Origin of the sequence: Sphingobium fluminis, from assembly GCF_037723805.1 — a bacterium.
Classification (GTDB): Bacteria; Pseudomonadota; Alphaproteobacteria; order Sphingomonadales; family Sphingomonadaceae; genus Sphingobium.
In genome coordinates, this window is sequence record NZ_JBBJUK010000002.1 from 56,374 (window position 1) to 512,068 (window position 455,695).

At 62.9% G+C, this 455,695-nt stretch carries 436 protein-coding genes, 5 tRNA genes, 12 pseudogenes, 1 riboswitch and 1 other annotated feature (2 of these 455 running past the window's edge); of the genes and pseudogenes, 198 read left to right on the forward strand and 255 right to left on the reverse strand.

Annotated elements, in window-relative coordinates:
- The 7 genes from WG907_RS06400 to WG907_RS06430 all read left to right on the forward strand — a co-directional run.
- Positions 1-363, forward strand: the end of a protein-coding gene (locus WG907_RS06400) for a glycosyltransferase (protein ID WP_340231914.1). The gene continues 852 nt to the left of window position 1, outside the view; the window shows 363 of its 1,215 coding nt (coding positions 853-1,215); its start codon lies beyond the left edge, outside the window; it ends in the stop codon at positions 361-363.
- A 13-nt stretch (positions 364-376) separates the two neighbouring features.
- Positions 377-1,330: a hypothetical protein gene (locus tag WG907_RS06405; protein WP_340231915.1), complete on the forward strand. Its 954-nt coding sequence runs from the start codon at positions 377-379 to the stop codon at positions 1,328-1,330.
- On the forward strand, positions 1,330-1,836 hold the full coding sequence (locus WG907_RS06410) for a DUF2141 domain-containing protein (RefSeq protein ID WP_340231917.1): 507 nt from the start codon (positions 1,330-1,332) through the stop codon (positions 1,834-1,836). The genes WG907_RS06405 and WG907_RS06410 overlap by 1 nt, the downstream gene beginning before the upstream one ends.
- Positions 1,836-3,005 (forward strand): glycosyltransferase, encoded by a 1,170-nt coding sequence (locus WG907_RS06415; protein ID WP_340232464.1) that lies wholly within the window; start codon positions 1,836-1,838, stop codon positions 3,003-3,005. Before WG907_RS06410 ends, WG907_RS06415 begins: the two co-directional genes overlap by 1 nt.
- A 252-nt stretch (positions 3,006-3,257) precedes the next feature.
- The gene (locus WG907_RS06420) at positions 3,258-4,622 is read left to right on the forward strand and encodes a TolC family protein (protein WP_340231918.1); all 1,365 of its coding nucleotides are present in this window, start codon (positions 3,258-3,260) and stop codon (positions 4,620-4,622) included.
- Complete coding sequence (locus WG907_RS06425) at positions 4,619-5,632, forward strand: efflux RND transporter periplasmic adaptor subunit (protein ID WP_340231919.1); 1,014 nt, start codon at positions 4,619-4,621, stop codon at positions 5,630-5,632. Before WG907_RS06420 ends, WG907_RS06425 begins: the two co-directional genes overlap by 4 nt.
- A complete protein-coding gene (locus tag WG907_RS06430) occupies positions 5,629-8,652 on the forward strand; it encodes an efflux RND transporter permease subunit (RefSeq protein ID WP_340231920.1) in 3,024 nt (1,007 codons plus the stop codon). The genes WG907_RS06425 and WG907_RS06430 overlap by 4 nt, the downstream gene beginning before the upstream one ends.
- Here the strand turns inward: WG907_RS06430 and WG907_RS06435 are convergent, their stop codons facing one another.
- Positions 8,653-9,369 (reverse strand): phosphatase PAP2 family protein, encoded by a 717-nt coding sequence (locus WG907_RS06435; RefSeq protein WP_340231921.1) that lies wholly within the window; start codon positions 9,367-9,369, stop codon positions 8,653-8,655.
- Positions 9,370-9,484: 115 nt separating this feature from the next.
- Here WG907_RS06435 and WG907_RS06440 point away from each other — a divergent pair, with 115 nt between their 5' ends.
- The gene (locus WG907_RS06440; protein ID WP_340231923.1) at positions 9,485-10,378 is read left to right on the forward strand and encodes a glucosamine inositolphosphorylceramide transferase family protein; all 894 of its coding nucleotides are present in this window, start codon (positions 9,485-9,487) and stop codon (positions 10,376-10,378) included.
- On the opposite strand, the gene WG907_RS06445 is transcribed toward WG907_RS06440, so the two are convergent.
- Genes WG907_RS06445 through WG907_RS06465 form a run of 5 tightly spaced genes read right to left on the reverse strand, consistent with a single transcriptional unit; the run spans position 10,350 to position 15,066 of the window.
- The gene (locus WG907_RS06445) at positions 10,350-11,438 is read right to left on the reverse strand and encodes a glycosyltransferase (RefSeq protein ID WP_340232465.1); all 1,089 of its coding nucleotides are present in this window, start codon (positions 11,436-11,438) and stop codon (positions 10,350-10,352) included. The genes WG907_RS06440 and WG907_RS06445 overlap by 29 nt on opposite strands.
- Positions 11,439-11,443: 5 nt before the next feature.
- A complete protein-coding gene (locus WG907_RS06450; protein WP_340231924.1) occupies positions 11,444-12,745 on the reverse strand; it encodes a lipopolysaccharide biosynthesis protein in 1,302 nt (433 codons plus the stop codon).
- Entirely contained in the window at positions 12,742-13,533 is a 792-nt protein-coding gene (locus tag WG907_RS06455; RefSeq protein ID WP_340231925.1) for a glycosyltransferase family A protein, read from the reverse strand. Before WG907_RS06455 ends, WG907_RS06450 begins: the two co-directional genes overlap by 4 nt.
- Positions 13,530-14,723: a CDP-glycerol glycerophosphotransferase family protein gene (locus tag WG907_RS06460; protein WP_340231927.1), complete on the reverse strand. Its 1,194-nt coding sequence runs from the start codon at positions 14,721-14,723 to the stop codon at positions 13,530-13,532. Before WG907_RS06460 ends, WG907_RS06455 begins: the two co-directional genes overlap by 4 nt.
- Before the next feature lie 31 nt (positions 14,724-14,754).
- Complete coding sequence (locus tag WG907_RS06465; protein ID WP_340231928.1) at positions 14,755-15,066, reverse strand: hypothetical protein; 312 nt, start codon at positions 15,064-15,066, stop codon at positions 14,755-14,757.
- 439 nt (positions 15,067-15,505) lie between these two features.
- On the opposite strand from WG907_RS06465, the gene WG907_RS06470 reads away from it, so the two are divergent.
- Positions 15,506-15,796 (forward strand): hypothetical protein, encoded by a 291-nt coding sequence (locus WG907_RS06470; protein ID WP_340231930.1) that lies wholly within the window; start codon positions 15,506-15,508, stop codon positions 15,794-15,796.
- Between the two features lie 268 nt (positions 15,797-16,064).
- Positions 16,065-19,148, forward strand: coding sequence for a TonB-dependent receptor domain-containing protein (locus tag WG907_RS06475; protein ID WP_340231931.1), 3,084 nt, complete (start codon positions 16,065-16,067; stop codon positions 19,146-19,148).
- A 376-nt stretch (positions 19,149-19,524) separates the two neighbouring features.
- Here WG907_RS06475 and WG907_RS06480 read toward each other — a convergent pair.
- Positions 19,525-20,895 (reverse strand): annotated as a pseudogene (locus WG907_RS06480) (ATP-binding protein).
- A 135-nt stretch (positions 20,896-21,030) separates the two neighbouring features.
- On the opposite strand from WG907_RS06480, the gene WG907_RS06485 reads away from it, so the two are divergent.
- The 3 genes from WG907_RS06485 (at position 21,031) to WG907_RS06495 (ending at position 23,051) form a co-directional block, all read left to right on the forward strand.
- On the forward strand, positions 21,031-21,252 hold the full coding sequence (locus WG907_RS06485) for a hypothetical protein (protein WP_340231932.1): 222 nt from the start codon (positions 21,031-21,033) through the stop codon (positions 21,250-21,252).
- Between the two features lie 35 nt (positions 21,253-21,287).
- Complete coding sequence (locus tag WG907_RS06490; RefSeq protein ID WP_340231933.1) at positions 21,288-21,905, forward strand: TonB-dependent receptor domain-containing protein; 618 nt, start codon at positions 21,288-21,290, stop codon at positions 21,903-21,905.
- 147 nt (positions 21,906-22,052) lie between these two features.
- A complete protein-coding gene (locus WG907_RS06495) occupies positions 22,053-23,051 on the forward strand; it encodes a MarR family transcriptional regulator (RefSeq protein WP_340231934.1) in 999 nt (332 codons plus the stop codon).
- Between the two features lie 120 nt (positions 23,052-23,171).
- Here WG907_RS06495 and WG907_RS06500 read toward each other — a convergent pair whose 3' ends face one another.
- The 6 genes from WG907_RS06500 to WG907_RS06525 all read right to left on the reverse strand — a co-directional run bounded on the left by WG907_RS06500 (position 23,172) and on the right by WG907_RS06525 (position 28,198).
- Positions 23,172-23,837, reverse strand: coding sequence for a S24 family peptidase (locus WG907_RS06500; RefSeq protein WP_340231935.1), 666 nt, complete (start codon positions 23,835-23,837; stop codon positions 23,172-23,174).
- Positions 23,838-24,038: 201 nt separating this feature from the next.
- Positions 24,039-24,365: a JAB domain-containing protein gene (locus tag WG907_RS06505; protein ID WP_340231936.1), complete on the reverse strand. Its 327-nt coding sequence runs from the start codon at positions 24,363-24,365 to the stop codon at positions 24,039-24,041.
- 17 nt (positions 24,366-24,382) lie between these two features.
- Positions 24,383-24,823, reverse strand: a complete 441-nt coding sequence (locus WG907_RS06510) for a hypothetical protein (RefSeq protein ID WP_340231937.1) — start codon at positions 24,821-24,823, stop codon at positions 24,383-24,385.
- Positions 24,824-24,878: 55 nt separating this feature from the next.
- The gene (locus WG907_RS06515; protein WP_340231938.1) at positions 24,879-25,223 is read right to left on the reverse strand and encodes a hypothetical protein; all 345 of its coding nucleotides are present in this window, start codon (positions 25,221-25,223) and stop codon (positions 24,879-24,881) included.
- A 68-nt stretch (positions 25,224-25,291) separates the two neighbouring features.
- Positions 25,292-25,750 (reverse strand): helix-turn-helix domain-containing protein, encoded by a 459-nt coding sequence (locus WG907_RS06520; RefSeq protein ID WP_340231939.1) that lies wholly within the window; start codon positions 25,748-25,750, stop codon positions 25,292-25,294.
- Positions 25,751-25,933: 183 nt separating this feature from the next.
- Positions 25,934-28,198 (reverse strand): TonB-dependent receptor, encoded by a 2,265-nt coding sequence (locus WG907_RS06525; protein WP_340231940.1) that lies wholly within the window; start codon positions 28,196-28,198, stop codon positions 25,934-25,936.
- Positions 28,199-28,467: 269 nt separating this feature from the next.
- Between WG907_RS06525 and WG907_RS06530 the strand changes: the two genes are divergently transcribed.
- The gene (locus WG907_RS06530; RefSeq protein WP_340231941.1) at positions 28,468-28,668 is read left to right on the forward strand and encodes a DUF5818 domain-containing protein; all 201 of its coding nucleotides are present in this window, start codon (positions 28,468-28,470) and stop codon (positions 28,666-28,668) included.
- Between the two features lie 13 nt (positions 28,669-28,681).
- Here WG907_RS06530 and WG907_RS06535 read toward each other — a convergent pair whose 3' ends face one another.
- The gene (locus WG907_RS06535; RefSeq protein WP_340231942.1) at positions 28,682-29,137 is read right to left on the reverse strand and encodes a hypothetical protein; all 456 of its coding nucleotides are present in this window, start codon (positions 29,135-29,137) and stop codon (positions 28,682-28,684) included.
- Positions 29,138-29,287: 150 nt separating this feature from the next.
- Between WG907_RS06535 and WG907_RS06540 the strand changes: the two are divergent.
- The 5 genes and pseudogenes from WG907_RS06540 to WG907_RS06560 all read left to right on the forward strand — a co-directional run bounded on the left by WG907_RS06540 (position 29,288) and on the right by WG907_RS06560 (position 33,475).
- A pseudogene (locus tag WG907_RS06540) lies at positions 29,288-30,555 on the forward strand (tyrosine-type recombinase/integrase).
- A 51-nt stretch (positions 30,556-30,606) separates the two neighbouring features.
- A complete protein-coding gene (locus tag WG907_RS06545; protein WP_340231943.1) occupies positions 30,607-30,945 on the forward strand; it encodes a type II toxin-antitoxin system RelE/ParE family toxin in 339 nt (112 codons plus the stop codon).
- 49 nt (positions 30,946-30,994) lie between these two features.
- Positions 30,995-31,273 (forward strand): helix-turn-helix domain-containing transcriptional regulator, encoded by a 279-nt coding sequence (locus tag WG907_RS06550; RefSeq protein ID WP_340231944.1) that lies wholly within the window; start codon positions 30,995-30,997, stop codon positions 31,271-31,273.
- A 316-nt stretch (positions 31,274-31,589) separates the two neighbouring features.
- Positions 31,590-32,885, forward strand: a complete 1,296-nt coding sequence (locus WG907_RS06555; RefSeq protein WP_340231945.1) for an epoxide hydrolase family protein — start codon at positions 31,590-31,592, stop codon at positions 32,883-32,885.
- A gap of 146 nt (positions 32,886-33,031) precedes the next feature.
- Entirely contained in the window at positions 33,032-33,475 is a 444-nt protein-coding gene (locus WG907_RS06560; protein ID WP_340231946.1) for an LLM class flavin-dependent oxidoreductase, read from the forward strand.
- Here the strand turns inward: WG907_RS06560 and WG907_RS06565 are convergent.
- The 8 genes from WG907_RS06565 to WG907_RS06600 form a co-directional block, all read right to left on the reverse strand.
- Positions 33,458-34,222: an SDR family oxidoreductase gene (locus WG907_RS06565; RefSeq protein WP_340231947.1), complete on the reverse strand. Its 765-nt coding sequence runs from the start codon at positions 34,220-34,222 to the stop codon at positions 33,458-33,460. The two genes, WG907_RS06560 and WG907_RS06565, sit on opposite strands and share 18 nt — an antisense overlap.
- 151 nt (positions 34,223-34,373) lie before the next feature.
- Positions 34,374-35,225, reverse strand: a complete 852-nt coding sequence (gene yghU / locus WG907_RS06570; protein ID WP_340231948.1) for a glutathione-dependent disulfide-bond oxidoreductase — start codon at positions 35,223-35,225, stop codon at positions 34,374-34,376.
- A gap of 331 nt (positions 35,226-35,556) precedes the next feature.
- Positions 35,557-36,543, reverse strand: coding sequence for a helix-turn-helix transcriptional regulator (locus WG907_RS06575; protein WP_340231949.1), 987 nt, complete (start codon positions 36,541-36,543; stop codon positions 35,557-35,559).
- A gap of 231 nt (positions 36,544-36,774) precedes the next feature.
- Complete coding sequence (locus tag WG907_RS06580; RefSeq protein ID WP_340231950.1) at positions 36,775-38,958, reverse strand: molybdopterin-containing oxidoreductase family protein; 2,184 nt, start codon at positions 38,956-38,958, stop codon at positions 36,775-36,777.
- A gap of 168 nt (positions 38,959-39,126) precedes the next feature.
- Positions 39,127-40,128, reverse strand: coding sequence for a sulfotransferase family protein (locus WG907_RS06585; protein ID WP_340231951.1), 1,002 nt, complete (start codon positions 40,126-40,128; stop codon positions 39,127-39,129).
- Between the two features lie 338 nt (positions 40,129-40,466).
- Entirely contained in the window at positions 40,467-41,447 is a 981-nt protein-coding gene (locus WG907_RS06590; protein WP_340231952.1) for a DUF6473 family protein, read from the reverse strand.
- A 116-nt stretch (positions 41,448-41,563) separates the two neighbouring features.
- Positions 41,564-42,382, reverse strand: a complete 819-nt coding sequence (locus WG907_RS06595; RefSeq protein ID WP_340231953.1) for a glutathione S-transferase family protein — start codon at positions 42,380-42,382, stop codon at positions 41,564-41,566.
- 39 nt (positions 42,383-42,421) lie between these two features.
- The gene (locus tag WG907_RS06600; protein WP_340231954.1) at positions 42,422-44,668 is read right to left on the reverse strand and encodes a TonB-dependent receptor; all 2,247 of its coding nucleotides are present in this window, start codon (positions 44,666-44,668) and stop codon (positions 42,422-42,424) included.
- Positions 44,669-45,282: 614 nt separating this feature from the next.
- On the opposite strand from WG907_RS06600, the gene WG907_RS06605 reads away from it, so the two are divergent.
- The 5 genes from WG907_RS06605 (at position 45,283) to WG907_RS06625 (ending at position 50,301) form a co-directional block, all read left to right on the forward strand.
- Entirely contained in the window at positions 45,283-45,636 is a 354-nt protein-coding gene (locus WG907_RS06605; protein ID WP_340231956.1) for an EthD domain-containing protein, read from the forward strand.
- A gap of 110 nt (positions 45,637-45,746) precedes the next feature.
- Complete coding sequence (locus WG907_RS06610) at positions 45,747-47,093, forward strand: serine hydrolase domain-containing protein (RefSeq protein ID WP_340231957.1); 1,347 nt, start codon at positions 45,747-45,749, stop codon at positions 47,091-47,093.
- 220 nt (positions 47,094-47,313) lie between these two features.
- Positions 47,314-48,060, forward strand: coding sequence for an NADPH-dependent F420 reductase (locus WG907_RS06615; protein ID WP_340231959.1), 747 nt, complete (start codon positions 47,314-47,316; stop codon positions 48,058-48,060).
- 11 nt (positions 48,061-48,071) lie between these two features.
- Positions 48,072-48,977 carry a DMT family transporter gene (locus tag WG907_RS06620; RefSeq protein WP_340231960.1) on the forward strand — a complete coding sequence of 302 codons (906 nt, stop codon included), beginning with the start codon at positions 48,072-48,074 and terminating at the stop codon, positions 48,975-48,977.
- Positions 48,978-49,110: 133 nt separating this feature from the next.
- Positions 49,111-50,301 carry an MFS transporter gene (locus tag WG907_RS06625; RefSeq protein ID WP_340231961.1) on the forward strand — a complete coding sequence of 397 codons (1,191 nt, stop codon included), beginning with the start codon at positions 49,111-49,113 and terminating at the stop codon, positions 50,299-50,301.
- 165 nt (positions 50,302-50,466) lie between these two features.
- Here the strand turns inward: WG907_RS06625 and WG907_RS06630 are convergent, their stop codons facing one another.
- Complete coding sequence (locus WG907_RS06630; RefSeq protein ID WP_340231962.1) at positions 50,467-50,733, reverse strand: hypothetical protein; 267 nt, start codon at positions 50,731-50,733, stop codon at positions 50,467-50,469.
- Between the two features lie 511 nt (positions 50,734-51,244).
- Between WG907_RS06630 and WG907_RS06635 the strand changes: the two are divergent.
- A pseudogene (locus tag WG907_RS06635) lies at positions 51,245-52,281 on the forward strand (ArdC family protein).
- A 292-nt stretch (positions 52,282-52,573) separates the two neighbouring features.
- Here the strand turns inward: WG907_RS06635 and WG907_RS06640 are convergent.
- Together WG907_RS06640 and WG907_RS06645 are read right to left on the reverse strand one after the other, a co-directional pair.
- Positions 52,574-54,004 carry a CYTH and CHAD domain-containing protein gene (locus WG907_RS06640; protein WP_340231963.1) on the reverse strand — a complete coding sequence of 477 codons (1,431 nt, stop codon included), beginning with the start codon at positions 54,002-54,004 and terminating at the stop codon, positions 52,574-52,576.
- A gap of 66 nt (positions 54,005-54,070) precedes the next feature.
- Complete coding sequence (locus tag WG907_RS06645; RefSeq protein ID WP_340231964.1) at positions 54,071-55,396, reverse strand: methyl-accepting chemotaxis protein; 1,326 nt, start codon at positions 55,394-55,396, stop codon at positions 54,071-54,073.
- 257 nt (positions 55,397-55,653) lie between these two features.
- Here WG907_RS06645 and WG907_RS06650 point away from each other — a divergent pair, with 257 nt between their 5' ends.
- From WG907_RS06650 to WG907_RS06660, 3 genes are all read left to right on the forward strand, one after another.
- Positions 55,654-58,203, forward strand: coding sequence for a TonB-dependent receptor (locus WG907_RS06650; protein WP_340231965.1), 2,550 nt, complete (start codon positions 55,654-55,656; stop codon positions 58,201-58,203).
- A gap of 874 nt (positions 58,204-59,077) precedes the next feature.
- A complete protein-coding gene (locus WG907_RS06655; RefSeq protein WP_340231966.1) occupies positions 59,078-61,360 on the forward strand; it encodes a TonB-dependent receptor in 2,283 nt (760 codons plus the stop codon).
- A gap of 104 nt (positions 61,361-61,464) precedes the next feature.
- Positions 61,465-62,823, forward strand: a complete 1,359-nt coding sequence (locus WG907_RS06660) for an alkaline phosphatase family protein (RefSeq protein ID WP_340231968.1) — start codon at positions 61,465-61,467, stop codon at positions 62,821-62,823.
- Positions 62,824-62,881: 58 nt separating this feature from the next.
- On the opposite strand, the pseudogene WG907_RS06665 reads toward WG907_RS06660, so the two are convergent.
- Positions 62,882-63,047, reverse strand: a pseudogene (locus tag WG907_RS06665) (IS3 family transposase); the annotation flags it as partial.
- Positions 63,048-63,618: 571 nt separating this feature from the next.
- Positions 63,619-64,371, reverse strand: a complete 753-nt coding sequence (locus WG907_RS06670) for an SDR family NAD(P)-dependent oxidoreductase (protein ID WP_340231969.1) — start codon at positions 64,369-64,371, stop codon at positions 63,619-63,621.
- 115 nt (positions 64,372-64,486) lie between these two features.
- Between WG907_RS06670 and WG907_RS06675 the strand changes: the two genes are divergently transcribed.
- Complete coding sequence (locus tag WG907_RS06675) at positions 64,487-65,389, forward strand: LysR family transcriptional regulator (RefSeq protein ID WP_340231970.1); 903 nt, start codon at positions 64,487-64,489, stop codon at positions 65,387-65,389.
- Between the two features lie 154 nt (positions 65,390-65,543).
- Here WG907_RS06675 and WG907_RS06680 read toward each other — a convergent pair whose 3' ends face one another.
- Both WG907_RS06680 and WG907_RS06685 read right to left on the reverse strand, forming a co-directional pair.
- Positions 65,544-65,864, reverse strand: a complete 321-nt coding sequence (locus WG907_RS06680; protein ID WP_340231971.1) for a hypothetical protein — start codon at positions 65,862-65,864, stop codon at positions 65,544-65,546.
- Between the two features lie 57 nt (positions 65,865-65,921).
- On the reverse strand, positions 65,922-66,752 hold the full coding sequence (locus WG907_RS06685; protein WP_340231973.1) for a 23S rRNA (adenine(2030)-N(6))-methyltransferase RlmJ: 831 nt from the start codon (positions 66,750-66,752) through the stop codon (positions 65,922-65,924).
- A 393-nt stretch (positions 66,753-67,145) separates the two neighbouring features.
- Here WG907_RS06685 and WG907_RS06690 point away from each other — a divergent pair, with 393 nt between their 5' ends.
- Positions 67,146-68,240 (forward strand): glycosyltransferase family 4 protein, encoded by a 1,095-nt coding sequence (locus WG907_RS06690; protein ID WP_340231974.1) that lies wholly within the window; start codon positions 67,146-67,148, stop codon positions 68,238-68,240.
- A gap of 8 nt (positions 68,241-68,248) precedes the next feature.
- Positions 68,249-70,465: an amylo-alpha-1,6-glucosidase gene (locus WG907_RS06695; protein WP_340231976.1), complete on the forward strand. Its 2,217-nt coding sequence runs from the start codon at positions 68,249-68,251 to the stop codon at positions 70,463-70,465.
- Between the two features lie 240 nt (positions 70,466-70,705).
- Here WG907_RS06695 and WG907_RS06700 read toward each other — a convergent pair whose 3' ends face one another.
- Positions 70,706-71,368 carry a hypothetical protein gene (locus tag WG907_RS06700; protein ID WP_340231977.1) on the reverse strand — a complete coding sequence of 221 codons (663 nt, stop codon included), beginning with the start codon at positions 71,366-71,368 and terminating at the stop codon, positions 70,706-70,708.
- A 523-nt stretch (positions 71,369-71,891) separates the two neighbouring features.
- A complete protein-coding gene (locus WG907_RS06705; RefSeq protein ID WP_340231979.1) occupies positions 71,892-72,524 on the reverse strand; it encodes a tyrosine-type recombinase/integrase in 633 nt (210 codons plus the stop codon).
- A 208-nt stretch (positions 72,525-72,732) separates the two neighbouring features.
- Here WG907_RS06705 and WG907_RS06710 point away from each other — a divergent pair, with 208 nt between their 5' ends.
- The 3 genes from WG907_RS06710 (at position 72,733) to WG907_RS06720 (ending at position 75,787) form a co-directional block, all read left to right on the forward strand.
- Positions 72,733-73,365: a DUF1326 domain-containing protein gene (locus WG907_RS06710; protein WP_340231980.1), complete on the forward strand. Its 633-nt coding sequence runs from the start codon at positions 72,733-72,735 to the stop codon at positions 73,363-73,365.
- A 7-nt stretch (positions 73,366-73,372) separates the two neighbouring features.
- Entirely contained in the window at positions 73,373-74,218 is an 846-nt protein-coding gene (locus tag WG907_RS06715; protein ID WP_340231981.1) for a DUF2182 domain-containing protein, read from the forward strand.
- Positions 74,219-74,749: 531 nt separating this feature from the next.
- Positions 74,750-75,787, forward strand: a complete 1,038-nt coding sequence (locus tag WG907_RS06720) for an extracellular catalytic domain type 1 short-chain-length polyhydroxyalkanoate depolymerase (RefSeq protein ID WP_340231982.1) — start codon at positions 74,750-74,752, stop codon at positions 75,785-75,787.
- A 293-nt stretch (positions 75,788-76,080) separates the two neighbouring features.
- Here the strand turns inward: WG907_RS06720 and WG907_RS06725 are convergent, their stop codons facing one another.
- Positions 76,081-76,869, reverse strand: a complete 789-nt coding sequence (locus tag WG907_RS06725; RefSeq protein ID WP_340231984.1) for a nuclear transport factor 2 family protein — start codon at positions 76,867-76,869, stop codon at positions 76,081-76,083.
- Positions 76,866-77,336 carry a cupin domain-containing protein gene (locus WG907_RS06730; RefSeq protein ID WP_340231985.1) on the reverse strand — a complete coding sequence of 157 codons (471 nt, stop codon included), beginning with the start codon at positions 77,334-77,336 and terminating at the stop codon, positions 76,866-76,868. The genes WG907_RS06725 and WG907_RS06730 overlap by 4 nt, the downstream gene beginning before the upstream one ends.
- A 93-nt stretch (positions 77,337-77,429) precedes the next feature.
- Between WG907_RS06730 and WG907_RS06735 the strand changes: the two genes are divergently transcribed.
- The 5 genes from WG907_RS06735 (at position 77,430) to WG907_RS06755 (ending at position 83,576) form a co-directional block, all read left to right on the forward strand.
- Positions 77,430-78,578, forward strand: a complete 1,149-nt coding sequence (locus WG907_RS06735) for a citrate synthase (RefSeq protein WP_340231986.1) — start codon at positions 77,430-77,432, stop codon at positions 78,576-78,578.
- Positions 78,579-78,766: 188 nt separating this feature from the next.
- A complete protein-coding gene (locus WG907_RS06740; RefSeq protein ID WP_340231987.1) occupies positions 78,767-79,105 on the forward strand; it encodes a hypothetical protein in 339 nt (112 codons plus the stop codon).
- 107 nt (positions 79,106-79,212) lie between these two features.
- Positions 79,213-81,099 (forward strand): molecular chaperone HtpG, encoded by a 1,887-nt coding sequence (gene htpG / locus WG907_RS06745; RefSeq protein WP_340231988.1) that lies wholly within the window; start codon positions 79,213-79,215, stop codon positions 81,097-81,099.
- A 373-nt stretch (positions 81,100-81,472) separates the two neighbouring features.
- The gene (locus WG907_RS06750; RefSeq protein WP_340231989.1) at positions 81,473-82,378 is read left to right on the forward strand and encodes a tyrosine-type recombinase/integrase; all 906 of its coding nucleotides are present in this window, start codon (positions 81,473-81,475) and stop codon (positions 82,376-82,378) included.
- Between the two features lie 4 nt (positions 82,379-82,382).
- Positions 82,383-83,576 carry an IS91 family transposase gene (locus tag WG907_RS06755; protein ID WP_445326775.1) on the forward strand — a complete coding sequence of 398 codons (1,194 nt, stop codon included), beginning with the start codon at positions 82,383-82,385 and terminating at the stop codon, positions 83,574-83,576.
- Between the two features lie 379 nt (positions 83,577-83,955).
- Here WG907_RS06755 and WG907_RS06760 read toward each other — a convergent pair whose 3' ends face one another.
- The gene (locus WG907_RS06760; protein ID WP_340231990.1) at positions 83,956-84,225 is read right to left on the reverse strand and encodes a hypothetical protein; all 270 of its coding nucleotides are present in this window, start codon (positions 84,223-84,225) and stop codon (positions 83,956-83,958) included.
- 162 nt (positions 84,226-84,387) lie between these two features.
- On the opposite strand from WG907_RS06760, the gene WG907_RS06765 reads away from it, so the two are divergent.
- Positions 84,388-84,600, forward strand: a complete 213-nt coding sequence (locus WG907_RS06765; RefSeq protein ID WP_340231991.1) for a hypothetical protein — start codon at positions 84,388-84,390, stop codon at positions 84,598-84,600.
- A gap of 44 nt (positions 84,601-84,644) precedes the next feature.
- Positions 84,645-84,863: a hypothetical protein gene (locus WG907_RS06770; protein WP_340231992.1), complete on the forward strand. Its 219-nt coding sequence runs from the start codon at positions 84,645-84,647 to the stop codon at positions 84,861-84,863.
- A 35-nt stretch (positions 84,864-84,898) separates the two neighbouring features.
- Here the strand turns inward: WG907_RS06770 and WG907_RS06775 are convergent, their stop codons facing one another.
- A complete protein-coding gene (locus WG907_RS06775) occupies positions 84,899-85,354 on the reverse strand; it encodes a DUF1810 domain-containing protein (RefSeq protein WP_340232467.1) in 456 nt (151 codons plus the stop codon).
- Positions 85,355-85,383: 29 nt separating this feature from the next.
- Positions 85,384-85,899 (reverse strand): glycine zipper 2TM domain-containing protein, encoded by a 516-nt coding sequence (locus WG907_RS06780; RefSeq protein WP_340231993.1) that lies wholly within the window; start codon positions 85,897-85,899, stop codon positions 85,384-85,386.
- Between the two features lie 756 nt (positions 85,900-86,655).
- Between WG907_RS06780 and WG907_RS06785 the strand changes: the two are divergent.
- Positions 86,656-87,110 (forward strand): annotated as a pseudogene (locus WG907_RS06785) (transposase); the annotation flags it as partial.
- A 40-nt stretch (positions 87,111-87,150) separates the two neighbouring features.
- Here WG907_RS06785 and WG907_RS06790 read toward each other — a convergent pair.
- Complete coding sequence (locus WG907_RS06790) at positions 87,151-88,374, reverse strand: IS256 family transposase (RefSeq protein ID WP_340231994.1); 1,224 nt, start codon at positions 88,372-88,374, stop codon at positions 87,151-87,153.
- 57 nt (positions 88,375-88,431) lie between these two features.
- Between WG907_RS06790 and WG907_RS06795 the strand changes: the two are divergent.
- Positions 88,432-89,157, forward strand: a pseudogene (locus WG907_RS06795) (IS3 family transposase); the annotation flags it as partial.
- Positions 89,158-89,178: 21 nt separating this feature from the next.
- Positions 89,179-89,490, forward strand: a pseudogene (locus WG907_RS06800) (pirin family protein); the annotation flags it as partial.
- A gap of 202 nt (positions 89,491-89,692) precedes the next feature.
- On the opposite strand, the gene WG907_RS06805 reads toward WG907_RS06800, so the two are convergent.
- Together WG907_RS06805 and WG907_RS06810 are read right to left on the reverse strand one after the other, a co-directional pair.
- The gene (locus WG907_RS06805) at positions 89,693-93,337 is read right to left on the reverse strand and encodes a tetratricopeptide repeat protein (RefSeq protein WP_340231996.1); all 3,645 of its coding nucleotides are present in this window, start codon (positions 93,335-93,337) and stop codon (positions 89,693-89,695) included.
- Between the two features lie 129 nt (positions 93,338-93,466).
- Positions 93,467-93,703: pseudogene (locus WG907_RS06810) on the reverse strand (tyrosine-type recombinase/integrase); the annotation flags it as partial.
- Between the two features lie 90 nt (positions 93,704-93,793).
- Here WG907_RS06810 and WG907_RS06815 point away from each other — a divergent pair.
- From WG907_RS06815 to WG907_RS06895, 17 genes are all read left to right on the forward strand, one after another.
- The gene (locus WG907_RS06815) at positions 93,794-94,129 is read left to right on the forward strand and encodes a hypothetical protein (RefSeq protein ID WP_340231997.1); all 336 of its coding nucleotides are present in this window, start codon (positions 93,794-93,796) and stop codon (positions 94,127-94,129) included.
- Between the two features lies 1 nt (position 94,130).
- The gene (locus WG907_RS06820; RefSeq protein WP_340231998.1) at positions 94,131-94,460 is read left to right on the forward strand and encodes a hypothetical protein; all 330 of its coding nucleotides are present in this window, start codon (positions 94,131-94,133) and stop codon (positions 94,458-94,460) included.
- A 113-nt stretch (positions 94,461-94,573) separates the two neighbouring features.
- Positions 94,574-94,840 (forward strand): hypothetical protein, encoded by a 267-nt coding sequence (locus WG907_RS06825; RefSeq protein ID WP_340231999.1) that lies wholly within the window; start codon positions 94,574-94,576, stop codon positions 94,838-94,840.
- A 9-nt stretch (positions 94,841-94,849) separates the two neighbouring features.
- On the forward strand, positions 94,850-95,485 hold the full coding sequence (locus tag WG907_RS06830) for a TraE/TraK family type IV conjugative transfer system protein (protein ID WP_340232000.1): 636 nt from the start codon (positions 94,850-94,852) through the stop codon (positions 95,483-95,485).
- Positions 95,469-96,236: a type-F conjugative transfer system secretin TraK gene (locus WG907_RS06835; protein WP_445326776.1), complete on the forward strand. Its 768-nt coding sequence runs from the start codon at positions 95,469-95,471 to the stop codon at positions 96,234-96,236. Before WG907_RS06830 ends, WG907_RS06835 begins: the two co-directional genes overlap by 17 nt.
- Positions 96,233-97,564 (forward strand): TraB/VirB10 family protein, encoded by a 1,332-nt coding sequence (locus WG907_RS06840; RefSeq protein WP_340232001.1) that lies wholly within the window; start codon positions 96,233-96,235, stop codon positions 97,562-97,564. The genes WG907_RS06835 and WG907_RS06840 overlap by 4 nt, the downstream gene beginning before the upstream one ends.
- A 29-nt stretch (positions 97,565-97,593) precedes the next feature.
- Positions 97,594-98,211: a TraV family lipoprotein gene (locus WG907_RS06845; RefSeq protein ID WP_340232002.1), complete on the forward strand. Its 618-nt coding sequence runs from the start codon at positions 97,594-97,596 to the stop codon at positions 98,209-98,211.
- Complete coding sequence (locus tag WG907_RS06850) at positions 98,208-100,730, forward strand: TraC family protein (RefSeq protein WP_340232003.1); 2,523 nt, start codon at positions 98,208-98,210, stop codon at positions 100,728-100,730. Before WG907_RS06845 ends, WG907_RS06850 begins: the two co-directional genes overlap by 4 nt.
- Positions 100,731-100,733: 3 nt before the next feature.
- A complete protein-coding gene (locus WG907_RS06855) occupies positions 100,734-101,063 on the forward strand; it encodes a hypothetical protein (RefSeq protein WP_340232004.1) in 330 nt (109 codons plus the stop codon).
- Positions 101,060-101,299: a hypothetical protein gene (locus tag WG907_RS06860; RefSeq protein ID WP_340232005.1), complete on the forward strand. Its 240-nt coding sequence runs from the start codon at positions 101,060-101,062 to the stop codon at positions 101,297-101,299. Before WG907_RS06855 ends, WG907_RS06860 begins: the two co-directional genes overlap by 4 nt.
- Positions 101,289-101,912, forward strand: coding sequence for a conjugal transfer protein TraW (locus tag WG907_RS06865; RefSeq protein ID WP_340232006.1), 624 nt, complete (start codon positions 101,289-101,291; stop codon positions 101,910-101,912). The genes WG907_RS06860 and WG907_RS06865 overlap by 11 nt, the downstream gene beginning before the upstream one ends.
- Entirely contained in the window at positions 101,909-102,928 is a 1,020-nt protein-coding gene (locus tag WG907_RS06870) for a TraU family protein (protein ID WP_340232007.1), read from the forward strand. The genes WG907_RS06865 and WG907_RS06870 overlap by 4 nt, the downstream gene beginning before the upstream one ends.
- A gap of 431 nt (positions 102,929-103,359) precedes the next feature.
- A complete protein-coding gene (locus WG907_RS06875) occupies positions 103,360-105,216 on the forward strand; it encodes a hypothetical protein (RefSeq protein WP_340232008.1) in 1,857 nt (618 codons plus the stop codon).
- Positions 105,213-106,298, forward strand: coding sequence for a conjugal transfer protein TraN (gene traN / locus WG907_RS06880; protein WP_340232009.1), 1,086 nt, complete (start codon positions 105,213-105,215; stop codon positions 106,296-106,298). Before WG907_RS06875 ends, traN begins: the two co-directional genes overlap by 4 nt.
- Before the next feature lie 34 nt (positions 106,299-106,332).
- Positions 106,333-107,184 (forward strand): type-F conjugative transfer system pilin assembly protein TrbC, encoded by an 852-nt coding sequence (locus WG907_RS06885; RefSeq protein WP_340232010.1) that lies wholly within the window; start codon positions 106,333-106,335, stop codon positions 107,182-107,184.
- Entirely contained in the window at positions 107,156-107,755 is a 600-nt protein-coding gene (locus tag WG907_RS06890) for a S26 family signal peptidase (RefSeq protein ID WP_340232011.1), read from the forward strand. Before WG907_RS06885 ends, WG907_RS06890 begins: the two co-directional genes overlap by 29 nt.
- Positions 107,756-107,784: 29 nt before the next feature.
- Positions 107,785-108,624 (forward strand): conjugal transfer protein TraF, encoded by an 840-nt coding sequence (locus WG907_RS06895; protein ID WP_340232469.1) that lies wholly within the window; start codon positions 107,785-107,787, stop codon positions 108,622-108,624.
- Positions 108,625-108,671: 47 nt separating this feature from the next.
- Here the strand turns inward: WG907_RS06895 and WG907_RS06900 are convergent, their stop codons facing one another.
- Together WG907_RS06900 and WG907_RS18200 are read right to left on the reverse strand one after the other, a co-directional pair.
- Positions 108,672-109,085, reverse strand: a complete 414-nt coding sequence (locus WG907_RS06900) for a type II toxin-antitoxin system VapC family toxin (protein WP_445326777.1) — start codon at positions 109,083-109,085, stop codon at positions 108,672-108,674.
- The gene (locus tag WG907_RS18200) at positions 109,067-109,519 is read right to left on the reverse strand and encodes an AbrB/MazE/SpoVT family DNA-binding domain-containing protein (RefSeq protein WP_445326778.1); all 453 of its coding nucleotides are present in this window, start codon (positions 109,517-109,519) and stop codon (positions 109,067-109,069) included. The genes WG907_RS06900 and WG907_RS18200 overlap by 19 nt, the downstream gene beginning before the upstream one ends.
- Between WG907_RS18200 and WG907_RS18205 the strand changes: the two genes are divergently transcribed.
- The 3 genes from WG907_RS18205 to WG907_RS06915 all read left to right on the forward strand — a co-directional run bounded on the left by WG907_RS18205 (position 109,518) and on the right by WG907_RS06915 (position 115,159).
- Positions 109,518-109,952 (forward strand): thioredoxin domain-containing protein, encoded by a 435-nt coding sequence (locus WG907_RS18205; RefSeq protein ID WP_445326779.1) that lies wholly within the window; start codon positions 109,518-109,520, stop codon positions 109,950-109,952. The genes WG907_RS18200 and WG907_RS18205 overlap by 2 nt on opposite strands.
- A 46-nt stretch (positions 109,953-109,998) precedes the next feature.
- Positions 109,999-111,420 carry a conjugal transfer protein TraH gene (locus WG907_RS06910; protein WP_340232014.1) on the forward strand — a complete coding sequence of 474 codons (1,422 nt, stop codon included), beginning with the start codon at positions 109,999-110,001 and terminating at the stop codon, positions 111,418-111,420.
- Between the two features lie 61 nt (positions 111,421-111,481).
- Positions 111,482-115,159 carry a conjugal transfer protein TraG N-terminal domain-containing protein gene (locus WG907_RS06915; protein ID WP_340232015.1) on the forward strand — a complete coding sequence of 1,226 codons (3,678 nt, stop codon included), beginning with the start codon at positions 111,482-111,484 and terminating at the stop codon, positions 115,157-115,159.
- Here WG907_RS06915 and WG907_RS06920 read toward each other — a convergent pair.
- The 3 genes from WG907_RS06920 to WG907_RS06930 form a co-directional block, all read right to left on the reverse strand.
- Complete coding sequence (locus WG907_RS06920) at positions 115,143-115,604, reverse strand: hypothetical protein (protein ID WP_340232016.1); 462 nt, start codon at positions 115,602-115,604, stop codon at positions 115,143-115,145. The genes WG907_RS06915 and WG907_RS06920 overlap by 17 nt on opposite strands.
- 294 nt (positions 115,605-115,898) lie before the next feature.
- Positions 115,899-116,102, reverse strand: coding sequence for a hypothetical protein (locus tag WG907_RS06925; RefSeq protein ID WP_340232017.1), 204 nt, complete (start codon positions 116,100-116,102; stop codon positions 115,899-115,901).
- A 475-nt stretch (positions 116,103-116,577) separates the two neighbouring features.
- Positions 116,578-116,904, reverse strand: a complete 327-nt coding sequence (locus tag WG907_RS06930) for an HU family DNA-binding protein (RefSeq protein ID WP_340232018.1) — start codon at positions 116,902-116,904, stop codon at positions 116,578-116,580.
- Positions 116,905-116,988: 84 nt separating this feature from the next.
- Here WG907_RS06930 and WG907_RS06935 point away from each other — a divergent pair, with 84 nt between their 5' ends.
- From WG907_RS06935 to WG907_RS06945, 3 genes are read left to right on the forward strand one after another with little or no spacing between them, the layout of a single operon-like run.
- Positions 116,989-117,195 carry a hypothetical protein gene (locus tag WG907_RS06935; protein WP_340232019.1) on the forward strand — a complete coding sequence of 69 codons (207 nt, stop codon included), beginning with the start codon at positions 116,989-116,991 and terminating at the stop codon, positions 117,193-117,195.
- A gap of 43 nt (positions 117,196-117,238) precedes the next feature.
- Positions 117,239-117,478, forward strand: coding sequence for a transposase (locus WG907_RS06940; protein WP_445326788.1), 240 nt, complete (start codon positions 117,239-117,241; stop codon positions 117,476-117,478).
- Positions 117,468-117,992, forward strand: coding sequence for a LysR substrate-binding domain-containing protein (locus tag WG907_RS06945; RefSeq protein ID WP_340232020.1), 525 nt, complete (start codon positions 117,468-117,470; stop codon positions 117,990-117,992). Before WG907_RS06940 ends, WG907_RS06945 begins: the two co-directional genes overlap by 11 nt.
- A gap of 184 nt (positions 117,993-118,176) precedes the next feature.
- Here WG907_RS06945 and WG907_RS06950 read toward each other — a convergent pair whose 3' ends face one another.
- The 4 genes and pseudogenes from WG907_RS06950 to WG907_RS06965 form a co-directional block, all read right to left on the reverse strand.
- Entirely contained in the window at positions 118,177-118,509 is a 333-nt protein-coding gene (locus tag WG907_RS06950; protein WP_340232022.1) for a hypothetical protein, read from the reverse strand.
- A 153-nt stretch (positions 118,510-118,662) separates the two neighbouring features.
- Positions 118,663-118,869: an LLM class oxidoreductase gene (locus WG907_RS06955; protein ID WP_340232505.1), complete on the reverse strand. Its 207-nt coding sequence runs from the start codon at positions 118,867-118,869 to the stop codon at positions 118,663-118,665.
- Positions 118,849-119,303: pseudogene (locus WG907_RS06960) on the reverse strand (tyrosine-type recombinase/integrase); the annotation flags it as partial. The gene WG907_RS06955 and the pseudogene WG907_RS06960, both read right to left, overlap by 21 nt.
- Positions 119,304-119,434: 131 nt before the next feature.
- Entirely contained in the window at positions 119,435-120,019 is a 585-nt protein-coding gene (locus WG907_RS06965) for a TetR/AcrR family transcriptional regulator (protein ID WP_340232024.1), read from the reverse strand.
- A 145-nt stretch (positions 120,020-120,164) separates the two neighbouring features.
- Between WG907_RS06965 and WG907_RS06970 the strand changes: the two genes are divergently transcribed.
- The gene (locus WG907_RS06970; RefSeq protein ID WP_340232025.1) at positions 120,165-120,683 is read left to right on the forward strand and encodes a VOC family protein; all 519 of its coding nucleotides are present in this window, start codon (positions 120,165-120,167) and stop codon (positions 120,681-120,683) included.
- A gap of 442 nt (positions 120,684-121,125) precedes the next feature.
- Complete coding sequence (locus WG907_RS06975; RefSeq protein WP_340232026.1) at positions 121,126-121,974, forward strand: SDR family NAD(P)-dependent oxidoreductase; 849 nt, start codon at positions 121,126-121,128, stop codon at positions 121,972-121,974.
- Here the strand turns inward: WG907_RS06975 and WG907_RS06980 are convergent.
- The 3 genes and pseudogenes from WG907_RS06980 to WG907_RS06990 all read right to left on the reverse strand — a co-directional run.
- Positions 121,919-122,327: pseudogene (locus WG907_RS06980) on the reverse strand (IS3 family transposase); the annotation flags it as partial. The gene WG907_RS06975 and the pseudogene WG907_RS06980 overlap by 56 nt on opposite strands.
- 227 nt (positions 122,328-122,554) lie before the next feature.
- The gene (locus WG907_RS06985; protein WP_340232027.1) at positions 122,555-123,121 is read right to left on the reverse strand and encodes a VOC family protein; all 567 of its coding nucleotides are present in this window, start codon (positions 123,119-123,121) and stop codon (positions 122,555-122,557) included.
- A 219-nt stretch (positions 123,122-123,340) separates the two neighbouring features.
- Positions 123,341-124,069: an SDR family NAD(P)-dependent oxidoreductase gene (locus tag WG907_RS06990; protein WP_340232028.1), complete on the reverse strand. Its 729-nt coding sequence runs from the start codon at positions 124,067-124,069 to the stop codon at positions 123,341-123,343.
- A 509-nt stretch (positions 124,070-124,578) separates the two neighbouring features.
- Between WG907_RS06990 and WG907_RS06995 the strand changes: the two genes are divergently transcribed.
- On the forward strand, positions 124,579-124,770 hold the full coding sequence (locus WG907_RS06995; protein WP_340232470.1) for a peptidoglycan-binding protein: 192 nt from the start codon (positions 124,579-124,581) through the stop codon (positions 124,768-124,770).
- Between the two features lie 623 nt (positions 124,771-125,393).
- Here the strand turns inward: WG907_RS06995 and WG907_RS07000 are convergent.
- Positions 125,394-126,577, reverse strand: a protein-coding gene (locus tag WG907_RS07000) for an IS3 family transposase (RefSeq protein ID WP_445326789.1) whose coding sequence is annotated in 2 segments (ribosomal slippage) — positions 125,394-126,334 and positions 126,334-126,577 — 1,185 coding nt in all. Because the reading frame shifts where the segments join, the coding sequence is not laid out codon by codon here.
- Positions 126,225-126,341, reverse strand: a sequence feature (AL1L pseudoknot). It overlaps the preceding gene by 117 nt.
- Here WG907_RS07000 and WG907_RS18210 point away from each other — a divergent pair.
- Complete coding sequence (locus WG907_RS18210; protein ID WP_445326780.1) at positions 126,576-126,722, forward strand: alpha/beta hydrolase domain-containing protein; 147 nt, start codon at positions 126,576-126,578, stop codon at positions 126,720-126,722. The genes WG907_RS07000 and WG907_RS18210 overlap by 2 nt on opposite strands.
- 604 nt (positions 126,723-127,326) lie before the next feature.
- On the opposite strand, the gene WG907_RS07005 is transcribed toward WG907_RS18210, so the two are convergent.
- Positions 127,327-128,673, reverse strand: a complete 1,347-nt coding sequence (locus WG907_RS07005; protein ID WP_340232029.1) for a serine hydrolase domain-containing protein — start codon at positions 128,671-128,673, stop codon at positions 127,327-127,329.
- Between the two features lie 259 nt (positions 128,674-128,932).
- Here WG907_RS07005 and WG907_RS07010 point away from each other — a divergent pair, with 259 nt between their 5' ends.
- From WG907_RS07010 to WG907_RS07025, 4 genes are read left to right on the forward strand one after another with little or no spacing between them, the layout of a single operon-like run.
- Complete coding sequence (locus WG907_RS07010; protein WP_340232030.1) at positions 128,933-130,912, forward strand: Tad domain-containing protein; 1,980 nt, start codon at positions 128,933-128,935, stop codon at positions 130,910-130,912.
- Positions 130,909-131,526, forward strand: a complete 618-nt coding sequence (locus WG907_RS07015) for a TadE/TadG family type IV pilus assembly protein (protein ID WP_340232031.1) — start codon at positions 130,909-130,911, stop codon at positions 131,524-131,526. Before WG907_RS07010 ends, WG907_RS07015 begins: the two co-directional genes overlap by 4 nt.
- Complete coding sequence (locus WG907_RS07020) at positions 131,523-132,173, forward strand: TadE/TadG family type IV pilus assembly protein (RefSeq protein ID WP_340232032.1); 651 nt, start codon at positions 131,523-131,525, stop codon at positions 132,171-132,173. Before WG907_RS07015 ends, WG907_RS07020 begins: the two co-directional genes overlap by 4 nt.
- A gap of 15 nt (positions 132,174-132,188) precedes the next feature.
- A complete protein-coding gene (locus WG907_RS07025; RefSeq protein WP_340232033.1) occupies positions 132,189-132,491 on the forward strand; it encodes a hypothetical protein in 303 nt (100 codons plus the stop codon).
- 446 nt (positions 132,492-132,937) lie between these two features.
- Here the strand turns inward: WG907_RS07025 and WG907_RS07030 are convergent, their stop codons facing one another.
- From WG907_RS07030 to WG907_RS07150, 25 genes are all read right to left on the reverse strand, one after another.
- Positions 132,938-133,582: a DUF938 domain-containing protein gene (locus WG907_RS07030; RefSeq protein WP_340232034.1), complete on the reverse strand. Its 645-nt coding sequence runs from the start codon at positions 133,580-133,582 to the stop codon at positions 132,938-132,940.
- Positions 133,579-135,156, reverse strand: a complete 1,578-nt coding sequence (gene gcvPB, locus WG907_RS07035; RefSeq protein ID WP_340232035.1) for an aminomethyl-transferring glycine dehydrogenase subunit GcvPB — start codon at positions 135,154-135,156, stop codon at positions 133,579-133,581. Before gcvPB ends, WG907_RS07030 begins: the two co-directional genes overlap by 4 nt.
- Entirely contained in the window at positions 135,153-136,511 is a 1,359-nt protein-coding gene (gene gcvPA, locus WG907_RS07040) for an aminomethyl-transferring glycine dehydrogenase subunit GcvPA (RefSeq protein WP_340232036.1), read from the reverse strand. The genes gcvPB and gcvPA overlap by 4 nt, the downstream gene beginning before the upstream one ends.
- Positions 136,512-136,558: 47 nt before the next feature.
- On the reverse strand, positions 136,559-136,930 hold the full coding sequence (gcvH, locus tag WG907_RS07045) for a glycine cleavage system protein GcvH (protein ID WP_340232037.1): 372 nt from the start codon (positions 136,928-136,930) through the stop codon (positions 136,559-136,561).
- A gap of 25 nt (positions 136,931-136,955) precedes the next feature.
- On the reverse strand, positions 136,956-138,104 hold the full coding sequence (gene gcvT / locus WG907_RS07050; protein WP_340232038.1) for a glycine cleavage system aminomethyltransferase GcvT: 1,149 nt from the start codon (positions 138,102-138,104) through the stop codon (positions 136,956-136,958).
- 172 nt (positions 138,105-138,276) lie between these two features.
- Positions 138,277-138,377, reverse strand: a riboswitch (glycine riboswitch).
- Between the two features lie 127 nt (positions 138,378-138,504).
- Complete coding sequence (locus WG907_RS07055) at positions 138,505-139,671, reverse strand: deoxyguanosinetriphosphate triphosphohydrolase (protein ID WP_340232039.1); 1,167 nt, start codon at positions 139,669-139,671, stop codon at positions 138,505-138,507.
- 9 nt (positions 139,672-139,680) lie between these two features.
- The gene (locus WG907_RS07060) at positions 139,681-141,666 is read right to left on the reverse strand and encodes a tetratricopeptide repeat protein (protein WP_340232040.1); all 1,986 of its coding nucleotides are present in this window, start codon (positions 141,664-141,666) and stop codon (positions 139,681-139,683) included.
- A 112-nt stretch (positions 141,667-141,778) separates the two neighbouring features.
- Positions 141,779-143,212: a cell division protein FtsZ gene (gene ftsZ, locus WG907_RS07065; protein WP_340232041.1), complete on the reverse strand. Its 1,434-nt coding sequence runs from the start codon at positions 143,210-143,212 to the stop codon at positions 141,779-141,781.
- Positions 143,213-143,321: 109 nt separating this feature from the next.
- Positions 143,322-144,608 carry a cell division protein FtsA gene (ftsA, locus tag WG907_RS07070; RefSeq protein ID WP_340232042.1) on the reverse strand — a complete coding sequence of 429 codons (1,287 nt, stop codon included), beginning with the start codon at positions 144,606-144,608 and terminating at the stop codon, positions 143,322-143,324.
- Between the two features lie 3 nt (positions 144,609-144,611).
- Positions 144,612-145,556, reverse strand: coding sequence for a cell division protein FtsQ/DivIB (locus WG907_RS07075; RefSeq protein WP_340232043.1), 945 nt, complete (start codon positions 145,554-145,556; stop codon positions 144,612-144,614).
- On the reverse strand, positions 145,549-146,508 hold the full coding sequence (locus tag WG907_RS07080; RefSeq protein ID WP_340232044.1) for a D-alanine--D-alanine ligase: 960 nt from the start codon (positions 146,506-146,508) through the stop codon (positions 145,549-145,551). The genes WG907_RS07075 and WG907_RS07080 overlap by 8 nt, the downstream gene beginning before the upstream one ends.
- Before the next feature lie 124 nt (positions 146,509-146,632).
- Positions 146,633-147,511, reverse strand: coding sequence for a UDP-N-acetylmuramate dehydrogenase (murB, locus tag WG907_RS07085; RefSeq protein WP_340232472.1), 879 nt, complete (start codon positions 147,509-147,511; stop codon positions 146,633-146,635).
- 29 nt (positions 147,512-147,540) lie between these two features.
- Positions 147,541-148,968, reverse strand: coding sequence for a UDP-N-acetylmuramate--L-alanine ligase (murC, locus tag WG907_RS07090; protein WP_340232045.1), 1,428 nt, complete (start codon positions 148,966-148,968; stop codon positions 147,541-147,543).
- The gene (gene murG, locus WG907_RS07095) at positions 148,965-150,131 is read right to left on the reverse strand and encodes an undecaprenyldiphospho-muramoylpentapeptide beta-N-acetylglucosaminyltransferase (protein ID WP_340232046.1); all 1,167 of its coding nucleotides are present in this window, start codon (positions 150,129-150,131) and stop codon (positions 148,965-148,967) included. Before murG ends, murC begins: the two co-directional genes overlap by 4 nt.
- Entirely contained in the window at positions 150,128-151,330 is a 1,203-nt protein-coding gene (locus WG907_RS07100) for an FtsW/RodA/SpoVE family cell cycle protein (RefSeq protein ID WP_340232047.1), read from the reverse strand. The genes murG and WG907_RS07100 overlap by 4 nt, the downstream gene beginning before the upstream one ends.
- A 41-nt stretch (positions 151,331-151,371) precedes the next feature.
- Positions 151,372-152,685 carry a UDP-N-acetylmuramoyl-L-alanine--D-glutamate ligase gene (gene murD / locus WG907_RS07105; protein WP_340232048.1) on the reverse strand — a complete coding sequence of 438 codons (1,314 nt, stop codon included), beginning with the start codon at positions 152,683-152,685 and terminating at the stop codon, positions 151,372-151,374.
- Complete coding sequence (gene mraY, locus WG907_RS07110; protein WP_340232049.1) at positions 152,682-153,755, reverse strand: phospho-N-acetylmuramoyl-pentapeptide-transferase; 1,074 nt, start codon at positions 153,753-153,755, stop codon at positions 152,682-152,684. Before mraY ends, murD begins: the two co-directional genes overlap by 4 nt.
- The gene (locus WG907_RS07115) at positions 153,755-155,161 is read right to left on the reverse strand and encodes a UDP-N-acetylmuramoyl-tripeptide--D-alanyl-D-alanine ligase (RefSeq protein ID WP_340232050.1); all 1,407 of its coding nucleotides are present in this window, start codon (positions 155,159-155,161) and stop codon (positions 153,755-153,757) included. Before WG907_RS07115 ends, mraY begins: the two co-directional genes overlap by 1 nt.
- Positions 155,158-156,600 (reverse strand): UDP-N-acetylmuramoyl-L-alanyl-D-glutamate--2,6-diaminopimelate ligase, encoded by a 1,443-nt coding sequence (locus WG907_RS07120; protein ID WP_340232473.1) that lies wholly within the window; start codon positions 156,598-156,600, stop codon positions 155,158-155,160. The genes WG907_RS07115 and WG907_RS07120 overlap by 4 nt, the downstream gene beginning before the upstream one ends.
- Positions 156,600-158,312 (reverse strand): peptidoglycan D,D-transpeptidase FtsI family protein, encoded by a 1,713-nt coding sequence (locus WG907_RS07125; protein ID WP_340232051.1) that lies wholly within the window; start codon positions 158,310-158,312, stop codon positions 156,600-156,602. Before WG907_RS07125 ends, WG907_RS07120 begins: the two co-directional genes overlap by 1 nt.
- Positions 158,312-158,962, reverse strand: a complete 651-nt coding sequence (locus WG907_RS07130; protein ID WP_340232052.1) for a colicin transporter — start codon at positions 158,960-158,962, stop codon at positions 158,312-158,314. The genes WG907_RS07125 and WG907_RS07130 overlap by 1 nt, the downstream gene beginning before the upstream one ends.
- Complete coding sequence (rsmH, locus tag WG907_RS07135; protein WP_340232053.1) at positions 158,959-159,936, reverse strand: 16S rRNA (cytosine(1402)-N(4))-methyltransferase RsmH; 978 nt, start codon at positions 159,934-159,936, stop codon at positions 158,959-158,961. Before rsmH ends, WG907_RS07130 begins: the two co-directional genes overlap by 4 nt.
- Entirely contained in the window at positions 159,933-160,430 is a 498-nt protein-coding gene (locus WG907_RS07140; RefSeq protein ID WP_340232054.1) for a division/cell wall cluster transcriptional repressor MraZ, read from the reverse strand. The genes rsmH and WG907_RS07140 overlap by 4 nt, the downstream gene beginning before the upstream one ends.
- A 596-nt stretch (positions 160,431-161,026) precedes the next feature.
- Positions 161,027-161,311 carry a hypothetical protein gene (locus tag WG907_RS07145; protein ID WP_340232055.1) on the reverse strand — a complete coding sequence of 95 codons (285 nt, stop codon included), beginning with the start codon at positions 161,309-161,311 and terminating at the stop codon, positions 161,027-161,029.
- Between the two features lie 41 nt (positions 161,312-161,352).
- A complete protein-coding gene (locus WG907_RS07150) occupies positions 161,353-162,348 on the reverse strand; it encodes a cysteine synthase A (protein ID WP_340232056.1) in 996 nt (331 codons plus the stop codon).
- A 231-nt stretch (positions 162,349-162,579) separates the two neighbouring features.
- On the opposite strand from WG907_RS07150, the gene WG907_RS07155 reads away from it, so the two are divergent.
- Complete coding sequence (locus tag WG907_RS07155; RefSeq protein ID WP_340232057.1) at positions 162,580-163,533, forward strand: cell wall hydrolase; 954 nt, start codon at positions 162,580-162,582, stop codon at positions 163,531-163,533.
- Between the two features lie 337 nt (positions 163,534-163,870).
- The gene (locus tag WG907_RS07160) at positions 163,871-163,999 is read left to right on the forward strand and encodes an entericidin A/B family lipoprotein (protein ID WP_340232058.1); all 129 of its coding nucleotides are present in this window, start codon (positions 163,871-163,873) and stop codon (positions 163,997-163,999) included.
- A 70-nt stretch (positions 164,000-164,069) separates the two neighbouring features.
- Here WG907_RS07160 and tatC read toward each other — a convergent pair whose 3' ends face one another.
- The 9 genes from tatC to WG907_RS07205 all read right to left on the reverse strand — a co-directional run bounded on the left by tatC (position 164,070) and on the right by WG907_RS07205 (position 171,179).
- The gene (gene tatC / locus WG907_RS07165) at positions 164,070-164,846 is read right to left on the reverse strand and encodes a twin-arginine translocase subunit TatC (RefSeq protein ID WP_340232060.1); all 777 of its coding nucleotides are present in this window, start codon (positions 164,844-164,846) and stop codon (positions 164,070-164,072) included.
- On the reverse strand, positions 164,843-165,214 hold the full coding sequence (gene tatB, locus WG907_RS07170) for a Sec-independent protein translocase protein TatB (RefSeq protein WP_340232061.1): 372 nt from the start codon (positions 165,212-165,214) through the stop codon (positions 164,843-164,845). Before tatB ends, tatC begins: the two co-directional genes overlap by 4 nt.
- A gap of 24 nt (positions 165,215-165,238) precedes the next feature.
- Positions 165,239-165,478 (reverse strand): twin-arginine translocase TatA/TatE family subunit, encoded by a 240-nt coding sequence (locus tag WG907_RS07175; protein WP_340232062.1) that lies wholly within the window; start codon positions 165,476-165,478, stop codon positions 165,239-165,241.
- Between the two features lie 27 nt (positions 165,479-165,505).
- Positions 165,506-166,099 carry an SMC-Scp complex subunit ScpB gene (gene scpB / locus WG907_RS07180; RefSeq protein WP_340232063.1) on the reverse strand — a complete coding sequence of 198 codons (594 nt, stop codon included), beginning with the start codon at positions 166,097-166,099 and terminating at the stop codon, positions 165,506-165,508.
- The gene (locus WG907_RS07185; protein WP_340232064.1) at positions 166,096-166,866 is read right to left on the reverse strand and encodes a segregation and condensation protein A; all 771 of its coding nucleotides are present in this window, start codon (positions 166,864-166,866) and stop codon (positions 166,096-166,098) included. Before WG907_RS07185 ends, scpB begins: the two co-directional genes overlap by 4 nt.
- Before the next feature lie 5 nt (positions 166,867-166,871).
- A complete protein-coding gene (nagZ, locus tag WG907_RS07190; RefSeq protein WP_340232065.1) occupies positions 166,872-167,885 on the reverse strand; it encodes a beta-N-acetylhexosaminidase in 1,014 nt (337 codons plus the stop codon).
- Between the two features lie 71 nt (positions 167,886-167,956).
- On the reverse strand, positions 167,957-168,688 hold the full coding sequence (locus WG907_RS07195; protein ID WP_340232066.1) for an SPOR domain-containing protein: 732 nt from the start codon (positions 168,686-168,688) through the stop codon (positions 167,957-167,959).
- A gap of 20 nt (positions 168,689-168,708) precedes the next feature.
- Entirely contained in the window at positions 168,709-170,436 is a 1,728-nt protein-coding gene (gene argS / locus WG907_RS07200) for an arginine--tRNA ligase (protein ID WP_340232067.1), read from the reverse strand.
- 134 nt (positions 170,437-170,570) lie between these two features.
- Positions 170,571-171,179 carry a hypothetical protein gene (locus tag WG907_RS07205; RefSeq protein ID WP_340232474.1) on the reverse strand — a complete coding sequence of 203 codons (609 nt, stop codon included), beginning with the start codon at positions 171,177-171,179 and terminating at the stop codon, positions 170,571-170,573.
- A gap of 185 nt (positions 171,180-171,364) precedes the next feature.
- Between WG907_RS07205 and ispH the strand changes: the two genes are divergently transcribed.
- The 5 genes from ispH (at position 171,365) to WG907_RS07230 (ending at position 180,892) form a co-directional block, all read left to right on the forward strand.
- The gene (ispH, locus tag WG907_RS07210; protein ID WP_340232068.1) at positions 171,365-172,324 is read left to right on the forward strand and encodes a 4-hydroxy-3-methylbut-2-enyl diphosphate reductase; all 960 of its coding nucleotides are present in this window, start codon (positions 171,365-171,367) and stop codon (positions 172,322-172,324) included.
- Positions 172,325-172,328: 4 nt separating this feature from the next.
- On the forward strand, positions 172,329-173,306 hold the full coding sequence (gene thrB / locus WG907_RS07215) for a homoserine kinase (RefSeq protein ID WP_340232069.1): 978 nt from the start codon (positions 172,329-172,331) through the stop codon (positions 173,304-173,306).
- Positions 173,303-173,749 carry a ribonuclease HI gene (rnhA, locus tag WG907_RS07220; protein ID WP_340232070.1) on the forward strand — a complete coding sequence of 149 codons (447 nt, stop codon included), beginning with the start codon at positions 173,303-173,305 and terminating at the stop codon, positions 173,747-173,749. Before thrB ends, rnhA begins: the two co-directional genes overlap by 4 nt.
- 214 nt (positions 173,750-173,963) lie before the next feature.
- Entirely contained in the window at positions 173,964-175,394 is a 1,431-nt protein-coding gene (locus tag WG907_RS07225; RefSeq protein ID WP_340232071.1) for a tetratricopeptide repeat protein, read from the forward strand.
- A gap of 182 nt (positions 175,395-175,576) precedes the next feature.
- Complete coding sequence (locus WG907_RS07230) at positions 175,577-180,892, forward strand: autotransporter domain-containing protein (RefSeq protein WP_340232072.1); 5,316 nt, start codon at positions 175,577-175,579, stop codon at positions 180,890-180,892.
- Between the two features lie 154 nt (positions 180,893-181,046).
- On the opposite strand, the gene WG907_RS07235 is transcribed toward WG907_RS07230, so the two are convergent.
- Positions 181,047-181,122 (reverse strand) — tRNA-Ala (locus tag WG907_RS07235).
- Between the two features lie 221 nt (positions 181,123-181,343).
- On the opposite strand from WG907_RS07235, the gene WG907_RS07240 reads away from it, so the two are divergent.
- The gene (locus WG907_RS07240) at positions 181,344-182,321 is read left to right on the forward strand and encodes a DUF2171 domain-containing protein (RefSeq protein ID WP_340232074.1); all 978 of its coding nucleotides are present in this window, start codon (positions 181,344-181,346) and stop codon (positions 182,319-182,321) included.
- Between the two features lie 434 nt (positions 182,322-182,755).
- Positions 182,756-183,094: a DMT family protein gene (locus tag WG907_RS07245; protein WP_340232076.1), complete on the forward strand. Its 339-nt coding sequence runs from the start codon at positions 182,756-182,758 to the stop codon at positions 183,092-183,094.
- A 3-nt stretch (positions 183,095-183,097) separates the two neighbouring features.
- Here the strand turns inward: WG907_RS07245 and queA are convergent, their stop codons facing one another.
- From queA to WG907_RS07270, 5 genes are all read right to left on the reverse strand, one after another.
- Positions 183,098-184,126, reverse strand: coding sequence for a tRNA preQ1(34) S-adenosylmethionine ribosyltransferase-isomerase QueA (gene queA / locus WG907_RS07250; RefSeq protein WP_340232077.1), 1,029 nt, complete (start codon positions 184,124-184,126; stop codon positions 183,098-183,100).
- A gap of 21 nt (positions 184,127-184,147) precedes the next feature.
- Entirely contained in the window at positions 184,148-184,906 is a 759-nt protein-coding gene (locus tag WG907_RS07255) for a peptidylprolyl isomerase (protein ID WP_340232078.1), read from the reverse strand.
- Positions 184,907-184,999: 93 nt separating this feature from the next.
- Complete coding sequence (coaD, locus tag WG907_RS07260) at positions 185,000-185,512, reverse strand: pantetheine-phosphate adenylyltransferase (RefSeq protein ID WP_340232079.1); 513 nt, start codon at positions 185,510-185,512, stop codon at positions 185,000-185,002.
- A gap of 1 nt (position 185,513) precedes the next feature.
- A complete protein-coding gene (locus WG907_RS07265) occupies positions 185,514-186,371 on the reverse strand; it encodes a polyprenyl synthetase family protein (protein ID WP_445326790.1) in 858 nt (285 codons plus the stop codon).
- Between the two features lie 61 nt (positions 186,372-186,432).
- A complete protein-coding gene (locus tag WG907_RS07270) occupies positions 186,433-186,693 on the reverse strand; it encodes an exodeoxyribonuclease VII small subunit (RefSeq protein ID WP_340232081.1) in 261 nt (86 codons plus the stop codon).
- 169 nt (positions 186,694-186,862) lie between these two features.
- Between WG907_RS07270 and WG907_RS07275 the strand changes: the two genes are divergently transcribed.
- The 4 genes and pseudogenes from WG907_RS07275 to WG907_RS07290 all read left to right on the forward strand — a co-directional run bounded on the left by WG907_RS07275 (position 186,863) and on the right by WG907_RS07290 (position 190,504).
- On the forward strand, positions 186,863-187,246 hold the full coding sequence (locus WG907_RS07275) for a hypothetical protein (RefSeq protein WP_340232083.1): 384 nt from the start codon (positions 186,863-186,865) through the stop codon (positions 187,244-187,246).
- A 114-nt stretch (positions 187,247-187,360) separates the two neighbouring features.
- Entirely contained in the window at positions 187,361-187,654 is a 294-nt protein-coding gene (locus WG907_RS07280) for a hypothetical protein (RefSeq protein ID WP_340232084.1), read from the forward strand.
- A gap of 60 nt (positions 187,655-187,714) precedes the next feature.
- Positions 187,715-189,955, forward strand: a complete 2,241-nt coding sequence (purL, locus tag WG907_RS07285) for a phosphoribosylformylglycinamidine synthase subunit PurL (protein WP_340232085.1) — start codon at positions 187,715-187,717, stop codon at positions 189,953-189,955.
- 233 nt (positions 189,956-190,188) lie between these two features.
- A pseudogene (locus WG907_RS07290) lies at positions 190,189-190,504 on the forward strand (GIY-YIG nuclease family protein).
- A 202-nt stretch (positions 190,505-190,706) separates the two neighbouring features.
- Here the strand turns inward: WG907_RS07290 and WG907_RS07295 are convergent.
- Complete coding sequence (locus tag WG907_RS07295; protein ID WP_340232086.1) at positions 190,707-191,477, reverse strand: methyltransferase domain-containing protein; 771 nt, start codon at positions 191,475-191,477, stop codon at positions 190,707-190,709.
- Between the two features lie 63 nt (positions 191,478-191,540).
- Here WG907_RS07295 and WG907_RS07300 point away from each other — a divergent pair, with 63 nt between their 5' ends.
- The 3 genes from WG907_RS07300 to bfr all read left to right on the forward strand — a co-directional run bounded on the left by WG907_RS07300 (position 191,541) and on the right by bfr (position 193,652).
- Positions 191,541-192,785, forward strand: a complete 1,245-nt coding sequence (locus tag WG907_RS07300) for a DUF418 domain-containing protein (RefSeq protein WP_340232088.1) — start codon at positions 191,541-191,543, stop codon at positions 192,783-192,785.
- 55 nt (positions 192,786-192,840) lie between these two features.
- Entirely contained in the window at positions 192,841-193,011 is a 171-nt protein-coding gene (locus tag WG907_RS07305; protein WP_340232090.1) for a (2Fe-2S)-binding protein, read from the forward strand.
- 161 nt (positions 193,012-193,172) lie between these two features.
- Positions 193,173-193,652 (forward strand): bacterioferritin, encoded by a 480-nt coding sequence (gene bfr / locus WG907_RS07310; protein WP_340232091.1) that lies wholly within the window; start codon positions 193,173-193,175, stop codon positions 193,650-193,652.
- A 45-nt stretch (positions 193,653-193,697) separates the two neighbouring features.
- On the opposite strand, the gene WG907_RS07315 is transcribed toward bfr, so the two are convergent.
- On the reverse strand, positions 193,698-194,105 hold the full coding sequence (locus tag WG907_RS07315) for a (deoxy)nucleoside triphosphate pyrophosphohydrolase (RefSeq protein WP_340232092.1): 408 nt from the start codon (positions 194,103-194,105) through the stop codon (positions 193,698-193,700).
- A gap of 78 nt (positions 194,106-194,183) precedes the next feature.
- Between WG907_RS07315 and WG907_RS07320 the strand changes: the two genes are divergently transcribed.
- Positions 194,184-194,369, forward strand: a complete 186-nt coding sequence (locus WG907_RS07320; RefSeq protein ID WP_340232093.1) for a Flp family type IVb pilin — start codon at positions 194,184-194,186, stop codon at positions 194,367-194,369.
- A gap of 138 nt (positions 194,370-194,507) precedes the next feature.
- Positions 194,508-194,669, forward strand: coding sequence for a Flp family type IVb pilin (locus WG907_RS07325; RefSeq protein WP_006954731.1), 162 nt, complete (start codon positions 194,508-194,510; stop codon positions 194,667-194,669).
- A gap of 90 nt (positions 194,670-194,759) precedes the next feature.
- On the opposite strand, the gene WG907_RS07330 is transcribed toward WG907_RS07325, so the two are convergent.
- The 4 genes from WG907_RS07330 to WG907_RS07345 are packed head-to-tail and all read right to left on the reverse strand — an operon-like array spanning position 194,760 to position 198,634.
- Positions 194,760-195,704: an acetyl-CoA carboxylase carboxyltransferase subunit alpha gene (locus tag WG907_RS07330; RefSeq protein WP_340232094.1), complete on the reverse strand. Its 945-nt coding sequence runs from the start codon at positions 195,702-195,704 to the stop codon at positions 194,760-194,762.
- Positions 195,705-195,714: 10 nt separating this feature from the next.
- Positions 195,715-196,644 carry a tyrosine recombinase gene (locus WG907_RS07335; protein ID WP_340232095.1) on the reverse strand — a complete coding sequence of 310 codons (930 nt, stop codon included), beginning with the start codon at positions 196,642-196,644 and terminating at the stop codon, positions 195,715-195,717.
- A gap of 2 nt (positions 196,645-196,646) precedes the next feature.
- A complete protein-coding gene (locus WG907_RS07340; RefSeq protein WP_340232097.1) occupies positions 196,647-198,443 on the reverse strand; it encodes a hypothetical protein in 1,797 nt (598 codons plus the stop codon).
- A gap of 5 nt (positions 198,444-198,448) precedes the next feature.
- Complete coding sequence (locus WG907_RS07345; protein ID WP_340232098.1) at positions 198,449-198,634, reverse strand: hypothetical protein; 186 nt, start codon at positions 198,632-198,634, stop codon at positions 198,449-198,451.
- Positions 198,635-198,713: 79 nt separating this feature from the next.
- Between WG907_RS07345 and WG907_RS07350 the strand changes: the two genes are divergently transcribed.
- Both WG907_RS07350 and aroB read left to right on the forward strand, forming a co-directional pair.
- Complete coding sequence (locus tag WG907_RS07350; protein WP_340232475.1) at positions 198,714-199,256, forward strand: shikimate kinase; 543 nt, start codon at positions 198,714-198,716, stop codon at positions 199,254-199,256.
- Positions 199,253-200,371, forward strand: a complete 1,119-nt coding sequence (gene aroB / locus WG907_RS07355; protein WP_340232100.1) for a 3-dehydroquinate synthase — start codon at positions 199,253-199,255, stop codon at positions 200,369-200,371. Before WG907_RS07350 ends, aroB begins: the two co-directional genes overlap by 4 nt.
- Positions 200,372-200,418: 47 nt before the next feature.
- Here the strand turns inward: aroB and rpmE are convergent, their stop codons facing one another.
- The 13 genes from rpmE to rpsB form a co-directional block, all read right to left on the reverse strand.
- Complete coding sequence (gene rpmE, locus WG907_RS07360) at positions 200,419-200,643, reverse strand: 50S ribosomal protein L31 (protein ID WP_340232101.1); 225 nt, start codon at positions 200,641-200,643, stop codon at positions 200,419-200,421.
- 232 nt (positions 200,644-200,875) lie between these two features.
- Positions 200,876-201,367 (reverse strand): 3-hydroxyacyl-ACP dehydratase FabZ, encoded by a 492-nt coding sequence (fabZ, locus tag WG907_RS07365; RefSeq protein WP_340232102.1) that lies wholly within the window; start codon positions 201,365-201,367, stop codon positions 200,876-200,878.
- 8 nt (positions 201,368-201,375) lie between these two features.
- Positions 201,376-202,029, reverse strand: a complete 654-nt coding sequence (locus WG907_RS07370) for an OmpH/Skp family outer membrane protein (RefSeq protein ID WP_340232103.1) — start codon at positions 202,027-202,029, stop codon at positions 201,376-201,378.
- Positions 202,029-204,707 (reverse strand): outer membrane protein assembly factor BamA, encoded by a 2,679-nt coding sequence (gene bamA / locus WG907_RS07375; protein ID WP_340232104.1) that lies wholly within the window; start codon positions 204,705-204,707, stop codon positions 202,029-202,031. Before bamA ends, WG907_RS07370 begins: the two co-directional genes overlap by 1 nt.
- An 80-nt stretch (positions 204,708-204,787) precedes the next feature.
- Positions 204,788-205,921 carry an RIP metalloprotease RseP gene (gene rseP, locus WG907_RS07380; RefSeq protein WP_340232105.1) on the reverse strand — a complete coding sequence of 378 codons (1,134 nt, stop codon included), beginning with the start codon at positions 205,919-205,921 and terminating at the stop codon, positions 204,788-204,790.
- Entirely contained in the window at positions 205,918-207,078 is a 1,161-nt protein-coding gene (locus WG907_RS07385; protein WP_340232106.1) for a 1-deoxy-D-xylulose-5-phosphate reductoisomerase, read from the reverse strand. Before WG907_RS07385 ends, rseP begins: the two co-directional genes overlap by 4 nt.
- Positions 207,075-207,851, reverse strand: coding sequence for a phosphatidate cytidylyltransferase (locus WG907_RS07390; protein ID WP_340232107.1), 777 nt, complete (start codon positions 207,849-207,851; stop codon positions 207,075-207,077). The genes WG907_RS07385 and WG907_RS07390 overlap by 4 nt, the downstream gene beginning before the upstream one ends.
- Positions 207,852-207,856: 5 nt before the next feature.
- Positions 207,857-208,636, reverse strand: a complete 780-nt coding sequence (locus WG907_RS07395; RefSeq protein ID WP_340232108.1) for an isoprenyl transferase — start codon at positions 208,634-208,636, stop codon at positions 207,857-207,859.
- A gap of 46 nt (positions 208,637-208,682) precedes the next feature.
- Positions 208,683-209,240, reverse strand: coding sequence for a ribosome recycling factor (frr, locus tag WG907_RS07400; protein WP_340232109.1), 558 nt, complete (start codon positions 209,238-209,240; stop codon positions 208,683-208,685).
- Between the two features lie 3 nt (positions 209,241-209,243).
- Positions 209,244-209,969, reverse strand: coding sequence for a UMP kinase (gene pyrH, locus WG907_RS07405; protein WP_340232110.1), 726 nt, complete (start codon positions 209,967-209,969; stop codon positions 209,244-209,246).
- A 319-nt stretch (positions 209,970-210,288) separates the two neighbouring features.
- Positions 210,289-210,735 carry a ferritin-like domain-containing protein gene (locus WG907_RS07410; RefSeq protein WP_340232111.1) on the reverse strand — a complete coding sequence of 149 codons (447 nt, stop codon included), beginning with the start codon at positions 210,733-210,735 and terminating at the stop codon, positions 210,289-210,291.
- A 282-nt stretch (positions 210,736-211,017) separates the two neighbouring features.
- Complete coding sequence (tsf, locus tag WG907_RS07415) at positions 211,018-211,962, reverse strand: translation elongation factor Ts (RefSeq protein WP_340232112.1); 945 nt, start codon at positions 211,960-211,962, stop codon at positions 211,018-211,020.
- A 221-nt stretch (positions 211,963-212,183) separates the two neighbouring features.
- Complete coding sequence (rpsB, locus tag WG907_RS07420) at positions 212,184-212,942, reverse strand: 30S ribosomal protein S2 (protein WP_340232113.1); 759 nt, start codon at positions 212,940-212,942, stop codon at positions 212,184-212,186.
- 252 nt (positions 212,943-213,194) lie between these two features.
- Between rpsB and WG907_RS07425 the strand changes: the two genes are divergently transcribed.
- Entirely contained in the window at positions 213,195-213,422 is a 228-nt protein-coding gene (locus tag WG907_RS07425) for a hypothetical protein (protein ID WP_340232114.1), read from the forward strand.
- On the opposite strand, the gene WG907_RS07430 is transcribed toward WG907_RS07425, so the two are convergent.
- Together WG907_RS07430 and WG907_RS07435 are read right to left on the reverse strand one after the other, a co-directional pair.
- Positions 213,423-214,154, reverse strand: coding sequence for a CDP-alcohol phosphatidyltransferase family protein (locus WG907_RS07430; protein WP_340232476.1), 732 nt, complete (start codon positions 214,152-214,154; stop codon positions 213,423-213,425).
- Positions 214,155-214,254: 100 nt separating this feature from the next.
- Positions 214,255-214,989 (reverse strand): phosphatidylserine decarboxylase, encoded by a 735-nt coding sequence (locus WG907_RS07435; RefSeq protein ID WP_340232115.1) that lies wholly within the window; start codon positions 214,987-214,989, stop codon positions 214,255-214,257.
- Positions 214,990-215,159: 170 nt separating this feature from the next.
- Here WG907_RS07435 and WG907_RS07440 point away from each other — a divergent pair, with 170 nt between their 5' ends.
- Both WG907_RS07440 and WG907_RS07445 read left to right on the forward strand, forming a co-directional pair.
- Entirely contained in the window at positions 215,160-216,380 is a 1,221-nt protein-coding gene (locus tag WG907_RS07440; protein WP_340232116.1) for an NADP-dependent isocitrate dehydrogenase, read from the forward strand.
- 225 nt (positions 216,381-216,605) lie between these two features.
- Positions 216,606-218,219, forward strand: coding sequence for a GNAT family N-acetyltransferase (locus WG907_RS07445; protein ID WP_340232117.1), 1,614 nt, complete (start codon positions 216,606-216,608; stop codon positions 218,217-218,219).
- Positions 218,220-218,422: 203 nt separating this feature from the next.
- On the opposite strand, the gene WG907_RS07450 is transcribed toward WG907_RS07445, so the two are convergent.
- The 4 genes from WG907_RS07450 to glmU all read right to left on the reverse strand — a co-directional run bounded on the left by WG907_RS07450 (position 218,423) and on the right by glmU (position 223,557).
- Positions 218,423-218,971 (reverse strand): hypothetical protein, encoded by a 549-nt coding sequence (locus tag WG907_RS07450; protein WP_340232118.1) that lies wholly within the window; start codon positions 218,969-218,971, stop codon positions 218,423-218,425.
- Between the two features lie 405 nt (positions 218,972-219,376).
- Complete coding sequence (gene glmS, locus WG907_RS07455) at positions 219,377-221,200, reverse strand: glutamine--fructose-6-phosphate transaminase (isomerizing) (protein ID WP_340232477.1); 1,824 nt, start codon at positions 221,198-221,200, stop codon at positions 219,377-219,379.
- Between the two features lie 126 nt (positions 221,201-221,326).
- Complete coding sequence (locus WG907_RS07460; protein WP_340232119.1) at positions 221,327-222,190, reverse strand: metallophosphoesterase; 864 nt, start codon at positions 222,188-222,190, stop codon at positions 221,327-221,329.
- Positions 222,187-223,557 carry a bifunctional UDP-N-acetylglucosamine diphosphorylase/glucosamine-1-phosphate N-acetyltransferase GlmU gene (gene glmU, locus WG907_RS07465; protein WP_445326781.1) on the reverse strand — a complete coding sequence of 457 codons (1,371 nt, stop codon included), beginning with the start codon at positions 223,555-223,557 and terminating at the stop codon, positions 222,187-222,189. The genes WG907_RS07460 and glmU overlap by 4 nt, the downstream gene beginning before the upstream one ends.
- A 94-nt stretch (positions 223,558-223,651) precedes the next feature.
- Between glmU and WG907_RS07470 the strand changes: the two genes are divergently transcribed.
- Entirely contained in the window at positions 223,652-224,320 is a 669-nt protein-coding gene (locus WG907_RS07470) for an HAD family hydrolase (protein WP_340232120.1), read from the forward strand.
- A 136-nt stretch (positions 224,321-224,456) separates the two neighbouring features.
- On the forward strand, positions 224,457-225,608 hold the full coding sequence (locus tag WG907_RS07475; RefSeq protein ID WP_340232121.1) for a GGDEF domain-containing protein: 1,152 nt from the start codon (positions 224,457-224,459) through the stop codon (positions 225,606-225,608).
- 36 nt (positions 225,609-225,644) lie between these two features.
- Here the strand turns inward: WG907_RS07475 and lpdA are convergent, their stop codons facing one another.
- From lpdA to WG907_RS07525, 10 genes and pseudogenes are all read right to left on the reverse strand, one after another.
- A complete protein-coding gene (gene lpdA / locus WG907_RS07480) occupies positions 225,645-227,060 on the reverse strand; it encodes a dihydrolipoyl dehydrogenase (RefSeq protein ID WP_340232122.1) in 1,416 nt (471 codons plus the stop codon).
- 49 nt (positions 227,061-227,109) lie between these two features.
- Positions 227,110-227,382: pseudogene (locus WG907_RS07485) on the reverse strand (GIY-YIG nuclease family protein); the annotation flags it as partial.
- Between the two features lie 65 nt (positions 227,383-227,447).
- Positions 227,448-228,689 (reverse strand): 2-oxoglutarate dehydrogenase complex dihydrolipoyllysine-residue succinyltransferase, encoded by a 1,242-nt coding sequence (odhB, locus tag WG907_RS07490; protein WP_340232123.1) that lies wholly within the window; start codon positions 228,687-228,689, stop codon positions 227,448-227,450.
- Positions 228,690-228,697: 8 nt separating this feature from the next.
- Positions 228,698-231,508, reverse strand: coding sequence for a 2-oxoglutarate dehydrogenase E1 component (locus tag WG907_RS07495; RefSeq protein WP_340232124.1), 2,811 nt, complete (start codon positions 231,506-231,508; stop codon positions 228,698-228,700).
- An 88-nt stretch (positions 231,509-231,596) separates the two neighbouring features.
- Positions 231,597-232,481 carry a succinate--CoA ligase subunit alpha gene (gene sucD / locus WG907_RS07500; protein ID WP_340232125.1) on the reverse strand — a complete coding sequence of 295 codons (885 nt, stop codon included), beginning with the start codon at positions 232,479-232,481 and terminating at the stop codon, positions 231,597-231,599.
- Positions 232,465-232,866, reverse strand: a complete 402-nt coding sequence (locus WG907_RS07505) for a GIY-YIG nuclease family protein (RefSeq protein ID WP_445326792.1) — start codon at positions 232,864-232,866, stop codon at positions 232,465-232,467. The genes sucD and WG907_RS07505 overlap by 17 nt, the downstream gene beginning before the upstream one ends.
- A 25-nt stretch (positions 232,867-232,891) precedes the next feature.
- Positions 232,892-233,854, reverse strand: coding sequence for a malate dehydrogenase (gene mdh, locus WG907_RS07510; RefSeq protein ID WP_340232126.1), 963 nt, complete (start codon positions 233,852-233,854; stop codon positions 232,892-232,894).
- 291 nt (positions 233,855-234,145) lie between these two features.
- On the reverse strand, positions 234,146-235,258 hold the full coding sequence (zapE, locus tag WG907_RS07515; protein ID WP_340232128.1) for a cell division protein ZapE: 1,113 nt from the start codon (positions 235,256-235,258) through the stop codon (positions 234,146-234,148).
- Positions 235,255-235,638: a PaaI family thioesterase gene (locus WG907_RS07520; RefSeq protein ID WP_340232129.1), complete on the reverse strand. Its 384-nt coding sequence runs from the start codon at positions 235,636-235,638 to the stop codon at positions 235,255-235,257. The genes zapE and WG907_RS07520 overlap by 4 nt, the downstream gene beginning before the upstream one ends.
- An 80-nt stretch (positions 235,639-235,718) precedes the next feature.
- Positions 235,719-236,507, reverse strand: coding sequence for a succinate dehydrogenase iron-sulfur subunit (locus WG907_RS07525; RefSeq protein WP_340232130.1), 789 nt, complete (start codon positions 236,505-236,507; stop codon positions 235,719-235,721).
- A gap of 190 nt (positions 236,508-236,697) precedes the next feature.
- Here WG907_RS07525 and WG907_RS07530 point away from each other — a divergent pair, with 190 nt between their 5' ends.
- From WG907_RS07530 to WG907_RS07540, 3 genes are all read left to right on the forward strand, one after another.
- Positions 236,698-237,816, forward strand: coding sequence for a glycosyltransferase (locus tag WG907_RS07530; protein ID WP_340232131.1), 1,119 nt, complete (start codon positions 236,698-236,700; stop codon positions 237,814-237,816).
- Positions 237,817-237,895: 79 nt separating this feature from the next.
- Entirely contained in the window at positions 237,896-238,996 is a 1,101-nt protein-coding gene (locus tag WG907_RS07535; RefSeq protein WP_340232132.1) for a CDP-alcohol phosphatidyltransferase family protein, read from the forward strand.
- Positions 238,996-239,424 carry an HIT family protein gene (locus tag WG907_RS07540; RefSeq protein ID WP_340232133.1) on the forward strand — a complete coding sequence of 143 codons (429 nt, stop codon included), beginning with the start codon at positions 238,996-238,998 and terminating at the stop codon, positions 239,422-239,424. Before WG907_RS07535 ends, WG907_RS07540 begins: the two co-directional genes overlap by 1 nt.
- Here WG907_RS07540 and WG907_RS07545 read toward each other — a convergent pair.
- Positions 239,412-240,179: a phosphocholine cytidylyltransferase family protein gene (locus tag WG907_RS07545; protein ID WP_340232134.1), complete on the reverse strand. Its 768-nt coding sequence runs from the start codon at positions 240,177-240,179 to the stop codon at positions 239,412-239,414. The genes WG907_RS07540 and WG907_RS07545 overlap by 13 nt on opposite strands.
- 135 nt (positions 240,180-240,314) lie before the next feature.
- Between WG907_RS07545 and WG907_RS07550 the strand changes: the two genes are divergently transcribed.
- On the forward strand, positions 240,315-241,667 hold the full coding sequence (locus WG907_RS07550) for a lipopolysaccharide biosynthesis protein (protein ID WP_340232135.1): 1,353 nt from the start codon (positions 240,315-240,317) through the stop codon (positions 241,665-241,667).
- A 29-nt stretch (positions 241,668-241,696) separates the two neighbouring features.
- On the opposite strand, the gene WG907_RS07555 is transcribed toward WG907_RS07550, so the two are convergent.
- The 9 genes from WG907_RS07555 to WG907_RS07595 form a co-directional block, all read right to left on the reverse strand.
- A complete protein-coding gene (locus tag WG907_RS07555) occupies positions 241,697-242,200 on the reverse strand; it encodes an asparaginase domain-containing protein (RefSeq protein WP_340232136.1) in 504 nt (167 codons plus the stop codon).
- A gap of 47 nt (positions 242,201-242,247) precedes the next feature.
- Positions 242,248-243,060: a pyrroline-5-carboxylate reductase family protein gene (locus tag WG907_RS07560; protein ID WP_340232137.1), complete on the reverse strand. Its 813-nt coding sequence runs from the start codon at positions 243,058-243,060 to the stop codon at positions 242,248-242,250.
- 11 nt (positions 243,061-243,071) lie between these two features.
- Positions 243,072-243,578: a type III secretion system chaperone family protein gene (locus tag WG907_RS07565; protein WP_340232138.1), complete on the reverse strand. Its 507-nt coding sequence runs from the start codon at positions 243,576-243,578 to the stop codon at positions 243,072-243,074.
- 63 nt (positions 243,579-243,641) lie between these two features.
- Positions 243,642-243,938 carry an accessory factor UbiK family protein gene (locus WG907_RS07570; RefSeq protein ID WP_340232139.1) on the reverse strand — a complete coding sequence of 99 codons (297 nt, stop codon included), beginning with the start codon at positions 243,936-243,938 and terminating at the stop codon, positions 243,642-243,644.
- Positions 243,939-243,976: 38 nt separating this feature from the next.
- Positions 243,977-244,525, reverse strand: a complete 549-nt coding sequence (locus WG907_RS07575) for a TspO/MBR family protein (RefSeq protein ID WP_340232141.1) — start codon at positions 244,523-244,525, stop codon at positions 243,977-243,979.
- Positions 244,526-244,549: 24 nt separating this feature from the next.
- Complete coding sequence (locus WG907_RS07580; protein ID WP_340232142.1) at positions 244,550-247,654, reverse strand: efflux RND transporter permease subunit; 3,105 nt, start codon at positions 247,652-247,654, stop codon at positions 244,550-244,552.
- Between the two features lie 4 nt (positions 247,655-247,658).
- Positions 247,659-248,711, reverse strand: a complete 1,053-nt coding sequence (locus tag WG907_RS07585) for an efflux RND transporter periplasmic adaptor subunit (protein ID WP_340232144.1) — start codon at positions 248,709-248,711, stop codon at positions 247,659-247,661.
- An 85-nt stretch (positions 248,712-248,796) separates the two neighbouring features.
- A complete protein-coding gene (locus WG907_RS07590) occupies positions 248,797-249,537 on the reverse strand; it encodes a TlyA family RNA methyltransferase (protein WP_340232146.1) in 741 nt (246 codons plus the stop codon).
- Positions 249,537-251,555 (reverse strand): protein-disulfide reductase DsbD family protein, encoded by a 2,019-nt coding sequence (locus tag WG907_RS07595; protein ID WP_340232148.1) that lies wholly within the window; start codon positions 251,553-251,555, stop codon positions 249,537-249,539. The genes WG907_RS07590 and WG907_RS07595 overlap by 1 nt, the downstream gene beginning before the upstream one ends.
- 78 nt (positions 251,556-251,633) lie before the next feature.
- On the opposite strand from WG907_RS07595, the gene WG907_RS07600 reads away from it, so the two are divergent.
- Positions 251,634-253,289 carry an alkaline phosphatase family protein gene (locus WG907_RS07600; protein WP_340232150.1) on the forward strand — a complete coding sequence of 552 codons (1,656 nt, stop codon included), beginning with the start codon at positions 251,634-251,636 and terminating at the stop codon, positions 253,287-253,289.
- A 21-nt stretch (positions 253,290-253,310) separates the two neighbouring features.
- Here the strand turns inward: WG907_RS07600 and epsC are convergent, their stop codons facing one another.
- The 9 genes from epsC to WG907_RS07645 all read right to left on the reverse strand — a co-directional run bounded on the left by epsC (position 253,311) and on the right by WG907_RS07645 (position 261,853).
- Positions 253,311-254,321 (reverse strand): serine O-acetyltransferase EpsC, encoded by a 1,011-nt coding sequence (epsC, locus tag WG907_RS07605; RefSeq protein WP_340232151.1) that lies wholly within the window; start codon positions 254,319-254,321, stop codon positions 253,311-253,313.
- Between the two features lie 100 nt (positions 254,322-254,421).
- The gene (locus WG907_RS07610) at positions 254,422-255,753 is read right to left on the reverse strand and encodes an ATP-binding protein (protein WP_340232152.1); all 1,332 of its coding nucleotides are present in this window, start codon (positions 255,751-255,753) and stop codon (positions 254,422-254,424) included.
- Positions 255,750-256,460: a response regulator gene (locus tag WG907_RS07615; protein WP_340232154.1), complete on the reverse strand. Its 711-nt coding sequence runs from the start codon at positions 256,458-256,460 to the stop codon at positions 255,750-255,752. The genes WG907_RS07610 and WG907_RS07615 overlap by 4 nt, the downstream gene beginning before the upstream one ends.
- 162 nt (positions 256,461-256,622) lie before the next feature.
- Positions 256,623-257,468 (reverse strand): TorF family putative porin, encoded by an 846-nt coding sequence (locus WG907_RS07620; protein WP_340232155.1) that lies wholly within the window; start codon positions 257,466-257,468, stop codon positions 256,623-256,625.
- Between the two features lie 234 nt (positions 257,469-257,702).
- Positions 257,703-259,202, reverse strand: a complete 1,500-nt coding sequence (locus WG907_RS07625; RefSeq protein ID WP_340232157.1) for a SulP family inorganic anion transporter — start codon at positions 259,200-259,202, stop codon at positions 257,703-257,705.
- Positions 259,203-259,207: 5 nt separating this feature from the next.
- Positions 259,208-259,906 carry a carbonic anhydrase gene (locus WG907_RS07630; RefSeq protein WP_340232159.1) on the reverse strand — a complete coding sequence of 233 codons (699 nt, stop codon included), beginning with the start codon at positions 259,904-259,906 and terminating at the stop codon, positions 259,208-259,210.
- A gap of 112 nt (positions 259,907-260,018) precedes the next feature.
- The gene (locus WG907_RS07635) at positions 260,019-260,729 is read right to left on the reverse strand and encodes a response regulator (RefSeq protein ID WP_340232161.1); all 711 of its coding nucleotides are present in this window, start codon (positions 260,727-260,729) and stop codon (positions 260,019-260,021) included.
- Positions 260,726-261,166 (reverse strand): hypothetical protein, encoded by a 441-nt coding sequence (locus WG907_RS07640; RefSeq protein WP_340232163.1) that lies wholly within the window; start codon positions 261,164-261,166, stop codon positions 260,726-260,728. Before WG907_RS07640 ends, WG907_RS07635 begins: the two co-directional genes overlap by 4 nt.
- A 132-nt stretch (positions 261,167-261,298) precedes the next feature.
- Positions 261,299-261,853, reverse strand: a complete 555-nt coding sequence (locus tag WG907_RS07645; RefSeq protein ID WP_340232164.1) for a hypothetical protein — start codon at positions 261,851-261,853, stop codon at positions 261,299-261,301.
- A gap of 246 nt (positions 261,854-262,099) precedes the next feature.
- Between WG907_RS07645 and WG907_RS07650 the strand changes: the two genes are divergently transcribed.
- Entirely contained in the window at positions 262,100-263,188 is a 1,089-nt protein-coding gene (locus WG907_RS07650; RefSeq protein ID WP_340232166.1) for a tyrosine-protein phosphatase, read from the forward strand.
- Positions 263,189-263,240: 52 nt separating this feature from the next.
- On the opposite strand, the gene WG907_RS07655 is transcribed toward WG907_RS07650, so the two are convergent.
- The 3 genes from WG907_RS07655 to WG907_RS07665 form a co-directional block, all read right to left on the reverse strand.
- Positions 263,241-265,505, reverse strand: coding sequence for a TonB-dependent receptor (locus WG907_RS07655; protein WP_340232167.1), 2,265 nt, complete (start codon positions 265,503-265,505; stop codon positions 263,241-263,243).
- 141 nt (positions 265,506-265,646) lie between these two features.
- Positions 265,647-266,057, reverse strand: a complete 411-nt coding sequence (locus WG907_RS07660; RefSeq protein ID WP_340232169.1) for a DUF2946 family protein — start codon at positions 266,055-266,057, stop codon at positions 265,647-265,649.
- A gap of 66 nt (positions 266,058-266,123) precedes the next feature.
- Entirely contained in the window at positions 266,124-267,125 is a 1,002-nt protein-coding gene (locus WG907_RS07665) for a sensor histidine kinase (RefSeq protein ID WP_340232170.1), read from the reverse strand.
- Between the two features lie 228 nt (positions 267,126-267,353).
- Here WG907_RS07665 and WG907_RS07670 point away from each other — a divergent pair, with 228 nt between their 5' ends.
- The gene (locus WG907_RS07670) at positions 267,354-267,650 is read left to right on the forward strand and encodes a hypothetical protein (RefSeq protein WP_340232172.1); all 297 of its coding nucleotides are present in this window, start codon (positions 267,354-267,356) and stop codon (positions 267,648-267,650) included.
- 429 nt (positions 267,651-268,079) lie between these two features.
- Here the strand turns inward: WG907_RS07670 and WG907_RS07675 are convergent.
- The 5 genes from WG907_RS07675 to WG907_RS07695 all read right to left on the reverse strand — a co-directional run bounded on the left by WG907_RS07675 (position 268,080) and on the right by WG907_RS07695 (position 270,558).
- Positions 268,080-268,156, reverse strand: a tRNA-Arg gene (locus tag WG907_RS07675).
- 33 nt (positions 268,157-268,189) lie between these two features.
- Positions 268,190-268,666 (reverse strand): DUF1178 family protein, encoded by a 477-nt coding sequence (locus tag WG907_RS07680; protein WP_340232173.1) that lies wholly within the window; start codon positions 268,664-268,666, stop codon positions 268,190-268,192.
- Entirely contained in the window at positions 268,663-269,493 is an 831-nt protein-coding gene (locus tag WG907_RS07685) for a carbon-nitrogen hydrolase family protein (RefSeq protein ID WP_340232175.1), read from the reverse strand. The genes WG907_RS07680 and WG907_RS07685 overlap by 4 nt, the downstream gene beginning before the upstream one ends.
- 5 nt (positions 269,494-269,498) lie before the next feature.
- Positions 269,499-269,756, reverse strand: a complete 258-nt coding sequence (grxC, locus tag WG907_RS07690; RefSeq protein ID WP_340232176.1) for a glutaredoxin 3 — start codon at positions 269,754-269,756, stop codon at positions 269,499-269,501.
- A gap of 16 nt (positions 269,757-269,772) precedes the next feature.
- Positions 269,773-270,558 carry a double zinc ribbon domain-containing protein gene (locus WG907_RS07695; protein WP_445326782.1) on the reverse strand — a complete coding sequence of 262 codons (786 nt, stop codon included), beginning with the start codon at positions 270,556-270,558 and terminating at the stop codon, positions 269,773-269,775.
- A gap of 48 nt (positions 270,559-270,606) precedes the next feature.
- Between WG907_RS07695 and WG907_RS07700 the strand changes: the two genes are divergently transcribed.
- Positions 270,607-271,479, forward strand: a complete 873-nt coding sequence (locus WG907_RS07700; RefSeq protein ID WP_340232177.1) for a class I SAM-dependent methyltransferase — start codon at positions 270,607-270,609, stop codon at positions 271,477-271,479.
- Between the two features lie 6 nt (positions 271,480-271,485).
- On the opposite strand, the gene WG907_RS07705 is transcribed toward WG907_RS07700, so the two are convergent.
- Both WG907_RS07705 and WG907_RS07710 read right to left on the reverse strand, forming a co-directional pair.
- The gene (locus WG907_RS07705; RefSeq protein ID WP_340232178.1) at positions 271,486-272,454 is read right to left on the reverse strand and encodes a diacylglycerol/lipid kinase family protein; all 969 of its coding nucleotides are present in this window, start codon (positions 272,452-272,454) and stop codon (positions 271,486-271,488) included.
- A 9-nt stretch (positions 272,455-272,463) separates the two neighbouring features.
- Positions 272,464-272,958 carry a DUF2141 domain-containing protein gene (locus WG907_RS07710; RefSeq protein ID WP_340232179.1) on the reverse strand — a complete coding sequence of 165 codons (495 nt, stop codon included), beginning with the start codon at positions 272,956-272,958 and terminating at the stop codon, positions 272,464-272,466.
- Between the two features lie 130 nt (positions 272,959-273,088).
- Between WG907_RS07710 and lptF the strand changes: the two genes are divergently transcribed.
- Both lptF and lptG read left to right on the forward strand, forming a co-directional pair.
- Positions 273,089-274,297, forward strand: coding sequence for an LPS export ABC transporter permease LptF (gene lptF, locus WG907_RS07715; RefSeq protein WP_340232180.1), 1,209 nt, complete (start codon positions 273,089-273,091; stop codon positions 274,295-274,297).
- A 4-nt stretch (positions 274,298-274,301) separates the two neighbouring features.
- The gene (gene lptG / locus WG907_RS07720) at positions 274,302-275,402 is read left to right on the forward strand and encodes an LPS export ABC transporter permease LptG (protein ID WP_340232181.1); all 1,101 of its coding nucleotides are present in this window, start codon (positions 274,302-274,304) and stop codon (positions 275,400-275,402) included.
- A gap of 2 nt (positions 275,403-275,404) precedes the next feature.
- Here lptG and WG907_RS07725 read toward each other — a convergent pair whose 3' ends face one another.
- Positions 275,405-276,472: a fatty acid desaturase family protein gene (locus WG907_RS07725; protein ID WP_340232182.1), complete on the reverse strand. Its 1,068-nt coding sequence runs from the start codon at positions 276,470-276,472 to the stop codon at positions 275,405-275,407.
- A 154-nt stretch (positions 276,473-276,626) separates the two neighbouring features.
- Here WG907_RS07725 and WG907_RS07730 point away from each other — a divergent pair, with 154 nt between their 5' ends.
- Positions 276,627-277,784 (forward strand): N-acetyltransferase, encoded by a 1,158-nt coding sequence (locus tag WG907_RS07730; protein ID WP_340232183.1) that lies wholly within the window; start codon positions 276,627-276,629, stop codon positions 277,782-277,784.
- Between the two features lie 3 nt (positions 277,785-277,787).
- Here WG907_RS07730 and WG907_RS07735 read toward each other — a convergent pair whose 3' ends face one another.
- Positions 277,788-278,570 carry a nucleotidyltransferase family protein gene (locus WG907_RS07735; RefSeq protein WP_340232184.1) on the reverse strand — a complete coding sequence of 261 codons (783 nt, stop codon included), beginning with the start codon at positions 278,568-278,570 and terminating at the stop codon, positions 277,788-277,790.
- Between the two features lie 41 nt (positions 278,571-278,611).
- Complete coding sequence (locus tag WG907_RS07740; RefSeq protein WP_340232185.1) at positions 278,612-280,141, reverse strand: M23 family metallopeptidase; 1,530 nt, start codon at positions 280,139-280,141, stop codon at positions 278,612-278,614.
- Positions 280,142-280,339: 198 nt separating this feature from the next.
- Here WG907_RS07740 and WG907_RS07745 point away from each other — a divergent pair, with 198 nt between their 5' ends.
- The 4 genes from WG907_RS07745 (at position 280,340) to WG907_RS07760 (ending at position 284,463) form a co-directional block, all read left to right on the forward strand.
- Entirely contained in the window at positions 280,340-282,967 is a 2,628-nt protein-coding gene (locus tag WG907_RS07745) for a helicase-related protein (RefSeq protein ID WP_340232186.1), read from the forward strand.
- Positions 282,960-283,256, forward strand: coding sequence for an RNA-binding S4 domain-containing protein (locus WG907_RS07750; protein ID WP_340232187.1), 297 nt, complete (start codon positions 282,960-282,962; stop codon positions 283,254-283,256). Before WG907_RS07745 ends, WG907_RS07750 begins: the two co-directional genes overlap by 8 nt.
- A gap of 92 nt (positions 283,257-283,348) precedes the next feature.
- Entirely contained in the window at positions 283,349-283,687 is a 339-nt protein-coding gene (gene fdxA / locus WG907_RS07755) for a ferredoxin FdxA (RefSeq protein ID WP_340232188.1), read from the forward strand.
- A 248-nt stretch (positions 283,688-283,935) separates the two neighbouring features.
- Positions 283,936-284,463 (forward strand): CarD family transcriptional regulator, encoded by a 528-nt coding sequence (locus WG907_RS07760; RefSeq protein WP_340232189.1) that lies wholly within the window; start codon positions 283,936-283,938, stop codon positions 284,461-284,463.
- A 90-nt stretch (positions 284,464-284,553) separates the two neighbouring features.
- Here WG907_RS07760 and xth read toward each other — a convergent pair whose 3' ends face one another.
- The 7 genes from xth to ypfJ form a co-directional block, all read right to left on the reverse strand.
- Positions 284,554-285,327, reverse strand: a complete 774-nt coding sequence (xth, locus tag WG907_RS07765) for an exodeoxyribonuclease III (protein ID WP_340232190.1) — start codon at positions 285,325-285,327, stop codon at positions 284,554-284,556.
- Between the two features lie 68 nt (positions 285,328-285,395).
- Positions 285,396-285,722 carry an iron-sulfur cluster insertion protein ErpA gene (gene erpA, locus WG907_RS07770; RefSeq protein WP_340232191.1) on the reverse strand — a complete coding sequence of 109 codons (327 nt, stop codon included), beginning with the start codon at positions 285,720-285,722 and terminating at the stop codon, positions 285,396-285,398.
- A gap of 77 nt (positions 285,723-285,799) precedes the next feature.
- Positions 285,800-286,528 (reverse strand): M23 family metallopeptidase, encoded by a 729-nt coding sequence (locus WG907_RS07775; protein ID WP_340232192.1) that lies wholly within the window; start codon positions 286,526-286,528, stop codon positions 285,800-285,802.
- Between the two features lie 105 nt (positions 286,529-286,633).
- Positions 286,634-287,443, reverse strand: coding sequence for a ferritin-like domain-containing protein (locus tag WG907_RS07780; protein ID WP_340232193.1), 810 nt, complete (start codon positions 287,441-287,443; stop codon positions 286,634-286,636).
- A complete protein-coding gene (gene bcp / locus WG907_RS07785; protein WP_340232194.1) occupies positions 287,440-287,901 on the reverse strand; it encodes a thioredoxin-dependent thiol peroxidase in 462 nt (153 codons plus the stop codon). Before bcp ends, WG907_RS07780 begins: the two co-directional genes overlap by 4 nt.
- The gene (locus tag WG907_RS07790; protein WP_340232195.1) at positions 287,895-290,591 is read right to left on the reverse strand and encodes a bifunctional [glutamine synthetase] adenylyltransferase/[glutamine synthetase]-adenylyl-L-tyrosine phosphorylase; all 2,697 of its coding nucleotides are present in this window, start codon (positions 290,589-290,591) and stop codon (positions 287,895-287,897) included. The genes bcp and WG907_RS07790 overlap by 7 nt, the downstream gene beginning before the upstream one ends.
- Positions 290,592-291,298: 707 nt before the next feature.
- Positions 291,299-292,171, reverse strand: coding sequence for a KPN_02809 family neutral zinc metallopeptidase (ypfJ, locus tag WG907_RS07795; RefSeq protein ID WP_340232196.1), 873 nt, complete (start codon positions 292,169-292,171; stop codon positions 291,299-291,301).
- A gap of 146 nt (positions 292,172-292,317) precedes the next feature.
- Between ypfJ and WG907_RS07800 the strand changes: the two genes are divergently transcribed.
- Together WG907_RS07800 and WG907_RS07805 are read left to right on the forward strand one after the other, a co-directional pair.
- A complete protein-coding gene (locus WG907_RS07800) occupies positions 292,318-293,496 on the forward strand; it encodes a DUF3734 domain-containing protein (protein WP_340232197.1) in 1,179 nt (392 codons plus the stop codon).
- Positions 293,493-294,284, forward strand: a complete 792-nt coding sequence (locus WG907_RS07805) for a 3-hydroxybutyrate dehydrogenase (protein WP_340232198.1) — start codon at positions 293,493-293,495, stop codon at positions 294,282-294,284. Before WG907_RS07800 ends, WG907_RS07805 begins: the two co-directional genes overlap by 4 nt.
- Positions 294,285-294,288: 4 nt before the next feature.
- Here WG907_RS07805 and WG907_RS07810 read toward each other — a convergent pair whose 3' ends face one another.
- Complete coding sequence (locus WG907_RS07810) at positions 294,289-294,870, reverse strand: septal ring lytic transglycosylase RlpA family protein (protein ID WP_340232199.1); 582 nt, start codon at positions 294,868-294,870, stop codon at positions 294,289-294,291.
- Between the two features lie 105 nt (positions 294,871-294,975).
- Here WG907_RS07810 and WG907_RS07815 point away from each other — a divergent pair, with 105 nt between their 5' ends.
- Positions 294,976-296,301 (forward strand): amidohydrolase, encoded by a 1,326-nt coding sequence (locus WG907_RS07815; RefSeq protein ID WP_340232200.1) that lies wholly within the window; start codon positions 294,976-294,978, stop codon positions 296,299-296,301.
- Between the two features lie 12 nt (positions 296,302-296,313).
- Here the strand turns inward: WG907_RS07815 and WG907_RS07820 are convergent, their stop codons facing one another.
- Genes WG907_RS07820 through WG907_RS07835 form a run of 4 tightly spaced genes read right to left on the reverse strand, consistent with a single transcriptional unit; the run spans position 296,314 to position 298,910 of the window.
- The gene (locus WG907_RS07820; RefSeq protein WP_340232201.1) at positions 296,314-297,309 is read right to left on the reverse strand and encodes a nucleotidyltransferase domain-containing protein; all 996 of its coding nucleotides are present in this window, start codon (positions 297,307-297,309) and stop codon (positions 296,314-296,316) included.
- Positions 297,306-298,169: an HprK-related kinase A gene (locus WG907_RS07825; RefSeq protein ID WP_340232202.1), complete on the reverse strand. Its 864-nt coding sequence runs from the start codon at positions 298,167-298,169 to the stop codon at positions 297,306-297,308. The genes WG907_RS07820 and WG907_RS07825 overlap by 4 nt, the downstream gene beginning before the upstream one ends.
- Positions 298,166-298,450: an HPr-rel-A system PqqD family peptide chaperone gene (locus WG907_RS07830; RefSeq protein WP_340232203.1), complete on the reverse strand. Its 285-nt coding sequence runs from the start codon at positions 298,448-298,450 to the stop codon at positions 298,166-298,168. The genes WG907_RS07825 and WG907_RS07830 overlap by 4 nt, the downstream gene beginning before the upstream one ends.
- Before the next feature lie 31 nt (positions 298,451-298,481).
- Positions 298,482-298,910, reverse strand: a complete 429-nt coding sequence (locus tag WG907_RS07835) for a hypothetical protein (protein WP_445326793.1) — start codon at positions 298,908-298,910, stop codon at positions 298,482-298,484.
- Positions 298,911-299,021: 111 nt separating this feature from the next.
- Between WG907_RS07835 and WG907_RS07840 the strand changes: the two genes are divergently transcribed.
- The 7 genes from WG907_RS07840 (at position 299,022) to phoB (ending at position 306,416) form a co-directional block, all read left to right on the forward strand.
- The gene (locus tag WG907_RS07840; RefSeq protein ID WP_340232204.1) at positions 299,022-300,260 is read left to right on the forward strand and encodes a sensor histidine kinase; all 1,239 of its coding nucleotides are present in this window, start codon (positions 299,022-299,024) and stop codon (positions 300,258-300,260) included.
- Positions 300,261-300,413: 153 nt separating this feature from the next.
- Positions 300,414-301,466 (forward strand): substrate-binding domain-containing protein, encoded by a 1,053-nt coding sequence (locus WG907_RS07845; RefSeq protein ID WP_340232205.1) that lies wholly within the window; start codon positions 300,414-300,416, stop codon positions 301,464-301,466.
- A gap of 9 nt (positions 301,467-301,475) precedes the next feature.
- The gene (gene pstC, locus WG907_RS07850) at positions 301,476-302,870 is read left to right on the forward strand and encodes a phosphate ABC transporter permease subunit PstC (RefSeq protein WP_340232206.1); all 1,395 of its coding nucleotides are present in this window, start codon (positions 301,476-301,478) and stop codon (positions 302,868-302,870) included.
- Between the two features lie 96 nt (positions 302,871-302,966).
- Entirely contained in the window at positions 302,967-304,208 is a 1,242-nt protein-coding gene (gene pstA, locus WG907_RS07855; RefSeq protein WP_340232207.1) for a phosphate ABC transporter permease PstA, read from the forward strand.
- 8 nt (positions 304,209-304,216) lie between these two features.
- Positions 304,217-305,005, forward strand: coding sequence for a phosphate ABC transporter ATP-binding protein PstB (gene pstB, locus WG907_RS07860; RefSeq protein WP_340232208.1), 789 nt, complete (start codon positions 304,217-304,219; stop codon positions 305,003-305,005).
- Positions 305,006-305,022: 17 nt separating this feature from the next.
- On the forward strand, positions 305,023-305,715 hold the full coding sequence (gene phoU / locus WG907_RS07865; protein ID WP_340232209.1) for a phosphate signaling complex protein PhoU: 693 nt from the start codon (positions 305,023-305,025) through the stop codon (positions 305,713-305,715).
- A 2-nt stretch (positions 305,716-305,717) separates the two neighbouring features.
- Positions 305,718-306,416, forward strand: a complete 699-nt coding sequence (gene phoB, locus WG907_RS07870; protein WP_340232481.1) for a phosphate regulon transcriptional regulator PhoB — start codon at positions 305,718-305,720, stop codon at positions 306,414-306,416.
- Positions 306,417-306,522: 106 nt separating this feature from the next.
- On the opposite strand, the gene WG907_RS07875 is transcribed toward phoB, so the two are convergent.
- The 3 genes from WG907_RS07875 to recR all read right to left on the reverse strand — a co-directional run bounded on the left by WG907_RS07875 (position 306,523) and on the right by recR (position 308,122).
- Positions 306,523-306,888, reverse strand: coding sequence for a DUF4214 domain-containing protein (locus tag WG907_RS07875; protein ID WP_340232210.1), 366 nt, complete (start codon positions 306,886-306,888; stop codon positions 306,523-306,525).
- A gap of 45 nt (positions 306,889-306,933) precedes the next feature.
- The gene (def, locus tag WG907_RS07880) at positions 306,934-307,464 is read right to left on the reverse strand and encodes a peptide deformylase (protein ID WP_340232211.1); all 531 of its coding nucleotides are present in this window, start codon (positions 307,462-307,464) and stop codon (positions 306,934-306,936) included.
- 64 nt (positions 307,465-307,528) lie between these two features.
- A complete protein-coding gene (gene recR, locus WG907_RS07885; protein WP_340232212.1) occupies positions 307,529-308,122 on the reverse strand; it encodes a recombination mediator RecR in 594 nt (197 codons plus the stop codon).
- A gap of 52 nt (positions 308,123-308,174) precedes the next feature.
- Between recR and fmt the strand changes: the two genes are divergently transcribed.
- Positions 308,175-309,083 carry a methionyl-tRNA formyltransferase gene (fmt, locus tag WG907_RS07890; protein ID WP_340232213.1) on the forward strand — a complete coding sequence of 303 codons (909 nt, stop codon included), beginning with the start codon at positions 308,175-308,177 and terminating at the stop codon, positions 309,081-309,083.
- Entirely contained in the window at positions 309,076-309,846 is a 771-nt protein-coding gene (truA, locus tag WG907_RS07895) for a tRNA pseudouridine(38-40) synthase TruA (protein WP_340232214.1), read from the forward strand. Before fmt ends, truA begins: the two co-directional genes overlap by 8 nt.
- Positions 309,847-309,866: 20 nt before the next feature.
- On the opposite strand, the gene WG907_RS07900 is transcribed toward truA, so the two are convergent.
- Positions 309,867-310,607, reverse strand: a complete 741-nt coding sequence (locus tag WG907_RS07900) for a queuosine precursor transporter (RefSeq protein ID WP_340232215.1) — start codon at positions 310,605-310,607, stop codon at positions 309,867-309,869.
- 84 nt (positions 310,608-310,691) lie between these two features.
- Here WG907_RS07900 and WG907_RS07905 point away from each other — a divergent pair.
- Positions 310,692-310,768, forward strand: a tRNA-Arg gene (locus WG907_RS07905).
- A gap of 4 nt (positions 310,769-310,772) precedes the next feature.
- Here the strand turns inward: WG907_RS07905 and WG907_RS07910 are convergent.
- Entirely contained in the window at positions 310,773-311,102 is a 330-nt protein-coding gene (locus WG907_RS07910; RefSeq protein ID WP_340232216.1) for an antibiotic biosynthesis monooxygenase family protein, read from the reverse strand.
- Positions 311,103-311,159: 57 nt separating this feature from the next.
- Complete coding sequence (gene fsa / locus WG907_RS07915; RefSeq protein WP_340232217.1) at positions 311,160-311,813, reverse strand: fructose-6-phosphate aldolase; 654 nt, start codon at positions 311,811-311,813, stop codon at positions 311,160-311,162.
- Between the two features lie 76 nt (positions 311,814-311,889).
- On the opposite strand from fsa, the gene WG907_RS07920 reads away from it, so the two are divergent.
- Both WG907_RS07920 and WG907_RS07925 read left to right on the forward strand, forming a co-directional pair.
- Positions 311,890-314,058, forward strand: a complete 2,169-nt coding sequence (locus WG907_RS07920) for a primosomal protein N' (RefSeq protein WP_340232218.1) — start codon at positions 311,890-311,892, stop codon at positions 314,056-314,058.
- Complete coding sequence (locus WG907_RS07925; protein WP_340232219.1) at positions 314,055-314,222, forward strand: DUF1289 domain-containing protein; 168 nt, start codon at positions 314,055-314,057, stop codon at positions 314,220-314,222. Before WG907_RS07920 ends, WG907_RS07925 begins: the two co-directional genes overlap by 4 nt.
- Here the strand turns inward: WG907_RS07925 and ada are convergent.
- Positions 314,203-315,252, reverse strand: a complete 1,050-nt coding sequence (ada, locus tag WG907_RS07930; RefSeq protein WP_340232220.1) for a bifunctional DNA-binding transcriptional regulator/O6-methylguanine-DNA methyltransferase Ada — start codon at positions 315,250-315,252, stop codon at positions 314,203-314,205. The two genes, WG907_RS07925 and ada, sit on opposite strands and share 20 nt — an antisense overlap.
- Positions 315,253-315,377: 125 nt before the next feature.
- Between ada and WG907_RS07935 the strand changes: the two genes are divergently transcribed.
- The 8 genes from WG907_RS07935 (at position 315,378) to WG907_RS07970 (ending at position 324,570) form a co-directional block, all read left to right on the forward strand.
- Positions 315,378-316,928, forward strand: a complete 1,551-nt coding sequence (locus WG907_RS07935) for a S1C family serine protease (protein WP_340232221.1) — start codon at positions 315,378-315,380, stop codon at positions 316,926-316,928.
- Between the two features lie 175 nt (positions 316,929-317,103).
- Positions 317,104-317,658: a F0F1 ATP synthase subunit delta gene (locus tag WG907_RS07940; protein WP_340232222.1), complete on the forward strand. Its 555-nt coding sequence runs from the start codon at positions 317,104-317,106 to the stop codon at positions 317,656-317,658.
- Between the two features lie 50 nt (positions 317,659-317,708).
- On the forward strand, positions 317,709-319,238 hold the full coding sequence (atpA, locus tag WG907_RS07945; protein ID WP_340232223.1) for a F0F1 ATP synthase subunit alpha: 1,530 nt from the start codon (positions 317,709-317,711) through the stop codon (positions 319,236-319,238).
- Positions 319,239-319,244: 6 nt separating this feature from the next.
- Complete coding sequence (locus tag WG907_RS07950; RefSeq protein ID WP_340232224.1) at positions 319,245-319,868, forward strand: LysE family translocator; 624 nt, start codon at positions 319,245-319,247, stop codon at positions 319,866-319,868.
- A gap of 3 nt (positions 319,869-319,871) precedes the next feature.
- Positions 319,872-320,756: a F0F1 ATP synthase subunit gamma gene (locus WG907_RS07955; RefSeq protein WP_340232225.1), complete on the forward strand. Its 885-nt coding sequence runs from the start codon at positions 319,872-319,874 to the stop codon at positions 320,754-320,756.
- Positions 320,757-320,779: 23 nt separating this feature from the next.
- Complete coding sequence (atpD, locus tag WG907_RS07960) at positions 320,780-322,225, forward strand: F0F1 ATP synthase subunit beta (protein WP_340232226.1); 1,446 nt, start codon at positions 320,780-320,782, stop codon at positions 322,223-322,225.
- Between the two features lie 47 nt (positions 322,226-322,272).
- Entirely contained in the window at positions 322,273-322,527 is a 255-nt protein-coding gene (locus WG907_RS07965) for an ATP synthase F1 subunit epsilon (protein WP_340232227.1), read from the forward strand.
- A gap of 501 nt (positions 322,528-323,028) precedes the next feature.
- Positions 323,029-324,570 (forward strand): hypothetical protein, encoded by a 1,542-nt coding sequence (locus tag WG907_RS07970; protein WP_340232228.1) that lies wholly within the window; start codon positions 323,029-323,031, stop codon positions 324,568-324,570.
- Here the strand turns inward: WG907_RS07970 and WG907_RS07975 are convergent.
- Together WG907_RS07975 and WG907_RS07980 are read right to left on the reverse strand one after the other, a co-directional pair.
- Positions 324,559-325,284, reverse strand: a complete 726-nt coding sequence (locus WG907_RS07975; protein ID WP_340232229.1) for a class I SAM-dependent methyltransferase — start codon at positions 325,282-325,284, stop codon at positions 324,559-324,561. The genes WG907_RS07970 and WG907_RS07975 overlap by 12 nt on opposite strands.
- The gene (locus WG907_RS07980) at positions 325,257-326,270 is read right to left on the reverse strand and encodes a glycosyltransferase family 2 protein (protein WP_340232230.1); all 1,014 of its coding nucleotides are present in this window, start codon (positions 326,268-326,270) and stop codon (positions 325,257-325,259) included. The genes WG907_RS07975 and WG907_RS07980 overlap by 28 nt, the downstream gene beginning before the upstream one ends.
- A 127-nt stretch (positions 326,271-326,397) precedes the next feature.
- On the opposite strand from WG907_RS07980, the gene WG907_RS07985 reads away from it, so the two are divergent.
- The 4 genes from WG907_RS07985 (at position 326,398) to WG907_RS08000 (ending at position 331,402) form a co-directional block, all read left to right on the forward strand.
- Positions 326,398-327,969 (forward strand): putative glycosyltransferase family protein, encoded by a 1,572-nt coding sequence (locus WG907_RS07985; protein ID WP_340232231.1) that lies wholly within the window; start codon positions 326,398-326,400, stop codon positions 327,967-327,969.
- Complete coding sequence (locus WG907_RS07990; RefSeq protein WP_340232232.1) at positions 327,966-329,495, forward strand: TadA family conjugal transfer-associated ATPase; 1,530 nt, start codon at positions 327,966-327,968, stop codon at positions 329,493-329,495. The genes WG907_RS07985 and WG907_RS07990 overlap by 4 nt, the downstream gene beginning before the upstream one ends.
- Positions 329,496-329,569: 74 nt before the next feature.
- Entirely contained in the window at positions 329,570-330,382 is an 813-nt protein-coding gene (locus WG907_RS07995; RefSeq protein WP_340232233.1) for a class I SAM-dependent methyltransferase, read from the forward strand.
- 63 nt (positions 330,383-330,445) lie between these two features.
- Positions 330,446-331,402 carry a DMT family transporter gene (locus WG907_RS08000; protein WP_340232234.1) on the forward strand — a complete coding sequence of 319 codons (957 nt, stop codon included), beginning with the start codon at positions 330,446-330,448 and terminating at the stop codon, positions 331,400-331,402.
- Here WG907_RS08000 and WG907_RS08005 read toward each other — a convergent pair.
- A complete protein-coding gene (locus WG907_RS08005) occupies positions 331,374-331,805 on the reverse strand; it encodes an OsmC family protein (protein ID WP_340232235.1) in 432 nt (143 codons plus the stop codon). The genes WG907_RS08000 and WG907_RS08005 overlap by 29 nt on opposite strands.
- 87 nt (positions 331,806-331,892) lie before the next feature.
- Here WG907_RS08005 and WG907_RS08010 point away from each other — a divergent pair, with 87 nt between their 5' ends.
- The 11 genes from WG907_RS08010 to WG907_RS08060 all read left to right on the forward strand — a co-directional run bounded on the left by WG907_RS08010 (position 331,893) and on the right by WG907_RS08060 (position 342,265).
- Positions 331,893-332,258 carry a PRC-barrel domain-containing protein gene (locus tag WG907_RS08010; RefSeq protein ID WP_340232236.1) on the forward strand — a complete coding sequence of 122 codons (366 nt, stop codon included), beginning with the start codon at positions 331,893-331,895 and terminating at the stop codon, positions 332,256-332,258.
- A gap of 146 nt (positions 332,259-332,404) precedes the next feature.
- Complete coding sequence (locus tag WG907_RS08015; protein ID WP_340232482.1) at positions 332,405-333,076, forward strand: RBBP9/YdeN family alpha/beta hydrolase; 672 nt, start codon at positions 332,405-332,407, stop codon at positions 333,074-333,076.
- Positions 333,077-333,183: 107 nt separating this feature from the next.
- A complete protein-coding gene (locus tag WG907_RS08020; protein WP_340232237.1) occupies positions 333,184-333,369 on the forward strand; it encodes a YezD family protein in 186 nt (61 codons plus the stop codon).
- Positions 333,370-333,448: 79 nt separating this feature from the next.
- Positions 333,449-335,935 carry a TonB-dependent receptor gene (locus tag WG907_RS08025; protein WP_340232238.1) on the forward strand — a complete coding sequence of 829 codons (2,487 nt, stop codon included), beginning with the start codon at positions 333,449-333,451 and terminating at the stop codon, positions 335,933-335,935.
- 101 nt (positions 335,936-336,036) lie between these two features.
- A complete protein-coding gene (panB, locus tag WG907_RS08030) occupies positions 336,037-336,909 on the forward strand; it encodes a 3-methyl-2-oxobutanoate hydroxymethyltransferase (RefSeq protein WP_340232239.1) in 873 nt (290 codons plus the stop codon).
- A gap of 72 nt (positions 336,910-336,981) precedes the next feature.
- A complete protein-coding gene (locus WG907_RS08035) occupies positions 336,982-337,680 on the forward strand; it encodes a tetratricopeptide repeat protein (RefSeq protein WP_340232240.1) in 699 nt (232 codons plus the stop codon).
- A gap of 14 nt (positions 337,681-337,694) precedes the next feature.
- Entirely contained in the window at positions 337,695-339,038 is a 1,344-nt protein-coding gene (locus WG907_RS08040; RefSeq protein WP_445326783.1) for a BamB-related PQQ repeat family beta-propellar protein, read from the forward strand.
- 33 nt (positions 339,039-339,071) lie between these two features.
- On the forward strand, positions 339,072-340,436 hold the full coding sequence (gene der, locus WG907_RS08045; RefSeq protein WP_340232242.1) for a ribosome biogenesis GTPase Der: 1,365 nt from the start codon (positions 339,072-339,074) through the stop codon (positions 340,434-340,436).
- A 13-nt stretch (positions 340,437-340,449) separates the two neighbouring features.
- Positions 340,450-340,677, forward strand: a complete 228-nt coding sequence (locus tag WG907_RS08050) for a sulfurtransferase TusA family protein (protein WP_445326784.1) — start codon at positions 340,450-340,452, stop codon at positions 340,675-340,677.
- An 81-nt stretch (positions 340,678-340,758) separates the two neighbouring features.
- Positions 340,759-341,205 carry an Hpt domain-containing protein gene (locus WG907_RS08055; protein WP_340232244.1) on the forward strand — a complete coding sequence of 149 codons (447 nt, stop codon included), beginning with the start codon at positions 340,759-340,761 and terminating at the stop codon, positions 341,203-341,205.
- 49 nt (positions 341,206-341,254) lie between these two features.
- Positions 341,255-342,265: an LLM class flavin-dependent oxidoreductase gene (locus WG907_RS08060; protein WP_340232483.1), complete on the forward strand. Its 1,011-nt coding sequence runs from the start codon at positions 341,255-341,257 to the stop codon at positions 342,263-342,265.
- 19 nt (positions 342,266-342,284) lie between these two features.
- Here WG907_RS08060 and WG907_RS08065 read toward each other — a convergent pair whose 3' ends face one another.
- Positions 342,285-343,355: an acyltransferase family protein gene (locus WG907_RS08065; RefSeq protein WP_340232484.1), complete on the reverse strand. Its 1,071-nt coding sequence runs from the start codon at positions 343,353-343,355 to the stop codon at positions 342,285-342,287.
- A 242-nt stretch (positions 343,356-343,597) separates the two neighbouring features.
- On the opposite strand from WG907_RS08065, the gene WG907_RS08070 reads away from it, so the two are divergent.
- Positions 343,598-345,256 (forward strand): ATP-binding protein, encoded by a 1,659-nt coding sequence (locus tag WG907_RS08070; RefSeq protein ID WP_340232245.1) that lies wholly within the window; start codon positions 343,598-343,600, stop codon positions 345,254-345,256.
- 65 nt (positions 345,257-345,321) lie between these two features.
- Here WG907_RS08070 and WG907_RS08075 read toward each other — a convergent pair whose 3' ends face one another.
- The 5 genes from WG907_RS08075 to WG907_RS08095 all read right to left on the reverse strand — a co-directional run bounded on the left by WG907_RS08075 (position 345,322) and on the right by WG907_RS08095 (position 352,312).
- Positions 345,322-346,785: an MATE family efflux transporter gene (locus WG907_RS08075; RefSeq protein ID WP_340232246.1), complete on the reverse strand. Its 1,464-nt coding sequence runs from the start codon at positions 346,783-346,785 to the stop codon at positions 345,322-345,324.
- Positions 346,786-346,827: 42 nt separating this feature from the next.
- On the reverse strand, positions 346,828-349,527 hold the full coding sequence (locus WG907_RS08080; RefSeq protein ID WP_340232247.1) for a valine--tRNA ligase: 2,700 nt from the start codon (positions 349,525-349,527) through the stop codon (positions 346,828-346,830).
- A gap of 95 nt (positions 349,528-349,622) precedes the next feature.
- The gene (locus WG907_RS08085; protein ID WP_340232248.1) at positions 349,623-350,138 is read right to left on the reverse strand and encodes a DUF2497 domain-containing protein; all 516 of its coding nucleotides are present in this window, start codon (positions 350,136-350,138) and stop codon (positions 349,623-349,625) included.
- 73 nt (positions 350,139-350,211) lie between these two features.
- Complete coding sequence (locus WG907_RS08090; RefSeq protein WP_340232249.1) at positions 350,212-351,669, reverse strand: TolC family outer membrane protein; 1,458 nt, start codon at positions 351,667-351,669, stop codon at positions 350,212-350,214.
- A 10-nt stretch (positions 351,670-351,679) separates the two neighbouring features.
- A complete protein-coding gene (locus WG907_RS08095; RefSeq protein ID WP_340232250.1) occupies positions 351,680-352,312 on the reverse strand; it encodes a protein-L-isoaspartate O-methyltransferase family protein in 633 nt (210 codons plus the stop codon).
- 202 nt (positions 352,313-352,514) lie between these two features.
- Here WG907_RS08095 and WG907_RS08100 point away from each other — a divergent pair.
- Positions 352,515-352,588 (forward strand) — tRNA-Cys (locus tag WG907_RS08100).
- A gap of 208 nt (positions 352,589-352,796) precedes the next feature.
- Here the strand turns inward: WG907_RS08100 and WG907_RS08105 are convergent.
- From WG907_RS08105 to WG907_RS08135, 7 genes are all read right to left on the reverse strand, one after another.
- Positions 352,797-352,973: an Arm DNA-binding domain-containing protein gene (locus WG907_RS08105; RefSeq protein ID WP_340232485.1), complete on the reverse strand. Its 177-nt coding sequence runs from the start codon at positions 352,971-352,973 to the stop codon at positions 352,797-352,799.
- Between the two features lie 328 nt (positions 352,974-353,301).
- A tRNA-Phe gene (locus tag WG907_RS08110) sits at positions 353,302-353,377 on the reverse strand.
- 52 nt (positions 353,378-353,429) lie between these two features.
- On the reverse strand, positions 353,430-353,624 hold the full coding sequence (locus WG907_RS08115; protein ID WP_340232251.1) for a DNA gyrase inhibitor YacG: 195 nt from the start codon (positions 353,622-353,624) through the stop codon (positions 353,430-353,432).
- Complete coding sequence (locus WG907_RS08120; protein ID WP_340232252.1) at positions 353,614-354,603, reverse strand: ribonuclease; 990 nt, start codon at positions 354,601-354,603, stop codon at positions 353,614-353,616. The genes WG907_RS08115 and WG907_RS08120 overlap by 11 nt, the downstream gene beginning before the upstream one ends.
- The gene (locus WG907_RS08125; protein ID WP_340232253.1) at positions 354,596-355,165 is read right to left on the reverse strand and encodes a Maf family protein; all 570 of its coding nucleotides are present in this window, start codon (positions 355,163-355,165) and stop codon (positions 354,596-354,598) included. The genes WG907_RS08120 and WG907_RS08125 overlap by 8 nt, the downstream gene beginning before the upstream one ends.
- Positions 355,166-355,181: 16 nt before the next feature.
- The gene (gene infA / locus WG907_RS08130) at positions 355,182-355,400 is read right to left on the reverse strand and encodes a translation initiation factor IF-1 (protein ID WP_107967729.1); all 219 of its coding nucleotides are present in this window, start codon (positions 355,398-355,400) and stop codon (positions 355,182-355,184) included.
- 59 nt (positions 355,401-355,459) lie between these two features.
- Positions 355,460-356,755: an adenosylmethionine--8-amino-7-oxononanoate transaminase gene (locus tag WG907_RS08135; RefSeq protein ID WP_340232254.1), complete on the reverse strand. Its 1,296-nt coding sequence runs from the start codon at positions 356,753-356,755 to the stop codon at positions 355,460-355,462.
- A 171-nt stretch (positions 356,756-356,926) separates the two neighbouring features.
- Here WG907_RS08135 and WG907_RS08140 point away from each other — a divergent pair, with 171 nt between their 5' ends.
- From WG907_RS08140 to WG907_RS08150, 3 genes are read left to right on the forward strand one after another with little or no spacing between them, the layout of a single operon-like run.
- Positions 356,927-357,640 carry a hypothetical protein gene (locus WG907_RS08140; RefSeq protein ID WP_340232486.1) on the forward strand — a complete coding sequence of 238 codons (714 nt, stop codon included), beginning with the start codon at positions 356,927-356,929 and terminating at the stop codon, positions 357,638-357,640.
- Positions 357,637-358,800, forward strand: coding sequence for a M48 family metalloprotease (locus tag WG907_RS08145; RefSeq protein ID WP_340232255.1), 1,164 nt, complete (start codon positions 357,637-357,639; stop codon positions 358,798-358,800). Before WG907_RS08140 ends, WG907_RS08145 begins: the two co-directional genes overlap by 4 nt.
- A 12-nt stretch (positions 358,801-358,812) precedes the next feature.
- Positions 358,813-359,424 carry a hypothetical protein gene (locus WG907_RS08150; RefSeq protein ID WP_340232256.1) on the forward strand — a complete coding sequence of 204 codons (612 nt, stop codon included), beginning with the start codon at positions 358,813-358,815 and terminating at the stop codon, positions 359,422-359,424.
- Here the strand turns inward: WG907_RS08150 and WG907_RS08155 are convergent.
- From WG907_RS08155 to mnmA, 10 genes are all read right to left on the reverse strand, one after another.
- Positions 359,411-361,450, reverse strand: coding sequence for a M13 family metallopeptidase (locus tag WG907_RS08155; RefSeq protein WP_340232257.1), 2,040 nt, complete (start codon positions 361,448-361,450; stop codon positions 359,411-359,413). The two genes, WG907_RS08150 and WG907_RS08155, sit on opposite strands and share 14 nt — an antisense overlap.
- A 110-nt stretch (positions 361,451-361,560) precedes the next feature.
- The gene (gene bioD / locus WG907_RS08160) at positions 361,561-362,181 is read right to left on the reverse strand and encodes a dethiobiotin synthase (RefSeq protein WP_340232258.1); all 621 of its coding nucleotides are present in this window, start codon (positions 362,179-362,181) and stop codon (positions 361,561-361,563) included.
- Positions 362,178-363,302, reverse strand: a complete 1,125-nt coding sequence (locus tag WG907_RS08165; RefSeq protein WP_340232259.1) for an 8-amino-7-oxononanoate synthase — start codon at positions 363,300-363,302, stop codon at positions 362,178-362,180. The genes bioD and WG907_RS08165 overlap by 4 nt, the downstream gene beginning before the upstream one ends.
- 68 nt (positions 363,303-363,370) lie before the next feature.
- The gene (locus tag WG907_RS08170) at positions 363,371-364,051 is read right to left on the reverse strand and encodes a DUF2490 domain-containing protein (protein ID WP_340232487.1); all 681 of its coding nucleotides are present in this window, start codon (positions 364,049-364,051) and stop codon (positions 363,371-363,373) included.
- Positions 364,052-364,198: 147 nt separating this feature from the next.
- Positions 364,199-366,322 carry a sodium-translocating pyrophosphatase gene (locus tag WG907_RS08175; RefSeq protein WP_340232260.1) on the reverse strand — a complete coding sequence of 708 codons (2,124 nt, stop codon included), beginning with the start codon at positions 366,320-366,322 and terminating at the stop codon, positions 364,199-364,201.
- A gap of 253 nt (positions 366,323-366,575) precedes the next feature.
- On the reverse strand, positions 366,576-367,490 hold the full coding sequence (thiL, locus tag WG907_RS08180; RefSeq protein WP_340232261.1) for a thiamine-phosphate kinase: 915 nt from the start codon (positions 367,488-367,490) through the stop codon (positions 366,576-366,578).
- 46 nt (positions 367,491-367,536) lie between these two features.
- Entirely contained in the window at positions 367,537-367,983 is a 447-nt protein-coding gene (gene nusB / locus WG907_RS08185) for a transcription antitermination factor NusB (protein WP_340232262.1), read from the reverse strand.
- Between the two features lie 21 nt (positions 367,984-368,004).
- Complete coding sequence (gene hisD / locus WG907_RS08190; RefSeq protein ID WP_340232263.1) at positions 368,005-369,294, reverse strand: histidinol dehydrogenase; 1,290 nt, start codon at positions 369,292-369,294, stop codon at positions 368,005-368,007.
- Positions 369,284-369,946 (reverse strand): ATP phosphoribosyltransferase, encoded by a 663-nt coding sequence (hisG, locus tag WG907_RS08195; protein WP_340232264.1) that lies wholly within the window; start codon positions 369,944-369,946, stop codon positions 369,284-369,286. The genes hisD and hisG overlap by 11 nt, the downstream gene beginning before the upstream one ends.
- Positions 369,947-370,006: 60 nt before the next feature.
- Positions 370,007-371,113, reverse strand: a complete 1,107-nt coding sequence (gene mnmA, locus WG907_RS08200; protein WP_340232265.1) for a tRNA 2-thiouridine(34) synthase MnmA — start codon at positions 371,111-371,113, stop codon at positions 370,007-370,009.
- 82 nt (positions 371,114-371,195) lie between these two features.
- Here mnmA and WG907_RS08205 point away from each other — a divergent pair, with 82 nt between their 5' ends.
- From WG907_RS08205 to WG907_RS08215, 3 genes are all read left to right on the forward strand, one after another.
- Positions 371,196-371,531 (forward strand): hypothetical protein, encoded by a 336-nt coding sequence (locus WG907_RS08205; RefSeq protein WP_340232488.1) that lies wholly within the window; start codon positions 371,196-371,198, stop codon positions 371,529-371,531.
- 104 nt (positions 371,532-371,635) lie between these two features.
- Complete coding sequence (gene sciP / locus WG907_RS08210) at positions 371,636-371,935, forward strand: CtrA inhibitor SciP (protein ID WP_340232266.1); 300 nt, start codon at positions 371,636-371,638, stop codon at positions 371,933-371,935.
- Positions 371,936-372,107: 172 nt separating this feature from the next.
- Positions 372,108-372,365, forward strand: coding sequence for a GlsB/YeaQ/YmgE family stress response membrane protein (locus WG907_RS08215; protein WP_340232267.1), 258 nt, complete (start codon positions 372,108-372,110; stop codon positions 372,363-372,365).
- A 68-nt stretch (positions 372,366-372,433) separates the two neighbouring features.
- Here WG907_RS08215 and WG907_RS08220 read toward each other — a convergent pair whose 3' ends face one another.
- On the reverse strand, positions 372,434-372,682 hold the full coding sequence (locus tag WG907_RS08220) for a GlsB/YeaQ/YmgE family stress response membrane protein (RefSeq protein ID WP_340232268.1): 249 nt from the start codon (positions 372,680-372,682) through the stop codon (positions 372,434-372,436).
- Positions 372,683-372,867: 185 nt separating this feature from the next.
- On the opposite strand from WG907_RS08220, the gene WG907_RS08225 reads away from it, so the two are divergent.
- The 9 genes from WG907_RS08225 (at position 372,868) to ribH (ending at position 383,499) form a co-directional block, all read left to right on the forward strand.
- On the forward strand, positions 372,868-374,034 hold the full coding sequence (locus WG907_RS08225) for an efflux RND transporter periplasmic adaptor subunit (RefSeq protein WP_340232269.1): 1,167 nt from the start codon (positions 372,868-372,870) through the stop codon (positions 374,032-374,034).
- Positions 374,031-377,195 (forward strand): efflux RND transporter permease subunit, encoded by a 3,165-nt coding sequence (locus tag WG907_RS08230; RefSeq protein ID WP_340232270.1) that lies wholly within the window; start codon positions 374,031-374,033, stop codon positions 377,193-377,195. Before WG907_RS08225 ends, WG907_RS08230 begins: the two co-directional genes overlap by 4 nt.
- A 59-nt stretch (positions 377,196-377,254) precedes the next feature.
- Positions 377,255-378,520, forward strand: a complete 1,266-nt coding sequence (locus WG907_RS08235; protein WP_340232271.1) for a DUF445 domain-containing protein — start codon at positions 377,255-377,257, stop codon at positions 378,518-378,520.
- A gap of 342 nt (positions 378,521-378,862) precedes the next feature.
- Positions 378,863-379,543, forward strand: coding sequence for an energy transducer TonB (locus WG907_RS08240; protein WP_340232272.1), 681 nt, complete (start codon positions 378,863-378,865; stop codon positions 379,541-379,543).
- Positions 379,544-379,616: 73 nt separating this feature from the next.
- Positions 379,617-380,081, forward strand: a complete 465-nt coding sequence (locus tag WG907_RS08245; protein WP_340232273.1) for a hypothetical protein — start codon at positions 379,617-379,619, stop codon at positions 380,079-380,081.
- Between the two features lie 32 nt (positions 380,082-380,113).
- The gene (gene ribD / locus WG907_RS08250) at positions 380,114-381,067 is read left to right on the forward strand and encodes a bifunctional diaminohydroxyphosphoribosylaminopyrimidine deaminase/5-amino-6-(5-phosphoribosylamino)uracil reductase RibD (RefSeq protein WP_340232489.1); all 954 of its coding nucleotides are present in this window, start codon (positions 380,114-380,116) and stop codon (positions 381,065-381,067) included.
- A 36-nt stretch (positions 381,068-381,103) separates the two neighbouring features.
- Positions 381,104-381,712, forward strand: a complete 609-nt coding sequence (locus WG907_RS08255; protein ID WP_340232274.1) for a riboflavin synthase — start codon at positions 381,104-381,106, stop codon at positions 381,710-381,712.
- A gap of 70 nt (positions 381,713-381,782) precedes the next feature.
- Entirely contained in the window at positions 381,783-383,063 is a 1,281-nt protein-coding gene (ribB, locus tag WG907_RS08260) for a 3,4-dihydroxy-2-butanone-4-phosphate synthase (RefSeq protein WP_340232275.1), read from the forward strand.
- Between the two features lie 13 nt (positions 383,064-383,076).
- Positions 383,077-383,499: a 6,7-dimethyl-8-ribityllumazine synthase gene (ribH, locus tag WG907_RS08265; protein WP_340232276.1), complete on the forward strand. Its 423-nt coding sequence runs from the start codon at positions 383,077-383,079 to the stop codon at positions 383,497-383,499.
- A gap of 29 nt (positions 383,500-383,528) precedes the next feature.
- Here ribH and WG907_RS08270 read toward each other — a convergent pair whose 3' ends face one another.
- Complete coding sequence (locus WG907_RS08270; protein ID WP_340232490.1) at positions 383,529-384,611, reverse strand: alkene reductase; 1,083 nt, start codon at positions 384,609-384,611, stop codon at positions 383,529-383,531.
- Positions 384,612-384,680: 69 nt separating this feature from the next.
- On the opposite strand from WG907_RS08270, the gene WG907_RS08275 reads away from it, so the two are divergent.
- The 5 genes from WG907_RS08275 to ssb all read left to right on the forward strand — a co-directional run bounded on the left by WG907_RS08275 (position 384,681) and on the right by ssb (position 389,061).
- Positions 384,681-385,562: a DMT family transporter gene (locus WG907_RS08275; protein ID WP_340232277.1), complete on the forward strand. Its 882-nt coding sequence runs from the start codon at positions 384,681-384,683 to the stop codon at positions 385,560-385,562.
- A 48-nt stretch (positions 385,563-385,610) separates the two neighbouring features.
- Complete coding sequence (locus WG907_RS08280; protein ID WP_340232278.1) at positions 385,611-386,249, forward strand: COQ9 family protein; 639 nt, start codon at positions 385,611-385,613, stop codon at positions 386,247-386,249.
- A gap of 75 nt (positions 386,250-386,324) precedes the next feature.
- Positions 386,325-386,582, forward strand: coding sequence for a FeoA family protein (locus tag WG907_RS08285; protein WP_340232279.1), 258 nt, complete (start codon positions 386,325-386,327; stop codon positions 386,580-386,582).
- The gene (gene feoB, locus WG907_RS08290; RefSeq protein WP_340232280.1) at positions 386,579-388,435 is read left to right on the forward strand and encodes a ferrous iron transporter B; all 1,857 of its coding nucleotides are present in this window, start codon (positions 386,579-386,581) and stop codon (positions 388,433-388,435) included. The genes WG907_RS08285 and feoB overlap by 4 nt, the downstream gene beginning before the upstream one ends.
- A gap of 59 nt (positions 388,436-388,494) precedes the next feature.
- On the forward strand, positions 388,495-389,061 hold the full coding sequence (ssb, locus tag WG907_RS08295) for a single-stranded DNA-binding protein (protein WP_340232281.1): 567 nt from the start codon (positions 388,495-388,497) through the stop codon (positions 389,059-389,061).
- A 75-nt stretch (positions 389,062-389,136) separates the two neighbouring features.
- Here ssb and WG907_RS08300 read toward each other — a convergent pair whose 3' ends face one another.
- The 3 genes from WG907_RS08300 to WG907_RS08310 all read right to left on the reverse strand — a co-directional run bounded on the left by WG907_RS08300 (position 389,137) and on the right by WG907_RS08310 (position 390,871).
- Positions 389,137-390,015, reverse strand: a complete 879-nt coding sequence (locus WG907_RS08300) for a UTP--glucose-1-phosphate uridylyltransferase (RefSeq protein WP_340232282.1) — start codon at positions 390,013-390,015, stop codon at positions 389,137-389,139.
- 72 nt (positions 390,016-390,087) lie between these two features.
- A complete protein-coding gene (locus WG907_RS08305; RefSeq protein ID WP_340232283.1) occupies positions 390,088-390,567 on the reverse strand; it encodes a hypothetical protein in 480 nt (159 codons plus the stop codon).
- Positions 390,568-390,697: 130 nt separating this feature from the next.
- Entirely contained in the window at positions 390,698-390,871 is a 174-nt protein-coding gene (locus WG907_RS08310) for a DUF1674 domain-containing protein (RefSeq protein WP_340232284.1), read from the reverse strand.
- Between the two features lie 166 nt (positions 390,872-391,037).
- On the opposite strand from WG907_RS08310, the gene WG907_RS08315 reads away from it, so the two are divergent.
- From WG907_RS08315 to WG907_RS08355, 9 genes are all read left to right on the forward strand, one after another.
- Positions 391,038-392,330, forward strand: a complete 1,293-nt coding sequence (locus WG907_RS08315) for an RsmB/NOP family class I SAM-dependent RNA methyltransferase (protein WP_340232285.1) — start codon at positions 391,038-391,040, stop codon at positions 392,328-392,330.
- A 56-nt stretch (positions 392,331-392,386) separates the two neighbouring features.
- Positions 392,387-392,872: a diguanylate cyclase gene (locus tag WG907_RS08320; RefSeq protein WP_340232286.1), complete on the forward strand. Its 486-nt coding sequence runs from the start codon at positions 392,387-392,389 to the stop codon at positions 392,870-392,872.
- A 94-nt stretch (positions 392,873-392,966) separates the two neighbouring features.
- Positions 392,967-393,629, forward strand: coding sequence for a ribulose-phosphate 3-epimerase (rpe, locus tag WG907_RS08325; RefSeq protein WP_340232287.1), 663 nt, complete (start codon positions 392,967-392,969; stop codon positions 393,627-393,629).
- The gene (locus WG907_RS08330; protein ID WP_340232288.1) at positions 393,626-395,395 is read left to right on the forward strand and encodes a heparinase II/III family protein; all 1,770 of its coding nucleotides are present in this window, start codon (positions 393,626-393,628) and stop codon (positions 395,393-395,395) included. Before rpe ends, WG907_RS08330 begins: the two co-directional genes overlap by 4 nt.
- Before the next feature lie 75 nt (positions 395,396-395,470).
- Positions 395,471-397,060, forward strand: a complete 1,590-nt coding sequence (purH, locus tag WG907_RS08335; protein ID WP_340232289.1) for a bifunctional phosphoribosylaminoimidazolecarboxamide formyltransferase/IMP cyclohydrolase — start codon at positions 395,471-395,473, stop codon at positions 397,058-397,060.
- 174 nt (positions 397,061-397,234) lie between these two features.
- Positions 397,235-397,567, forward strand: coding sequence for a UrcA family protein (locus WG907_RS08340; protein ID WP_340232290.1), 333 nt, complete (start codon positions 397,235-397,237; stop codon positions 397,565-397,567).
- 149 nt (positions 397,568-397,716) lie between these two features.
- Positions 397,717-399,243 carry an NAD(P)/FAD-dependent oxidoreductase gene (locus tag WG907_RS08345; protein ID WP_340232291.1) on the forward strand — a complete coding sequence of 509 codons (1,527 nt, stop codon included), beginning with the start codon at positions 397,717-397,719 and terminating at the stop codon, positions 399,241-399,243.
- A 4-nt stretch (positions 399,244-399,247) separates the two neighbouring features.
- The gene (locus tag WG907_RS08350; RefSeq protein WP_340232292.1) at positions 399,248-399,655 is read left to right on the forward strand and encodes a GtrA family protein; all 408 of its coding nucleotides are present in this window, start codon (positions 399,248-399,250) and stop codon (positions 399,653-399,655) included.
- The gene (locus tag WG907_RS08355) at positions 399,633-401,477 is read left to right on the forward strand and encodes a hypothetical protein (protein ID WP_340232293.1); all 1,845 of its coding nucleotides are present in this window, start codon (positions 399,633-399,635) and stop codon (positions 401,475-401,477) included. The genes WG907_RS08350 and WG907_RS08355 overlap by 23 nt, the downstream gene beginning before the upstream one ends.
- Here WG907_RS08355 and msrB read toward each other — a convergent pair.
- The 3 genes from msrB to WG907_RS08370 are packed head-to-tail and all read right to left on the reverse strand — an operon-like array spanning position 401,435 to position 404,095.
- Complete coding sequence (gene msrB, locus WG907_RS08360) at positions 401,435-401,911, reverse strand: peptide-methionine (R)-S-oxide reductase MsrB (protein ID WP_340232294.1); 477 nt, start codon at positions 401,909-401,911, stop codon at positions 401,435-401,437. The two genes, WG907_RS08355 and msrB, sit on opposite strands and share 43 nt — an antisense overlap.
- A gap of 19 nt (positions 401,912-401,930) precedes the next feature.
- Positions 401,931-403,121: an ABC transporter permease gene (locus tag WG907_RS08365; protein WP_340232295.1), complete on the reverse strand. Its 1,191-nt coding sequence runs from the start codon at positions 403,119-403,121 to the stop codon at positions 401,931-401,933.
- A complete protein-coding gene (locus tag WG907_RS08370; protein ID WP_340232491.1) occupies positions 403,118-404,095 on the reverse strand; it encodes an ABC transporter ATP-binding protein in 978 nt (325 codons plus the stop codon). The genes WG907_RS08365 and WG907_RS08370 overlap by 4 nt, the downstream gene beginning before the upstream one ends.
- A gap of 22 nt (positions 404,096-404,117) precedes the next feature.
- Here WG907_RS08370 and queG point away from each other — a divergent pair, with 22 nt between their 5' ends.
- A complete protein-coding gene (gene queG, locus WG907_RS08375) occupies positions 404,118-405,164 on the forward strand; it encodes a tRNA epoxyqueuosine(34) reductase QueG (RefSeq protein WP_340232296.1) in 1,047 nt (348 codons plus the stop codon).
- Here the strand turns inward: queG and WG907_RS08380 are convergent.
- The gene (locus WG907_RS08380; protein ID WP_340232297.1) at positions 405,161-405,532 is read right to left on the reverse strand and encodes a hypothetical protein; all 372 of its coding nucleotides are present in this window, start codon (positions 405,530-405,532) and stop codon (positions 405,161-405,163) included. The genes queG and WG907_RS08380 overlap by 4 nt on opposite strands.
- A complete protein-coding gene (locus tag WG907_RS08385; RefSeq protein WP_340232298.1) occupies positions 405,529-406,200 on the reverse strand; it encodes an EI24 domain-containing protein in 672 nt (223 codons plus the stop codon). Before WG907_RS08385 ends, WG907_RS08380 begins: the two co-directional genes overlap by 4 nt.
- A gap of 109 nt (positions 406,201-406,309) precedes the next feature.
- Between WG907_RS08385 and WG907_RS08390 the strand changes: the two genes are divergently transcribed.
- Positions 406,310-407,311, forward strand: coding sequence for an adenosine kinase (locus tag WG907_RS08390; RefSeq protein WP_340232299.1), 1,002 nt, complete (start codon positions 406,310-406,312; stop codon positions 407,309-407,311).
- Positions 407,312-407,323: 12 nt separating this feature from the next.
- Here the strand turns inward: WG907_RS08390 and WG907_RS08395 are convergent, their stop codons facing one another.
- From WG907_RS08395 to tsaD, 3 genes are all read right to left on the reverse strand, one after another.
- The gene (locus WG907_RS08395) at positions 407,324-408,823 is read right to left on the reverse strand and encodes a lipopolysaccharide biosynthesis protein (protein ID WP_340232300.1); all 1,500 of its coding nucleotides are present in this window, start codon (positions 408,821-408,823) and stop codon (positions 407,324-407,326) included.
- A 66-nt stretch (positions 408,824-408,889) separates the two neighbouring features.
- A complete protein-coding gene (locus WG907_RS08400; RefSeq protein WP_340232301.1) occupies positions 408,890-409,861 on the reverse strand; it encodes an NAD(P)H-dependent glycerol-3-phosphate dehydrogenase in 972 nt (323 codons plus the stop codon).
- Positions 409,858-410,892, reverse strand: a complete 1,035-nt coding sequence (gene tsaD, locus WG907_RS08405) for a tRNA (adenosine(37)-N6)-threonylcarbamoyltransferase complex transferase subunit TsaD (RefSeq protein WP_340232302.1) — start codon at positions 410,890-410,892, stop codon at positions 409,858-409,860. The genes WG907_RS08400 and tsaD overlap by 4 nt, the downstream gene beginning before the upstream one ends.
- Before the next feature lie 44 nt (positions 410,893-410,936).
- On the opposite strand from tsaD, the gene hemC reads away from it, so the two are divergent.
- The 4 genes from hemC to WG907_RS08425 all read left to right on the forward strand — a co-directional run bounded on the left by hemC (position 410,937) and on the right by WG907_RS08425 (position 414,295).
- A complete protein-coding gene (gene hemC / locus WG907_RS08410; protein WP_340232303.1) occupies positions 410,937-411,863 on the forward strand; it encodes a hydroxymethylbilane synthase in 927 nt (308 codons plus the stop codon).
- Positions 411,860-412,531: a uroporphyrinogen-III synthase gene (locus WG907_RS08415; RefSeq protein WP_340232304.1), complete on the forward strand. Its 672-nt coding sequence runs from the start codon at positions 411,860-411,862 to the stop codon at positions 412,529-412,531. Before hemC ends, WG907_RS08415 begins: the two co-directional genes overlap by 4 nt.
- A 10-nt stretch (positions 412,532-412,541) precedes the next feature.
- A complete protein-coding gene (locus WG907_RS08420) occupies positions 412,542-413,438 on the forward strand; it encodes a hypothetical protein (RefSeq protein ID WP_340232305.1) in 897 nt (298 codons plus the stop codon).
- 110 nt (positions 413,439-413,548) lie between these two features.
- Complete coding sequence (locus WG907_RS08425) at positions 413,549-414,295, forward strand: esterase/lipase family protein (protein WP_340232306.1); 747 nt, start codon at positions 413,549-413,551, stop codon at positions 414,293-414,295.
- Positions 414,296-414,347: 52 nt separating this feature from the next.
- On the opposite strand, the gene WG907_RS08430 is transcribed toward WG907_RS08425, so the two are convergent.
- Both WG907_RS08430 and WG907_RS08435 read right to left on the reverse strand, forming a co-directional pair.
- Positions 414,348-414,533, reverse strand: coding sequence for a hypothetical protein (locus WG907_RS08430; protein WP_340232307.1), 186 nt, complete (start codon positions 414,531-414,533; stop codon positions 414,348-414,350).
- A 90-nt stretch (positions 414,534-414,623) separates the two neighbouring features.
- The gene (locus WG907_RS08435) at positions 414,624-415,418 is read right to left on the reverse strand and encodes a polyphosphate kinase 2 family protein (protein ID WP_340232308.1); all 795 of its coding nucleotides are present in this window, start codon (positions 415,416-415,418) and stop codon (positions 414,624-414,626) included.
- A 125-nt stretch (positions 415,419-415,543) separates the two neighbouring features.
- Between WG907_RS08435 and WG907_RS08440 the strand changes: the two genes are divergently transcribed.
- Positions 415,544-416,305, forward strand: a complete 762-nt coding sequence (locus tag WG907_RS08440; RefSeq protein WP_340232309.1) for an SDR family NAD(P)-dependent oxidoreductase — start codon at positions 415,544-415,546, stop codon at positions 416,303-416,305.
- 56 nt (positions 416,306-416,361) lie between these two features.
- On the opposite strand, the gene aspS is transcribed toward WG907_RS08440, so the two are convergent.
- On the reverse strand, positions 416,362-418,146 hold the full coding sequence (gene aspS / locus WG907_RS08445; protein WP_340232310.1) for an aspartate--tRNA ligase: 1,785 nt from the start codon (positions 418,144-418,146) through the stop codon (positions 416,362-416,364).
- A 127-nt stretch (positions 418,147-418,273) separates the two neighbouring features.
- On the opposite strand from aspS, the gene rnd reads away from it, so the two are divergent.
- On the forward strand, positions 418,274-419,440 hold the full coding sequence (gene rnd / locus WG907_RS08450) for a ribonuclease D (protein WP_340232311.1): 1,167 nt from the start codon (positions 418,274-418,276) through the stop codon (positions 419,438-419,440).
- 12 nt (positions 419,441-419,452) lie between these two features.
- Here the strand turns inward: rnd and WG907_RS08455 are convergent, their stop codons facing one another.
- The 3 genes from WG907_RS08455 to lepA all read right to left on the reverse strand — a co-directional run bounded on the left by WG907_RS08455 (position 419,453) and on the right by lepA (position 422,573).
- Positions 419,453-420,136, reverse strand: coding sequence for a hypothetical protein (locus tag WG907_RS08455; RefSeq protein ID WP_340232492.1), 684 nt, complete (start codon positions 420,134-420,136; stop codon positions 419,453-419,455).
- A gap of 140 nt (positions 420,137-420,276) precedes the next feature.
- Entirely contained in the window at positions 420,277-420,690 is a 414-nt protein-coding gene (locus WG907_RS08460; protein WP_340232312.1) for a PH domain-containing protein, read from the reverse strand.
- Between the two features lie 74 nt (positions 420,691-420,764).
- A complete protein-coding gene (gene lepA / locus WG907_RS08465) occupies positions 420,765-422,573 on the reverse strand; it encodes a translation elongation factor 4 (protein WP_340232313.1) in 1,809 nt (602 codons plus the stop codon).
- 156 nt (positions 422,574-422,729) lie between these two features.
- Between lepA and WG907_RS08470 the strand changes: the two genes are divergently transcribed.
- Positions 422,730-423,503 (forward strand): CsgG/HfaB family protein, encoded by a 774-nt coding sequence (locus WG907_RS08470; protein ID WP_445326785.1) that lies wholly within the window; start codon positions 422,730-422,732, stop codon positions 423,501-423,503.
- Between the two features lie 47 nt (positions 423,504-423,550).
- On the opposite strand, the gene WG907_RS08475 is transcribed toward WG907_RS08470, so the two are convergent.
- The 28 genes from WG907_RS08475 to rpsL form a co-directional block, all read right to left on the reverse strand.
- Positions 423,551-424,594, reverse strand: coding sequence for an acyltransferase family protein (locus WG907_RS08475; RefSeq protein ID WP_340232314.1), 1,044 nt, complete (start codon positions 424,592-424,594; stop codon positions 423,551-423,553).
- A 234-nt stretch (positions 424,595-424,828) separates the two neighbouring features.
- The gene (locus WG907_RS08480; RefSeq protein ID WP_340232315.1) at positions 424,829-425,482 is read right to left on the reverse strand and encodes an adenylate kinase; all 654 of its coding nucleotides are present in this window, start codon (positions 425,480-425,482) and stop codon (positions 424,829-424,831) included.
- Positions 425,483-425,527: 45 nt separating this feature from the next.
- Positions 425,528-426,892 carry a preprotein translocase subunit SecY gene (secY, locus tag WG907_RS08485; RefSeq protein ID WP_340232316.1) on the reverse strand — a complete coding sequence of 455 codons (1,365 nt, stop codon included), beginning with the start codon at positions 426,890-426,892 and terminating at the stop codon, positions 425,528-425,530.
- 189 nt (positions 426,893-427,081) lie between these two features.
- The gene (rplO, locus tag WG907_RS08490; RefSeq protein ID WP_340232317.1) at positions 427,082-427,621 is read right to left on the reverse strand and encodes a 50S ribosomal protein L15; all 540 of its coding nucleotides are present in this window, start codon (positions 427,619-427,621) and stop codon (positions 427,082-427,084) included.
- Between the two features lie 134 nt (positions 427,622-427,755).
- On the reverse strand, positions 427,756-427,935 hold the full coding sequence (gene rpmD / locus WG907_RS08495) for a 50S ribosomal protein L30 (RefSeq protein WP_066560520.1): 180 nt from the start codon (positions 427,933-427,935) through the stop codon (positions 427,756-427,758).
- 5 nt (positions 427,936-427,940) lie between these two features.
- Positions 427,941-428,696, reverse strand: a complete 756-nt coding sequence (rpsE, locus tag WG907_RS08500) for a 30S ribosomal protein S5 (protein ID WP_340232318.1) — start codon at positions 428,694-428,696, stop codon at positions 427,941-427,943.
- 2 nt (positions 428,697-428,698) lie between these two features.
- Positions 428,699-429,070, reverse strand: coding sequence for a 50S ribosomal protein L18 (gene rplR, locus WG907_RS08505; RefSeq protein WP_340232319.1), 372 nt, complete (start codon positions 429,068-429,070; stop codon positions 428,699-428,701).
- 1 nt (position 429,071) lies between these two features.
- Positions 429,072-429,605 (reverse strand): 50S ribosomal protein L6, encoded by a 534-nt coding sequence (gene rplF, locus WG907_RS08510; RefSeq protein ID WP_340232320.1) that lies wholly within the window; start codon positions 429,603-429,605, stop codon positions 429,072-429,074.
- Positions 429,605-430,000 (reverse strand): 30S ribosomal protein S8, encoded by a 396-nt coding sequence (gene rpsH, locus WG907_RS08515; RefSeq protein WP_340232321.1) that lies wholly within the window; start codon positions 429,998-430,000, stop codon positions 429,605-429,607. The genes rplF and rpsH overlap by 1 nt, the downstream gene beginning before the upstream one ends.
- Before the next feature lie 12 nt (positions 430,001-430,012).
- Positions 430,013-430,318, reverse strand: a complete 306-nt coding sequence (gene rpsN, locus WG907_RS08520) for a 30S ribosomal protein S14 (protein ID WP_340232322.1) — start codon at positions 430,316-430,318, stop codon at positions 430,013-430,015.
- A gap of 52 nt (positions 430,319-430,370) precedes the next feature.
- Entirely contained in the window at positions 430,371-430,946 is a 576-nt protein-coding gene (gene rplE, locus WG907_RS08525) for a 50S ribosomal protein L5 (RefSeq protein ID WP_340232323.1), read from the reverse strand.
- Complete coding sequence (rplX, locus tag WG907_RS08530) at positions 430,946-431,257, reverse strand: 50S ribosomal protein L24 (RefSeq protein WP_340232324.1); 312 nt, start codon at positions 431,255-431,257, stop codon at positions 430,946-430,948. Before rplX ends, rplE begins: the two co-directional genes overlap by 1 nt.
- Complete coding sequence (gene rplN / locus WG907_RS08535) at positions 431,257-431,625, reverse strand: 50S ribosomal protein L14 (protein ID WP_183956278.1); 369 nt, start codon at positions 431,623-431,625, stop codon at positions 431,257-431,259. The genes rplX and rplN overlap by 1 nt, the downstream gene beginning before the upstream one ends.
- 167 nt (positions 431,626-431,792) lie before the next feature.
- Positions 431,793-432,056, reverse strand: coding sequence for a 30S ribosomal protein S17 (gene rpsQ / locus WG907_RS08540; protein ID WP_340232325.1), 264 nt, complete (start codon positions 432,054-432,056; stop codon positions 431,793-431,795).
- A 12-nt stretch (positions 432,057-432,068) separates the two neighbouring features.
- Positions 432,069-432,272 carry a 50S ribosomal protein L29 gene (gene rpmC / locus WG907_RS08545; RefSeq protein WP_340232326.1) on the reverse strand — a complete coding sequence of 68 codons (204 nt, stop codon included), beginning with the start codon at positions 432,270-432,272 and terminating at the stop codon, positions 432,069-432,071.
- Positions 432,273-432,274: 2 nt separating this feature from the next.
- Positions 432,275-432,706: a 50S ribosomal protein L16 gene (rplP, locus tag WG907_RS08550; RefSeq protein WP_340232327.1), complete on the reverse strand. Its 432-nt coding sequence runs from the start codon at positions 432,704-432,706 to the stop codon at positions 432,275-432,277.
- Between the two features lie 21 nt (positions 432,707-432,727).
- Entirely contained in the window at positions 432,728-433,423 is a 696-nt protein-coding gene (gene rpsC / locus WG907_RS08555) for a 30S ribosomal protein S3 (protein WP_340232328.1), read from the reverse strand.
- 4 nt (positions 433,424-433,427) lie between these two features.
- Positions 433,428-433,814 carry a 50S ribosomal protein L22 gene (rplV, locus tag WG907_RS08560; RefSeq protein ID WP_340232329.1) on the reverse strand — a complete coding sequence of 129 codons (387 nt, stop codon included), beginning with the start codon at positions 433,812-433,814 and terminating at the stop codon, positions 433,428-433,430.
- The gene (rpsS, locus tag WG907_RS08565) at positions 433,814-434,089 is read right to left on the reverse strand and encodes a 30S ribosomal protein S19 (RefSeq protein WP_007707899.1); all 276 of its coding nucleotides are present in this window, start codon (positions 434,087-434,089) and stop codon (positions 433,814-433,816) included. The genes rplV and rpsS overlap by 1 nt, the downstream gene beginning before the upstream one ends.
- Positions 434,090-434,095: 6 nt before the next feature.
- Entirely contained in the window at positions 434,096-434,932 is an 837-nt protein-coding gene (gene rplB, locus WG907_RS08570; protein ID WP_340232330.1) for a 50S ribosomal protein L2, read from the reverse strand.
- Between the two features lies 1 nt (position 434,933).
- Positions 434,934-435,251 carry a 50S ribosomal protein L23 gene (locus tag WG907_RS08575; protein WP_340232331.1) on the reverse strand — a complete coding sequence of 106 codons (318 nt, stop codon included), beginning with the start codon at positions 435,249-435,251 and terminating at the stop codon, positions 434,934-434,936.
- The gene (gene rplD / locus WG907_RS08580; protein ID WP_340232332.1) at positions 435,244-435,867 is read right to left on the reverse strand and encodes a 50S ribosomal protein L4; all 624 of its coding nucleotides are present in this window, start codon (positions 435,865-435,867) and stop codon (positions 435,244-435,246) included. The genes WG907_RS08575 and rplD overlap by 8 nt, the downstream gene beginning before the upstream one ends.
- A gap of 3 nt (positions 435,868-435,870) precedes the next feature.
- The gene (gene rplC / locus WG907_RS08585) at positions 435,871-436,755 is read right to left on the reverse strand and encodes a 50S ribosomal protein L3 (protein WP_340232494.1); all 885 of its coding nucleotides are present in this window, start codon (positions 436,753-436,755) and stop codon (positions 435,871-435,873) included.
- A gap of 297 nt (positions 436,756-437,052) precedes the next feature.
- Positions 437,053-437,361, reverse strand: coding sequence for a 30S ribosomal protein S10 (gene rpsJ, locus WG907_RS08590; protein WP_007686587.1), 309 nt, complete (start codon positions 437,359-437,361; stop codon positions 437,053-437,055).
- Positions 437,362-437,556: 195 nt separating this feature from the next.
- On the reverse strand, positions 437,557-438,747 hold the full coding sequence (gene tuf, locus WG907_RS08595; RefSeq protein ID WP_340232333.1) for an elongation factor Tu: 1,191 nt from the start codon (positions 438,745-438,747) through the stop codon (positions 437,557-437,559).
- 131 nt (positions 438,748-438,878) lie between these two features.
- On the reverse strand, positions 438,879-440,951 hold the full coding sequence (fusA, locus tag WG907_RS08600) for an elongation factor G (protein WP_340232334.1): 2,073 nt from the start codon (positions 440,949-440,951) through the stop codon (positions 438,879-438,881).
- Between the two features lie 160 nt (positions 440,952-441,111).
- Positions 441,112-441,582: a 30S ribosomal protein S7 gene (gene rpsG / locus WG907_RS08605; RefSeq protein WP_340232335.1), complete on the reverse strand. Its 471-nt coding sequence runs from the start codon at positions 441,580-441,582 to the stop codon at positions 441,112-441,114.
- Positions 441,583-441,596: 14 nt separating this feature from the next.
- Positions 441,597-441,968: a 30S ribosomal protein S12 gene (gene rpsL / locus WG907_RS08610; protein WP_056692058.1), complete on the reverse strand. Its 372-nt coding sequence runs from the start codon at positions 441,966-441,968 to the stop codon at positions 441,597-441,599.
- 373 nt (positions 441,969-442,341) lie between these two features.
- Here rpsL and WG907_RS08615 point away from each other — a divergent pair, with 373 nt between their 5' ends.
- The 3 genes from WG907_RS08615 (at position 442,342) to uvrB (ending at position 448,205) form a co-directional block, all read left to right on the forward strand.
- Positions 442,342-444,618 carry a putative bifunctional diguanylate cyclase/phosphodiesterase gene (locus tag WG907_RS08615; protein WP_340232336.1) on the forward strand — a complete coding sequence of 759 codons (2,277 nt, stop codon included), beginning with the start codon at positions 442,342-442,344 and terminating at the stop codon, positions 444,616-444,618.
- Positions 444,619-444,760: 142 nt separating this feature from the next.
- The gene (locus WG907_RS08620) at positions 444,761-445,957 is read left to right on the forward strand and encodes a M23 family metallopeptidase (RefSeq protein WP_340232337.1); all 1,197 of its coding nucleotides are present in this window, start codon (positions 444,761-444,763) and stop codon (positions 445,955-445,957) included.
- Between the two features lie 64 nt (positions 445,958-446,021).
- The gene (gene uvrB / locus WG907_RS08625) at positions 446,022-448,205 is read left to right on the forward strand and encodes an excinuclease ABC subunit UvrB (protein ID WP_340232338.1); all 2,184 of its coding nucleotides are present in this window, start codon (positions 446,022-446,024) and stop codon (positions 448,203-448,205) included.
- Positions 448,206-448,254: 49 nt separating this feature from the next.
- On the opposite strand, the gene WG907_RS08630 is transcribed toward uvrB, so the two are convergent.
- On the reverse strand, positions 448,255-450,063 hold the full coding sequence (locus WG907_RS08630) for an aspartyl protease family protein (protein WP_340232339.1): 1,809 nt from the start codon (positions 450,061-450,063) through the stop codon (positions 448,255-448,257).
- Between the two features lie 171 nt (positions 450,064-450,234).
- Between WG907_RS08630 and WG907_RS08635 the strand changes: the two genes are divergently transcribed.
- Both WG907_RS08635 and WG907_RS08640 read left to right on the forward strand, forming a co-directional pair.
- Positions 450,235-453,048 carry a TonB-dependent receptor gene (locus tag WG907_RS08635; protein WP_340232340.1) on the forward strand — a complete coding sequence of 938 codons (2,814 nt, stop codon included), beginning with the start codon at positions 450,235-450,237 and terminating at the stop codon, positions 453,046-453,048.
- A 103-nt stretch (positions 453,049-453,151) separates the two neighbouring features.
- On the forward strand, positions 453,152-453,571 hold the full coding sequence (locus WG907_RS08640; protein ID WP_340232341.1) for a response regulator: 420 nt from the start codon (positions 453,152-453,154) through the stop codon (positions 453,569-453,571).
- Between the two features lie 391 nt (positions 453,572-453,962).
- Here WG907_RS08640 and WG907_RS08645 read toward each other — a convergent pair whose 3' ends face one another.
- Entirely contained in the window at positions 453,963-454,628 is a 666-nt protein-coding gene (locus WG907_RS08645) for a cation diffusion facilitator family transporter (RefSeq protein ID WP_340232342.1), read from the reverse strand.
- Between the two features lie 21 nt (positions 454,629-454,649).
- Positions 454,650-455,695, reverse strand: partial view of an EAL domain-containing protein gene (locus WG907_RS08650; RefSeq protein WP_340232343.1) — the final stretch only. It continues 1,558 nt past the right edge of the window; only the last 1,046 of its 2,604 coding nucleotides appear in the window; the start codon falls outside the window, past its right edge; the stop codon is at positions 454,650-454,652.

Sequence of the window (455,695 nt, forward strand, 5' to 3'; positions counted from 1 at the left end):
CCCGACTTCGACGTCTTCCTGTTGTCGTCCGATTACGAAGGCGTTCCTGCCGTCCTGCTGGAAGCGCTCGCCGCTAATCGGCCGATCATCACTACTCAATGTAGCTGTAGCATTCGCGCAATGATGGGCGAAGGTACGCTGGCTCATATCGTGCCGGCTGGCGACGAAGCGGCTTTTACCCGCGCGATTGGCAGTGCGCGCGATCTGAAGCAGGATATGGCCGCCAGCTTAAGGCAGGCGCGGCGCTTTACCGTCGAAGACGCAGCGGGCGCTTATCTCGCCGCCTTTGGTGCCACGCAGAAAAATTCAAAGCCCCGACTGAGGGAAGATCGGGAATGTGTCGTCTCAGCGCCGACACCATAGCGAAGAGCAGTTTATGACCGGCATGACCCCTTCCGGCACCTTCCTTCCATCCCTCAACAACCCCATTGAAAACGCCTCGTTCACCATAATCGACCCCGAGCCGCTGGTCCGTTCGGGGCGCAATTGGACCCGCTGGGCCGGGCCGCTTGTGTCCCTGCTGATCCTCGTGGTCGCGCTCGATCAGTTTCGCGGACTCGAATTCGCACATCTCTGGACGATGATGCCTACCGCTACCGCTTTCTGGGTGGTGTTTCTGCTCTACTATACCGCAGCACCCATATCCGAATGGCTGATCTTCCGCCGATTATGGAACATCCCGGTGGACGGGTTCGGCGCCCTGTTGCGCAAGCTTGTCAGCAACGAGATCCTGCTCGGCTATATGGGCGAGGTCTATTTTTACGCCTGGGCGCGCCGAAACGCGCAGATTACCACGGCGCCCTTCGGGGCGCTCAAGGATGTGACGATCCTTTCGGCACTTGCCGGCAATGTCGTGACCCTATTGATGGTCGCGGTCGCAATTCCAGTGTTCAACGCGCTGACCATCGGAGCTGGACGCTGGGACATCATCGGTTCGGTGCTGTTCGTGCTCGGCACGTCGCTGGTGGCAATGGTGCTGGGCAAACGGCTGTTTACGCTGCCACGCGCGGAATTGTGGCGCGTCACGGCCATCCATCTGCTGCGCATCATCGCCACCACCATCCTCGCCGCCGCGATGTGGCACCTGCTGCTACCCTCTGTGGACCTGAGCTGGTGGCTGCTGCTTGGCACGCTGCGCCAGCTCGTGTCCCGCCTGCCCTTCCTGCCGAATAAAGACGTGGTGTTCGCCGGGATGACCGCTTTCCTGATCGGTCCGGGCAATGCGATCGCTTCGGTCATGGCGTTGATGGCGTCGCTTATCCTTGCGGCGCATCTCCTGGTCGGGATCGTGCTGGGCGCGATGGAACTTGCACAGGAGGGCCGCGCCTGATGGGACCGCTTTTCCTGTTCGCGGCGGTTGTGACCCCGTCCTCGCCAGATCTTGGCAAGGCAGAAGGTAAGTGCCGGCCGGGCGAACATGGTCCGGCCTTCCTGGTCGAGGTCAAGGGATTGAAGGACCGCCAGGGCCGGCTGAAGCTGGAACTCTACCCGTCGAACGACAGTGATTTTCTGGCTGACGACAATGTCCTGCTTTCGGCCGGCAAAATTTTCCGCCGGGTCGAAATATCGGTTCCCTCCGCTGGCCCGGTGTCGCTCTGCATTCGGGCGCCGGCACCGGGCACTTACGCGCTCGGCCTGCTACACGATCGCAATGGCGACCGGAAATTTACCATATCGGCCGATGGCATCGGCTTCGCTGCCAATCCCAGACTTGGCCTTTCCAAGCCCAAGGCCGCGGTTGCAAGCGCTACGGTCGGTGCCAGCCCGGTCCGGATTTCTATCACGCTGAACTACCGCAAGGGGCTGCTCTCCTTCGGTCCGCTGGAGCAACAATGATGCGAATCGTCGACGTCTGCGCCTTTTACGCCCCTCAGGGCGGAGGCGTGAAAACCTATGTCGAGCAAAAGCTGCGCGCCGGGGCGGCCGCGGGGCATGACATCGTCATCCTTGCCCCCGCAAGCAATGCCGACGTGGTCGAACGCAATGGCGGGCGGATCGTCAACCTGCCGGCACGCCGCTTCCCGCTTGACCGGCGCTATCATTATTTCGACGACGAAGCCTCGCTCCATGGAATGTTGGACCGGCTAAAGCCTGATCTTGTCGAGGCGTCCTCGCCCTGGTCCAGCGCCGCGATGGTCGCTCGCTGGCCCGGCGATGTACCGCGCACGCTCATCATGCATGCGGATCCGCTTTCGGCCTACGCCTACCGCTGGTTCGGATCGGTCGCTCCGCGTGAGATGATCGACCGGGGCTTCGACTGGTACTGGCGCCATCTGCGCAGGCTGGACCAGGGGTTCGATCTGGTCGTGAGCGCCAGCGAAAGTCTCACCCGCCGCCTGGCGGCCGGCGGGCTGACGCGCGTGGAGACACTGCCCATGGGCGTGGAACCCGGCTTCTTCTCACCGGCGCGTCGCAACGAAACGCTCCGCGCCCGCATGCTCGAGCGTTGTGGACTGCCGATCCATGCGACGCTGCTGATCGGCGTCGGCCGCCATGCGCCGGAAAAACGCTGGCCGCAGGTCATCGAAGCCGTGACGTCCGCCGGCTATCATCAGCCTTTGGGGTTGGTTCTTGTCGGAGACGGGCGAGACAAAGCAAAAGTCGGCCGCGCGGCAATGCACAACCCGCATATCCAGCTGCTCGCTCCCACGCGGGACCGGACCGCGCTTGGCGCCCTACTCGCCAGCGCCGACGCACTTGTTCATGGATGCGAGGCGGAGACCTTCTGCATGGTCGCTGCCGAAGCGCGCGCGAGCGGCTTGCCGGTCATCGTGCCCGATGAAGGCGGCGCATCGGATCAGGCAGACCGGGACGCCGGCCTCCACTACCGGGCCCGCCAGCCGGACAGTCTGGCGAAGGCGATCAGCAAATTCGTTGCCGGGCGGAGCGACTATCGCACGCGCGCGATCATCGCCGCGCCATCCGTCATGACGATGGAAGATCATTTCAGCCGCCTGTTCGACGTCTACGACCGCTTTGGCCGGGAGCAACGTCATGCAGCCTGATCATCTATTGTCCAGGACCCCTTGGCCGGGATTGACGGCACGTGGTCGGCAGTTCGCGGTTCGCCGCCGCACCCTCCGCATCCATCCCGACCGCCCGGGCTTCCATCGCAGCTTTTCATGCAGCTGCTGGCCGATGATGGTCCGCATCATCTGGTGGGCCTTGCGGACACCCGACTAAGGTCGTGCAAGACACCCTGGAGTAATGGTAAGTGGTCAAGCCGCTCCGCGCTCTACAGATATCAGGCAGCAACATTGACAGGCTTCATCGGCCCCCGCTACTCTTTCGTCGTTTCCGGTCCAGCGCTCGTTCTCGCAGCATCGGCCCTCGGCGGCTGTGTGCATTATGCGCCCGATCCCTTGTCCGCTGTAATGAAAGCCGCCCCTTTGCCGTCCGACCCGATTTTCGTTCGCGGATATGGGGGTGCGGGCGACAGCAAGCTGGCTATCGACCTCGGCGCGCCGCTCAGCGAAGCCGCCATCGCCTCGCTCGCCGTTATAACGAACCCAGACCTCAAGGCGCAGCGCGCCAGGGCCGGGATCAGCAACGCGCAGGTCTTTGCCGCAGGACTGATGCCCGATCCCACCATTTCGGTCGGCATCGACCATCTCCTGTCGGGCGCGGACCCGGTCGATGCGCTGACGGGCGCTCTTGGGCTAAACCTCAACTCGTTACGCACGCGCGCGGTTGTGCGGCAGAAGGCACAGGCGGAGCTGCGGCAGGTCCATAGCGACCTGCTCTGGGCGGAATGGCAGACGGCTGGCCAGGCGCGATTGCAGGCGGTCCGCATCGATGCACTGCAGCGCCGCTTCGCGCTGGCGGAAGAGGGCCGGAAAGCGGCTGACCGCCTGCTTGCCCACTATGCCGCTGCGGCCGGACGGGGGGACGTCGCAGCGGATCCGCTGCAGACCGCCCGGATCGCGGCGTCTGGCGCAGCAGATGTCGCGCGGCAGACGGAAAAGGATCTGGCGACCGCCCGCCTCCAGCTCAACCGGCTTCTGGGCCTGCCTCCCGAGACGATACTCACGGTCGCGCCCATGATCAGAGCCGAGGCACTGCCAGACGCCGATCGCCTGTTCGCCATCGCGCAGAGCGAACGTGCCGATCTGCGCGCTCTGCGCGACGGATATGCCGCACAGGAGGCGGCGATGCGCAAGGCTGTGCTCGATCAGTTCCCGACGCTCGATCTGACGATCAACGGCGGCCGCGATACCGGCAGAAATGTGACCCTGGGCCCTGCTATTGGCTTCACACTGCCGCTGTGGAACCGCAACCGGGGCGGAATCGCCGTGGAGAAGGCAACACGCGAGGCGCTGAAGGCCGAATATGAAGCGCGCCTGTTCCAGACCCGCGCAGACATTGCCGACGCGGTCAGCGCCCTGGCAATCGCGCGGGGCCAATATGCCGCGCAGCAGGCCAGCCTGATCAGCGCGACCCATTTCGCCGCGACCAGTCGCAACGCGGCCTCGCGTGGCGACCTGTCCGATGCATCGGCGCAAGCGGCCGAACAGGTTGCGCGCGATCGGCGGTTGCTGAGCGAGCAATCGGCGCAGGATATGTCGGAACAGGTGATCGCGCTGGAATTGCTGACTGGGGTGCCACGGGAGCGATGGGAATGAAGACGACATGGATCGGCCTTGCAGGCCTGACCCTGCTGTGCGCCTGCTCGGCCCCTTCAAACGAAGACACGCCCGAACCGGTCGCGCTGGTGACTGTCGCGACGGCCGTGCCGCAGACCGTCGGCGAAACGGTGAAACTTTATGGCATCGCCGATTCCGGCCCGGGCGGGCAGGCAAGCCTGGTCGCACCGATCGAGGCGCGGCTTGTGGCGATCGACACGTCTATCGGAACGGCGGTGGGACAAGGTCAGGCCGTCCTGCGCCTGATCCCCGGCCCGACAGCGACCCTAGAGATCGCCAAGGCGCGCAGTGATGTGCAGGCCGCCACTGCCGCCTACGCCCGCGCGCAGCGCCTGCGCGCCGACGGCCTGATGAGCGACGCGGACGTCGAGACGGCGCGCGCCGCAAAAGCGACGGCCAGCGCCACGATCCAGAGCCTGACGGGTCGCAGCCTGACTCTGCGCGCGCCGATGGCGGGACATGTCGAAGGTATCACGGCCCGGCCCGGCGATATCATCGCGGCGGGTACGAGTATCGCGTCGATCAGCGGCAACGGCCCCGCACGCGCGCGCTTCGGCGTCGATCCAGGGCTGGTTCGCTCCATACGGGCCGGCGCGGCCGTTACGCTTGCGCGGGCCGGAGCCCTTGACCGATTCCCCTCCCATATCGAGTCGGTCGACCCGCTGGTCGATCCCCAGACAAGGCTGGCATCGGTCTACGCGATTCTGCCCGCCGCCTCGCAGGTGCGGACGGGCGAGGCACTGACCGGTGAGGTAGTGATGAGCGGTGGTGGGAGTGCGCTGGTCATTCCCTATCGCGCGCTGCTGGACGATGCCGGCCAGCCCTTTGTGTTCGTCGTGGCAAAGGGGGTGGCCAACCGGCGCGACATCGCAACGGGCGCAAACGACGGCACCCATGTCGCCGTGCTGCGCGGTCTCAAGATGGGCGACCAAGTGGTGATTGACGGCGGCACCGCGCTGCAAGACGGCATGAAGGTGCGCCTCAGATGATCCCCCAGTTGGAGCGGCATGCTCGCTCGATCTGGCTGGCCGTGATATTGCTGACGATCGGCGGGCTGCTCGCCGCGCGGGGCATGCCGGTCAGCCTTTTCCCGCATATCGATTACCCGCGCGTCGTCGTGACGATCGACGCGGGCGATCGCGACGCCGCGCAGATGGCGGCAGAGATCAGCCGGCCGGTAGAGATCGCACTGCGTGCCGTCCCCGGCGTCACCCGCATTCGATCGACCACCAGCCGGGGTGCGGCCGATGTCGCACTGAACTTCGTCTGGGGCGAGGATATGGTGACGGCAACGCTCGCGACTCAGGGTGCGCTCACGACCCTGTTGCCGGACCTGCCTGCAGGCACGCGCTTCGATGTGCGGCGGTCCGACCCGACGATATTTCCGGTGCTGGGGATCGCTCTGACCTCTAACAGCCTCGACCAGCAGGCCTTGAGGCAGATCGCGGAACTCAAAGTTCGGCCGGCGCTGACCGCCGTGCAAGGCGTTGCTGCGGTGGACATATTGGGCGGAACCCCGCGCGAACTCGCCGTCGATGTCGACCCAGCCCGTTTGCAGACCTTTGGCCTAGGCATATCGGACGTGACGGCGGCGATCGGCAAGTCCAATGACATTCGCGGTGCCGGCAAAGTGGAGGACAGGCACCGGCTTTACCTAGTGCTGGTGCAGAGCCAGCTGACGTCCGCCGCCGACCTGCTCGCAACACCGATCAGGAGCGGCGCTGCCGTCGTAACATTGCGGCAGGTGGCGACCGTGCGACCCGCGGCTCAGCCGGATTATATCCGCGTGTCGTCCGATGGCCGCAGCGCGGTGCTGATCAATGTGCGGCAGGCGCTCACCGGCGATACGGTCGCGATCGTCGCGGCGGTAGATGCCCGGCTGAAGTCGCTCGGGCTTCCGTCGACCGTCGCGGTTACGCCCTTTTACGACCAATCGGAACTCGTGACCGGCGCAGCCAATGCCGTGCGCGATGCCATCCTGCTCGGTGCAGTGCTCGCCGGCATCATTTTGTTCGTCTTCCTGCGGTCGGGACGACTGATGCTGATCACGGGGCTCATGCTGCCTGCCGTGCTCGCCGGCACATGCCTCGCTCTCCGTGCGTTCGGCATGAGCTTCAATATGATGACCCTGGGCGGCATGGCGGCAGCCGTGGGCCTGGTGGTCGACGACGCGGTCGTCATGCTCGAACATATGATGCGCAGGATGCAGGAGGGTACGGCGTCGGACATGCGGGGCCGGCTGGCGGCCGCAGCGGAGACGGGGCGGCCGCTGGTCGGCTCGACTTTGGCGACCATAATGGTGTTCCTCCCCTTGAGCTTCATCAGCGGCGTCAGCGGAGGCTTTTTCAAGGCGTTGGCAGTTACGATCGTGACCGCGCTGATCCTGTCGCTGCTCTACGCTCGCTTCGCGATCCCGTTACTCGCCGCAAGCTGGTTGCGCGACAAGGATGCCGAGGCGGCGAAGAAGGCCGACGGGTTCATGAGCCGGCTCGACCGGGGCTATGCCCGGATCGGGGATCGGGTGTTCGCGCGGCCCGCCCTGGCGGCCGGAATTATCGGACTGATCTTTGCCGCGATCGGTTTCGTCTCCTGGTATCAGCTGCCTTCGGGTTTCATGCCGGCGATGGACGAAGGCGGCTTCGTCCTCGACTATACCGCGCAACCGGGCGCGGCGCTGGCCGATACCGACCGACTGGTAAAGCAGGTCGAAGCGATCATTTCCGCAACGCCGGAGGTCGCCAGCTACTCCAAACGCCTGGGCGTCCAGCTGGGCGGTGGCCTCACCGAAGCGGACGAAGGCGATTTCTTCATACGCCTGAAAGGCGGATCGCGCCGCCCGATCGAAGCCGTCATGAGCGACGTTCGCCAGCAGGTCGACGCCAAGGTGCCGGGCCTTCAGATCGAGCTGATTCAGCTCATGGAGGACCTGATCGGCGACCTCACCGCCGTACCGCAGCCGATCGAGGTCAAGCTGTTCGGCGACGATCCGGCGGTGGTGGCGGAAGCCGCCACGCGCGTCGGCAAGGCACTGCGCCAAGTCCAGGGGGTTGTCGAAATCGTCGATGGGCTGCGGGTCGCAGGTGATGCCGTGGCGGTGAAAGTCGATGCCGGTCTCGCCGCACAGCAGGGGATCGGCCCTGACATAGTCGCCAGCCAGATCGAGACATTCGTGGGCGGCACCGTCGCCACCAAAATCCGCATGGGTGAGCAGTTGGTGGGCGTGCGTGTGCGCGGATATGAGGATATACGGAGCCGAGTGGCGCAGATCGTCGCGCTGCCGATCGCGACACCCGATGGCCGGTCGGTGCGCCTCGGATCGATCGCTCATGTCGAGATCGCAAGCGGTCAGAAACAGCTCAACCGCGAGGACTTGTCACCGCTGATCGCCGTCACCGCGCGGCTGGAAGAACGGGACCTCGGCTCGGCGATGCAGGAAGTGCAGGCGAAGGTGAGTGGCCTCCGTCTGCCCTCCTCCATCCGCGTCGACTATGGCGGCCTCTATGCCGAGCAGCGCAGGAGCTTCGCCGACATGGCAATGGTGTTTGGTGCCGCCCTGCTGCTGAGCGCGCTCTTGCTAACCTACCTGTTCGAGAATATTGCCTGGACCTTCTTCGCCATCATCACAGTGCTGCTGTCGGCAGGCGCGGTTCTAGCGGGCCTGTGGATAACGAGCACCGAACTCAATATATCGGCGCTGATGGGGCTGACTATGGTTGTGGGCATGGTGACCGAACTGGTGATCTTCTTCCTCGCCGAGATTGAGGGAGGCGCGCGGGCCGGCTTGGAGGCCTTGCGCAAGGCGGGCAGCAATAGGTTGCGCCCGATTCTGATGTCCGCGCTGATCGCGATGCTGACTTTAGCGCCACTGGCGCTCGGCATCAGTCGCGGTGCCGGACTTCAGCAACCGCTGGCGATCGCGATCATATTCGGGCTAATGGCTGCGGTGCCGCTGGTGCTGCTGTTCCTGCCGGCCGCGATCGTTGCAATGCAGCCTAAGGCGGCGCGATGATCAGTGCTTTTCGGTCGGCTGCTCGATCGTGCGCGACCGCTGCAAGGCGCGAGCGGCGAGCGAGCAGAGAGCGGCCCAGCAGGCGCCGACGCACCAGCCCGCGACCACGTCGCTCGGCCAATGAACGCCCAGATAGACGCGCGACATGCCGATCGTCAGCGTCAACCCGATGGCGACGCTCATCAGGAAGATGCGGACTCGCCGGTCCGTTTCCGACCGCGCGAGCAGCACGCCCAGCGTCAGATAAGTGATCGCCGAATTCATCGCGTGGCCGCTGGGGAAGCTCGTCGAGTGCACCTCCACCAGATGCGGGACCAGCTCGGGCCGAGGGCGGGCATAACCAGCTTTGAGGATGCTGCTCACGATTGCTCCGCCCGCGATCGCGGCGATCAGGAACAGCGCCGTTCCGGCCTTACGCGATGCCAGTAGATAAGCTGCTGTCAGTGCGGTCAGAAGAGTGAGTATGGTGACGCCGCCCAGCGCGGTGATGTCCCTCATCGCCTGCTCCACCCAATATGGGCCGATGGGGATGGCGCGGTCGGCGCTGGTCCGCAGTCCCTCCAGCACCACCCGATCGATGGCGAAGCTCTCTCCCTCCATGATTTCAGACCCCAGCCTCAGGGACAGAAAAGCACTGGCCGCTGTGGCGAGGAAGAAGATCAGGATGCGGCTGTCGGTGCGATGCCCCCGAAACAGACGGTCGAAGATGGCAGGCATGGAGCAACTTTCAGGGAGAGATGGACACAGGACGCAAGAAACGCGTGAACAGGATAATCTACCCCGTTTGCGCGGAATATTTGCGTTGTCCGGTTGGAATAGGGTAGCGGGCGTCATGCCTCGACGAAAGGATATCTGGCGATGCGGACTGGTCGCCCGCCCCATTGAAGCCGTCCTTGCCGATGCCGGCATCCTTGGGGCCGTGACCTGGCTGCCACAAGAGCCGTCATTCCAGTTCCTCGCCGACCCGTTCGGCTGGCGCGATGTGGACGGTAGATTGCATATCTTCGCCGAACATTATGACTATCGCCACCGGCACGGGACGATCGTTTCGCTGGTCTACGACGATGCCTTGGAGCTGATCGACCGCCGACCGTGCCTCAGCGAGCCGTGGCACCTTTCCTACCCGCAGGTTTTTGCCGGAGAAGGCGCCGTCTGGATGGTGCCCGAGGCGCACCGATCCGGCGGGCTGACTCTGTATCGCGCGCATGACGGTCTTGCCGACTGGCGCGCGGAATGCCGGATCGAGCTGGATTGCGTGCCGGTGGACGCGAGCATTATGCGTCATAGCGATCGCTGGTGGCTATTCTATGCGCCCGCCGACAGCAGGACGACGAAACTGTCGCATCTGCATGTTTCATCCGCCGAACGGCTATGTGGGCCATGGACACCGCATCCCAACAATCCCGTGCGGATCGATCCGCGCTCGGCCCGGCCCGGTGGCGCGCCTGTGATCATCCATGACAAGATCATGCTGCCGGTGCAGGACAACAGCACAACCTATGGCGGCGCGGTACGACCGCTCTGGATCGATCGGCTCGACGAGGGGCATTTCCAGGCGCAGGCGGGCGAGACGCTGGCGCTTGCCGATGCTCAGGGCGCCTACGGGCAAGGGATGCATACGCTGTCTGCCTGCGGCGACATAACGCTGTTCGACGTGAAGCGGATCGACGCCTCGCTGCGCGGCATGGTGCTCGACATCAGGCGGATGCTTGCCGGATATGGCTGATGATCGCGTTGCCTGTTGCGGCGAAACGATCCCAGGAAAATCGCTCCAGCATGTCCGCACGCGCAGCATCGCCCATCGCTCGCAACGAAGCGGGGTCGACGAGCATATCCCGCAACGCCGCCGCCAACGCATCAGCATCCCCCGGCGGCACCGTGCACCCGGTGACGCCCTGCCGCACGGACCAGGCCAATTCCCCGACGGCCGACGCGACAACTGGCAGTCCCGCGGACAATGCCTCATGCGCGGCGATGCAGAAGCCTTCGGATCGCGAGGGCTGCACATAGAGATGCAAATCGGCCAGAAAGCCGCGTGGATCGTCGGTAAAGCCGGAAAACTGCGTGCCAACGAGGCCCGCATTCCGGATTTGTGCCTCCAGCCCTGCCCTCTGGGCACCCTCGCCCGCGATCCGCACTTCGATCGGCGCTGGCGGCACGAACCCATCGGCCTTCAGCCGGGCGAGTGCGGTGATCAGGACATCATAACCCTTTACCGGGTGGAGGCGCCCCAGGCTGCCGATACGCAGCGCCTCCCCAGGCTCCCAATGCTTTGTCTGGGGCATGGTTGGATCGGCGGCGAAGATCGGCCAGCATGTCAGTCGAGCGGTCGGTACGCCCAACCGCTGCGCCGTCAGCTCCGTCACCGAACGCGAATCCCCGACCCACAGGACAGCGCGAGATTGCAGCAGGCGCATCAGACGCCGGTTCCATGGTTTGAGGAAAGCAGCGTGCTGCCAGCAAATGACGGGCAGGCCCAGCCGAGGGCCGATCAGCAGACCTAGGATCGTCGCCCGGCTGAGCGAGGTCCAGACATGGGTTGCACCCCAATCGCGGACCTGCCGCCGCAGCCATAAGGCGGCCGCAATATGATCGCTGCCGCCGCCCTCCCGCACGATGGGGTCGAGCCCAGCCGCTACCATCGCAGGCAAACCCCTGCGGTCGCGCGGCGTCAGGGCAAAGACGCGTACCTCGGCGCCAGCCTCACGCAACACGCGGGCGATTGCCGGAACCGGCTGGGATGCACCGCCGCCCTCGATGGAATTGATGACATAGGCGATCCGCATGCCGCTCAATGTTTGAGGCTCGCGCGCCACACCAGCCCTGCAAGCAGACCACTGGCCAGCAGTGCCTGGCCCACGGACTGGACGCCGGCGCCCATGAGTCCGGCATGATGCAGTAGCCATGGCAGGACCGGCAGGAAAACAAGGCTGGCGAAAAGATTAGCGCTCATCGACACGGCTGGATGGCCCATGGCAGACAGCGCCGAGCTGCAGGGTGGCCCCACCACCGCGATCATGCGCGCGCCGACCAACACCACCATCAGGCCGCCGGCCGCCTTGAACGCCGACCCGGCGAGCAAGGTGACGATCGGCGTCGGGAACAGGGCGACGAGTATAACGACCGGTGCGGCAGCAATCAGCGCAATGCCCACGACGCGGCCCAGCGTCCGACGCAGCGGCGCGCCACCTTCGCCTGCCGCGACCATCCGTGCCAGCTCGGCATAGGCGGTGTTACCCAATATCTGCGCCGGCTGGGCGATAATGACGGTGGCGCGCTGGGCCACAGCGAAAAAGCCCGCCATGGTCGGCCCCAGCACCCAGCCGACCATCAGGGGGGCGATGCGCCCCGCGAGTTCGCTCAACGTCACGTCGGCGTTGCTGGCAACCAGAAAGCGCCAGATGCCTGGATTTTCCTCAATCGCACGACCTCGATCTGGACGAAGCAGCACCGGTCCAAGCCGCCGCAATGCGCACCAGGCACCCATTGCCCACAGCACCGCAAACTCCGCCAGGGCTGCTGCAAGCCAAGCAACGAGGAAGCCTTTCAGTCCCCATCCAAACAGCAAAGCGAGCGTCGCTCCGCTCAGGCGCACCAGTGGCTGCACCAGATTATGCAACCCAATCAGATCGAAGCGACCAATCAACTGCAAATAGCCCGCTGGCGCAGATCGAACCGACCCGAGCACCGCTAAACTGTACGGAACGGCGAAGGCGACAGTCTCGGGTGGCCAGCCCAGATGCGGACCGACGAGCGGCGCAAGCAGCATAGCGGCAAGGATAGCGACAATACCCCCAGCCAGTTCCACGAGCGTCCCGAAGCGCAGCAGCCGCGCCAGTCTATGCGGCGCGTCCTGCGCGCTCGCCTCCGCGCCATAGCGCACGATCGCTTGCCAGGCGGGGAATTCGACGATGCCGCAGACGGCGGTCACATAGCCATGCACCAGCACCAACAGGCCATAGTCGCGTGGCCCCAATGCCCGAGCCGCCATGACGAGATAGACAAGGCTTATCAGTCCGGCGCCGGCCTTGCCGCCCAACACCAGCCCCAGGCCTTTGAAGATGCGTCCCGTTTTCCCTGCGCGGTCGATCATGCGATGGCGGAAGACCAGTCTTTCTCGCGTAACGCAACGCCGAAACTGTTGCGCGTGGCGAGATGACGCCCAAGAAACCGGTAGAAATACCAGTTCATCGCGCAGCTGGGAAGATAGCGGTAGAGCAGCCGCTCTCCGCGCGTCCAGCTCACCGCCTTGCGCGACGCACGTCGGTCTGACGGAAAGCAGACATGGTCGGGATCATAGACTGTCGGGCCATAGGGTTGCAGCCGGTGCATGATTTCGTGATCTTCCAGCACATAAGGCCAGCGCGCTATGTCGAACCCGCCTGCCGCGCGCAACCAGCCCGTTCGGAAGGCCTGCGCATAGCCGCCGGCATGACATTTTTTCGAATGGCGGCGGCTCTTGCTCATAATCCGCTCGATCCGCCGCAGGGACGCCGAATGGGTTATCGGCGCATAGAGGTCAATCGCCATCACCGCGGCGGCGCTCGAATTCGCAGCGAACAAATGCCGGATGATCGCGACATAATCGGGCGGATACCAGGTGTCGGCATCACAGATCGCGACCAGTGGCGTCTTTACCAGGGCGAGGCCGACGGCCATCGCCGGAATCTTGCCAGCGGTCGGGCAATGCACAATCGCAGCGCGATCCCCCATTGCGGCGGCATGGTCGGCCGCCTCGCGGGCACCTGTGTCCGTGGAGCCATTGTCGACGAGTAGCAGGCGAAATGAGGTATCGCTCTGTGCGGCAAGACTCGCCACGGTGCGGGCAATCCAGCCTTCTTCGTTGAAGAAGGGCAGGATGATCGTGAGAGTTTCACTCATGCGGCAGCGACGACCCTGGACCCGGCACTGCCACGGCGTCCGTCGGCGAGCGCGGCAAGGACCGCAGCCGCGCGCTCGGACGATGGACGACCGTCGAGATCGAAGCTTTCCGCGAACATCCTTTCCTGGACGACACGGTACTGCTCCTCATGAAGCGCCGGCGCACGGGACAGCGCAGCACCCAGTTGCGCCGGGTCGCTGATGACCTCGCCCGCCTGCCAGTGTGCGAAATTCGGATTGCCCTGCCAATCCAGGCCATGGCTGTTGAGGAAGATGCACGGGCGCGGCTTCAGCAGGAATTCATAAACCTGGCTGCTGGCGTCGCCCAGATAGATGTCGGCCGCCATAGTGTAGCTCATGTCGGTCGAGGCGCGACTGCCGAGGTCGATATGGATATTGTCGCCGTGCAGATAGCGGTTGTCGATCGTCCCTGCCCGGTCGATCGTCAGCTTGTCGATGGTGAAGACGAACGGCCTTTCGAACAGCATTACATGCGGGGCAAAGATCAGTGCCTGATCCTCATGCCTGCGGAAGACGTCGAGTACGTCCCTCCCATGCCGATACCAGGACGAGAGATGCGGTGAAAGATGCGGGTTATAAAGTGTCACCGGCCGGTCGCGCGCGATATGATGGCTGCGGCCCGACTGGCGGACCATGTCGAACTTGGGGTAGCCGACGATGCTGATGGAAGCTGGCGCCACCCCCGCATCGGATATCAGGCGTTGACGGATCTTTCTGCCCGAACAAAGCACATGATCGAACCCCGCGCTGGCCTTGTCGAAGCCGATGGCCCGGTCGCCCGCACCATGGCGCGTGTGGACCATGAACAGGTCCGAAAGCCCGTAGCGCGTTTTCAGCAGCAACGATGTCTTTTCCGCGACGACCAGCATGTCGAGGCTACGGAAAAAGTCCAGATTGTCGCGATAGACGAGCAGCTTCCCGGCCGGCACGAACTGTCCCAATAGCCTGGAAAGACGCTTCGCGCGGGGCGACATCGCCAAGGGCAAATGCTGGATGCCCGACCCGATGAGGGTTCCGGCGACCCTGCGAACCTCGTTGGCCAGCCGGTCGTTCGTTGTGGCAACGATGACCTCCCCCTGAAAGCCGCCCTCGACAAGGGCCACCGCAATGGGAAGACTATGGGCGACCTGATGAATTTGGTCGTGATTGAACAGAAACCCGATGCGCATTGCGGCAAGACGTCACGCCCCTGCACGCGCCTCAGTCCGAGTTTACAAGGATCAGAAAAAAACGTGCGCCTAGCCCAGCGAACGTGGCTGCGTAATCACCCACGGGCTTCCGCCAATCGGGATGCGGATTGGTCTCATAGAAGCTGCCATCCTCGAAATCATCGCGCCATCCGAACGGGCGCGTGAGCCGTTTGCCGAGCCAGCCCTGGCACCGGAACGGGGACAGGATCTTGGCATCAATCCGCACGATAAGCGCCGCTTCCTCGTCCAAATCGGTAATGCCGTCGCGCATCGACACGCGAGGAACCGTTGGCGCGCCAAACAGATCGAGCACGCCATTCATCGCCCCCGGCCCTGGCCGCCTTCGGCGCCGCCGCAGATAGCCGAGTGGTCTTCCAGCCAAGGTGCAGTAATCGATCACGCGGTCATCTGTGCCCTGGCGCTCGAGATTGCATCCCGCCCGCTGTCCTCGATTTGATCCGGCACGGCATCATCGGGCCCCAACCATTGGCCATTCGGCATCGTCCCTTCTCCTTGCCAAGATAGGGATTGCGGGGGATTTTCATCATCTTGCTGCCTTGGGTTTGTTCAATGGAAGTCATGGCTACGGTTGCGCAGCGTCTCGTCCTGCTCGCCCGCCGTCCAGATCGGCAGCGAGCGAGCGTCCGCCCGTGCGGAAAGGCCGGACTTCGTGGGTCTGGGCCGCCGTCGCTGGTCGCACCGTCGCCACGACCCGGAGCGACGGTGAAATCCATACGCCCGATCGACCGCAGCATGTCGTCATGGTCGGTGATTTGGTCGCAGATGATATGGATGATCTCGCCCTCTTTCTGAAGGCGGCACGCATCGCGATCATCGACGCGAACAACGACAATTTGGGATCTAATATTTGCTACGGTTTACGTCCCGATACGAGACGAATCGCCACGAACAGGTGTAAAAAGGGGTTTGTGAGCCCGCCGCATATGGCGATTACCTTCTGCGACCATTCCGTATTTACGAAAGCAAAAAATGCGCTTTGGAAAGGCACGGTTTCAAAGCAGTGGCGCCGCAAGCTTGCATCACGTATCTGAACTACGGCAGTGCCCAGTAAGCAGCCGAATTATTGCGCGCTTAGCGCAAGGCGACAATATGCCTAAGGTCACGTGTCCGCTGGTGATCGCGGACATCGGTGCCGCCCGTGGCTAAGTTTCAAATGGCCCCCTTCTTCGCGGTGTGGCGCAAACGCCACACAACACGAAAATCATTCTTTGCTTCTCAGCGTAACGGACCAGCAACAATGCGGGTGCGTTCCAAGGATGTCGGCGCTCAAGCCGATCAGGGCAACAGGGGTTCTGGATCATGTTGAAGTGCAGATTGTTCAGTGCGTCCGCTTGTATTGCGTTAGCTGGCTCGGCTCAGGCGGCACTTGCTCAAACTGCCTCGACGCGCGAAGCGATCCCAAATCCGAACGACATCATCATTGTAACGGGATCAAGAATTGCTCGGCCGAGCGTCGATAATCCGCAGCCAACGTCCACGATCAATGCGGAAACTTTTGAGAATCGTGGCTACACCAATGTGGGCCAGGCCCTGCAGGATCTTCCTGGCTTTGCTCTTCCCGACAGTTCTCAGTTTGGCACGCAAGCCAATGGCTTCAATGTCGGTCAGCAGTTCGTAAATCTCTACAACCTGGGTTCGCAGCGCACCCTCACGCTCGTCAACGGCCGCCGTTTCGTCGGCGCTAACGCGCCTTCAATCTTCTCCGCTGCGGAAGGCGGATCGCAGGTCGATCTCAACACTATTCCGACCAAGCTGATCGAAAGAATAGAGACCGTCTCCATCGGTGGCGCACCGATTTATGGATCAGATGCCATAGCCGGCACCGTCAATATCATCCTCAAGCGCGACTTCCAGGGCGTTAGCCTAGACGGGCAGACCGGCGTCAGCCAGCGGGGTGACATGTTCAACTGGCGCGTACGCGGCTTGGTAGGACAGAAGTTCGCAGGGGGCCGCGGCAACATCACGGTCAATGCCGAATATTCGAAAGACGAGGGGTTGCTCGGCACCCAGCGTAGCTCGGTCCGGCGTCAGCGGCAGTTCGTCCAGCCGTCCGATCCAGACTCGCCTTACTCACTGGTGCTGGCTGATAATGTGCGCACCTTCCTGGGCACTGCGGGAGGCATTCCTTATTTTAGAGACTTAGGCGCGATCGATCCGACCCGGCCCACTCCGCGCAATATCCGCAACGCTGCCGGCCAGCTTGTTCAGTTCGGGCCAAGGGGGACGCTCATCCCCTATGATGCAGGACAGATCACGCCTGACGCGACGACTTTCATTGGCGGCGACGCTCTAAACTTCGCCGAGATCGACAATCTTCGCGTCAATTCAAACCGCTTCAATGCCGCTGCCCAGCTCAGCTATGAACTGAGCGACGCTGTCCGCTTCTTCGGCGAGGCTTGGTATTCCCGCACACGTGCCACCAATTTGCGCGATCAGCCGGTCTATAATACCGCGTTCTTCAGCGTGTCGCCTGAAGGCAGTTTCGACGTTAATGGCAATTACATCGTACGCCTTAATAACCCCTATTTAAGCGCGGCCGACAGGGAGACAATCCGCGCCAGCCTGATCGCTAACGGCCGGCCCGCGACGGACGAGAAAGGCGTTTTTTATCTCGGACGCGCCAACACCGACCTCAGCTCGGGCAAGTCGCAGCTAAAGCAGGACCTATATCGTTTCGTAGGTGGTTTCGAAGGCGATTTCGACGCGCTTGGCCATAAGTGGACCTGGAACGTGTCGGGCAATTACGGCCGAACAAAGAGCATCTCGCTCATCCCCTCGCTCGTCGAGCCTAATCTGCGTCGTGCCCTCAATGTCACTACCGACGCCACCGGAAATATTGTTTGCGCACCCTTCAATCCCGATCAGACTGATCCGACGCAGCCGCCCGTCCCTCGTACCGACCCCAATACGCCCCCCTATGAAACGGCCTACACCGGCACGATTTCACAGACCTGTGCGCCGCTCAACATATTCGGCTCTGGATCGCCCAGCCAGTCAGCCAGAGATTATGTGACGACTATTGCCCGGACCAAGGCTGTAACCACGCAGCGGGACTTCGTCGCCACCTTGAGTGGCGCGGTAGCCAAGCTGCCCGGTGGCGATCTCGCTGTCGTTGTTGGATATGAGAACCGGCGGGAGTCATCCTCGTTCGCGCCCGACGCTTACTACACCACCCCATTGGGGCGTTCGATCCCCATTCTGGGGCTTAAAGGCCATTATACCACGAATGAGTTATTCGGAGAATTCCGCGCGCCGCTTATCGGCGACGAGCAGGATATCCCTTTGATCCACGAGTTGGAGATCAACGGAGCGGCCCGCTTTGTCCGTAACTCGGTCACGGGCAAGGCGTTCACCTGGACGGCCGGAGGGCGTTGGGCACCTGTCGATGGCGTAGTGATCCGGGGAAATTTCACCCGGGCCATTCGGGCTCCGGCGGTTAGCGAGTTGTTCGTACCAAACCAGCCCGCTTTTGACGGCGGCTATGACCCGTGCGACGTTTCCAACTTGCAAAGCGGCCCCAGCCCAGCCACCCGGCAGGCAAACTGCGCCGCAGCCGGACTACCGGCGGACTTTGTCTCCAATATCAACTCGATCACCGTCCCGATCACCGTTGTCGGCAATCCCGGCCTGAAGGAAGAATATTCGAACAGCTGGACCGTCGGCACCGTGTTGACGCCTCGGTTCCTGCGGGGCTTCAGCCTGGCCGTTGACTATATCAACATCGATATTCGTGATGCGATCGCCTCTTCCAGCGCGCAGGATGTGCTGACGGCCTGCTACGACGCCACCGATTACCCTAACAATCCATTTTGCGGCCTCATTACCCGCAGCGCCAATCCCGATCCTGAAATTTTCGGTCAGGTGGAGACCCTGTCCGAACCATATATCAACCAGGGTCGGCAGGTGTTCCGCGCGGTCGAGGTTGCTGGCTCCTATATGCTGCCGCTCGGCGACGACAGCCGCCTGACCTTTGGTGTGAACTATCAGCACACGCTCAAGGAATTTACACAGATCGCGAGCGACGGACCGATTACAAACCGTCGGAACCAGATCGGGAACAGCAAGGATATCGCGGCACTGGAGGTAACCTACGAGAGGGGCCCACTTACCTGGTATAATCAGGTTCGTTATGTCGGCCCGGCCCGGTTCGACGCGACCGAGCCTGTCGACACCCGCGAGGTCGACAAGGTGGATGCGTGGACCGTTTGGAACACGTCGCTCAGCATCGAGGTCAACAAGCAGTTCCGCCTGCGGCTCAACGTGGATAATGTGCTCGACGTTGGTGTGCCCGATCCTGGCACGACCGGCAATGCGGTGCGTAATACTTACTACCAGGGCATATTCGGCCGCAGCTTCCTGGTGGGGGCCGAAGTCAATTTTTAGTGCTATCGTCCATCGAACCCAGCGGCCATTGCTGCCGCTGGCTTCGGCAGGCGCCCAGAGAATATGGAAACAAAACTACGCGCCGGGCGAACTGCGTCCGTTGAGGTAAGCTAATGGATCGCGCCATCCTCATTGCACCAGCGGCGCGAACATTAGCTCATATGGAAGCGCATTGCCGTTTAAGAAAAGCAAATTGATGTCGGAAGATTACGCCTGCGGGCAACGTGACGGTCTTCGATTAGCCCTTGATATTTTAAGGACTGAAGAAGCTAAATGGGCTGCATTGCTTGGCGGCAGCGCTTCATGGCGGACAAATGGAATACGGTTGGTGCGTCACAAGACCATCCAGATCTTGCAGAAGCGTTTGCAGACAGCTTTAAACCGCTTGATATCCAAGGATAAGGAAGCTGCGTTTTTGGAACTGGAATCGGCGCTTGATAAGATTGGGCTTTAGCGCGCCAGTCCAATTCCTTTTTATCGACGCTGTTGCACTGGATTGCGCAGTTTTGTTCGCCATTGCGCGCACGGTACAGCCCCATCGTCGCAACGCGCGCGCAATCAGCCGCTCCAGACGCTCGGCGAACGCGCGGGGATCGGCAGGGTGCTCGCCCTCCGCGATGCGAGCTTCGTCGAGCAGCAGGAAGGCAATGTCCAGCCGGTCCTCATCCCCGGCCGCTTCTGCGAGCTTGGCAATAAGGGTGTGTCCCGCAATTAATTCCAGCACGGGTTTGGCACGCTCAGGCGCACGGCCTGCAGCGGCCAGCATTTTCTCGAGTTGGAGGTCCATGGCGTTGTCGGGCGCAACCACGCACACCGCACTCGTGGTCAACCGCTCGGAGGCTCTAACGTCCGATACCTCGCCGGCTGCACCTCTGATGAACGCTTCCACCTTGTCGCTGCTCGCGGCCTTGGCGGGCTGCTCGCCCTCGGACAACGGAATGAGGCCGAGGTCGGCGGCACCTTGAGTAACGGACTTGACGGGCTTGCCGTCATGATCGATGCCCATAGTCGTCCAGAAGCTGTCCACCTGATCGGGCAGCAGCAGCACTTCGATCCCACGGGCGTGGAAGCCTTCGAGATGGGGCGACTGCTCCAGCCGCTCCAGGTCGGAGCCGGCGGCGTAGTAAATCGCGGTCTGGTTCTCCTTGGTTGAGGCCGCATCGGCGTAGGTCCTGGCCTCGTCCAACAGATGGAGGATCACGCGGGTTCAGCGCGCCGGTGCATCGGCCGTGTCGGCTGGCGCTATGGTGTAGGTGCCCAGGCTATCGGACGTCCAGCTTGCCGCCGCTTCCGCGCGGGTGCGACGGGAAATGACCTCCCCCTTGTCCGCCACCATGAACGCCGAATAGAAGCCGACGCCAAACTGACCGATTAGCTGCTGTCCCTCGCCGCCCTTGTCGGCTGCGAGTCTGTCCATAAACGCCTTGGTGCCTGAGCGCGCGATCGTGCCCAGGGTCTAGGCCATGTCGGCGGAAGTCATGCCGATGCCGTTATCCTCAATGACGAGGCGACCAGCTTCCTTGTCCAGCGTGAGCGTGATGCGCGGCTGTGGATCGTCGCCCAGAAGAGCGGGGGCGGCCAGTGCCTCATACCGCAACTTCTCGCTGGCGTCGGCAGCGTTGAAGATCAGTTCGCGCAGGAATACATCTTTATCGGAATAAACCGAGTGCGCCATCATCTGCAGGAGCCGCGAAACATCGGCTTCAAAGGCGTCAGTCTGAGGGGCGGTCGCTGTGTCGGTCGTCATGCTGTCACTCTCGCTTGGAATTTTGCGACAGATGGGTCAGACGCGACACTGATTCCAGGCACTTAGCGCTGTAAACCATCTGCCATAGCCTGACCGGCGGCGGCTTCCTTAGCGTCATCGTCAATTAATGCGATCGTGCTGACGACGGTGAAAGTCACGGATTGGGACAGGATAAATAAACCCACCTATTGGGCGGCGCTTTCCTATGCATTCACGCGGGAGGTCCGCGCCTATATTTACCATAGCCGCAGTTATAGGCCCGCCTCCTCCACGCTCGATGCCTACGAGATCGAGCTGAAATTCGAGCTATTCGATCGCCGGTTGCGGCTGAACCCGCCGCTTTCTGGTATGATGTGAAGAACCCTCAGGCCCAGTTGCTGAAGGGGGCAAGCGTGACCATCCAATGCCGGCGCTCACGGGTGAAGGGTATCGAGTTTGAGGGCACGCTGCTTGTCGTTCCCGGCCTCCCGTTCAATTTCGGCGCGACCTATCTTAATGCCACATATCGCGATTACCGTAACGCGCCGAGCGGGCCTGTGCAGACGGCTCCACCCTATGACGCGCCACCCTTGCTGCTCAGTGTCGATGCGTCGGGCAAAGGCCTGCCACTCGCACCGCGAGTTACCGCCGCACTTGCTGTCCAATATACGGTCAATACGAAAATCGGCAACTGGACGTTCGCAACCGCCTACCACCATAATAGCGGCTTTTCTTGGGAGCCCGACAACCTTTTTCGCCAGCAGTTCTATGATCTGTTCAGTCGCCAGATATCCTACCGACCCAATGAGCGTTTCAGTATCTCCATCTGGAGCAAGAATTTGACGGACAAGATAAATGCCGCCGTCGCGACGACTCGAGCTGGTCCCGCCGGCTATCCGTTCATTGCCGCTCCGACCAGAACATATGGTTTGCCAGCAGGTTTCGAATCTAGTTCGAACCTCGAGAGAGACGCTTCAGCCCGTGGGGGGGGCCGATGCATTCTGCCACCTTTTCCTAAAGGCGAGGGCTGACGGCTAACAGATAACGATTTCCGCCACTCATTAATGAGTGCAGGCAAAACGATCCATATCAACACCATTATGGATCTATCTGAGTCTGGGCCGAGTCAGCCTTTTCCGACACAAGCATTGTAGCAAGTCGCAGGAGACGTGATGTTAATGAACGAGGTTCGCCCTAACCCCGCCACAGGATTTGGTCTGTTTAGCAACGCTACCTCTACTCTCCTGATCATATCGGACGAGCCGGACCCGGACTGGCTGATTGCAGCTGCCGCTGCTACGCCATTACGGCTGGTTGGCGTCATCCCGATGGAAAAAGCACCCGAGCGTTTGTCCATCCAAGTTGGATGCGATATCATTCTACTGGTCTGCGGGCAGGATCGGGCCGATTTCGAGCGGCGGCTTTCAGCAATCGAGTTGCACACCGTCCAAAATCAGATCGAGCTCATCATCATAGCGAGCATTGATAGGCTGGACCAGGTCTTTGCCTCCAGTCATAGCCCCAGAACGCAGATATTATGCGCACCTGAAGATGCTGATTTGGCGAATGCTCTTTTGCTCGCCGTCGCCCAAAGTACGCCCCGCCTTTTCCATGATGTAGCTCGTGAGAACGATGAAACAAAGTTCGGGCGACTGAGTGAGGAAGTAAGTCGTCTTGCAAGCACCATTGAGACGCTGGTGAGCGGCAGGGGGCAAGCTAATCCGTCATTTTTTTCCGTACGACAGATTTCCGATAAGCCAAGCGACTATATTGGCTTGCCGGCGCGGTCGCACCAAACAGCTCAAACATGGCAACCTCATCACTCCCGCGTTAGTGCGACGCAGGTGAGATCCTTGTTGCGTGCAAGGCGATTAAGAGATGATTTTCTTCCAGGCGACCTTTTTTCAGATCCCGCCTGGGACATTTTGCTCGATCTGCTGGCGGCCCACCTGGAGCAAGCCCGGGTTTCTGTCTCGAGCCTTTGTATAGCCTCATGCGTCCCTCCGACGACAGCGCTACGTTGTATCCGAATCCTGACCGACAAAGGACTGATTGTCCGTCAGCCTGATTTACATGATAATCGACGCGTTTTCGTGGCAATCACTGCTGAAACCGCTGACAGACTGGTAAGCTGGTTCGATGCCAGTCATATCTTCTCAAAGTCTGGTGATGCGTAATTTGCTGACATGATGATGGTCTGCCCGAGTGATCGAAGCCCGGCGTTGGGGCAGTTTCCACCAGACACGTGGCTTGGAAGCACTGCTCCCCGCGCGGCGCTGCTGCACAATCAGGACGCCTTATTGGAGGGCGCGGCCTGTCCAGACGACCCTGCCCAGGATCTCAACAAGCTCGGGCTCGATGTCAGACCAGTCGGGATAATGGGGATTGTCGCTCAGTACGCTGAATTTATTTCGTCGCGGTCCTATAGCGATCCGCTTGACCATAAGGACCCCGTCCAACCGCAGGACGTAAATGCCATCGCGCAGCCTTGCAGCGTCGTCATGAGGATCGACCATGATCTCGTCGCCATCTGCCAGCGTCGGCGCCATGGATTCTCCCTCGACCTGGACTATGGACAGGTCGGAGGGATGAGGACTCAGGCCGCGCAGCCATTGCGCATCGAAGGCTAAGGCGCCTGCGGGCCGCTCATCTTCATCCAGCGTCCCCGCGCCGGCCGATACGCCCAGCGCGAGGCGCGGCACGCGTATAATCTTGGGCGCGCGCGGGGGAGACGAAGCGGGCTCATCGACCGAAGAAACTCCCCTCAGGAGATGTTCGGAGATGCCGAAATATCTGGCGATGATCTCTCGATCCTGTTCATCCAGCTTCCGGGGCGTTCCGCGTTTGATGAACTGCTGGATGTAGGCGGCGTTTCTACCAATCAGCCTTGAAATATCCGCATAGCTGTTGCCCCGCTGAGTTATCAATTCATCCAGAAGCCGCCGTGCACGCTCTTTCGCCATAGTGCCCTACGATGCATATATCAGGCCAATCCTTTGCCCATGACTATCTTCTCAGATGGCCAGAACGAACGCAACTGCGAGGACGTAAAGCTTGAGCATTTCCTGTCCCGATATGCGATATCGTCTGGCCGTTTCAGCGGCCGGATTGACGGAGTATCACGACTTGAAAGTTCTCCGAAGGCGGTTCTCTGCTACTGGCGACTACATAATGCCCATTTCACGGAAGCTGCATGTGTCGGCGGCGGCAATGACAATATGGTCGAGAACCGTAATTTCCAAGGCTTTACAGACCGAGACAATAGAGCGCGTGAAGTGGACGTCCTGGGTACTTGGCTGTGGGTTTCCTGATGGATGATTATGAGCGAGCAGGATCGCCGAAGAGTCCAGCGAAAAGGCATGTCGAACGAGATCCTTGCAATGCATGCTCACTTCCGACGCCGTGCCTGAAATGACTGTCTCGCCCAAAATGCCGTCGCGCTTGTCGTTGAAGAAGATTATGCGCAATTCCTCATTGCGAAGTTCGGCCATGTGCGTGCGCAAATGGGTCAGAAGGCTGGCCTTGCTTCCGTCAAAATATTCGCCCGCCGATAGCGAACGTCGAGGACGATCCCCCGCACCATGAAGAATTGCATCAGTAGGGACCAAATGTCCTTGAGCCCCTGATAGATCATCGGCGCAAAGCCGATCTGGGCTATCGATGCCAGATGGACACACACTGCCGCGAGCGCACAGCCTGTCGTCCAGAGTGGCCAAAGGTGAGTGCTGCGTAATGCGATCACGACAAACAGGACCAGGCAGGCCGAGTCGATGAACAGGAGCGGGTAAGCCGTGCGCGCCCAGGACTGATCCATCAGAGCAGCACAAAAGCCCAGAATCGTCTTGCACAATATCACTGCAGCGCCTGCACGACCCGTCGCGCCGCCCGCAATGGCGGCATAGAGGCAGCAACATAATGTCATTACCCAATACATGATGAGAAGGGACATCGCGCTTTGGCCGCCTTAGAAATTGGAAGAGGCGGCCAAAGCACTGAAACGGCGATTAGGCAACCGCGCGAAGGTCTGCCGCTGGCTCGATCCACGGACAAATGGGGCCGGGCTCGCAGCCGATTTCGACACTGCGCAGATTGGAGGACATTTTGAGATCTATGAGCTGGCGGTGGACATCGACGAAGGCGCGCCGTCCAGCGACGATGGTATTGAAGCCCTCGGCCAGGCCTTCGAGCGTCGGTTGGGTCGCTGCATCGCTGACCTGCGCTTCGGCAAAAGCCTCCAGCACGTCGGTCGCCAGCGTCGTAAGCTTCTTGAGTGCGCCGTCGATAGCGTTTTGGGTACGACCGATGTCGGTGACGACGCGACGAGCAAGAAGCGGATTATACTGGGACATAGGTTCTCCTTCGCGCAACCGCTCCCGGCCGGCGCTGTTTGCGTATGAATGTTGGGATCCGGCCCCCGTCAGGAAAGAACGATGAAAGCCGCTTTAATAAGGATGATCATGCCAAGCATGACGATCATCAGAAACAGAGCGATCTTACCGATCGCGATCAGCCTGTGATGGGAGCTCAGGTCATTGGGTTGGCCTCCTCTGGGGGGAAGGCCGAGCAGTTTTGGCGGTGACCCCGACTGCTCGGCCGGTGCCTCAGAAATGGCCGAAAACGGTGGCTTGGCAATGTCGCACGACTTTAATTCAAGTCTCTTGAACGCTACTATGCTCTCGATTTCCGTGAAAATACGCGCCGCTTCCCGGCGATTATCCGCGCCCAATATGACCCTGGCTCGATGCAGATACTGATCGACGGTGTTATGGCTTAGGCCCAGCATCGGGCCGATTTCCTTCGAGCTCCGCCCCTCAGCGGCGAGCCGAAGGCATTGCCTCTGCATATCGGACAGCTGACTGATCCGATCGTCCACCATGCGCCTTCCACGTGATTGTCCCATTAACCATGTGAGTGACGGAAAACTCCTAGGCTGGGTAGCCCAAAAGTGAGGAAAATGACGATATGGTGAGGGAAATCGTGATCGAGCCGCAGGAGGCGGGAATGCGTTTCTGGCGGCAACCTATTATCGCTTAGAACTTGGCCGACGGGTCAGAGCGGCTCAAAGCCTGCCTTCAAGCATGAGGCCGAAAATCCTCGGGTCGTTGAGAGTACCCCGTCGGCGGCCGTCCACATCATCGAAAAACTGGTTGGGCTTTTGAACATTGAAGATATTTCTGGCGGTGAAAAACGCGCCGAGATGCCTACCCTGCCAGCCAATCTTAGCATGCGCCAAAAGTCGGCCGGGAATGTCTCGTTCGCGCTGGGTGATCACGCTCTGGTAGTAGGCGCTTCGCCAATTGAGATTGAGGTTCGCGGTCCATCCTGCGGGGTGAACGAAATGCACGCCAGCAGAGCCCGTCCATCTGGGCGCGCGCGAGAATTCATGGCCCTGGATATTCTGGACGAGTGATTTTGAAGCGGCGAAATCCCGAAATTTCGTATGGCTGTAGCCCAGGCCGGCATAAGCGCTTAACCAATGCGATATCCGGCCCTGGGCCTCGACTTCCAGACCATATAGGCGGGATCTGCCGATATTTCCCACCTGCGTATCGAAGGCCGATCCGGGTGTCAGCTCAATCAGCACCTGCTGGTCCTGCCAGTCCGTCCGATAGACGTTCGCATTGATAGTGATGCGCTTGTTCAACCATTCTGAGCGCAGTCCCAGCTCATAGTTCGTCGTATATTCGGGTCCGAAGTCATAGGCCGTGGCGCGTTGCTGGTTGAGTCCTGAGCCGCCAGCTCGATATCCACGCTGTATCATGAGGCTCACCGCCGTCCCTGACGCGACATCATAGGTTACCCCAAGCTTGGGGAGCAGGGCTCCATAGGACACTTTCCGGCGAGGACTGACGTTGTTCGCGCCCGATACGAGGCCTCGAAGCAAGCCATTCAGTTGGTTTACAATGGGCACCAGCGACGCGAAAGGAATGGTCGTTGCGTCGGGTAGCGACCGGTAGATGGAGGCCGTTTGGATGGCATCCAGTCGCTGGGCCTCACGGTCATAGCGTAGCGCCGCACGAACGCTCAGCCGATCACCCAGCCTGTAGGTGACGTCTGCAAAAGCTGCATAATTTTCTGTTCGTGTGAATTGGGTGAGGCCGTTTCTGACAGGAACCACGCCGCCATAAAGCCCCAATACCGAATCGATGGCTGCTTGCGGCAGGCCAAGACGCCTTAATTGTCCATCGACACCCAAACGCACCAAGCCAAGGTTCTGATCGGCCTGAAAATTATAATCGCGTCGTTCATTCAGGTAAAAGAGCCCGGCAACAGCATCGAGCCGTTCTTTCGTGACGTTGAACCGGAATTCTTGCTGAAAATTCCGGGTTCTGTCGCGGATGTGGCTGACTTGCCCGATCTGGGCGCTTCGATCGGCGTCCGAGACGGAGCGAAACAGAATGTCGCCATAGCTGCTGATGCTGTTGAGGGTGATCCCGCTTGCGACATCCTGACGGATAGCCAGGCTGGCAATTTTGGTGGACACATGTTTTTTGTCGGCAACGTCGGCCGTCGAAATCCGATCGCCGGGCGTGAACGGCGGATCGAATTCAGTGTAGAATGTCCCCTGGCGATGATCGTCATGCATGAAATTTGCGACGATATGGAGGCCTGGCACCGCGCGCGGCGTCACCAACAGCTTGCCGCGAAGCGTTTGCGAAGCGCGCGGGTCCGCGCTTCGCCCCGTGGTGACGTTACGGATGAAACCATCAGCTCGCGAAAGCTCGCCGGCGAGACGAAATGCGACCTCCTGATCGATCAGGGGGCCACCGAGCGCCGCTCCAGCACGACGTCCCTCATCTTCGCCCGTCATCATGACGCGCGCTCGCCCTGTCCAATCATAGGTCGGGTCTGCGGTCCGAATGATCACGGCGCCAGCCAGGGCATTGCGCCCCTGCACCGTCGACTGAGGCCCGCGGAATATTTCCACCTGGGCGATGTCGTAGAGGTCCAGCGGCCCCGTCGACAAGGCCAGACGCGGCAGTGCCGCGCCATCAAGATACACCGTTGCCAGCGCGCCATCTCCTGCGCCCGACACGTTGAACGCATCAATACCCCGGATCGAAAATGTCGTCCGGTTCCCGTCTGCAACCAGATTCGGTGTCCGATCGACTATGTCGAAGAGCGTGGTCATGCCTTGATCCGAGATGGACTGATCGGTCGTCACCGCAACGCTGGAGGGGGTCGCATGGACGGAACGATCGATCTTCTCGCCCGTCACGATGATGGTCTGATATGCATTCGGAGCGGCCAACGCCATAGTGAACTGGCAGGTAAGCAGGGAGAAAAAAAGCAGGTACATCACAGCGCGAAAGCTGGGCTTCATAGTATATCCTCGAACTCCGGTGCCCCCAGATTAGCGCGAAACACTCTATATAAAAGTCTTTTTGAAAATACGCGCCGTGGTCGCCATCATAAAGCCTGAATCAAGGGACATTCAGCATTTCGGCCGGCATTTTGTTTAGGTTGTCACGCTGATTCTGCCTGTCGCCATTCGATTTTAATGGGGATCAGCGCTAGTATGAGATGCTATATAATTGCAAACCCGTCTCGATCTCCTGAGCTATCGTGACAGAGTAACAAGGCCTGCCCAACATGCCCCGCGAACGCCCCATCACCCTGGAAGGCCTGCTCCTCCTCGAGGGCCGCCAGCTTGTTCTTCAGATGCCGGGCGGGGGCCAGTGGCGATTGCTGGCCCTTGGCCGGCACGAGCGTCTGCTGGGCAGCAAAGTGCGTGTCGAGGGTGTTCGGGAAGGGCACGACGTGATCGGCGTCGACAAGATCGAGCCGGCGTGACTTTGACGGAGGATCATGTGCCTTGGGGCGCAGCGTCGATGCTGATGCGCAGGCACGGCGTAAGGGCTGGCGCGGTGGCCGCGACGCGCATTGAAGCGCCGCGACCGGTCATACCCGGTGCCTTTACCCGGCACATCCAGGTGGGCTTCTTGTAATCCCCACGCAGGAGCAGGTAGATACCTCCATCCCGGAAACTCTTGGATTTTAGTATGTTTTTGCCCGTCACCGACTTTTCGTCAGGGGAATCGGACAGAGAATCCATGGCTTCGGTAGCCTGTGATTTTTCCAAAATCCGTTCCTGATATCGGGTATCCGTATGCGATCCGTATATCGCGGATTTCCGATTGTCAGAAAACTGTCGATTTTCAAAACCGCAGATTTCTGCGGATTTTGGAGCGGGCGAAGGGATTCGAACCCTCGCCCCCAACCTTGGCAACCCGATCTGAGCCGTTACGCCAGAATGCGCCATTCGACAATCTTATACGCCTTTTCAATTGGATATTTCCATCAAAGCTACGACGCAGTAACCTCTGACCTGCCACGAAACGACCGATTTTTATTACGTCCTTATTACTTTTCGGTTTTTCAGGACTCGCGTAATAAAATGGAGGAGGCGCGCATGGCGCAGGACAAGCTCAACAAGCGAACGGTCGATGCTCTCACCCCGCCCACGGCGGGTCAGGCGTTCATCTGGGATACTGAGATCAAAGGGTTCGGGGTCCGCATCGGACAGACCGGCACCAAAACCTTCGTCATCCAATTTATGAACAAGGAAGGCCGCATCAGGCGCGTCAAGATCGGTCGCTTCGGCGTCATTACGGTGGATCAAGCGCGCGATCTGGCGAAGATCAAGCTTGGCGAGGTTGCTTCCGGCGAAGACCCTACGGAAGATGCGCGCCATGCGCCCAAGGAGATGACCGTCACTGAACTGTGCGATTGGTATCTGACGGAGGCCCGGGCGGGCAGGATTCTCGGCCGCAAAAACCGTCCGATCAAGGAATCGTCGCTGGCGATGGATGAAAGCCGGATCAAGACGCATATCAAGCCCCTGATCGGCAAGCGCATAGCGCGGCATCTGACAATCGCCGACGTTGAGGCAATACAGGACGACGTCAAAATCACAAGACGCAGAAGAGCCGCAACGGCGGGCGCGGTGGTAAGGCGACCGGTGGTCCCGGCGTTGCTGCGCGCTGCCTCGGAACGATCCAGGCGATCCTGGGCCATGCCAGGCATAAGGGGGTGCTTTTCGAACACCCCACCAAAGGCGCGAAGAAGCTGGCGGGCAATAAGAAGACCCGTCGGCTCAGCGTTGCAGAGATCGAAACGCTGGGCAAGGCGATGGCCTATGCCGAGCAGCAGGGCGTTAGTCCGACCGGGATTTCAGTGATCAAATTGTTGCTGCTGACTGGATATCGCCGTGAAGAAGGCCAAGCCATGGAGCGCGCATGGGTGAAACCGATGGGCGGTTTTGTCGCCTTCCCCGATACCAAAACCGGCGGACAAATCCGGGCGATCGGACCGGAAGCAATCAAGGTGATCGTGGCGCAGCCACAGTTTGCAGGCAATCCCCATGTTTTCCCGGCCACGACAGGCGACGGCTCCTTCACGGCGGCCAGTGCCTGCCTGCAACGTATCTGCGGATTTGCAGGCATAGTGGGCGTTACGCCCCACACCTTGCGGCACACTTTCGCCAGCATTGCTGCCGAACTTGGTTTCTCCGAACTGACGATCCGCGCGATGTTGGGTCACGCATCACAGAATGTGACGCAGGATTACATTCACGTCGATGAAGCCCTGAAACTGGCCGTGCGACGCACATCAGATGAAATCGCCAAGCTGCTGGCACAAGGTGCCGCCAAGCTTGACCGCCTGCGATTGGTCGCCTGATGGCCGGCCCTAGACATATGGTAACGTATATGTTACTCGAAAGGCGATGAGTTGATAGTTCAGGAATATATCCGCGAGGACGGTTCCTGTCCGTTCCGATCATGGTTCGACGGTCTGGATTCACAGGCCGCCGCTAAGGTGGCGACAGCCATAGTGCGGTTGGAGTTGGGTAACGTCTCGAATGTCAAATGGATCGGCGGCGGCCTTGGAGAATATCGGATCGACTGGGGACCAGGCTATCGACTCTATCTCGCCAAGGAAGGGGATGAACTCGTCATCATGTTCGTAGGTGGGACGAAGAAGCGGCAGCAATCAGACATCGATCAGGCTAGGGTGCTGCTGAATGAATATAAGGTCCGCAAGGCGACCGACAAAAAAGGCAGGAAGTAGCAATATGACGCTGAACCGAGATTTCAAGGAAACGGTGAAGGAACGCGCCATGCGCGACCCAGCCTTTTCCAAGGCCATGCTTGATGAAGCGGCGACCGCTTTCCTTAATGGCGAACCGCATGTCGCGCGGCTCATCCTGCGCGATCTGGTCAACGCCTCGGTTGGCTTTGAGGCGCTGGCAGAGGAGACTAGACATCCGAGCAAAAGCCTACATCGGATGCTGTCCGAAAAAGGTAACCCTAGTATGGACAATCTTGCCGCTATCTTCGCCTCTGTCCGTCGGCGTCTCGGTGTCACGATCGAAGCCCATACAGTAGAGGCGGCGTAATCCAGACCGGAAGCGATAAGAGGAGAGAGCCTACCCGACGGTAACGCGCACGGACCCGATTATCGCACCGACCTTTCTCTCGGCAACCTCGGTGCCGTGCTGGATACGGCGGAGCGAGACAAACTGCCCAGGCGGTGCGACCTCGGTGTGGCCGTGATCCAGGAGCATCTGCGCGTCGGCACGACCGATCCCGATGAGGATTGGGGCATCCGGTTGGTCCGCGCCATCAATATTAATCTCATGATCTGCGTCGTTCATCCCGTCGAACGACGCAGCGAAGGGCGCTTGCAGGAGCGTCCGCTTTGGAGGGCAATTCATGCTTCGTCGGCAATTCATGCTTCGTCGGCAATTCATCCTGTCGGGTTGCGCAGCCGTGGGCGCTGCGCTGCTTTCCTCGACCGTTCGGGTCTCCCGCATGCTGGCAGACGACGCGTTGCCGCAAAATACGGCAGCCGCTTCTAACGGCAGTGTGCGGCCGTTCACCCTTGCAATTCCTCGTGCACGATTGGTCGATCTTCAGGACCGACTCGCGCGAACCCGCTGGCCGGACAAGGAAACCGTCGAAGATAGTCGACAGGGGACACCGCTCGCCGACATCCGTCGTTTGGCCGAGCGTTGGCAGAACGGCTATGACTGGCGCTCGTGCGAAAGGTTTCTCAACAGTCTGAATCAGCACGTCACCCGGATCGACGGGATCGACATCCATTTCCTACATGTGCACTCGAAGGAACGCGGCGCCCTGCCGCTACTTCTGACGCATGGCTGGCCGGGTTCGGTGCTGGAGTTCCGCCATGTCATCGCCCCGCTTACCGATCCTATGGCGCATGGCGGCAAGGCATCGGACGCCTTCGACGTCATAATACCGTCGCTGCCGGGACATGGCTTTTCCGGCAAGCCCACTACGGCCGGATGGAATAATGAGCGCATCGCCAAGGCCTGGATCGTCCTGATGGAACGTCTGGGCCATACGCGATGGGCAGCTCAGGGCGGCGATCGTGGCGCACAGATCACCACCCGCCTTGGCTATATGCAGCCGCGCGGACTGGTCGGCATCCACCTCAACCTCGTTGAGTATATGCCGAGCGAGGCCGAACGCGCGACCGCCTCGCCGGCGGAGCGGAAGATCCTCGCCGACATGCAATATTATGTCGACAATCTGTCGGGCTATAGCGCCATCAACAGCAAGCATCCGCAATCGATCGCCTATGGCATCGCCGACTCTCCGGTCGCGCAGGCCGCCTGGATCTACCAGATGTTGCAGGACGTTTCCGATAGCGGCGGACACCCGGAGCGGGTGTTCAAACTCGATGAGATGATCGACGATATCATGCTTTACTGGCTACCCAACACGGGACCAAGCTCGGCGCGCCTCTACTGGGAAACGGCGCAAGAAAAGCCTCGTCCGGTGACCATCGAGGAACCAATGCCAGTGCCGGCAGGCGTCAGCATGTTCCCCGGCGAAATGGCCCGCATTTCACGTCGCTGGGCTGAACCCCGCTTCGCCAACCTTCTCCACTTCAACGACCTGCCTAAGGGCGGCCACTTCGCAGCATGGGAGCAACCTGCCGCGTTCGTCAACGAATTGCGCGCCACCTTCCGCAGCGTGCGTTAATGGGCATGAGGGACAAGGCCTTTCCGCCGAAGCAAATGCTAACAGGCATGCAGCCCGGCAATCGCCATGGCCCCCAGCCCGGCGCATGGCGCGCGTGCCCGGCGTGGATCCGACGAGCTATGTCAGCCTCGAAGCCAAGATCAGGCATGGCAAGGCAACAGAGGGCGGCAAGCTTCGGTTCGTGCTCCTGCCGGGTCGGGGAGATCGAATACGAACCGCTCTATTGCAGCATCGGCGTGATGCCGATGCTGGCCGTGCTTGCACTTGAGGCGAACCGGATCGGCCTCTTAGCCACCGGCTCGACCACGTTCAACGATCCTTGCGCCCTCGCCCGGCAATTCAAGGCGCTCAAAGTCATGAGCCATGGTTGTGCCAGCTGGGATGCCGTCACGTCGAGCGGCGCCGATGTAGCTGCGAACTACGGCAAACAAATCCCGTCGAGCCCCGACCGCTACGGTCGAGCGCATGAGGCTTTCCAGTTGCTCTGGGGCAGTTGGGGCAAGGAAGTATGGGGCCACGATCAGGCCAGCGGCCAGTTCGCCAAGGCGGACGAGATTCAGCTCATCAATCTGTCAGCAGCCCGCGCCTGAAAATGCAATGACCTGCCCACTGACGAAGCCAGCCTCTCCCGAGGCGAGAAGCCTGATCAGGGGTGCGATCTCCTCCCAGCGGCCAACGCGTTGCGCAGGAACGACTGAATTGACGATCGCCTGCACCTGAGGATCGTCTGCGCCCAGTGGTTCAGGAAATCCGTTCCGGCTATAGATAAAAAATGGCGCGATAGCGTTCACTTGGATGCCGAGCGGCGCAAGTTCGACAGCTAAGCTTTTTACCATCGCATTCGCACCCGCGCGTCCGGCGAGGTAACCATGCGGCAGGCGAATAGCCGGGCTGCGCAGCGGCGCGCCGGAAGTAATCAAAATTATGCTGCCGCCCCCGACGGTCTTCATGGCCGGAACCACCGACCTTAGGAGGCGAATTGGCGACGCCAGGAGTGAATCAATAAACGCTTCTGCATCCAGAAGAAGATCGTTCACCTCGCTCAAAGTAGCGATGTTCATGGAATAAGAGATGTTTTTCGGAATTTCGTTGCTGATAAAGCAATCGATCTTACCGAAACGCTTGAGGCCCTCTTCAATAAACTCCGCCGAGCCGCTGCATTCGGCTGCGAAATGACCTGGATTAGCTCGTTCAAAATGATCACGCTTTTCCCAAGATGAGAAACTATCGTCCTGACAGAATATAGTCCATCCATCTGATGCGAGGGATAGAATAGCGGCAGGCCCGACATACTCCAAAGCATTTGTCAGAAACGCAACTTTCGTGTGGCCGCCCATTTCTCTTTCCTATTAGCTGCTTTGGACTCTATGCCGGCTCACCGCCTATAGATCCTCTTGCTGACGGCAATATGCTTCCGTACATTCCGCTCTGGTCTGCCCTGTTCTGCGCTGAGCTGAGCTGAGCCCCTTCTGATTGCACCCGCCTATCCTAGGATATTCTGTCGAAATCGCTGGCATCATGACGCTCTCGCAACTGTGTGGCGGGGTCGCCGAATGTGCGATTGACCATGATGCCGCGACGAACCGCCGGTCGTTCTCCAACGGTCTTCGTCCAACGTTGAACGTGCCGATATTCATCTAAGCCGAGAAATTTTACAGCGTCGTAGAACTGCCCCGTTGCGACACCGCCGTACCAGGGCCAGATTGCCATATCTGCTATGGTGTAATCCGGCCCAGCAGTAAATTCATTGTCTGCCAGTCGGCGATCAAGAACGTCCATCTGCCGTTTGACCTCCAAGGCATAACGATCGATCGCGTATCGGATTTTGGTAGGCGCGGACGTGTAGAAATGGCCAAAGCCTCCGCCAAGGAGAGGCGTGCTGCCAACCTGCCAAAACAGCCAGGACAGGCATTGCGCCCGAGCAGCTCCTGCTTCAGGAAGAAAAGCGCCGAACTTTTCCGCAAGATACATCAGGATCGCGCCGGATTCGAAGATGTGAACCGGCTGACTTCCACTGCGATCGACCATGGCTGGGATTTTCGAGTTGGGATTGACCTCAACAAATCCACTGGTGAATTGGTCCCCTTGCATGATTTCGATCAACCATGCATCATATTCGGCACCCTCTATGCCTCGTGCAAGCAACTCCTCGAGGAGGATTGTGATCTTCTGCCCATTGGGCGACCCGATCGAATAGAGTTGAATTGGGTGGCGGCCGATGGGCAACGGCTTCTCGCTGGTCGCTCCGGAGACGGGGCGGTTCAGACTGGCAAAAGCGCCGCCGCTATCCTTGTTCCATACCCATATTTCGGCGGGAACATAGTTATTTTCGTCGTTCATCATTGATGTCCTGCCCGTTGCAATGGGTATTTTGTCTAACGGCTAAAACCATTCCGTTGATGCTGCCGTCACTTCCCTGTCATCCGAGACGCTATGGTTAGGCCGCCGGGACTGTCCTCACCCCCCTGTATCGGTCTGCGTCACCCTTTGGTTACTCGGCAGAAACGCAAAATGGTGAGCGGCTAACCGTATTGCCGGTGTCGTCGGGATCGTCCGAACACCGCTACAAGCCGGGTGAAAGTGCATTGCGAACCGAGAAACGACCAACGGAGATTGAAGGTGTAATATCGCGACTATGGTATCCACAGTTCCAAAGGCGAGTAATTGGAGTCTAAATTACATTTCGCGAGGCCATGATTGATCCCTCGATAGAGCGGCGCATTTCACGCGGCGTTGTGCCAAATTCGTTGCGGTAAGCATTGCTGAAGTAAGATGCGTTAGGAAAGCCGGACATATAGGCAATATCAACAATGTTGAAACGTACAAATTCCGGATCATTTAGCCACTGTCTGGCTTGATTCAGGCGCTTAGTTCTAAGATAGGCTGCAAAGCCTATATCCATGCTACGCATTAGATAGTGGAATGAGCGCAGAGACAGATTACAATCGTGTGCCACCTGTTCCGCTGTCAGACCCTGCTTCGTAAAGTTCTGATCAATGTACCGCATCACTCGCTCAAAAGAACCGCTGCGGTGGTTACTGCCGCCGTGCGGTGCCTGGCCATTGACGCGAACCGCGTCCCGTACCGCGTTTAGCGCAGCCTCGCCGAGACTGGCCAGCGTATCAGGGGGGCAATGATCGGCCTGGTCAAGAAGCTGACCAAAAAGGTTCGCGCCGATCGAGCCTGGTCCTTGGCCGCCAGAGAATTTACGCCCGCATAAATCATCGATTTCAGGAATAGTTGATCTCATGACATGAGCCGGCACCCAAACAAATAGCTGCGTACACGGATCCCCTCCTCCAGAGGTACTTCTCGCATAATGCGGTCTATTTCCGTAGGTTACAAAAAAATCTCCGCGCTCGATCATGCTCTCACGCTCTTGATCTTGCGTAATGATCACGTGACCATTTTGAGGAAACCACAACAGGTAAGACTCGCGCGGCTTTTGCCGAATGTGGTGCCAAGTTCGTCGCGTGGCGCTATCCGGGCCAGAATATCGCTCAACGTCCATCATGCCAGCTTCTACGCTAGCCAATGAAAAGTCGACGTCATTAGCGCCTGAAGATGTGATCAACTCAGTGTCGGAGATATAACAATGATCGTTAATTATGCGCCGCCAGGCATCCAGGCGCGTGGCACCGATGATCGTTAGAGCCATAGCATCGTCATCCTCTTTCGGCGGTTGCCGCCGCTTCCAGCGTATGAGCCATACTGACCTCATACTTCATTTTCGGACTGCAAAATAGCGGGGGGGCGACTATCGTATCAAGAATCGATTCATATCAGAGAGCGCCCCGTTGCGCGCAACGACCGAATCGGTTTCGAGCCCGTTCTTCGGACACGTCGATCCCTCGGCTTCGATCTGGGTGGCAGAGTGATGCAGCCACGTTCAACCTGCCAGCGCCTGCACCTCTGGTTCAAACAGTTGCGCCTGCACGGGCACCGAACTTTGCCTCGGCATGAAATTGATGGTTTCAAGGTCCATGTCCAGTGCCACGAGGCGGCCTGAGAAAGAATCCTCATCTTCCTCGCCCGACACTTCCGGATTGCCCCAGGCGTGACACATGGAGATCACGCCTGCGCGCAGCCCGTTGTCTTTGCGCGCCTTGCCGATGACGACTCCGCCGGTGCGGGACGTCAGCTTGATCATGCCGCCATCGGGAACGCCAAGCTGAGCCATGTCGTCCGGGTTCATGTAGATCGGGTTAGTACCATAGCGACGACGTGTCTGCGTCGCCTCCGTGAATGCGCTGTTCAGTACTTCCACGAGCCGCCGTGGTACTAAGCGGAAAGGATAGCCGGCGACATCGTCCTCCGTCGCGCGGACCACGCGAATATGCGCCTCGACATCGGGCGGACACAGATCGAGCCTGGCACCGTCATCTTCACCCGCAGGCTGGACGACGCCGACAGTGTCGTCGAAATAGATCCCGTGGGGGTTGGACTTCAACGTGTCGAAGTCGCTGCGACCGACGCTCGCAACCCAGCCCACGACGTCGGCGCTGGTCATTTCGTCGGTGATGGCCAGTTCCGGGCCACCAATGTCCCGATAGGCGACAGCGAATATGGGTTTGCGCAACATCAAAGTCTTGCCCATCCTCCCCGCAAGGCCGCGAAAGAACTGCCAATCCTCGATAACGCCAGGCGGCGGCTGCATGAAAGGTTCGGCGACCTGGGCAAAGGTGCCGGGGAACATATATTCGAACACGACATTGAAATCATGCCGTTCATAATGGTTCGCGGTCGCGATCTGATAGTCGGCAATGCGTCCCGTGACCGTCTGCCGCAGATCCAGTGTCACCAACAGATCCAACCCTTGCAGGATCGGAATGGTCTTCTGCGGCTCAGGCAAGGCTTTGAGCACATTGCCCCCGACCTGGATGAGGGCACGGATCTTGCCTTTTTCATTGCCCTGGATTTCAAGCGGCAGGCGTGACGTCGGAAATTCGCCGCCGATCTGGCCGATGTCCACTGTTCGCATCCTGGGGCCCGATTCCCAGCTACGGCTCGGCGGCGCGACCGCTTCGCGAATATCGCCACCGCCGGACGAAGCCAGCGTGGCGCCGCCGAAATATCCCATATTGTGAACGATGTCGCCAGCCGAACGATAACCGCCACAGATCGCGTTGAAGGCTTCGATCAAATGCTCTGCGAGGTTGGAATCGCGCGCCATGTTGGGGCCGGTGCCGGACATCGCCGACTTCTTGTTCGCCGTGGCGAACATGCGCGCCGCCTCGTAGAGCGTCGCGACATCGACTCCGGTACGCTGGGCGACATAGTCGGGCGTGAAGGAATGCACCGCATCGCGAAGCCGGCCGAAGGATGTCGTGAACCGTTCACAGAAGGTCTTGTCATACAATTCTTCCTCGATGACGATCCGGATGAGTCCCGCAAAGAGCGCCGGGTCTTCGCCCGGACGCACCGGCACATGCAGGTCGGCCGAACGAGCCAGTTCCGTGGCGCGCGGATCAACCACGATGAATTTCGTGCCCTTGGCCCGGGCCGAGCGTACATGCTTGATGGGATTGGGCGATGGCAGGCCGTAGGTGCCGTGTGATGCGGCCGGATTCGAGCCAACGATCATGATCAGGTCGGCGCTGTCGAGCCTGTGCTTGCCGGGCAGGAAAGACCCCATGCGCCCCGCCGTGATGAATTTCGCGGACTGATCGACGGTCATGCTGGAAAAGATGAAAGGCGACCCGATCATGTGCATCCAAGCTTTCGCCGCTGCACTGCTTAGCACGTTGCTGTTAGCGCCAGTGCCGTAATAAAGCGCCACCGACTCCGGGCCATGTTCGGCGATGATCCGGCTCAGCCGCTCGTAGATATCGTCCATAGCCGTTTCGGCTTCCACCGGCTGGAACGATCCGTCTTCCGTGCGGCGAAGGCTAGCCGCCAGCCTGTCGTCGCCATTGTGGAAATCTCGGGTCGCCATGCCCTTGATGCAGAAATAACCCTGCGAGACCGGATGCTCCTTGACACCGCGAATATTCGAAATCCGGTCCCCCTCCGTAGTTACCTCTATACCACAGGCGGCGGAACAGTTGCGGCAGTAGGTGATATGTGCGGTCATTTCGCGGTCCTCGTGAGGATGGAGGTATAATCAATCTTTGGAACCCGCATGGCCTGCAACGCTCACTTCCAATATCGCATAGTATCGGCGATGTGGCTGCTGCTCACCAAAACCGGGGACGAACGGTCCCAAGGACGCATTCGGTGCTCATATTCGTCACAGGCACTCTTAGTCAGCCTCCCTAGCGATGCCGAAACGATCGACATATTCGCGGAACATGGTGTTCATGCCCACCCGCGACAGACCATAATCACACAGATTGTAGACATGGGGACCATGAACCTTACGCGAAGCGTTTTGCTCGTCGACCTCTTGTTGCATTCGAGCTTCCACGGCAGGGCTAAGGTGCTCACCCAGAAAGTCATATATGCTGCGAATGGCGCGGATCGGGTCGGCCACCAGTGCCTTATAATGCAGATCGTGAAACGGCACATGCGGATTCGCGTCGCGCGTGCGCATCATGTTTTCTGCCATTCGAGCGACCAGTGTGGAGGTTTCATAACCAATATAGTTGGGGTCGATCCCGTCATTATTGAATGCCTGAGCGTGCCGCACTGCGCTACAGGTCGATCCAATCGGCTTAACCGGATCGCGATGCGTCACCACGAAGCGAGCATCGGGATAGACTTTGAGCAGGGCGTCGGTCCAAGCCGCATGGGTCGGCCATTTGAGCGTCCAGTTGCCAGGCGCATTCGTCTGCATGAGCTGGAGCGAACGGCGGTGATGGCGGTAGGCCGCTTCCATGTCGGCTTCGTTAAGCAACCATTCGAAATATTTGGGAACCTGGGTGGTGACCAGCCAAATGTAAGACTTGAAGTCCCTTGCCATAGGGAACACGCATTCCGCAGGCTCGTCTCCCTGCTCCACATGATGACGGCGGTCGAGAAATCCGCACTCGAGAGCGGAGTCGATCTCCGCTATGCGCATCGCGATCCTCGGGTCACTTTGCAACTCACCGCCCATCGCGGGCGGGATCTCGTGATTGGCCTCCCAGTTCCAGTAGACCCGGCGGGCCGGATCATGCCTCAGAATATTCAGGAGCATGGTCGTGCCTGCGCGCGGCATGCCGATGATGAACAGGGGCCTGTAAATCGGCTTCGCTAAGGCTTCGGGATGTTGGTCGAGCCAGCGGTCGATCTCGAAACGCGACCTCAGCGTATCGACGATCATGGCGTGTGTCGCTGCGCGCCCGGAGGGCGTCGTGAGCCGAGATCGATTATAGTCCGCTACAAATTCGGTCAGCCCAGCGCGATAGGATGTCTCTTCTGCAGTGCCCGAGCCAGCGATCGCAGCCGCAGCCTCGATCAGTTCCTCGACATCCATCCTGTCCTTACAGTGCATTCTCTCGCTCACTTCTGCCAAATCAAGTCGACAATGCGCCGCACGATGCCGCAGCTGACACTTGGGTGTCCGTCCCCGATTAAGTTCTTTCTTGGAGGCAGGCCCGGTGCCGGATCGAAATCATGACCGCCGCCGGGGATGCACCCACGCATCTGCGTCACGGGTCGTTACTTGCTCGCTGTCGTGTCCTGCATAATCTTGCGGGCTACAGGCAGCAGCGCCGCTGCCGCATCTTCATGCATCTCGGGCGAGGGATAGTAACGGTTCATCCCGTCGATCCGTCCTGTCAATTCGGGTCGGGCAGCGGCTTCCTCCTGCGTAACACCCGCGATTGGTTCACCGGTAAATTGGCTGACGATCGGTTTGCCCATGCCTCGGCTCGATATGCACTCGGCGCGGCCGTCGCACAGGGCGGCCACGGCTTCGGCCGTCCACTCGTCGATGAAATGCGGAAACTCGCCGGCCAGCGCATTGACATGATAATTTTCGTCGGTGCCGTCTGCCATCGCGCGGATCTGCTCTTCAAAGGCCGCGCGGTCAAAGCCATAGGCCATTTCCCGCTCCGTGAACCACAGGAAAATCACCGGCACGGTCAGTCGCTCGACCAGTTTGCGGATGGTTTCGATCCAGCTCAGCCGCGTTTCCGCGACATAGCGCAACGCATTCGACGAGTCTTCTTCGACGATGCGTTTCCAGGCCAGCCCGGAATTGAGGCTTTCGCCGGTGGTCCGGTCTTTCACAAACTCGACATGACCGTCAGTATCGAAACGAGAGTTCGCCTCCTGGCGAGCCGCCATGCACTGAAGCACCACGAAACGGCCCCGATTCATGGCCTCTATCAAGCTATCATACTGGCCATAGAATCCGGGCCCGGTGCCGCCGACGCCAAGATTAAGGACCGGCATGCCCAATTCCTTCGACAGCAGCGTCGGATATGGACTGGGGAAATATGGACCATAAGTATGCGCAGAACCGATGCAGCTGAAGAAGGAGCCTTGCTCCGCTTCGAAGGGATTGAACCCCGGACCTCTAAATTTGACGTCGCATCCTGGAATGAGAAATTCGTCATAATGGATGATGTCCGAGTCCCGATCCTGGTAGTCGGGATACCACCGTTGCTTATGAGCGCCCTTTAAATCGTCAACCATTTCAGCTATCCAGTCCTGCTATGTCGGGTTATGGTCAGTAGGTGAATGACAAAATAATACTTCGCATCATCAAAGGGCGTCATAGTTATATATAGTCAAATACCCGAAAAACTAGGTTACAGAGCTATGGGAATATTGAAGTATTTACCGACAATATAATCCCGATGATCAAACAATATTTGTGGCAACGGATCCTTGAGGTGCTTCTGCAAAATTGGTCCAAGACCACGGTATGAATCTGGCATCTCACAAATGTCTGACATCATCGGCGAGACTATGTTGCTGAATGCGGTCCAATATATATCAGCAGCTGTCAGACTATCCCCTATGAAATAGCGACTACCCAGCGCAGCCTGGTTATCCAGCCTCGCCGCCAGTGCTCGGATTATCGACAGTACACGATCGCGCGCGTGACTATTCGTTACCGGAGATCTATATTTGTCCCGAAGTGGGTTATCGCCCGGTTCTTCTTGCGAATCCGGATCGCCAGACAGGAGCAAAAGCCGGTTATTCCATCCCAGGCCGTCCTCGCTACAGATTTCATGGCACAATCCAAGCATTGTGATACGGTCATTTTCGTCGGCCGGAATTAGACGCGGCTCCGGCTTCAGCTGTTCTGCAAGCGCCAGCATTTCCGACCAGTGCGGGCGCGGTCGGTCATCGTTGAACATCGCCACCGGCGCCGACGTCTGGCCTGTCCAGTCTTTCAGGGGCTCATTTGCTTCACCTGGCTCCTGGGCTACAGGAATATAGTCTATCCCCTTGATGTCGAGGATCGCCTTAATGGCAACGCTCCAGGTTCCCGGCACGCCGCGGGTGAAGGCGACGCGCAGACCAGGCATTTTTCTGGCATCTTCGATAGGCACGTAGTTAGGAGCATAGGAAGCAGGCACGATGTCCCTTTCAGGCTTGTGGCGCCGGAAGACGTCGATCAAATGGCAGACCGACGGATTCCGACGCCGTGGTTATCCGACTTAGAAGCGATATTCGGCACGGAGGCCATAGGTCCTGGGCGGTGCGGCCGCGTAACCCAGGCCGTACGGCTGATTGGTCACCCGCGAGAAGGTGTACTTCTTGCCGAACGCGTTATCGAGGTAGAAGCCAACCCGGATATTGCCCCCCGGAGGACTGACATAGCCGGATATGTTCGAAACGACATAGCCTTCCTGCTGATCCCACTGAAGATCGTAGCCACCCGCATTGACGACATAGTCGAAGGAGGAGCGGTATGAAACGAGGCCCGCCAGGTTGCCGGTCCATGCGCCGATCGGGAAGTCATAGCTTCCATGCAGTGACAACTGCCATTTAGGCGCATTTGGCGCGCGAACGCCGTTCAGGTTCGTCTTGGGACCGATCGGGCAGGGAAACAGTGCGGCCCCGGTCGTGACGGTGGGGTCATAGCAAGTCTGCGAGGCATTTGCATAGTCGAAGAATTCGGTATGGAGATAGCTCACCGCGCCGCCCAGATTAAGGCCGGCTACCGGCTGCGTATTAAGCTCGAATTCGGCGCCATATCCCTTTACGCCACCCGCATTTTCAAGACGGGAGCCGCCACCGGTCGGGTCGATGATCTGCGTTTGAAGATCCTTGTTCTTGTAATAGAACACCGACATGCTGGTCTGCACCTTATTTTCCATGAACGAGTTCTTCATACCCACTTCGTGGCTGAAGATTTTTTCAGGCTTGACCGTGCCGATGCCGAAGATCGCCGGGGTGTTGATGCCGCCCGCCTTGAAGCCCCGCGTGTAGCTGTAATAGAGGTTCATAGGGCCATTGTCCCACGCCAGAACGAACCGTGGCGTGAAGGCACTGAACGACTTTTCGCCACTCGCGGTCGCCGGAGCGCCAAAGCCGATGAACCCGCTGCTGTTTCTGAGCGACGCGGAGCGCTGATCCTGTGTGTAACGACCACCAGCAGTGATCTTCACTTGGTCGGTGATCTTGTAGCTGCCCTCCAGGAAGCCCGAAAGGGATTTGGTGAGGACCTTGCTGGTATTTTGCGGGAACGATCCGAACGCGTTCACAGCGAACTGATAATCGGTGCCACGCAGCGCGATAATACCCTTGCCGTTGTCATGGAGATATTCGACGCCGCCGACGAAATCAAACGGACCATCCAGTTTCGAGACGATCTGGAACGCCTGAGAGAAAGTCTCTCCGCCCATCTGGTCGACATCGAAGTAGAAAGACGGCGACGTGGTATAGTCGGTATCGGACGACTGCACGTTGCGATCGCGGAAATAGGTGGTGACGCTCGAAAAGTCGAATTGCCCAATCGTGACGTTGGCACGCATGAACGCCCGGAACATCCGGTTGGTCCAAGGGTCGGGATCGTTCTGGCGGGTCTGGTAGAAGCCGGAAGCCGGCTGCTGACCGGTGGTCTGGCAAACGAGGCAGATCGGCGCGCCGACAGCCATTTGTGAAATGGCCCGTCGGTTCTTCGCCTTGTTATACTCCACTCCGGCGACGACGTCGACATCGTCGCTCGGCTGCCACCGGATCTGTCCGCGCGCGACATAATTATTGCCGCCCATCAGGTGCCTGCCCGTAGCCAGATTCTTGATATAGCCATCGTCATGCTGGTAGCGGCCGGAGAACCGCACGCTCAACGTATTCGAAATCGGCACGTTCAGCATGCCGTCAAGCTGCTGGTGATTGAAGCGGCCATATTCTGCAGCGACGCGGCCCTCGAACTTCGACGTCGGTTCGGCGGAAGCAAGCAGGAGGACGCCGCCGGTGGCGTTGCGCCCGTACAGCGTGCCCTGCGGTCCGCGCAGGACCTGCACCGTTCCGGGGTCCACGAGGTTGAGCAGCGACTGAGTGCCATGGGAACGCGGGAGATAAGTGCCATCGATATAGACAGCTACCGACCCTTCGATCCCGGGATTCTGATATTGTGATCCAATGCCGCGAATATAGAAGGACATGACACCCGGAGTATCGGCAAAGTTGACGCCTGGCGCTATCAGGTTCAGATCCCTCGTGCGCCGCAGGCCGAGCTGCTGGGCCACGGTGGCATCGACGGCTGTAATGGCCACCGGCACGTCCTGCAGACGTTCCGAACGGCGTTGGGCTGTCACGATGATGTCACCAGGAGCGACTTGGCCGCTATTACCTTTTTCCGGAAGGGTCTGCGCGCCAGCTATGCCTGGCTGTACCAGCACCGCAACCATCGCCGAGCCACTTAGAATAATTGATCTACCCAAAGAAATTCTGCTCATGTTTTATCCCCTCCACTTAAACTCTATATCTTTTTCGAAGACATTAAAGTAATACTATATAGTAACTAGAGTTACTCAGGTTCTATCTAATATTTTATTATTTTATGATTTGAGAAAGCGCAGCTTTTATAATGCATGCCTTTGGTATTTTCCATAGCTTTTAGTATATCCCGTCTGCATTCCACATCCTTTATTGATGCGTTAAAGGCGCGAGTTATCGGTGCGCAGAGGGATGTGGGATGTCAAGACTTGGCAGGCGATCAGGCACCGGGAGCGGCAAACTTGCATGATTGCGCAATTTCTTTGCACTAAATCGGTATTCACTCATGGGCGCAAGCACGCCGAAACAGTGTATTTCAAATCCGTGAGGCTATCTCGAAACGACCGATTCGAGCCTCGGTACAAAGATTTGACGTGACTGAGGATGACGACCGTCTGCACCGAGGTTGCAGCAGATTACAGGTGACCAGGCGGACGCGGCTTTGCGTGCAATGAGGGGTCAATATTCAGATTATGCATGAGGTGAGGCGTAAGGTCGCCGCGCGTAATAGATGGTTTAGTGGAATATCTAGGAATAACGGGAAGGGATTGATGTGTTTAAAGTAATGTGGCTCATGAAGGGTAAAGAAGGAATATCGAAAGATGACCTTATCTCATATTATGAGAACCATCATTCCCTGCTGGGAAAGAAGATTTTTCAAGACAATGGCTTTGCCCCTATCAAATATATGCGGAAGTATTTTCATTCCATATCGGACATCCTCCCCTTCGCTGACACTCTAGCGGGATCTGAATTTGACCTTGCAATGGAAATGTGGTTCGAATCCCGCGAGCATTTCGAAAAAATGATAGAGATCTCCAGTCCGGAAGAGGTATGGAAGATTATTATTGAGGATGAGAATAGATTTCTCGATCCATATAAACGAGCAATATTTATCCTTGAAGAGCATGAAACAAAATTCGACTGACATATTCTGTCGTCAGATAGAAATTCTGGACAATGTGATTTCCGTTGACGGACATAATTTGCGCATAGCAGACACAGCGCTGCAGGCTCGCTAATCGAAGAGGATTATAAATGGACCTGAAAATTTCCCGGCGCCAGATGGTTGGCGCAACTGCCACCTTGCCGTTCACAGCGGCTTTGCCGGCTTTGGCAACGCCCGCTAAATCCGCTCTGGACAAGACGAGGCTCGACAGAATTCCCGCTGCATTACAGGCTTATGTCGACCAGGGTGTACTTGCCGGCATTGTCACGATGGTCTGTCATCGTGGCGAAATTGTGCATGTCGATGCGCTTGGCTGGCGCGATATCGAGACGCGATCCCCGATGCAGCGCGACACCCTGTTCCGCCTCGCCTCCATGACCAAGCCGGTCACATCGGTCGGCGCTCTGATGCTGCTGGAAGAGGGCAAGATCAAACTCTCCGATCCCATCCGGAAATGGATCCCCGAGCTCGCCAACTGCCGCGTGCTCCGCAAGGCCGACGGACCGCTGGACGACACTGTCCCTGCCGCACGCGACATCACGGTGGAGGATCTGCTGACGCACAGATCTGGTCTGGCGCTGCCAGGCATTATCACCGGGCCGATCGCGCAGGCTTATGATGCCGCAATCGGTTGGGGGATATCGACGCCATGGACGACGGACACCTGGCTCGCAGCGGTAGGCAGGCTGCCGCTGGTCTATCAGCCGGGCGAGCGGATGCAATATGGCATCTCGACCGACGTCCTCGGCTTCCTGATCGAGCGCGTCGATCGCAAGACGCTGCAAGCCTCCCTGAAGGATCGCATCTTCGCGCCGCTCGGGATGAAGGACACCGATTTCTGGGTCCCGCCGGCAAAGATCGACCGGCTTGCCTCGCTTTATCAGTTCGATGAGGCCAAGGGCGCGCTGACGAAGGCGTCCGACTTCATCACCAAGGATATAGATAAGACGCCGTCCATCTTCATGGGCGCCAGCAGCCTGATCTCCTGCGCCGACGACTATATGCTGTTTGCGCAGATGCTTCAGAATGGCGGCCGGTCGGGCCGGGCGCGGATATTGAGACCCGAAACCGTGCGCCTGATGCGGACCAACCGGCTGACCGCCGCACAGCGGCAGCATCCGTTCATCGGTCAGCCGCTCTTCTGGAAAGGCATGGGCTTTGGCCTGGGGGTCGCCGTCGTTCAGGAGCGGACGGCCAGCAACATCTCGAACGGCAGCGTGGGTTCCTATGGCTGGCCCGGCCTGTGGGGCACCTGGTGGGAAAATGACCCGGTCGAGGATCTGACGCTCATCTACCTGATTCAGCAGGCCGCACCGATCACGCCCAATTCCGGCGCGGTGATCGCCGGTGGTCGCGGCGTCAAGAGCCGCGAGGCACTGCCGCTGTTCGAACGCATGGCTTATGAAGCGGTCGGCTCACCGCCGCCATTGGGCTGATCGGTCGGGAGCTTCCTGCTCTACACTAGGCCCGGTAGCGATTGGCTATGGCGAGCGTGCGAACGCGGCGCTGGGGCTGAAGTAGACCGTGTAGATCGCCATCGCTTCGGCGTCGGTCGAGGCATGGCACCTCACGCTCTGCCCTGACCACGCACTACCCCGAAGCAACCCAAGGGCACCGCGCGCCACGCGCCGCCGCATTAGATCGAAGGAGAAGTAGATGAAAATCGGCATTTTAGGCACCGGCAATATTGGGAAGACGCTGGTCCGGGAGCTGAGTGAGGCTGGGCATGAGGTAAAGGTGGCGAACTCACGCGGCCCCGAGACGATCGAGCGTGAGTTGCTGTCCTCCGGGGCCCGCGCCGTGACCACAGCCGAGGCGCTCGCCGACGTGGAGGTGGTCATACTTTCCATCCCGCTAAATCGGATTCCTGACGTCGCGGCGCAGGTCGTCGCTTTGCCGGAAGATACGGTGGTGATCGACACATCAAACTATTATCCGTTCCGCGACGACAGGATCGAAGCAATCGAAAGCGGGCAGGTCGAAAGCCTTTGGGTGGCCGAGCAACTCGGCCGTCCAATTGCCAAGGCGTGGAACGCGATCGGCTCTGCCTCGCTGGCCAAGAAAGGCAAGCCTGCGGGCACAGCTGGACGAATCGCTATCCCGATAGCTGCAGATCGGGCCCGGGACCGTGAGGTTACGATGGCGCTCGTCAACGACACGGGAGTGGATGCCTTCGACGCCGGCACGCTCGCGGACTCATGGCGCCAGCAACCTGGTGCCCCGGTCTATTGTACAGATCTGACGTTTAAAGAGGTAGGTCCCGCCTTGCAGTCGGCCGAACGGTATCGGCTGGCAAAACGCCGCGATCTGAGCGTTGCAATCATACAGGAACGTCTCGGGGACGGCACTACCAATCCCGATGAAGACTGGGGCGTTCGCCTGGTGCGCGCGATCAACATGTAGAAAGTTGGAACATGAGCAGAGAGAACACGCGCAACGGGCGCCATCTGATCCACGATGTCGGAACGCCCGCGCTGTTCGTATTGTTGTGGAGCACCGGCTTCATCGGTGCCCGGCTCGGGCTTCCCCGCGCCGGCCCGCTGACATTCCTGTCGCTGCGATACGGTCTCGCCGCAGGGCTGCTGGTGCTGATATCGCTAGCCAGCCGGGCGCCGTGGCCCACCCGGTTGACCGAAATCGGACATGCTGCAGTTGCAGGACTGCTCGTGCATGGTGTCTTCCTAGGCGGCGTATTCCTGGGCATCTCGATGGGAGTGGAGGCCGGCGTTTCGGCGTTGATCGTCGGGCTGCAGCCGCTGCTTACCGCCGCACTTGCGGGCATGCTGCTGGGCGAGCGCGTGATACCGCGTCAATGGCTGGGGCTTGCGCTTGGTCTTTCCGGTGTGACGCTCGTGCTGGCAGGTAAGATAGTCCAAGCGCGCGGCAGCCTGTTGGGAGATATCGCGTGCGTTGCAGCACTGATCGGCATCACGGTAGGTACACTTTATCAGAAGCGGTTTTGCATGAGCATGGATTTGCGCACTGGCAACTTGGTCCAGTTCGCAGCCGCAGGCCTAGCGACTGCCCCGTTCGCCTTCTGGTTCGAGGACATGCATGTCGAGTGGCATGCCGAGTTCGTTTTTGCGCTCCTGTGGCTGGTCTTTGTGCTATCTCTTGGCGCCATATCCTTGCTCTATCTGCTGATCCGGCGAGGCGGTGCATCGCAGGTAGCAAGCCTTTTCTTCCTCGTACCGCCTTGCACGGCCTTGATTGCATGGCCCCTGTTCGGTGAGACGTTGGGACTGTCAGCGGTCGCCGGCATAGCGATCACGGCAGTTGGGGTTTCGCTGGCCGCAAGGCGGGAGAGCGTCAGAGCCTGATCATCCGGATCGAGCCGGGGTACCCGTGCTACCGGCCCGATACAGGTTCACCGCTGAGCTGGCTTCAGATGTCGCGCACGCGCCTCACCGAGCAAGTGATACAAGATGTTTCATGATTTTAAGGAGATGGATATTGGCCGCGGCACCCGTTCGAGCACCCTTGAAACTTGCGCCCTACATTTCGCTCGTGGGGGCTGGCGTCCTGATCTTCACAGGCTTGTTTTCGCTCGCGCCCAGTTTGCCGGCACTGCGCCAGCACTTCATCGCGCTGCCCAATATCGATGTGTTGGTCCAGATTGTGGGTGCGGGCGCGGCTTTCACCTTTGCCATCGGCTGCCTGCTGAGCGGGCGGCTAATCGAACGCGCAGGCTATCGGTCGATCTATGTCGGATCGCTTCTAACGATGGGCGTGGCCGGGACGTCAGCGGCGCTGATCGACAATATCTACCTCATCATCCTGACCCGGGCGATCGTTGGCTTTGCGGTTGCGGGGATCGTCAACAGCGTTCTCGTCGCGATCAACCGGCTGCTCAACGAACAGGCCGAAGCCCGTGCGCTCGGCCTTCAGGGCGCGATCGGCAGCGTTATGGCGATCGGGCTCTTCCCAATCATGGGGTTCCTTACCAGCGTTGACTGGCGGCTGGCCTTCTCCGCGCATCTGATCGCCTTCCTGTTTCTTCCCCTGGCGCTGATGCTGCCCGTAGCCGCCAGTGGCGAGGAGCATGGCGAACCGGGCGATTTCGCGTCCGCCGTCAGGAATGTCGGCGCTCTCGTCGGTGCTTCGGCGGTTTTCAGCGGCATAGTGATCTTCGCCCTGGCAATGTTCGGCCCGCTTTTTGTCCTTTCACTTGGCGTCACAGACCCTCAGATGCAGTCCCTGCCGCCGACCGCTACGGTAATCGGATCTGCCCTTGGATCCTGGCTCACCATCCCGCTGCGCGCGCGCTTCACCCTGTCCCGGCTGCTCGCGCTCACGCTGTTTGTGGAATTCATGGGGCTTGCCGTCATTGCGCTAAGCTTTTCCTTCCCGGGGGTGATCGCCGGAACGCTGTTGGGTGGGCTGGGCACCGGGCTGGTGGCGCCTATCCTCTACGCCTGCGTCATCAAGGCTTCGACCGGGAACCCGGCCTCGGGCCTTGGCCTGATGAACGCGCTTATCTATGGCGCTATGATCCTGTTTCCGCTCGTCGCCATGCCGCTCGCCCAGCTGGTCGGCAGTCCCCGCCTGATGCTGATGACGCTGGTAGGATGTGGCTTGCTGCTTATGATCCTGTTGCTCCTGCGGACATGGCACTCGGGACTGCCCGGCCGTCCCGTCGAATAGCAAGATCTGAGAACATCGGTGGTCGGTCGGCGGCATGACTTACCAGGCCTGACCGACGCTGATTCCGGTGCCGGGTCGACCTACACTGTCTGCACCAACTCAATCGTCGCGTTTCGAACGCTCACAGCCGCCTTGTGATCATTAGCGAGCCCGCGTCCCATCCCTTCACTCGCGGATACAGCCGTTATTGCGATCGTCCCATGGACTGGCAGACGCGGCTTGTCGACACAGTGGCAGTCGCGGCGTGAAGTCGAGCCGGATGAGTGCACGAATCAGATTGCGCAGGCGACCGAATTCTGCGGGATTGAACATTTTGTCGGTATCCCGGCCGCAAACGCCGTATACCCCGTCGGACAGGTCGCTTTCTACAAGAGAGCAGATTCCGGACGCTTCGCGCACGTCAGGCGCAGGCTGACCGTATCGGCTGGCCATCTCGTTTCGTCATCGATCATATCTGGGTTCTGCCTCTGCACGGTGCCACGACAAAATGTCGATGCCATCGAATCGTCGGGATAGGAATCGAGGATAAGGGCGCCCGACCTGGGCCGAACGCGCTCTATGCCCCCTCGCATCGCTCGGCGGCACCCAGCCCCTCGTGGGTCTGGTCAATTCGGTAACGATCGCGGGCGCTTGCGTCTGTGCCCTGTGGCCCAGACCAATGGACGCCGCGCGGGCCGCGCGGCGACGCTTTTGTAGTGAGCCTCTCCCATCAAGCGGGAGCAGGCGGCGCTCCCTCTTAGGCCCTTCGCGGTTGTCGGCAACCCGCGGCGCTGCGCTTGCGGGTGCTTCACTGACGTTGCGCCTTTTGGTGCCGACACCCGTCGGAGCGGGCCTTCCAGTCGCGTTTCGCCGCCCGCCCCCGCTTTGCGGGAGGCTCATGTTTTTTGGGCGGAAGGAGGACAGGACATGGCTATAAACGGAAACCGTCGCGCAACAGGCCGTCATCGTGGGCAAGCGGATCAACCTTTACGACGAAGTGACCGCCAAGATCATAGGTCAGCTTGAGGAAGGGCGCGTTTCATGGGTCCAGCCTTGGGCATCGTCCGGCGACGCTCTAGCCAGCGGGGCGCTGGCCCCCGGCCTTCCGCGCAACGCGCTGACGACGCGAACCTATTCGGGCGTGAACATATTGATCCTTTGGGGCGCCGCCATAGAAAAGGGCTATCCCGCACAAGGCTGGCTTACCTTCCGTCAGGCGCTCACCGCAGGCGGCTGCGTTCGCAAGGGAGAGCAAGGGACGACGGTCGTCTATGCCGACCGCTTCACCCCCGAAGCGGAGAACGAGAAAGCGCGCGCAACCGGGGGCGATGCCAAGTCGGTCGCTTTCCTCAAACGCTTTACCGTTTTCAACGTCTCACAATGCGAAGGTTTGAGCGGCGGTTCGGCAGTCCGCGGGACTGACGGGTCGCTCAAACGCCCCGGCCTTGCAGCAGAACCCGCCCCCTTGCCCGAACGGCAAATCGTCCCCGTCGCCGAAGCACTGATCGCCGCCAGCGGCGTCGATTTCCGCACAGGTGGCGACAAAGCCTATTATGTGCCGAGCCAGGACTTTGTGCAGGTGCCGCCGCAACCGGCCTTTTCCAGCAGATCAATTTTTACCGGACCTGCCTGCGCGAATTGACCCACGCGACAGGGCACGCTTCGCGTCTCGACCGCAATCTCACCAACAACTTCGGCAGCAAGGATTATGCCCGCGAGGAAATGATCGCCGAAATGGGATCGGCTTTCCTCTGCGCCGCGCTTGGTATCGTCCCCACCGTGCGCCACGCCGATTATATCGGCGCATGGCTCGACGTGCTCCTCGAGGATAACCGGGCGATTTTCCGCGCGGCAGGCGCGGCCAGCAAGGCGTCCGAATGGCTCCTTTCGCGCCACCGCGAGGCGGAGCAAAGCCGCAGCCCGATGAGCGACGCGGATAACGCGCCGACCGCACTGCCAGCCCCGGCTGCAATCGACGCGCAGGCACGGAGGGCGGCATGATCCTCCTCACCCCCGATATTCGCTATGCGCTACGCGCTAATGCTTGTTGCAGCGCCGCCGCAATGGCGCAGGGTAAGAGACCTCGCCGTCGCATTTGGCGCAGGCCGTAGCACCGTTTCCATACCCCAAAGATTTTCATTGGGCCGCGTAAGCGATGGATCCGCGCACAGCGCGCCTAGCATCGTAACTGATCTGCGATGCTGGCCGATGGTGGAATCTCCATCTAGCCTAGCGTTTCGCAATGTCCGTTAGCACTGAGCGTTTCGCCCACCGCGGCGCGAACCGGCGGTTATCAGCGCCAGAATTTCCCCGCCTTAACCAAGTCTGCATGCGACCGAGCTGCGGCCGCCAGCAGTTTTAATTTGCGATCTGTCGGCACGAGGGCGGTAGGCGCGCTGTCTCCCAAGATGCCGACCTGGCGCAGGATATCGGGGCCAGACACTAGGTCGTTGATCGCGCCTAACTTGCTTTGTAACCGCTCGAGCGCCGCGAGAAAGTCCCGGCGGCGGCGCACTTGTCGCTTTCGAACGTACAGCGATCCAAAGAACTCGGCAGCATAGCGAAGCTTTTTCGCATCCTTGCGAACGGTGTGGCGTGTCTCGTCGTCCAGGCGGTCAAGGTGACGGCCGCGCTTTTTGACGCGCCTGCGCAGGCGGTGCAATGCCGCCGTGGCCAACGGAATGACAGCCACTTCGCTCGCCGTGGGGGGTATCGCGAGCCACTGCACCATATCCTGTACCAAGGCACGGACCCGTTCGGAGGTCAATGCCGCCTCCACATGCGAATAGGCTTCGTCACGCGCCGCTTCCAGCCGATGCTGCATCGTCTCCGCCGGGCGCTCCAACAGCACATCCAGATCCCGGGCCGTCCCCATCACTCTGGCCAACCATCGCAATTCGGTGCTCCACTGCATCGTCGGCGCGTCGATCAATGTAGTCCTGAATATCGACAGGGCCGAACGGAGGCGACGAATGGCTACCCGCGCCTGATGCAGCGCATCGACATCGCGGCTTTCCAGAAGCAGGCTTTCATTCAGCCGATAGTGGCGCAGACAGTTGTGCGCGATGCTCCGGAACGCCGCCGCTGCCGACAAGTCACCGGTCAGTTCAACAGGCTCGGCCTTATATCCTTTCCTCGCGGCGTCCAGCAGCAGATATCCGCGCTCGCACTTGCTCAACATCGCGGGACGTACCGGCACGATGGCATCGATCTTTCGCGCAAGAGCAAACAACGCCGCCCGATCGCCGGATTTCAGCTCCAGCTCCACCTCGCATATCTCGGTACGGCGATCGCCTGCTATCGCGGCTCCCCGGTCCAGTGCGAGTTCGATCTGCGAGCCCTGTTCCATCAACATCCAGCTGCGTCGATCGATGCGCACCGCAAACTGGGGCGAAATGCCAGTCATATATTCGCCCAGCAGGGGTTCGAGCGGCGTACCGGGCGTGCAAACGGGGATGTCGCTCGACACCGGCTGTTCCCATTCCCGGCGGCTGATCAGCCCGCCATGTCCTCCTCCGTTCGATTTGACGGTCTGAATTCGTTTGCGTCCGGTCTGGCGGATGCGGAGCGACACGCCGTGACGTAGCAAGGTCCGGTCCGGCGTATCGAAATACACGGCCCGTTGATCCACCTTGGTCATGGGCCCCGACAGCAGCGATGAAGCCTCGAGAAACGTGGCTGCGTCCGGCGATAATTCCAGCTTGAGTTCGACCTCCTCGTTCATGCCTCGCCTTTCAGTACGCCTTGTGGCTGTCGCTCACCTCTACACCCTGGGATGCTCGGCTGCCATTCATAGCGCGCGGATGACCTCCAGAAAGCCGGATAGCCGCGTTCGCATCGTTTGGGCGCGCACCGAAAGTACCTGCGCGAGGCCTTGCACATTCGCCGCGCCGGAGGCGGCAGCCATGGCGTTATGATGAATATCATCCGCATTGAGATGGATATGGTCGGTGGCGGCACTCGCGTCTTCGACATTGCGCGCGATGCCGAGTGTGGCGGCGCCCTGTTCGACCACCGCTGAGACGACCGAGGCGGATAGCGCCTCTGCGACCGCTATCGACTGACTGATCCGGCCATGACCTTGGAATACCGCTTCCGTTGCACCACCTATTTTTCTGACGCGCTCGGCAATTTCGGCGGCGGCGGCGCGGGTTTGGCTCGCGAGCGACTTGACTTCGGCCGCCACGACGGCAAATCCCTTTCCAGCCTCGCCCGCCCGCGCCGCTTCGATTGTCGCATTCAGGGCCAAGGTCGTCGTCGTGCGTCCGAGGCCATCGATCAGAAGGATCACTTCGCCGATCTCCTGCGCGGCGGTGTTGAGAAGCCGCGTCTGGCTTTCGTTGCCTGCGGCCTGGTCGGCAGCGTCGCGGATCGCCGCGCGGGCGTGCGCCACTTCCTGTTCAATGCCTTGCAGACTGTGCGCAAGCCCGCCCCCACGCTCGGCGACTTGAGCCATATTGGTAGCGGCCCGCGATGCGGCCGCCGCGACGGCACCAGACCGATCGCCATTCTCGGAAGCGCGATGCGCCATGTCCTGCGCTCCGTGGGACAATTCCCCGGCGATAGCGATCAGAGCGGACGCCAGCTCGTCTGCCTCCATACGGAATTGCTCACTCTCTGTTTCGATCTGTTGAATGCGGCGCGCCTTTTGGGTCGCGATCTCCACGTCGCGATGCGCCGCCAGTCGCAGCAGCACGGCATTGTCGACGACGCCTGAATAACGCCCCTGGCTTGTTACGATGAGCCCCTCGCTGTCCACGTCGCTGGCCGCATGGGCATCCAGTAGCGCCTCTGTCGACGCAGCGGCATCGACCGTTGTGCAAGGGCGAACATGTGTGCCCAGATAAGCACCATAGCTCGGGTTTTTGAGTAATGCATGTCCATAGGGGTTAAACAGGATCAGCCGCATGTCGCGTTCAAATATCGCGCCGATCGGCCGGGCTTCGTCATCCAAAACCGGCAACAGCCGCATCTGTGGATGGGCCTGAAACAACTCCAGCGCCTGCGCCAGTTGCGCGGCATGGGATATGCTGTGTCGATAGCTGATCGGAATGCTGGCTTGCACAGCCGAAGGCGTGACAAGCGGAACCATGATGTGACGGACAGAATGAGGCATGATATCTCCGCAGGCCGCGATAGATGCCAATAGTAAACGTCTCGTTAGGGATTTTTTACACTTTGGTTACAATGGTACTTCGAAATTCGTATCAAGACGCCGCGCGGGCTTTGACAATAAGAAAATGGGGATGCCCTTTCCCTGACCCGCTCAACCCATGTCATAGCAACGTAACGGAAACGTCGCCGAAACGGCATCATGCATCGACATAGCCACCCTGCTGCATTGCAATAAAAACATGCATTTTGGGGGCAAACATGATTCGACTGAACACGAGCCTGTTCGCGCTGACCGCTGCGCTGCTGGCTTCCGATGCCGCATCTGCGCAAGTCGCGGAAACCGACGCGAACGACGTGTCGGCAACCGGCGTTTCGGCGATCATCGTCACCGCCAAAACGACGCGCTCGGCCACCGCCTTGCCACAGAGCGAAATGCAGAAGATCCTGCCTGGCGTATCACCGCTCAAGGCGATCCAGACGCTGCCCGGCGTGCTCTATATAACGGCCGATCCCTGGGGCTATAACGAGCAGAATGCCCAGATTTTCATCCATGGCTTTGCCGGCAATCAGCTTGGCTACACGATGGACGGCATTCCGTTGGGCGACCAGAGCTACGGCAACTATAACGGCCTGTCTCCGCAGCGCGCGGTGATATCCGAAAATGTGGGCCGCGTCGTCGTTTCGACCGGCGCGGGCGATCTCGCCACGGCATCGAACAGCAATCTGGGCGGCACGGTCGAGACCTATTCGGCGGACCCGTTGGACACGCTGGGCATTCAGGCCGCGCAGACCGTTGGCAGCTACGGCACGTCGCGCACCTTTGTGCGCGTCGACAGCGGCAAGTTCGGCCCGAAGGGCGACAATTCAGCCTATATCTCCGGCGCCCGTCAGCGCGCCCGCGCCTGGGATTTCGACGGCATCCAGGGCGGATGGCAGGCCAATGCCAAGTTCGTGCATGACAGCGACATCGGCAAGATCACCGCCTATTTCGACTATAACGACATGACGCAGCCGAACGAGGACGCAACTGTGTTCTTCAAGCCCGCGGCCGGCGGCAGCGCCACCGCGATCCAGCTCTACACTCCCTACACCAAGCCGTTCTTCTATCCCGATTTCATCGCGTACCGGGCCGGCTATCTGACTCCGGCCGGCAATTCGCCGACGGCAGAGGGCAGCAATTACCGCAACTATTATTCGGACGCGCAGCGGACCGATTATCTGGGCTATCTTCGGTACGACGCGCCCCTGTCGGACAACATCCGCTGGTCGACCACCGCCTATTATCACCATAATGACGGTGCCGGCGTCGTCGCCGGCCCACTCGGCCAGTCGATCACGACCGCGCAGGCCTATCTCGATCCCGCTTATGCCACCCTGCCCGCAAACTGCCGCTTCACCGGTAACAACAACGGTAACAAGCCGGCTGCGTGTACTGCGCTGACCGCTGAGCAGGCCGCAGCGTCAGGCGCCGCGCTGGTCGCCGCCACCGGCGGTTCGGGCCTGATTACCCGCACCACCGAATATCGCATCGACCGCAAGGGCGTGACCTCGGCGCTCAACATCGACTTGGGTCCACACAAGATCGTGCTGGGCGGCTGGTTTGAACATAACAGCACGACGCAGTGGCGCCGCTGGTATGGCGTAGACGTCACTGATCCGCGATCGAGCACGCCCTATATCCGCCCTCTCGAGGTCGCTGACCCGCTGTTCACCCAATATCAGGGTGAAGCGAAGATCAACAACCTGCAACTTCATCTCCAGGACACTTGGCAGGTGACGCAGAAGCTGCTCGTCCAGGCCGGCTTCAAGACCAGCGCGCAGTGGGCGGACGGCCGCTTTCCGGTACAGCCGCGGGTTGGCTCGCTCGGCGGCACCACGGCGCTGCCGGAAGGCAAGATCAACACCAAGCGCTGGTTCCTGCCCGCCATCGGCGCGACCTACGACTTCAACGGCCACGAGCAGATCTATTTCAACGTCCAGAAGAATCTGCGGCAGTATCAAGCCTATCTGGCCGGCGGCGGCGGCCCCTGGTTCACCGGCAGTCAGGCGGCGTTCGACGCCTTCGCCGACGAAGGCAAGCCCGAGAGCAGCTGGACCTACGAGGCGGGCCTGCGCACGCGCCGCAGCTTCGGCAACGGCATCGGCTTGGACGCGCAGATCAACTATTATCATGTCGAGTTCAAGAACCGCCTGCTCGCCATACCGACCAACCCGGGCGGCATCGCCGGCAGCGGCATCACAGGGGGCACATCGACTCTGGTCAATGTTGGCAATGTCAAGACAGACGGCGTCGATGCGGCTTTCACCCTTCGCTTCGGACGCACATTCTCGCTCTACAACGCAGCGTCCTATAACCTGTCCAAATATCAGAACGACTATACGTCGACGGCGCTGGGCATCGGCGCGGCCAGCGACACCTGTATCGGCGGCTATCTTGTCGTCGGCGGTATCGTGCCGACGTGCGGCAAGCAGCTGCCCGGCACACCCAAATGGATGAACAAGACGATCGCGACATTGTCGGTCGGTCCGTTCGAGCTGCAGGGGATCGGCGATTTCGTCGGCCGCCGTTTCGCCACCTTCACCAACGACGCCAGCGTCAAATCCTATTTCCTGACCTCGCTGCGGGTCGCCGCAAGGGTTCTGGACGGCGTCCTGCCGCTGCGCAAGGTGGAGGTGTCGCTCAATGTGACGAATCTGACTGACAAGAAGGGCGTATCCACCCTGTCGATCGGATCGGCGACCAACAGCTATTCGGCCTATCCCATTGCGCCGCGTCAATGGTTCCTGACTTTGTCGGTCGCCTATTGAGCCCGTGATTTAGCGCGGTGGGGCAGCTGCAGCAAAAATTTTCGCCAGAAATTCCACGATTTGAGTAATTTATGCGAATTTGGCGGTCACCATGCAGAACAATTGATCCGTCTCCAGCTACGCCAGTCGCGCCGGAGAGCCGAGACATACGCACCATTCCAGTGGTGGGGCGTATGGCCCGAAAAAAATCTCGTGACCTTACTGTGGTCGCGTTGACCGACCCGGACGATGATCGTCGGCTCATCATCCTGGGCGCCAGCCGCAGCATGCTGATCGCGCAGGCCCGGATGATTGGCATCGCGGATCGGTCGATCTGCCAGGCTAAGTCGGAAATTTCTTTCCCTTTGTGGACATGCCGATCTGTCCATTCTCCCCTACTCTGGGAGAGGGCATCCAACGTCCTGTTGGAAGCAATGCGGCGCGCGTTACAGTCGCCCATCGCGCACGGCGGGCAACGCCTGCGCCCCGCTCAACGAGGGCAAATATGGCGCGTTGTTCGACCCTGCGGATCCGGACGACATGGTTCAGGCCGTGAGGGCGCAGCTAGACTCCACTACCAAGCGCCCCCCGAGGAGGGCATTGCCCGAGACATGATCTTGCCCGAAACCTTGAAGCCTGACGCATATCATTCGGACCAGTCTCGATGCACAGCGGAGCGCATCAGCCGCTCCAGATTGGCAAAGGCTGATTAATTACTGTCGTCGGTATCGCTTCATATGCGCAGCCACGACGCTCTTTTCATTCGCACGCGCTTAGAGGCCTCGTACTTCGAAACTGTCACGATCAAGTCTCCGTTTGGACACCGAAGTTACGCTGCGGCGCAACAATCACCGACTAACAGCCCGCTTGATCCAAAACGGACATGGGGGTTCCGATGCGTCTTTCCACTGCTATGTTGCTCGCTTCGACGGTGCTGGCCCCTTCGCCAGCCCTGGCTCAGTCGCCTGTTGCTGAAAGCGTCGGTGCGGCCGAGGCGGAAGCCGACATCGTCGTCTTCGGCCGGGGTGAAACCCGTCAGGTGCAGGAGATTACCGCCAAGGACATCATCACGCTGACACCCGGCTCTAGCCCGAACAAGGCAATCGAGAAACTGCCGAGCGTCAACGTCCAGGCATCGGATCCGTTCGGCAACTATGAATGGTCGACCCGCGTCACCATCCGCAGCTTCAGCCAGAGCCAGCTCGGTTTCAACTTCGACGGCATACCGCTTGGCGACATGAGCTATGGCAACCATAACGGCCTGCATGTCAGCCGCGCGATCAGCTCCGAGAATATCGGGACTGTTCGCGTGTCTCAGGGCGCGGGCGCGATCGACACGCAATCGACCAACAATCTGGGCGGCACGGTCGAATATTTCTCGATGGACCCGCTCGATCATTTCGACGTTCAGGCGAACGCGACCTACGGCAGCGACGACACGAAGCGCGGTTTCGTGCGCCTGAACGTCGGCAGCCCGAACGGTTTTCGCGGCTATGTCTCATACGGATACGGCTCGACCGACAAATATAGGGGCCATGGCAAGCAGGACCAGCATATGGTGAATGCCAAGGGCGTGCTGCCCGTTGGCGACGGCCAGATCGACGGCTGGTTCAGCTATTCCGACCGGCGCGAGCAGGACTATCAGGACATGTCGCTCGATATGCTCAAGCGCCTGGGTTACAAGTCGGATAACACCTATGGCGATTATGCGCTGGCGGTGCTGCTGGCCGATATTGGCAACAACCGTGGCGACACCGGGGCACCTGTCTCCAACGCGGCGGCGGGAACGGTCTATCCGGGCAATTACAAGTCGGTAGACGACGCCTATTATGACGCTTCGGGCCTTCGCAAGGACACGCTCGCTTCGCTCGGCTACAAGACGCCGATCGGCGAGAATGCCCATGTCGCGATCAAGGGCTATTATCATCATAATAAGGGCATGGGGCTGTGGGGCACGCCATACGTCCCCAGCCCGACCGGAGCGCCGATCTCCATCCGCACGACCGAATATGACATCGGCCGCTATGGCCTATTCGGTTTGGTCGATTTCAAGGCGGGCTTCAATACATTCACCGTGACCGGCTGGTACGAGCATAACAAGTTCAATCAGGCCCGCCGCTTTTACGCGCTGACCAGCCGCACTGATCCCGGCCGGTCTTTCCGCGACTATCCCAAAAACCCCTTCGCGACCCAGTGGAACTTCGACTATTTCACCAACACGCTGGAATATTCGGTGCGGGACGACATCGATCTGGGCCGGATAAAGATCAATGTCGGCTGGAAGGGCTATCAGGTCAAGAACCGGGCCGAAGCGATCATCAAATATGTCTATCCCGAAGGCCGATACAAGACCGAAGACTGGTTCCAGCCAAGCGTAGGCGCGGCCTTTAAGGCTAATGAAAACGCCGAGCTTTTCGCCAGCTTCAGCCAGGCCACCCGCGCCTTCCCGACGGTCAATGGTAGCATCTGGGGCACGACGCAGGCGGGCTTCGACGGCATCAAGGACAAGATCAAGCCGGAAACGTCGGATACCTATGAGATCGGCGCTCGTTACAATAAGCCTGATTTCAACGGTGTGCTGGGCGCTTATCTGGTGAACTTCCACGACCGGCTCCTGGGCGTTGCGAGTGGCCCGGGCATATTGGGCAATCCTTCGGTGCTGCAAAATGTCGGCGCGGTCCGCTCGATCGGTGTTGAAGCGGCCGCCGACTGGAAGATCACGCGGGAATTCGGCGTCTATCTATCCTACACTTATACCGACGCCACCTATCGCGACGATGTGTTCGACGGAGCGAACAAGCTGGTCGCCGCGATCAAAGGCCGGTCGGTGGTCGATACGCCCAAGCACATGATCCGCGGCGAATTAAACTATGACAATGACAAGCTATTCGGGCGGATCGGCGTGAACTATATGTCCAAGCGCTTTTTCACCTATACGAACGATCTGCTTGTTGTCGGTGATGGCAAGGGGTCGGTTCCTGGTCGCGCTATCGTGGATGCGACGCTCGGCTATCGTTTCACCGACAAGATCGAGGTTCAGCTCAACGCAAGCAACCTGTTCGACAAGCAGTATATCGGAACGATCAATTCGAACGGATACGGCAATATGGGCGATAACCAGACCCTGCTTGTCGGCGCGCCACAGCAGTTCTTCGCCACGCTGAAGGCCGGGTTCTGATCGGAACCAAGCCCCCCCATAGTGGGGCGGGCCGAGACCCGCCCCATCAGATGGCCGTGTTCCCGTGTCGAAGGGTAAGGTCTGCGCCGATCCGGAGGAATACTATGACCTTGAAAACCGCTCTGCTCACTGCCGCCGTCATTCTGGCCCCGGTCCCCGCCCTCGCTGAACCCGTCCTCTTCATCTCGATCGACGGACTGCGACCCGGCGATGTTCTGGAGGCAGACAAGCGCGGACTCAAAATCCCGAATCTGCGTCGCTTTCTGAAGGAAGGCGCTTACGCCTCGGCCGTCGTCGGCGTCCTTCCCACAGTCACCTATCCCAGTCACACGACGTTGATGACGGGCGCGTCGCCGGCTAGGCATGGTATCCTGTCCAACAACACGTTCGATCCGAAGCAGATTAATCAGGGCGGCTGGTATTGGTACGCCACCGACGTCAAGGTTCCGATGCTCTGGGAGGCTGCGAGCAAAGCGGGCCTGACCACGGGCAACATCCATTGGCCGGTCAGCGTTGCCGCCAGGGGCGTCACCTGGAACCTGCCGCAATATTGGCGTACCGGGCATGCCGACGACGTCAAACTGCTCGACGCCCTATCCACGCCTGGCCTGCGGGTTGAACTTGAGCAGGCGGTTGGGGAACCCTATGCTCAGGGCATCGATGAAACGGTGGAGAGCGACCAGAACCGGGGTAAATTCGCCGTAGCGCTGATTGACGCCCATCGGCCGGATTTTCTGACCGTTTACCTGACCGGGCTGGACCACGAACAGCATGCGAAGGGACCCGGTACCCCCGAGGCGCATGCCGTGTTGGAGAAGATCGACGCGATCGTCGGCGACCTGATGGCAGCGGAGACCAAGGCCCATCCTGACGCGGTGATCGCGCTGGCGAGCGATCACGGATTCGAGACGGTCGATCATTTCCTCAGTCTGCCCACAGCATTCATCGACGCCGGCCTGATTACGCTCGGCAAGGACGGTAAGGCGATCGCCAGTTGGGACGCGTTCCCCTGGTCGGCCGGGGCCTCCTCAGCGATCATCCTTGCCAGACCTGACGATATGGCTCTTGCAGCAAGGGTGAAGGCGCTACTCGAAAGGCTATCCACCGAACCCGTCAACGGCATCGACCGCGTCATCGGCAAAGCGGAGATTGCGAAAATGGGCGGCAATCCCGATGCGGCATTTTACGTCAATATGAAGCCCGGTTTTGTCACGGACATATTCCGCGGGGCGGGCGCGCCGCTGAATGGCCCGACGCCCGGCACCACCAAAGGCATGCACGGCTATTTCCCCGGAGCGCCGAACTTACGTTCGACCTTCCTGATCATGGGCAGGGGCGTGAAGGCGGGCAAGGACCTCGGCCTCATCGACATGCGTGCAATTGCACCGACGCTGGCCAAGATAATGGACACCAGACTGCTGCTGGACGCGGAACTGCCCGCATTGAATGTTAGTGACAAATAGGCGGGGCCGATGTCGTTGCAAAACCGGCGAGCGCGTACCGACTGATCTCTGCGAAGAAATTCAAAGCCCGGCCCCTCACCAGCGCTACGCATTCGCGCGTGTGGTCGTCGACCACGCACAGGTGCGGAGAAAGAGTCCAGCGACCAGCGCTGGTTCGGCCCATCCGGCAGTACCATCGGCACCCGCGTGCCCAGAGCCCGCTTTCGGCCGCCGCGGCGACGGACACGAGGCCGCACACGCTTGACTACGAGCTCGTCGCTAAGAGGCTGAAGCTCAAGCCGCACAACTGGGACACACGCCTTTGGTGGCTGCGGGCGGCGTATCGGGCGCTGCACGCCGAAGTGCCCGCTGATCTGGCGTAGGCTGGCGCTAAGCCGGGATATCCGTTTCCCGCAGTGCGACGTAACATGCAGGTTCACCCGCGAGTTTCAGAATCCACCAAAGTCCAACATGCCCGTTTCGGTATCGTTCTTGGCACGGTCGCGAGAGGTCGCTGGCCCTGGTTTCCCATCCGGAGCCTGCCGTCCTCCAGGCTGCCTGTCTTGCAGATACAAAGACACGATTATGCTTGGCGCGGAATGACAGCTCCCGATCGAATCGGCGGTTACGCGAAGCCTTTGCGGAGGGCCGCTTTGTCCCAAGCCCTGCCCATCACAGCCGACCCATCCCGGACGTCCAGCGAGCGATTTATCATTCCCAGCTGCGGTCAGTCCGGTTTCCCATTTCCCGCTGAGTTAATTGAGAGCCGGATAGCCTGCTGCGCGGTGCATACCATCCGGCCCGAGATATCGGCGTTCAGATCTGGGCCTGCCCGCCATCGACAAACAACTCGACGCCGTTGACGAAGCTGGCGTCATCCGAGGCGAGGAAAAGCACCGCCTTCGCAATTTCCTCTGGCTGGCCGATTCGGCCGGCGGGGATCAGGCTGGCCAGATAATCCTTCGTGCCCTTGGCCTGATCGCCGCTGCCGAACAGATGGTCGAGGCCTGCAGTATCCGTCACGCCAGGACTAATCGCATTCACCCGAATATGACGGTCCTTGAGATCGAGGATCCAGTTGCGCGCGAAGTTGCGGACCGCCGCTTTTGTCGCCGAATAGACGCTAAACGCAGGCGTGCCCGAAATGCTGGTGGTCGAGCTCGTCAGGATTACCGAGGCACCGTCCTTGAGGAGCGGCAGCGCCTTCTGCACCGTGAAGAGGACGCCCTTCACATTGGTGTCGAAAGTGGCCTGATAATGCTCCTCGGTGATCGAACCCAGGGGCGCCATTTCGCCGCCGCCCGCATTGGCGAAGACCACGTCGATCTGGCTGTGCTGCTGCTGGACGGCATCGTAGAGCCGGTCGATGTCGGCCAGTTGCGCCATGTCGCCGCGCACGCCCGTCACCCGGCCGCCGATCTGCTTGACCGCCGCATCCAACGCGTCCTGGCGTCGGCCGGTGATGAACACCAATGCGCCTTCCCCCGCGAAGGCCTTTGCGGTGGCGAGGCCGATGCCGCTGGTGCCGCCCGTCACCACTACGACCTTGTTGTCGAATTTGATCGTCATCGTCTGTCTCCTTTGAGGTTCCGGCGAAATGCCGGTGCCACTCGTAAATGCAGCGAGAACGATGATGCGGGTAGATGGCATATATGGCACTTAGCGTTCCATAGGAGGAACGACGATGCCGACAGATCTCAACGACTTCGCCTACTTTGCGGAGGTGGTCGCGCATGGCGGCTTTGCTGCGGCAGGCCGTGCCCTGCGCGAACCCAAGTCGAAACTCAGCCGACGCATCGCGGGACTAGAGGAGCGCCTGGGCCTGCGGCTGATCGAGCGATCCAGTCGGCGTTTTCGCGTGACCGACACCGGTCAGGCCTTTTACGAGCGATGCCGCGCCATGCTGGCGGAGGCGGAGCAGGCGGAGGCGCTGGTGATGCAGGCGCGGTCCGAGCCACATGGCCGCATCCGCTTCAGCTGCCCGACGGGCATGATCGAGGCCATATCCGGCCTGATGTCTTCCTTCCTCACCCGTTATCCCAAGGTGAGGCTCCAACTCGTGGCGACGGATCGCGCCGTCGACCTGATCGAGGAACGGATCGACCTTGCCCTGCGCGTGCGCGCCAGCCTTACCAGCGACGCCGCGCTCACGATGCGGTCGCTGGGGACATCGACCCGCATCCTCGTCGCCAGCCCCCAGATAGCGAACCAGGTGAGCAGCATCGATCAACTGGCCTCCCTCCCCGCACTGGCAACCCATGACGCGGGGGATGATCTCGAATGGCATCTGGAGGCGCAGGACGGGCGCAAGCATGTCGTCCGGATCGAACCCCGCATAGGCTGCACCGACATGGCCGCCGTGCGCAACGCCGCTATTGACGGTCTGGGAATTGCGATCTTACCCGATCATGTCTGTCGCGAGGCCCTACTTGCCGGCAGGCTTATCCATATCCTGCCCGACTGGCGGGGGCTGCAAGGGATAGTGCATCTCGTCTTCACAACACGCAGGGGCCTGCCGCCAGCCGTCCGTGCGCTGATCGATCATCTGGCGGCGGGTTTCCCGCGCGATATGGGAGCGCAACTTTGACGATGGCGGCCGGCGAGCAACTCCGACCCCTTGCAGTGGCTCGACACCAAAAGGTGGGATTGACTGATTCCCGGGCGCATCAGCGAATGAATGGTACGATGCCGACCGGCTCCCTTCTTATCTGTATGGCGGAGGATGCCCGATTTTCGTCCCTTCAGTCGCCGTTGGCATCAACCATGAAAACGGTGGTTTTACCTCGCGACATCGGATCCCATCCTGCTGACAATGCTGCCCGCACGCCTCGCGAAGCAATCGCGTCGTTGATATGCAGACGGCCTTTCGGCAATCCTTTCATCAGGCGCTTTGGCGCTGGAAATTCCAGTACTGCTTCACGTGGCATATCTTTCTGACGCAGGGAAACTGTCATGCCCTTCCAGCCATCGGAAGAGGACAATTGGGGTTCGGTGAGGAGTTCCCATTCATATTTAAACCCATCGATTTCAACGGTGCCGCTGCGGCCGGGTGCTTGAAACATGACATGCCTTTAGCATGCTGGTGGCCGCACTCCACCCGTCAAATGTGGGGGCTTATCTTAATCGCCCAGCCAACCGGATAGTATCTCGCCCTGATGCCCTTCTGGCGCCAACGCCGCGCGCAAAGCGTCCAACAGTGGCGGCAGTGCCTGCGTGAAAGCATAGGGCGGATTGACGATATAAAGGCCCGCGCCGTTATAGATGCCGGGTTGCTCGCTATCGTATAGCCAATGCTCCACCAGCAGCAATTTCGGGATGCCGATCTTGCGCAACTGCGCCTTCCACTGCGAATGCGTGGCGCGGTCTTTCAGCGGAAACCAGATAACCTGCACGCCATGCGCCCATTTGCGGTGAGCGGCGGCGAGGGCCGCGGTGATGCGCGCGCGTTCGTCCGGCTGCTCGTAGGGCGGATCGATTACCACCACGCCCCGCGCGGTGCGGGGCGGCACCATAGCCAGCCAAAATTCGTAGGCGTCGCGTTCATGCACGGCCGCGCTAGTGCCCCGCATGACGCCGCGCAGGGCGTAAGCGTCTTCCGGGTGCTTTTCGTTGAGGATCAGGAAATCCTGCGGGCGCAAAAGCTGCGCCAGAATCTGGGGCGAGCCGGGGTAAAGATGCGGTTCGCTACCCACATTCACCGCCTGCACGGCGGCCCGGTATTCCTCCAGCAAGGGCTGCGGGTCGGCGAAGACCCGCAGCACGCCACGTATGGCCTCGCCGGTGCGGTTGGCTTCATCGCCGCGAAGGTCGTAAAGCCCGCAGCCGGCATGGGTGTCGATCAGAGTCAGTGCGCCCTGCTTGTGCTGCAAAGCTCGCACCAAGGCAATCAGGAGGCTGTGCTTCACGACATCGGCGCTATTGCCAGCGTGAAAGGAATGGCGATAATTCATTGTGACTCAAAATTCTGAAAATTGGCCTTTACACGAGCGGCTAGGCCTTCTGCAAAGCGAAGCTATGGCCGCGCCGTTATCGCGGGGCGCGGAAGCCGAACGCGACGCGAAGCAATAAATCTGGTGCTGATATAGAGCCGGAAATGAACGGACCCAAATTGGCCGCTTAGCCGTTGATTGCCGTTCCTCAAGTGCAGACCAGCCGCTTCGCGTTCCAGCGGGAGCAAATGGCGGCTTGCCCGGCCGTTTACAATTATCCCCCAAGAAAGGTGACGAAAAACTGGGACAGAATATTTTCGTTCATGAAACTGCCCCGCGTTTGAATGCTTGTAGCGGTGCAGCCTGCCGCGGATGGGGGAACGGAGGCTCCACTCGTTCGAAAGGAGCGCCTGGATGAAGATTGCGCAAATCGCCCCGTTAGCTGAAAGCGTGCCACCAAAGCTTTATGGCGGCACCGAGCGTATTGTGTCTTATCTGACCGAAGAACTGGTTCGCCAGGGTCACGACGTCACCCTGTTCGCCAGCGGCGATTCACAGACCAGCGCCAAGTTGGTGCCGATCACGGACATGGCGCTGCGCCTCAACCCCGCTGTGGTCGACACCATCCCCTATCATATGATGATGCTCGAGCAGGTCCGGCGCCGCGCCAACGAATTCGACGCGCTGCATTTCCATATCGACATGTTGCACCTGCCGATGGTGCAGGATTTCATTGGGCGTACCCTGACCACACTGCACGGTCGCCTTGATCTGCCCGACCTGCCGCCATTCTACCGCACCTTTGCCGACCACAGCCTGGTTTCGATCTCCGACCATCAGCGCCTCCCCATGCCGCCGGTCAATTGGGGCGGAACCATCTATCATGGCCTGCCCGCCGACTTGCTGGCGCCGCGCTTGGGGGCGGGCGAGGATTATCTCGCTTTTCTCGGGCGTATCTCGCCGGAGAAGCGGCCGGATCGCGCGATCCGCATCGCCGCACGCGCGGGCCTAAAGCTCAAGATCGCCGCCAAGATCGATACCGTCGATCGCGGCTATTGGGAGCGCGAAATCGCGCCGCTGGTGGACCATTATCCAAATGTGGAATTCATCGGGGAGATCAACGAGCAGCAGAAGGCCCATTTCCTGGGCGAGGCGGCGGCGTTGCTGTTCCCCATTGACTGGCCCGAACCATTCGGCCTGGTAATGATCGAGGCGATGGCGTGCGCCACGCCGGTGATCGCCTTCCGCTGCGGATCGGTGCCCGAAGTGATCGAGCATGGCGTGTCCGGCTTCATCGTCGACAGCGAGGACGAGGCCGTAGCCGCCGTCGCGGCACTGCCGAATCTTGACCGGCGGCGGGTACGTGGCGCGTTCGACGCACGTTTCACGGCGCAGCGGATGGCGGCGGACTATGTCACCTTGTATCATGATCTGCCGGGCGCCCGTACCGACGCGGCCCGGCTGCGGCGCCAGCGGGGCTTGGAATCCGAATTGCAGATAGTCGCATAGGAGACGCCATGACCCTGAGCCAGCCCCAGCCCGACCTACCGGGTATTGCCGGAGGGCAAGTGCTATCCCAGGCGCAAACCCAATTCTTCATCCCGGCGACGGCCTCGCTCCACGAGCGCAGGCCGCGCACGCTCAAGCATGGCGACAGTTTCGCCGTGTTCGATCATAGCGGCGACGCGATTTCCGGACCCGGCAGTCCGGAGGGGCTCTATCATCGTGATACCCGTCATCTCTCCCACCTCTATCTCACCGTCAATGCGATGCGGCCGATCCTGCTCAGTTCCGCGCTGCGCGACGACAATGCGATGCTGACCTGCGATCTCGCCAATCCCGATTTCTTCGGGGACGACGGCCGGGTGGCGGTGGAACATGACCTTATCCACCTGCGTCGTACCCGTTTCCTGTGGAAAGACGCTTTGTATGAGCGCGTCACCATCCGCAACTTCGACACGGAAACGCGCCAAGTCAGCATCGACCTCAGCTTCGCGGCGGACTTCGCCGATCTGTTCGAAATACGCGGCATGACACGCCTGCGCCGCGGCACGATGCGCGACCCGCAGGTCGGTTCGTCTGATGTCCTGCTCGGCTATGTGGGACGCGACGATCACGAACGGCAGACGCATCTGCACTTCGACCCGATGCCCGATGAACTGACCGACAGCCATGCGCGGTTCGACGTGACCGTGCCGCCGGGCCAGCGCTGCGCATTGTTTACCCGCATCTGCTGCGAACGGTCCGAGGCAGCGGCGGCGCTCCCAAAGCAGTTCCTCAAGTCCCTGCGCGAGGCGATGGAGGCGCTGCGGGCGGCGCGCAGGCGCGGCGCGACGCTGCATTCGTCCAACGACCTGTTCAACGAGGTCGTCCGCCGGTCGGTCGCGGACATTTCGATGCTGTCGACCGACACCGAATATGGTCCCTATCCTTATGCGGGCATTCCCTGGTTCAGCACGGTGTTCGGGCGCGACGCCATCATCACCGCGCTCGAAACCCTCTGGATGGATCCAGCCATCAGTCGCGGCGTGCTCGGCTATCTTGCCGCGCATCAGGCCACCAGCTTCGACCCGGCGGCCGACGCCGAACCTGGCAAGATATTGCACGAGGTGCGCCATGGCGAAATGGCGGAACTGGGCGAGGTGCCGTTCCGCCATTATTATGGCAGCGTCGATTCCACGCCTCTGTTCGTGATGCTGGCGGGCGCCTACCTGGAGCGGACCGACGACGCCGCCTTCCTGACGACCATATTGCCACATATCGAAGCGGCGCTCGCCTGGATCGACACCCATGGCGATCGTGATGGCGATGGCTTCGTCGAATATGGTCGCCTGACCGACAAGGGCCTGCAAAATCAGGGCTGGAAGGACAGCCATGATTCCATCTTCCACGCCGACGGCACGCTCGCCCGGGGGCCGATCGCCCTCGCTGAGGTGCAGGCCTATGTTTATGGCGCATGGCAGGCGGCCGAAGCGCTGTTCGGTGCGATCGGCGACCATGCGCGCGCGGCCGACTATCGGGATCGCGCGGCACGGCTGCGCGATCGGTTCGATGCCGCCTTCTTCGACGCGGCGCTGGGCACCTATGTCCTCGCGCTCGATGGCGACAAACGGCCCTGCCGGGTGCGGTCCTCCAATGCGGGTCATGTCCTCTATACCGGCCTCGCGCGCGAGGAGCGGGTAGAGGCCGTCGTCCGCGCGCTGATGTCGCCCGCTTCCTTCTCCGGCTGGGGGGTGCGCACCATCGCCTCGACAGAGGCGCGCTATAATCCGATGAGCTATCATAATGGCTCCATCTGGCCCCACGACAATGCGCTGATCGCCGGCGGCTTCGCGCGTTATGGCTACCAGCGGGAGGCTGCGCAGATATTCGAGGGGCTGTTCGCCGCCGCCACCTATGTCGACATGATGCGCCTGCCCGAACTGTTCTGCGGCTTTCCCCGCCGTCGGTCGCAGGGACCGACCTTCTACCCGGTGGCTTGCAGTCCGCAGGCATGGTCGGCGGCCGCGCCGCTTGCGCTGATCCAGTCGAGCCTGGGGCTAAGATTCGATGTTGCGGCGGCGCAGATATCCTTTCACCAACCGAAGCTGCCGCATTTCCTCGAGAGCCTCATCATCAGCGATCTGCGCATCGGTTCGGACAAAGTTGATATCATGTTCGATCGCCTGGGCGATCAGGTCGTGGTCAAACCTATGAAGCATAGTGGCCGCGCTCGGATAATGACGATTGCTTGATGTATTACAAAAGCTGGCGACGAGCTGAAGCAGTCTGTATTGACAGCAGCCTTGCTGCACATACGACCCTTTGTGGCCGTTCAGGCGCGCATTTCCAATCCTCAAGTGCGGACCAGCCGGTTCCTTACCTCATAGCGGACTGGCAGCTGATGGGCAGGCCGCGCCGGTCGATGGCGCGGATGACGAACTTGGGTGGGAAGCGGACCGGCAGGTTTCAACACCTCAATATGCGAAAGCGGACTATCCGGCGTAAGCAAAATAAACCTTTCCTCGCGCAGGATCGACAATAGTTACACTTCCTCCACGCCCATATGAATAAAACGATCCCGCCTCCCGAATTGCGTGATTGGCCTCATCATCTCGCCCCGTCTCAACTGGGATGGAAAATCCATACGTATCGAGATATTCCCGGATAGTGACCGGGTGGCGATGTCGTTCTGCTTCGCTGTCATAATGGTGCCAGCGGTTTCGTGACCCCGTTTCGTCAACCGGCGTGGCATGCCAACTCGCTCTTCCGCCCGGTAACGCCTCACCCAGACGCGATCCCCTACTGCGCGCCCACTGAGCAGTGCCCTCAGTAAGACGATAGACAACAAAGCCCGTTTCGTTGTCTCCCGGCATGCCAATCCCACCGAACGAGTCTTCTAGGCGATATTCGATCCATGCGACATGCAAAGGGCTTGGAACCCTCGCTAGAACAAAGTGGAGCTCGTAGGCTTTGAACATCAGATAAGGCGACGCTATGACAGCTATACCGGCCAAAACTATCGCTATCCGCTTCGCGCGGTCTTCGTGTTGCGTGGCACGGAACTTACTACGAAGCAGAACCAAAAGTGCGCCAATTAAAATAAGTGGCGTCAACAGGATCAAAATAATCCCGAAAAAAATGGCGAAACCGGTCATAGACCGACTGTAGCTTTATACTCTTACCGAATTATTCCATTGAAAAATGATGTTTTAATCGATGCTCAATATGTCACCGAACATAATCAGCCACAGGACGTTCAATCTGGGGTGGCAGCTATGAACGGCCGCTTCTGAGTTCCTCCGAAAAGCCCTCATATGTAATAAAATGGTCATTTTGTGCGTGCTTCATATGACTACGATCGTGTTCAACACGCAAAACGTCGCTATGAAACCCATGATTGCAATCGCCAGAAGGCAGCCGCATGAGGTTGGGCGGGGGCTTGTTTTGTCGGACACGCCGCAGACTGAAAGAATGTCTGCTTTTCAGCAAGCGCATAGATGCCAGTGATGACCACAAATGGTCGACGGCCGACCGTCTGCTTTTCCATCGCGGGAATGAACACCTGAACCTGAACGATGATCGATTCCGGGAATTAAAAATGAGCCGCTGGCGGCGACAAAGGGCAAAATCTGTCACTTAGGCGGTCCTGGCTCCCCGCAACGTGAGGAGCAAGCCGATTTAGATTTCGGTGCCTTCTGCCAACGTTAAGGCATCCTCCACATCCACGCCGAGATATCGAACCGTACTTTCGATCTTCTTGTGCCCGAGCAGGATCTGGACGGCGCGCAGATTGCCGGTCGCCTTGTATATGATCGAGGCCTTCGTCCGCCGCAGCGAATGAGTACCGTAATCTTCGCTAGGCAAGCCAATTCCAGTGACCCATTCATCGACCAAGCGGGCGTATTGTCGGGTGCTTATGTGGGCCAAATGGCCTGTGCGGCTCGGAAAGGCATAATCTTCGAGAGAGCCGCCGCGCTGTTCAAGCCATTTGAGCAGGCTGGCGCGAGCATCGTCCATCAGCTCAAACTGGACTGGGCGGCCAGTCTTTTGCTGTACAACGGTGGCCCTGGTCCGAATTTTTCGATCACAACCAATGTCGCTGATCCGGATTTTTACCAGGTCACAGCCACGCAGTTTGCTGTCGATAGCCAAATCGAAAAGCGCTCGATCTCGAAGCCGCCCGTGCTGATCCAGAAAGAAACGGACTGCCCAGATCTGTCGGGGCTTGAGCGCCCGCTTCGCGCCAACTTTTCGTCCCGCGTTCCACGAAACTCGCTCGCGAGCGGCGGGATCGAATTCTGATAATCCCATAACACTTCTCCTACGGCCATGATGGCCAACGGAAAAACGCTTTAAAGGAAGGCCGACCCTTTGCCGTCACTCAGCCGCCAAAATTTGGATCTCAGGAACGGACAGTCCGCTCACTGCCTGACGTCCTCGCTAAGAAGGCTAGTCGTGCACTATTCCGTGCCAGTCGACGCTAAGCTATGCTGCCGACTTGCGTAGATGGAGTCGTGCGATGACGTCCTGGGAAATCAAAGGCCGTGAGCTCGTCAATTGCAGCTGCGACTATGGCTGCAACTGCCAGTTTACTGGACTTCCGGACAAGGGGCATTGCCATGCTGTCGCCGGCATTCAAATCGACGAAGGCTATCATGGCAACACGCGGCTCGACGGCCTGAAGGTCGCGGCTATCTTCAAATGGCCCGCTGCGATCCATGAAGGCAATGGCGAGGCGATCGCCTTTGTGGACGAGAGCGCGGATGCAGACCAGCGCAATGCTCTGCTGCGGATCATGACCGGCGCCGATACAGATCCGTTCGCGACCATGTTCGCGGTCTATGCCTCGACGGTTACCACAATGCATGCACCGGTGTTCACGCGGATAGGGTTGGACCTCGATATCGAGGGTCGCACCGGCCGGATCTGCGTCGACGACTATATCGACACGGTCGGCGAACCGCTGCGCGACAAGGTAAGCGGTGAGCCTACGCGTGCGCAGATCGTGCTGCCGGACGGGTTTGAATTTCTGATGGCAGACATCGGAAGTGCGTCCACCACCACCATGGGGCCGGTACGATTTGAAACCAAAGATACCTATGGCCAGTTCGCTCATCTCCATCTTAACCAGCACGGCACAATAAAGAGTTGACCGACGCTTGATCAAAAGGTCAGCCATCGAAAGCCTGCTGGCACGCGACCGAGCGATCGTGCTCACAGCGATCACCATCCTGTGTGTCCTCGCCTGGATCTATATCCTCAACGGTGCGAGCCTGGGAATAAGCGCCTGGGGCATGACAGAACTGGCACTGTTCCCGCACCGCTCCGCGTCAGCAATGGCAGGCATGGCAGGCATGCCCGTGACACCGCCGGACTTCAGGTGGAGTGCTGGTGATTGGGCGCTGATGATCGCTATGTGGTGGATGATGATGATCGCAATGATGACGCCGAGTGCGACACCAGCAATCCTCCTCTATGGCCGTGTTACGAGCCACGCGGCAACATCTGATCGAATCCGATCGCAGCTTGCCTCGACCGGCACGTTCGCGGCAGGATATCTACTCGTGTGGCTGGCCTTCTCTTTCGCTGCCGCTGCGGTCTACTGGTTCCTCCTTCGGGCGGGTAGCGTCTCGGCGGCGATAATGGGTTTGCAAAGCCGCTGGCTCTCTGCTGGCGTGTTGACTCTCGCTGGCGCGTATCAATTGTCGACCTTCAAGAGCGCCTGCCTTTCGCATTGTCGCTCGCCTGCAGATTTTCTGTCGCGGTACTGGCGCCCCGGGCTAAGCGGTGCGCTCAGGCTCGGTGTCCTCCACGGCGCCTATTGCGTAGGCTGCTGCTGGGCGTTGATGACGCTCTTGTTCGTCGGCGGAGTGATGAATCTCGCCTGGATCGCTGCGCTCAGCCTGATAGTGTTGGCCGAGAAGTTGCTTCCGGGTGGTCGTTGGCTGGGTCATGCCATGGGCGTTTTGCTGATCGCCTGGGGTATGACGACGCTCGCCTTCTAATGCGTGAAGGAAAGACCTGCGCCAGCCTTGACTCGTGAACAACGACCCATTGGGTCATTAAGCGCGCAGTTTCGGCTCCTCAGCAGCGGATGGTCTGCTAAGGCATGCGCCAGTCGCGCGCGCTGACCGCTGCGACCCGCATTCCCAGGTCGCCTGGAAGATACGACGAGGGCCTGATAGCTGCGCTGTGTTCCCGCGACCCCGGCAATGTCGACCATGGCGTCGAATGTTCGCAGCGGGCAAGCGGAATAGCCGGCTGTCGAAGCGCTGCCTCGCGTACTTCGGCCAATGCGGCCGGCCCCAGCTAAGCCCATTTTTCAGGCGGATCGCCGGTATCGCCTCACATTTCGGGTCGCTGGTCGATCCGGATTGCGCATTGGAAATCAGCCAAAGTCGTTCCACTGTCACAGTCGAGCCTCCGCCAGGTGACTCGAGTCCCCTGACCGTTCAGCCTTCCTAACAAGGCAGTATCGAAAGGATCGATACGGACCGCCGGTCGTTTGCGCTGGGAAACCGGCGGGCAGGAGAAGCATGGCCAATCTCGTGAGATCGTTCATAAAGGCCACACGCCTGGCACGAAAGGGCCGCCCCCTGTCCGCCGCATTCGCGCTAGGAGACGCCATGACCTCGGCTGACCATGCTGCACGAAAGGAAGCTGCTAAACCCAAACGCAGCCGATCTCAAAAATCCATCGTCCTCCCTCCACGGTCCAAGCCGGGTAGCTTCATCGCGGGCGATTTCCGCTGTTCAAAGGGCCAGCTCAGCTACAAGCTTTACACGCCGATTGGGTCGGCCCGTCGACGCATGCCGCTCGTCGTGATGCTACATGGCTGCTCACAGTCGGCAACGGACTTTGCTGCTGGCACGGGCATGAACGGCCTGGCCGACGAACTGGGTTTTCTGGTACTATATCCGCAGCAATCCCAAAGCGCGAACCTCGCTCGGTGCTGGAACTGGCACGCCCCCGCGAATCAAGCGCGAGGCAGCGGAGAGCCTGCAGTCATCGCCGCGCTCACCCGCCATGCGCTGGCGCTCGGGCGCGCCAATCCGGCGCGCGTTTATATCGCAGGGCTATCCGCTGGAGGGGCTGCCGCAGCCATCATCAGCGCGGCCTATCCTGATATATTCGTCGCCGTCGGCGTCCATTCCGGCGTTGCTCACGGCAATATTCGTTCCATGGGAGCGGCCATGTCGGCCATGCGAGGCGAGGCTCGTTCCACATCGACGGGGAAGGTGCGGCGCCCCCTTCCTATGATCGTCTTTCATGGGGATCATGACCGCGTCATCCATCCGTCCAATGCTAGCGTGTTCCTGCACAATCTGGAACGCTCCTTGCCCGGCCCGCTGGTCTCGCAATCGGTTTCTGGCAGGTCCGACAAAGGTCGTGACTTCACGCGAAAAATCTACAGGTCCAAATTCGGAAACATCGTCCTTGAAGACTGGACGGTGCATGGCAGCGGCCATGCCTGGTCCGGCGGACGCGTAACGGGATCCTACACTGACCCTGCCGGGCCGGACGCGTCGAGAGAGATGCTACGCTTTTTCCTCTCCCGAAGACGGCAAGCTTAGCAAAATCGACCCTTATACGACATACAGGCGCGGATTTTTGATTCCCGATTGCGGAACGTCCGGTTTCTGGCGGCTTTCCACCAATTTACGTCGTTTGCGCACAAGTGGAAAGCGATCGACTTTGCCGCTTTCACACTCTTGGGCGGGCCGCTTCCGCCCGACAAAGATCAGCACTCTTGCAAAGAAGAACCTATGCGCGACATCTGAACTCCGTCCCGATGTGTCGCTTCAAAACACGCTTCGTTTTCACGCGATCAGGGGCGCATCGGGCTGCGTCCAAGTGATCGCAGCAGTCATTGCCAGCATGCATACAACGCCTCCCCGCTGATCTTGCGTCCATCGATTAGGCGGAACAGTTCGCAGGCGCGTGTGGTCCTGCCGTTCAACTCGGCGAGATAGACTACCGCCATGCTCTGACGGGCCTCGTCGCATAGAACCTCCAGCAGCGTGAACTGCAGCGTTTCGATGCCGGCAATCGCGCGCATCCAGTAGTCGCGCAGCGCATCTACACCTACGATCTCCGCTGAACCGGTCGTCTTCTCCGCTACGGGACTGCGGAAACGTGCATTCGGGTGAAAGCTGGAGAGCACGGCCCCGACATCGCGACGGTTCCAGGCGGCGATCCACGCCCGCGCGCTTTCGATCATGGCCGTTTGCGACAGCGCGACCTCAGCCGGGACAAGGTCGCCTTTATGACAGACCACACCGATTTTGTTGCCGTCAAGGTCGCGGAAATAAGCTCCGTAGTAGTGCGGATGGTAATGGGGACGCAGCCCCGCCGGCCCCTCGCAGCCTCCGCCCAGCGAGAGTGCAAGATCGTAGGCCGCATCCACCGTATTCCGGTCGGGTGCGGTCAATGCCACCATTGCGCCGTTGCCGACCGAGTGGGGTGCACCGTCGAAGGGTTGCATGACGCCGAACAGCGGTCGCGCACCGGTCGGCGGCTGCCATAGCAGCTTGTCGGGCGAACCCTCGCTAAAGCGGCGACGCCACCCGAGCATCGCCAGGACCGGCGTGTAGAAGCTCTCGGCCTTCGCCATCCGATTGGTGCCTAGCACAATATGGGACAGCGCGGCGCTCACCAGGGTGTTCCGTCACGATGGACGAAGCGCCAACCGCCCTCATTCCACTCGGCAACCAGATCGTCATCGGGATAGCTGGCGCCATCCTCGGGATCACGGTCGCCCATCTCGAGGTAGCGGACGGGCGCGTCGGAGCGATTGACGAGGCAATGCGCCGGTCCAGTCGGAAGGAAGCCCACACACATGCCAGGCTCCAGCACACGCTCGTCCTTGTTCAGGAGTAGCACAGGCCGTCCCGTCAGCACGAACACGAACTCCTGTTGCTGGTTGTGCCGGTGCAGCAAGGCGGAACGCGCGCCAGGCGCCAGTTCAACCAGATTGACGCCGAAGCGCGTCAGTCCGAACGCCTCGCCCAACTGGCGCTTGGTCCGTCCCACCATGCGTGCGGCGAAGACTGGTGGGTAGTTCGACAGCTTCGCTCTGGGCGGGATGTCGAGTGCGGATAGAGGTTCACTCATGTGGGTCATATCTAAGGTCCGTGAAAGGAAACTCTGCCATAGCAGCAGGTGCGATAGACCGCTCTGGACCGCCCCAGGTCAATCTTGATAAAGATAATCAACATGAAGGATGACGACTGGATCAACGCTGCGGAAGCGTGCTGCCTGCTGGGGGTTCGCGCTCAGACGCTCTATGCCTATGCGAGCCGGAAACTGGTGCGAGCGGTTGCAGATCCTGCCGATGCGCGCCGTAGCCTCTACCGTCGCATGGACGTCGATGCGCTGGCCACACGGCAGGGGCGCAGCCGCAAGCTGGCTGACGTCGCGGTCGCTGCGATCGCCTGGGGAGAGCCTGTGCTCCAATCGGCGATCACAACCGTGCGCGACGGGCGCTTCTACTATCGTGGGCTCGATGCCGTGGAACTATCTGAAGGCGTCACTCTTGAGGGGGTGGCGAGTATCCTCATCGGAGCTGATCTGACGAAATTGAGGAGAGTCGTGCCACTGCCTCTCCCAACGGGTGCTACCCTGAACGAGCGCCTGTTCCAGACGCTGGCAATCCGAACGGCCGAGGCACCCATGGCCAGGGGCGCAACCGTTTCGGCGCTAGCGGAGGAGGCAGGGCAGCTCCTCAATCTCGTTGCCGATGCCATTGTCGGTGAGAGCGGTCATCGGCCGATCCACCTGCGCTTGGCCAAGGCTTGGGGCGTGGAGCGAGCCAACCCGGCGTGTGACGTCATCCGCCGGATTCTGGTACTTCTGGCCGACCATGAGTTGAACGCCTCCACTTTCGCGGCGCGGGTGACGGCGTCGACCGGCGCATCGCTGGCCGCCGCTCTCTTGTCGGGACTCGCCGCGCTATCCGGGCCGCGGCATGGCGGCATGGGTAAAGAGGTCAGAAACCTGCTCGAGGACTCAGAGAAAAGCGGGCCTTCTGCCACAGTCGCGTTGCGCTTGGCTGATGGCGGGACGTTACCGGGCTTTGGCCATCCCCTTTACCCTCAAGGAGACATACGGGCGGACGCCGTTCTGGGTCGGATCGACATACCTGACGCTCTCCGGCAGATTAAGGAGGTGGCCTGGGATCAGGCTGGTCTAGCGCCAAATATCGACTTTGCTCTGACGGCCGCAGGCATTGCCTGCGGACTGCCTAGTGATGCACCCTTTGCGCTGTTCGCCGCCGCCCGGTCCGCGGGATGGCTCGCCCATGCCATAGAGCAAAATGCAAGCGGCCAGCTTATACGCCCACGTGCCCGTTACATCAGACCGTGACGGCCCCGCCATTCATCCAATCAGCAGGTTGCACAACGTCCCACCCCTAAGGGCGGACTTACCAAAGCATGATGAGCATCGGCCGCTGGCGACCCTTACCGGCCGTTCAGCCAGAAGTTTTTGATCCCCAGCTGCGGTCGGTCCGATTTTTTTGCGTTTCCCCTCCGTGAGATGGCGCAACGCGGCTGATGGCGATCTGGGAAGCGCCTGGCGCACGCCATGGTTTGAGGAAAGAGACGGAATATCTGATTGTAACGGACAGCACAGACGTGGCCGATATCGCAATCTCGACATGGACCACGATGGCGGATCGCTTCTCCACCATCGCCAACACCTTGGTCGAGGCAGCGCCGCACATCGCGTCCATGTCGAGGCGGTTGCAAAGTAAGCCTGCCCTGGCGCGACTGAATAAGGCGTCAATCAAGGAACAAGGCGATGCTTATTGTGGCGGTGAGATCGAGAAATCCCTGCGCAGGGTTGCTGTGAAACAAAGGTTGCGACGAAATTCTGTTTGGCACCGCTTTTGACAGGCAGGGCTAAGAAGGGCGGTGCTTTCAAGCTCACCTCTTGAATGGAAATCGCATTCGATCCATCTGACCGTCGCACAGTCTGCCATATGAGAGAGCGAAGACCCATGACGACCGACACCGTGAGCGCCCCTGAAACGCATGCCTTCGAGGCGGATGTTTCCAAGTTGCTGCACATGATGGTGCACTCGGTTTATTCCGACAAGGACGTGTTCCTGCGCGAACTGATCTCCAACGCCGCCGACGCGTGCGAGAAACTGCGCTATGAGGCAATTTCCGATCCGGCCCTGTTCGGCGACGATCCGCAGCCGCGCATCACGCTGGCGCTCGACAAGGAAGCTGGGACAATCGTCGTCGAGGACAATGGTATCGGCATGAGCGCCGCCGACATGGGGGAGACGCTGGGCACCATCGCGCGGTCGGGTACCAAGGCCTTTATGGAGAAGCTGACCGCTGACAAGAATGGTGAGGGCCAGCAATTGATCGGCCAGTTCGGCGTCGGCTTCTATTCCGCTTTCATGGTGGCGGGGAATGTCGATGTCGTGTCGCGGCGTGCGGGAACTGATGAGGCCGCCAGATGGTCGTCGGATGGCCTCGGAACATACACGATCGCGCCAGTCGACACCGCGGAGGCGCCAGCGCGCGGCACCCGGGTGACTCTCCATCTGCTGGATGATGCAAAGACCTATGCCGAGCGTTACACGGTCGAGCGGATCGTGAAGGCGCAGTCGGGCCATGTCCCCGTGCCCATCTTCATCAGAGAGGTGGGCAGCGAGGAGGAAGAGCGCCAGGTCGCTGATGGGGCGGCGCTCTGGACCAAGGCGAAATCGGATATCAGCGAAGAGGATTATGCCGACTTCTACCGCAGCGTCGCGGGCCAATTCGACAAGCCGGCGCTGACGCTCCACTATCGCGCGGAGGGGCGCCACGAATATTCTGTGCTGACCTTCATCCCCGAAACCAAGCCGTTCGACCTGTTCGACCCCGACCGCAAGGGTCGGATCAAGCTCTATGTCCGCCGCGTCTTCATCACCGACGAGGCGGAAATCCTGCCTCGCTACCTGCGCTTCGTGCGGGGTCTTGTGGACTCCGCCGACCTGCCGCTCAACATGTCGCGTGAGATGATCCAGGACAGCCCGGTCTTGTCCGCTATCCAGAAGGGCGTGAGCAACCGTATCCTGTCGGAACTGGAAAAGATCGCAACCAGCGATGCCGAATGCTATGTTGCGATCTGGGAGAATTTTGGGGCGGTGCTCAAGGAAGGCCTCTATGAGGATTTCGAGCGGCGCACGCAGTTGCTGGGCCTTGCCCGGTTCAAGACCAGCACGTCGAACGGCGAGTGGCGCTCGCTCAAGGACTATGCGACTTCCCTCAAGGACAACCAGACCGCGATCTATTATGCGACCGGGACCGATCTCGATCGCATCGCTCAATCGCCGCAGCTCGAGGGTTTCAAGGCGCGTGGGATCGAGGTTCTGTTGCTTCCCGACCAGGTCGACAGCTTCTGGACGACCGTTGGTGTGGATTATGACGGCAAGCCATTCAAGTCGGTGACCCAAGGCGCGACCGACCTCAGCCTGATCCCTCTGGCTGAAGGCAGCGCAGCGACGGACGCGCCAAGCGAGGATGTGAGCAGCTTCATCAGCTTTGCCAAGGAAGCCCTGGCCGAACAGGTGTCCGATGTCCGGGTTTCCGACCGGTTGACGACCAGCGCCGTCTGCATCGTCGCGTCGGAGAGCGCGATGGACCTGCAACTCGAACGGATGCTGGCAGCGGCCGGACAGGCGCCCGAGCGGGCGAAGCCGGTGCTGGAAGTCAATGCCGTCCATGCGCTGATCGCCAAGCTCGGCCAGACCCGAGCGAGCGATGAGGAGCGAGCTGACCTTGCCTTCCTGCTGCTTGACGAAGCGCGTATCGCAGAAGGTCAGCCACCCGCTGATCCTCGCGCTTTTGCTGAGCGGCTGGAGCGGTTAATGGCGAAATCGCTGAACTAACGCATAATGTCCCGACAGCGAGGTTAATACTTATCCAAGTCCAGGCCGTGAGCGCTCGGCCTGAAGCGGAAATAAGGGTGCCGATCGTTTGGCCCGTTAATGGGAACGGTCGGCACCGGCAGTCATGGCAGCGTCAAATGCCAGACCTGACCTTTTAAGATGCCTTCCTGTGATCGATCCTAATCAGACGCCCAGCGGCCAATTTGCGCTCCCTAGGGGCAGACCGTCAGCTATTCCAGCGGCTGTCGACCAGAGCACGAACCCGCTCCGCGGGAGAGTCGCTTGGGGTGAGGTAGCGTAGTATTGTTCAGGCTTTGCGGGCGGCTATGTCGCCTTGCGACCGTGGAGTTCCTTCAACGGAGAGGAACTCACCATGGATACTATGACGACCGCGATCCCAACCCATTCGCTGCGTGAGCGGATGTTGCAGGACATGAAGATGCGTGGCTTCGGGACGCACACGCAGAATGACTATATCCGACATGTCCGGAACTTCGCCGCGTTTCTCGGCCGCCCCCCGGACACGGCTACGGTGGAAGACCTCCGGCGTTATCAGGTCGACCAGCACGAGCGCGCCGTGGGGCCGGCCACGATCAATGGGGCCGTGTCGGCACTGCGGTTCCTCTTCGGGATAACCCTCAGGCGGCCGGAGATGGCGCTAGGGCTGGTCGTCGTTCGCTTCACACCCAAGCTGCGGGTGGTTTTGAGCGTCGAGGAGACAGCGCGGCTGCTCGAGGCGGCGCCAGGCATAAAGTACAAGGCAGCCCTCAGCGTGGCCTATGGCGCGGGCCTGCGGGTCTCGGAGGTCGCCCACCTCAAGGTCGATGATATCGATAGCACCCGGATGCTTATCCGCGTCGAACAGGGCAAGGGACGCAAGGATCGCAATGCCATGCTCTCACCGCATCTGCTGGACTTGCTCCGTCAATGGTGGCGCGAAGGCAAGCGGCGCGGGACGATGTTGCCCCATGGCTGGTTGTTCCCTGGGCGCAGCGGCACGGATCCGGTCTCAGCGCGCCAGTTGCATCGCGTCGTGCAGGAAGCGGCCGAGCGCGCCGAGATCCACAAGCGGGTAAGCCCGCACACGTTGCGGCATTCGTTCGCCACTCACCTGCTCGAACAGGGCGTCGATATCCGGGTTATCCAGGTCCTGCTGGGACATGTGAACATCAACACGACCGGCATCTATACCCAGGTCTCCAGCAAGACGATGCGGGCGGTGGCCAGCCCGCTCGACCAGATCGTGGCCGTGATGGAAGGCAGGGCACCTCCCGGTTGAGCCGGTGCGTATCTCACTCGAGGTCGCCGATATCTTCCGGAGCAGTGGGCCGGCCTATCGCACGGCCCATGCCGGGCATCTGAGCCTTGGCCAGCTCAAGGTCATGACGGCCATCGAGAACTGCCGCACCGCCGCGTTGGGCGGTCACGTCGAGGCCTGTGACGACTGCGGGCACTGGCGTATCGCCTACAACTCGTGCCGCAACCGGCACTGCCCCAAGTGTCAGGGCGCCGCCGCGCGCACCTGGCTGGCCGCGCGCGAGGCCGACCTGTTGCCGATCGGCTACTTCCACGTCGTGTTTACCGTGCCCGCCGAGATCGCGGATATCGCGTGGCAGAACAAAGCGGTGGTCTATGATCTGCTGTTCCGCACAGCTGCGGATACCATGCTGACCATCGCCGCCGATCCCAAGCACCTCGGCGCGCGGATCGGGATCACCGCCGTGCTGCACACGTGGGGATCGGCACTGACCCACCACCCGCATGTGCACATGATCGTACCCGGCGGTGGCATCGCGCTCGACGGCACGCATTGGGTCTCATCTCGCCCTGCCTTCCTGTTACCAGTGCGCGTGTTGGGCGCGCTGTTCCGCCGGCTGTTCCTCACACGCCTGCTGGCGTTGTTCGACGCTGGCAGGCTGGCTTTCTTCAACGCCTTGGCCGACCTGGACTCGCGTAAGGCCTTCCTGCGGCATCTGTCGCCGATCCGGAAGAAGCGCTGGGTGGTCTACGCCAAGCCACCCTTTGCCGGACCGCAGGCAGTGCTGGCCTATCTCTCGCGCTACACCCACCGCGTTGCCATCTCGAACCGGCGCCTCATCGGCTTCGACGAGGCCGGAGTGACATTCCGGTACAAGGATTATCGCCGCGATAGTGCTGAACGCCAGCAGGTCATGACGCTGGCGACCGACGAGTTCATCCGCCGCTTCCTGATCCACGTCCTGCCGCGCGGCTTCCACCGCATCCGGCATTACGGCCTGCTCGCCAGTTCGACGCACAAGGAGGCCATGGCGCTCGCCCGCAGGCTACTGGGCGTTGCTGCGCCGATCGAGGAACCCGAACCCGACGAGTTGCCCGATCATCGCCCGCCATGCCCATGTTGCGGCGGGCATATGACTATCGTCGAAACCTTCGTCCGCTGGTATCAACCGCGCGCACCACCAACGCCAGCCTCACACGCCCGGAGACATGCGCCATGATCCGGCATGGCTCGCCCTACATGACGGTCGCGCCCATGGTGTCCTGGCCGATGACCCAGTGCATGCCCATCACAGAATTACGCCGGGCCCAGGGCACACCGGCCAGCAACACAAACGCACCTAGCAATCTGACGCCGCACGAAATCACGTTGATCGGACCAGCAGCGGCACTTCTGGATCAACAGCGCTTACCCGCCAGGACCATCCCAAAGCCTTTTTACCCATAGACCGGCACGTGGGGCCCGCGGGTTCCTGCACTGGAGGCTTTCGTACGCAAGCGCCCGAAACCCTTCACAAACCAAGCCAAAGTGGTTTGATAATCCTGACCAAGGCTGCTCGATCGAGAGCGCTCGGCGAGCAGCTTGGACTACCCGCCCCTTCAGGTCCCAATTTCTCCCTCCTCCCACGACAGCGCGTCAATGCCCAGCTGGTGCATCTGTTTTACGGCCTCGAACGACCACAGCCGGTCGCTGTGCAGCCTTAGGCCAAGCCAGCGCGTGTCGCGGTGCCAGCTGATCTCGATCAGCTGCTGGCCGGTGTCGGGATCGCTGGCGGTGATGCGGTCGTATCCGTCCGGGTTGCCGCAGACGCGGTCGGCGTCGAGGGTGATACCGTCGAAGGTGAGGGTTGTGGTGGGTGCATTGGTCATGCCGGGCACCATATTGTGATCGTTGGATGTGGACCAGTGATCGCGTGTCCAACTGGCCAGATCGTGAGCTAGAATTACCTGCCGAACCTACCATCATGTCTTGAACGTGGAACAGGCGCTTCCTTCCGCCGTTGGCCCATATATCCCGATCAGGAGAGCGTCATGGAAGAGAAGCGGTTAGGGCAAAACCCGGAAGCTGAGGAGCGGCCCGCTGAGCCCGGCGTATACGAGCGCGCTGCGCCGGGACCGCATGACGCGGCGCCAACGGGCAAGGAGCGAGACCTGATCGACGCGGCGCAGCGCCGCGCCAAACGCGACCGCGAGGCGCTTCGTGCCACCGGACATGGGGATCATCAGGGCGAAGAAGGCTTTTAGCGCGGGCCGCGCTATCGCGGCCCTATCATGAGCGGAGACACACTATGCCTAGCAAAGAAAACGGCTTCGACCCGACAGCCGGTCAGAACGACGAAATGCCCAGGCGCGGGCCAGCGGGCGGCGTGCAGCCGAACGCAGACGATCTCGATCCGCGCACGCGCGGCGGCAATCCGCAGGAGGACGTGGATGACAGACCGAACGTGGGCACCGTAAAGCCGGAGGATTATCCCGCGAAGGACCGGGCCGACTCCCGCCCTGATTGATCCTATCTACCGGGCGGGCATGCGGGATGGGGTTACTATTGACCAACGGTCGGCTTCGCAGGCCCTCGTGACAGCAGGCGCAGGGTCGCTTCGTCCCGCATGCCGCCAAACCACCGCTCCAACGCCGCGCTGAACAAGGTGCGGCCGCCCGCCGCCTCGAATAGGGTCAGCGACGACCGCAGCTTCATGGCGTCGGTATCGCCGAGCACGCCAACCGCGCTGTTGCACTGCGGGAGTTCCTGCAGCGCCTGGACGGATTCGTACAGGCGGCTACCTAGTGTCGGGTGCGCGAGATAGGCGCGGGCCTCGTCCAGCGACGTGATTGCATAATGCTGCGCTGTCGGGCTGCGGCCTAGGCCGGCGATCTGCGGAAAGACGAACCACATCCAGTGGCTGCATTTCCGCCCCCGGCGAAGCTCGTCGAGGGCGGTGGCGTAGGTGCTCTTCTGTGCGTCGAGGAAGCGCTGGAGGTCATGCGGATCGGCATGCATCATTGCAGACTCTTGCGTATAGGTAACGATCAGCGGCAGCGTATCTCTTTGTTTTGCTGTTCGATCGCTCGGCCTGCCAAAGCTCCCGCAGCCGCGCCCAGCAGCGTGCCGACAGTTCGACTGCGGCCGCCATCTATCACGTTGCCAAGGACGCCGCCGGCCGCGCCTCCCACGATCAAGCCTGTGGTGCCATCGTTGCGCTTGCAATAGTATCGGCCATCCATTCCGCGATACACGCGGTCGTCGTTCGACAACACCCTTTCCCGATAGTTGGGGTTTGCCCGATAATAGCGAGCCGCATCATATCCATTCTCGTCGCGCTCGTCATCGTAATATGCACCACGGCCGCTACGCACGGGCCCGCCGCGCGAACGGGCGTCTTGGTAACGGCGATACTCGTCCTGAAATACTTGAAGCTCCCGGTCGAAGCGTGCCTGAGCATCATCGAACCTGCGTTCGTCCGCAGCGGTCTGCGCCATCAGCGGTGCGTGCCCGCAGGTTACCGCTGTGGCAAGCAGCGCGGCGATGTGAAAAACCCGTTTCATGTCCATCCTCCTGATTATGCGCGCACAACGCACGAGCAGGGGAAATGTCGCATGGCGGTGGCTGGTCAGGCGACGGACGGTATTTGGCGAAACATCAGCCTAAACGTCCGATACTCGGTCGGGTTCGGCCAGCCCGCAATTTTGCGACATGCCCCACTGGGTGGTAGGCGGCAGTCCGTTTATAACAAAAGATCGCTTAAGCAGACGGGAAGGCGGTCACATTATAATAACGCTACCGCTAGATAATCGTGCCCGAATTACGGAGCGAAGTTTATGCGTCGAACAACGGTCACCGCACTGGTGTGTGTCTTCGCATCGCAGGCGTGGGCAGAACCAGTTACCGTCCACAGGAGTGGGCGGCCCCCTCAAGTGCTTTTCAGCGAAAAGCGATCGTCTTGTATGGCGCATGAGGGACGACGGTGCGTAAGGATCAGAGCTTGTCCACCGCCAATTTTCTCTTCAAGCACAACGATGGATGAGAGACGACATCGGATGAGAGAATGGGTCCGCAAGAACCCCTCGCTCGCATCCTGCTATAACTCATATTTCAACTGAATGCGGATCAATGACGCTTTGAGTTGGAAATCCGAAAAGCCGCTCCCAGGTCACGAGTTGCCTGTCCGCTTCTGGTCAAGCTGCTTTACAGTCGACCGGTCCGCAAATGATCGACGGTTGGCATTGCATCGATGCATTTGATCTGCCCCCCGCTGAGTGGCCCAGAGACTATGATAGTCTGGACCACGAAAGGGACGACGAATGCCGAGCAAGAAGCACAAGCCGGAAGAGATTATCGGCAAGCTGCGTGAAGTTGAGATTGTGCTGGCACAGGGATCGAGCACGGCCGAATCTTGCCGCCGGATCGCGGTTAGCGAACAGACCTACTATCGCTGGCGGAAGGAGTATGGCGGCCTGAAGACCAACCAAGCGCGGCGGATGAAGGATCTGGAGAAGGAGAACCAGCGGCTTCGCCGTGCGATTTCCGATCTGACCCTGGATAAGCTGATCCTCCAGGAGGCGGCAAAGGGAAACTTCTAAGCCCCGCGCGGCGGCGACGCTGCATTGATCATGTGCGACGAGAGTTTCCGGTATCCGAGCGACGGATATGCCGGGTGCTGGGTCAGCATCGATCGACACAGCGCAAGGTCCCGCGCGGGGCAGATGAAGAACAGGCGCTAACCGAGGACATCATCGCACTGGCAAAGCAATATGGGGGACTGTCAGGATTTCCGTGTGTGGGCGGGCGGTTGAACATTATGCCGCCATGGCTCGGATGAAGCGTTCACCGAAGATTACGGCGAACTGGGCTTTTGCCATGGACCACTCACGTGGCGGCATTTTCCACTCTTTCTCCGACCTATTCAAGATCAGATAGAGCAGCTTGGTTGCGGCCTCATCGCTTGGGAAGTGGCCTCTGGCCCTGACGGCGCGGCGCAGCTTGGAGTTCAGGGCCTCGATTGCGTTTGTGGTGTAGATGATCCGGCGGACCTCGTCAGGGAACGCAAAAAACGGGATCACCTCTGCCCAGGCGCGCCGCCAGCTCTGGCCGATGGCGGGGTAGCGCGTGCCCCAGGGGCCAGCCTCGAACGCGGTCAGCGCCTGTTCGGCCGCATCGGCGCTGGGTGCGCGGTAAATCTCCTTGAGCGCTGTCGCCAGGCCCTTGCGGTCCTTCCATGAGACAAAGTCCATGGAGTTGCGTAGTAAATGGACGATGCATGTCTGCACGATCGCTTCAGGGAACACGGCGGTGATCGCCTCCGGGAAGCCCTTGAGGCCATCGACAACGGCGAGCAGGATATCCTCCGTGCCGCGGTTCCTGAGCTCGTTCATCACCCGCAGCCAGAACTTGGCGCCTTCATTCTGCTCGAGCCACAGGCCCAGCACCTCCTTGGCGCCATCGGCGCGAACGCCCAGGGCGATGTGGATGGCTTTGTTGCGGATCATCCCCTCATCTCGGATCTTGACCCGGAGAGCATCGAAGAAGACCAGCGGATAGATCGCATCCAGAGGCCGCTGCTGCCAGGTGGCCACCTCGTCGAGCACGGCGTCGGTCACCGTGCTGATCAGGTCTGGCGATACGTCGATACCATACAGATCGCGCAGATGCCCGGTGATCTCGCGGGTACTCATGCCCCGCGCATACATCGAAATGATCTTGTCATCGAAGCCGGGGAAGCGCCGTTGATACTTGGCGATCAGCTGAGGGTCGAAGCTCGACTGACGGTCGCGCGGGACATTGATCTCCAGCTTGCCGGTCTGGGTCATCACGGTCTTCCGGCCATAGCCGTTGCGCGTGTTACCTGTACTGTCCTCGCCAGCAAGATGGTGATCCATCTCGGCGTTCAACGCCCGCTCGGTCAACGCCTTCTTGAGCGAATCCAGCAGACCACCCTGATCAAAAGCGGCGCTGGCAGCTCCGCCCGCCAAAAGCTGATCGAGCAACTCGTTCGGTATTACGGGTTCTTTGCGTCGGGACATAGTGGGACTCCTTTTTACCCATTATGCCCGCCCGCACACGGAAATCCTGATACTCCCCAATATGGTGGATACGGCTACCGCCGGGTGACGGCGTTGCTGTGCCATGCGGGTTGGACGGTGAACCATAAGCGGGTCGAACGGATCTGGCGGCGTGAGGGGCTGAAGGTTCCGCAGCGCCAGCCAAAGCGCGGGCGTCTATGGCTCAATGACGGATCCTGCTTCCGCCTGCGGCCGGAATATCCGGGACATGTATGGGCCTACGACTTCGTCGAAGGGCGCACGCATGATGGCCGCAAGTTCCGCATCCTGACCATCATCGACGAGGCCAGCCGGGAGTGCCTAGCGCTCGTCGTGGCGCGTCAGCTCAAGCACGAGGATGTTCTGGCGGCCTTAGCCGACCTGTTCATCTCGCGCGGCCCTCCGGCACATATACGGTCCGATAATGGCAGCGAATTTATCGCGACCGCCGTCCAGCAATGGCTGGGACAGATCGGCGTGAAGACGCTCTACATCACACCGGGATCACCATGGGAGAATGGCTATAACGAAAGCTTCAACAGGTCGCTTCGCGACGAGCTACTAAATGGTGAGATCTTCTACAGCCTCGCCGAGGCCAAGGTGCTCATCGAAGCGTGGCGGCGGCATTACAACACCGTCCGCCCGCACAGCAGCCTTGGCTACCGACCACCGGCACCTGAAACGGCCTCACCGCCATATCCGGCCTCCGGTTCCGCTTCGCTCCACCTCCACCCGGATATGGCGGCGGCGAGCATAATCCACTAACAAACCAACCGGTCCACTCGGTGGGGGCAGATCATTCCGAAGGGCGAGCGCACCGGCCATTTCGTGACGCTGGCGTCGGGCTATGAGAATGACAATGACGCCCTGCCGATCCGTACCGATGCCCGCATCGTCGCGGCGACGCTGAAGGCAGGCGAAAGCGCCGAATATCCGGTCGGCCGCGACCGCAAGGCCTATCTGGTGCCCGCCACCGGCGCGATCCAGATCGACGATGTCCGCGTCAACGCCCGCGATGGCGCCGCGATCAGCGACCTCGACGTGATCCGCGTCACCGCGATCGAGGATAGCGAGATCGTGCTGGTCGACGCGGCCTGATCACATAGGAGGAGTTGGTGCGGAGCAATCCGCGCCAATTCTCAAGCCCATTTCGACCCTTATAGGACATTCAGTCGCAGATTTTTGATGCTCAGGTCCTGACCGACCGCTTTTAAATGTACCGCCTGCAAAACTGGCCGGCTTCAAACCGCCAACCCACGACAACAGAGATCGGCTCCGATATGACTAAAAGCTCACGCTATCATGGTACAACACCATATCGTTCAAAATCCGCCTTGATCTCAGGAGCATTCTTCAGCGCTGCATCCTCATCGACTCTCGCTTTTGACGGATTCCCCTTCCGAGCCCAGACAATTGACCGTCCCATCAGGGAAGAAGGAATATTTGAATTTTTCGCCAGCGCACGATCGTAATCGGCAAGTGCCTCCTCGTTGCGCCCCAACCGGAGCAGAACAAGTCCGCGACTATCAAGGAAGCTCGCCTCGTCCGGTCGTCCCTTTAATGCTTCGTTACAATCAGACAGCCCAGACTCGAGGGAAACGCCAGCCGTCGCCTTGGACCAGCACATATTATTGAAAATTACTGGATCAGATGCATTTTTCCTAGCATCGGAAAAGTCAACCTCCGCGCGCTTGGTATCCCCTGAACGTGCATAGGTAATGCCACGGCTGACAAGCAATGAGCTATCCTTTGGCGAATTGGCTAACGCATCTGTATAAGTCTCGATTGCTCCACTGAGATTGTTTTCCTCCTGCTGCAATTGCGCTTTTGCTGACAGCGTTTCAGCATGTCTGGGATCAAGTTTCAGCGCAGCATCGATGTCGGCGTGCCTTCCCGCCAAATCCTTTTTTGGACGACGAAGACTGCGGTTTAGGTAGATATAGGCCTCAGGCTTGATGGCAATGGCGCGGTCAAACGCCTTCATCGCGTCCGCATCCCTGTTGGTGGCGCTGTATATGTTCGCCGCCACCACATAGGCCTGCGCATCTTTTGGATTATTCGAGATGGCCCGATCTGCTTCCAGTGCGGTGGCTGTGAGGTCCCCTCGCCGACGATAAATGTTGGCGCGCAGTAGGTAGAGGTCAGTCCAGTCAGGCTGCAACTTGAGAGCTTCGGCCGCATCGGTCAGGGCGGCATCCTGGTTGCCAGCCATCATGTTCGCTTGTGCTCGATGCCCCAGGGCGAAACCGCTTTCTGGTTCCGCTTTCAGAGATTCCGAAAAGGCACTGATCGCGGCTGGCGCATCGCCCTTTTGCTGCGCCAGCAGGCCGCGCGCGCGCAATATGAGAGGATTTTGAGGATTGATCTTGGCTGCCGCCTCCAAATCCTTCATCGCTGCGTCACGATCCTGTTTCCAGACATGTGCCATTGCACGGTTGGCCATGGCCCATTCATTGGTGGGATCGATAGCGCTGGCTCGATTGAAATCCGCTATGGCCTCATCATACCGTTGAATGTCGAGATAGTAATTCCCCCGAGTGACATAACCACCGGCGTCCTCTTTGTCTTTTTCAATGGCCGTGGAAAAATCGGCCAGCGCTTTGTCGGCGTTGCCAACAGCTTGATAAGCGCGGGCGCGATGCTCAAGCGCATAGTCATTGTCGGGTTCTTTCGCCAACGCCCTTGTGTAAGCGTCAATGGCCGCATCGGGATGCTTTTCTGCATCAGCAAGCATGCCCTGTCCGATAAAATTCTGAACAAACTCGGGATCGATGGCTTCTGACTTCACAAGATCGGCCCTAGCGCCGACGAGGTCACCTACCTGAATGCGAGTGATGCCCCGGTTAGACCATGCGTAGACATTACCTGGATCAAGTTCGACGGCCTTATCATAATCAAGAAGGGCTTCTTTGCGCATGCCGCGGTTGATGAATGCCTTTGCGCGGCTCACATAGCCTGACGAGGTTGTGGGAACTTCGGCGCGAACTGCGGCTACATCCTTACCAGTGTAAGCATAGCTGGCAGGCATGCGTAAGGTTGCATTCTTGTCCGCCAGGGTACGTAGCGCGGCTTGCTCTGCCTGAGCATCCTTGGCTGGAAATTCTGGAATGACGCTGCGTTCGGTCTTCTCGATCACAAATATGCCATTTTCAATCGTGGCGTGCCGTCGATACTCTATTCCTCCGGCCTTCTGATCGACTTCCATGTTTGTACCGAGCTTGAAGTCACCAACTGCTTTTGGAAGTATGATCGTTTCGCGCACCCGCGTGAAATACGGGTAAGGAACGGCAAAAGGCGCGTCCTTGTCTGTTCCAGGGTCACGGGTGAAATCGGCGCGATAGCCTACATTCGTGCCATCGGTCTGATAGTTGCCATTCGCCCAGTCGAGTTTGGCGGTGCCTTCCATGGTCAGGCGCTGCTCTCCGGTACTCGCATCGAAGCGGGCGCTCGACGATTTGACCTCAATGAAGTCGTACTGATTTTTCCAATAGGCCTTCAGCGCTTGATCACGCGCAGCGGTCGCTAGATTGGCGAGTCCTGTATTGATCGAAATGGCTTCATCACCACGCACGATCGTTTCAATAGTCGTTGGAGCTGGAGCAGATATTCCCGCGCTTGCATCGATGCGGATGGATGTATCGCGGGTCGGCGTACTCAACGGGTCGGGCAGCATCCGGGTGAGTGCCGCTCCCTTGGCAACCAGCGGCAACCCCCAGCCAAAACTCGGCACCTCAAGCCTGTCTAAAGCGGTATCCCCGATCCTGGTTCCATCCATCCAATATGCCTGACCGGCTACTGTTGCCCGGACGATGACATGATTGAATAGTCCGACGATGGGCAATCGCGCATCGAGTCCATCTCCGAAAGTAGTGCTGACGGCGACAGGCTCAGCGGGGATATCCAGGGCATGCAGCAGGGCGAGAAGGAGAGCCGTCTTCCCTTTGCAATCACCATATCGGCGAGACCATGTCGTTTCTGCATTTGCCGGTACATAGCCACCAGCGCCCATGGTCAGAGCAACATACCGTACCCGATCTTGAACGAGAGCAAGTGCGGCTTGCGCGCGAATTTTGGGGTCGGTAGACAGGTTTTTAATACGATCCAGTTCGGTACGTAATGATCCTTCGGCAGAAAGAGTGGCGGCTTTGTCGTATAATGGAGCCATGAGATTGCCGATGTCGGCCCACGAGGCATAGTCTGTTGCCTCTACCAAGCGGCCGATCTGATACCGAAGCGGGGCACCTTTGGGGGGAATGACCGGCTCCACCTTGTCCAGCAAAAGTTCTGCTATCGAGGTGTCGCCAGATTTCCTCACTTTAAGCTCTGGAAGCGATCCGGTCGACCGTAGCCGCACCGGGAGGGATGCGGGCCACTGAATCTTAAGATGCGCTCGATCGACAGCCAAGCCGTTCCAGTTTCCCGCGATCTGTTCGACATGGCCCTGCAATGTCGGGTCACTCGATGACAGAGACATCGCAAACTCGATGATGTCGCCCACCTGCAGGCCTTCCGGCTGGATGTTCGCTGTCAGTACGCCGTCGAGCGTGGCGCTTTCAAGATTTTGTTCGCGTCGGACCACTGTGAAGGTCTGGCCTGCCGCGAGGACATCAATGACCTCACTGCCGCGGCGGATGTGTAACTTGTGTACAGTCAGGACATCGGTGTCCGGACGCCAAGGAAAGGACAGGTTGCCAGCCGCCAGCCCCTGAGGCGTCTGAATTTTTATGGCGATGTTGGAATAAACGATCTCCTTGCCGCGTTCTAAGTGAATTTGCTGGTCGGACAGCAATATGCGAATCGGAGATTGGTCATCCGAATCCGGTGAGGCGGGCACGGATGTCGGCTTCACCCAGGAAGGCGGGGGAGCAATAATCGGCTTGTCCTCAGCGGACGCAATGCACGAAAACGCGCTCGCTGCGAAAAGAGCAGCAACAAAGGCCTTCATATATCCCCCAACGAACATCAGCGTTGCAGCATAGCGGCCACACAGCCAAATTCTACGTCTACCTCGCCGGAAGAAACCGCTTCGCACTTAAATGACTGGCTCCTCGTCGGCGCGAGGAGCCAGCCGGCCTTAAATCTCTGTCCCTTCTGCTAAAGTTAAGGCATCCTCCACATCAACTCCAAGGTATCGCACCGTGCTTTCTATTTTCGTGTGCCCGAGCAAGATTTGGACAGCGCGAAGATTGCCGGTCGCCTTGTATATGATCGATGCCTTGGTCCGCCGCAGGGAATGGGTTCCATAGTCCTCGCTAGGTAAGCCAATTCCAGTGACCCATTCATCGACCAAGCGGGCGTATTGGCGTTCGCTCGCTGAATCCTCGATCTCGTCAGACACCCGCCACCTCGCTCAAAGAGCGGCAATCATCCCGGCGAATGGGCACCGCGCAAGGCGGCCCTCATGACCCGGCTGGATAACCAATCCTTTGAGACTAGCTTTTATGGCGATGTCGTTTTCGCCAGCCCCCATGAGATCCTGGAAGGCCCGGACGGCAAAATCATCCGGATGCTGAAGACGGGACATCGTCGCGACGAGGACGCCGACAGTCTTGATGCGCGTACGATTGGGGTAGCAGCCGACCAGGCGACGGCGCGATCGGCACATCCTCGACACCCCGAAATGCCGATGGCCTGGCTCTTTCTGGAGCCATCCGGTCAGGCCGTGGGCCGACAGCGATCCCTCGTCGATGCCGGCAAGTATCCATTTGGACGGCTCCCCATCCCCTGGAGTATCTAACATGCGCTATCTCCACATTCCCCAACGGATCAGAAAATATGGTTTCGCGGCCGGCGACGCGCTCGTCGCGCTGCTCCTCGCCACGCTGGTCACGAGCGCCGCCCACGCCTTCAAGGCGCCGGTCGCAACCGATCTTGGTTTCGATATCTACGACATCGTCGTCAACAAGGGCGTGAAGGGCCCGCTCGGCTTCGTGGGCGGCGTCGCCGCCTTCCTGTTCGGGGTCTCGCGCCTCTTCTCCAACATCATGATCGGCATCCCGACGATCGTCGCCGCAGTCTGCCTCATCAAAGCGGACTCGATCCTCAAGACCTTCGGCATGCTGATCTGAACCATCTGAACATGAGATCCGGCGGCTATTTTTAGGTGGGCCGCCCGGACGGAAGGGCGATCGTGCCCTTCCATTTTTGGACGCCTGATCAGTATGAAGCAAGGGAGAAGGACGTGGACGAGAGACTTCCGCAATTCCTGCACAAGCCGGTCCAGATCCTCTGGTTCGACGCCCAGGAATTCATCGTCGTGGTATCGACCATATTCGTCGCCGTGATCCTGGGCGGCCTTGGCGGTTGGTGCCTGGTCGGCGCCCTTCTCCTCTTCATACCCTGGAAGCGGACCAAGCCAAGGGGGTTCATCCCGCACCTTGCGTGGCGCTGGGGGCTTCTTCGCCTGCCCCATTATCCCGGGCCGACCCAGACCCGCTTTTACGAGTGAGGCCGCCCCATGTTCCGCCGCGCCGAACCCTCCGACACCGCAGACCCGTTGCTGGGCAAACCGCCAAGCTTTGGCATTCACCGGTATCTCCAGGGGTCTTCGAACCTCTTCGAAGAAAACAGGCTGCTCAAATTCGCGATCGCAGGCCTCTTCGGCATCAGCTGCGTCCTTGGGGTCGTCACCTACTCGTCGAGCCAGAACCAGCGCACGGTCGTCGTGCCCTTCGGCGCGGGCGGTGATCTCTACGTGACCGGTACGAAGCCGTCCGAGACTTATCTTCGCACCATGACGCGGCACATCGTCGCGCTCTCGGGCACCTATTCTCCTTACTCGGCCGACAGGCAGTTCCAGGAATTGCTGAGCATCGTCCACCCCTCCGCCTACAATGCCGTGCGCGACAGTTTGAACCGCATCCTGGACGAGCTTGAGCAGAACCCGACCCTCTCGATTGCGACCTTCATCCGCCAGGATCAGCCCGTCGCCTGGTCCGACCGCGAGATCCTCGTGCCCGTGGAGAAGGTCCGCGTGATCGGCGGCGTGGTCCGCAAGTTCCACGGTAATTTGCGCATCGGCTTTGCCGTCGATGCCGGCCGCTTCTGGCTCACCCAGCTTTCAGAGGAGAATTTCGATGGCGAAGTTCAGTAAAGCCCGCCGCGCGGCCATGCTGGCCTGTGGCCTTGTCCTGACCGGCACGGCATCCGCCCAGACGATCACCGTCCTTCCAGAGCAGACTGCCACGATCCGGCTCTCGAACCGCGACGTCAATCATCTCATCTGCGACGGCGGCGAGATAGAGGATGTCCGCTTTTCCGCCGAGAAGGGCCTCGCCGTCGAGCGCGGAGGCGCCGACGCGTGGATCAAGTTCCTGGTGAAGGAGACCGACGATCTGGGCGCCGTCACCCGCAGCTATGTGACGACGCCATCGGAATTCTTCGTCACCTGCAACGGCGCCATCTACCCGCTCTACGCCGAACCCACCGACATCCCCGCCCAGACCGTGAGGCTCGCTCCCGGCAAGAGCCAGCGCGCCCGGGCGAATGAAAGCCTGCTCGGGCCTCTGGTCGAGGAAGAACGCGCCGTTTCGGTGAGCCTCGCGCTCCTGCAAGACCGTGTTCCCGCAAGTTTCACCGAGCGCGCCCCTGCGGCAGATCCCATCATCCTTGGTGCAGCGCCTGGCCTTCGCATCTCCGAGCGCCGTCACATCTTGATCGAGGGTGCCGCGCTCTCGGCCTCGGAATATCTGGTTCAGAGCGACGCGACGGTCACTCTTGATGAACGCCTGTTCCTCGACGCGGCCTTCGGCACGCGCATCTTCGGTCTCACGATCGATCGCCTCGACCTTCGATCGGGCGAGACCGCAAGGCTGATCGTGGTCCGGCAGGCGGACAGGCTGTGAGCGGCGACGATCAGGAGCCCGCAGCTGGCGGCGAGCAGAAGGGCCGGGGCCGCAGCCGTGCCGGACACCCCCATGGGCAAGATGCACGCAGGCCTCACGGGACACAGGTCCGTGGCCCCGCCCTTCTCGCCTTCAAGGCGCGCTGGGAAGCCCTCGATCCGAGGCACCAGCTGCGCCTCAAGCAGGCGGCGGTCGCGCTCAGCATCGCAGCGCTCGGGGGTGGCATCTATGCCGCTTCGAGCAGTGCCGATCAGGACGAGACACCGCAGGCCCCCGCCGCGAGCCTGGACATGGGCGCTGGCCTTCGCGGCGACAGTCTCGAATTCAAGATGCGCGGCGACCTTCAGAAGATATTGGAAGGCCAGACGCTTCTCAACGACCGCGTGACCGCCATGGAGGAAGGACGGCTCGCGCCCGGCGCAGGCGCCCCCGCCGCGGACAGAGAAGGCGCGCTTCCGCAGGCGCTTCCGGGCAGCATCCCCGATTTCCCCGAACCGCCCTCGCCCAGCGATATCGCCGGCGCCGACGGGAGCCTGCCGCCGCCACCGGCCGCGCCTGTCCCTGCAGCGCCGCCGGCTCCGCCGGTCGAACGCCAGGTCGGCGCCATCGGCAGCGCTTCGACCATAGCCCTGCCGGCCGATGGGCCGGGGTCCGCCGCTGGAGATGGCTCTAAAAAAAAGTCGAGGACGATCTATTTGCCGCCTGGTTTCATGAAGGCGCGGCTTTTGACCGGAATCGACGCGCTCGCGAGCCGGGACGCGACGAGCAACCCCGAACCGCTGATCGCGCGGGTCCAGGCGCCGGCGGTCCTGCCCAATGACGTCAAGGCGAACCTCTCGGGTTGCTTCGTCATCGGCAACGCGACCGGCAGCCTCGCCAAGGAGCGGGTCGAAGTGCAACTGGTCTCCCTCTCCTGCGTCGATTTCAAGGAGCGGTCGGTGGTCGATCAGCCAATCAAGGGCTTCTTCGTCGACACCGACGGCAAGAAGGGCCTGTCCGGCAAGGTCGTCACCCGGGCCGGCGCGGCGCTGGCACGCAGCTTCATCGCCGGCACCGTGAGCGGAATGTCCCAATCGGTCGAGACGACATTCGGTGAGACCTCGACGTCCGCGCTCGGCTCGGTCCGCTCGTTCGATCCGGCCGATGCCGCCAAGTCCGGCATCGCGGGCGGAATTTCCAAATCGTCGGAGAAACTCACCGACTTCTATCTCGATCTCGCGCGCCAGGCAGGTCCGATCGTCGAGGTGGGCGCCGCCAAGGATGTGGTCGTCGTGATCCAGGAGGGCGTCGCCCTCGAGATCAAGCCCACCGCCGCCACCCAGTTCTGAAGCCCTTTATCCAGCGGAGACATGAAGCGATGCCCCCTTCCCTTCATCCCAAGACAGCGCGACGCCTCGCATCCACCCTATGCCTCCTGGCCGTCCTGCCCGGCTGCACGGCGATCGGATCGGCGCTCTCGCCTTACCCCGAGAAATTCAGCTGCAAGAACAGCGATCATGGCCAGTGCATCCATCCCGAGCAGGCCTATGCCGATGCCCAGGCGGGCCGACCCTCGCGATCGGACCCGGCGCTCACCAATGACAAGAAGATGCTCGATGGCGGGCAGCACGCCGGCCCATCGCGGTCCCGCGCACGACGGGGCGCATCACCCCAAGAAACCCCCTATCTTGGCTATCGCGACAGCGTCTATCGCGAGCTCAAGGGCCTCATCGACGCCCCCGTGACCCCGATGCTGCGGCCCGGTCGCAGCGTGCGCACATTGATCCTGCCCTATGCCGACCGCGAGCGACCCGACCGGCTCTACATGCCGCGCTATGTCTATTCCATGGTCGACACGCCGCGCTGGGTGGTGGCCGACTATCTGGTGACCCCTCTCGACCCTGGGGCCCGCGTACCGGTCCTCGAACAGAGCAAGGACCCGGTCGACAGATCCGACGCCGGCGTAGCGCCGGTCGATCAGGCGGTCCGGCCATGACCCATATGGCCACCGGCAACCGTGGCGGGATGACGCTCAGCCATCTTCGCCGCACGGTCTCACGCGACGCCTATTCCGACTTTCTGCCCATGGTCGCCTGGGTGCCGCAGGAAGAGGCGTTTCTCTGCATCGACGATGGCTGGGGCCAGGCCTGGGAGCTCATACCCTCGGCCTATCTCTTCGCCCATGTGCACCAGGCCCTCATCGGTCTCCTCAACATCCATTTCGAGCCTGGCACCGTTATTCAGCTGCATTGCTTCGCCGATCCGCTCATTGATGACGCGCTCGACGCCTTTCTCGATCTCAAGACCCGGCCCGATCCGCTGATCCAAGCGTCGGCCCGCCGCACGCGCGATTATCTGCGCGACGGGATCAATGGCCTTGCCGCCCTGCACGGCATCCCCATGCGCAATTTTCGCCTGCTGCTCTCGATCAAGACACGAAAGCCCTTGGGAGCCGATCTGCGGCGGCAGATCGAGGAGCAGCTCGCAAAGCTCGGCATCCAAAGGCTCGCCCCCCAAGCGCTCGTCGCCTTCTATCGGCGCATCTTCAACGGCGTCTTTGCGCCTGCACCGGGCATTTTCGCCGGCCAGGACGGCGAAATCGGGGCGCGTCCGGTCCGTAAGCAGATCATCGATGCCGGCCCCGACCTCGTCTTCGAGGGACCCGAACTCTATCTCGGCAATCAGGTCGCGCGCTGCCTGACGCCAAAGTCGCCGGCACGGCGGGTCACTGCCGAGCGGTGCAACCGTCTGCTGGGCGGTATGCGGGGGAGCGCGGAGGATAGCGACCAGATCGGCGGCCCCTTCCTCTACTCCTTGAGCATCCTCTTCGATCACAGCATCTTCGAGATGCACAAGCGCGCGCAGATATTGTCGGCGCAAAAGGCCGCCGGCAGCTTTGCGATCGAGGTCGGCAAGCAGATCGAGGAGATCAGCTGGGTGCTGGACGAAGCTGGAAACAGCCGGTTCGTGTCCGTCATCCCGACCATCTGGGTCTTTGGCCGCGACAGCGCGCATGCCCGCGACATGGCCGCCCGCGCCAAGCGCCTCTGGGAAAGCGAACCGCTCCCCTGGATGATGCAGGAAGAGAGCTATTTGAACCCCATTGTCCTGCCGATTAGCCTGCCGTTTGGCCTCTATCCCGATCGGCCGACGATGCGGATGCTCGATCGGCATCTGCCCATGCCCACAAAGGCAGCCGTGCTCATGGCGCCCGTCCAGACCGATTTTCGCGGCGGTGGCCGCCCGGCGCTGCTCTATGCGGGCCGCAAGGGACAGCTCGTGACGCTCGATCTCTTCGATCCTCGCATCAACAATTATAATTTCATCGTCTCGGCTGAGTCAGGCGCGGGCAAGAGCTTCCTCCTCAACAATCTTTGCCAGCAATATTATGCGCAGGGCGCGCTCGTGCGGATCATCGATATTGGCGGCAGCTATCGCAAGCTCTGCACCCTCTGCTCGGGCCGCTATATCGACATCGGCGAGGAAGAACTCGTCCTCAATCCCTTCGACATGGGCCTGGCGCTCGACGGCGACGACCGGCAGTCGGCGATCGGCATGGCGGTCGCGATCGTTGCTGAAATGGCCAACGCCTCGACCCGGCGCGGCGTCTCGACCTCGGAATGGAACCTCATCAAGTCCGCGGTCCAGTGGACGATCGAGACGGGCCGCGCGGTCCAGGGGATAGACGCCGTGCGCGAATGGCTCGGCAGCTATCCGGCGGACGCCGCCAGCGATCTCGACAAGGTCGATCATCTGATACCGACAGCGCGCGAGCTCGCCTTCAACCTGCGCGATTTCGCGAGCGAGGGGATCTACGGGCAGTATTTCAACGGGCCCTCCACCTTCGACATCTCGGCCGACGAGTTCGTCGTCCTCGAGCTCGAGCGCCTCAAATCCATTCCCGACCTCTTCAACGTCATCGTCATGGTCGTGGTGAACGCGGTGACGCAGGAGCTCTACCTCTCCGCCCGCGACAAGCCGCGTTTCGTGCTGTGCGACGAGGCGGCGCAGTTCATGACCCGGCAAGAGGGCCAGGACCTTTCGCGCCTCGCCGAAGTGTTCAGCCAGGGCTATCGCCGCGCGCGCAAATATCATGGCAGCTTCGGCATCATCCTCCAGTCCATGAACGATCTGCTGCTCTTTGGCGGGACGGGCCAGGTCATCCTCGAAAATGCGGCGACGCGATTTCTGCTGCAGGGTTCCACCTATGACCGCGCGGTCGAGAATAAGATCCTCGACTATTCGGGGTTCGTCCTCGACCTCCTGAAATCGGTCCGCAACAACAAGCCCTTCTATTCCGAGGTCTTCATCGACTCGCCGCTGGGGCTCGGCATCGCCCGCCTCGTCGTCGATCCCTTCTCCTACTGGATCAATACTTCCGCGCCGCAGGAAGTGGCGGCCTTCGAGGCCAAGTTGCGCGCAGGCCGCACGCCGCTCGAGGCGGTCTGCGATCTTGCCGGGGTCGATCCCGCGACGCTGCTGGGCGCGCCGGCACCCTCGCCGGGGGAGCGCTGAGCCATGGTCGCCACGCCCCCGGAAAAGGTCACGAACCTGCTCGACCGGCTCCGCGAGGAAGAGTTTGAACGGCTGGTCGACGAACGGGTCGCGCAGCGCGCGTCCCGAGATGCCATGCTATGGCGGATGAGGCTCATCACGATCGAAGCGATCATGATGTCCGGCCTCATCCTTGCCGCCGGCCTCCTGCTCGGAAAGCCGATGGCCGTGGTGGCGAAGGCCGCGCTCGGCGTGGGCGCCGCCTGCTTTGCCAGCGGCATGCTGTTGATCGGCCTTTCGGGCCTCGGGGGCCACTGCCTGCGCCGCCTGCGCGGCTGGATTTCCAGGTCATGACCGGACTACTCTCCTCCGCCCCGGGCACTGCGTCCATTCGCCTCTTGATGGGCAGCCAGTTGCTGCTGGTCGTTCAGGCCGGGCTCGTCGTGCGCGCGCAAGGCGCCGTCAGCGACACGCTCTGGGCGATCTCGCTCGCCGCACTTCTCATGGGCCTTGCATGCCTTGCAAGCGCCGTCCGCGGCGAACGACCCGACGCTTCTATTCCAGTCGGGAGGCCCACCCATGGACGCTGATTGTGGCGGACGCGCACGCCATGCGCTGATCGGCGCCTTGATGCTGGCGACGGTAAGCGGACCGGCTTTTGCGGCCTCCTCGACGATCGGAAGGACCTGGCCGATCGCCGAGCCCGACGCGATGACCGAGATCGAGGCCCGCGCTGCGCGGCAGCCCTCGCTTGGCGAGCGCCTGGGCCCCAGAGCGGGCTGGTCGGCGATGAAGGCGGCATCGCTCGATATCGCCCAGGCGACGCGCATCCGCACGCTCGTGCCCTTCTACACGGTCGAAGCCGATATCGCGCTGCCCGACGGGCGCATACTCTATCCCAAAGGCTTCACCTTCAATCCGCTGGACTATGTGTCGCTGCCCCAGCGACTTGTGATCGTGCATCCGCGCGACCTGCGCTGGGCGCTCGGGCTAGCCCGCCCGACAGACTTCATTCTCCTGACTGCGGGCGACGCGATCACGCTTTCGGAAAAGACCGGTCGCCCGCTCTTCATCCTCGAAGAGCGGGTGAAGGCGCGGCTCGGCCTCACCGTCGCGCCCGTCATCGTGTCCCAGGTCGGCAAGCGCCTGGAGCTGCGGGAATATCGCCCGGAGCGGCGAGAGCCGGCGGGAGCGCGTTTATGAACCGGCATGTCAGACGATGGCTCCGCGGGGCCCTCTGCGCGGCAGCGCTGGCCTGCACGGGCAGCGCCGCGCCGGCGCTCGCCTCGAAATGCGAAGCCGGCACGATCTTCAATCCGCTGACCAAGGTCCGCTGGAACTGTATCTTTCCCATCACCATCGGCGGCGTTCGGGTCGGGTCCTTCGACAAGCTCGACAAGGAACTCGATGCCCAGTCCGCCTCCAAGCCGCTTTGTGCCTGCCGCAAGGGCGCGACCTTCTGGTTCGGCGTCAAGGTGAGCTTCTGGTCGCCCAACCGCATGATCGACGTGGTGACCGAGCCGGGCTGCATGATGGCGCTCGGCGCCGATCTCCTTCCCACCGGCGGCAAGCTCCAGGGCAGCCAGAGCTCGCTCGCTGATGGCACGAATACGCGCAAGATGTTCGCCCAGATGCATTATTATATCGCCCCGGTCTGGAAAATGCTCGACATGTTCACCGACCTGCCCTGCATCGAGGATGACGGGTTCGACGTCGCGATGATCACCGAGATACTGCCGACCTGGCAGTCGGGGACGCTGGGCGCCATCATCCAGCCCGAAGGCATCTTGTTCGGCAACCCGGCCGCAGGGCTTGCCTGCATGGCCGACAGCGCGGCCGCCGCGGCCGGCAAGGTCATCGACCCGCTCTTCTGGTGCATGGGGTCATGGGGCGCCACCTATCCGATCGCGGGCGACATTCATTTCGGCGACAGCGTCGAGGCCTGGGCGGGGCTTGCCGCACGCGGCACTTTCATGATGGGACGCCTGGGCGCGCTCACCATTTCCTCGGCCGACGGATGCTCGTTCAAGCGGCAGCCGATCTGGACCAAGAGCCGGTACAAGCTCCAGATCATGGAGCCAGTCAAGGGCGGCAAATGCGTCAATATCGGCCGGCCAGGCGCCCTCTGGTCGTCGGGCAAGCATGCGCCGGGCAAGGACAATGCCCAGTTCATGCTATTTGAAAAAGTGATCTGTTGCGCGGGCGTGTCGACGCCATGACGCAGGTTCTTACCCCATGTCCCGCAACGGTCCTCAGCCTTTGGAGGCCTGCCCGCCAAGGCCTTGAAGGTAGGTCCCGCCGTTGCGTGGCAGGAGCGGCGCTGTCCCCCCGCAGCGTCGCTCCACTCCGCCATTCCCTGGAGAGCCCAGCCTGTACGGCGGGCCTTCGGGGAACGGTCAGTACGGTCGCGCCCTCCCCCGGCCGGGAAGGCGTTCCCCCTCTCGCTCCCATCCCGGCAGCGGCCGTGCTGACCACCCGAACAGGCTCGAGAGCATATGGCGACCGCGGAGCCAATCTGCGTTCCATTCTCGCAACCGGTCATATCCGGTCGATCTTGGCAAAGAATGTCAGCGCAAGGACGCGATGGCCGCTTCCTCTCGTTGCGATGGTCGCCGGGGCGCTCGCACCTGCCTCAGCGCAGCAACCGGACATGGAGGCCAGAGCGCGCAATGCCGCAACGGCGTCTCGCGCCAAGTCGGCGGACAGCGACAGGCTTCTCGACAATTATTTGACTCCGGGCCTTGCCGGGCAGCCGATTTCGACGATCGACAACAGCCGCCGCTTTTCCACCAATCTTGCCTGCGCCAAGAGCGCCACCATGCTAGAGCTGATGGTTCAGCCCGGCGCCACGGGCGACATCATGCGGTTCAGCATCGCGCGCGACGCCGATCTCGACGGCACGCTCGAGAGCAATCTGACCCTGCCCGTACCGGTATCGGGTGTTTGCGCGAACGGGATCATCTCGTGCCGGCCCGGTAGCTGGGATGCGTGCCAGCCGTTCAAATGGAGTATCGACCAGACCAGTTCGATCGGCATCAGCCCGACGGCGCTGACGGAGCTTGCAGGCTGCTACTGCCTCAACAATAGCTGCGGCGCCGACCTCGCCTGGGGCAATATGGCCGGTATCCTCAAGGACCTAGGCGGCGGCGTCGTCGGCGCCCTGACCACGGCCGATCCCCGCATAGGGGTGGCGCAGGTGCAGATCGATGGCCCTGTCATCCGCTACACTGGCGCGCAAACGACCGCCTGCACGACACACCCCACGCTCGATCAGACCCGCTACAAGGCTGCGCCGGCACTTCTTGCGGGCGATGCAGAGACGGCGTCCGCCGCGAGTTCGCTGTTCAAGGCGGTGAAGGCGTCGCCGGCAGGGCTTGGCAAGGCGCAGCAGGTGACGGCCTGCACGATCAGTCGCGAGATCACTTTCGATGCAAGCGACTTCGACGATATTCTGGGGGTAAGCGGCCCGATTGCAGCGATGTCCGACTGCGGCGAAGGTTGCAGGCGTTACCGGCTGCAGGGCGACGGCTCGTGCAGCATCGTGCCGCCCGTCTATTCGGCAATATTGACGTTGCACAAGCCCGAGCGGCTGGTGAGCGCGCAAATCGTTGGCATGGGCGCGAACGACTGGGTCCAGGGCCGGGTCAACGGCGTAGTTGTCGGTTCGGCGGGCAAGCGGCCCTGGCTCGGCGACGGCATTCCGTCGGGCGATTGCTCGACGGACGGCGAGTTCTCCTATCCCTCGATCATCGACTTCACGCCGCAGCTGCGGGCCGGACCCGTGCGGATCGACGCCCGCGTCCGGGGTGGCAACGCAGGGCGCTCAGGCTATGTCGACCTCGAACTGCGCGTCGATACCAGTTGCTCGCCCAAGGAGCGGGTCGTTGACCTGTGCGCCGGCTATGCCGGGCAGAGCCAGTGCCGGCTGAAGGACGAGACGGTCGACGATGTCGATACGGTCCGCAACGGCATCGTAACAGGGCTTTCGCCGCTCCCCCAGAGACGGTCGATCGGCACCGGTCGTTGCGAGACGCAGATCACGCGCAGCTTTTTCCTGCGTGAGCGTCGCTATGCCTGCGCCATCGATACCGCCGCCCTGCCCCCGCCCGACCTCAGCCGGGGCGCCTATATCATAGACCGGTCCACTGAAACACGGCTGGCCGACCAGACCCGAAGCGACGGCGGGGCGGTGACGCAAACGACCCGCGCCTTCAGCCTTCCAGCGCGTCCCTCCGTCGCCGCGTGCGAGCCTATCTGCAAGACGCGGGCCGCCACCGCCAACAGCGGCGTCGCGAGCGAGACGAACGTTGCAGCCCAGCAGAACCTGCCCACAGGCTGGGACTTCCATTATCATAGCTGCGAGGCAAGGAACGTCTGCCCTGCAGGCCCTGGCGAAGAGATCGTCTCGCCCTGCGGATGCCTCGACGATTTTCCCGAGGCCGTGGTCATGATGCAGACTGTCCGCCTCGCCGGCGCGGACCTTGCCTGCACGGCGGTCGCACGATGAGACGGCGGATCGCTCCCTTTCTTGTCCTGGTACTCGCCTGCCTCGCACCGCCGGGTCAGGCGATGACCGCCGAGATCTGCGCCGTCGACCGCAACGGCAATGGCGACGCCGCCGATGAAGGGGAGATCGCGGCCTGTGCGCTCATGGCGCAGGGCGCGGTTCAATGCCCTATCGAGCAGGCCGCCTGTGTCGCCGGCCCCGAAGGGGAATATGCCTGCCCGCTCGGCGCCGCTTATGCCTGCCTTGCGCCAGTTTCGGGCAGCGTTCCGACCTGCTCGCCCCATGCATGCATCGACACCGTCAAAAACCCGATCGATAATGAACTGGTTATCGATAACCCCGGCGCGCTGGCAGACGGCGCGATCGACGGTCGAGGCGATTGCGCAGGTACGCTGGAGATATTCGCCGGCCGAGGCCTTCGGTGCCGGCCGCCCGGCGCTTCCGTCACCTTCCAGGACTGCTGCAAGGACAAAGGCAAGATCATCAAGGACGGGATGGGCGGCTCCATCTCGTCGATCGGCACCAAGATCGCGATCGCCAAAGGCGTCTTCACCGGTATGAAAGCGGCCTACACGGCCTTCAAGGCAGGCGCCACGGCGAGCCAGGCCGCAAGCGCGGGCGCGAACGCCATCATCGTGGGCATTGACCCCACCTCGATCGCGATCAGCCTCGCCATCAATTTCATGATGGAGGTGCTGCTGCAAGGCTGCGACCAACAGGACATGGAGACCGGCATGCTCCGGGGTTCCGGCATGTGCCACGAGATCGGCAGCTATTGTTCGTCCAGGATCTTGGGCATCTGCATCCAGAAGGCGCGCGGTCACTGCTGCTTCAACACCAAACTCGGCCGCATCATCCAGGAGCAGGGCCGCCCGCAGCTCAAGGCCTTCAACGGCATTGGCTGGGGCACGGCGAAGAAGCCCTATTGCCGGGGCTTCACGCCCGAGGAGTTCCAGGCGCTCGATTTCAGCCGGATGGACCTCTCGGAATATTATGCCGAGGTCGAGGCCCGCGCCCAGTCCAGCATCCAGACCGACATGAAGGATAGTGTCGATGCCTATATGCGCATCATCAACCCCTGACGCCGCCTTGGCACGACGAGCCATGCTCTTCGGAATGACAGCCATTTTGGCTGCGCTCGCGGCGCCTGCGCTGGGCCAGAGCTCGGCGCAAGCTCCGACGTCGGGGTCGCAAGAAGCTGGCCCAGCCGCGCCAGACCAGCCCATGGAGCGGCTCAAACAGGCCATGGCAAAGCGCAAGGCAACGGCGGTTAACGGCCCTTCCAAGCTGCCGGCACTGCCGCAGGATCTGCGCCGCCGCGCCTTTGAGGGGCTGAACGGACGCCTTCCATCCCGTGAAATGGATCAACGCGCGAGGGCTGCGCGCGACGCCGCGGCACGTCGGCTGGACGTCGAGCAGGCGGCGATGAACGCGAAAATCTACAAGGCCCTGGGGCTTGCTCTCCCCGGCACTGATCCCGAGCAGAATGCCGCAGCGGTAACTGGCTCGTCGGCACCGGCGTCCTGGGTCCCGGTCCTTTTCGTATCCTCGTCCATGCCCGTCGAAACGCTTCGAACCTACGCTGGTCAGCTCGAGCGCGCGCGCGGAGTCCTCGCCTTTCGCGGCGTACCGGGCGGGCTCGGCAGGATCGGGCCCATGGCCGAACTCTCCGCCCGAATCCTGCGGCGGGATCCCGGTTGCGAGGGGCCCGCCTGCGCGATGCGGGACGTCCAGCTCATCGTCGATCCGATCCTGTTCCGCCAACACGGCGTCGCGCGCGTGCCGGCCCTGGCGATGGTGCCGGGCGATCCCACCAAACCCTATTGCGAGCGCGAGGACGAGGCATCCCCGCCTGGGGCGCATCTCGTTTTTGGGGATGCGGCCCTTTCCGGGCTTCTCGAGGAATATGGCCGCATCGGAGGGGACAAGGAGGTGAAGGATGCTCAGGCTCGGCTTCGTCATCGCTAATGCGGCTTCCGCCCGCATCGCGCGTCTTCCGCGCGAAGCAGCACTGGCCCTAGGCGGCGCAGTCGGCGACCGGGACGCAGCGCCACGGCGCCTCTGGATCGCCATGGCGATCATCCTGCCCATCGCCTTCTTGGTCTGGACGGCGCTGCACAGCGTCACTCTGGTCATGAGCCCCTCGATCGATGCCTGGATGGTCCGGCGGGCGCCAGGCCCCGTCGGGAAGGGCGACCTCGTATCCTTCACCCTCGTTCATCCGCTTGCTGGCCCCGACCCGGTCAATGTGACCAAGCGGGTCATGTGCATACCCGGCGAAATACTCCGCCAGGTCGAGATACAGCGGGGCCCCGCGCGCCGTTATGGACGCAGCGCCTATCTGTGCGCCGGAAAGCTGATCGGCATCACCCGGCCTTTCGGGCGGAACGGTCAGCCTCTTGCCCCCTTCCCTTGGGGAGCCCGCCCGATCCCGGCTGGCTACGTTTATGTAGGATCGGACCACCCTGATGGGTTCGACAGCCGCTATTATGGTCCGGTGAAGATCGAGCGGTTGACGCGCATGGAGCGCGTGCTGTGAGGGCCTCCGCACTCGCCTCGCTTCTTGTCATGTGCACCCTCGTCGCACTGGCGCCGACGGCGGCCGCGGCCGATGGCGTGCAGCGAGGCTATTGGTGGTACGAAAGGCCAGCGCAGGAAGAGACGCCGCCGGAGGAGGAAGCGCCTCTGGTGAAGCCTGTCATCCCGCCGATGGCAGAGCTGGCAGCCTGGACGCCGCCGCGCATCGCCAAGCTCATCGTCGCACAGCGAGACTATGCCGCGACCGTGCTGACAGTCGAGGCGGTGTCGGACTTTTGGCGTTTGCAGGATTTCGCGCGGCGCAAGGCGCGCGCTTTTGCTGGCGTCACCCAGCTTACGATGCTCGTTCATCCCGAGCTCAATGCCAAGTCCGCCAACCCCATGGTGGGCGACGCTCGCGCCGCGCTCCGAGCGCAAAAGGAGGCTGTGCGCAAAGCCTATCTGCGGCAACAGGCCCCGCACTATGCGCTCGTCATGTTCAGCAGGGGAAGCTGCGGCTATTGCCGGGTCCAGTGGCCCATCGTCCAGCGTTTCCAGGAAGATTTTGGCTGGCAGGTTATCCGTCAGGATCTTGACGTCCATCCCGAACTCGGGGCCCGGTTCGGGGTCGATGTGACGCCGACAACCATGATCATTCGGCGAGGCAGTGTCCAGCACATGGTGATAGCGAGCGGGGTCGAGGCTTATCCCAACCTCGCGCAGATGGCCTACCAGGCCGTGCGTCTCCTCAATGGCGATATTCGCCCCGAGCAGTTCATGACCGGTGCTGGCGAGGAAGGCGGCTTCTTCGATGCTCTGGCAAACGGTCCGGTTGCGGCGAACTCACCTCCGGACCAAAGGGGCAGCCCCCGGCAGTCTGAGCAGCCATGAGCGCGAACTTTGTGCCATTGGGCGAACCAGGACGCCGAGCGCCGAGTTCAGGCCGGGGTTTGCGCTTTGTGTCCGGCCCTGCGCAACAGCTTCACCGCTCGCTTGTCGAAGCTGAAGAAGGTTTCTCCGCCAAGCCACTGGCCGTCATGGGCAATCACGCCGTCAGCAAAATCGCCACCGGCATCGAGGAGCCCGAGGCCGGCTTCCGCTGCCGCGCGATCCATGACCACGTTGCTGGAGTTGAGAAGCAATCGGAGGGCTGCGGATATTTGAGGCGGCGTAAACTTATAGGCGCCTTTGAGCACCCAGCACAGTTCACAGAGCGCGGGAATGGTGACCGCCAGCAATTCGGCGTTCGTGACGAGCCGGCGCGCGAGAGGGCCTTGCAAAGGATCATCCTGCGTTACCGCGCGGACCAATATATTCGTGTCGGCGGTCGCCTTCACAGCTCGCCGGCCCATCCCTTGGCGATGACCTCATTCATCTCCTCGATCGAAATTGGCCGCTGGCCTTCCCTTTTTAGGAACCCGCAAAAATCCGAGATCGACCCGACGGGTTTTTCGGCGCGTATCCGAATCTCGCCGCCCGGCATCTTCTCGATGCTGATCCTGTCGCCAGGGTGTATCCCCAGATGCGACAAAAAATCCTTCTTGAGCGTGATCTGTCCCTTGGCGGTGACGGTAAGCGCGTTCATCCCAGCGTTCCTTTCACAGCTATTTGTAAGCAAGAATCGCATTACATTCAAGAGCTGGATGATGGGCTTTGCCGTGGTATGTCTTGCTGTCACTGTCCCATCAACCGCCCGCGTCGTTAGCGCTGACGGCAGAATGCGCGCGGCTGTCCACCCAGTGTCGACGACGACAGAGCTGCAGACCTGGCTCACCCGCGTCCCCATGACCCGCACATTTCCGTCCGATCTCGACGACACGCTAAAAGCGCATGCCGATCTGACGATTGAAATGACGACGGCGCCCGGCTGCCTTCCTTGCGGCGACCTTTGGACAAGGCTGATCCGCTTTTCGAGTACCTATGGCTGGCGCGTCCGCATTATCTCCAGGGACGAGGGCTTGCTTCGGTCCGGACGATTAGGACTGCCGTGGGTAGGCCACCCCGTCCTCTGGGTTCGCCCGACAAGGGACGAGAGCCGCACCATCCCCGTTGCGATCGGGACCGATCATGACGTCAATCTGCGCCGCAACATCTACCTCGCGGCCAAGATGTTCGACGGCGTCCGTCCAGCCGTGGGCCTGCGGGCCATGTCCAAATTCACCGGGATCGTCGCGCCGGGGGGCGCGCGAACCATCATCTCGAAACCTGAAGGACACTGACCATGGCGGGTCTCAGTCCCCTCTCCCTTCACACAAGGACACCGCCATGGCCAACGAAGCGCCAAAAATCCTGGGCCTCATCATCGCTTTTGGCATAGTCGCCACTGCGCCCGCCGCGCAGGCGCAAGGATGGGCGGAAAGCTGGTTCGACAATGTCACCTATACCAGCCCGGGCAGCTTCGAGGACCAGACCCGCGGCTATATGACGGCGGGCGGCATGTCCGGCCGGGTCGACGTTCATAACGACTATCTGATGTCCCTGACGCTCCCCAAGGTGAAGGCGGGCTGCGGGGGCATCGACATGTTCCTTGGCGGCATGTCCTTCCTCGATCCCGACTATCTCGTCCAGAAGCTCGAAAGCATTCTCCAGGCGGCGCCCGCGGTCGCATTCCAGTATCTCCTCGAGACGCTCGACGAGAAGATGGGGAATATCATCTCCAAGATGGAAGCAGCCACCAACTTCCTCAATTCGATCCAGGTGAACGACTGCCGGCTCGCCAACCGTATGGTCCAGGTCGCCAAAGGCGACGACAATATGTCGGGCATCATCGAGGAGATGACCGGCTACAGGTCGGTCAAACAGGGCTTTGCCAAAAGCTATCAGCAAAGTCGCGAGAAGATCGAGGCAAACGCCAACAATCCGACCGAGGACTTGAAGGACGCGCTTGCCAACTGTCCTTCGGAGGTCACCGATATCTTCCGCACCGGCTCGCTCCTGGCACACGCGGCCGCGCGGGTAGGAGCCGGAGCCTGGGCGAACGTCATGCGGGCCCGGGTGGGCGACGTCTATATGCGCTGGGACGAGAAGGACAAGGTGCCGCTCTTCTCCGCAATTCCCGCCTGCCCCGCCCAGGACAATCTGTCCGCGGACGATTTCCTGACCGGCAAGGTCCAGCGCCGGGCTCTCAACATCCCGCCCAGCGCCACGGACTGCACGGCCGACGGTGCCGGAAAGGGCGCGCTCGCCCTTTCGCGCGAGAGGCTAGAGGCGATCGCCGGCAAAATCAGGACGAAGGCAGCGCTGACCGCCGACGAACGGCAATTCGTCGCCAATGTGCGGACGCTCCCTGTCTATCGCATGCTCGAATGGGGGGTGCGTCAGGGCGTGGTGGACTCGGTCATTGCCGACACCGATGAACTGGTCGCGCTCACCCTCGCCTATCAGATGCTGAATGATCTCTCCCGCTCGCTCGACTATGCGCTGAGCAATGCCGAGCGGGGGGCGAGCGCCGCGGGCGCTGCCGACGGGACAAGCAACAACATCTGCCAGACGCGCATATTGACGAAGGGCCTGGAGCAGCTGCGGGACCTGCGGGAGGAAGTCCTGCGACAACGCGCGCAGACGCGGCAATCCTATCTCGCCGCGCTCGGCTCAGCCAATCTATCCGCCAACTATGCCGGCCTCCTGCGGCAGCGCGACGTCGATGCGCGCAATGCCGCCGGTACCGCCACCACGCGTAACCGGTGAGGATCGGATGCCTAGTCATATTTCCGTACATAGAGCCCTCCTCTTGGGCTTTGGAGCCGCCATGGCGGCGCTTCCCTTGCCGGCGCTGGCGCTGGAGGCGAGTTATCACAGCTATGACGGCTTCGAGGAGACGGTCGATGCCTTCCGCCTTGTCTCGCTGATCTTCGCCGATCCGCGGTATGAGACCCTCGTTCTCATCATGGCGGTCGCCGGCATAGCGCTCGGCGCCGTGCGCGCCAGCATCAGAGGCCAAGGCATGGGGCTTGTTGCGTTCGGCTTTCAGATTCTCATGGGCGTCGGCCTCTTCGTCGGCTTCGTCGCAACGACGGGGACGGTCCATGTCTATGATCGCGTCCGCAACGCCTATCAGCCCGTCGGCGATGTCCCGAACCTCCTCGTCCTGGTCGCGGGCACGACCAACCTCATCGAACGCGCGCTGGCCGAGACGATCGACGACAATACGCTAGATCCCAACGCCAAACTCGAATTTGGCGCCGGCGGGCATGCCTTCAGCCTCTTCTCCAACGCCGCGGCGCCGCGCGGCCCGATGACGGACAGTTTCCTCGAAGCGACGGTGAAGGACTATGTGCGCCAATGCTATCCGGTCGCACGGGTCTCGCCGGCCTATGGCGTCGACGATGACAGCCTCTTCCGGACCACGACCGATCTTCCCGCCGCTTTCGCCGCAATGGCCGGGCCGGCGACGTTCTCTACCGTCTACACGGCGGCGGACAAGGGCGGCGTCACCATGAGCTGCGACGACGCCTGGGACCATATCTCGACCCGGCTCGCTGAACCGGGCCTGTTCGATGCCTATGTTCGCCAGGCCTGCATCCGGACCGGCTTCGACGTCGGCAACGCCGCGCAACTTGCCCGTTGCAAGAGCCAGCTCGGCGAGATGGGGCAGATGATGATGGGAACGCCGCTCTCGATGCAAGCGTTTCTCACCGACGTGATGCTGGGCACGAGCGTCGGCGACGTACTCTTCGAGGATTCGCCGGCCACCGCAGCGCGCGTCATGGCAAACCGGGCCGTCATCTCGAACGGCCTGGCGACGATGTCCGCAGCGAATGAGTGGATGCCGACGATCCGCGCCACGGTTTTTGGCATCATGCTCTTCATGGTGCCGGTCGCGCTCCTTTTCGTGCTGACCCCTATCAACCTCCGCGTCCTGAGCTATGCGCTCGGGCTCTTCGTGTTCGTGGCGCTCTGGGGCGTGATCGACGCGGGCATCTATCAGCTGACCCTCGGCCGCGCGATGGATGTGCTGGGGGAAATGCGCGCCAATCATGTGGCGGCCAATGCCTGGATGCTGGCCCCTTCTTCGGCGATGAAAGCGCTGGGCGTCTTCGGCACCTACAGGCTCGCTGCTGCCGGCCTCGCAGGCGCCTTCGTCTTCACCGTGTTCCGTTTCTCGGGCAATGTCTTCAGTGCGCTGACCGGCGCCTCGACAGGCATCCACGCGCAGGCGTCGGGCGCTGCCGCGCCCTTGGCAACGAGCGAGGGCTACGCCTCTGCGCTCGAGGCACAAGGCGCGGCACTCGGGACCACCCAGCGCAGGGCCGTCTCGTCACGCTTCGCCGATTTCGGTGAGCGGACCAGCTTTGCGGCATCCCGCTCGTTCGGGGAGGCCGATACCATCCTCGGCGAAGGCGGCGGGATGCCGGGGCAAGCCGGCCTGTCCCTCGGCGCTCTCGATGGCGAGCGCTCGCTCGGCGCCGTTGCCCCTGCCCTAGCGGCGGGGCCGCTTGGCAGCCCGCAGGCGGCCAAGGCCGTCCGCGCGAACGCCACGACAGCGGCGATCCATCAGTTCGCCGAAAAAGCTGCGCTGCGCAGCCTTGGAACCCGCTATTTCGGGGAAGGTCAACGCGGTGAACAGGCCTTTGCCGCCTTTGCCCAGACAATGGTCCAATGGAAGGCGTTCGGCGACGAACGCGCCTATGCCATGATGCAGCAGAGTGCGGCGCGCCATTTCGAGCGCGGCGGTTACAACGGCCAGGATGCTGAACTCAAGGCTGCCAGCGTGATCGCAGAGGCGTCGGTCGATCCGACCTTCGCCAAGCTTATCGCAAACGCCTGGGATCAGGAGCAGATGCTCCGCAACGACCTCACCGGCGCGCAGGTCCAGGTCGGCGCGATGGAAGGACGGCGTGACTTTGCCGGCGCGGATGTCGCGGGGATCGAGCGCCGCAATGTTTCTACCGAGCAAGCCTACAGAACCGGGGCCAACGAGGGTCAGCGTAACGCCGCCGATATGCTTGGGATCCCGCTCCAGGAAGCCAGCCGCCGCATCGCCTTCATCAACACCCTCTCGGGCGAAGCCAGATCCTCGGCCATCACCCAGCTCGCCCGCGCCACAGGCCGCAACGAGGCTCAGGTGGAAAGCGCCTTGGCGATCTACTCCGCCTCGACCCAGCTCGGCACCGCCGACGGCGCAACCGCTGAGGCAGCGAGAGAGCGCACAAGCGTCTATGGTCGCGCCAGGGAGACAGCCGGCTATGATTTTGCAGAAAGAGCGGGAAAGCTCGATGCGCAACGCGAGGTGGGCCTCGACGGGACGCGCGGTGCCGCTCGCATCGGCGAGCAACGCCGTCAATCCGACAATTTCGGCTTCGCTGAGGGCGCCACCGCCGCTGGCGTATCGACTAGGGAGGCCGCCCGGCTCGACAGTTTCATCCGGACCTTGGCGGACACGTCCGGCAACCAAGTGGACATGACCGAAGGCGGTGCAGCCGGCATTGCCGACCGCGCCCGCAATGCGCGTCTGACCTCGATCGTCGATAAGGAGCGCCTGTCCCGGATGCAGGGGCTCCTTCGGGCAAACGGTATTGAACTTTCGAAGCGCCAGATTGCCATGGATCAGAATGGCGATTTCGGGCTCAACCTCACGTCACAGACGGCGGCGCAGATGTGGAAGGCCGGGCTTCTCAACGAAAGCCAGCTCGGGGCGGTCGCCAATGGCGGTCACGCCCGCTTCAGCCTGGCGCACAACGACCTTCTCGTCTCGAGCAGCGCAGGCTTCGAGAGGTCAGCCCGTAACGATACCAGCACGCGCTTCGAGGCGGGCAAGCAGGCGGGTCCCGACACGATCGAACATTTCATGGGCGGAGGGGCAGAAGGCCAGGCAGCCTTGGCCAACTGGCTCCGTGGAGGATTCGAAATTGACCGGAAGGGCCACTGGCGCCTTAAACCGCAGGTTGCTGATACGCTTCAGCGTGATGTCCAGGCCGTGATGGCGCAGACGGGATGGCAGCGCACGGTCGCTCGGAACGCGCAGGATCAAAACGTCTTCACGGTATCGGTTCAAGGGCAAATTGCGGGGTCAAGTGAACAAGTCAGGGGACAGCAGAAAGGGAAGCAGGGCCAGTCGACGGGGAGAGTCGCTGGTTCCCTTTCGTTGGCCAGCGCGGAGAGCGGCACAACGACTGAGTCTGCGACCTCTTCGCTCGATGCCGTGAACTTTGATATCCGCCAGGCAATAGCTAATGCTGAACGCACTTCAGCTAGCTCGACCTCGCCACATCATGCATTCTCGAGGGAGCTCTCCGAACAAATTCTAGGTAAAGACGGTTTGCGCAACCGCTACATCCGTGATGCAGATAACGGTCGCGGCACCTTCGATATCAATGCCCCAGTCACATCGTTTGAACAGTCATCGGTCCTTTCCAAGGGACGATTGTCCAACGATCCCGCTGGAGGTTCCTCCGATGGTGACGGATCGTTTAAGACCCGCGATTGATATAGCTCGCATTTAATGGATTAAGTGGATTTCCAATCCATAGGGCACCCGATCGAGGGTGAAGGGGATCAATATCTATAGGAAGGCCGGATGGCCCCCGTCTTTGATCAAAAAGGTCGAAATGGCCGATATCTGCTTCAGTGTCTTCAGTTGGAAGGCCATTGGCGGCAGCAGCATTCATTCGGGCCCTTAAGACTCCGAAAGCCAAAATGAATAGCATCAAGGGTGGGAAAAACGCGACCACGAAATAGCCCGCAAAACCAGCCTCGTTCATCCAGCTCAAGGCATCTACCTTGTAGGACAGCCCTCGCAAGAGCCAATATAGCAGTGCCAGGCCCCACCAGGCCTTCGCATACCAGGGCGTCCAAGCCCAATGCCGTACACCTGCGGGTCTCTTCTCGTCACCAGCGGGGTGGTCAGATCGATCCTCGATCATATCAACCATCTCAGCCTCCAAACACCGAAATTCAGCGTTCTTCAGTCAGTCTTCCTAGCTTTTACTCAACTCATCATCTCCCCTCCACCTAAATCGTCGAAACATCACCGGAATTGGCCTGTAGCGGCAAGGAAGTATAGGTTCCGAGTTACTTTCGCTCGGCCGCTCGACGTTTCGCTGAACGCACCATAGCGGGGTCGAGTTGCGGCCGGTTCCACCGGCTTGCCGCGTTAATCACCAACAGATCTTCGACATGGGTCAGAAATGTGAAAACCCTGTTCGTCACCTCGATCATCAATGCCTTCATTTCGTCATCGGAATCCGGGAGACACGGTTCCAGGGAATTTCTCCACGAGGCGTCACGACCTTCACGTCGCTGAAAACGCCTGTCATGCTGCCTGGCGACATGCCCGCATGGAGATCTTCAAGACTTGTATTCCGAACGCATTGTTCGACGAGCGCCAGGGTGAAAAAGACCTTCTCGTCGTCCGTCGTCTCATCGGACATGATGATCCCTCGGCATGCTTCTGCACTCGACGACCATTCGCCAGTCTGGGTGCGGCAGACACGTAATGCTAGGAGATAGCACTGCTCTTCGACAGCCTCATCCGATCCAATGGCTGAGCCTAAAGCGCGACACTTGCCGCGAACGCCTGCTCGATCACCTCGATGTTGACAGATGGCGGAGGCGAGCGACAGAAATCCTGGAAATCGATATAGCCAAGGTCGCGAAGCGCTCCGCAATCAGATAGCGGGTATCGTCGACCCGAGCCGAATTCATCAGACTTCTAAGGGAAAGCAGTCGTTCCTCGAAGGTCATCAGCCATTCTCCCGATGCGAATTGTGCGCGAACGCATCATCATCGCGAACGCGCAACTGTCCTACAAACGGGCCGTTCGATGCTCCAACGACGGATGGATCAGCGCCGATGGACCTTATATTATGCGAGATCGACCCCACCCGAACGCGGGGCCGATGACCTTCATCCGTTCAGTTGATCCTTCACTGCCTTCGCGGGCGAGAAGCCAAGCTTTTTCGAAGCTGCGATCTGGATCGTCGCACCGGTCGAGGGATTGCGGCCCTCGCGCGCTGCGCTTTCCTTGACCTTGAACTTGCCAAAGCCGTTGAGCGATACTTCATCGCCCTTCGCCGCCGCCGCTGCGATGGTCGCGAAGACCGTATCGACGGCTTTGCGGGCGTCGGCCTTGGTAAGGCCAAGTTCGCCGGCGACGGCGTCAGCGAGACCACTGTTGTTCATGAGATGCCTTTCAACAAACGAGGACGCACCTTTAGCCGCAGCTTGCGTCACTGAACAAGCGGTGAGGGTGTGATGATATGATCGCTAACCATCCATCGCTGGACAAGACTGTTCCCCGATCGCTATCGCGCCGCGATGAGCATCGTTGCAACCATCATGAATACCGCTACGGGCCAGCCTATCCGGAAAATGACGTTCGGACGGATGCCTAAGCCCTGGATTACGTTCAATCTCGAAACCGGCGAGCGAGTAACCGCCGATCGGGTCCATGTCGGAAAGCCTGCGCCCGGCAAATTTGTCGCGCCGGTTGAGGTTTGGGTGACGCCCAAAGCCGGCGGCTGACAAAAGCACCGACGAATTCTAGCCATCATGAGGTGAAGGTGGGATCCGGGAAGCGATTACAGCACGCCGCGCGCAGATCTTCAACCTGCCGTCCTACAGTCCCGACATGAACCCGATCGAGATGGCATTTTCCAAGTTCAAGGCGCTCCTGCGGCAGGAGCCCGCCCGAACCGTCGATGCACTCATGGAACGTATCGGCAATCTGCTCGATCGCTTCCACCCAGACGAATGCGCCAACTTCTTCCACGCCGCCGGCTATCACTCACCCAAATGTGAGCCTTGAGCTGGAGACGGGCTGGGTGCCGGCGCTACTCGGCTGGCTCGACGCTGGAGATATCGAGATGTCTTTCATAATGGGGGTTGTCGAACCTGCCCATTATGAGGGAATCTTGCTAAAGCGATACGGAGTCGCACTCACCCTCGGCCGGGAGCACCCGCTGGCAGCGGCGACTTCGATGTCGCCGGAGGACGTAGCGCGCTACCCTATTGAGGCCTACCCCCGAGCCCTCTACCCCAAATTGTGGGATGCGCTCTATGCACCGCTGATCAACGCCGGCGCCCAATTCGTCGAAGTGCCGGAAATAGCCGACCACACTCGATCACCGGACGCGATCGCCGCCTTTTTCGACTTTGGAGCAGACGATCCGGGTTCCGTCATAGGGGTCCGCGTGCCGCTAGCGGCACCGGCAACCGTTCCTTTCCAGCTGCTCCGCCGCAGGGCTGAGCTTTCGGCGGCCGGAGAGGAGTTCTGGGAACTCGCCAAGTGTTCAATCGCGGCCCCTCAAGCAGCGCGTTGAGCGTGGATCGATTCGGCTCGTTTTTGGGCCATGAAACCGCTCCCTGTAAAAGATTGAACAGGATCCCAGAGAGCGCTACCCTGCGATGGCCACTCTCGCCTCTATGACGCTCACTGAAGGTAGTCACGCTGCGTGTCGCCTGCCGTTTCGTTAAGGCAGCAGCTCCTCCGCACACCGCAGCTATTCAGAGGATATTAGCAACACCGACAAGTATGCATGCAGTAACCAACGTCGCGAGCTTGGCCAGTGACGCGGACTCGCCATAGGCGAAGATGCCTACCGCGATTGCTCCCAGCGGTACCGTCGCCGCAATAATTGGAGCTAGAGCGCTCAGATCAACTCCCGCATGGGCAATACGTGCCATCAGGCCCACACCGATCAATATGGCTACTGCCATAGCGAGGGTAAAAAGAGGATGGCTCAGCCCGCGCGTCATCGGCATCAGGGAAATGGCCAATATTTGAGCTGCCACAGAAACGATCAGCATTGCTACAGTGTTAAATGAAAAACCAGCCATTTCTTCTCCATCTCTTATCCAGGTGCTATCGATAATTCGTCGCGCTCATTGCAATAGCTGTTCCGTCCGCGCCAGGTGGTCAGCTTGGTGCACCGCGATGGAAACCGGAACGATCAGAATTCCCGCCTGCTCGTCGCACGTGAACTCGGGCTGTCATCCCGCCTGGTGTGCTAGGCGCTCAAGCACCCGGAAGTCGGTGCTTCCGTCTGGCGCGAGCGCCTTGATGCAAACTTGGCTGGCGCCAGCGTGCAAGTGGGCGTCGATGCGCATACGCAAGGCACTTTCGTCGCCCCAGGCGACGATTGCATCGATGAAACGGTCAGACCCGCCATCCTCGAAATCCTCATCGTCGAACCCCATGGTACGCCATGAGTGGGAGCGCACCGTATTCTCGATCTTGCTATGCCCGAGAAGGATCTGGACGGCACATAGATTGCCGGTTGCCCTATAGATGATCGACGCCTTGGTTCGCCGAAGTGAATGGTGCCATATTCGCTTCGCATCAAGCCCACGCCGGTGACCCATTCATCGACGAGCCGGGCGTACTGACGGGTGCTAAGATGCCCGTTATGGTCAACCCGGCTGGGAAAGACATATTCGTCCACCGTGCCACCCCGGCGATTGAGCCAGGCCAGCAGGCTAGCCCGAGCGTCGGGGAGCAGTTCGAACTGAACGGGTCGATCTGTTTGCTCCTGCATGACGATCGCACGCGTTCGGATCTGCCCGCCGCTGACGATGTCGCCGATCTTCATCTGCACCAGGTCACAACCCCGAAGTGTATTTGCGTCGACCGCATCGCCGTGCCCGTTGCCGTATTCTGATTATTCGGCCAAGCCCAGCTTAGCATTCCAGGAGAGACGGAGCCCGACCAAGTGCTGGCAATGCTCGGCGCCGCTTTCGTCAGCGCCTTGCCCCGGAATTGTAATTACCCGACCGCGAGAAGTTTGGCCAAGCCGCTCTGCAGGTCTGCAATCTGTTCGTCAGCCGGCCAGTACGTCTCGCTGATAGCGGCTTGCGTAGCAATACCCGCATGTAACGCCAGAATCTGGCGGATCAGACTTTCCAGGTCCATGCCTTCGAACCGGGAAAACAGGGGGTCCTGGGCCATTATGCGCCGAACATTCGCTTTGCTGCGCTCCAGCATCTCGCTATGGATCGATCCCAGTGCGGGATCAATTCCGACCCTGCCCCAGAATGAGAAATATACTCGCCAATACTGCCTCATGTCAGTGTCCGTAGGAAGAACTTCCCTCAGGCATGCACACAGGTCGCCCCCCCCAGCCTCGACTGTTTTCCAGCGCGTAAAGGTTCGCTCGGAGGCAAGGCGATAAACAGCGGACAGGAGATCCTGCCTGTCTGCGAAATAGTGACTCACGATTGCCGTGCTGCACCCCTTTGCCTTTGCAACCGCACGGATAGTGAGCATATCAAGGCCTTGGGTTGCTACGATGTCGTATGCTGCCTCCGCTACCTCTCTCCGACGCAGGTTTCGATCGACGGGAAGAGACATCAGTTGTAATTCCTACTTGTAACAAGTGTTATACGGCGTATGGTCTTTGCATAACAGATGCGTTGGCCGGGCAACAGGACCTGACGCCTGTGGCTAAAGCATAGCTTCTAGGTCGCGGGGTAATCCGGGAATAGGAGAGCGGAAGATGTATAAGACAAAAGAGGTGATGCAGGCAGCCTATGTGGTCGATGATCTCGATGCTGCAATCGAAGGCTGGCTGAAGATGGAGCAGACCGGCCCATTTTTCGTCATCCGCAACGCCGCGCCTGAGAATTTCCGATATCGCGGCGAGGCCGCCGAGATCGTGATGGACATTGCATTCTGCCAGGCCGGTCCGATCCAGGTCGAATTGATCCAGCCGAAAAGCACAGGTCCCAACGTCTACCGCGACACGGCGCCTGCCGAAACGCAAATCTACCACCACCAATGCTACATCACGGACGATCTCGAAGCTGAGCGCAAGCGATTCGCCGCGATGGGCATTGAGGTTGCCCAGGAAGCGGATACCGGAGGGGTCCAATTTGCCTACTTCGATACGCGCCATCTGATCGGCTGCATGACGGAGGTGGTGCAGCGCGGCGAGGCGATGGACGGCCTGTGCAAGATGATCGCGGACGCTGCGGTGGATTGGGATGGGTCGAACCCAATCCGAATGCTGGGATGATAGGGGCCTGAAGGCTTCACGGCGAGAATGCCATGATCAGGGCGGCTCATAAGCGGTCATCGATGTGGCCAGTATTGCCTCTTCCAGCGCCATGTGGCTCGTATGCAGCACGCGACGACACACGAGTGGAATCCGGCCTGCTGGAAGGCAACTAGGGCGGCGGCTGGCTGTTGGAAGACCTATGGCCAACAACGTTACGGCCCGTCAAGCGAGATAGATGCAAATCCTGTCCGCTCGGCGCCTTCCGTCGATTTTTCGTCAGTCAGCCCACCCGGACGATCAGCCGAAACCGCAGATCTTCGAATGAACGATCAGGCGCGCCGCGAAGCTCTTTTCAGGTTCCTGACGATCGACGGCACCAACCGGCTCCTGCATTTTCAGCCATGAGAAATGTACCACTGGGACCCGTACTGGTCTTCAATTGAGGATAAGGGAGAAGGAAATGCTCGCTAACAAGGTCATCATAGTAACAGGCGCGGGCTCGGGTATCGGACGTGCGACATCGCTGGTCCTCGCCAGGGCGGGCGCGAAAGTCTTCGCCACAGGACGCACGCTACAATCGGTCGACGAGACGGCGGATCTTATCCGCGCGGAAGGCGGTGTGGTCGAAACCATGCAGGTTGACGTGTCGGTCGAAGCTGACGTCAAAGCCATGACGCAAACCGCTGTCGCCACATTCGGACGGATAGACGGAGCGTTCAACAATGCCGGCGTGCATTTGCAGTTCCAAGCCGTGCAGGACCTCACCGAAGAGGCCTGGGACCGCGCCAACAGCGTGTTCCTTAAAGGCGTCTTTCTGTGCATGAAGCATCAGATCGTTGCCATGCGCCAGACGGGGGGCTCGATCGTCAACAACTCCTCGACTCAGGGCGTGATCGGCAGCTCCCATGCGATCGAATATGCAGCTACCAAACATGGCGTTCTTGGAGCGACCCACGCCGCGGCCTGTGAGGCGGGATTTACCGGTGTGCGTGTCAATGCAGTGTTACCAGGAATGATTGTAACGCCAATGGTCGCGGGCTTTCTGGAAAGCGATGAGGCCGTGGAGCAAAGGGCCGCAGTCCTGGCACGACACCCGATCGGGCGGTTCGGTCAGCCCGAAGAGGTCGGCTTTGCCGTGAATGGCTGCTGTCGGATGAAGCGGCATTCGTCAACGGCGCGGCGATCGCCGTCGACGGTGGCTTTACCGCATGTTGAAGGTATAGCGACGGATACGGCGGCCGCCAATCGGGCCCGGACGGCTTACCGCCTTGGCCGCCCGGCCGACGCTTGTAGCCGATCTGCGCCTTGATACCCGCCAGCCTGGTCAACCGGGCGACACGGTCAGGGCAGCAGATCTCGCCCTGATCCAACAGGTCGTCATGCAACTTGCGGTAGCCATAGACCTTGCCACTCTCGTTCCTGGCCTGCCGGATCAACTCCGTCTGCCGAGCATCTTCCTGGGCCCGTTGGCTCAGCGGACTCTTCTGCCAGGCATAGAAACCGCTGGGCTGGATGCGCAGGCACCGACACATCGATCGAACCTCGAACTGGTCACGATGCTCGGCAACAAATGCGTATCTCACTTTGCATCCCTGGCGGAACGATGTGACCACAGGTCAAATAGGCGGTGGCTTTTTTTAGGCTGTCGCGCTCCTCGGTTAGCGGACATACCATTGATGGTCCCTGACCTGATGCCGCATCAGGAACAGGCGATCCACAAATAGGGCTCAAACGCCTCTCAGCGCTCATTTGGCAGCAATAAGTATAGGTTGAAGAAATATGGCATGAGGACACGAATAAGTCTTACAGGGGCATTCGGTCGATCCAGACACATCATGCGGGTCCTTGAATGTCACTTGATGATGCCGCTGGAAGCTCTCAAAATGTCGTTAGGTCGCCAGCGGCCGAAAACTGGGGGGCAGCAGGTCGAAGAGCGGGCGAACCGGATTTGTGCCGTCCCATTCGGCCGCAGCGGACTGAGCTTCCTTGAAAAACCCGCCGAACAGGCTCTCGACGATCAACTGCGACAGGATCGCATCGGGGCGATTTTTCGGTTCAAGGTAGATTTCCATCAGGCTGCCATCGGCCGTGTAAAGTTCCATGATGGTGTCAAAATCCCCGCCGCGTGACTTGGCCTGGGCAAGGACATCATCGTAATCGTCGCAGAAATAGGCGAGGTGATGCATGCCGCCTTCGTGATGGTTCACCAGGAAATCGCTGTATGGAGACGGCGTATCGTCAAGCGGTTCGATATATTCGTACATCATCGATCCCGAATAGGCGATTGCGATGGAAACCTGAACTTCGCGACGCTCGCCGCGATAGCGCATTCGCAGGGTTAGATTCGGATCAACAAAGAAGGGCCCGATGCCGACCTCAACGCAGCGATCGATCTTTTCGTCGATATTGTGGACAACGAAGGCCGTTTGCATTGCGGAGCCGAAAAACCTGCTCATGGCTTCCTCTCTCTACGGTTCACGTTTTCTTTTAGGGCACAATTAGTCGGGAAGCTGCGCGCAATTGTCCACAGGCGCCACACGGCCGAAGGGAAGTCACTGCACGATTCCGCCCTGCCTCGAAGGCCAGATCGTCTGCGAGAGCCTCAATCATCTGCATGGGGCGTCCGCGGCCCCGATGCGCTCCACATGAGGTGCGGATGAGGTCACGCTGGCCTGTCACGTGCATAGGAAACCGCCGTCTACCACCAGCATTGAGCCTGTATTATGGCCCGCGCCCCTGCCGGCGAAATAGAGCACCGCGCTCGCTACGTCGTCAGGGTCCGCAGGGCCGCCCAACGGCACCTTTTCTTTGACGATCGCGGCGATTTTCGGATCGTCGTAGATCCATTCGGTGTTGGTGGTCCGCAGCGGACCCGGAAGCACCGCATTGACCAGGATCTTGTGTGGAGCTAGCTCGACCGCAACCGAGCGGGTGAACTGCAGTAGCGCCGCCTTCGCCGAATTGTAGGCTGACATCAAATCGTCGGGGCGGAACGCCGCGGTCGACCCGATCACCACGATGCTGCCCGGCCTGCCGGTTGCCACCAGCCGCTTCGCCACGGCCTGGGTCATGAAGTAGGTGCCTTTGACATTGCGCTCCATCGTCGCCTGCCATGTCGCCTCGTCGAACTCCAGGAACGGCATGAAGGGGTGCATCCCGCCAGCGACATTGGCCAGGATGTCCACGCCGCCGAAAGCCCCGGTCGCCTTGTCGAGCGCGGGGCCGATCTGTGACAGGTCCGTCACGTCGTTGATGACGGAGATCGCCTTCCCGCCGGCGGCGCGTATTTCGTCCGCCACCGCCTCTCCGGGCTCTGGCCGGCGGGTCGAGACCACGATGTTCGCACCTGCATCCGCGAGCCGCAGCGCGACCGCGCGTCCCAGACCCTGCCCGGCGGCGGTCACCAGCGCGGTTTTTCCGGAAAGGTCCAGTAAACTGGCCGTCGGTCCATTAGGAAGCTGTGACATGTGTGGCCTTTCCGGTATTCTAGCATCCTCGGAGCCATTTCGATCGATTTCAATTCGCCGTCGAAGTCGCCAACCCCTGTTCCTGCGGCTTTTCATGATCGCGGTAGAGCTTCATCGAAGAACATCATAAACTATAAAACGCGTGTTACAAGTTCACGAATGCGTTGAGTGAGCATTTTCGGCGGGTCGGATGGGCGCGTTGGAGAACCGCATCCTGATGGAAAACTGAGGGAAATTCTTCCTGCCGTGTGGCCTCAAAGCCCAGATGAGGCGTTCTGACTGAGGTGGTGCCAGATATTTGGACAGGGTGTTAAGCTAATCCCGACCTGAGGAATGGGATGGGCATGAAGACGACGGGAAAGCGGTATTCGGCGGAGTTCAAGGCGAAGGTGGCATTGGAGGCAATCCGTGGCGATCTAACGCTGGCGGAGCTGGGCGCCACCGCGATCGTTCGTCGTGTTCAGATCGGTCTCCTCGGGCATGGGAGCTATTGGGGGACGATTGACGGCCACGTGGGGCCGGAAACCCGTGCGGCGCTGCGAGAGTTCCAAAAATTACACGACCTGAAGGTTACCGGCACAATCACGCCACAAGCGCGCGATGCTCTGAAAATCGCTATTAAAAAAGTTCGGTTATAAACCAAATCCACCGATTAGTATGACCTAGGCGGCGTGGACAAAATAGTTTGCGGATCAGGGCATTGCCGTTGATCGATTGCACTGCCCTGCGTATTCGATAGAGTGGGTTGCGATGAATATCGTTCACGCCTCTCTTTTTCTCCCTGTTTTGGTGGCTTGTGCACCAAGTAACTCCAGTGGCGATGCGGTCAGTTTGCTTGCGACGAAGCTGTCGGAGGAAGGTGGGCGCAGGATGGCGCTTGATGATCGCGAAAGATATCTTGCCTGTGGCACGACAGCACTTTCGAGGGTGCCGACGGAAAGAGTCATCGCGGCTCTAAATGCTACGGACGCTCCATCACGATGGACTATACTCGGAACCGACGTGCTTGATAACTATGTGCGTGAATGCCGGAAGGTCGATCTCCAGCGCACTTCGACTCGGAAACCGTAGTTGACGAGGCTTTCGTCGGTTGATTCAAGGCTGCTTTTTGGAGGCAGGCTTGAGCAGAGGCGATCTCACTGAGACAGAATGGCGTGTTCTGAAGGACTTGTTGCCCATTGAGCCTGAGAACCGTAGTCGAGGCAGGCCGCCTGAGCAGAACTGAACCGCACCGGGTCTGCCGGAGGCGTTGGGTTGTGAGTCACGCCACCATATCGAGATTGCTCGCGGCAGCATAATATTGATCTTCGGCTTCGGCAGGCGGGATGTTGCCGATAGGCTCCAGCAGCCGACGATGGTTGAACCAGTCGACCCATTCGAGCGTGGCATATTCGACGGCTTCGAAGCTGCGCCACGGTCCACGCCTGTGGATTACCTCGGCCTTGTAAAGGCCGTTGATCGTCTCGGCCAAAGCGTTGTCGTAGCTGTCGCCGACGCTGCCAACCGAGGGTTCGATCCCGGCTTCGGCGAGGCGCTCGGTGTACTTGATGGACACGTATTGCGACCCACGGTCGCTATGATGGATGAGGCCGCCCCGATGGGTCGGCCGGCGATCATGAAGCGCCTGTTCCAGGGCATCGAGGACGAAGCTGGCATGGGCCGTCCTGCTGGCCCGCCAGCCCACGATCCGCCTGGCATAGGTATCGATGACGAAGGCGACGTAGACGAACCCAGCCCAGGTCGCGACGTAGGTGAAGTCCGACACCCACAGCATGTTCGGCGCTGGTGCATAGAACCGGCGGTTGACGTGATCGAGCGGGCATGGTGCCGCCTTGTCGCTGATGGTGGTGCGCACCGGCTTGCTCCGGATCACCCCTGCCAAGCCCATCTCGCGCATCAGCCGAGCGACCGTACAGCGGGCGACGGACACACCCTCCCGCATCATCTGACGCCAAACCTTGCGCACACCGTAGACCGCGAAGTTCTCGGCGAACACGCGCGCGATCTCCGGCTTGAGGGCCGCATCCTGCCGCGCTCGTGCCGACAGGCGTGTCGGATCCTGTCGCTGCGCGACGCGCTCGTGGTAAGTGGATGGGGCGATCGGCAGGACGCGGCAGATCGGCTCGACCCCATAGGCATCGCGGTGATCGTCGATGAAGGCGATCATCGCCGGAACGGGCGGTCGAGCTCCGCCTGCGCAAAATATGCCGACGCTTTGCGGAGAATCTCGTTGGCCTGCCGCAGCTCGCGGACCTCGCGCTCCAGCGCCTTCACCTTGTCGGCGACCTCGGTCGGGACGCCAGCGCGCTTGCCGCTATTGACCTCTGCCTTCTTTACCCACTCGTGCAGCGTGTAGGCCGAGCAGCCGACCTTACCCGAGATCGACACCACCGCCGCCCATCGTGACGGGTGATCCCGCTCGTGGTCGAATACCCCAGACCAAATGTGCCAGCGCTATGGGTCGCCACAGAATTACGTAGCAAAGGTCACGGCGGTCACGCGCTTGGCGCAGTCCAATGGATTCCTGATCGCGTCCGACGCTGATAGGACCATAGCTGATGCCAAGCGGCTGAACTTCGCCTGCCACTAGGAAGCAGCTGCACCACAGAGAGACAACGGTAAACCTCGTATCACTTACGACGTGCCTCCACTATTGCGGGCACGTCGTAGGATTCTTGACCTTGTCATTCGCCGGACGTTGCTCTTCCTAAGCGATACCAGCTAAAGCCGTCCTTTTTGAAGATGCCTCCTTTACACATTGGAGCAAGTTAAGAACGGTGAACGCCAATGTTGGTAAGATCCCTCGTTCTGATATCGCCTCGCACTCGAGCTAGAGCGACAGCACGTTTCCGACCAAAAAACTTGGGTGAGTTTTGGGTGAAATAGCGTTCATTCGCGACCAAAAACATGATTTTTCCGAATCTGACTGACAAAAAACCGCAGAATTGCGCCATTTTTCTGTTCTGCGGTTCGTTGACATCGCAGGGGTCGCAAGTTCAATCCTTGCCACGCCCACCATCGAAAAGCCCGTTAGGTCGCAATGACTTAGCGGGCTTTTTGTTGGCCTCGCAAGACCATGTGCAAACGGCATGGAGCCCTTTTCGACAAGCTTGTCTGCGGAAGACGGTGTATTCATGAGGTCACTGATGTGGGTGGCAACCCGATCCTGTGTCGATCGAGATGCTCCCGACCGGTCAGCCCAATGGCGGCGGTGAGCCGACCGCTTCATAAGCCATGCGTTCGAACAGCGGCAGTGCCTCGCGGCTCTTGACGCCGCGACCACCGGCGATCACCGCGCCGGCATTGGGCGTGATCGGTGCGGCCTGCTGAATCAGGTAGATGAGCGTCAGATCCTCGACCGGGTCATTTTCCCACCAGGTGCCCCACAGGCCGGGCCAGCCATAGGAACCCGCACTGCCGTTCGAGATGTTGCTGGCCGTCCGCTCCTGAACGACGGCGACCCCCAGGCCAAAGCCCATGCCTTTCCAGAAGAGCGGCTGACCGATGAACGGATGCTGCCGCTGTGCGGCCGTCAGTCTGTTGGTCCGCATCAAGCGCACGGTTTCGGGCCTCAATATCCGCGCCCGGCCCGAACGGCCGCCATTCTGAAGCATCTGCGCAAACAGCATATAGTCGTCGGCGCAGGAGATCAGGCTGCTGGCGCCCATGAAAATCGGCGGCGTCTTGCCTATATCCTTGGTGATGAAGTCGGACGCCTTCGTCAGCGCGCCCTTGGCCTCATCGAACTGATAAAGCGAGGCAAGCCGGTCGATCTTTGCTGGCGGGACCCAGAAGTCGGTGTCCTTCATCCCGAGCGGCGCGAAGATGCGATCCTTCAGGGAGGCTTGCAGCGTCTTGCGATCGACGCGCTCGATCAGGAAGCCGAGGACGTCGGTCGAGATGCCATATTGCATCCGCTCGCCCGGCTGATAGACCAGCGGCAGCTTGCCTACCGCTGCGAGCCAGGTGTCCGTCGTCCATGGCGTCGATATCCCCCAGCCGATTGCACTGTCATAAGCCTGCGCGATCGGCCCGGTGATAATGCCTGGCAGCGCCAGACCAGATCTGTGCGTCAGCAGATCCTCCACCGTGATGTCGCGTGCGGCAGGGACAGTGTCGTCCAGCGGTCCGTCGGCCTTGCGGAGCACGCGGCGGTTGGCGAGCTCGGGGATCCATTTCCGGATGGGATCGGAGAGTTTGATCTTGCCCTCTTCCAGCAGCATCAGAGCGCCGACCGATGTGACCGGCTTGGTCATGGAGGCGAGGCGGAACAGGGTGTCGCGCTGCATCGGGGATCGCGTCTCGATATCGCGCCAGCCAAGCGCATCGACATGCACAATTTCGCCACGATGACAGACCATCGTGACAATGCCGGCAAGTACGCCCTGGTCGATATAAGCCTGTAATGCAGCGGGAATTCTGTCGAGCCTCGTCTTGTCCAGAGCGGATTTAGCGGGCGTTGCCAAGGCCGGCAAAGCCGCCGTGAAAGGCAAGGCGGCAGTTGCGCCAACCATCTGGCGCCGCGACATTTTCAGGTCCATTCCTATTGCTCCTAATATTATATGGCGCGCGCATTGATCAGGTGCGAGCGCCTTATGCCTTGATTTCAGATCCTGCCGCCCGATGACCCAGCAATCAACATCTAATGAAATGAGGCATAACTCAGGCAGCATGCGCGATGGCTTCCGTCGGATCAGCGACCGGCGCCGGCAAACTAATCTATATTAATTTCGTAAAATCAGCTAGTTAATCACAATTAAACTCTAATCCGATACGGACGCTTCTCTGGAGGAGCGTGTTGTGGGTTTTCTCGGTCGATTGCAAAGCAACCAAGCTGGCAATGTGCTCGTGCTCGTAGCGGCCGGGTTTCTGCCGCTGCTCGGCTTTATCGGCGGCGGGGTCGACATGGCCCGCATCTACCTCGTCAAAACCCGGCTTCAGCATGCATGCGACGCCGGCGCTCTGGCCGGGCGCAAGCAGATGGGCGGCGGTGCCTGGAGCGCGACCAACTACAAGGCGCGCACTACGGCGGAGGGCATCTTCAACATCAACTATGTCAGCGGGTCTTACGGCTCCAGCGGCCTGACCAAAAGCTTCGTCGAAAGTCAGGGCAAGGTGAGCGGCACGGCATCGGTCGTCCTTCCCATGACGATCATGGTTATATTCGGCCAGAGCTCCAAGACCATCAGCGTGGTCTGCGATGCCGAAATGCGCATTCCCAACACCGATGTGATGTTCGTGCTGGACACCACGGGATCGATGGCGTCGACCAATCCGGGCGACAGCGATACGAAGATCAACGGCCTCAAGACCGCGGTGAAATGTTTTTACGAGGCGCTGGCAAAGATCGATACATCCGCCAACTGCGGCACCGATCCCGTCGCAAGCCGCAATAACAGCGTGCAGTTGCGCTTCGGCTTCGTTCCCTATTCCTCCAATGTCAATGTGGGCCGACTGCTCCTCAACGAATGGATGGTCGATGCCGCCGACTATCAGTCGCGGCAGGCGAAAACCACAGGCGGCGGCAATGCCGACGGATATAAGGAAGGCAAGGAGCAGGTCGTTTCGACCCAGCAGGTTCCTTACAGCATGACCTACAGCGCGTGGGAAAATTTCGGGAGTCCGGGCGGCAGTAGCTGCACCGGCAAGATTCCGGCCGATAATATCGAAATGACCGGTACAGAAGGCGCGCCCTATGATCAAACGACCACCGCCAGCGGCGCGGACCGGGTCGTCGGATGGTCCACCAATCAGGATGGTCGGGCCTATAATTATCAGGGTGTGATGGTCAGCGGCAAATGCCAGATCCAGCGCCGGTACATCAGCGGCTATCTCAAGCGCCTATATCAGCGCACCGACTCCTCCACCTTCAAGGAGTGGGAATATGACCAGCATAGCTTCGACGTCAGCGGCCTGAAGGCGGGCGGCGGCAATTGGAACGCGGGAATCATGGCCGATGTCGGGCCCTATGGCAAAAATGCGACGATCGCGTGGGACGGCTGTATCGAGGAACGGCAGACGTTCCAGAACATGGACGACAATCCGGTTGGCGAGTTCAGTCCCGTGCCGGCCAGCGCCTATGACATGAACATCGATATGCTGCCCACCAGCGCAGACGCCACCAGATGGCGGCCCCTATTGCCCGACCTCGTTTGGGGTCGCTATGACAAGAACGGGAACTGGACAACGGCAAAGGTCAAGACGACGAGCGACCTCAGCCGCAACTACACCTATGCCTGCCCCGCGCCCGCGAGCAAGCTGCAAACCTATTCAGGCGCGAGCGCCTTCGAAACCTATGTGAACTCGCTTTATCCCAACGGGAACACCTATCATGATATCGGGCTGCTCTGGGGCGCGCGGCTCTTGTCGCCGACCGGACTTTTCGCGTCCGAAAACGCCTTCACCCCTGCCGGCGGAGAGATTGAACGTCATATCGTCTTCATGACGGACGGCGACACCGTCACCAATGCTCAGGGCTACACGGCACATGGCGTCGCCTGGTGGGACCGGCGGCAGACGCGCAGCAATGCAGCACCCAGCGATACCCTCCTCACCGCCGTCGTCAATGAACGCACCAAGGCGCTCTGTTCGGCGATCAAGGCAAAGAACATCACGCTCTGGGTCGTTTCCTTCGGCACGGGTGTGAGTTCGGGCGCACAGGCGCTGCTGCAATCCTGCGCATCCCCCAATCGCTTCTATACGGCCGCGAACAGCGCGACGCTCACCTCGAATTTCCAGCAGATCGCGGACGAAATTTCGCAGCTCAGGCTCACCAAATGAGCCGCAGATCCACCCGCTTGCACGCTCTCGCCACGGACGAGCGCGGCGCTACCTTGATCGAGTTCGGATTGATCTCGACGCTGCTGGTGACGACTTTGCTGGGGTTCATGGACCTGGGCCACAGTCTGTACATGCAGTCCGTGCTGCAAGGCGCGGTCCAGAAAAGCGCCCGCGACGCTACGCTGGAAAGCGGCAAGGCCGAAGCACAACAATCGGCGCTGGACGACACGGTGCGCGACAAGGTCAGGCATCTGGCGGCCAATTCCACTGTCGACATTTCCCGTCGCTATTTCCGCGATTTTACCAAGGCGGCACAGGCCACCGCCGAACCTTATCAGGACATCAACGCCAATGGCCGTTGTGACGCCGCCGAGCCTTTTCAGGATAACAACCGGAACACCGTCTGGGATGCCGATGGCGGCGATAATGGCCAGGGTGGTGCAAAGGATGACGTCGTCTACACAGTGCGGATCACCTATCCCCGACTGTTTCCGATCGCCAAACTGGTGGGCCTGCCCGCCAATGTGACGGTGGAGGCGCGGACAGTGCTCGAAAACCAGCCCTTCGGCGAACAGGGCTCGAACGGTGCACCCATCGTAGGGAATTGTTCATGACCAGCGCCCGGTTTATTCGCGCGCTCTTCACCAGTGCTCGCGCCGTGGCGGCCGTCGAATTCGGACTGACTCTTCCATTGATGACTGCCGTCGCCTTCACGGGTGCCGAGCTTACCAGCTATGTGACGACCAAAATGCGCGTCAGCCAGCTGGCGCTGCATGTCGCCGACAACGCCGCACGGATCGGATCGGGCACGGTGCTGGCGAACAAGCAGATTACCGAAGCGCAGATCAACGACCTGCTGACAGGCGCCGGGTTGCAAGGCGGACGGCTAGACCTGTACGGCAACGGCCGGGTCATCCTGAGCAGCCTCGAGCCAGTGGCCAATCCCAATCCCACCAATCGCTACCGTATTCGCTGGCAGCGATGCCGGGGTGCGAAAATCTGGCCATCGAGCTATGGCCGGGGCGGAGACACCAATCTGACCGGCATCACGGTCAGCGGCCAACTGGCGACCGCGCCTGACGACGGCGCGCTGATGTTCGTCGAAATTTCGTACAACTATCAACCTCTTATCGCCAGGCTGTTCATTCCCCAGTCTCAAATCACGGCCATCGCCGCCATGACGGTGCGGGATCAGCGCGATTATGGCGGAGGCACCAACGGCATCTATAATAATGAAAATGTCGTGCCGTCGACATGTTGAGGGGAAGCGGTCGTCATGGATAAGCTGATCTGCGTTGCGCTTGGTCTGGCATTGATCGTCGCTGCGCTAGGCGAGAGGACCATGACAGCGCCAGACGACGGGCAGCCAACAGGCGGGGCGATGATGTCCGCCGGGCAACGGCCCGCCTCCACTTTTACACAGGGGGACGGGGAACCGGGCCGTTATGCGGCGCTGGCCCCGGCCGCCGCGGACGCAGGCATCCCGCTAGTCAATCCCATTCCGGCTGCAAGCATGTTATCGGGCAGAGTCATCACCGATCGATTCCAGCCCGATCCCGCGTCCGGCACGCAACCGTGAAAATTGGCGATAGCAACAGCGCCGGCTGATCAAATATAGAACTTCCATGGTAGTTGGCCGTTACGCTTGACGGTTTCGACGGCGCGCCCCGGGTCGGGCGAAAAGGTCAATCATGTCTTCATCATAACGCCATGGGAGCGGATCAAAGTGGCTCTGAAGCCCGGCATCTGGCGGAAAATTGAAGTGACCCTTCCTCCGCTGGTCACCACAACCACGGTGGACATCGAGATCGTGACCTTCGAACACTGGTTCCCGGCCGAAGAATGTGGCAGCACCGATCATCGTTGCCTGGGCATATTAGTGATGGAATCGGGAGCGGCGAACGATCATATTGCGCCTTGGCGAGAAAATGTCCCGCTGGATAAAGCAGACGAGGCGCGGCTGGCGGATTCCGCTATCGGGCGCCCGCACCGTTGGTCGACTGGTAGCTCGGCGTCGGGCCTTACTTACATAGGACGAAAAGACAGCGTCAGATTATTGGCTGGCATGTCGTGGACGGTTGCCAGGACGAACCCCGTCGATCGGGCCAGTTCGCTGACATTTTCCAGCGAGCGGATTCCCCACTGGGCGTTCCGCGCCCGCAAACTCTCGTCAAATGCCAGATTGCTGGGCGCGGTCGGATAACCCTTGCGAAAATAGGGTCCGTAAAGGATCAGCGGCGCGCCCTTCTGAAGGAGCTTCGCGCTCTGCACGAACAGCCCGACCGTCGCTTCCCACTGGCTGATATGCACCATGTTGATACACAGGATCGCGTCAGCGCTCGCCACTGGCCAGGTGTCGCCTGTGGCATCGAGCAGGATCGGCTGCCGCAAATTGGGCAGCTTTGCCTCTTCCTGCCAGGCGGCGATCGACGCCAGCGCATCCGGATCGGGATCGCTTGGTTGCCAGGTAAGGCCGGGTAGCGCCCGCGCAAAGGCGACGGCATGTTCGCCACTCCCGCTTGCCACCTCCAGCACCAGCCCCGACGGCGGCAGCACGTCGCGCAAGACAGCGAGGATCGCGTCGCGGTTGCGCCTGGTGGCCGGCGCATGCCGCTTATCGTCCGAACCTGGGCCAGCAGAAGATAACCAGGGTTTAGAGGCTTGCGTCACTCCGCAGCCTGCGCGAGCGCCGGCTGGGTCCAGGTCAGCACGGGCTTCCGCGCCGCCAGGGTCTCGTCAAGTCGCCGCCGTGGCGCATGATAGGGCGCACCCTTGAGCGCCTCGTCCCCGGCCTTGGCCCGCTCGGCGAGGCTGCGCAGCGCCATGATGAACTGGTCGAGCGCCGCCTTGCTCTCGGTCTCGGTCGGTTCGACCAGCATCGCGCCATGGACGACCAGCGGAAAATACATGGTCATCGGGTGAAAACCCTCGTCGATCAGCCCCTTGGCGATGTCGAGCGTGGTGAAGCCTTCCGCCAGCCCCTTGTCGCTGAACAGCGCCTCATGCATGCACGGGCCGCTCGTCCCGAACGGCGCGTCCAGCACATCGTCCAGGCTGCGCAGGATATAGTTCGCGTTCAGCACCGCATCGCCCGCGACCTGCCGCAGCCCGTCCGCACCGTGGCTCAGGATATAGGCGAGCGCGCGCGTGAACATGCCCATCTGGCCATGGAAGGCGACCATGCGGCCGAACGTGCCGGCATGATGATCGCCGGCCGTTTCCTCCTCGATCAGGACGAACTGGTCACCCTGCTTCTCGACGAAAGGCAATGGCGCGAACGGGGCCAGCGCCTCGCTCAGCACCACCGGGCCGGATCCGGGCCCGCCGCCGCCATGGGGGGTCGAAAAAGTCTTGTGCAGATTGATGTGCATCGCATCGACGCCAAGGTCGCCCGGACGCACGCGCCCCACGATGGCGTTGAAATTCGCCCCGTCGCAATAAACCAGCGCGCCAGCCGCATGCACGGCGTCCGCGATCTTCTTCATGTCGCGCTCGAACAGGCCGCAGGTATTGGGGTTGGTGATCATCACCGCTGCGACGTCGGGACCAAGCCGGGCCTCCAGCGCCGCGAGATCGACGCGCCCTTCAGGCGTCGCTGGAATATCCTCCACCTTATAGCCGCAAAAGGCAGCCGTGGCCGGGTTCGTGCCATGGGCACTTTCGGGCACCAGCACCACCGAGCGCGCATCGCCGCGCGCCTCCAGCGCGGCGCGGATCGCGAGCAGACCGCACAGTTCGCCATGCGCCCCCGCCTTGGGACTCATCGCAACGCTGTGCATGCCGGTCAGGGTGATCAGCCACTGCGCCAATTCATGAATGACCGCGAGCGCGCCCTGCGTGGTGGATTGGGGGGCGAGCGGGTGCAGGTCGGCAAAGCCCGGCATCCGCGCGACCTTCTCGTTCAGGCGCGGATTATGCTTCATCGTGCAGGACCCTAGCGGAAACAGGCCGAGGTCGATCGCATAATTCTGGCGGGACAGCCGGGTATAGTGACGCACCGTTTCCTGTTCTGACAGGCCGGGCAAACCGATCGGCGCCCGGCGCGCGAGGCCGCCCAAGCGACTGGCGACCTGCGGCGCATCGGCAAAATCGACCCCGGTGGTTTCAACCGAGCCGATCTCGAAGATCAGCGCTTCTTCCAGCATCAGCGCACGGTTGCCCGTCGCCGTGGCGGGAGCCATATGTGCTTGACCAACAGGCATGGGGGCGGGTGCGGTCGGACGACCTTCCTTCAGCATGGTCATGCCAGTTCCTCCTCAAGCGCTATCGCAAAGGCTTCGACATCTTCCGGCGTCACCATCTCCGTGACCGCCACGACCAGCCCGTTGCCGATCGCGGGCGCATCGGGGAACAGCCGCCCCAGGGACACCCCGCCCAGCACCTGTCTATCGGCCAGGTTGCGCACCACGTCGCGCGCATCTTTGCTCAGCACCAGCGTGAACTCGTTGAAGAAACCATCGTTCATCACGGTCACGCCGGGCACCTTGGCCAGCCGCTCCGCAGCCTGCACCGCATAGCCATGATTCAGCGCGGCGAGGTTACGTAAACCAGCCTCGCCCAGCAGGGTCATGTGAATGCTGAACGCCAGTGCACACAGGCCCGAATTGGTGCAAATGTTCGATGTCGCCTTTTCGCGGCGGATATGCTGCTCACGGGTCGAGAGCGTCAGCACGAAGCCACGCTTGCCAGCCGCGTCGACCGTCTCGCCGCACAGCCGGCCTGGCATCTGGCGGACATATTTCTGCTTGCACGCGAACAGGCCGAGATATGGCCCGCCAAACTGCAGGCCTACGCCGATCGATTGCCCCTCGCCCACGACGATGTCCGCGCCCATCTCTCCCGGCGGGATCAGCGCGCCCAGCGCCACCGGCTCGGTCACCACCGCGACCAGCAGCGCGCCCGCCGCATGGGCCGCCTCGGCCAACGGAGTCAGGTCGGATATCCGCCCCAATATATCGGGATATTGCACGACGACGCAGCTCGTTTCCTTGTCGATCCCCGCGATCAGCGCGTCGATATCGCTGGCGGCCTCCAGCGTGGGCGCTTCATGCGTCAAACTGTCGCCGGTGAACTTAGCCATCGTCCTGGCCACCGACACATAATGCGGGTGCAGGCCCGACGACAGGATCGCCTTGGTCCGCTTCGTGATCCGCCGCGCCATGCCGATCGCTTCCCAGCAGGCGGTCGACCCATCGTACATCGAGGCATTGGCGACATCGCAGCCGAGCAGCCGTGCCACCTGGGTCTGGAACTCGAACAGGACCTGCAACGTGCCCTGCGCGATTTCCGGCTGATAGGGCGTATAGGCGGTCAGAAACTCGCCGCGCTGGATCAGATGATCCACGCTCGCGGGCACATGGTGACGATAGGCACCGGCCCCCAGAAAGAAGGGCGCTTCCCCCGCCGACAGGTTCTTGCGCGCCAGCGCCGCCATATGACGTTCGACCGCCAGCTCGCTGGCATGGTCGGGCAGGCCCGCAATCTGTTCACCAAGCCGCGCTTCGACGGGCACATCGATGAACAGATCGTCGATCGACGCCGCGCTGATGACGGACAGCATGTCCTGCCGGTCGCTGTCGGTAAGAGGTAGGTAGCGCATATTCCAATGTCTCCCCCCTCCCCCGTCAAGGGAGGGGCCATGCTAACTTAAAGCGCAGCCACGAATTTCTTGTAGGCGGCCTCGGTCATCAATCCTTCCAGCTCGGACGGATCGGCGATGCGCAGCTTGAAGAACCAGCCATCCTCTTCGGGATCGCTATTGACCAGGGCGGGCTCGTCTTCGAGCGCGCCATTGGCCTCTACGACTTCGCCCGAAATCGGCGCATAGACGTCGGACGCGGCTTTTACCGATTCCACTACGGCAGCGTCGTCGCCCTTGTCGAAATTCGCGCCTTCGGCCGGCAGTTCGACGAACACGATGTCTCCCAATTGCTCCTGCGCGTAATCGGTGATGCCGACGGTGGCGATCTCGCCCTCGACATCGATCCATTCATGTTCGTCGGTGAAAAAACGGCTCATGACATTACCCCTCGTTTCCAATGACTCATTTGCGACGATAGCGATGCGGCACGAACGGCATGGCCGCGACCTTGGCGGCGATACGCTTGCCCCGCACCTCGATGTGCAGCGGCGTGCCGGTGGCGGCATGAGGGGTGCTGACCCATCCCATGGCGATCGGCGCACCCACGCTCGGGGCGAAACCGCCCGATGTGACTTCGCCGACCAGCACGTCGCCAGCGTAGATGAGCGCGCCCTCGCGCGCGGGCAACCGCCCTTCGATACTCAGCCCCACGCGCTTTGCGCCGGGCCCTTCGGCCAGTTCGCGCGTGACGCGGGCATGGCCGATGAAACCGCCCTCCTCGCGCCGCCGTTTGCCGACCGCGAAGCCCAGGTCCGCGCCGATGGCGCTGACCGACGGCATGATATCGTGGCCGTACAGCGGCAGCCCCGCCTCCAGCCGTAGCGAATCGCGCGCGCCCAGCCCGACCGGCCTGACCTGCGGCAGGGCGCACAGGGCGTCGGCCAGCGCCTCGGCGGCGTCGCCGGGGATGCTGATTTCAAACCCGTCCTCGCCGGTATAACCCGAACGGCTGATCCACAGGCTGACACCCTGCCATTCGAACAGGCCGCATTGCATGAACAGTAGATCGGCAGTGCCGGGAACCAGCATCGCCAGCGCCTCGCCCGCTTCCGGCCCTTGCAATGCCAACAGCGCCTGATCGGCCATATGGTTCATCACGACCGCGTCGGGCAGATGTTCGATCATCCAGACGATATCGTCATATTTGGTCGCGCCGTTGACGACCATATAGATGGCTGCGTCGTCGAACGCGCCATCCCCCGGTCGCGCCAGCATCAGATCGTCGAGGATTCCGCCTTCTTCGTCCAGCAGCATCGAGTAGCGCTGACGGAAAGGCTTCAACCCCTTGATATCGGCCGGGAGCAAATGTTCGAGCGCCTCGTCCACCCCTTCACCGGAAAAGCTCAGCTGGCCCATATGGCTGACGTCGAACAAGCCCGCATGTTCGCGGGTCCAGCTATGTTCAGCCATGATGCCCTCATACTGGATCGGCATATGATAGCCTGCAAAGCCGACCATGCGGGCGCCCTTCGCGCGATGCCACGCGTCGAGCGGCAGATGTTCGAGCGGCAATGTCTCTTCGAGGGTAGCGATGTCGTCAGCGCCGGTCATGGGACGGCCTTTCCGTGAGAGTGTGCAGCAACGACGTCCGGCCTTGTTCAAGGCCGCCTGTTCGTCACCCCCTCTGTCACGGGAACCTGAGAGCTTTGACCAGCGGCAAATGACGCCGCATGGCTTACCCCTTCGGTGGGACGGCTTTTGCCGTCCGCTTTCCAGAGTGCCTACGCGCGATGCGGTCCTTGGGCCTGAGAGATTCCGGGGCGGTTGCTCCTTCGGCGACGGGCTTGGCCTCAAAGGCCGCCCATGCTCTCCCGCATCGTGCCCGACACCGAATCCTCGGCGCCGGAGACGGTTCGTGCATCGCCCAATCGACACGCGGCGTCAATCATGGAGTAGTCATCGCATGCATGGCCAGTTCCCGGCGGGCGAACGCCATGACCCCGATGATGCGTCATTCCATCCAGGCCGGCACTGCCGCCCCGTAAATCTCTGCATGCCGTTTTTCCGCGTAACGATCGGTCATCCCCGCGATGAAGTCGGCGATATGGCGGCTACGGCGCGGCTCGTCCAGCGCGCAGTCGTCCTGCCATTCGCCTGGCATCAGTTGCGGCTCCACTCGATAGGCCCGGAACAGATCGGTCACGACCACGCGCGCCCGGTCCGCGGCCGCGAGCTGGATGGGATGATGATAAAGGGACGCATACATGAAGCGCTTGAGGTCGCGTTCCTGCGCGGCAAGCTCGGGCGAGAATCCCACCAACGGCCTGCCAAGCGCGCGCACATCCGCCACGCTTTCCACCCGCGACGCCGCGATATTGGCCGAAGTCGCGCGCAACAGGTCGTTGGCCATCACACCGATCTGCTCGCGCACCAGCTCGCGCAGCAGCCGGTCCTGCGGCACATCGGGGTAGCGCAGGCGCACTCGGTCCCAGCAGGCCGCGACAAGCGGCAGTTCCAGCAACTGCTCCAGTGTCAGCAACCCTGCGCGCAGCCCGTCGTCGATGTCGTGATTATCATAGGCGATATCGTCGGAAATCGCCGCCAGCTGTGCCTCCAGCGATGCATGGCTGCGCAGATCGAGCGGGAAGAGCGCGTCGATCTCCCGCATCGCCCAGCTTGGCCGCTCGATCGGCCCATTATGCTTGGCCAGCCCCTCCAGCATTTCCCAGCTGAGGTTGAGCCCCCGGAACAGCGGATAGGGGCTTTCCAGCAGCATCAGCGTCCGCAGCGTATGGGCGTTGTGATCGAAGCCGCCCTGTTCTTCCAGCGCAGCCTCCAGCGCATCCTCGCCCGCATGGCCGAACGGCGGATGGCCGATATCATGCGCCAGGCACAGCGCTTCGGTCAGATCTTCGTTGAGACCCAGAGTGCGCGCCATCGTTCGCCCGATCTGCGCGACTTCAAGGCTGTGAGTCAGGCGGACGCGATAATGATCGCCATCGGGCGACACGAACACCTGCGTCTTGTGCCGCAACCGGCGAAAGGCGATCGAATGGATGATCCGATCCCGGTCGCGCTGGAAAATGTCACGCGGCCCACGCTCTTCGCCGCCCGGTTCGGCATGGAGGCGACCGCGGCTGCGGTCGGGATGGCAGGCGTAGGAAGCGAGGCTGGTCATGCCCGCCTCTTACTGACCACCGAGCCTTTCGACCACCTCTCCTGCATCGCTTTGCCAGGCAAAAACATCCGCCCCGGCATCCTTGAGCTTGGCCTCCAGCGTCCTTGCGCGCGCGAAGCTGGTAAACGGGCCGACCAAAAGCCGATTGGTCCGGCCCCAACTCGCCATCCAGCCATCCTGCGGCGCGATCGACTCATATTTGCGCCGCATCGTCTTCAGCGTGAAACCAAGCGCGCCGCGATTGGCCCCCGTACCGATCTGGAGCCAGCTTCGCGCGGGATTGGCGGCGAGCCTGGCTTTTTCCTCAGCCAGCTTTTTGGCCTTGGCATCTGCTTCGGCCTTGGCCTTCGCGGCAGCCGCTTTTTTTATCCGGTCGGCCGCTACCTGACGACCGGTGCGGCGCGCCGCCTGCAACGCGTCCAGTTCGGCCAGATCGACCGCGCCGGCACTTGGCTGACGCTCCGCTTCGGGGACGTCGATGGCGCGGATAATATCGGCCAGGCTGCGAGTCGCGGCGGGATTGGGCTGGGGTGTGGACGAGATGACAGCCGACGCTGCCGGCCCGGTCGCCGGCGCCGAAATCGACCCAGTGACCGGCGACGCGACCGGCCCGGCGACGGGCGGCGCGACCGATACGGGTTGCACGGGCGCTACGGGCGTCGGCACGGGCGCGGATGCCTGGGCGAGCGTGATCGCATTGATCTGGCTCGCGGCGGAAGGCGGCGTTCCCTGCTGAGCTGGCAACGGCGCGGCAGCTGTTTCGACCGATTCGAAACCGGGCGCTGGCGGGCCTTGCATCGGTCGGACCTGCGGCTCGGCGCGCACCGGAGCGGACGCCCGCTCGACCGGCGCCGACGGCGGGGATATCGCTACGGGCTGCGCCGGAGCGGGGGACGGGCGCGGGATCGCAGAGGCTGTATAACCGGCTGCCGAAGGCGATGTCTGAGCCGGGACCGGCGTTACGATTGGCTGGCGTATGGGGGCGGCGGGCGGCACAGGCACAGCTGGCGCTACACGCGGCTGCACGGGCGCGGGCCGTACCGGGGGACTGGCCGCCGCAAGCCGGGTCGCCGCGCGCGCGGCTGCCTTCGCTTCTCTCGCCTGTCGCTGTTCCTCGCGGCGCGTCCGCCAGTCGCTGCGGGCCGTGGCCTTCGGCGTCGCCTGCGCAACCTGCGTCGGGCGTATCTCGATTGCTGGCGCTCCCGGCGCGGCCGGTGTCGGCGTTATCGCAGCGATGGTCGTGCCGATAGTCGCCGGAAAATGCCCGAAATGCACCGCCGCCGCTTTCTGTCCCGCCGTCAGATACGGCATTTTCTGCATATAGGGCGTAATCGCCGCCGCCAGTTGTGCCGGCATGGTCTGCTCGGCGATCTTCTTGGCCTCGACCTGCTTGTTGTTCATCGCCAGGATGAAGGCGCGATATCGCCAGGCCGCCCGATCGCTTTTGTACAGCAATGGCTGCAGCAAGCGCTCCGCCGCATCGACCTGACCGGATATGCCGAGCGAAGCGGCATAACGGCGAACCAGTTCGGCATCGTTGGGCCGCGACCGTAACGCGGCCACATAATCGCGCTGCGCCCCTGCCTGATCACCCGCCATGTCGCGCGCCAGCCCACGGTCGGACAGGATGGTTGCGTCGGGATAACCAAGCCGCCCCGCCTGATCGAACAGGCGAAGCGCTTCAGCCGGGTTCTGCATTTGCAGCATGACCCGCCCCAGCCCCGCCTTGATCCGGCCGTTGCCGCTCTCGATCGCATCCGCCCGTGCGAAAAAGCCGGCGGCGGCGCGCGGATCGTCCAGCGCCAGCGCCGCTTCTCCCGCGCCGATGAGCGCGCTCACATCGCGAGGATTGGCCGCCAGCCGGGCGAGATGGACGTTAAGATCCGTCGCCCCGGACGGCAGAACGAGCTGCGCCTGATCGGACTGCGCCTGAGCACCGCCGCTGGCCAGCAGCAGGGAAGCCAGCATCCATAAGGGAAAGCGTTTCACGACCATGGTTTAGCGGATCATGCCATGAGCATGCAATGAACGGTCCAACGAAGCGCGACCGTCCGCCTGCCTGAGCAGACGAGCCGCCGCGATCGTCGATCCATGGATGCGCGCGTTTCTACTGGTTGTTCTGGCGATTGAGAAAACGCGGGATGTCGAGACCGGGCGCGCCATCGTCAGGTGCCCCGCCCTTTTCCGTTCCCCGGGTCAGGCCGGCCATCCGCTCGAACAGCGTCCCCCCGGTGGCGACACGGGGCGCAGGCGCTGCCGGAACAGGCTGCTCTTCCGCGCTGTCGGAACCCAGAACCAGTTCATCCTGCGAGGGGTCCTCGTCCGAAAAAACGGCTGCCGGGGCTGGCGCGGCAAAGGGAGCCGGCGTCGGTGCCGGAACGGGCGCAGCCGCTTCGACCGGGGCAGGCGCCGGCGCAGCGGGCACGTCGAGTTCCAGCGCTTCGGCCTGCGCCACGGGCGCAGGTTCCGCTGCCGGCGCTGGCGCCGGCCGGGGGGTTGCGGCGGATGGAACTGCAACCGCTGGCCGGTTGGCGAAGCTGAACGGCTGGGTCAGCGGCGCGGCATTGCCGCCCGCATCGCTATCGATCCCGGTGGCGACCACGGACACCCGGATCTTGCCATTAAGGCCATCATTGAACGCGCTGCCCCAGATGATGTTCGCATCGGGATCGACCAGCTCGCGAATATGATTCGCCGCCTCGTCCACTTCCATCAGGCGCATGTCGTCGCCGCCGACGATCGAAACGATCACGCCCTTCGCCCCGCGCATCGACACGCCGTCGAGCAGCGGGTTGGCGATCGCCTTTTCCGCCGCCTGGAGCGCACGGCCATCGCCTTCTGCCTCGCCCGTGCCCATCATCGCCTTGCCCATTTCGCCCATCACCGAACGCACGTCGGCAAAGTCGAGATTGATGAGGCCCGGCATGACCATCAGGTCGGTGATGCCGCGAACGCCCTGCTGCAACACCTCGTCCGCCATCTGGAAGGCTTCCTTGAAGGTAGTGTTGGGGTTCGCGATCAGGAACAGATTCTGGTTCGGGATGACGATCAGCGTATCGACATGCTTTTGCAGCTCTTCGATGCCCGTCTCCGCCGACTTCATGCGACGATTGCCCTCAAAGGTGAAGGGTTTGGTCACGACGCCGACGGTCAGGATGCCGCGATCCCGCGCCGCCTTGGCGATGACGGGCGCCGCGCCCGTGCCCGTGCCGCCGCCCATACCGGCCGCGATGAAGCACATATGCGCGCCTTCCAGCGCCTGTTCGACGGACGCGATGGTCTCTTCCGCCGCCGCCTTGCCGATTTCAGGCCGCGATCCCGCGCCGAGCCCTTCTGTGATCTGCGGGCCCAGCTGGATGCGCCGTTCGGCGGGCGAGGCGTTGAGCGCCTGCGCGTCGGTGTTGGCGACGATGAAGTCCACGCCCTCGACATGGGCGGCGATCATGTTCGCGATGGCGTTTCCGCCTGCACCGCCCACGCCGATGACCGCAATCCGTGGCTTTAGTTCATCCACATGCGGCGGGCTGATCTCGATGCTCATATATTCTTGCTCCCTCCAGCTTCGGCTATGTGAAGCGAAACTGTCATTGAAAGTTAATGCAACAGAAAATGGGGTAATTCACCTACTAATTTCGTTCATAACGCTTCGGTCAGTAGTTTGTTCGCATCGCACGCATCATCCGCTGCCACCAGAGCGGCGCGCCGATACGATGCACCGTTTGCGGCGACGGTGCCATCGCCCGGAGATCAACCGGATTGGATGCGCCATAAAGCGCCAGCCCGGCCAGCGTCGCGAAAGCCGGCCCGCTATGCGCTTCGGGCATGGCCGACAGGCCGCGCGGCCGGCCGATCCGCACGGCGCGGCCCAGCGCACCCTGCGCATAGTCGGCAATCCCCTTGAGTTCCGCACCGCCGCCGGTCAGCACCACCTGCCGCCCGGTCGGCGTGTTGAATCCCATGCCGGCCAGCGCCGCGTTGATTTCCGACATGATCTGGTTGAGCCGCTCGCTGATCACACCCACCAGCGCCGCGCGGGTGATCTTGCCGCCTTCCGCATTGGGGCCGGCCGCCTGTCCCGGTACGGCGACGTCGCCATGGGGCGCGGCGATCTCGATCATCTCGCGAAAATCGCGCCGGTTCTGCATGGCTGATCCGTAGAAACATTTGATCCGCTCGGCCTGGCTGCGGCGAATGCCGAAGGCCGAAGCGATATCGTCGGTAATATCCGAAGCGCCGACGGGAATGGAATGCAACCCGACCAGCATACCGCCGGCGTAAAGCGAGACATTGGTTACACCTGCGCCCAGTTCGACCAGAGCGACGCCCAGATCGCGCTCCTCCTCGGAGAGGCAGGCGAGGCCGGTCGCGATGGGCGAGGCCACGATTGAATTGACGTTGAGATAGGCGCCACGCACGCACAGGTCGAGATTGGCGAGTGGCGCGCCATCGGCCAGCACGACATGAATGTCGACGCCGAGCAGATCGGCATGCATGCCGAGCGGCTTCTTCACCGGCACCCGGCCATTGATCGTGAAGCAGGTCGGCTGGGCATGAAGCACGACGCGTCCGTCCGGATCGATGCCCTGCTGGCCCGTCGTCAGCAGATCGTCGATATCGGCCTGCTCGATGCGATAACCGCTCATGTCGCGCTCGACGGTGACGACATCGCTCACCAGGCTGCCGCCCGAAAAGCTGACCCATACATCCTCGATATTGGTGCCGGCTACCCGCTCCGCCTGCTCCACCGTTTCGCGCACGGCGAGTTCGGTCCGCTCCATATCGGCGATGAAACCGCGCCGCACCCCCCGGCTTTCGCGCTGCCCGGTGCCAAGGATCGCCAGCTCGCCCGTGTCGGTGCGGCCCGCGATCAGCGCGGACACTTTCCACGACCCGATGTCGATCGCGGTGATCAGCTTCTCGACCTTGGGTTGCGCCATCTTTCAGCCGTCCTCGCCCGATGCCACCGATGTGCTGGCGCTTTTGTCGTCGCCGGCAGGCTTATCCTTGGCTTGTCCCTCGGGCAGGCGCAACACGAACCGGTCGGGATCACGCATATCGAACTTGACGATCCCGCGCCCCAGCAATCGATTGACCCCGTCCATCCGGGCGAAGTTCACCAGCGCGGTCGCCGAATCCCTGTCACCTTCCGGCAGCGACAGCGTCTCGCCCGACTGGAACCGCAAGTCCCAGCGCCGATTGCCGACCCAGGTCGCACCGGCCAGCATCGGTTGGAGCGCGGGCGCATTTTCCATCAGCCGGTTGAGCCCGGCGGTCTGGCGGTTGGCATAGGGCCCGACCACCAGCGGCAGATCCGGCATGGCGCTGGCCGATACCGACTGAAGCACCGTTCCCTGCACGTCGATCAGGTGCAGCTGGCCCTCATGCTGCCATACCGCGACCGGCTCGCGTTCCACGATATCAACCACCAGCGTATCGGGCAGACGGCGCGAGATACGCGCATCCTTGACCCAGCCCAGTTGCAGCATCTGCGTCCGGACCTTGGGCAGATCGAGCGCCAGCATCGATCGGTCCACCTGGCCCAGCGCGATATTGTAGACGGGCATTTCATCCATGCGCTCGACACCGCGCACCTCAACCTTCTGGACCTCGAATCCGGCCCGCGCGGCGAGCTGTGCCGCTTCCTGTCTCGCCATGGCCGGAACGCCGAAAAACGCGGCAAAGCCGATCAGGATAGCGCCGACGATGCCGACGATCAGCCAGGTCGCCATCCGCTGCACCGTTGCCTCGCTGACGGGAAGCGCTTCGATCAGGCGGTCGAGCCAGGACTGGCGCTTGAGCGCGCGACCGCGTCCCTGCCCGGCCCGGACCTTCGCCTTGGGCGCGATGCGCGCGGTGCCTCCCCGCCGGATTCGTGCTTCAGCCATGTCCGTTCCCCCCGGAATTGCGTCCTGCCGTCAAGGCATCCTCGACGATCCGCTCGACCAGTTCGGCATAGTCGATGCCCAGCTTCGCCGCCTGCTCGGGCACCAGGCTTAGCGGGGTCATCCCCGGCTGGGTATTGACCTCCAGCAGGAACAGTCCCTCGACACCCTGGCTATCGTCCCAGCGGAAATCGGATCGCGACGCGCCCCTGCATCCCAGCAACTGGTGCGCCCGCAGCGCGATTGCCTTGCAGGCCTGCGTGATCTCGTCGGGAATGTCCGCCGGGCAGACATGTTCGGTCATGCCGTCGGTATATTTGGCGTCGAAATCATAGAAACCGCTTTTGGGCCGCAGTTCCGTCACCAGCAGCGCTTCGTCGCCGAGTACGGCCGTGGTGAGTTCGCGCCCGCGAATATAGGGTTCGGCCAGCAGTTCGGAAAAATCATGCCACGGTCCTGCGACATCACGGCCGATCGGCGAGCCATAATTGCCCTCCTCGGTCACGATCGCGACGCCGACAGAACTGCCCTCATTGACCGGCTTGAGCACATAGGGGCGTGGCAACGGATCGTCCGCATACAGGCTCTCGCTCGCGACGATCCGCCCGCCGGGCATAGGAATGCCGTGCGGCACAAGCGCCTGCTTGGTCAATTGCTTGTCGATCGCGATCACCGATGTGGCGAGCCCCGAATGGGTATAGGTCAACCCCATCAGGTCCATCATGCCCTGAACGGTCCCGTCCTCGCCCGGCACGCCGTGCAGCGCATTGAACACGATGTCCGCCTTCGCCTCCAGCAACCGCGCCGCGACATCGCGATCCATGTCGATCCGCGTCACGCGATGCCCGCGCGATTCCAGCGCCTTGGCCACGCCTTCGCCCGAAGAGAGCGACACCGGCCGCTCCGCCGACCAGCCGCCCATCAGCACGGCGACATGCCAGGGGCCGCGCGTCATGCGGAACGCTCCAGAATGAAGATCGTCATCCCAGCGAAAGCTGGGATCTCGCTGCCTTCGTGGACGAGGGCCGAAGAAAAGTGGGATACCAGCCTTCGCTGGCATGACGTGAAGGGGGCGGAGTTCATTTCAACCCCACCCGCTGGATTTCCCACTCAAGCTCCACGCCGCTCCCGTCCTTCACCCGCCGCCGCACTTCCTCACCCAGCGCCTCGATATCGGAACTGGTCGCGCTGCCTGTGTTCAACAGGAAATTGGTGTGCTTCTCGCTGACCTGCGCGCCGCCCATTTGCATGCCGCGACAGCCCGCCTCGTCCACCAGCGCCCACGCCTTATGTCCGTCCGGATTCTTGAAGGTCGACCCGCCGGTCTTGCTGCGCAGCGGCTGACTTTCCTCACGCGCGGCGGCGATGCGATCCATCTCCGCCTGGATCGCGGCCGGATCGCCCGGTTCGCCGCGAAAGGTCGCGCTTACGACTATCGCGCCATCGGTCAGGGCGGAGTGGCGATAGCTGTAGCCAAGATCGGCGTCGGTCAGCGTCACCTGTTCGCCCGACCGCAGCACGACTTCGCACTCGATCAATATGTCGCTGGTTTCGCGCCCATAAGCCCCGCCGTTCATCCGCACGAAGCCGCCGACCGTGCCGGGGATCGAACGCAGAAACTCCAGACCCGCAATGCCACTGTCGCGCGCGGTCGATGACACGAGAATACCACTCGCCCCGCCGCCGCAGCGCAGCGAGACGTCATCGACCGCCTCCACCCTTGCAAAAGCCTTGCCAAGCCGCACGACGACGCCGGGCACGCCGCCGTCACGGACGATGAGGTTGGACCCCAGCCCCAGCGCCATTACCGGCACCGCCGGATCGATCGCCGCAAAAAAGTCCGACAGATCGTCAGCGTCGGCCGGTTCGAACAGCCATTGCGCCGCACCGCCGCTCTTGAACCAGACGAGCGGCGCGAGTGGCGCATCGGCCGTCAGCTTGCCGCGCACGGACGGCATCGCATTATCGAGATAGGGCGCCGTCCTGCTCACGCCGTTTCTTTCGCCTTGGCTATCACCGCCGTCGCCAGCCCGGCCGCCCATTTCGTGATATCGCCAGCGCCCAGGCAGATGATCATGTCATCGGCATGGACATCGGCGGCCAGCGCCGTGGCAAGCGCCTCTGGCCCTTCTATCGTCGCCGCATGGCGATGGCCGCGACGCTTCAATCCCGCGACCAGCGCCGCGCTGTCGACACCCTCGATCGGTTGTTCGCCCGCGGTGTAGACAGGCGCAGCGAACACGACGTCGGCATCGTTGAACGCCTGCTGGAAATCATCCATCAGGTCGCGCAAGCGGGTGAAGCGATGGGGCTGCACTACGGCGATGACTCGCCCCCGCGCGCCTTCCCGTGCGGCGGCCAGCACCGCCTTGATCTCGACTGGATGATGGCCATAATCGTCGATCACCGTCGCGATACCCGCACCAGCCGGTATCTCGCCGACCTTGGTGAAGCGCCGCTTGACCCCCCCGAACTTTGCGAAGCCCGTCTGGATCGTCGCATCCTCGATGCCCATGTGCAGCGCCACCCCGATCGCCGCCATCGCGTTCAGCACATTATGCCGGCCGGGCATCGGCATCTCGATCCCCTCGATCCGCCGGGTCGACCCGTCGCGCTCGCGGATCTGCACGTCGAAGCGGTTGCCGCCGGGGAAGCTGACTACATTTTCGCCACGAATATCGGCCTGCGCGGAAAAACCATAGGTCACGATCCGCCGGTCCTGCACGCGCGGCAGGATCGCCTGCACCTCCGGATGGTCGAGGCACAGCAAGGCCGCGCCGTAAAAGGGCACATTGCCGACGAACTCGACGAACGCGTCTTTCACCCTGTCGAACGATCCATAATGATCGAGATGCTCGGGATCGATGTTGGTGACGACCGCGATCGTGCCGTCGAGTCGCAGGAAACTACCGTCGCTTTCGTCGGCCTCCACCACCATCCAATCGCTATTGCCGAGCCGCGCGTTGGACCCATAGCTGTTGATGATGCCGCCGTTGATGACGGTCGGATCGACCCCGCCCGCATCCAGCAGCGCCGCGACCATCGACGTCGTCGTGGTCTTGCCGTGAGTGCCCGCGATCGCGACGGTGGATTTAAGCCGCATCAGTTCCGCCAGCATCTCCGCCCGGCGGATCACGGGCACACGGTTCTCCAGCGCCAGCTCGACTTCGGGATTGCCGCGCTTGATCGCTGTCGACGTTACGACCACGGCGGCGTCGCCCAGATTTTCCGCCCTGTGGCCGATCATCACCGCGATGCCTTTGGCGCGCAGACCTTCGACGACATAACCTTCCGCGACGTCTGACCCTTGCACCTTGTAGCCCAGATTATGCATCACCTCGGCGATGCCGGACATGCCGATGCCGCCAATGCCAATGAAATGGATCGTGCCGATGTCGGTGCCGACACCCTTCATGCGGGAACTCCCTGAAGATTGAGGGTGACAGGCGTCGGTCCGACCCGCACCGGATCATTGACGATCGGCGCGTGGCCGATGCTTTCGAGCAGGTCCGCCATGTCGCGCGCGGCGTTGGGCCGGCCGCAGGCGCGCGCGCGCTTCGCGGCATTCTGGAGCGCGCCCGGCTCCATGGCCATCTTCTGCATCTGCTTGGCCAGTTCGACCGCCGTAAAGCGCGCCTGCGTGATGGTACGCGCCCCGCCCGCTTCGGTCATCTCGCGCGCATTGGCTGTCTGGTGGTCATCCATCGCGCTCGGCAACGGGACAAGGATGGCGGGCCTACCCGCGCAGGTCAGTTCCGCAAGCGTCGATGCCCCCGCCCGGGCGATCACCAGATGGGACCAGCCAAGTTTTTCGGGCACATCGTTGAAATAGGTCGCGAGGTCCGCCGGGATCTCAAGGCTGGCGTAAAGGCCGCGCACCCGCTCGATATCCGCTGCACGGCACTGCTGCGTTACCTGCAAACGGCGGCGCAGGCTGAGCGGCAGCATAGCAAGGCCGTCGGGCACGACCGATGAGAGGATGCTCGCCCCCTGGCTGCCGCCGATGACGAGCAGGCGAAACACGCTCTCGTCGGTCAGCGGCGGGAACTCCTCGTCGCGCAGCGCCTTGACTTCCTCGCGCACGGGATTGCCGATCAGGTGGACTTTAGAGGCATATTTGTCCTTCAGCCGCTCGATCACCGGATAGGCGGTCACGATCGCGTCCACACGCCGCGCCGCCAGCCGGTTGACGCGGCCCAGTACCGCATTCTGCTCATGGATCGCGGTGGGCACGCCATCGGCCAGCGCGGCCAGCAAGGTCGGAACGGTCGGATAGCCGCCGAAGCCCACGACGGCGGTAGGACGAAAGGTTTCGTTGAGCCGCCGCGCCATCGCTCGTCCGGCAAGGATCGCCTTGATTGCCGGCGCCCAGCTGGCCGGATTGCCCGTCATGCGACCAGCGGGCAGCACATGGACCTGCGCCCGCTCGAAAATGCCGGGGATCTTCGCGCCACGCTCATCCGTCACCAGTGCGACATGGTGGCCGCGCGCCATCAACTCTTCCGCTACGGCATGGGCCGGGATCATATGACCCCCGGTCCCACCGGCGGCGAGCACGAAATGACGGGAAATGCTCATCGGCCGCTCCATTTGACCACGGTATGCCGGCCCATGAAGGGATTGCGCCGCGTAAACGCCAGCAGCAGGCCGATACCGATGCTGAGCGCCAGCATAGAGGAGCCGCCATAGCTGATAAAGGGCAGCGTCATGCCCTTGGATGGAAATATCTGCGCGTTGACGCCCATGTTGATGATCGCCTGAAGCCCGAATTCCGTGGTCAGACCCGCGGCGGCGAGGATGGTGAAATTATCCTCCTCGTCCAGCAGCCGCAGCAGCACCCGCACGATGATGGCGAGATAGACGAGCGCGATGGCGATGCAGGCAAGCAGGCCGAACTCCTCGCCGATCACCGAAAAAATATAGTCGGTATGGGCTTCGGGCAGGCGAAACTTGTTCTGCCCGCCGCCCGGTCCTACCCCGGTAAAGCCGCCATGCGTGATCGTGCGAAAGGCGAGATCGGTCTGGTCCGGCCCGGTATCGAGGCTGACGCCGATGCCAAGGAAGTCGTTGATCCGCTGCCGCCCATTTTCATAGAACATATAGACCAGCACCAGCAGCGCGATGCCCGCCGCGCCCAACGCGCCGATCCAGCGCATCGCAACGCCCGACAGCAGCAGCAATGCGGCCCAGCAGGCGCTAAAAATCACCGTCTGGCCGAAATCGGGTTGCCGCATCAGCAACAACGCGATCAGCGCGGTCAGCACGAAGGTCAGCCGCATGACGGGCAAGGTCGCGTCCTTGCCGCGCAGGGAAAGCAGCCAGGCGACCGCGACGACATAGGTCGGCTTGAGGAACTCCGATGGCTGAAACCGGAAGCCGGGCAGGTCGATCCAGCGCTTTGCACCGTTCACCGTGCTGCCCAGCAAGGGAACACAGGCCAGCATGACGAGAAAAAACGCGCCCATGAACAGGGCGAAGCGCCGCGCCTGGGGCCGGGGCAGCATGGAGATGACGAGCATGACCGGCAGGCCGATGAGCACCCAGATGAGCTGACGATAGAAATAAATGAGCGGGTTGACCGCGACCGCGCTGGTCGACCGGTCGATCGCCGCCACCGGGGACGCGGCCGCGACAGCGACGAGGCCGATCGCCATCAGCGCGACGATCAGCGACAAGAGAACGCGGTCGATCTCCCAGAACCAGATGGCCAGCGCCGTCCGCTCGCGCGGCACGGTGCGGCCCCTGAAGCCCTTCACCAGCTCGCCCGGTCTAAACATGCGCGTCGCCCCTTCCCCGTTCATGACGTGCCCGACATCCGCTATTCCAGCGCCGCGACGGCGGCGACGAAGGCATCGCCACGCGCCTCGAAATCGCGAAACTGGTCGAAACTCGCGCAGGCCGGCGACAGCAGCACGACATCGCCCGGCTGCGCCACCCGCGCCGCCCGGCGGACAGCAGCCGATAGCATCTCACTATCGTCCACCGCCATATGCGGGCGCAGCAGATCGGCGAACATATGCCCCGCTTCGCCAATCGTATAGGCGTGCGCGACATTGCCGAACTGCGAGGCGCATTCGTCCAGATTGTCGGTCTTGGCAAGCCCGCCGACGATCCAGTGGATGCGGGCCTTGCCATCAACCGGCGGCCAGGCGGCGAGCGCCGGCGCGGTCGAGGCGGCATTGGTCGCCTTGCTGTCATTGACATAGAGGACGCCATTCAGTTCGCGCACCGCCTGCATCCGGTGGGGCAGGCTGGCATAGCTGGCCAGCGCGGGAAAAATATCGTCGTCCGAAATATCAATTGCGCGCGCCACGGCAATGGCGACAGCCGCGTTCTGAGCGTTGTGCGGCCCCTGCAAGGCCGGCCACTCACATTGACCGGCCGGATTGATATCACCGGACGCAACCGGGACGACAATATTCCCCAAGCCTTGCAGGATCGTCCGGCTCGGCTCATCTTCTGTCGCAATCACCGCCACGTGCTCCGCAGACTGCATCGCGAACAGCCGCGCCTTCGACGCCACATAGCCCTCGAACCCGTTATAGCGATCGAGATGGTCCGGCGTGATGTTCAGCAGCACGGCAACATCGCAATCGAGGCTCTGGGTCAGGTCGATCTGATAGCTGGACAGCTCCAGCACATAGACACCCACGCCATGCAGGTTCGGCTCCAGCGGCTCCTGCCCCAATATCGGCAGGCCGATATTGCCGCCCATGCGGACAGGGAAACCCGCCTGCCCGACGATATGGTGGATCAGCGCGGTGGTGGTCGACTTGCCGTTGGTGCCGGTGATGCCGATCACCTTGTGGGGCGGCAGGGTCGGCCGGGCGAGCGCGAACAATTCGATGTCGCCGATGATCGGCACGCCCGCGATCGCCGCGCGCATGGTGATGGGATGCTTGTTGAGCGGCACGCCCGGCGACACGACGATGCCGTCGAAACCGGCGAGGTCGATCTCCATCGGATCGCCGATCTCCGCCTTGTCCGCGACCTGATCGCGCGCCGCCTCCTGGCTGTCCCATGCGACGACCCGCGCGCCGCTCGTGACCAGCGTCTCGACGGTCGCAAGGCCGGACCGCGCCAGCCCCAACACTGCATAGGTCTTGCCGGCAAAGGCGCTGCTGACGATCATCGCAGCTTCAACGTTGCAAGACCGGCCAGCGCCAGCACGAAGGAGATGATCCAGAAACGGATCACGACGGTCGGTTCGGCCCAGCCGAGCTGTTCGAAATGATGATGGATCGGCGCCATCTTGAATACGCGCCGGCCGGTGCGCTTGTAGAAAAAGACCTGGATGATGACGCTCATCGCTTCGACCACGAACAGCCCGCCGATGATGCCCAGCACGATCTCATGATGCGCCGTCACCGCGATCACGCCCAGCGTACCGCCCAGCGCCAGGCTGCCGGTATCGCCCATGAATACGGCGGCCGGCGGGGCGTTGAACCACAGGAAGGCAAGACCGGACCCGATGATCGCACCGCACAATATGGTCAGGTTGCCCGCGCCCGGCACATGGGGGATGCCCAGATAATGGGCGAAATCCGCGCGCCCCACGAGGTAGACGATCAACAGGAAAGCGAGGCTGCAAATGATGACCGGCATCGACGCCAGGCCGTCCAGCCCGTCGGTCAGGTTCACCGCATTGCCGAACGCGACGATGACGAAGGCGGCGAAGAGAAAGTAGAATGGCCCCAGCTCGATCGCCGGGCCATTGTAGAAAGGCACATAAAGCGCCGTATTGCCATGCTGATTCACGATCAGCCAGGCGGCGAAACCCGCGATCAGGAACTCCGCCACCAGCCGCGCCTTGCCCGACAGCCCCTTGTGGCTGGCCTTGGTCACCTTGTCATAATCGTCCATGAACCCGATCGCGCCGAACCCCAGCGTCACGAACAGGCACGCCCAGATATAGATGGAGCTAAGGTCCATCCACAACAGCACCGAAGACACCATCGACGTCAGGATCATCAGGCCGCCCATGGTCGGCGTGCCCCTCTTGGCGAGGTGAGTCTGCGGCCCATCGTCGCGAATCGGCTGCCCCTTGCCCTGCCGCACGCGCAGCCAGCCGATGAAGCCCGGCCCGATCAGCAGGCCGATCACGAGCGCGGTCGCGATCGCCGCGCCGGCGCGAAAGCTCAGATAGCGGATGAGGTTGAACACCCCGGCAAAATCCATGGTCTGGGCGAGCCAGTACAGCATCAGTCCGTGTCTTTCCCTGTCGCGGCGGGCCACGACATAGTTTGTTGGAACGTTGCAACCAGCCGCGAAAGGCCGATCCCGTTCGATCCCTTGATCAATATCGCATCGCCCGCGCGGACCTGCGCCTGCAACAGCGTGATCGCGGCCTCTGCATCCGCCACATGGTCGAAAGCGACGACGCCGTCCAGCCTGCGCGCGAGCGGGGTCATCTCATCCCCCACCAGAATCGCATAATCGACCCGCCCCGCCGTCAGCGGCCCGACCAGTCCTTCATGCAGTTCCACGCTGCGCTCGCCCAGTTCGCGCATGCCGCCCAGCACCGCGATGCGCCGCTCCGCCTGTTCCCGGCCCAGCTGCTTGAGCGTCGCGGCCATGCTGAGCGGATTGGCGTTATAGCTTTCGTCGATCAGCAACGCTTCACCGCCGCCGGCCGGCACGCGTCGACGCTCGCCGCGCCCCGGCAGGCCCGGTAGCTCCGCCAGCGCCAGCCCCGCGATTCCAAGGTCGCCGCCCACTGCCTCCACCGCCGCCAATATGGCGAGCGCGTTCGACACCCAATGTTCGCCCGGCGCGCTGATGGTGAAACAGATTTCCGCGCCCGGCAGCGCGGCCGTGACCAGCGTCCCGCCTCCCGGTGCCGGCACCGCTTCGCAGGCGCGCACGTCGGCGCCTGCTCCAAGACCGAAGGTCAGGATGCGTCCCGCATAGCGTTCCGCCTTGTTGTAAAGCGTCGCCACATGCGGGCTGTCATAGGGAATGATCGCGGTCCCGCCCGGCTCCAGCCCTTCGAAAATCTCGCCCTTCGCCTCGGCGATCGCGGCTTCCGTACCGAAAAATTCGATATGGGCGGGGGCAATGGCGGTGACGATCGCGGCATGCGGCCGCACGAGCCGGGTCAGCGCCGATAACTCCCCGGCATGGTTCATGCCCATTTCGAACACGCCGAAATCGCAGTCCCTTGGCATCCGCGAAAGGCTGAGCGGTACGCCGACATGGTTGTTATAGCTTTTGACCGACCGATGCACCGACCCCGGCGTCGCCCGATCGAGCGCGTGGAACAGCGCCTCTTTGGTGCCGGTCTTGCCGACTGATCCGGTAACGCCGATCACTTTGCCGGCCATGCGTTTGCGCGACGCACGGCCCAGCGCTTCGAGCGCGGCGGCGCTGTCTTTCACCAGCACATGCGGCCGGTCGACCGGCTGGCTGGTGATCGCCCCGGCCGCACCCTGATCGAACGCCTTGTCGAGGAACCGATGGCCATCGGTCGCTTCCCCCTTCATGGCCACGAACAGGTCGCCACCCGTCACTTCGCGGCTGTCAAAGGCGACGCCGGATACGGTGAAGGGCGCCGACGCCGTTCCGCCGGTGGCGGTGGCGATTTCTTCGGACGTCCACAGGTCGCTCAACCGGCGCACTCCCGCGCCACGGCCACGTCATCGAACGGCAGCACGCGATCGCCGATGATCTGGCCCTGCTCATGCCCCTTGCCCGCGAGCAGCACGATATCGTCGGCACCCGCCAGCCCGATGGCGGCGGCAATCGCGGCGCGGCGACCGCCGATCTCCTGCGCACGAGGTGCGCCCGCCATTACGGCCGCTCGGATGGCCGATGGCTCCTCGCCCCGTGGATTGTCGTCGGTGACGATGACATGGTCGGCGAGGTCCGCCGCAACCTGCCCCATCAGCGGCCGCTTGCCCGTATCGCGATCCCCGCCCGCGCCGAACAGCGCGATCAGCTTGCCCCGCGTATGCGGCCGCAACGCCTCGATCGCGGCGCGCAGCCCGTCGGGCGTATGGGCGTAGTCGACATAGACCGGCGCGCCCGCCTTGCTGATAACCGCCCGCTCCAGCCGACCGCGCACCGGCTGCACCCGCGCGAGCAAGTCCATCACTTTCGCCCCATCGCCGCCCGTCGCGATGATCAGACCAGCGGCCACCAGCGCATTGGCCGCCTGATAAGCGCCGATCAGCGGCAGGTTGACCTTATAAAGCTTGCCATCGGCGTCGATCTCCAACGTCTGACCCAACTGGGTCGGGGTGCGGTTGGCAAGACGCAATGCCTGCCCCTTCACCCCGACGCTCAGCACACGAAGCCCCCGCTTCGTAGCGCGTTGGATGGCTTTGTCCGACCATATGTCATCGGCCCAGATCACCGCCGCCCCGCCGGGCGCGACGACCTCGTCGAACAGCCGCATCTTGGCTTCGAAATAGCGGTCCATATCGCCATGATAGTCGAGATGGTCGCGCGACAAATTGGTGAACGCCCCCGCCTGCACCGGCAGGCCTTCGGTGCGATATTGATCGAGGCCATGGCTCGACGCCTCGAACGCGGCATGGGTGACGCCTTCGCGCTTCAGGCCCGACATATTGGACAGAAAGGTCACGATGTCGGGCGTCGTGAGGCCGGTCGACACCTGATCGACCGACGTGGTGACGCCCAGCGTGCCGATCGAGGCGGACGCCTCGCCCATCATGCGCCACAATTGCCGCACCAGTTCGACCGTGGAGGTCTTGCCGTTGGTGCCGGTCACGGCGACCGTCACATCGGGAAAGGGCGCGAAATAGCGCGCTGCCAACTGCGCGAACAGCCGGCGCGGATTGGCATGGGCTATGTGTATAGCGCCGGTGACGCTTGCTTCAGGCCGCGCCACCACCGCGATCGCCCCCGCGCGGATCGCATCGGCGATATAATCCTCGCCATTGACGCGCTGCCCCTGGAACGCGCCGAACACCGTGCCCGGCGCGACCTTGCGATTGTCGATGGCAAAGCCCGTCACCGGCGTCTCGATGTCGCCTCCCGTCCCTGCCGCCGCGTCCAGCCCGTCGATCAGCGCAGCCAGCCGCATCATTCCTCTCCCTTGGCTTTCCAAAGGAGCGGCATCAGATCCGAAATATCCACGTCGCGGCGCTCGTCCGGCATGATGCCCAGCATCGGTCCGATCCGCTCCACGACGCGCTTGACCACCGGCGCGGCCGTCCAGGCGGCGGTGCGCAGGCCGAACGTCTGCGCATTGCCCTTGGGCTCGTCCATCATCGTCAGCACGACATAGCGCGGATTATCCATCGGGAATGCGGATGCGAACGTCGTCACCAGCGAACTCTTGTTATAGCCGCCCTCCTGGGGCTTTTCGGCCGAACCCGTCTTGCCGCCCACGCGATAGCCCTTGGCGTCGGCGCTGCGACCCGTACCCGCCGATACGATCATGCGCAATAATTGCCGCATCCGCGCGCTGGTCGCGGCGGAAAAGACCCGATGCCCCTTGGCGACTTCGCCCGGCTTGATCTTGCGCAAGGTCGCTGGGCGCCAGATGCCGCCATTGACGAGCGCGGCATAGGCGCTCGCCAGATGCAGCGGCGTAACCGCGATGCCATGCCCATAGGCGACGGTCATGGTGGTCGCCCGGCCCCAGCTCGAAGGCCAGATACCCGCCGCCCGCTCCTTCAATTCAATGGGGGCACGCTGGTCGAAGCCCAGGCTGCGAAACAATTGTTGCAGCGGCTGGGGGCCCATCTCGTCGGCGATGCGGGCGGTGACGATGTTCGAACTATGCACCAGAGTCTCGGGCACGTTGAGCCAGCGGTGCATCGGGTGATCGTCCTTGATGCGAAAACCGCCGACCTCAATCGGCGCGGTCGCATCATAGCGCTTGCTCATCGACGTGACGACGCCCTGGTCCATCGCCTTGCCGATCGACAGCGGCTTGAACGTCGAACCCAACTCATAGCGCGCCTGCACCATCTGGTTGCACAGCGGCGACTGGCTGCATGTCTTGCCCGCATAATTGGCCAGCTTGTTGGGATCGAACACGGGGATGGACGCCATCGCGATCACTTCGCCGCTATTGGCATCGAGGATCACGCCGCCCGCGCCCTTGGCGTTTTGCGCGATCATCTGCGCGTAAAGCTCGCTTTCCAGCGCACCCTGTACCCGGCTGTCGATCGATATCGCGAAGGGTTCGCCGCGCAGCGCGGGATCGGTCAGGCGCTCGTTGAACGCCGCCTCCACACCCATGCCACCCACGCCTTCGGGCGTCGGCGCGAAGCCCAGCACATGCGCCGCAAGCGTGCGCTGCGGATAAAGCCGCTCTTTTTCGCGCGGGAATTCGATGCCGATCTCACCCAGCGCGTTCACCGCCGCCACCTGTTCGGGCAGAGCGCGCCGGCGCAGATAGGCCCAGGGCTTGCCGGTCAGCTTCTTGTAGAGAACGGCTTCCTTTTCGTCGGGGAAAATCTCGTGCAGCTTTCGCGCCAGTTCGGCCGGGTCGCCGATCAGCTTGGAGGGGCGCACCGCCACCGAATAAGCGTCCATCGTCCGCGCCAGCGGCACGCCGTTGCGATCGACGATATCCGCGCGGGCGGGCAGAAAGGCCGACACCGCGTCGTCGCCATGCGCGCCATTGGCAAAAATGCCGACCCACAGGAGCCGGCCGACGAGCAAGGCGGTGATGCCCAAAAACAGGATCAGCAACAGCATCAGCCGATTGTGGGCGATCGCCGTCAGATTGACCCGCTGGCGACCGGCCCGCGCCCCGCCGGGCTGGACGATGATCGTCGCCATCAGCGCGCATCCCTGCGGCGTTCGCGCGCCGCCTTGGCGCTGATATCGCCCAATGTGCTGTCATCCAGCAGCTTGGCGTCCAGCATCGCCATCCGCTCGGCGCGGCGGGCAACCGGATTGGGCTTCGATACATCCGCGTCCGCCTTCGCCTTTTCCCGCTCGGTGCGCGGCGCGGGCTTCGCGATCTTGTCGACATCATCCTCGGCATGGGCCGCGCGGATGATCTGGATATCGCTGCGGATCTGGGTGGCGGCGGGGCTTGCCGGCGCCGCCTGCGGCGCGGACGGCAGGTCGGCTGGCGTTTCCACCATCGCCACCATCACCGGGGCAGCGACATAATCCGGTCCGTTCGGCTGAATGCCCTCAAGATGCGCCAGTGCGCGCTCGCCGCCCAGATATTGCGCCGATCCCGGCGTCGCATAAAGGAAATCCTCGGCATTCCATCGTTCCAGCTGACGCATGCTGGACCGCGCGCTGAATTCCGTCTCCAGATAGCGGATGTCGCCCCGCGTCCGTGCGATCTGCGCCCGCACCCGCATCAGCTCGTTGCGCTCGGTCGCCACTTTGAGCGACACCAGATAGGCGCCCAGCGCACCCAGCGCGACCAGCAATACCCAGAACAGGCTTTGCAACCTCTTCACCGCGATCATGGGCGCGCACTCCGGTTGGACGAATGGGGGCCAGTTGAAACGGGCAAAGGCGCGGCGGTGCGGACGGCGCTGCGCAACGTGGCGGACCGGGCGCGGGGATTGCGCGCCAGTTCGGCCGCTCCGGGTCGTACGGCCTTGGCGGGCCGCTCGAATGTGGGCAGATCAGCCGCCTGACGCTCGGGCAAATGACGCGATCCTGCGCTCTCGCCGCCGCTGCGCTGGCGCAGAAACTGTTTGACGATCCGGTCCTCGAGGCTGTGGAAGGTCACGATCGCGAGCCGGCCGCCCGCCATGAGCACCGCCTCCGCCGCTTCCAGTCCACGCTCCAGTTCTTCAAGCTCACGGTTCACATGAATCCGGATCGCCTGAAAAGCACGCGTGGCCGGGTCCTTCTTGTCATGGGGTTTGTGACCGAGCGCACGGCGCACGATGTGGGCAAGCTGCGCTGTTCGCTCCAGCGGACGCGCTTCGACTATGGCGCGCGCGACGCGGCGCGAGCGCGGCTCTTCGCCATAGCGATACAGGACATTGGCGATATCCTCCTCTGACGCGGTGTTGAGGAAATCGGCGGCGCTCGTCCCGCTTTGGCTCATCGTCATGAGCAGCGGACCATCGGACTGGAAGGAAAAGCCGCGATCGGCACGGTCGAGCTGCATCGATGACACGCCGATGTCGAGCGTGACGCCGGACACGGCGGTGACGCCATGCTCGGCGAGCAATTCCTCCATGCGCGAAAATTCGCCTTCGATCAGGGCGATGCCTTTTTCGTCGGCCAGGACGCGCCCTTCACGAATCGCATCGGGGTCGCGGTCGAAGGCGATGACCCGCGCACCCCTTGCCGCCATCGCCCGACTATAGCCGCCAGCGCCGAACGTGCCGTCGACATGAATTTCGTCAGGCGCGATGGCCAGTGCATCGAGCACTTCGTCCATCAGGACGGGGATATGACGATCGGAATCGACGGGCGCGCTCACTTGCCGCCCTCCGCATCGCGCTGGTCGAGCCAGCGGCGCACCTTGTTGCGGATCAGTTCGGGACGATCCTTGCTGTCGACCAGCGTCTCTGGCTTCCACAACTGGATGTAGCGACCGACGCCGTAAAAGAAGAGCGAGTCGGTGACGCCATATTCGTCCTTGATGTCGGGATGCAGGAAGAAGCGGCCGCCATCGTCGAAATTAACGGGCTCGATCGTGCCGAGCCGGCGCTCCAACTCGATATCGGCATCATAGGCGCGGCCCGCGGCGCGGGCCTCGCGCGCCAGATCCTCGACCTCTTCGAACAGGAAACGCCGGTGCGAATCGCCAAAGCCGACGGCGCAGGGATTATCGCCGTGGACGGAGAGATAAAGCGTGGTCTCGCCGCCGCTCGAAAGCTTCACCTGACGGCGCATCTCGAGGGGCAGAACGAACCGGCCCTTGCCGTCCGCTGCGCTGAACGCGTTGCCCGTATAGAGAATGACGTCCGCCACGCGATCGACCCAGCGCCCCCTTAGTCCACGGGGCGCAAGCGTCGGCCCGCTGAATCACGCATGCGATCCAGTGCGCAGGACAAGCCAAGCCTTTCACGACCCCAATGGAAACCCAGATACCAAGCGCCATCGATCATGAAAAGGGAAATTTCGGGACGATTTGGGAAATCCTGTTTTGTTCTGTTTTTTATTTGGTTAATATGGCGAATGGTCGGGAATGCGTGTTGGAAATGGCTGGCTCTCCGTCCATTCGCGCTGGAATGTGGGTGTCGTACGCAAAATGTGAGCCGTTCGCCCTGAGCGAAGTCGGAGCCTGTCCTGAGCGCCTGCCGCAGGCTGGCAGTCGAAGGGGGTCGTGCTGAGCGGAGGCGAAGCGGACTTCATTGCGTTCAGGGAAGTCTGCGACGGAGTCTCATCCCGAATTCATGCCGTTCCCCGGGCGAAGGCAGGGGCTCAGAAATCAAAGCCTGGAAATCAAGGCAAAACTTCAGCCCCCGGACCCGGACTTGGCCGCGAACGCCTGCAAGAGATGGATCGCCGGCCGGACCATTTCGACCCGACTCCCATTTCACCTGCGCCGCTACCGGCCCTCCGCCTCAGCGGTCCATCGGCCTTCTGAGCTTGGGGTCGGGTTGCAAGTCAGGCACGATGGGGGCCTGTTCCGGCGCAGGCTGGACGCCCAGTTCCGCAAGCGGCTCCTTAGGCATGGCGGCGTTACCCGTCAGCGTCGGCACGGCGGCCGGCGGCGCGCTCGGGTCGGCAATGCGCGCCTTGTCGATCACGATATTGGCGAGGCCTACGAGCAGGACGACGCCCGCCAATCCGGTCAGGCCGATCTGGACTCGCTGCAACCCTTCCTGTCGGCGGGGATTTTCAGCCATGCGTGCGCTCATTCCATGTCCGTCGCCGGCAAAGGCCGCGATCAGCTATCTTGCGCCAGCCAGGGGAAGACCGTCAACCCCTTGGATTCCAGCCATTGCCGGTTGTAGAGGGTCGACAGATAGCGGAATCCGGTGTCGCACAGGATGGTGACGATCCGCTTGCCCGGCCCCAATTGCCTGGCCAAAGCCACCGCGCCCGCCACATTGATGCCGGACGACAAGCCCAGGCATAGCCCCTCTTCGCTCAGCAGGCGGCGGACCCATTCCAGCCCCTCCTCGTCGGAGACGCGGAACTGCGTATCGATCGGCGCGCCTTCCAGATTGGCGGTGATCCGCCCCTGTCCGATGCCCTCGGCCACGGAACTGCCCTCGGCCTTCAGTTCGCCATGGGCGTAATAGTTGAACAGCGCCGCGCCATGGGGGTCGGCCAGGGCGATCGTGATCCCCTCATCATGCGCCTTGAGGCCAAGGCCCACGCCCGCGATCGTCCCCCCTGTCCCGGCGGCGCAGACGAAACCGTCGACCTGCCCTTCCATCTGGGTCCATATCTCTTCGGCGGTGCCCACGATATGCGCCTTGCGATTGGCGATATTGTCGAACTGGTTCGCCCAGATCGCATTGTCCGTCTCTTCCGCGATCCGGCGCGACGTGTGCACGAAATGCCCCGGATTGGAATAGGCAGCTGCCGGCACCAATACCAGTTCGGCGCCCAGCGCGCGCAGCGTATCCATCTTTTCGCGGCTCTGCGTTTCGGGCATGACGATGATGGTCTTATAGCCTTTGGCGCTGGCGACAAGCGCGAGGCCGATACCGGTATTACCCGCCGTCCCTTCCACGATCGTCCCGCCGGGCTGGAGCAGCCCCCGCTCTTCGGCATCGTTGACGATGAACAGGGCGGCACGATCCTTGACTGAAGCTCCGGGATTGGCGAATTCGCATTTGGCATAGATGTCGCAGCCGGTCGCCAGCGACGGACCGGCAAGGCGCACCATCGGCGTGTTGCCGATAAGGGCGAGACTATCATTCTGAAGCAGCATGGACCACGCATAGCGGAGCGCGCCCGCCTTTGCCAAGCAAGGGAATGAAGCCACGTTCAAATAGGATATTTGCAGCGTGGAGTGGAGGGAATGGTTTTAAGCTTTGTGACGGTTAACGTCCCGTTGCGGCACAGGCCGAAATCCGGGGAAGAAGTGGAAAGGAAATTCGCGTAAGGGCAACGCTTCGGGCGATGTGCCCATCGAAGGTCCCGGATGCTGGCGCAGCGACATATGAGAGAGTGGATCAAGCGAGGCGCATGGGCCGTACTGGCCCTGCTTGCCCTGGCCGCGCCGCGCTTTCTGACCGCAGCGCCACTCGACATGCTGGATGCGGCACGGACGCGCGCCATCGATCCTGCCGAAGACTCGGGCCTCAACTTTCCCGGCTCCGCCTTTTTCTTTGCCGAAGGGGCATTCGATCCCGCCCCCGGCGCGCTCACCATCCAGAGCGAACATGTTCTGGGGCTGGCCGACGTCCAGACTGCGCCTGCGACCATGTTTCGCGGCCTGACCGGGGTCGACAGCTACCGCGCGCTCAACTGCCTGACCTCCGCCATCTATTATGAAGCGGCCAGCGAACCTGATGAAGGCCAGCGCGCCGTGGCGCAGGTCGTGCTCAACCGGGTACGCAGCCCGCTCTGGCCCAACAGCGTCTGCGGCGTCGTCTATCAGGGGTCGGAACGAACCGATTTCCGGTGCCAGTTCACCTTCAGCTGCGATGGGTCCATGGCCCGCCTGCCGAGCGCCGCCGGCTGGGCAAGGGCGCGGCGGATCGCGCAGGATGCGCTTTCGGGTCTAGCCTACAAGCCGGTCGGCCTGGCTACCCATTATCACACGCTGGCGGTGCGGCCGGCATGGTCGGGCACGCTGCAACCGGTTGCCGTGATCGGGGCGCATATCTTCTATCGCAACCCCGGCTTCAACGGCACCCCGGCCGCCTTCCGCGTCGCTTATCTCGGCCGGGAAACCCAGTCGGGCCCGGCGCTGCGCGTCTGGCCGGTCAAGCCCGTCACGCCGGTCGAGGATCTGGCGGCGCCCTATGCGGGCGTCCCCGTGCGAATTGCGCCGTTCGGCGCGCCGGCTGCGCCTCAGGCGTGGCGCCCCGCTTCGCCCCCGGTCGATGACGGGCTCCCGCAATCGACCATCCGGGAAGAATATCGCAACACTGGCCGCCCGCTTATCTGATTTTTTTCGGTTAGCGTCCAATTAACGGCCCAAATAGCTGAATTTTCTACTCAATATATCGCTGACTTTTTTCGCGGCGCGGGGAACCGATCCGGACGATGGCGGTTTTATATTCCGGACAGCAAATCTTTTGCCCCCCGCTCTTGCTGTCCACAAACATGGGCCCGGAACGCTTCTCTCCCCCCGATGCGTTCCGGGCTCAAATTTTTTTGGCGCGGAAAAATCCCCAAATACCAAATCTTTTCGCAAGCGGAACGCTTTTCCCGCTGGCGGGTTTTCTTTCAGGCCATCGGCGTGGGAAACCGCCCGACCGCACGATTTCATCAGGAGACCCAATATGACGAAGAAGATTGTCGCCGCCCTGCTCCTCACCGGTTCGCTGATGGTGGCAGCATGCAACACCGTCGAGGGCGCGGGCAAGGATGTGCAGAGCGCGGGCAAAGCCGTCGAAAAGGCTGCTGACTGACGCTCGATCCTCTTTCGGGCGCCTATGCGCCCGGCATGAAAGGCTCGCCCGTTGGCGGGCCTTTTTCATGTCAGGCCATCAGGTCGCGCTCGGCCTCCCGCGCCTGCTTCCGGTCGGTGAACCAGATCGCGACGATGGTGATTTCATAAAGCAGCAGCAAGGGGATGGCGAGCATCAGCTGCGACACGACATCGGGCGGCGTCAGCACGGCCGCGAGAATGAAGGCGCCGACGATCATATAGCGCCGCATGGCGATCAGTTGCGCGCGGCTTACGAAGCCGGCGCGATTGAGCAGCATCAGCAGCACCGGCATCAAAAAGCTGATGCCGAATGCCAGGATGAACTGCATCACCAGCCCCAGATAAGCGTCCGCGCTCGGCAGCGCCTCGACCTGAAGGCCGCTGCTATTCCCTTGAAATTCCAGGAAGAAATGGAAAGCCGTGGGCATGACCACGAAATAAGCGAGGCTCGCGCCCATCGCGAACAGAAAGGGCGTGGCGAGGATGAAGGGCAGCAATGCCTTCTTTTCCTTGGCATATAATCCCGGCGCGACGAACGCCCAAAGCTGGTTGGCGATGATCGGAAATGACAGCACGAACGCGCCGAACACCGCGATCTTCACCTGCACGAAAAATGCCTCGTACAGCTTGGTATAGACCAGCCGCCCGCCCGCACTGCCAAACGCCTCCTTGAGCGGGTGGACGAGAATGGCGAAGAGCGTATCGGAAAAATAAAAGGACACCGCGCCGGTCAGGAACAGCGCGTAAACGCATTTGAGCAAGCGCCCGCGCAACTCGATCAGATGATCGAGCAGCGGCGCCTTGCTGTCATCGATGTCGCCGATCATGCCGCCGCATCACCCCTGGGCGACGGGGCCGGCTCGCTCCGGGACGCGTCCGCCAGATAGGGTGGCTTGTCGTCCGGCGCAGACGCATCGGCGATCGGTGAAGGCAAAGCCTCCATCACCGGCTCGGCCTCGGGTGGATGCTCCGCCATGATGCGCTGGTTCTGCGACGCCCATTTCTTTTCGAGCTCTTCCATCTCGACTTCGCGTACCATGGCGTCGATGCCAGTGCGAAAGTGGCGGGCCATGCCCTGCGCCTTGCCGACGATCTGACCCACTTTGTACAGCGCGCGCGGCAAATCCTTCGGGCCGATCACGATCACCGCGACGATCACGATCAGCAACAGCTCGGATGAATCGATTCCAAACATAAGTGGCTTTACCCGGCCCCGAAATCAGGCCTTGGTCTTTTCTTCCGTTGCGCTGGGGGAGTCCTGCTCGGGCACGCGATGTCCTTCGATCCGCGAGGCCGGCTTTGCCGACGCGACGTCGTCATCATCCTCGGCCATGCCCTTTTTGAAGCTTTTGATCCCCTTGGCGACGTCACCCATCAGGCCCGATATGCGCCCACCACCGAATAGCAGCATGACGACCAGGAGCACGATCACCCAGTGCATCAACGAAAAAGAACCCATGTCTCAATACTCCCGCAAGACGCTTGTTTAGGCGTCTTCGTCATCATTTTCCACAACGGATTGGCCGCCCGGACCCTCCAGCGCCAAATCTACCGGATCGAGCAGGCCCGCCGCACGCAGATCTTCGATGCCGGGCAGGTCGCGGCGGCTGCCAAGGCCGAAATGCGACAGGAAATCCGCGGTCGTCGCATAGATCAGGGGCCGTCCCGGCACCTCGCGCCGCCCGGCGGGCCTCACCCACCCCGCTTCCATCAGCACGTCGATCGTGCCTTTGGCCACCTGAACCCCGCGAATCGCCTCGATCTCCGCGCGGCTCACCGGTTCATGATAGGCGATGATCGCGAGCGTCTCCATCGCCGCACGGGACAGCTTGCGAGTCTCGTCCTTCTCCCGCCGCAAAATATGGGCGAGGTCGGCGGCGGTCTGGAAATGCCAGCGCCCGCCGCGCTCGACCAGATTGACGCCGCGCCCGGCATAGTCATCGGCCAGCCGCGCCAGAATGGCGGCAAGATCGCCGCCCTTCCCGACATGCAGGCGCAAATCCGCGATCGTCAGCGGCGCTTCGGCCACGAACAGCGCCGCCTCCACCGCGCGCTGGAAATCGTCCGGTTCCCCGTTCATGCCGGGACCGCCGCCCGCAGGAAAATAGGCGCGAAAATCGCCTCCTGCCGGATCTCCAGCCTGCCCTGCCGCGCCAGTTCCAGCGCCGCGACGAAACTGCTGGCGAGCGCCGAGCGGCCAAGCGCGCCTCCGTGACCGGCGGGCAGGAAAGATTCAAGCGCGGTCCATTCGATCGCCGTACCGAGCAGCGCCGCGACTCGCTGGATCGCTTCGTCCAGCGTCATTACGGGCCGCGTCGCGACATGATGGACCGCCGGCTGGCTCCGCGCGCGAAGCTGGCCATAGGATTGGATCAGGTCAAAGAGGCCCGCCTGCCAGCGCGCCCTGCGCACCAGCCGCAGTCCTTCAGGGGCGGGGCGGACGAAGACGTCACGACCGACCCGGTCGCGCGCCATCAGCCGTGCCCCTGCTTCCCGCATCGCATGCAGGCGCTGGAGCCGCAGCGCGAGCCGCAGCGCCAGATCCTCCGGGCTGGGATCGGGCTGCGCCTCGCGCGGGAGCAGCAGCCCGGATTTGAGAAAGGCGAGCCAGGCCGCCATCACCAGATAATCGGCCGCCAACTCTAACTTCACCTGTCGCGCGCCCTCGATGAAATCGAGATATTGCTCGGTCAGCGCAAGGATCGAAATTTCCCGCAAATCGACCTTTTGCGACCGCGCCAACGCCAGCAGCAGGTCGAGCGGCCCTTCCCAGCTCTCGAAACTCACGGTCAGAATATCCGGCGAAGGCGCTGGCGGATCGAAAAACAGATCGTCTGCCACCGCCATGCCCGTCACGCCGGAACCAGCGCCAGCAGCGCGTCACGGGTCGCGAGCAACTGATCGAACGGCGCATCGTCCACCGGCGCTTTGACCGAGGCCATCGCCCGGTCGAGCCGGCTTTTCGCCAGCGGCGTGATCTCGGGCAGCAGGTCGGCGATACCGACCATATCGTCCATCCGCGCCCAACAATTGAGCGCCAGATCGCAACCCGCCGCGACAACGCCCGCCGCCAGTTGCGGAATACCGCCCTTGAGCGCCTTCATGTCGAGATCGTCCGACATCAGCAGCCCGTCGAAGCCGATCCGCTCCCGGATGATCTTCTCGATCACGGTTGGTGACAGGCTGGCCGGCAGGGCCGGGTCCCAGGCCGTATAGATGACATGCGCGGTCATGCCGATCGCCGCGTTTTTCAGGGTCTTAAACGGCGCGATATCGATCGCGAGCGCCGCCTCGTCGTCGGTGACGACAGGCAGTTCCAGATGGCTGTCGACCAGCGCCCGCCCGTGACCGGGCATATGCTTGACGATCCCCACGATGCCGCCATCCGCCAGCCCCTCCAGCGTGGCACGGCCGAGCGCCGCGACTCGCATCGGCTCGCTTCCCAGCGTGCGGTCGCCCATGATGTCGCTCGCGCCCTCGCGCCGCACGTCGAGCAGCGGCAGAGCATTGACGGTGATGCCGACCTCATACAGCGTTGCGGCGATAGCGCGGGCATTGGCTCTGGCGGCGGCGATCGCGCTGGCCGGCGCGATGTCGTACAGCGCATCGAACACCGCGCCGGGTGGAAAGGCCGGCCAGACGGGCGGCTGCATCCGCGCGACCCGGCCACCTTCCTGATCGATCATGACGAGCAGGTCGTCACGGCCATGCAGCGCCCTCAGGTCATCGGTCAGCGCGCGTAACTGAGCCCGATCCGCGATGTTGCGCCGGAACAGGATATAGCCCGCCGGCTCCGCCTCGCCAAAGAAGCGGCGCTCGTCCGCGCTCAACATTTCGCCGGCAATACCGAAGATGACTGGTTTCATGGGGCCTTATGCTAACCGCTCGGAACCGTCCTGTCGAAGGGGAGTTCGCCGCGACCGGCCACGCCCTCCTTTCAGTTGACGACGATACAGCTTTCGCCCGCGACCTTCAGCTTGCCGCACATCGTCCCCGCCTGCGAACCCGCCGTCGCCCGCAGGCGATAGACGGTGCCGCCGCCGACTTCGGCCGGCTCCACGGACATGCCGAGCGGTGCGAGATAGGCGAAGCGTTTCGACAATTTCGTCCAGGCGTCCTTCGCGCCCGACTGGCTGCCATAGGCGCCCAACTGGATCATCGCGCCACCGCTCGCGGGCCTGGGCGCGGCGCTGACTACCTTGGGATGGGTTTCGTCCTCCACCGGCGTGCTGAACCTCTGCGATGGCCTGGATGCGACCGCCGGCTTCGTGCCGCTGGTCGGCGCAGGCGTGGTCTTGGTGATCGGCGCTTCGGGCACGCGGCTGGGATCGATGCGGCCTTCGCGCACGACGCCCTCGCTCGCGGCATAGCTGGCATCGCCCTCGCCATCGAACTTCTTGGCGTCCGCTTCGTTTGCAGCGATCTTGTAGCCGGACGCCGGCGCAGCGATCAGCTTGCCCTCGCCGGCCGCGCCGCTGGTCGAGCCGCGATTTTGCAGCCACCACACACCGGCGACCACCGCGCCGATCAGCGCGAGCCCGACGATGATCAGGCCCAGCAGCCGCAGCGGCGAAATGCGCTCTTCATCATCTCCGTCGACGGCAGGCTCCAGCCAGGGCAGCCGGTCCTCATCGTCAAAATCGAGTTCGCCACGCGCATAATCGCCCATCGCTCAGCACTCCGTCCGCATCACTGCATTTCCGTCAGGGCGGCCACACCCATCAAAGCGAGGCCATTGCGGATTATCTGCCCTATTCCGCGACTTAAGAAAAGCCGCGCTGATGTGGTGGCGGGATCGTCGGCCAGGATCACGCGCGCCTCGGGGCGGTCGTTCCCAACATTCCACCAGCCATGGAACGCCGATGCCAAGTCGTTGAGATAGAATGCAATTCTATGCGGCTCACGCGTCAGCGCCGCCCCCTCTACCACGCGCGGGAACTGGGCGGCGAGCTTGACGAGGGCCAATTCCTCCGTCCCAAGCCGGGACAGGTCGGGAACGGGCAGTTCGATTCCCGCCTCCGCCGCCCGCCGGTCGAGCGAGGAAATGCGCGCATGGGCATATTGCACGTAGAAAACCGGATTGTCCTTCGACGCTTCCACCACCTTGGCAAAATCGAAATCCATCTGGGCATCGGCCTTGCGCGTCAGCATGGTGAAGCGGACCACATCCTTGCCCACTTCGCCGACCACGTCGGCCAGCGTCACGAAATTGCCCGCGCGCTTGGACATCTTCACCGGCTCGCCGTCGCGCAACAGGCGCACCATCTGGATCAGCTTTACGTCGAAGCGTGCCTTGCCTTCCGTCAGCGCCGCGACCGCCGCCTGAATGCGCTTGACGGTGCCGGCATGGTCCGCGCCCCAGATATCGATCAGCTGATCTGCAACCTGCGCCTTCTGGAAATGATAAGCCATGTCCGCGCCGAAATAGGTCCAGGCGCCGCTGGATTTTTTGATCGGCCGGTCCTGATCGTCGCCGAACTGCGTCGAACGGAACAGCGGAAGCTTAACCGGCTCCCAATCGTCGGGCAACTCGCCCTTGGGCGCTTCCAGAACGCCGTCATAGACGAGGTCGTGCGCGCGCAGCCAAGCCTCCGCCTCGTCGGGCTTCCCCGCCGCCTGCAACGCGGCTTCGGACGCGAACACGTCATGATGGATGCCGAGCAGAGCGAGATCGTCGCGGATCATGTCCATCATCCGGGCAACGGCGAAGGTACGAAACGCGACCAGCCATTCCGCTTCCGGCGCGCCCACGAACCTGTCGCCATGCTCGGTCGCCAGCGCCTGCCCCACCGGCACCAGATAGTCGCCGGGATACAGACCTTCGGGGATCGCGCCCACATCCTCGCCCAGAGCCTCGCGGTAACGCAGATGCGCAGACCGGGCTAGCACGTCGACCTGCCCGCCCGCATCGTTGATATAATATTCGCGGATCACCTTGTGCCCGACATATTCGAGCAGCGTCGCGAGCGCATCGCCCACCACCGCGCCCCGGCAATGTCCCATATGCATGGGTCCAGTCGGATTGGCCGAGACATATTCGACATTGACGGTCACGCCCTGTCCTATGTCCGATCGGCCATAGGCGTCGCCCTCCGCGTGCAGAGCGGACAGCTCGGTCCGCCAGACCGCCTCGGTCAGCGTCATGTTGATGAAACCGGGGCCGGCAATGGCGGTGCTCTGGACTTCGTCGAGCGCGGCAAGCTGCGCCACGATCTTTTCCGCCAGCGCGCGCGGATTGGTCCCGGCGGGTTTGGCCAGAACCATGGCCGCGTTGGTGGCGAGGTCGCCATGGCTCGCGTCGCGCGGCGGCTCGACCGTCACCGCCTTGCGATTGAGGCCGGCGGGCAACGTGCCATCGGCCTCCAGCGCATCCAGCACAGCATCGAGATGGGTAGTGAAACGGGTGTAGAGGGACATGACAGGAATCCTGCATACCCCGTTCGCCCTGAGCTTGTCGAAGGGCCCGGCAAAGCCGAAGGCGAAGCCCTTCGCTTCGCTCGGTGCAGGCTTCGACTTACGCTCAGCCCGAACGGGGAAAGTTCGAAAAAGACTTAGCGCGTCGCGTTATACTGAAGCTGGTCCGGCGTCAGGTTGAACCCGACGAGCAGCTCGAAGCTGGTTCGCAGCAACGCCGCCTTGACGTCGGGTTGGGCGAAGGGATCGATCGCCGCGTCCGCGTCGCCTGCCTTGCGCTTCTGCGTGATCTTGTCGCTGATCTCGGTCGGCAGCGTCGCCGACGCCTTGTCGACAAAGGAACCCGCCTTCGCGCTCGTGCTGGCGCGATAGTCGCCGGCCGCGAAATTCAGCGTCACCTGCCCCACCCGCTTGGCGACCACGGCATTGCCGCCGCGCACAACCGTGGCGAAAAAGGGCAGAGTCACCTGCCGCGCCGCGCTTGCTTCGCTGCGGCGGGCGTTCACGACGAAATTCGCTTCGGTATAAAGCTGCGCGCCATCCGCGCAGGTCGAGCGCAGATCGGTGATGTTGGCGACCACGTCGATCGCCGAAGCATCGCGGCTTTGGGCGGGGCTGAACAGCGTCACGTCCCCGGTATAGGCCGGGATCGCCGCCGCCGGGCAGGCGGACCGCACCGCGACGACGCCGCCTGTGGCGTCGATTTCGCCCCGCCGCGAACACCCCGCGAGCGAGAGGGCGAGCATTCCGGTCAGCGCGATACGAGACAAAGTTACAGGCTGGGTCACAGGCAGAAATTCCTTGCAGCACGCCCGCAGGCAATGGCCTTCCGGGCCACAGGCATGAGCGCTTCCTTATCCATCCCCCGCCGCCCGCGCAACCGAAACGAAGCCGCTTTTCTCTTGGGCGACATTGTCCTAAGCCGCTCGCCATGACCCAGCCTCCGGCCACCCTTCCACCGATCAAGCTGCTGATCGCCGCGCCGCGCGGTTTCTGCGCCGGCGTGGATCGCGCCATCATCATCGTCGAAAAGGCGATCGAGAAATATGGCGCGCCCGTCTATGTCCGGCACGAAATCGTCCATAATAAATATGTGGTGGACAATCTGCGCGCCAAGGGCGCGATCTTCGTGGAGGAACTGGACGCCGTGCCCGATGGCAAGCCGGTGGTGTTTTCCGCCCATGGCGTGCCCAAATCGGTGCCCGAGCGCGCGGGCGAGCGCGCCTTGCCCTATCTCGACGCCACCTGCCCGCTGGTCAGCAAGGTGCACAGGCAGGCCGAGCGGCAGGTCGAACTGGGCCGCCATATCCTCTTCATCGGGCATAAGGGCCATCCCGAAGTCATCGGCACGTTCGGCCAGGTGCCCGAAGGCGCGATGACCCTTGTCGAGACCGTCGAGGATGCCGAGGCGCTGATGGTCATCGATCCCGACAAACTCGCCTTCCTGACGCAGACCACCCTCTCGGTCGACGACACCGCCGCCATCGTGGCCGTGCTCACCCATCGCTTCCCCACGATCGAGGCCCCGCGTGGCGAGGATATCTGCTACGCCACGTCGAACCGGCAGGCAGCGGTCAAGGCGATCGCGGATGAATGCGACGCAATTCTGGTGATCGGCGCCCCCAACAGCTCCAACTCCCTGCGCCTCGTCGAAGTCGCCGAACGCGCCGGCACGCCGGCTCGGCTGATCCAGCGCGCGACCGAAATCGATTTCGCCTGGCTCGACGGGGTACGTACACTCGGGCTGACCGCCGGCGCATCTGCCCCGGAAATATTGGTGCGCGAAGTGGTAACGCATATCGGCGCGCGCTTCGCCATCACCGAGGAACAGGTCGAAACGGCACGCGAACGCATCGCGTTCAAGCTGCCGCGCGGGCTGGAGGCGGCATAAACATATGGCCGTCTACACCCATGTTCCGGCGGAGGAGATCGACGCCTTTCTGACCCGCTACGACGCCGGGTCGCTCGTGTCCGCCAAGGGCATCGCCGAGGGGGTCGAAAACAGCAATTATCTGCTGGAGACCAGCGGGCCGGACGGTGCGGGCCACCGCTATATCCTGACCCTCTACGAAAAGCGCGTGGACGAAGCGGACCTGCCCTTTTTCATGGACCTGCTCGATCATCTGGGCGCGCGCGGCTGCCTCGTCCCGCGCTTCATCGCCGACCGCGAGGGCCGGCGGTTGCAGCAATTGTCCGGACGGCCCGCCTGCCTCATCGAATTTCTCACCGGCATCTCGGTGACCGAACCGACGGCCGCGCAAACGCGTGCGGCGGGCGCGGCGCTCGGAAAACTGCATCGCGCGGCGGAAGGTTTTGCGGGCGCCCGCCGCAATTCGCTCGACATCGCCGGCTGGCATGATCTTGCGCGCAAATGCAACGGAGATTTCGACAGGATCGCGCCCGGCCTTGGCGCGCGCGTCACGCAGGAACTCGCTTTCCTCGACGCGCACTGGCCCACCGACCTGCCCCACAGCGTCATCCACGCCGATCTTTTCCCCGACAATGTGCTGATGCTCGGCGACAGCGTCACCGGCCTGATCGACTTCTATTTCAGCTGCACCGATATCCGCGCCTACGACCTCGCCGTCACCCACAGCGCCTGGTGCTTCAGCCATGATGGCGCGACCTGGTTCCCTAAGCGCGGTGCGGCGCTGGGCGCGGGCTATGCGGAAGGTTTCGGGCTATCCCAAGCGGAACAGGCCGCGTTCCCGATCCTGTGCCGGGGCGCGGCGCTGCGTTTCCTGCTGACCCGGGCCTATGACTGGATCAACACGCCCGCAGATGCGCTGGTCACGCGCAAGGACCCGCTCGCCTTCCTGCGACGGCTGGATTTCTATGCAGCCTCCGACCCGCTGGAGCTGCTCGGCGCATGAGCGAGCTGACAAGCGTCGAAATCTTCACCGACGGCGCATGCAAGGGCAATCCGGGGCCCGGCGGCTGGGGCGCGATCATCCGGTCGGGTTCCAACGAAAAGGAAATATCGGGCGGCGAAGCGCAAACCACCAACAACCGGATGGAGATGATGGCGGCGGTCGAGGCGCTGAACGCGCTCACGCGTCCCTGCGCCGTCACGCTCTTCACCGACAGCAAATATGTGATGGACGGCATCACCAAATGGATTTTCGGCTGGCAGAAGAACGGGTGGAAGACCGCAGACCGCAAGCCGGTCAAGAATGCCGAGCTGTGGCAGGCGCTGATTGCCGCGACCGCGCGTCATCAGGTGTCGTGGAAATGGGTCAAGGGCCATGCCGGCCATCCCGAAAATGAACGCGCCGACCAGTTGGCCTGCGCCGCGGCGGAATCGTTTCGGCGATAGAGCAATATCAGCTCAGGCCAATCATAGCGCGCGGCGCTCATGATCTGAGGCCGTGCAGTCGCAGCTGGGCCCGGCCAAAATGCGAAGATAAAAATAATCGGAGTATGATCCGCCTTTATTTAAAGTGGATCATACTCCCGGCCAGAGCCTGCTTGCGATTTTTTTCTGAGCCAGTAAGTATCTAATTCATAACAACTTAAATGACGGTTGAAACATGGGAGCGGGCGGAAGACTGGACGGATGGAAGGCGATTGCCGCCTTTTTCGGCAAGGACCGGACCACCGTGGCCCGATGGGCGCGGGAGCGTAACCTGCCCGTCCATCAGATTCCGGGCGGAAAGCAAAAGTCGGTATTCGCCTTCGAGGACGAACTGGCCGCATGGGCGCGCGCCAATGTGGAACCGGGCGCCGGACTCCCCGCCCAGGCCATATTGCCGGACGCGGACAGGCCCGCGCCCGCTGTCGACCTGGACGAAGCAAGGCCGGACGAACCCGCTGCGGGCATCCCGCCGACGCCCGTCATTTCCGTCCCGCCGCCGCGCCTTTCCCGCTGGCGAGCCACGGCGATCTGGGGCGTCGCCACGATCCTGTGCATCGGCATTGCCGCATGGATGGCCAACTCTCGCGTCGACGCCGCGCGCGACGACCACCGGACGATGCCGCGCTCACCCAGTGTGGCAGCCGACTATGTCGCGGCCAGAGACGCCTGGGGCCAGCGCACCGCGCCCGACCTGCAACGCGCGATCCGGCTGTACGGCCGCGTTATCCAGCAGGAACCCGATTTCGCGCCGGCCCGCGCTGGCCTTGCCGAAGCCTGGCTCATCATCCGCGAATATGGCGACGTCGGCGACGCACGCGCGTTCGGCGCGGCGCGAATAGCCGCCCAGCGCGCCATCGACCTCGACCCCGACCTTGGCAGCGGCCATCGCGCGCTCGGCTTCGTAAACTATTGGTGGGATAATGACCCGACGAGCGCGCTGCGCGAATATAAGAGGGCGCTGAAGCTCGACGGCACCGATGCCCAGACGCATTTCTGGTATGCCAACATCCTTGCCGACATGGGCGCGAGCGCAGCCGCCGAACGCCATTACGCACGCGCCAAGCTGCTCGATCCGGGGTCGCAGTCGATCGCGATCGAATATGCCTGCGCCCAATGGCAGGCCGGGCGGGACCGCCTCGCGCTCAAGCTGCTGACCGAGCTGCGCCGTCGCTATCCGTCGGACGCGACCATCGAGAATTGCCTGACCTGGGTCTATATCGGCCTTGGTGACATGGCCGGAGCATCACGCGCCTATGACAATCTGGCGGCTTTGCGCAAAGAACCCCAACTGGTCAGCCTTGCAAAGCGGTTGCGGGCAGGGGTTGCGGCAGATCCGGCGACCGCGCATCGCACGCTGATCGCCGACGCCCAGCGGGAAATCGCGCTCGGCACGCGGCGCATCCGGGAAGTTCCGGCTTTTTACGCGTCCGCCATGGGGGACCGGATCGCCCTTCTGGGCCTGATGCAGCAGGCCGTCGTGCAGGGCGAGAAATGGTATTCTCCCAGCATCACCAGGAGGATCGCCGCCAGGTGGCATAAGGATGCGGAAATCATGCGACTGCTCCATCATGTCCGAATGCCGCCGCCCGCCTTCGAGAGCCTCTAAAGCCCGCGCCGCCATTCGCAGCAATTCGCATCAATTTGCTGCATGCCTAAAATTTCCTTTTTCTCCTAACAGGTTGGACCGTTCCTTTCGGCCCGGCAGCGCTGCCGCACACGGCATGAACAGCCGGCCGGAATGCAGCGGCAGGTCGCAGGACCTGACATGAATACAGTGGGGAGAGAATCGTGAAGTCCAGTCTCAATCATGCGCGCAACAGCATATTCGTAGGCGCAAGCCTCTACGCGCTGGCCGCCGCCAACCCCTCCTTTGCACAGGCCTGCCCCGGCACGCTCGCCGCCCCCTGCGACGTCGCCGTCACGACCGATGGCCAGACCATCGTCGCGCAAGGGCCCACGCAAATCGTCAATACCGCGTCCAACACCGTGATCCGCCAAAATGGCACCAGCTATCTGCTGGTCGACAACCGCGCCGGAGCAAGCATTGCCTCGCTGACGCTCAGCCCGCCGACCCCCAACCCGGTCCAGCCCGGCGCCGTGCTGCGCCCGCACGTCAACAGCGCCATCGTCAATGCCGGCGCGATCAATGGCAATGTCGCATTCATCTCCGGTGGTATTTACGTTAACGCGGGCGGAACCGTCAGCGGCAACGTCGGCCCGGCGAATCTGCAAGGCTTCTCGAACGAGATTTTCATCAATCGGGGTGGCCCCAACCTGGGTGTCGCCGGCACGATCGACCCCGGTAACGGCGCCGACACCTTCATCCAGTCTTTCAACGCTTCGAACATCTTCGCCATCCCGTCCACCTTGCCCCTGCATTTCGAGGTCGGTGGCGTCGAAGCGCTCGGCGCGGGTACAATGGTCACCGTGACCAATGAAGCCGGATCGACAACTGCAAATGGCCTCGCCGTCTGGGGCGACGGCGCGATCGTCAACCAGGCGACCATCAACGACATTTCGCTCGACGGCTCGAACCTCCCCCCGGCCACACTTGCCAACACCCGGACCCGCGCGGTCAACTATGCCGGCAGTGTCGGACAAAGTGGCCAGCTGGTCATCACCCAGCCGGGCGCCAACGGTCAGCCGTTCCAGAATATCTTCACGACCGGCAGCGCGCTGCAATCCTTCACGAACCAGGGCATCGTCAACGGCGATCTGGCGATCAACGCCGCCGCCTTCGTCAACAGCGGCGCCATCAACATCCGTTCCAGCCAGCCCGGCACGATCATTCAGGGCGCGGCCGGCAAGGCCTTCAGCTTCGTCAATAGCGGCAGCGTCATCATGACCGATGCCGGCACGCGCCAGCCCGGCAATATCCTCGATTCCGCCATCACCCTCGTCACGGCCGTCGAAGCGACCGCCGCAGCGCCGGTCAGCATCCTCAACGACAGCAGCGGCATCATATCGGGCGGCCTGGCCTTTGCCGGACGCCCAAGCGATTTCCGCTTTGAGAATAAGGGCGCGATTTCGATCGGGGCCAATCCCAACGGCATCGACCGCGCCGCAGAACTCTCATGGGATGGCATTGACGCCGGGCTCCCCGAGGACGATTCCTTCGCCGCGACCAGCGTAACCCTGCTCAATAGCGGGACCCTGGAGGGCGGCATCGACGCGAGTGGCGCGACCCGCAGCTTCAGTTTCACCAACAGCGGGACGATCACGACCGACCCCAACGATCCGGACGCCGAAGCCGTCCAACTGGAGGCCAATGACTTCGCCGCTGTTGGGGGCGATGACGATATCATCGACGGCGACAACTTCACCTTCCTCAATACGGGGTCCATTGCCGGCACGACGTCCCTGTTTGCCGAGGCGACCACCGTCACGGTCACTAACAGCGGCCAGATGGCGCGGGCGGTCACGCCCAACCAGAAGGCTTATCCCGCTCGCTATTCGGGCCTCGATATCGAGCAGGAAACCAATCTCGACGGCATTCTCAACTTCACCAACAGCGGCACGATCGAAACCGCCGACCATGGCGGCGGCGCGGTGCTGATTTCCGTCGAGGCCGGGGATATCGGAAGCGGTCTGCCCGCCGCGGCCACGGCAAACGCTATGGTCACTATCGTCAACAGCGGCACCATCCGCACCACCGGCAGCAATTTCCTGACGCCGGGCCAATTTTACGGCCTGCCGCAGAACCGCCTCGTTAGCCAGCCCACGATCGCGCTGGGCGTTGCGCTGGATGCTGAAGGCCAATCCAGCCTGTCGATCACCAACGCCGCGGGCGGCCAGATCCTGTCGCAAGCCAATAGCCTGCTGTTCGGTGCGCCCAATGGCGCGATCACACTGCCTAACCAGGCGACGGGCAACGGCATCGTCGCTACTGCCGACACCATCACCATCGTCAATGACGGCCTGATCCGCACCACGCCCGGCGGCGGCACGTTCCTGAGCGCTGTCAATACGCCCACCTCCACGCTTGCCTTCTCCTATGCCGATGGCAACATCATGGACGACGCCACGATGGAAGGCGTGATCGGCGGCGGCATCGACACTTTCAATTCCGTCGATCTAGTCACCAATGGCGCGACCGGCGTTATCGAAGGCGGCATCGCCCTGCGTCAGGGCGACGACACGCTCACCAATATGGGTCGGATTAACGGCAATATCTTCGCCGGCTCGGGCAACGACCGGATCTTCAATACGGGATCAATGACCGGCAATGTCGCGATGGGCGCGGGCAATGACGTCTTCGTCACGCTGCTCAAGGATTATGCGACTCATCTCAGCGGCACCGCCGATGGCGGCGAGGGCCTGGGCGACAGCTTCATCTTCAATGTCAGCCAGGGCGGCTCCTTGCAGGACATGGCGCTGGCGCAGAAGAGCGGATTTGAATATGTCGCCCTCGCCGGCGATGGAGAGGTCACCAGCAGCGGCGACGTGGCCCTGGCGCCGATCCAGCTCGCGACCGGTGCGATCACGCTCGCGCAGGGCAGCACCGTCACAGCCGCCAGCGGCTTCGCGTTCCGGGGCGACGCCGCGCTGGACCAGGATTTCACCAATCGGGGCACGATCAACGGCTCGGTCGCGCTCGGCACCGGCAATGATCGCTTCGCCAATTATGGCGCGCTGAACGGCAATCTCGACCTCGGCGACGGCGACGACAGCTTCGTTCAGGGGATCAACGCCACTCTGAACGGCACGGCCGATGGCGGCGCGGGTACGGACAGCTTCGTGATCGACATCACAGGCGGCGGCAAGCTCGACCAGTCCCTCTACACCCAGCTCGTCAATTTCGAATCGCTCGGCCTTACCGGGTCCGGCGCGATCGAATCGGACGCGCCCCTGCCCGTCCAGACCGTTCAGCTCGACAGCGGCGCGCCGATCACGTTCGGCCAGAACGCGGTGATCCAGACGCAGGGCGACACCGCCGTCACCGGATCGGACAGCGGCGATGACCTTACCAATCAGGGCACGATCATCGGCGACGTCGCACTGGGCGGCGGCGACGACGCCTTCGCCAATGCCGGCACGACCACCGGCAATGTCGACACCGGCGACGGCGCGGATCAGGTCGGCAACAGCGGCACCGTTACCGGCGACGTCGATACCGGCAGCGGCGACGACAGCCTGACCAACAGCGGCTCGATCAGCGGCGACGTCAATCTGGACGGCGGCTCGACACCTCCCCCGCCCGTGGAAGAAACGAGCCAGCTCGCTCAGGCCCGTTTCGCAAGCGCCTTCGCGGTGACCGCCCTTGCCCTTCCCACCGACGGTAACGACGAGTTCGCCAACAGCGGCACCGTTTCGGGCAGCGTCTTCGCCGGCGGCGGCAATGACCGCTTCACCCTGACCGGCTCGGTCGGGGGCGATGTCGATCTTGGCAGCGGCGACGATGAACTGATCCTTCAGGGCGCATGGGCGATCGGCGGCACCACCGCCGGCGGCGATGGCACCGATGTGGCGCGCGCCAGCTTCACCGGCACCGGGGCAGCGCCACAGGAGGTCAACCTGTCCGGCTTCTCCGCCTTCGAACAATTACAGGTCGAATCCGGCACCGGCGCGATCAACGGAACGGCGAGCTTCGGATCGATCGCGGTCGATGGCGGCCGCCTGATCGGCCGGACGGGGTCGACGATCAATGGCAATGTCACCGTCGCGTCGGCCGGCACCTTCGGCAGCGCGGGCACGGTCAACGGGTCGGTTAATGTCAGTGGCACCCTGTCGCCCGGCGCTTCGCCCGGCACGATGACGGTCAATGGCAATGTCCTGCTCAACGCGGGGTCGAACAGCCTGTTCGAATTCACTCCCGCCGCCAGCGACGCCCTCGTCATCAACGGATCGCTGACCATCGCAAATGGCGCGTCGCTGACGCTCACGGGCAATCGTCCGCTCACGCCCGGCATCTATAATCTTGTCACCGCAACCGGCGGCGTCAACGGCACCTTCGGCACCAATGTCACCCGCGACGCAACTGTGCTGGGCGTGCTCAGCTATGCGCCCAATGCGATCCAGTTGCTCAGCATGTTCCAACTGCGCGCCGGTGCGAACGCGCAAGCGACGCTGACGAACGCCTATCTCAACCGCCTCCTGCTGGGCGGCGCGCCATCCGGCATCCTCGCCGCCTTCCCCGTCCTGGTCGGTGCGGACGGCTTCGCCAGCGCCGCCGCGCTTTCGACGCTCAGCCCCGAACCCTACGCCTCGGTGGTGCAGGTCGGCATCGAGAACGGCCTTGCCATCACCCAGGCGTTGCGATCGGTTCGCCTGGCCGGGATCAGCGATGAAAGCGGCCTGTTCGTGTTCGGTCAGGCCTATGGCAACCGCCGCGACCTGTCGGGCGATGCGCGCGGCGTAGCGAAGGCCGATATCGACAGCAGCGGCTTTCTGGGCGGCGTCGGCTATGGCAACTCCACGCTCGGCGCGACCCTGTTCGTGGGCCGCAGCGACTCTCGCCAGCGCCTGCGTGGCATCGGTGCGCGCAACGATGCGGACGGCCTGTTCTTCGGCGGACGGCTGCATTATGCGGCCGGCGGCTTCTCGGCCGGCGCGACATTGCTGTTCGATCGCGCCAACGCCGACACGCTCCGCAATCCGGCGACGGGCGGCACGGCGCGCAGCCATTACAGCCTGCGCGGCACCAGCATCGACGCCTTTGTCGGCTATGGCTTCCCGGTCGGCGACGGCTGGCAGATTGGACCGGAAGTCGGCGTGACCCACATCTCGGTCAAACGCGGCGCGGCGGTGGAAAGCGGCGGCGGGGCCTTCGCGCTCACTGTCGCCAAACAAAAATATGACGCCACCTTCCTGACCGCCGACCTCAAATTGTCGGCGCCGGGCGCTGGCGCCGTGCGGCCCTGGATCGCTGGCGGCGTGCGGCATCGGGCCAGCGGCGACGCGATCACCGCCACCGGCGCCTTTGCCGGTGCCTCGGTCGGCTACACTGTCGCCGGCGCGGAACGCGACCGCACGCTGGCCCATGCCGGCGCTGGTCTGGATATCGCTGTCAGTTCGAGCGTCTCGCTGTTCCTGGAAGGCGACGCCGAATTTAGCGGCCAAAGCGCGTCGCGTCACATCAACGGCGGCATCACCTTACGCTTCTGACGCTCGAATCGGGCGCTTAAAAAAGGGGCATGGCCGATCGTCCGGCCATGCCCCTTTTGCTATCCGGCCGATCGATGCTGTTATACACAGCCGCCGGCCCGTGATCCGCCCGACCAGGCAAATCACCCGCAATTTCAAGTGTCGTGAAAATCCTTGGTGGAGCCTAGCGGGATCGAACCGCTGACCTCGTCATTGCGAACGACGCGCTCTCCCAGCTGAGCTAAGGCCCCAAGGAGCGCTGCCTATAGGCGAGCCTTTTGCCCCATGCAACGGTCTTTTGGGACCTGGCCGAAATAGCGAAGGTCATCCCACCCACGCTCTGCGAGTCGATAAACCGGTGCAAAGCCCGGACATTACTCTTGCGTAATGCGTGGAACAGCCAAGCCCTTCCCACATTGTTCCCGCAGCGGCGCTTTCGGTGCGTCGACACGCAAGCATGAGGAGAAGGACGATGGGTTACCAGAGCGGACGCCGCTACGGTGGCGATGATCGCTATCCGGGCGATCGGTACTCCAGCGACTGGGATCGCGGCTCTGATCGGCATCGCGGGAGCGAGCGGGGCCACCGCGAGGAACAGGGCTATCGTTATGGCACGCGCGGCCAATTTGGCGGGCCCGACCCGCTTTACGGACGGAATGATCCCGATCCGCGCCGCAATCCGAATGATTATGACCCCGAAGATCGCGGCTTTTTCGACCGGGCAGGCGACGAAATCCGTAGCTGGTTCGGCGATGAGGAAGCCGAGCGCCGGCGCGAATATGACGATTATTACAACCGCCCCTATGGCGATCCGCGCGATCAGAGCAGCCGCATGGGATATGCCTCCGCCTCGGGCAGCCGCTACCTCCCTAATCGCGGCTATGCCCCCTTCGCCGGAGAGCGCAGCGGCTTTGGCAATGAAGATAATGGCAACCGGGTGCGCGCCTATGGGCCGCAGCAAAATTATGGCGCGCAATATCGCGGCGGCCACGACAGCAATTATCATGACTGGCGCAATCAGCGGATCGAGGAACTCGACCGCGACTATGCCGAATATCAGAACGAGCATCGCGAACGCTTCCACAATGAATTCACGAGTTGGCGCTCGCGCCGTGGCGAGCAGCGTCAGGCGATTCAGCAGGTTCGCGAGCATATGGACGTCGTCGGCAGCGATGGTGCCCATGTCGGCAAGGTCGACAAGCAACGCGGCGACCGCATCATCCTGACGAAAAACGACAGCGACGCGAACGGCGTGCATCATTCGATCCCGTCCTCATGGATCAAATCGGTGGATGCGCAGAAAGTGACGCTCGAAAAGACCGCCGACGAGGCGCATCATGCCTGGCGGGCCGAGCGCGAGAACCAGGCTATGTTCAACGATCGCGACGATCGCCATCGGCAGGACCGATCGCCAGCGGAAAACGGCCCCCGTCGCGGCGTAACCGGATAAGGACCGCGACTTTTGTTCTTGGGCGTCGTGCGTAAAATGTGATCCGTTCGCCCTGAGCGAAGTCGAAGCCTGTCCTGAGCGCCTGCTGCAAGCAGGCAGTCGAAGGGGACCCTGCTGAGCGGAGGCGAAGCTCACTTCCCCCGGATCAAGTCCGGGGTCAGTGGAAGGCTTCGACTTCGCTCAGCCCGAACGGAGAAAAAGCGATCTCGATTTCAGGCGCGATGCGCTGACGTCACACAAAATGGGTCCGGCCGCTGGTCGGGCCCTTTTCCTTGTTCCGACCCCTTTTCCTTAATCGCATATGCCATGCCGAATTGTTCCCCGGCGAACGCCGGCGCCCAGGAGGCACAAGGAACGACGCTTCATCACTGGACCCGGCGCATGCCGGGGACCAAGATCAACCTGATCTCATCACTTCAGCTGCTAAGGCTCCCATGCCCACCATCCTGCTGCTCATCCTGTCCAATCTGTTCATGACCACGGCTTGGTACTGGCACCTCAAGGGCGGCATGGGAAAGCCGCTGCTGATCGTCATCCTCATCAGCTGGGGCATCGCCTTTATCGAATATTGCTTCGCCGTGCCCGCCAACCGGATCGGATTCGCGCACGGCTGGAGCGCCAGCCAGCTCAAGGTCGCGCAAGAGGCCATCGCCCTTATCATCTTCGGCGGTTTCATGGTGACCGTGCTGGGCGAGCCGCTGCACTGGCGGCACGCCGCCGCCTTCCTCTGCATCATGGCGGCCGTCGGCTTCCTGTTCGCTGGCCGGAACTAAGTCTCAGGGCAGCAGCAGCGAACTGTCACCATAGCTGTAGAAGCGATAGCCCCGCCCGATCGCCGCCGCATAGACGTCCTGCATCCGTTCCCGGCCCATCAGCGCCGAAACCAGCATGAACAGGGTCGATTTGGGCAGATGAAAATTGGTCATCAGGCCGTCGACCGCGCGGAAGCGATAACCGGGCGTGATGAAGATGCGGGTCTCGTCCGCGAACGGCCGAATAAGGCCATCCTCCTGCGCGGCGCTTTCCAGCAGACGCAGGCTCGTCGTGCCGACCGCGATCAGCCGCCCCCCCGCCGCCCGCGCGGCATTCAGCCGGTCGGCGGTCGCGGCGTCGATCCGCCCCCACTCGGCATGCATGCGATGATCGCTGGTATCCTCCGCCTTGACCGGCAGGAACGTACCCGCGCCGACATGCAGGGTCAGCGCCTCCGTGGCGACCCCTGCCTGCCCCAGCGCCGTCATCAGGTCCGGCGTGAAATGCAGCGCCGCCGTGGGCGCGGCCACGGCGCCATCCTCGCGCGCGAACATCGTCTGGTAATCGCTGCGGTCGCGGTCGTCGGTCGGGCGCTTCGTAGCAATATAGGGCGGCAGCGGCATCCGCCCCGCCCGCTCCAGCAGCACCTCCACCGGCTCGTCGCCCTCGAAACGCAGCGTAACGCCGCCATCTTCGTCCCGCGGGCCGGCGATGGCCGCGACCCCCGCGCCGAAATCGATCCGGTCGCCGTCCCTCACCCGCTTGGCGTTGCGCAGGAACGCCTGCCACTGCCGAAGCCCCAATCGCTTGTGGAGCGTCGCGCCGATCCGCGCCTGCCCGCGCACGCCTTCAAGCTGGGCGGGAATGACGCGGGTATCGTTGAACACCAGCACATCGCCAGCGCGCAGCAACGACGGCAGGTCGCGCACGACCCGATCCTCGAACGCGGCATCGCCCGCCACCAGCATCAGCCGCGCGCTATCGCGCGGCGAAGCCGGCCGCAGCGCGATCCGTTCGGGCGGCAGGTCGAAATCGAACAGGTCTACGCGCATGAAGCTGGCCGGATAGGCGCCTTACTTCTTCTTGGCGGGCGAAGGCTTTTTGGACACCGCCTTGGGCTTGGCCGGTGCGACGATCGAAGGTTCAGGCGCGGCGGGCGCGATCGGCGCGACCACGGGCGGTTTGCCGTCGCTGTCTATCGACGCCTGGAGAATGACGGTCGGGTTGGCCGGCGGCTCGCCTTGCGCGATCGCGTCGACATATTGGATGCCGTCGATCACGCGGCCGAATACGGTATATTTCTTGTCGAGCTGCATGCGGGGCAGCAGGACGATGAAGAACTGGCTGTTGGCGCTATCGTCGCTTTGCGCGCGCGCCATCGACACCGTGCCGCGCAAATGGGGCATGGGGTTGAATTCGGCCTTGAGGTCGGGAAGCGTCGATCCGCCCGTGCCGTCGCCCTTGGGATCGCCGCCCTGCGCCATGAAGCCGGGGATCACGCGATGGAATTTCAGGCCATTATAGAAGCCCTGCCGCGTCAGCTCCTTGATGCGCTCGACATGGGCCGGGGCGATGTCCGGGCGCAACTGGATGCGCACGCGCCCGCCGCTCGACAGGTCGAGGTCCCACACATTCTGCGGATCGACCGGCACCACCGCCGGGGGCAGCTTGACGACTTCCAGCCCCAGCGCCTTGGCGGTTTCCTCGGCGCGCACCGCCGATTGTTCCTTCTTCATCGCGTCGCCCTTGCCGCCCTGGGCGAGCGCGGCGCCGCTGGATGCGAACAGGGCGAAGCCGATTGCCGCAGTCGTGAACGCCCGAGTGAATCGCATGGATGATGCTTTCCTGATCTTATAAGCCGGATGGCGGAGCTGCCCTGATAGCGCGCTCATCGCGATTGGCAACTGAACGCAGTCTTAGCAAATTCAGCCGTCGCCTTTACGCCCGATCGCCGCGACCCTGGCCTCGACCTCGCCACGCACCGCCGGACTGACGAATTTGTGGATCGGGCCGCCATAAAGCGCGATTTCCTTGACCAGACGGGACGCGATCGGCTGAAGGCAGACATCCGCCATCAGGAACACCGTCTCGACCCGGTCGTTGATCTGCTGGTTCATGCCCGCCATCTGATATTCATATTCGAAGTCCGCCACCGCGCGCAGCCCCCGGATGATGACGCTCGCGCCCTGCGATTCGGCAAAATCCATCAGCAGCGAATTAAAGCCGCTCACGACGATCTCCGAACCGATGTCCGCGCATTCGCGCCGCACCATCTCCAGCCGCTCCTCGTCGGAAAACATCGGCGATTTGGCGATGTTGGTGGTGACCCCGATCACCAGCCTGTCGACCAGCTTCGCGCCGCGGCGGATAATGTCCATATGGCCGAGCGTGACCGGATCGAATGTGCCGGGATAGACGCCAATTCGCTGCCTGCTCATGCTATCGGTCCCTCTCCACGATATAGTCCGCGATCGCGCGCAGCAGGTCGGCCTCCGCGCCAGCCCCGTGCAGATGCGCCTTGGCCTGATCGACGAGCAGCCGCGACTGTTCCCGCGCCCTTTCGACCCCCAGCAGCGAGACGAAGGTTTCCTTGCCCGCCTCCGCATCCTTGCCCAGCGCCTTGCCGGCAAGGTCAGCGTCGCCCTCGACATCCAGCAGGTCGTCGGCGATCTGGAACGCCAGCCCGATGTCGCGCGCATAGCCGCGAAGGCCGATTCGTCCCTCGGGCGGGACGCGCGCCAATATTGCCCCCGCCTCGACGCAAAAGCCGATAAGCGCACCGGTCTTGAGTTGCTGAAGCCGCGTGACCGTTGGCAGGTCAAAGCCGAACCGCCCCGCCTCCAGGTCCATCATCTGGCCGCCCGCCATGCCGGCAGGCCCGCTCGCCAGCGCCAACGCGCGCACCAGCTCGATCCGCACGAACGGATCGGCATGGGTCGCCTCGTCGCTCAATATCTCAAAGGCGATGTCGTGCAGGCAATCGCCCGCCAGGATCGCCGTCGCCTCGTCGAACGCCTTGTGCACCGTGGGCTTGCCCCGACGCAGATCGTCATCGTCCATGGCCGGCAGGTCATCATGAATGAGCGAATAGACATGGATACATTCGACCGCGAGGCCGACTCGCAACGCGGAGTCGCGCGCAATATGGAACAGGTCGCAGGTCGCCTCAACCAGCAGCGGCCGCAGCCGCTTGCCGCCGCCGATCGCGGCATGGCGCATCGCCTCGTACAACCTGCTCCGCGCATCGTCGGGCACAGCGAGCACATGGTCGAAAGCCGCGTCGATCGCAGCCGCCATCGCCGCCGATCGCTCGGCGATCAGCACAGCGGCTGAGCCCCCTTTCACCACGCGACCGCCGTCAATCCGCGCCAAAGGGCTGAGCGCCGGTCACGGCGCCGCTCGCGTCGAGCGTCAGCTTCTGGATGCGCGCCTCGGCCGCCTGCAACCGTTCCGTGCAACGCTTCCGCAACGCTTCGCCCTGCGTATAGAGCGAAATCGATTCATCGAGCGGCACATCCCCGCTTTCCAGCCGGCGGACGATCGCTTCGAGCGCACGCAGTGCGTCTTCGAACGACAATATCGACGGGTCGACGGGCTGGTTCATGCTGTCCTCTGCCATGTTTCTGCATTGGCCCGCACCGCCATCGCGGTCAAGCCTGTGCCGCGGTTAACCGTGGATCGTGATGCACCCGTTCGCAAATTGTTACGCCCTTGCACAACAGCGCTAGCGGAATTCGGGCAATTTTGCGTTGACGCATCATGTTGCGCTCGCACATAAAAGGATCGCTATGAAATATTATCTCCCCCTTCTCGCCGTTGCCGCCCTCAGTTCGCTGTCCGCCTGCAACAAAAATGATGAACCCCAAGTCGTGGGCGGCCCGGCCGATCCCATGGCGGAAAAGCTGGCCAACGCCGCGCCGGTCGAACTGCCGCCGATGGTCAAGGTCAGCCGTCAATATCGCTGCAAGGGCAACAGCCTCGTGTTCGTCGACTTTATGAGCGACGACAAGACCGCGATCCTGCGCACCACGAAGGACGGCTCGCCCACCACCCTGACCGCCGCCGAAGCCGGCAAACCCTTCACCGCCGAGGGCGGTTATGAAGTCAGCGGATCGGGCAAGGACATCACCGCCAATGTCGCGGGCAAGGGCGCGCTCAGCTGCAAGGCTTGAGCCTGACAATCTCTTCGACTGCCAGGCCGGATTTCTCTCGTGGAAGTCCGGCCTTCATTTTGCGCTGGGCCGGATCGCGACGTCGATCATAATGGGGCGAAAGGATCGAATTTGGTGTTTCTGACGAGGCCTCATGTCCCAGCGCCCTATCCTGCGTGGCGGCCGATCCTGTGGGCCATCATCGCCACCCTGCTTATCACCCCCGCGGTCGCAATGCGGTTCACAAGCGAGGTCCGCTGGGGCGTGGAGGATTTTGCCGCCGCCGCCTTATTGCTCGGTGCTGTCGGCACGAGTGTCGAACTGACGATGCGTTTCGTCGCCCGCCCCTTCGTCCGGCTTCTGATCTGCGCGATCGTTTCGGGCGCGGTCCTCTCTATCTGGGCTGATGCGGCTGTCGGCATTTTCTGACGGCGGGGGCAAGCGCCCTTCTGGTTGTGCTTCGCCCGCGCGCTCGCTAAAGGCGCGTGCATGTCCAGCACCGCCAGCCAGATCACCCCGGAAATCGTCGCCGAACATGGCCTCTCCCCGGAAGAATATGACCGCGTCTTAAAAGCCATCGGCCGCGAGCCGAACCTTACCGAACTCGGCATCTTCTCGGTCATGTGGTCGGAACATTGCAGCTATAAGAGCTCCAAAATCCACTTGATGAAGCTGCCGACCACCGGCCCGCAGGTCATTTGCGGCCCCGGCGAGAATGCCGGCGTGGTGGATATCGGCGACGGTCAGGCGGCGATCTTCAAGATGGAGAGCCACAACCATCCGAGCTACATCGAACCCTATCAGGGCGCAGCGACGGGCGTGGGCGGCATATTGCGCGATGTGTTCACCATGGGCGCGCGCCCGATCGCGAACATGAACGCGCTGCGCTTCGGCCGGCCTGACCATCCCAAGATGCGCCACCTCATCAGCGGCGTCGTGCGCGGCATCGGCGGCTACGGCAATTGCGTGGGCGTGCCGACCGTGGGCGGCGAGGTGAATTTCCACCCCGCCTATGACGGCAATATCCTGGTCAACGCGATGACGGTCGGCATCGCCGACACCGACAAGATTTTCTACAGCGCCGCCTCGGGCGTCGGCAATTCGATCGTCTATGTCGGCTCCAAGACCGGCCGTGACGGCATCCATGGCGCGACCATGGCCAGCGCCGATTTCGGCGAGGACAGCGAGGCCAAGCGCCCGACCGTGCAGGTCGGCGATCCCTTCACCGAAAAGCTGCTGATCGAGGCCTGCCTCGAACTCATGTCATCCGACGCGATCGTCGCGATTCAGGATATGGGCGCGGCGGGCCTCACCTCCTCCTCGGTCGAAATGGCGAGCAAGGGCGGAGTCGGCCTGCTGCTCAACATGGATGCCGTGCCCCAGCGCGAAACCGGCATGACCGCCTATGAAATGATGCTCTCCGAATCGCAGGAGCGCATGTTGATGGTCTTGAAGCCCGGCCGCGAAGCCTTCGCCGAAGCCATCTTCCACAAATGGGAACTGGACTTCGCGGTCATCGGCGAAGTCACCGACACCGGCCGCATGGTCCTTATCCACCATGGGGAGACGGTGTGCGACATTCCGCTTGGGCCCCTCGCCGACGACGCCCCGCTCTACGACCGGCCCGCCGCCAGCAAGGAAGAGTATAAGGCGTGGGCCAATGTCCAGCCGCTCGGCGACATACCGCAATCGACGGATATCGGCGCGGACCTGTTGAAGCTCATGGCCTCCCCCGATATCGCCAGCCGCCGCTGGATATGGGAGCAGTATGACCATATGGTCGGCGCGGACACGGTGCAGCGCCCCGGCGGCGACGCCGCAGTGGTGCGCGTCCATGGCTCGACCAAGGGCATCGCGATCAGCACCGATTGCACACCGCGCTATTGCTATGCCGACCCCTATGAAGGCGGCAAGCAGGCGATCGCCGAATGCTATCGCAATCTGAGCGCGGTCGGCGCGACCCCGCTCGCCGTCACCAACTGCCTCAATTTCGCCAACCCGCAACGGCCCGAGATCATGGCCCAGCTGACCGGCTGCCTCGAAGGCATGGGCGACGCCTGCCGCGCGCTCGACTTCCCGATCGTGAGCGGCAACGTCTCGCTCTATAACGAAAGCAAGGCCACCGGCGGCGGCAGCGCGATCCTGCCGACCCCCGCGATCGGCGGCATCGGCCTGCTGGCGGATGTCGACAGGATGGCGACGATTGCGTTCAAGGATGAAGGGGAGGATATTTACCTCATCGGACATTCTGTTGGCCATCTCGGCCAGTCGCTCTGGCTGCGCGAAGTCCATGGCCAAGAGGCTGGTTCTCCCCCGCCGGTCAATCTTGTAGATGAACGGAAGGCCGCCGACTTCGTCCGTCTCCTGATCGCCGAAATGGGTGCGACGGCCGTTCACGATTGCTCTGACGGCGGCCTGTTGGTCACGGTCGCGGAAATGGCGCTCGCTTCGGGTATCGGCGCCAATCTTGTTGGCCAAGGCCCTCTCAACAAGGGGCGTGTAGGCGATTTGCCAGTGGCAGCGTGGGCCTTTGGCGAAGATCAAGCCCGATATGTCGTAACCGTGCCCAAAGGCACCTTGGACGACGTTCTTGTCGCTCCGGTAGCTGTTGACAAAATCGGTACAACGGGAGGTGCGGCATTGTCATTCGGCACCTCGCAAATCCCCCTCGCCGACCTGCGCCCCGCCCATGAAGGCTTCTTCCCCAAACTGATGGACGCCGAACTCTAACCCCGCCCCCTCTCGTCATCCCCGCGGACGCGGGGACCCATCTCTCCCCACACGACGAGGGCCTGGTCGAGAGGTACAGCGACAAAGCGTCGTCCTATGGGTCTCCATCCGCATCGCTATCGGATTCTTTGCTTCACCATCGAAGGCTCGAAACGGCCCATGGGTCCCCGCGTCCGCGGGGATGACGAAGGGGATTTTGCGTAACTGGTGTATCGGCTAAAACCCTTGCGCATATGTTCCGCACCCGCAAGCCCTGCGTCTACATCCTCGCCAGCAAACGCAACGGCACGCTCTATATCGGCGTCACGTCGGACCTGATCCAGCGCCTCAACCAGCATCGCACCGGAGCCATCCCCGGCTTCACTCACGATTATGGCGTCAACCGCCTGATGTGGTTCGAACAGCACGCCACGATGGACGAAGCGATCCTTCCGCGAAAAACGTCTCAAAAAATGGAACCGCGCCTGGAAGATCGCGCTGACCGAGGAACGCAACCCCCACTGGGACGACCTCGCGATCGGCCTCGGCTTCGAACGCCTGCCCGACTAACCCCCTCCGTCGTTCCCGCGAAAGCGGGGACCCAACTCACCCCACAGGGCCGACCCGCCCGTAACCCCTGTCCTATCCCCATCCACCCGCGCTATACCAAACCCCGGCTCCTTCTCACCGTCTACCTCCCATCACCGGCAGACGCTCGAATAGGATCAAGCCCGCGCAACAAACGCAAACGATGTGCGGGAAATATGCGAAGTTAAGCCCCGGATCGGGTCACGCGGCCGAACAGCAGCTGATAGCCATCACCGCCACCCGCCGCATCGAAAGCGCGCATCACCCGGCGTAATTCCCCCGCTCCGAGCGGCTGCCGCGCGCCCACCGGCACGACCGCGCCGATCCCTTTGAGATGCGCGATCAGCCCCCGCCCCCCGTCGCAGTCCAACGCAATATCCTCGTCGAACGCGAACGCATCGTCATAGCCGTTCAGCATCGCCCGCAGATCATCGAGCGACGGATAGACAGCGATGCCCGCCTCCTGCCCACACGCCGCATGCGCCGCGCGCCACCCGGCGAAACTTCCCGCCCCCATGGTCGAGAAAATCAGGCTTCCGCCCGGCCGCAGCAGCCCGACCAACCGCGCGATCGCCCCCTCCAGATCGTCGAACCACTGGAAGGCGAGGCTGGACAGGATGAGGTCGAACCATTCGCCCTCGAACGCCGGCGCTTCCCCGTCCATCGGCAGAAAGGTGCCCGCGATCAACCCGCCGGTCGCCGCCCGCGCCAGCATCGCCGGCGACAGGTCCGTGACCACGAGGTCGACGCCCGGCCAGCGCGCCTGAATATCCCGCGTCAGAAATCCCGTGCCGCAGCCGATTTCCAGGATTCGCTCCACCCCCGCGGGCTTCTGGCGCTGGGCGAGGTCCGCGACCAGCGCCGCCGCCAGCCGCTGCGGCCCGGCATGATCGTCATAGCGCGCCGCCGCCGCGCCGAATGCATCGCTTATCCGTTGCTTGCGACCGCCGTTCATGGCTAGTCGCATGGCAGAGCCCCGCTCGATTTGCCAGCCCCCAACCCGTTCCAAGGACGATCATTGACCGACCACGCCCCCCGCATACCCGCCATGGACGTGCTGCGCGGCTGTGCCGTCATGGGCATATTGTGGATGAACGTCACCGCCTTCGCCTTTCCTGAGGCCGCCTATTCCAATCCGGTGGCGGCGGGGCCGCTCTCGACCGGCGACATCCTCTTCTGGGCGACCGGCTTCATCCTGTTCGACGGCAAGATGCGGGGGCTTTTCTCGCTCCTGTTCGGCGCGTCCATGCTGCTGCTGATCGATCGTGAGGAAATGGCGGGCCGCGATGGCCGTCGCTCGCATCAGGTCCGCATGGGCTGGCTCTTCGCATTCGGCCTGACCCATTATCTGCTGCTCTGGGCAGGCGACATATTGATGACCTATGCCGTGGTCGGCGTCGCCGCGCTCGCCTTCGTCCGGCTGGAGCCGCTGGCGCTCGTCAAACGCGCCTTTCTCGCCTTCGCCGCCCATTTTCTCCTCTGCGCGATCTTCGTCGCCAGCCTCTATATCTGGGCGCATTCAGCGAGCGCGCCGGACGCTTCGTCCGCAACGAAAGCAGCCTTCATGCACTTCATCGCAGGGATGACCGATCCGGCCAGTCCCGCCGCGCTCGCCGAAACGGCCATCTATCGCGGCGAATTTGCCGGTGTCGTCCTTCACCATCTGTCCGGCTTTCCCGGCCAGTGGCTATGGACGCTGATGTTCAGCGCGCTCGATTCGCTGGGCTTCATGCTGCTCGGCATGGCGATGCTCAAGGCGGGCTTCCTCACCGGCCGATGGGATGCGGCGCAATATTGGCGAACGGCGCGACATTGCTTCCTCATCGGCCTGCCGCCGATGGCCGCGCTGGCGGTATGGACGATTATCAGCGGATTCGCGCCGCTCACGACGATCGGCATCGTCCTGGCATGGTCCTTTCCGCTCCGTATCCCGCTCACCGTAGGCTGGGCGGCCCTCATCCTTTGGCTGATCGCGCGCCATCGAGGTTCGCCACTGGTAACGCGCCTTGCCGCGACCGGGCGGCTGGCGCTCAGCAACTATCTGGGCACGAGCCTCGCCCTGGCCGCTCTTTTCTACGGCTGGTGCCTGGGCTGGTTCGGAACGGTTCGGCTGGCGCAACTCCCCCTGATCATCGCCGCTGGCTGGACTACGATGCTGATCTGGTCGCCTATGTGGCAGCGCAATTTCGCCATGGGTCCCGTCGAATGGCTGTGGCGCAGCCTGGCTGCGGGCCAAACGCAAAAGATTCGCAAGAACAGATGAAAATCTATTGCGACCCATTATCATCTGGGCTACCTCGAAGGTCAGGAGAGTCTGAATGGTCGTTTGCATCTGTAATGCCATCCGCGAAAAAGATCTCAAGGAAGCCGCACGCGACGGCGCCAACACGCCTTGCGCGGCCTATGCCCGTTTTGGCCGTCGGCCCAAATGTGGCCAGTGCGTGCCTTTTGCCCGCACCATCATCGCAGCGGAGCGCGCCTCGGCCTGAGGGACATTGACAATCAGCCGCAGGAACAGCCTGCGATAAAGCCGCAATCCGGACGCAATAGCGCGTCGAAAAATGGCTAGTTTCCTTGGGTTTTCGGCTTAACAATTGCGCTGCTCATCTCTATGATCGCCGGCATATCGATTTAGCCGGAGCACAAGATCATGAAGGGCGACCTCAAGGTCATCGAATATTTGAACGAGGTGCTCAAGAACGAGCTGACCGCGATCAACCAATATTTCCTGCATTATCGTATGCTCGACCATTGGGGCGTCGAAAAGCTCGCCAAATTCGAATATTCCGAATCGATCGACGAGATGAAGCACGCCGACAAAGTGGCGGAACGCATTCTGTTTCTCGACGGCCTGCCCAATTTCCAGCTTCTGGGCCGGCTCAAGATCGGCGAAACGGTCGAGGAAGTGCTCAAGTCCGATCTCGAACTGGAATATGAGGCGCTTCCCGCGCTCAAGGACGGCATCGTCCATTGCGAATCGGTGCGCGACTTCGTGACCCGCGACCTGTTCCGCGAGATTCTGGCGAGCGAGGAAGAGCATATCGATACGCTGGAGACCCAGTTCGAAATGATCAGCCGCATGGGCATCCAAAATTATATCCAGCTTCAGAGCAAGGCGGCGGAAGAGTGAGATCGGGGCGGGGCCGCTCCTGAAACCGCGTCCCCGCCCTTTTCCTCAGATCAGCGCATCGAGCAATCCGATCAGCGGCAAATCCGCCGGCGGCATTTCCAGCGCATACATCTGCGCCGGACGCACCCATTGCAGCGCGGTCGCATGCCGGGCCTCGGCGATGCCCTGCCATTTGCGACAGATATAGAGCAGCAACAGCAAATGCCTGCCTGCCAGCGGTTCGCTGGCGAAGGCGGCAGGGGCAAGACAGCTTGCATGCGTCTCGATCCCGAGTTCTTCCGCCAGTTCGCGGACGAGCGCGGCTTCGGGCGTCTCCCCCGCCTCCACTTTGCCGCCCGGAAACTCCCATAGGCCGGGCAAGGACTTACCCAGCGGCCGCTTTTGCAGCAGCACCCGCCCATCGGCATCCACCAGCGCAACCGCGACGACGAGCAATGGCGAAGAAGGGTCCATAATCATCCGATAAAAGCGGTTTGTTAACCGTGACGGTTTTACAAGGCAACGGAGGCTGTCTTAATCACTGGAAATCGCATGCGAGCGCTTATCGACATCATCGCCCGCCGGGGATTGGCGCGCTGCGAACGCGGCGCGACTGCTGTCGAATATGCGCTGATCCTCGCGATGGTCGTGCTCGCCATGATCACCGCCCTTAGCACCGTCGCAAACAAGACAACGGGCATGTGGGGCAACGTCTCAAACAGGGTTCTCGAAAATTAACCATCAATATTTGACACAAGCGATCGTGCATTAAACCTTTTTCAACCCAGTCAACCTAAACGTGTCGTTGCTGACTTCCAAGTTTCGATGTGGGGCGGCCGGGTAGTTAAACGTCACTGACCTTCAAGGAGACACAACATGCAGTTCATCCGTAAGATGCTGAAGAACGACAAGGGCGCGACCGCCATCGAATATGGCTTGATCGCCGCACTGATTGCCGTCGCCGCCATTGGCGCGATGACCAGCCTGGGCACCAAGCTCGGCAGCACCTTCAACAATGTTTCGGGTAACCTGAAGTAAGGTTCGAAATATTGACTGGCGAAAGGGCGGCGGAAGCAATTCCGCTGCCCTTTTCTTTTGGGCTGCCTCGATCAGTCATTACTCGCCCATTCAGGCACCGATAGCGAGAAACTTGTCGGCCCGGTCGGTCCGCAGCGCATCGGCGCTCAATCCCGTCATATCGTCCAGCTCTTCACCGATGGCCGCGCCCAGGCTGGCGATCGCCTGCACCGGCTCGCGATGCGCGCCGCCGACCGGTTCGGACACGATCCGGTCGATCACGCCGAGCGCCTTGAGATGCTGCGCTGTAACCTGCATCGCGGTCGCGGCGTCGCTCGCCTTATCGGCGGTCCGCCAGAGAATGGAGGCGCAGCCTTCCGGCGAGATCACCGAATAGACCGCATGTTCGAACATGAGCACGCGATTGGCGGCAGCAAGCGCCACCGCGCCGCCCGAGCCGCCTTCGCCGACGACTGCCGCGACCATCGGCACGCCAAGCGCCAGACATTGCTCGGTCGAGCGCGCGATCGCCTCGGCCTGGCCGCGCTCTTCAGCCTGGACACCGGGGAATGCCCCCGACGTGTCGACCAGCGTCACGACCGGCAGTCCGAAACGATCGGCCAGCTGCATCAGGCGGATCGCCTTGCGATAGCCTTCGGGCTTGGCCATGCCGAAATTATGGCGAACGCGGCTGGCGGTATCGTCGCCCTTCTCATGACCGATAACGACGACGCGTCGTTCGCCCAACGTGGCGAACCCGCCAAGGATCGCCTGATCGTCGGAAAAGGCGCGGTCTCCCGCGAGCGGCATGAAATTATCGAACATGCCCGCGACATAGTCCTTGAAATGCGGGCGCTCGGGGTGCCGGGCCACCTGCGTCTTTTGCCAGGGCGTCAGCTTCGCATAGGTTTCGCTGAGCATTCGCGTCGCGCGCTGTTCCAGCTTGTCGATTTCACCGTCAATGTCGATATCGCCCACGCCAGCCGTCGCGCGCAGTTCGATGATGCGCGCTTCCAACTCGGCGATCGGCTTTTCAAATTCCAGAAAGCTTGCCATGCGCCACGCGTTAGGACGCGGACGCCGCGTCGTCAACGCGTCGATTCGGCTTATGGAGGGCCATGGACGCCAGCGGATGCCGGCTGTTGACCAGTTCGACGAGGCGACGACTGTCGACATGGGTGTAGATCTGGGTCGTGCCGATATCCGCATGGCCGAGCATGGATTGCAGCGCGCGCAAGTCCGCGCCCCCTTCAAGCAGGTGCGTGGCGAAAGCATGGCGCAACACATGCGGGCTGACCCGTTCGGGCGCGATGCCGGCGGCGGCAGCCAGCGCCTTCACCAGCTGATACAGGCGAATGCGGCTGAGATAGGTTTTGCCGGACGGAAAAAGCCAGGGGCTGTCCGCCGCCACATGACTCAGCCAGGCCGAAACGGCGGCGCGGGCCCGGTCCGAAATCGGCACCAGCCGCTCGCGACCGCCCTTGCCGCGCAGGATAAGGAAAGGCCGGTCGGCGGCCAGCGCCCGACGCGGCAGCGACATTAATTCGGTCGCCCGCAGGCCCGATCCATAGAGAAGTTCGATCAGCGCGGCGAGACGGAGATCGGCGGGCGCGGGGTGGGCGACCGCCACCCGTTCCTCGATCAGCGCGAACAGCCGGTCGACCTCCTGCGTCGAGAGAACCTTGGGCAGCGGACGACGCGTTACCGGGCGGGGCAGGACGGATGCGGGATTATCGTCGCGCATCCCTTCCTCCTGAAGAAAGGCATAAAAGGCGCGCAGCGCCGAGGCCTTGCGCGCGACCGACGATGCGGCGAGCGTGGCCCAGGCGGCAGACAAAGCGCCGAGCGCCCCCTGCGTCGCGTCCGACAATCCACCGACGATCGTCGCCGCGCCCTGAAGATCCGCGCGATAGGCCAGCAGCGTGTTGCGCGAAGCGCCGCGTTCGGCCGCCATCATCTCCAGGAAACGATCGATGAGGGAGGCGTCCATATTCATGACTAGAGCCGCATGATCGCCTCCGCAGCGATCATGCGCGCTTCGGGATCGAGGCCGACGCGGTGGAGCGCCGCGACGACGTGGTAAAGATGCGCGGGCGGCAAACGGTCCCAGCTGGCCGTCTGCATTCCCACGGCAGCAAGCAACGCCACCGTGCCCTGCTCGCCACGCTGCGCGGCTGCGCCGATCGCGCGCGCCCAGCGGCTATTGGCGGCGAGAACCAAGCCCTTGTCCTGTGCCAGTGACGACGCATCGCCCGGCGAAAGCCGCGACAGCCCCGCCAGCGCCGCCAACAGCATACGGCCTTTCGCCGGCCCCGCCTCATCGACATAGGCCGCAACGCGACTGCTACCCAGGTCCACGGCGGGAACGGGCGCGCCCACGGCCAGCAGCGCCCAGAAATCCGACGCACCGTCGCCATCGAGTTGACCAAGCGCGCGCGCCCAGCGCGCCGCGTTGCGATCATAGCCCGCGCTCAGCATCGCCGCGACCAGATTGGCGGCATCGCGTGCGCCCGCCTCTGCCACCGGCAGCGCGGCCGCAGCCCGCGCGGTTGCGATCAGGCCCACATAATCTGGCTTTGCTTCATCCTGCCACAGGGTCCGCATGGCCTGAATCCGGTCCCCCACGGTCTGGCCAGCATAGGCCGTGCGCAGCGCGTCGACCCGATCGGCCATGTCGGCGGGCACATCGCCATCGGTCCGAAGCTGGCCGTAGAAGCTGACCAGCGCCTCGCTGGAAAATACGCCGAGCCGGGCGGCGACCTGCGTTCCCGGCAATCGACGGACGGCGGACAGCGCGGGCGCGCGGGCCTCCCATGCGCGGACATGCGGGCCGACCGTCCCGTACAGCGCATCGGGAATTTCCACATTCAGCGCGGTCGCAAGGCCAAAGCGCCAGGCCGTCAGCCGGTCGACGCCGCCCCATTCGATCTTGACTGACCGGCGCGCGTTGAACCCCGCGCCCACCACTTTTTCGGCAAGGCGATAATCCACGCCGCGCACCGTGCCATGCCGTTGCGCCTGGTTGAGCGCGCCGCTCGCCGACCCCTGATCACCCGAAAGCGCCGGACAGATGGCGCGGGTCATGCCCCAGCCCGGCTCCTTGCTGAACCGCAGCGCGCCCTCCGACAACGGGCAAAGCCCTGCCGGGTCCGCCGTCGCCAGATAAGTTTGCATGGCGATGGCGTAGAGGCGCGGACTGTAGCGGTCCGGATCGACGCCCTGGATCATCAGCCGCGCGTTATCGGCTTCGCCCATCCGCAGCAGCAGCCAGGCCCGTTCCGCGGCGAAGTCCGCGCCGTCTATGTCGCGGGGCGTATCGATTGCGCTCAGTAGCACGCGGCGGAGCAGGATCGATGCCCATCGCGATACGATCGGCGCATGCGTCTCGCGCATCAGCGTCGCGAGAAACTTGCCGGACTGACCGCCAAAGGCGTTGGCCTCGAAGCCGAGCGAATCCGGCGTCAGGGGTCCGATGCGATCCAGCGACCGGCGGGCCGTATCGGGAAGGTCATATTTCGCCTTTTCCGCCGCGATTTCCTCGGGCGTCATTGCCGCTTCGGCGACATTGGCGGCTTCGGCGGGCGGCATCGGCTCTAACGAGGGCGCGGCAGTCACGCCACCGGGCAAGGCCGGGGGCGACGAACGCGGCGCGGCGGACGGCGCCGACGGTTCGGCCGTGTCGCCAAATCCCGGCGGCAACAGCGATTCGGGCGTCTCCTGCGCGATCACAGGCAAGGCAAGCGCCAGGGCAAGCGTCCCCACCGCCCATTTCGCGTTCCCCCGCTGCCATCGCATCGGCGTTATTTGCCCAGCTTTTCGGCGGGAATGACCTTTTCCACCCGCTGCTGCGGCTTCTCGCCACCCCGCGACCAGGCATAGGCAAGCGCCCCGACCAGAGCGAGCAGGAGAATGATCGGGATGATCGGCAGGCGCGAGCGACGGCGCGAACTGCCTTCGAAACTACTATAGGAACGACTATTCTTCATAGGACCTTCTATGGTCTGGCAGATGGCGGAAAAGTTGCGATTTGCCTCTGTGACGGCTGGCTGTATAGCCCCGGTCGCCATGCAGCGAAACAGCAAATCCACCGCTGGTACATCCAAGCGCGGGCCCATCGTCCTGGTGGGCATGATGGGCGTCGGAAAATCCACGGTCGGCCGCCGCCTCGCCGCGCGACTGGGCCTCGCTTTCGTCGATGCGGACGAAGAGATCGAACAGGCCGCTGGCATGACGATCAGCGAAATGTTCGCCCGCTATGGCGAAGCCCATTTCCGCGATGGCGAGCGGCGGGTGATCGCTCGCCTGATGGACGGCGCGCCCAAGATCATCGCCACCGGCGGCGGCGCGTTCATGCAGGATGACACGCGCGCGCTGATCCTCGATCATGCCACCGCCATTTGGCTGGACGCCGACATCGACATATTGGTGGACCGGGTGTCGCGACGCGAGGGACGCCCGCTGCTCAAGGGCAAGGACCCGCGCACCGTGCTGACCGGGCTGGCCGCCCAGCGCAATCCCGTCTACGCGCTGGCACCTATTCATGTAAAAAGCGCCGCTGGTCCCCACGAGGTGACGGTCGACCGCATCGTGGAGCAACTCAAGACATGACCATAATCCGGGTCGCGCTGGAACAGCGCAGCTACGACATCGTGATCGAGGAGGGCGCACTCGACCGGGCCGGCGATCATCTCGTGCGCCATGCCCGCAACGGCAGGCTTGTCGTCGTCACCGATAGCAATGTCGCGGCCGCTCAGCTCCCCCGGCTGGAAGCCAGCCTGCGCGCTGCCGATGTCGCGATAGAAGCGATCATCCTGCCGCCCGGCGAACAAACCAAAAGCTGGCGGCCGCTGGAATGCCTGCTCGACGCCCTGCTCGCGCTCGAGATCGAACGGGGCGATCATATCGTGGCGCTTGGCGGCGGCGTGATCGGCGATCTGGTCGGCTTCGCCGCCTCGATCCTCAAGCGCGGCTGCCATTTCATTCAGCTTCCGACGACGCTTCTGGCGCAGGTCGACAGTTCGGTCGGGGGCAAGACCGCGATCAACACCGGTGCGGGTAAGAATCTGGTCGGCAGCTTCCACCAGCCTTCGCTCGTCCTCATCGATCCGTCGACACTCGATTCGCTGCCGCCGCGCGAAGTCCGGGCCGGCTATGCCGAAGTCGTCAAATATGGGCTGATCGACGATGCCGCCTTCTTCGGCTGGTGCGAGCGCGAGGGCCATCGCCTGCTCGCCGGCGAATCCGAAGCGCGCGAATACGCGATCGCCCGCAGCGTCGCGGCCAAGGCGGCGATCGTCGCCGACGACGAGCGCGAAACAACAGGCCGCCGGGCGTTGCTCAATCTGGGCCACACATTCGGCCACGCGCTTGAGGCGGATACCGGTTTCTCCGACCGGCTGCTGCACGGCGAGGGCGTGGCGGCGGGGATGGCGCTCGCCTTCCGCTATTCGGCGCGTCTTGGCCTTTGTCCGGCGGACGACGCCGCACGCGTGACCGCGCACGTCAAAGCTGTTGGCCTGCCGCACGATCTGGCGAGCGCGCGGGTGGAAGCGGACGGTGCTGGCCTGGTGGCGCATATGCTGCACGACAAAAAGATGGCGGGCGGCACCCTGCCCTTCCTGCTGGCCCGCGGGATCGGCAAGACATTCCTGTCGAAGGATGTCGCGCTGGCGGATGTGGCGGCGTTCCTGGACGAAGATCGCGCGAAGGCCGTTCCCGCATAAAAAGGGCGCCCGCAGGCGCCCTTTTCCAAATATCGCGCGAAGAAGACTTACTTCTTCAGCGTCAGGCCGCCAAAGCGCTTGTTGAAGCGCGCAACCTGGCCACCCTGATCCAACTGACGCTGGCCGCCGATCCATGCCGGATGCGACTTGGGATCGATATCGAGCGCCATCGTGTCGCCTTCCTTGCCCCAGGTGGAACGCGTCTGGAACGTGGTGCCGTCCGTCATCTGGACAGTGATGAAATGATAGTCGGGGTGAATTTCGGCCTTCATGCGTCTGCTCCGTCTAAAGGCCGGTTCCGACCGGCCAGGGATGCTCAAATATGCGAAGGCGCGCGGTTACATGGGATTGGGTGGGATGGCAAGAGGGCGATAGGAGCCTGATCCTCAACCCATTCGGGATGAGGAAGTCACAAGCCCTTCGCCGGGCAAGCCAGTCGGCTTCCACTTCGCCCGCCCTCACCCTTCGACACGCTCCGCGCGAACCGCCTATTATGAAACGCGCTCAACCCTCCGGTGGATCGGCGATCATCGCGACGAAATTGGCTTCGGCGCATAATTTGCCCTCGACCGATGCCTTGCCGGTGAATTTGCACACCCGCCCGCGAATCTGGTTCAGCTCCACATGCAGGTCGAGCAGGCAGCCCGGCTCGACCGGTGCGCGGAATTTCGCGCCGTCGATCGACATGAAGTAAACCAGCTTGCCCGATCCGCGCAGCCCGAGCGTTTCGACCGTCAGCACGCCCGCCGCCTGCGCCATCGCCTCGACGATCAGAACGCCGGGCATGATCGGCCGCCCGGGGAAATGGCCCTGAAAGAACCCTTCGTTGATCGAGACCGCCTTGACCGCGTGGATCGACGCGTGCGGTGTCAGCGACAACACGCGGTCGACCAGCAGCATCGGATAGCGATGCGGCAACGCCGCCATGATCCCTCTTATGTCGATAGGACCAATGGCGGCGGCCTGTTCGCCAGTATTTTCAGGCGTTTGCGTCATAGAGCCTGTCAGCGCGAAGCCGGCTGCTGCGACGGGTTGGCAGGCGCGGCTGCGGCCGGCTGCTGACCCTGACGGCCGGGCTGCCAGCCGGCAGGCGGCGTGATGCCGACGCTGGGCACGAGCGCGTTGAGTTCCGTGATCACCTCGTCGGTCAGGTCGACGGTCGGCTGATAGGAGACGGTGGCGTCGGGCGCGAGGATGAGGTCGACCTTCGCCTTGGTCATCGCCGCCTTCAGCGCGTCCGACAGCTTGGCGCCGATCTGCTCTTCGACATAGGCGTTGGCGAGCTGGATCGGCTGGCCGATGCGCTGCAATTCGGCCTGGCCGTTCTGCTGTGCTTTCTGGGCCGCTTCATATTGCGCCTGCAATGCCGGGGTGGGCTTGCCGCCCGCCGCCTTCATCGCCGTGTCGAGCGCTGTGCCCTTGGCGCGCAGATCGGCGTCGATCGCGTTCTTGCGCGTGGTGAAATTGTCGATCTGCGCCTTGTAGGTCGTCTGAATCTGGGTGCGCGCGGTCGAATAGGCGGCGCTGGTGCCGACGGCGCGCTGCACGTCGACGACAGCAATGCCCAGCTTCGACTGAGCGAGCGCCGGTACGCTGGTCAGCGCGATGGCGGTCATGGGCGCGAGTCCGAGCGCCAGTGCCTTGATCATGGTCTTCATCAGAATTGAGTCCCTACGTTGAAGGTAATGAGTTTGGTATCGTCCCCTGGTTCTTTTAGCAGCGCCTTGGCGATGTCGATCCGGAAGGGCCCGAAGGGCGAGTTCCAATTGACGCCAAAACCCACCGACAGGCGCGGCTTGAGCGAATCGCCCAGATATCGTTCCTGGAAACCACCCTGAACCGTGTCGTAGCCGGTTGGGCATACGGGGCTGGCGGCTGATCCCGCCGCTTTCACGACCGGCGCAGAACTGTTGTTGGAGTTCGAGCAGAAGCCGCCAAAGCTGCCATCGCCGTTGACGAGTCCTGGATTTTTGAGACCTGACACCGCACCCGCGTCGACGAACACGGACGGACGCAAGCCCATTTCGCGCGCACCCGAACCCAAAGGAATTTCGACCTCTCCTCGCGCCATATAATAGATCTTGCCGCCAAGCGCGTCGTCCGACTCATTATTGTTGCCCGTGGTTTCCGTGCCGACGAAAGGCACCGTTTTTCCGCCATCTCCCGAAGTCGTATAATAGCGGCGAATAACGCGTGGCCCGATGCCTCGAATGTTGAAACCGCGCATCTGCGGCTCGCCCAGGAAGAAACGATCCGTGAGGCGGATCTTGTCGATTTCCTGACCCGTGGTCGGATCTCTCCGCGTCTTTTCAAGACCATGAATATAGCCGCCCTCGCCCGAAAGAGAGAAGATGAATCCACCGCCCAGCGGCCAGTATTTCGCTGCATTAAGACGGGTGCGGACATATTTCACGTCGCCCCCCAACCCAGCGAAATCCTGGCTCAACACCACATTATTCCCGCGCGTCGGCCGTATGCGGTTGTCGCGGGTATCGTAGATCAGCGAGTAGCCAAGCGACGAGGTCGTACGCTTGCCGATCGCTTCACAAAGATAGCGGCCCGAGCGGATCGGGTCGCACGTATCGTTGGGGCCGTTGCCCAAAATACCGTCATTATTATTATCGGTATAATAGGTCTCTTTATCCAGCGTCACATTGTCGAGATTGAGGCTGTAGCGCAGCGCCAGCGACATATATTCGGTGATGGGAACGCCCGCGCGCAGCTGAAAACCGGTCGTCGTCTGCTGATAGGTGCGGTTGCGGTCATTACTGTTGATATAATTAAAGCTGTTCAGATCGCGCCGATAGATATCGCCACCCAGCGCGATATTCTTGTCCATGAAATAAGGCTCAGTGAAGCCTAGCTCGACTGATTTGGAATAGCTCGAATAATTGACACTGGTGCGCAATTCCTGCCCCTTGCCGCGGAAATTGCGCTGGGTGATCGACGCCGAAACGAGGAATTTTTCCAGGCTGGAAAAACCAGCCGAAAGCGACAATTCGCCGGTCGATTTTTCCTGGACGTTGGTTTCCAGCACGATGCGGTCGGGGGCAGAGCCGGGCTTCTGTTCGATATCCAGCTTTTCCTGGAAGAAACCGAGCGAATTGATCCGGTCCTTCGATCGCTTGACGAGGAAGCTGTTGAAGGCGTCGCCTTCGGCGAGGCGAAACTCGCGGCGGACGACCTTGTCCTGCGTCAGCGTATTGCCGTTGATGTCGACCCGCTCGACATAGACGCGCGGCGCATTGGCGATCTTGAAATTGATCCCCATCGTCAGCGTGTCTTTGTCACGGTTGAAATCGGGCGACACGTCGGCAAAGGCATAGCCGAACAGGCCGGCGGTCTCGCTCAGCGTATCGACCGTATCCTCGACCTGCTTGGCATTATACCACTGCCCCTTCTTCATTGGCAGCCGCTGCGTCAGCGAATCACCCGACAGGTCGCGAATGTCGCTTTCGACCTTCACGTCGCCAAATTTGTAGCGCTGCCCTTCTTCCACCACATAGGTGATGATGAAATCCTGCTTGTCGGGCGTCAGTTCGGCCACGGCGGAAATGACCCGGAAATCGGCATAGCCTTCCGTCAGGTAGAATTGACGCAGCTTCTGCTGGTCATAGGCCAGGCGATCGGGATCATAGCTGGTGCCCGAGGAAAAGAGGCGAAAGAAGCGCGCCTGTTTCGTCACCATCTGACTGCGCAGTTCGCCATCGCCGAACTTGTCGTTGCCGATGATATTGATCTGGCGGACCTTGGATTTGGGCCCCTCGCTGATTTCGAACACGATATCGACGCGGTTCTGCTCCAGCCGCACCATCTTGGGCTCGACGGTCGCGGCGAAGCGACCCTGGCGGCGATACAGCTCGATGATGCGCGCGACGTCGGCGCGGACCTTGGACCTTGTATAAATCTGACGCGGCGCGAGCTTGATCTCGGGCTTGATCTTATCCTCCTTGAGCCGCTTGTTGCCTTCAAGGACGATGCGGTTGATGACCGGATTTTCCTTGATCTCGATCGTCAGCGCACCGCCATCGTTGCGGATCTGGACGTCGGCGAACAATTCGGTCTCATATAGGTCGCGCAGCGCCTGATCGAGCGACTCCTGCGTGAAGGTCTGGCCAACGCGCAGCTTGGTATAGGACAGGACCGTGTCGGGCTCGAGCCGCTGCTGGCCCGTCACCGCGATGCTGCGGACCGTGCCGGCGGGCGCGACGCTCGGGGCTGGCGCAGCCAGTGCCGGCGCAGTCTGGGCGAACGCTGGCGTGGCCGACAGCCCGGCGAACATTGTGGTCGCCAACAGGGCTGCCACGACCGGGCGCTGCCTCTTGCTGCTCTTCATCGCTGTCACCCGCTATACCCTTACAAAAAACTCATGCGCTGAAAGACGCCGCTAAATCGCGCCTCCCTGCCCGATGCGGCTCAGCCAATCAAGCCGGACAGGCGAGTCCATAGCCCGAAAGACGACAAATCGTTGAATGTCACGAGGATCATCATCGCGAGCAACGCGGCGAGCCCCGATTTATAGGCCCATTCCTGCACCCGCTCGCTCACCGGCCTTCGCTGAATTGCCTCCACCCCGTAGAATAACAGATGCCCGCCATCCAGCATGGGAATTGGCAACAGGTTGATGAACCCCAAATTAATCGAAATGAGGGCCATGAAGAAGACGAAGCTTTCCAGACCCAGCGTTGCCGCCTGGCCCGATACTTCCGCTATTTTCAGCGGCCCGCCCAATTCCTTCACCGATCGTCCGCCCCCCAGAATCTGACCCATCGTCTCGACCATCGTGCGCACGATCTCGCCAGTGCGCTGGATGGCGACGACCGGCGCGCGCCACAGGCTGACCGGCTCGATCACCGGCTTGCCGGGGGCAAGGCCGAGGCGGCCGATGCGAAACTTGTTGCCGAACCCATCGCCTTCCTCGACGCTGCCGATGCGGCCCTGCATGGCGAATTGACGGCCGTCGCGCTCGATCACCATGGCGACGGGCTCGCCCGGCCGAATCTGGGCATAGAGGCGGATATCGTCGAACGTCGTCATCTCACGCCCGTTCAGCGACCGGATGCGGTCGCCGGCACGGATGCCAGCCGCCGCCGCTGCGCTGCCAGGCTGAACCTGTCCAGCGACCGCTGGCGTGCGGCTTTCGCCATGGGCAAAGGCGAACGCGGCGAGGATCGCGATCGCGAACAGGAAATTGATCGCCGGGCCGGCGGCGACGATCACCGCGCGCTGCCACAATGGTTTGGCCGGGAAGCTCTGCGCGCGCTCTTCGGCCGGCATCAGCAGCCAGGCGGGATCGGCCATGCTGGCTGCGTTCATGTCGCCCTTGAAGCGGACATAGCCGCCCAGCGGAAAGGCGGCCAGCCGCCAGCGCGTGCCTCTTCGATCCACCCAGGCGGCGATTTCAGGACCGAAGCCGATCGAAAAGGCCTCCGCCTTCACGCCGCACCAGCGCCCGACCAGATAGTGACCCAGTTCATGCACAAAAACGAGCGGCCCGATGACCGCCACGAAGGCGAGGATGGTCAACATAAAGCCGGGGCTGTGGATCAAACGGTCAATCTTTCCATTATCTGGCCCGCCATCGCGCGCGCTTCCGCATCCGCGGCGAAAATCTCATCCAGGCGTTGCGGCTCAGGCGCGCTATAGCGGTTCAACACATCCTCTACAATCATGGCGATATCAAGGAAGCCGATGCGGCCTTCAAGGAAAGCGGCCACGGCGACTTCGTTCGCCGCGTTGAGGATGGCGGGCGTCGCGCCGCCCGCCTCCGCCGCGCTCCGCGCAAGACGCAGCGCCGGAAAGCGTACATCGTCGGGCGCTTCGAAATCCAGGCGGCCGATACGCGCCAGATCGAGTGGCTGGCATGGCGTTGCGATCCGCCGCGGCCAGGCCAGCGCATGAGCGATCGGGATGCGCATGTCGGGCGACCCGAGCTGGGCCAACGTCGATCGATCGCGATATTCGACCATCGAATGGATCACCGACTGCGGATGAACGAGGATCTCGATCCGGTCGAGGCCGACGGGGAACAGATGCGCCGCCTCGATCAGTTCCAGTCCTTTGTTCATCATCGTCGCGCTGTCGACGCTGATCTTCGCACCCATAGACCAGTTCGGATGGGCGACCGCCTGCGCGGGCGTGATGTCGCGCATGTCCTCGCGTGAGCGAGTGCGAAACGGCCCGCCGCTCGCGGTCAGCGTGATCCGCGCGACGTCCTCGATCCGGCCACCGGCAAGGCACTGGAATATTGCATTATGCTCGCTATCCACCGGCAGCAGGATCGCACCCGACGCCGTGGCGGCGTCCATCATCAATGCCCCTGCCGACACCAGCGATTCCTTGTTGGCAAGCGCCACGGTGCCGCCCGTCGCGAGCGCTGCGATAGTGGGCCGCAGGCCGGCGCAACCGACTATCGCCGCCATCGTCCAGTCCACGTCCAGGCCCGCCGCCTCGACCAGCGCGTCCTCGCCCGCCGCCGCCTCGATCCCGGACCCCGCCAGCGCCTCACGCAACGCGTCATAGCGCGCCGGGTCGCCGATAACGGCGATGCGCGCGCTGCTTTCCCGTGCCGCGCTGGCAAGGCCCTGCACATCGCTATGCGCCGTCAGCGCTATGACCTCATAGGCTTGCGGGTCACGGCGGATAAGGTCCAGCGTCGACGACCCGACCGATCCGGTCGCGCCGAATATGGAGATGCGCCGCTTCACGCCGCCACCAGCAACAGATAGAGCAGCGCGGCGAGCGGCGCGGCGGCGATGACGCCGTCGAGCCGGTCCATCACGCCGCCATGACCGGGCAGCAGCTTGCCGCTATCCTTGACGCCCGCGCGCCGCTTCATCATGCTTTCCAGCAAGTCACCCAGTTGCGCTGCGACCGCCAGCAGGCCGCTTGCCGCCGCGAGCTGGATCGGCAAGCCTGCAAAGCGGTACAGCAAAAAGCCCGTCATCAGCGCCGCCAGCACGCCGCCGGCCAGACCCGACCAGGTTTTCGAAGGGCTGATGCGCGGCGCGAGCTTGGGACCGCCGATCGAACGGCCAGCGAAATAAGCGCCGATATCGGTCGCCCAGACCAGCGCCAGCGCCCAGAAGGCGAGCAGCAGGCCGAACCGGGCCGGCTCCTGCCCACGCAGGAACAGCAGCGCCATGACCGGTATGCAGATGTAGAGGATGCCGAGAGCCAGCTTGAGCGACCGCGCCGTCAGCAATATGAAAAAGAACGCCGCCATCATCAGCCCGAAGGCGAGCCAGGACACACCCGCCGCGACCGGGCAGAGGATGGCCAGCGGCACCGATACGGCGAACATCCCCGACTTGCGACCCTCCACGCTCGCGCCGGTCAGGTCGCCCCACTCCCCCTGCATCAATACGCCCGCGATCACGAGCAGCAGCCAGAACAGAAATCCGCCCGCGAGCAGGGCGCCGGTCGCCACGGCGATCAGCGCTACGCCGACGATGCTGCGGGTGCGGAGTTCGCTTGCCATCGCCGTCAAAGGCCGCCGAAGCGGCGATCCCGGAGCCTGAAGGCGTCGATCGCCTCGACCAGCGCCTCGCGTCCGAAATCGGGCCACAGCCGGTCGGTGAAATACAGCTCCGCATAGGCGGCCTGCCACAGCATGAAATTGCTCAGCCGCAATTCGCCCGAGGTGCGGATGAGCAGGTCCAGCGGCGGGAGGTCGGCGGTGTCGAGCGCGGCGTCGACATGTTCGATCCCGATATCGTCCGCCGCCATCTCACCGGCCGCGACGCGCCGGGCCAGATTTTGCGCCATGCGCACGATCTCGTCCTGCGCGCCATAGTTGAGCGCAATGGCGATGATCGGCCCGCTATTGTCGGCGGTGCGCGCGACCGCGCCGTCGATCATCTTGACCAGCGAGGGTTCGAGCGCGCGATGATTGCCGACCACGCGCAACCGCACCCCATTGGCATGAAGTTCGTCGAGGTCCGACTGGAGGAAATGGCGCAGCAGCCCCATCAGGTCCGCCACCTCGCTCACTGGCCGCTTCCAGTTTTCGGACGAAAAAGCGTAGAGCGTCAGGCATTCGAGACCCAGTTCCTGCGCCGCCCGGGCGACCCGCCGCACGGCTTCCACCCCCGCGCGATGCCCGGCGATGCGGGGTAGCAGGCGCTTTTTGGCCCAGCGACCATTGCCATCCATGATGATGGCGACGTGGCGTGGCCCGGCGCACCCGGCGAGGGCGCCATCTACGGAACGCGCGCCGGATTGCGACGCGTCGCTGGGCAGACCGGGCTGGATCTGGCTGGCCATCAGGCGGGTCGGGCGCGCGCTTTGGTCATGGCGGAGGGTCCCGGCCTTACTGGCCGAGAATTTCCTTTTCCTTCGACTGGGTGAGGGTATCGATATCGGCGATGGTGGCGTCGGTCAGTTTCTGGACTTCCGCCTCCTTGCGCTTGCGCTCATCCTCGCTGATCTCGCCCTTCTTTTCGTCGGTCTTGAGATTATCCATGCCGTCGCGACGGACGTTGCGGACGGCGACGCGCGCGCCTTCGGCATATTTACCGGCCAGCTTGGCCAGTTCCTTGCGGCGGTCTTCGGTCAGGTCCGGGATCGGCAGGCGCAGCGTCTGGCCGTCCGTGATCGGGTTGAGGCCAAGCCCTGCCGAGCGGATCGCCTTGTCGACCGGGCCGACATTGGTCTTGTCCCATACCTGCACCGACAACATGCGCGGTTCGGGCGCAGCGACCGTTGCGACCTGATTGAGCGGCATGGGCGAACCATAGACCGTCACCATCACGGGATCGAGCAGCTGGACGTTGGCGCGGCCCGTGCGAAGCCCGCTCAGATCGCCCCTCAGCGCCTCGATCGCGCCCGCCATGCGGCGTTCCAGGTCGGACTTGTCATAAACGGCCATTGGTCAGCTCTCCTGATTCTGTACTATCGTCGCAACGCCCTGCCCGGCCAGCACTGTCGCCAGATTACCGGTTTCGCGGATGTTGAACACGACGATAGGAATATGATTTTCACGGCACAGCGCAATCGCGCTCGCATCCATGACTTTAAGGTTATCGGTCAATACGCGGTCGAAGCTGATCTCGTCATAACGGACCGCATCGGGCACCTGTTTGGGATCGGCATCATAGACGCCGTCGACGCTGGTGCCCTTGAACAGCGCATCGCAGTTCATTTCGGCGGCGCGCAGGGCGGCGGTGGTGTCGGTCGTGAAAAAGGGATTGCCGGTGCCGGCCGCGAAGATGACGATCCGGCCCTTTTCCATATGCCGCACGGCCTTGCGCCGGATATAGGGTTCGCACACCGACGCCATGGGGATCGCCGACTGGACGCGGGTGTCGCAGCCGATTTTTTCGAGCGCGTTCTGGACCGCGAGCGCGTTCATGACGGTCGCCAGCATGCCCATATAATCGGCGCTGGTGCGGTCGAACCCCTTGGCCGCGCCGGCGAGGCCCCGGAAGATATTGCCACCGCCGACGACGACGCACAGTTCAAAGCCGGCTTCCTTGGCGGCCACGATCTCGCCCGCGACGCGGTCCACCGTTTCGGGATCGATGCCGAATTGGCCCGGCCCCATCAATACCTCGCCCGATAGTTTCAGCAGGATTCGCTTGAAGGCTGGCCGAGTCATGTGGGGCAAAATCATCCTGAGATCAGTGCGGGGGAGCGGCCGGGACATTAGGCGGGCAAGGCCCGAATGCCAAGGGGGCGTTTACAGCGAATGATGCGGCCGATTCCGCCTTAACTTCGCATATTTCCCGCATAATTCGCCCATTTATTGCGTGGGCGTGATCCTATCGGAAAGTCGAGGAGAATTTGCATGCACGATGGGAAAGAGCCGCAGCGGCGGATTTACCATGAACGGGAGGATATAGGACAGGGGTCTGATAAACCAGCCCCCGATCGCGGGGAGTAAACGGGGCCGCCCCTTTGGAAGCGGCCCCGTTCCTTCATGCCAGACTATGCTTGAGCGCGCTGGCGCGGTCGTGACCGGCCTTCACGGACTGGAAAGCCTGCTCGACGACGGAGCGGGAGGACACGTCCAGATCGCTGGCCGACAGAGCGGCCTCATATTTGGCCTTGATATAATCTTCGCCGCGCTCGACCTCCTGAATGATCGCCTTGTCGTCCTTGCCGGTAAAGGCCTGCTTCAAGTCGAGGAACGTGCGGTGAGCGGCAGCGAGGAAGCTGCTGTCGTCTTCGGGATTGCCGCCAAGACGCCGTACTTCGGCCTGAAGCGCTGATGCCGCCGCGCTGCGTTCGCGCGCAAAATCAGCGAACATCGACGCAAATTGCGTGCTTTCCGCATCCTTGGCCGCGTCCTGAAAGCCCTTCATACTGTCGAGCGTCGTCTTGATGAGACTGTTGAGAGTCGAGATCGTGCTGTCGGTGCTCATGGCATGCTCCTTATGGGGTCCGCTCTGAACGAGCGTGCCGCGCCAAAGCTCCGCATCCGTATGAAAACTGGTCAAATATGCGACGGACGCCGGGGTGGGCGCGATGAAGCCAGTTCGACCGAACATCGACACCGGACGATATCATGATGCAGGCGCATCGAAGCGCCCCGCAACGACAAAGGGGGAGCGCCCTTTCAGGCGTCCCCCTTCAGCTTCATCACGCGGGAGGCGAGCCTCCTTATGCCGTAGCTTGCTCATTCTCCCCCAACAGGAAGGACAAAATCACACGCCAGCGGCAGCGGCGACCTCGGCGGCGAAGTCGCTGACTTCCTTTTCGATGCCTTCGCCGAGCTGGAAGCGGATATAGCTCTTCAAGCTGATCGACTTGCCGGAGTCCTTCGCGGCCTTGGCCACGACGTCCGCGATCGGCGTCTTGTTGTCGATCACGAACAACTGGCTGAGCAGCGCCTGTTCCTTGGCGAACTTGGCGACCGAACCTTCGACACGCTTGGCGAGGATATCGGCCGGGATCTGCTTGCCGGTCTTGGCCGCTTCCTCGGTCGCTTTTTCACCGGCGATGGCGCGTTCGCGCTCCAGCAGGGCGGGATCGATATCCGCTGCCGACAGCGCCAGCGGGAACGCGGCGGCGATGTGCATCGCGATCTGCTTGCCAAGCGGCTCCAGCACGTCGGCGGGCGCATCCCCTTCGAGCGCGACCAGCACGCCGATCTTGCCAAGGCCCGGCGCGGCGGCGTTGTGGACATAGGGGACGATGACGCCCTGGCTCACTTCGATATGCGACACGCGGCGCAGATTCTGGTTTTCGCCGATGGTCGCGATGTTGGCGACCAGCTTTTCCGACACCGTCCCGCCCGAGGGGTAGGCCTGCGCCGACAGCGCTTCGGCATCGGCCGCGCCGCTGCTGAGCGCGATGGTCGCGACGGAGCGGACGAAATCCTGAAACTGGTCGTTCTTGGCGACAAAATCGGTTTCGCTGTTCACTTCGACGGCAACGCCCTTCGTTCCCGCGACGGCGACGCCGACCAGACCTTCGGCAGCGGTACGGCTCGACTTCTTCTGTGCGGCGGCGAGGCCCTTGGCGCGCAGCCAGTCGGTGGCGGCTTCGATGTCGCCACCGGCTTCGGTGAGCGCCTTCTTGCAATCCATCATGCCCGCGCCCGAACGGTCGCGCAGTTCCTTGACGGCGGCAGCGGTAATTTCGGCCATATTCGGCTCCTAATTTGAATGTTTCTAATATGCAGGAGGGCGCGTCCCCGAAGAGCGCGCCCTAGCCTGTCATTCTTGCAGTTTGGGGACTGGTCCATCCCCGTTCGTCCTGAGCGAAGTCGAAGGGCTCGACCGACCGTTAGGAGGTCACTTCGCTTCGCTCAGTAAAAGGCTTCGACACGCTCAGCCCGAACGGAGATGGGGAGCATCCCCCAAAATGCTTATGCCTGCGCAACGACCTCTTCGGCTTCCGGCTCGTCGAGCGCGCCGATGTCCACGCCCGATGCCTGCTGCGCACCACGGTTGCCCTTGGTCGCTGCGGCCGCGATGGCGTCGCAATAGAGGCGGATCGCACGGCTGGCGTCATCGTTCGCCGGAACCGGGAACGCGATGCCATCGGGCGAGACGTTCGAATCGAGCACCGCCACGACCGGGATGCCGAGCGTGTTGGCTTCCTTGATCGCCAGCTCTTCCTTGTTGGCGTCGATCACGAACATGATGTCGGGAATGCCGTTCATGTCGCGAATGCCGCCGAGCGACGCTTCCAGCTTCTCGCGTTCGCGAGTCATCTGGAGCACTTCCTTCTTGGTGAAGCCGTGGGTGTCGCCGGAAAGCTTTTCCTCAAGGGTCTTGAGACGCTTGATCGAACCGGAAATCGTCTTCCAGTTGGTGAGCATGCCGCCCAGCCAGCGATGGTTGACGAAATGCTGGCCGGACCGGCGCGCGGCTTCGGCGATGGGGTCCTGCGCCTGGCGCTTGGTGCCGACGAACAGCACCTTGCCGCCGCTGGCGACGCTGGCCGACACGAAGTCGAGCGCGCGGGCGAACAGCGGGACGGTCTGGCTGAGGTCGAGAATGTGGATGCCGTTGCGCTCGCCGAAGATATACGGCTTCATGCGCGGGTTCCAGCGGTGGGTCTGGTGGCCGAAATGGGCGCCAGCCTCAATCAATTGATGCATCGTGACGACTGGTGCCGCCATGGTCTTTCTCCTTCCGGTTGCTGCCTCTGGGGATCAGGAACCTTGGAAAGCCTTAAAGACTTCGCCGGCACCGGATATGTCGATCCCCATGTGGAATGGGCGCGGACCTAGCGGCTTAAAAAAGCAATTGCAAGGGTTGACGTGGCGTTCCATAGAACATACCATGAACAAATGGAACGAATAGGGTTAATGCCCGTTTATAACTCCATAGTGAGCCAAGCCGTGCAAATGGCAAGATAGAAAGTGGGCAATATGTTCGCCATCATCGCCGCAATCACATTTTCCGGGGCTTTCGTCCTTGCTGTCGGGACGATCGCATGGATGTTCGCCCAATATCATGAGAAGATGGCGGCGGCTTTGCTGTTCCGTCCGATACCCGATGCGCCCCCGGTCTATAATGTGCGGATCAGCCGGCCTCGTGGGGGACGCGCAACACCGGAACGCGTAAGCGTCACCTGTAATGGAGCGCTTGCCGCCTGATCATTCGGGCGTGGCGACGACGGCGTTCGCTTGCCGCCGGACCCGCGCATAGGCGATCATGCCGAACGGCATCAGCGCCAGATAGATCGCGCATATCAGCAGCAATGTGAGCCAGGGATCGGTGATCAGCAGTGCGGCGAGCAAGCCCGCCAGCGCGATCGCTTCCAGCCGGATTCGCTTGCGCAGGCGCAGCGCCGACCAGGTGTAGGTCGCGACGCTGGAGATCATGAGGAACGCGATGAAGGCGGTCCATGGCGCCACGACATACCAGGCGCGGAAGATCGGTTCACCCGTCACCAGCCAGAGATAGATGGGCACGAAGGTCAGGCCTGCGCCTGCCGGAGCCGGGACGCCGGTGAGGAAGCCGGCGGATTTGTGCGGCTGAATGTCCGCGTCGATATTGGCGTTGAAGCGCGCCAGACGCAGCGCGCAGGACAGCGCATGGGCCAGCGCGAAGATCCAGCCGAATTTGGGCATGGCCTGGAGCGACCAGAGATAGAGTATGAGCGCCGGCGCGACCCCGAACGCGATTGAATCGGACAGCGAATCCAGTTCCGCCCCGAACCGGCTCTCGCCGCGCAACAGCCGCGCGATCCGGCCATCCAGCCCGTCGAGCACGCCCGCGATCAGGATCGCCAGGACGGCGCGTTCCCATTCGCCCGAAATGCCATAACGCACGCCGGTCAGCCCAAAGCACATCGCCATGGCGGTGACGGCGTTGGGCGCGACCATGCGCAAGGTGATGCCCCGGCGCAGGCCGCGCGGGATCGGGCGGCGCTGGCGGGTCATGATTCCCCCGGCTCGATCTGCGCCGATATCATCCGAGCGCCGGTCACTGCTGAATACCCGCAACCACGCGCCGGTCGCCCATCTGGCCAAGGATCGTCTCGCCCGCCACGGTGCGCTGGCCGAGCACGACGCGCGGCGAGGTGCCGGCGGGAAGATATATATCGACCCGGCTGCCGAAGCGGATCAGGCCGATGCGCTGGCCGGCGGCGACCATGTCACCGGGCTTGACGAACGGCACGATGCGACGCGCCACCAGCCCGGCGATCTGGGTGAAGCCGATGCGCACGCCGTCATGGCGTTCGACCAGGATGTGCTGGCGCTCATTATCCTCGCTCGCCTTGTCGAGATCGGCGTTGAGGAACTTGCCGGAAATATAGACGACCGCCTTGATCGTCCCGCCGATCGGGGTGCGGTTGATGTGGACGTCGAACACGCTCATGAAGATCGAGACGCGGATCATCGGCGCATCGCCAAGGCCATCGACACCGGCCATCTCGCGCGGCGGCGGCACGCGCTGGATCAGGGTGATGAGGCCGTCCGCCGGCGCGATGATCGCATTATCGTCCTGCGGCACCGCACGCACCGGATCGCGGAAGAAGGTCAGCACCCAGCCGGTGACGATCAGCATCAGCCAGCCGAGCACGCTCCAGCCGAGGAGAAAGAAAACGCCGGTGATCGCGGCGGCGATGAGGCCGAACTTTACGCCTTCGGGATGAACGGACGGGAAGCGCCATTTGATGGTGCCGCCCGCGGCGATCGTGATCTCATTATTTTCCATGGGCACCGTCTTTAGGGAGAGACATGTGCCGTGACAACGATCGATGCCTGCCGGGGGTCCCGCGCGCGCCGCAGAACCAGATATTCCGCTCTTCCATGGTTGAACATTGGCGGCGCTTTGCCTAGGGCAATGCCCATATTTCACCCAAGCGAAGAAAGCGAAGCAGGCGCATGGCGAAGATCAAGGTCAAAAATCCGATCGTGGAGATCGATGGCGACGAAATGACGCGGATCATCTGGCAGTGGATTCGCGAGCGCCTGATTCTTCCCTATCTCGACGTCGACCTTAAATATTATGATCTCTCCGTCGAGAATCGCGATGCGACCGAGGACCAGGTGACGATCGACTGCGCCAATGCGATCAAGCAATATGGCGTCGGCGTGAAGTGCGCGACCATCACCCCTGACGAGGCGCGCGTCGAGGAATTCGGCCTCAAGAAGATGTGGAAGTCGCCCAACGGCACGATCCGCAACATCCTGGGCGGCGTCGTGTTCCGCGAACCCATCGTCATCAAGAACGTGCCCCGCCTCGTGCCCGGCTGGACCGACCCGATCGTCATCGGCCGCCACGCGTTCGGCGACCAGTATAAGGCGACCGATTTCAAAATCCCCGGCGCCGGCAAGCTGACCATGAAATGGACCGGCACGAACGGCGAAGAGCTGGAATATGAAGTGTTCGACTTCCCGGCCGCCGGTGTCGCCATGGGCATGTATAATCTGGACGAATCGATCCGCGATTTCGCCAAGGCGAGCTTCAACTACGGCCTCAACCGTGGCTGGCCGGTCTATCTGTCGACCAAGAACACCATCCTCAAGGCCTATGACGGCCGCTTCAAGGATCTGTTCCAGGAAGTGTTCGACGCCGATTTCGCGGACAAGTTCAAGGCCGCCGGCATCGTCTACGAACATCGTCTGATCGACGACATGGTCGCCTCCGCGCTCAAGTGGAACGGCAATTTCGTATGGGCGTGCAAAAATTATGACGGCGACGTGCAGTCCGACACCGTCGCGCAGGGCTTCGGTTCGCTCGGCCTGATGACGTCCGTGCTGCTGTCGCCCGACGGCAAGACCGTGGAAGCCGAAGCCGCGCATGGCACCGTCACGCGCCACTATCGCATGCACCAGCAGGGCAAGGCGACATCGACCAACCCGGTCGCGTCGATCTTCGCCTGGACGCAGGGCCTCGTCTATCGTGGCCAGTTCGACGGGACGCCCGAAGTCACGAAGTTCGCCGAGACGCTGGAACGCGTCTGCGTCGAGACGGTTGAAAGCGGCGCGATGACCAAGGATCTGGCGTTGCTGATCGGTCCCGATCAGGCATGGATGACGACGGAGCAGTTCTTCGAACAGATCCGCGTCAACCTGGAAACCGAAATGGCCAAGGCGGCGTAAGGAACGCGGAACCTATGGGGCGACCCATGGTTTCAATTCGCTAACGGAATGAGGGCGGTGCCGGTATCCGGCGTCGCCCTTTTCCGTAGCAGAACTCACCGTTCGTCCTGAGTAGCCACTGAGCGTGTCGAAATGGCGTATCGAAGGATATGGTTAGAATAGATGCTTCGATACGGGTCTTCGACTTCGCTCAGCCCCTACTCAGCACGAACGGAGTGTTTTTGAATGACCACGACCGCGAAAAAACGCCTCGAAGTCCGCACCGCCGTGCCGTCCGACGTGCGGGCGGTGCTGCGCCTGATCGCGCGCGTCTATCCCGGCATGCCCAATTATTCGGCGGCGACCATGCGCGGCCAGATCAACAATTTTCCCGACGGCTGTTTCGTGGCGCTCTACGACAATAAGGTCGTCGGCTATTGCGCCACCATGCGGGTCAGCAAGGGCATGGCCTTTGCCTATCATGACTGGGAGGAGATCACCGCCAACGGCTTTGGCACGCGCCACAGCGCGGCGGGCGAGTGGCTCTACGGCTATGAAATGGCGGTCGATCCCAAGCTGCGCGGGCTGCGCATCGGCCAGCGCCTCTATGACGAGCGCAAGGAACTGGCCGAACAGCTCGACCTGCACGGCATCGTCATCGCCGGTCGCATGCCCGGCTATCTGCGCGCCAAGCGCAAGGTCGACGGGCCAAAGGATTATCTCGACAAGGTCGTCCAGGGCAAGATCCGCGATCAGGTCGTCAGCTTCCAGCTCAAAAACCAGTTCGAACCGCTGGGCATCCTCGAAAACTACCTGCCCGAAGACAAGCAGTCGGACGGGCACGCCGCCCATCTGGTCTGGCGCAATCCCTATGTCGATCCCGACGAAGCGCCCGAAATGCGGGTGCCGCGCGGTGTCGAAAGCGTCCGCCTCGCCACCTGCCAGCTTCAGGCGCGCGCGGTCGCGGATTTCGACGCCTTCATCCGCAACATCGAATATTTCGTCGATGTCGCGTCCGATTATCGCTCGGACTTCATCGTTTTCCCCGAACTGTTCACCCTGCCGCTGCTCTCGTTCGAAACGAACAAGCTGACCCCGATCGAGGCGATCGACAAGCTGACCGAATATACGCCGCGCCTGACCAAGGAACTGACGCGGATGGCGCTGGAATATAATATCAACATCATCGGTGGATCGCATCCGACCCGGGCGGAAGATGGCGATACCCAGAATATCGCCTATGTCGCGTTGCGCGACGGCTCGGTCCATACGCAAGAGAAGATCCACCCCACCCCCAACGAAGCCTTTTGGTGGAACATCAAGGGCGGCGATTCGCTCGACGTGATCCAGACCGACTGCGGCCCGATCGGCGTGCTGATCTGCTACGACAGCGAGTTTCCCGAACTTGCGCGCCGGCTGGTGGATCAGGGCGCGCGCATCATCTTCGTGCCCTTCTGCACCGATTCGCGGCTGGGCTATATGCGCGTGCGCTATTGCTCGCAGGCCCGCGCGATCGAGAATCAATGCTATGTCGTGATGTCGGGCAATGTCGGGAACCTGCCCAATGTCGACAATATGGACATTCAATATGCCCAAAGCGCGATCCTGACGCCCTGCGACCTGCCCTTCGCGCGCGACGGCATCGCGGCGGAATCGACCGAGAATGTCGAGACGCTGACGATGGCGGACGTAAACCTCGCCGACCTGAGCTGGGCGCGCGCGGAAGGCACGGTCCGCAACCTGCGCGACCGGCGCTTCGATCTCTATCATATCGAATGGGACAGCAACCCCGACCACGCCCATGCCCCGAGCGGCGGGCCGGTGCCGGCCGGCGGGCATAATTCGCCGGGGGGTGGGTGAGAGGCAGATAAGGGTGGAAGAGGACCGGCGGGTTTCCCACGGAAAATTGGCTAGAGTGAAACTTCAAGCCTCCCTGCGGCATTCGGCGCGGGTCAACGATTCTGATTTCAGATCGTATTCAATATCGATGTAGTTACAAATTCCATCATGCTGGCCCGCGCCAGCTCGCGGACATGCGGGGATATGTAAGAGGCTGGAGCTTGTTATGGTCTGGCACCCGAACAGGCGGCCTTGAACTTAGACCACAAATTCCGGTCGGCGGATGGAGCTATATCTGCATCAACCGGAACATCGTCGAATCGGAAAGCACGGATGCGGACGCGGTTTGCTGTTCGCAGTCGCTCGAATGCCTGCCCGCTCAACTTCGAACTTTGGAACGACGCTAGATATTGGCCGGGGTAATTCCCGACCAAATTCCATGCTTCGTCTTCATCGAATTTTACGAACAGGGATTGGAGATGCAGTGCCTGCCCAAGGTACTCGTGCGATACGAAAGTCGCAAATATTTTAGGCTTTTTTGACGTGGGCTGGTCGCACCGGAAGGTCAGTGCTCCATTGGTTCCATAGATAACGCCGACCGTCAGATTTCGAATGCCTAACATAGGATCTGCTTCGTCCACATAGAACCAATTCCCTTCCGAGAGACGAGAGGCCGGAATTGATACCGATGCAGGTGCCACTGCCGCTAAGGACAATACAGAGATAACCGACCAGTTGATCATATAGCCTCTTATAACATCCTTATCGAGCACCAGATTTCCGTTAGTATCCGCTTCTGAGCGTGGCTCAAAGCCAGTTAATAGATCGATTTTGGCCGCTAGCGGCCATCATTCTGTCCGGCGCGCCGCTTCCAAAATAGGATTTCATCTGATCTATCCTTTCCGGTGAAACAGCACCGCTATTCCCACGGCTTGTGCCTCCCTCTCCGCCGCATCACGCGCCAAGCGCCATGTCAGCGCATACACGCCGCGCCCCAGCCGCATCTGCCGTCGCGCATAGGTGATCCAGCCGAAGCACCCTTGCCGCGTCGGCGTAACCCGCCCGGCGCATCGGTGTCGCTTTACGGGCGCTTCACCGCAACTATTGACCTAAATAGGCCCCACGACACTGTGAACTTCGTCATCGGGATGGCTTCCAACGCCCGGCATAACGCTATTCTATTCCACCGTCACCGACTTCGCCAGATTACGCGGCTGGTCCACGTCCGTCCCCTTGAGCACCGCGACATGATAGGCCAGCAACTGCACCGGCACCGCGTACACCATCGGCGCGATCAGGGGGTGGACCTTGGGCATGGTAATGGTGGCGAGGCAGCCCTCGCCCGCCGCCTGCACGCCGTCATAGTCGGAGATCAGGATCACCTGGCCGCCGCGTGCCTGCACTTCCTGCATATTGCTGACGGTCTTTTCGAACAAAGGCCCGCTCGGCGCGATGACGATCACCGGGACCAGTTCGTCGATCAGCGCGATGGGGCCGTGCTTCATCTCGCCGGCGGCATAGCCTTCGGCATGGATATAGCTGATTTCCTTGAGCTTGAGCGCGCCTTCCAGCGCCAGCGGATAGTCGGTGCCGCGCCCCAGATACAGCACGTCGCGCGCCGGCGCGATATGGTGGGCCATCGCCTCGATCGCTTCGTCATAGGCGAGCGCGCCGTTGATCGCGGCGGGCGCTTCGGCGAGGTGGCGGACGATCTCGCGCTCCGCTTTCGCATCCAGCCTGCCCTTGGCGCGAGCGAGATTGGCGGCGAGCGCGGCCAGAACGGCCAACTGACAGGTGAAGGCCTTGGTCGAGGCGACGCCGATCTCCGGCCCGGCATGGGTGGGGAGCAACAGGTCGGCCTCGCGCGCCATCGAACTGGTCGGCACGTTGACGACGACGGCGATCTTCTGCCCCTGCGCCTTGGCATAGCGCAGCGCGGCCAGCGTATCGGCGGTCTCGCCCGACTGGCTGATGAAGAGGGCGAGGCCGCCCTCCTCCATCACCGGCTCGCGATAGCGGAATTCGGACGCGAAATCGAGATCGACGGGCACGCGGGCGAATTGTTCGAACCAGTAGCGCGCGACCATGCCGGCGTAGAAGCTGGTGCCGCAGGCGACGATGGTGACGCGGCGGATCGCCGACAGGTCGAAATCGGGGATCGGCAGCGACACGCGATCCTCCATCCGCTGCAGATAGGCTTTGAGCGTCTGGGCGACGACGACCGGCTGCTCGTAGATTTCCTTGAGCATGAAATGGCGGAAATTGCCCTTGTCGATCATCGCGCCGGACACGCCGGAGATGGTGACCGGGCGTTCGACGGGGTTGTTGTCCTTGTCGAAAATCTCCGCGCCTTGTTTGGTGATGACGACCCAGTCGCCCTCCTCCAGATAGGCGATGCGCTGGGTCAGCGGCGCGAGCGCCAGCGCGTCGGAACCGAGATAGGTCTCGCCATCGCCATAGCCGACCACCAGCGGCGAGCCGAGCCGCGCGCCGATCAAAAGGTCGGGATGGCTGCGGAACAGGATGGCGAGCGCGAAGGCGCCATGCAGGCGGGGGAGGACGGCGGCGACCGCCTCTTTGGGCGACGCGCCCTGTTCGACCAGTTCGCTCACCAGATGGGCGACGACTTCGGTGTCGGTCTGGCTGTCGAAGGTACGTCCGCGCGCGATCAGCTCGTCGCGCAGCGGCTTGAAATTTTCGATGATGCCATTGTGGACCAGCGCGACTTCGCGCGTCGCATGGGGGTGGGCGTTTGTGGTAGTCGGCGCGCCGTGCGTCGCCCAGCGGGTATGGGCGATGCCGGTCGATCCGGGCAGCGGTTCGTCGCGCAGCTCCGTCACCAGATTGGAAAGCTTGCCCTCCGCCCGGCGGCGCTCGATCGCGCCGTCATGGACCGTGGCGACGCCCGCGCTGTCATAGCCGCGATATTCCAGCCGCTTGAGGCCGTCGACCAGCCGCTCGGCGACATCCTGATTGCCGATGATTCCGATGATTCCGCACATTCTGGACAAGCCCCGTCGCAGCCGATTGTACGCGCCGCCATAGCGCGCAGTTGTGGCCATGCCATTAATGCCGGTCCCGCAACAGGGGCATGGCCGGCGCATGACGAAGATTTCATCGCGCCCGGACTACCGGGGACGGATGGTGACCAGCCAGATGTCGGGCGGGGCCAGCATGCGAAACGGATAGCCGCTGGTGCCGACGCCGCCCGACACGATCATCGTTTTCGCGCCCTCGCGATAGACGCCGCAGGCGTAGCGCACGCCATAGCGCGAGGGGACGTAAACTATGCCCAGAAAGGGGAGCGCGATCTGGCCACAATGGGTGTGGCCGGCCAAGGTCAGCGACGGCTGGTCGGGCAATAGCGGAAAGGGATCGGGGCCGTGGGTGAGGATAACGGGAACCCCGCCTGCCCGCTGCATCGTTGCCAGTGTCGCGGGAATGTTCGGCCTGGCGGTGTAGATATCGCGCAGGCCGCCGACGGCCAGCGGGCCGCGCCGCACCGCCTCATCTTCGAGCAGCGTGATGCCCAGCCGGGCGAACGCCGCACGCCAGCCGGGTCGGGAGAGAGCAACTCGGTTCTTCCTGCTGCGGCTGTCATGATTGCCGAGGACCGCGATGACGCCGAGCGGCGCGCGCAATGCCGCGAAGGGCGCGATACTCTGCGCCGCGTCATAGGTCGCGCCGCCCTTCGCATCGCCGATATAGTCGCCGCCGAGCAGGATGAGGTCCGGCCTCAGGCTGTTCATCAGCGCCACGATCCGCGCCATGCGATCCGGGCTGTTGTCCGGGCCGGACAGATGCGAATCGGTGAGCAGCGCGACGGTGACCGGGCGGCGGGGCGCATCGGCGGGAAAGGGCAAGACAATGTCCATCCGCCGCACGACCGGCATCGCGCGCGCCTTGGACAGGAGCCAAAGCGCAGATCCCCCGGCCACGGTCAGCAGAAGGAGCAGCGCCGTCAGCCAGCGATGACGCCGGAAAAAGCTCATTTGGCGGCTTTACGCGCCTTCATTCTGGCACGGAAGGCGGCGGCCCAGCCGGGTTTCGCCTCATGCGGCGGCCGGACGAGGCACAGGGCGTCGGCCTCCACGTCGCGCGTCACCACGCTGCCAGCGCCGACGATCGCGCCCGCGCCGATGCTGACCGGGGCGACCAGCGCGCTGTTGGAACCTATGAAAGCGCCCTCCCCGATCTGCGTGCGATATTTGAAGAAGCCGTCATAATTGCAGGTGATCGTGCCCGCGCCGATATTCGCGCCCGCGCCCACGCTGGCGTCGCCGATATAGGACAGGTGATTGGCCTTCGCGCCCTCGCCCAGAACCGATTTCTTGATCTCGACGAAATTGCCGACCTTGGCTTTCGCGCCGATCTGCGCGCCGGGGCGCAGCCGGGCATAGGGGCCGATTGCCGCGCCTTCGCCGATGGTCGCGCCTTCCAGATGCGAAAAGGCGTGGATGGTCACATGGTCCGCGACGGTGACGCCCGGCGCGAACACGACATGCGGTTCGATCACGACATCGCGGCCCAGCACCGTATCGTGGCTGAAGAATATGGTTTCCGGCGCGATCAGCGTCGCGCCGTCCTGCATCACCGCCAGCCGCCGCCGCGCCTGCCAGGCTGCCTCCACCCCCGCCAGCTCGACCCGGCTGTTGACGCCGGCGACTTCCCAGGCAGATGCTTCGATCACGGCGCTTTGAGCGCCGGGCAGCATGACGATATCGGGCAGATAATATTCGCCAGCCGCATTGTCGTTGCCGATCCGATCCAGCAGCACGAACAGATCGGTCGAGCGCACCGCCATCAGGCCGGAATTGCACAGGGTGACCGCGCGTTCGGCCTCGCTCGCATCCTTATATTCGACCATCTTGCCGATGACGCCCTGACCGTCGGCGATGATACGGCCATAGGCCGCGGTGTCTTCGGGCCGGAAACCGAGCACGACCGCGCGCGGCTCGTCGCCCCGGCCCAGCCGGTCGAGCATCGCCCGCATCGTCGCAATCGTCACCAGCGGCACGTCGCCATACAGGATCAGCACGTCGCCCGCGAAGCCGGCCAGCGCGTCATGCGCTTGGGCGACCGCATGGCCGGTCCCAAGTTGCCTGTCCTGCACGGCAATGACCGCGCCGGTGCCGGCAACCGCCGCCTCCACCTGATCGCGGCCCGCGCCGACGACGACCACCTGCCGCTCAGGCTCCAGCGCGGCGACGCTCGCCAGCAGATGCAGCAGCATCGGCCGCCCGGCGACCGGGTGCAGCACCTTGTGCAGCGACGATTTCATCCGGGTTCCCTGCCCGGCGGCGAGGATGATGACGGCGAGCGAGCGGTCAGTCGGGCGGCCGGAAGCAGGGCTGGTCACGGGTCGAAATGTCCTTGGACGGGGGCGGCAAATCTCCGCCTGCTGTGCCATGTTTGGCTTGCCTTTGCCACCGCGCAGACGGCATGGGCGGGCGATGACCATCAAGAATTTCGACATTGTCGGTTTCGACCTGGACGGTACGCTGATCGACACCAGCGGCGATCTGGCCGCGGCGGTCAATCATGCCATCGGCACGATCGGCCGCGCCCATTTCCCGGTGAGCGCGATCAAGCCGTTCGTCGGCAAGGGCGCGCGCGTGATGCTCGAACGGGCGCTGGCCGCATCGGGCGGCGGCGACGCGGCGTTGCTCGAACGGCTGCTGCCGATTTTGCTCGATTATTATGAACAGAATCTGGCGATCCATTCGCGGCCTTATCCCGGCCTGATCACGGCGATGGATGCGCTGGCGGCGGCGGGCGTGAAACTCGCCATCTGCACTAACAAGGCGGAACGCTTCACGATTCCGCTGATGCATCAGATCGGCCTGTCGGATCGCTTCGCCAGCATCATCGGCGGCGACACGGTAGGCGTCGCCAAGCCCGATCCCGCGCCGATCCATGAAATGATAGCGCGGGCGGGCGGCGGCCGCGCTATCTTCGTGGGCGATACGATCAACGACATCGCCGGCGCGCGCAATGCGGGCATCCCGTCGATCGCTGTCAGCTTTGGCTTCCTCGATGGACCGGTGGAAGATTTGAACGCCGACGCCGTAATCGGGCATTTCGACGAATTGTCGCCCTTGCTGGAGCGCTGGCCCGGCTAAGCGTGGCGCCGACCGTTTGCTCCACATCGGACCGACATGCGGCTCTTGCCATGCTTTCTTAACCTGGCGCAGGGTAGCGCCAGATCGGTCAGGAGCGACCGTCGCTTCGATTGATATAAGAGACCGGACCGCCGCCGTGGGTCAGAATTTCGCCTTCTTCCTGCCCATCATGATGGCGAGCTTCGGCATTGCGTTCGTGATCGTCTGGGGCTGGGGCGCACGCGGTGCAGGCTACTGGAGCGCGGCCTTTTTCTGCGTGGGTGGCGGCTTCGTCATTCCCGCCGCCGCCCGGGCCCTGCCGATGCCCGGCTGGAGCCTGATTGCCGATCTGCTGTTCGCGAGCGGTTTCCTGCTCTTCAGCCAGGCATTGCTCGATCGCTGGCGGCCCGGCTGGCTGTTGCCGACGCGGGTCGCGATCTGGGCGCTGTCGGGCGCGCTCTGCGGCCTGGGGCTGGTTACCGGCACGCTGCCGCTCGAACTGGTGGCCTCGGATTTCGCCTGTTTCCTGCTGATCGCCATACCGCTGGTCGCGGCCCGACCCGCGACCCGGTCGTGGCCCGACCGGCTGCTGTTCGCGGCGGCGACGTTCGTCGCGCTCGACAATCTGGTTCGCGGAGCCACGGTGCCGCTGACGCTGTCGGCCGACGAAAGGTTTCTGGCGAGCGACTATGCCTTCCTGATGCAGGCCATGGCATGCGTTTTCGGGTTGTTTTTGGCGCTGGCGGCGCTGGCGGCGAGCGTGTCCGACATCCTTGCCCGCTACCGGGACGAGGCCCATCGCGATCCGTTATCTGCCCTGCTCAACCGGCGCGGCTTCGAGGACCGGATCGAGCGGCTCGACCGCCATCCGTGGAGCGGCAGCGTCATCCTGTGCGATATCGATCATTTCAAGGCGGTCAATGACGGCTTTGGCCATGCCGCCGGCGATCGGGTGATCGCAGCGCTGGCAGACATATTGCGCGCCCTCTCGCCTTCAGATGCCGTGGTGGCCCGTTTCGGCGGCGAGGAATTCGTGATGGTCCTGCCGGACAGGGACGCCGCGCGCGCGGCCGGGATCGCCGAAGATGTCCGGCAATGCTTTGCGACGGAGGTTGCCGCGCGAATGGGTATGGACCGGCCGCTGACGGCAAGCTTCGGCCTGTCGGTCCGCAAGGCGGACGATCATTCGATCCACGATGCGATCGCGCGTGCCGATAGCGCACTCTATGACGCCAAGACGCTCGGTCGTAACCGGGTTTGCGTACAGCGAGCGCTGACGACCACGAACAGGGCGGCGCGGCGGGCCTGAGGCTTTAACAGCCGAGCAGACCGCGGCCGCCATCGGTCAGATGTGGATGGGCTTGCCCGTCACCGCCATCGCGGCTTCCTTGATCGCTTCGCTGTGCGTCGGATGAGCGTGGCAGGTGTAGGCGATATCCTCGCTCGACGCGCCGAATTCCATCGCCTGCGCCGCCTGCGCGATCATCGTGCCGGCGACCGACGCGATGATCCATACGCCAAGCACCTTGTCGGTCTCCGCATCGGCGATCACCTTCACGAAGCCATCCGGCTCATGATTGGTCTTGGCGCGGCTGTTGCCGAGCATCGGGAACTTGCCGACCTTGATCGGACCCTTTTCCTTGGCGGCTTCTTCGGTCAGGCCGACGCCGGCGATCTCGGGCGCGGTATAGACGACGCTCGGGATCACGTCATGGTTCACGATGCCGGTCAGGCCAGCGATATTTTCCGCAACCGCAATGCCTTCATCCTCCGCCTTGTGCGCGAGCATGGGGCCGGGGATGACATCACCGATCGCCCAGACGCCGGGCACCTTGGTGGCGAAGTCATGATCGGTCTCGATCTGTCCGCGCTGGTTCAGCTCAAGGCCGATCTTGTCGAGGCCGAGGCCATCGGTGTTGGGGCGACGGCCGATCGACACCAGCACGACATCCGCCTCGATCGTTTCCGCCCCCGATTCAGAATTTGCGCCGCCGGCGGCCGACTCGACCGTCAGGGTCACGCCCTTCTTGCCGGCAACCGCCTTCGTCACCTTGGTGCCGAGCTTAAACTCAATCCCCTGCTTACGGAAGATCTTGTTCGCTTCCTTGCGAACGTCGCCGTCCATGCCGGGCAGGATCTGGTCGAGAAATTCGACGCAGGTGACCTTCGCGCCGACCCGACGCCACACCGAACCCAGTTCGAGACCGATGACGCCGCCACCGATGACGACGAGATGGTCCGGCACTTTCGTCAGCTCTAGCGCGCCGGTCGAATCGACGATCCGCCCGCCTTCATTGTCCACCTCTACGCCGGGCAGCGGGGTGACGGACGATCCGGTAGCGATGATGATGTTCTTGGCGGTGACCGATTTGCCGTCGACCTCGACCGTGTTCGCCCCGGTGAAGCTGGCGCGGCCCTTGAGCCAGTCGATCTTGTTTTTCTTGAACAGATATTCGATGCCGCCGGTCAGGCCGGTCACCGCGTCGATCCGCTGCGCCTGCATGGTTGGCAGGTCGAGGCTCATCTTGTCGATCTTGACGCCCAGCTTGGCGAGCGTGCCGCCAGCGGCCGCCTCAAAAAGCTCGGACGCATGCAGCAGCGCTTTTGACGGAATGCATCCGACATTGAGGCAGGTGCCGCCCAGCGTCGCACGGCTTTCCGCGCAGGCGGTCTTGAGACCCAGCTGCGCCGCGCGGATCGCCGCGACATAACCGCCGGGGCCGGAACCGATCACAAGGACGTCATAGTCGAATTCGGACATCACTCACTCCATTTCCGTGTTCCTGCGCACGCAGGAACCCAGGGCGTCGTCAGAACAGCGTCTCAAACAAATCCCGCCATCGGGGGTTATCACGTTCGATCAGATCGATCTTCCAGGCGCGTTTCCATTTCTTCATTTGCAGTTCGCGCTGCCGCGCTTCCTGCAAATCATCATGTGTCTCAAACCACACCAACATGGTGCAGCCATGATCTTTCGTAAAGCCATCGGCGAGACCATTGCGATGCTGATATGCCCGACCCGCCAGATCGCTTGTCACGCCCAGATAGAGCGTGCCATTGCGCTGGCTGGCCATAAGGTAAACATATCCCGCTTTCGTTACACATCTCCGCCCTGGACTCCTGCTTTCGCAGGAGCACTATGACTGGTTCAAAGGTCGATCAGCAGCCGGGTCGGATCCTCGATCGCATTCTTCACCGCGACCAGGAACGTCACCGCTTCGCGACCGTCGATCATGCGATGGTCGTAGCTGAGCGCCAGATACATCATCGGGCGGACGACGATCTGGCCGTTGACGACGACCGGGCGGTCCTCGATCCGATGCAGGCCGAGTACCGCCGACTGGGGCGGGTTGATGATCGGGGTCGACATCAGCGATCCGAACACGCCGCCATTGGAGATGGTGAAGGTGCCGCCCTTCATATCTTCCATGGTCAACAGGCCGTCCTTGGCCTTCTTGCCATACATGCCGATCGTCTTTTCGATCTCGGCGACGCTCATGCTTTCGGCGTTGCGGATCACTGGCACGACGAGGCCGTTGGGCGCGGAGACCGCGACCGAGATATCGGCGAAATTATTATAGACGATCTCGTCGCCCTCGATCTGCGCATTGACCGCCGGAATGTCCTTGAGCGCCATCGTCACCGCCTTGGTGAAGAAGCCCATGAAGCCAAGCCGCACGCCATGCTTCTTTTCGAACAGGTCCTTATATTTGGCCCGCGCCTCGATAACGGCGCTCATGTCGACATCGTTGAAGGTGGTCAGCAGCGCAGCGGTTTCCTGCGCGCTCTTCAGGCGCTTGGCGACCGTCTGACGCAGACGGGTCATCTTCACCCGCTCCTGCGAGCGACCCGGCCCGGCCGCGGGCACCGCGACGGGCGCGGCGGTGGCCGGCGCCGCGGCGGCCGCCTTGGCGGTGCCGGTCGCAACGGCGGCCTGCACATCATCCTTGGTCAGACGGCCGTCCTTGCCGGTGCCCTTGATCTTGCTCGGGTCGAGCCCATGTTCCAGCACCAGACGGCGCACGGCCGGCGACAGGGTCAGGCTGCCGCCATCTTCCTCGTCCGCGACGGGGGCTGGCGCGGATGCCGTCGGGGCGGGTGCGGCGGCTTCGGCCTTCGCGGCGGGCGCTGGTGCAGCGGCCCCGGCAGAAGCGCCTTCGTTGATCATCGCCAGCAGCGCGCCGACATTCACGGTGTCGCCTTCCTTGGCGATGATGTCGCCCAGCGTTCCGGCGACCGGCGCGGGCACATCGACCGCGACCTTGTCGGTTTCGAGGCTGACGATCGCCTCATCGGCCTTCACCGCCTCGCCGGGCTTCTTGAGCCATTGGCCCACGGTTGCTTCGGTAACGGATTCGCCCAGTGTCGGGACTTTGACTTCGGTAGCCATGAGCTGGTTCAGCCTTTCTTCTGGCGACGGATTTCTTCACGGACGCTGTGACCCAGCGCATCGGCGACGAGTGCGCCCTGTTCGGCGACGTGGCGTTTGGCAAGGCCGGTGGCGGGCGATGCCGACGCCTTGCGGCCCGCGTAACGGGCGCGCATCGGCGCCTTGTCGGCAAGGCCAAGCGCCTCTTCGATATAGGGTTCGACGTGGAACCAGCCGCCATTATTGCGCGGCTCTTCCTGACACCACACCACTTCCTCAAGCTTCGGCATCCGCCGGATGCGGGCGGCAAGCGCATCGGTCGGGAAGGGGTAGAGTTGTTCGATTCGCACGATCTGGATGCCCTGATCGCTGGCCGCGTCCCGCGCCTCGATCAGGTCATAGGCGACCTTGCCGGAACACAGCACCAGCCGCTTCGTGTCCGCATCCGGGGCCGGATTGGTGTCCGACAGGATGCGCATGAAATGGCTGTCGCCCAGAAAGTCCTCGGTCTTGCTGACGGCCAGCTTGTGCCGCAGCAGCGACTTGGGCGTCATCATGATGAGCGGCTTGCGGAACGGACGCAGCATCTGGCGGCGCAGGATGTGGAAATAATTGGCAGGCGTCGTACAGTTGGCGACCTGGATATTCCCTTCAGCGCACAGCTGAAGGAAGCGTTCGAGGCGCGCCGAACTATGTTCCGGCCCCTGCCCTTCATAGCCGTGCGGCAACAGGCATACGAGGCCGTTCGCGCGCAGCCATTTGCTTTCCGACGACGCGATATACTGGTCGAAGATGATCTGCGCGCCATTGGCGAAATCGCCGAACTGGGCTTCCCACAGCACCAGGCTTTTGGGGTCCGCCAGCGCATAGCCATATTCGAAGCCAAGTACGCCATATTCACTCAAGGGGCTGTCCAGCACCTCGAAGCGGCCATGGGGCACGGTGGAAAGCGGGATATATTTATTCTCCGAATCCTGATCGACCCAGACCGAATGGCGTTGGCTGAAAGTACCGCGGCCCGAATCCTGGCCCGACAGCCGCACGCCATAGCCTTCGGACAGCAGTGAGCCGAAGGCCAGCGCCTCGCCGGTCGCCCAGTCGAAATTGACGCCGGTCTTGAACATCTCCGCCTTGGCGTCGAGCACGCGGCGCAACGTCTTGTGGATGTTGACGCCCTCGGGCACCGTGGTCAGCGTTTTGCCCAGGCTGTCGAACAATTTGGCGCTGATCGCGGATTCGACGCTCTGGCGCGTGGTCTCTGCGTCGGCGGGCTTGTGCAGGCCCGACCAGCGGCCGGCGAACCAGTCGGCCTTGTTGGCCTTGTAGCTTTTCGCCGCCTCGAACTCATCCTCCAGATGATTGACGAAGTCGCCGGTCGCCTTGGCGACGAAATCATCGTCCACCACGCCTTGCGCCTTCAGTCGTGCGGAATAGACGTCGCTGACCGGCGGATGCTGGCGGATCTTCGCGTACATCAGCGGCTGGGTGAAGCTGGGCTCGTCGCCTTCATTATGACCGAAGCGGCGATAGCACCACATGTCGATCACGATGTCGCGGTGGAAGGTCTGGCGATATTCGATCGCCAGCTTGCAGGCGAAGGTCACGGCTTCCGGGTCGTCGCCGTTCACATGCAGGATCGGCGCCTGCACGCCCTTGGCGACATCGCTAGGATAAGGCGAGGAGCGCGCGAATTGCGGGCTGGTGGTGAAGCCCACCTGGTTGTTGACGATGAAGTGGATGCAGCCGCCGGTATTATAGCCGCGAATCCCCGAGAAGCCGAGGCATTCCCACACGATCCCCTGCCCGGCGAACGCCGCATCGCCGTGAATCAGGACGGGCAGGACCTGCTCATGCTTCACCAGATCGTCGCGGAACACCTGTTGCGCGCGCACCTTGCCGAGCACAACCGGATCGACGGTTTCGAGATGCGACGGGTTCGGGACGAGGCTCATATGCACCTTGATGCCGTCGAATTCGCGGTCAGTGCTGGTGCCAAGATGATATTTGACGTCGCCCGATCCGCCGACATCTTCGGGGTTGGCGGTGCCACCCGAAAATTCGTGGAAGATGACGCGAAAGCCCTTGGCCATCACATTGGCGAGCACGTTGAGGCGACCGCGATGCGCCATGCCGAACACGATCTCGCGCACATTGAGCGCGCCGCCATATTTGATGATCGCTTCGAGCGCGGGGATCATGGACTCGCCGCCGTCGAGGCCGAAGCGCTTGGTGCCGACATATTTGCGGCCCAAGAATTTTTCGTACTGCTCGGCCTGGATCACCTTGGAAAGGATCGCCTTCTTGCCTTCGGGCGTGAACTGGATTTCCTTGTCCTTGCCCTCCAGCCGGTCCTGCAGGAACACGCGTTCCTCGACATCGGCGATGTGCATATATTCAAGGCCGACATTGCCGCAATAATTGGCCTGGAGGATGGCGACGATCTCGCGCACCGTCGCATAGTCCAGGCCCAGCGTACCGCCCAGGAACACTTTCTTGTCGAGGTTGGTCAGGCCATGATATTCGGGCGTCAGATCGGCAGGCAGCTTGCGCGCGGAGAGACCGAGCGGGTCGAGATTGGCGGCCAGATGCCCGCGCACACGATAGGTGCGGATCAGCAATTGCGCGCGGATGGCGTCTTCGGCCGCCTGTGCGACATCGGCGTCGGAGGCGGGCTTGCCCTGCGCCTTGGCAGCGGCCTTGACCGCAACCTGCATCTGCATGGGATCGAGCGCGCCGGTCAGATCGTCGGTGTCGATCGGCGGCCAGTTGGACTTCGCCCAGCTAGGCCCCTGTTCGGCCTCGCCCGATGGCAGAGGAAAGTCCTGATTCTCGTAACCCATGTCTTTTCGCATCCCATCCGTGCCCCGCGCAGTCCGGGGCGGGAAAAGAGGCGGCCAGGGTGAAGCCCGGCCGCCTTATCGGGGCCTTTTAGCCCTTGAGCACGTCCAGCAGGGTCGTGCCGAGTTCCGACGGGCTGGCGGCGACCTTGATGCCGGCCGCTTCCATCGCCGCGATCTTGCTTTCCGCGTCGCCCTTGCCGCCCGACACGATCGCGCCGGCATGACCCATGCGACGACCCGGAGGCGCCGTGCGACCGGCGATGAAGCCGGCCATGGGCTTCTTGCGGCCCTTCTTGGCCTCGTCGATCAGGAACTGGGCGGCCTGCTCCTCGGCGTCCCCGCCGATTTCGCCGATCATGATGATCGACTGGGTCGCCTCGTCGGCAAGGAACAGTTCGAGCACGTCGATGAAGTTGGTGCCGTTGACCGGATCGCCGCCGATGCCGACGGCCGTGGTCTGGCCAAGGCCCGCGTTGCTGGTCTGGAACACCGCTTCATAGGTCAGCGTGCCCGAGCGCGACACGACGCCGACGCTGCCCTGCTTGAAAATGCTGCCGGGCATGATGCCGATCTTGCATTCATTGGGCGTCAGGACGCCGGGGCAGTTCGGACCGATCAGGCGCGACTTGCTGCCAGACAATGCGCGCTTCACCTTCACCATGTCCAGCACCGGAATGCCTTCGGTGATGCAGACGATCAGTTCGATTTCGGCGTCGATCGCTTCCAGGATCGAATCGGCCGCGAATGGTGGCGGCACATAGATGACCGAAGCGGTCGCACCGGTCGCATGCTTGGCTTCGGCGACGGTGTCGAAATTGGGCAGGCCGATATGGGTCGATCCGCCCTTGCCGGGCGTCACGCCGCCGACCATCTGCGTGCCATAGGCCAGCGCCTGTTCGGTGTGGAAAGTGCCCGTGGCGCCGGTCATCCCCTGAGTGATGACCTTGGTGTTCTTGTTAATGAGGATGCTCATTGACCGCCTCTATCCCTTCAAATTCCACCCCGGCGAAGGCCGGGGCCCAGTTTCGAACCCGATCATGGTCGCGCAATCCGCTCGTAGAGGTCCGCCCATCCGGGGCTTCCTCCCTCAATCTCCCGCAGCTTCCAGGCGCGCTCCATTCCTTCATCTGCCGCTCGCGAAGACGGGCGGCTTCCCAACTGTCATGCACCTCGCACCAGACGAGAAGATGACAGCCATATCGCTTCGTGAACCCTGGAACGACGCTGTTGCGATGTTCCCAGACCCGTTTCGGGAGGTCGATCGCCGAGCCGAGAATATCGTCCCGTTGCGCCGACTTGCCATGATGCAGACGAAAGCCTGGCTTTCCATCACGGGCGTCATCCCGACTGGGCCCCAGCCTGCGCCGGGGTGGTTCATCCTTCTTATTTCAGCGTTTCGTCGATCGCCTTGCAGGCTTCCAGCAGCTCCTTCACAGCGTCGACCGACACCTGAAGATTGCCCTTGGCTTCCTCGTCCAGCTTGATCTCGACGATCTGTTCGACGCCGTCCTTGCCGATGATGACGGGCACGCCGACATAAAGGCCATCGAGGCCATATTTGCCCTCGACATAGGCGGCGCAGGGCAGAAGGCGCTTCTTGTCGTACAGATAGGCTTCGGCCATCGCTATGCCGCTGGTGGCAGGCGCGTAGTAGGCGGATCCGGTCTTGAGCAGGCCGACGATCTCGCCGCCGCCCGAACGGGTGCGCGCGACGATGGCGTCGATGCGCTCCTTGGTGGAACGGCCCTGCTCGATCAGGTCGGGAACGGGGATGCCCGAAACGGTCGAATATTGCACGACCGGGACCATCGTGTCGCCATGGCCGCCCAGCACGAACGTGTTCACGTCCTTGACCGAAACGTCGAATTCCTCGGCGATGAAATGGCTGAAGCGCGCCGAGTCCAGCACGCCGGCCATGCCGACGACCTTGTTGTGCGGGAGGCCCGAAAATTCGCGCAGCGCCCACACCATCGCGTCGAGCGGGTTGGTGATGCAGATGACGAAGGCGTCGGGGGCATTGTTCTTAATGCCCTCTCCAACGGCCTTCATGACCTTGAGGTTGATGCCGAGCAGATCGTCGCGGCTCATGCCGGGCTTGCGGGCAACGCCGGCGGTGACGATGATGACATCCGCGCCGGCAATGTCGGCATAATCGTTGGTGCCGGTGATCTTGCTGTCGAACCCTTCGACCGGGCCGCATTGCGACAGGTCGAGCGCCTTGCCCTGGGGAACGCCTTCCACGACATCGAACAGCACGATATCGCCGAGGCCCTTCAGCGCCGCGAGATGCGCGAGCGTGCCGCCGATATTACCAGCGCCGATGAGCGCGATCTTCTTACGGGCCATATGCAGTCATCCTCCAGGCGGATTTTGGAATTGCCCGACCGCTTAGGCCGATATGGAAAAGGTTTCAACCGCCCAAAACGCCTCTTCGCCAATTATCTTTGCACATCATTCGCAATTGCATTAATGATCGAATCAGCCCTGTCGCCATGCGCCCTTACCCTGACGCATCGCTTCCCGCAGCGGCACCCTGCCGGATGCTTTCACCATAAGGGTGAAAGCATCCGGGCTATTTCGCGCATAATATCGTGAAAATGACGGCAGTCATGTCCCGTCTTACATCATTTCGGTCCACTATTTGGGACCATGTCCCAGCACCAGATAGGCGTCCGACTGCATTTCCATCAGACGTGAGACCGTGCGCTCAAATTCGAACGCGCCATCGCCGGTGGGATAAAGACGCGCTGGGTCGGCGTCGGCCGAAGCCAGCAGCTTGACCTTATATTCGTAGAGCGCGTCGATGAGCGTCACGAAGCGTGCCGCCTCGTTGCGCTTTTCCGGCCCCAGCACCGGTATGCCGACCAGGATGATGGTATGAAACCGCCTCGCGATCGCCAGATAATCTGGGGCGCCCCGCGCCTCGGCGCACAGCCGCTTGAAGGAGAATACCGCAACGCCCTTGAGGCTCTTGGGCACATGCAGGCTGCGCCCGCCCTGCACCGGAATATCCTCCGCCGGCACTTTCGCGCGATCTTCGACCGCATGGTCGGTGAGGCGGAAAAAGGCCGCGCTGAGCGCCGCCGTGGCGACCGGCCCATTGGGGGCATGCCACAGAGCGGCGTCGCCGAGCCGGTCGCGCCTGTAATCGATCGGCCCGTCCAGTGTCATCACGTCGAGCTTGACCTTGATCAGTTCGATGAAGGGCAGGAAAAGCTGGCGGTTGAGGCCGTTTTTATAGAGTTCGTCCGGCGCGCGGTTCGACGTGGTCACGATCGTCACGCGCCGCTCCAGCAACCCGGTGAAGAGACGCGACATGATCGCGGCATCCGCCATATTATTGACGACCATCTCGTCGAAACAGAAGAGCCGGGCCTCGTCGGCCAGCGAATCGACCACCGGCGGGATGGGATCGCCGGTTTCCGATTTTCGCGCTTCGGCCAGCCGGGCGTGCACGTCGAGCATGAATTCGTGGAAGTGCGCGCGCTTTTTGCGCGCAATCTGAACCGAGTCGAAGAAGAGGTCCATCAGCATCGATTTGCCGCGGCCGACCCCGCCCCACATATAAAGGCCCCTCGGCGCGTCGGGCACCTTGCGCAACAATTTCCACAGGGTCGAGCCGCGCGCTGGCACCGCTTCCAATTCGCGTTGCAACAAATCTAATCGCGCCGCCCCTGCTTCCTGATCGGGGTCAGCCCTCAATTCGCCCGCCGCCACCAGCGCACGATAGCGGTCGATCACATGGCTCATCGCGCGCGAGACGGTTTGCGCAACGTACCGGCGGCCGCCGCGACGGGCCGGCCCGCCTGGACCAGCGTCATGCGCATGAACAGCAGCCGCCCGGTTTCGGCGATCAGTTCGACCTCCGCCCGCAGCGGCTCGCCGAAGCTGCCGGCCGCCATATATTGGATCGAAAGATCGACCGTGACGGAATCCGTCATCGCTTCGTGGCCCATCGCCACCAGCCCTGAAAAAAGGGCGTGATCGGCAAAGCCCGCGATGAAACCGCCATGCAGCGCGCCCGCACGGTTACGATGTTCGGGTCGCGGCTCCAGTTCCACGATTGCCCGCCTTTCGCCATCGGGCCGCGAATAGACTGGCCCCAGCAGCGCAAGGAAGGTGTCCGCCACGGGTTCGACCCATATCAGCCACCCGGCACGCGGCCCCTTTGTGACGCGTTCCGCCCTTGCTTTCTCGCGCTCCACCGGTGTCAGAGCTGCCGCTCTACCATCATCTTCTTGGTCTCGGCGATCGCCTTGGCGGGCGAAAGTCCCTTGGGGCATACATTGGCGCAGTTCATGATGGTGTGACAGCGATAGAGACGGAACGGATCTTCCAGCTCGTCAAGGCGCTCGCCGGTATATTCATCGCGGCTGTCCGCCAGCCAGCGATAGGCCTGGAGCAGGATCGCCGGCCCCAGGAATTTGTCCGAGTTCCACCAGTAGGATGGGCAACTGGTCGAGCAGCAGGCGCACAGGATGCACTCATAAAGGCCGTCGAGTTTTTCGCGTTCGGCGGGCGATTGCAACCGCTCCTTGCCCGACGGCGGCGGCGATACGGTCTTCAGCCAGGGCTGGATCGAATTATATTGCGCATAGAAATGGGTGAAGTCGGGCACCAGATCCTTGATCACGTCCATATGCGGCAGCGGCGTGATGCGGACATCCTTGCCCGAACATTCCTCGATCGCGGTGGTGCAGGCCAAGCCGTTGCGGCCGTTCATGTTCATCGAGCAGGAACCGCAAATCCCCTCCCGGCAGGAACGGCGGAAGGTCAGCGTCGGATCATATTCATTCTTTATCTTGATCAACGCGTCCAGAACCATCGGGCCGCAGCTGTCGAGGTCGATCTCGTACGAATCGTAACGCGGGTTCTGCCCGGAATCCGGATCGTAGCGATAGACCTTGAAATTGCGCACGCGCGTCGCGCCCGAGGGCGCGGGGTGGTTGACGCCCTTACCGGTGATCTTGCTGTTCTTGGGCAGAGAAAATTCGGCCATCTTGTCGCTTCCCTCGTCTGATAGGCGCGCGATAGCCAAAGGAAGCCCTCACGAAAAGACCAATATGTCACCTTTTTCATGATTCCTCGCTGCGTCGCCCTGCTAAAGGGCTTTGCCGGCGGCGGCTGGCGTCGCTAATAGGGCCCCCGATGCCCCATCCATCTGTTCGCATATCGTTCAAAAACCGGCCATGATCGCCATTGCCAATTATGATTTCCGGGCCAGCGGAACGGTCGCGAAATCGATCGAGATCGCGATTGCACTGCAAAATGCGGGCGTTCCGGTGGAATTATGGGTCGTTCGTGCCCAGGGGCCCTTGCGCGATCGCGTTCCTCAGGGGCTACCCGTGATCGAAACCGGCTCGGGCCTGAGGCTAAGATGGCGCGCCGTCGACCTGATCGCCAACATCGTCGGTCTGGCTGTCGCGATCCGCCGGCGCCGGCCCAGCCTGTTCCTGTGCGGCGGCAACCATCTGCTGCTGCCCAGCCGGATAAGCAGCTGGCTGAGCGGCCGCCGAAGGCAGATGCTGTGCGGCGCGCGCGCCAGCAATTCGAGCCAGCGCGCCGGCCGATCCCGGCAGGCAATCCATCGCGAGATCCGACTGAAGTTCGGCAGCCGCGACTTCGTCGTCGCCGTATCGCAGGAGCTGGCCGACGAACTGCAGGCGGCGCGGCTGAAATGCCGGATCGCGGTGATTCCCAATGGCGTCGACCTCGATCGGATCGACCGGCTGGCCGCCGCGCCCTGCGATCACCCCTATTTTCAGCAACCCGGCGGGCCCGTCCTGGCCGCCATGGGCCGGATCACGCACCAAAAGGGTTTCGATACGATCATCGACGCCCTTGCGCTACTGCCGGTCGAGACGGGCGCGCGGCTCATCATCATCGGCGCCGGCACCCACCGCGAGGTGCGAACGCTCTACAAACAGGCGGCGCGGCTGGGCGTCGCCGACCGGGTGAGTTTCGCCGGATATCGGGACAATCCGTTCGCTTTCCTGGCGCGCTGCGACCTGTTCGTCAGCGGATCGCGCTGGGAGGGCGCGAGCAACGCGCTCATCGAAGCGCTTGCGTGCGGCCTGCCCCTCGCGGTCACGGATTGTCCGACCGGAAACAGGGAGGTCGTGCTGCGCGGCCCCTATGGGACCTTGGCCGAGATAGACGATGCCGCCAGCCTCGCAGCCGCGATCACCACCGAGCTGGACAAGCGGCGGCCCCGGTCCGGTCAGTCGGCAGGCGCTCGGCATTGGGCGATCGAACACTGCCTCGCGCAATGGGTGGCGACATTGCGGCAGGAACGGCCGCTCGCCTGAATTGCTTGACGTCCGTCCCCTTCCCCTAAAGTCGGCGACCCGTCTTTCCTTTGCGCCATGGCCCCCTTACGGATGCATGATGACCAGTCTTTCTTCCCAGCATCTTTCCACCCCCATCGGCCCGGTCGCGCTGCTGGGCGCATGCGACACGCGTATCTGGGGCATGTCGACGGCCGAACGCTATCGGCGCATGATAAAAGAAGCGGCCGGCCGGGGCGACCGGCTGGCCGACGGCCATGTCCTGGCGATCAGCCTGGAGCATGTGTTCGATCCGCTGCTGCTCCGCGAAGCGCTCAAGACGCCGGGAACGGCCTTCACCCTGGACGGCGAACTGCTGGTGGGGCAGGTTCGGGCGGGCGATGAGGATCGCATCGTTGACGCCATCGAACTGTCGGACGGTCGCCTGATCTACAATCCGCAGTTGCGCAAGCTGGAAACCCCGTTCGCGCAGAGACTGACGCGGCAAAGCCGCCCGGCGATCGAACGGCGCAGCTATTTCGGCGCCTATAAGGGCGTGACCGACCTGTTGACCAAATATCTGTGGCCCGAACTCGCCTTCGTGCTGACGCGCGGCGCAGCGCGAATCGGCATGACACCCAATATGGTGACGGCGATCGGCGCGCTGTGCTGCGTGGCGGCGACCCTGTTGTTCGCGCAGGGGCTCTACTGGACCGGGTTTCTGGCGGGGTTCATCTTCATGGTGCTCGATACGGTCGACGGGAAGCTGGCGCGCTGCACGATCACGTCGTCGAAATGGGGTGATTTCTTCGACCATGGCATCGACCTCGTCCACCCGCCCTTCTGGTGGTATGCCTGGGGCATCGGTCTGTCGGCCTGGGGGCTGGCGCTCGATGCTGACAGCTTCTGGCTGGTGATGGCGGTGATCCTGGGCGGCTATGTGCTGCAACGCGTGATCGAGGGTATTTTCATGCGCGCCTTTGGCATGCATATCCATGTGTGGCGGCGGTTCGACACATGGTTCCGGCTGATCACGGCGCGCCGCAATCCCAATATGGTGATCCTGTTCGTCGCGCTGCTGTTTGGACGGCCCGATACCGGACTGATCGCGGTGGCCTGGTGGACCGCGATCTCGCTGCTGGTCCATGGCGTCCAATTGGTACAGGCCTATATCGCCCGCGCACAGGGGGAGCCGATCAGAAGCTGGCTGGAGACCGCTTGATGAACGCTACGATCCGCAAATTCGGTTATCCAGCGACGCTGATCGCGACATTCGACCATTGGGTTGTGTTGCTGCGCCCCGCGCAGCCGACTTTGGGATCGCTGGTGCTGGCGGCGCGATCGGATGCGACCGCCTTCGGCGATCTGCCGGCGGAGGCGCATGCGGAGTTGAAGACGGTGACGGCGGCGATCGAGGCCGCGCTGTCGGGCGCTGTCGATTATGCGAAGATCAACTATATCATGTTGATGATGGTGGACCCGCATGTCCATTTCCACGTCATCCCCCGCTATGAGGGGGAGCGCAGCGCACACGGCCTCACCATCGGCGATGCCGGCTGGCCAGCGCAGCCCGATCTCGGAAAGGCAGTGAAGCTCGACGAGGCGCAGATCGCTGCGCTTGGCGGCTGGCTCAAGCCCTATTTCGCGTAGCGGCCTTCGGCGACCCAGCGCGCGGTAAGCGCCGTCGCGGCTTCGACATCCTGCGGGAAGTCTACCTCCTGCCACTCCATGCCCTCGATCGAGACCGTGCCGACCCGGTTGCCCTTGGCGATCAGGTCGATGGCGCGCAGATACCAGCGCTCGACCCCCTCGGGCGTGCGCATCATCTGATCGATCTGGCCGCGGAAGATCGCCGGGCCTTCACCGGTAAAGGCGAGCATACCGATCGATTCGGCGTTGGTGTCAGGCGGCAACAGCCGCTTGCCGATGGCGTGAAGGCGGCCGCTTTCGTCGCGGCTGACCTTCATATCGTCATCGTCATACTCGCCGCTCTTGACGTCGACCGTGACGGTGATCGCATCCTGCGCCCCCGCGATCAGCCTGGCCACGATTTCCTGAGAGACGATGGTGTCGCCGTTGAGGATGATGAAGTCGCGATCCATCTCTTCCCGCGCGATCCAGCAGGTGCCCAGATTATCCGCGACCTGAAAGAAGGGGTTGAACAGCGTCCTGATCCGCGCGCCGGTGTCGCGATAAAGCTGGAGCGCATGATCTTCCACCCGCTCGGTCCGAAAGCCGGTGACGACGACGATGTCGGTCACACCGTTGGCCGCAAGCGCCGCGACCTGCCAGCTGATGAGGGTGCGCCCGTTGAAGTCGATCATGCATTTGGGCACGTCGCGGGTCAGTGGCAGAAGGCGCGATCCTTGCCCGGCGGACAGGATGATGGCTTTACTGATGCTCATGACCCGGCCCTATCGCGCTTTTGCCCGTTTTGGAAGCGGGCTGCTTGACAGCCGATTTGGCCATTTGCCCTCCGTCGCTGCCCGTCCTAGATAGGCGCGCGTCGCACGGGCGCGATCGAAAGGCCGGCTGGAGCAGTGAAAAAGAAGCGCGGATCGGGCGGTGCGCAGGAGGGGTTCGCCCGCATCCTTGCCAATACCGGCTGGCTGCTGGGCGGCAAGGGCGTCGGCGCGGTGCTGAGCCTTGCCTATCTCGCCATCGTTACGCGAACGCTGGGGGTCGCCGATTATGGCCGCTTCGCGCTGGTGCTGAGCGCGGCGCAGGTCATCAGGACGCTGGTCAGCTTCGACAGCTGGCAGATCGTCGTGCGTTACGGCCAGCCGCATCTGGCGGCCGGGAATGGCGATGCGCTCAACCGGGTGCTGCGTTTCTGCATCCTGATCGATCTCGCCTCGGCGCTCGTCGGCGGCGTGGTGGCGGGGGGGATCGTGCTGCTGTTCGGCGGATTGCTGGAGCTGGCGCCCGGCATGGGCTTGCAGGCCTGGCTGTTCTGCATCGTGATGATGGTGACGATCCGGTCGAGCCCCACCGGCGTGCTGCGCCTGCTGGATCGCTTCGATTCGGCCGCGATCGCCGAAACCATGGTGCCGGTCGGCCGGATGATCGGCGCGGCGCTGGCGCTGGCGTTCCTCCCCACCATCACCGGCTTTCTTATCAGCTGGGCGGCGGCCGAACTGCTGTGCGCCGCGACCTATTGGGGATTGGCGCTGCGCATCGGGCGCGGGCGGATCGGTCACTGGCGGGCCGGTCGGACGCTGGACGCGCGACGGGAAAACCCCGGCATCGTCGGCTTTTTGACCGCGACCAACCTCCAGACCACCTTGTCGTCCATGGGCCAGCAGGTCGCCGTCCTGATCGTCGGGCTCTTCGTGGGGCCTGTCGGCGCGGGACTGTATCGCCTCGCCAACCAGCTTGCCCAGTCGCTCACCAAGATTTCGACCTTGCTCTCGCGCAGCATCTTCGTCGAGTTGACCCGCACCCATGCGAGCCAGGGTGCCGAAGCGCTGCGGACATTGTTCGTCCGAACCAACCGGCTGGCGATGATCGCCGGTGCGGTCATCATCGCGCTGATCCTCTCGATCGGTCATCCGCTGCTGGGGCTGATCGCCGGCAAGGCGTTCCTGCCCGCCTACCCGCTGCTGCTGCTGCTCGGTATATCCGCATGCATCGACTTGGTCGGGGTAAGTTATCGCCCGCTGCTGATGGCGACCGACAGGTCGGGACTGTCATTGCGGCTGACCTTTGTTTCGACCGCTTTGCTGCTCGGCATGCAGGCAGCGCTGCTGCCGATTTACGGCACGATAGGCGCGGCGGTGGCGAACATCATCGCGTCGGTCGCGGGTTTCCTGATGATGGGGCTGGCCAGCCGCCGGGCGGTTCGTGGCCGGATCGTTACAGCGGATATGCCAGACATGAAGGACCTTGCCTGACGAGAGCGGCCTGACGAGAGCGGGCCTGATCAGCGCGGGATAGGAACGAAAGCGCCCTTTTCGCGATCCTTGACGACCTGATCGGCACGGAACACCGATCCGCTCATGGTGATATAGACGCCGGGCGCGGCGACCTGTGCCGTCGCGAAGGCCATGCCGAGGTTGAAGCTGGCGTCGCTCTCGCCAAAGCGCGCGGGTGCGAGCGCGCCGACCAGCACGATTGTCTTGCCGATGATGTCGGTGAGGCGTTTAGCGGTGTCCGTTATGGTATCGGTGCCATGCGTGATGACGATATGATGTTCCGGCGCGGCCAGCACGCGCTCGCGCAGCGTATCGCGGTCGGCCTCCGTAAGCTCCAGACTGTCCTTGCGCACGACTTCCTCGATGCGGAAGGGGCGCTTGACGCGGGCGACCTCCAGCAATTTCGCCATCACCGTTTCGCCGACTTGATAGTCGGACAAAGCGTCGAAATAGACTTTGTCGATCGTGCCGCCGGTGGTCAGGATGAGGACGGGTCGGTCGGGGTCAAGCATGAGCGAGCCTCAAATGATCGAGGAAGAATGGGGATATCCCGTGGAGATTATTCGCCGCGCGCCATGGCCTCGCCCCGCGCCTTCGCCGCGACGAGCGTATCGGTCAACAGATGCAGCAGCCGGTCGTCGGCGTCGAGTATATCCAGTCCCTTGCGCGTCATGCCGCCAGGGCTGGCGACCTGATCGGCGAGCGTCGCCGGACTGTCCGACGCGCGGGCGGCCATGGTGGCGGCCCCCTGCACCGTGCCCAGCGCCATCCGCGCCGCCTGATCGGCCGGGATACCGATCGCCTGCGCCGCGCGCGACAGCGCATCGACGAATCGGAAGAGAAAGGCGGGGCCGCAGCCCGACAGCGCCGTGACCGCATTGAACAGCGCCTCGTCTGCGATCCATTCGACAAGGCCGAGCGGTGCAATCAGACTTTGCGCCATGCTCTTCGCCTCCGCCGATGTCAGCGCATCGACGTGCAGCGCCGTGACGCCCTGACCGATCCCGACCGGCAGGTTCGGCATGGCCCGCACGATATCATACACCATCGGAAAGCGCGCGCGAAGTTCGGCGAGCGGGGTGCCGGCGAGGATCGAAAGGATCGGCGTATCGGCGCGACAGTGGGGGCCAAGCGCCTGCGCCACCTCGCCAATCTGATAGGGCTTCATGCCAAGCAGGATCACCGTGCCGGCGGGAAGCGCGGCGGGATAGTCGGTGACGACCATAACGCCGTCCGCCACGGCACGGCCGCTTGGACGCAGCACCATGACCCGCGCGGGATCAAGGCCGCAGGCAAGCCAGCGGGACAGCATCTGCCCCGCCATATTGCCGCAGCCTACGAGAAACAGATGGGAAGGCCAGTCGATTGTCATCGGATAGCGGCTCAGGCTTCGCCGCGCGTTTCGATGAGGCTGGCGGAGATCGCTTCGGACGGGCTTTTCCCCCCCCACAGGACGAACTGGAAGACCGGATAGAAGCGCTCGCATTCGTCGATCGCCGTTTCCACCAGCAGTTGCGCCTGATCGAGCGTCAGCGTGCCGCCCGGCCCCAGCAGCGCGCCGTGGCGGAAAAGGATGATCCCACTCGACGACCATAGTTCGAAATGGCCGAGCCAAAGCTGCTCGTTGATCAGGCCCAGCGTCTCGTAGATCGCGGCACGCTTTTCGTCGCTGACCCGGATGTCGGGCAGCGCCAGCAGTTGCAGCACCTGATCCTCGTCGCGCCAGATGCCGCGCAACTCATATTGCGCCCAGGATCCTTGCGTATTGGCAACGATCTCGTCCTCGCCGACCTGATCGAAGGTCCAGTCATGCGCTTCGAAATAGGCCGCCAGCATGTCGATCGGCGCGGCTTCCTGTCCCGAATGTTCAAATTCGTCGCTGTCCATCATCCGCGCGCCTTAGCACCGCGAAATCGGAAAGGACAGGCAGGAAGACCGGGCCGCCTCAACAGGCTATTCCGCTACAGAATCCTTGCCCTTGCCGCGCACGGTCTTGGTCACGACTTCGGTAGTGCGGCCCTCGAGCGCATCGATCCGCGCCTTGAGCAATTCCACTTCCTCGCGCGCGCCCGCCGCCAGCGTTTTGACCGCGTCGAACTCCTCGCGCGACACGAAATCCGCGCCGCCGATCCATTCCTTCGCCTTTTCGCGCGCATTGCTCTCGAACTCGCGCGTCATGCCTGCGACCGTGCCGGCCGCGCCATTCACCAGCTTGGCTAGATCATCGAAAATACGGTTCTCGCTCTGCATGGGTCATTTCCTCTTTACGCGCCGCCCGGCGCTATAGCCTATATCTGGGTCCGCAGAGCGGGCGCCACAAGGGTCGCGGCGTCGGGATTGAGCCGGCCGATCTCATAATTGAGGTAGGAAGCGAAAGCGAGCCAGGCAAGGTAAGGCAATAGCAGGAGCCCCGCTCCCTTGCGCACCCGCCAGAACAGGACCGCCGTCATCGCGACCATGACAATCAGCACGAGGATCAGCATCAGCGCGGTGCCGACCTGATGCGCGCGGAAGAAAAGGGGTGACCAAAGGAGATTAAGCAGGAACTGCCCCAGGAACAGCGTGATCGCGAAGCCCCGACCCCGCGCGCCGCGCGCGTGCAGGACCATCGCGAAGGCAAGCGCCATCAATATATACAGGATCGTCCAGGCCACGCCGAACAGCCAGCCGGGGGGCATCAAAGCGGGCTTTTCCAGTGCCGCGAACCAGCGATTTTCATAGCCGCTGTTGGCGAAACGGCCCGACAGGAAGCCAAGGAATACCAGGATGGGGATGGTGAACAACGCCCAGCGCAGATAGGCCAAGCGCAATTGCCCCGGTGACGCGATTTCGTTCATCCGTAACGCTGCTCCCTGACAGCTTTATTCGGCGGCGTTGGGCGAATTCCCGAGCCCCGAATCCAGCCGGCGCCCCACGGTTTGCGGGGAAACTGTGCGCCCCGCAACCCGCGAATAAAGAATCGGGATCAGGAACAGGGTGATGAGCGTCGCGAGTGAAACGCCGAACACGATAACGACGCCGATACTGTGACGCGATGCCGCGCCAGCGCCGCCCCGCACGACGAGCGGCACGGCGCCGATCACCGTCGCTATCGAGGTCATGAGGATCGGGCGTAACCGGCGCTGGGCGGCCTGGCGAATGGCGTGCGCGACCTCCAGCCCCTCGTCGCGCAACTGGTTGGCGAATTCGACGATCAGGATGCCGTTCTTAGCCGCCAGCCCGACGAGCATGACGATGCCGATCTGGCTGTAGAGATTGATGGTCCCCGCCGTGATCGCCAGCCCAATGACGCCACCAGCAACGGCCAGCGGCACGGTGGCGATGATGACGCCGGGATGGATGAAGCTTTCGAACTGGGCGGCGAGCAACAGATAGACGAGCAGGATCGTGAGCGCAAAAACCAGCCAGATCGATCCGCCCGTTTCGCGCAACGACTGGCTTTCGCCGCGATAGCCGATCGCCAGCACTTCGGGCGACTGCCGTGCCAGCCCTTCCAGATAGGTCAGCGCTTCGCCGAGCGAATAGCCAGGCGCAAGCGCGGCGGTCAGCGTGATCGCGCGCAGTTTGTTGAAACGGTTGAGCTGGCGCGGCCCCGCGACCTCGCGCACGGTGACAACTGCCGATAGCGGCACCAGTTCGCCGGTCCGGGTACGCACCTGGATGCGTTCAAGATCGGCCAGCGTCCGACGCTCGCTGTCTTCCGCTTGCACCAGCACGCGATATTCCTCGCCGCGATCGACATAGGTTGTCACCCGCCTGGAGCCGAGCAGGCTCTGCAACGCCTGGCTGACATCGTTGACCGAGACGCCAAGATCGCCCGCGCGCTGCTGGTTCACCTCGATCCGCATTTGCGGCTTGGTTTCCTTATAATCGCTATCGACGTTGATGAGGCCGGGATTGGCAGCGGCGGCAGATATTATCCGATCTCGCGCGGCGACCAGCCCTTCATAGGTGGAGCCGGCAAGCACGAGATTGACAGGTAGCCCCCTGCCCCGTCCAAGTCCCGATCGCGGCGCGGCGTTGCCGCGCACGCCGGGCTGGTCGGCGATGATCTTGTTGATCGCATCGGCGACTTGCGCTGTGGTGATCGAGCGGTCTTCCCAGGGCTGGAGAAAGGCAATGACGTTGCCGCTGTTGAAATCATCGGTCGTGCCAAAGCCGCCGGGGGCGCGGGCGATCAGCACCCGCACCGAACCATCCTTGCGCAGGGGCTCCAGATCATGTTCGAGCCGCTTCAAATAGACTAGCATGCGGGCAAAGCCCGTGCCTTCGGGCGCGCTGATCTGTCCGTCGACGACGCCGGTATCTTCGGCCGGCGCCAGTTCGTTCGGCAGGATGACGAAGGCTGCGGCGGCCAGCCCGAGGAATAACAGGACAGCCAGCAGCGGGCGCAGCGGCCGGAGCAGAACGCGGTCGAGGCTGCGCGCATAGGCTGCTTCCACACTTTTGAAGCGATCGTCCACCCAACGCGACAGCCGGCCACGTTCGGCGTTCCTGAGCAGCTTGGAACAGAGCATCGGCGCGAGGCTGAGCGATATGAAACCGGAAAAGGCGATCGCCGCGATCATCGCGATCGCCAATTCGCGGAACAACAGGCCGGTCTGGCCCGCAAGGAACATCACGGGCACGAAAACGGCGCAGACCACCAGCGTGGTCGAGATGATCGCGAAGCCGACCTGCCGCGTGCCAAGATAAGCGGCGACCAGCGGATCATCGCCCTGCTCCACCCGATGATAGACATTTTCGAGTACGACGATGGCGTCATCGACGACCAGTCCGATCGCCAGCACGAAGGCGAGGAGGGTCAGGAGATTGATCGACAGGCCCAGCATCCACATCACCGCGCAGGTCGCGAGCAGGCAGATCGGCACCGTGACGGCGGGCACCAGCGTCGCCCGCACCGATCCCAGAAACAGAAAGATGACGAGGATGACGAGCAGCGCCGCTTCCACCAGCGTGTCGTACACATTGTCGATGGCGCGGCTGATGAACAGCGAATCGTCCGTTCCGATCCGCGCCTTCATGCCGGGCGGCAGGGTCGGCTCCAGCTGCTTGACGAGCGCCTTCGCGCGATCTGCGACCTCGAGCGTATTGGCCCCGGACTGGCGGATGATGCCGAGGCCGATAGATGTGCCGCCGTTGGCGCGAAAGGCGGAATAGGGATTTTCCGCGCCTTGCTCGATCCGCGCCACATCGCCAAGCTTGACCTGATAGCCGCCGGCGCCGCGCGCCACGACAAGTTGCGCGAACTGGTCGGGCGTCGAAAAGGATCGATCGACGCGCAACGTCTGATTCTGGTCTTTCGATTCGAAACGGCCGGCGGGCAGTTCGACATTCTGCGCCCGCAGAGCATTTTCGATGTCGGCCGGCGTGAGCCCGAACGCGGCGAGTTTGCCGGAGTCCAGCCAGATGCGCGTCGATGAGCGCGCTTCGCCAGCCATGAATACGCGCGCGACGCCATCGATCGCGGAAAAACGGTCATTCACATTCCGGTCGAGATAATCGGTGATCTGGATCGGCGTCCACCGGGGGTGAGCGAAGGAAATGAACAGGATGGGCCGGGCGTCGGCATCGACCTTGCGGATCTCGGGGGCGAGCGCGTCTTCGGGCAAGTCCTGTATCGCAGCGCCAACCCGGTCACGCACATCATTCGCGGCCGAATCGATATCCCGCGAGGAATTGAATTCAACATTGATATCGGACGTGCCATCCTGCGACGTCGAGGTGATCGTTTGGATGCCCTGGATGCCGGCGAGCGAATCCTCGAGGATCTGGGTGATGCGCGTTTCGACCACCGACGCCGCAGCGCCGGTATAGGTCGTCTCGACCGACACGACCGGCGGATCGGTATCGGGATATTCGCGCACCGACAGGCTGCGATAGCCGATGATCCCGACGATGCAGAGCAACAGCGCGATAACCGCGGAAAAAACAGGGCGGCGGACGGAAAGGTCGGAAAGCTGCATCGACCTAGCCGCCCGCTTTGGCCGGTTCGCCACCCTTGGGCTTTTCCCCCGGCAATCGCACCGGAACGCCGTCCGAGAGTTTGACGACTCCCTCGGTCACGATCGCCTGACCGGGTTTAACCCCGTCCAGTATCTCGACCAGCCCGTTCTGGCGGATGCCGGTCTTCACCGGAACGCGGCGAGCCTTATGGTCTTCCACGACATAGAGAAAGCGATTGTCGCCGTCGCCCACCACAGCCAGTTCCGGTGCGGCGAGCGACTGCCGCTGGCGCGACAGGACGCCGACGGTCAGCAGCATGCCCGGTTTTAGCGCTCGATCGGGATTGGGCAGGATGGCGCGAACCTTGACGGCACGCGTCGCCGGATCGATCACCGGGTCGATCGTGGCGATGGTCCCTTGGAAAGGCCTGTCCGGCCAGGCGGCGGACACGGCCCGGATCGGCTGCCCTTCGCGGATCGCCGACAGGCGGGTCTCGGGGATGGTGAAATCCAGCTTTATGCGCGAAATATCGCTGACCGTGGCGATCGGCGTGCCAGCCGTGACGACTGTGCCCGCCGACACGGTGCGCAGGCTCGCCCAGCCCGAAAAGGGCGCACGGATGACACGATCGCCGATCGAGGCGCGGGCAAGCTGCGCATTGGCCCGGGCGGCGCTGGCCAGCGCGACCTGTTGATCCAGGCTGGCGGAGGTGGCGAAACCGCGCGTCTTGAGCGCCTGAATGCGGCTTAGCTGCTGCATCGCCTGCATCGCCTGCGCGCTGGCGGCGGCGAGTTCCGCCGTCTCCTGCCCTTGCGCCAGCGTCGCGATCACCTGCCCCCGCGCGACATAGCCGCCATCGGCGAAATGGATCGCGGTGATCCGCTCCGTCACCGGTGCGGACAATATCACCTGCTCGTTGGCCAGCGCCGTACCGACCGCATCGAGCGAGTCGGTGAAGGTCGCCCGCGATAGGGGGGCAACCTCCACCAGCGCGGTCGGGCGTGGCTTCTGCGGCTTGCCCGCGCCGCAGCCGGACAGGGATATAAACAGGATGGCAATGGTGAGGGAAGATCGCATGGGAACGCGCTGACGGGCCTTTCAGGAGCGACGCAGCGGCAGCGTGTGTCGCAACATTGTTCTCAATCGGGAAACGAATGGCGTGTCAGTTTCCGCCAAGCCGGGCGTGGATCAGGAACTCGACATTGCCCTGTGGCCCGGTGATGGGGCTGGAGACGATGCCTTGCACCACCCAATGTTCCGCCTCGACCCAATGCCGCACATCGGCGCAGACGCGGTCGTGGACGGCGGGGTCGCGCACGACGCCGCCCTTGCCGACCTCGTCGCGGCCCGCCTCGAACTGCGGCTTGATGAGCGCGACCAGCAAGGCGCCGGGCCGGGCGAAGCGCATCGGCCGCTCCAGCACTTTGGACAGCGCGATGAAGCTCGCGTCGCAAACGATGATGTCGATCGGCTCGGGCACATGGTCGGCGGTCAGGATGCGCGCGCTCGTCTGTTCATGGACGATGACGCGCGGGTCGGAGCGTAGTTTCCAGGCGAGCTGGTTCGTCCCGCTGTCCACCGCATAGACGCGCACCGCGCCATTGGTCAGCAGCACGTCGGTAAAGCCGCCGGTAGAACTGCCGACATCCATCGCAACCATGCCGGTGACGTCCAGCGCGAAATGATCGAGCGCATGGGCGAGCTTGATACCACCGCGCGACACCCACGGATGGTCGCGGCCGCGCACGTCGAGCATGGCGTCGTCGGCGACCTGCTGCCCCGGCTTGTCAATCTTGCGTTCGCCAAGATAGACGAGCCCCGCGAAGATCAGCGCCTGCGCGCGCGCCCGGCTTTCAGCGAGGCCCCGGTCGACGAGCAACTGGTCGGCGCGCGCCTTCGCCATCAGCGCACCAGCGCCGTGAGCGTCGCCGGGGTGAGGAGTTGCGGCAGGGTCAGCGCAGCCTTGCCCGGCGCATACCAGAGGTAAAGCGGGACGCCCGAGCGGCCCTGCGCCTCAAGGAAGCGGCTGATCGCTGGATCGGCGTTGGTCCAGTCGCCGGCCATGACCGTGACGCCCGCTTTTTCAAACGCCGCGCGGGTTTCGGCGCGGTCGATGGCCGCGGCTTCGTTCGCCTTGCAGGTCAGGCACCAGTCGGCGGTGAAGTAGAGGAAAACGGGCTTGTTCGCGGCGCGCAGACCGGCAAGCCGGGCTTCGTCGAAGGGGATGGAAGTGGTTTCGCCGATTGCAGATGCGGGTGCGCGGTGCGGAAGAAGCGCGATCGTCCCCGCCAGCAGGGCGAGCGCCAAAATCCCGACCGCCGGCCAGCCGCACTTGCCCGCGCGCTGGCGACCGCCCAGCCACCAGAGCAGCAAGGCGACGCCCAGCGCCGCGCCAAGGCCGATCGTCATGCCGGCCACGCCGCGCTGTTGCCCCAGCAACCAGGCAAGCCCGAGCGCGGTCAGCAACATCGGGACGGCAAGTATCTTCTGAAGGCGGCTCATCCACGCGCCCGGCCTTGGCAGGCGGGTCCGTAACGCCGGGAGATAGGCGAGCAGCATGAAGGGCAGCGCAAGGCCCAGCCCCAGCCCGGCGAACACCGCCAGCGCGCCGGCGACCGGCAGCACGAGCGCCGCGCCCATGGCCGCGCCCATGAACGGGCCGGTGCAGGGCGTCGCCACGAACGCGACCAGTGCGCCGGTCCAGAATGCGCCCGCCACGCCACCGCGTGCGGCTAGACGGCCACCGCCACCGAACGCGGGAAGCTCGAACAGCCCGGCGAGATTGAAGGCGATGGCGGTCACCAGCAGCAGCAGCGTCAGGATGATACGCGGGTCCTGCAACTGGAACGCCCAGCCGACGGCCGCGCCCGCCGCGCGCAAGGCGAGCAGCAGGCCGCCCAGCGCCAGACAGGTCGCGATCACCCCCGCGCCATAGGCGAGCGCCTCGCGGCGCACCTCCCGTTCGTCGCCGCCAGTGCGAGCGAGACTGAGCAGCTTGAGACCGAGAATCGGAAAGACGCAGGGCATGACATTGAGCAGCAGGCCACCCAGTATCGCGCCTCCAAGAGCGAGTAGCGCTGTAATCATTGTCCCGTTGGCGGGCGATGCGACTTCACCCGGTCTCGCCGTCAGGAGGAACCCGACATGATCGCCGGTTCGCAATACGGCTTGCACCATGTCCCTGCCGCCACCCTGCCCAGCTTCGGTCTCGATCAGCAGGCGGTCGCCGTCGCGGCGGATCGACTGCGGCGCGGCGTAACGCGTCAGGCCTTCGGCGAGAGGAAAGAGGTGGATGTCGTTCGCCTGTGCGCTGGCGGGAAAGGGCACCGACAGGCGAAGCTTGCCGCCCGCGACCGCATAGCGCGCCTCTGCGCCCAAAGGCCGCGGCAGATGCGCGCGCCAGCCATCAAATTGCGCGCGGGCGGCCGGTGCGATCAAGCCGTGGCCCACGACCAGATCGAGCGCCATCTGTCCGCTTTGCGGCACGCAGATCTTGTCGGTGCAGGCGAGCCAGTCAGCCTTTACGCGCACTGGCAGGCGGGTCCCGGGCATGACATTCGGCGCGACGGTCAGGCTCGCCAATATGGCATAGGGGCCTTCATAGACATGATTCATGAGCCCTGAAATCAACAGCGTCTCCGGCACCGGATAGCGCAGCGCGCCGACCGTGACCCCCTTGGGCAACCTCCAATGCACGGTCATGCCAAGGCCCGCATCGCCCGGATTTTCCCAATAGCCATGCCAGCCCCGCTGCGGCGTCATGGCAAAGGCGATGGTCGTCGCCTGACCCGGCGCGGGGGAGGCGCTTTCCGCAACCAGCCGCGCGGCGATATGAGACTCTCCGCCAAATGCGCCCTGCGCGCTGGCGGGTGCCGCGAACATCAGCGCCAATGTCATCAGAAGGACATGAAAAATCCGCATCGGGCCTCTGGTTTGGTGCAAGTCAGCGGGCTAGGTCCGGGGGGGCTGCCCGTCAAGGCAAGAGAAGGTGTTAGCCCCATGAAGAAAAGCGTCGCCGCCCTGCTGATCGCGACCGCCGCTCCGGCGATGGCGCAGCCTGCTCCGCCCCCTGCCTCGGTTGCTGCCCCCACACAACCGCCCAGGCTGATCGTCGCCATCGCGGTCGACCAGTTTTCGGGCGACCTGTTCAACGAATATCGCCAATATTATAGCGGCGGCCTCAAGCGGTTGACGCAAGGAGCCGTATTCCCGCGCGGTTATCAGAGCCATGCCGCCACAGAGACCTGCCCCGGCCATTCGACCATATTGACCGGCAGTCGCCCCTCGCGCACCGGGATTATCGCCAATAGCTGGTTCGACCTGTCCACCGCGCGGGCCGACAAGGCGATCTATTGCGCCGAGGATGAGAACCAGCCCGGCACGACCAGCGATAATTATATCGCCTCGCCGGTCCATCTCAAGGTGCCGACACTGGGCGGGCGCATGAAGATCGCGAATCCGGCGACGCGCGTCGTTTCGATCGCCGGCAAGGATCGCGCCGCGATCATGATGGCGGGGCCGACCGCCGATCAGGTCTGGTGGCTCAGCCCCAAAGGCTATGTGAGCTATAAGGGCGTGCCCACCCCGCCGCTGGTCGCGAAGGTCAATGAGGCGCTGGCGCAACGGCTCGGCCAGCCCAACCCCGGTTTCGAACTGCCGCCGCAATGCGCAGCCAAGGATTTTCCGGTCGCCGTGAGCGCCGCCAAAACGGTCGGCACAGGCCGGTTTGCGCGTGACGCCGGCGACTTCGCCAAGTTTCGTGGCTCGCCCGAGCAAGATGCGATGACGCTGGTGCTGGCAGCCGGCGCGATCGAGGCGATGGGGCTTGGCCGACAGGCACAGACCGACATCATTTCGATCGGCCTGTCGGCTACGGACGTGATCGGCCATGCCTATGGCACGGAGGGCGCGGAAAGCTGTATTCAGGTAGACCGGCTGGACCGGGAACTGGGTGCGTTCTTCGATCGGCTCGACAAGGATGGCATCGACTATGTCGTCGTGCTGACCGCCGACCATGGCGGCCATGACCTGCCCGAGCGGCATCGGCAAAATGCCATGCCGATGGAAAGTCGCGTCGACCCGGCGCTCAGCCCCAGGGCGCTGAACGCGGCCATCGGCGAAAAGACCGGGCTTGCCGGCAAGACGCTGATCTGGGGCGACGGCCCGGCAGGCGATCTTTATTTCGACAAGGGCCTGACGCCTGCCCAACGCAAGACGGTCGAGGCGGAGACGCTCAAGCTGCTGCGCGCCAATCCGCAGGTGCAGGTGGTTTTCACGCATGCAGAGATCGCGGCATCGCCAGCCCCGTCCGGCCCGCCGGAAAGCTGGAGCTTGTTGCAGGAAGCGCGTGCGAGCTTCGACGCACAGCGTTCGGGCGATCTGCTGCTGCTGCTCAAACCGCGCGTGACGTCGATCCCCGATGGAACCAAGGGGGCCGTGGCCACCCATGGCAGTCCATGGGACGTCGACCGGCGCGTGCCAATCCTGTTCTGGCGCAGGGGCATGCGGCATTTCGAACAGCCGCTCGGTGTGGAGACGGTTGACATCATGCCGAGCCTCGCCGCGTTGATCGGCTTGCCCGTGCCCACGGTGGAGATCGACGGCCGCTGTCTCGACCTGATCGCGGGCAGCGGCGACAGTTGCGCGCGGCGGTAATCCTCCCTGCGCAGGAAAAAATTAGATATTCTGTGCGATCCCGTCGCCGCCATCCGCCACAAGGGCGTGGACGCGATGGGGCGCAGTGGCTTCGGCCCTGCTCGTCACTTCATAATGCGCCCGCGCCTGCCGCACCTGGCTGTCGGCGGGCAGGCTTTCGGTCAGCCAGACATTGCCGCCGATGACCGAGCGGCTGCCGATGATGATGCGGCCAAGGATGGTTGCGCCGGCGTAGATGACGACATCGTCCTCGATGATCGGATGGCGCGGAATCGCCTTTTCGAGCGCACCCTTCTCGTCGGCCGGGAAGCTGCGCGCGCCCAGCGTCACGCCCTGATACAGCCGCACCCGATCGCCGACGATGGCGGTTTCGCCGATGACGACGCCGGTGCCATGATCGATGAAGAAACTGCGGCCGATGGTCGCCCCGGGATGAATGTCTATGCCGGTGCGCGAATGGGCGATTTCGGAAATGATCCGCGCCACGAGCGGCGCGCCGAGATCATACAGCCGGTGCGCGAGCCGGTGATGGATGATCGCGAGCATGCTCGGATAGCAGATCAGCACCTCATCGACGCTGCGCGCGGCGGGATCGCCCAGAAAGGCCGCGTCGACATCGGTGTCGAGCAATATGCGCAGGGCCGGCAAACTCTGGGCAAAGCCGCTGATGATGCGGGCGGCTTCGCGATCGACGACCGTAGCCGGCTCGCCCTTGAGGGCGTAGATCAGTTCCAGCCGGATCTGACCGTACAGGCGACTGAGCACCGTCTGGAGCGTTTCCGCCACGAAGGCGTCCTCGTTATGCAGCCGCACGAAGCTGGGGCCGAGGCGCAGCGGGAACAGCGCCCCGCAGAGCGACAGCATGATCTTGGTGAGGTTAGCGCGCGACGGGAATCCCTCCGCCCCATATTCGGCGTGATGCTGTTGCTCCTGCCGCCAGCGTGTGCGCGCCGCACCAAGATCGGCTACCAGCCGGTCGATATCCCAATAGCCTTCGAGGATGCGGTCCCCGTCTTCGATGCCTGCCGTCATGGGCGCCTCTTTGTGAACAGACCTGTCGATTAGCGGGCCAGCGACGCAAGGGTAAATGAGTTTTGCTTGTCCAGACCGAGTTTGTGTTTGTGCGCCTCGCTCAGGCGGTAATGGACGTAAGATTGCGCATCAGGCGGATTTCGGCCCGCAGTCCCGCGTCGGGCCGGTTGATCAGCGCCAACTCTCCGCCTTCGCGCGCGACAGCGCGATCGACGATGGCGAGACCCAGGCCCAGCCCGTGCGTGTTCCGGCTGCGCGCGGTGTCGAGCCGCAGGAAGGGCGTCAGCACGTCGGCCAGTCGGTCTTCGGGGATGCCGGGGCCGTCATCATCGACCCTGACCACGGCCCGGTCGCCATCGGCCATCAGCGAGACCCGCGCACGCTCGCCATAATGAAGCGCGTTTTCCACGAGATTGACGATCGCACGGCGCAGCGCATGAGGACGCGCAACCAGTTCCAGATGATCGGGGCCTTCATAGGTGACGTCCCGGTCCTGATCCTGATACTCATCGACGATGGTCGCCAGCGTCACGGCAAGGTCGGTGCGGGCAGGCAGTTCCGGGTCCTTCTCTCCCCCCAGAAAGGCAAGCAGCGATTCGATCATCTCGCCCATTTCGGCAAGGTCTTCGCCCATCGCGTTGCGCAAGTCGGCGTCGGGCACATCGTCCAGCCGCAATTGCAGTCGCGCGAGCGGCGTACGCAGGTCATGGCCGACCGCCGCCAGCGTTTCGGTCCGCTCGGCAATCAGGCGGTGAATGCGCTCCTGCATCGCGTTGAAGGCGCGGATGAGGTTGCGCACGTCATTGGCCCCCGCTTCCTGCACCTCGACCTGTTCGCTCAGGCCAATCCGCTCGGTCGCGCGGGTCAGGTCGCGCAGCGGCGCGAGCGTCCGCCGGATCATGATGCCGCCGACGACGAGCAGAGCCACGACCGGAATGAGCGCCAGCCCCATGCGCCCGATCGTGAATTCCCAGCGTCCCCCGGCATGTCGCATGCCGAAATGCAGCCAGCTGCCGTCGGCCAGTTGCATGCCACCGCTGATTTCCGACATTCGCCCCGGGGAAGTCAGCCGCAGGCGCAAGCCCGCCTGTTCGAGCGAAGGCTCCCACGCGACGATCTGCCGCCGCATCCGCTCCAGCTCGGGCGCGAGCGGCGGCGCGGGCGGGGACGTGGGCGTCCAGTGAATGTCGTAGCGATCGGTGGTGAGCTGAATCGCGAGCGTGCGCCGGTCCTCGGGCGGCTGTTCTGCGATCAGCTTGCGCGCGATGACGAGATGTTCGGCCAGCCGGCGGGCGTCATCATCCTGCAGGGACAATTGGCTGGCGCGCTCATAGATCAGCGTGCCGACGGCGAATTCCAGCGTCAGCGTCAGCAGCAGGATCGCGAACAATCGGCCGACAAGGCCGAGCGACCGGCTGACATGCCGCCTCAAGCGCGGCTGACCTCGGCATTGAACATATAACCGACGCCGCGAACGGTGGTGATCGGCGCACCTTGTTCCTGCGTCGACAGCTTGCGGCGCAACCGGCTGACCAGCACGTCGATGCTGCGGTCCGAACTGTCGCCCATGCGGGTGCGGGACAGTTCGATCAGGCGCTCGCGCGCGATGACCCGCTGCGGGTGGCTGAGGAAGCTGACCAGCAGATCGAATTCCGCGCCCGTGAGGTCGACGATCCCGCCGGTCGGGGATCGAAGCTCGCGCCGCGGGAAGTTGACGCTCCAGCCATCGAAGCGTGCTTCGGTTTCGCGATGATCGTCCGGCCCGCGCTCGACGCCGACGCGGCGCAGGATCGCGCGGATGCGGGCGATCAGTTCGCGGGTGCCGAAAGGCTTGGGGAGATAATCGTCGGCGCCCAGTTCCAGCCCGACGATCCTGTCGGTCTCGCTGCCCTTGGCGCTGATGAAGATGATCGGCACGTCGCTCTTGCGGCGCAACTGGCGGCACAGGTCGATGCCGTTGGTGCCTGGCAACATGACGTCGAGAACGACGAGATCGGCTGGTCCTGCTTCAAGCGCGATCCACATTTCCGGGCCGGAGGATGCGGGCCGCACTTCATAGCCATGCTCCTGAAGCGCCCGTGCCGTCAGGGTGCGCAGCGGCGGATCGTCTTCGACCAGAATGATGGACGGCGCGGTCATGAAGGCTGGCAAAGTAAAGGGTTCATGCTGTTGCGAGATAGGGGTCGACCTATCGAGGGTCAACCAGACCTGGCTGCCGAAACGGGGCGCTGAAGGCGCAGCAACAATTTGTCATGCTTAGGAAATTATGCCGGACCCGGCGAACCGGGTCCGGCACGGGCATCAGAAAGCAGCGGTTACCGAAAAGACCACCTGGCCGCTCGAAATCGACTTGCCGTTCCCTTTGCTGTTTTCCAGAACCTCGAAGGCCCCCGCCAGATAGGCGCGGTCGGACTTCGAAATGTCCGTGTCGACATAAGCGATACCGACCGTCAGTGGCGTCCCCGGAATGGCGGCATCGGCGCCGACCATCCAGTCGAGATATTTGCCGGTCGGCGCGATCGAGGTGCCACGCGGACCAAGGCCCGGATTGCCGTCGGAATAGCCCAGATGCGCCTTCAGCGTTACCGGCGTGTTCGGGATCGCACCGCTCACATCACCCCAGATATAGAGGTTGTCGCCCTTGTCGCCCGGATCGAAGATCGTACACGCGGAGTCGCTGCAAACCGTTCCCAAAGCCTTCTGCTTGGGCGCGTAGGCGACGCCGAGCAGGCCCTTGACCGGTCCCATCTGCGACGACAGCTTGATATAGGGCTCAGCGAAGTCAGTCGTGTCGGCGCCCGACGGATACATATACCATGTCAGACCGACGTCGAGGGTCGCGCCGCCCAGCGGAATGGCATAGCCCGCGAACAGGTCGAGTTCCATATTGGAACCGCCGAACCGGCCCCAGCCGCCGAGGTTCGAACCCCAGGTGCCGGCATAAAGGCCGCTTTCATGCGTGACCGTAAGGCCACCCTGAACGGCCATGCCCTTGTCGGACTGCGAAACGCCCCGGAAGCGATAATCTGACACCAGGCCCACGCTGCCCGTGACGGTGATTGGCTTTGCTGGCTCTTCCTGGGCAAAGGCCGGCGCGCTGGACATAAGCGCCAGTGCGGCACAGGCGATTTGATATTTCATGAACATTCCCCTTTGGAAAAGAAATGTTCCTTCCTGCGTCCGCCCATTCCATCGATCTGTGAATATTGCCGTGAATATGAGCGACGCATTCATTGTTATTGTGCAGTGCGGCATGAATAAAGAGGTTTTGACGACCTATATTCTGTTATTATGCGCGCGTGATATTTACGGCACTGTTATTTTCTGTTGAATGTCCAAATGTTTCTAATTGGTTTCTATATAGTGGCGGAATATGAAATGTCATTGAACGACCAGCCGACGCATCTTTTCACTCGCGCCGAACAATTGGACCTCTGCACCGGTCCCGCGCCGGCGATCCACCCATTCCTTTAGCATTTCCGCGCTGGTGTGATCGATATGCGCCAGTCGCTCCAGATTGAGGACCACCAGCGCCCGCGCGGGCATCGCCTCCAGCCGCGCCGACAGCTTGGGCAGGGTGAGGAAGGTCGCCGATCCGCTGAACGCCATTTCATGCGCATCGCCCCGGCTGCCCTCATCCAGCCTGAGGCCGAGCTTTCGCATGTGCGGCACGAGTTCCACCAGCGAAAGCGCGAGGCCGACCAGCACGCCCGTCAGCAAATCGGTCGCCACGACCATGATCAGCGTCGCCGCCCACACGATCGCGGGCAGCGGTCCATATTGATGCATCAGATGCCGGACATGATCGAAGCTGACGAGCCGGACGCCCGTCACCACCAATATGCCCGCCAGCGCCGCCATCGGGATTTCCCGCAGCAGCCAGGGCAGCAAGGCGACGAAGCCCAATATCCACGCGCCATGCAATATGGTGGACAGCCGAGTCATGGCCCCGGCCTGAACATTCGCGGAACTGCGTACGATCACGCCGGTCATCGGCAGCGCGCCGGCAAAGCCGCACAGCAGGTTGCCGACACCCTGTGCGCGCAATTCCTTGTTGTAATCGGTGCGCGGACCGTCGTGCATCCGGTCCACTGCCGCCGCGGACAGCAGCGTCTCCGCGCTCGCGATGAAAGCGATAGCGAGCGCCGTCGTGAGGATCGCAGGGTTCAAAAGTTGCGCCAGCAGTCCCTGCTCGGGCAGGCTGATGGCGGCGACGATGGATTCGGGCACCGTGACGCGGGCGACGGAAAGGCCAAGAGCGAAGGCCGCGATCGTCGCTACCAAAACGCCGACCAGGGCGCCGGGCACCAGCTTCATCGAGGCCGGCCGGAATTTCTCCCATCCCAGCATTGAGCCGATCGTGAGCAGGCCGACGGCAAAGGCCGTGGCCATATCCTGATCGCCAAGGCCCAGAAGCTTGCCGGGCATCGCAACCAGATTGGCCAAGCCGCTCGGCAAGGGCTTGTGATCGAACAGAACATGGAACTGCCCGACGACGATCAGCACGCCGATGCCCGCGAGCATGCCATGAACGACCGCCGGGGATATGGCGCGAAACCAGCCGCCGACGCGCAGGATGCCGGCGACGACCTGAATCGCGCCGGCAAGGATCAGGATGGGTCCAAGTGCGGACAGACCGTGATCGCGCACGATTTCGAACACGATGACGGCAAGGCCCGCGGCCGGGCCGCTGACCTGAAGCGGCGATCCCGCGAGAAGACCGACGACGAGACCGCCGATGATGCCGGTGATCAGGCCCTTTTCCGGGGGTACGCCGGACGCTATGGCGATGCCCATGCACAGTGGCATCGCCACCAGGAACACGACGATGGACGCGGTGAAGTCACGGCTGAAACTGCCGCCGGAAAGAGCCTTGATCATGGGGGTTACTCCGCCGCCTGGGCGTAATCGAAGCCGGCCGCAAGACGGCGTGCATGCGGCAGCGCTACTGGCAGGGGCATGTCTTCGCGCAGCGGCATGAACCGGCCGGTATCGCCATCAAGGCCGAGCACCTGCCCGGCATGGATATCGACATACCAGCCATGCAGCGCGATCTCTCCGCGAGCGATGCCCGATGCGATCGACGGATGGGTGCGCAGATGCGACAGCTGCACCACCACATTTTCCAGCGCCATGTTGCGCAGCTTTTCCGCGTCATCGATATCGCTGGGGTAACTTTCCCGACACAGTTTTTGCGCTGCATGGGAATGGCGCAGCCAGGCGGCGACATTAGGCATGGCCGTCAGATCGGCGTCGGTCGCAAGCGCCTTCATCGCGCCGCAATCGCTATGGCCGCATACGATGACGTCGCGCACGCCCAAAACCATGACGGCATATTCGACCGTGGCCGTCACGCCGCCGAGCTGGCTTGCATGGGGCGGGACGATGTTGCCGGCGTTCCGGCAAACGAACAGGTCGCCGGGGTTCGCCTGCATGATATGTTCAGGCACGATACGGGAGTCGGCGCAAGAAATCATGAGCGCCTTGGGGCTCTGTCCATCGCTGGCGAGCCGGTTGTAGAGCGCGCTCTGATCCGGGAAGACCCGCTTCTCGAAATCGAACACGCGACCGATGAGCTCGTTCATAAATCCATCCTTTGGCTGAACCGGTCAGGGGGCGGACCGGCTGCTGATCATAGGATAGGGAACGGGCTTTGCTGCGGCGCAGCGGCTTTGTTAAAAATCATGTCTGCGCCATTCAGCGCCATTGAACAGTTGCGCTGAACATGTAGCCGGCGCCGCGCACGGTAACGATCGGGGCGCTGCTGTGCTGATAGGTCAGCTTGCGTCGCAAGCGGCTGATGAGCACGTCGATGCTCCGGTCGGACGACGGCGCGGCGCGAACTCCCGCCATTTCCATGAGCCTTGCCCGCGCAATCACCCGCTGCGGATGATCAAGTATCGCCGCCAGCAGCGAAAATTCCGCCGCCGTCAACTCGACGATGGCACCGCCCGGATCGCGGATTTCACGACGCGCGAAGTCGACGATCCAGCCATCGAAATGCGCCTCGGTCTGACGATGCGTGCCCACCGCCTCCCCTCGCCTGCGGCGGCGCAGCACGGCGCGCAGCCGCGCCGCCAGTTCGCGCGTCGAATAGGGTTTGGCGAGATAGTCGTCGGCGCCAAGCTCCAGCCCGACCACCCGGTCGACCTCGCTGCTGTGCGCCCCGACCAGGATGATCGGCACGTCGCTGCGTTCGCGGACATCGCGGCACAAATCCATGCCATCGGGTCCGCGCAGATCGGTGTCGAGCACCACCGCACCGACGATCATCTCATCCATGGCGCGCCAGATATCGGCCGCCGAGGCGGCAGGCAGAGCGCGAAACCCGCTCTGCTCCAAGGACTGACGCACCTCAAGGCGCGCGTCTCTCTGCCGCTCGGCAATCAGGATCAGCGGTGGGCTCATCCGCCCTTGACGGTCAGCGCATGGATGCCGTCCAGTTCACCGACCAGCACGGTCCGGTCCTGCTGGGCGATGGCAGCCGCTTCAGCGGCGCGCGCTTGCGAATGGCGCGCGATAGCGGCTTCGATCTGGGGGCGAGCACTGGCGCAGCCGCCGGCATAGGTGCCGGCCAGCGGGGCGAAGTTATGGATCGGCTTGCTCAGCGCGGCGAGGGATGCGCCCTGCCCCTGCACCGCGCGATGGACGACGAGATCTGCCTTCCAGCGGCAGCGCGGCTGGGCCTCGCGCATCGGGTGAACAGCGTTGACCTGTTCGAGATGCAGCGTCGATTGCGTTTGATAAGCGGCGGTATAGGCGGTCGACGCATGGTCGATCCGGGCATTATGGACGGGGTTCGACAGCGTCGCGAGCGCGATGCCCGATGCGAGGGTCAGGAACATGGGGAATTCTCCTTTGCGACCGAAAACATCCGGCAATCTGCCGGGCGGTCACGCAGGATTTAGGCGTCGTGATTGTCTCTGGAATTTGTCGACCGTAACAAATCATTGCTGGCGGCCATCAATGGCCCGGCTTCAGCAAAGCGATTCCACCATGTAAAGTCGTGGTGCGGGCGCGGCTTCCGGCGTTTCCCGCAGCGCGTGGGAAACCACCGCTTGCAGCCATTGCGCATCGCAGGCCGCGCGGTGTCGCGCGGGATGGTGCGCGTCGGCATAGGCGACCGCCGCCATGATGCCGGCCTCATCGATCTGCCGTTCGTCGAGCAGCTGGGCGACATGATCGATCGCAAAGGGCGCAGTGGTTCTCGCAGCAATGGCGAGCGTTTCAAGCCAATATTGATCGAGCACGCTGTCGGCGACGACGCAGAAACCGTCAACGAGCGCCGCGAGTTCGCGCAGCACCATGTCCACTGACTGGCCTTCGCGCGCGATCCGTTCGCGGCTGAGCCCGTGCAGCGCTTCCGCCTCCGCCGTCCAGTCCCAGCCAAACCAGTCGTCGCTCGGGCGGATCAGCCAGCTTCGCACCATCGCCGGGCCGGCCAGACCGACTTCGATCGGGAAGGAGCGCCCATGCCGGGGCAGGCACGACGCTTCGAAATCGATCGTGAGGATGGTCAAGTCACTCTCCATCGTCGGCGAACCCAGCCCCCATTCTGTGTCCGCGGGTCTAGCTGTTCAAGCGCCCTATCGCGTTCAACTATGTCAGGGTGAAGTCATTTTCCATCAAGTTTTCCGCGAAAGACACGGAGCGACCTTGAGCAACGGTCAACCGTGCGGCACGACAGTGGCCAGGCCCGGCGCGTCGGAACCACCGCCCGTCATGCAACCGACATAGGCTGTGACTATGGCGCTCATATGAGCGGGAAAGGAAACAGGATGACGGATTTTGCAAAAGCAGTGGCGATCCTGGCGCTGCCGCTGGCCGCGACGATGGCGCCGGCACTGGCCGGAACGATCACCACGCCCACGGTCGAGCGTATAGCGCCCGATCGCCTGGAAATTCGCTGGAAGGATGCTGATCCCGTCGACGTCCTGCAGGCCGATCGCGCCGATGCGCCGGCAGCATCGGTCAAGCTGATTTCGTCGAGGGATGCGGATGGCGTCCATGTCGTGACGCTGGCGGACGGGAGCCGCCCCTATTTCCTTTTGCGCGACGCCCGCACCAAAGCATTGGTGCGCGTCGCCGAGCGGGTGCTGCCGCTCCAGCAAGGCTCCAACTTGCGTGACATCGGCGGCTATCCGGCGGCCGGCGGCAAGCATGTGCGCTGGGGCATGATCTATCGTTCGGGCGGACAGCCGATGTTTACGGAGACCGACGTGCAGCAGGTCAAGGGCCTGGGCATCGCCAATCTCGTAGACCTGCGATCCGATGAAGAGCGCGTTTTCGCGCCGACGAAGCTCGACGGCATTCCCTATAATGCGGTCGGCTATTCGATGGCGGGCATATTCAAAAGCATGTCGCTCAACGCGACCGAGCCCAGCCAGGCTTCGGCCGGCATGACGAATGGCTATCGGGCTTTCCCGATCCAGCTGGCGCCGCAAATGCGACTGGTGTTTCGCAAACTGCTCTCGCAGGAAGGGCCGGTACTTTACAATTGTTCAGCCGGTCAGGACCGTACGGGCTTCACCACTGCGATCATCCTGAGCGCGCTGGGCGTCCCGCGCGAGACCATCTACGCCGACTATCTGCTTTCGACGCCGTCGCGCCGCCCGCAATGGGAATTATCGCCGATCAGCGAGGCGATGGCGCAGACCAACCCGGTCGCTGGTTACTTCGCCCGGATGCAGAAAGACCCGGCATTCGCCACGGCCAAGCCGCTGACGACGACGGACGGCACGCCGTTCCTGACCTTTGCCTTTCAGGCGATCGACCAGCGCTGGGGATCGGTCGACGCCTATCTGCAACAGGAGATCGGCTTGAGCCGGGTCGATCTGGCCGCCCTGCGCGCGCACTATCTGGAATGAGGATGGGTTGGCCCCGCCCGACCGGAATTCGGCAGGCGGGGCGCTCCTTGCCCTATAACTTCCAGTTCACTTCGGCCGTGAACGAGCGTTGCGGGAAGGGGTGGAACAGGAAATATTTCCGGTTGCCCAGATTGTCGACGCCTAACGCAAAGTTGAACTGGTCGGTGACGCGGAACTGTGCGCGGGCATCCACCACGAAATATTTATAGAAGCCTTGATAAGTGTTCCCAACGCTATCGCTATTGTCCAGCGTCGCATAGTTACGGCTGGCATAGCGCGCAGCGGTCGTCAGCGAAAATTCCTTACTCGGCCGCCAGGTTACGACCGCCGTCGCTTTCCAGTGCGGCACGCTTGGCAGCAACTTGCCTTCAGCCGCCGGGAATACGCTGTTGCGGCTCGTCACGGCGTCGGCATAGGTGACGCTGCCTTGCAGATCGAAATGCGGCACGATATCGCGCCGGTCGATCGCCAGTTCCACGCCACGGGCGCGCGTGCGATCGACATTCTGCACGAATGTCGCGCTGATCCCGGTGCCGCCGACGATGCCGGTCTGAGAAATCAGCGCGTCATCGATAATCTCGTTGAACAGCGACAGCCGCACCGAGCCGCGATCATCATGATGGTCGATCGCCAGTTCGGCCGACCGGGCGCGCTCGGGACGCAAATTGGGGTTGGGATTGGTGAGCAGCACCCCGACGCTGGTCGCCTGATAAAGTTCGCCGACCGTCGGCAGGCGCCACGCCTGACCCAGCGACAGGCGCGCGCTCCATTGGGAGGCGGGCCGCCATTCCAGCGACGCCTTGGGCGAGATACCCGAAAAGCGCCGCTCGGGCTGAATGACGGATGCGCCGGACGCGACCTGATTGAAGCCGCCCCAGGCGCGCCACCATTCGTGCCGCGCGCCCAGGGTCAGCGACAACTGAGGCGCGAGCCCGATGACATCCTGCGCCCAGAGCGCGAGCGTGCGGGTTCGGCCGCGCGAGGTCGTGCTGAGCGCGCCTTCCGTCGCGTCGTCCAGCCAGTTGGACGCCAGATAGGTTGCCGCCCGCAGCGTATTGCGATCAGCATGCCCCCCTATGCTCAGAATATGCGCATCGTCCGGCCCCAGATGCAGGGCCGCTTTAGCATCCAGTGTCAGCCAGCCGGTGCCGTCCTGCCGCTGGATCGTGCCGGGGCCGCCGGCAAAGGCGACGGGCAGCCGGTTGACCGTCGCCCCGCTCGTCGCCGTCGAAGGATTGCTTTGCCGGTCGCGGGCGTAGTCATAAGACGTGCCGATCACCTGCCAGTCGAGCCGGGGCGAATCGCCCTGAAGCGAGACCGCGTGAGATAAATGACGCGCGTCGCGCCGGTAGACGGCCGAGTTGAACCCGGCGGTCGTGCCAATATTAGCCGTGGCGAAAGAGGGTGCGCCGGTCGCGCTGCGCAGATAGGTGTCGACGGTGCCCCGGGTATCGTCGGTCCACAGGCCAAGCACATATCGCAGGCTGACGCCCGCACCGAGATCGAGCGCGGCCTTCAGCTTCCATGTATCCTGCACATGATGTTCGAGGCCGCCCGCACCCAATATACGGATCGGCGCACCGATGCGGCTGACATCCGCATAACCGCCGGTCGTGCCGGCCGGATCGGCGGTTCCGCCGATGGATATGAAGCTGACCGGCTGGCTGTTCGCAATCGTCCGCGTGACGCTGCCAAACAGCGAAAGGGGCCCGAAGCGGTCGCCGATGGAGCCGGAAAACTGCCGCGTCGGCAGCGTCCGGTTCGTTCCGTAAAGACTATATTGCTGGACATTGACGAGCGCCGTGGCGCGCGCCTCCAGCTTTTCCGGCAGGCGGGTCGTGATGTTGACTACCGTACCGATGCTGTTGCCCGAATAAGCGGCCGAAAACGGCCCGTAGAGGATGTCGATCCGCTCGATCTCTTCGGGCGTCACCAGCGACCATCTCGGGCTGCCATTGCCATTATTATTGGCGATGAGCGCCGATAGCAGCGCGCCGTCGGCATAGATGAGGCTGCGTGCCGAAGCGCCAAGACCCGACGTACGCGTCGCGATGGGCGCGAAATTGTCGCCGATATGGCGTTTGCGAATGACGAGGCTGGGCAGATATTTGATCATATCCTCGACGCTGACGGCGTTGACCTTGCGGGCGATCTCCTCCTGCGTGACGGCGACATGCGTCGAGGGTGCCTGTTCGATGCTGGCGTTGTGGCGCTGGCCTGTGACGATGATCGGGTCTCGCGACGCTTCGGAGTCTTCAGCGAAAGCCGGCGTCGCGACCAGACTGGCCGCCGCAAGGGCGATGATGGATGAGCGCATGGGAATAGTCCCTGTTCGTGATTTTTTTGGACGAGTGGCGGCTGTCCGGGCCATCCGGCCGCCGCGAACATGGCAGAAGAAACGACCGGCTCGCACGAGCGATCGGCCGAAAAAGCAGCAGCCGTCAGCGCGACCGCAGCGTCAGATCAGCGCCGGCGGACCACGCAAGGGAGGGCGAAGATAGGGAACCCGCCATGCCCCGCTTTGCCGCACGGGCGCAATGCCAAGCGCCAGGATCAGTGCGATCGCAACCGCCAGCAGCACTGCGTCGACACTGGCGAGAGACAGCATCGACAGCGCGGAATAAGGACAGACGTCCTCGCCTTTGCCATGATCGCGCTGTTGCCCGCCGGCCTTGCGCTCCATCGGAATGGCGATCTGCGTCGTCATGATCTGGCCGGTCGCATCGGCGCAGATCTGGACCGTCAGGATCCTGGCGTCCTGCACGACCATATAGCCTGTCGGGACCAGTGCCTTGAGGCACAGCACCGCTGCCATCAGCATGATGCAAAGCGCGCGATGGCGGATAAAGGCGGTGCGGATCGACTGCATCGGCGCGGGTGCATAGGGGCTCGCGGCGATCGAGTCACGCCAATAAGGTTGAGCAGTGATCGCGCTTCAGGATGACAGTCGGCCCCGGTTCATCCGCAGCGTGACGATCAGCCCGCCTTCCGACCATTCATAGTCGATCGATCCGCCAAGTTGCCCCGAGACGCTGCGGCGCACGAGTTTGCTGCCGAATCCTTCGGCGCCATCGGGAGCCTCGACGGGAGGCCCCCCTCTTTCGAGCCATTTGAGGACGACATTCTCGCCCTCCGCCGTACTCGACACGTCGAGCGTGCCGGTCGGCACCGACAATGCGCCATATTTCATGGAATTGGTGGCGAGTTCATGGACAACGAGCGCAAGGCCGGTCGCGGCGGCCTCCCCCACTCCCATACGTTCGACGGCGACGCGAATGCGGCCTTTGAACGCGCCCATATCGTCGTACGGGGCCAAAAGAACCGAGAGCAGGTCCCCGAGCAGGGCCGCGTTGCCCTGCCCGTTGGGGAGCGGCCGGACGAGATCGTGGGCGCGACCAAGGGCATGAAGCCGTTCGGTGAGTTCGCGGGCCATTTCCTGCGTATTATGGGCCGAACGGGAGGTGATCGCGGTGAGCCCCGCCGCGATCGTAAGGATGTTCTTGACCCGGTGGCTCATCTCGCCGGCGAGCAGTTCACTGCCTTCTTCGGCCTGTTTGCGACCGGTCACGTCAAGGAATATCCCGAACATCGTCCGCCCGACGATCCCCACATCCTCGCCCTGCCCGCGCGCCGAAATCCAGCGGACCTCCTCGCCGATCATGATGCGGAAGTCGGTTTCGTAGCGGCCAAGCACCGCGCGCGTCGCGGCGAAGGCCGATCGAACCCGGTCACGATCGGCGGGGTGGATATGCGCGGACAACTGCTCGAAGGTGACTGTTTCCCGCCACGGCAGGCCCCATAGCTCAAAGCCGCGCTCATCCATCGTAAACGCATCCGAATCGACGTTCCAGGCCCACAGCGCCACTCCGGCCGCCGTCACCGCCAGACGCAGATGCTCGGAATGCCACATATGGACTTTGGGAATTTCAGCTACCAAGTCGGCATTCCTTTTAGCGATGAGCGGCTCCGATATGTAGCGGCCAGTAGGCGCAAGTCCTAATTGGCGCGTCGCTGCGCTCAAATAATCTCGCTCAAGGCCGGTTTCGTCCAGGGCGCCGCGACCTTCCCAGCTTGCCGTTCGGAAAGGTTCCTTTTATCGTCGGCCGAAGCCAATCTCGTGCGTCGCGCGTTGATCGACACTATCACGTCCGTGCAAGGAATTACCATGTATTTGAAAACCTGTAGCGCTTGGGCCGACGCGGCCATGGAGACATGGGCACTGGGCGTAGAAGCGTCGACCGTCATCGGACTGCGCATCGCCAAGGTGGCGGCGGGCGGCACGGCCGCCAATGACGAAATCATGCTGATGATTTCCGAAAAGATGAAATCTGCGGCAAAATTGCAAACGGACGCGGCGTTCGGTCAGTTGGGCGGCACGCCTTTGGCGAGCGTGCAGAAAGTCATTCGCCATTATCGGACCAAAGTGACGGCCAATAGCCGCCGCCTGTCCAAACCCGCCTGATTCTTCGCGCTTACCTGCTGGTGGCGAACATTTTGCTTCCCGCTCGCAAGTGCCCGATTGAGGCAGAGCGCTCGCCAGGCTTTGCGCATATATCGTGCGGCTTGCTAGGAAGCTGTCACCGTCAAGGCCGGGACCGGCAAATCTTGTCCTCTTACGGATGATGAGATTCTAATCGGTAAGGAGCCGGACAATGGCCGGCATATGCCTCCGCCAGGCACCGACCAGTCCGCAATGGCGGGCCACATGATCCGCCCAACCGCGTGCTGCCTGTGCGGCGATATCGCGCGACACCGCCCCAAGGCCGAACTATCGCTTCCTACATCTGGCGACCATCCTAAGCCCTTGGACATTAGACATAACACACTGCTATTGTTTAATAAATCCTATACGGGCCCCAATCTTGGTATCAGGTACGACACGGTAAAAGAGTGGTGCACCCGACGGGATTCGAACCCATGGCCCTCAGATTAGGAATCTGATGCTCTATCCTGCTGAGCTACGGGTGCCCGGCGCTGCTCTATTATGCGCGGGGGCGGCGGTCAATTCTTCGCTTCGGGGGGGATGACCGGAAACGGCAGCGGAGCGACTTCCACGCCTTCTGCGATCAGCGCCTTGGCTTCCTGGGGCGCGACTTCGCCATGGATGCCCTGGCGCGGCTGTTCGCCATAATGCATGGCACGTGCCTGCTCGGCAAATCCGCGGCCGACCCAGGTCGATCCTTCCAGCGCCTTCTTCTGCGCCTGCGCCAGTCCTTCCATGAGCGCCCGCAGACGCGATTCATCGCCCCCCGTCGCCACGGCGGTTGCCGGCTCTTGGGAAGGCGCGGGCTTGGCCGCGCGACTATTGCCCTTGGCGCTGACGGCTGGCGCCATCACCGCCTTGCTCACGTCCACATCGCCACATAATGGACAAAGCAGCAGCCCGCGCGCCTTCTGGTCCTCGAAATCGGCGCTGGAACCGAACCAGCCTTCGAAGATATGATTATGGGACTGGCATTTGAGGTCGAACACGATCACGTCAGTAAAATGTCCCTGGGAATAGCGCGCCGGTTTGCGATGGCAGGCACACGGCTTCGCACATCCTCTACGCGCGACAGGTCGAGATCGGCAAGCGCAAGTCCTGCTGTGCGCCCCATGTCGAGCAGCACCTCGCCCCACGGATCGACGATCAGGCTGTGCCCATAGGTCTCGCGCCCGTCGGCATGGGTGCCCACCTGCGCGGCGGCTAGGACGAAACAACCCGCCTCGATCGCCCGCGCGCGCAACAGGACATGCCAATGCGCCTGCCCGGTCGGCACGGTGAAAGCCGCAGGGGCCAGCAAAATGGTCGCGCCCGCATTGGTCAGTGCGCGATAAAGGTCGGGGAAACGCATGTCGTAACATATGGACAGGCCCATACGCACCCAGGGCGTGTCGACCACGACCACCTGTTCGCCGGGCCCATAGACTGAGGACTCGCGCCAGCTTTCACCCGTCGCCAGGTCCACGTCGAACAAATGGATCTTGTCATAGCGGGCGCGGATTTCACCGCTGTCGTCGATCATGAAGCTGCGATTGGCCCAGCGCCCATCGCTGCGTTCATCCTTGAGCGGCAGTGATCCGATATGCACCCACAAGCCTTGCCTGGCCGCAGCGTCGCGCACGACGGCCAGAACCGGATCGTCCTGCTCGTTTCGCAACGTCGCTGCTGCCCGCTTACGGTCACGGTCGAGATAGCCGGCCATTTCGGGCGTGAAGAGCATGTCCGCGCCCTCCCCCTTTGCGCGCGCCGCCATTTCCGCAATGGCGGCGGCGTTGGCGACCGGATCGATCCCGCTCGTCATCTGGAAGAGAGCCGCACGCATGGCGGTCAGAGGCCCAGCAGCGGGTCCAGCTGCCCCTTTCGGTCGAGTGCCGCCATGTCGTCGCTGCCGCCGATATGCCGCCCGTCAATGAAGATTTGCGGCACGGTGCTGCCACCGCTGGCGCGATCCAGCATCTCGGCGCGTTTGGGGCCGCCCATGCCGATGTCATATTCCTCGAATGCGACGCCCTTGCCATTCAGCAATGCTTTCGCCCGCGCGCAATAGCCACAAAACGCCTTGGTATAGATTTCGACCTTCGCCATGTGATGCCGTCACCTCCTATATGTCAGCGAAATTGGGGCTTGGAGCCACTTTGTCAATCGCCGCGTCGCTCAGCGGCAGGACGCGCGCCCAGCAGAGCAGATGTACGCTGGCCGCCCCGCCCCGCTTGAGCGTCCGGGCGCAGGCAGCCGCAGTCGCGCCGCTGGTGTGGATATCGTCGATCAGCAGGATCGAGCGGCCTTTGAAATCATGACCGGGCTCGAGCGCAAAGGCGCCCTTCACCGCGTTCGCCCGCATCTTCGGGTTCATGCCACGCAGGGGCTGCGTCCGCCGGATACGGCTCAGCGCCAGCTTGTCCACCGGCAGGCCCGACAGCCGGGACAGATGATCCGCGATCAGCGCAGACTGGTTGAACCCGCGCCACCACAATCGCCAGCGATGCAGCGGCACCGGTACGATCAGCGCGCGCTCGCCGGCGTCGAGGGGGATATGGCGCGCCATATGCCGCGCGATCAACCGCGCCAGCCCCAGCCGCCGCCCATATTTCAGCCGCAGCGCTACCGTGCGCGCGACATCGCCATAGGCCAGCACCGCCCGTGCGCTATCGAAAGGCGGGGGGTCCGCGAGGCACGCGCCGCACAAGGCGTCTGCCCCCATGTCGTGATCGAACGGCACGCCGCATCGGGCACAGCAGGGGAGGCCCAGAAAGCGCATACCGGACCAGCAGGTGAGGCAGAAGGCGTCGTCCGCCGCGACGATCGCGCCGCATCCGGGGCAGCGCGGCGGCAGCGCGTAATCGATCGCTGGAGCGAGGGCGGAGCGGAGGAGCCGAACGAGCATCATGATCGGCTCTTGTTCCTGCTTCTCCCGCCATGCACAAGGCCCGCCATGATGAGTGGCGATACAGACGGGACCGACATTTTCGATCGCAGGCTGCGCACCTTGCGTCGGGATCGCATGGTAGCGGGGTTTTCGGATCACGACTTTCTTTACATCGCCATGCTGCATGAATTGCTCGATCGACTGGCGGATGTGCGGCGAGACCTGCCGCGGGCATTGGTGATCGGCTGCCCGGACGGCAGCGCCAAGGCGGCCCTGGAGGCGATGGGCAAGCAGGTTTTCTGCGTCGATCCGGGCTATGCTGCGGCGCGGGCGGCAGGCGGCGTGCAGGCGGATGAGGATGCCCTGCCCTTTGCCGACGACAGTTTCGATCTGGTGATGGCCTGCGGGACGCTCGACAGCGTCAACGATCTGCCCGGTGCGCTGATCCTGATGCGCCGCGTGCTGAAACCCGATGGCCTGATGCTGGCCGCCTTCACCGGGGCGGGCACGCTCCCCCGGCTGCGTGCTGCGCTGATGGCAGGAGAAGGCGACCGGGCGGCCCCGCATATTCATCCACAGGTGGATATTCGCTCGGCCGGAGACTTATTGACTCGCGCCGGTTTCGCCATGCCCGTGGCGGATGGGGAAACGCTGACCGTGCGCTATGGCGACATTTTGGCATTGATGCACGATCTGCGCGGCATGGGTGCGGGCAATATACTGGCGGCGCGACCGGCGATGATCGGGCGCGAGGCGATGATGGCTGCGGCGAGCCATTTTTCTGCGGCGGCGGACCCTGACGGGCGCACCGCCGAGCAAATGGCGATCGTCTATCTTAGCGGATGGAAGCCGGATGCGAGCCAGACAAAGCCCGCGCGACGCGGCAGTGCGACGATCTCGCTGGCGCAGGCGCTCAAGGGCGGGAAACCGCCCCGCGCCTGATCGGCCTCAGGCGGCGAGGCGCAGGAAAGGCACCGGCTCGGTAGAGCGAAGCACAATCGGCCTGCCTTCCGCTGCCTGGAACAGTTCGCCATCCAGGATCACGCTGCTGCGATCGCCCTCGATACGAATAGTATCGCCCTGTTCCAGATGGATGCCCTGCATCTTGCCCTTCCCCATGCGGCGGAACAGGCTGGCCCAGAACAGGCGAAGCAGGGCAGGTCCGGTCTGATCCACCGCCATCAGTTTCATATTGCCGCGCTGGCTTTCCCCGGGGCGCGAGCCAAGCAGCAGCCGTTCCAATGTGGTGACGATCAACACTGAAAAGCGCCCGACCAGTTGCCCTTCGCGAATGAGCGAAATTCGCACCGGGCGGGTCGAGGGGGGCAGGAAGCGAGCGCGAAGCCCGAACATAACCGAAGCCAGCACCGCCAGCGCAGTCAGGAAATGGCTGAGCCCATTGGACAGACCCAGTGGATAGATCTGATTGCGGCAATAAAGGATATAATCTGCGAGACCCGCCCCACCCAGGAACATGCCCAGCACCGGTCGCGAACCCACCTGGCCATCGGACAGCGCGATCAGTTCGCGCGCCACGACATGATCGCCGACGCCGGCCTTGGCGATCTCCACGATCCGCGCCAGCGCCTTGATCGGGTCGCCATGAATGCCAAGGTCGAGCGCGATCAGGTTGGTCTTGCCATTGGGAAGCACGGCGATGGGCGGCACGCGCCCGTGAAAATGCTCGCCCTGATAGAGTTCGGTCAGCGCCGCCTGAACCGTGCCGTCGCCACCATTGATGACGATAACGGCGGGATCGACCCGCGCGATCGTCTGGAGCGCGCGGCCGATCTGGTCGACATGCTCCACCTCATAATGGAAGATGTCGGGATTGCTGGCGCAATAGCTGCGCACACGCGGAAGGGTCTGGCGGTTACCGGTCGATTTCGGATTGGACAGAAGCGCGACACAGACCATTTTATGAGATCACATATATTTGAGGGTGATAGTAATTTTGGTTACGCCCGGTCCCGCATAAAATGTGGCTTTGTCGACCGATGGCTTGCCCAGATTGAAGATGCTGAGCGCCGGATTGTTCGAAAACCCCCCGCCGTCGCGCGCGATGTCGGTCTTGCCGTCGCCGTCGCGATCATGCCGTACGGCGATGCCGTAGCGTCCCGCCTCAGGCACCGGCATACAAAAGCGCATGGCGCCGTTGCTCGGCCGCACAGCCGAATCGATCCGGTTCAGCCAACCTCCCTTGGCCAGCCAGGCCGCCCGCGTGGCGGGGTAGGATTGCACGCGGACCGAACCGGTGGCGGCCGCAAAGCCGCGCACGTCCACCAGCACAGCCGGACCTCTGGCCGAGGCGCCGCAACGATCGAGATCATTGGCGATTTCCTGACCATGAGCCAGTGCCGGCGTGGCGGCGAACAAGGCCCCCAATGACATCAGGCCCAACGCAACTTTCAACATGACCATCCCATCCCGTGAAGCTATAGCCGCCCGAGCCAATCGGACGGCGAGCCCCTGTTCGCCCCGCAACTTTACCTCACTCTCCTATGGGCGGGGTTTGCGGCCAAAACATGGTGATGGAACGACCACATATAGAATGCTGACCGCCACCGACCGATATCTCGCCCGACTGATCGCCGTGCCCATGCTCGGAACGCTGCTGATCGCCGCGATGCTGCTTGTGCTCGACAAGATGCTCAGCCTGTTCGATTTCGTGGCGGCCGAAGGCGGGCCCGTCAGCGTGGTCTGGCGCATGCTCGCCAACATGCTGCCCGAATATCTGTCGCTTGGCATTCCGATCGGCCTGATGCTCGGCATCCTGCTCGCCTTCCGCAAGATCGCCTTGTCTTCTGAACTCGATGTTATGCGCGCCGTTGGCCTGTCTTACGGCCGCTTGCTGCGCGTACCCTATATGTATGCGATCGCGCTCGCGCTGCTCAACTTCGGCATCGTCGGCTTCGTCCAGCCGCTGTCGCGCCATGCCTATGAAGCGCTGCGGTTCGAACTGCGTTCGGGCGCGCTGGGTGCGTCGATCAAGGTCGGCGAATTCACCAGCCTCGGCAAACGGATGACGATGCGGATCGAACGCAGCTTGGATGAGGGCCGCAACCTTCAGGGCATCTTCGTGCGCGCTGTCGGCAAGGATGGCCAGACGCTCGCCGTGACGGCCGCGCGGGGCGAATTTCTCGCCACCGACGATCCGGACACCATCATCTTTCGCCTGCGCGACGGCGTGCTGGTGAATGACGCGCCCAAATATAAGACCCCTCGCATCCTCTCCTTCTCCAGCCACGACCTGCCGATCGACCTGCCGCAGATCGAAAATTTCCGGGGTCGCGACGTCGACAGGGAAAAGACCATCCCCGAACTGTTCGCCATGGGCCGAGACCCCGCCACGACGCCCAAGCTTCGCCTCGAAATCCGCGCCAATTTCCATTTCCGCATGGTGGAGGTGGTTATGATGATGCTGTTGCCGCTCGCCGCGCTCGCCTTCGCCATTCCGCCCAAACGGTCCACCTCAGCGCTCGGCGTCTTTCTCTCGATCGTGTTCATCGTTACCTACCACAAAATCAACCAATATGGTGAGAGCGTCGGCGCGTTGGGCAAAGTCGATCCGGTGATCGCTTTGTGGGCGCCGTTCATTCTGGTTTCGGGCCTGATCTTCTGGATGTACCATGTCGTCGCCCACCGACCGGGCGGCCAGCCGATCGGTGCGCTCGAAATTGCGTTCGCCAAGCTCGGCAAGCAGGCGGGGCGCATGCTGCGCCTGTTGCGGCCCGGCACGCGCGCCGAAGGAGCGGCCTGAAACCATGCAGTTCGACTTTTTCCCCTCGCGCCAGATGAGCTGGTACATGGCTCGCTTGTTCCTCACCCGCACCTTTGCAGTGCTGGCGATGCTGGTGATCATTCTCCAAACGCTCGACCTGCTCGGCAATTCGGGCGACATACTGGCCTATCCCGGAAATGGCGACGCGCAATTATGGCATTATGTGGGCCTGCGCGCGCCCCAGATCATCGCCCGCTTCCTGCCTTTTTCGGTGCTGCTGGGCACGCTCATCATGCTGGCGTCGCTGAACCAGAATAGCGAGATCATCTCGATGAAGGCGGCGGGCCTTTCCGCGCATCAGATCCTCGCGCCGCTGGTGGCAGCGGCGCTGGGCGTCGCGCTGATCAGCTATGCATTCAACGAGCGCGTCGTGGCGCGATCCACCGCGTCGCTGAGCGCCTGGGAGGCGGTGGACTATGGCCCGATTCCGCGCGATAGCGGGATCAAGACCAACCCCTGGGTGCGCGACGGCAATAATCTCGTGACTGCGGCGATCGTCGCGGGGCGTGGCACCAATGTCCAGTTGCGCAAGGTCGAGATTTTCAACCGGGTCGGCAACAGCCTGACCACCATCGTCCAGGCCCCGCGCGGTCGCTATGAGGCCTTGACGAAAAGCTGGGTGCTGGAAGGCGCGCGCCAGTTCGATGTCGCGCGCGGCACTGAACGCAATCTGGGCACGATCCGCTTCGGTCGCGATATCCGGCCTGACCAGTTCACTCTGGCGAAGGTCGATCCCGATGCGCTCACCTTCAAGGAGCTTAAGGCGGCGATCTCGGACCTGCACGACGCCGGCCGGCCCACGGCCGAACTGGAGGCGAGCCTGTGGCATAAATTGTCCAGCCCGCTTTCGGCGCTGCTAATGCCTATATTGGGGTCGGTCGCGGCATTCGGGCTTGCACGCTCGGGCCAGCTCTTCATCCGCGCGGTCATGGGCATGGCGCTTGGATTTGCCTATTTCGTCGCGGATAATTTCTCGCTCGCCATGGGCAATCTGGGCGCCTACCCGCCCTTCCTGGCGGCCTGGGCGCCGTTTTTCCTGTTCCTGCTGCTTGGCGAAACGGTGCTGTTCAGGACCGAGGAATAGGCTCAGCGCCGCACCATCGTGCTCCGCGCGATCTTGCCGACCAGCGGCAGCATCCCTGTATAATTGCCATGATGATAGGGCGAGACTGCGTCCAGTGTCGCGATGAGCTGCGCATGTGCCGCGCCGAGATTATGATAGGGCACGCTCGGCAACAAATGATGCAGCGCATGATAGCGCAGACCGACCGGTGCCCATAATTCGGGCAGCGATCCGGGCGGCGGCACGTTGACCGAATCGAGATATTGCGCCGTCACGGACATGGCTTCGCCCTCATTCTCCCACAGATGCGCAACCAGCGTGCGCAGCTGGTTGGTGACCGTCATCGCCGAATGCACCGCCATATAGACGAGCAGCGGCTTCCAGCCGAAAGCGAATACGCTGGCCACGAGCGTCAGCGCGACGAGACAGGCGCCCGCTTCCTGCCAGAACCACATACGCGCAAAATCGCCCTCCGGCGCGCGACGGCGATAGGCGGGGTTGATCGACAGCGCCGACAATTGCTCGCGTACGACCCTTCTTAAGGGCGGCGCGATGACCGACAAGGGCGTCAGAACGCCAAAGCGCAGGATGAGACCTATCGGCGCGAGCGACGCGACGACGATGAACAGCGGCAGCGACCATGGTTTCATCAGCGCCAGCGGCAGATATTCGGGATCCTCGGCCGTGCCATAGCGCGTGCGCGCATGATGCTGGGTATGCACCCCTTCATACATGAAGGATGGGATCATCAGGGGGACGCCGACCAGCAGGTTCCAGGCGAAACGGAAGCCACGCAGCGCACCCTTCCGGATGTGCGTCAATTCGTGAATGAAGCTCGCGGCCCGATACAGCGCCAGCATCGCGACCAGCGCGCTTGCCAGCGCTACAAGCACGCTGGTCGCGATCAGCGCTACTGCCAGAGCCATCCATCCCACAATCGCGGAACCCAGCATATCGGGCCAGTAGATGGCGGGATTGGCGGCGGAAAGCGCGCGCGTGAGGTCTGCAGCGGCCCGCAGCAACGCTCCATCATCGGGGATGGCGGATCGCGTGCGACTGGCGGCGGCGAGGATGGGATCGTGAACGGTCATGCGCGCCTGTCTAGTAAGGAAATGCGCTGCAATCGTGGCAGCAATGGGACATGTTTATCGACTGCCCCGCCACCGGTCGGCCCGGATTGACATTCATCGGCCAAGCGTCGAACGCGTGACCCAAATCCTATCTTTCCGAGCAAAGGCGGCGGCTGTGGCCCATAATGATCTGGTGATTACCCCCGTAACTTCCAAGACCGACAGGAAGGCCTTCGTCGATCTGCCCTGGCGGCTCTATGCAAATGACAAAAATTGGGTCGCCCCGCTCAAGGCCGAGGCCCGCGACCTCATTACGCCGGGCAAGAATCCGTTTTTCGGCCATGCCGAGGCAGAATATTTCCTCGCCCGGCGCCGGGGCAAGGTCGTCGGCCGCATCTCCGCCCATATCGACCATCTCGCGCTCGCCCAGCCGGTCGAACAGGGCATGGGCCCCGGGACAGGCAATTTCGGCCTGTTCGAGGCGGAGGATGCGCTGGCCGGCGCGGCGCTGATCGCGGCGGCTGAGCAGTGGTTGCGCGGCAAGGGCATGACCCGCGTGCTCGGGCCCATTTCTCTTTCGATCTGGGAAGAGCCTGGCCTGCTGGTCAGTGGACATGACCACCCGCCCACGGTGATGATGGGTCATGACGATCCGGCCTATCAGGCGATGATCGAGGGTGCGGGCTATCATCCGGTCAAGCGGCTCAATTGTTATGACCTGGGCATCGTCGAGCCCTTTCCCCCTCTGATCCAGCGCATCGTCGCATCGGGCGAGAAAAATCCGCGCATCCGCATCCGCAAGGTGGACAAGAACCGTTTCGATGAGGAGGCGGCGCTCATCCTGTCCATCCTCAACGACGCCTGGGGCCGCAACTGGGGGTTCGTGCCGATCACGGACGAAGAAATCGCTTTCACCGGCAAGAAATTGAAGCCGATCGTGTTCGAGGACCTCATCATGGTCGCCGAACTGGATGGCGAGCCGGTGGCCTTCATGATGACCCTGCCCGACCTCAACGAGGCGCTCAAGCCGCTCAACGGGTCGCTCCTTCCCTTTGGCTGGGCGAAACTGCTCTGGTGGCTGCGCAAACCGCAGGTGCGCACGATGCGCGTGCCGCTGATGGGCGTGGTGCAGCGATTGCAGGCCTCAAGGCTTGCCAGCCAGCTTGCCTTCATGATGATCGAAACGATCCGTCAGGCCGCAGTGAAGCATTATGGCGCGACAAGGGGCGAGATCGGCTGGGTGCTGGAGGATAATCAGGGAATGAACGCCATCGCAGAGGCGCTGCGGGGCAAGGTGAACAAAGTCTATCAGGTCTACGAAAAGCCGCTCTGACATCTATTTCTGATTGAGGATCGCTTCGATCAGCGTGACATCGGCGGGCTTGTCGGCGTCGATGCAGGCTTCGGGCTGCGTCATCGCGACCAACCGCGCCGACAGCCCGAATCGCTTGCCAACTCGCGCGATGCTACCGCGCAACGTCGATATCCGCAGCAGCGCTCCCAAGAGGGGCAAGGGTCCGAAAGCGGCCAGGATCTTCCACCCCTTTTTGCGATCCTGCTCGACCTCCCGCCACAATGTCACGATGTCGCGGGCCTTTGCGCTGCCGAACCAGAAAATGTTCGCGCCCGACCACCAGCCATCGCGAAATTTGAGCCAGGTGCGGCGGGAGTCGGGGTAACGGGCTAGCAGCGTCCCCCGCTCCACCATGGCGACTGCTACGTCGGCCCCGGCGGCTTCGGCCACGAACTGGTCGAGCATCGCGCCATCCAGCAGCACATGATCGGCTGTCGTCACCAGCAGCGGAAAACCGGTGTCCGGCCGCTCCATATAGGCAAGCAGCGAGGACGCAATGCCGCCGCCACTATGTTCGAAACTTACCTGGGGATGATCCATCAGCCATGCCGTCGCGGGATCGGCAGCGAACAGATCGGGCGACTGGGTCAGAATGACGACCTGTCCGACCGCCGGATGGGCCAGCAGCGCGCGTGCGGGCCAGTTGATCATGGGCTGTCCGCCGACGGGGACGAGCGGCTTGATCGCAACGCCGGCGGCAACGGCCAGCGGATCGGCCTTGGGCCGCGCGCCGGCCAGCAATAACGCAGTGATCGGGGGGGTCATGCTGCTCGCGTTAGCGGAGCGCGAGGGATGCGAAAAGCCGCTTATTGCCCGACAGCGACCGATGCGGCGGCCGCCAACTTAGCTCGCCTCTCCTGTAGTCCGGCTGGAAGCCCCTTGAGCTCCGCGAGTCGCGCGCGGAAGGCGATCAGGTCGTGCCCGGCCAGTTGCGCGGTGCTCGTAAAGGTCACCGACAGCGGATTGATCGTCTGGCCGCCGCGATACATTTCATAGTGAAGATGCGGCCCGGTCGACAGGCCGGTGGATCCGACATAACCGATCACCTGGCCGCGCCGCACATGCTCTCCCGGCATAGCGGCGATGCGGCTCATATGCGCATAGCCGGTGGCGATGCCGCCGCCATGTTCGAGCCTGACATAATTGCCGTGCCCGCCGTGACGGCCGGCAAAGGAAACGACGCCGTCAGTAACGGCATAGATCGGCGATCCATAACGCGCCGCGAAATCTACGCCGGCATGCATGCGGGTATAGCCCAAAATCGGATGGCGGCGGATGCCGAAGCCCGACGAGATATGACCGGCGACAGGCGCGGACAGAACGCCGCGCCGTTCGCCGACGCCCGATGCCTCATACCATTCGCTATGATCGCCGCTGGTCCATTTGAGCATGTCGATCGCCTTGCCGCGCAGGCGGCGCAAACCGGCATAGAGCAACTCTCCCACTTCGACATCGCCAGTTGCCGCTCGGCGGTATCCGGTGACGATATCGTAGCGGTCGCCAGCGCCAATCGACCCCAGATCGACCTGCTGTGCGATCACGCGCAGGAAAGCCTGGATCGCCTTGGGCGGCGCACCCGCCGCGCGGGCAGAGCGATAGATGCTGTCACCGACCACGCCCTGTATCCGCAGGGGCGTCGAATCGACGCGGATGGCGGTGCGCTTGACTTGCAGCGCGCCGCCCACCCGGTTCAGCTCAAGGCCAAGATCGAGGCGCGCGCGAAAGGCCAGACGATCGAGCGGGCGGGGCCGGTCGCGACTGGTCCTGCGCCCCAGAATGATGTCGAGCGGCGTGCCCGGCCTCACCCCGGCGGCGATGTCGCCTCCCACAAGAGCGTTGATCGTCGCGATGTCATCGCCGCTCACCCCGGCGCGGGATAACGCCCGGCCGAGCGAATCGCTGCTGCCGATCTGGGCGCTCAACTCGATCTGCGGTCGTTCGGGGGTTTCGCGCAGCGGTTCGACGGCGTCTGTCGATCCCATCCGCCGGCCGCTGTCGGCGCCCAGCGCGAGCGGCGTGATCATCTGGCTGCGCACCTCGTCATATTGCGCGTCGCTCATCAGCCGCGCGGGCGCACCCGGCAAAGGATGAAATCCGGGCGAGAGCGAAAGCGCGGCGGCGCACAGGCCGAAGCAGGTGAAAAAGCCGCGAAACCAGGTGAGGCTGCCGACATTCTGACCAAGATCGGGGACGAGGTCGACATTCAGCGCCCAATTTTCCAGCCGGAATCGCCAGTCGCGCTTGCGGGCCGGAACATCGCGCCGCAGCGAATCGGCCATCCACAGCGAGGCGGTCGCGCCCCCTTGCTGAACGTCGAACTGGCTTTCGTGAAACAAACGAACGTCCCCCGGGGCAGTCTTTTCATCGCCTCACGCGAAGCTCACCGCGCCGCGCGTCGAGCAGACCCGTTGTGAAGGCATAGGGTTAAAACCGAATAAATATACGGCTCGCCCGCCAGTCCCACCCGTTGGCGGATTTTCCTTGTTGCAAAGGCCCTTGTCCTTATCGCTCCCATGCCCGACATAGACGGGACCATGGCCCAGTTCGCCCGCTCGTCCGTTACCGCCGTGCTGGGGCCGACCAACACCGGCAAAACCCACCTCGCGGTAGAGCGTATGTGCGGCCATTCGAGCGGCATGATGGGGTTCCCCCTGCGGCTGCTCGCCCGTGAGGTTTATGATCGGGTTGTCGCTATCAAGGGCGCGGAACAGGTCGCGCTGATCACCGGTGAGGAAAAAATCGTGCCGCCGCATGCGCGCTATTTTCTTTGCACGGCCGAATCCATGCCCCTCGGCGCAGGCCGGCGGGCCGGAGCGGCCATCAACAGCGCGGGGGACTATGCGTTCGTGGCGCTCGATGAAGCGCAGATCGGCGCGGACCCGGAACGCGGCCATGTCTTCACCGACCGGCTGTTGCGTGCGCGCGGCCGGGAGGAAACGATGATCCTTGGTTCGGCCAGCATCGGCCGCGTCGTCAAGGCGCTGGTGCCCGATGTCGACATTATCGGCCGCCCGCGCTTTTCCACCCTGTCCTATGCCGGTGCGAAGAAACTCTCCCGCCTGCCCCGCCGCTCCGTGATCGTCGCCTTTTCCGCCGAGGAGGTTTACGCCGTAGCCGAGATGCTGCGCCGCTTTCGCGGTGGCGCGGCGGTGGTGATGGGCGCGCTCAGCCCTCGCACCCGCAACGCGCAGGTGCAGATGTTCCTCAACGGCGAGGTCGATTATCTGGTCGCGACCGACGCGATCGGCATGGGCCTCAATCTTGACGTCGCCCATGTCGCCTTCGCTTCGCTGCGCAAATATGACGGGAGGCGCTCGCGGCGGCTGACGGTTGCCGAGATGGCGCAGATCGCCGGGCGCGCCGGGCGGCATCATAAGGACGGCACGTTCGGCAGCCTGGGCGGCGAAGAGGGCGAACCCGCCTTTCGCCCCGAAGAGATTGAGGCGATCGAGGCGCATCGCTTCCCGCCGATCGAGCAGCTTTACTGGCGCGATGGCGCGCCGCGCTTCGATTCGCTGGACGTGCTGATCGGCGATCTGGAGGAGCGACCCGACCGCCCCGAGCTGCGCGCCGCGCCCGAGGCGGTCGACCTTGCGGTGCTCAAGCGGCTTGCCGACGATCCCCTCGTTATCGATCGCGTGCGCGACCCCCGGCAGGTGGAGCGCCTCTGGGCCGCCTGCGGCTTGCCCGACTTTCAAAAGCTGGGGGCCGAACATCATGCCCGCACGGTCAGCCGGATCTGGCGCTTTCTGTCCGAAGAGAACGGCCATATCCCGCGCGACTGGTTCGCGCAGGCTGTCGCCCGGCTCGATTCGGTGCAGGGCGATATCGACACGCTGTCGGGCCGGATCGCCGCCGCGCGGACCTGGGCCTATATCGCCCATCGCGCCGACTGGCTCGCGCATCCCGCCGAAATGGCCGAACGGACGCGCGCGCTGGAGGAGAAGCTGTCCGACGCGCTGCATGCCGCGCTGATGCAGCGATTCGTCGACCGGCGCACCGCCGTGCTGCTGCGCGATATCGGCCAGAATGCCGACAGCCTGCCGGTATCCGTCGAAGCCGATGGCGCGGTCTGTGTCGATGGCGAGTCGATCGGGCGACTTGACGGATTTCGATTCTCGGTCGATCCCGCTACGCGGGGGCAGGATCGGAAGATGCTGCTGGCAGCGGCGGAAAGGCGCCTTGGAAGGATATTGCGAGTGAAGGCTGAGGAATTGCTGGCTGCGGAAGACAAGGATTTCGCGCTGTTGGATGCGGCGGGATCAGCGCCCGGCATAAGCTGGCAGGGTAATATTGTCGCCGGACTGCTCGCCGGGCCGACATTGCTGACACCCGATATCCGGCAGGATCGCGCCCTGCTGACGCTCGGACCCGATGTCCAGAAGCAGATCGCGGTGCGTCTGGCCGCCTGGGTAGAGGCGCAAAAGGAAAAGCATCTTCTGCCGCTGCTCAAAATGGCCGCCAGCGCCGCCGATCCGCAGGTCCCCGCCGTGGTGCGCGCCGTATTCGCTCAGTTGGCCGATGCCGGTGGCGTCATCGCGCGGACCGAGCTTGATTCGGCGCTCGGCCATCTCGACAAGGACCAGCGCCATTTGCTGCGCCGCGCCGGCATCGATATCGGCGTGCTCGACATTTATCATCCCGGCCTGCTGAAGCCCGGCAGTGCGCGCTGGCGCTCGGCTCTCCTTGCCGCACGGATAGCCAAACCCTGCCTACCGCTGCCGCAACCGGGCCTGACACTGATTCCGGCGGGCGACGGGAAAGAGCAGATGGGCGCGCGCATCGCCGGCTTCCGGGGCTTTGGCCCACAGATGCTCCGCATCGACATGGCCGAACGCATGGCCCGCACAGCACATGAAGCCATCGCCAGGGGCGAAGCCTTCACCGCGCTCAGCCCGCAGATCGTATCGCTCGGTCTTGCCGAACCCGCCTTTCTACAACTGATGCGCGCGGCCGGTTTCCGTCCGCTCGAAGCCGGCAACGAGGGCGGCGTCAACTGGGCCTTCAAGGGGCGTCAAAAGGCGCGACCCTCGCAGGCGGCACCACCACGACGGGGCGCTCCGGTTCCCCGCGCCCCTGTCGCAAGCCCGGCTTCCCAAAGGCCGACCCCTGCAAACAACGCCTTCGCCGGCCTTGCCGATCTGCTCGGGCGCAATGGCTGAGCGGCCCGGCGCCACCGCACAGGCGCTGCGCATCGACAAATATCTCTGGTTTGCGCGGCTGGCGAAAAGCCGGTCGAGCGCGCAGAAACTTGCGGAGGAAGGCCATATTCGCGTCAACGGGCGACGGATCGACCGGTCGCACGCGCCGGTGCGGCCAGGCGACCTCATCACATTTCCCCAAATGGCCTCCGTCCGCGTGGTGCGGGTCATCGCGCTGCCATTACGGCGCGGCCCCGTGCCTGAAGCACAGGCCTGTTACGAGGAACTTACCCTTGGCGCGCCAAGCTGAGGCTTTCGATCGCCAACAATATCCTCATTGACGCGCGCGCGGGCGCGGCATAGCAGGGCCGCCGCTGTCGCAACCTTTCGAGTGCCCTGACAATGACCTATGTCGTTACCGACAATTGCATCCGCTGCAAATATATGGATTGCGTCGAGGTCTGTCCCGTGGACTGTTTCTACGAAGGCGAAAATATGCTGGTGATCAATCCCAGCGAATGCATCGATTGCGGTGTGTGCGAACCGGAATGCCCGGCCGAAGCCATTTTGCCCGATACCGAGAACGGGCTTGAGAAATGGCTTGAACTGAACACGAAATTTTCCGCCGAATGGCCCAACATCACGGTCAAAGGCGAAGCGCCAGCCGACGCCGAAGAGATGAAGGGCGTGGAAAACAAGCTGGAGAAATTCTTTTCGCCCGAGCCGGGTTCGGGGGACTGATTCCGCGATTTGCGAATATGGTCGATCCGTTCTGCTACGCTCCATATCCGGCATATTTTCGGTCCCTGTGACCGGGGTTGGCAATTTTATTACGAATCTGCTATAGGCTTGCCAAGCAGACGGGCATTATCGCGCCCGTCCTGGAGAATTTGCCTGATGTCCTGACGGTGCTGCTGCGGATACCCCGGCATGCGATCTTCGCATGTGCCCCGCATCGCCCGCTCCCCGGTTGATTGGAAAGGTTTCAAATGGCTGCCAAGGCGCTGTCCTTTGACGTTGGTGATTATGTCGTTTACCCGAAACACGGCGTTGGCCGCGTGGTCGAGCTGCAGAAAGAGCAGATCGCCGGCATGGAGTTGGAGTTGTATGTGCTCCGCTTCGAAAAGGAGCGGATGACGCTCCGCGTTCCCACGAATAAAGCCGAAGGCGTCGGCATGCGCAAGCTGTCCTCCAACAAGACGCTGGAGGAGTCGATGGAAACGCTCAAGGGCAAGCCGAAGGTGAAGCGCACCATGTGGTCGCGCCGCGCGCAGGAATATGAAGCCAAGATCAATTCGGGCGATCTGGTGTCGATCGCCGAAGTGACCCGCGATCTGTTCCGTGCCGACGACCAGCCCGAACAGAGCTATTCCGAGCGTCAGATCTTCGAAGCGGCATCCAGCCGTCTCGCCCGCGAACTGGCTGCGATGGAAGAAACCGACGAGCCGACCGCGCTGCAAAAGATCCTGCGCATCCTGAACGAGGCCGCGCCGAAATATGCTAAGGTCGAAGGCTGAAGCCTTTAGGCTCACCTCGGCAAAAAAAGGGCGTCCTTACAGGGACGCCCTTTTTATTTGATTACATCCCGCCGTCGTCGGGCGCCTCACTCACGCGCGCAATTCCACCCAGGTCGGCGCGTGGTCGCTGGCCTTTTCACGCCCCCGGAACGCCTTGTCGACCTGCGCATCCATCAGGCGATCGGCGGCAGCGGGACTGAGCAGCAGATGGTCGATGCGGAACCCCGCGTCGCGCGGCCATGCATTCATCTGATAGTCCCAATAGGTCCACACGCCGCCGGCAGGATGACGGCTAAGCAGTGCATCGGTCCATCCGTCGCTTAGCAGCCGGCGATACGCCGCCCGGCTTTCCGGTTGCATGAGCGCGTCGTCCTGCATTGCCTTGACGGAATAGACGTCCTTGTCGCGCGGGATGACATTATAGTCCCCCGCCAGCACCGCAGGCACTTCTTCCGCCCATATTTCCGCCGCACGTTCGCGCAGCCGCTTCATCCAGCGCAGTTTATAATCGAATTTGGGACCGGGCTGTGGATTGCCGTTGGGGAGGTAGATGCTGGCGACCCGCACGCCCTTCACGTCGGCTTCCAGATAGCGGCTGTGCTCGTCCTCCGGCTCCCCTTCCAGACCGCGACGGACCTCCACCGGGGTCTCGCCTCGCGCGAGGATGGCAACGCCGTTAAAGCCCTTCTGCCCGTGCCAGACCACGCCATAGCCCGCATCCTCGATGTCCTTCACCGGAAAGGTTTCGTCGGATGTCTTGATTTCCTGGAGGCACGCGACATCGGGTTGGGTTTCGCCGAGCCATTCCAGCAGGCGCGGCAGCCGCGCCTTGATGCCATTGATGTTGAATGTGGCGATGCGCATTGAACAGTCTCCTCACATTACCCCTAAAGAGGAGAGGCGCGCCGCGAAAAGCGGAACAGGCGAAAAGTTTAAACCGAAAAGCTCGACCCGCAGCCACAGCCTGCCGTCGCGTTGGGATTGGTCACCTTGAACGCAGCGCCACCCAGATCGGACACGAAATCGACGGCCGATCCCCGCACGAGATCAAGGCTGACATCGTCCACGACCAGCGTCACGCCATCGCGCTCCACCGCGACATCGTCGGTTTCGACGGTTTCGGCGAGGCCGAAGCGATACTGGAAACCAGAGCAGCCGCCCCCTTCTACCGCCAATCGCAGGATCGCGGGCTTTCCCTGCTTGGCGGCGATCGTCGCCACGCGGGCGGCGGCGGACGGGGTGAGATCGATATCGGTCATGGCCCCTAGATAGGGATAAGCAAAAGGCCCGGCAAGCTATGCTTCCGGGCCTTCATGCAATCGGAGGGTGCCGACGGTCAGTCGGCGGCCTTTTCCTGCGCCTTGGTCGGGCCGCCCATGGCGATCGGCGGCTTGGTATTGATCGCGATCAGATAGTCGGGTCCGGCAACGAACGGGATCGGATTGATCGCGGCGCCTTCGACACGCACTTCATAGTGGAGATGGCTGCCGGTCGAACGGCCGGTGGAGCCCATCAGGCCGATGACCTGGCCACGATGCACATAGCTGTTCGGGGCGACCAGCAGCTTAGACATGTGGCCATAGCGCGTTTCCATGCCATTGCCGTGCGATATCTGCACGAGATTGCCATAACCGCTGGCCCAGCCGGCGCGGTTGACGATGCCATCGGCGGTCGCGTGGATCGGCGTGCCGACCGGACCTGGAATGTCGATGCCCTTGTGCATCCGCGCGCCACCGTTGAACGGGTCGGAACGGACGCCGAAGTTAGACGTCAGGACCAGCTTTTCGACCGGACGGCCCGAGGGGATATAAGCGGAAGAACGGGGCGCGCCATCGAGCCGCTGAAGGCTGGTGAAAAGGGTGGAGAAACCGACATCGGCCGGCCCGAGCGGGCTGGTGTTGATTTCGGATGCGTCGCCATAGGGATCGTCACGGTCCGAAGCCTGGGCCGGTGCAGCGGCGCACAGCCCCGCAATAAACCCTGCCGCCCCGATAATTTTTACCGACTTCACGACGGACTGGAACCAATTAAACTCAAGACCATTCACCCAACGAAGAATTTGCATGCCGACCCCGACTGTCCGCCCAAGGCTTGATGCCTCGTGGCGCTTCCCCGATTATGACTAAAGCGATGTGAACCGCCCCCGGACGCTTAAACTGCAAATCTGGCATCATGTTGCAAGCGCGTCGTAGAAATCGCGGGTCAAACCGGCCTGTCGACGCGCTGAGTCGTTGAATGGCGGCTTTAACCCGCTGCAAAAATGACGTTCAACCAACATTCTGTAGTGTGTTACAGGATTAATACACTTTCGGTTCGCCCCATGGCGGAACCATTTAGTGCCGGCGGCGACATGGCAAATCTCGTCTGCCATGATGCGCCGCAAAATACGGGCGGAGACCAGATCGCCAGCTTCTTCGAAGCGAGCGGCGGTCGCAGGCGTGATGTCGAGGGCACGCGCCTCCAGCACCATCGGGACGATCGCCAGCCGGGCAAGCGGGTCATGGGCCGTATCACCCGCTGCCTGCCACAGTCCGTCATGTGCCGGCAGCGCGCCATAATAGCTGCCGGCCTGCCTTAAGCGGCGATCGAGCATTGCGAAATGCATCGCTTCTTCGCTGCCCACCTGCATCCAGTCGTCGACGAATGAAGCCGGGAATGCCTCCCCGAACCGGCCGATCAGGTCGAAGGCGAGATCGATCGCCACGAATTCGATATGTGCCAGTGCATGAAGCATGGCGATGCGCCCGCGTTCCGATCCTATCCTGCCACGACGGGGCATCCCGTTGGGCGGCAGCAGTTCGGGCACGTCTGGCCGAGCCGGCCTGTCCGGCATCGCGACGTCGAAACGGAACACCAGCCGCCCGAGCCGCCAGCCGCGCGCGGCGGCGCGCGCCGCCATCAGCTTGGCGCGCGGATCGGCGGTGGTCAGCACCCTACGGCACGCGGCGCCGACCGATCCCATGTCATCCGGCAAGGTCAAAGCGCTTTTGCAGCCTCCAGCACCTCGGCGGCATGACCCTTGACCTTCACCTTGGGCCAGAAGCGCGCGATCACGCCTTCCGCATCGATCAGGAAGGTCGCCCGCGCGATGCCCATATAGTGCCGACCGTACAGGCTTTTTTCGACCCAGGTGCCGAACGCCTCGCATATCGTACCCGGCTCATCGGACGCAAGCGTTACTGCCAGCCCATATTTGTCGGCGAATTTCTTGAGCTTTGCCGGTTTGTCCTTCGAAATGCCGACAACCGGTATGTCCAGCGCGGCGAAGTCGGGCGCAAGCGCGGTAAAATCCTTCGCCTCGCTGGTGCAGCCGGGGGTATCCGCCTTGGGATAGAAATAGATGATGACGGGCTTGCCGCGATAACGGGCGAGCGCGAAATCCTGCGCATCCATGTCCTTGAGAGTCCCGTCGGGCGCCTTGTCTCCAGCAGTCAGCATGCCTTGGTCTCCTCATAGGGCGCGGCCAGCGCGCGCCAGGCGTCGCCGATGCTGTGCCGGGCGCTGGCGTAGCTTTCAAGCAGGGAGTTCCAATCCTCCACACCGCAGGCCCGCGCGACCAGCGGTCGGGTGGCCAAAGGGGGTTCGGTCGATCTGGGGGACACCAGCCGCGATACGATGAGGAAGCGGGTCACAAGATCATGCGCCGCGATGAGCGATGCGGGCAGATGACCCGCATCCACCAAAGCGACCAGTGCCGCGCGCAAATCCGGGTCGAACGCTATGCCGTGCCGGAACTGGGTGACGTGGATCAGAAATTCGAGATCGACCAGACCGCCTGGGATCAGCTTGACGTCCAGCGCGCCGGCCGGCGGTTTGTGCCGGGCAATGTCACCGCGCATCGCAACCGCGTGGCGCGCGAGCAGATCGAAATCGCGGGGCCGCTCCAGCGTCTGCATCAGGATCGTGTCCAACGCCGCGCGCGCCGCTCCCGATCCGAACACCGATCTGGCGCGGGTCAGCGCCAGATGCTCCCATGTCCATGCTTCCTCGCGCTGATAGCGCGCGAAACTGTCCAAACTGACCGCAAGCAATCCTTGCCCACCAGACGGGCGCAGGCGCGTGTCGACCTCATATAATGGTCCGGCAGCGGTCGGCACCGACAGGGCATTGGTGATCCGCTGTCCCAGCCGGTTGAAATATTGGGTCGCGCCCAACGGCCGCATGCCTTCGGATTCAGCCTGGAAATCGCCGGTGAACAGGAAAACCAGATCCAGATCGGACGCATGGGTCAACACGCCGCCGCCAAGCCGCCCGAGCGCAAGAATGACGAGTTCGCCGCCCGGCACCTTGCCATGCACCGTTTCGAACGCAGCGACTGTAGCGGCTGCCAGCGCTTCTATCGCGCCCTCGGCCACCCGCGCATAGCCGCGCCCGGCTTCCAACGGGTCGCCGCCACGGATGATCTGCGCGCCCAGCGCAAAACGGCGATCCCCCACCCGTTGCCGCACCCGGTCGAGCAGCGCCTGATAATCTTCGCCCGCTTCCAGCATCGCGAACTGCGCGGCGAGCGTCTCGACCGATGGCGGCGAGTCGAAGGCGCTCGCGTCGATCAGCCCCTCGATCAGTTCGGCGCGCCGGGCGAGCGCATCTGCCAGGATGGGCGCATGGCTCAATATTTCGGCGAGCAAATCGACCAGCGCCGGCCGCGCGGCGAGCAGCTTGAAGAAATTGATCGCGCTCGGTAGCCGCGCGATCATGTCGTCCAGCCGGTTGAGCGCGCGATCGGGGTCGGGCGCCTTTGCCAGCGTGCGCATCAGGCCGGGCAACAGATCCTCCAGCGCCGCGCGCGACGGCGCGCTGCGCAATGCGCGGATCGTGCCTTCACGCCAGCGAGCGATGCGCGCGAGCGGCGTGTCGGGGTCGGCAAAGCCGAGCGCAATGAGCTGCGCCCTCAGCAGATCTTCGTCATGCGAGAGTGACGCATCATCCTTTTCCGGCGTCAGCCGGTCGTAATTGCGCCCGACCCACTCCACGTCGGGGCGCAGGAACGCCAGCAGTTCGCCGCCGTCCGCCAGGCCGTGCAGCCGCGCTACATTGTCCAGGGATTCGGGCTTTTTGGGCAGTTCGTGGGTCTGAAGGTCCTCGACCATCTGCAACCGATGTTCGATCGTGCGGAACCGGACATAGGCGGCGTCGAGACGAGCGGCGACCTCGCCTTCGATGATCCCCGCCTGCGCAAGTGTGGCGAGCGCTTCCCGCGTGTCGCCCAATCGCAGTTCCGGCCTGCGCCCGCCATGGATCAACTGATGGACCTGAGCGAAAAATTCGACCTCGCGAATGCCACCCCGCCCGCGTTTAAGATCAAAGCCGGGCCCAAAGACCTGCCCTTGCGCATAATGATCCCGGATGCGGCGCGAAATATCGACGATCGCGTCGATCGCGCCGAAATCCAAATTGCGCCGCCAGACGAACGGCCGCACCGATTGGAGAAAATATTCGCCCAGCGCCAGATCGCCCGCAGCCGGCCGCGCGCGAATGAATGCCGCCTGCTCCCACCCGAGCGCGGTCGATTCATAATAGCCGATCGCCGCTTCCACCGGCAGGGCGATCGGGGTCGCCTCCGGTGAGGGGCGCAGGCGCAGGTCGACGCGAAACACATAACCGTCTGCATCGCGCGCGCTCAGCAGTTCGCTCATCCGGCGGCCGATGCGCACGGCCGCTTCCGCCGGATCTTCCTTTTCACGGCGCGGAACCGTCTCCGGATCATAGAGCAATATCGGGTCGATATCCGACGAGTAATTCAGTTCGCGACTGCCATGTTTGCCGAGCGCGAGGACGACGAAGCCGCCCGGCGGCACATCGGGATAACGCTCCGTCATGGCGGCGGCGAGCGCTTCCTCCACCGCCTCGTCGGCGAAGTCGGACAGGGTGCGCGTGACCCGGCCGAGGTCCCAGGCCCCCGCGAGATCCGCAGCCGCCGTCACCAGCGCCAGCGCACCCCGACGGCGGCGCAGGGACCGGGCGACGTCATCCTGCGGCGTCGCGATCGACCGGGCGACGGCAAGAGCTGCTTCGAAATCCTCGGTCGCCAGCGCGTCGGTCACGGCGGGGAAACGATCCAGCGACCGTGTCAGAAACGGCGAATGCGCTCTGATTCGCGCTTGCAGGCTCAACCAACCCGATGTCATCCGCTTTCCCTCTCCGCGCTATCGCACCCGTCGGTGGCAAACGCCGGGTCTTAAGCCAGAAACTTTTACGAGGCACGACCGTTCTGGTAGTGATGGACATACGGAAACATGCCGGCCGAACGGCCAAAGGGCGGGAAGGCGGCGAAAATCCTATGCTGAACGTCGGGTTGCCGCTGGCCTATGATGGCGTCGGCAACGCGCTGCGACGGTCTTTTCGTACGAGTCGCCATGACCTGCCGGACGATATGCTGAGTTTGCTGGCCAAACTGGATTAGACGTCGAGGCGCTACAGGCTGTGCTGTCAGTCTTTTGTTTATCAATAGCCGGTACAGGCGTTTGATCGCTCATCTGTCCAAGCGGGGATCATGTACAAGGCCTTCGCCATCGCCGTGTTGATTGCCGCGCCATTAGCTGTGCTGGCAGTGCAGTCATTACTGCCGCCATCGATTCAGGGCAGGGAGGCACAGGAAGTCTCAGCCTCGGCGACATCGACAGCCACGCTTCCCCCGGTCATAATGCCGGTGGCCCCTCCATCGCCCGCGAACACTGCCCCGGCATCCAGCGTGCCGGACCCGGGCAGTTTTTCCCAACCCTTCGCCCCCGCCGGCGCGCCTGCCTTGCCGGCCGAGGCCACGCCGGCCGTACAAGCACCACCGCCGGCTTCAGGGCCACTACCGGTCCTCAGATAGCTACCGGCTATCGAGCGATCAGCCGGCTGCCGCAAACGTGTCGCACTGCGCCGGATCACCTGCCGCCAGCCCCTGGCGCAGCCATTCCATGCGTTGTGCACTGGTGCCGTGGGTGAAGCTTTCAGGCACCGGCCGGCGCCCGGCGGATTGTTGCAAAGTGTCGTCGCCGATCGCCTGCGCCGCCGCCATGCCTTCTTCCAGATCGCCCTGCTCCATCAGGCCGGTCCGCTTCGCCCAGACCCCGGCGTAGCAGTCCGCCTGCAATTCGATCCGCACCTGAAGCGCATTGCCTTCCTGTTCGCTCACGGCGCGCTGGCGCTTGTTGACCTCGCCCAGCGTGCCTTCAAGGTCCTGAACGTGATGGCCGACCTCATGGGCGATCACATAGGCCTGCGCGAAATCGCCCGGCGCGCCAAAACGCTGGCGCAGCTCGGTGAAGAAATCGGTGTCGAGATAGACCTTCTTGTCGGTCGGGCAATAAAAGGGCCCCATCGCGCTTTGCGCCGCGCCGCAGCCGGATGTGCCGCTCTGATTATAGAAGGACAGGATCGTCGGCTCATATTGCCGACCTTGCTCCTTGAAGACCTGTCCCCAGACCCGCTCGGTCGATCCCAGCACCTTGAGCGACCAATGCTGTATCTCGGTCAATTGTTTGGGGTCGCGACCAGCGGGCGCCGACTGCTGGGTCGGCGATGGCCCGCCGATCCCGAACATGCTCAACGGGTTGATACCCATCACGGCCGCGATGATCAGCACGATGAAGATGCCGCCACAGCCAAAGCGGCTGCCGACAAACGGCAGCAGCATACCAAGGCCGCCGCCGAAACCGCCACCCCCGCGCCCATCTTGAACCTCGAAATTGCCGCTTTCCTGTTCGCCGTCCAGCCGCATGGCGCCCTCCCTGGTCCTGACCGTTGCCTACGCGATTTGATTCCCGCAGGGAACCGCCCGCCTCGCCATATAGTTGCGTCCTAACCGAAATTGTTACACGACATTAAGTTGGAAAGCGGTAACCAAAGCCTATATTGCACTGCGACATGGCCGATACCGAACCCCAGGCGCGCCGCCGCGCCACCACCCCCCTCCCCCTTCCCCGACAGGTAGCATTGCTGCTTCAGGGCGGCGGCGCGCTGGGATCGTTTCAGGCGGGCGTCTATGAGCGGCTGGACGAGCTGGCCATCGACATTACCTGGGTCGCGGGCATTTCGATCGGGGCGGTCAACGCAGCGATCATCGCGGGCAATCCGCCGCACAAGCGCCTTAGCCGCCTGAAGAAATTCTGGCGCACGGTATCGGGTGGCATGCCCAATGTCCTCCTGCCCGAAATTACCCAAGTCCGCGAAGCCATGCACCTTGCGGCGGCTGGCGCGGTCGCGACCTTCGGCGTACCCGGCATGTTCCGCCCACGGCTCTGGCCGGCGCCATTCATGCCCGCCGGCACCACCGGCGCCATCAGCTTCTATGACAGCGCGCCGTTGCAGGACACGCTCAACGCCGTGGTCGACTGGGACCTGCTCAATGACGGCCCGGTCAGGATTTCAGTCGGCGCGGTCGACGTCGAAAGCGGCAATTTCGCCTATTGGGACACGCGCGGCCCGGGCGGCAATACCCGGATCGACGCGCGTCACATCATGGCGTCGGGCGCACTGCCGCCGGGCCTGCCGCCGGTCGAGATCGATGGCCGTCATTATTGGGACGGCGGCCTCGTCTCCAACACGCCACTTGCCCATGTGCTCGAACATCAATCGGGCGACATGCTGGTTTTTCAGGTCGACCTGTTTCCGGCGGAAGGGCCGATGCCGCGACAAATGACCGATGTCTATTCCCGCGCCAAGGACATTCAATATTCGAGCCGCACCCGGCAGGTGACGGACCAGTATCTGCGCCTGCGCCGCGAGCATAAGGCGATTCGGGCGATCCTCGATAAATTGCCCGCCGACATGCAAAACGGCCCCGAAGCCGAGCGGCTGCGCCAGTTGCTCGACACCGGCTCGCTCAACATCGTGCATCTGATCTATCGCAGCCGCGCCTGGGAAAGCGGGGCGAAGGATTTCGAATTTTCCCGTTCGACCATGCTCGACCACTGGTCGCAGGGGCGCGAGTCGGTGGGGGAAGTCATGCACAAGGGCGATCTGATCGCCCGCAACATCATCGACGGAAAGAGCGCGACCTTCGACCTCGATCGTCCCGATCATCTCAAGGAGAAAATGGCATGAGCACGTCCCTGGCAGGCAAGACCGCACTGATCACCGGCTCCACCTCCGGCATCGGCCTTGCTTATGCCAAGCTGCTCGCCGGCGAAGGGGCGAACATCGTCATCAACGGTTTCGGCGACGCGCAGGCGATCGAGAAGGAGCGGCTCGGGCTTGAAGCGGCGAGCGGCGCGGGAGCGCTATATTCGGGCCACGACCTGACCAAGGTCGAGGAGATCGAGGCGATGATGAAGGAGGCAGCCGACAGGTTCGGTGGCGTCGACATCCTCATCAATAATGCCGGCATGCAGCATGTCGCCCCGGTCGAGGAGTTCCCCATCGACAAGTGGAACCTCATCATCGCGCTCAACCTTAACAGCGCCTTTCACACGTCGCGGCTCGCCATCCCTTATATGAAGTCGAAAAAATGGGGCCGCATCATCCAGACGGCCAGCGCACATTCGCTCACCGCCTCGCCGTTCAAAAGCGCCTATGTCACGGCCAAACATGGCCTGGCCGGCTTCACCAAGACGCTGGCGCTGGAGCTGGCGACCTTCGGCATCACCGCCAACTGTATTTCGCCCGGCTATGTCTGGACCCCGCTGGTGGAGGCGCAGATTCCGGACACGATGAAAGCGCGCAACATGACCCGCGATCAGGTGATGAACGATGTGCTGCTCGCCGGGCAACCGACCAAGCAGTTCGTCACCGTGGAGCAGGTCGCGGCCGTTGCCCTTTTCCTGTGCGGCGATGCCGCAGCGAACATCACCGGATCGAACATCACCGTGGACGGCGGCTGGACCGCACAATAATCTCTCATCGGCCTTGGCGCGCCTGGCTCGCCGCGAGTTGGGCGCGCAGATTTTGCAGCGTCTGTTGGCCGAGCGGCGGCAAATCCTGCGCCGCCTTGCCCTCGCGCAGCCGCTCGCGATCCTTTTGGCCAGGCTCGACCCGCCGCACGCGCACCGGGGCCTGCCCCTTCGCCCGGATGCCGAGCGCATCCGCTGCGCCGCGTGACAGGTCGATAATCCGCGCGGTGCGGGCGAAGGGTCCGCGATCGTTGATCCGCACGATGATCCGCCGCCCTGTGTCAAGCGACGTCACCTCGACATAGGTAGGCAGCGGCAAAGTGGTATGCGCTGCCGTCACCCAGTCGGCGCGAAACCGCTCGCCATTGGCGGTGCGGTTGCCAGATTCATTGCCATACCAGCTGGCATAGCCCAACATGTCGTAACCGGGGTCGGGGGCCGGAACATAGGTCGCGCCGCCGACCCTGTAGGGCGGGCCGATCCGTACCGGCAGATCGCTGACCGGCCGGAACTGCCGGCCTCCGCAGGCAGACAGCATCAGCAATGCGGCAATGGCGGCAAATGCTCGCCCGTCCAGTGAGTGCCTCATGATCGCGCTATAACCAGCATCGGGCGATTAGCGAAGCGCGATCCGCGCTTGATGCCGTACCGATCCCGCTTATGGTCGCGCGCAGTTTCAAGGAGATCGCCGTCCATGCGTTTCGCGCTCGCTCTGACCGCCGCCTGCCTTTCCTCCGTAGCCAGCGCGCAAACGCCGCCTGCGCCGAGCGAGATCGGCGCGGCTATCGCGGCCGACATGGACGCAGTGATGACATTGTATCGCGATCTCCACGCCAGTCCCGAACTGTCGGGGCAGGAAGTGAACACGGCGGCCAAGCTGGCGAAGCGACTGAAGGCGCTGAAGTTCGACGTCACCGAAAAGGTCGGCGGCACCGGCGTCGTCGCGGTGATGAAGAATGGCTCTGGCCCCGTGCTGCTGATCCGCGCGGACATGGATGGCCTGCCGGTGGTCGAGCAGACTGGCCTCGACTTCGCTTCGAAAGTCCGCACCAAAACGCCGGAGGGGATCGAGACCGGGGTCATGCATGCCTGCGGCCATGACACGCATATGACCGCCTTTATCGAGACCGCCAGGCTGCTGGCAGCACGGAAAGACAGCTGGAAGGGCACGCTGGTCATGATCCTCCAGCCCGCCGAAGAAGTGGGCAAGGGCGCGCGCGCTATGCTGGAGGACGGCCTCTATACCCGCTTCCCCCGCCCGACCCACGCGATCGCCTTCCATGATGCCGCCAACCTGCCCGCCGGGACGATCGGCTACACGCCGGGCTATGCGCTCGCCAATGTCGACAGCGTCGACATAGTGGTGAAGGGCGTGGGCGGCCACGGGGCCTACCCGCAGGCAACGAAGGACCCGATCGTGCTGGGCGCGCGCATCGTCACGACGCTCCAGACGCTGGTCAGCCGCGAACAGGACCCGCTCGACCCGGCGGTCGTGACCGTGGGCAGCTTCATCGGCGGCGCCAAGCATAACGTCATCCCCGACGAAGCGAAGCTGCTGCTGACCGTGCGCAGCTATTCCGACGAGACACGCGCAAAGCTCATCAAGGGGATCGAGCGGATCGCGAACGGCGAAGCGATCGCCGCCGGCTTCCCCGACGATCGCATGCCCACCGTAACGGTGCAGGACGAATTCACCCCCTCCACCTACAACCCGCCGGAATTCTCGCAAAAGATGGCTGGCATCCTGACCGCGCATTTCCCGGCGGGACGCGTCGAGCAGGTGAGGGCATCAATGGGCGGGGAGGACTTCGGCCGCTATTATCGCGCCGACAAGACAATCAACAGCTTCATCTTCTGGGTCGGCGGCGTGCCGGCGGACCAATATGCCAAAGAGCAGAAGGGCGAGATCAGCCTCCCGTCGCTGCATAGTCCGTTCTGGGCGCCTAAGGCCGATGCGGTCATTGGCACGGCGAGCGAGGCACTGACGGTGCTGGCGCTGGACATATTGAAACGGGATTGACGCTCCGCGGCGTCAGGCTGGCCGATGGCCCTTGCGCCATTTGGTAAAGAGATGCCGCGCCAGCATCAGCGGTGGCATGCGCAGCCAGTGCGACCGCACGAAAAAGGCGAAGACCAATCCCTTGCGCCGTTCGCGCCCCCAACCGTCGCGGGCGAGCAGGCGGGCGGCCATCAGCCGGTCCCAGAGCGTTAGCCGCGAGGCATTGCCATATAGCGCATCCGCCAGCCGCCGCGCCTGCCGGACTTGCGCGCCCAATCCATGGTGAGCGGCGCGCTCGTCCAAAACCGCCGGGTCAGCCACCTCTGCCAGCAGGCATTGGATGTCCCACAGGTTTCGCAAGCCCCCCTGCAAATCGCCATCGGCCAGCATGTGGGCAGCGGCGTGGCAGACCCGATCGGCTGGCGACAGAATATATAACCCATCGCCTATGGAAACCGCGTCGGCGATCATCGCGCCGGCATCCGGCGTCGGCCGCGCGGTCAGCGGCAGGATCGTATGATGCACGTCGATCATACGGTCGCGCGTCCCGTGGATCATCGGCGGCAGTTCATGCATCCACTGCCGGTAATAGGCGTCGTCATAGGGGTCGGGCTTGGCCCATTCCCAGCCCGCCGCGAACAGCGCCGCCTCCACCGCATCCAGCGCATCGCGCGGCACCAATATGTCGAGGTCGCCGATAAAGCGCCCCTCGCCCGCCTTCAGTCCCGCCGCCGCATAGGCCGTGCCCTTGAGCAATAGGACGGGCACATCCAGCCCTCCCAAAGCCGCCACCGCCCGATCAGCCTCCCACAAAGCCTGCTGCGCCTCCCGCGCCGCATCCGACCGCGCGTCGGCAAGAATGGGCCGTACCGCATCAGGCACGTCGCGTCCCGCCAACCGAACCGCCAGCGTCCCGATCAGCCGCTCGGCGCGCGCCATGGCGACAAGCGCGTTCCAGTCGTCTGTCGACAGGGCATTGACGCTAGCGGGATCGCGCAACGCGGTGAGGAGGAGGCGGGCGTCCCTCATCCCCTCTCAGCCCATAATCGCTCGACCAGCGCAATCGCCTCGTCCCCCGACGGGAAGTCGATCGCCGCCGCCGGGACGGTCGTCACGAAGCGGGTCAGCGCTTCGAACCCCGCCTCGCCCAGCGCGACATAATTGGTCGACGCCTGCGTCAGCCGCATGAAAACCTCGCCTTGCCCTACCGGACGGACATCGACGGCATGGCCGAAACGGGGAAAGAGCAGCAGCGCCGGCATCCCGCCTTCGTCCATGCGCGCCACGGCGTCGGCGCGCGGGACCAGATGGCGGATATCGCCCTTCGCCGTCGCCGCCAGCAGCGGCCCCATCCGCGCCACAGGCACGTCGCTCGCCATCACGTCGATGGCGCGATTCTTGAGCGAGACGAGCCGGGGGAAGGGCAAAATCTGCCCCGCCACCAGGTCGAGCAATGCGAACTCATCGCCCATCAGCCGCCAGCCGCGCTCGCCCAGTTGTGCCGCAAGCGTCGATTTGCCCGATCCCGATTCACCGGTCATCACCAGCACGCGCCCGTCCTTCTCGACGCTGGACGCATGCAGCAGCAGATGCCGTCGCCACCCAAGCGCCATTTGCAGGTTCATTCCCATTTCCGCCGCCAGCAGCCCATGGGCAAGGCTCATCGGCGCGGCGTCGGCAAGGCCATGGTCGCCAGTGATGAAAATGGACGGCCGGATCCAGCGACGCACCAGACTCGTCGGCTCCAGCCGGACGGTGAAATCGGCGATCCTGCCGGTAGCGTCGGGATAGGTGGCATACAGACGCTGCAACTCCCGCAAAGGCTGCGGCCATGCCGACCCGATGCGGAATGTCGCCGGGCCGATACGAAGCGTGAGATTATGCCTCATGACGGCCGGATCAGCCCGAGCGCCAGCAGTTCGACGAGGTGCGCCTCGATCCGCTCCCCTGTCTCGTCGATCGGACCAAGGTCAAAGTCGCGTGACAGCCGCTCCAACAGGTCGGCCGCAGTCGCCGGCCCGCCTTCGCGCAGCGCGTCGAGCAATTCGGGCACCGGGCTGACTACAATATGCGTCTGGCCGGACGGGCGATGAAACAGAAGGACGATATCGTCCAGCACGCGCGTCAGGATCACGTCGCCCTCATGCCGGTAATGGATCGGCGCGGTCATCGGACAGGCCTTGGCGGCAAGCCGGGCCGTTTCAGCGCGGCATCTGCAACGAAGCGAAACAGGTGAAACCGCTCGTGCCCGACTGGAGCCGGCGGATATAATTCAGATAGGCCTGATTCTGGTCATAGCTGGTGCCGGGCAGTTTCCGACCGCGCAATGCCTGCTTCACCTGTTCGCCGGTGAAGGTCCGGCCCGTGCCGGGAAAGGCCCCCGGCGTCCCCGCCGGCACGACCTGGCCGTTGGGGGCGATGGCTCCCCCTGCCCGCCCCTGATCGGGCACGGGTATCGTACAGTTGAGGACGGACGCCGCCGTGTTGGCGAGCGCCGGGCGAATGGAGACGATCGCCGATGCCGCAACCGCGCCGCCCATCAGCAGTTGGCGGCGCGAAGGCACCGCGAGGTTCAGCCCTTCGCGGCCCTGGTCCGCGTCCTGCCCTCCGGCGGATTGATCTTCGGGCATATGCTCGCTCATCTCGTCCTGATCCGCTATTGCACTTGTCAAACTGTAAAGAACATTCGCTAGTCGAGACGAACATCGCAGCAAAGTCGCGAATAATCCAGTGCGGTAACCATGAATCGATTGAGCATTTCCCAGATCACCGCTTCCTTCGCGGTCCTGCTGCTGGGGGCGGGGGCGGCACTGTTGACCGGAGCGTCGCCGCTGATGCTCCTGTTTCCGGTGATTGCCGGGCTGATCGTGGTGCTGATCCTGTCTCATGGAGACGCGGCGGCGGACAGCAGGCAGGCCGCGCCGGTCGAGCCACAAGACCTGCTCGATCATGAGGACTTCGCCGCCGTGCTGGAAGCGATTTCCGACCCGCTGATGCTGGTGGAAAAGGGGCGGATCGTGCGCGCCAATCGCGCCGCGCACCGGCTGCTGGGCGCGCATATCGATGGGGAGGACGCCCGGATAGCGATCCGTCATCCCGCCGCTGCGGAGCGACTGGCGAGCAGTGCACCGATTCCCGAACCGATCATGATCGAACTGGTCGGCATCGGCGCGCGCGAACAGCGCTGGCATATGCATGTCGCGCCGGTCGGGGCGGTCGAGGCGGTACGCCGGCTGGTCCATCTGGTCGATCGCAGCGGCACTTACGCCGCCGAAAAGATGCGTGTCGATTTCGTCGCGAATGCCAGCCACGAATTGCGCACCCCGCTCGCCGGCATATTGGGATTCATCGAGACGCTCGCCGATCCGGAACTGGGCAAGGATGACGAGACCCGCTTGCGGTTTCTGGGCATCATGGATCGCGAGGCGCGGCGCATGCAGCGGCTGGTCGACGATCTGATGTCGCTTTCGCGGATCGAGGCGGAAAAATATCGCCTGCCCGACAGCAGTGTGGACCTGTCCGAACTGGTGGCCGAAGTCGTGGCGGTTTTCCGCGCGAGCCATGGCGAACGTGGCCGGGAGGTCGAAATGGAAATCCACCCTGACCTCCCCGCCGTGCAGGGCGACCGGGCACAGCTGTCGCAACTGCTCCACAACCTGATCGGCAATTCCGCCAAATATGGCCGGGCAGGCACGCCGATTGCGGTGCGGCTCGCGGCAGGACCCGGCGGCATGGCCCGCCTGACCGTGGCCGACGAAGGGGAAGGCATTGGTCCCGACCATCTGCCCCGGCTGACCGAGCGTTTCTATCGCGTCGATTCCGGGCGCAGCCGCGCGATCGGCGGCACCGGACTCGGCCTCGCCATCGTCAAGCATATCGTCGAGCGGCATCGCGGCCGGCTCGACATTGCGAGCACTCTGGGCCGGGGCACGACAATCACGGTGCTTATCCCCGGCGCTCTGGCGGAGGAGGGCGGATAACGCATTGCCAGCGGCCCGTTTCTTCCGCAAAAAGCTGTTGTCATCAAACTGCAACATCAATGTCACAAAGCCGCGATGAAGCATGGCTACCGCGCTGTCCAAGGGGGGCGGCGGACAGCGAATCGCAGCCAGGCACCTGATGGAGGTTTTCCCGTGAAGCAACTCGCACTCCTTGCCGCGTCGGTGGCGGTCCTTTCCCTTTCCGCCTGTGGCGATCAGGCCGGCGGCGGCGCTGGCGGCGCGCGCGACCAGATCCGCGCGGTGGGTTCCTCGACCGTCTATCCTTTTGCCACCGCCGTTGCGGAACTGTTTGTGGCAGGCAATGCCGGCATGAAATCACCGATCGTCGAATCGACCGGCACCGGGGGCGGCATGAAACTTTTCTGCGCGGGCGTAGGCGCCCAATATCCCGACATTGAAAATGCCTCGCGCCGGATCAAGAAATCCGAATTCGAAGATTGCCAGAAGAATGGCGTCAAGGACATCATCGAGATTCAGATCGGCGTCGACGGCCTCGCCTTCGCGGAATCGACCAAAGGTCCCGGCATCAAGCTTACACCCAAGATCGTTTACGAGGCGCTGGCCGCCAATCCCTATGGCAAGGGCCCCAACAAGGCGCAGACCTGGAAAGATGTCGACCCGAGCCTGCCTGCTACGGCGATCTCGGTCTTCGGTCCGCCTTCGACAAGCGGAACGCGCGATTCGCTCGCCGAACTGATCCTGACCAAGGGCTGCGAATCCGACCCGGCGATGAAGGCGCTCAAGGAAAAAAGCGAGGACGAATTCAAGGCGACTTGCACTCGCGTCCGCGAAGACGGCAAATATGTGGACTCGGGCGAGAACGACAATCTGATCGTCCAGAAGCTCGCCGCCAATCCCGACGCGGTCGGCGTGTTCGGCTACAGCTTCCTCGAAGAGAATAAGGATAAGCTCAAGGATGTGTCGATCAACGGCATCCAGGCGACCTACGAGACCGTTTCGACTGGCCAGTATCCCGGCGCTCGCCCGCTTTATATCTATGTGAAGAAGGCGCACCTGACCGCGATCCCCGGCCTTCAGGCCTATCTCAACAGCTTCGCCGCCAACTGGGACCCCAATGGCGCGCTGACGAAGCGCGGCATGGTCGCTGCCCCGGACGATGTCCGCAAGGCGAGCGCGGCGACGGTCAAGTCGCTGGCGGTGCTTGACGGCGCGGCGCTGAAATAAGCGCGACGGATGACCGGACCAGCCATCCTTCTGTTACTCGCTGGCCTGGGCGCAATCGCCTGGGTCAGCGCGCGCGCCCGCGCACTGCGCATGCAGGTCCAGGCGCGCGCATCGGGCCGGCGCGACGCCGTGCACAGCCTGCCGGGCTATCATGGCTGGTATGTCGCGCTGTGGACGCTGGTGCCGGCGGCGCTCTTTCTTGCGGTCTGGGCCAATGTGTCGCCGGCGCTCGTCACGCAATCGGTGCTGGGCGATCCGGCGGCCCAAAGCCTGCCTGTCGATGCCTTTTCGCGCGGCGCGATATTGAGCGAGGCGCGCGCCATCGCGACCGGGGCACAGAACGGCGCCTTCAACCCGCTCGCGCAGGCGCTGGTCGAACCTTATCGTATCGCGCTCGATCATTATGGCCTCGGCGGCGCGGCGCTCGCGCTGCTGCTCGCCTTTGCCGGCGGCGCTTACGCCTTTACCCGTATCCGGCCCGATTTCCGGGCGCGCACCCGGGTCGAGCGGCTGGTCATGACCTTGCTGATGCTCGCATCATTGATCGCCATCATCACCACGGTCGGCATCGTCGCGTCGCTGCTGTGGGAAAGCTTCCGCTTTTTTTCGATGGTCAGCCCGATCGACTTCCTGTTCGGCACCAAATGGAGCCCGCAGTCCGCCGCCATGGGCTATGGCAATGAGGACGCGTTCGGCGCGGTGCCATTATTCTGGGGCACGATCTTCATCGGCGCGATCATCGCGATGATCGTCGCCATCCCTCTCGGCCTGATGAGCGCCATTTACCTCACCCAATATGCCCGGCCCGTCGTACGCAAATGGATGAAGCCGCTGCTGGAGATTCTCGCCGGCGTGCCGACTGTCGTCTACGGCTATTTCGCCGCACTGACGATTGCGCCTGCGCTACGCGACTTCGCAGTTTCGATCGGCATTCACAGCGCGTCATCCGAAAGCGCTCTCGCCGCCGGCCTCGTCATGGGCGTGATGATCATTCCCTTCGTCTCCTCCATGGCCGACGACAGCATCGCCGCCGTACCGCAGTCGATGCGCGACGGCAGCCTGGCGATGGGCGCGACCACCAGCGAGACGATCCGCCGCGTGCTGATCCCGGCGGCCCTGCCCGGCGTCGTCGGCGGCGTTCTGCTGGCCGTCAGCCGCGCGATCGGCGAGACCATGATCGTGGTGATGGCGGCGGGCCTGTCCGCCAACCTGACGCTCAACCCCTTCGCCAGCGTGACCACGGTCACGACCCAGATCGTGCAGTTGCTAACCGGCGATCAGGAATTCGACAGCGCGAAAACGCTCGCTGCCTTTGCCCTTGGGCTAGTGCTGTTCGTCGTCACTTTGCTGCTCAACATAGTGGCCCTGCGGGTCGTGAAGAAATATCGCGAGGCTTACGAATGACATTTGCTCAAAAGGACCCGTTCGGGCGGAGCTTGTCGAAGCCCTCCGCTCAGCGTCACCCTTCGACTTCGCTCAGGGCGAACGGAAGTTCGCCCCATGTCTGAGCGTAACCCCACCGACTGGAAGTCGGAAGCGATGCGCAAGCGGATCGCGGGCCGCTATGCCGCCGAGCGACGTTTCAAGCTGCTCGGTTTGGGGGCGGTCGCGCTGAGCGCCGCCTTCCTCGCCTTCCTGCTCATCACGATGATGGGCAACGGCCTACGCGGTTTCACCCGGACCGAAATCGCGCTGAAGGTGGATTTCCCCGCCTCGCCGCTGCTGCTCGATCCCAATGCGATCACCGACGAGGCGCTCAATCAGGCCAATCTGCCGATGGTGACGAGCCTGATCGCGCAAAAGGAACTGGGCAAGGGCGCGGACGACCTGCTGTCGCCCGCTGCCTGGACCGCTATCCGCGACGCGATCCGCGCCGATCCGACGATCCTGAGCCGGACCGAGACGATCAGCGTGCCGGCCTCGACCGCTATCGATCTCGCGGCCAAGAGCGACGGTTCTCCGTCGGACGAAGCCGCCGTCCAGCGCCTCAAGGCGCAAGGCCTGCTTTCGACCGGGTTCAACGTCAATTTCCTGACCGCCAGCGATGGCACCGACCCGACGCAGGTCGGCATCTGGGGCGCGTTCAAGGGCTCGTTGCTGACCATGCTCGTGACGCTGCTGCTCAGCTTCCCGATTGGCGTGGCGACCGCGCTCTATCTTGAGGAATATGCGCGCAAGAACTGGCTGACCGACATCATCGAAGTGTCGATCAATAATCTCGCCGCCGTGCCCTCGATCATCTTCGGCCTGCTCGGCCTCGCCATTTTCCTCAACTTCCTGCATCTGCCGCGCTCGGCTGCGCTGGTCGGCGGCGTGACGCTGGCGCTGATGACGATGCCGGTGATCGTCATCGCCGGACGCAACGCGATAAAGTCCGTTCCCCCTAGCATTCGCGACGCGGCGCTCGGCATCGGCGCAAGCCCGGTGCAGGTCGTTTTCCACCATGTGCTGCCGCTCGCCCTGCCCGGCATCCTGACCGGCACGATCATCGGCATGGCCCGCGCGCTGGGCGAAACCGCGCCGCTTCTGATGATCGGCATGAGGGCGTTCATCGCCACCCCGCCGGGCGGCGTCACCGATCCCGCAACCGTGCTGCCGGTGCAGATCTTTCTCTGGTCCGACGAAGTATCGAAAGGCTTCGTCGAAAAAACCTCCGCCGCAATCATCGTGCTGCTGGCCTTCCTGCTCGCGATGAACGGCCTCGCCATCTACCTGCGCAACAAGTTCGAAAAACGGTGGTAAATTCCTCAATGACCGAAGAACAACGGGCGTTGATGCCTGCCAATCCAAAAATGACCGCGCGCGACGTAAAGGTCTTTTACGGTCCCAAGCAGGCGATCAACGGCGTGTCGATCGATGTCGACATGGACAATGTGACCGCGTTTATCGGCCCGTCGGGCTGCGGCAAGTCGACGTTCCTTAGGACCCTCAACCGCATGAACGACACCGTCGCCAGCGCGCGGGTGGAAGGGCAGATCACGCTCGACGGCGAGGATATCTACGCATCGTCCATGGACGTGGTGCAGCTGCGCGCGCGCGTCGGCATGGTGTTCCAGAAGCCCAATCCCTTCCCCAAGTCGATCTACGAGAATGTCGCCTATGGCCCACGCATCCATGGCCTTGCCCATGCCAAGGCCGATCTCGACATCATCGTCGAAAAATCGCTGCGTCGCGCGGGGCTTTGGGAAGAGGTCAAGGATCGCCTGCACGACAGCGGCACCGCGCTGTCGGGCGGGCAACAGCAGCGCCTGTGCATCGGCCGCGCCATCGCGGTCGAACCCGAAGTCATATTGATGGACGAACCCTGCTCGGCGCTCGACCCGATCGCGACCGCCAAGATCGAGGAACTGATCCACGAACTGCGCGGCCGCTACGCCATCGTCATCGTCACCCATAATATGCAGCAGGCCGCCCGCGTATCGCAGCGCACCGCCTTCTTCCATCTGGGCGAGCTTGTCGAATATGGCGTGACTTCGGACATCTTCACCAATCCGCGGCAGGAGCGGACCAAGGATTACATCACCGGTCGCTACGGCTGATCCGGGGGAGAACAGACATGGCTGAACATACGATCAAGGCGTTCGACGAGGAAATCGACCAGTTGCGCGGGCTGATCGCGGAAATGGGCGGTCGCGCGGAAGCGGCGATCGACCACGCGATGGTCGCCCTGCAACGGCAGGATCTGGCGCTGGCGACCCAGGTGATCGCCGACGACAAGCGGATCGACGCGATCGAGGCGGAAGTCGAGAAGCTCGTCGTCCAGATCATCGCGCTGCGCGCGCCGATGGCGAACGACCTGCGCGACGTGATCGCCGCGCTCAAGATCGTCAGCGTAGTGGAACGCATCGGCGACTATGCCAAGAATATCGCCAAGCGCGTGCCGCTGATCACCGCGAACCGCCGGACGCTGGAGCCGATTTCGCTGCTGCCTTCCATGGGCCAGGTTGCGGGCGAGATGGTGCACGACGCGCTGAACGCCTTCGCCGCGCGCGACGCCGACCTTGCCCTCGCGGTCGTCGAGCGCGATGCGGTGGTCGATGATTTCTATAACAGCGTCTTTCGCACACTCGTGACCTTCATGGTCGAAAACCCCAAGACGATCAGCGAATGCGCGCATTTGCTGTTCGTGGCGAAGAATATCGAGCGGATCGGCGACCATGCCACCAACGTTGCCGAGATGGTTTATTATGCGGCGACCGGAAATACCTTGCCCGAACGCGAACGCGGCCGGGCGGGGCTGGAGGAATGACCGTGGGCCGGGCCAAGATGCTGCTGGTCGAGGATGACGCGGCGCTTGCCGAACTCCTCATCTGGCATTTCAAACGCGAGGATTTCGACGTCACCCACACCGTCGATGGCGAGGAGGCGTTGTTGCTGGCGCAGGAGAATGTGCCCGACATCGTTCTGCTCGACTGGATGGTCGAAAGCCTGTCGGGCATCGAGGTCTGCCGCCGCCTGCGCCGCATGAACGGCACCGCCAATGTGCCGATCATCATGCTGACGGCGCGCGGCGAGGAAGAGGATCGAGTCCGCGGCCTCGAAACCGGGGCGGACGATTATGTCACCAAACCCTTCTCCCCGCGCGAACTGGTCGCCCGCGTCGGCGCGGTGCTGCGCCGCGTGCGGCCTGCGCTGGCGGGCGAAACGCTCAGCTTCGCCGATGTCGAAATGGACACGGTCGGCCACAAGGTCCGCCGCAGCGGACAGGTCATTCCCTTGGGTCCCACCGAGTTTCGGCTGCTCCGTCATTTTCTGGAGCATCCCGGCTGGGTCTTTTCGCGCGAGCGGCTGCTCGACAGCGTATGGGGGCAGGACAGCGACATCGAACTGCGCACCGTCGACGTCCACATCCGCCGCCTCCGCAAGGCGATCAATGCCGACGGCCGCATCGACGTCATCCGCACGGTGCGTTCGGCGGGCTATGCGCTCGATACGGACGGAATGGCCTGACATTTTTTTGGCGAGGATATGGATCGGGGCGACGGCAGGCTGTGCCAGGTCCATTGATATCAGGATGAGCGTTCCGATTATGCCTCATCCCGCTCTCCCACTGGCCTTATTCCGCCGGCGCGATCAACCGTTTTGAATCCGACGCGTTCAGCAGCCACAGATACACTGGCCCGACCACGGGTGCCCGTTTCAGCATCGCGCGACGGATCGCAATAGCGAGACCGGGAAGATTGGCGCCATAGATGCGCCCCTCCGCCGATTTCTTCAGCTGTTTGAGGATACTGACCTTGGTCTTGCCCTCGCTCATGCGCCGCAGATAAAATGCCAGACCATCGGCATCCGCCTGCCGGCCCAGCATCGTGATATAGGCCCAGCGGACGAAAGCCTCGCCATCGGCGCGCATAATCTCCCGCACCGATCGCGCCGGCCGCAAAGACCCGTCAAAGTCTTCCACTGAAAAACGACTCGTCATACCTGTCCCCCCAGGGAGGAAAGACTATGCGATCGCCACCAAGACTCAAGCTGCCTTGCGCGCCTTGTTCAGCTTCTTGAGCAACATGTCCCGCTTCAGGCGGGAAATGCGGTCTATGAAAAGCACGCCTTCCAGATGGTCCATCTCATGTTGGAGGCAGGTCGCCAGCATCCCTTCAATCTGTTCCTCGTGGATGCGGCCGTCGCGGTCCATCCAGCTGGCGCGGACCGAGGCGGGGCGTTCGACCTCGGCGAATTGATCGGGCACCGACAGGCAGCCTTCATTATAGGCCGACAGATCCTCCGAGCCGCTCAAAATCTCGGGGTTGATGAACACCATCGGCTTTTTGACAGGCGGCGCGTCTTCCTCCGCCGATTCCGGTTCCTGAAGGTCGATCACCAGCACGCGCTTGGGAACGCCGACCTGGACTGCGGCCAGGCCGATGCCCGGCGCGTCGTACATCGTGTCGAACATATCGTCGATCAGCCGCTTGAGGTCATCGTCGATCGCCTCGACCGGGGTCGAAATGCTGCGCAGGCGCGGATCGGGCGCCTCAAGGATAGGAAGAACTGCCATGATGCCAAAATAGACGGAATGACGTCAGATTTCAAGCATGCGGCCCTGGTCCGGCCAGCCCCGGTCAAACGGGCCGGCGCGCCCGTAACGCCTGCGCCAGCGTCCCCTCGTCCAGATAGTCGAGTTCGCCGCCCACCGGCACGCCATGGGCCAGCTGGGTCAGGCGGATCGGGAACCGCTCCAGCCGCTCGGCGAGATAGTGGGCCGTGGTCTGCCCCTCAAGCGTCGCATTCATCGCCAGCACCACCTCGTCTATGCCACCCTGTTCGACCCGCGCGACCAGCGCGTCGATGCTGAGGTCTTCGGGTCGCACCCCTTCCAGCGCCGACAAACGGCCGCCGAGCACATGAAAGCGCCCCGGGAACAGTCGCGATTTGTCGAGCGCCCACAGATCGGGAACGTCCTCCACCACGCACAGCCCCCGCGCGTCGCGGCGCGGATCGGCGCAGATGCCGCAGGGGTCGACCGTGTCGACATTACCGCAGATGCCGCACGTCACGAGCCGCTCGTTCACCGCCTCCAGCGCCCGCAATAGGGGCTCCATCGCGCCCTCCCGGCGTTTGATCAGATGCAGTACCGCGCGGCGCGCGGACCGCGGGCCAAGGCCGGGCAGCCGGGACAGCGCCTGCGTAAGCGCTTCGATTTCAGGGGAAGCCATTTGCGGCAGATAAGGGCTTGCAACCGGTCGAGACAAGAGGTTTGAGGGCATCATGCGCATCATCTATATGGGAACCCCCGATTTCGCCGTCCCGGCGCTCGACGCACTGGCGCTGGCGGGGCACGACATCGTTGCCGTCTATAGCCAGCCGCCCCGCCCCGCCGGACGAGGCAAGGCGCTGAGACCCTCGCCGGTGCACCAGCGCGCGGAAACGATGGGCATCGACGTGCGCACACCGGTTTCGCTCAGGGATGAGGCGGCGCAGGCGGCCTTCGCCGCGCTGGACGCCGATGTCGCCGTCGTGGCCGCCTATGGCCTGATCCTGCCGCCCGCCATCCTCGGTGCGCCGCGTCGGGGCTGCCTCAACATCCATGCCTCGCTGCTGCCGCGCTGGCGGGGTGCCGCCCCGATCCAGCGCGCGATCCTGGCGGGCGACAACGTCACCGGCCTCACCATCATGGACATGGAGGCAGGTCTGGACACCGGCCCGATGCGGGCTAAGCATGTCACCCCGATCGAATACAAAACCGCCGGCGCGCTGACCGATGAACTGGCGCTGGCGGGCGCGGAACTGATGGTGGAGGTGCTGGACGATCTGTCGCTGCATCCCCCCGTCCCCCAGCCCGAAGCGGGGGTGACCTACGCTGCCAAGATCGACAAGGCGGAAGCGCTGATCGACTTCACCCGCGACGCCCATCGCGTCGAGCGGCAGGTGCGTGCCTTCAACCCCTTCCCCGGCGCATATTTTGTCTATCGCGGCGAGCGGTTGCGGGTGCTGGCCGCCCATGTCGAGGATCATGCCGGGCCGGCGGGGGAACTGCTCGACGGCAGCCTCCTGATCGGCTGCGGCCATGGCGCGATCCGCCCGACGCTGATCCAGCGCGCAGGCAAGGGCGCGATGTCGGCGGGCGAATTGCTGAACGGCTTTCCCATGCCGGCGGGCAGCCGGGTGGATGACTGACGGGCCGCCCGAAGCGGTCGGCACCCGCTTCGCCTTCACGGTCGAATTTGACGGCCGACCCTTCATGGGATGGCAGCGTCAGGCCCATGGGCCCAGCGTGCAGCAGGCGATCGAGCGCGCGATCCGCAGCGTCACCGGCGAGCAGGTGGCGGTCCACGCGGCGGGACGAACCGACGCCGGCGTCCATGGCATCGCCATGCGCGCTCATGCGCAGATCGCGCGCGCCATCACCCCGTTCCGACTGATGGAGGCGCTGAACGCTCGGCTTCGCCCCGATCCGGTCGCGATCATCGACTGCCAGATCGTGCCCGACGACTGGCATGCGCGCTTTAGCTGCCTCGGCCGCGCCTATGTCTATCGCATCGCCAACCGCCGCGCGCCGCTTACGTGGGAGCGCGGTCTCGCCTGGCGCGTCATCCAGCCGCTCGACGCGGCGGCGATGCAGGAGGCCGCTCAAATCCTCGTCGGTCTGCATGATTTCACGACGTTCCGGTCGGCCCATTGTCAGGCGCTCAGCCCGGTGAAAACGCTGAGCCGGCTGGATGTCGAACGCAGCGGCGACCGCATCGCCATTCATGCGGAAGCACGTTCGTTCCTGCATCATCAGGTGCGCTCGATGGTGGGTTGCCTCGCGCTGGTCGGCATGGGCCGGTGGTCGGCGCAGAATCTGCGCGACGCGCTCGATGCACGGGACCGGGCGCGGCTGGGGCTGAACGCGCCGCCCGATGGCCTTTATTTCCTGCGGGCGGACTATCCTGAATAAGGGCGCGAGCTGATCTGCCTCTAAAGCCGGGCGCGGAACGGCGAAAAATCGGTGTCCTCGTCGAAAATATCCAACCCCTCCTTACGTTTAAGGAAGCCGACTACCGCATAGGTGAAGGGCGTCAGCAGCACCTCCCACAACACTTTGAGCACAAACTGGCTGAGCATCACCATCATCAGCGCAGTCGTCGGCCAGCCGGCGACGCCGTAAAAGGCGAGCGGATAGAAAAGCAGGCTGTCGACGCCCTGCCCCACGATCGTGCTGCCGATCGTGCGCGTCCATAAATGCCTGCCCTTCGTCCAGATCTTCATCTTGGCCAATATGAGGCTGTTGGCGAACTCGCCGGCCCAAAAGGCGCAGATGGAGGCAAGGACGATGCGCGGCACCTGCCCGAACACCTGTTCATAGGCCGCCTGCCCGGTCCAGCCCGCATCGGGCGGCATCTTCACCACCACCCAGGACATGAACACCATGAACAGCATCGCGCCGAACCCCGCCCAGATACAGCGGCGCGCGCGGGCATAGCCATAGACCTCGGTCAGCACGTCGCCCAGCACATAGGATACCGGGAAGAACAGCAACCCCGCCCCGAACGGCCATGGCCCGATCCACGGAAGGTCGATCACCGCGCGCTTGCCAGCCCCGATGACGTTGGACAGCAGCAATATGGTGACGAACCCCGCCATCACGAAATCGAAATAGCGCAGCGGCCGGGCGCCCAGCGCCGCCGCTCCGATCTTCTGAACCCCCGGATCGCTCATGGCCCGAGCTTATCGCGGCACACAACAGATGCAATGCCGCAATGATTGCGCCGCCGCCAATGCGCCGCTATCGCGCAAGCCCAAGGCCCCGTAGCTCAACTGGATAGAGCACCCGCCTTCTAAGCGGGATGTTGCGTGTTCGAGTCACGCCGGGGTCACCATGCGTTAGATTTGCATCGCCCGGTCCAGCAGGTCGTCCATCACGGTCATGGTGAAGATCGGATCGGCATTCTGCGGCACCTCCGCGATCGCATCGACGAACGCCGCGCGCGTTTTGGGGTCGTCATAGACCATCTTCTGGTCGAAAGCCGCGCGCCAGGTCGCTTCGTCCGGCCATTCGGCATAGCCCACGAACCGCCCGTCCGCGTCGCGGTGCAGACGCGAGCCATAGCTGCCATAACGGGCGCGGATCAGATCGGTGCCGCGCCGCCACGCCTGCCGAAACTGATCCTCCTTGCCCGGATGCACCCGCCACCAATAGACCGCCACGAACATCGCCCTCTCTCCTTACCATCGAAAAGCGGACGAAAGCGGGCGAGGTTCCGGCGGCGTTCAGAGGATAGACTGCCCCGTCTTGGCCCAGTCCGCCGCGAAGCCTTCCAGCCCCTTGTCGGTCAGCACATGATTGAATAGCGACCGGATGACCGAAGGCGGCGCGGTCATGACATCGGCGCCGATCCGCGCGCTTTCCAGCACGTGGATGGGATGGCGCACACTGGCGACCAGAATTTCGGTGTCGAAACCATAATTGTCGTAGATCAGGCGAATGTCCTGGATCAGCGCCATGCCATCGAAGCCGTTATCGTCATGCCGGCCGACGAAGGGCGAGATGAAACTGGCGCCTGCCTTCGCCGCGAGCAGCGCCTGATTGGCGGAGAAGCACAGCGTCACATTGACGAGAGCCCCATCGTCGGTCAGCGCCTTGCAGGTTTTGAGGCCGTCGATCGTCAGCGGCACCTTGATGCAGACATTGCCGGCGATCTTCCGCAGGACGGCGGCTTCCTTCATCATCGTTGCATGATCGAGCGCGACGACCTCGGCAGACACGGGGCCATCGACCAGCCCGCAAATCTCCTCGACCACTTCCAGAAATTTGCGGCCCGACTTGTGGATCAGCGAGGGGTTGGTGGTCACGCCATCGAGCAGGCCGGTTGCGGCCAGATCACGAATGTCCGCTGTATCGGCGGTATCGACGAAGAATTTCATACAGGCCCCTGATGTGGTGATTCGTTCGCGCCGGCTATAGCGCGATCCTGTTGGCATGTCCTACATGGGGCCGACCATGTCCCGCGCCCGCGTCCTCCTGCTCAATGCCGCCCTGGGGCCACTTGACTATCGCGTGCCCCATGACATGCGCGTCAAGCCGGGCAGCATCGTCATCGCCCCGCTGGGGCCGCGCCAGCTCGTCGGCGTGGTGTGGGAGGAGGATGCCTTTCCCGACGTCGAATCGGTCGGCGACAACCGGCTGCGCAACCTCATAGGCGTGGTCGATGCACCGCCGGTCCCCGACACGCTTCGCCGCCTGATCGAATGGACCGCGGATTATTATCTGGCCCCCCCGGCGGCGGTACTGCGCATGACGCTGTCGTCGATGCCCGCGCTGGAGGGCGCGCGCACGGTGATCGAATATCGCCGCAGCGGCGATTTGCCCGACCGTATGACCGAACAGCGCACGCAGGCGATGGAGCGGATCGGCGAGCGGCAGGGGCTGATTCGCGAACTGGCGATGATCGGCGGTGTCAGCGACGCGGTGATCCGGGGCTTGGTGAAAGCCGGCGCGTTCGAAGCGGTGGAAGTCAGCATCGACACGCCCTTTCCCGAACCCGACCACGCTTATGCCCCACCTGCCCTGTCCGACGCGCAGGCGCAGGCTGCCGGGACATTGGTCGAGGCGGTAGAGGCGGCCGCATTCGCGCCCTTCCTGCTCGACGGCGTGACCGGATCGGGCAAAACCGAAGTCTATTTCGAGGCCATTGCCGCAGCCATCCGGGCGGGCCGGCAAATACTCGTCCTGCTACCCGAAATCGCGCTGACCGAGCCGTTCCTCGAACGATTCGAAAAGCGTTTCGGCACGGTCCCGGTCAACTGGCACAGCGGCCTGCGCCAGAGCGAGCGGCGGCGCGCCTGGCGTGCGATCGCGAGCGGGCAGGCCAAGGTTGTGGTGGGCGCGCGATCGGCCCTGTTCCTGCCCTATCCCAATCTCGGCCTGATAGTCGTCGACGAAGCCCATGAGGCGAGCTTCAAGCAGGAGGATGGCGTCCATTATCATGCCCGCGACGTGGCGGTGATGCGCGGCCTGATCGAAACTTTCCCGGTGATCCTCGCCTCCGCCACCCCGGCGATCGAAACCCGGCATCAGGTCGATCTCGGCCGCTATCGCGAAATCAAGCTGCCCTCGCGCTATGGCGGGGCGGAAATGCCGGCGATCGAGGGCATCAACCTGCTGACCGACCCGCCCGAGCGCGGCCGCTGGATCGCGCCGCCGCTGGTGAAGGCGATCGACGAGACGATGGGCAAGGGCGAGCAGAGCCTGTTGTTCCTCAACCGGCGCGGCTATGCGCCGCTGACATTGTGCCGCCATTGCGGCTATCGCTTCCAGTGCCCCAATTGCACCGCCTGGATGGTCGAGCATCGGCTGACCCGTCGCCTCGCCTGCCATCATTGCGGCCATGTCGTGCCTTCGCCCCGTTTCTGCCCCGAGTGCAAGGAGGAGGATAGCCTCGTAGCCTGCGGCCCCGGCGTCGAGCGCATCGCCGACGAGGTAAAGGCGCTCTGGCCGCAAGCGCGCATCGCCATCGTCACATCGGACACGCTCTGGTCGCCGGCCAAGGTCGCCGAGTTCGTCAAGTCGGTGGAGGCTGGCGATGTCGACATCATCGTCGGCACGCAGCTCGTCACCAAAGGCTATCATTTCCCCAATCTGACGCTGGTCGGCGTAATCGACGCCGATCTGGGGCTGGAGGGCGGCGACCTGCGCGCGTCGGAACGGACCTTCCAGCAGATCGTGCAGGTCGCCGGACGCGCCGGGCGCGGCCAGAAGCCGGGCCGCGTGTTCATCCAGACCCGTCTGCCGGAGAGCGAGGTCATCCAGGCGCTGATCGCGGGAGATGTCGAGCGCTTCTACGCGGTCGAGACCGAAAATCGCCGTCACGCCAACGCACCGCCCTTTGGCCGATTCGCGGCGATCATCATCTCCAGCGAGGATGCGCAAGAGGCGGCCCAGGTCGCTCGGCTCATCGGCAAATCCGCGCCGATGATCGAAGGAATGCGCGTCTATGGTCCCGCGCCGGCGCCGATGTCGGTGCTGCGCGGCCGTCATCGCCATCGCCTGCTGATCCATGCCACGCGGGCCGTGGATATCCAGTCGGCGATACGGGAATGGCTCAGCAATGTCGTCTGGAAATCGGGCACGCGCGTCGCCGTGGACGTCGATCCCTACAGCTTCATGTGAGCGACGCCGTCCCCAGCCCCTGTCGCAACCAGTGCGCGCTCGACGCGACGCGGGGCCATTGCACCGGCTGCATGCGGACGCTGGACGAGATCATGCGCTGGAGCCGGATGGTCGACGCGGAAAAGCGCGCTGTGCTCGCGCGGCTTAGCGCTGCTCCCGACTGAGCAGCGCCTGCTTGCGTTCGACCCCATAGGCATAGCCCCCAAGACTGCCATCGCCGCGCAAGACGCGGTGGCAGGGGATGAGAACGACCAGCCGATTGTCGCCGCATGCCGAGCCCGTGGCACGCACCGCGCCCGGCCTGCCGATGGCGGCGGCGATCTCGCCATAGCTGCGCGTCTCCCCGGCAGGGATCGCGCGCAGGGCGGCCCACACCGCTTGCTGAAAAGCGGTGCCATGCAAATCAAGCGGCACATTCGGCAGATTTGCGGGCGAATCGGCCAAAGCCGCAACCTGGGCCGCCAGCGCCTGGAAATCAGCATCGCCCGCGACGATCTGAGCCTTGGGAAAATGGCGGCGCAAATCGGCCTCCTCCTCGTCGAAACTGACTCGACACACGCCTCGCTCCGTCGCCGCAACCAGCATCGGACCGAGGCTGGTCGGCATCACCGCATAGTTGATGCTGACACCGCGCCCTCCATCCTTCCACGCGCTGGGGCTCATGCCCAGGTGGCGGTCGGCATCGGCATAGGCGCGGCTTGGCGCATTATAACCCGCATCGTAAATCGCATATGTCACGCTTTGCTCCCCAGCCAGCGCCGCCTTCAGCCTGTCCGCCCGCAACGCCCGGGCATAGGCGGCGGGGGTCAACCCCGTCTCGCGCTTGAACAGACGATGGAAATGATGGGGCGCATAGCCGACATGCGCCGCCACCCTCTCCAGACGAAGAGGCTCCGGCGCAGCCTCGATCAGGGCGATCGCGGATTCCACGGCGATCCGATCGCGGCCGATTTCGTCCGGCCGGCACCGCAGGCAGGCGCGAAAGCCCGCCGCGCGCGCGGCTGACGCATCGGGCAAAAAGATCATATTCGCCCGCTTCGGATGCCGCGCGGCGCAGCTTGGCTTGCAATAGATGCCGGTGGTCAGCACCGCACCGACGAATACGCCGTCAAACGCGCGATCGCGGCGCAGGAACGCATCCCAGCAGGCTTCGGGATCGAGCATGGCGGATGGGGGGCGAATCATCTGGTTCATGGCTATGGAATAGCCGCGATAGCAAAGCCATGCTTCCCGCACCTTGCCTTCAAAATTGCCTGTGCCTGCCGCCCGGCTTTTCCCGATTGCCTAAGTTGCGTCATGGCATATGAAGGCTCGCAATCATGCGCACCCTGCTCCGTCTCCTCATCCCTGCCCTTGCGCTCACCGCGCCGGTCTCGGCGAGCGCCGAACAGCAGGATATCGCCGCCACCGCGCGCAGCGTGGTGCGCGTAGCCATCGTCGCGACCGATGGCGCCGACGCCTATTTCGTCGGCCATGGCAGCGGCATCGCGGTCGCCCCCGACAAGGTCGTCACCAACGCCCATGTGGTCGAGCTGACCCGGCAGGAAAAAAATCTCGTCATCGGCATCGTGCCTTCGGAGGGGCGCAAATCCTATGGCGGCCATGTCATCGCCTATTCGCCGGGCAATGATCTTGCGCTTATCCAGCTGGACGAGGGCAGTCTGCCGGCTGGCACCTTCTTCGCCGGCGCGGCTACCGATGGCCAGCATGTCACCGCGATCGGCTATCCCGGCACGGTGGATCGCGCGCAGGGCCTTGGCCTGCGCCAGATGGTCGAGCCGCTGGATACGGTAAAGACCAGCGGCAACATCTCGTCGGGCCGTAGCAGCCGGACGTTCGACACATTGTTGCACACCGCACCGCTGGCGGCGGGCAATAGCGGCGGACCACTGGTCGACGATTGCGGCCGTATATTGGGCGTGAACAGTTTCGGCTCGGTTTCCGATGGCAATGATGCGGAGTTCGGCTTCGCCATATCGTGGCGTGAGATATCCTCCTTCCTGCGTCAGGCGGGCGTGGCGTCGCTGCACACCGTCGCGCCATGCCGTTCCATGGCGGAAGCCGACGCCGCGGAGGCGGCGATCACCCAGCGCGAATCGCAGGCGCTCGAACAATCGAGCCGAGCCCATGCCGATGCGCGCGAGCAGGCGCTGGGCAAGGCGCGCGACGCGGCCGAGCGCGACGTCATCGCCGCGCGCGAAAATGCGATGGCGGGCGCGGCCGTACTGCTGGCGCTGGCGGTGCTGGGGCTTGGCGCTGGCGGCCTGTTCTACAGCCAGGGGCGCGAACGCCGCGCGACCTGGTTCATGGCCGGTGGCGGTGTGCTGCTGCTGGGCGCCCTCGGCCTGTTTTTCCTCAAGCCAAGCTTTTCCAGCATCGACGATCATATAGTGGTGCCGGAGGACAGGAGCGTCACCACCAACGGGGCGTTCGCATGGGCGGGCGACAATATCTGCCGGATCGACCTCGACCGCAGCCGCCTGACCGTGTCGCAGCCCAATGACATTCCGTTCCACTGGGCGGAGGGCGGCTGCGTCGATGGCGCTATCCAATATGCCGCTTCGGGCACCGGCTGGACCCGCGCCACGGTGCCGGACAAAGGCAATTATGTCACCACAAGCAGCTTCGATCCCGCAACCGGGCTGCTGCGGGTGCAGCGCTGGCTGCCCGACGCCAATATCATGGAAAAGGCGCGTGCTCTGACGAAGGATGGCCCGCCGCGGGGCTGCTCTGGCGATGCCACCGCGCTCGCGAAGATCGCCGCGCTCGGATCGGGCCTGTCGTCACTGCTGCCGGCCCAGCCCAATGAGCGACTGGTCTATCATTGCCAGAAAGGCCTGCTCGCGCCCAAAGAGGGCGATAAACCGTAAGGGTTTCACAGTAAAACCCACTTTGAAACATGCTTTGCTCGCCGTCGCGATGAATCGCGCCACATGACTTGCATAGTCATAATCGCGCTGCTAACCGGCCCAACAACAGGGGGACGGGCATGACTGCTCCCCTCTCTTTGCATGACCGGCATAGACTATGGAGGACGGTAAGCGCGTGGAGACTTCCGGCGGCATTCAGGCCAGCCTCAGCGGCCGCTATGCGGTGGCCCTGTTCGATCTGGCAAATGACGGCACGACGCTCGATTCCGTGGCGGAGAGCCTGGGCGCGCTGAAGGCCGCCATCGCGCAATCGACCGATTTCAGGGGCCTGATCTACAGCCCCGTCCTGAGCCGTAATGCGGCAAGCAAGACGATCGCGGCGGTCGCATCCGCCATGGGAATCGACGCACTGACCACGAAATTTCTGGGCGTGCTGGCAGGTAACCGTCGTCTGTCGCAATTGCCGGCGGTCATCCGCGCCTATGAAACGCTGCTGTCCAGTCACAAGGGCGAAGTGCGCGCGGAAGTGACGAGCGCTCACCCGTTGAGCGAAACGCAGATTGCGGCGCTCGGCCAGAGCTTGCGCGCTCGCGTCGGCCGCGACGTCTCGCTCGATGCAAAAATCGACCCTACGATCCTGGGTGGTCTGGTCGTCAGGATCGGCAGCCAGATGATCGACAGTAGCATTCGCACCCGATTGAATAGTCTCGCTCACGCGATGAAGGGCTGAAAAGCCCGCACAGGATTGATGACCTGAAAAGGTCCGATGAAAGGCTGAACATGGATATCAACGCCGCAGAAATTTCGAAGGTCATCAAGGACCAGATCGCCAATTTCGGCACCGAAGCGCAGGTCAGCGAAGTCGGTTCCGTGCTGACCGTGGGCGACGGCATCGCCCGCGTCCATGGCCTCGACAACGTCCAGGCGGGCGAAATGGTCGAGTTCGCCAATGGCGTGCAGGGCATGGCGCTGAACCTTGAAGCCGATAATGTCGGCGTCGTGATCTTCGGCTCGGACAGCGAGATCAAGGAAGGCGACACCGTCAAGCGCACCGGCACCATCGTCGACGTGCCGGTCGGCAAGGGCCTGCTCGGCCGCGTCGTGGACGGCCTTGGCAACCCCATCGACGGCAAGGGCCCGATCGTGTCCGACCAGCGCATGCGCGTCGAGCGCAAGGCGCCCGGTATCATCCCGCGCACGTCGGTCCACGAACCCGTCCAGACCGGCCTCAAGGCTATCGACACGCTCGTCCCCGTCGGCCGTGGCCAGCGCGAACTGATCATCGGCGATCGCCAGACCGGCAAGACCGCCGTTGCCATCGATACCTTCATCAACCAGAAGGCCGCGAACGCGGGCGATGACGAGAGCAAGAAGCTCTACTGCATCTATGTCGCGATCGGCCAGAAGCGCTCGACCGTTGCGCAGATCGTCAAGCAGCTCGAAGAAAATGGTGCGATGGAATATTCGATCGTCGTCGCCGCGACTGCTTCCGAGCCTGCCCCGCTTCAGTATCTCGCGCCTTATACCGGCGTGACCATGGGCGAATATTTCCGCGACAACGGCATGCACGCCCTCATCGTCTATGATGATTTGTCGAAGCAGGCCGTGGCCTATCGCCAGATGTCGCTGCTGCTGCGTCGTCCTCCGGGCCGCGAAGCTTATCCCGGCGACGTTTTCTATCTCCACAGCCGCCTGCTTGAGCGCGCTGCCAAGATGAACAGCGACAATGGCTCGGGCTCGCTGACGGCGCTCCCGATCATCGAAACGCAGGCGGGCGACGTGTCCGCCTATATCCCGACCAACGTGATCTCGATCACCGATGGCCAGATCTTCCTGGAAACGAACCTCTTCTATCAGGGCATCCGTCCGGCCATTAACGTCGGTCTGTCGGTGTCGCGCGTCGGTTCCGCCGCGCAGACCAAGGCGATGAAGAAGGTATCGGGCTCGATCAAGCTAGAGCTGGCCCAGTATCGCGAAATGGCGGCCTTCGCCCAGTTCGGGTCGGACCTCGACGCCTCGACCCAGAAGCTGCTCAATCGTGGCGCGCGCCTGACCGAGCTGCTCAAGCAGGCGCAATTCTCGCCCCTGCCGTTCGAGGAACAGACCGCGTCGATCTTCGCCGGCACAAACGGCTATCTCGATGCGATCCCGGTCAAGGATGTGACCCGCTACGAAGAATTGATGCTGGCCTATCTGCGCCATGATCACCCCGAAGTGCTGACCGCGATCCGCGATAGCAAGGATCTGGGCGATGACGCCAAGGGCAAGCTCAAGGCCGCCCTGGATTCGTTCGGCAAAACCTTCGCTTAAGGCGCAATGCTGACCGCCCATTCCCTTTTTGCCTGGACCATCATGTCGATCGGTCTGGTGCTGCTTCCGGGACCGGACACCATGCTGGTGGCCGGCCACGCGGCGCGGCGCGGGCTGAAGGCGGGCATGGCGGCGATTGGCGGCATTCAGCTTGGCGGCGTCTTCTTCATGGCGTTGTGCGGCTTCGGCTTTCTCAGCATTCTGAATGCGGTCCCCGGCCTGTTCATGGCGGTCAAGATCGCCGGTGCGCTCTACCTCGCATGGATGGGCCTTGGCCTGCTGCGCGGGGCGATCCGGCCGCAGCCGGAAACGCCGCAGCGGGTGCGTCTCGGCGCATCGCCCTTCACTCAGGGTTTTATCAGCACCGTGCTGAATCCCAAGGTGGCGGTGTTCTTCCTGGCCGCCCTGCCCCAGTTCGTGGGCACAGGTCCGCAAGCGCCGGTACAGGGCATGTTGCTGATCGCGATCGTCTACGCGCTGGGTTTTGTCTGGTGCGGTCTGCTGGCGGTGCTCGCCACCCATGCCGGCCGCAGGGTCGGCCGTAGCGGTGCGATGCGCTGGTTCGAAGGCGCCATGGGCGTCGGTTTTTTTGGTCTCGCGGGTCGTCTGGCCCTTGCTCGGAACGTTTGAGATATGGCTAGCCTCAAGGAACTGAAGATCCGCATCGGGTCGGTCAAATCGACCCAGAAGATTACCAAGGCCAAGCAGATGGTCGCCGCCGCGAAACTGCGCAAGGCGCAGGCCGCCGCCGAGGCCGCCCGCCCCTATTCCAGCCGCCTCGAATCGGTGGTCGCCAGCCTCGCCACCAAGATCGCGGGCGGCACCGGTGAAGGCGCTTCCCCGCTGCTCGCCGGCACGGGCAAGGACGAAGTGCATCTGCTGGTCGTCGCCAACTCCGACCGGGGCCTCGCGGGCGCATTCAACGCGAACATCGTGAAGGCCGCGCGGCTGAAGGCCGACGAACTGATCGAAGCCGGCAAGACGGTCAAATTCTACCTCATCGGCCGCAAGGGTCGCCCGGTCATCAACCGCACCTTCCCCGGCATGATCGTGGGCCAATATGACACGACCGGCGCGAAGCAGCCAGGCTATCATCAGGCGCACGAAATCGCCAACGAGCTGACCGACATGTATCTGAACGGCAAGTTCGATGTGGCGCATCTCTTCTATTCGCGCTTCAAATCGGCACTGGCGCAGATCCCGACCGAACAGCAGATCATCCCGGTCAAGATTCCCGACGATGCCGATCGCAACGCGATCGCGGCAACGGTCGAATATGAACCCAGCGAGGAAGCGATCCTCGATGAACTGCTGCCGCGCAACGTCACGATCCAGCTGTTCAAAGCGCTGCTCGAAAACAACGCGTCCGAACAGGGCGCGTCGATGACCGCGATGGACAATGCGACCCGCAACGCCGGCGACCTCATCAGCAAGCTGACCATCCAGTATAACCGCAGCCGCCAGGCCGCGATCACCACCGAACTCGTCGAGATCATCTCGGGCGCCGAAGCCCTCTAAGACACGCACGCAAGGAAGCATTCATGGCAACCACCAACAATGTAGGCCGCATCAGCCAGGTCATCGGCGCCGTCGTCGACGTGACCTTCCCCGATGCTCTCCCCGCCATTCTTTCGGCGCTGGAAACCAGCAATAACGGCCAGCGGCTGGTGCTCGAAGTCGCCCAGCATCTGGGTGAAAACACCGTCCGCACGATCGCGATGGACTCGACCGAGGGTCTGACCCGCGGTCAGGAAGTCACCGACACCGGCGCGCAGATCAGCGTGCCCGTCGGCCCGGCGACGCTCGGCCGCATCCTCAACGTGGTGGGTGAGCCGATCGACGAACGCGGCCCGGTGGCCACGGAATTGCGCTCGCCGATCCATGCCAAGGCCCCCGAGTTCGTCGACCAGTCGACCGAAAGCGCGATCCTCGTCACCGGCATCAAAGTGATCGACCTGCTCGCCCCTTACGCGAAGGGCGGCAAGATCGGCCTGTTCGGCGGCGCGGGCGTCGGCAAGACCGTGCTCATCCAGGAACTCATCAACAACATCGCCAAGGGCCATGGCGGCACGTCGGTGTTCGCGGGCGTCGGCGAGCGTACCCGCGAGGGTAACGATCTCTATCATGAATTTCTCGACGCCGGCGTCATCGCCAAGGACGCCGATGGCAACGCGATCAGCGAAGGCTCCAAGGTCGCGCTGGTCTATGGCCAGATGAACGAACCGCCGGGCGCGCGTGCCCGCGTCGCCCTGTCGGGCCTGACCATCGCCGAATATTTCCGCGACGTCGAAAATCAGGACGTGCTGTTCTTCGTCGACAATATCTTCCGCTTCACCCAGGCGGGCGCGGAAGTGTCCGCCCTGCTCGGCCGTATTCCTTCGGCCGTGGGCTATCAGCCGACCCTGTCGACCGACATGGGCCAGTTGCAGGAGCGAATCACCTCGACCAACAAGGGGTCGATCACCTCGGTGCAGGCCGTCTACGTCCCCGCGGACGATCTGACCGATCCGGCGCCGGCGACCTCGTTCGCGCATCTCGATGCGACGACCGTTCTCAACCGCGCGATTTCGGAGCTGGGCATCTACCCGGCGGTCGATCCGCTCGACTCCACCAGCCGCGTGCTGGAGCCGCGCACCGTCGGTCAGGAACATTATGACACCGCCCGCGCGGTGCAGTCGATCCTTCAGAAGTACAAGTCGCTGCAGGACATCATCGCGATTCTGGGCATGGACGAACTGTCCGAAGAAGATAAGCTGACCGTCGCCCGCGCGCGCAAGCTCCAGAAATTCCTGTCGCAGCCCTTCCACGTCGCCGAAGTCTTTACCGGCATCAGCGGCAAGTTCGTCCAAATCGAGGATACGGTGAAATCGTTCAAGGCGGTGGTCGATGGCGAATATGACCATCTACCCGAGAACGCCTTCTACATGGTGGGCGGTATCGACGAGGCCATCGAAAAGGCCAAGAAGCTGGCGGCTGAGGCGGCTTAAGACACACAGCATCCCCTCCCCCTTGGGAGGGGTTTAGGATCGAACCCATGGCACTGCATTTCGAACTCGTGACCCCTGAAAAGCTTTTCCGTTCGGAGGAGGTGTATCAGGTCGTGGTGCCCGGCACCGATGGCGACTTCGGCGTGCTGGAGGGCCATGCGCCCTTCATGTCGACCGTGCGCGACGGCAGCATCCAGATCTATGCGACCGCCGGGTCCGCGCCAGAGATCATTCCGGTCGAGGGCGGTTTCGCCGAGGTGAATGAAAAGGGCCTGACGGTTCTCGCCGAAAAGGCTGGCTAAGCTTCCGGATTTCCGGATCTAAAGCGATTTCTAATCAGATGGAAACGCAGTTCGGCGAAGCCAATCATCTGATGGCTCAGAGCCGAAGGCCAGCGCAGCTAAAGCACGTGCGTAAAATGTGAGCCGTTCGCCCTGAGCGAAGTCGAAGCCTGTCCTGAGCGCCTGCTGCAAGCAGGCAGTCGAAGGGGGCCCTGCTGAGCGGAGGCGAAGCGCACCTCGCTACACTCAGTGGTAGGCTTCGACTTCGCTCAGCCCGAACGGATATCTGCGATTTGACGCGCGATGGTCTAAATCGCGTAAAAACAAAAATTTAGAGCGGTGATCCGATCCAATCGGATCGCAAACCGCTATGAAAAGGGGCGCGACCGCATCGGTGGTTGCGCCCCTTTTGTCGTTCACCCGCCCGGCCACCGACGCAGTGGGCGCCGCCGGCCTTGCTCGCCAGCCTCGTTGGGCGTGCCAGCCCTCGACCTGATCGTCGTCCCGGCTTATGGACGAACCATGGGGGCGATATCCGACGATGAACAGGCTTGGCCCACCGGTGCGGCCACGCACCCGATGGCGCGCCTCGTTCCCGTTTCCGCACTCGCCGCCGCGCTGATCCTCTGGCTCGGCGTGACGCAGCTTCTGCTGTGGCGCTTCCTCGATATCATGCCCCCCTGGGCCTACGCGCTCGCCATCTTCCCGATCGCCTGTCTTTGCCTCAGCATAGCGCGCAGCAAGCCCGAGCGCACTGATGCGCCGACGATCGCCACCCTTCTCTTTTGCCTGACCATTGCGCTCGTTCTGCTGATGCTCGGCGGCGAAGGACGCTTCTTCTACGCCAATATCGACTGGCAGGTCCGGCTCGCGGCGCTGCACGACATGCGGGTCAATCCCTGGCCCTTCGTCTATACGGCCCGAGCGCAGCCCGATGTGCTGCGCTTCCCGATCGCCATGTTCCTGATGCCCGCGCTCGCCGGAAAAGCCTGGGGCGCGCAGGCGGGCGATATCGCGATGCTCTGCCAAAATGCGCTGCTGCTCGGCACGCTGATGGCCATGGCGTCGGTCCTGTTCCCCACGCGCCGAGCAAGGATGATCGCGCTGATCGTCGTCATCTGGTTCAGCGGCCTCGACGCGCTGGGGCGAATGCTCTTCAGGGGCGGCCTGTCGGATCATCTCGAAAACTGGGCCTATCTTCAATATAGCTCGATGGTGACGCTCACCTTCTGGGTGCCGCAACACGCCCTTTCGGGATGGATCGGGGCAGTCGGCTATCTCCTGTGGCGCGAGCGGCATGTCCGATTGGGTGGCTTTTTGACGCTGCTGCCGCTGACGGCGCTGCTCTCCCCGCTTGGCCTGATCGGCGCCATGCCCTTCGCGGCGCTTGCGGGCGCGCGGTCGCTGAAGGCGCGGGACATACGGGTCGGCGATATCCTGCAACCCACATTTGCGCTGCTGCTGAGCCTGCCCGGTCTGCTTTACCTCGCCGCCGCACCCGAGGGGGTAGGCATCCGGCTCAAGGCGCTCGTACCGGTCCAATGGGCGATTTTCGAGGCGCTGGAGGTGCTGGTCTATATCATCCCGCTGGCGCTGATCGTCCGGCGAGCGCGCACGGGCGCCGACACCCTCACGCTCGTGACCCTCTGGCTTCTCGTCATTCCCTTCGTCCAGATCGGGTCCTCTACCGATTTCATGATGCGGGGGTCGATCACCGCGCTCACCCTGCTCGCGATCATGGTCGCCGATGCGCTGCAACGGCCGGGCGGAACCCGCATCTGGCTGGCCGCGATGCTGCTGATCGGCAGCTTGACCGGCATCGCCGAGGTCCGCCGCGCCCTCGTCTATCCGCCCGCGCCGGACGTGCGGTGCAGCGTGTTCAAGGCATGGGACCAGAGCTTTGGCGCTTTTCCCAAAGGCTCTTACATCGCACCCCTTGCTCAAATGCCCCCGCTCGTGCGGCCAACCAATCCAGTCCGGGTCAGCGCAGCTGAACCTGCCCGCTGCTGGGACGGTGCATGGCACCATCCCGACAGTCCGGACCCGCCCGGCTCAGGCCGATAATATCGCGTAAAGGGAGAGGCCAGCCGGAAAGCGCACGCGACCGAGCAGATGCCTTTCCGTCGCGAATATCCGTCGCAGCCAGCCGTTGATCGGGCGCGATGGCTGGGCATCGGAGCCCCCTTTCCGGCCGAACAGGCGATGCGCCATGCGCGCCGCAACCGCCAGCGGGAACAGTAGGCTGTTGAAATAGCCCGCCGCCTCGATCTTCAATCCCGCAGCCTGCGCCACGCCGGTCAGGCTCCCCAGCGTGTAACGGCGCTTGTGATGGTGCAGTACATCATGATCGGACCACAGCCACGGTGCTGCCGGCACGGTCAGCAGGATGCGGCCGCCGGGCGCAAGCCGTGCCCGCAGCGCGTCCAGCGCGTCCCGGTCCGCGTCGACATGCTCCAGCACGTCGAGCAAGGCGATGAGGTCGTAGCGGGCCTCGCCAAAGCCGATTCGTCCGGGCAGCATGCCGGGCTCGATCCGCGCGATGCCACGAGCGGTTGCCAGCCTCCTCGCACCGTCGTCATATTCCAGCGCATCGACGGAACCATAAGCCGCCAGCATGGCAAGGTTGCCGCCAGTGCCGCATCCTGCCTCCAATATGCGCGCGCCTGGCCTCGGCGCGATCCGGCGCGCGATCAGCGAATCCAATATGGCGCGGCGAGCGACGAACCACCAATGGCCCTCCTCCTGCGCGCTCATGCTCGCATAGGCTGATCGGTCCACGGTGATTCATCCTGTGATAAGGGAATGGAAGGTGCGGCCGCACCCGGCCCATATTCGGCGGCGATGATGTAAAGCGGCCGCTGCCGCACTTCCCGCGCGACGCGGCCCAGATATTCGCCGATGATGCCAAGGCTCATGAGGTTAAGCCCGCCCAGCATCAGCACTGCGACCATGATCGACGCATAGCCCGGCGTATCGATCCCGGTAGTCAGGGTGTGCACGATCAGGAATGCGGCATAGGCAAAGGCCAGCAGCGCGATCGACCCGCCGATATAGGACCAGATGCGCAGCGGCATCGTGGTGGACGCGGTGATGCCGTCGACCGCCAGCGACCAGAGCTTGCCAAGCCGCCATTTGGTCGAGCCGGTGCCGCGCGCCGCGCGAACATAATCTACCGTCGCGACCCGGAAGCCGATCCAGGAAAACAGCCCCTTGTTGAAGCGGGCCTGCTCGCCAAGCTGTTTGATGACATCGACGGCCTGCCGGTCGAGCAGGCGGAAGTCGCCGACATTTTCGGGGATCGGGTAATCGGAGAGTCGGTTGAGCAGGGCGTAGAAACCCCGCGCGCTCGCGCGTTTGAACCAGCTATCGCTCGATCGGTCGATCCGGCGAGCATTGACCACCTGCGCCCCGCCCAGCCAGTGGCGCACCATCTCGATAATGATTTCGGGCGGGTCTTGCAGGTCGACGTCGATGGGAATCACGCAGTCGCCCGCCGCCTGATCGATGCCGGCGGCGAGCGCGGCTTCCTTGCCGAAATTGCGCGACAGCGACAGCGCGCGCACATCATCGTTCATCCGCGCGATGATCGCTAATATATCGCCCGTACGGTCGGTGCTGCCATCGTCCACGAACAGATATTCGGCGCGCGCATCCGGCCCGATCAGTGCGAGCGCCCGGTCCACGGCTGGCCGCGCCGCGTCGAGGAACGGCGAAATGCCGTCCTGCTCGTTGAACACGGGAATGACGATCGACACGGTTGGCATGGCGCGCGGGCATCCTGAAGCTATCCTCCCGCTATCGGCCCGAATGGTTAACGAGCCGTAAGCAGAGCCGAGGGCGGTTACACTTCATTCACCATATTCCGGCATCAGTCCTGCGATGCGCCGCGCCATGATCAGTTTGCTCAATCGCCGCGCGCTGACGCTGCTGGCGCTTGGCGCCCTGCTGATGCTGCCGACATTCCTGTTCGGACCGGGAGCGAGCCATTCGCATCTCTATAATTATATCTGGACCGGCCATTTCGGCGAGCAATTAGCGGCGGGGCATCTTTACGAACGCTGGCTGCCGCGCAGTTTCGAAGGACTGGGCAGTCCGACCTTCTATTTCTACCCGCCACTTGCTTACTGGATTTCCGGCGGCTTCAACGCAGCGGGCTTTAGCATATTCCAGGCGATCAACCTCGCTGGCTTAATCCTGCTGGTGGCATCCGGCCTTGCGATGCACGCCTTTCTGGCGAACCGCGTGGCCCGGCCACTGCTGGGAGCCGCGCTCTATATGGCCGCGCCCTATCACCTCTATGATTTCTACGTGCGCGGCGCGCTTGCGGAATTCGCAGCATTCCTGTGGCTCCCGCTGATCGCGCTGGCCATCGATCGCCTGCCGGCGCGACGGGGCGTCGCATTGCTGGCGGTTGCTTATGCCGGACTCATCCTCACGCATCTGCCTGTAGCGATGCTGACGGGCGTTTTCCTGATCGCTCCCCTGATGGCGCGTCGCATCTGGCAAGACCGGGCGGCCCTGCCCGCCGGCCTGCTCGCAGGGCTGATGGCGATTGGGCTCGCCGCCTTCTACCTGCTGCCGGCCATTACCTTGCAAGGCCATGTCTCCACCGAACTTCTATGGAACGAACGGTATCGCGCGACCAGCTGGTCAATCTGGCAGGACGGCGCGGAAATCTACATTGCCATGGCGGCCGGCGCGATCCTACTGGCCTGGCCGGCGCGATCGATCTGGTCGGCTATTACCGTGGTTACGGCTCTCGCCTCCATCCGCCTGATCCCATTTATTTGGGATATCGACCTGCTGAACAAGGCGCAGTTCCCCTGGCGCGCCCTGTGCATCGTCGAATTTACCGCCGTCACCGCACTGATGCACTATCGGCCGCGCGCCGTCCTCCTGACAGCCGCCCTGCTTTCTCTGACCCTGTCCTATGCGATCCTCATCGGGATCAGCGCCAAAAATCTGCGCACAGCCGTCGACTATCCTCGCATCGCCCTCAACCAACCCGATGCGCCGGAATATCTTCCGCTCGGTTTCGACGCGAGCCGAGTGGACCCCTATGACCGGTCGACGGACCTGAGCGCCGTGCGCTCGCTGCCACGCGGTGATTCGCTGCTGGTGCAGCGGCCAATGACCGTGAGGCTGGGCCACGCCGCCTTCCCGATCTGGCGCGTCACGCGGGATGACCGAACGGTGGCGTCGACTGGCCCGCTCATCCAGTTCCAGGCGATGCCCGGCCGCTATCTCGTAGAGCGCGTGCGCCTGTGGCAGGAGAGCGCAGGGGCCGTGCTTTCGGTGCTCGGTCTTCTCCTGCTAGCGCTTTTGCTGATGCCACGACGGATAAACGCCCGCCTTATTAGCCATTTGTCAAAGTTTCCGTCTTATTCACCTTGCCTTGCCATATTTGATCGGACCGTTTTTGGGTGGCTGGGCCGATCGCGACATTCTGGCGGAGACACATGAGCGCATTTGGACGGAAAAATGGACCTGCCGGCATCAAGCCGGGCTTTGGCGTTGCCCGGCCGATGCAAGGCGGACAGGCAGTCAAGGAAGAGGTGCGTGGCGGTGACCAGTTCCCGCCGCTCGATATCGCCGCCCTGCCGGGCGAAGCGGTGTTCGATCCTCTCGCCGCGCCGCCCAGTCAGTTGCAGCGTAACGCCGACGCGATGCAGCGTCTGTCGGATCGCGCGAACCACGATCATGTGCCCGACGCCGGCCCGCAGGGCTTCGAGGCGTCCGTCCACAAGATCAAGGAACAGGTGCTCCCCCGCCTGCTCGAACGGGTCGATCCCGAAGCGGCTGCCACGCTGACCAAGGATGAACTGGCGGAGGAATTTCGTCCGATCATCATGGAAGTGCTTGCCGAACTCAAGCTGACGCTCAACCGCCGCGAACAGTTCGCCCTGGAAAAGGTGCTGGTCGATGAGCTTCTGGGGCTCGGGCCACTCGAAGAATTGCTGTCCGACCCAGACGTGACCGACATCATGGTCAACGGCCCCGATCAGACCTATATCGAAAAAAAGGGCAAGCTGGTCATTGCCCCCATCAAGTTCCGCGATGAGGAACATCTGTTCCAGATCGCCCAGCGAATCGTCAGCAAGGTCGGCCGTCGTGTCGACCAGACGACCCCGCTGGCCGATGCTCGCCTGCCCGACGGTAGCCGCGTCAACGTGATCGTGCCCCCGCTCTCGCTGCGCGGCACGGCCATTTCGATCCGTAAATTCTCGGCCAAGCCGATCACCATCGACATGCTGGCCAATTGGGGCGCGATGAGCCCTAAAATGGCGACCGCGCTCAAGATCGCCGGCGCGTGCCGCTTCAACATCGTGATTTCGGGCGGCACCGGTTCGGGCAAGACGACGATGCTCAACGCCTTGTCGAAAATGATCGATCCGGGCGAGCGCGTCCTCACGATCGAGGATGCCGCCGAACTGCGGCTGCAACAGCCGCACTGGCTCCCGCTCGAAACCCGCCCGCCGAACCTGGAAGGGCAAGGCGCGATTTCGATCGGCGATCTCGTCAAGAATGCCCTGCGCATGCGCCCCGATCGTATCATTCTGGGCGAAATTCGTGGCGCGGAATGTTTCGATCTGCTCGCCGCGATGAACACCGGCCATGATGGCTCCATGTGTACGCTCCACAGCAACTCGCCCCGCGAGTGCCTGGGACGCATGGAGAATATGATCCTGATGGGTGACATCAAGATTCCCAAGGAAGCGATTTCCAAGCAAATCGCCGACTCGGTCGACCTCATCGTTCAGGTCAAGCGGCTGCGCGACGGCTCGCGCCGCGTCACCAATGTGACCGAAGTGATCGGCATGGAAGGCGACGTCATCGTTACGCAGGAACTGTTCAAGTTCGAATATCATGACGAGGACGACAGCGGAAAAATCGTCGGCGAATATCGCTCGATGGGCCTGCGCCCCTATACGCTGGAAAAGGCGCGGATGTTCGGTTTCGATCAGCCTTATCTGGAAGCCTGCCTGTAAAGGACGGGGCCACGCCCCTTGCACTTCCCTCGCGCGAACCGCACATCGGCATTTCTTCAACGAGAGGATATCCGATGAACCGTCTCGCCCGCGCCGCGCTGCTCCTGACCGGCCTTGCTCTCCCGGCCCTGCCGATCGCCGCGCAACATGCCCATCACCAGGCTCCCAATCCGGCATCGGCGATCGCAGCAGCCGTCGCCGCTCCTAGCCGGACGCCCGACAACAGCGTCCGCGACCGCTATCGTCATCCCGCGCAGACGCTTGGCTTCTTCGGAATTACGCCCACCCAGACCGTGGTGGAATATGCGCCGGGTGGCGGCTGGTATACCGAAATCCTCGCGCCGCTGCTGCGCGATCATGGCACCTTCTACGCCTTGCAGCCCACGGGCCGCGGCCTCGATGGATATAAAGGCTTTCTCGCCGCCAAACCCGCCATCTACGACAAGGTGAAGCTCATTGCCTTCCCCGACGACACCGCCACGATCCCGGCCGGCAGCGTCGATACCGTGCTGACCTTCCGCAACATCCACAATATGGTTATGGGCGGCACCGAGGCGGCGACCTTCAAGGCCTTCTATGCCATGCTCGAGCCCGGCGGCACGCTCGGCATCGTCGATCATCGCCTGCCCGAGTCCCGCGACAGCGCCCTTGAAAAGACGAGTGGCTATCTGAAAGTATCGACGGTGCGCCGCATCGCGCAGGCTGCCGGCTTTGAATTTGCTGGCGCGTCGGAGGTCAACGCAAATCCCAAAGATACCGCCGATTGGGAAAAGGGCGTGTGGACCCTGCCCCCCACCCTGCGCAATGGCGAGGTCGACAAAGCCAAATATCTGGCGGTTGGCGAAAGCGACCGGATGACGCTCAAATTCCGCAAACCGCTCAAATAGACGCTTTAAATAGACAGGGCCGCGACCGGTTGCGCGAGCGCGTAACCGGGTTAAGGCGGCTGTATGTCGCAACCTGCCACCTCCTTGCCCCGGACGTCGCCCGTTCTGCCGGCGGCGCGCGCCAACCGCCCGCTGTTCGCCATCGGCATAAGATTGCTCGCCGTGCTGTGCATGTCAGCGATGCTGATCACGGTCAGGGTCGCCGACAGCCACGGCGTCCACGTCCTCGAATCGCTCTTCTACCGGCAGTTAATGTCGCTGCCACTCGTCTTTCTCTGGGTGGTTTCGACCAGCGGCGTGCAATCGCTCCGCACGCACCGGATCGGCGTTCATGCCAGCCGGATGGCGCTGGGCGTGGTTGGCATGCTGCTCAATTTCCTGGCCTATATTCTCCTGCCACCCGCCGAGGCGACGACGATCGGCTTCACCATGCCGATATTCGGCACCATCCTGTCGGCGCTTATCCTGCGCGAGGCAACCGGCATCCATCGCTGGTCGGCGGTCGCGCTGGGCTTTGCCGGCATACTCATCATGGTGCGCCCGGATGCGGGCCATTTCCCGATGATGGGCGTCGCCGTCGCCCTGTCGGGCGCGATCCTCACCGCCAGCGTGAGCCTGGTCCTGCGCCAACTCGGTCGGACGGAGAGCGCGGGGGTCATCGTATTCTGGTTCACGCTGCTCTCGCTGATCCCGCTGGGCGCGGCCATGCCGTTCGTCGCGCGCGCGCATGATCTCGTCACCTGGGGCCTGTTGCTGCTGATCGGCCTACTGGGCGGCGTCACGCAGATCTGCCTAACCGCCTCGCTCCGCTGGGCGCCGGTGTCGGTGGTGCTGCCAATGGATTATAGCGCGATCCTGTGGTCGACCCTGCTAGGCTGGGCATTATGGGGGGTATGGCCGATGGCATCCACCTGGGTCGGCGCCATCATCATCATCGGCAGCGGCCTCACTATCGCCTGGCGCGAACATCTTCACGCCAGGCGACCGGACTCTAACCGAGCAGTTCCGCATCCAGACTGATCTGGGCATTCAGTAGTTTCGACACCGGGCAGTTCGCCTTCGCCTTGCCCGCCAGATCCTGGAACGTCGCGTCGTCGGTGCCGGGGATGCTCGCCTTCAGCGTCAGCTTGCTCGCCGTAATCGCAAAACCCTCGTCCTGCTGCTCCAGCGTCACGACGGCCGTCGTCTCCAGCTTGTCCGCGGTCAGGCCGGCCTCGCCCAATATGAGCGACAGAGCCATGGTAAAGCAGGATGCATGCGCCGCCGCGATCAGCTCTTCCGGATTGCTGCCGGGCACGCCCTCGAACCGCGTCGCAAAACCATAGGGATGGGCGTCGAGCGCGCCGCTCTGGGTCGAGATCGCGCCCTTGCCATCCTTGAGCCCGCCGCTCCATATCGCCGATCCGCTGCGATTGATCTTCATGCTCTGCTCCTGCTGTTGCGGACAGGGAACCCGGTCGCCTGCCCATGGTTGCATCCAATATAAACGAATTTCAGCAGGAGAGCGACGATGGCGGATCTATTGCCGGAAAATCAAAGCGACCTGATTGCGTCGGATAGGGTGGAAGGTACGCTTGTCTTCAACCCCGCGGGCGAAAAGCTCGGCCGCATTTCCAATTTCATGGTAGACAAGCGCAGCGGTCAGGTGCGCTATGCGGTCCTGTCCTTCGGCGGGTTTCTGGGGCTGGGGCATGATCATTATCCGCTTCCCTGGTCCATGCTCCATTATGACGTGGCCATGGGCGGCTATGTCGTCGAACTGGACAGGGGGGCGCTGGACGACGCGCCGGGCCATGCCAGCGATCAGCGGCCGCGTTTCGACGAGGATTATGGCCGCGCTGTCCACGGTTATTATGGCCTGATTTACCCCTGGTAATTCGCAGCGCGAGCGTGAGCAGACACCATCCGCATGAGAACATAATCCGCTTGCCTAAATTGCGACACATTTCGTCGCCATCCTATTGTCTACCGATGAAATAGAATTACTGTCCGAGGCTCGGCAAGATGGATGAGGACAGCATCATGGAGCGATTCGGATATGCAGAGGATGCGCGTCAGCCCGTCGTGCTGACCATTCCTGGCCTCAATAATAGTGGTGCCGGTCATTGGCAGACCCTTTGGGAAGAACAGCGCGGCGACTGCCAGCGTGTCGATCTGGGCAGTTGGGCCAGCCCGAATCGCAATGCCTGGGTAACGCGTCTGGACGCGGCGATCCGCGAGGTGAACGGCCCGATCGTTCTGGCGGCGCATAGCCTTGGTTGCCTTGCCGTGGCTTGGTGGGGCGCATTGCAGAGTCAGGCCTATGGCTGGCCCGTGACAGGCGCGCTGCTGGTCGCTCCGCCCGATTGCGACAGGATGGAAACGCCCGAGTCGATCGGCGGTTTCGGGCCGACGCCCCGTGCTCAGCTTCCCTTCCCCTCAATCGTCGTCGCCAGCCGCGACGACCCTTATATTTTTTATGAGCGCGCCCATAGTATCGGCAAATATTGGGGCAGCCAGTTCGTCGACGGCGGTTACAGCGGGCATATCAACGCGGAATCCGGGCTTGGCGAATGGCGCCAGGGACAGGCATTGCTCGAACGCTTGCTGGATGGTGCCCATGAACAGGCGCAGATGCAGCGCCAGTTGCGGCCTTCCTTGCCGATCCAGTGCGACCATCGCTGGGCCGGTGCGCGCGCCGCCCTGAATATCTGACCCTCTTTTTTTGCCCCGGGGCGTGCCAAGAGAAACTTGCACGCCCCCTATTTTTGCTTTTTTGTCTATCTGATAAGTTGAGATAAAGGTCTGGCGGTGAGGTGCATATGAGCGAACACAGGCCAAAAGACTTCGTTCTTCACGACCATAATGGTCGCAAGGATATCCTTGCCAGCATCGAAAAGGTGCGTGGCGCGCTCGAACAGCTCCGTTTCGGCTCGATCACATTGACGGTCCATGACGGACGCGTCGTCCAGATCGACGTGACCGAAAAAACGCGGCCGGGGAATTAACAAACGGACTCAGCGTCAACCGACTGACGGCGGCGCTCAATATTCTGACCGGACATCCGGATCAAATGGGGGAAATATAATGAACGCACGTTTTCTTCTGCTCGCCAGCGCTGCGACCGCCAGCATCTCCATACCTGCTGTCCATGCAAAGGATGTCGCGCCAGCACCGGCGCCGGCCGCTGCAACCGAAGGTGCCGCTGAACAGCAGACGCGGGGCGAAGTGATCGTCGTTACCGCGCGCCGCCGGCAGGAAACCGCGCAGGAGGTGCCGCTGGCGATCTCGGTGATCCGGGGTGACAGCATCGAGGCGACGGGCAATTTCAACGTCGTGAAGCTGCAACAGCTCGCCCCTACATTGCAGGTCTATACCTCGAACCCGCGCAACACGTCGGTCAATATCCGTGGCCTCGGCGTACCGTTCGGCCTGACCAGCGACGGTTTCGAACAGGGCGTTGGCATCTATGTCGACGATGTCTATAATTCGCGCGTCGCCGCCGCGACCTTCGACTTCCTCGACGTCGCTCAGGTCGAAGTGCTGCGCGGTCCGCAGGGCACGCTCTACGGCAAGAACACCACCGCCGGCGCGATCAACATCACCACCAACCAGCCGACCTTCGATTTCGAAGGACGCGCCGAACTGACCGCCGGCAACCTCAATTACAAGCAAGCCAAGGCCGCTATTTCGGGGCCCCTGTCCGACACGATCGCCGCGCGCATCGCCGTCGCGACGACCAGCCGCCGTGGCGTCTATTATAACAGCTTCTCGAACCGCTATATCAACGAACAGGACAATCTGGGCCTGCGCGGCCAGTTGCTGTTCAAGCCTAATGACGATCTGAGCATCACCCTGTCGGGCGATTACAGCAAGCAGGACCCGGAAGGCTACGGCACCGTGTTCGTCCGCGTGGGGCGCACCCAGCGCGCGCTGAACCGTCAATATGACGGCCTCGTGGCGGCCATCAACGCTGCCAACCCCGGCCGCAACTATGCCGTCCCCAGCCGCAATCCTTATGACCGGCTGACCGACCTCAACAGCAACCTGAATGCAGGCAACAAGATCGGCGGCGCGTCGCTGAAGATCAACTGGGATCTGGGCGCGGGCAAGTTTACCTCGGTCACCGCATGGCGCTTCTGGGACTGGAAGCCGGAGAATGATCGCGACTTCACCGGCCTGTCGATCGTAGCCAAGTCCCAGAACCCCTCGCAGCAGAATCAATATAGCCAGGAATTCCGCTACAGCCAGGAAGGCGAAAAGATCGACTTTCTGGTTGGCCTGTTCGGCTTCAAGCAGCGGATCGACACGCAGGGCACGGAATCGCAGGGCGCCGACGCCACCAAGTGGAGCCTCGCACCCTCGACCGATCCCAACAATGTCTACAATCGGGATGTCCTCAACGGCCTGACCGCCAGCAATATCCAGTATCTCAAGAGCACCAGCGCCGCTTTGTTCGGACAGCTTAGCTGGAAGGTGACAGACGCCCTGACGATCCAGCCGGGCGCGCGGGTCAATTATGACAAGAAATCCGGCTTCTACCAGCGCACCGTGATCAATGGCGCGGGGAATGTTATTGCCAGTTGCGCGCCCGCCGCGACGCTGGGCAATGCGGTCCTGACCGCCCAGTGCGGCGTCTATCAGCCGCAGACCAGCGCGCCATCGGACAGCGCCTGGAATTTTACCTATGATTTCAACGTCAACTACAAGGTCACGCGCGACATTCTGGCCTATGCGACTTATGCCAAGAGCTTCAAGACGCTGGGCATCAATCAGAATGGTCTCCCGCTCGATGCCAACAACCGGCCCATCGAGAATGCAGGCACGGTCAAGCCGGAATCGGTGAATCATTTCGAAGTCGGCCTCAAATCCCAGTTCTGGGGTCGTCGGGCGACCTTCAACCTCACGGCATTCCGGACCGACATCAAGAATTTCCAGGCTACCGTGAATAACGGCCAGTTCGGTGTGCTTCGCGGCTATCTTGCCAATGCGGGCAAGGTCCGTTCGCAGGGCGTCGAAGCGGATTTCAAGATTGCGCCAAGCGAGCGTTTCAGCGCCTATGCAAACGCCGCCTATACGGATGCCAAATATAAGAAGTTTGTCGATGCCCCCTGCCCGCCGGAACTGTCGGGCGGCAGCGTGATTACCAATCCCGCGACCCAGACGCCTGCCGCAGCCGGTACGCCTGGCTTCAGCCGTCCCAATTGCGACATCTCCGGTGCCAGTCTGCCCGGCGTATCGAAATGGGCCTTTTCCTTCGGCGCGGAGGGCAATCTTCCGGTCACGCTGCTCGACAAGGAAGGCCAGGTCTATCTGGGCGTCGATGGCAATTACCGCTCGCACTGGAATTCGAACGCCTCGCCGTCGATCTATACCAATGTGAAGGGCTATGCGCTGACCAACTTCCGTGCCGGCTTCCGCGGCGAAGGATTCGACGTGTTCGGCTGGGTCCGCAACGCGTTCAACGTGAACTATCTCGAACTGTTGCAAGTCGCGCCGGGCAATGTCGGCCTGATCGCCGGCCAGCCGGGCGATCCGCGCACCTGGGGCGGGACGATCAAATTCTCCTTCTGACGGGGTTCGACGTACAGAGCGCACAGGGGCGGGATCGGCAACATGCCGCTTCCGCCCCGGTGGCATTTGCGCGCCCGACAAGGCTGGAGTAAAGCGCGCGCATGTCCACCACCTTCACGCTCGACACCTCGACCAGCCGCGCCAACCCCACGCCCGCGCCGATGAAGCGTCTGACCGTGCCCGCAATCCAGCGGCGCAAGGTCGATGGAAGGACGGCCGATCCACTGGTGATGCTGACCGCTTATACTGCGCGGCAGGCGCAGATCCTCGATCCGCATTGCGATCTGCTGCTCGTCGGTGATTCGCTGGGTCAGGTGATCTATGGCCTGCCCTCTACGCTCGCAGTCACGCTCGACATGATGGCGGCCCATGGCGCGGCGGTAGTGCGCGGAAGCTATCACAGCGTCGTCATCGTCGACATGCCTTTCGGCAGCTATGAAGCCTCACCCCAGCACGCCTTCGCCAGCGCAAGCCGCCTGATGGCGGAGACCGGCTGCGCGGCAGTGAAGCTGGAAGGCGGCGTGGCGATGGCCGAAACCATCGCGTTCCTCAGCCAGCGTGGCATCCCGGTGATGGCCCATGTGGGCCTTACCCCGCAGGCGGTGAACGCCCTTGGCGGCTATGGGGCGCGCGGCAAGAGCGAAGAGGAACAGGCCAAGATCATCGCGGACGCCCGCGCCATCGCCGATGCGGGCGCATTCGCCGCCGTGCTGGAGGGCGTGATGGAGCCGCTCGCCATTGGCATTACCGACAGCATCCCCATTCCGGTCATCGGCATCGGCGCATCGGCCCATTGCGACGGTCAGGTGCTGGTGACCGAAGATATGCTAGGCATGTTCGATCGTGTGCCGCGCTTCGTGAAACGCTATGGAAATGCCGCCGACATGATCGACGAGTCGGTCCAGCGCTACGCCGCCGAAGTCCGCGACCGCAGCTTCCCAAGTGAAGAACAGGTCTATCAACCCAAAAAGTGATTTGCGGAAGTCCGCCACCCCGCTAAAGATCGCGCCTTCCGGCAGTTTTCGCTGCCCTTTTCGGAGAATATCGTGGCCCTGACGCCGCAAAATAGCGAAGCCTTCATGCGTGAGGTGGACGATGCCGTCCGCCAGGATCAACTGCTGACCTTCTGGGAACGCTATGGCCGCGCCGTTCTGGCGGCGGTGATCCTTGGTCTCGCGGCGTTCGGCGGCTGGCTATACTGGCAGCATTACAGCGCCCAGCAATCTGAAGCGGTGTCTGAAGACATGGCGAAGGTCGCCGACAGCGCTCTTGGCGGCGGTAATCCGGACGCCAAACAGATCGACGCGCTGACGAAGGCGAGCCAGCCGGGCTATCGCGCATCGGCGCAACTGCTCAAGGCCGGCGTCGCCTCGCGCAGGGGCGATGCCAAAGGGGCGATCGCAATCTACGCCGCGATGGTCGCCGATACGGCGCTCGATCAGCCCTATCGCGATCTCGCGCTGATCCGCCAGACCGGTCTCGAGTTTGACAGCCTTAAGCCGCAACAGGTAGTCGACCGGCTTAAATCGCTTGCGATCGAGGGTGGTCCGTGGTTCGGCAGCGCCGGGGAACTGGTTGCAATCGCCTATATGAAAATGCGCAAGCCCGATCTGGCCGGGCCGCTGTTCGCGGCCATGGCCAAGGACCAGAATGTTCCGCAGTCGATCCGTTCACGAGCGCGACAGATGGCGGGACTATTGGGGATCGACGCCGTGGAGTCGCCGGCCGAGCCGGTACGGGGATAATGAGCGGGATGGGGATGCACAGGATGAACAAGTTCGCGCCGATCGGCCGCGTCATAACGATGGCCGCCATGGTCGCGCTGCTTTCCAGCTGCGGCATCATCGGCGGCAAGAAAGGCGGACCCAAGACCCCGGTCGTAGGCAATCGCCTGTCGATCCTGTCCAACGAACAGGGTGTCGAGGTCGAACCTTCGATTGCCGATACGCAGGTTACCCTGCCCGAACCCTATGTGAACGACAAATGGTCGCAGCCGGGCGGCGATCCGTCCAAGACCATGGGCCATCTGGCGCTGAGCGCGTCCCCCTCGCAGGCATGGACCGCATCGATCGCCGGCAGCACGCCCAAGGCGCGGCTCGCATCCGCCCCGGTCGTGTCGGGCGGCAAGCTGTTCGTGATCGACGCCGATGCCCGCGTCATCGCCTTTGACGCAACCAGCGGCGCGAAGCTGTGGCAGACGGCGCTGCCGGCCGAGGGCAACGGCCGCGCATTGTTCGGCGGCGGCGTAAGCGTGGTCGATGACAAGGTCTATGCCAGCACCGGCGTCGGCGATGTTGCAGCCATGAACGCGGCCGATGGCGCGATCCTGTGGAAAAAGACACCCGGCGGTCCGCTGCGCGGGGCGCCCACGCTGGCCAATGGTCATGTTTATGTGATGGGCCAGGACAATCAGATTTTCGCGCTCAACCAGACAGACGGCGCGGTGCAGTGGAGCGATAGCGGCACGCTGCAGGCGACTGGGATCTTCGGTGTCGCTGCGCCCGCCGCCGCGCAGGGCACCGTAATTGCAGGCTATAGTTCGGGCGAAATCAACGCCTATCGTTATGAAAATGGCCGCCAGCTTTGGGGCGACGCACTGTCGCGCACCAGCATCTCGACCGCCGTCGCCTCGCTCACCGATATCGACGCCGACCCGGTGATCGATCGCGGCCGCGTGTTCGCCATCGGCCAGGGCGGCCGCATGGCCTCCTACGAACTGGTGAGCGGCCAGCGGCTTTGGGAAATCAACATCGCCGGCATCTCCACCCCGTGGGTGGTCGGCGAGTGGGTGTTCGCCGTCACCAGCGACGCGCGATTGCTGTGCGTCGCCCGCGCCACCGGCAAGATCCGCTGGGTGAGCCAGCTGCGCCGTTGGCAGAAGGAAAAGAAAAAGGACAAGGCGATCCGATGGACCGGGCCAGTCCTGGCCGGGGGTCGCCTGATCCTGGTCTCCACGCGTGGCCAGATGGTCAATATCGACCCCGCGACCGGCACCGTGCAATCGGAAGTCGACATGGACAAGTCAATGTCGCTTTCGCCCGTGGTCGCTGGTAATATGCTCTATCTGCTCGCCGATGACGGCAAGCTGACGGCGTTGCGGTAAGCCAGCGCGTAAAGGAAGGAACCGGGTCACATCATGCTGCCCACAGTAGCCATTGTCGGGCGGCCCAATGTGGGCAAGTCCACCCTTTTCAACCGGCTGGTGGGAAAGAAACTGGCGCTGGTCGATGACCAGCCCGGCGTCACCCGTGACCGGCGAGAGGGACAGGCGCATCTGCTGGGCCTCGACTTCACGATCGTCGACACGGCGGGTTACGAGGATGAGGACGCGCAATCACTCCCCGGCCGCATGCGCATGCAGACCGAGGCGGCAGTCGAAAATTGCGACGTCGCTTTGTTCATGATCGACGCGCGCGCCGGCATCACCCCGCTGGACGAGGAAATCGCGCGCTGGCTGCGCGCGAATGACGCGCCGGTTCTCCTCGTCGCCAACAAGGCGGAGGGCAAGGCCGCCGACGATGGCGTGATGGAATCCTTCAGCCTGGGGCTGGGCGAGCCGATCCCTTTCTCAGCCGAACATGGCCAGGGCATGGCGGACCTGTTTCAGGCGCTGCTCCCGCATCTGGAGCGCGAGGATGACGATCCGTACGAACGCGAATTTTACGAGGATGATGAAAGCGCCCCGCTCAAGCTGGCGATCGTAGGCCGTCCCAATGCGGGCAAATCCACACTCATCAACCGGCTGCTGGGCGAAAACCGCCTGCTGACAGGGCCGGAGGCGGGCATTACCCGCGACAGTATCGCGGTCGACTGGATGTGGACCGACCCGGAGGGGCTGGACCGGCCCGTCCGCCTGATCGACACGGCCGGCATGCGCAAACATGCCAAGGTGCAGGACAAGCTGGAACAACTCGCCGTATCCGACGGCCTGCATGCGGTCAATTTCGCCGAGGTCGTGGTGCTGCTGCTCGATTCGACGCGCGGGCTCGAAGCGCAGGACCTACGTATCGCCGACAAGGTGTTGCAAGAGGGCCGCGCGCTCGTCATCGGCCTCAACAAGTGGGATACGGTCGAACATGGTTCGGCTTTGTATCAGGGCGTCAAGAAGGCACTGGACGATGGTCTGGCGCAGGTGCGTGGTGTGCCGATCATGACGGTGTCGGGTGCGACTGGCAAAGGTCTCGACGATCTTATCCGCGTGGCGTTCGAAACCCGCACCGCCTGGTCGCAGCGCGTGTCGACGGGCATCCTCAATCGCTGGTTCGAAACCGCGCTGGAGGCCAATCCCCCGCCCGCCCCCGGCGGCAAACGGATCAAGCTGCGCTATATCACCCAGAACAAGACGCGCCCGCCCACATTCGTGCTGTTCGGCACCCGGCTGGACGATCTGCCCGAAAGCTATCGCCGCTATCTGGTCAACGGCATTCGCAAGGAACTGGGTTTCGGCGCCGTGCCGGTTCGCCTGACGCTGCGCAGCGCCAAAAATCCCTATGCCAAATGAGGTCATCGGCCCTTTGGATACCCCTGTTCCCGTCGAGGTCAACGCGCTGGGCATGAAATGCCCCTGGCCGGTGCTGCGCGCGGCCCGGGCGATGCGAACCGCCGAAGCCATAGTGATCGCAGCCGACGATCCGATAGCGGCGCGTGAACTGACGGCCCTTGCCTCCGAAAGGGGCTGGGGCCTGTGCGTGCTAGCGGAAAAACGGTTCCTGATTTCACGCTCGCCCGACGATTGCGCCTGATCGGACGTATCGAGCCCGTTTCTTTACCCGCTGTTTACGCGCCTGCCCTATTTTCGCTCTGGTGGATCAAGGAGTGCGCTGGTGTCCTATGACGATGCCGAACTGGTGAACTGGCAGGAATTTTCGCGCACTCGGACCGAGTTGGGCGCTGAGTTCATACGCATTTTGGGCTATTTCCGGGAAGATGGTGAAAAATCCATTACCGCGGTGGAAAATGCCTTCCGCGGGCGCGACCCCGTTGCTCTCGTCATCCCGGCCCATACATTGAAGGGCGAATCAGCGCAGTTCGGTGCACATCGGTTGAGCGCTATGGCTGAAGAGATTGAAATGGTGGCCCGGCGTTGCGTCGAATTTCACGAAAGCCCCGAAGAGCTCATAGAAACCGTGGTCGCACTGCGACCCTGTTTTACCGAAACGATAGCGGTCCTCGATCGCGACGGCACTCAGGTTGCGCCGCGCCGTCCCGCCACATTCGGTCGCCGGGCGGACACCCAGCCACAGGGATTTGGACGGGCGATACCATCTTAAACGATGATCGATATTGAAATAAAACCGATCATGCCCCCATATGGCGGCCATGACATGCTTCTCCGTACTTGATCTGGTGCCCGTTGCCGAAGGCAGCGACGTCGCCACCGCCCTTGCCAATGCCGCAAGCCTTGCCACCCATGTCGAGGCGCTCGGCTATGAGCGCTACTGGGTAGCCGAACATCATGGCACTGCCGGCATCGCCTCGGCAGCGACGGCGATCGTGCTCGCCCATGCCGGTCAGGCGACTTCTACCATCCGCATTGGCGCTGGTGGCATCATGCTGCCCAATCATGCGCCGATCCTGATCGCCGAGCAGTTCGGCACGCTCGACGCGCTGTTCCCCGGTCGCGTCGACCTCGGCCTTGGACGCGCGCCCGGATCGGACCAGCGAGTGGCGCAGGCCATGCGGCGGACGCTGTCTGGTGGACCAGACGAATTTCCCCGCGACGTGATGGAGCTTCAGGCCTATTTTGCGGGCGACGAGCGGCTGGGTTTTCAGGCGACGCCGGGCGCAGGCGCGAATGTGCCGATCTGGATATTGGGCAGCAGCCTTTATGGCGCGCAACTCGCCGCCGCGCTCGGCCTGCCCTACGCCTTTGCTTCGCATTTCGCCCCCGGCGCGCTGGATCAGGCGCTCGCCGTCTACCGCCGCGATTTCCGTCCCTCGGCGCAGCTCGATCGACCCTATGCCATGGCGGGCTATAATATCTTCGCCGCGCCCACCGTGGAAGAAGCGCATTATCTCGCCAGTACGATGCAACAGACGTTCATCCGTTTGCGGACCGGCGAGCACGGCCGGATGCCGGCCCCGGTAGAGGGGTATTTCGACAGCCTTCCGCCACAGGGACAGGCCATGCTGAACGACGTGCTGGCGGTTTCGAGCATCGGCACGCAGGCGGATGTTGAGCGAGACCTTGCCGCCTTCATCGCGCGCACGGGCGTGGACGAGGTCATTATCGCCAGCCAGATTTTCGATTTCGAGGCGCGCAAGCGCAGCTACGCCATCGCCATGGACGCGGTCCGCGCGATCGAGCAGCCTGTGCCAGCGGTAGCCTGACCAACCGGGCCTGACAGCTTCAGGCCCGGCTCAGCCGTCCGCCGCTCAACAATCTCGCAAGATGGGGCGCTGCCCGGCTCAATATCGTACCGAGCAAGATAACCGCGAGCAGCACGAGCAGTGGCTGGGCCAGTAGATAGGCCGGATAGAGCGGCGAACCCATCGGGCCGAACAGCGCCCCCAGCACTGGCCCACCAAGCCAGATCAGGATGAGATGGGCGCAGAAGAGGAAGAAGGCGAAAGGCTCGATCCGGAGCAACGGCCCTCGCGCCGCCGTCGCCGCAAGGCCCCAGGCAAGCCGCCAGAAGAACAGCGCCGCCGTGACCCGTACAGCCAGGTCGAGCACGGCGCGCCACAGCGCAGGCTCGGTAACGCCCCCCAATTCCAGGAGAAGCTGCGCCGGCATCAACAGCGCGAAGGGGAGCATCGCCAACGCCCACGGCATCGCTACCGAACGATCCGCCCAGTCGAGCCGCCGCGCGAGGATGCCCAGCGTGAAGAAGAACAGGATCGCCGCACGCATCAGCACCGGTGGTCCGATCCCGAAAACATGACACAGCCCGGCTGCCGCCGCTACCAGAGCAAGCGACCAGCCAGGTAGCCGTACCAGGAGCGGCGCAGCCAGCATGCACAGGAACAGGTCGCGCAGGAATGGCATCTGCACATTGATGTCGGGATTGCGGCTGAAAACGAATAGTTCCTGCAAGACCCAGCCAGCGGAATGCGGTTGCGGCGCCGACAGCGACCCGATCGACGCTGCGCCCGATACCAGCAGGATGGCAAGCGCATTCCACATGACCATCGGCAAAACTATGGTGCGCGCCTTTCGCCCGACATGCGCCGTCCAATCCTGCGTTCGGGACGATCCGCCCACCAGCCAGCCGGAAATCAGGCCGAGCAGCGGCACCGCGCTGTGGCCGAACAATTCCATCAGAACCCAGCGCAAATCCTCTTGCGGCGTCCCCCGCAGCGCGGCGAGCGCCTCGCCATTCACGCCGGTCCAGGCATGGACATAGACGACGCCCAGGATGCAGATCACGCGCGCAATGGCAATCGCATCGGAACGCCGCGCCGCATCAGGCGTCATCATATCGGGCAAGCAATCATCCTGGCCATAATGCCTGCCCAATGCGTGGAAGCCAAGGCTGTTCCGTTCGCAGGTGCAACATTGCAAGATCATCCATAATGGCGCGCCGTTCGGACTCGCTTAACCTAGCGGGTGCCACCTAGTGCACCCTGCCCCGAATTTCGACTAAGCCTATCTTTACCAATCCGCTTTAGACCGTTCGGGTGCGCCGGATGTTCGTTCGGCCTGAAGGACGATAAGGGCTCATGACGCACATGCCGGGCGCAACTCAATTTTCCCAAGCAGGCGCGTCCGCACACCCTTCGCTGAGCGATGCCATGGGCATGGTTTTCCAGATCGCCGGTTCCAGTTCCAAGATTATCATCGACGCCGACCGACTCCAGATTCTGGGGCAGGATTCCGATCCCTGCATCGCGATGGCGGGGCAGGTCGGTAGCCAGGTCAAGATGCGGGTCGGGAACAGCTGGTTGATCGCAAGCGTGCGCGCCCTCACGCTGGACCGCGACAATGCCTCCAGCATCATCGCCGATATCGACTTTCTGGGCGAAGGCGATCAGGAAGTTCTGACCGGGCGCATCTATCGCTTCCGCCGTGGCGTCACCCGCTACCCGACGCCTGGCACCGAAATCCACCCCGCGTCCAGCGCCGACATGCAGCAGATCTATGCCGCCGACGACCGCCCGCACGTCCATATCGGCACCGTCTATCCTACGCTGGACACACGCGCTGCCCTCTATGTCGATTCCATGCTCGGCAAGCATTTCGCGCTGCTGGGTTCGACCGGCACCGGCAAGTCCACCAGCGCCGCGCTGATACTCCACCGCATCTGCGACCTATCGCCGCAGGGGCATATCGTGATGATCGATCCCCATGGCGAATATGGCGCGGCGTTTCAGCAAAATGGTGCGGTCTACGACATCAACAACCTCGCGCTCCCTTATTGGTTGATGAACTTCGAAGAACATTGCGAGGTCTTCGTTACGGCCCAGGGAGGAGAGCGCACGGTCGATTGCGACATCCTGGCCAAATGCCTGCTCGCGGCCCGGATGAAGAACCGGCTTGCCGAAAGCATCGGCCGACTGACGGTGGACTCGCCCATCCCCTACCTTCTGTCGGACCTGACCAACATCCTCCAGAATGAAATGGGCAAGCTCGACAAGGGCACGGGTTCGCTGCCCTATATGCGTCTCAAGACCAAGATCGACGAGATCAAGGCCGATCCGCGCTACAGCTTCATGTTTTCCGGCATGCTCGTCGCGGACACGATGCAGGAATTCATCGCGAAGATCTTTCGCCTGCCCTCCAACGGCAAGCCGATTTCGATCATCGACGTGTCGGCCATGCCGTCGGACATCACCTCGACGGTGGTGTCCGTTCTGTCGCGGCTGGTGTTCGACTATGCCATCTGGGCGCGTGAAGAGCCGCAACGCCCGATCCTGCTCGTGTGCGAGGAAGCGCATCGCTACATTCCCGCCTCCACCAGCGGCCGGGGCCAGGCCGTGCGCCGCATTCTCGAACGGATCGCCAAGGAAGGCCGCAAATATGGCGTGTCGCTCGGCCTTATCACCCAGCGACCGTCGGACCTGGCCGAAGGCGTGCTGTCGCAATGCGGCACCATCATCGCGATGCGCCTCAACAATGATCGCGATCAGGCCTTCGTGAAGGCGGCGATGCCCGAAGGAGCGCGCGGCTTCCTCGATTCCATCCCGGCGCTGCGCAATCGCGAATGCATCATCTGCGGCGAGGGCGTCGCCGTGCCGATCCGGGTCAGCCTCGACGATCTGGAAGAGGCGCGCCGCCCGGCTTCGGCCGATCCCAGCTTTACCGATCTGTGGCGTCAAAGCGGCGGCGAGCATGACATTCTCGACCGCACCATTGCGCGATGGCGCAGCCAGGGGCGCTAGCATCGTCTTTGGTCTTCCGCATTCTGCGAGCCGCGGGCCGTTCCAGCGGCTTCAGAATGCTCCGATCACCCCGCCGGGATGATCCGCCCCGCAGGCTCGCCTTCGGCATGCACCGTCTCGCGGCATTCTTCCTCATGCACCGGCGCGAGCAACGTCGCCTTGCGCCAGCCACCCTGAAAGTAGACGATCGCCGCGAGCAGCAACGACGTCAACGACCCCGCCGGAAAGCTGAACCACAGCGCGTCTACGCCAAGATGGGGATAGAATAGTTCGTAAAATCCGATGCGCGCTCCGAACAGGGAGAGCAACAGAATGAGCAGCGGTTTCACCACGACGCCATTGGCGCGCAACATGCCGAACAGGACCATGGTGCAACCAAATGCCACATAGCTCCAGCTGACCCGAATCTGCATATGCCAGGCTGCGTCGATCACCGCGACATTCTTGCCCAGAAACAGGCCGAGCAGGGGGTCGTGAAACGCCAGCATCGCTGCTGCCATGGTGCCGGTGATAAGCAGCTGAAAACCGATGCCGACCCCCGCGATCCGACTGATCCGGTCCCACCGGCCAGCGCCGATATTCTGCGCCGCCATCGCACTAACTGCCGCACCGACCGCCATCGAGGGCATCTGGAGATAGGTCCAAAGCTGCTGCGATGCGCCATAGGCGGCCGTCACCGCCAACCCTTCCCGATTGACGAGGCCGATCATCATCAGGCCCGATGCCGACATGACTATCATCTGAAGGCCCATGGGCAGGCCCTTGCCGAATAAAATCCGCATCTGCTCCGCGGTGGGTCGCAGATAGCGCAGTTCCGCGCCGCGCAACCGCAATGGCAGATCCCTGGCATAGGTATAGCAGACAAGGGCGATCAGGCTGATGAACCCCGCCCCGGCGGTGGCAGCCGCAGACCCTGCAATACCCATCGCCGGGATCGGCCCCAGCCCCAGGATCAGCACGGGGTTCAGCACCAGATCGATGGCGACGCTCAGTATCATGAAGATAAGTGGCGTGCGCGAATCGCCTGCGCCGCGCAGCCCCATCATCATCATGACGCTCAGCAGGCTCGCCGGCATCGCGATGAAGATGACGCGCAGATAGACGAGCGCCAGCGAAAACGCCTCCGCCGGCGTTGCCAGCAGGCGTAACAGGTCGGGCGACCATATCCATCCCGCCGCCGCGACGACCAGCGCCAACATGGTGCAAAAGCCTATCGCCGATCCGAACGCTCGTCGTGCCACGTCGATGTCGCCCCTGCCCACGGCCTGCGCGACCATCACAGTCGACGCCATCCCGAACCCGAACACGACTGAGAACATCAGGAACATGACGATATTGGCGTTGGCCGTCGCCGCCAGTGCCTGCGCGCCCAGAAACCGCCCGACCCAGATCGCGTTGATCGACCCGTTGAGCGACTGGAGGATGTTGGACGCCAGGGTGGGGATGGCGAACATCAGCAGGGTCGACGCGATCGGCCCTTGCGTCAGATCACGGCCACCCGATTTGCCATGCAGTACCGGTGCGTCCATCTCTCCGCCTCCCTTCCGCCTTCAGTGCTCCTGCTGGCCCGGTCAGCCCAGCCGGTCCAGCGCGGCTGCCAGCCTGTCTGCCTCGGCGACCTTCTCGGCATGATCCTCACGCGCCTTGGCGACCGCCTCTGGCTTGGCTTTCTCGACGAAGCTCGGGTTCGACAGCCGACCGCCAAGTGAATCCCGCTCCTTTTGTGCCGCGCCCAGCGCCTTGGCCAGCCGCGCCTTTTCGGCCGCGATGTCGATCACGCCTTCGAGCGGCAGCACGAACGTCGCCTCGTCGACGACGATCTGCGCCGCGCCACCCGCGACATCCTCGCCAAAGCTCAGGCTCTCGATCCGCGCCAGCCGCGCCAGCGCAGCGCCCTGCCGATCGAGCCGTTGCCGCGTCTCATCCGATGCGTCGCACGCCACCGCCTTCATCTTCGCACCCGGCGGCACATTGAGTTCGGTCCGCGCGGTGCGGATCGCGCTTACCAGCCGGATCAGCCAGTCGATCTCCGCCTGCGCGGCGCTATCGACCTCGTAAAGCGCGACCGGCCAGTCCGACACGATCAGCTCGCGCTCCCGCTCACCGGTCAGGTTCCACAACTCTTCGGTTATGAACGGCATGAAGGGGTGGAGCATGACGAGAATCTGATCGAACGCCCAGCCCGCCACGGCGCGGGTCTCGTCATCCATCGACCCTTTGGAAAGCTCGATATACCAATCGCAAAACTGGTCCCAGACGAAGTGATAAATGGCGTTCGCGCCCGCATCGAAGCGCAGTTCGGCCATGGCGGTGTCGACTGCCTGCACGGTCGCGACCGTTTCCGCGATAATCCAGCGGTTGACGGGCGTGATCGCGTGCGGGGGTTCGCGGCTGGTCGACGCACCCACGCCATTGGCTTGCAGGAAGCGCGCGGCGTTCCACAGCTTGGTCGCGAAATTGCGATAGCCCTCGACCCGCTTCTCATCCATCTTCACGTCGCGGCCCTGGCTTTCCATCGCCGCCATGAAAAAGCGCAATGCATCCGCGCCGAACCTGTCGATCAGGCCCAGCGGGTCGACGACATTGCCCTTGGACTTGGACATTTTCTGCCCGTCTGCCGCACGCACGAGGCCATGCAGGTAGAGCTTTTTCCACGGAACATCGCCCATAAATTCTTGTCCCATCATCGCCATCCGCGCGTCCCAGAAGAACAGGATGTCGAAGCCGGAAATGAGCAGGTCGTTGGGGTAGTGCTTGGCAAGCAGGTCGCTCTGCTCCGGCCAGCCCAGCGTACCGAACGGCCACAGCGCGGAGGAAAACCAGGTGTCGAGCACGTCCGGGTCGCGGGTCAGCGATATATTGCCTGCCAGCGCTTGGGCTTTTTCCTGGGTTTCGGCGACATAGCTATTGCCGTCCTCGTCGAACCACGCCGGGATCTGATGCCCCCACCACAACTGCCGGCTCACGCACCAGGGCTGGATATTCTCCATCCAGTTGAAGAAGGTCTTCTCCCATGTCTTGGGCACGATCTCGATCCGCCCGTCGCGCACCGCCTGCATCGGCGCGACCGCGAGCTTCGCCGCGTCGACATACCATTGGTCGGTCAGCCAAGGCTCGATCACGACGCCCGAGCGATCGCCAAACGGCGTCTGGATCGTCCGCGGCTCGAAATCTGCTTCGTGGGGTTCGCCATCCTTGTCCTTCGACACATGCGGCACGAGCAGGCCCAGCGTCTTCATCTCAGCGACCACCAGTTCGCGCGCGCCATCCACGCCGTCCTTGCGGAACCGATGCAGGCCGACGAAGCGATCGGGGATCAGCCCATCGGCCGTCTGAACGACATTGGCATCGGCATCGAACATGTTGAGCATGTCGCCAGCCTTGAAGCCGGCGCGCTTGCCGACCTCGAAATCGTTGAAATCATGGCCGGGCGTGATCTTTACCGCACCCGATCCCAGTTCCGGGTCGGCATGCTCGTCCGCGACGATCTTGAAGCGCCGCCCGGTGATGGGCTGCAAAATCTCCTTGCCGATCACAGCCTCGTAGCGCGGGTCGTCGGCGTTCACCGCCACCGCCATATCGGCCAGCATCGTTTCGGGCCGCGTAGTCGCGACGACGATATGGTCCGCGCCATCAGCGAGGCGCACGCCGTCGGCCAGCGGATAGCGGAAGTGCCAGAAGCCGCCTTGCGTCTCCTTCGTCTCGACTTCCAGGTCGGAGATCGCCGAGCGAAAATGCGGGTCCCAGTTCACCAGCCGCTTGTCGCGATAGAGCAATCCGCGCTTATGCAGTTCCACAAACGTCTTGACGACAGCGGTCGAGAAATGCGGGTCCATGGTGAACTGTTCACGCGACCAGTCCATCGAACAGCCCAGTCGGCGCAACTGGCGCGTGATCGCGCCGCCGCTTTCGGCCTTCCACGCCCACACCTTGTCGACGAATTGCTCACGGGAATAGTTTGTGCGCCTGTCCTGCCGTGCTTCCATCTGCCGCTCGACCACCATCTGGGTCGCGATGCCGGCATGGTCGGTGCCCACCACCCACAGCGCATCCTTGCCGCGCAACCGCTCGTAGCGAACGACGATATCTTGCAGCGTGTTATCGAGCGCATGGCCGATATGCAGTGATCCCGTCACATTGGGCGGCGGGTTGACGATGGTGAAGGGCTCGGCATCGGGCCGTTCCGGGCGGAACAGGCCATTATCCTCCCAATGGGCGTACCAGCGGGATTCGATCGCGGCGGGGTCGAAATTTTTGGGCAGTTCGGTCATGGACCGGGCTTTAACGACATGAGCGCGAAGAGCAAATAGCGCGAGACGCGTCGCCGCCGATCCCGCATTCCGCGACCGACGAAAGGCCTGTAAGGTCAGCGCGCGGTGATGCGCGCGATTTCCTTGGCCACCATATCCTCGACCAGCGCGGGCAGCCGCGCGTCCAGCCATTCCTTGAGCATGGGCCGCAGCATCGAGCGGACAAGGCCATCCAGCGTATTATCGTCCCCGCCCTTTGGCGCGACGAGCATGGAGGACAGCGCGGACAGAGAATGCCGGGTCGCGACCTCGCTTTCGACAGACAGGATCGAATCGTCGGCGACTCGAGCGGCTGGCGGCGGGGCCACGGGAGCGCGGCTCGAACGGGCGGTAGGCTTGGGCGCTGGCATGACTTCCTCTACCGCGATCTCATCGGTTAGTTCCAACACTTCGGATTCGGCGAAACCGTCATCGTCCATCGCGGGCACACCGAGTTCAACGACCGGCCGCGATGCATCGGTTCGGGACCGGCGCGGCGCGGCATGAATTGCGTCTTCGCCCTCTTCGGCGATGATCCGCTTGATGGACGAGAGAATCTCTTCCATCGAGGGTTCCTTGCTCATATCGCCCATGGTTCCCCCGACCCGCTATCCTGTCAGTCGCCGCAATCGGCCACATAAAACCCGCAGCATTAACCCCAGTCGATCATTCGCCCCGCGGTTGCTGCGCCGTTAAGGACACATTGGCGTTTTGCGCGGGCGAGTCAACGGTGCGCGTCGCGACCGGCACCGGCTTCGGGTCATGGTCCCAGTCAAACCACTTGCCCTTGACCCGGTCATAATTCACGACAGGATCATAGAGTGCACCACCGTCAAGCCCCAGATCCTTCGCTTCGGCATGACCCATCGCGGCCAGCAGGCTGAAGCCCGCGACATAGGCGTTGCGCCGCGCCGACACCAGTTCGACATTGGCGATCAGCGCTTCCTGCTCGGCATTGAGGATGTCCAATATGGTGCGGCTGCCGACCGAATTTTCCGCCCGCACGCCTTCGAGCGACAGATTGGCGGCATCGACCGCCTTCTGGCTCGACTGGATCGTGAGCGTCGATGCCTGCCAGCTGGCATAGGCGGCGCGCGCCTGCGCGATCACGCCGCGCTCGACGCCGATCTCCTGTTCCATGGCGCGCGATTGCAAAGCCTGGGCCTGGCGCACCTGCGCCGCCGGACGGCCGCCCTGATACAGCGGCAGGTTCGCCGTCACGCCGACGGCGACCTGCTTGTTTACCGCAAGGTCGTTGTCGAAATAATTGGTGTAGCTGCCCTGCGTAAAGCCGGAGAGCGTCGGCAACGACCCGGCTCTCGCGACGCGCACGTCATAGCGCGCGGCCTCGCTCGCCTTCTGAGCGGACTGAATGTCGGGATTGTCGGCCAGCGCGACCTGCACCGCGAGATCGGGCGTGGCGGGCAAGCCAGGCAAGGCCGGCGGCGGCGCAAGATCGTCGGGCGCCGTGCCGACCAGAGCAATATAATTTTCCCGGCTGCCGATCAGGTTCGCCTGCGCCGTCTGGAGGTCGGACCGGGCGAGTGCGAGCCGTGATTCCGACTGGGCGACGTCGGTGCGGGTCAGGTCGCCGACCTCGAACCGGTCGTTGGTCGCCTGAAGATTGACGTCCAGCACTTTGACGTTAGCGAGATTCAGCGAAACGATCGCCGCATCGCGGATGACGTCCATATAGGCTGCGACCACTTGCGCGAAGATGCTGGCTTCGGTCGCACGCAGGTCGGCACGCCCCGCCTCAACCCGCTTCTTTGCCGCCTTGACGCCGTTACGCACTGCGCCACCCGAATAGATCGGTACATTGACCGATGCGGAGGCGCTGGCAGACCGATGCGGCGAAATGAAATTATTGGCTGGCCGCAGCAGCAATTCCTGAAATTCCGCGCTTGCCCCCGCATTTGGCCGGCCTGCCGCTTTCTGGATCGGCACGCTTTCGTCGGTAGCGCGCTGTCCCGCGCGGGCGCCCGTCAGCGTCGGGTTGAATCGATAGGCCCGGCCAAGCGCCCCCTGAAGCGTTTCCGCCCGGGCAAGTCCGGGGATCGACGATGACAGCAGCAACAGAGCTGTGATGGCGGACCGCCGAAGAGAAATTCGCTTTGCCGTCATCGATCCCGTCTCAAAAAACGAAGCGTTCCGGCTTGGCAAATCCGGGCAGCACCACCATTTCCATGTCGACCAGGCTGGCCAAGCCCAACGCGCCCGCCACGACGCTGCCGCTGCACAGGCGGGTCACGCCGCGTTCGACCAGGCCCGTCACCACCCGGCCCCCGTCGACTAGTTGCTGGACGAGCGCGGCCGGAACTTCCTCTACCGCGCCCTCGATGAATAAAAGGTCATAGGGCGCGCCGTCGGGGCCGCCGGCGGCCAGCGCGCCGCGCATAACGCTTACGCCCGCGACTGCGACGTCGGGCCCGTCGACCGTCTCCACAGCCGTCACCCGCGCCCCGAGCGCCGCGAGCAACGCCGCGCCATAGCCGGTTGCTGCGCCGATCAGCAGCACCTTCTCGCCGGGAACGACCTGCGCTTCCTTAAGCAGTCGCCCGGTCACCAGCGGCGGGTTGAGCGCCCTGCCCCCGCCCAGCGGAACCGGCCGGTCGATATAGGCCATCGCGCGCCGCTCGGCCGGCAGGAAATTCTCCCGTGGCAGATGTGCCATCGCCGCCACCACCCGCGGGTCGTCGACATCGCTGGTGCGCAACTGGCTTTCGACCATGGCGGCCCGCATCGAAGAGAAATTCTGCTCAGTCACGATAACTCCTTGCTCGCCACACGGCTTGGCATAGCTGTATTGACAACACAATACAGCAAAGGGATTACCGGACCTCTAAATCAGCGCGCTGCCTGCGCCAAGCCGCTTTGCGCGGACCACATCAGATTCTTGGGCATAGTCCCGCCGCGTGCGCTTGACTTTGCCGGCAAAGCCGCACATCTGCGCCTCCACCGCGACGGAAGGCCCGATGGCGGAGTGGTGACGCAGAGGACTGCAAATCCTTGCACGCCGGTTCGATTCCGGCTCGGGCCTCCAATCCTTCAGCCTAACAGTCTGATTTTTTTGTGTAAAATCAGACTGTGGCTTTTGCGTTCTCTCGTTCGCGCCCTCATTCAATTCAGGTTCTGAGCGAATGCAGCGGGCCGTGGCGAACGTCGCAAGCATGCAGAAGGATCACTTCTTCAAACGTGCGCGGCAACGGCGCATCTCGTAAGTGGTTGAAATCGAGTCCTTCTGTAACAGCCTAGTATATTGAAAACTCGGCTGAGACCGTGGCGAAGGTGTTGTCGGCGGAGATACGGTCCTGAACCTTCTTCCGCACCTTCTCGACGCCGGGGTCTTTGCCAGCGGCGATCTGAGCCCGCGCCTTGTCGCGGCCCTTCCGCGCATCACCGAGGCTGACCTCAGGATAGATGCCCAGACCGAGCTTCTTCTCCTTGCCATCGACCCGGTATTAAGCCGCCAGAGCTTTCCGCCACTCGGCTGGACCAACAAAAAAAGCCCACCGGAGTAGCCCATTTTATAGGGCTTGTCCTTGGGCTTGGCATTTTGATCGCCGTGTCGGTCAACGCCATCGTGGGGGCCATTTCCATGTCGCCTGGGGCCACGCTGAAAATAGGCCCCAATCTGGCCCCCAAATTCTCCGGCTGTCAGCGAATGACGGTGAAAGCCAGCGAAGGAGTCGGCGCTGAATATGGCTGATTCCAGCGCTTTGTAAACCTGTCAGCGAATAGTGACGAAGGGAGATATGGTGCCCGGGGACGGAGTCGAACCGCCGACACTGCGATTTTCAGTCGCATGCTCTACCAACTGAGCTACCCGGGCACGGGTGGCCGGGCGAGCGGCGCCGGCCGTTGGAGAGCGCAGCCTATAGGCATCAGTCCGGGTCGCTGTCCACCCCATAATCGCTGCTTTTTTGTGCGTCTTCCGTTACCCCCGCGCCCGGCACGCGATAGCCGTCGCCCAGCCATTGCAGCAGGTCGCGATCGCGGCAGCGGTCGCTGCAAAAGGGGCGCGTTTTCATCTGCGATGGCTGGCCGCAGATCGGGCACGAGGCGAATTTAGGCGACATGGCCGGCCGATATGGCGAGCGCGTCGTCGCTCTGCAAGGCGATAGCCCCGCCCCGCCGCCGCGCCAGCCGCGCGATCCACTCCGCGTCCCGCCGCAGCCGGTCGACGATGGCTGGAGCGGCTGTGAGGGTCGCCGGACCGCCCTGGCCATGGCGCTCCGCCCGGCGCAGCAGCGCGAGCGCGGCGGTCGCGACCGGGTCGGCGCGCAGCACTTCGATGAGATTGGCGCGCTCACGCCGGCGAATAATCTGGATAAAGCCGAAGCCGTTGACCGCCGTGCGTTCGAACGGCAGCGGCAGATGTTTATCGATCTGCGCCGCGGCGATCGCGCGCTCATCCTTATTGTTCATGGTGGGCAGATCGATGCCGATCGATCCCGTCAGCCCCATGCGCCGTATCGCCTGCGCGGCCAGCTTGGCGCCTTTGGGACCAAGCTGGGCGGGCGGAAGGCTGCCGTCCACGTCGATCAGTATCATGGCGGGCGTGAGGAACAGGCGCAGGCTGGCCGCTTCGGTGCCGACCTCGCCGGATTGCGCTTCCTCCATCAGTTCGCCCCAGCCATGTGCTTCGAGACGGTCCTCTTCATGCGCCGGACAGGGCGTCACCGGCGTACCGGTGGCGTAGAGACGCTGGAGCAGGCTGGGCGCGGGCTGCACCTTGCTGCCGGGCAGTGCGACGCGGCCCTTGGCAAGCTTGGGACGGCCCTCTTCGGCAATCGATTCTCGAAAGATTTCCACGATCACGAGCGCGCCCTCGGCAACCTTGGGCGGGATCGGCTCGATCAGCACTTCCTCGCCCCCATCCAGGCGAACGATCCCGCGCCGGCGCGGGATGATGGTGCGCACCAGCCTACCCTGAACGAAAGCCCCGGCGCGAACGCCGCCATCCTCGCGCTCGATCATCGCCTCGACCAGCTTGCCATGTTCGATCAGGGCAGCGCGCGCCTCGCCGATTCCCTCCTCATAAAGCCATTCAGCCAAAGGAAACTCCCACGCTCTCGAGCAGCGCCCGGGTTTCAAACAGCGGCAGGCCGACGACGCCGGAATGGCTGCCCGACAGGAAGCGCACGAAGCTTTCGGCGCGCCCCTGAATGGCGTAGCCGCCGGCCTTGCCAAGCCCTTCGCCGCTCATGACATAGGCTTCGATTTCCGCCTCGGTCAGCCGCTTGAAGGCAACGACCGTGTCGGCCACACGAACGCGCGCCCGATCGTCGCTGCCGATCACGCAAACCGCCGAGAGCGCATGATGCCGCCGCCCCGAAAGCAGGCGCAGCAACGTGCGCTGAATATTTTCATCGTCGGCAGGCGGCAGGATGCGGCGGCCCAATGCGATCGTGGTGTCGCCCGCGATCACGACCTCGTCGGCCGCGCGCGGCACCGCACGCGCCTTTTCTTCGGCAAGGCGCAGCGCATAGACGCGCGGCTGCTCACCCTTGCGTGGCTCCTCGTCGATATGCGGGCCGACGATGCGGTCGGGCGTGATGCCGATGCGCGCCAGAAGATCGCGGCGCCGCGCCGAAGTAGAGGCGAGGACGAGCCGCATGGCGCCCTTCACAATCCTATTTGAAACGGTAGGTGATCCGACCCTTGGTCAGGTCATAGGGGGTCAGTTCGACGAGCACTTCGTCGCCCACCAGCACACGGATGCGATTTTTGCGCATCTTTCCGGCGGTGTGACCCAGAATCTCGTGATCATTTTCCAAACGCACGCGGAACATGGCGTTGGGGAGAAGCTCCACAACCGATCCGCGCATCTCAAGCAGTTCTTCTTTCGCCATAGTATCCCGAAACGTCAAAAAATCGCGCCGCCATAGCGCCTAAATATACAAATGGAAAGTCAGTCGGAAATGCCAAAGCGATCGCCCGCTTCCGCGAGCGCCACAAAGATGCGGTCGAGCTGCCCTGGAGCAAGGCAATAGGGCGGCATCAGATAGATGGTGTTGCCCAGGGGCCGCAGCAAGAGGCCCCTTTCGAGGAAAAAGGCGCGCAAGGCCGGTGCGAGATCGGAGAGATAGCCAGCGTCCGACGCGCTCAGATCTATCGCGCCAATGGCACCCAACTGGCGCGGGTTCGCAAACGCCTTATGGTCCGAAAGTTGGGACAGTCCGCGCGCCATCCCATCGGCCAGGGCGGCGATTCGGCCCAGCACATCCTCCTCTTGCCAGATGGCGAGATTGGCGGCGGCGGCGGCGCAGGCGATCGGGTTCGCGGTATAGCTGCTGCTGTGGTAGAAAAGGCGTGCCCGGTCCGTCGAGCGGTGCGCCTCGAAAATCGCAGGCGTCGCCAGCGTCGCGGCCAGCGGGATCGCGCCGCCGGTAATCCCCTTCGCCACCGCCATGATGTCGGGCACGACCCCAGCCTGCTCGCAGGCGAAGAGCGTGCCTGTGCGCCCCCATCCGGTCATGACTTCATCGACAATGAACAGAACGTCGTGACGGGCGCAGATTGCCGCCATCTCGCGCAGGACCCAGGCCGGATAGATCAGCATACCGCCTGCACCGAGCACCAGCGGCTCGACGATGAAAGCCGCTGGCGGCTCCCGCATAGCGCAAGCCGCTTCCAGCGCGGTTAGGCAGTCATGCTCCCGACCCTGCGCAGGAAAGGGAATAGTGCCGACATCGAACAGCAGCGGCTGCCATGCGGCGTTGTAGACCCCCCGTTCCCCGATCGCCATCGTGCCGATCGTGTCGCCATGATAGCTATGTTCGAGCACTACTATCCGCGAGCGCGGCGGCGGGCCGCCGTCGAGCGAGCGATTATACCAATAGCCAAGCGCCATTTTGAGCGCGACCTCGACCGCGGTCGATCCGCTGTCGGAAAAAAAGACGTGAGCGAGCGGCGGCCGGTCTGGCGCGGCGGGCGCGAGGTCGACCAGACCACGCGCGACCGCTTCGGCGGGCTCGTGGGTGTAGCCCGCGAAGATCAACTGATCGAGCCGCCCGGCCTGCTGCGCGATGGCGGCGGCGATGCGCGGGTGGCAATGGCCATGTGTCGTCACCCACCAGCTGGAAATACAATCGATGAGCGTTCCGCCATCGGCCAGATGCAGCACCGCGCCCTCCGCACGCGCGACGCGGGGTATGGGCTCGTTAAGGCCATGCTGAGTGAACGGGTGCCAGACGGGAGAGGTCATGGCGCGGCTTTATCGCGCTGGATGCTGTGGGCAAGCACGGATGATCCGGCGTCGCGAAAAGCAGATTGACAGATTAAGCGTCAAACGCTCATCAGGGCGTAACGAATTGCCGGGGGGCGTATGAGGGGATTTCTGAGAAACACGATAGGCGTGCTTAGCTCCGTCGCCTTGATGGGCGCGGCTTTGCCCGCAAGCGCGCAGGAAAAGACCGGGAACAAGCCGGGGTTCACGCTGGCGCCGGGCAGCGCGCGCATCGTGCTGATGCGCCCGTCGATCAAGGTCGGCGAACAATCGACCGGCGGCCTGTTCGAGCCCAATGCCGACTGGACCGCACAATCGCGCGACAATCTCAACCACGCCATCGCCGCGATGCAGGGGCAGCTGGGTAACAGCGTCTTCGATATTGTCGAGCCGGCCGGCGCGGACGCGGCGGCGCTGGCGGAATATCAGGCGCTGTTCGCCACGATCGCCGACTCCGTGATCGTCTATCAGTTTTTCCCCGGCAACCGACTGCCCACGAAAAAGCGCAAGGGCCAGTTTTCATGGACGATGGGCTCGGGCGTCGCGAGCCTGCCGGGGCTGGCCGGCGCCGATTATGCGCTGTTCGTGACTACCGAGGACCAGTTCGGATCGACCGGGCGCAAGGTCGCGCAGGTCTTTGCCGCGCTCGCCTTCGGCGTCAGCGTCCCGACCGGCGTCCATAAGGGCTTTGCCGGGCTGGTCGATGTGAAGACCGGCGACCTCGTCTGGCTGAACGCCGATTTGCAGATGGGCGGCGATGTGCGCACCGATGAAGGCGCGCAAAAGCGCGTCACCCAATTGTTCGAGGGCTTTCCCGGCCGGCCGGTCGTGCTGGCGGCTGCGCCTGCCGGCGCGGGGAAATGATTCGCTGGCTGCGGCTGGCGGGCTTGCTCGCAGCGATGATGGCGACCCCGTCGATTGCAGCGCCCCTGCCCCCTCTACCCACCTTCACCCCGGCCTATGAGCCGACCGGCGTGGATGAGCGCGGCATGTGGATGGAAGCCGACGAAGCCGAGCGACAGATGCGCGACTCCGCACTGGTCATGCGCGACCCGGCGCTCAATGCCTATGTCCGGTCGGTCTTGTGCCGGACGGTCGGCGATGATCGCTGCCGATCGGTGCGGATCTATATCCAGCATCTGCCCTATTTCAACGCTACCATGTATCCCAACGGGATGATGACCGTGTGGTCCGGGCTGCTGCTCCGCGTTCGCGACGAAGCGGAACTGGCTGCGGTTCTGGGCCATGAATTCGCGCATTTTGAAAAGCGGCACACGCTCGATGGCTTCAAGCGGGCGCGAGGTGCAGGCGATTTATTGATGTGGACCTCAATGGTGTCGCCGACCGTCTATTCGGCGATGGCGGTCAGCACGATCGGCAGCCTCTTCGCCTTTTCCCGCGCGCAGGAGCAGGAGGCCGACCTGCTCGGCCTCGCCTATCTCACCGCGTCCCCCTATCCCGCCGCCAGCGCGGCGAATATCTGGGACAGGATCATGGCGGAGGAAGACGCGACCGCCGCCGGACGCAAGCGCAAATCCACCGCGCGCCGCTATTCCGCCGGGTTCTTCGCCAGTCATCCGACCGATGTCGTGCGCGCCACCTATTTGCGCGAGACGGCTCTAAAGACCAATGATCCGGGCGATCCGGCGGCCGTCGCCTTTCGAACCGCACTCGCCCCCTGGATGCCGACATTCCTGGCCGACCAGATCAAGCTCAACGATTTCGGCGGATCGGACTATCTGCTGGGGCAACTGGCGACCGATGGCTGGACGCCGGACCTGCTTTATGCCCGCGCCGAACTGTATCGCCTGCGCGGCAATCCCCGTGACCTGATGAGCGCCGCGCAACTTTACCGCGAGGCGATCGACAAGGGGCTTGCCGATCCCGAGGCGGAACGGGGCATGGGCCTTGCGCTGCTGCGCAGTCAGCAGCCCGAACCTGGCAAGGCCGCCCTGCGCCGCTATCTGGAACGCAAGCCAGGCGCGCAGGACGCGACGATGATCGCCACGCTGATCGCGCAATGAAGGGACGATGAGATGACCAAAGTCTGGACGACCGCCGCCACCGCGCTGCTGCTCGCCGCGCAACCGGTGATAGCGGGCAATACGCTTGTCGCGCCGAACGCCAAAATACTGGTCGCCAAATCGACGCTGGCGGTGACGCCGGCGAGCGAATGGAACAAGCTGGGCGCGCGACCCGGCCGTAACGGCGAAAGCTGGACGCTGGACGGCGACCTGCTGAACGAGATCAGCTTCTATGGCGGCATTCCCGACGGCCGGACACTGTTCCGCGAGGTCGACAAACGCAACAAGCCGCTGCCCAAAGTCTCAGCGACGATGCTGATCACCGATATCCCGGCGCTGCTGGAAAGCAGCTACCGCATCGCGCTTGGCACCCCGCTGATGACCATCACCAGCGCCGAGCCGGCACCCTTCGCCGGTGCGCCGGGCGTCCGCTTCACTTACAGCTACACCCGGGCCGGGGACGATGTCCGGCGGCTGGGCGAGGCCCGCGCCGCCATGATCGGCGGGCGGCTCTTCATGGCGACCTACGAAGCGCCCGCCCTCCATTATTTCGACCGCGATGTGGCCGCCTTCCGCCAGATCGCCGACAGCGCCAGACTGGACGCAGCGCCTACCAGATCTTGACCCGGTCCTTGGGCCCGAGCGTGATCCCGCCCGGCTGAGGCTTGAACGCCGCATACCATTCGTCGAAATTGCGCACGGTGTCGGCGCGATATCGCGAGGGGGAATGCGGGTCGGTCACGAGCCGCTGGCGCAGATTCGCCTCACGATAATTGCGCCGCCACACCTGCGCCCAGCCAAGGAAGAAGCGCTGGTCGCCGCTCATCCCGTCTATCACCGGCGCGGGTTTGCCGCCAAGCGAGGCATGGTAGGCATCGAGCGCCACGGCCACCCCCGCCAGATCGCCGATATTCTCGCCAAGCGTGAACGCGCCCTTCACATGCGCACCGGGGAATGGCTGATAGGCGTCATATTGCTTGACCAGCCGATCCGTCAGGCCTTTGAAGGCGGCGACATCGGCATCGGTCCACCATTGATCCAGCTTGCCGGTCTCGTCATATTTCGCGCCCTGATCGTCGAAATGATGGCTCAGTTCATGGCCGATCACTGCCCCTATGCCGCCATAATTGACCGCAGGGTCGGCCTTGGGATCGAAGAAAGGGGGTTGCAGGATCGCGGCCGGGAACACGATCTCGACCATGGAGAAATCGGCATAGGCATTGATCTCCATCGGCGTCATCTGCCACTCCCAGCGGTAAATGGGCTTGCCGAGCTTGCCGAGCTGATAGGCGCTTTCGAACTGCGCCGAGCGCCAGGCGTTGCCGAATAGGTCGCCGGCCTTGATCGTGAGCCCGTCATAATCGCGCCATTTGTCGGGATAGCCGATCTTGGGCGTGAAGGCGGCGAGCTTTTTATGCGCGCGTGTCTTGGCGGTATCGCTCATCCAGGTCAGACCGTCGATACGGCGACCCATGGCAGCGATCACATTTCTGACCAACTGGTCCATCGCCGCCTTGGTTTCGGGCGGAAAATAGCGCGCGACATAGGCTTTGCCGACTTCCTCACCGAGCGAATCCTTGAGGAAGTCGATTGCTCGCTTCCACCGTTCCTCGCGCTGGGGCGTGCCCGACAAGGTGGTGCCGTAGAAGGCGAAATCAGCGTCAGCGATCCGATCGGGCAGAAACGTCGCATAGGCATGCAGGCTGCGCAGCAACAGCGCGTCCTGTAACACGCCGAGCGGCGCTCGCGCGATCAAGGCTGCCTCCCCGGTAAAAGCGGTTGGCTGTGCGATCAGGATCGCGGCAGGCTTAACGCCGTTTGCGGCGAGATAAGCCGCAAAATCGAAGCCAGGCGCGCGCGTCTGAAGATCGGCAAGGGTCAGTTTGTTATAGGTCTTGTCAGCGTCGCGGCTTTCCACCTGAGTCCAGTGAACCTTCGCGATGGCCGTCTCGAACGTCATTAGCGCGGCCGCGCGCGCCTTAGCGTTCGCCTCCCCTGCGAGCGCCAGCATATGCTCCAGATGCGCGACATAGGCGGTGCGGATCGCGGCCATCTTGGCGGCGGGGTCGAGATAATAGTCGCGGTCGGGCAGCCCAAGGCCGCCCTGCCCCATGCGCACGATATAGGAAGTCGGCGCCTTGTCATCCTGCCCGACGGCCAGGGAGAATGGCCCGCTGATGCCGGCCTGCTCCCCCTTGCCCGCCAGCGCGGCATAGGCGGTTTTGCTCCTGATGCGCTTGATCTGCGCCAGCCAGGGCTTGATCGGGGCCAGGCCTTTGGCTTCCACGGCCTCCGCATCGAGATAGCTGGCATAGGCCGCACCGATCTTGCTGGACGGGTCAGCCTGCGCCGCCTCCAGCAGCCCCTTTGTCCGGGTGCGCGACAAATCGTCGAGCACATTGAACGCCCCATAATTGGATTTGTCCGCCGGGATCGGCGTCACCTTCGCCCAACGGCCATTCGCATAGTCGTAGAAATCGTCCCCGGGCTGAGCCGATGGGTCCATGCCTGCCGCGTCGAAGCCATAGCTGCCATAGGCTGGTCGTTCCGCCGGTGCGGTCACAGGTGCAGGCTGGGGCGGCGCCGGGTCGGCCCGGGCCATGGAAGCAGCGAGAGCGAAAGCGGCTACGCCCGGAAGTATGAGTCTCATGGATCGGCCTTTTGCTTTACGGACGACGCACGCCCGTCATGGATCGAGGTGAAACGCGCGGGCGCGTCGAAGTCCATGTCGTTGGTCGAAAAATATATCGGGGGCAGGGCCTATAAGCGCGACAGGTCGATATTTGCTGCAAAGGCGGCGGCGAGCGAAGTCCCGTCGAGCGGATCGAGTAAGGGCAGCCGCCCCAGCGACGGAACCCGGCCCAGTGCGGGGATGATTGCTTCATTCTCATCATGCGCATCGCCGATGAAGGCGATGCCGGCGATCGGCACGTCCCGCGCCCGCAGCGCCTCGATGCTGAGCAGGCTGTGATTGATCGTCCCGAGCCCTGTGCGCGCACACATAATGACCGGCGCGCCCCAATGTGCGAACAGGTCGGCCATCAGCAATTTCGTTGTGAGCGGGACGAGAACGCCGCCCGCCCCTTCCACCACCAGCGGGCCCTCGACATGAGGCAGCGCGAGCCGGTCTAGCGCAATCTGCACCCCGTCGATCCGCGCGGCAAGATGCGGCGAGGCGGGGGTCGAAAGCCGATAGGCTTCGGGCAGCAGATGATCGTCGGGCAGGCCAGACAAGCGCGCAACAGTCTCCCGATCGCCTTCGGGATCTGTGCCGGCCTGAACCGGCTTCCAATAATGTGCGCCCAGCGCCCCGGCGAGACCGGCGGCGAACACTGTCTTGCCGATATCGGTGTCCGTGCCCGTGACGACGAACACGCTCACGCCAGCAAGCGCCGCAATTCGGTTCCGAGCGCGGCCACGTCAGCCCGCCCGATATTGAGCGTCAGCGAAATGCGCAGCCGGCTCGTGCCCGGCTTCACGGTCGGCGGTCGGATGCCGCGCACGTCGAAGCCCGCCTCCTGCAACGCCTGCGCCACCGCCATGGCGCGCCCGTCGCCTCCCAGGATCACGGGCATTATCTGGCTGCGCGGTGCGGGCAGGCCCAGCGGACGATAAATCATTTCTGCCGCGTCCTGGCGCAACACCGTCAGTCGCGCGCGCATATCATCGGCCTGCTCGATCCGGTCGAGCGCGGCGGAGGCAGCCACAGCCATCAGCGGCGAGGGCGCGGTCGAAAAGATGAAGACACGGGCGCGGTTGACGAGATAGTCGATGACGATCCTTGGACCACAAACCAGAGCGCCCTCGACGCCCATCGCCTTGCCGCACGTGTGGAGCGTGACGACATTATGCAGCCCGTCCAGCCCAGCGGAAAGTCCCCGGCCGGACGGGCCGAACACGCCCGTGCCATGCGCTTCGTCGAGCAGCAGCATCGCATTGTTCCGGGCCGCCAGAGCAGCAAGGTCCGCCAGCGGGGCCATATCGCCGTCCATCGAATAGAGCGTTTCGACCGCGATCCACACGCGCCCCTTGCCCCCTTCGGTGCGCCAGCCGGTGATCAGGTCGGCGAAACTCTGCACGTCATTATGGCGGGCGAAAACCGCGCGCGCCTTTGACATGCGGATGCCGTCATGCGCGCTGGCGTGGATCAGTTCGTCCGCGACGATGAGGTCGCCGCGCTGCGGCAAAGTCCCGAACAAGGCAAGATTGGCGGCGAAGCCATTCGCCATGAATAAAGCTGCCTGGGTACGGAAGAAGGTCGCAGCCTTCGCCTCTAGCCCTTCATGTTCGGGCGCGTTGCCACGCAGCAGACGCGATCCACCCGACCCTACCGGCACGCCGCGCGCGACCGCATCGGCAACCGCCTGCCCGATGATCGGATCGGCCGCCAGCCCCAGATAGTCGTTCGATGCGAAATCGCGTCCCGCGCGCGGCATCAGGCGGCGCAATCGCCCCCGGCCTTCGAGCGCGGCAAGCTGGGTACGGAACGGTTCGCTGGTCATGGGCACGCGCTATAGGCCCCGTTCGCCCACCCCTGCAAGCGGAGGCGCCACGAGCAATGCGCTGGACGTCAGAGCGTAAAATTCAGCGAGAAAGACGCAACATTGTCGCTCGTGTCGGGCCGGCCCGGACGAAAGCCATGCTGGTTGAGATAGCCGATTTCGGCGTTGATCGACTTGCTGAGCGGCGTCGTGATCGCGATCAGATTGCGCATCCGTTCCTCGCCATGGACAGTCTGGAAGCTGGTGTCGTTGATGTCGATGAAGCTTTCGTGGCTCAGGACCAGCGCGGTTTTCTTGCCCTCCTGAAATGGCAGCACGAACTTCACATAGGGACGCAAACGCCAGGCGGTACCGTCGATGCCCTCACGCCAGCGCTGTTCGAGGCGCAGACGCGCGCTCAGCGTGCCGGGGCCGATCTTGATGAGATTGTCGAACGTCACCTGCTGGCGGGCGCGGTGCTCCATGACCGTGAAATCGCCGCTATTGTACAGCGGGTCATGGGTATAGCCGGCCCAGATCGTGACCTTCTTGCTGATGCGATAGCCAAGCAGGGTGTTGGATTCGATTTCGTACAATCCGTTACGCGTATCGCTGAAGCGCGCGACCACCTCCTGCGACAGCCGCCACTTTTCGCCCAGCTTCACCGTGACGTTCGCGGTAGTCCATAGCTGTTCGTCATCCGCAGCATGCGCCACAACCGGCAGCGTCAGCAACGCAAGCGAACATAATAGGGCAGGTGAGCGGCGCATGGTCATTTTGTCTCCTCCGCCGCGTGGCGGTGACGCGCCATTATGACTGTTATGTGACTATTATATGACTATCGCGCTTCTTTTTCGTTACTCTTTTGTGAAAACGGCCCGCCGGTTAGAGCGGGCCGTCTTCTATGCCTTAATCACTCAGGCACCGTGAGCGAGTGCAGCCAGCAGTAGCAGGGCGACGATGTTGGTGATCTTGATCATCGGATTAACCGCCGGCCCGGCCGTATCCTTATAGGGATCGCCGACCGTATCGCCCGTCACCGCGGCCTTATGGGCTTCGCTGCCCTTGCCGCCATGGTGGCCGTCCTCGATATATTTCTTGGCATTGTCCCACGCGCCGCCGCCCGATGTCATCGAGAGAGCCACGAACAGCCCGGACACGATAACGCCCAGCAGCAACGCCCCCAGCGCCGCGAAGCCATTGGGGGTCCCCGCCACCGCCGAGATCGCGAAATAGACGATGATCGGCGCCAGCACCGGCAGCAGGCTGGGGACGATCATTTCCTTGATCGCAGCCCTTGTGACGAGATCCACGGTGCGGGCGTAGTTCGGCCGCGAACTGCCGTCCATGATGCCCTTGTCGGCGGCGAACTGTTCGCGGACGTCTTTCACCACGTCGCCCGCCGCACGGCCGACCGCCGTCATCCCCATAGCGCCGAACAGATAGGGGAGCAGTGCCCCCAGCAGCAGGCCGACGATGACATAAGGGTTGGAGAGGCTGAAATCGACCGGCTCTGTCAAGCCGAGCGCGCTGTTATAGAATTTCAGATCCTCGGTATAAGCGCCGAACAGCACGAGCGCGGCCAGCCCTGCCGAGCCGATGGCATAGCCCTTCGTCACCGCCTTGGTGGTGTTGCCCACCGCGTCGAGCGCGTCGGTCTTGACCCGGACGCTATCGTCCAGATGCGCCATTTCCGCGATGCCGCCGGCATTGTCGGTAACAGGGCCATAGGCGTCCAGCGCCACCACCATGCCAGCCAGCGCCAACATAGCCGTCGCGGCAAAGGCAATGCCGATGAGACCTGCGAGCTGGTGCGCGACGATGATGCCGATGACGATGACGAGCGTCGGCAGGGCAGTCGATTCCAGACTGATCGCCAGCCCCTGAATGACGTTGGTGCCATGGCCGGTTTCAGACGCTTTGGCGATCGACCGGACCGGGCGGTAATTGGTGCCGGTATAATATTCGGTGATGACGACCAACAGCCCGGTAACGGCCAGGCCCACCATCATCGACCAGAACAGCGCCATGCCGGTATAGCCGCCATTGCCGTCGAGGTCCGTACCGAAACGCGCGTTCAGATCCCCGAGCGAATATTGGGCGACCAGGTAGAGCGCCGGGATCGAAAGGATCGCGGTGGTCCAGAAGCCTTTATAGAGCGCCCCCATGATCGACTGGCTGCGGCCAAGGCGCACCATGTATGTACCGATGATCGAAGTGATAATGCACACGCCACCGACGATCAGCGGCAACGACATGAGGCGCATGAGGAAGGCATTGTCCACGCCGGTGACGAGCAGCGAGATCAGCACCATGGTCGCACCGACGGTGACGACATAGGTTTCGAACAAGTCGGCGGCCATGCCGGCGCAGTCGCCCACATTGTCGCCCACATTGTCGGCGATGACGGCCGGGTTGCGTGGATCGTCTTCAGGAATGCCGGCTTCTACCTTGCCGACAAGGTCGGCGCCGACATCGGCGGCCTTCGTGAAGATACCTCCGCCCAGCCGCGCGAAGATCGAGATCAGCGACGCGCCGAACGCCAGCGCGACGAGGCTGTCGATGACGAGCCGGTCGTCGGGCGCATGTCCGGCGGGGCCGGTCAGATACCAGAAGAAGACGCTGATCGCGAGCAGCGCCAGTCCCGCCACCAGCATGCCGGTGATAGCGCCCGCGCGGAACGCGACCGTTAGGCCGTTCTGCAACGTGCCGCGACAGGCTTCGGCGGTGCGGACATTGGCGCGCACCGAGATATTCATGCCGATGAAACCGGCCGCGCCCGACAGGATCGCGCCGATCAGGAATGCGATTGCAGACGTGATGCCAAGAAAGAACAGAACCAGCGCGGCCACGACGATGCCGACCATGGCGATGGTCGTATATTGGCGCGCGAGATAGGCTTTGGCCCCTTCCTGAATGGCGCCGGCGATTTCCTGCATCGTGGCGTTGCCCGCCGGCGCGGCCAGCACCTGGCGGCTCGTGAACAGACCGTAGAGTATGGCGAGCACGCCGCACCCTATGGCGATTGTGACAAGTTCCATGGATTATCCTCTCCCCCTATTATGGATATCATCGGCAGCTCCGCAGGGAATGACGGGCGGACGAAGGGCGAGAGAGCGGGCGGCCGGATGCCCTGCATCCGGCGTCTGGCACCGCATCAATCAGCATCAGGCACACGCACATTTGCGGTCCAACCGGGCTGAGAAAAGGTTAAGCGGAAGCTACAGCCGCGAAACGCGGCGTCAAGCGGGTTCCGAAACGATCTTGATCGAGGTGATGACGATCTCGCGCGAGTTAGTCATGCTCCCAGCCGAGCGAAGCGGGCAACGGCATGATTGCGCCGTCGATCATCAGGCTCAACCCATGCCCCGTCGAAAAATGGCCGACCGGGATGGCACGGACGGGCGGGCGGGCATCGGCCGGCAGCGCGAAGAGCAGTTCATAATCGTCACCGGCGCGGGCGGCCGCGAGCTGAACGGCGGTGCTGCCGCCGCGCGCTGCCTCCAGGGCAGGCGAAAGCGGAATATGATCGACGACGACGGCCAGCCCGCTCGCGGCAGCCATGCGCGACGCATCGATCAATAATCCATCGGACACGTCCATCATCGCGTGGACCTGAAGGGCAAGGAGCGCGCCTTCGGCGAGCCGCGGACGCGGGCGGCGATAGGCATCGACCAGTGGGCCGGATGCGCCCGGCGTAGCGCGCAATATATCGAGGCCGATCCCGGCGTCACCGACCGGGCCGGTCAGATATAAGCGATCGCCAGCCCGAGCGCCCGACCGTACCGGAACATGCTGCTGCGCTTCGCCGATCGCGGTCAGACTGTAGCTCCGCGCGCCGGTGCCTGGCATTTTGACCGTATCGCCGCCCAGCAACGGCATGCCATGGCGATCCAGCGCTTCACCAAGCCCCTCCAGGAAAGCGGCGTCCCATTCATCGTCTCCCGACAGCGCATAGTTGAGCAGGCAGCCGATGGGCCTTGCCCCCTTGGCGGCCAGATCCGACAGATTGACCGCCGCGAGCTTCCAGCCGATGTCGGCGGGCGGGTCGTCCGGCAGATAATGGACTCCCTCGACCATCGTGTCGCTGGTCAGGATGAGCCGCATGTCACCGACCGGTAAGACAGCCACATCGTCCGCAAGTCCTTGCGCGGCCGGGTCATGCGCGAGCAGGCGCAGAAGGGTAAGAAAACTGGATTCGGCGGACATTAGGGGCTCTTATCCCAATTGCGCCGACCATGCTCCTGCGAACAATTTACTCTCGGACGTCCTTTGCGACCGCGTCGAGCAGACCGTTGACGAATCCGGCCTCGCGCTTGTCGTAAAATGCGTGAGCGACATCGACATATTCGCTGATGACGGACCCGGTCGGCACATCCTTGCGCGCCAGCAGTTCATAGGTTCCGGCCCGCAGGATCTGGCGCATCGGCTTGTCGAGCCGGTCGAGGCTCCAGTCCTTGGAAAGGCGCGCGGCAATGAGGCCGTCAATCTCGTCCCGCCGTTTGTGCACGCCCGATACGACATCGTCGAAGAAGCTCTCTTCCGCTTGCGCATAGGTCACATCCTCGATGGTCGCGCCCAGCCGATGGGTATGGAATTCATGCAGCAGGACGGCGAGCGGCGTTGCCTCCATCTCGATCTGGTACAGCGCCTGGACCGCGGCGAGACGCGCGGCGGAGCGGGATTTGGAGCGTTCGTTCATGTCATGCCCCCTACTCCGCGATCAGCGCAGGCGCAACGCCACCGACGCGGCGTGCGCGGGAAGCCCTTCCGCCTCCGCCAGCGCCACGGCGGCGGGGCCGATCGCGCCGATGGCTTGTGGCGTGAGGCCAAGGAAGCTGGTGCGCTTCATGAAATCCAGCACGGACAGGCCGGACGAGAAGCGCGCGCGGCGCCCGGTGGGCAAAACGTGATTGGGACCAGCGACATAATCGCCGACAGCTTCCGGGGTCATGCGACCCAGAAACACCGACCCGGCGTGGCGCACCTGTGCGAAAAGCGCATCGGGATCGTCAACCGCCAGTTCGAGATGTTCGGCGGCGAGGCGATTGACGAGAGGGATCGCCTCTTCAAGGTCACGCACGAGGATGATCGCACCATTGACGGCCCAACTCGTGGCAGCGACGGCCTGCGTCGCAAGCAGCGGCAGGCGGCGAGCGACGGCAGTGGCCACGGCATCGGCGAACGAAGCGTCGTCGGTGATCAGGATCGACTGGCTGGTCGGATCATGTTCCGACTGGCTGAGCAGATCGGCCGCGATCCAGTCGGGATCGTTTTTCGCGTCGGCGACGACCACGATTTCGGACGGGCCGGCGACCATGTCTATCCCCACGACGCCGTAAAGCTGGCGCTTGGCTTCCGCGACCCAGGCGTTGCCGGGGCCGGTGATGACGTCGACCGGCCGGATTCGATCCGTGCCATAGGCGAGCGCGGCCACCGCCTGCGCGCCGCCAATCCGCCAGATTTCCTCGATGCCCGCAATCTGCGCTGCGGCGAGAACGAGCGGATTGATCTCGCCCCCCGGCGTCGGCGTCACCATCGCAATGCGGCCGACGCCGGCGACCTTGGCCGGGATCACGTTCATCAGCAGCGAACTGGGATAGGCGGCGCGGCCACCCGGCACATAGAGGCCAGCGGCATCGACCGCGCTCCAGCGTGCTCCGAGCCGCACGCCCGCGGTATCGATGCTGTCGCTGTCCGCCGGCCGCTGCGCTTCATGATAGGCCGTGATCCGTGCTGCGGCGAGTTCGAGAGCGTCGCGCAAGGTGGAAGAAATGCCGTCAAGCGCCGCGCGGCATTCCGGCGCGCTGACCGCCCAACCGCTGACGTTCAGGTCGTGCCGGTCAAAACGGCTGGTAAAGTCGGCCAGCGCCAAATCGCCCTCGGCGCGAACGCGCTTGAGAATCGCGGCCACGTCGCGCGAGACATCCTCATCCGCCTCGCGCCGCGCGTCGACCAACAGGGTGAAGGCGGCGGCGAAATCGCTGTTGCGACTGTCGAGCCTAAGCGGCATCCTTTACCCCTGCGGCCCGGCGAAACGCCTCCACCATCGGCGAGAGTTCGGCGGAACGCATTTTATACGCCGCACGATTGACGATCAGGCGAGCCGATACCTGCATGATGATGTTGGTTTCGACCAGCCCATTGGCTTTCAGGGTGGCCCCCGAGGAGACGAGATCCACGATTCGGCGCGACAGGCCGAGCGAAGGCGCCAGTTCCATCGCGCCATTGAGCTTCACGCATTCGGCCTGAAGCCCGCGCGCTTCGAAATAGCGGCGCGTGAGGTAAGGATATTTGGTGGCGACGCGAACATGGCTGACGGCCGCCTCATCTTCCTGGGACAGACCGACCGGCTCCGCCACGGACAGGCGACAATGACCGATGTCGAGGTCGACCGGCGCATAAAGCTCGGAATAGTCAAATTCGTCGACCACGTCCGATCCGACGATGCCGATCTGCGCCGCGCCATGCGCCACGAAGGTCGCCACGTCGAAGGCGCGCACCCGGATGATCGACACGTCGGGTCGATTGGTGGCGAAACGCAATGCCCGGCTCTTCTTGTCGTGAAATTCGGCCTCCGGCTCAATACCGGCGCGGGTAAGCAGCGGCAGCGCCTCTTCAAGGATGCGGCCCTTGGGAATGGCGAAGATGAGCGGACGAGTCATAACGCGCGGGCTTTAGCGGCGCGGCGGGAGAAGGGCAAGTTTAGGAGGTGGTAGTGGTAGTCAGGCCGCGTCCGCCATCGCAGCCTGCGTGTTCGCGATCCAGCCACCGCCGAGCACACGATCCCCAGCATAAAGCACCGCCGCCTGTCCCGGCGCAACACCATATTCGGGCGCGTCGAAGCAAAGGCGGTCGCCATCGAGCCGAGCGGGGACGGGCTTGGCCATGGAACGGACCTTGGCGGTCAAAGGCCCGGTAAAATCGCCGCCCAGCCAGTTGATGTCGCTCAGGGTTGCGCCGGATACCGCAAGCGCGGCCTTCGGCCCCACAATGACCCGGCGCGACGCCGCCTCCAGCCGCACCACGTAAAGGGGATCGGGCTGACCGCCAACCTCCAGGCCCTTACGCTGGCCCACCGTATAATGGATCATGCCTTTATGCCGACCCAGCAGTCGGCCATCGACATGCACGATGTCGCCGCCCTCGTCCGCATCCGGGCGCAGTTTGCGGACGATCTTGGCATAATCGCCATCGGGCACGAAGCAGATATCCTGGCTGTCGGGCTTCAGCGCGACGCCAAGACCAAGTTCAGCCGCGATTTCGCGCACCTGCTGCTTTGGCATGCCACCCAGAGGAAAGCGCAGATAATCGAGCTGCGCCTGTGTCGTCGCGAAGAGGAAATAGCTCTGGTCGCGCGCGAGATCGGCGGCGCGATGAAGCTCCGCCCCCTGCCCGCCTTCGACCCGGCGGACATAATGGCCGGTGGCAAGGCAATCGGCGCCGAGGTCCCGCGCGATCTGGAAAAGGTCGGTGAATTTCACCCCCATATTGCATTTCACGCAGGGGATCGGCGTGCGTCCAGCCATATATTCATCGGCAAAGTCGGAGATCACAGAATCGCGAAAGGCGCTTTCATAGTCGAACACATAATGAGCGATGCCGAGCCGATCGGCGACGGCCCGGGCGTCGCGGATATCCTGGCCGGCACAGCAGCTGCCGGTGCGTCCCACCGCCGCGCCATGATCGTAGAGCTGAAGTGTAACCCCGATCGTTTCCGCGCCAGTGCGCGCGGCCAGCGCCGCGACGACGCTGCTGTCCACCCCGCCCGACATGGCGACCACGATCCGCCGCATGGATAACGGCTCGGCCAACTGGAATTCGGGCTGCATGCAAGCCCTATAGGCCCGACCGGCCCCACGTTCCAGCCCAATTAACCCCCCTTTCATCCCGGACTAACGAGGCGTGACCGGGATGTTTACCGGGCCTTATATTTTGCCCGGTAAAAGCGCCACCATGGATCTGAGCTTCCTCCGCAACGGCATCAAGCCCGCAAGCATCAAGCCTGTGGGTCGCCCGCGCGTGCCGGCCTGGCCGTTTCTGCGCGCCGCTTCGGCAGCCGCGCAGGCGTCCAGCCCAACGGCGAAGGCGGTGGCGAACGTTCTGCGGGGGCAGGACGCGGCGGAAGACTGGATCCAGGAACTGGCGGGCATTTTCGCCCCACGTTCCGACGGCATGATCGAAGCCGTGCGACTGTCGGGAAGCTTCAACCCGTTGGTCGCGAGCCGTCTAGGAGTGGGGCAAGAATGATGAAAGGGGCGTTTACCTTTGCGCTTTAGCCGTTCTTCAGGGCTGATGTGGATAAGGTCTCGCTACTGAATTCGGCAACGCCAGTGCCGCTTTTGAGGGTGACAATGATAGAAAATCAAAAAATTCGGCCTGCACAGGTCGTCGGGCCGCTTGGAGAACCGTTGACGCTGGACAGCTTGCCGCCGGTCAACACGACGCGCTGGGTGGTGCGCCGAAAGGCGGAAGTCGTGGCGGCGGTCAATGGCGGCCTGCTTTCCGTAGACGAAGCGTGCGCCCGCTATTCGTTGACGCTCGAGGAATTTGCCGGTTGGCAGCGCGCGGTCGATCGATCGGGTATGCACGGCCTGCGGGTAACCCGCATTCAATATTATAAATCGCTCTACGAACGGCAGCAGAAATTCTGATCGAGCGCCCGAGCGGGTGATGATGAAAGGCCGCCGGCTGCGCTCCGGCGGCCTTTTCTTATGCTGATCGATTGCCCGCGTAACAGAATCGTTACGGGGTTGGGAACGCGATACGCCTTCCGCCGTTTATGCTTCAGCCAACCCGCTGGGGGCGCTGGCAAGGAGAAGTTAGATGGGCATCATTTTGTGGCTTGTCGTCGGCGGCATCATTGGCTGGCTTGCCAGCATGATTATGCGGACCGACGCTCAGCAGGGCGTTCTGCTTAATATCGTCGTAGGCATCGTCGGCGCATTCCTCGGCGGGCTGATTTTCAGCGGCGGTTCGATAAACAATGCCGGACTTACGCTTACCAGTTTTCTCGTTTCTCTGGTTGGCGCGGTCATTCTGCTCGCGATCGTCAATCTGGTCCGTCGCGGTTCGGTGCGATAAATCACGCCGACCTACGGTAACAGGGGCTGCACTATCCCAAGGGGGTGGCGCAGCCCTTTGCTATTCGATCAATATCGTCTGGCAAAAAGCCGGTAGATCGCCAGAACGGCGATCGAACCCAATGTGGCGGCGATGAAACCGGCGCCTTCACCCGCCATATACCAGCCCGCAAGCCGTCCGACATAGCCAGCCAGCAGCGCGCCTGCGATCCCGAGCAATATGGTGACGATGCAACCGCCCGGATCGCGTCCAGGCATGATAAGCCGCGCGAGCGCGCCAGCGAGCAGCCCGATGACGATCCATCCCAGCAACTCCATGGCGGTTCCTCTCCTATATGCCCCTTCCGCATAGCGTCATATAACCGCCGTTTTTGCAAGTGATCCCGTCGATCAAGCGTAATGCGCCTGCCGAACACGGATGATTTTTGGGGATTGAGCGAAGTGCGCTACTTATATAATACAGCTCGGGTTCGACGCGGCAGTCGGACGAAGATGGGGTCGGCATGAACTACGAAACACCGATTGCTGGCGACCCCGCCCTTACGGCCGATGAGGAAATGCAGCCTGGAAAAAAAAGACGGTGGATGATCGGAGCGATCGTCGCGATCATCCTTGTTGCGCTTGCGGTCTGGCTATCAATCCGGTCCAGGCCAGCGGCCCCCAGCGACAACGCGATGCAGGCGCCCGTCATCACGGTCATCAGCCCAGGTCAATCGATGATCGAACAAAGGGTGAGCGCGACCGGATCGCTCGCGGCGCGCGTCGAAATGCCAGTCGGCGTAGTGGGCGAAGGCGGGCAAGTGCGTCAGGTACTGGTTCAGCCGGGCGACTGGGTCCGGGCGGGGCAGGTTCTCGCGGTTATTGAACGATCGGTACAGGTCGAACAGATTCGCTCGCTCGCCGCGCAGGTTGAGGTGAACCGTGCCGACGCGAAACTGGCGCAGGCGCAGCTCGATCGCGCCAAGGCCCTGGTCGGGCGCGGCTTCATCAGCCGGGCCGACATTGATCAGCGTACGGCCACCCGCGATGGCGCGAACGCGCGCGTTGCCGTCGCCGCCGCCCAGCTTGCGGAACAGCGCGCGCGCACCGGGCGGCTTGACATCCGCGCGCCTGCAGCGGGCCTGATCCTGACACGCGCAGTCGAGCCAGGACAGATTGTTGGCTCGGGCAGCGGGACGCTTTTTCGGGTCGCCAAGGGCGGCGAGATGGAGATGCTGGCGCAAGTCAGCGAAGCCGATCTGGCGATGCTGCGCGTAGGCAATCGTGCGACGGTGACACCTATCGGCGGCACGGCGTCCTTTGCGGGCCAGCTATGGCAGGTCGCTCCCGTGATCGATCAGCAGAACCGGCAGGGGATCGCCCGCATCGCCCTCCCCTATGATCGCGCGATCCGGCCAGGTGGCTTTGCGTCGGCGATCATCATCAGCGGATCCGGCGTCGCGCCCACCCTGCCGGAATCGGCCGTACTGAGCGACGCGAAGGGCAATTATGTCTATATCGTCGATAGGCGCGATCATGTGGAACGGCGTGCCGTCACGACCGGGCAGGTTTCCGATAGCGGAGTGTCGGTCACGCGCGGCCTCGATGGATCGGAACGCATCGTGATGTCCGCAGGGGCATTCCTCAATCCGGGCCAGAAGGTTAAGCCGCAAGCGAAGGCGCGGCCATGAGTTTTCGCAATATCTCCGCCTGGGCGATCCGCAATCCGGTGACGCCGCTGGTGCTGTTCGCCGCGCTCATGCTGGCGGGCATTGTCAGTTTCATGCGACTCGATATCAACCAGCAGCCCGATGTGAGTTTCCCGGTCGTCAGCGTCACGGTGAATCAGCCGGGCGCGGCCCCCACCGAACTGGAAACGCAGGTCACGCAGCGCGTCGAAGCCGCCGTTCGCGCCATCAGCGGCGTGGACGAAATTTCGTCCTTTGCGTCGGAGGGCAGGTCGCTCACCAACGTCACCTTTCAGATCGGTACGCCGATCGACCGTGCTGTGGCCGACGTGAAGAACGCCGTCGACCAGATTCGCAGCAACCTTCCCGAAGGCATTTTGGAACCGCAGGTCAGCCGCGTCGACATCGATGGCGGGCCGATCGCCTATTACAGCGCCGAAACGACCGACATGACTCTGGAGGAGTTGTCCTGGTATGTCGACAATGTGGTGGCCAAGCGATTGCTGGGGATTTCCGGCATGGCCGCCGTCACGCGCGGCGGGGGCGTCAGCCGTGAAATCCGTATCATTCTCGATCCCGCCAAACTTCAATCGCATGGCGTCAGCGCGGCGCAGGTCAATCAGCAATTGCAGCAGGTCAACCTGAACGCTGCGGGTGGCCGCACGGAAATCGCTGGCGCCGAACAATCGATCCGGGTGCTGGGCAATGCGCGCAACGCCTATGCGCTCGGCCAGACCCAGATCGCCATATCCGGCGGCCGCACCGTTAAGCTCGCCGACCTCGCCAGCGTGCGCGATCTGTTCGCCGAACAGCGGTCGGTCGGGCTGATGAACGGGCGCCAGGTCACCAGCCTTCGCCTCGATAAGGCAAAAGGCAGTTCCGACGTTACGGTGTCCGATAATGCTGTAAAAGTGTTCGACCAGTTGTCGAAGGAAAATCCCAAAGTCCGGTTCAAACAGCTTTATACCAGCGTCGACTACACCAAGAATCAATATCATTCGGCGATGGCTGCGATGATCGAGGGCGCTGTTCTGGCCGTCGTCATCGTATTCCTTTTCTTGCGCGACTGGCGCGCGACGATGATTTCCGCGCTTGCGATTCCGCTTTCAGCGATCCCGACTTTCTGGTTCATGGACCTGATGGGCTTTACGCTCAACATTACTTCACTGCTCGCGCTGAGCCTGGTCGCGGGTGTGCTGGTGGACGATGCCATCGTCGAGATCGAGAATATCGTACGCCATATGCGTATGGGCAAAACAGCTTATCAGGCTTCGATCGACGCTGCGGATGAAATCGGGCTTGCCGTGCTCGCTACGACCATGGTGATCGTCGCTGTGTTCCTCCCCGTCGCCTTCATGCCTGGGGTTGCCGGGCAATTCTTCATCCAGTTCGGCATGACGGTGGTTGTGGCCGTACTGCTCAGCCTGGGCGTCGCACGTCTCATCACGCCCATGGTCGCGGCCTATTTTCTTAAATCCCATGGGGAGGCCACCCATGGCGAGGGATGGCTGATGGACCTCTATATGCGTGTTCTTCACTGGTCGCTTGACGAGCGCAAGGCGGTTGCGCGGCGTGTGCGTGGCGGGTGGGCTGCGCGTACCGCCTATCTTTTTGATCACCGAATCTGGACACTGGGCCTCGGGGGCCTGTCGTTCGCGGCGATGCTTTTGGCTTTCATGACATTGCCGGTCACCTTCAATCCGACGACCGACACAGACTTTAGCCAGGTTAAGGTGGAAACGGTGCCAGGAAGCACGCTCGCGCAGACAACCGCGATCACGCGACGGGTCGCCGACATGCTTGCGGCGGACAAAGAAGTGGTCGAGGCCGCTTTCGCCGATATCGAGCCGACCAGCGCCAACATCTTCTTAACGCTCAGAAAGGACCGGCCGCTCTCCTCGGTCGAGTGGGAACGCAAGGTCGCGCCCCAATTTGGGACAGTCGCCGACGCCCGTGTCAACTTTCAGTCGCAGTCTGGCGGCGGGTTCGGTCGCGACATCATCATCATGCTGGGCAGCGACGACGCCGAACTGCTGGAAAGCACCGCCAACAGGCTCGTCGCCGAAATGGCCGGCATCAGGGAACTGCGTGCACCGCGGGTGCAGGGCGACATGCAGCGACCTGAAATCATCATCAAGCCACGCATGAATCTTGCCGCGAGCATGGGCGTCACGACGGCCGCGCTCAGCCAGACGATCCGCATCGCGACGCTCGGCGACATCGACCAGAACAGCGCCAAATTCTCGCTTTCCGATCGCCAGATCCCGATCCGCGTCTCGATTGCCGAAGATAGCCGCAAGGACATCGCCACCATCGAAAATATGCCGGTCCCGACCGCCAATGGTGGGTCCGTCCCGCTGAAGGTCGTCGCCGACATCGCCTTTGGCGCGGGGCCAACCGAGATTCGCCGCTATGCCCAGGTCCGCCGGATCGTCGTAGGTGCCGATCTGGCGCCGGGGGTCGTGACCAGCGAAGCAACGACAAAGATCAACGCGCTGCCGACCATGAAGGCGATCCTTGACGGCAAGGTCGCGGGGTTGAGGAAAATCGAGGCGGGCGACGCCAAAATTCAGACGGAGATGTTTCAGAGCTTCGGCATAGCCGTGATCTCCGGCATCCTGCTGGTCCTCGCCGTACTGCTGCTGCTCTACAAGCGAGTGATGCCGCCGTTCGTCAATATGGGGTCGCTGGCGCTGGCGCCGCTCGGCGGCGCGCTGGCGCTGCATATTTCGGGCTATCCCATCTCGATGCCGGTTTTGATCGGCATGCTCATGCTGCTTGGCATAGTGGCGAAAAATTCGATCCTCGTCATCGATTTCGCGCTGGAGGAAATCGCCAAGGGCGTGCCGAAATATGCTGCGATCATCGATGCAGGGCACAAGCGCGCCCAACCGATCGTGATGACCACGGTCGCGATGGTCGCAGGTATGGTTCCGACCGCGCTGTCGCTGTCGGGCGACAGCGCGTGGCGCGCGCCCATGGCCGTCACTGTGATCGGCGGCCTTATCTTGTCGACGCTGCTAACTCTCATCATCGTGCCCGCGACTTTCAGTTTCGCGACCGGCGTCGAAGAATGGATCGGGCCCCGCCTGGGCCGCAGGCTGTTGACCTATCGAAAGGGCGACGATGTGGCGCACGCGGGGCAGGCGCAGCCCGCGAAATGATCGCCGCCGCATAAGCGGGCTTTGCCTGAACGAAAGCGCGGCGTAACCGTTGAACGCCCATGCAGTTACCCGCCCTCTCCCGACCCGTCGAACAAAGTCCCCCTCACCCGGCCCGGCGCATGCGGCTGGTGGCGACGGGGATGCTGGTTGCGATGGCGATCCTGTTCATCGTCGCCCGCGCAACCGTGCATGTCCACCCCGCAGTCGGCTTCGTTCAGGCCTTTGCCGAAGCCGCAATGGTCGGCGGCCTCGCCGACTGGTTCGCGGTCACGGCGCTGTTCCGCCACCCGCTTGGCCTTCCGATTCCCCACACGGCGATCATCCCACGCAACAAAGATCGGATCGGCGATACGCTGGCGCTATTTCTACGCGACAACTTCCTGATTCCTTCGGTCGTAGCTCGCCGCATGCGCGGGCTGGACGTCGCAGCGGCGGCGGGCCGCTTTCTCGCCAGTCCATCGGGCGGCGACGGACGGCTGCGCGAGGGTGCCTCGCGCCTCGCCGCCGACATGCTGGAAGCGCTCGATCAGGAACGGCTTGGCGGCATGGTGAAAGGCGCGATTGCGCAGCGGTTGCGCGCGATCCACATCGCCCCGCTGATCGGCCAAGCTATCGAGGCGGCCATGCGCGACGGCCGCCATGCGCCGGTGATGGACGGCATCATCCACTGGGCCGACCGGGCGCTGGAAGCCAACGAACATCTGATCCGAGAGATGATCAGCGAACGCGCGGGCAAGGTGCTGCGCTGGACCGGCCTCGATGAAAATCTCGCTAGCGCCATCCTTTCGGGCTTGCGCAAGCTGATCGCGGACATGGCGACCGATCCGGGCCACAGCCTGCGCCTCAAGGCCGAAGAGGGCATGGCGAAACTGGCCGTCGACTTGCAGCATGACCCCGTCACCCAGGCGAAGGTCGCGCGCATCCGTGACGAAATTATCGACAATCCGGCGATGCAACGATGGATCGACGGGCTGTGGGAACAGGCGCGCGCTGGCATGCTGCGTGCCGTGCGCGATCCGGGCAGGGCGATGGCAGGGCGATTCGGCGAGGCATTGCAACAGCTTGGCACGACGCTTCAGGGTGACGCGCGATTGCGGATGCTGATCAACCGTTTCGTCCGCCGCGCGGCGGTGGGCGCGACCGCCGCCTATGGGTCGAGGATCGTGACGCTGGTCAGCGAAACGGTGCGCGGGTGGGACGCCAGCACCGTCACCAGCCGGCTGGAGGGCGCGGTGGGCCGTGACCTCCAATATATCCGTATTAACGGGACGCTGGTCGGTGGCTTGGTCGGCCTGACGATTCACGCCATAGACTCGCTGCTATAACAGCCTTCGCAACGCGCCTTTCAGGCAGGACCATCGGGGCTGATCGACATGGCACATATAACGATCCGAAGAAATAATTCGCGCGGAGGCGCAGAGGACGCGGAGGCGGCATGTGCCAAGGCCAGCATATCGCGTGTCCTCTTAAGCAAAAATCGTGATTTTGCGACGGGCAGGACCAATACCACAAGAGGTCTCCGCGTCTGCGCCAAAATGAGGCGAGTGGCTCGGAACGTTCATCGTACACTAGCTCGTCAAATTTGATGTTGCAACATATCATAAAAGTATGTTGTAACATTTCATGCGCTCGTCATGAGGCGCTGTTCAGGACAGAGGATGCGGCACATGAGAACCATGGAGATCCAATCAGCCCCAATCATCTCGGGCTATAGCGGCGGCCGGCGCTCGCCGATCGGCATAAGCGGGACGATCGCGGTCCATGCGCTGGTCGTGGGCACATTTCTGCTCATGCCAAAGGAAATGATCGACTCGATTACGCCGTCGCCTTTCATCATTCACTCCATCCCGCTCGACCCGCCCCCGCCCGAAAATCCGCCACCGCCGGACGCCAAAAAGCCGAAGTCGCACGAGCCGGCGAGCCAGCCCGCGACAACGGATCCGTTCGTTCCGACGGCCTCCAATGACTGGCCCATCAAGCCGATAGACAGGACGTCCGGTGACGGAACCGGGGATGGCGGCCTGGTGGTCGCCCCTCCCGATCCGCCCCGGCCGCCGGTGCTGGTCGACGCGCAGATCGACCCACGCGCCCTGCCCGCCTTTCAGCCGGATTATCCCGGCGCGATGATCCGTCAGCAGGTTGAGGGTAGCGTGACGGTGCGCGTGACCATCGGCACAGATGGTCGCGTCGTCGATATCGAGCGCGTTTCCGCCACGGACGAGTCGTTCTGGCTCGCGACCCAGCGCCATGCCTTGCGCAAATGGCGTTTCCGTCCGGCGACCCGAGACGGCGTGCCCGTCACAGCGATCAGGGTCCTGACCGTGCATTTCCGGCTGGAGGATCGCTGACAGAAAATTGCGTTGGCCGGCTGCGCATCTGTCTTGCGAGACAGGTTTTGCATCCGGCCCCGCCCTCTCCTATATGGCCCCTATGGCGTTCTTTCCCCGACCCGTTTCGCCCAAGAGCGCGCTAAGCGATTTCTGGAGCTATTTCAGCGCCAGCCGGGCGCATAAATGGCCTTTGCTCGGCCTGTCCATGGCGATCACCTATGTCATCGTCTGGGCATTCGTCATCGACGCCAATACCAATACGATGCCGACGCAGAACCAGATATTCTATGTCGAAAGCTGGGACGTGCACCGCCCGGACGCCGCGATCATCCTTCAGCAGAAGATGGATTTGGCTAAGCGCGAATCTATTCTGGCCAAGAAGCAGCAGGACATGCAGCATGTCGCCGACCTGTTCGGTATCGACTGGCGCACCGACGAGGCGCGCAATACCGCCCGGCGCAAGGAAGCGCTGAAGCAGATCAACGCATTGCTCGACGCCCGGCTGGTCAAGGCCGAAGCTGGCGAAAAGCCGGCTACGCAAGCGCGCCAGCCCTGAGCCTGCCTTCCCCGATGGCCGACCGGCGCTTCATGGCGGCGGCGATCGCCCTCTCGCTGCGCGGGCGCGGCCTTTCCACCCCCAATCCCAATGTCGGCTGCCTGATCGTCAGGAATAGCCAGATCGTCGGCCGAGGCTGGACCCAGGCGGGTGGTCGCCCCCATGCCGAAGCGCGCGCACTCGATCAGGCGCTGGATCGCGCGCACGGGGCGACTTGCTATGTGACGCTGGAGCCATGTTTTCACCTCTCGCCGCGTGGCCCCCGCTGCGCCGACCTTCTCGTGCGCGCCGGAATCAGCCGGGTCGTCATCGCATTGCGCGATCCCGATCCGCGCACCGACGGTCAGGGCGCGGACTATCTCCGCGCGCGCGGCCTTGCCGTCGAAATGGGGTTGCTGGCGGATGACGCGGGCGCGGCTATGGCGGGATTCGTGCTGCGCCAGACGTTGGGCCGACCGCATGTCACGCTCAAGCTGGGCATGTCCCTGGACGGCCGGATCGCCCTGCCCGATCGCTCCAGCCGCTGGATCACCGGCCCTGCCGCCCGCGCTCATGCTCATATGGAACGGGCGCGGCACGATGCGATCCTGGTCGGCGGCGGTACGCTGCGCGCCGACGCGCCTCGTCTCGACGTGCGGCTGGGCGGGCTCGAAGCGCGCAGTCCGCGCCGAATTCTGCTGAGCCGCGGGGAAGCGCCGCAGGGTTGGGAGCGGATCGGCGCGCCTGAAGAGATCGCGACGCTCGACCGCGTCGATCATCTGCTGGTCGAAGGCGGAGCGGACACCGCCGCCGCGTTCCTGCGCGCCGATCTCGTGGACCGGCTGCTGCTTTACCGCGCGCCGATCGTCATTGGAGCAGGCCTTGCCGGCATCGGCGACATCGGCCTTACCGATCTGAGCCAGACGCATGGCCGATGGCGGCGGATCGACTCGCGAACCTTCGGCGAAGACCGGCTGGAGGTTTACGAACGGATGACGGCCGCCTAAGTCTCCCATCCAACCTTTTCCACCACAGGATAAATCATGTTCACCGGCATCATCACCGACATCGGCACGGTCCGCGAGGCGGAGCAGCGTGGCGACCTGCGGGTCGTCATCGGCTGCTCCTTTGAAATGGACGGTGTCGCCATCGGCGCATCGATCGCCTGCTCGGGCGCTTGCCTGACCGTGGTGGACAAGGGCCCGGACTGGTTCGCGGTCGATCTTTCGGCCGAAACGGTGGAGCGCACGGCTCCCGGCCTGTGGTCGGTCGGCCGACGCCTCAATCTGGAACGCGCATTGAAAGTGGGTGACGAGCTGGGTGGTCACATTGTGACCGGCCACGTCGACGGGATCGGCACCCTGGTGTCCGCGAGCCCCATCGGCGATTCGACCGCGCTCGTCATCGCCGCGCCCGCCGATCTCGCACCGGCGCTCGCAGCCAAGGGTTCGATAACGCTCGACGGCATTTCGCTGACGGTGAACAGCGTCCAGGATCAGGCAGATGGCAGCGTGCATTTCGGCATGAACATCATCCCGCACACGGCAGTGGCGACGACGCTGGATGACCTGAACGCCGGCCGGGCGTTTAATCTCGAGATCGATGTCCTTGCGCGCTACCTCCAGCGCATGCAGGCCGTCGCTCGCGCGTGATGTGATTTCAACTTGAATGAATCACATTGAAGTGTGATAATGGACAAATCTTCCGGGCAGGAGTGGTCCCATGTCGTCAGCACTTATCGATACCGTTCGCAACCTCGTCACCGACGGCGGGATGTCCCGCTCCGGCCTGGCTCGGGCGGCCGGCCTGCATGCCAACTCCCTTCGCAAGCTCGGCGAAACGGACTGGAATCCCACGGCGGACACGTTGGGCAAGCTCGAATCCTATCTGATCAAGCGCGAGGGCGGCACCGCGCTCGCCAGTCCCGAAGAAATCATCAACGAAGCCCGTAACGGCCGCATGTTCATTCTGGTCGACGATGAGGACCGGGAAAATGAAGGCGACCTCGTTATTCCCGCGCAAATGGCGACGCCCGATGCGATCAATTTCATGGCAACCCATGGCCGTGGCCTCATCTGCCTGGCGCTGTCCAAGGACCGGGTCGACTATCTTGGCCTTGGCCTGATGAGCCGCAACAACGGCACGCGGCATGAAACCGCCTTCACCGTATCGATCGAAGCGCGCGAGGGCGTCACCACCGGCATCAGCGCCGCCGACCGCGCCCGCACCATTTCGGTCGCGATCGACGGGTCCAAGGGCCCGGCCGACATCGTCACGCCCGGCCATGTGTTCCCGCTCGTCGCCAAGGATGGCGGCGTGCTGGTCCGCACCGGTCATACCGAGGCGGCGGTGGACGTCGCACGGCTCGCGGGCCTCAACCCGTCCGGCGTCATCTGCGAGGTGATGAAGGATGACGGCACCATGGCCCGTCTCGACGACCTCATCCCCTTCGCGCAGAAGCACAAGATGAAGATCGGCACGATCCGCGATCTCATCGCCTATCGTCGCCGCCACGACCATATGGTCGAGCGCCGGTCCGAAAGCAGCTTCCACAGCAAATGGGGCGGCGAATGGAAGGTGATCTGCTTTTACAACCGCGCGACCCATGCCGAACAGATGGTGCTGCAAAAGGGCCATATCGTCCCCGATCAGCCGACGCTGGTGCGGATGCACCAGATGTCGCTGTTCGACGATGTTTATGGCGCGATCGGCCCGCGCAGCGACATGCTTGCCAAGTCGATGGAGTTGATTGATCGGGAAGGGGCGGGCATCATCGTTATGCTCAGCAGCACGTCCCATGATTTCGTCAGTCGCTCGCTGGAACGCTATAATGGCAAGGCGGTCGGCGATATGGACGAGCTGCGCGATTATGGCGTGGGCGCGCAAATTCTGGCCGAACTGGGCGTGCACGACATGGTCCTGCTCACCAACAGCCATCGCAGCCTGATTGCGCTTGACGGCTATGACCTGGCCGTGGTTGGCCACCGTCAGATTCAAGCCTGAAAAAGGACGCAGCGTGGCCAAATTCCTGATCGTCGAAGCGCGTTTCTACGAGCATCTGAACGACCTGCTGATCGAGGGCGCGACTGCTGCACTCGGTGAAGCAGGCCATAAATTTGAAATCGTGACCGTCCCCGGCGCGCTGGAAATACCGGGCGCTGTTGCGCTGGCGGCGGAATCCGGCCGTTATGACGGATTTATCGCGATCGGCGTGGTGATCCGTGGCGAAACCTATCATTTCGAGGTCGTATCGAACGAGAGCGCGCGCGGCCTGATGGCGCTCAGCATGGACGGAATCGCGATCGGCAACGGCATCCTGACGGTCGAGAATGAAGCGCAGGCCCTGACCCGCGCCCGGCGCACCGAAAAGGACAAGGGCGGCGAGGCTGCCAAAGCGGCCATCGCGATGCTGGGCCTGCGAGAGAAATTCGGGGCCTGATCCTCGCTGGAAAGGATCAAGCCGGCCGGTCAGGCCGCCTCGTCCAGTGGCGGATAATCGATATAGCCTTTCGCGCCCGGCGCATAAAAAGTCGCTTGCTCCGGGCTGTTGAGCGGTGCGCCCACGGACAGCCGCCGGGGCAAATCGGGATTGGCGATGAAGGGCCGGCCAAAGCTGATCGCCTGCGCCAGCCCACTGTCGAGATCGGCTTGCGCGCCATCGACATCATAATCGCTGTTGAGCACAAGCGGGCCGCTGAAATGCTGGCGGACGAGTGGCGATTGTCGCGGCACGTCGCTCGCCCCATAGGTCCCAGTGGGCTTGAGCTCACGCAGCTCGAGGAAGGCCAGGCCGATTGGCTCCAGTGCCCGCGCCGCCGCGACCGAGATGCTGGCGGGGTCGCTGTCATCGGTGCCCTGCGTCACCCCATTGAGCGACAGGCGGACGGATGTGCGATCTGCGCCGATGGCGTCGGCCACGGACTGCACAACTTCGCGAAGCAGGCGGGCGCGATTTTCGGGTGACCCACCATAGGCATCCTCGCGCTTGTTGATGCCGTTACGCAAGAATGTGTCGATCAGATAGCCGTTGGCTGCGTGGATTTGCACCCCGTCGAACCCTGCCTCCACGGCGTTGCGGGCGGCGGTGACATAGGTTGCGATCACGCCGGGAATTTCCTCAAGCGCCAACGCCCTTGGCGGTTCATAGTCGCGGTTGCCATCATAGGTGTGGGCATGGCCAGGCGCGGTGATCGGGCTGGGTCCGAGCGGCGCTTCCCCGGTGACGCTCGAATGGACCATTCGCCCCATATGCCAGAGTTGGGCGAAGATCAGGCCACCCTCATCATGAACCGCAGCGGTCACCGGCTTCCAGCCCGCGACCTGCCCTTCCGACCAGAGACCGGGAGCGAACGGCATGCCCAGCCCCTGCTGCGACACGCCCACCGCTTCGCTGATGATAAGACCCGCCGAGGCGCGCTGGCGGTAATAGTCGATCATCAGGGGTGTGGGCACATGGTCACGGTCGGCGCGGGCGCGGGTCAGCGGCGCCATCAAAATGCGATTGGACGCGGTGACGGCACCCAACTGGACGGGATCGAACAATGTCGGCATGCGGGCTTCCTCGTCATTCATTGCAAATTGCAACGGGACTTGCTGGCACAAGCCAGCTAGGGATCGGCCATGGCCAATTCAACCCCGGTTCGCCGTCCCGATACACCACGCCTCGCTTTTCCTGCCCTGATCCTCGCCAATGTCGTTCTGGCGTTCGGGCCGACTCTGGTTCGACTGGCCGATGTGGGTCCGGTGGCCGCTGGCTTCTGGCGGCTGGCGATAGCGCTGCCTTTCCTGCTCCTGCTGTCCCGGCGCAGCCTTATGGCCGCGCGTTTGAGCATCTGGCAGTGGACGGCGATGATCGTTGCCGGCCTGTTCTTCGCCGCCGATCTCGGCACCTGGCATGCCGGCATCCATTTGACCAAGGTCGCCAATTCCACCCTGTTCGGCAATGTCAGTGCCCTCGTCCTGCCCATCTGGGCGGTGTTCGTGCTAGGCCAGCGGCTCCGTCGGTTGCAGATGCTGGCGCTCGCGCTTGCGGCGGCCGGGGCCGCTATATTGATGGCGGGCAGCTATGAATTGGCACCCCGCTATCTGCGCGGCGACCTGCTCTGCCTGCTCGCCGGGCTGTTCTACGCTGCCTATCTATTACTCGTGCAGGATGCGCGCCAGCGGCTCGACGGCTGGTCGGTCCTGACCGTCGCGAGTCTGGCGGGCGTGCTGCCGCTTCTGCTGACCGCGCTGGCGATGGGCGAACGCGTGCTGCCGGGCGACTGGACCCCGGTGATCGCTCTCGCCTTGTCGAGCCAGCTCATCGGACAGGGCCTGATGACCTATGCGATCGGCTGGTTCTCGCCATTGGTGCTGGGACTGAGCCTGTTGCTGCAACCGGCGGTCGCTGCGCTGCTTGGATGGATGTTGTTCGGCGAGACGATGAGCGTGACCGATGGCGTCGGCGCGATCGCGGTCGGCGCCGCGCTGGTGCTTGTGCGCCTGCCCGCCCGGCCTTAATAAGGGCCGATGACCACTATTGCCAATCCCACACAGCAGGACTTGACAATGGACGAAGTGCGCGCCCTGCTCGCGCCGATATTGCCGCGCCACGCCGCCTTTGACGGCTGGCGACCGCAGGCGGTGACGATGGCGGCGGCGGAAAAGGGTATCGATCCCGATATTGCCCGCCTCGCTTTTTCCGATGGGCCGGTCGACATGATCGACGCCTGGTTCGCGAGCATCGATGTGGCCATGGCGACGGCGCTGCCGACGGCCAGGCTCGCCGCGATGCCGATCCGTCAGCGCATCACCGCACTGATCGAGGCTCGCCTCGCTCTCCTCGCGCCCGATCGGGAAGCCTTGCGCCGCGCGATGGCTGTCCTCGCCATGCCGGTCAACGCCGCTCGCGCCGCACGGCTGGGCTGGCGTGCGGCCGATAGGATGTGGTGCGCGGCAGGCGACAGCGCGACGGATCTTAGCCATTACAGCAAGCGCGTGACGTTAGGGGCGATCTATGCCGCAACCCTGCTGGTCTTCGTCGATGACGACAGCGAAGGGTTGGCCGACAGCCACGCCTTCCTCGCTCGTCGGATAGAGGGCGTCATGCGCTTTGAAAAAGCCAAGGCCAGGTTCAGGGGCGCTGGCGGCGGTGAACGGCTCAGCCTTGCGCGCTTCATCGGCCGGCTGCGCTATCCCGTCGCCTGACATCGCCGATATTCCCACTGGCTAATCCTTGTCGGTATTGATAGTCACTCGCAGAACCGAACGAGTGCCCCTCCCTTGCGCCTGACCGACCTGCCGTTACGCCAGCCTGCCTATGTGGATCTGATCGACTGGGACCAGCTGTCTCCGAGCGAAGGGCAACGCCTGCGCGAATTCGGCCTGTGCGAAGGCGCGAGCGTAGAGGCGCTGCACCATGGTGGTCTGTTCGGCAACGGTCCTATCGCCTGCAAGGTCGGCCGCATGACCATCGCCATGCGCCGCGCCCATGCGGCAGCGGTGACCGTCCGCACCGATGCCGAAGCGAGTGCCGCATGAGCCGTCTGGCGCTCGTCGCGCTGGTCGGCAATCCCAATGCGGGCAAAAGCGCGCTGTTCAACGCGCTGACCGGCGCGCGGCAGAAGCTGGGCAATTATCCCGGCGTTACGGTGGAGCGCAAGGCGGGCCGGCTGGTGCTGGCCGACGGGCGACCGATCGAACTGGTCGACCTTCCCGGCACCTACAGCCTGTCGCCCGCCAGCCCCGATGAACAGGTGACCCGCGACTTCGTGCTCGGCCGGCAGGCGGGTGAGCGGCTGCCCGACGCGCTGGTCATCGTCGTCGACGCGTCCAACCTCGACAATCATCTGCGTTTTGCGCTGGAGTTGATCGCGCTTCGTCTGCCGACGCTGGTGGCGCTCAACATGGTCGATCTCGCGACCCGCGACGGGCTGGAACTGGATGCGACCGTTCTGGCGCACGAACTGGGGGTTCCGGTGATCCCGACCGTGGCTGTCCGCAAGCGCGGGCTCGATCATCTCAAGACCGAGTTGGAAACCGTGCTCGCTGACGAACCAGCCGCGGCTCGGCCATCGCCCGTGGAGCAGGATTTCGAGGCGGTGCGCAAGGATGCGCGGCGGATCGCGCGTGCGGCGATCGTGCGCGAGACCCCGTCGCGCCGCCTGACCGCTGCGGTCGACCGCGTCGCGCTTCATCCGGTCCTGGGCCTCGCCATGCTGCTGGGGCTGTTGTTCGTCATGTTCCAGGCGGTCTTTTCCTGGGCAGCGTTCCCGGCCGACATGCTGGAGGGCTGGGTCACGGGCCTTGGCGCCGCGGTGACGGCGCTGCTGCCGCCGGGACTGTTGCATGACTTTCTCTTACAGGGAGTCGTGGGCGGCGTCGGCGCGGTGATCGTTTTCCTGCCCCAGATCCTGATCCTCTTCTTTTTCATCCTGATGCTGGAAGCGACCGGCTATATGGCCCGCGCGGCCTTCCTGATGGATGGCATCATGGCGCGGGTCGGCTTGTCGGGACGGGCATTCATCCCCCTGCTCTCCTCCTTCGCCTGCGCCGTGCCCGGCATCATGGCGACCCGCACGATCAGCGATCCGAAGGACAGGCTGACGACCATATTGATCGCGCCGCTGATGACCTGCTCGGCGCGACTGCCGGTCTACGGCCTCATCATCGCAGCCTTCATCCCGAACCGGGCAGTGGCGGGGGGCGTGGGTTTGCAGGGACTGGTATTGTTCCTGCTTTACGTCGCAGGCATCGTCGGCGCGATGGTCGCCGCCTGGGCATTGCGGCTGACGGTGGCCAAGGGGACGAGCGGTGGATTTCTGATGGAAATGCCCAAATATCAATGGCCCCGGCCACAGGATATTTTGATCGGCCTGTGGCAGCGCGCCGTGATTTTCCTCAAGCGGGCCGGCACCATCATCCTGGCCACCAACGTCGTGCTGTGGATGCTGGCGAGCTTTCCCCATGCCCCCGCCGGTGTGAAACAGAGCGAATACAGCATTGCCGGGCGGATCGCGGGCGGCATCAATGTGCTGGTCGCGCCGATCGGTTTCAATCGCGATATTTCGCTCGCACTGCTGCCGACCATGGCCGCTCGCGAGGTCGCCGTGTCCGCGATCGCGACGGTTTATGCGATTGACGCCGACGATGACGAAAATGCGCTGAACCGGACATTGGGCGAGCGCCTCGCAGGGCGCTGGAGCCTTGCGACAGCGCTCGCTTTCCTTGCCTGGTTCGTGTTCGCGCCGCAGTGCATTTCTACGATCGCCGTCACCCGGCGCGAGACGAATGGCTGGAAATGGCCGTTGTTCATGCTCGGCTATCTGTTCGCGCTGGCTTATGCCGCCGCCGGGATAACATACTGGTCGGCAGTGGCGCTCGGCCTCGGCTGACCCCACTGGACCAAGCCGGCGACGGCTCTATAAGGGCCGGCTAACGCTTCGGAGGAATCATGGCAGGCTCGGTCAACAAGGTCATTCTGGTCGGCAATCTCGGCGCCGACCCGGAAGTGAAGAGCTTCCAGAATGGTGGCAAGCTGTGCAATTTGCGCATCGCCACATCCGAAAACTGGAAGGATCGCGCCACTGGCGAGCGCAAAGAGCGCACCGAGTGGCATAATGTCGTCATCAATTCCGAAGGTCTGGTCGGAGTCGCCGAGCGCTTTCTGCGCAAGGGCTCGAAAATCTATATCGAGGGCCAGTTGCGGACCCGCAAATGGCAGGATCAGTCAGGCAATGATCGCTACACGACCGAGGTTGCGCTCTCGGGGCCCGGCGCAGTCCTCACTATGCTGGATGGCGCGCCCGGCGGCGGCGGACAGGGTGGCGGGCGCTCGCAACAGAGCGTGAGCGACTGGAGCGGTGGCTCGGCCGGTTTCGGCGGCGGCGAATATGACGATCTAGGCGGTCGCGGCGGAAGCGGTGGCGGCTTTGGCGGTGGCAAGTCTGCCGGTGGCCGCGGCGGCTCGGCCGGTGGTCCGAATTTCGACAATGACCTGGACGATGAAGTGCCGTTCTGACGGTGCTATGCTCCGAAGGCCGGTTGGAAAACCTTCGGAGCGAAAGACGTCATGCGGCCAAGGCGGACGACAGGATCAGCCGGCCAGTTCGGCCGTCGCAAAGGCGCGGATATGTTCGCCCAGACCCTCCCGCTCCAGCGCCATCACGAAATTCGCCTCGATATAGCCAGCCTTTGACCCGCAATCGAAACGACGCCCGTCGAAGGTGACGCCGTGAAAGGGCTGGCTGCCGATCATTGATGCCATGGCGTCGGTCAATTGGACCTCGCCGCCGGCGCCCTTTTCCTGAGTCTCCAATATGCGCATGACTTCAGGCTGGAGAATATAGCGACCCGGCAGGATCAGGTTGGATGGCGCCGTGCCGAGCGGCGGCTTTTCGACCAGCCCCTTCACCTCGGTCAGTGCGCCATCGCGGACCCCTGGATCGATGACGCCGTAGCTTGAGGTCTGATCGTCGGGGATTTCCAGCGCGCAGACAAGGTTGCCGCCGACTTTTTCATAGGCCTCGACCATCTGCTTCATACAGCCACGCCCCGGCCCGCCCTTCATGAATTCGTCGGGCAAGAGGATGGCGAAGGGTTCATCGCCTACAATATCACGCGCGCACCAGATCGCGTGACCCAGGCCCAGCGGCTCCTGCTGGCGAAGGAATACCGCATTTCCCGGCGCGAGCCGCGTGCCGTCCAATGACGACATATCCTTGCCGCGTTCGCGCTGGGTCGCCTCGCTTTCATAGGCGATATCGAAATAATCCTCGATCGCACCCTTTCCTCGCCCGGTAACGAAGATCATCTGCTCGATTCCGGCTTCGCGCGCCTCGTCGACCGCATATTGGATCAGCGGCCGGTCAACCACCGGCAGCAATTCCTTGGGTATGGATTTGGTGGCGGGCAGAAAGCGCGTGCCGAGGCCAGCGACGGGAAATACGGCTTTGCGAATCGGCTTGATCGACATGCTGTTCCATTCTTGCTGGGTCGGGCAGTTGCTGAATTGCCGCGCCTGCCAGAAAGGTCAAGCAGCGGTGCCTCACACGGCCAGCAGACGCTCCGCCACCCGTTCGAGCGCACCGATTTCGGCATCCAGTTGCTCAAGCGAAATATGCAGGCGATTGTTCCGCTGATCGCGACAGGCAAAGCCGCCGGGCTCAGGTTGCTGAAAGCCAGCCACGATCAGCGATCGAAACCGGTCGATCCGCTGCATGTCGCGCTCGATCTCCGCGATCTCCATCAATATACTGGCATTGCGACGATCACGCATGGCGACGATGGTGCGCAATTCGGTCATCAGTTTGACCATGGTCGGCCGGGTCCGCGCGCCCACGGTGCGAATGTCGCCCATCCCCTCGCGCATCAGCGCGATCTTGCCTTCCAGCGACTGTTCGAGCATCGTCCATGCGCAGACCATCCGGCCGACGCCGCACAGGATCGTAGCATCGTCCGGCACATAATCCGACGCTGCCTTCACATTGATATCATAAGCCAAATTCACGCCCGAACCCTCTATCATCTTTTGCCCATGCCTTCGTGCACTTGCGAAGGTGTCGAAAGCCAGAGCATAGGATGGCGCTCCCCCCGAACACGGCACGGGCCAGCGACAAGCGTTCTAAATCGACGGCGAAACGAATCCGGCTGTTTGGTTAGAAGTCGATAGCAATGCCCTTGCGCTCCCAATCGCCATAGCGAACAGGGCTGAGCTCTTCGTCAAGCAGGGGCAGACGATCAAGTGGATCGGGTTCGGGAACCGGCGGACTTTTCGAAAGATGGGCTGGCGCCGTCACGTGGGCGGGACGTTTGCCGTTGAACTTGCCCATAACCTCTCCGATTGCGAAGGCGCAGAGCGACCCCCTTTCCGTTCGAGCCTGCTATTTGGACTGTCAAAGACTTATGTGCAAGGGATCGACTGTGAACTCAGCATAGCTTCACCCTCCCGGAGCCTTGAGTGATGACCCGGCGGCGCAAAGCGCGTAAGGGCGCGCCATGCCTCATCCCAGACGCCCCCGCCGTTCCGCCGATACCACGCCCGGCCTCGCCGCGCGCCGCGCCGCGCTCCGCCTGCTCGATGCCGTGCTGCGGCGGGGCGAACCGCTCGAACTGGCGCTGCATGCCGCATCGCAGGGCCTTGCCGACCGCGCCGACCGCGCGATGGTCCATGCCATCGCCGCCGAGACATTGCGTCACCTGCCCGATCTCGACGCGCTGATCGACGCGGCGACACCCCAGATCATCCCGCACGACGCCAAGGCGCGGATGGTGCTGCGCATCGCGCTCGTCCAGGTGCTCGTACTGGGCACTGCGCCCCACGCCGCGATCGCCACCGCGCTGCCACTGGTCGACGGCGGCCCGCGCAAGCTGGTCCATGGCGTGTTCGGCACGGTGACGCGCGGCGAGCCTGTATTGCAGAACCCGCCGACGCTGCCGGCCGAGGTCGCCGAACGTTGGGCCGGGCAATGGGGCGAGGGGATGCCGCTGGCGGCCGCTCATGCCTATGCCGTTCGTCCGCCGATCGATCTGAGCCTGCGTGACCCGGAGGAGACGGCGATGTGGGCCGAGCGGCTTGGCGGCGACAGCTTCGCTGCCGGTCATGTCCGCCTGCCCGACATGCCCAATGTTCCCCAGCTGCCCGGTTTCGCCGACGGTGCCTGGTGGGTGCAGGACCTTGCTGCGTCGTGCCCGGCGCGCCTGCTAGGGACGGGCGAAGGTCGTCACGTGCTCGATCTATGCGCCGCGCCGGGAGGCAAGACGATGCAGCTTGCCGCTGCGGGCTGGCGCGTAACGGCGATCGACCAGTCGAAAAAGCGGCTCGAAAGGCTGCACGACAACCTCAGGCGCACGTCTCTGGCGGCCGAGATCGTTCAGGCGGACTTGCGCGAATGGACACCGGACGCGCCGGTTGACGCCGTGTTGCTGGATGCGCCCTGCACCGCCACCGGCATCTACCGCCGTCATCCCGACGTGTTGCACAGGATCGGCCCGCGCCAGATCGCGGAACTGGCCGAGCTTCAGACCAGCCTGCTCGCGCGGGCGGGACAATGGGTCAAACCGGGGGGCACGCTCGTCTACGCCACCTGCTCACTCGAACGCGTGGAAGGCGAAGATCAGGCAGCGCGATTTCTCGCGGAAAATGCCGACTTCTCGCTCCTGCCAGCCACTGATGGCGAATTGCCGCAAGGGATATTACCGCTCGCCGGCACGGTACGGACATTACCCGATGCGCTCGCGAAAGAAGGCGGCACGGACGGCTTCTTCATCGCCCGTTTCGTCCATGGCTGACACAGAACCTTAACCATGGCGGGCGCATCACAAGCCAATCTCCTGAAAGTCGTATCTTGCGTCCGATCGAACCCCTTCCCCTCCATCACAGCTGGTCGCTGGCCAGTCTGCACGAACATCTGTCGCCGGTGGTGCTGGACCCGTCGTTGGCTGGAAACGACGTGGCGCTGGCGGAACGGGGCCTGGGGCTGTGGCATTGCGACCTGGCCGATGACCGGGTCAGCTGGACCGCAGGGGTCTACGACATATTCGGCTTCGAGCGCGACTCGCCAGTCCCGCGCGCGCTCTCGGTATCGCGTTACGCCTCGGATTCGCGCGAACAGATGGAGCGGTTGCGCGCCTATGCCATCCGGCACCGGCGCGGCTTCACGCTCGACATCGACATTCATCCGGCCGATGGTGGCCAATGTGCCGTACGGTTGATCTGCGCGCCCATCTTGCATGGGGATCGTGTCATCGGCCTGCATGGAATCAAACAGCTGCTCCCTGCCGGCGTCCCGCCTTCGCGCCGGCTCGACCCCACGGTCTTCGTCATGCTCTGACATGCTGATGGTTGCCGATCGGCCGAGTCAACGACGGCTTTTGCGTAAATGATACATTGCCCTCGCCGATTCGCGTCATTAAGGCGAACGGTTGATGAAACGCGATATATTGATCTCCCCATCCATCCTGTCCGCCGATTTTGCCCGCCTGGGCGAAGAGGTTCGCGCGATCGACGAAGCCGGCTGCGACTGGGTCCATGTCGATGTGATGGACGGCCATTTCGTGCCCAACATCACGATCGGCCCCGCCGTCGTGAAAGCGTTGCGGCCGCACACGACAAAGCCGCTCGACGTGCACCTGATGATCTCGCCGGTGGACGGGTTTCTCGATGCCTTTGCCCAGGCCGGCGCCGATATATTGACGGTCCACCCCGAAGCCGGACCGCACATCCATCGCACCGTCCAGCATATCAAGTCGCTCGGTGTTCAGGCAGGGGTCGTGCTCAACCCCGGTACGCCCGCCAAGATGCTGGACTATCTGATCGACGATATCGACCTGATCCTGGTCATGAGCGTCAATCCGGGTTTCGGTGGGCAGAGCTTCATCGAAAGCCAGCTCCGCAAGATCGAAGCCTGCCGCAAGATGATCGACAAGAGCGGTCGCGACATCCGCCTTCAGGTCGATGGCGGCATCGATTTTACCACCGCGCCGCGCGCAATCGATGCGGGCGCGGATGTGCTTGTGGCCGGCACCGCCACCTTCCGCGGCGGTTCCACCGCTTATGCGGACAATATCAGGAAGCTGCGAGGCGGGTGAACGATCCCCGGCGCACCCCTCCCCATTCCGTCCCGGGCGACGCCGATGCGCCACCGGTCGACGACGGGATCGAACAGGGCAAGCGGCTCATTCGCCTGGCGGATGACAAGGGGCTTTCGCTGGCCGAGCGGATCGCCAATCATTTCTATCTATTGAGCTGGAAGACGCCGATCCACAGCCGGCGGCTGAAGGGCAAATATCCGCTCAAGCTGCTCGCGGTGCCCGAGGACGAGATTGCCGGGGACGAGCGCGCGGGTCGCGCGATCCGCGCGGGATATTTCCTGTTTCGCGGCACCAAGCAGCCGATCGATGGGCTCGATTTCGCCCGGCTGGGCGTCGCCCCCGCCTTTGCCGACTATATTCACAGTTTTCGCTGGTTGCGCGATCTCGCCAGCGTGGCGACGCGCGAACAGGCGGCGCCGATCGCCGAGGCGATCCTGCGCAAATGGCTCGAAGCCCATGCCAGCCTGCCAAGCGAACCGGCATGGCGCGCGGACAATGCCGGATGGCGGCTGTTGTTCTGGACCGCCCACGCGCCGCTGATCCTCTCGTCGAGCGACCTCATCTATAGATCGCTGGTGCTGACTTGCATTGCGCGTACCGCCCGTCATCTCGATCGCGGCGCGGACAAAGTGGCGGTCGGCCTGCCCCGGCTGATCGCGTGGGGTGGCGTCGTCGCGGCGTCGATGCTGATCCCGGGCGGCGCGGCGCGCAAGCTGTTCGGCGAAGCCGGGCTGCGCCGCTCGATCGACGGCAGCTTTCATGGCGATGGCGGGATTATCTCGCGATCGCCGCTGGCGCAGCTTGAGGGCGTCATGCTGCTTTCGATGGTGACGGCGGTTTATGATGCACGCCGTGAGCAAGTACCCGCCTTCCTGCATGAAGGGCTCGCCCGCACCGTGCCGGCACTGCTCGGCCTTACCCATGGCGATGGCGGGCTTGGTTGCTGGCAGGGCGCGGGCGCGATCGATCCCGGGCAGGTGCAGGCTATCGTGCGCGCGAGCCGGGTGCGCACGCGTCCCCTGCGTCAGGCACGCGACTGGGGCTATCAGCGGATCGCGGCGGGCAGCACCGTGCTTCAGATCGATGCCGCTCCTCCTCCGGTCGCGAGGCTGGCCGAAGCAAGCTGCGCATCGACCGGCGCGATCGAGGTCAGCGACGGTTCACACCGGTTGATCGTCAATTGCGGCGGCGCGGCGCTCGAAGGCGCATGGATTCCGCGCGGGCTGGCACAGGGCCTGCGCACGACAGCAGCGCATTCGACGCTGGTGCTGAACGACTGTAATTCGACCGCGCTGCTGCCCGACGGTACATTGGGGCGTGGCGTCACCGAAGTGGAGCTGAACCGGCAGGAGCTGGAACATGGCAGCCGCGTCGACCTCAGTCATGACGGCTATGTCAAGCGCATGGGCTATGTTCACCGCCGCCTTCTGCTGATGAGCGGCGACGGCAAGGAAATTCGGGGCGAGGACATGCTGACGCCTGCGGTCCGCCGCCGCAAGCCCGCGCAATTGCCTGTATTGCTACGCTTCCATCTCGCGCCCGGCGTCGAGCCTACGCTGACGGCTGACAATCAGGGCGCCCTGCTGCGCATTGACCTTGGCGCGCTGTGGCAATTCCGCACCGGGACCGGCGTTCTGACGATCGAGGAAAGCCTGTGGGTCGATGGCGAAGGCCGCCCCCATCCCACGCGACAGCTCGTCGTGACGGGGGAGGCGCTGCCGGGCGGATCGAGCATCGGGTGGTTGCTCAAGCGCGTGGGATAGAGCGCACGCTCGCCTCTTTATATTTTTGCCTTCGCCCTCTACAGGCCGGCCAACATGTATCACCCGGAGTCCCCCATGACCGACGTCACCATCAAACGCGCCCTTTTGTCCGTGTCCGACAAGACCAGGCTCGTGGAACTGGGCAAGGCGCTGGGCGAGCATGGTGTCGAACTGGTCTCGACCGGCGGCACCGCCAAAGCGCTGCGCGAGGCGGGACTGATCGTGAGCGATATTTCCGACCTGACCGGCTTTCCCGAAATGATGGATGGACGGGTCAAGACCCTGCATCCCAAGGTGCATGGGGGCCTGCTGGCGGTGCGCAACAACCCCGAGCATGTTGCCTCGATGGACGAGCATCAGATCGGCGCGATCGACCTGGTGGTCGTCAATCTCTACCCCTTCGCGGCGACGGTGGCCAAGGGCGCAGCGCGGGACGAGATTATCGAGAATATCGATATCGGTGGCCCTTCGATGGTGCGCTCGGCCGCCAAGAATCATGAGAGCGTCGCGATCGTCACGGATCCCGCCGACTATGCACGCCTCATCGCAGAGATGGCGGACAAGGGCGGCGCAACCAGCTATGATTTTCGCCGGCTGCTGGCCGCCAAGGCTTATGCAGCTACCGCCGCTTATGATTCGATGATCGCGAGCTGGTTCGCTCATGAGGATCAGGGTATGCTCTTCCCCGAGACGCTCGCCGTCGCCAGCACGCTCGCCACGACGCTGCGTTATGGCGAAAATCCGCACCAGTCGGCCGCGCTTTATCTGCCGGTCGGCCCGGGCGCCAACGGCATCGCGCAGGCGCGGCAGGTGCAGGGCAAGGAACTCTCCTATAATAATTATAACGATGCCGACGCCGCGCTGGAGCTGGTCAGCGAATTTCGCGATGGCCCGCCAACCGTCGTCATCGTCAAACACGCCAATCCCTGCGGCGTGGCGACCGGCGAAACCCTGATCGAAGCCTATGAGGCGGCGCTCGCCTGTGACAGCGTGTCGGCGTTCGGCGGCATCATCGCGGTCAACCGGCCGCTCGACGGCCCGACCGCCGAAGCGATCAGCGGCATCTTTACCGAAGTCGTCGCGGCGCCCGATGCCGACGACGACGCCCGCGCGATCTTTGCGAAGAAGAAAAATCTGCGGTTGCTGCTGACCGGCGATTTGCCCGATCCGGCGCGCACCGGACTTCAGCTCAAGAGCATCGCCGGCGGGCTGCTCGTGCAGAGCCGCGACAATGGCAGGGTCGATCTGGACGACTTGAAGGTCGTAACGAAGCGCGCACCCACGCAACAGGAACTCAAGGATTGCCTGTTCGCCTGGACCGTCGCCAAACATGTGAAATCGAACGCGATTGTCTATGCCAAGGATAGCAGCACGGCAGGCGTCGGCGCAGGCCAGATGAACCGCCTCGAATCCGCGCGGATCGCCGCGTGGAAGGCGAAGGATGCCGCCGAAAAAGCCGGTTGGGCGCAGCCGCGCACGATTGGATCGGCGGTCGCATCGGACGCCTTCTTCCCCTTCGCGGACGGCCTCCTCACCGCGGTCGAAGCCGGCGCGACGGCAGTCATCCAGCCCGGAGGATCGATCCGGGACGAAGAGGTGATCGCCGCCGCCGACAATGCCGACCTCGCCATGGTCTTCACCGGCATGCGTCACTTCCGTCACTAAAGCGGACGCCACGCGAAATTACGCAGTCCAATTGAAAGAGATTGGCCGTTTTCCGTCGATTTTTCTCCTATGGGTACTTTTAATAGAGGCCGGACAAGCCTATCTGGAGCGTGACCAGCCGCCCACGCAGGCGGCGGGCGAAACAATAAAAAGCATGTTCGACAGGAGAATAGGATGACCAGAAAGACGCTGGCGGCATTTGCCGTCACCATAGGCCTTGTGCTGCCCGGCTTGGCTTCGGCGACGGGCATGAGTTCCGATGTGATCGTTGACGGCCGGACCGGGGCCGTGACCCGCACCATCGCCGTGACGGTAGCAGACCTCGATCTTGCCAGCGCGCATGACTATCGCAGGGCCGATGCTCGCATCACGCGCGCGGCAAAGCAGGTGTGCGGCTATGTCGCAGGATCGATCATCCCGGTCACCAACGACTATCGCGTCTGCTTCAGCGACGCGCAGCAGGGCGGACGCAGCGACCTGGATAGCCGGGCGCAGCGGACGAGCTGAAACCCCTCGCCGCTCTTCGGCAGGATACCGGGCCGTTCCGCCAAGGCGGGGCGGCCCGTTTCATTCCCTTACCTGCCATTAACCACTCCTTAGAGGATTTCCTTCACTCCCCGAGACTGGATCACAGGACCATCCGGGGGAATTTCTGCATGCCGCGTGCCGACCGACAAGTGGACGTCGCCATCATCGGAGCCGGGCCAGCGGGCCTCACCGCCGCCTATCTGCTGACCAGGCAGGGCTATAGTGTCACGGTCATCGAAAAAGACCCGGTCTATGTGGGCGGGATCAGCCGCACGGTCGAACTGAACGGCTTTCGCTTCGATATTGGCGGGCATCGTTTCTTTTCGAAGTCGAAGCAGGTCGTCGACCTGTGGAACGAAATTTTGCCCGACGATTTCATCCAGCGCCCGCGCATGAGCCGCATTTATTACGAGGGCAAATTCTACAGCTACCCGCTGCGCGCGTTCGAGGCGCTGTGGAATCTGGGCCTGTGGCGTTCGACCCTGTGCATGGCGAGCTTCGCTAAGGCGCGGCTGTTTCCGAACCGCAAGATCCGTTCCTTCCAAGACTGGACCGTCAACGCGTTCGGGCACAAGCTGTTCTCGATCTTCTTCAAAACCTACACGGAAAAAGTGTGGGGCATGCCGTGCGACGAGATGTCGGCGGACTGGGCGGCGCAGCGAATCAAGGGCCTTTCGCTTTGGGGCGCGGTGGTCGATGGCCTCAAGCGCAGCCTTGGCCTCAATAAAAAGCCCAATGACGGGATGGAAACCAAGACGCTGCTCGAAACCTTCCGCTATCCGCGGCTGGGGCCGGGTATGATGTGGGAGGCGGCGCGCGATTTCGTGATCGCGGGCGGAAACCGCGTCCTGATGGGGCATAGCCTCAAGCAGCTTTCCGAAGATCAGGGCACCGGGCGCTGGCGCATGGTCGCGCAGGGGGCCGAGGGCGAGGTGGCCGTGGACGCCGCTCATGTCATCAGCTCCGCGCCGATGCGCGAACTGGCCGGCCGCATTCACCCGCTTCCCGCCAGCCTTGGTGAAGCTATGGAACTGAAATATCGCGACTTCCTGACCGTTGCGCTGATGGTGAAGGGCGATGATATCTTCCCCGACAACTGGATCTACATTCACGACCCCAAGGTGCAGGTCGGCCGCATCCAGAATTTCCGCAGCTGGTCGCCCGAAATGGTGCCGGACCCTTCCCTCGCCTGCGTCGGCCTTGAATATTTCTGTTTCGAAGGCGACGGTCTGTGGTCGGCGGATGATGCCGACCTGATCGCGCTGGCGGCGCGGGAAATGGCGCTGCTTGGCCTGTGCGACGCTGGCGATGTCGTCGGCGGCGCGGTGGTGCGGCAGGAAAAGGCCTATCCCGTCTATGACGATAATTATGCCGCCCATGTGCTGGCGATGCGCACCGAACTCGAAGCGCGCTATCCGACGCTTCACATGGTCGGACGCAATGGCATGCACCGTTATAATAATCAGGATCATGCCATGATGACGGCGATGCTGACCGTCCGCAATATCGTCGCGGGCGCGCGCGTCCACGACGTCTGGTCGGTGAACGAGGACGCCGAATATCATGAAGCGGGTGAAGAGGGGCAGGACATCGCCGGTGAACGCGCGGCACTCGCTAGTGCCCGGCTGGTGCCCTCCCGCCTGCAGGCCGCATGACGCGATGGACAGCGGTGTCCGCATACTGACCGCGCTGGCCGCACGCTTCATGGTCGCGCGATATCTGCTCGCCAGCGCCAGCGCGCTCATGACCGATATGATCGTCTTTCTGGCCCTGTCACATGGCGGCGCTTCGCCGATGATGGCCGCGCTGGGCGGCTATGCGGCCGGCCTGATCGTCCATTGGGTGATCAGCATCCGCTTCGTGTTCGATACGCGAGGAGGCGCGACCCATGGCCAGCTCATGGGCTTCGTCGCGACGGCGCTGCTGGGCCTGGGAATGACCATGGGCATAGTCGGCAGCCTGAGCGCAATCGGCCTGCCGCCCGCCGTCGCCAAGCTGTTTTCGGTGCCGGTCAGCTTCTTCACTGTTTATGCAGCGCGGAAATATGGCGTCTTCGCCCGCGCCTGACCACAGCATCGAGCGAAACTGGACCGGCCTTGCAAGGCCCGGCTGGGCCTGGTGCGCACTGGCCGCCTGGATGGCCTGTTGCGCGGTCATGCTGTGGATTTTTCACCGCGATTTCCCGACACTCCGCTTCCGCGATCCAGATGATGCCATGCGCCTGCAACAGGTGCGCGACTGGATCGGCGGGCAGGGCTTTTTCGATGTCAGCCAGCATCGCGTCAATCCGCCCATCGGCGGCCCGATGCACTGGTCGCGGATCGTCGACATGCCGATCGCGGCCCTGATCCTTATCACTCGGCCGCTGCTCGGCGCATGGAGTGCCGACATATTCGCCTGCGCCATCGCGCCGCTGCTGACGTTGGGCGGGCTGGTGCTGGCGCTATACCATGCGGTCAGGCGGCTCGACGGGCAGCGCAGCGCCTGCATTGCCGTAGCCCTGCTGCTGACCGCCCCCTCCATCCTCGTCCAGTTCACGCCGCTGCGGATCGACCATCATGGCTGGCAGATATGGATGGCGGCGATCGCGCTCGCCGGCACATTCGATTCGCGACCCGCTCGCGGTGGCGTGATCGCAGGCCTTGCGCTCGCCGTCTGGCTCCAGATTTCGAGCGAAGGTCTCCCCTACGCAGCGCTGTCCGGTGGCGTCTTCGCCCTGCGCCAGTGGATCGCCCGCGATCATGCGCCACGCTTCACCGCCTATGCAGCGACCCTCGGCGGGGCAGCGCCGGGCCTCCTCATCGCCTTGCGCGGCTGGCAGGCGCTGTTCGATGCGAAATGCGATGCATTGTCCGCGCCCTATGTCTGGCCACTCGTCGCGCTCGCCCTGACGACGCCGGTCGTCTCACGGCTCGCCGGCTCCGCCAGCGCGACGCGGCGCATCTTAGCCCCAGCTATCGGCGGCGGCTGCGCGCTCCTCTTGTTTCTGGTCGTCGGCGGACCCTGCCTGTCCGGCGATCCGTTCAAGGCGCTGGGCCCGACCGCGTACAAGCTCTGGTATCTTCAGGTCATGGAAGGCCGGCCGATCTGGGAGCAGGGCCTGTCGATGGCGGGCGTCATCCTGCTGCCGGCCCTGTTGGGCGTGGCAGGCGCAATCGCCGCCGCGACGAGCCAGAGGGATCGCAGCAAAGGCTTCGACTGGCTGATGCTGGCGCTCCTCACCCTCGGCGCGACCCTGGTGGCGTGCCTGCTGATGCGAGCGATGACCGTCGCCCATCTGTTCGCGCTGCCCGGCATCGCCTGGCTGCTCCAAAGGCTCTTCGTCCGCATTCAGGCCGCCCGATCGCCGCTAACGCGTGTGCCCGGGTCAGCGGCGCTCATCCTGCTGACCCCGGTGGGCCTGAGCGCAGCCTGGATCGCACTGATCACCCCACCCGCCGCGCCCACCAGGCAGGCCAGCACGGATTGCCGGGCGGCGGCGACGCTCGCACCCTTGCGCGCCCTGCCCGCCGCGACCCTGTTCGCGCCGCTCGACATCGGACCGGACATATTGGTGCAAACGCGCCACAGCGTTATCGGCACCGCGCATCATCGCAACGCCATCGGCATCACCGCGGTGATCGAAGGTTTCACCGACCGCCCCGGCGATGCGCGCAAAGTGGCCGCGGGGGTGGGAGGCGGCAAGGGCGCCGGCTATATCGTCACCTGTTCGGGTCTCAACGAGTTCGCGCTCTACGGCAAAGCGAGCCGCCATGGCCTCGCCGCCGACCTTGCCAGGGGCATTAATCCGTCCTGGCTAAAGCCGATGCCCGGTCCCGGGCCGCTCCACATCTACCGGATCGTAGATCAGGCGGGCGTAAAAGCCATCGCGACGCCATTCATGCAATAGCGCTTGCCGGTGGGCTTTGGCCCATCGTCGAAGACATGGCCCAGATGGCCGCCGCAACGGGTGCAATGGATTTCGGTGCGCGAATAGCCGAGCTCGAAATCGCGGCTGGCGGCCACGGCCTTGCGCAACGGCTCCCAGAAACTGGGCCAACCTGTGCCACTGTCGAACTTCGTCTTCGAACTGAAAAGATTTTGCGCACAGCCCGCGCAACTGAATGTGCCCGCGCGATGCTCGTCGTTGAGCGGGCTGGTGAACGGCCGCTCCGTCGCCTGATGGCGCAGCACATTATAGGCAAGCGGGCTCAGCTTCTTTTTCCACTGCACATCGCTCAAGGTCACGGGATAGGCGGCTTTCGCTTCCCCGAGACCCATCTGCCATAACAGGAGTGCGCCAGCGCCGGTAGCCGCGCCACCCAGAAAAACTCTGCGGTTCATGGGCCACCTTGTGCCAGCGTCAGACTGTCCGCCGCCTGAACAGGCCACGCTTCGCGCTCTTCCCCGAATTCATCACATGGCGGCGGAACAGGTGAACGCCCAGCCGGATGATAAGGCCCACCCAGACCGCCTGCCACATGATCGCGACCAGATGCGGCCAGAGCGCCTCGCTCTGCGCTGCCCGCGCGATCATCGCGAAAGGGGAACTGAACGGGAAGATACAGGCGGCAAGCTCGGGCCGCGATCCCATATGGTCGACCGCATAGGTCGCGAAGAAAAATATCGCCATCTGCCCCATCGTTACTGGCATGTTGAGCGTCTGCACCTCCCGCACCGTCGCCGCCTGCGCGCCGATCCCCAGGAACAGCGAGCCGAGCAACGTGTAAGCCATGGCGAAATAGATGACGCCCAGCGCAAGGAACAGCGGCCAGCCGACCGCAGGCGTCGGCAAGGCGACATCGGGCCCGGCCAGCAACAGCAAGGCACCAAGCGCACCTGATCCCCAAAACAGGATGCCGACGAAACTCATCGCCAGCATCGCCATCAGCTTGCCAAGGAACACCGCGTCGATGGGCACGGCGGCGGCGAGGATTTCGATCACCTTGTTGGTCTTTTCCTCGACCAGGTTCGACAGCACCATGCCGGCCAGCAACATGGTCAGGATGAAGATGACGACCTGCGCCGCGCGCCCGGTGGCGAGACGGCCCTGACCCTGCGCGCTCGCATTATCGGCCACGACCTGCCGGGCGATCGCGACATGGGGCAGATGGTCGCCGACCTTGGCCAGTCCCGCCATGAGGCTGAGATCCCGTTCCAGCCCGTCGATATCCTCGGCCTTGCCGGTCAGCACCGGATGATCGAGCGAGCCGGACAACACCGCGATAATGCCGGCATCCTTGCGCCCAAGCAGAATGCGGGGGTCGCTGCCCGCCGGCACAGGGCGTAATTCCGGCACATGGCCCGAGCCGATGCGACTGGCGATCCGCTGACGCGCCCATGCCATCCGATCGGCCTGCGCCGCCGGAAGCGCGACGGCGACAGCGGGCTGGATGCGATCGCGGGTGATCTTCTGCCCCAGACCGTTAAAGGCCATGCCGATCACCAGCGGAAAGAGCGGTCCCAGCAGAAAGAGGATGAAGGTTTTCGAAAAAATGACCGCCGTGAAGTCCCGACGGGCGATAACAAGGGCCGCGCGCAGCACATTTTTCATGCGACCTGCTCCCGCGCCTGATCTTCTTCCATCTGACGCGCCGCCGCTTCGCCGGCAATCGCCACGAAGGCATCATGTAGGCCCGGCCGCTCGATCGACAGACTCTCAATCCCCGCATTGCCGTCGAGCAGGGCGCGCAGCAGCAGCTCGACGCCTTCGTCCGGCAGCGCGAAATGCCATGCGCCATCTTCAGCAAGCGTTTCGGCCGGCAAGGCGCGTCGCCATGGCCCGTCGCTCATGCGCGTGCGCAACCGGACCTGCGGGCGAAGCCGGCCGCGTGCCGCGTCCACCGACCCTTCGAACCGGATGCGACCACCCGCGACGATGGCGACCCGCTCGCACAGCCGTTCGGCATGGGCGATGACATGGGTGGAAAAAAGGATGGTCACGCCGGCGCGTGCCTGTTCACGGATCAATGCCTCCAGCTTGCCCTGATTGATCGCGTCGAGACCCGAAAATGGTTCGTCCAGCACGATCAGGCGCGGCTCATGGATGATCGTGCCGAACAGTTGAACGGTCTGCGCCATGCCCTTCGACAGAGCGCGGATCGGCTTTTCGGCGGAGGCGCCCATACCATGGTCTTCCAGCATGGCGCGGGCACGGGCGCGCCCGAGTTTGAGCGGAAGGCCGCGCAGCGCCCCCATGAAGGCGATCGCCTCGAACGCCTTCATCGACGGATACAAGCCGCGCTCCTCGGGCAGATAGCCGACCTGTTTCGCCTTGCGCAGCGGTGCCGGATCACCAAGCAGCGTCCGGTGCCCCTCGTCCGGGTCGATAATGCCCAATAATGTGCGCAGCAGCGTGGTCTTGCCCGCACCATTGGGTCCCAGCACGCCGTAAATGGCCCCCGTGGGTACGGCGATATCGACGCCGTCGACGGCGCGAAAATCTCCGAACGTCTTGACAAGACCATGGGCTTCGACGGCATAGGCAGGGTTCGAGGCGGGATTGAGGGTCGGGGTGTCGCCGATCATCCGCCCCTGATAGTCGCAGACCATGCCAACGCAACTTGAAACCATAGAGCAGCGCCTCAAAGCGCATGCCGCAGAACTGGGCTTCGCCGCCTGCGCCATCGCGCCCGCCGACGCCGCGCCGGAAGCCGCCACGCGCCTGCGCCAATGGCTCGATGCCGGTCATCAAGGCGACATGCTGTGGATGGAGGAACGCGCAACCGAGCGTGGATCGCCCAAGGGGCTTTGGCCCGACGTGCGCAGTGTCGTCATGCTGGGCATGAGCTATGCGCCGGGGCGCGATCCGCTCGCGCTGGCGGACGCCCCCGACCGCGCGCGCATTTCGGTCTATGCGCAGGGGAAGGATTATCATGACGTGGTCAAAAAAGGGCTGAAGGCGCTTGCCCGCTGGCTGATCGATCAGCAGCCCGGCGCGCTCAAGGTTTTCGTCGACACGGCACCCGTGATGGAAAAGCCGCTGGCGGCGGCCGCCGGCCTCGGCTGGCAGGGCAAGCATAGCAATCTCGTCAGCCGGGCGCATGGCAGCTGGCTGTTCCTGGGCGCCATCTATACCGAGATCGCGCTGACGCCCGACACCCCGGAGGCTGACCATTGCGGCAGTTGCACCGCCTGCCAGACCGCCTGTCCTACCGACGCCTTTCCCGCCCCCTATAGGGTCGATGCGCGGCGCTGCATTTCCTATCTCACGATCGAGCATAAGGGGCCGATCCCGGAAGAGTTTCGCGCAGCGATCGGTAATCGCGTCTACGGCTGCGACGATTGTCTGGCGGTGTGCCCTTGGAACAAGTTCGCGCATCTCGGCGCGGCCAATCGCGCCTTCATCGGTCGGGCGGAACTCGCCGCGCCTGAAATCGGCGATCTGCTCGCGCTGGACGATGCGGGCTTTCGCGAGATTTTTTCAGGATCGCCGATCAAGCGCATCGGCCGTAACCGGATGGTCCGCAACGCTGCGATCGCGGCGGGCAATAGCGGCAATCCGCGCCTGCTCTCGCAACTAAGACAGCTCACCGCCGATCCCGATCCGGTCGTGGCCGAGGCGGCGACATGGGCAATCGGCCGGCTGTCCGCCTAACGCGCCTGTAACGCGGTCGCACAGGCCGCAGGCTCGACATCGATGCCAAGCGGCGACCGTGCATCGACATGCGTTACCACCGGCTCCTTGCCGCGCGCCGGGGCATAGAGATAGGCGTCGAGCACGCAGCGGCCGTTGGCGAATTGTAGCTTGCGGCCCGTATTTTCCCTGATGTCGAGCCGCGGCGTGCCGAACATCTGGGTCAGCCGCCGCGCGTCCGCGCCCATCAGCGGGCCTTGCCGGGCAAAGGCGCTGGCAGGCGGACCGGCAGGGGGCGTGATGCCGGTCTGCAATCCCGGGCCGGTCGCGCCACAGGCGGCAAGCGGCAGGGCGAGAATAGCGATGAGGGCCTGACGGGCAGAGATCATGCGGCCTTCCTTCTGACGCCGTGCAGCATGTGAACGGCCATAGCCGCGCTCCAGATCGGCGCAAGCAGGTTGAGCAGGGGAATGAGGAAGGCAAGCGCCGAACCGAGCCCCATGAGCCACCGGTCGATCCGAGGGATAGGTGGCAATTCCGGGTGACGCGGCTCCACCATGTCGGCAAGGTCACGACCGAGCAGATAGGCATTGACCGCGAGGAAAAGCCCGATGGTGCCGATGCCCGTCACCATCAGCGCGATATAGGCAGGAAGTGCGAGCAGGTTCCATCCGATCGTGCGCGCGATCGAACGGAGCGCAAAGTGCAGGCTGCGGACGCCGCCGATCGGCTGCGCGGTCGCAACCGCCTGCGGATAGGCTTCCGCCTCCACCGCAACGACGATGTCATCGGCGAACAGCCCCATGACCGCCATCGCCACGGCCCGGAACAACAGCCAGCCCAGCACCACCGCGGCAATCGCGGTCGCCGTCGCTTCGGCAAGGCCCCCGCCCCAGTTCCAGCCGACATAGGCGCGAAGCCCGTGCAATCCCGCCCACAAGCCGACCGCCAGCACCCCGAACAATCCCAGCGTCAGCAGCAATGTCTTGAGCAGCAGGCGCAACGCCGCGCCGTGAAACAGGGATGGAAAGGCGCGCAGGGCGGCAATGATGACCATGGCGCGGCTATCCTGCCGCAAGCGCGCCGCGTCAATCACCGCCGTTGCGCGAGCGGTTCATGGCCGATAGACACGGCGCCGATCTGCCTCTCTTTATGAAGGAAACTGCGTGCCCGCTTCTGCCCCCTCGCTCGACGTCGTCGCCGTTGGTAACGCCATTGTCGATGTCATCGCGAAAAGCGACGATGCCTTTCTGGCGGAACATGCACTGACGAAAGGCGGCATGCAGCTGATCGATGCGGAGATGGCGGAAAGCCTTTATGGCGAGATGGACGCGGCGATCGAGAGCAGCGGCGGTTCGGCGGCGAACACATTGGCCGGGCTCGCCGCGCTCGGCAAAAAATGCGGCTTCATTGGCCAGGTGCGCGACGACCAACTCGGCACCGTGTTCGCGCATGATATCCGTGCGCTTGGCATCCGCTTCGATACGGTCGCGCTGACCGGCGATGCGCCGACCGCGCGTTGCCTGATCCTCGTGACGCCCGATGCGCAGCGGACGATGAACACCTTCCTTGGCGCATCGCAATATCTCCCGGCCAAGGCGCTTGACGTCGACCTGATCCAGTCGGCCGCGATCCTCTATCTAGAAGGCTATTTATGGGACCCCGAACAGCCCCGTGCAGCGATGCGCGCGGCGATCGACGCCGCCCGCGCCGCCGGCCGCAAGGTTGCCTTCACCCTGTCCGACAATTTCGTCATCGATCGCCACCGGGCCGACTTCATCGACCTGATCGATCAGGGGTTCATCGACATCCTGTTTTCCAACGAAGGCGAAATCCAGTCGCTGGCCGAAATTGACGATTTTGAAGCCGCGGTGGCGTCCATCGGCGCGCGCGTGCCCGTATTGGTATCTACCCGCAGCGAAAAAGGCGCGGTCGCGGTCGTCGCGGGCGTCCGTTACGAAGCACCGGCCGCCGCAGTCGAGACCATCGTCGACACTACCGGCGCGGGGGACCTGTTTGCCAGCGGATTTCTGGCCGCGCATATCGACGGGCGATCGGTCGAGGATTGCCTCGCACTGGGTGCCGCCGCCGCCGCAGAGGTGATTGCCCACTATGGCGCGCGACCCGAGGCTGATCTCAAGCTGATCGAAGCGCGGCTGTTCGCCTGAACGACGGGTCGGTCAGGCCGCACGCTTCTGTTTACGGAACAGGGCACGGTCGTCTGACCCGAACCCCCAGCGCCAGATGACGAAGCCATAAGCGGCCAAAATCGCCGGAACGCCGAACAGCAACTCGGCCCATTCCATATGGGGCGGCAGGGCCACGAAGGCTGCGCCGACGATGCAGGCCGCGCCAGCCGCGCTCAGGAGCGGCCAGCGCCAGGCGTTGACGCGCGCATCGAGCAATCGGGCCAGCAGGCGCGCTTTCACCAGCGCGCCCGCGCCGAGCGCAATGCACAGCGCCAGTGCAGGCGCGGCCGCGACCACCATGTCGCGCAGTCCCAGTCGCCGCGCGGCCACGATCAGCGCGAAGCTGAGGCTTGCCTGCAACGCGATCATCAGCAGCGAAATGACGAGGTTGCGATGGCGCGCGATATAGACCAGCGCCGATTCGCTGACCACGGCGGTCGCGGCGACGACTTCGGCCAGCAACAGGAATGCCAGCGCGCCTGTCCCGCTGACGAAATGGGGCCCGACCAGGCCCATCACTGCCTCTCCGGGAATGCCAAGCGCGAGCGCGATGCCCGCCTGCGCGGCGATGATCCAGAAACCGACCTGGCTGACCTGCCGCGCGATCGCCGCCAGATTGCCCTCCGACAGGTTGCGGGTGATGACCGGGCCGAGGATCGGGTCGAAACTGGTCTTGAGCTTTTGCGGCAGCGACGCGACCTGTTGCGCGACATAATAGATGCCGATCACCGCCGGGCTGACGAACAGTCCGAGGATAGCCATGTCGAGCCGGCGCGATCCCCATTCCACGCCGTCGGCGGCCGCGAGCGGCAGGTTGCGCCGCGCCATGCGCCACAGCCGGCCGGGATCGGGCCGCCAGCCATAGGGAATGCCATAATGGCGGGTCATGGGGATGATCGAGGCCGCGAAGGCGGCGACCATCGAAACGACATAGGAGAGGATCAGCCCGTCCCGCGTCGAATAATAGGCAAAGACGAACGCGCCGATACTGATCGCCCAGGGCTCTATGATCGAGCGCGCCCGCACCGTCGCGCCGATATCGAATCGATAGGCGCAGGCCGCCAGCGCGACATCCGATCCGGCGACGGCGATGACGATCAGCGCAAGCAGGCGGTCGAGGCCGTTGATGCCGCTATTGGGAAACATCGCTTGCGGGAAGGCGACGAGCGCGCCGGCCGCCAGCGCCGATGCGCCGAAAGTCAGCAACATCGCATCGGTCACGACATGAGGATGGGGTCGCTTGGTCTGGGCAAGCGCGCCGGCAAGGCCGCGCTTGAGCCCCAACGTCGCGAGTTGCGCCGCGAATTCGACGACAAGCACGGCATAGGCAAAGCGCCCCAGCGCATCGGCGCCATAGATCCGCCCCGCAATGAACAGAAAGGGCAGACGCGCGGCCAGACGCAGCAGGAAACCAAAAATGTTGGTTCGCCCGCCCTTTGCGAGCGCGGCGATATCATCCTCTGGCCCGGGAAGGGATGCCTGTGCCGCCAACGAACCTTAACCCCCAACCCTATTGTCTTCGCGCCATAATAGGGGAAAAATCGCCATGCAGCGACCTTATTCCGCGCGCAACGGCCGGGCGAGCAGGGCGTCGATGACCTGCGCCAGCGGCGCTGCTCCTTCGATCAGCGCGCAGACCGCCTCTACCACGGGCATATCCACCCCGGCCGCCCGCGCAGCGGCGCGCAGGACAGGCGCGGTAAACGCGCCCTCGGCGACGGTGCGGCGGTTGGCGAGCAGATCGGCGGGCGCCCTGCCCTCGCCCAGCCCCTTGCCAAGCGTGAAGTTGCGCGATTGCGTCGAGGAACAGGTGAGGACGAGGTCGCCAAGACCCGACAGGCCAGCCAGCGTTTCCGCGCGAGCGCCCCGCGCAAGGCCGAAGCGCGTCATTTCCGCAAAGCCCCTGCTGATGAGCGCGGCGCGCGCATTCAGGCCAAGGCCTGCCCCTTCGGAGACGCCGCACGCGATGGCGAGGACATTCTTGACCGCCCCCCCGATCTCCGCACCGATCACGTCGTCCGACAGATAGGGCCGGAACGCAGGACGCGCGATCCGAGCCGCCAGCCGGCTTCCAAGCGCGCCATCGCCACAGGCGAGCGTAATTGCGGTCGGCAAACCCTGCGCGACCTCATGTGCGAAAGTGGGGCCGGAGAGCACAGCAATCGGAGCGTCCGGGCGCACATGCGCCACCACTTCCGACATCAGCAGCCCGGTGCCCGCTTCGATCCCCTTGGAACAGAGGATCAGCGGCACGCGCGCCGGGGCTTGCGCGATCACGCTGCGCAGATGCTGGGCGGGGCTGACGACCAGCAGCATGTCGCGGTCGGCCATGTCGGCCATGTCGCCGGTCGCGATGACGTGCGGGCTGAGCGGAAGGCCGGGCAGATAGAGCGGATTGGCATGATCGCGATTGACCGCCGCGATGACTTCGGGCTCCAGCGCCCAAAGGCGCACGTCATCGCCCCCGGCGGTGAGCAGTTGCGCCAGCGCCGTGCCCCACGCACCGCCGCCAAGGACGCCCGCCTTCACGCCTTAACGCCTGCGCCGCGCGCCTTTTCGGCGTCGGGATCGAGCGGCCAGCGCGGCCGGGCCGGGGTCGTGAGATCGTCGATCAGCCCCGCCGCGAAGCGCTCCGCCCCGGCCCAGGCGATCATCGCGGCATTATCGGTGCAAAGCCAAAGCGGCGGCGCGACGAAGGGCAGATCGAACTGCCGTGCCATTTCGGTCAGGGCATCGCGCACCGCCTGATTGGCCGCAACGCCCCCGGCGACGACCAGCGCGGTCAAGCCTTCGCTCGCGATCAGCGCCCGGCGGGTACGATCCAGCAGGCAATCGATCACGGCTTGCTGAAAGCTCGCCGCAATATCCTCCTTGGCATGCAGGCCGGACTGGGCCGCGCGCATCACAGCGCTTTTGAGACCAGCGAAAGAAAAATGCGGATCGTTGGTCCCCACCAGCGGACGGGGCAGCGGCACAGCTTTTGGATCACCGAGCGCCGCAGCCTTCTCCACCGCCGGGCCGCCCGGAAAGCCAAGCCCGAGCAGTTTCGCCGTCTTGTCGAACGCCTCACCCACCGCATCGTCGATCGTGGTCGCAAGTCGGCGATAGCGGCCGACACCTTCGACCCGGAGCAACTGGCAATGCCCGCCTGAAATGAGCAGCAGCAGATAGGGAAAGGCGAGCGACCGGTCGGCAAGACGCGGCGAAAGCGCGTGTCCTTCCAGATGGTTGACCGCTACCAGCGGCTTGCCCGCCGCATGAGCGAGCGCCTTGCCGGTGACAAGGCCGACCATGACCCCGCCAATGAGGCCAGGGCCAGCCGTCGCCGCGATCACGTCGACATCGGCGAGAGTCAAATCGGCGTCGGCGAGCGCCGCCTCGATCAGCGGACTGAGCGCCTCGACATGGGCGCGGGCCGCGATTTCCGGCACCACGCCACCATAGGGCCGGTGTGCCTCTTCCTGGGTCGCGAGCCGATGCGCCAATATCCGCCCGTCGGCCGTCACCAGCGCGGCTGCGGTTTCGTCGCAGCTTGATTCCAGGCCAAGGATGATCGTCATTCCCGCTTCCATCTAATGCCCGTGGTCATTAGAGCAAGCCGCATATGCTTTTGACAGACCGACCGTTGCGCCTTGGCACCAGAGGATCGCCGCTGGCGCTGGCCCAGGCCCGCATGACCGCCCGCGCGCTGATCGACGTCCATGGCTGGGCCGAAGATGCCATCCGGATCGTGACCGTCCAGACCAGCGGCGACCGCATTCAGGACCGCGCGCTCGCCGACATCGGCGGCAAGGCGCTGTGGACCAAGGAACTGGATCGCGCATTGGTCGCGGGCGAGATCGATTTTGCGGTGCACAGCATGAAAGATGTGGAGACGCTTCGCCCCGACGCCTTTCGCATCGCCGCCATATTGCCGCGCGCCGATGTGCGTGACCGGCTCATCGGCGCGGATAGTTTCGACGCGCTTCCCCCCGCGCCGCTGATCGGCACCAGTTCGCCGCGCCGCGCGGCGCAGGTCAGCCGGATGCGGCCGGATGCGACGATCACCCTGTTTCGCGGCAATGTCGCCACGCGCCTTGGCAAACTGGCGGCGGGTGAGGTTCATGCAACGCTGCTGGCGGCGGCTGGCCTCGACCGGCTGGATCAGGGCGATATCGGTGTGGCTATATCGCTCGATATGATGCTGCCCGCGCCGTCGCAGGGTGCCGTCGGAATCGAGGCCCTGACGGACAATGGCCCGGTGCTGGCCGCACTGGCCGCGATCAACGACACCAACTCCTTCGACTGCGTGATGATGGAGCGCATGTTGCTGCGCGGATTGAACGGAACCTGCCACTCGCCGATTGCCGCGCTTGCGCGGGTGGAGGGCGACGGGCTGTTCCTCCGTGCGGAAATCATCAGTCCGGATGGCCAGGAAACCGTGCGCGAAGAGGCGCGGATGTCGCGCGGCGACTATGCGGCAGCGGAATGCGTCGGGCAGAAACTGCTCGACCGGGCCAGTCCGGCGCTGCGCGCGCTGTTCGGCGGGTGAGCCAGGTCATCATCCTGCGGCCACAACCGGCGGCAGGCAGGACGGCGGCCCGCGTCGCGGCGCTTGGGCTCTGCCCGCTGGTGCATCCCCTGTTCGCGCCACAGCCGCTCGACTGGACACCGCCCCCAACTGAAGATTTCGACGCGGTGTTGCTGACCAGCGCCAACGGCGTTCGGCTGGCCGGCCCCGGCATCGGCCGTTATCGGTCCTTGCCGACCTATGCGGTAGGCGAGGCGACGGCGTTGGCACTGGTCCAGGCTGGCTTTGCTGATGTGACGGCGGGCACCGCTGACGGAAGTATGATCGCGGCGCGGATCGCACGGGACGGCCATCGTGCGATACTGCATTTGGGAGGCAGACATGTCGCCCCACTCGATCCGGGGCCGCTGCGCATCGATCGCATCGCCGTCTACGCCATGAACGAAGCGCCCCAGGCCGCTGCGCTTCCAGCGACGATCGAACCCGGCGACATCCTGCTCATCCATTCTCCGCGCGCGGGGGAGCGCGCCGCAGCGCTGCTGTCCCCTTTGGCGCGCGAAACGCTGCATATTGTCGCGATCAGCCCGGCGGCGGCGCTGGCCGCTGGGGACGGCTGGGCAAGCGTCCAGTCATCCGCGCAGCCGCAGGATGACGCAATGCTGGCCCTTGCCGCGCGATTGTGTAAATAATCGCCGGATCATGGAAGACCAGTCAGTGAACAGTGATGAGGACGGCACCGAAAGCGCCGCTACACCCGCGCCCGTCGCGGCGCGTCGGGGCTCCTGGCTGCTACTCCTGCTGCCGCTGCTCGCCTTTGCCGTAGGTGTCGTTCTGACGATCCTTGCCATGCCGAATATCGAGCGACGGTGGCGCGGCATGTCCGCCGACCTGCCCGTCCGCTCAGCAGCGCCTGTGGGCACGACAGCCGCCGCGCCGGCACCGGCTCAGTCGCTCGGGCAAGATGTGGAGCGGGCGCTCGACAGTCGGGTGGTGCAACTGGAAGAACGGCTGAACCACGTCACGGTCGAGGCGCAGGCCGCGTCGGGCAATGCGGTACGAGCCGAAGGACTGCTGGTGGCCTTCGCCGCGCGCCGCGCCCTCGATAGCGGCACGCCGCTCGGCTATATCGAAGGGCAGATGAGGCTGCGCTTTGGACAGGCCCAGCCGCGCGCCGTGGCGACGATCGTCAACGCGGCACGCGAACCGGTGACGCTTGCGGATCTGCGCGGCGGGCTGCTCGATATCGCTGAGAGGGCGATGGCCCCGGCTCCCGATGGCAACTGGTGGGATGCGCTGGAGCATGAGGCGCGCGAACTCGTAACCATCCGCAAGGCATCCACGCCCTCGCCACGTCCGCAGGCCGCCATGGACCGGGCCGTCCGCGCGATCGATGCAGGGCGCGTAGGGGCCGCGCTTGCTGAAGTCGAGCGCATGCCCGGCCGCAGCGCCGCCGATCGCTGGATGCAATCGGCCCGTCAGTATCTGGAAGCGCGCCGGGCACTGGACCTGATAGAAACCGCGGCGATTCTGGAGCCCCGCCAGTTGCGCGGCACCGATGGCGCGCCCGTGTCCCAGACTTCTCCTCTGGCTCCCTGATGGCCTAATGGTGCGGCGAGCCGTTCGCCGCGCAAGTTGAAACTCATGGACGCGCCAGCCGTTTGTCACGACAATGTCACTTTTGCCCATCCGGGCATCTGGGAATCGTCGTGCCACCTTATACCAACGCAATCGCCAGCTTCTGGAAAGACCGCCTCGCTACCGGGCCACGCGCCCCGGCGCGCCCGCAGGCCCATCATCTGTTTCGTAACGCATCCCTGCCGATCGATTCGGCGCGTACGCGGGCGCAGGCCGGGTCGCTGGCCGGTCGCATGCGAGGTGATGGACGGCACATCCTGCTGATTCCCGGCCTGCTCGCGTCGGAATCGCGGATGGAAGCGATGCGCGGCATCCTGAACGAGGCCGGTTATGATGCTCATGGCTGGGGCATGGGCCGTAATTTCGGGCCCAAAAGCGACAGTCTGGAGCGGATCGACCGGCGCGTCGACGAGATACGGCGCGAATCGGGCAGCAAGGTCACGCTGGTCGGGTGGAGCCTTGGCGGCCTGTTCGCTCGCGAATATGCAAAATATGCCACCGGCAAGGTTGGCGGCATCGTCACTATGGGCACGCCCTTTTCAGGCGACCCGCGCGCCAATCATGCCTGGAGGCTCTACCAACTCGTTTCAGGCTTTCCCGTCGATCAGCCGCCTTTTGCCTGCTGCCGCGAGGAAAAACCACCAGTGCGGACGATTGCGCTATGGTCGCGGCGCGATGGGGTGATCTTGCCCGAATGCGCGCGCGGCCGGTCCGGCGAGAGGGATCAGGCGATCGAGGTCGATTGTACCCATATGGGCTTCGCCGCCTCGCCCGAGGGGATATTGGCGGTCGGGCAGGCGCTGGCGATGATGGACTGATCGTCGCGAGCCGCGCCCGTCCGACAGCGACCGATTATATCAGCTGCCTGCTCTATTCATGGGGCCGCAACGAGCGATTGAGGCTGTCGAGAACCTCGCCGATCGGTTCGGTCACGGTCACGCTGCGCCCCTCGCCGAAGCGGATGCGGGTGCCATCGTTGACCGAGGAAACAAAAGTTACCTGCGCGGCATTGACGGCGGTCTCCGTGCGATCCGCGCCTACGAACATGACGAGCATGGCAGTCCTCTCCTTCATTATGGAGGGGTAGCCTAGCCGGATTTGCGGCGGTTACCAGCGCGTTTTGCGCGGCGCTGCCAAATCGCGAAATTACCGGACCTTGAGCGACGGCTGATAGCCAAAGGCTGCCTCCGCCAGCTTAACCACCGCGGGGTCGGCCTCGGGGAAATCCATCGGCACCAGCGCTTCGAGCTGATCGGCGACATAGGTCAAAGCCGCGATCCGCCCTGCTTTGCGATCATTATTGTCGATGACATGCCAGGGCGCATATTTGGTGTCGGTGCGTTTGAACATGGCGTGCAGGGCTTTAAGATATGCCGCCCGCCGCGCCCGGTTGCGATAATCGTCGGCGCCGGTTTTCCATCGCTTCCACGGGGTGTCGAGCCGCTCGGCCAGTTGCTTGTCCTGCGTGTCCTGCGTGATGTGGACAAACAGCTTGACGATGTTCGTGCCCGCGTCGACCTGCTGCTGTTCGAAGGCGTTGATTTCATTGTAGCCGCGCTTCCACTCGGCTTTTTTCGCAAAGCCTTCTACGCGTTCGACCAGGACACGGCCGTACCAGCTTCGGTCGAAGACCGCGATGTTGCGGCCGGCCGGCAGTCGCGTCCAGAATCGCCAGAGGAAATGATGATCGCGCTCGATCTCATTGGGCGCGGAAATCGGATGCACCTGAAAGTAGCGCGGGTCCCAGTCGGCGCTCATCCGCTTGATAATGCCGCCCTTGCCCGCGGCGTCCCATCCTTCGAACAGGATCACCGACCGCCGGTCGTGGATGATATGCGCAACCTGGATCTTGGCCAGCCGCTGCTGGAGCGCAGCAAGATCGGCCTCATAGTCACCCCGATACTTCGCTCCCCCATCGAAATCGGCAAGATCGATGCGCATGTGCGCCTCCTCATACGAACCGGAAAAACGTGGTTCAGGCGTAGCCTATGCCAATCCGGGCGGTGTTGAAAGGATGGCGTTTATACCCGATGGCAGGCCGACAATCATAATGCAGGAGAGTTTGGATGACGCAGTTACTGGCAGGCCATTCGATTTTGGTGACCGGCGGCGCCGATGGTATCGGCCGGTCCGTGTCCCTGCTCTGCGGACAGGCGGGGGCGGCCGTCACCGTAACCGACGTCAATGTTGAGGGCGGCAAGGCGGTGGCCGAAGCCATCAACAGCAGCGGCGGTCAGGCTCAGTTCGTGCGGCTCGACGTCGCCGACGAGGCGCAGCATCACGCCGCGGTCGAGGCGGCGGTCAAGGCGTTCGGCAAGCTCGATGGCGCATGCAATGCGGCCGGAAAGCCATTCCAGGGGCGAAAGATACATGAGATCGACCCGGAGTTCTGGGAATCGGTCTATATCATCAATCTGCGCAGCGTCTTTTTTGCGATGCGTGCGCAGGTGCCGGCGATGCTGGATGCCGGGAAAGGCTCCATCGTCCATATCTCATCCGCTGCGGCGATAGACGCATTCCCCAACGGCGCGGAATATTGCGCGGCGAAGGGCGGCGTCTTATCGGCGACGCGTGCGGCGGCGCTCGATTATGCCAAGATGGGCATCCGGGTGAATGCCGTCCTGCCCGGCGCCACGCAGACGAACATGATGCAAGCGCAATTCGACAGGTTCGACGGTCTGCGTGAATCGGTGATCCAGGCCGTGCCTATGGGTCGCCTGGCACAGCCCGACGAGATCGCCTACCCCGTTCGCTGGCTGCTGTCCGACGAAGCCAGCTTCGTCACCGGCAGCATCATGCTGGTGGATGGCGGCCAGAACGCATCCTGAATGGGGTCTGATCGACGCCGGACCATCAGGACCGGCGTCGATGACAGACTTGCACATCACCCCTTCGCCTGCGGCTCCACCACACGCACATGCAGTTCGCGCAGCTGCTTGAACTCAGCCGAGCTGGGCGCGCCCATCAACAGGTCCTCGGCGCGCTGGTTCATCGGGAACAGCGTCACTTCGCGCAGATTCTGCGCGCCAACCAGCAGCATGACGATGCGATCGACGCCCGCCGCCATGCCGCCATGGGGCGGCGCGCCGTACTGGAACGCGCGATAGAGGCCGCCGAAGCGATCCTCTACATCCTGCTGGCTCAGGCCCACCAGTTCGAACGCCCTGACCATCAGTTCCGGTGACTGGTTGCGGATCGATCCCGACGCGATCTCATAGCCGTTGCAGACCATATCATATTGATAGGCGTTGATCGTCAACGGGTCCTGAGTGTTCAGCGCGTCCAGCCCGCCTTGCGGCATCGAGAAAGGATTGTGCGCGAAGTCGATCGACTTTGAATCCTCATCATATTCGTAGAAGGGGAAATCGACGATCCAGCACAGATCGAACCGGTCCTTGTCGATCAGGTCCAGCGTTTCGCCCACGCGGATGCGCGCGAGGCCGGCCAGCTTGGCCGCCTGCGATTCCTTGCCTGCCGCGAAAAACACGCCGTCATTGGGGCCAAGCCCTAGCGCCGCGATCAGCTTCGCGGTCGCTTCCTCGCCATGATTCTTGGCGATCGGACCGCCGGGCACGCCGTCCTTGATGTTGATATAGCCCAGGCCCGAATAGCCTTCGCCCCGCGCCCAATTGTTCATTTCGTCGAAGAATTTGCGGCTGCCTGCGCCAGCCCCCGGTGCGGGGATCGCGCGGATCACGCTGCCGCTTTCGACCAGCGACGCGAAAATGCCAAAGCCGCTCCCGTGGAAATGCTCGGTCACGTCCTGAATGATGATCGGGTTGCGCAGGTCGGGCTTGTCGCTGCCATATTTGAGCAGCGCCTCGGCATGGGGAATACGCGGGAAGCTGCCCGCTGGCGTCACCGGCTTGCCCTCTGCGAATGCCTCGAACACCTGCGCGATCACCGGCTCCATCGTGTTCCAGACATCTTCCTGGGTGACGAAGCTCATTTCGAGATCGAGCTGGTAGAATTCACCCGGCAGCCGGTCGGCGCGCGGATCCTCGTCGCGGAAGCAGGGAGCGATCTGGAAATAGCGGTCGAACCCCGCGACCATCAGCAGCTGCTTATATTGCTGCGGGGCTTGCGGCAGGGCGTAGAATTTCCCCGGATGGATGCGGCTCGGCACCAGAAAATCGCGTGCGCCTTCCGGGCTGGATGCGGTCAGAATAGGTGTCGAATATTCGGTGAAGCCCGCGCCTTCCATGCGGCGGCGCATGTCGGAAATGATCTTCGTGCGGGTGACGATATTGGCGTGCAGCGTCTCGCGCCGCAGATCGAGGAAGCGGTAGCGCAGGCGGATATCTTCGGGATAGTCCTGCTCGCCCGCCACCGGCAGCGGCAGTTCGGCGGCGGCGGACACTATCGTTACGCTGTCGGCGACCACCTCTATAGTCCCCGTCACCATCTTGGGATTGATCGCCTCGGCCGCGCGGGCGACGACCTTGCCTTCGACCGTCACGACCGATTCCAGCCGCAATCCTTCCAGCGCGCGCAGGGGATCGCTTTCCGCCTTCGCCACTATCTGGGTGATGCCATAATGGTCGCGCAGATCGACGAACAGCACCCCGCCATGGTCGCGCTTGCGATGCACCCACCCCGACAGACGAACGGTCGCGCCGACATCGGCCTCACCAAGGGCGGCGCAGTTGTGGGTGCGATAGGCGTGCATGGATCAGGGGTCTTTCGAATACGCTATAGGGATATGACAAACTGTTGCAGGCGAGCTATGGCCTTGTTCGTCACGTGCGACCAGCCCGCCAGGGAGCGGGCCAGCCCATAATAAGATCGAAGACCATATGCAAATTCATCCGCTGATTACCGACAGCCAGACCCTTGCCGACTTTTGCGCCCGCATCGCCAAATCCCCCTATATCGCGGTCGATACCGAGTTTATGCGGGAAAACAGCTATTGGCCCGACCTCTGCCTGATCCAGGTGGCCGACGAGCATGAGGCGGCCGCGATCGATCCCAAGGCGAACGGCCTCGATCTCAAGCCCCTACTCGACCTGATGTGCGACAATGAGGATGTGCTCAAGGTCTTCCACGCCGGCGGGCAGGATCTGGAGATCATCTACAACCTAACCGGCAAGACGCCACATCCGATGTTCGACACTCAGATCGCGGCGATGGCGCTGGGTCTTGGCGAACAGATCGGCTATGGCAATCTGGTCGAGGCTTGGCTCGGCACCGTACTCGACAAAGGCGCCCGCTTCACCGACTGGGGACGCCGTCCGCTCGACAAGCGCCAGATCGATTATGCGATCGGCGACGTCACCTATCTCATCCAGATTTTCCCCAAGATGCTCGACGAACTGCGCCGCACCGGCCGCGGCGACTGGCTCGATCAGGAAATGGAGCGCATCTGCGACGTCGAAAATTACATCAACGAACCCGCCGAAGCGTGGAAGCGCGTCCGCATCGCCAGCCGCAAAGCCGATGTGCTAGGTCGCCTCAAAGCCCTCGCCGCCTGGCGCGAGCATGAGGCACGCGACAAGAATCTGCCGCGCGGCCGCATCGTCAAGGATGAGACGCTGGCCGATATCGCCAGCCATCCGCCGCGCACGCAGGATGATCTCGGCAAAGTGCGCGGGCTGTCGGCGACCTGGAAAAGCAACGATATCGGCGCGCGGCTCATGGCGGCGCTCGGCAATCACGGGCCGCTCGACAAGGAAGACCTGCCCGATCGCGATCCCAAGCGGCCGGGCCTTGGCAAGGACGGTGCCTTGGTCGCCGATCTGCTCAAATTATTGCTCAAAATCCGCTCGCGAGACATTAATGTCGCTTCGCGTCTGCTGGCTCGGTCCGACGATATCGACGCGCTGGCGGCCGGCGTGCGCGAGAATCTCGCGATTCTCGAAGGCTGGCGCTACGAACAGTTCGGCCGCGACGCCGTCGATCTGGTCGAAGGCCGGCTCGCCTTTGCGGTGCGCAACGGCCGGCTCAAGATGACGCGGACAGAATAAAAGGCTTCGGCCTCAACATTCCAGTCCGATCAGCGTACCGCTGCCGATGCGGTCGACATGGCGCTTGCCGTCGATCTCCAGCCAGTCAGGCGTAACTTCCAGGCGGCGGCCGCGAATGGTCGTGCGCAAATGCTCCACGGCGATCCGGTTGCGCGTAACGATGCGCAGCACCGCAAGGCCATCGCCCCGCGTCGCCATCATGCTGTAGCGGTCTCCACGGAGGAGGAAATGCCAGCTGCCATCGTCGGGCAACCATTCATTGCCGTCGATCACCTGACGGGGCGAACCGTCCGGTGCGCCCAGCCGCACGCTGATCCGCGTCGCGCCATTGCTGCGCCGGGGTGGCGCGAAGATCAGGATCGGCTCGCCATCGACTGTAATCGGGATCGGCGTATCACGCAGCAATCGCGATCCGCCGACGATCAACTGGGGCAATTCGTTGGAAAAAGGCAGCCTGTCACGTGCGAAATGACGCTGGCGCACCACAGGATTGGCGTGGAAGCTTTGGACCTGGCTTGGGGTCAGCCGCCCTTCCTCCACCAGCCCGTGACAGGTCGGGCACAGCAATGTCGCCCCCGGCCCGTCCGGCAATCCCAGGTAGCGATAGATGGTGACGCCGCAGCGCACACAGGCGAAGCCGCAGGCCTGCCGAATTTCCTCACGCTGGTCCGCCGTCAAATCCGGCAAGGACGGCATCACCCGCAAACCCATGAAAGACGACCTTTGTTAACACCACGCGGCATGATGCAGCGTAGCGGGCTTCCCGGCGTCCTCCTGTGCGGCTCTGCGTCCGCTCTTATGAGCTATCGTTGGAATAAAACGGGCGAAGTCAAGCGCTACCGCACAGGCGTGCCCGCCGACGCTATGCGCTGCGGCAACAGATCGAGGTTACGCGACGCAGCTATGGCACGAATTCTACCCGGCCGTGGCATATTGCGGATAGCGATTTCGGCGACATCGCCCGCGCTGAACAGCTCGACATTGCCGACATCGAACAGCCTCTGGCCGAAGCTTTGCGTAATGCGAACGCTGCGAATGCTCGACAGCGCGATCTCGGTCCGCTGTCGCGAAAACAGTCCCCGCTCCAACAGCGCTTCGCGGTCGCTCAGCGCCAGCCTCTCACCCTTGTGCAGCACCCACCAGACGCCGATCGCGAGAATGCCGATGACCGATATCAGCAACAGGATGAAGAGGAAGGGATGCGCCCGGAACATGGCCGGGTTCTCGTCATACAGCCATGTTTCGGTCATCCCGGCGCTCCCCATCATGCCGCCAACTTGACCACGGAAGCCGCGACAGGGTCAAGAGCCCGGCGCGGCGAGAGTCAGGCTTCGTCACCCATGCGTAGCGCGGCGATAAACGCCTCCTGGGGAATCTGGACGCTGCCATATTCGCGCATCCGCTTCTTGCCCTCTTTCTGCTTGTCGAGCAGCTTCTTCTTGCGGCTGATGTCGCCGCCATAGCATTTCGCGGTCACATCCTTGCGCATTGCCGCAATCGTCTCGCGAGCAATCACCTTGCCGCCGATCGCCGCCTGAATCGGGATCTTGAACAAATGGCGGGGGATCAGGTCCTTCAGCCGCTCGCACATGCCGCGGCCGCGCGATTCCGCCGTGCCGCGATGGACGATCATGGACAGCGCGTCGACGGGTTCGGAATTGACCATGATGCTCATCTTGACGAGGTCGCCCTCGCGGTAGCCGATCTGGTGGTAATCGAAGCTGGCATAGCCCCGGCTGATGGATTTCAGGCGATCGTAGAAATCGAACACCACTTCGTTGAGGGGCAGTTCATAGGTCACCTGCGCACGCCCGCCGACATAGGTCAGGTTCTTCTGGATGCCGCGCCGATCCTGGCAGAGTTTGAGGATGGAACCGAGATATTCATCGGGGCAGTAGATCACCGCCTCGATCCACGGCTCCTCGATTTCGTCGATCTTCGTAGGGTCGGGCATGTCGGCGGGATTATGGAGTTCGATCTCGCCCGCGCCGTAAGTCAGCTGGATCTTGTAGACCACCGAGGGCGCGGTCGTGATGAGGTCCAGGTCATATTCGCGGGTCAGCCGCTCCTGAATGATCTCCAGATGCAGCAGCCCCAGGAAGCCGCAGCGGAAGCCGAAGCCAAGCGCCGCACTGCTCTCCATCTCGAACGAGAAGGACGCATCGTTCAGGCGCAGCTTGCTGATCGAATCACGCAATTTGTCGAAGTCGTTGGCGTCGACCGGGAACAGGCCGCAGAACACGACCGATTGCACTTCCTTGAAACCGGGCAGTGGCGTCTTGGCCGGGTTCTTGACCGTGGTGATGGTGTCGCCCACGCGCGTCTGGCTGATGTCCTTTATCTGCGCGGTGATGAATCCGATCTCGCCCGCCGCCAGTTCGGGCAGCGTTTCGATCTTCGGTCGCATGCACCCCACCCGGTCGATCAGATGTTCGGTGCCGCCAATCATGAACTTGACGTTCTGCCCCTTGGTGATCACGCCATTGACGACGCGCACCAGAATCACGACGCCCAGATAAGGGTCGTACCAGCTGTCGACCAGCATCGCTTCCAGCGGCGCGTTGCGATCGCCCTTGGGCGGGGGAATCTTGTTGACGATGGCTTCGAGCACCTCGTCGATGCCGATGCCGGACTTTGCCGACGCCATCACCGCTTCGGATGCGTCGAGGCCGATTACATCCTCGATTTCCTTGCGCACCTTTTCCGGTTCAGCGGCGGGCAGGTCGATCTTGTTGATGACGGGCACGATCTCATGATCATGCTCGATCGACTGATAGACATTGGCGAGCGTCTGCGCCTCCACGCCCTGCGCCGCATCGACCACCAGCAACGCGCCTTCGCAGGCGGCGAGGCTGCGGCTCACCTCATAGGCGAAATCGACATGGCCCGGCGTGTCCATGAGGTTGAGTTCATAGGTCTCGCCATTTTTCGCGACATAGTCGAGGCGCACCGTCTGCGCCTTGATGGTGATCCCGCGCTCCTTTTCGATATCCATATTGTCGAGCACCTGCGCGCTCATCTCGCGGTCGGTCAGCCCGCCGGTACGCTGGATCAGCCGGTCGGCGAGGGTCGATTTGCCATGGTCGATATGGGCGATGATCGAGAAGTTACGGATATGCGAAAGGTCGGTCATGCGCCGCGCCCTAGCAGCCATTTATCAGCCTGTCATCTCACCCCCCATATCGGGGGACTGCCACCCCTTCGCTTGAACAGCGGCCATGTTGTGATACAGGATAGGCAAAGATGGGTTGCAAAGATCGATAACAAGTTTCCGCAGCTAACGGGGTGCATGACAATGCAGGTTTTCAAGACGATCATGGCGGCAAGCGTCGGCATGGCGATGGCGATGTCGCCGGTGCTGGCGGCCGAAAAGGGCTCTTCGGGGCGTCAGGCGCAAGCGAAGAAGCAGATGGAGATTCCCCACTGCACCCGCCGCATCGGCACGGTCGCCATCGTCGAGCCCGACAATCAGTGGTGGCGCGAGATGAGCCTTGGCAGTCCCGAGGCGATCATCAAGCTGTTCGTCCAGCAATCGGGCTGTTTTGGTATCGTCAATCGCGGCCGATCGATGGCCAGCCGCAACATCGAACGCGCCATGGCCGATTCGGGCGAACTTCAGTCCGGCAGCAACCTGGGCAAGGGCCAAGTGAAGGCGGCGGATTATTTCCTTCAGCCCGACATCGTCACCGCCAACCAGAATAGCGGCGGCAACGCGATCGGCGGCCTGCTCGGCGGCTTCATGGGCGGGACGCTGGGGGCTCTTGCCGGCGGCATCTCGATCAAGAAGAAGGAAGCCAATGTCACCCTGTCGATCGTGAACGCGCGCACGACCGAGGAAGAAGCCATGACCGAGGGCTATTTCCGCAAGTCGGACCTCAGCTTCGGCGGCGGCGGCGGCCTCGGCTGGATGGGCGGCCTCGCGGCGGTTGGCGGCGGCGGCTACCAGAATACGGAAATCGGCCAGGTCATCGTGCTCGCCTATCTCGATGCCTATACCAAATTGGTGACCCAGTTGGGCGGCCTGCCCGATAATGCGGCGGCAGCGGCACCGAAGGCGAAATAAGCATTAATCAGGACCAGAAGGCGTCGCCGGCAATGGCGACGCCTTCTTCATGTCTGTTCCGCTTCGGCAGCAGGCAGGCTGGCTCCCCGCGCACGACGCCGTCGCCACCAGCCAAGGATCACCTCGGCCGCCGGACGTTCGACCAGCCGGTTGATCGCCGTGCCCAGCCCCAAAGCGACGAAGAAGGCCGCGGCAAAGCCCGCCCAGGGCCCATAGCCCGCACCCGCTACCTTCATCATGACGACGAAGCCGACATGCTGGTGGATCAGATAAAAAGAATAGCTGACGCCGCCGAGCCAAACGAGCGGGCGGATCGCCAGAAAGCGAAGCCGGCCCCTGATCAGCGCCGCAAAAATCACGATCAGGAGCATGGCGACGAGGGTCAGGTCCCATGTCTCAATCGCCGCGACCGACAATAGCGCGGCTCCCGCATAGGGCGCCTGCTGCCGCCAGCTCCGCTGCCCCGACCAGATGCGATAGGCCAGCATCCCGATCATGAAGAAAGGCGTGTAGCGCAGCACGAAGAGCATCACGATTCGCTCGGGCATGTCGGGCCATAGCTGGAACAACCCTCGCAGCGCGAGCCAGGCGAGCAGCGCCGGCTCCAGACGCTTCAGCCCGACCCATTTCCACAGCGCGACCATGCAGAAATAAAAGGCGATCTCGACGGTCAACGTCCAATAAGCGCCGTCAACCTCAGGGAGGAAGGCAAAGCCCTGCAACATCGTCATATTCGCGAGGATGGCCCCCGGGCCGACCAGCAATTGCCACATATGCGAGACATATTCGATCGAGAGCGTCAGCAGCATAGCAACCAGATAGGCGGGATAGAGCCTAGCAAACCGGTTCACGACAAAATCCGCGACACCGCGAATCCGTTCGAGCGTGAAGAAAATCGCGAAGCCCGAAATCGCGAAGAACAACAGCACCCTGTAATTACCGCCGGGAAAGTTGAAGGGCACATGCTGCGCCTGAGGGAATAATTCGTGGAAGCGGGTCGAATAATGAAACACGAGTACGCACAGCGCCCCGACGCCCCGCAAAGCGTCGAGTTCGGTCAACCGAATCCGCGAACCTTTGGTTACGATCATCCCGCCTCATAGCAACGCAGGCGCAACAAATCCGTTATTATCGTAGTTAACGCCAAGTCCCGACGTCGATGTCGAGCGCGCATGCCGCGCATAAAGCGCCGCGCTGGGCCCCGGCGCGGGCCGGGGTCCAGAAGACTGCAGACTATCCTAGATACTGTTGGCGACGCCCTTCACCAGCTGAAGTCTTTCCAGGGCAACCCGCTGCCGATGGACGACCAGCAATCCGCCGGGATATCAGGCCCTGTCGTCCAAAATCGCCGCGATCGCGGTCGACACATCATCCATGTCCGCCATGCCATCGACCCGCGACACGATGCCCCGCGCTTCATAGATTGGCAGGATCGGCGCGGTCTTGGCGCGGTATTCGGCCATGCGCGTCCGCACGGTTTCCTCATTATCGTCGGGACGCCGCTTGAACTCGTGACCGCCGCACTTGTCGCACGTGCCCTCGACTTTCGGCTGGGCAAAGCTGTCATGATAGCCAGCGCCACAGGTTGCGCAGGTAAAGCGCCCCGTAATGCGCTCCACCAGCGCATCTTCGTCGACGCCCAGCTCGATAACATGATCGAGCAAACGCCCGCGCTCCGACAGAATGGCGTCTAGCGAATGGGCCTGCGGTTGCGTGCGTGGATAGCCGTCGAAAATGACACCGGTCTCGGGCGAAAGCGCATCGAGCGCCTCGCCGATAATGCCGGACACGACGTCGTCGGGAACCAGCGCACCCGATTCCATCAGCGCTTTGGCTTGCAGTCCCACCGGCGTGCCCGCCTTGACCGCGGCGCGCAGCATATCGCCGGTCGACAATTGGACCATGCCACGGCTTTCCACCAGGCGGCTGGCCTGCGTGCCTTTACCGGCACCCGGAGGGCCAAGCAGGATGATATTCATTGAGCGCATACTCCCCTGTTGTGCGCTGTCAGTCAGGCATGCCCGTCAGCGCAGGCGGCCCTTAAGCTTCGCCTTTTTGATGAGATCACCATATTGATGGGCCAGTAGATGGCTCTGGATCTGCGTGACGGTGTCGACCGTGACATTGACGACGATCAACAGGCTGGTGCCCCCCAGATAGAAGGGAATGCCCGCTCGCGCGATGGCAAATTCCGGCACCAGGCAGATGAACGCCAGATAGGCCGCGCCGATGACGGTGATGCGGGTCAGCACATAATCCAGATAATTTTCAGTGTTCTTGCCCGGCCGAATGCCAGGAATGAACCCGCCATTGCGCTTGAGATTGTCGGCCGTTTCTTCCGGATTGAACACCACGGCGGTGTAGAAGAAACAGAAGAACACGATGCCAAAGGCATAAAGGGCCATATAAAGCGGTGTGCCGTGCGCCAGATACTGGTTCAGCGTCAGGACGAAATCGCCAAGCTTGCTGTCACCCGCTACCGTCTTGCCCGCGAATTGCGAGATCGTCAGCGGCATCAGCAGCAGCGATGACGCGAAGATCGGCGGTATCACGCCGGCCGTGTTGACCTTGAGCGGCAAATGACTGCGATCCGCCTGCATCAGCCCCTGACGCGTCTGGCGCTTGGGATATTGGATCAGCACACGACGCTGTGCCCGCTCCATATAACAGATCAACAGGACCAGCCCGATCAGGCACACCACGATCAACATGATGAGCAGGCCGGAGATCGACCCCTCGCTCCCCGATTTGAACAGGTTGCTGAGCGTCACCGGCAGCTGCGCCACGATGCCCGCCATGATGATGAGCGATACGCCGTTGCCGATGCCGCGCGAGGTGATCTGCTCGCCCAGCCACATCAGGAACATGGTGCCGCCGATCAGTGAGATGACAGCCGCGATACGGAACAGCATGCCGGGGTCCACCACCGCCTGCACACCCGACGACGCGCCGAAGCTTTCCAAACCCGTGGCGATGAAATAGCCTTGGATCGCCGTCAGGCCAACCGTGCCATAGCGAGTATATTGATTGAGCTTCTTGCGCCCGCTCTCGCCTTCCTTCTTGATCGCCGCCAGTTGCGGCGACAGCGACGAACCGAGCTGCACCACGATCGAGGCGGTGATATAGGGCATGACGCCGAGGGCGATCAGGCTCATGCGCGACAGGCTGCCGCCTGAAAAGGTGTTGAAGATGTCGAGGATGCCGCCATTAGTCTGGCTGTAAAGCTGAGACAGGGCAGTCGGATCGACGCCAGGCAGCGGCACAAAGCTCAGAAAACGAAACACGATCAGCGCGCCGAAGGTAAACCACAGGCGCTTTTTGAGGTCGGTCGCCTGGCCGAACTTTGCCAGACTGAGGTTGGATGCGAGCTGGTCGGCTCTCGATGCCATGTGGCTGCCCTTCAAATCACTTTTGCCGGGCTGGTCGCCCGGGCTGGAATCGCTCACCCATTAGCGGGCCGGGCTATGCATGTCGAACGGGGAGTTATCGCCGCAGCGACAAACTGAGTTTCCCCGATATACATGACCCCGCCAACCCATATCGGGCAGCGGGGCCACGCTTGCAAGTCTGGAGGAAGCTTAGGCTTTCCGCGCGGCCTTGGCGGCGGCCAGAGCCGTGCCCTTCTTCGCCTTCGCCTTGTCGGCGGCGGCCACGACCTCGATCACCTCGACCTTGCCGCCGGTCTTCTCGACGGCCTCGATCGCGCCCTTGGACGCGCCGGCGACCAGGAAGCTGACATTGGCGGTCAGTTCACCCTTGGCGAGCAGGCGTACGCCATCCTTGCCGCCACGGGCGAGGTTCGCGGCCTTGAGCGCGGCATGATCGATGGTTGCAGCCGCATCGAGCTTGCCTTCCTCGATCGCCTTCTGGATGGTGCCCAGGTTCACGATCGCGAAATCCTTGGCGAAGATGTTGTTGAAGCCGCGCTTCGGGATGCGCATGTGGAGCGGCATCTGGCCACCCTCGAAACCGTTGATGGCGACACCCGAGCGCGCCTTGGCACCCTTCTGGCCGCGCCCGGCAGTCTTGCCCTTGCCCGAGCCGATGCCGCGTCCGACGCGCATCCGGCCCTTGCGGGCGCCGTCATTATCCTTGATGTCGTTCAGCTTGAAAGTCATGGTGCACTCGCTTTCGCTTGGTTCGCGCTGCCCCCGTGGGAGCCAATGGAGCGGCGCCATTAGCGCCTCTCTCTAAAAAACGAAAGAGGGGTCTCCCCCTCTTTGCGCTTCATTTCTTCGGATGGCCGGGCCGTTCAGCCCTCGACCACTGCCACCATATGGGGCAGCTTCTTGATGGCACCGCGGACTTCCGCCGTGTCCTCAAGCTCCACCACCCGGTGCATCTTGCCAAGCCCGAGACCGATCAGAATTTTCTTCTGGTCGGCAGGGCGGCGGATCGGCGAACCGATCTGCTTGATCTTGATTTTGGCCATATCAGTTACTCCGCAATCGCTTCGGCGTCGGCCTGAGCGACCTCGACCGAGGCGCCGCCACGACGAAGCAGGTCAGCAACCTTCTTGCCGCGACGCTGCGCCACCGATTTGGGGCTGGTCTGTTCGTTCAGCGCCTCGAAGGTCGCCCGGATCATATTATAGGGGTTCGACGTGCCGTTCGACTTGGTCACGACATCCGCTACGCCCAGGCTTTCGAACACGGCGCGCATCGGGCCGCCGGCGATGATGCCCGTACCGGCCGGGGCCGAACGCAACGTCACCTTGCCGGCACCGAAATGGCCCAGACCATCATGGTGCAGCGTGCGGCCTTCCTTGAGCGGAATGCGAACCATCGCCTTCTTGGCCGAAGCCGTCGCCTTGCTGATCGCCTCGGGCACTTCGCGCGCCTTGCCATGGCCGAAACCGGCCTTGCCCTTACCGTCACCGACCACGACCAGCGCCGCGAAGCCGAAGCGCTTGCCGCCCTTGACCGTCTTCGACACGCGGTTGATGTGGACCAGCTTCTCGATCAGCTCTTCGCCGCCATCGTCGTCGCGATTGCCGCCACGGCGGTCGTCACGACGGCCACGGCCACCACGATCATTGCCGCCACGGTTGTTGCCGCCGCTGCGATTGCCGCGAGCGCCACGGCCGGGACCGCGATTTTCCTGCTGCGGCTGGACTAACTCCTGCGGGCTCGAATCCTGACCCAGAACGGTCTCGGGCTGGTTGCCAGCGCCGGTGGTGTTTTCATCTGCCATGTTCAGAACTCCAGCCCGGCTTCACGGGCCGCATCGGCCAGCGCCTTGACGCGGCCATGGAAAAGAAAGCCTCCGCGGTCGAACACGACCTTGGTCACGCCCGCCTTGGTGGCCGCTTCGGCGATGCGCTTGCCGACATCGGCAGCAGCATCGGACGTCGCGCCGGTCTTGCCGAGCGCTTTGGCGCCGACATCCTTGTCCAGAGTCGAAGCGGCGGCGACGGTCGAGCCGGCAGCGTCGTCGATGACCTGAGCGTAGATGTGACGGCCCGAGCGATGGATCGACAGACGGGGACGGGGGTTCTGGCCCGAGCGCGCCTTGAGCGCGGTACGGACGCGGCGGCGACGCCGCTCGAAGAGGGAAAGCTTTGCCATCTTACTTCTTCTTCCCTTCCTTGCGGAAGATGAACTCGCCTTCGTACTTGATGCCCTTGCCCTTATAGGGTTCGGGCTTACGCCAGCGACGGATTTCGGCGGCTACCTGGCCGACCTTCTGCTTGTCGATACCGATGATCTCGACCGTGGTGTTATCCGGGGTCTTGATCTCGATCCCGTCGGGGATCGCGAAATCGACGTCGTGGCTGTAGCCCAGCTGCAGCTTCAGATTCTTGCCTTGCGAGTTCGCCCTGTAACCAACGCCGGTGATGAGGAGCTTCTTGGTGAAGCCCTCCGTCACGCCGGTGATCAGGTTCTGAACGAGCGTACGCTGCATCCCCCAGAAGGCGCGAGCCTGTTTGGTCTTGTTGGCCGGCTGAACCGAAATGCCATCATTTTCCAGCGTGTAGCTGATCTCGTCGCGCATCGCGAGGGCGAGTGTGCCCTTGGGACCCTTCACCGACAGCTGCCCGCCCTCGATCGTCGCCGTTACCCCGTTCGGGATCGCGACCGGCTTTTTACCGATGCGGCTCATCAGAACACCTCCGCGAGCACTTCGCCGCCGACATTCTGCTCACGCGCTTCGGCGTCGGACAGAACGCCACGAGGCGTCGAGACAATGGTGATGCCAAGGCCGTTGCGCACCACCGGCAGCTCTTTCGAACCGGAATAGACGCGGCGGCCGGGCTTGGAAACACGGGCCACATGCTTGATCGCAGGCTGGCCCTCGAAATATTTAAGCTCGATGCGCAGGCCCGGATGCTGGCCAATGGCTTCCTCGGAATAACCGCGGATATAGCCTTCGCGCTGGAGCACGTCGAGCACGCGAGCGCGCAGCTTGCTGGCGGGGGACATAACGCTGTCCTTCTTTGCCTGCTGCCCGTTGCGGATACGGGTGAGCATATCACCCAGGGGATCGGTCAATGCCATGAGATGATATCCTTACCAGCTCGACTTGGTGACGCCGGGGATCAGGCCTTTATTGGCCAGATCGCGCAGCTGAATGCGGCAGAGCCGGAACTTGCGGTAATAGGCACGCGGACGGCCGGTCACCTCGCAGCGGTTCCGAACGCGTGTCGGGTTACCGTTGCGGGGAATTTCGGCCATCTTGAGCCGCGCCATCAGGCGGTCCGAATCGTCGGCCGACTTGTCGTCGGCTACCGCACGCAAACGCGCATATTTGCCGGCATATTTCTTGACCAGCTTCTTGCGACGCTCATTCTTGTTGATGGAACTCAGTTTCGCCATGACTTAAGTTCTCTTCCTTTGCCTTAGGCGTTGGGAGAGAAGCGGGGCCTGTTCAGGCCGCCTGCTTCTCTTCTTCCTGCGGGAACGGGAAACCGAAAAGGCGCAGCAGTTCGCGCGCTTCATCGTCCGTCTTCGCGGTGGTGGTGACGATCACGTCCATGCCGCGCACCTTGTCGATCTTGTCGTAGCTGATCTCCGGGAAAATCAGCTGCTCCTTGATGCCGAAGGCATAATTGCCACGGCCGTCGAACGACTTGGGGTTGAGGCCACGAAAATCGCGGATGCGGGGCATGGCGATGTTCACCAGGCGGTCGAGAAATTCGTACATGCGCTCGCGACGAAGCGTAACCTTCGCACCGATGGGCATGCCTTCACGCAGCTTGAACTGCGCGATCGACTTCTTCGCCTTGGTGATGACCGGCTTCTGGCCTGCAATCTGCTCCATTTCCTCGGCAGCCTGCGTGACCTTCTTCTTGTCCTGCGTCGCTTCGCCCACGCCCATATTGAGCACGACCTTTTCGATCTTGGGCACTTCCATGACGTTCTTGTAACCGAATTTCTCGGTCATCGCCTTGGCGATCTCGGCGTCATAGAGCGCCTTGGAACGCGGAATATATGTGTCAGCCATTACAGCGTCTCCCCGGACTTCACGGCCACGCGGACCTTCTTGCCGTCGCGGTCCTCGAAACGGACGCGGGTCGGCTTGCCGTCGGCGCCAGCGATCGCCACATTCGAAATGTGCAACGGCGCGGGCTTGCGGTCGATGCCGCCCTGCGGGTTCGCCTGATCGGGCTTGCGGTGCTTGGCATGGACGTTGACGCCCTCGACCAGAACCTTCTCCTCTTTGGGGAACATCTGGAGCACGGTGCCGGTGCGGCCCTTGTCCTTGCCCGCGAGTATGACGACCTTGTCGCCCTTCTTGATTCTAGCAGCGCTCATTACAGCACCTCAGGCGCAAGAGAGATGATCTTCATATGCTTCTTGGCGCGCAGTTCGCGCACCACGGGGCCGAAGATACGCGTGCCGATCGGCTCTTCATTCTTGTTGATGAGCACGGCGGCATTGCCGTCGAAACGAATGACCGAGCCATCGGCGCGGCGAATGTCCTTGGCCGTGCGCACGATGACGGCGCGGTGAACGTCGCCCTTCTTCACCTTGCCGCGCGGCTGGGCTTCCTTGACGGAAACGACGATGATGTCGCCGACACCGGCGAAACGCCGCTTCGACCCGCCCAGCACCTTGATGCACTGGACGCGCTTGGCGCCGCTATTGTCCGCGACGTCAAGATTGGATTGCATCTGGATCATGGATCCGGTTCCTTCTTGTCTGGCCTACCGAGACGATCCCGGCGGTTCCGTATTCGTGGCTTCGACCCGGAGGATCCGAAAGCCAGAAGCGCGGGCCTGTAACCGCTTCTCCGAAGAAAAGCCAGCCCCGCGTTTCAGCTATCGCGACTCTGGATCAGTGACTGGCCTCAGGCCGCCGTTTCAGGCGACTTGTGGGTGTCCACGCGCTCGACGACCTTCCAGGTCTTGAGCTTGGAAATCGGGGCGGTCTCCTCGATGCGTACCGTCTCGCCTTCCTTGTAGACATTGCCCTCGTCATGGGCATGATATTTCTTCGAACGGCGAATGATCTTGCCGTAGAGCGCATGTTTCACCTTGCGCTCTACGCGAACGACCACCGTCTTGTCGGTCTTGTCGGAAACCACAGTTCCCGTCAGCACGCGCTTGGGCATCGTGTGGTTCCTTTACTTCGCAGCCGAGCGGTTGCGCTCGGTCTGTAGGGTCTTGATCTGCGCGATCGACCGGCGGACGTCCTTGACCCGGCTGGGCTTTTCCAGCTGGTTGGTCGCCGCCTGGAAACGCAGGTTGAACTGCTCGCGCTTCAGGCTGTTGAGTTCGCTCGACAGTTCGTCGTCGGTTTTGGTCTTGAGGTCAGCGACGTTCGCCATGATCAACCCTCCAGATGCGAGGTGTCGCCGAGGCGGGCGACAACCTTCGTCTTGATGGGCAGCTTCATCGCGGCGCGCGAGAAGGCCTCTGCTGCGAGCGGACCGGGCACACCGTCGAGTTCGAACAGGATGCGGCCGGGAGCGACGCGAGCCGCCCAATATTCTACCGAACCCTTGCCCTTGCCCTGGCGGACTTCGGCGGGTTTCTTCGTCACCGGAACGTCGGGGAATATACGGATCCACAAACGGCCCTGACGGCGGATGTGACGGGTGATCGCGCGGCGGGCCGCTTCGATCTGGCGCGCGGTGATCCGCTCGGGCTCCATGGCTTTGAGACCATAGGCACCGAAGTTCAGCGCGGTGCCGCCCTTCGCATCGCCCTTGATCCGACCCTTGAAGGTCTTGCGGAACTTCATCTTCTTCGGTTGCAGCATGACGCTATACCTACCTTATGTTCAGCGCGCCGGGCGCACGCCGGAGGTCTGAGCCTCCAGCATGAGCCGGTCGGTAGCCATCGGGTCATGACCCAGGATCTCGCCCTTGAAGATCCAGACCTTGATACCGCACACGCCATAGGCCGTGTGCGCTTCGGCCTCGGCGTAATCTACGTTCGCGCGCAGCGTGTGCAACGGAACGCGGCCTTCGCGATACCATTCGACGCGGGCGATCTCGGCACCGCCCAGGCGACCGCCGCAGGTGATCTTGATCCCCTCGGCGCCCAGACGCAGGGCCGACTGCACCGCACGCTTCATCGCCCGGCGGAACGCCACCCGGCGCTCCAGCTGATCGGCGATGCCTTGCGCCACGAGACGGCTGTCGACTTCGGGCTTGCGGATCTCGACGATGTTCAGCGACACGTCGGACGTGGTGAAAGCGGCAAGCTTCTTGCGAAGCTTCTCGATGTCCGCACCCTTCTTGCCGATGATGACACCGGGGCGCGCCGCGTAGATCGAAATCCGGCACAGCTTGGCCGGGCGCTCGATCACCACCTTGGAGATCGCTGCCTGGGGCATCGTCTTCATGATGAACTTGCGAATCTTGAGATCTTCCAGCAGCAGACGGCCATAGTCGGCGCCTTCGGCATACCAGCGGCTGTCCCAAGTGCGGTTGATCTGAAGACGCAGACCGATCGGATTGCTTTTATGACCCATGAGCTTACGCCTCCGCTTCTTCGCCAGCTTCACGCACGACGATGCGTACGCGGCTGAAGGGCTTGAGGATCTGCGTCGACTTGCCGCGGCCGCGAGCATGGAAGCGCTTGAGCGTGAACGCCTTGCCCACCGATGCTTCCGCGACGACCAGGCTGTCGACGTCCAGATTGTGATTATTCTCCGCATTGGCGATGGCCGACGCCAGCACCTTGCGCACGTCGACCGCCATCGCCTTCTTCGAGAAGGTCAGGATGTTGAGCGCGTCCTCGACCTTGCGACCCCGGATCAGCGTCGCGACGAGGTTCAGCTTCTGGGCCGAACCGCGAATTTGCGTGCCGACGGCCAGTGCCTCATTGTCCGCAACCCGGCGGGGGGACTTTTCCTTGCCCATTAGCGCTTGCCCTTCTTGTCGGCGGCGTGGCCGGGGAAGAAGCGGGTCGGGGCGAATTCGCCCAGCTTGTGACCCACCATATCCTCGTTCACGGAGACCGGAACATGCTTGCGGCCATTATAGACGTTAAACGTCAGGCCGACGAACTGGGGCAGGATGGTGGAACGACGCGACCAGGTCTTGATCGGGGCGCGGCCACCGGCGTCCTGCGCCGTTTCTGCCTTCTTCAGAAGGCTGAGGTCCACGAACGGACCTTTCCAGACGGAACGAGCCATCGCGGATTACCTCTTCTTCTTGGCGTGACGCGACCGGATGATCATCTTGTCGGTCGACTTGTTATGACGGGTACGAGCACCCTTGGTCGGCTTGCCCCATGGGGTAACCGGATGACGGCCGCCCGAGGTCCGGCCTTCACCACCACCATGAGGGTGATCGACCGGGTTCTTGGCGACGCCGCGGGTAAGCGGACGAATGCCGTTCCACCGGTTGCGGCCCGCCTTGGCGAGATTGGTGTTGCCGTTGTCGGGATTGCTGACGGCGCCGATCGTGCCCATGCAATCCGAGCGGATATAACGCTGCTCACCCGACGACAGACGCACCATCACCATGCCGCGATCACGACCGACGAGCTGGGCGTAAGTGCCTGCCGAACGGCAGAGCTGACCACCCTTGCCCGGCTTCATCTCGATATTGTGGATGATCGTGCCGACCGGCATCTGACCCAGTTCCATCGCGTTGCCCGGCTTTACGTCGGTCTTCTTGGCCGCGATGACCTTGTCACCGGGGGCAAGACGCTGCGGCGCCAGGATATAGGCCTGGGTGCCGTCAGGATAGTTGACCAGCGCGATGAAGGCAGTGCGGTTAGGGTCATATTCCAGACGCTCGACCGTACCCTCGACATCCCACAAGCGACGCTTGAAGTCGATGATGCGATAGCGCTGCTTGTGCCCGCCGCCGATGCCGCGCGAGGTCACATGACCCTTGTTGTTGCGACCACCGGTCTTGCGCTTGCCTTCGGTCAGCGCCTTGACGGGCTTGCCCTTGTGCAGGCTGGACTTGTCGACGAGGATCAGGCCGCGCTGGGCCGGGCTCGTCGGGTTATAATGCTTCAGAGCCATCTCAGCGGACTCCCTCGGTGATGTCGATCGACTGGCCCTCGGCCAGACGGACGATCGCCTTCTTCACATCAGAGCGCGTGTAAGGTTTACCCTTCCAGCGCTTCGTCTTGCCCTTGGTGACCAGGGTGTTCACGCTCGTGACGCTGACGCCCCAGATCGCTTCGACGGCCGCCTTGATTTCCGGCTTGGTCGCATCGTTCGCGACCTTGAAAACCACGGCGTTGTTCTCACTCAGAAGCGTCGACTTCTCGGTGATGTGCGGCGCGACAACCACGTCATAATGACGGTTGTCGACGGTGCCGGCTTGCTTTTTAGCCATTGAAACGGGCCTCCAGCTTTTCGACCGCAGCGCGGGTGAGCACCAGCGAGTCGGCTTTCAGGATGTCGTAGACATTGGCGCCGACAGCCGGCAGCAGGTCCACGCCGATGATATTGGCCGACGCCTTGGCGAAGCTGACGTTCACCGCGTCGCCGTCGATGAACAGCACCTTGGTGAGGTTCAGCTTGGCGAGACTGGCCACGAGGGCCTTGGTCTTGCCTTCGGCCACGTCCAGGCTGTCGATGATGGTCAGCGAGCCGTCCTTCACCTTCGACGACAGCGCCATCTTAAGGCCGAGCGCGCGAACCTTCTTGTTCAGCGACGGATTGAAGTCGCGGACGCGGGCGCCGTGCGCCTTACCACCGCCGATGAAGATCGGCGCGCGGCGATCGCCGTGACGAGCCGTACCGCCACCCTTTTGACGACCGAACTTCTTGCCGGTGCGGGCAACTTCGCTCCGCTCCCGCGTGCCGCGGGCCGTGCCGCGGCGCTTTTCGAGCTGCCAGGTGACGACGCGGTGCAGGATGTCGGCGCGGGGCTCGACGCCGAACACGGCATCGTCGAGATCCAGATCGCCAGCGGCCTGTGCGTCGAGGGTCTGTACATTGACCTTCATGGTTTAGCCCTCCTGGCCGTCGGTGGCGCCGGCATTATCGCCGGCGGCCGGGGTTGCGTTCTGGGCATCGTTGACGCCCTCGTCATTGGCCTGCGCATCAGAAGCGGCCACACCAGCCTTGACTTCATCATCGCCCGGCAGCGCCGCGATCGGGTGCACGGCCGCTTCAGGGACCATGCCCGGTGTCGTGTCGTCTTCTTCGTGGACGACGCCCTTGGCGATCAGGCTGGCGGGATAGGGAACGTCGGCCGGGCGAGGTACCTTTACGGCGTCCTTGACCGTCAGCCAGGTGCCCTTCGCGCCAGGCACGCTGCCCTTGACGAACAGAAGGCCGCGCTCAACGTCCGTGCGGACGATTTCCAGATTCTGTTGCGTCCGCTCACGATCACCCATGTGGCCGGCCATCTTCTTGTTTTTGAAGACGCGACCCGGATCCTGCCGGTTACCGGTAGAACCATGCGAACGGTGCGAAAGTGACACGCCGTGGGTAGCACGCAAGCCGCCGAACCCCCAACGCTTCATGGCACCAGCAAAGCCCTTGCCCTGCGTGTGACCGGCCACGTCGACCAGCTGGCCGGCAATGAAATGGTCAGCAGCAATTTCAGCGCCGACATCGAGGAGCGCATCCTCGGCAACGCGAAATTCGACGAGACGTGCTTTGGGCTCGACTTCGGCCTTGCCGAAATGGCCGCGCTGCGGCTTGGCGACATTCTTGGCCTTGGCGACGCCGGCACCGAGCTGAACGGCGATATAGCCGTCACGATCGGTTTCCTTGCGCGCTACGACCTGGTTGCCCTCGAGCGCGAGCACAGTGACGGGGACATGGCGCCCATCGTCCTGAAACAAGCGGGTCATCCCGACTTTCTTAGCGATCACGCCTGTGCGCATCACTGATTACTCCCATAGAGGCCCACCTTAGCAGCGGGCGTATCCAACGAAAAAACCGCTCGGGATTTCTCCTTCGCGGCCAACCCAATATGTAGATCACCCCGTCCGGGTTGGATGCTGCCCCCTCTCGGGGACGGCGACGGGGGACCAGGACCACAGCCGAGGCTGCGCGGTATCCCTTGTGTCGTTTTGAGCCCCCGGTTTCCCGAAGATGCCCGATACCCTGCCTTCCTAACGGATTGCAGGGACTTGCTGGCTTGCCACCCCGGCCTTCGCCGGGGCTAAAGGCAAACCCGCTTAAGCGAGTTTGATCTCGACGTTCACGCCGGCAGCCAGATCCAGCTTCATCAGCGCGTCGACCGTCTGCGGCGTCGGCTGCACAATGTCAAGCATGCGCTTGTACGTGCGGACCTCAAATTGCTCGCGCGACTTCTTGTCGATGTGCGGGCCACGGTTGACCGTGAACTTTTCGATGCGCGTCGGCAGAGGAATGGGGCCGCGAATAAGGGCGCCGGTGCGGCGGGCGGTGTCGGCGATGTCGCCGGTCGCCTGATCGAGCACGCGATGATCGAACGCCTTGAGGCGAATGCGGATGTTGCTGTCCATGTCCTACTACCGATGCGAAAGAGCCAAACCAGAGCATTTTCAAGTCAGGCGAAGCCTGGCGAGTCCGAAAATGCAGCAAATCAAAAACAAATCGCCCCGTTTTACCCTCTAGCGCAGTGCCGGCGAGGATAGGTCCGAGGCGATAGAAATCCGAGCGGCGCGAATCAGATGATCCGCGCCGCTGCGGCGCCTATATTACTTCGTGATCGTGCCGACAACCCCTGCGCCGACGGTACGACCGCCTTCACGGATTGCGAAGCGCAGACCGGCGTCCATCGCGATCGGCGCGATGAGCTTGATTGTCAGCTTCACATTGTCGCCCGGCATCACCATTTCGGTGCCCTCGGGAAGTACGACTTCGCCGGTGACGTCCGTGGTGCGGAAGTAGAATTGCGGACGATAGTTGGCGAAGAACGGCGTGTGACGGCCACCCTCTTCCTTCGACAGCACATAGATTTCGGCGTCGAAATCGGTGTGCGGCTTGATCGTGCCGGGCTTGCAGAGAACCTGACCACGCTCGACGTCTTCACGGCCAACGCCGCGAACCAGCGCACCGATATTGTCGCCCGCACGACCTTCGTCGAGCAGCTTGCGGAACATTTCAACGCCCGTGACGGTGGTCTTGCGGGTGTCCTTGATGCCGACGATCTCGACTTCCTCGCCGACCTTGACGATGCCGGTCTCGACGCGGCCGGTAACGACCGTACCGCGACCCGAGATCGAGAACACGTCTTCGATCGGCATCAGGAAAGGCTTGTCAACGGGGCGCTCGGGCTGCGGGATCCAGCTGTCGACGGCTGCCATCAGCTTCAGAACGGCGTCGTGGCCGATCTCGGGGGTTTTGTCCTGCAGAGCGGCAACGGCCGAACCGGGGATGATGGGGATGTTATCGCCATCGAAATCATAGCTGCTCAGCAGCTCGCGAATTTCCAGCTCAACGAGCTCGAGAATCTCGGCGTCGTCGACCAGGTCGACCTTGTTCATGAACACGACCAGCTGGGGAACGCCGACCTGCCGGGCGAGCAGGATGTGCTCGCGGGTCTGTGGCATCGGGCCGTCGGTGGCGGACACGACCAGGATCGCGCCGTCCATCTGGGCGGCACCCGTGATCATGTTCTTCACATAGTCGGCGTGGCCGGGGCAATCGACGTGCGCATAGTGGCGCGCTTCGGTTTCATATTCGACGTGTGCGGTCGAAATGGTGATGCCGCGAGCGCGCTCTTCTGGCGCCTTGTCGATATTATCGTAGCTGGTGAAGGTCGCGCCGCCGGTTTCGGCAAGCACCTTCGTGATCGCTGCCGTCAGCGAGGTCTTGCCATGGTCGACGTGACCGATGGTGCCGATGTTGCAATGCGGCTTCGTCCGCTCAAACTTAGCTTTCGCCATTTTATCCTACCTTCTAATCAAATCCGATGGGTTTGACCGCTCGGCCGCGCCTTGCGAAGGCGCGTCCATAGCAGCAAATTCGCATAATGAAAGGCCTAACCGACCCGCTGCCACGGGCCGGATCAGGATTTTCAGGCCATCTTGGCCTTCACTTCGTCGGCGACGTTCTGCGGCACTTCGTCATAGTGCGAGAAGGACATCGAGTAGCTCGCGCGGCCCTGGGTAAAGGAGCGCAGCGAGTTCACATAACCGAACATATTAGCCAGCGGGACCATGGCATCGACGGTCTGCGCGTTGCCGCGGCTGTCGGTGCCTTGGATCTGGCCACGACGGCTGTTCATGTCGCCGATGACGTCACCGAGATAATCTTCCGGGGTCACGACCTCGACTTTCATGATCGGTTCGAGCAGCGTGATGCCCGCCTTCTGCGCGACTTCGCGCATCGCGGCGCGACCGGTAATTTCGAACGCCAGTGCCGACGAATCGACGTCATGATAGGCACCGTCATACAGGGTGATGTCGAAGTCGATGATCGGGAAGCCGATCAGCGATCCCGAAGCCGCGGTTTCGCGCATACCCTTTTCAATCGCGGGGATGAATTCCTTGGGAATGTTACCGCCCTTGATCTCGTCCTTGAAGATGATGCCCGCGCCGCGCTCGCCCGGCGCGACCTTCACCTTGATGCGGCCGAACTGGCCCGTGCCGCCCGACTGCTTCTTGTGGGTATAATCGACGTCGACCGCCTTTTTGAGATATTCGCGATACGCCACCTGCGGCGCGCCGACATTCGCCTCGACCTTGAACTCCCGCTTCATGCGGTCGACGAGGATTTCGAGATGAAGCTCGCCCATGCCCTTGATAATCGTCTGACCCGATTCGTGATCAGTCGAAACGCGGAAGCTGGGATCTTCGGCCGAAAGACGATTGAGCGCGACGCCCATTTTTTCCTGGTCGGCCTTGGTCTTGGGTTCGACCGACAGCTCGATCACCGGATCGGGGAATTCCATCCGTTCAAGAACGATCGGGAACCGCTCGGCGCACAACGTATCGCCGGTAGTGGTTTCCTTCATGCCCGCCAGCGCGATGATGTCGCCGGCAAATGCCTCGTCCACGTCCTTACGGTCGTTGGCATGCATTTCGAGCATGCGCCCGACCTTTTCCTTCTTGTCCTTGACCGAGTTCAGATAGGTGCCCTTGGTCAGGATTCCCGAATAGATGCGGGCAAAGGTCAGCGTGCCGACGAACGGGTCGTTCATCACCTTGAAGGCGAGCGCGCTGAACGGCGCGTCGTCCGTGGGCGGACGGCTATCCTTCTCGTCGCTGTCCATCTTCACGCCCTGCACGTCTTCGATATCCAGCGGGCTGGGCATATAGTCCACGATTGCGTCGAGAAGTGGCTGAACGCCCTTGTTCTTGAACGCCGAACCGCACACCACCGGCACGAACGACTGATTCAGCGCGCCCTTGCGGATCAGCGCCTTCAGCGTTGCTGCATCCGGTTCATTGCCTTCCAGATAGGCTTCCATCGCCTCGTCGTCCTGCTCGACGGCGAGTTCGATGAGTTCGCTGCGATATTTGGCCGCCTTGTCGGCGAGGTCGGCGGGGATCTCCTCGAAGAAGAACTCGGCGCCCAGCGACTCATCCTTCCAGATGATCGCGCGGTTCTCGACCAGATCGACAAGACCCTTGAAATCGCTCTCCGTCCCGATCGGCAGGTACAGTACGGCAGGCTTGGCGCCCAGGCGGTCGATGATCGACTGCACGCAATAATAAAAATCGGCTCCCGTCCGGTCGAGCTTGTTGACGAAGCACATCCGCGGGACCTTGTATTTGTCCGCCTGACGCCACACCGTTTCCGACTGCGGCTCAACGCCAGCCACGCCATCGAAGCACGCCACGGCGCCATCGAGCACGCGCAGCGAACGCTCGACTTCGATGGTGAAGTCGACGTGCCCGGGGGTGTCGATGATATTGATGCGGTGGTCTTTCCAGAAGCAAGTCGTGGCCGCAGACGTGATCGTGATCCCGCGCTCCTGCTCCTGCTCCATCCAGTCCATCGTGGCGGCGCCGTCGTGGACTTCGCCGATCTTGTACGACTTACCGGTATAAAACAGGATTCGCTCGGTCGTCGTCGTCTTGCCGGCGTCGATATGCGCCATGATGCCGATGTTGCGATACATGTTGAGCGGATGGCTGCGGGCCATGATGCTTCTCCGTTGCCGGCGCACCGGCGGTTGGTATTCAGGTCTTGCGTGCGGCCCCTAAACCAATCCGTTCGCCATGGGTAGACACCCTTGGCGAACGGACAAGTTTATTGGAACCACGGGACAGAAGAGGCGCCCAAAAGCACCCGATCCGAAGCGTTTACCAGCGGTAATGCGAGAAGGCGCGGTTGGCTTCCGCCATCCGGTGCGTATCTTCACGCTTCTTGACCGCGTTGCCGCGATTGTTGGCGGCGTCCAGCAGTTCGCCCGACAAACGGGCAGCCATGGTGGTCTCGCTACGGTTGCGCGCGGCGGTGATCAGCCAGCGGATCGCCAGAGCCTGCGAACGCTCGGGACGAACCTCGACCGGCACCTGATAGGTCGCACCGCCGACGCGGCGGCTGCGGACTTCGATGCCGGGCTTGATGTTGTTGAGCGCGTCATGGAACAGGGCGATCGGGTCCTTCTTGGACTTCGCTTCGACGGTTTCGAGCGCGCCGTAGACGATCTGCTCGGCCACGGCCTTCTTGCCGTCATACATGACGCTGTTCATGAATTTGGAAAGCACCTGATCGCCATAGCGGGGATCGGGCAGGATGATGCGCTTTTCGGGGCGACGACGACGTGACATATCTCTGGTCTCCCTTACTTCGGACGCTTCGCGCCGTACTTCGAACGGCTCTGCTTGCGGTCCTTGACGCCCTGGGTATCCAGAACGCCGCGCAGCACATGGTAGCGAACGCCGGGAAGATCGCGGACACGACCGCCGCGGATCAGCACGACGCTGTGCTCCTGGAGGTTGTGGCCTTCACCTGGAATATAGGTGATGACTTCGCGCTGGTTGACCAGGCGAACCTTGGCCACCTTGCGGAGCGCCGAGTTCGGCTTTTTCGGAGTCGTCGTATAGACGCGCGTGCAAACGCCACGCTTCTGCGGGTTGGCTTCCATCGCAGGGACCTTGGACTTGGCCTTCTGCGGATCGCGGCCCTTGCGGACCAGCTGGTTAATCGTCGGCATGAAGCCCTTCACCTTTTCAGTTACTTTACCGCCCTGCGCCCTGCATTCCCTGCCATCGTTTCCAACAGCAAACGCCCCGGTGGGCGAAGACGCCCCCTGGAGCCGCAAGAGCACCCGGTAATGTTCAGCTCTGTTTCCACCCGGGGAATGACGACCGAAAGGCAAGTCTTAATAAAGACGAGTCCCGGCACGGCAGGCCGCTGGGCAGGCGCGCCCTATAGCTACACCGCACCAATGGGTCAAGCTGCTCGGGCGAACAGGACGAACGGTCGAGGGACGAGCGTTATCGGGCGGTTCGTTAGCGGATTGATAAGGATAAATGGCCTAGCATGGATGAGAGACGCTGACAAAGGCCCTGACAGACGGACAGAATGTGAGCGAGCTTTCTATCATATCGGGCGAATTTGAAAATTCTGCCCGGGAAGCGGCCTTCCAGGGCGGCCGGCTCGACGAATCGCGGCGACATGCGCGAACGCTGTTCATCCTGTCCGCCATCCTCAATAGCCTGTTCCTCATGAGCGACTGGCGCTTTGCCGGCACCCCGCATTTCTTTGTCGCCATCCCGGCGCGCCTGTTCGTCATTCTCTGGTCGCTCACATGCCTGTCGCTCTGCCGCCACATGACGAGCTTCAAAAGGGTCGAACGCATCTGTTTCGCCTGGCAATGCGGGACGGCGATCGGTGTCGCTTTCCTCGTCAGTTCGCGCAGCGATATCGCGATTTTCGTCATGGTGATGCTACCTCTGGTCTTTTACCTCGTGGTGCCGACCAGCTTTCGCGGCAATGTCGGTGGCGGGATGGGATGCTGCCTGGCCATGCTTATAGGCTATCTGGCACCGCTCCCTTCCTCTCATACGAATGCCGGTATGGCCCTGGCCATGCTGATCCTCCATTGCGGAATGTGGATCGCGGTTTCGCGCACCAATCGGCTGCAAAGGCAGGCGTGGATGGCGAGCGAAATCGCCAAGGCCGCCCATGTTGCGCTCGCGCGGAGCAGTGAAACGCTGGAGCGAATTTTCATGGCCGTGCCCGTACCGCTCGTCGTCACACGCTACGATGGCGAGTTGACCCGCTTCAACGACGCTTTCACACGCGCCTTTGGAAATTGTGGCTCCCCCGCGAAGCTGCGCGTCATCGATGACGTCGCCGGTGGCCGGGGCCAGCCGCTGCTGCGGGTTAAAGCCGGGGAGGCGATCGACGATCATGAATGCCGTATAGAGGGCGAGAATGGCGTCGTTCGCGAAGTGTTGCTGTCATGCCGCCCGATCATCATCGACGGAGAAGAGCGCGTCCTTTCAAGTACCGTGGACATAACGGATCGGAAAGACGCCGAGCGCCATTTGGCCCATCTTGCCATGACCGACGCACTGACGGGGCTCGCCAACCGCTCACACTTCATGGCCGCACTGGCCCAAGCAGCCACCGGCACGCTGCACGGCGATACGTCGATGGCGGTCGTGCTGATCGACGTCGACGAATTCAAACGCGTCAATGATAGTGCGGGGCATGACGCCGGCGATGCTCTGCTTTGCACGGTCGCCAGACGCCTGCGCGAGGCGCTTCGCCCCGGCGATCTGGTCGCGCGCATGGGCGGCGATGAATTTGCCGTCCTCCTGACCCGGCTCCCGGGCATCGCCGATCTTCAGGCGATCCTGACGCGCATGACCGCTCGGCTCCATCTCCCGATCGACTATGCCGACCGGTCGATCGATTGCCGCGTGAGCATGGGGGTTGCGCTCTTCCCCGATCATGCACAGGATATTTCCGACCTGATGAAACATGCGGACATTGCGCTTTACGAAGCGAAAAATGGTGGCCGGGGCCGCGCCTGCCTGTTCGAGCACCGACTGCTCGACAATTGGCAGCGGGAGGCACGAATGCTCGAACGCGCCCGCGACGCGCTGGTCCATACCCCGCCCATGCCCTGGTATCAGCCCAAGGTCGAACTCGCGACAGGCCAGATCATCGGGTTCGAAGCATTGCTCCGCTGCGTCCGCGCGGATGGCTCCATCATGATGCCGGGCGATATCGCCGCCGCTTTCGAACACCCCGAACTTGGTCGGGCGCTGACCGACCGGATGCTGGGGCAGGTTTTGGCGCAATGCGGCCAGTGGCAGCGGGCGGGACTGAATGTCGGGCATGTCGCGGTGAATATTCCGGGCGTCGAACTCCATGATCCGGCGTTTCCCGATCGGCTGATCGCGCGTGCCGATGAGGCCGGCGTGCCGTCACATATGATCGAACTGGAAGTCACCGAGTCGGTATTCCTCGGCCGCAATGCGGAGGTCGTCGAACGAAGCCTGCATCGGCTGAGCGCCGCGGGCTTCTCTATTGCCCTCGATGATTTTGGCACCGGCTACGCCTCGCTTTCGCATCTCAAGCAGTTTCCGATCGATATCATCAAGATTGACCGGTGCTTCGTACGTGATCTGGAAACCGATCCCGACGATGCCGCTATTGTCCGCGCCGTCCTGAACCTTGCTTACAGCCTTGGTATTCGCACCGTTGCCGAAGGCGTGGAAAATGCTCGCCAAGTCGACTATTTGCGAGCCGGCGGATGTCATTACGCTCAGGGTTTTCATTTCAGCGCCGCCGTCCCCGCAAAAAATGTGCCTGGCCTGCTGGCGCCAATGGCAACTGGCACCCACTAATATTCTCTCTGAACGGAACCGGACTGCCTTCTGATCGTTTCGTCGCGCCCCGGCGTCATTTTGTCACGCCTTGGCAGCCGTCGATTCGCCTGACGTGAGATGCTTTGCTAACGGCCCTGATCGAATCATAACGGGGTCGCAATTGAACCAGCAATGCAAAAAGGGGGTCACCGACCTCTGGACGAGGGTACTCGCCCTTTGTCCGGAGCGGGAGATTTTCCTGCGCTCCGGCGCGCAAGTGCGATTCTTTCGCCTTTCCCGCCGCGCTCAGCTGTCGGGAATCGCCTGTCTGTCAGCGCTGATCATTGGCTGTGCGACGCTGGGCGGGAGCCTATATCTCCACCGAAACGCTCTTGCCCAGGATCAAGCGTTGCTCGCCCAACAAAGCAAGGCGATCGCAGGCAAGGCCAACAGGGTGGCCGCCTATCGCAAGTCGGTGGACGATCTCGCCCATGAACTGGAAGAGCGCCAGGATTTCATGGACGATCTCTATCGCACTCACTTCGGTACTGAAGATCGCGGCGTTACCGGAACCGGACTGATCGGGAAGCCCGACTCACCGAAGGTCCGGCTCAAAGCGAAAATCAATTCTGACGAAAATATCAGCATGGCGCCCGAAGCTGCGCCGCTGATGAAGATTGACGCTCGCCAGCGTCGTTTCGCCTCGGCCCTGACCGCAGTGGTCGAGCGCCGCGCCGACAAGGCGGAAGCCGCGATCCGCAGCTTTGGCCTCAATCCCGCAGCTTTGGCGAAAACAGCGGCGCACGCCCAGGGTGGCCCGTTCGTGCCCTGGCGCGGTGGCCGCGAAGCGCTGCCAGAGGAACTTGAGGGGCTCGCGGGCGCCCTTGCCCGGCTGGAGTTTCTCGAAACGAGCCTGATCAGCATTCCGTCGGGCAGGCCGACCGTGGCGCGAATGGAGACCAGTTCCTACGGCTACCGTCGCGATCCGTTCAACGGCCATGCCGCCTTTCATGCCGGCATCGACTTCCCCGGCAGTTTTGGCCAGCCGATCCTCGCCGCTGCAAAGGGCCGCGTCAGCTTCGTCGGCCAGCGCCAGGGCTATGGCAATGTGGTCGAAGTCGACCATGGCAACGGCCTGATGACCCGCTATGCGCATTTGTCCGGCTTTGTCGCCCGCACCGGCGCGCCCATCGCGCGGGGCGAGGCAATCGGGCGCATGGGATCGACCGGCCGTTCCACGGGCACGCATCTTCACTTTGAAGTCCGGCTGCATGGTCAGCCGATCAACCCGCGCCGTTTTCTGGAAGCGGCGAAAGACACGCTTCAGGTTCAGCAACTCGCCAAGGCTCGTTTCGCCGACATCGCCCGTCGGGGCTGAGCGCAGGGCCATCACCCATGCAGGTGGTTGCACGCCCAATGCGCGCAGACCATATCAGGTGATGATGGCTATTCAGATCCGCACCACGCTCGAAGAACCGGATACCGGCACAAGCTTCGTCCCTCATCGCCCCGCACGTCCCGAAAAGAGCGAGGGCGGCAGGCGGTTTAAGCTCATCAGCGATTACGAGCCGTCCGGCGATCAGCGCACCGCCATCCCCGAACTTGTGCAACAGGCGCTGGCCGGCGAGCGCGATCAGGTGCTGCTGGGCGTCACCGGATCGGGCAAGACCTTCACCATGGCCAAGGTGATCGAGGCGCTGCAACGCCCCGCCCTCATCCTCGCGCCAAACAAGATTCTTGCCGCGCAGCTTTACGGCGAGTTCAAAAGCTTCTTTCCGGAAAACGCGGTCGAATATTTCGTCAGCTATTACGACTATTACCAGCCTGAAGCCTATGTCGCGCGGTCGGACACCTATATCGAAAAAGAATCGAGCGTTAACGAGAGCATCGACCGGATGCGCCATTCTGCGACCCGGTCGCTGCTGGAGCGGGACGACGTCATCATCGTCGCATCGGTCAGTTGCATCTATGGCATCGGGTCGGTCGAAACCTATTCGGCCATGACCTTTTCGATGAAGAAAGGCGGCATCGAGGACCAGCGGGAGATTATCCGCAAGCTGGTTGCGCTCCAGTACAAGCGCAACGACGCAGGCTTTTCGCGCGGAAATTTCCGGGTCAAGGGCGACAATCTGGAGATATTCCCGTCCCATTACGAGGACACGGCCTGGCGGATCAGTTTCTTTGGCAACGAGATCGAGGAGATTGTCGAATTCGACCCGCTCACCGGCCGCAAGGTCGCCTCGCTCGACTATGTGAAGGTCTTTCCCAACTCGCACCATGTCACCCCCGGCCCGACGCTCAAACAAGCGATGGAGGCGATCCGGCATGAATTGACCGAGCGGCTTAAGGAGTTGGAAAGCGAGGGCAAGCTGCTCGAAGCGCAGCGGCTGGAGCAGCGCACCAATTTCGACCTGGAGATGATCGCGGCGACCGGCAGTTGCGCGGGAATCGAGAATTATTCCCGCTTCCTGACCGGCCGTCTACCCGGCGAACCGCCGCCGACCCTGTTCGAATATATCCCGGAAAACGCGCTGCTATTCGTGGACGAAAGTCATCAGACGGTGCCCCAGATCGGCGCGATGGCGCGCGGCGACCACCGCCGCAAGATTACGCTCGCCGAATATGGCTTTCGCCTGCCGAGTTGCATCGACAACCGCCCACTGCGCTTCAACGAATGGGACGCGATGCGACCGCAGACGGTCAGCGTGTCGGCGACGCCCGGATCGTGGGAGATGGAGCAGACCGGCGGCGTGTTCAGCGAACAGGTGATCCGCCCGACCGGACTCATCGATCCGCCGGTCGAGATCAAGCCGGTCGAGGATCAGGTCGACGACCTCATCAACGAATGCCGGAAGGTCGCGGCGCAGGGCTACCGCACGCTCGTCACCACTCTGACCAAGCGGATGGCGGAGGATTTGACCGAATTCATGCACGAGGCGGGCATCAAGGTCCGCTATATGCATAGCGACGTCGAAACTCTTGAACGCATCGAGCTGATCCGTGATCTGCGGCTTGGCGTCTATGACGTGCTGATCGGCATCAACCTGCTGCGCGAGGGACTGGACATTCCCGAATGCGGCCTCGTCGCTATCCTAGATGCCGACAAGGAAGGCTTTCTGCGCTCGGAAACCTCGCTCATTCAGACGATCGGCCGGGCCGCGCGCAATGTCGACGGCCGCGTCATCCTCTATGCCGACCGGATCACCGGCAGTATGGAGCGGGCGCTCAACGAGACCGGGCGGCGGCGCGAAAAACAGGAAGCCTATAATCTGGAACATGGCATCACGCCGACGACCATCAAGCGCCACATTGGCGACATCATCGCCCATGTCGCATCGCGCGACCAGGTGACCGTGGATACTGGCGATGCGGATCGCCCGCACATGGTCGGTCACAACCTCCGCGCCTATATCGAGGACCTCGAAAAGAAGATGCGTGCCGCAGCGGCGGACCTGGAGTTCGAAGAGGCCGGGCGGATCAGGGACGAAATCCGCAAGCTGGAGGCAGAAGAGCTTGGACTTCCGGTCGATCAGCAGGTCGCTGCGCCCCGCGGTCGCGCGAGCGAGGGTAAGCCGGGCACGCGCAAATTGCGCTATGGCAAGACGCAGCGCAAGTTCGGGCGATAGAACCGCCGAAACGATCCTGATGGCCCCTCCTGCTACGGCATCGCGTTAGTTATGGCGACGTCCGACCTATGCCGAAAGTCGCGGCCTCCTCCGCAATATCCGGCTGTATCGCCACAGCGGCGGCCTGATCGGCCCTGCCCGCTTCGGCCTGCCCCGACGCAAGTCGGACGAGGCCGCGCATGTGAAGCGACCAGGCGATGCGGGGATTGATGGCCAGCGCCGCGTCATAATCCGCGAGGGACGCCTTGAAATCACCCTTGCGGAAATAGACGAGCGCGCGGCTGTCGAGGAAGCCAGGATTGATCCCACCCCGCCTGATCGCGCGATTGCAGTCGCCCAGCGCCTTGTCGAGATCGACATTGGCTAGCGCGCGCTGCCAGCAGCGGCCATTCAACATCGCTGCAAGCTGCGAATCGGCGGGATGAGCGTCAATCACAGCATCGAACAGCGGGATGGCGCGCGCGGGCTGTCCCAGATGCTGGAACAGATCGGCGATGCCAAGCGACAGAAGCGAAGATTGCGGAACGACCTTCGCCGCCGCTTCGGTGTCTGCAAGAGCGCCGGCCTTGTCCTTCCTGTGCAGCCGCTCGACCGCACGCACGATCAGCAACTCGCCATTGCCGGGCTCGAGCGCCAGCGCCTTGTCGATATCGGCAGCGGCAAGGGAAGCATTGCCCACTGCTTCATGCGCCCGGGAGCGAGCGCCATAATAGGCCGCCTTGTCGGGGGAGAGGCGGACGGCCTCGTTCAAATCGGCCAGTGCCGCGTCGGCCTTGCCGGCTGCCAGACGGGCGTTGCCGCGCCGTGCAAATTCTTCGGCCGTCTTGGGATCGGGCACGCCATTTACTGCCTCTACCCGGACCTTGCCGGCAGGCAGGTCCGTGGGATGCGCCGATACGCCTTCTGGCGCAGCCTGTCCCGTGAGGAAAGGCTTGCCACCGCTATAGGTGAAATAGATGCGCCGCTGCCCGCGAGCCACATAGATATGATGCGCCATCATGAAGTCGGCGCCCAGCAGCATATCGGGTCCATCGGGGCCACCGATGCTGTTGTCGATCACTTCGAGTCTGGTGCGGAGGATTTCCTCATCACCGATCCCAACGCTGGCGACCGGCACGACCCACCCCTTCTCCCGCCGCCGGCCAAAGCCGGTGACGCCATCGGACGGGGTGACGCCGGTCGCGGTGAAATCGATGCCCGCCCGCTCCGCCGCGCGGCGGGTGAGCAGCGATGTGGGCGCGCCGCTATCCAGTTCCGCCTCGATCTTGACGCCATTTATCATGATGGGCAGGCGAAAAATATGATCATAGGGATTGGACCCGGTGATCAGCGGTACGGTGAAATAGGGTTTGCCTGCCGCCCAATAGGCGAGCCCGCCCTTTTCACAATTTGAAGGCCTGATAATCTTTACCGCACCATTGGCTAGGTCGAACTCGGTGTCCGCCAACCCCAGCAGGTTGCGGCCGATCAGGCCATTGCCGGCGTCGCTTCCGCCGACCAAAAACTGGACGTTCTTTATATCCTGACCGACGATGCCAAAGGATTTGATCGTCACCACCTCGACCGAGGCTTGGCCACCGATACCGATTATATAAAGCCCCGGAGGCGCCGGCTGAATCGTCAACCCCAGTTCGATGGCTTTGGCTTTCGACATTATGCTGAAAAACGCGCCGCTATCCAGCCAGAAACTCGTATCCTTGCCGTTCACCTTCACCGGCACACTCGCGCGAAGGCCCGTCATCGTCACCGGCAGGTCGGCCATTACGGCGAGCTTGCAGGCCGCAAGCGCCGGACTGGCCGAAATGATCGCCAAGGCCGCCGTCCAAAGTGCGCCCGAATATCCAAGCCGCCAGGTCATCGATCCCCCATTCAATCCGCCTTGGCTTGCTCGCCCTAAGCGGTTCAATCGATATTGCTGGTCAGGTCGCCAGCGTCAACGCCGTCGCGGCGCGTGGCTCGATACACTTTGCGACAAATGTTTCTTGGTGATGGGAGAGTTTTGCGACAACTGCGCCGTAGCAGGAGAGGCATGAAGATTATTGGGGAAAATGTCGTGCATCGATCCACTTGCCTGACCCTGCTGCCATTATTGCTGGGCGTAGCGCCGACCGCGTTGATGGCGCAGGAACGGCAGGACCGAACCGGCGCGTCGCAGATGGACGAGGGCGATGAGATTATTGTCACCGGGCAGAAGCAACGCGGCGCCGTAATCGGCGACATCAAGCCCGAACAGCAATTAAGCTCTGCCGACGTCCGCGCGCTCGGGGTCACCTCCATCGCCGAACTCATCACCGAGCTTGGCCCGCAGACCAACGGATCGCCCGTGGTCCTGCTGAATGGCAAGCGCATTTCAAGTTTCTCGGAAATTCAGGACCTGCCGTCCGAAGCGGTGGCGCGGGTCGACATATTGCCCGAACAGGTTGCACTCAGCTATGGCTACGCGCCGACGCAAAAGGTCGTGAACATCGTCCTGCGCCAGCGTTTTCGCGCCGAAAGTGTCGATCTGCGCGCGGGAACGACGACCGATGGCGGACGGGGAAACGGGCAAGCGGAGGCGGGCGTGCTCCGCATCCGTGGCGACAATCGTTTCACGCTGAACCTTAAATATAGCCGCGCCGCGCACCTGCTGGAAAGCCAGCGCGATATCGACCCGACGGCTCCGGGGCAGCCCTTTGCGCTGGGGGGTAATGTGACGGCGCTGGCGAGGGATGCGCAGGTCGATCCGGCGCTGTCCGCCATGGCGGGTCAGTTCGTCACCATCGCTGCCGTACCGGGTAGCGCCGCAAGCGCTGCACCCACCCTCGCCGACTTCGTCCCCGGCGCAAACAGGAAAACCGTCAGCAACCTCGCCCGGTATCGGACGCTCAGCCCCGCTACCGAGAATTTTTCTGCCAACGCCATCTATGCCCGGGCTTTGGGCGGCGTTTCCGCCACCATCAACGGCCGGCTGGAACTGTCCGACAGCGACTCGCTGCAGGGCCTGTCGCAGACGGCGCTGACCCTGCCGACCGGCAGCCCCTTTTCCCCCTTCGGACAGGATGTGCGGCTCTATCGGACACTCGCGCAGGGCGGCGCGCTCGGGCAGGGCATCCGGGGCACGACCGGTCATATCGGCGTGACGCTGAACGGGCTGCTCGGCAAGGGCTGGCAATGGTCGTTCACCGGCAATGGCGACCTGTCGGACACGCGTACCCGCACCGATCGCGGCATCGCGACGGGTGCGATCCAGGCGGCGCTCAACGCCGGTGATCCCACCGTCAATCCTTATGGCGACTTCGCCGGCGATCTGCTCGCAACGCGCAACACGGACAGCGCGCGCGCCAAGTCGCGGGCGATCGACGGCGACCTGCTGATCAGCGGTTCGCCATTCTCGCTGCCGGCGGGCGACGTGACTACCGCGATCCGAATCGGCGCGTCGGCCAATGGCTTCGAGGGTCGGTCCGTGCGTGGCGGCGTGATGAGCGCGACCGAATATGATCGCCAGATCGCAAGCGGCCAGTTCAGCATGGATCTACCGCTCACCAGCCGGTCGAACGACGTGCTGGGCGCGGTCGGCGACATCGGCGTGAACATGAACGTCGCGGCGCAGCGCCTGTCCGACTTCGGCACGCTTTCGACGCTCGGCTATGGCCTGCGCTGGCAGCCCATTAAGGCGGTGCAACTGCTCGTCTCGGCCAATCAGGATCGCGCCGCGCCGACCGGCACGCAGATCACCGACCCGTTGATCTCCACGCCGAATGTCTCGGTGTTCGACTATGCGACCGGCCAGAGCGTGTTCGTCACCCAATTGTCGGGAGGCAATGCGGGTCTTCGCGAAAGCGTGCGCGACCAGTTCCGCGTCGGACTGACGATCAAGCCGTTCGAGAAGAAGAATCTGACGCTGACGGCGACCTATCTCAATAGCCGGACCGACAATCCCATCGCCGCCTTCCCCTCACCGACGCCGGCGATCGAAGCGGCTTTCTCGCAACGATTCCTACGCGACGCCGAAGGGGCCCTACTCCAGATCGATTCGCGACCGGTCAATTTCCTGTCGTCGCATAGCGAGCAGTTGCGATGGGGTTTCGATTATTCGATCCCCTTGAAATCGCATATCCAGAAGATCGTCGAAGCCTGGCGTGCATCGGGCGGCAAGCCCGAGGACCGGCCCAAGGAATTGCAGGACCTGCGCGGCCTGTTCGGCAACCGGGACCGGCAAGCGGGCCAGAATGGCGGCCAGCCGCAAGGTGGCGCGGATGGCGGACGCCGCGGTGGCGATGGCGGACCCGGCGGTGGTCAGGGTGGCCCCGGCGGTGGTGGACGTCCCGGCGGCGGCGGTTTTGGTGGCGGAAGGGGCGGCCAAGGCGGCGGCCGGCTAAGCTTCAGCCTCTACCATACCTGGCATTTCGCAGAGACGATCCTGATCGCGCCGGGCGTACCGCAACTCAACCTGCTCGATGGTGACGCGACCGGATCGTCGGGCGGCCAGCCCCGGCATGAGATCGAGGCGCGGATCGGCTATTCGAACAACGGTATCGGCGCGCGGCTGGGCGTCGACTGGGAAAGCGGCACCCATGTCGACGGCGGGCTTGGCGGAACGGCTGGGGGCAGTTCGCGGCTCGACTTCGGCAGCCTCGCGACCGCCAATTTACGCATCTTCGCCAATCTGGGCCAGATGCCCGCCGTGGTGAAAGCACACCCTTTTCTGCGGGGCACCAGAGTGTCGATCGGCATTGACAATCTGCTCAACACACGGCGCGACGTGAGCGATGCGAGCGGCATGACGCCCCTTCGCTATCAGCCCGACTATCTCGACGCCCTGGGCCGCACGGTGACGATCAGTTTTCGCAAGCTATTCTTCTGATCGGCTATTTCGCGGCTGTGGTTAAATAGTTGTTAGCCACGGCTAAAGCCGATCCTTCCTCATCCGTTATGATGATCATATATCTGTGCGGGAGGAACCGACAATGAAGCCAATTAGGATCGTGGTGGTCGACGACTCGCTCACCATCCGCGCCATGATCGAAACGCTGCTGGAGCGGGATCGCCGGGTCGAGATCGCCGGGATCGCCCGCAATGGCGAGGAGGCGATCGCGATGATCCGGGCGGAGAAGCCCGATGTGGTGACGCTCGACATCGCCATGCCCGGCAAGGATGGCATGGCGATACTGGACGAGATCATGGATATGGACCCATGCCCCGTCATCATGCTGTCGAGCCTGATGCGCGATGGCGCGCCGATCGTCGCCGAGGCGATGGACCGGGGCGCGGCGGCTTGCTTCAACAAGGCGATGATCGTGCGCGAGGCGACTCGCTTCATTGGGTTGATCAACGAGGTCGCGCGCGGCTTGATCCCCGAAGATGAGCCGGTGGCGATCGCGGCCTGACGAGCGAGGGGGCGGCGGCGACTCGCGGCTCCAACTTGTGACTGTCTGCTCCAAATGGCATCGTCGGCCGTTCAGCAGGGTGACGCAGGTACACGACAGCGCGCGCGAATCGGCACGCGCACATGCGCGAAATCGGATTATCGTACAGGTCAAAGAGCGGGCTTGATGTAGCAACGCAAGCCCGTTGTAGCACAGCGCCCGACCCGTAGCCTGGCCGCAATAGGATGGTTTTTGCCGGGATTGTGGCAGCTGGTTTCAGTGCATCGCCGTCTCGAAAAGAAGCGGGATGTCGGGTCGAGCCCGGCATGACGAGAGAAATATGATTGGCAACGACCTTGCGGGCCTGTCTCGAGCCCTCTCCCGCAAAAGCGGGAGAGGGCTAAAAAGCGGTTCAGGCCGGATCGGCCCGGGCTTGCACTGATGGCAAGGCATTTTTGATGACGCTGATCGCCGACCGCAGAAAAAGGGCGGCGATGATCGCGCCCACGAGGATGTCCGGCCAGGACGAACCAAGGGCGCCCACCAATCCCGCCGCGACGAGAACGCCGACGTTGGAAATCACATCGTTGCGAGAGCACTCAAACGTGCTTGCCATGTTCAGGTCTAGAGACCGGAACCGCCACAGAAGCCGAAGACATAGGAGGTTCGCTATCAGGGCGATGCCGCCAAATAGCAGCATCAGAGACGAGGATGGCGGGACGCCGGATCGCAGCTTGACGGCGATCTCGATGAGAATGCCGACGCCCACAGCGAGGATGAACACACCCTTCGCCAGCGCAGCGCCAGCCTTCCAGCGATCCGATCTAGACAGCGCGAAAAGGCTGAGGCCGTAAACGACGGCGTCGCCGAGCATGTCCACCGCATCGGCCATCAGGGCGGTCGAGCCCGCCACGATCCCGGCCCCGAATTCGGCAATGAACATGATCGCGTTGATCGCCAAGACCAGTTGAAGGACGCGGCGTTGACCGGCATGCTGCGCCAGCCGTTCCAGTTCCATGCCTTTTGACGCGCAACAATGGTCTGCCATGGCGCCATAATGGCCTGTCCGGCCAGCCACCGCAACCATCAGGCCGGGATGTTAGGATGCCAGCGCTTTGGGCGCGGCGCGCAATTTGCTGATGTCCACGGCACCGGCGAATTCCACGCCCATACGGTCGTCCCTGGACCAGCGTGCGGTCACGTTGACGAACTGGTTTTCCGACAGTTCGATCGCGAACAGCGTGCCTGCGGGCACGTTCCAGAGCCCTTCGATCAGCGCGCCCGTGGCCGATATATTGCGCACGCGGCCGGTATAGACATGGCCGTCATGATGCACCGCGATGGTCCGCAGCATCGATTTGCGTTCCGGGCGGCTCGACTGGAAGCCTTCGGCATGGGCAAGGGTGCCCACCGTCCGCTGGCGATCCATCACGTCGGCCATCAGCATGGGCCGGCCGTAGACATAGCCCTGAATGTGGCTGCACCCCAGTTGCCGGATCAGCTCCAGCTCGTCCTGCGTTTCCGCGCCCTCGGCCGTCGTATCCATGCCGAGCGCTTCGGCGAGGCTGACGATCGCCTTGATGATCGCGCTGTTGCGGCTGCCCTTGATCGCGGCGCCCCGCACGAAGCTCTGGTCGATCTTGATCTTGTCGAACGGCGCTTTCTTGAGATAGCCGAGCGAGGAATAGCCGGTGCCGAAATCGTCCAGCGCGAGGCGAACACCGATGGCCTTGAGCCGCGTGAACATCGCATCGGTGTCGGCGTCGTCGTTGAGGAACACGTTTTCGGTGATCTCCAGCTCCAGCCGCTCGGGATCGAGTTGAGCGGCCGCCAGCGCGCTCATCACCGTCGAGGGCAGCGCCGGATTGGCGAACTGGATCGGCGAGACGTTCACCGCCACGCGGATGCTGTGTTCCCACTGCGCGGCGTCGCGACAGGCGGTGCGCAGGACCCATTCGCCGATCTGGGCGATGAGGCCGGTATCTTCGGCGATCGGGATGAAAATAGCGGGCGAAATCGGCCCGCGCTGGGGATGCTGCCACCGCAGCAGCGCCTCGTAACCGGTGATTCGCTCGGTGATCGAAGACACGACCGGCTGATAGACCAGATGCAGCCCGTCGGCGGCCAGTGCGTGGCGCAGATCTT

Excerpts from the sequence above, each read along its gene's own strand:
- WG907_RS06405 (WP_340231915.1), top strand. The coding sequence starts at position 377 with ATGACCGGCATGACCCCTTCCGGCACCTTCCTTCCATCCCTCAACAAC.
- WG907_RS06410 (WP_340231917.1), top strand. The coding sequence starts at position 1,330 with ATGGGACCGCTTTTCCTGTTCGCGGCGGTTGTGACCCCGTCCTCGCCA.
- WG907_RS06415 (WP_340232464.1), top strand. The coding sequence starts at position 1,836 with ATGCGAATCGTCGACGTCTGCGCCTTTTACGCCCCTCAGGGCGGAGGC.
- WG907_RS06425 (WP_340231919.1), top strand. The coding sequence starts at position 4,619 with ATGAAGACGACATGGATCGGCCTTGCAGGCCTGACCCTGCTGTGCGCC.
- WG907_RS06430 (WP_340231920.1), top strand. The coding sequence starts at position 5,629 with ATGATCCCCCAGTTGGAGCGGCATGCTCGCTCGATCTGGCTGGCCGTG.
- WG907_RS06435 (WP_340231921.1), bottom strand. The coding sequence starts at position 9,369 with ATGCCTGCCATCTTCGACCGTCTGTTTCGGGGGCATCGCACCGACAGC.
- WG907_RS06440 (WP_340231923.1), top strand. The coding sequence starts at position 9,485 with ATGCCTCGACGAAAGGATATCTGGCGATGCGGACTGGTCGCCCGCCCC.
- WG907_RS06445 (WP_340232465.1), bottom strand. The coding sequence starts at position 11,438 with ATGCGGATCGCCTATGTCATCAATTCCATCGAGGGCGGCGGTGCATCC.
- WG907_RS06450 (WP_340231924.1), bottom strand. The coding sequence starts at position 12,745 with ATGATCGACCGCGCAGGGAAAACGGGACGCATCTTCAAAGGCCTGGGG.
- WG907_RS06455 (WP_340231925.1), bottom strand. The coding sequence starts at position 13,533 with ATGAGTGAAACTCTCACGATCATCCTGCCCTTCTTCAACGAAGAAGGC.
- WG907_RS06460 (WP_340231927.1), bottom strand. The coding sequence starts at position 14,723 with ATGCGCATCGGGTTTCTGTTCAATCACGACCAAATTCATCAGGTCGCC.
- WG907_RS06465 (WP_340231928.1), bottom strand. The coding sequence starts at position 15,066 with ATGAATGGCGTGCTCGATCTGTTTGGCGCGCCAACGGTTCCTCGCGTG.
- WG907_RS06470 (WP_340231930.1), top strand. The coding sequence starts at position 15,506 with ATGGTCGGTGATTTGGTCGCAGATGATATGGATGATCTCGCCCTCTTT.
- WG907_RS06475 (WP_340231931.1), top strand. The coding sequence starts at position 16,065 with ATGTTGAAGTGCAGATTGTTCAGTGCGTCCGCTTGTATTGCGTTAGCT.
- WG907_RS06495 (WP_340231934.1), top strand. The coding sequence starts at position 22,053 with ATGAACGAGGTTCGCCCTAACCCCGCCACAGGATTTGGTCTGTTTAGC.
- WG907_RS06500 (WP_340231935.1), bottom strand. The coding sequence starts at position 23,837 with ATGGCGAAAGAGCGTGCACGGCGGCTTCTGGATGAATTGATAACTCAG.
- WG907_RS06505 (WP_340231936.1), bottom strand. The coding sequence starts at position 24,365 with ATGGCCGAACTTCGCAATGAGGAATTGCGCATAATCTTCTTCAACGAC.
- WG907_RS06510 (WP_340231937.1), bottom strand. The coding sequence starts at position 24,823 with ATGTCCCTTCTCATCATGTATTGGGTAATGACATTATGTTGCTGCCTC.
- WG907_RS06515 (WP_340231938.1), bottom strand. The coding sequence starts at position 25,223 with ATGTCCCAGTATAATCCGCTTCTTGCTCGTCGCGTCGTCACCGACATC.
- WG907_RS06520 (WP_340231939.1), bottom strand. The coding sequence starts at position 25,750 with ATGGTGGACGATCGGATCAGTCAGCTGTCCGATATGCAGAGGCAATGC.
- WG907_RS06525 (WP_340231940.1), bottom strand. The coding sequence starts at position 28,198 with ATGAAGCCCAGCTTTCGCGCTGTGATGTACCTGCTTTTTTTCTCCCTG.
- WG907_RS06530 (WP_340231941.1), top strand. The coding sequence starts at position 28,468 with ATGCCCCGCGAACGCCCCATCACCCTGGAAGGCCTGCTCCTCCTCGAG.
- WG907_RS06535 (WP_340231942.1), bottom strand. The coding sequence starts at position 29,137 with ATGGCGCATTCTGGCGTAACGGCTCAGATCGGGTTGCCAAGGTTGGGG.
- WG907_RS06550 (WP_340231944.1), top strand. The coding sequence starts at position 30,995 with ATGCGCGACCCAGCCTTTTCCAAGGCCATGCTTGATGAAGCGGCGACC.
- WG907_RS06555 (WP_340231945.1), top strand. The coding sequence starts at position 31,590 with ATGCTTCGTCGGCAATTCATGCTTCGTCGGCAATTCATCCTGTCGGGT.
- WG907_RS06560 (WP_340231946.1), top strand. The coding sequence starts at position 33,032 with ATGGCAAGGCAACAGAGGGCGGCAAGCTTCGGTTCGTGCTCCTGCCGG.
- WG907_RS06565 (WP_340231947.1), bottom strand. The coding sequence starts at position 34,222 with ATGGGCGGCCACACGAAAGTTGCGTTTCTGACAAATGCTTTGGAGTAT.
- yghU (WP_340231948.1), bottom strand. The coding sequence starts at position 35,225 with ATGAACGACGAAAATAACTATGTTCCCGCCGAAATATGGGTATGGAAC.
- WG907_RS06575 (WP_340231949.1), bottom strand. The coding sequence starts at position 36,543 with ATGGCTCTAACGATCATCGGTGCCACGCGCCTGGATGCCTGGCGGCGC.
- WG907_RS06580 (WP_340231950.1), bottom strand. The coding sequence starts at position 38,958 with ATGACCGCACATATCACCTACTGCCGCAACTGTTCCGCCGCCTGTGGT.
- WG907_RS06585 (WP_340231951.1), bottom strand. The coding sequence starts at position 40,128 with ATGATCGTCGATACGCTGAGGTCGCGTTTCGAGATCGACCGCTGGCTC.
- WG907_RS06590 (WP_340231952.1), bottom strand. The coding sequence starts at position 41,447 with ATGGTTGACGATTTAAAGGGCGCTCATAAGCAACGGTGGTATCCCGAC.
- WG907_RS06600 (WP_340231954.1), bottom strand. The coding sequence starts at position 44,668 with ATGAGCAGAATTTCTTTGGGTAGATCAATTATTCTAAGTGGCTCGGCG.
- WG907_RS06605 (WP_340231956.1), top strand. The coding sequence starts at position 45,283 with ATGAAGGGTAAAGAAGGAATATCGAAAGATGACCTTATCTCATATTAT.
- WG907_RS06610 (WP_340231957.1), top strand. The coding sequence starts at position 45,747 with ATGGACCTGAAAATTTCCCGGCGCCAGATGGTTGGCGCAACTGCCACC.
- WG907_RS06615 (WP_340231959.1), top strand. The coding sequence starts at position 47,314 with ATGAAAATCGGCATTTTAGGCACCGGCAATATTGGGAAGACGCTGGTC.
- WG907_RS06620 (WP_340231960.1), top strand. The coding sequence starts at position 48,072 with ATGAGCAGAGAGAACACGCGCAACGGGCGCCATCTGATCCACGATGTC.
- WG907_RS06630 (WP_340231962.1), bottom strand. The coding sequence starts at position 50,733 with ATGGCCAGCCGATACGGTCAGCCTGCGCCTGACGTGCGCGAAGCGTCC.
- WG907_RS06640 (WP_340231963.1), bottom strand. The coding sequence starts at position 54,004 with ATGAACGAGGAGGTCGAACTCAAGCTGGAATTATCGCCGGACGCAGCC.
- WG907_RS06645 (WP_340231964.1), bottom strand. The coding sequence starts at position 55,396 with ATGCCTCATTCTGTCCGTCACATCATGGTTCCGCTTGTCACGCCTTCG.
- WG907_RS06650 (WP_340231965.1), top strand. The coding sequence starts at position 55,654 with ATGATTCGACTGAACACGAGCCTGTTCGCGCTGACCGCTGCGCTGCTG.
- WG907_RS06655 (WP_340231966.1), top strand. The coding sequence starts at position 59,078 with ATGCGTCTTTCCACTGCTATGTTGCTCGCTTCGACGGTGCTGGCCCCT.
- WG907_RS06660 (WP_340231968.1), top strand. The coding sequence starts at position 61,465 with ATGACCTTGAAAACCGCTCTGCTCACTGCCGCCGTCATTCTGGCCCCG.
- WG907_RS06670 (WP_340231969.1), bottom strand. The coding sequence starts at position 64,371 with ATGACGATCAAATTCGACAACAAGGTCGTAGTGGTGACGGGCGGCACC.
- WG907_RS06675 (WP_340231970.1), top strand. The coding sequence starts at position 64,487 with ATGCCGACAGATCTCAACGACTTCGCCTACTTTGCGGAGGTGGTCGCG.
- WG907_RS06680 (WP_340231971.1), bottom strand. The coding sequence starts at position 65,864 with ATGTTTCAAGCACCCGGCCGCAGCGGCACCGTTGAAATCGATGGGTTT.
- WG907_RS06685 (WP_340231973.1), bottom strand. The coding sequence starts at position 66,752 with ATGAATTATCGCCATTCCTTTCACGCTGGCAATAGCGCCGATGTCGTG.
- WG907_RS06690 (WP_340231974.1), top strand. The coding sequence starts at position 67,146 with ATGAAGATTGCGCAAATCGCCCCGTTAGCTGAAAGCGTGCCACCAAAG.
- WG907_RS06695 (WP_340231976.1), top strand. The coding sequence starts at position 68,249 with ATGACCCTGAGCCAGCCCCAGCCCGACCTACCGGGTATTGCCGGAGGG.
- WG907_RS06700 (WP_340231977.1), bottom strand. The coding sequence starts at position 71,368 with ATGACCGGTTTCGCCATTTTTTTCGGGATTATTTTGATCCTGTTGACG.
- WG907_RS06705 (WP_340231979.1), bottom strand. The coding sequence starts at position 72,524 with ATGGGATTATCAGAATTCGATCCCGCCGCTCGCGAGCGAGTTTCGTGG.
- WG907_RS06710 (WP_340231980.1), top strand. The coding sequence starts at position 72,733 with ATGACGTCCTGGGAAATCAAAGGCCGTGAGCTCGTCAATTGCAGCTGC.
- WG907_RS06720 (WP_340231982.1), top strand. The coding sequence starts at position 74,750 with ATGGCCAATCTCGTGAGATCGTTCATAAAGGCCACACGCCTGGCACGA.
- WG907_RS06730 (WP_340231985.1), bottom strand. The coding sequence starts at position 77,336 with ATGACCCACATGAGTGAACCTCTATCCGCACTCGACATCCCGCCCAGA.
- WG907_RS06735 (WP_340231986.1), top strand. The coding sequence starts at position 77,430 with ATGAAGGATGACGACTGGATCAACGCTGCGGAAGCGTGCTGCCTGCTG.
- WG907_RS06740 (WP_340231987.1), top strand. The coding sequence starts at position 78,767 with ATGGCGATCTGGGAAGCGCCTGGCGCACGCCATGGTTTGAGGAAAGAG.
- htpG (WP_340231988.1), top strand. The coding sequence starts at position 79,213 with ATGACGACCGACACCGTGAGCGCCCCTGAAACGCATGCCTTCGAGGCG.
- WG907_RS06750 (WP_340231989.1), top strand. The coding sequence starts at position 81,473 with ATGGATACTATGACGACCGCGATCCCAACCCATTCGCTGCGTGAGCGG.
- WG907_RS06760 (WP_340231990.1), bottom strand. The coding sequence starts at position 84,225 with ATGACCAATGCACCCACCACAACCCTCACCTTCGACGGTATCACCCTC.
- WG907_RS06765 (WP_340231991.1), top strand. The coding sequence starts at position 84,388 with ATGGAAGAGAAGCGGTTAGGGCAAAACCCGGAAGCTGAGGAGCGGCCC.
- WG907_RS06770 (WP_340231992.1), top strand. The coding sequence starts at position 84,645 with ATGCCTAGCAAAGAAAACGGCTTCGACCCGACAGCCGGTCAGAACGAC.
- WG907_RS06775 (WP_340232467.1), bottom strand. The coding sequence starts at position 85,354 with ATGCATGCCGATCCGCATGACCTCCAGCGCTTCCTCGACGCACAGAAG.
- WG907_RS06780 (WP_340231993.1), bottom strand. The coding sequence starts at position 85,899 with ATGAAACGGGTTTTTCACATCGCCGCGCTGCTTGCCACAGCGGTAACC.
- WG907_RS06790 (WP_340231994.1), bottom strand. The coding sequence starts at position 88,374 with ATGTCCCGACGCAAAGAACCCGTAATACCGAACGAGTTGCTCGATCAG.
- WG907_RS06805 (WP_340231996.1), bottom strand. The coding sequence starts at position 93,337 with ATGAAGGCCTTTGTTGCTGCTCTTTTCGCAGCGAGCGCGTTTTCGTGC.
- WG907_RS06815 (WP_340231997.1), top strand. The coding sequence starts at position 93,794 with ATGACCCGGCTGGATAACCAATCCTTTGAGACTAGCTTTTATGGCGAT.
- WG907_RS06820 (WP_340231998.1), top strand. The coding sequence starts at position 94,131 with ATGCGCTATCTCCACATTCCCCAACGGATCAGAAAATATGGTTTCGCG.
- WG907_RS06830 (WP_340232000.1), top strand. The coding sequence starts at position 94,850 with ATGTTCCGCCGCGCCGAACCCTCCGACACCGCAGACCCGTTGCTGGGC.
- WG907_RS06835 (WP_445326776.1), top strand. The coding sequence starts at position 95,469 with ATGGCGAAGTTCAGTAAAGCCCGCCGCGCGGCCATGCTGGCCTGTGGC.
- WG907_RS06845 (WP_340232002.1), top strand. The coding sequence starts at position 97,594 with ATGCCCCCTTCCCTTCATCCCAAGACAGCGCGACGCCTCGCATCCACC.
- WG907_RS06850 (WP_340232003.1), top strand. The coding sequence starts at position 98,208 with ATGACCCATATGGCCACCGGCAACCGTGGCGGGATGACGCTCAGCCAT.
- WG907_RS06855 (WP_340232004.1), top strand. The coding sequence starts at position 100,734 with ATGGTCGCCACGCCCCCGGAAAAGGTCACGAACCTGCTCGACCGGCTC.
- WG907_RS06860 (WP_340232005.1), top strand. The coding sequence starts at position 101,060 with ATGACCGGACTACTCTCCTCCGCCCCGGGCACTGCGTCCATTCGCCTC.
- WG907_RS06865 (WP_340232006.1), top strand. The coding sequence starts at position 101,289 with ATGGACGCTGATTGTGGCGGACGCGCACGCCATGCGCTGATCGGCGCC.
- WG907_RS06870 (WP_340232007.1), top strand. The coding sequence starts at position 101,909 with ATGAACCGGCATGTCAGACGATGGCTCCGCGGGGCCCTCTGCGCGGCA.
- WG907_RS06875 (WP_340232008.1), top strand. The coding sequence starts at position 103,360 with ATGGAGGCCAGAGCGCGCAATGCCGCAACGGCGTCTCGCGCCAAGTCG.
- traN (WP_340232009.1), top strand. The coding sequence starts at position 105,213 with ATGAGACGGCGGATCGCTCCCTTTCTTGTCCTGGTACTCGCCTGCCTC.
- WG907_RS06885 (WP_340232010.1), top strand. The coding sequence starts at position 106,333 with ATGACAGCCATTTTGGCTGCGCTCGCGGCGCCTGCGCTGGGCCAGAGC.
- WG907_RS06890 (WP_340232011.1), top strand. The coding sequence starts at position 107,156 with ATGCTCAGGCTCGGCTTCGTCATCGCTAATGCGGCTTCCGCCCGCATC.
- WG907_RS06895 (WP_340232469.1), top strand. The coding sequence starts at position 107,785 with ATGTGCACCCTCGTCGCACTGGCGCCGACGGCGGCCGCGGCCGATGGC.
- WG907_RS06900 (WP_445326777.1), bottom strand. The coding sequence starts at position 109,085 with ATGGGCCGGCGAGCTGTGAAGGCGACCGCCGACACGAATATATTGGTC.
- WG907_RS18205 (WP_445326779.1), top strand. The coding sequence starts at position 109,518 with ATGACCCGCACATTTCCGTCCGATCTCGACGACACGCTAAAAGCGCAT.
- WG907_RS18200 (WP_445326778.1), bottom strand. The coding sequence starts at position 109,519 with ATGGGGACGCGGGTGAGCCAGGTCTGCAGCTCTGTCGTCGTCGACACT.
- WG907_RS06910 (WP_340232014.1), top strand. The coding sequence starts at position 109,999 with ATGGCCAACGAAGCGCCAAAAATCCTGGGCCTCATCATCGCTTTTGGC.
- WG907_RS06915 (WP_340232015.1), top strand. The coding sequence starts at position 111,482 with ATGGCGGCGCTTCCCTTGCCGGCGCTGGCGCTGGAGGCGAGTTATCAC.
- WG907_RS06920 (WP_340232016.1), bottom strand. The coding sequence starts at position 115,604 with ATGGTTGATATGATCGAGGATCGATCTGACCACCCCGCTGGTGACGAG.
- WG907_RS06925 (WP_340232017.1), bottom strand. The coding sequence starts at position 116,102 with ATGTCCGATGAGACGACGGACGACGAGAAGGTCTTTTTCACCCTGGCG.
- WG907_RS06935 (WP_340232019.1), top strand. The coding sequence starts at position 116,989 with ATGAGCATCGTTGCAACCATCATGAATACCGCTACGGGCCAGCCTATC.
- WG907_RS06950 (WP_340232022.1), bottom strand. The coding sequence starts at position 118,509 with ATGGCTGGTTTTTCATTTAACACTGTAGCAATGCTGATCGTTTCTGTG.
- WG907_RS06955 (WP_340232505.1), bottom strand. The coding sequence starts at position 118,869 with ATGGGGTTCGACGATGAGGATTTCGAGGATGGCGGGTCTGACCGTTTC.
- WG907_RS06965 (WP_340232024.1), bottom strand. The coding sequence starts at position 120,019 with ATGTCTCTTCCCGTCGATCGAAACCTGCGTCGGAGAGAGGTAGCGGAG.
- WG907_RS06970 (WP_340232025.1), top strand. The coding sequence starts at position 120,165 with ATGTATAAGACAAAAGAGGTGATGCAGGCAGCCTATGTGGTCGATGAT.
- WG907_RS06975 (WP_340232026.1), top strand. The coding sequence starts at position 121,126 with ATGCTCGCTAACAAGGTCATCATAGTAACAGGCGCGGGCTCGGGTATC.
- WG907_RS06985 (WP_340232027.1), bottom strand. The coding sequence starts at position 123,121 with ATGAGCAGGTTTTTCGGCTCCGCAATGCAAACGGCCTTCGTTGTCCAC.
- WG907_RS18210 (WP_445326780.1), top strand. The coding sequence starts at position 126,576 with ATGTGCCAGCGCTATGGGTCGCCACAGAATTACGTAGCAAAGGTCACG.
- WG907_RS07005 (WP_340232029.1), bottom strand. The coding sequence starts at position 128,673 with ATGGACCTGAAAATGTCGCGGCGCCAGATGGTTGGCGCAACTGCCGCC.
- WG907_RS07015 (WP_340232031.1), top strand. The coding sequence starts at position 130,909 with ATGAGCCGCAGATCCACCCGCTTGCACGCTCTCGCCACGGACGAGCGC.
- WG907_RS07020 (WP_340232032.1), top strand. The coding sequence starts at position 131,523 with ATGACCAGCGCCCGGTTTATTCGCGCGCTCTTCACCAGTGCTCGCGCC.
- WG907_RS07025 (WP_340232033.1), top strand. The coding sequence starts at position 132,189 with ATGGATAAGCTGATCTGCGTTGCGCTTGGTCTGGCATTGATCGTCGCT.
- gcvPB (WP_340232035.1), bottom strand. The coding sequence starts at position 135,156 with ATGACCATGCTGAAGGAAGGTCGTCCGACCGCACCCGCCCCCATGCCT.
- gcvPA (WP_340232036.1), bottom strand. The coding sequence starts at position 136,511 with ATGCGCTACCTACCTCTTACCGACAGCGACCGGCAGGACATGCTGTCC.
- gcvH (WP_340232037.1), bottom strand. The coding sequence starts at position 136,930 with ATGAGCCGTTTTTTCACCGACGAACATGAATGGATCGATGTCGAGGGC.
- gcvT (WP_340232038.1), bottom strand. The coding sequence starts at position 138,104 with ATGACCGGCGCTGACGACATCGCTACCCTCGAAGAGACATTGCCGCTC.
- WG907_RS07055 (WP_340232039.1), bottom strand. The coding sequence starts at position 139,671 with ATGACCAGCCTCGCTTCCTACGCCTGCCATCCCGACCGCAGCCGCGGT.
- WG907_RS07060 (WP_340232040.1), bottom strand. The coding sequence starts at position 141,666 with ATGGTCGTGAAACGCTTTCCCTTATGGATGCTGGCTTCCCTGCTGCTG.
- ftsZ (WP_340232041.1), bottom strand. The coding sequence starts at position 143,212 with ATGAGCATCGAGATCAGCCCGCCGCATGTGGATGAACTAAAGCCACGG.
- ftsA (WP_340232042.1), bottom strand. The coding sequence starts at position 144,608 with ATGGCGCAACCCAAGGTCGAGAAGCTGATCACCGCGATCGACATCGGG.
- WG907_RS07075 (WP_340232043.1), bottom strand. The coding sequence starts at position 145,556 with ATGGCTGAAGCACGAATCCGGCGGGGAGGCACCGCGCGCATCGCGCCC.
- WG907_RS07080 (WP_340232044.1), bottom strand. The coding sequence starts at position 146,508 with ATGACGCGCGGCCCCTGGCATGTCGCCGTGCTGATGGGCGGCTGGTCG.
- murB (WP_340232472.1), bottom strand. The coding sequence starts at position 147,511 with ATGCCGTCCGTGCGCGGCAAGCTGACGGCCGATGCGCCACTCGCGCCG.
- murC (WP_340232045.1), bottom strand. The coding sequence starts at position 148,968 with ATGAAGGGTGTCGGCACCGACATCGGCACGATCCATTTCATTGGCATT.
- murG (WP_340232046.1), bottom strand. The coding sequence starts at position 150,131 with ATGAGCATTTCCCGTCATTTCGTGCTCGCCGCCGGTGGGACCGGGGGT.
- WG907_RS07100 (WP_340232047.1), bottom strand. The coding sequence starts at position 151,330 with ATGTTTAGACCGGGCGAGCTGGTGAAGGGCTTCAGGGGCCGCACCGTG.
- murD (WP_340232048.1), bottom strand. The coding sequence starts at position 152,685 with ATGATCGTCAGCAGCGCCTTTGCCGGCAAGACCTATGCAGTGTTGGGG.
- mraY (WP_340232049.1), bottom strand. The coding sequence starts at position 153,755 with ATGCTGTACTGGCTCGCCCAGACCATGGATTTTGCCGGGGTGTTCAAC.
- WG907_RS07120 (WP_340232473.1), bottom strand. The coding sequence starts at position 156,600 with ATGCGGCTGGCTGCGCTGATCGACGGGCTGGACGCGGCGGCAGGGACG.
- WG907_RS07125 (WP_340232051.1), bottom strand. The coding sequence starts at position 158,312 with ATGGCGACGATCATCGTCCAGCCCGGCGGGGCGCGGGCCGGTCGCCAG.
- WG907_RS07130 (WP_340232052.1), bottom strand. The coding sequence starts at position 158,962 with ATGATCGCGGTGAAGAGGTTGCAAAGCCTGTTCTGGGTATTGCTGGTC.
- WG907_RS07145 (WP_340232055.1), bottom strand. The coding sequence starts at position 161,311 with ATGGCTGAAAATCCCCGCCGACAGGAAGGGTTGCAGCGAGTCCAGATC.
- WG907_RS07150 (WP_340232056.1), bottom strand. The coding sequence starts at position 162,348 with ATGCTGCTTCAGAATGATAGTCTCGCCCTTATCGGCAACACGCCGATG.
- WG907_RS07155 (WP_340232057.1), top strand. The coding sequence starts at position 162,580 with ATGAGAGAGTGGATCAAGCGAGGCGCATGGGCCGTACTGGCCCTGCTT.
- WG907_RS07160 (WP_340232058.1), top strand. The coding sequence starts at position 163,871 with ATGACGAAGAAGATTGTCGCCGCCCTGCTCCTCACCGGTTCGCTGATG.
- tatC (WP_340232060.1), bottom strand. The coding sequence starts at position 164,846 with ATGATCGGCGACATCGATGACAGCAAGGCGCCGCTGCTCGATCATCTG.
- tatB (WP_340232061.1), bottom strand. The coding sequence starts at position 165,214 with ATGTTTGGAATCGATTCATCCGAGCTGTTGCTGATCGTGATCGTCGCG.
- WG907_RS07175 (WP_340232062.1), bottom strand. The coding sequence starts at position 165,478 with ATGGGTTCTTTTTCGTTGATGCACTGGGTGATCGTGCTCCTGGTCGTC.
- scpB (WP_340232063.1), bottom strand. The coding sequence starts at position 166,099 with ATGAACGGGGAACCGGACGATTTCCAGCGCGCGGTGGAGGCGGCGCTG.
- WG907_RS07185 (WP_340232064.1), bottom strand. The coding sequence starts at position 166,866 with ATGGCGGTGGCAGACGATCTGTTTTTCGATCCGCCAGCGCCTTCGCCG.
- nagZ (WP_340232065.1), bottom strand. The coding sequence starts at position 167,885 with ATGAAACCAGTCATCTTCGGTATTGCCGGCGAAATGTTGAGCGCGGAC.
- WG907_RS07195 (WP_340232066.1), bottom strand. The coding sequence starts at position 168,688 with ATGGGCGATTATGCGCGTGGCGAACTCGATTTTGACGATGAGGACCGG.
- argS (WP_340232067.1), bottom strand. The coding sequence starts at position 170,436 with ATGTCCCTCTACACCCGTTTCACTACCCATCTCGATGCTGTGCTGGAT.
- WG907_RS07205 (WP_340232474.1), bottom strand. The coding sequence starts at position 171,179 with ATGCTCGCCCTCTCGCTCGCGGGGTGTTCGCGGCGGGGCGAAATCGAC.
- ispH (WP_340232068.1), top strand. The coding sequence starts at position 171,365 with ATGACCCAGCCTCCGGCCACCCTTCCACCGATCAAGCTGCTGATCGCC.
- thrB (WP_340232069.1), top strand. The coding sequence starts at position 172,329 with ATGGCCGTCTACACCCATGTTCCGGCGGAGGAGATCGACGCCTTTCTG.
- rnhA (WP_340232070.1), top strand. The coding sequence starts at position 173,303 with ATGAGCGAGCTGACAAGCGTCGAAATCTTCACCGACGGCGCATGCAAG.
- WG907_RS07225 (WP_340232071.1), top strand. The coding sequence starts at position 173,964 with ATGGGAGCGGGCGGAAGACTGGACGGATGGAAGGCGATTGCCGCCTTT.
- WG907_RS07240 (WP_340232074.1), top strand. The coding sequence starts at position 181,344 with ATGGGTTACCAGAGCGGACGCCGCTACGGTGGCGATGATCGCTATCCG.
- WG907_RS07245 (WP_340232076.1), top strand. The coding sequence starts at position 182,756 with ATGCCCACCATCCTGCTGCTCATCCTGTCCAATCTGTTCATGACCACG.
- queA (WP_340232077.1), bottom strand. The coding sequence starts at position 184,126 with ATGCGCGTAGACCTGTTCGATTTCGACCTGCCGCCCGAACGGATCGCG.
- WG907_RS07255 (WP_340232078.1), bottom strand. The coding sequence starts at position 184,906 with ATGCGATTCACTCGGGCGTTCACGACTGCGGCAATCGGCTTCGCCCTG.
- coaD (WP_340232079.1), bottom strand. The coding sequence starts at position 185,512 with ATGAGCAGGCAGCGAATTGGCGTCTATCCCGGCACATTCGATCCGGTC.
- WG907_RS07265 (WP_445326790.1), bottom strand. The coding sequence starts at position 186,371 with ATGGCGGCTGCGATCGACGCGGCTTTCGACCATGTGCTCGCTGTGCCC.
- WG907_RS07270 (WP_340232081.1), bottom strand. The coding sequence starts at position 186,693 with ATGGCAGAGGACAGCATGAACCAGCCCGTCGACCCGTCGATATTGTCG.
- WG907_RS07275 (WP_340232083.1), top strand. The coding sequence starts at position 186,863 with ATGAAATATTATCTCCCCCTTCTCGCCGTTGCCGCCCTCAGTTCGCTG.
- purL (WP_340232085.1), top strand. The coding sequence starts at position 187,715 with ATGTCCAGCACCGCCAGCCAGATCACCCCGGAAATCGTCGCCGAACAT.
- WG907_RS07295 (WP_340232086.1), bottom strand. The coding sequence starts at position 191,477 with ATGAACGGCGGTCGCAAGCAACGGATAAGCGATGCATTCGGCGCGGCG.
- WG907_RS07305 (WP_340232090.1), top strand. The coding sequence starts at position 192,841 with ATGGTCGTTTGCATCTGTAATGCCATCCGCGAAAAAGATCTCAAGGAA.
- bfr (WP_340232091.1), top strand. The coding sequence starts at position 193,173 with ATGAAGGGCGACCTCAAGGTCATCGAATATTTGAACGAGGTGCTCAAG.
- WG907_RS07315 (WP_340232092.1), bottom strand. The coding sequence starts at position 194,105 with ATGGACCCTTCTTCGCCATTGCTCGTCGTCGCGGTTGCGCTGGTGGAT.
- WG907_RS07320 (WP_340232093.1), top strand. The coding sequence starts at position 194,184 with ATGCGAGCGCTTATCGACATCATCGCCCGCCGGGGATTGGCGCGCTGC.
- WG907_RS07325 (WP_006954731.1), top strand. The coding sequence starts at position 194,508 with ATGCAGTTCATCCGTAAGATGCTGAAGAACGACAAGGGCGCGACCGCC.
- WG907_RS07330 (WP_340232094.1), bottom strand. The coding sequence starts at position 195,704 with ATGGCAAGCTTTCTGGAATTTGAAAAGCCGATCGCCGAGTTGGAAGCG.
- WG907_RS07335 (WP_340232095.1), bottom strand. The coding sequence starts at position 196,644 with ATGAATATGGACGCCTCCCTCATCGATCGTTTCCTGGAGATGATGGCG.
- WG907_RS07340 (WP_340232097.1), bottom strand. The coding sequence starts at position 198,443 with ATGCGATGGCAGCGGGGGAACGCGAAATGGGCGGTGGGGACGCTTGCC.
- WG907_RS07345 (WP_340232098.1), bottom strand. The coding sequence starts at position 198,634 with ATGAAGAATAGTCGTTCCTATAGTAGTTTCGAAGGCAGTTCGCGCCGT.
- WG907_RS07350 (WP_340232475.1), top strand. The coding sequence starts at position 198,714 with ATGCAGCGAAACAGCAAATCCACCGCTGGTACATCCAAGCGCGGGCCC.
- aroB (WP_340232100.1), top strand. The coding sequence starts at position 199,253 with ATGACCATAATCCGGGTCGCGCTGGAACAGCGCAGCTACGACATCGTG.
- rpmE (WP_340232101.1), bottom strand. The coding sequence starts at position 200,643 with ATGAAGGCCGAAATTCACCCCGACTATCATTTCATCACTGTCCAGATG.
- fabZ (WP_340232102.1), bottom strand. The coding sequence starts at position 201,367 with ATGACGCAAACGCCTGAAAATACTGGCGAACAGGCCGCCGCCATTGGT.
- WG907_RS07370 (WP_340232103.1), bottom strand. The coding sequence starts at position 202,029 with ATGAAGACCATGATCAAGGCACTGGCGCTCGGACTCGCGCCCATGACC.
- bamA (WP_340232104.1), bottom strand. The coding sequence starts at position 204,707 with ATGAAGAGCAGCAAGAGGCAGCGCCCGGTCGTGGCAGCCCTGTTGGCG.
- WG907_RS07390 (WP_340232107.1), bottom strand. The coding sequence starts at position 207,851 with ATGGCAAGCGAACTCCGCACCCGCAGCATCGTCGGCGTAGCGCTGATC.
- WG907_RS07395 (WP_340232108.1), bottom strand. The coding sequence starts at position 208,636 with ATGGCCAGCCAGATCCAGCCCGGTCTGCCCAGCGACGCGTCGCAATCC.
- frr (WP_340232109.1), bottom strand. The coding sequence starts at position 209,240 with ATGGCCGTTTATGACAAGTCCGACCTGGAACGCCGCATGGCGGGCGCG.
- pyrH (WP_340232110.1), bottom strand. The coding sequence starts at position 209,969 with ATGACTCGGCCAGCCTTCAAGCGAATCCTGCTGAAACTATCGGGCGAG.
- WG907_RS07410 (WP_340232111.1), bottom strand. The coding sequence starts at position 210,735 with ATGAGCACCGACAGCACGATCTCGACTCTCAACAGTCTCATCAAGACG.
- tsf (WP_340232112.1), bottom strand. The coding sequence starts at position 211,962 with ATGGCCGAAATTACCGCTGCCGCCGTCAAGGAACTGCGCGACCGTTCG.
- rpsB (WP_340232113.1), bottom strand. The coding sequence starts at position 212,942 with ATGGCGGCACCAGTCGTCACGATGCATCAATTGATTGAGGCTGGCGCC.
- WG907_RS07425 (WP_340232114.1), top strand. The coding sequence starts at position 213,195 with ATGTTCGCCATCATCGCCGCAATCACATTTTCCGGGGCTTTCGTCCTT.
- WG907_RS07430 (WP_340232476.1), bottom strand. The coding sequence starts at position 214,154 with ATGGTCGCGCCCAACGCCGTCACCGCCATGGCGATGTGCTTTGGGCTG.
- WG907_RS07435 (WP_340232115.1), bottom strand. The coding sequence starts at position 214,989 with ATGGAAAATAATGAGATCACGATCGCCGCGGGCGGCACCATCAAATGG.
- WG907_RS07440 (WP_340232116.1), top strand. The coding sequence starts at position 215,160 with ATGGCGAAGATCAAGGTCAAAAATCCGATCGTGGAGATCGATGGCGAC.
- WG907_RS07445 (WP_340232117.1), top strand. The coding sequence starts at position 216,606 with ATGACCACGACCGCGAAAAAACGCCTCGAAGTCCGCACCGCCGTGCCG.
- glmS (WP_340232477.1), bottom strand. The coding sequence starts at position 221,200 with ATGTGCGGAATCATCGGAATCATCGGCAATCAGGATGTCGCCGAGCGG.
- WG907_RS07460 (WP_340232119.1), bottom strand. The coding sequence starts at position 222,190 with ATGAGCTTTTTCCGGCGTCATCGCTGGCTGACGGCGCTGCTCCTTCTG.
- WG907_RS07470 (WP_340232120.1), top strand. The coding sequence starts at position 223,652 with ATGACCATCAAGAATTTCGACATTGTCGGTTTCGACCTGGACGGTACG.
- lpdA (WP_340232122.1), bottom strand. The coding sequence starts at position 227,060 with ATGTCCGAATTCGACTATGACGTCCTTGTGATCGGTTCCGGCCCCGGC.
- odhB (WP_340232123.1), bottom strand. The coding sequence starts at position 228,689 with ATGGCTACCGAAGTCAAAGTCCCGACACTGGGCGAATCCGTTACCGAA.
- WG907_RS07495 (WP_340232124.1), bottom strand. The coding sequence starts at position 231,508 with ATGGGTTACGAGAATCAGGACTTTCCTCTGCCATCGGGCGAGGCCGAA.
- sucD (WP_340232125.1), bottom strand. The coding sequence starts at position 232,481 with ATGAGCATCCTCATTAACAAGAACACCAAGGTCATCACTCAGGGGATG.
- mdh (WP_340232126.1), bottom strand. The coding sequence starts at position 233,854 with ATGGCCCGTAAGAAGATCGCGCTCATCGGCGCTGGTAATATCGGCGGC.
- zapE (WP_340232128.1), bottom strand. The coding sequence starts at position 235,258 with ATGAGCCATGTGATCGACCGCTATCGTGCGCTGGTGGCGGCGGGCGAA.
- WG907_RS07525 (WP_340232130.1), bottom strand. The coding sequence starts at position 236,507 with ATGGCCGAATTTTCTCTGCCCAAGAACAGCAAGATCACCGGTAAGGGC.
- WG907_RS07530 (WP_340232131.1), top strand. The coding sequence starts at position 236,698 with ATGATCGCCATTGCCAATTATGATTTCCGGGCCAGCGGAACGGTCGCG.
- WG907_RS07535 (WP_340232132.1), top strand. The coding sequence starts at position 237,896 with ATGACCAGTCTTTCTTCCCAGCATCTTTCCACCCCCATCGGCCCGGTC.
- WG907_RS07540 (WP_340232133.1), top strand. The coding sequence starts at position 238,996 with ATGAACGCTACGATCCGCAAATTCGGTTATCCAGCGACGCTGATCGCG.
- WG907_RS07545 (WP_340232134.1), bottom strand. The coding sequence starts at position 240,179 with ATGAGCATCAGTAAAGCCATCATCCTGTCCGCCGGGCAAGGATCGCGC.
- WG907_RS07555 (WP_340232136.1), bottom strand. The coding sequence starts at position 242,200 with ATGCTTGACCCCGACCGACCCGTCCTCATCCTGACCACCGGCGGCACG.
- WG907_RS07560 (WP_340232137.1), bottom strand. The coding sequence starts at position 243,060 with ATGACAATCGACTGGCCTTCCCATCTGTTTCTCGTAGGCTGCGGCAAT.
- WG907_RS07565 (WP_340232138.1), bottom strand. The coding sequence starts at position 243,578 with ATGATGGACAGCGACGAATTTGAACATTCGGGACAGGAAGCCGCGCCG.
- WG907_RS07570 (WP_340232139.1), bottom strand. The coding sequence starts at position 243,938 with ATGCAGAGCGAGAACCGTATTTTCGATGATCTAGCCAAGCTGGTGAAT.
- WG907_RS07575 (WP_340232141.1), bottom strand. The coding sequence starts at position 244,525 with ATGAACGAAATCGCGTCACCGGGGCAATTGCGCTTGGCCTATCTGCGC.
- WG907_RS07580 (WP_340232142.1), bottom strand. The coding sequence starts at position 247,654 with ATGCAGCTTTCCGACCTTTCCGTCCGCCGCCCTGTTTTTTCCGCGGTT.
- WG907_RS07585 (WP_340232144.1), bottom strand. The coding sequence starts at position 248,711 with ATGCGATCTTCCCTCACCATTGCCATCCTGTTTATATCCCTGTCCGGC.
- WG907_RS07590 (WP_340232146.1), bottom strand. The coding sequence starts at position 249,537 with ATGGCGAAGGCGCGCGCCGACCAGTTGCTCGTCGACCGGGGCCTCGCT.
- WG907_RS07595 (WP_340232148.1), bottom strand. The coding sequence starts at position 251,555 with ATGCGGATTTTTCATGTCCTTCTGATGACATTGGCGCTGATGTTCGCG.
- WG907_RS07600 (WP_340232150.1), top strand. The coding sequence starts at position 251,634 with ATGAAGAAAAGCGTCGCCGCCCTGCTGATCGCGACCGCCGCTCCGGCG.
- epsC (WP_340232151.1), bottom strand. The coding sequence starts at position 254,321 with ATGACGGCAGGCATCGAAGACGGGGACCGCATCCTCGAAGGCTATTGG.
- WG907_RS07615 (WP_340232154.1), bottom strand. The coding sequence starts at position 256,460 with ATGACCGCGCCGTCCATCATTCTGGTCGAAGACGATCCGCCGCTGCGC.
- WG907_RS07620 (WP_340232155.1), bottom strand. The coding sequence starts at position 257,468 with ATGTTCATGAAATATCAAATCGCCTGTGCCGCACTGGCGCTTATGTCC.
- WG907_RS07625 (WP_340232157.1), bottom strand. The coding sequence starts at position 259,202 with ATGATCAAGGCTCTTTCCGGCGGCAGTTTCAGCCGTGACTTCACCGCG.
- WG907_RS07630 (WP_340232159.1), bottom strand. The coding sequence starts at position 259,906 with ATGAACGAGCTCATCGGTCGCGTGTTCGATTTCGAGAAGCGGGTCTTC.
- WG907_RS07635 (WP_340232161.1), bottom strand. The coding sequence starts at position 260,729 with ATGAGCCCACCGCTGATCCTGATTGCCGAGCGGCAGAGAGACGCGCGC.
- WG907_RS07640 (WP_340232163.1), bottom strand. The coding sequence starts at position 261,166 with ATGTTCCTGACCCTCGCATCGGGCATCGCGCTCGCGACGCTGTCGAAC.
- WG907_RS07645 (WP_340232164.1), bottom strand. The coding sequence starts at position 261,853 with ATGGAGAGTGACTTGACCATCCTCACGATCGATTTCGAAGCGTCGTGC.
- WG907_RS07650 (WP_340232166.1), top strand. The coding sequence starts at position 262,100 with ATGACGGATTTTGCAAAAGCAGTGGCGATCCTGGCGCTGCCGCTGGCC.
- WG907_RS07655 (WP_340232167.1), bottom strand. The coding sequence starts at position 265,505 with ATGCGCTCATCCATCATCGCCCTTGCGGCGGCCAGTCTGGTCGCGACG.
- WG907_RS07660 (WP_340232169.1), bottom strand. The coding sequence starts at position 266,057 with ATGCAGTCGATCCGCACCGCCTTTATCCGCCATCGCGCGCTTTGCATC.
- WG907_RS07670 (WP_340232172.1), top strand. The coding sequence starts at position 267,354 with ATGTATTTGAAAACCTGTAGCGCTTGGGCCGACGCGGCCATGGAGACA.
- WG907_RS07685 (WP_340232175.1), bottom strand. The coding sequence starts at position 269,493 with ATGCGTGCGGCTCTCTTCCAGATGACGAGCGGGATCGATCCGGTCGCC.
- grxC (WP_340232176.1), bottom strand. The coding sequence starts at position 269,756 with ATGGCGAAGGTCGAAATCTATACCAAGGCGTTTTGTGGCTATTGCGCG.
- WG907_RS07695 (WP_445326782.1), bottom strand. The coding sequence starts at position 270,558 with ATGATGCTCGTTCGGCTCCTCCGCTCCGCCCTCGCTCCAGCGATCGAT.
- WG907_RS07700 (WP_340232177.1), top strand. The coding sequence starts at position 270,607 with ATGAGTGGCGATACAGACGGGACCGACATTTTCGATCGCAGGCTGCGC.
- WG907_RS07705 (WP_340232178.1), bottom strand. The coding sequence starts at position 272,454 with ATGGTCTGTGTCGCGCTTCTGTCCAATCCGAAATCGACCGGTAACCGC.
- WG907_RS07710 (WP_340232179.1), bottom strand. The coding sequence starts at position 272,958 with ATGGTCATGTTGAAAGTTGCGTTGGGCCTGATGTCATTGGGGGCCTTG.
- lptF (WP_340232180.1), top strand. The coding sequence starts at position 273,089 with ATGCTGACCGCCACCGACCGATATCTCGCCCGACTGATCGCCGTGCCC.
- lptG (WP_340232181.1), top strand. The coding sequence starts at position 274,302 with ATGCAGTTCGACTTTTTCCCCTCGCGCCAGATGAGCTGGTACATGGCT.
- WG907_RS07725 (WP_340232182.1), bottom strand. The coding sequence starts at position 276,472 with ATGACCGTTCACGATCCCATCCTCGCCGCCGCCAGTCGCACGCGATCC.
- WG907_RS07735 (WP_340232184.1), bottom strand. The coding sequence starts at position 278,570 with ATGACCCCCCCGATCACTGCGTTATTGCTGGCCGGCGCGCGGCCCAAG.
- WG907_RS07745 (WP_340232186.1), top strand. The coding sequence starts at position 280,340 with ATGGCCCAGTTCGCCCGCTCGTCCGTTACCGCCGTGCTGGGGCCGACC.
- WG907_RS07750 (WP_340232187.1), top strand. The coding sequence starts at position 282,960 with ATGGCTGAGCGGCCCGGCGCCACCGCACAGGCGCTGCGCATCGACAAA.
- fdxA (WP_340232188.1), top strand. The coding sequence starts at position 283,349 with ATGACCTATGTCGTTACCGACAATTGCATCCGCTGCAAATATATGGAT.
- WG907_RS07760 (WP_340232189.1), top strand. The coding sequence starts at position 283,936 with ATGGCTGCCAAGGCGCTGTCCTTTGACGTTGGTGATTATGTCGTTTAC.
- xth (WP_340232190.1), bottom strand. The coding sequence starts at position 285,327 with ATGCGCATCGCCACATTCAACATCAATGGCATCAAGGCGCGGCTGCCG.
- erpA (WP_340232191.1), bottom strand. The coding sequence starts at position 285,722 with ATGACCGATATCGATCTCACCCCGTCCGCCGCCGCCCGCGTGGCGACG.
- WG907_RS07775 (WP_340232192.1), bottom strand. The coding sequence starts at position 286,528 with ATGCAAATTCTTCGTTGGGTGAATGGTCTTGAGTTTAATTGGTTCCAG.
- bcp (WP_340232194.1), bottom strand. The coding sequence starts at position 287,901 with ATGCTGACTGCTGGAGACAAGGCGCCCGACGGGACTCTCAAGGACATG.
- WG907_RS07790 (WP_340232195.1), bottom strand. The coding sequence starts at position 290,591 with ATGACATCGGGTTGGTTGAGCCTGCAAGCGCGAATCAGAGCGCATTCG.
- ypfJ (WP_340232196.1), bottom strand. The coding sequence starts at position 292,171 with ATGCGGCTGGACGGCGAACAGGAAAGCGGCAATTTCGAGGTTCAAGAT.
- WG907_RS07800 (WP_340232197.1), top strand. The coding sequence starts at position 292,318 with ATGGCCGATACCGAACCCCAGGCGCGCCGCCGCGCCACCACCCCCCTC.
- WG907_RS07805 (WP_340232198.1), top strand. The coding sequence starts at position 293,493 with ATGAGCACGTCCCTGGCAGGCAAGACCGCACTGATCACCGGCTCCACC.
- WG907_RS07810 (WP_340232199.1), bottom strand. The coding sequence starts at position 294,870 with ATGAGGCACTCACTGGACGGGCGAGCATTTGCCGCCATTGCCGCATTG.
- WG907_RS07815 (WP_340232200.1), top strand. The coding sequence starts at position 294,976 with ATGCGTTTCGCGCTCGCTCTGACCGCCGCCTGCCTTTCCTCCGTAGCC.
- WG907_RS07820 (WP_340232201.1), bottom strand. The coding sequence starts at position 297,309 with ATGAGGGACGCCCGCCTCCTCCTCACCGCGTTGCGCGATCCCGCTAGC.
- WG907_RS07825 (WP_340232202.1), bottom strand. The coding sequence starts at position 298,169 with ATGAGGCATAATCTCACGCTTCGTATCGGCCCGGCGACATTCCGCATC.
- WG907_RS07830 (WP_340232203.1), bottom strand. The coding sequence starts at position 298,450 with ATGACCGCGCCGATCCATTACCGGCATGAGGGCGACGTGATCCTGACG.
- WG907_RS07835 (WP_445326793.1), bottom strand. The coding sequence starts at position 298,910 with ATGCCCGAAGATCAATCCGCCGGAGGGCAGGACGCGGACCAGGGCCGC.
- WG907_RS07840 (WP_340232204.1), top strand. The coding sequence starts at position 299,022 with ATGAATCGATTGAGCATTTCCCAGATCACCGCTTCCTTCGCGGTCCTG.
- pstC (WP_340232206.1), top strand. The coding sequence starts at position 301,476 with ATGACCGGACCAGCCATCCTTCTGTTACTCGCTGGCCTGGGCGCAATC.
- pstA (WP_340232207.1), top strand. The coding sequence starts at position 302,967 with ATGTCTGAGCGTAACCCCACCGACTGGAAGTCGGAAGCGATGCGCAAG.
- pstB (WP_340232208.1), top strand. The coding sequence starts at position 304,217 with ATGACCGAAGAACAACGGGCGTTGATGCCTGCCAATCCAAAAATGACC.
- phoU (WP_340232209.1), top strand. The coding sequence starts at position 305,023 with ATGGCTGAACATACGATCAAGGCGTTCGACGAGGAAATCGACCAGTTG.
- WG907_RS07875 (WP_340232210.1), bottom strand. The coding sequence starts at position 306,888 with ATGACGAGTCGTTTTTCAGTGGAAGACTTTGACGGGTCTTTGCGGCCG.
- def (WP_340232211.1), bottom strand. The coding sequence starts at position 307,464 with ATGGCAGTTCTTCCTATCCTTGAGGCGCCCGATCCGCGCCTGCGCAGC.
- recR (WP_340232212.1), bottom strand. The coding sequence starts at position 308,122 with ATGGCTTCCCCTGAAATCGAAGCGCTTACGCAGGCGCTGTCCCGGCTG.
- fmt (WP_340232213.1), top strand. The coding sequence starts at position 308,175 with ATGCGCATCATCTATATGGGAACCCCCGATTTCGCCGTCCCGGCGCTC.
- truA (WP_340232214.1), top strand. The coding sequence starts at position 309,076 with ATGACTGACGGGCCGCCCGAAGCGGTCGGCACCCGCTTCGCCTTCACG.
- WG907_RS07900 (WP_340232215.1), bottom strand. The coding sequence starts at position 310,607 with ATGAGCGATCCGGGGGTTCAGAAGATCGGAGCGGCGGCGCTGGGCGCC.
- WG907_RS07910 (WP_340232216.1), bottom strand. The coding sequence starts at position 311,102 with ATGTTCGTGGCGGTCTATTGGTGGCGGGTGCATCCGGGCAAGGAGGAT.
- fsa (WP_340232217.1), bottom strand. The coding sequence starts at position 311,813 with ATGAAATTCTTCGTCGATACCGCCGATACAGCGGACATTCGTGATCTG.
- WG907_RS07920 (WP_340232218.1), top strand. The coding sequence starts at position 311,890 with ATGTCCCGCGCCCGCGTCCTCCTGCTCAATGCCGCCCTGGGGCCACTT.
- ada (WP_340232220.1), bottom strand. The coding sequence starts at position 315,252 with ATGAACCAGATGATTCGCCCCCCATCCGCCATGCTCGATCCCGAAGCC.
- WG907_RS07935 (WP_340232221.1), top strand. The coding sequence starts at position 315,378 with ATGCGCACCCTGCTCCGTCTCCTCATCCCTGCCCTTGCGCTCACCGCG.
- atpA (WP_340232223.1), top strand. The coding sequence starts at position 317,709 with ATGGATATCAACGCCGCAGAAATTTCGAAGGTCATCAAGGACCAGATC.
- WG907_RS07950 (WP_340232224.1), top strand. The coding sequence starts at position 319,245 with ATGCTGACCGCCCATTCCCTTTTTGCCTGGACCATCATGTCGATCGGT.
- WG907_RS07955 (WP_340232225.1), top strand. The coding sequence starts at position 319,872 with ATGGCTAGCCTCAAGGAACTGAAGATCCGCATCGGGTCGGTCAAATCG.
- atpD (WP_340232226.1), top strand. The coding sequence starts at position 320,780 with ATGGCAACCACCAACAATGTAGGCCGCATCAGCCAGGTCATCGGCGCC.
- WG907_RS07965 (WP_340232227.1), top strand. The coding sequence starts at position 322,273 with ATGGCACTGCATTTCGAACTCGTGACCCCTGAAAAGCTTTTCCGTTCG.
- WG907_RS07970 (WP_340232228.1), top strand. The coding sequence starts at position 323,029 with ATGGGGGCGATATCCGACGATGAACAGGCTTGGCCCACCGGTGCGGCC.
- WG907_RS07980 (WP_340232230.1), bottom strand. The coding sequence starts at position 326,270 with ATGCCAACCGTGTCGATCGTCATTCCCGTGTTCAACGAGCAGGACGGC.
- WG907_RS07985 (WP_340232231.1), top strand. The coding sequence starts at position 326,398 with ATGATCAGTTTGCTCAATCGCCGCGCGCTGACGCTGCTGGCGCTTGGC.
- WG907_RS07990 (WP_340232232.1), top strand. The coding sequence starts at position 327,966 with ATGAGCGCATTTGGACGGAAAAATGGACCTGCCGGCATCAAGCCGGGC.
- WG907_RS07995 (WP_340232233.1), top strand. The coding sequence starts at position 329,570 with ATGAACCGTCTCGCCCGCGCCGCGCTGCTCCTGACCGGCCTTGCTCTC.
- WG907_RS08000 (WP_340232234.1), top strand. The coding sequence starts at position 330,446 with ATGTCGCAACCTGCCACCTCCTTGCCCCGGACGTCGCCCGTTCTGCCG.
- WG907_RS08005 (WP_340232235.1), bottom strand. The coding sequence starts at position 331,805 with ATGAAGATCAATCGCAGCGGATCGGCGATATGGAGCGGCGGGCTCAAG.
- WG907_RS08010 (WP_340232236.1), top strand. The coding sequence starts at position 331,893 with ATGGCGGATCTATTGCCGGAAAATCAAAGCGACCTGATTGCGTCGGAT.
- WG907_RS08015 (WP_340232482.1), top strand. The coding sequence starts at position 332,405 with ATGGAGCGATTCGGATATGCAGAGGATGCGCGTCAGCCCGTCGTGCTG.
- WG907_RS08020 (WP_340232237.1), top strand. The coding sequence starts at position 333,184 with ATGAGCGAACACAGGCCAAAAGACTTCGTTCTTCACGACCATAATGGT.
- WG907_RS08025 (WP_340232238.1), top strand. The coding sequence starts at position 333,449 with ATGAACGCACGTTTTCTTCTGCTCGCCAGCGCTGCGACCGCCAGCATC.
- panB (WP_340232239.1), top strand. The coding sequence starts at position 336,037 with ATGTCCACCACCTTCACGCTCGACACCTCGACCAGCCGCGCCAACCCC.
- WG907_RS08040 (WP_445326783.1), top strand. The coding sequence starts at position 337,695 with ATGCACAGGATGAACAAGTTCGCGCCGATCGGCCGCGTCATAACGATG.
- der (WP_340232242.1), top strand. The coding sequence starts at position 339,072 with ATGCTGCCCACAGTAGCCATTGTCGGGCGGCCCAATGTGGGCAAGTCC.
- WG907_RS08060 (WP_340232483.1), top strand. The coding sequence starts at position 341,255 with ATGACATGCTTCTCCGTACTTGATCTGGTGCCCGTTGCCGAAGGCAGC.
- WG907_RS08065 (WP_340232484.1), bottom strand. The coding sequence starts at position 343,355 with ATGATGACGCCTGATGCGGCGCGGCGTTCCGATGCGATTGCCATTGCG.
- WG907_RS08070 (WP_340232245.1), top strand. The coding sequence starts at position 343,598 with ATGACGCACATGCCGGGCGCAACTCAATTTTCCCAAGCAGGCGCGTCC.
- WG907_RS08075 (WP_340232246.1), bottom strand. The coding sequence starts at position 346,785 with ATGGACGCACCGGTACTGCATGGCAAATCGGGTGGCCGTGATCTGACG.
- WG907_RS08080 (WP_340232247.1), bottom strand. The coding sequence starts at position 349,527 with ATGACCGAACTGCCCAAAAATTTCGACCCCGCCGCGATCGAATCCCGC.
- WG907_RS08085 (WP_340232248.1), bottom strand. The coding sequence starts at position 350,138 with ATGGGCGATATGAGCAAGGAACCCTCGATGGAAGAGATTCTCTCGTCC.
- WG907_RS08090 (WP_340232249.1), bottom strand. The coding sequence starts at position 351,669 with ATGACGGCAAAGCGAATTTCTCTTCGGCGGTCCGCCATCACAGCTCTG.
- WG907_RS08115 (WP_340232251.1), bottom strand. The coding sequence starts at position 353,624 with ATGTCGCCTAAATTCGCCTCGTGCCCGATCTGCGGCCAGCCATCGCAG.
- WG907_RS08125 (WP_340232253.1), bottom strand. The coding sequence starts at position 355,165 with ATGCGGCTCGTCCTCGCCTCTACTTCGGCGCGGCGCCGCGATCTTCTG.
- infA (WP_107967729.1), bottom strand. The coding sequence starts at position 355,400 with ATGGCGAAAGAAGAACTGCTTGAGATGCGCGGATCGGTTGTGGAGCTT.
- WG907_RS08135 (WP_340232254.1), bottom strand. The coding sequence starts at position 356,755 with ATGACCTCTCCCGTCTGGCACCCGTTCACTCAGCATGGCCTTAACGAG.
- WG907_RS08140 (WP_340232486.1), top strand. The coding sequence starts at position 356,927 with ATGGGCGCGGCTTTGCCCGCAAGCGCGCAGGAAAAGACCGGGAACAAG.
- WG907_RS08145 (WP_340232255.1), top strand. The coding sequence starts at position 357,637 with ATGATTCGCTGGCTGCGGCTGGCGGGCTTGCTCGCAGCGATGATGGCG.
- WG907_RS08150 (WP_340232256.1), top strand. The coding sequence starts at position 358,813 with ATGACCAAAGTCTGGACGACCGCCGCCACCGCGCTGCTGCTCGCCGCG.
- WG907_RS08155 (WP_340232257.1), bottom strand. The coding sequence starts at position 361,450 with ATGAGACTCATACTTCCGGGCGTAGCCGCTTTCGCTCTCGCTGCTTCC.
- WG907_RS08165 (WP_340232259.1), bottom strand. The coding sequence starts at position 363,302 with ATGACCAGCGAACCGTTCCGTACCCAGCTTGCCGCGCTCGAAGGCCGG.
- WG907_RS08170 (WP_340232487.1), bottom strand. The coding sequence starts at position 364,051 with ATGCGCCGCTCACCTGCCCTATTATGTTCGCTTGCGTTGCTGACGCTG.
- WG907_RS08175 (WP_340232260.1), bottom strand. The coding sequence starts at position 366,322 with ATGGAACTTGTCACAATCGCCATAGGGTGCGGCGTGCTCGCCATACTC.
- thiL (WP_340232261.1), bottom strand. The coding sequence starts at position 367,490 with ATGTCCGCCGAATCCAGTTTTCTTACCCTTCTGCGCCTGCTCGCGCAT.
- nusB (WP_340232262.1), bottom strand. The coding sequence starts at position 367,983 with ATGAACGAACGCTCCAAATCCCGCTCCGCCGCGCGTCTCGCCGCGGTC.
- hisD (WP_340232263.1), bottom strand. The coding sequence starts at position 369,294 with ATGCCGCTTAGGCTCGACAGTCGCAACAGCGATTTCGCCGCCGCCTTC.
- hisG (WP_340232264.1), bottom strand. The coding sequence starts at position 369,946 with ATGACTCGTCCGCTCATCTTCGCCATTCCCAAGGGCCGCATCCTTGAA.
- mnmA (WP_340232265.1), bottom strand. The coding sequence starts at position 371,113 with ATGCAGCCCGAATTCCAGTTGGCCGAGCCGTTATCCATGCGGCGGATC.
- WG907_RS08205 (WP_340232488.1), top strand. The coding sequence starts at position 371,196 with ATGTTTACCGGGCCTTATATTTTGCCCGGTAAAAGCGCCACCATGGAT.
- sciP (WP_340232266.1), top strand. The coding sequence starts at position 371,636 with ATGATAGAAAATCAAAAAATTCGGCCTGCACAGGTCGTCGGGCCGCTT.
- WG907_RS08215 (WP_340232267.1), top strand. The coding sequence starts at position 372,108 with ATGGGCATCATTTTGTGGCTTGTCGTCGGCGGCATCATTGGCTGGCTT.
- WG907_RS08220 (WP_340232268.1), bottom strand. The coding sequence starts at position 372,682 with ATGGAGTTGCTGGGATGGATCGTCATCGGGCTGCTCGCTGGCGCGCTC.
- WG907_RS08225 (WP_340232269.1), top strand. The coding sequence starts at position 372,868 with ATGAACTACGAAACACCGATTGCTGGCGACCCCGCCCTTACGGCCGAT.
- WG907_RS08230 (WP_340232270.1), top strand. The coding sequence starts at position 374,031 with ATGAGTTTTCGCAATATCTCCGCCTGGGCGATCCGCAATCCGGTGACG.
- WG907_RS08235 (WP_340232271.1), top strand. The coding sequence starts at position 377,255 with ATGCAGTTACCCGCCCTCTCCCGACCCGTCGAACAAAGTCCCCCTCAC.
- WG907_RS08240 (WP_340232272.1), top strand. The coding sequence starts at position 378,863 with ATGAGAACCATGGAGATCCAATCAGCCCCAATCATCTCGGGCTATAGC.
- WG907_RS08245 (WP_340232273.1), top strand. The coding sequence starts at position 379,617 with ATGGCCCCTATGGCGTTCTTTCCCCGACCCGTTTCGCCCAAGAGCGCG.
- ribD (WP_340232489.1), top strand. The coding sequence starts at position 380,114 with ATGGCGGCGGCGATCGCCCTCTCGCTGCGCGGGCGCGGCCTTTCCACC.
- WG907_RS08255 (WP_340232274.1), top strand. The coding sequence starts at position 381,104 with ATGTTCACCGGCATCATCACCGACATCGGCACGGTCCGCGAGGCGGAG.
- ribB (WP_340232275.1), top strand. The coding sequence starts at position 381,783 with ATGTCGTCAGCACTTATCGATACCGTTCGCAACCTCGTCACCGACGGC.
- WG907_RS08270 (WP_340232490.1), bottom strand. The coding sequence starts at position 384,611 with ATGCCGACATTGTTCGATCCCGTCCAGTTGGGTGCCGTCACCGCGTCC.
- WG907_RS08275 (WP_340232277.1), top strand. The coding sequence starts at position 384,681 with ATGGCCAATTCAACCCCGGTTCGCCGTCCCGATACACCACGCCTCGCT.
- WG907_RS08280 (WP_340232278.1), top strand. The coding sequence starts at position 385,611 with ATGGACGAAGTGCGCGCCCTGCTCGCGCCGATATTGCCGCGCCACGCC.
- feoB (WP_340232280.1), top strand. The coding sequence starts at position 386,579 with ATGAGCCGTCTGGCGCTCGTCGCGCTGGTCGGCAATCCCAATGCGGGC.
- ssb (WP_340232281.1), top strand. The coding sequence starts at position 388,495 with ATGGCAGGCTCGGTCAACAAGGTCATTCTGGTCGGCAATCTCGGCGCC.
- WG907_RS08300 (WP_340232282.1), bottom strand. The coding sequence starts at position 390,015 with ATGTCGATCAAGCCGATTCGCAAAGCCGTATTTCCCGTCGCTGGCCTC.
- WG907_RS08305 (WP_340232283.1), bottom strand. The coding sequence starts at position 390,567 with ATGATAGAGGGTTCGGGCGTGAATTTGGCTTATGATATCAATGTGAAG.
- WG907_RS08310 (WP_340232284.1), bottom strand. The coding sequence starts at position 390,871 with ATGGGCAAGTTCAACGGCAAACGTCCCGCCCACGTGACGGCGCCAGCC.
- WG907_RS08315 (WP_340232285.1), top strand. The coding sequence starts at position 391,038 with ATGCCTCATCCCAGACGCCCCCGCCGTTCCGCCGATACCACGCCCGGC.
- rpe (WP_340232287.1), top strand. The coding sequence starts at position 392,967 with ATGAAACGCGATATATTGATCTCCCCATCCATCCTGTCCGCCGATTTT.
- purH (WP_340232289.1), top strand. The coding sequence starts at position 395,471 with ATGACCGACGTCACCATCAAACGCGCCCTTTTGTCCGTGTCCGACAAG.
- WG907_RS08340 (WP_340232290.1), top strand. The coding sequence starts at position 397,235 with ATGACCAGAAAGACGCTGGCGGCATTTGCCGTCACCATAGGCCTTGTG.
- WG907_RS08345 (WP_340232291.1), top strand. The coding sequence starts at position 397,717 with ATGCCGCGTGCCGACCGACAAGTGGACGTCGCCATCATCGGAGCCGGG.
- WG907_RS08350 (WP_340232292.1), top strand. The coding sequence starts at position 399,248 with ATGGACAGCGGTGTCCGCATACTGACCGCGCTGGCCGCACGCTTCATG.
- WG907_RS08355 (WP_340232293.1), top strand. The coding sequence starts at position 399,633 with ATGGCGTCTTCGCCCGCGCCTGACCACAGCATCGAGCGAAACTGGACC.
- msrB (WP_340232294.1), bottom strand. The coding sequence starts at position 401,911 with ATGAACCGCAGAGTTTTTCTGGGTGGCGCGGCTACCGGCGCTGGCGCA.
- WG907_RS08365 (WP_340232295.1), bottom strand. The coding sequence starts at position 403,121 with ATGAAAAATGTGCTGCGCGCGGCCCTTGTTATCGCCCGTCGGGACTTC.
- WG907_RS08370 (WP_340232491.1), bottom strand. The coding sequence starts at position 404,095 with ATGATCGGCGACACCCCGACCCTCAATCCCGCCTCGAACCCTGCCTAT.
- queG (WP_340232296.1), top strand. The coding sequence starts at position 404,118 with ATGCCAACGCAACTTGAAACCATAGAGCAGCGCCTCAAAGCGCATGCC.
- WG907_RS08380 (WP_340232297.1), bottom strand. The coding sequence starts at position 405,532 with ATGATCTCTGCCCGTCAGGCCCTCATCGCTATTCTCGCCCTGCCGCTT.
- WG907_RS08385 (WP_340232298.1), bottom strand. The coding sequence starts at position 406,200 with ATGGTCATCATTGCCGCCCTGCGCGCCTTTCCATCCCTGTTTCACGGC.
- tsaD (WP_340232302.1), bottom strand. The coding sequence starts at position 410,892 with ATGACGATCATCCTTGGCCTGGAATCAAGCTGCGACGAAACCGCAGCC.
- hemC (WP_340232303.1), top strand. The coding sequence starts at position 410,937 with ATGCTTTTGACAGACCGACCGTTGCGCCTTGGCACCAGAGGATCGCCG.
- WG907_RS08420 (WP_340232305.1), top strand. The coding sequence starts at position 412,542 with ATGGAAGACCAGTCAGTGAACAGTGATGAGGACGGCACCGAAAGCGCC.
- WG907_RS08430 (WP_340232307.1), bottom strand. The coding sequence starts at position 414,533 with ATGCTCGTCATGTTCGTAGGCGCGGATCGCACGGAGACCGCCGTCAAT.
- WG907_RS08435 (WP_340232308.1), bottom strand. The coding sequence starts at position 415,418 with ATGCGCATCGATCTTGCCGATTTCGATGGGGGAGCGAAGTATCGGGGT.
- WG907_RS08440 (WP_340232309.1), top strand. The coding sequence starts at position 415,544 with ATGACGCAGTTACTGGCAGGCCATTCGATTTTGGTGACCGGCGGCGCC.
- aspS (WP_340232310.1), bottom strand. The coding sequence starts at position 418,146 with ATGCACGCCTATCGCACCCACAACTGCGCCGCCCTTGGTGAGGCCGAT.
- rnd (WP_340232311.1), top strand. The coding sequence starts at position 418,274 with ATGCAAATTCATCCGCTGATTACCGACAGCCAGACCCTTGCCGACTTT.
- WG907_RS08455 (WP_340232492.1), bottom strand. The coding sequence starts at position 420,136 with ATGCCGTCCTTGCCGGATTTGACGGCGGACCAGCGTGAGGAAATTCGG.
- WG907_RS08460 (WP_340232312.1), bottom strand. The coding sequence starts at position 420,690 with ATGACCGAAACATGGCTGTATGACGAGAACCCGGCCATGTTCCGGGCG.
- lepA (WP_340232313.1), bottom strand. The coding sequence starts at position 422,573 with ATGACCGACCTTTCGCATATCCGTAACTTCTCGATCATCGCCCATATC.
- WG907_RS08470 (WP_445326785.1), top strand. The coding sequence starts at position 422,730 with ATGACAATGCAGGTTTTCAAGACGATCATGGCGGCAAGCGTCGGCATG.
- WG907_RS08475 (WP_340232314.1), bottom strand. The coding sequence starts at position 424,594 with ATGATCGTAACCAAAGGTTCGCGGATTCGGTTGACCGAACTCGACGCT.
- WG907_RS08480 (WP_340232315.1), bottom strand. The coding sequence starts at position 425,482 with ATGAATATCATCCTGCTTGGCCCTCCGGGTGCCGGTAAAGGCACGCAG.
- secY (WP_340232316.1), bottom strand. The coding sequence starts at position 426,892 with ATGGCATCGAGAGCCGACCAGCTCGCATCCAACCTCAGTCTGGCAAAG.
- rplO (WP_340232317.1), bottom strand. The coding sequence starts at position 427,621 with ATGACTTTCAAGCTGAACGACATCAAGGATAATGACGGCGCCCGCAAG.
- rpmD (WP_066560520.1), bottom strand. The coding sequence starts at position 427,935 with ATGGCCAAAATCAAGATCAAGCAGATCGGTTCGCCGATCCGCCGCCCT.
- rpsE (WP_340232318.1), bottom strand. The coding sequence starts at position 428,696 with ATGGCAGATGAAAACACCACCGGCGCTGGCAACCAGCCCGAGACCGTT.
- rplR (WP_340232319.1), bottom strand. The coding sequence starts at position 429,070 with ATGGCAAAGCTTTCCCTCTTCGAGCGGCGTCGCCGCCGCGTCCGTACC.
- rplF (WP_340232320.1), bottom strand. The coding sequence starts at position 429,605 with ATGAGCCGCATCGGTAAAAAGCCGGTCGCGATCCCGAACGGGGTAACG.
- rpsH (WP_340232321.1), bottom strand. The coding sequence starts at position 430,000 with ATGGCATTGACCGATCCCCTGGGTGATATGCTCACCCGTATCCGCAAC.
- rpsN (WP_340232322.1), bottom strand. The coding sequence starts at position 430,318 with ATGGCGAAACTGAGTTCCATCAACAAGAATGAGCGTCGCAAGAAGCTG.
- rplE (WP_340232323.1), bottom strand. The coding sequence starts at position 430,946 with ATGGCTGACACATATATTCCGCGTTCCAAGGCGCTCTATGACGCCGAG.
- rplX (WP_340232324.1), bottom strand. The coding sequence starts at position 431,257 with ATGAGCGCTGCTAGAATCAAGAAGGGCGACAAGGTCGTCATACTCGCG.
- rplN (WP_183956278.1), bottom strand. The coding sequence starts at position 431,625 with ATGATCCAGATGCAATCCAATCTTGACGTCGCGGACAATAGCGGCGCC.
- rpsQ (WP_340232325.1), bottom strand. The coding sequence starts at position 432,056 with ATGCCCAAGCGCGTGCTGACGGGAACTGTGGTTTCCGACAAGACCGAC.
- rpmC (WP_340232326.1), bottom strand. The coding sequence starts at position 432,272 with ATGGCGAACGTCGCTGACCTCAAGACCAAAACCGACGACGAACTGTCG.
- rplP (WP_340232327.1), bottom strand. The coding sequence starts at position 432,706 with ATGCTGCAACCGAAGAAGATGAAGTTCCGCAAGACCTTCAAGGGTCGG.
- rpsC (WP_340232328.1), bottom strand. The coding sequence starts at position 433,423 with ATGGGTCATAAAAGCAATCCGATCGGTCTGCGTCTTCAGATCAACCGC.
- rplV (WP_340232329.1), bottom strand. The coding sequence starts at position 433,814 with ATGGGCAAGGAAAAGTCCCCCCGCCGGGTTGCGGACAATGAGGCACTG.
- rpsS (WP_007707899.1), bottom strand. The coding sequence starts at position 434,089 with ATGGCTCGTTCCGTCTGGAAAGGTCCGTTCGTGGACCTCAGCCTTCTG.
- rplB (WP_340232330.1), bottom strand. The coding sequence starts at position 434,932 with ATGGCTCTGAAGCATTATAACCCGACGAGCCCGGCCCAGCGCGGCCTG.
- WG907_RS08575 (WP_340232331.1), bottom strand. The coding sequence starts at position 435,251 with ATGGCTAAAAAGCAAGCCGGCACCGTCGACAACCGTCATTATGACGTG.
- rplD (WP_340232332.1), bottom strand. The coding sequence starts at position 435,867 with ATGAAGGTCAATGTACAGACCCTCGACGCACAGGCCGCTGGCGATCTG.
- rplC (WP_340232494.1), bottom strand. The coding sequence starts at position 436,755 with ATGCGCACAGGCGTGATCGCTAAGAAAGTCGGGATGACCCGCTTGTTT.
- rpsJ (WP_007686587.1), bottom strand. The coding sequence starts at position 437,361 with ATGGACAGCAACATCCGCATTCGCCTCAAGGCGTTCGATCATCGCGTG.
- tuf (WP_340232333.1), bottom strand. The coding sequence starts at position 438,747 with ATGGCGAAAGCTAAGTTTGAGCGGACGAAGCCGCATTGCAACATCGGC.
- fusA (WP_340232334.1), bottom strand. The coding sequence starts at position 440,951 with ATGGCCCGCAGCCATCCGCTCAACATGTATCGCAACATCGGCATCATG.
- rpsG (WP_340232335.1), bottom strand. The coding sequence starts at position 441,582 with ATGTCACGTCGTCGTCGCCCCGAAAAGCGCATCATCCTGCCCGATCCC.
- rpsL (WP_056692058.1), bottom strand. The coding sequence starts at position 441,968 with ATGCCGACGATTAACCAGCTGGTCCGCAAGGGCCGCGATCCGCAGAAG.
- uvrB (WP_340232338.1), top strand. The coding sequence starts at position 446,022 with ATGGCTATTCAGATCCGCACCACGCTCGAAGAACCGGATACCGGCACA.
- WG907_RS08630 (WP_340232339.1), bottom strand. The coding sequence starts at position 450,063 with ATGACCTGGCGGCTTGGATATTCGGGCGCACTTTGGACGGCGGCCTTG.
- WG907_RS08635 (WP_340232340.1), top strand. The coding sequence starts at position 450,235 with ATGAAGATTATTGGGGAAAATGTCGTGCATCGATCCACTTGCCTGACC.
- WG907_RS08640 (WP_340232341.1), top strand. The coding sequence starts at position 453,152 with ATGAAGCCAATTAGGATCGTGGTGGTCGACGACTCGCTCACCATCCGC.